Annotated in this window: 292 protein-coding genes, 3 tRNA genes, 1 other RNA gene and 3 pseudogenes (1 of these 299 cut by a window edge); 123 read left to right on the plus strand and 176 right to left on the minus strand. The window is 69.9% G+C overall.

Annotated features, from left to right (window positions below; genetic code table 11):
• Window positions 1-900 (minus strand): peptide chain release factor 2 gene (gene prfB / locus QFW81_RS07320; RefSeq protein ID WP_280578033.1). Its coding sequence is split into 2 segments (ribosomal slippage): window positions 1-824 and window positions 826-900, totalling 1,128 coding nucleotides (it extends 229 nt beyond the left edge of the window); the frame shifts between segments, so codons are not numbered across the junction.
• Between the two features lie 82 nt (window positions 901-982).
• Between prfB and QFW81_RS07325 the strand changes: the two genes are divergently transcribed.
• On the plus strand, window positions 983-2,884 hold the full coding sequence (locus QFW81_RS07325; RefSeq protein WP_280578034.1) for a diguanylate cyclase domain-containing protein: 1,902 nt from the start codon (window positions 983-985) through the stop codon (window positions 2,882-2,884).
• Window positions 2,885-3,009: 125 nt separating this feature from the next.
• On the opposite strand, the gene QFW81_RS07330 is transcribed toward QFW81_RS07325, so the two are convergent.
• Window positions 3,010-3,885, minus strand: a complete 876-nt coding sequence (locus QFW81_RS07330) for a LytTR family DNA-binding domain-containing protein (protein ID WP_280578035.1) — start codon at window positions 3,883-3,885, stop codon at window positions 3,010-3,012.
• Window positions 3,886-4,035: 150 nt separating this feature from the next.
• On the opposite strand from QFW81_RS07330, the gene QFW81_RS07335 reads away from it, so the two are divergent.
• Complete coding sequence (locus QFW81_RS07335; RefSeq protein WP_280578036.1) at window positions 4,036-5,238, plus strand: acyltransferase family protein; 1,203 nt, start codon at window positions 4,036-4,038, stop codon at window positions 5,236-5,238.
• 4 nt (window positions 5,239-5,242) lie between these two features.
• Here QFW81_RS07335 and recJ read toward each other — a convergent pair whose 3' ends face one another.
• Genes recJ through carA form a run of 5 tightly spaced genes read right to left on the minus strand, consistent with a single transcriptional unit; the run spans window position 5,243 to window position 12,807 of the window.
• Window positions 5,243-6,982: a single-stranded-DNA-specific exonuclease RecJ gene (recJ, locus tag QFW81_RS07340; protein WP_280578037.1), complete on the minus strand. Its 1,740-nt coding sequence runs from the start codon at window positions 6,980-6,982 to the stop codon at window positions 5,243-5,245.
• Entirely contained in the window at window positions 6,979-7,926 is a 948-nt protein-coding gene (locus tag QFW81_RS07345) for a phosphoglycerate mutase (protein ID WP_280578038.1), read from the minus strand. Before QFW81_RS07345 ends, recJ begins: the two co-directional genes overlap by 4 nt.
• A gap of 5 nt (window positions 7,927-7,931) precedes the next feature.
• Window positions 7,932-8,396, minus strand: coding sequence for a transcription elongation factor GreA (greA, locus tag QFW81_RS07350; protein ID WP_280578351.1), 465 nt, complete (start codon window positions 8,394-8,396; stop codon window positions 7,932-7,934).
• 23 nt (window positions 8,397-8,419) lie between these two features.
• The gene (gene carB, locus QFW81_RS07355) at window positions 8,420-11,671 is read right to left on the minus strand and encodes a carbamoyl-phosphate synthase large subunit (RefSeq protein ID WP_280578040.1); all 3,252 of its coding nucleotides are present in this window, start codon (window positions 11,669-11,671) and stop codon (window positions 8,420-8,422) included.
• Window positions 11,671-12,807, minus strand: coding sequence for a glutamine-hydrolyzing carbamoyl-phosphate synthase small subunit (carA, locus tag QFW81_RS07360; protein WP_280578041.1), 1,137 nt, complete (start codon window positions 12,805-12,807; stop codon window positions 11,671-11,673). Before carA ends, carB begins: the two co-directional genes overlap by 1 nt.
• Before the next feature lie 178 nt (window positions 12,808-12,985).
• Between carA and QFW81_RS07365 the strand changes: the two genes are divergently transcribed.
• Entirely contained in the window at window positions 12,986-13,492 is a 507-nt protein-coding gene (locus QFW81_RS07365) for a hypothetical protein (RefSeq protein ID WP_280578042.1), read from the plus strand.
• Between the two features lie 7 nt (window positions 13,493-13,499).
• Here the strand turns inward: QFW81_RS07365 and dapB are convergent, their stop codons facing one another.
• The 5 genes from dapB to hrcA all read right to left on the minus strand — a co-directional run bounded on the left by dapB (window position 13,500) and on the right by hrcA (window position 19,254).
• Window positions 13,500-14,213: a 4-hydroxy-tetrahydrodipicolinate reductase gene (dapB, locus tag QFW81_RS07370; protein ID WP_280578043.1), complete on the minus strand. Its 714-nt coding sequence runs from the start codon at window positions 14,211-14,213 to the stop codon at window positions 13,500-13,502.
• 62 nt (window positions 14,214-14,275) lie between these two features.
• A complete protein-coding gene (dnaJ, locus tag QFW81_RS07375; RefSeq protein ID WP_280578044.1) occupies window positions 14,276-15,409 on the minus strand; it encodes a molecular chaperone DnaJ in 1,134 nt (377 codons plus the stop codon).
• Between the two features lie 149 nt (window positions 15,410-15,558).
• A complete protein-coding gene (gene dnaK / locus QFW81_RS07380; RefSeq protein ID WP_280578046.1) occupies window positions 15,559-17,484 on the minus strand; it encodes a molecular chaperone DnaK in 1,926 nt (641 codons plus the stop codon).
• 155 nt (window positions 17,485-17,639) lie between these two features.
• Complete coding sequence (grpE, locus tag QFW81_RS07385; RefSeq protein ID WP_280578047.1) at window positions 17,640-18,146, minus strand: nucleotide exchange factor GrpE; 507 nt, start codon at window positions 18,144-18,146, stop codon at window positions 17,640-17,642.
• A 43-nt stretch (window positions 18,147-18,189) separates the two neighbouring features.
• Window positions 18,190-19,254, minus strand: a complete 1,065-nt coding sequence (gene hrcA, locus QFW81_RS07390) for a heat-inducible transcriptional repressor HrcA (protein WP_280578048.1) — start codon at window positions 19,252-19,254, stop codon at window positions 18,190-18,192.
• Between the two features lie 209 nt (window positions 19,255-19,463).
• Here hrcA and recN point away from each other — a divergent pair, with 209 nt between their 5' ends.
• On the plus strand, window positions 19,464-21,131 hold the full coding sequence (gene recN / locus QFW81_RS07395) for a DNA repair protein RecN (RefSeq protein ID WP_280578049.1): 1,668 nt from the start codon (window positions 19,464-19,466) through the stop codon (window positions 21,129-21,131).
• A gap of 23 nt (window positions 21,132-21,154) precedes the next feature.
• Here recN and QFW81_RS07400 read toward each other — a convergent pair whose 3' ends face one another.
• On the minus strand, window positions 21,155-21,559 hold the full coding sequence (locus QFW81_RS07400) for a Fur family transcriptional regulator (protein ID WP_280578050.1): 405 nt from the start codon (window positions 21,557-21,559) through the stop codon (window positions 21,155-21,157).
• 119 nt (window positions 21,560-21,678) lie between these two features.
• Between QFW81_RS07400 and QFW81_RS07405 the strand changes: the two genes are divergently transcribed.
• On the plus strand, window positions 21,679-22,062 hold the full coding sequence (locus QFW81_RS07405; RefSeq protein ID WP_280578352.1) for an outer membrane protein assembly factor BamE: 384 nt from the start codon (window positions 21,679-21,681) through the stop codon (window positions 22,060-22,062).
• Here the strand turns inward: QFW81_RS07405 and QFW81_RS07410 are convergent.
• Entirely contained in the window at window positions 22,059-22,328 is a 270-nt protein-coding gene (locus tag QFW81_RS07410) for an RnfH family protein (RefSeq protein WP_280578051.1), read from the minus strand. The genes QFW81_RS07405 and QFW81_RS07410 overlap by 4 nt on opposite strands.
• Window positions 22,329-22,331: 3 nt before the next feature.
• Window positions 22,332-22,760, minus strand: a complete 429-nt coding sequence (locus tag QFW81_RS07415; RefSeq protein ID WP_280578052.1) for a type II toxin-antitoxin system RatA family toxin — start codon at window positions 22,758-22,760, stop codon at window positions 22,332-22,334.
• Between the two features lie 40 nt (window positions 22,761-22,800).
• Between QFW81_RS07415 and smpB the strand changes: the two genes are divergently transcribed.
• Window positions 22,801-23,292 (plus strand): SsrA-binding protein SmpB, encoded by a 492-nt coding sequence (gene smpB, locus QFW81_RS07420; protein ID WP_280578053.1) that lies wholly within the window; start codon window positions 22,801-22,803, stop codon window positions 23,290-23,292.
• Between the two features lie 27 nt (window positions 23,293-23,319).
• Here smpB and QFW81_RS07425 read toward each other — a convergent pair whose 3' ends face one another.
• Window positions 23,320-25,533, minus strand: coding sequence for a CHASE domain-containing protein (locus QFW81_RS07425; RefSeq protein ID WP_280578054.1), 2,214 nt, complete (start codon window positions 25,531-25,533; stop codon window positions 23,320-23,322).
• 189 nt (window positions 25,534-25,722) lie between these two features.
• Between QFW81_RS07425 and ssrA the strand changes: the two genes are divergently transcribed.
• Window positions 25,723-26,075: a transfer-messenger RNA gene (gene ssrA, locus QFW81_RS07430) on the plus strand.
• A 114-nt stretch (window positions 26,076-26,189) separates the two neighbouring features.
• Here ssrA and QFW81_RS07435 read toward each other — a convergent pair.
• The 4 genes from QFW81_RS07435 to QFW81_RS07450 all read right to left on the minus strand — a co-directional run bounded on the left by QFW81_RS07435 (window position 26,190) and on the right by QFW81_RS07450 (window position 30,779).
• On the minus strand, window positions 26,190-26,867 hold the full coding sequence (locus tag QFW81_RS07435; RefSeq protein WP_280578055.1) for an SAM-dependent methyltransferase: 678 nt from the start codon (window positions 26,865-26,867) through the stop codon (window positions 26,190-26,192).
• Window positions 26,864-28,225: an APC family permease gene (locus tag QFW81_RS07440; protein ID WP_280578056.1), complete on the minus strand. Its 1,362-nt coding sequence runs from the start codon at window positions 28,223-28,225 to the stop codon at window positions 26,864-26,866. The genes QFW81_RS07435 and QFW81_RS07440 overlap by 4 nt, the downstream gene beginning before the upstream one ends.
• A 229-nt stretch (window positions 28,226-28,454) precedes the next feature.
• Entirely contained in the window at window positions 28,455-29,132 is a 678-nt protein-coding gene (locus QFW81_RS07445; RefSeq protein ID WP_280578057.1) for a YiaD family glycine zipper/OmpA-like lipoprotein, read from the minus strand.
• Window positions 29,133-29,348: 216 nt separating this feature from the next.
• Window positions 29,349-30,779: a cryptochrome/photolyase family protein gene (locus QFW81_RS07450; protein WP_280578058.1), complete on the minus strand. Its 1,431-nt coding sequence runs from the start codon at window positions 30,777-30,779 to the stop codon at window positions 29,349-29,351.
• Window positions 30,780-31,026: 247 nt separating this feature from the next.
• Between QFW81_RS07450 and QFW81_RS07455 the strand changes: the two genes are divergently transcribed.
• The gene (locus QFW81_RS07455; RefSeq protein WP_280578059.1) at window positions 31,027-31,872 is read left to right on the plus strand and encodes a hypothetical protein; all 846 of its coding nucleotides are present in this window, start codon (window positions 31,027-31,029) and stop codon (window positions 31,870-31,872) included.
• A 63-nt stretch (window positions 31,873-31,935) separates the two neighbouring features.
• On the opposite strand, the gene QFW81_RS07460 is transcribed toward QFW81_RS07455, so the two are convergent.
• The 5 genes from QFW81_RS07460 to QFW81_RS07480 form a co-directional block, all read right to left on the minus strand.
• Window positions 31,936-33,336, minus strand: a complete 1,401-nt coding sequence (locus tag QFW81_RS07460) for a replicative DNA helicase (RefSeq protein WP_280578060.1) — start codon at window positions 33,334-33,336, stop codon at window positions 31,936-31,938.
• A gap of 760 nt (window positions 33,337-34,096) precedes the next feature.
• On the minus strand, window positions 34,097-34,549 hold the full coding sequence (rplI, locus tag QFW81_RS07465) for a 50S ribosomal protein L9 (RefSeq protein WP_280578061.1): 453 nt from the start codon (window positions 34,547-34,549) through the stop codon (window positions 34,097-34,099).
• Window positions 34,550-34,697: 148 nt separating this feature from the next.
• A complete protein-coding gene (gene rpsR / locus QFW81_RS07470) occupies window positions 34,698-34,928 on the minus strand; it encodes a 30S ribosomal protein S18 (protein ID WP_146385085.1) in 231 nt (76 codons plus the stop codon).
• Between the two features lie 11 nt (window positions 34,929-34,939).
• A complete protein-coding gene (rpsF, locus tag QFW81_RS07475) occupies window positions 34,940-35,374 on the minus strand; it encodes a 30S ribosomal protein S6 (RefSeq protein ID WP_280578062.1) in 435 nt (144 codons plus the stop codon).
• 217 nt (window positions 35,375-35,591) lie between these two features.
• Complete coding sequence (locus tag QFW81_RS07480) at window positions 35,592-35,933, minus strand: HesB/IscA family protein (protein WP_280578063.1); 342 nt, start codon at window positions 35,931-35,933, stop codon at window positions 35,592-35,594.
• Between the two features lie 103 nt (window positions 35,934-36,036).
• On the opposite strand from QFW81_RS07480, the gene asnS reads away from it, so the two are divergent.
• The 16 genes and pseudogenes from asnS (at window position 36,037) to QFW81_RS07560 (ending at window position 49,966) form a co-directional block, all read left to right on the plus strand.
• Window positions 36,037-37,437, plus strand: coding sequence for an asparagine--tRNA ligase (asnS, locus tag QFW81_RS07485; RefSeq protein ID WP_280578064.1), 1,401 nt, complete (start codon window positions 36,037-36,039; stop codon window positions 37,435-37,437).
• Window positions 37,437-37,742 carry a hypothetical protein gene (locus QFW81_RS07490; protein WP_280578065.1) on the plus strand — a complete coding sequence of 102 codons (306 nt, stop codon included), beginning with the start codon at window positions 37,437-37,439 and terminating at the stop codon, window positions 37,740-37,742. Before asnS ends, QFW81_RS07490 begins: the two co-directional genes overlap by 1 nt.
• On the plus strand, window positions 37,739-38,059 hold the full coding sequence (locus QFW81_RS07495) for a hypothetical protein (protein ID WP_280578066.1): 321 nt from the start codon (window positions 37,739-37,741) through the stop codon (window positions 38,057-38,059). Before QFW81_RS07490 ends, QFW81_RS07495 begins: the two co-directional genes overlap by 4 nt.
• A gap of 12 nt (window positions 38,060-38,071) precedes the next feature.
• Complete coding sequence (locus tag QFW81_RS07500) at window positions 38,072-38,692, plus strand: FMN-binding negative transcriptional regulator (protein WP_280578067.1); 621 nt, start codon at window positions 38,072-38,074, stop codon at window positions 38,690-38,692.
• Window positions 38,693-38,705: 13 nt separating this feature from the next.
• A complete protein-coding gene (locus tag QFW81_RS07505) occupies window positions 38,706-39,491 on the plus strand; it encodes an SDR family oxidoreductase (protein ID WP_280578068.1) in 786 nt (261 codons plus the stop codon).
• A 6-nt stretch (window positions 39,492-39,497) separates the two neighbouring features.
• Window positions 39,498-40,313 (plus strand): endonuclease VIII, encoded by an 816-nt coding sequence (gene nei, locus QFW81_RS07510; RefSeq protein WP_280578069.1) that lies wholly within the window; start codon window positions 39,498-39,500, stop codon window positions 40,311-40,313.
• 35 nt (window positions 40,314-40,348) lie between these two features.
• Window positions 40,349-41,776 carry an aldehyde dehydrogenase gene (locus QFW81_RS07515; RefSeq protein ID WP_280578070.1) on the plus strand — a complete coding sequence of 476 codons (1,428 nt, stop codon included), beginning with the start codon at window positions 40,349-40,351 and terminating at the stop codon, window positions 41,774-41,776.
• Window positions 41,777-41,804: 28 nt separating this feature from the next.
• The gene (gene can / locus QFW81_RS07520; RefSeq protein WP_280578071.1) at window positions 41,805-42,467 is read left to right on the plus strand and encodes a carbonate dehydratase; all 663 of its coding nucleotides are present in this window, start codon (window positions 41,805-41,807) and stop codon (window positions 42,465-42,467) included.
• Entirely contained in the window at window positions 42,464-42,901 is a 438-nt protein-coding gene (locus tag QFW81_RS07525) for a RidA family protein (RefSeq protein WP_280578073.1), read from the plus strand. Before can ends, QFW81_RS07525 begins: the two co-directional genes overlap by 4 nt.
• Entirely contained in the window at window positions 42,898-43,446 is a 549-nt protein-coding gene (locus QFW81_RS07530; protein ID WP_280578074.1) for a 3-hydroxyanthranilate 3,4-dioxygenase, read from the plus strand. The genes QFW81_RS07525 and QFW81_RS07530 overlap by 4 nt, the downstream gene beginning before the upstream one ends.
• Window positions 43,447-43,457: 11 nt before the next feature.
• Entirely contained in the window at window positions 43,458-44,483 is a 1,026-nt protein-coding gene (locus QFW81_RS07535; protein WP_280578075.1) for an amidohydrolase family protein, read from the plus strand.
• Window positions 44,480-45,757: a kynureninase gene (kynU, locus tag QFW81_RS07540; RefSeq protein ID WP_280578076.1), complete on the plus strand. Its 1,278-nt coding sequence runs from the start codon at window positions 44,480-44,482 to the stop codon at window positions 45,755-45,757. The genes QFW81_RS07535 and kynU overlap by 4 nt, the downstream gene beginning before the upstream one ends.
• On the plus strand, window positions 45,754-47,106 hold the full coding sequence (locus QFW81_RS07545; RefSeq protein ID WP_280578077.1) for an FAD-dependent oxidoreductase: 1,353 nt from the start codon (window positions 45,754-45,756) through the stop codon (window positions 47,104-47,106). The genes kynU and QFW81_RS07545 overlap by 4 nt, the downstream gene beginning before the upstream one ends.
• Before the next feature lie 58 nt (window positions 47,107-47,164).
• Window positions 47,165-48,604 (plus strand): annotated as a pseudogene (gene sbcB / locus QFW81_RS07550) (exodeoxyribonuclease I); the annotation flags it as partial.
• Window positions 48,605-48,735: 131 nt separating this feature from the next.
• Complete coding sequence (locus QFW81_RS07555; RefSeq protein WP_280578078.1) at window positions 48,736-49,422, plus strand: DUF2461 domain-containing protein; 687 nt, start codon at window positions 48,736-48,738, stop codon at window positions 49,420-49,422.
• 4 nt (window positions 49,423-49,426) lie between these two features.
• Window positions 49,427-49,966: a DUF2939 domain-containing protein gene (locus QFW81_RS07560; RefSeq protein WP_280578079.1), complete on the plus strand. Its 540-nt coding sequence runs from the start codon at window positions 49,427-49,429 to the stop codon at window positions 49,964-49,966.
• 129 nt (window positions 49,967-50,095) lie between these two features.
• Here QFW81_RS07560 and QFW81_RS07565 read toward each other — a convergent pair whose 3' ends face one another.
• From QFW81_RS07565 to QFW81_RS07585, 5 genes are all read right to left on the minus strand, one after another.
• A complete protein-coding gene (locus tag QFW81_RS07565; RefSeq protein ID WP_280578080.1) occupies window positions 50,096-52,216 on the minus strand; it encodes a TonB-dependent siderophore receptor in 2,121 nt (706 codons plus the stop codon).
• A gap of 465 nt (window positions 52,217-52,681) precedes the next feature.
• Window positions 52,682-53,596: a 5'-nucleotidase gene (locus tag QFW81_RS07570; protein WP_280578081.1), complete on the minus strand. Its 915-nt coding sequence runs from the start codon at window positions 53,594-53,596 to the stop codon at window positions 52,682-52,684.
• 210 nt (window positions 53,597-53,806) lie between these two features.
• The gene (locus QFW81_RS07575) at window positions 53,807-54,577 is read right to left on the minus strand and encodes an NAD kinase (protein ID WP_280578082.1); all 771 of its coding nucleotides are present in this window, start codon (window positions 54,575-54,577) and stop codon (window positions 53,807-53,809) included.
• A gap of 305 nt (window positions 54,578-54,882) precedes the next feature.
• Window positions 54,883-59,862, minus strand: coding sequence for an NAD-glutamate dehydrogenase (locus QFW81_RS07580; protein ID WP_280578083.1), 4,980 nt, complete (start codon window positions 59,860-59,862; stop codon window positions 54,883-54,885).
• 163 nt (window positions 59,863-60,025) lie between these two features.
• Window positions 60,026-61,186, minus strand: coding sequence for an acyl-CoA dehydrogenase family protein (locus QFW81_RS07585; RefSeq protein WP_425603995.1), 1,161 nt, complete (start codon window positions 61,184-61,186; stop codon window positions 60,026-60,028).
• Between the two features lie 171 nt (window positions 61,187-61,357).
• On the opposite strand from QFW81_RS07585, the gene QFW81_RS07590 reads away from it, so the two are divergent.
• The 3 genes from QFW81_RS07590 to metH all read left to right on the plus strand — a co-directional run bounded on the left by QFW81_RS07590 (window position 61,358) and on the right by metH (window position 66,223).
• Window positions 61,358-62,287, plus strand: coding sequence for an ArsR/SmtB family transcription factor (locus QFW81_RS07590; protein WP_280578085.1), 930 nt, complete (start codon window positions 61,358-61,360; stop codon window positions 62,285-62,287).
• An 82-nt stretch (window positions 62,288-62,369) separates the two neighbouring features.
• Complete coding sequence (locus tag QFW81_RS07595; protein ID WP_280578086.1) at window positions 62,370-63,452, plus strand: homocysteine S-methyltransferase family protein; 1,083 nt, start codon at window positions 62,370-62,372, stop codon at window positions 63,450-63,452.
• On the plus strand, window positions 63,449-66,223 hold the full coding sequence (gene metH / locus QFW81_RS07600; RefSeq protein ID WP_280578087.1) for a methionine synthase: 2,775 nt from the start codon (window positions 63,449-63,451) through the stop codon (window positions 66,221-66,223). Before QFW81_RS07595 ends, metH begins: the two co-directional genes overlap by 4 nt.
• Window positions 66,224-66,266: 43 nt before the next feature.
• Here metH and QFW81_RS07605 read toward each other — a convergent pair whose 3' ends face one another.
• From QFW81_RS07605 to QFW81_RS07630, 6 genes are all read right to left on the minus strand, one after another.
• On the minus strand, window positions 66,267-66,899 hold the full coding sequence (locus tag QFW81_RS07605) for a DUF2058 domain-containing protein (protein ID WP_280578088.1): 633 nt from the start codon (window positions 66,897-66,899) through the stop codon (window positions 66,267-66,269).
• A gap of 12 nt (window positions 66,900-66,911) precedes the next feature.
• Complete coding sequence (locus QFW81_RS07610; protein WP_280578089.1) at window positions 66,912-67,127, minus strand: SlyX family protein; 216 nt, start codon at window positions 67,125-67,127, stop codon at window positions 66,912-66,914.
• On the minus strand, window positions 67,124-68,479 hold the full coding sequence (locus QFW81_RS07615) for a UDP-glucose dehydrogenase family protein (RefSeq protein WP_280578090.1): 1,356 nt from the start codon (window positions 68,477-68,479) through the stop codon (window positions 67,124-67,126). Before QFW81_RS07615 ends, QFW81_RS07610 begins: the two co-directional genes overlap by 4 nt.
• Before the next feature lie 16 nt (window positions 68,480-68,495).
• Window positions 68,496-69,284, minus strand: a complete 789-nt coding sequence (bamJ, locus tag QFW81_RS07620; RefSeq protein ID WP_280578091.1) for a BamJ family beta-barrel-assembly machinery protein — start codon at window positions 69,282-69,284, stop codon at window positions 68,496-68,498.
• A gap of 68 nt (window positions 69,285-69,352) precedes the next feature.
• The gene (locus QFW81_RS07625) at window positions 69,353-70,291 is read right to left on the minus strand and encodes an FKBP-type peptidyl-prolyl cis-trans isomerase (protein WP_280578092.1); all 939 of its coding nucleotides are present in this window, start codon (window positions 70,289-70,291) and stop codon (window positions 69,353-69,355) included.
• Window positions 70,292-70,405: 114 nt separating this feature from the next.
• Window positions 70,406-70,966, minus strand: coding sequence for a glutathione peroxidase (locus QFW81_RS07630; protein WP_425603987.1), 561 nt, complete (start codon window positions 70,964-70,966; stop codon window positions 70,406-70,408).
• A 142-nt stretch (window positions 70,967-71,108) separates the two neighbouring features.
• On the opposite strand from QFW81_RS07630, the gene QFW81_RS07635 reads away from it, so the two are divergent.
• From QFW81_RS07635 to QFW81_RS07660, 6 genes are all read left to right on the plus strand, one after another.
• A complete protein-coding gene (locus QFW81_RS07635) occupies window positions 71,109-71,633 on the plus strand; it encodes a hypothetical protein (RefSeq protein WP_280578093.1) in 525 nt (174 codons plus the stop codon).
• A 4-nt stretch (window positions 71,634-71,637) separates the two neighbouring features.
• Window positions 71,638-72,009 carry a GntR family transcriptional regulator gene (locus QFW81_RS07640; RefSeq protein WP_280578094.1) on the plus strand — a complete coding sequence of 124 codons (372 nt, stop codon included), beginning with the start codon at window positions 71,638-71,640 and terminating at the stop codon, window positions 72,007-72,009.
• Complete coding sequence (locus tag QFW81_RS07645; RefSeq protein ID WP_280578095.1) at window positions 72,006-72,884, plus strand: ABC transporter ATP-binding protein; 879 nt, start codon at window positions 72,006-72,008, stop codon at window positions 72,882-72,884. The genes QFW81_RS07640 and QFW81_RS07645 overlap by 4 nt, the downstream gene beginning before the upstream one ends.
• Window positions 72,881-73,948 (plus strand): hypothetical protein, encoded by a 1,068-nt coding sequence (locus tag QFW81_RS07650; RefSeq protein ID WP_280578096.1) that lies wholly within the window; start codon window positions 72,881-72,883, stop codon window positions 73,946-73,948. Before QFW81_RS07645 ends, QFW81_RS07650 begins: the two co-directional genes overlap by 4 nt.
• 350 nt (window positions 73,949-74,298) lie before the next feature.
• Window positions 74,299-75,114: a YggN family protein gene (locus QFW81_RS07655; RefSeq protein ID WP_280578097.1), complete on the plus strand. Its 816-nt coding sequence runs from the start codon at window positions 74,299-74,301 to the stop codon at window positions 75,112-75,114.
• Between the two features lie 82 nt (window positions 75,115-75,196).
• Complete coding sequence (locus tag QFW81_RS07660; RefSeq protein ID WP_280578098.1) at window positions 75,197-76,027, plus strand: DUF4097 family beta strand repeat-containing protein; 831 nt, start codon at window positions 75,197-75,199, stop codon at window positions 76,025-76,027.
• Window positions 76,028-76,185: 158 nt separating this feature from the next.
• Here the strand turns inward: QFW81_RS07660 and QFW81_RS07665 are convergent, their stop codons facing one another.
• On the minus strand, window positions 76,186-77,616 hold the full coding sequence (locus tag QFW81_RS07665; RefSeq protein WP_280578099.1) for a class II fumarate hydratase: 1,431 nt from the start codon (window positions 77,614-77,616) through the stop codon (window positions 76,186-76,188).
• Window positions 77,617-77,815: 199 nt separating this feature from the next.
• Between QFW81_RS07665 and purB the strand changes: the two genes are divergently transcribed.
• From purB to pilH, 12 genes are all read left to right on the plus strand, one after another.
• Window positions 77,816-79,198, plus strand: coding sequence for an adenylosuccinate lyase (gene purB, locus QFW81_RS07670; RefSeq protein WP_280578354.1), 1,383 nt, complete (start codon window positions 77,816-77,818; stop codon window positions 79,196-79,198).
• Entirely contained in the window at window positions 79,199-79,597 is a 399-nt protein-coding gene (locus QFW81_RS07675; protein WP_280578100.1) for a VOC family protein, read from the plus strand.
• 119 nt (window positions 79,598-79,716) lie between these two features.
• Window positions 79,717-80,559, plus strand: a complete 843-nt coding sequence (gene bla / locus QFW81_RS07680) for a subclass B3 metallo-beta-lactamase (protein WP_280578101.1) — start codon at window positions 79,717-79,719, stop codon at window positions 80,557-80,559.
• The gene (locus QFW81_RS07685) at window positions 80,556-81,752 is read left to right on the plus strand and encodes a ribosomal protein uL16 3-hydroxylase (RefSeq protein ID WP_280578102.1); all 1,197 of its coding nucleotides are present in this window, start codon (window positions 80,556-80,558) and stop codon (window positions 81,750-81,752) included. Before bla ends, QFW81_RS07685 begins: the two co-directional genes overlap by 4 nt.
• Entirely contained in the window at window positions 81,749-82,660 is a 912-nt protein-coding gene (locus tag QFW81_RS07690; protein WP_280578103.1) for a GNAT family N-acetyltransferase, read from the plus strand. The genes QFW81_RS07685 and QFW81_RS07690 overlap by 4 nt, the downstream gene beginning before the upstream one ends.
• Window positions 82,661-82,837: 177 nt before the next feature.
• Window positions 82,838-85,708 (plus strand): 2-oxoglutarate dehydrogenase E1 component, encoded by a 2,871-nt coding sequence (locus QFW81_RS07695; RefSeq protein ID WP_280578107.1) that lies wholly within the window; start codon window positions 82,838-82,840, stop codon window positions 85,706-85,708.
• 26 nt (window positions 85,709-85,734) lie between these two features.
• The gene (gene sucB / locus QFW81_RS07700) at window positions 85,735-86,988 is read left to right on the plus strand and encodes a dihydrolipoyllysine-residue succinyltransferase (RefSeq protein WP_280578108.1); all 1,254 of its coding nucleotides are present in this window, start codon (window positions 85,735-85,737) and stop codon (window positions 86,986-86,988) included.
• 144 nt (window positions 86,989-87,132) lie between these two features.
• The gene (lpdA, locus tag QFW81_RS07705; RefSeq protein ID WP_280578110.1) at window positions 87,133-88,569 is read left to right on the plus strand and encodes a dihydrolipoyl dehydrogenase; all 1,437 of its coding nucleotides are present in this window, start codon (window positions 87,133-87,135) and stop codon (window positions 88,567-88,569) included.
• 70 nt (window positions 88,570-88,639) lie between these two features.
• Window positions 88,640-88,966 carry a hypothetical protein gene (locus QFW81_RS07710; protein WP_280578111.1) on the plus strand — a complete coding sequence of 109 codons (327 nt, stop codon included), beginning with the start codon at window positions 88,640-88,642 and terminating at the stop codon, window positions 88,964-88,966.
• Window positions 88,967-88,968: 2 nt separating this feature from the next.
• On the plus strand, window positions 88,969-89,562 hold the full coding sequence (locus tag QFW81_RS07715) for an LOG family protein (RefSeq protein ID WP_280578112.1): 594 nt from the start codon (window positions 88,969-88,971) through the stop codon (window positions 89,560-89,562).
• A gap of 150 nt (window positions 89,563-89,712) precedes the next feature.
• Window positions 89,713-90,708: a YhdH/YhfP family quinone oxidoreductase gene (locus QFW81_RS07720; protein WP_280578113.1), complete on the plus strand. Its 996-nt coding sequence runs from the start codon at window positions 89,713-89,715 to the stop codon at window positions 90,706-90,708.
• Between the two features lie 64 nt (window positions 90,709-90,772).
• Complete coding sequence (gene pilH, locus QFW81_RS07725) at window positions 90,773-91,171, plus strand: twitching motility response regulator PilH (RefSeq protein ID WP_280578114.1); 399 nt, start codon at window positions 90,773-90,775, stop codon at window positions 91,169-91,171.
• 34 nt (window positions 91,172-91,205) lie between these two features.
• On the opposite strand, the gene QFW81_RS07730 is transcribed toward pilH, so the two are convergent.
• Entirely contained in the window at window positions 91,206-92,126 is a 921-nt protein-coding gene (locus QFW81_RS07730) for a DnaJ C-terminal domain-containing protein (RefSeq protein ID WP_280578115.1), read from the minus strand.
• A gap of 63 nt (window positions 92,127-92,189) precedes the next feature.
• Window positions 92,190-92,648: an Hsp20/alpha crystallin family protein gene (locus tag QFW81_RS07735; RefSeq protein ID WP_280578117.1), complete on the minus strand. Its 459-nt coding sequence runs from the start codon at window positions 92,646-92,648 to the stop codon at window positions 92,190-92,192.
• Between the two features lie 136 nt (window positions 92,649-92,784).
• Between QFW81_RS07735 and QFW81_RS07740 the strand changes: the two genes are divergently transcribed.
• Window positions 92,785-93,267 carry a peroxiredoxin gene (locus tag QFW81_RS07740; protein WP_280578118.1) on the plus strand — a complete coding sequence of 161 codons (483 nt, stop codon included), beginning with the start codon at window positions 92,785-92,787 and terminating at the stop codon, window positions 93,265-93,267.
• A 3-nt stretch (window positions 93,268-93,270) separates the two neighbouring features.
• On the opposite strand, the gene pbpC is transcribed toward QFW81_RS07740, so the two are convergent.
• The 5 genes from pbpC to gyrA all read right to left on the minus strand — a co-directional run bounded on the left by pbpC (window position 93,271) and on the right by gyrA (window position 106,516).
• Window positions 93,271-95,673 carry a penicillin-binding protein 1C gene (gene pbpC, locus QFW81_RS07745; RefSeq protein ID WP_280578355.1) on the minus strand — a complete coding sequence of 801 codons (2,403 nt, stop codon included), beginning with the start codon at window positions 95,671-95,673 and terminating at the stop codon, window positions 93,271-93,273.
• Window positions 95,674-95,785: 112 nt separating this feature from the next.
• Window positions 95,786-100,723, minus strand: a complete 4,938-nt coding sequence (locus tag QFW81_RS07750; RefSeq protein WP_425603988.1) for an alpha-2-macroglobulin family protein — start codon at window positions 100,721-100,723, stop codon at window positions 95,786-95,788.
• 250 nt (window positions 100,724-100,973) lie between these two features.
• A complete protein-coding gene (locus QFW81_RS07755; RefSeq protein ID WP_280578119.1) occupies window positions 100,974-102,278 on the minus strand; it encodes a putative bifunctional diguanylate cyclase/phosphodiesterase in 1,305 nt (434 codons plus the stop codon).
• A 4-nt stretch (window positions 102,279-102,282) separates the two neighbouring features.
• A complete protein-coding gene (locus tag QFW81_RS07760) occupies window positions 102,283-103,695 on the minus strand; it encodes a cyclic di-GMP phosphodiesterase (protein WP_280578120.1) in 1,413 nt (470 codons plus the stop codon).
• Window positions 103,696-103,867: 172 nt separating this feature from the next.
• Entirely contained in the window at window positions 103,868-106,516 is a 2,649-nt protein-coding gene (gene gyrA, locus QFW81_RS07765; RefSeq protein ID WP_280578121.1) for a DNA gyrase subunit A, read from the minus strand.
• Window positions 106,517-106,807: 291 nt separating this feature from the next.
• Between gyrA and QFW81_RS07770 the strand changes: the two genes are divergently transcribed.
• Window positions 106,808-107,629 carry a CPBP family intramembrane glutamic endopeptidase gene (locus QFW81_RS07770; RefSeq protein ID WP_280578122.1) on the plus strand — a complete coding sequence of 274 codons (822 nt, stop codon included), beginning with the start codon at window positions 106,808-106,810 and terminating at the stop codon, window positions 107,627-107,629.
• A gap of 104 nt (window positions 107,630-107,733) precedes the next feature.
• On the opposite strand, the gene mtnA is transcribed toward QFW81_RS07770, so the two are convergent.
• From mtnA to QFW81_RS07820, 10 genes are all read right to left on the minus strand, one after another.
• Window positions 107,734-108,804 (minus strand): S-methyl-5-thioribose-1-phosphate isomerase, encoded by a 1,071-nt coding sequence (mtnA, locus tag QFW81_RS07775; protein ID WP_280578123.1) that lies wholly within the window; start codon window positions 108,802-108,804, stop codon window positions 107,734-107,736.
• Between the two features lie 50 nt (window positions 108,805-108,854).
• Window positions 108,855-109,400 (minus strand): DUF3011 domain-containing protein, encoded by a 546-nt coding sequence (locus QFW81_RS07780; protein ID WP_280578124.1) that lies wholly within the window; start codon window positions 109,398-109,400, stop codon window positions 108,855-108,857.
• Window positions 109,401-109,495: 95 nt separating this feature from the next.
• Complete coding sequence (gene epmA / locus QFW81_RS07785; protein WP_280578125.1) at window positions 109,496-110,476, minus strand: EF-P lysine aminoacylase EpmA; 981 nt, start codon at window positions 110,474-110,476, stop codon at window positions 109,496-109,498.
• The gene (gene ligA, locus QFW81_RS07790; protein WP_280578126.1) at window positions 110,469-112,973 is read right to left on the minus strand and encodes an NAD-dependent DNA ligase LigA; all 2,505 of its coding nucleotides are present in this window, start codon (window positions 112,971-112,973) and stop codon (window positions 110,469-110,471) included. The genes epmA and ligA overlap by 8 nt, the downstream gene beginning before the upstream one ends.
• Before the next feature lie 1,092 nt (window positions 112,974-114,065).
• Window positions 114,066-114,812, minus strand: a complete 747-nt coding sequence (gene zipA, locus QFW81_RS07795) for a cell division protein ZipA (RefSeq protein ID WP_280578127.1) — start codon at window positions 114,810-114,812, stop codon at window positions 114,066-114,068.
• Window positions 114,813-114,840: 28 nt separating this feature from the next.
• Window positions 114,841-118,344 carry a chromosome segregation protein SMC gene (gene smc, locus QFW81_RS07800; RefSeq protein WP_280578128.1) on the minus strand — a complete coding sequence of 1,168 codons (3,504 nt, stop codon included), beginning with the start codon at window positions 118,342-118,344 and terminating at the stop codon, window positions 114,841-114,843.
• Between the two features lie 170 nt (window positions 118,345-118,514).
• Window positions 118,515-119,888, minus strand: coding sequence for an alpha,alpha-trehalose-phosphate synthase (UDP-forming) (gene otsA / locus QFW81_RS07805; RefSeq protein ID WP_280578129.1), 1,374 nt, complete (start codon window positions 119,886-119,888; stop codon window positions 118,515-118,517).
• Window positions 119,885-121,681 carry a glycoside hydrolase family 15 protein gene (locus QFW81_RS07810; protein ID WP_280578130.1) on the minus strand — a complete coding sequence of 599 codons (1,797 nt, stop codon included), beginning with the start codon at window positions 121,679-121,681 and terminating at the stop codon, window positions 119,885-119,887. Before QFW81_RS07810 ends, otsA begins: the two co-directional genes overlap by 4 nt.
• Window positions 121,678-122,427, minus strand: coding sequence for a trehalose-phosphatase (otsB, locus tag QFW81_RS07815; protein ID WP_280578131.1), 750 nt, complete (start codon window positions 122,425-122,427; stop codon window positions 121,678-121,680). The genes QFW81_RS07810 and otsB overlap by 4 nt, the downstream gene beginning before the upstream one ends.
• A gap of 46 nt (window positions 122,428-122,473) precedes the next feature.
• Entirely contained in the window at window positions 122,474-123,565 is a 1,092-nt protein-coding gene (locus tag QFW81_RS07820) for an ABC transporter ATP-binding protein (protein WP_280578132.1), read from the minus strand.
• 171 nt (window positions 123,566-123,736) lie between these two features.
• On the opposite strand from QFW81_RS07820, the gene QFW81_RS07825 reads away from it, so the two are divergent.
• The 6 genes from QFW81_RS07825 to QFW81_RS07850 all read left to right on the plus strand — a co-directional run bounded on the left by QFW81_RS07825 (window position 123,737) and on the right by QFW81_RS07850 (window position 131,095).
• Entirely contained in the window at window positions 123,737-125,110 is a 1,374-nt protein-coding gene (locus QFW81_RS07825) for a GH1 family beta-glucosidase (protein ID WP_280578133.1), read from the plus strand.
• A gap of 21 nt (window positions 125,111-125,131) precedes the next feature.
• Window positions 125,132-126,550: a glucose-6-phosphate dehydrogenase gene (zwf, locus tag QFW81_RS07830; RefSeq protein ID WP_280578136.1), complete on the plus strand. Its 1,419-nt coding sequence runs from the start codon at window positions 125,132-125,134 to the stop codon at window positions 126,548-126,550.
• Window positions 126,547-127,554 carry a glucokinase gene (gene glk / locus QFW81_RS07835; RefSeq protein ID WP_280578137.1) on the plus strand — a complete coding sequence of 336 codons (1,008 nt, stop codon included), beginning with the start codon at window positions 126,547-126,549 and terminating at the stop codon, window positions 127,552-127,554. Before zwf ends, glk begins: the two co-directional genes overlap by 4 nt.
• Window positions 127,555-127,604: 50 nt before the next feature.
• Window positions 127,605-128,291, plus strand: coding sequence for a 6-phosphogluconolactonase (gene pgl, locus QFW81_RS07840; protein ID WP_425603996.1), 687 nt, complete (start codon window positions 127,605-127,607; stop codon window positions 128,289-128,291).
• Between the two features lie 46 nt (window positions 128,292-128,337).
• Window positions 128,338-130,254 carry a phosphogluconate dehydratase gene (edd, locus tag QFW81_RS07845; protein ID WP_280578141.1) on the plus strand — a complete coding sequence of 639 codons (1,917 nt, stop codon included), beginning with the start codon at window positions 128,338-128,340 and terminating at the stop codon, window positions 130,252-130,254.
• Window positions 130,255-130,432: 178 nt separating this feature from the next.
• Window positions 130,433-131,095 carry a bifunctional 4-hydroxy-2-oxoglutarate aldolase/2-dehydro-3-deoxy-phosphogluconate aldolase gene (locus QFW81_RS07850; RefSeq protein ID WP_280578142.1) on the plus strand — a complete coding sequence of 221 codons (663 nt, stop codon included), beginning with the start codon at window positions 130,433-130,435 and terminating at the stop codon, window positions 131,093-131,095.
• 92 nt (window positions 131,096-131,187) lie between these two features.
• Here the strand turns inward: QFW81_RS07850 and QFW81_RS07855 are convergent, their stop codons facing one another.
• From QFW81_RS07855 to QFW81_RS07900, 10 genes are all read right to left on the minus strand, one after another.
• Window positions 131,188-131,856 (minus strand): hypothetical protein, encoded by a 669-nt coding sequence (locus QFW81_RS07855; protein ID WP_280578143.1) that lies wholly within the window; start codon window positions 131,854-131,856, stop codon window positions 131,188-131,190.
• 183 nt (window positions 131,857-132,039) lie between these two features.
• On the minus strand, window positions 132,040-135,219 hold the full coding sequence (locus tag QFW81_RS07860; RefSeq protein WP_425603997.1) for a discoidin domain-containing protein: 3,180 nt from the start codon (window positions 135,217-135,219) through the stop codon (window positions 132,040-132,042).
• 413 nt (window positions 135,220-135,632) lie between these two features.
• Window positions 135,633-136,466 (minus strand): carbohydrate ABC transporter permease, encoded by an 834-nt coding sequence (locus QFW81_RS07865; RefSeq protein WP_280578145.1) that lies wholly within the window; start codon window positions 136,464-136,466, stop codon window positions 135,633-135,635.
• On the minus strand, window positions 136,463-137,341 hold the full coding sequence (locus QFW81_RS07870) for a carbohydrate ABC transporter permease (protein WP_280578146.1): 879 nt from the start codon (window positions 137,339-137,341) through the stop codon (window positions 136,463-136,465). Before QFW81_RS07870 ends, QFW81_RS07865 begins: the two co-directional genes overlap by 4 nt.
• Window positions 137,331-138,608, minus strand: a complete 1,278-nt coding sequence (locus tag QFW81_RS07875; RefSeq protein ID WP_280578147.1) for a sugar ABC transporter substrate-binding protein — start codon at window positions 138,606-138,608, stop codon at window positions 137,331-137,333. Before QFW81_RS07875 ends, QFW81_RS07870 begins: the two co-directional genes overlap by 11 nt.
• Before the next feature lie 97 nt (window positions 138,609-138,705).
• Window positions 138,706-140,361, minus strand: coding sequence for a glucoamylase family protein (locus QFW81_RS07880; RefSeq protein ID WP_280578148.1), 1,656 nt, complete (start codon window positions 140,359-140,361; stop codon window positions 138,706-138,708).
• Window positions 140,362-140,443: 82 nt separating this feature from the next.
• Complete coding sequence (locus QFW81_RS07885; RefSeq protein ID WP_280578149.1) at window positions 140,444-143,461, minus strand: TonB-dependent receptor; 3,018 nt, start codon at window positions 143,459-143,461, stop codon at window positions 140,444-140,446.
• Between the two features lie 76 nt (window positions 143,462-143,537).
• A complete protein-coding gene (locus QFW81_RS07890) occupies window positions 143,538-144,575 on the minus strand; it encodes a LacI family DNA-binding transcriptional regulator (protein WP_280578150.1) in 1,038 nt (345 codons plus the stop codon).
• Between the two features lie 160 nt (window positions 144,576-144,735).
• Window positions 144,736-147,015 carry a beta-glucosidase BglX gene (gene bglX, locus QFW81_RS07895; RefSeq protein WP_280578151.1) on the minus strand — a complete coding sequence of 760 codons (2,280 nt, stop codon included), beginning with the start codon at window positions 147,013-147,015 and terminating at the stop codon, window positions 144,736-144,738.
• A gap of 334 nt (window positions 147,016-147,349) precedes the next feature.
• Complete coding sequence (locus tag QFW81_RS07900) at window positions 147,350-147,649, minus strand: YciI family protein (protein WP_280578152.1); 300 nt, start codon at window positions 147,647-147,649, stop codon at window positions 147,350-147,352.
• 497 nt (window positions 147,650-148,146) lie between these two features.
• Here QFW81_RS07900 and QFW81_RS07905 point away from each other — a divergent pair, with 497 nt between their 5' ends.
• From QFW81_RS07905 to QFW81_RS07920, 4 genes are read left to right on the plus strand one after another with little or no spacing between them, the layout of a single operon-like run.
• Entirely contained in the window at window positions 148,147-149,046 is a 900-nt protein-coding gene (locus QFW81_RS07905) for a segregation and condensation protein A (protein WP_280578154.1), read from the plus strand.
• Window positions 149,047-149,096: 50 nt separating this feature from the next.
• Window positions 149,097-150,227, plus strand: coding sequence for an SMC-Scp complex subunit ScpB (gene scpB, locus QFW81_RS07910; protein ID WP_280578156.1), 1,131 nt, complete (start codon window positions 149,097-149,099; stop codon window positions 150,225-150,227).
• Window positions 150,220-151,716: a pseudouridine synthase gene (locus tag QFW81_RS07915; RefSeq protein WP_280578157.1), complete on the plus strand. Its 1,497-nt coding sequence runs from the start codon at window positions 150,220-150,222 to the stop codon at window positions 151,714-151,716. The genes scpB and QFW81_RS07915 overlap by 8 nt, the downstream gene beginning before the upstream one ends.
• Before the next feature lie 43 nt (window positions 151,717-151,759).
• Entirely contained in the window at window positions 151,760-152,770 is a 1,011-nt protein-coding gene (locus tag QFW81_RS07920; RefSeq protein ID WP_280578158.1) for a glycosylasparaginase, read from the plus strand.
• A 141-nt stretch (window positions 152,771-152,911) separates the two neighbouring features.
• Here QFW81_RS07920 and QFW81_RS07925 read toward each other — a convergent pair whose 3' ends face one another.
• Window positions 152,912-155,293, minus strand: coding sequence for a GH92 family glycosyl hydrolase (locus QFW81_RS07925; protein WP_280578357.1), 2,382 nt, complete (start codon window positions 155,291-155,293; stop codon window positions 152,912-152,914).
• A gap of 360 nt (window positions 155,294-155,653) precedes the next feature.
• Here QFW81_RS07925 and QFW81_RS07930 point away from each other — a divergent pair, with 360 nt between their 5' ends.
• Both QFW81_RS07930 and QFW81_RS07935 read left to right on the plus strand, forming a co-directional pair.
• Window positions 155,654-156,691: a LacI family DNA-binding transcriptional regulator gene (locus QFW81_RS07930; protein ID WP_280578159.1), complete on the plus strand. Its 1,038-nt coding sequence runs from the start codon at window positions 155,654-155,656 to the stop codon at window positions 156,689-156,691.
• 48 nt (window positions 156,692-156,739) lie between these two features.
• Window positions 156,740-157,756, plus strand: a complete 1,017-nt coding sequence (locus QFW81_RS07935; RefSeq protein ID WP_280578161.1) for a carbohydrate kinase family protein — start codon at window positions 156,740-156,742, stop codon at window positions 157,754-157,756.
• 55 nt (window positions 157,757-157,811) lie between these two features.
• Here QFW81_RS07935 and QFW81_RS07940 read toward each other — a convergent pair whose 3' ends face one another.
• Both QFW81_RS07940 and QFW81_RS07945 read right to left on the minus strand, forming a co-directional pair.
• Window positions 157,812-158,774 (minus strand): glucokinase, encoded by a 963-nt coding sequence (locus tag QFW81_RS07940; RefSeq protein ID WP_280578162.1) that lies wholly within the window; start codon window positions 158,772-158,774, stop codon window positions 157,812-157,814.
• Entirely contained in the window at window positions 158,771-159,508 is a 738-nt protein-coding gene (locus QFW81_RS07945) for a copper homeostasis protein CutC (RefSeq protein ID WP_280578163.1), read from the minus strand. The genes QFW81_RS07940 and QFW81_RS07945 overlap by 4 nt, the downstream gene beginning before the upstream one ends.
• A 506-nt stretch (window positions 159,509-160,014) precedes the next feature.
• Between QFW81_RS07945 and QFW81_RS07950 the strand changes: the two genes are divergently transcribed.
• From QFW81_RS07950 to QFW81_RS07965, 4 genes are all read left to right on the plus strand, one after another.
• Complete coding sequence (locus QFW81_RS07950; RefSeq protein ID WP_280578164.1) at window positions 160,015-163,134, plus strand: TonB-dependent receptor; 3,120 nt, start codon at window positions 160,015-160,017, stop codon at window positions 163,132-163,134.
• Between the two features lie 153 nt (window positions 163,135-163,287).
• Window positions 163,288-164,835, plus strand: coding sequence for a tryptophan halogenase family protein (locus QFW81_RS07955; RefSeq protein ID WP_280578166.1), 1,548 nt, complete (start codon window positions 163,288-163,290; stop codon window positions 164,833-164,835).
• 40 nt (window positions 164,836-164,875) lie between these two features.
• Window positions 164,876-166,174: an AGE family epimerase/isomerase gene (locus QFW81_RS07960; RefSeq protein ID WP_280578167.1), complete on the plus strand. Its 1,299-nt coding sequence runs from the start codon at window positions 164,876-164,878 to the stop codon at window positions 166,172-166,174.
• 4 nt (window positions 166,175-166,178) lie between these two features.
• Complete coding sequence (locus QFW81_RS07965) at window positions 166,179-169,532, plus strand: GH92 family glycosyl hydrolase (protein ID WP_280578168.1); 3,354 nt, start codon at window positions 166,179-166,181, stop codon at window positions 169,530-169,532.
• 177 nt (window positions 169,533-169,709) lie between these two features.
• Here QFW81_RS07965 and lolD read toward each other — a convergent pair whose 3' ends face one another.
• The 9 genes from lolD to QFW81_RS17665 form a co-directional block, all read right to left on the minus strand.
• On the minus strand, window positions 169,710-170,405 hold the full coding sequence (gene lolD, locus QFW81_RS07970; RefSeq protein ID WP_486624487.1) for a lipoprotein-releasing ABC transporter ATP-binding protein LolD: 696 nt from the start codon (window positions 170,403-170,405) through the stop codon (window positions 169,710-169,712).
• Between the two features lie 34 nt (window positions 170,406-170,439).
• A complete protein-coding gene (locus tag QFW81_RS07975) occupies window positions 170,440-171,693 on the minus strand; it encodes a lipoprotein-releasing ABC transporter permease subunit (protein ID WP_280578169.1) in 1,254 nt (417 codons plus the stop codon).
• 127 nt (window positions 171,694-171,820) lie between these two features.
• Window positions 171,821-172,159, minus strand: a complete 339-nt coding sequence (locus QFW81_RS07980; protein ID WP_280578369.1) for a hypothetical protein — start codon at window positions 172,157-172,159, stop codon at window positions 171,821-171,823.
• Between the two features lie 85 nt (window positions 172,160-172,244).
• On the minus strand, window positions 172,245-172,508 hold the full coding sequence (locus QFW81_RS07985) for an FAD assembly factor SdhE (protein ID WP_425603990.1): 264 nt from the start codon (window positions 172,506-172,508) through the stop codon (window positions 172,245-172,247).
• 160 nt (window positions 172,509-172,668) lie between these two features.
• The gene (locus QFW81_RS07990) at window positions 172,669-173,454 is read right to left on the minus strand and encodes a succinate dehydrogenase iron-sulfur subunit (RefSeq protein ID WP_280578171.1); all 786 of its coding nucleotides are present in this window, start codon (window positions 173,452-173,454) and stop codon (window positions 172,669-172,671) included.
• A gap of 72 nt (window positions 173,455-173,526) precedes the next feature.
• Window positions 173,527-175,317, minus strand: a complete 1,791-nt coding sequence (sdhA, locus tag QFW81_RS07995) for a succinate dehydrogenase flavoprotein subunit (protein ID WP_280578172.1) — start codon at window positions 175,315-175,317, stop codon at window positions 173,527-173,529.
• A 22-nt stretch (window positions 175,318-175,339) separates the two neighbouring features.
• Window positions 175,340-175,750 (minus strand): succinate dehydrogenase, hydrophobic membrane anchor protein, encoded by a 411-nt coding sequence (gene sdhD, locus QFW81_RS08000; protein WP_280578173.1) that lies wholly within the window; start codon window positions 175,748-175,750, stop codon window positions 175,340-175,342.
• Window positions 175,747-176,142: a succinate dehydrogenase, cytochrome b556 subunit gene (gene sdhC / locus QFW81_RS08005; protein WP_280578175.1), complete on the minus strand. Its 396-nt coding sequence runs from the start codon at window positions 176,140-176,142 to the stop codon at window positions 175,747-175,749. Before sdhC ends, sdhD begins: the two co-directional genes overlap by 4 nt.
• A gap of 78 nt (window positions 176,143-176,220) precedes the next feature.
• A complete protein-coding gene (locus tag QFW81_RS17665) occupies window positions 176,221-176,532 on the minus strand; it encodes a DUF1674 domain-containing protein (RefSeq protein WP_331488051.1) in 312 nt (103 codons plus the stop codon).
• Between QFW81_RS17665 and ygfZ the strand changes: the two genes are divergently transcribed.
• Both ygfZ and QFW81_RS08020 read left to right on the plus strand, forming a co-directional pair.
• Window positions 176,423-177,289, plus strand: a complete 867-nt coding sequence (ygfZ, locus tag QFW81_RS08015) for a CAF17-like 4Fe-4S cluster assembly/insertion protein YgfZ (RefSeq protein WP_280578176.1) — start codon at window positions 176,423-176,425, stop codon at window positions 177,287-177,289. The two genes, QFW81_RS17665 and ygfZ, sit on opposite strands and share 110 nt — an antisense overlap.
• A 163-nt stretch (window positions 177,290-177,452) precedes the next feature.
• Window positions 177,453-177,968 carry an OmpA family protein gene (locus tag QFW81_RS08020; protein ID WP_280578178.1) on the plus strand — a complete coding sequence of 172 codons (516 nt, stop codon included), beginning with the start codon at window positions 177,453-177,455 and terminating at the stop codon, window positions 177,966-177,968.
• Window positions 177,969-178,084: 116 nt separating this feature from the next.
• Here QFW81_RS08020 and QFW81_RS08025 read toward each other — a convergent pair whose 3' ends face one another.
• From QFW81_RS08025 to QFW81_RS08040, 4 genes are all read right to left on the minus strand, one after another.
• On the minus strand, window positions 178,085-180,373 hold the full coding sequence (locus QFW81_RS08025) for a thiamine pyrophosphate-dependent enzyme (protein ID WP_280578179.1): 2,289 nt from the start codon (window positions 180,371-180,373) through the stop codon (window positions 178,085-178,087).
• 42 nt (window positions 180,374-180,415) lie between these two features.
• Window positions 180,416-180,970 (minus strand): GNAT family N-acetyltransferase, encoded by a 555-nt coding sequence (locus tag QFW81_RS08030; RefSeq protein WP_280578180.1) that lies wholly within the window; start codon window positions 180,968-180,970, stop codon window positions 180,416-180,418.
• Window positions 180,971-181,014: 44 nt separating this feature from the next.
• Entirely contained in the window at window positions 181,015-182,178 is a 1,164-nt protein-coding gene (locus tag QFW81_RS08035; RefSeq protein WP_280578181.1) for an acyl-CoA dehydrogenase family protein, read from the minus strand.
• A gap of 126 nt (window positions 182,179-182,304) precedes the next feature.
• Window positions 182,305-183,066 carry a glycine zipper 2TM domain-containing protein gene (locus tag QFW81_RS08040; RefSeq protein ID WP_280578182.1) on the minus strand — a complete coding sequence of 254 codons (762 nt, stop codon included), beginning with the start codon at window positions 183,064-183,066 and terminating at the stop codon, window positions 182,305-182,307.
• A gap of 166 nt (window positions 183,067-183,232) precedes the next feature.
• Between QFW81_RS08040 and QFW81_RS08045 the strand changes: the two genes are divergently transcribed.
• Together QFW81_RS08045 and QFW81_RS08050 are read left to right on the plus strand one after the other, a co-directional pair.
• Window positions 183,233-183,466: a DUF6116 family protein gene (locus QFW81_RS08045; RefSeq protein WP_280578183.1), complete on the plus strand. Its 234-nt coding sequence runs from the start codon at window positions 183,233-183,235 to the stop codon at window positions 183,464-183,466.
• 35 nt (window positions 183,467-183,501) lie between these two features.
• A complete protein-coding gene (locus QFW81_RS08050; protein WP_280578184.1) occupies window positions 183,502-184,290 on the plus strand; it encodes a TatD family hydrolase in 789 nt (262 codons plus the stop codon).
• Here QFW81_RS08050 and QFW81_RS08055 read toward each other — a convergent pair.
• Entirely contained in the window at window positions 184,282-185,112 is an 831-nt protein-coding gene (locus tag QFW81_RS08055; RefSeq protein ID WP_280578185.1) for a tRNA threonylcarbamoyladenosine dehydratase, read from the minus strand. The genes QFW81_RS08050 and QFW81_RS08055 overlap by 9 nt on opposite strands.
• Before the next feature lie 60 nt (window positions 185,113-185,172).
• Here QFW81_RS08055 and QFW81_RS08060 point away from each other — a divergent pair, with 60 nt between their 5' ends.
• Together QFW81_RS08060 and QFW81_RS08065 are read left to right on the plus strand one after the other, a co-directional pair.
• A complete protein-coding gene (locus QFW81_RS08060; RefSeq protein WP_280578186.1) occupies window positions 185,173-185,643 on the plus strand; it encodes a hypothetical protein in 471 nt (156 codons plus the stop codon).
• Window positions 185,644-185,806: 163 nt separating this feature from the next.
• Entirely contained in the window at window positions 185,807-186,283 is a 477-nt protein-coding gene (locus tag QFW81_RS08065) for a glycine zipper 2TM domain-containing protein (RefSeq protein ID WP_425603998.1), read from the plus strand.
• 221 nt (window positions 186,284-186,504) lie between these two features.
• Here QFW81_RS08065 and QFW81_RS08070 read toward each other — a convergent pair whose 3' ends face one another.
• Window positions 186,505-186,750, minus strand: a complete 246-nt coding sequence (locus QFW81_RS08070; protein ID WP_280578188.1) for a hypothetical protein — start codon at window positions 186,748-186,750, stop codon at window positions 186,505-186,507.
• Between the two features lie 174 nt (window positions 186,751-186,924).
• Here QFW81_RS08070 and QFW81_RS08075 point away from each other — a divergent pair, with 174 nt between their 5' ends.
• The 4 genes from QFW81_RS08075 to QFW81_RS08090 all read left to right on the plus strand — a co-directional run bounded on the left by QFW81_RS08075 (window position 186,925) and on the right by QFW81_RS08090 (window position 191,238).
• A complete protein-coding gene (locus tag QFW81_RS08075; RefSeq protein ID WP_280578189.1) occupies window positions 186,925-187,428 on the plus strand; it encodes a DUF456 domain-containing protein in 504 nt (167 codons plus the stop codon).
• Between the two features lie 53 nt (window positions 187,429-187,481).
• Window positions 187,482-188,711, plus strand: a complete 1,230-nt coding sequence (locus tag QFW81_RS08080) for a mechanosensitive ion channel family protein (protein ID WP_280578190.1) — start codon at window positions 187,482-187,484, stop codon at window positions 188,709-188,711.
• Entirely contained in the window at window positions 188,708-189,871 is a 1,164-nt protein-coding gene (locus QFW81_RS08085; RefSeq protein ID WP_280578191.1) for a phospholipase A, read from the plus strand. Before QFW81_RS08080 ends, QFW81_RS08085 begins: the two co-directional genes overlap by 4 nt.
• A 101-nt stretch (window positions 189,872-189,972) precedes the next feature.
• Window positions 189,973-191,238 carry a phospholipase D-like domain-containing protein gene (locus QFW81_RS08090; RefSeq protein ID WP_280578192.1) on the plus strand — a complete coding sequence of 422 codons (1,266 nt, stop codon included), beginning with the start codon at window positions 189,973-189,975 and terminating at the stop codon, window positions 191,236-191,238.
• A 19-nt stretch (window positions 191,239-191,257) separates the two neighbouring features.
• Here the strand turns inward: QFW81_RS08090 and QFW81_RS08095 are convergent, their stop codons facing one another.
• From QFW81_RS08095 to QFW81_RS08105, 3 genes are all read right to left on the minus strand, one after another.
• On the minus strand, window positions 191,258-191,893 hold the full coding sequence (locus QFW81_RS08095) for a glutathione S-transferase family protein (RefSeq protein ID WP_280578194.1): 636 nt from the start codon (window positions 191,891-191,893) through the stop codon (window positions 191,258-191,260).
• A 62-nt stretch (window positions 191,894-191,955) separates the two neighbouring features.
• Window positions 191,956-193,467: a fumarate hydratase gene (locus tag QFW81_RS08100; RefSeq protein WP_425603999.1), complete on the minus strand. Its 1,512-nt coding sequence runs from the start codon at window positions 193,465-193,467 to the stop codon at window positions 191,956-191,958.
• 231 nt (window positions 193,468-193,698) lie between these two features.
• Window positions 193,699-194,712: a LacI family DNA-binding transcriptional regulator gene (locus QFW81_RS08105; protein ID WP_280578197.1), complete on the minus strand. Its 1,014-nt coding sequence runs from the start codon at window positions 194,710-194,712 to the stop codon at window positions 193,699-193,701.
• Window positions 194,713-194,809: 97 nt separating this feature from the next.
• Here QFW81_RS08105 and QFW81_RS08110 point away from each other — a divergent pair, with 97 nt between their 5' ends.
• From QFW81_RS08110 to QFW81_RS08140, 7 genes and pseudogenes are all read left to right on the plus strand, one after another.
• Window positions 194,810-195,862 carry a sugar phosphate isomerase/epimerase family protein gene (locus tag QFW81_RS08110; RefSeq protein ID WP_280578198.1) on the plus strand — a complete coding sequence of 351 codons (1,053 nt, stop codon included), beginning with the start codon at window positions 194,810-194,812 and terminating at the stop codon, window positions 195,860-195,862.
• Between the two features lie 43 nt (window positions 195,863-195,905).
• Window positions 195,906-197,129, plus strand: coding sequence for a nucleoside permease (locus QFW81_RS08115; protein ID WP_280578199.1), 1,224 nt, complete (start codon window positions 195,906-195,908; stop codon window positions 197,127-197,129).
• A 10-nt stretch (window positions 197,130-197,139) separates the two neighbouring features.
• Window positions 197,140-198,264 (plus strand): Gfo/Idh/MocA family protein, encoded by a 1,125-nt coding sequence (locus QFW81_RS08120; protein WP_280578200.1) that lies wholly within the window; start codon window positions 197,140-197,142, stop codon window positions 198,262-198,264.
• A 250-nt stretch (window positions 198,265-198,514) separates the two neighbouring features.
• Window positions 198,515-199,360, plus strand: a pseudogene (locus QFW81_RS08125) (sugar phosphate isomerase/epimerase family protein); the annotation flags it as partial.
• A gap of 42 nt (window positions 199,361-199,402) precedes the next feature.
• Window positions 199,403-199,990, plus strand: a complete 588-nt coding sequence (locus QFW81_RS08130; RefSeq protein ID WP_280578360.1) for a 3-keto-disaccharide hydrolase — start codon at window positions 199,403-199,405, stop codon at window positions 199,988-199,990.
• The gene (locus tag QFW81_RS08135) at window positions 199,987-201,666 is read left to right on the plus strand and encodes a GMC family oxidoreductase (protein ID WP_280578202.1); all 1,680 of its coding nucleotides are present in this window, start codon (window positions 199,987-199,989) and stop codon (window positions 201,664-201,666) included. Before QFW81_RS08130 ends, QFW81_RS08135 begins: the two co-directional genes overlap by 4 nt.
• Entirely contained in the window at window positions 201,666-202,454 is a 789-nt protein-coding gene (locus QFW81_RS08140) for a gluconate 2-dehydrogenase subunit 3 family protein (RefSeq protein WP_280578203.1), read from the plus strand. The genes QFW81_RS08135 and QFW81_RS08140 overlap by 1 nt, the downstream gene beginning before the upstream one ends.
• Window positions 202,455-202,538: 84 nt before the next feature.
• On the opposite strand, the gene QFW81_RS08145 is transcribed toward QFW81_RS08140, so the two are convergent.
• The 4 genes from QFW81_RS08145 to QFW81_RS08160 are packed head-to-tail and all read right to left on the minus strand — an operon-like array spanning window position 202,539 to window position 206,432.
• Window positions 202,539-203,276 (minus strand): 3-keto-disaccharide hydrolase, encoded by a 738-nt coding sequence (locus QFW81_RS08145; protein WP_425603991.1) that lies wholly within the window; start codon window positions 203,274-203,276, stop codon window positions 202,539-202,541.
• 35 nt (window positions 203,277-203,311) lie between these two features.
• Complete coding sequence (locus QFW81_RS08150; RefSeq protein WP_280578204.1) at window positions 203,312-203,887, minus strand: gluconate 2-dehydrogenase subunit 3 family protein; 576 nt, start codon at window positions 203,885-203,887, stop codon at window positions 203,312-203,314.
• A complete protein-coding gene (locus tag QFW81_RS08155; RefSeq protein ID WP_280578205.1) occupies window positions 203,887-205,572 on the minus strand; it encodes a GMC oxidoreductase in 1,686 nt (561 codons plus the stop codon). The genes QFW81_RS08150 and QFW81_RS08155 overlap by 1 nt, the downstream gene beginning before the upstream one ends.
• A 29-nt stretch (window positions 205,573-205,601) precedes the next feature.
• Window positions 205,602-206,432: a hydroxypyruvate isomerase family protein gene (locus QFW81_RS08160; protein ID WP_280578362.1), complete on the minus strand. Its 831-nt coding sequence runs from the start codon at window positions 206,430-206,432 to the stop codon at window positions 205,602-205,604.
• A gap of 550 nt (window positions 206,433-206,982) precedes the next feature.
• Here QFW81_RS08160 and QFW81_RS08165 point away from each other — a divergent pair.
• The 6 genes from QFW81_RS08165 to QFW81_RS08190 all read left to right on the plus strand — a co-directional run bounded on the left by QFW81_RS08165 (window position 206,983) and on the right by QFW81_RS08190 (window position 211,200).
• Window positions 206,983-207,567 carry an RNA polymerase sigma factor gene (locus QFW81_RS08165; protein ID WP_280578206.1) on the plus strand — a complete coding sequence of 195 codons (585 nt, stop codon included), beginning with the start codon at window positions 206,983-206,985 and terminating at the stop codon, window positions 207,565-207,567.
• A complete protein-coding gene (locus tag QFW81_RS08170) occupies window positions 207,564-208,124 on the plus strand; it encodes a hypothetical protein (protein ID WP_280578207.1) in 561 nt (186 codons plus the stop codon). The genes QFW81_RS08165 and QFW81_RS08170 overlap by 4 nt, the downstream gene beginning before the upstream one ends.
• Window positions 208,125-208,161: 37 nt before the next feature.
• Complete coding sequence (locus QFW81_RS08175; protein WP_280578208.1) at window positions 208,162-209,049, plus strand: DUF4097 family beta strand repeat-containing protein; 888 nt, start codon at window positions 208,162-208,164, stop codon at window positions 209,047-209,049.
• Window positions 209,050-209,232: 183 nt separating this feature from the next.
• Window positions 209,233-209,490, plus strand: coding sequence for a helix-turn-helix domain-containing protein (locus QFW81_RS08180; protein ID WP_280578209.1), 258 nt, complete (start codon window positions 209,233-209,235; stop codon window positions 209,488-209,490).
• A 34-nt stretch (window positions 209,491-209,524) separates the two neighbouring features.
• A complete protein-coding gene (thiD, locus tag QFW81_RS08185) occupies window positions 209,525-210,343 on the plus strand; it encodes a bifunctional hydroxymethylpyrimidine kinase/phosphomethylpyrimidine kinase (RefSeq protein WP_280578210.1) in 819 nt (272 codons plus the stop codon).
• Window positions 210,340-211,200: an alpha/beta hydrolase family protein gene (locus QFW81_RS08190; protein ID WP_280578211.1), complete on the plus strand. Its 861-nt coding sequence runs from the start codon at window positions 210,340-210,342 to the stop codon at window positions 211,198-211,200. The genes thiD and QFW81_RS08190 overlap by 4 nt, the downstream gene beginning before the upstream one ends.
• On the opposite strand, the gene galE is transcribed toward QFW81_RS08190, so the two are convergent.
• A complete protein-coding gene (gene galE / locus QFW81_RS08195; protein WP_280578212.1) occupies window positions 211,182-212,201 on the minus strand; it encodes a UDP-glucose 4-epimerase GalE in 1,020 nt (339 codons plus the stop codon). The two genes, QFW81_RS08190 and galE, sit on opposite strands and share 19 nt — an antisense overlap.
• A gap of 198 nt (window positions 212,202-212,399) precedes the next feature.
• Here galE and QFW81_RS08200 point away from each other — a divergent pair, with 198 nt between their 5' ends.
• The 7 genes from QFW81_RS08200 (at window position 212,400) to QFW81_RS08230 (ending at window position 219,945) form a co-directional block, all read left to right on the plus strand.
• On the plus strand, window positions 212,400-213,689 hold the full coding sequence (locus QFW81_RS08200; RefSeq protein ID WP_280578213.1) for a nucleotide sugar dehydrogenase: 1,290 nt from the start codon (window positions 212,400-212,402) through the stop codon (window positions 213,687-213,689).
• 18 nt (window positions 213,690-213,707) lie between these two features.
• Window positions 213,708-214,715 (plus strand): NAD-dependent epimerase, encoded by a 1,008-nt coding sequence (locus tag QFW81_RS08205; RefSeq protein ID WP_280578214.1) that lies wholly within the window; start codon window positions 213,708-213,710, stop codon window positions 214,713-214,715.
• Between the two features lie 93 nt (window positions 214,716-214,808).
• Window positions 214,809-215,429: an XrtA/PEP-CTERM system exopolysaccharide export protein gene (locus QFW81_RS08210; protein ID WP_280578215.1), complete on the plus strand. Its 621-nt coding sequence runs from the start codon at window positions 214,809-214,811 to the stop codon at window positions 215,427-215,429.
• Entirely contained in the window at window positions 215,429-217,012 is a 1,584-nt protein-coding gene (locus QFW81_RS08215) for an XrtA system polysaccharide chain length determinant (protein WP_280578216.1), read from the plus strand. Before QFW81_RS08210 ends, QFW81_RS08215 begins: the two co-directional genes overlap by 1 nt.
• A gap of 10 nt (window positions 217,013-217,022) precedes the next feature.
• The gene (locus QFW81_RS08220; RefSeq protein ID WP_280578217.1) at window positions 217,023-217,787 is read left to right on the plus strand and encodes a P-loop NTPase family protein; all 765 of its coding nucleotides are present in this window, start codon (window positions 217,023-217,025) and stop codon (window positions 217,785-217,787) included.
• A 20-nt stretch (window positions 217,788-217,807) separates the two neighbouring features.
• Window positions 217,808-219,109: an outer membrane beta-barrel protein gene (locus tag QFW81_RS08225; RefSeq protein ID WP_280578218.1), complete on the plus strand. Its 1,302-nt coding sequence runs from the start codon at window positions 217,808-217,810 to the stop codon at window positions 219,107-219,109.
• Window positions 219,106-219,945: an acyltransferase gene (locus tag QFW81_RS08230; RefSeq protein WP_280578220.1), complete on the plus strand. Its 840-nt coding sequence runs from the start codon at window positions 219,106-219,108 to the stop codon at window positions 219,943-219,945. The genes QFW81_RS08225 and QFW81_RS08230 overlap by 4 nt, the downstream gene beginning before the upstream one ends.
• 171 nt (window positions 219,946-220,116) lie before the next feature.
• Here the strand turns inward: QFW81_RS08230 and QFW81_RS08235 are convergent, their stop codons facing one another.
• From QFW81_RS08235 to QFW81_RS08245, 3 genes are all read right to left on the minus strand, one after another.
• Window positions 220,117-221,391: a pyridoxal-dependent decarboxylase, exosortase A system-associated gene (locus QFW81_RS08235; RefSeq protein WP_280578221.1), complete on the minus strand. Its 1,275-nt coding sequence runs from the start codon at window positions 221,389-221,391 to the stop codon at window positions 220,117-220,119.
• A gap of 12 nt (window positions 221,392-221,403) precedes the next feature.
• The gene (locus QFW81_RS08240; RefSeq protein ID WP_280578222.1) at window positions 221,404-222,684 is read right to left on the minus strand and encodes an O-antigen ligase family protein; all 1,281 of its coding nucleotides are present in this window, start codon (window positions 222,682-222,684) and stop codon (window positions 221,404-221,406) included.
• 91 nt (window positions 222,685-222,775) lie between these two features.
• Window positions 222,776-224,320: an oligosaccharide flippase family protein gene (locus tag QFW81_RS08245; protein ID WP_280578223.1), complete on the minus strand. Its 1,545-nt coding sequence runs from the start codon at window positions 224,318-224,320 to the stop codon at window positions 222,776-222,778.
• A 232-nt stretch (window positions 224,321-224,552) separates the two neighbouring features.
• On the opposite strand from QFW81_RS08245, the gene QFW81_RS08250 reads away from it, so the two are divergent.
• Entirely contained in the window at window positions 224,553-225,674 is a 1,122-nt protein-coding gene (locus tag QFW81_RS08250) for a glycosyltransferase (protein WP_280578224.1), read from the plus strand.
• Window positions 225,675-225,809: 135 nt separating this feature from the next.
• On the opposite strand, the gene QFW81_RS08255 is transcribed toward QFW81_RS08250, so the two are convergent.
• Window positions 225,810-228,572: a right-handed parallel beta-helix repeat-containing protein gene (locus tag QFW81_RS08255; protein WP_280578225.1), complete on the minus strand. Its 2,763-nt coding sequence runs from the start codon at window positions 228,570-228,572 to the stop codon at window positions 225,810-225,812.
• A 213-nt stretch (window positions 228,573-228,785) separates the two neighbouring features.
• On the opposite strand from QFW81_RS08255, the gene QFW81_RS08260 reads away from it, so the two are divergent.
• The gene (locus QFW81_RS08260) at window positions 228,786-229,781 is read left to right on the plus strand and encodes a polysaccharide deacetylase family protein (RefSeq protein ID WP_280578226.1); all 996 of its coding nucleotides are present in this window, start codon (window positions 228,786-228,788) and stop codon (window positions 229,779-229,781) included.
• Window positions 229,782-229,812: 31 nt separating this feature from the next.
• Window positions 229,813-230,559 (plus strand): J domain-containing protein, encoded by a 747-nt coding sequence (locus tag QFW81_RS08265; protein WP_280578227.1) that lies wholly within the window; start codon window positions 229,813-229,815, stop codon window positions 230,557-230,559.
• A gap of 76 nt (window positions 230,560-230,635) precedes the next feature.
• Here QFW81_RS08265 and QFW81_RS08270 read toward each other — a convergent pair whose 3' ends face one another.
• The 5 genes from QFW81_RS08270 to QFW81_RS08290 form a co-directional block, all read right to left on the minus strand.
• Window positions 230,636-232,219, minus strand: a complete 1,584-nt coding sequence (locus QFW81_RS08270; protein ID WP_280578228.1) for a class I adenylate-forming enzyme family protein — start codon at window positions 232,217-232,219, stop codon at window positions 230,636-230,638.
• Window positions 232,216-232,476, minus strand: coding sequence for an acyl carrier protein (locus QFW81_RS08275; RefSeq protein ID WP_280578229.1), 261 nt, complete (start codon window positions 232,474-232,476; stop codon window positions 232,216-232,218). Before QFW81_RS08275 ends, QFW81_RS08270 begins: the two co-directional genes overlap by 4 nt.
• Window positions 232,477-232,585: 109 nt before the next feature.
• Complete coding sequence (locus QFW81_RS08280; RefSeq protein ID WP_280578230.1) at window positions 232,586-234,007, minus strand: TIGR03013 family XrtA/PEP-CTERM system glycosyltransferase; 1,422 nt, start codon at window positions 234,005-234,007, stop codon at window positions 232,586-232,588.
• 241 nt (window positions 234,008-234,248) lie between these two features.
• Window positions 234,249-235,925, minus strand: a complete 1,677-nt coding sequence (locus QFW81_RS08285) for a right-handed parallel beta-helix repeat-containing protein (RefSeq protein WP_280578231.1) — start codon at window positions 235,923-235,925, stop codon at window positions 234,249-234,251.
• 254 nt (window positions 235,926-236,179) lie between these two features.
• Window positions 236,180-236,923, minus strand: coding sequence for a glycosyltransferase family 2 protein (locus QFW81_RS08290; RefSeq protein ID WP_280578232.1), 744 nt, complete (start codon window positions 236,921-236,923; stop codon window positions 236,180-236,182).
• A gap of 151 nt (window positions 236,924-237,074) precedes the next feature.
• On the opposite strand from QFW81_RS08290, the gene QFW81_RS08295 reads away from it, so the two are divergent.
• The 4 genes from QFW81_RS08295 to QFW81_RS08310 all read left to right on the plus strand — a co-directional run bounded on the left by QFW81_RS08295 (window position 237,075) and on the right by QFW81_RS08310 (window position 241,724).
• Window positions 237,075-237,608: a serine O-acetyltransferase gene (locus tag QFW81_RS08295; protein WP_280578233.1), complete on the plus strand. Its 534-nt coding sequence runs from the start codon at window positions 237,075-237,077 to the stop codon at window positions 237,606-237,608.
• Window positions 237,609-237,833: 225 nt separating this feature from the next.
• Window positions 237,834-239,030 (plus strand): glycosyltransferase, encoded by a 1,197-nt coding sequence (locus tag QFW81_RS08300; protein ID WP_280578234.1) that lies wholly within the window; start codon window positions 237,834-237,836, stop codon window positions 239,028-239,030.
• 70 nt (window positions 239,031-239,100) lie between these two features.
• Window positions 239,101-240,399 carry a glycosyltransferase gene (locus QFW81_RS08305; protein ID WP_280578235.1) on the plus strand — a complete coding sequence of 433 codons (1,299 nt, stop codon included), beginning with the start codon at window positions 239,101-239,103 and terminating at the stop codon, window positions 240,397-240,399.
• The gene (locus QFW81_RS08310) at window positions 240,396-241,724 is read left to right on the plus strand and encodes a nucleotide sugar dehydrogenase (protein ID WP_280578236.1); all 1,329 of its coding nucleotides are present in this window, start codon (window positions 240,396-240,398) and stop codon (window positions 241,722-241,724) included. The genes QFW81_RS08305 and QFW81_RS08310 overlap by 4 nt, the downstream gene beginning before the upstream one ends.
• A gap of 629 nt (window positions 241,725-242,353) precedes the next feature.
• Here the strand turns inward: QFW81_RS08310 and QFW81_RS08315 are convergent.
• From QFW81_RS08315 to QFW81_RS08395, 17 genes and pseudogenes are all read right to left on the minus strand, one after another.
• Entirely contained in the window at window positions 242,354-243,229 is an 876-nt protein-coding gene (locus tag QFW81_RS08315) for an alpha/beta hydrolase family protein (RefSeq protein ID WP_280578237.1), read from the minus strand.
• Entirely contained in the window at window positions 243,226-250,554 is a 7,329-nt protein-coding gene (locus QFW81_RS08320) for a non-ribosomal peptide synthetase (RefSeq protein WP_280578238.1), read from the minus strand. The genes QFW81_RS08315 and QFW81_RS08320 overlap by 4 nt, the downstream gene beginning before the upstream one ends.
• Window positions 250,551-258,053, minus strand: coding sequence for a polyketide synthase (locus QFW81_RS08325; RefSeq protein ID WP_280578239.1), 7,503 nt, complete (start codon window positions 258,051-258,053; stop codon window positions 250,551-250,553). The genes QFW81_RS08320 and QFW81_RS08325 overlap by 4 nt, the downstream gene beginning before the upstream one ends.
• 90 nt (window positions 258,054-258,143) lie before the next feature.
• Complete coding sequence (locus tag QFW81_RS08330; protein WP_280578240.1) at window positions 258,144-258,929, minus strand: 4'-phosphopantetheinyl transferase family protein; 786 nt, start codon at window positions 258,927-258,929, stop codon at window positions 258,144-258,146.
• A gap of 286 nt (window positions 258,930-259,215) precedes the next feature.
• Window positions 259,216-260,877, minus strand: a complete 1,662-nt coding sequence (locus QFW81_RS08335) for a right-handed parallel beta-helix repeat-containing protein (protein ID WP_280578241.1) — start codon at window positions 260,875-260,877, stop codon at window positions 259,216-259,218.
• A gap of 280 nt (window positions 260,878-261,157) precedes the next feature.
• Window positions 261,158-261,234, minus strand: a tRNA-Arg gene (locus QFW81_RS08340).
• Window positions 261,235-261,308: 74 nt separating this feature from the next.
• A tRNA-Ser gene (locus QFW81_RS08345) sits at window positions 261,309-261,401 on the minus strand.
• A 76-nt stretch (window positions 261,402-261,477) separates the two neighbouring features.
• Complete coding sequence (csrA, locus tag QFW81_RS08350) at window positions 261,478-261,684, minus strand: carbon storage regulator CsrA (protein ID WP_149104278.1); 207 nt, start codon at window positions 261,682-261,684, stop codon at window positions 261,478-261,480.
• A 154-nt stretch (window positions 261,685-261,838) separates the two neighbouring features.
• Window positions 261,839-264,493, minus strand: coding sequence for an alanine--tRNA ligase (gene alaS / locus QFW81_RS08355; RefSeq protein WP_280578244.1), 2,655 nt, complete (start codon window positions 264,491-264,493; stop codon window positions 261,839-261,841).
• 126 nt (window positions 264,494-264,619) lie between these two features.
• The gene (gene recX / locus QFW81_RS08360) at window positions 264,620-265,108 is read right to left on the minus strand and encodes a recombination regulator RecX (RefSeq protein ID WP_280578245.1); all 489 of its coding nucleotides are present in this window, start codon (window positions 265,106-265,108) and stop codon (window positions 264,620-264,622) included.
• Window positions 265,105-265,497 (minus strand): putative quinol monooxygenase, encoded by a 393-nt coding sequence (locus QFW81_RS08365; protein ID WP_280578247.1) that lies wholly within the window; start codon window positions 265,495-265,497, stop codon window positions 265,105-265,107. The genes recX and QFW81_RS08365 overlap by 4 nt, the downstream gene beginning before the upstream one ends.
• Before the next feature lie 123 nt (window positions 265,498-265,620).
• Window positions 265,621-266,658 carry a recombinase RecA gene (gene recA / locus QFW81_RS08370; RefSeq protein WP_280578363.1) on the minus strand — a complete coding sequence of 346 codons (1,038 nt, stop codon included), beginning with the start codon at window positions 266,656-266,658 and terminating at the stop codon, window positions 265,621-265,623.
• A 157-nt stretch (window positions 266,659-266,815) separates the two neighbouring features.
• Window positions 266,816-267,463, minus strand: coding sequence for a transcriptional repressor LexA (gene lexA / locus QFW81_RS08375; protein WP_280578248.1), 648 nt, complete (start codon window positions 267,461-267,463; stop codon window positions 266,816-266,818).
• A 49-nt stretch (window positions 267,464-267,512) separates the two neighbouring features.
• Window positions 267,513-267,779 (minus strand): annotated as a pseudogene (locus tag QFW81_RS08380) (ubiquinone biosynthesis protein UbiB); the annotation flags it as partial.
• A 54-nt stretch (window positions 267,780-267,833) separates the two neighbouring features.
• Entirely contained in the window at window positions 267,834-268,337 is a 504-nt protein-coding gene (locus QFW81_RS08385) for a CinA family protein (RefSeq protein ID WP_280578251.1), read from the minus strand.
• A gap of 172 nt (window positions 268,338-268,509) precedes the next feature.
• On the minus strand, window positions 268,510-271,164 hold the full coding sequence (locus tag QFW81_RS08390) for a TonB-dependent receptor (protein ID WP_280578252.1): 2,655 nt from the start codon (window positions 271,162-271,164) through the stop codon (window positions 268,510-268,512).
• Window positions 271,165-271,807: 643 nt separating this feature from the next.
• Window positions 271,808-272,254 (minus strand): hypothetical protein, encoded by a 447-nt coding sequence (locus QFW81_RS08395; RefSeq protein WP_280578253.1) that lies wholly within the window; start codon window positions 272,252-272,254, stop codon window positions 271,808-271,810.
• Window positions 272,255-272,365: 111 nt separating this feature from the next.
• Between QFW81_RS08395 and QFW81_RS08400 the strand changes: the two genes are divergently transcribed.
• Complete coding sequence (locus QFW81_RS08400) at window positions 272,366-272,698, plus strand: helix-turn-helix domain-containing protein (protein ID WP_280578254.1); 333 nt, start codon at window positions 272,366-272,368, stop codon at window positions 272,696-272,698.
• A gap of 91 nt (window positions 272,699-272,789) precedes the next feature.
• Entirely contained in the window at window positions 272,790-274,154 is a 1,365-nt protein-coding gene (locus tag QFW81_RS08405; RefSeq protein WP_280578255.1) for a phospholipase D-like domain-containing protein, read from the plus strand.
• Between the two features lie 73 nt (window positions 274,155-274,227).
• On the opposite strand, the gene mauJ is transcribed toward QFW81_RS08405, so the two are convergent.
• Window positions 274,228-275,562, minus strand: a complete 1,335-nt coding sequence (gene mauJ / locus QFW81_RS08410) for a methylamine utilization protein MauJ (protein ID WP_280578256.1) — start codon at window positions 275,560-275,562, stop codon at window positions 274,228-274,230.
• 174 nt (window positions 275,563-275,736) lie between these two features.
• On the opposite strand from mauJ, the gene QFW81_RS08415 reads away from it, so the two are divergent.
• From QFW81_RS08415 to katG, 5 genes are all read left to right on the plus strand, one after another.
• A complete protein-coding gene (locus tag QFW81_RS08415) occupies window positions 275,737-276,483 on the plus strand; it encodes a hypothetical protein (protein WP_280578257.1) in 747 nt (248 codons plus the stop codon).
• 230 nt (window positions 276,484-276,713) lie between these two features.
• Window positions 276,714-277,523, plus strand: coding sequence for a hypothetical protein (locus QFW81_RS08420; RefSeq protein ID WP_280578258.1), 810 nt, complete (start codon window positions 276,714-276,716; stop codon window positions 277,521-277,523).
• 350 nt (window positions 277,524-277,873) lie between these two features.
• A complete protein-coding gene (gene mutS, locus QFW81_RS08425; RefSeq protein WP_280578259.1) occupies window positions 277,874-280,465 on the plus strand; it encodes a DNA mismatch repair protein MutS in 2,592 nt (863 codons plus the stop codon).
• A 25-nt stretch (window positions 280,466-280,490) separates the two neighbouring features.
• Window positions 280,491-281,699 carry a BaiN/RdsA family NAD(P)/FAD-dependent oxidoreductase gene (locus QFW81_RS08430; protein WP_280578260.1) on the plus strand — a complete coding sequence of 403 codons (1,209 nt, stop codon included), beginning with the start codon at window positions 280,491-280,493 and terminating at the stop codon, window positions 281,697-281,699.
• Between the two features lie 109 nt (window positions 281,700-281,808).
• The gene (gene katG, locus QFW81_RS08435) at window positions 281,809-284,067 is read left to right on the plus strand and encodes a catalase/peroxidase HPI (protein WP_280578261.1); all 2,259 of its coding nucleotides are present in this window, start codon (window positions 281,809-281,811) and stop codon (window positions 284,065-284,067) included.
• Between the two features lie 185 nt (window positions 284,068-284,252).
• Here katG and QFW81_RS08440 read toward each other — a convergent pair whose 3' ends face one another.
• The 7 genes from QFW81_RS08440 to ffh form a co-directional block, all read right to left on the minus strand.
• The gene (locus QFW81_RS08440; RefSeq protein ID WP_280578262.1) at window positions 284,253-284,660 is read right to left on the minus strand and encodes an RNA-binding S4 domain-containing protein; all 408 of its coding nucleotides are present in this window, start codon (window positions 284,658-284,660) and stop codon (window positions 284,253-284,255) included.
• Between the two features lie 368 nt (window positions 284,661-285,028).
• Window positions 285,029-285,451: a 50S ribosomal protein L19 gene (gene rplS, locus QFW81_RS08445; RefSeq protein ID WP_280578263.1), complete on the minus strand. Its 423-nt coding sequence runs from the start codon at window positions 285,449-285,451 to the stop codon at window positions 285,029-285,031.
• A 433-nt stretch (window positions 285,452-285,884) separates the two neighbouring features.
• Window positions 285,885-286,634, minus strand: coding sequence for a tRNA (guanosine(37)-N1)-methyltransferase TrmD (gene trmD / locus QFW81_RS08450; protein ID WP_280578264.1), 750 nt, complete (start codon window positions 286,632-286,634; stop codon window positions 285,885-285,887).
• A gap of 178 nt (window positions 286,635-286,812) precedes the next feature.
• Window positions 286,813-287,325, minus strand: a complete 513-nt coding sequence (rimM, locus tag QFW81_RS08455) for a ribosome maturation factor RimM (protein WP_280578266.1) — start codon at window positions 287,323-287,325, stop codon at window positions 286,813-286,815.
• Between the two features lie 34 nt (window positions 287,326-287,359).
• Entirely contained in the window at window positions 287,360-287,620 is a 261-nt protein-coding gene (rpsP, locus tag QFW81_RS08460; protein WP_280578267.1) for a 30S ribosomal protein S16, read from the minus strand.
• A gap of 223 nt (window positions 287,621-287,843) precedes the next feature.
• The gene (locus QFW81_RS08465; RefSeq protein WP_280578268.1) at window positions 287,844-288,641 is read right to left on the minus strand and encodes an aminotransferase class IV family protein; all 798 of its coding nucleotides are present in this window, start codon (window positions 288,639-288,641) and stop codon (window positions 287,844-287,846) included.
• A 91-nt stretch (window positions 288,642-288,732) separates the two neighbouring features.
• Window positions 288,733-290,106, minus strand: coding sequence for a signal recognition particle protein (ffh, locus tag QFW81_RS08470; RefSeq protein ID WP_280578270.1), 1,374 nt, complete (start codon window positions 290,104-290,106; stop codon window positions 288,733-288,735).
• Window positions 290,107-290,268: 162 nt separating this feature from the next.
• Here ffh and QFW81_RS08475 point away from each other — a divergent pair, with 162 nt between their 5' ends.
• Together QFW81_RS08475 and QFW81_RS08480 are read left to right on the plus strand one after the other, a co-directional pair.
• Window positions 290,269-291,057, plus strand: a complete 789-nt coding sequence (locus QFW81_RS08475; RefSeq protein ID WP_280578271.1) for a cytochrome C assembly family protein — start codon at window positions 290,269-290,271, stop codon at window positions 291,055-291,057.
• Between the two features lie 70 nt (window positions 291,058-291,127).
• Entirely contained in the window at window positions 291,128-292,273 is a 1,146-nt protein-coding gene (locus tag QFW81_RS08480; protein WP_280578272.1) for a PLP-dependent cysteine synthase family protein, read from the plus strand.
• Between the two features lie 58 nt (window positions 292,274-292,331).
• Here the strand turns inward: QFW81_RS08480 and QFW81_RS08485 are convergent, their stop codons facing one another.
• Complete coding sequence (locus QFW81_RS08485; RefSeq protein WP_280578274.1) at window positions 292,332-292,913, minus strand: phosphatase PAP2 family protein; 582 nt, start codon at window positions 292,911-292,913, stop codon at window positions 292,332-292,334.
• A complete protein-coding gene (radA, locus tag QFW81_RS08490; protein ID WP_280578278.1) occupies window positions 292,910-294,292 on the minus strand; it encodes a DNA repair protein RadA in 1,383 nt (460 codons plus the stop codon). Before radA ends, QFW81_RS08485 begins: the two co-directional genes overlap by 4 nt.
• 101 nt (window positions 294,293-294,393) lie before the next feature.
• Here radA and QFW81_RS08495 point away from each other — a divergent pair, with 101 nt between their 5' ends.
• Both QFW81_RS08495 and QFW81_RS08500 read left to right on the plus strand, forming a co-directional pair.
• Window positions 294,394-296,076 (plus strand): GMC oxidoreductase, encoded by a 1,683-nt coding sequence (locus QFW81_RS08495; RefSeq protein WP_280578279.1) that lies wholly within the window; start codon window positions 294,394-294,396, stop codon window positions 296,074-296,076.
• Window positions 296,077-296,150: 74 nt separating this feature from the next.
• Window positions 296,151-296,226 (plus strand) — tRNA-Thr (locus QFW81_RS08500).
• 181 nt (window positions 296,227-296,407) lie between these two features.
• On the opposite strand, the gene QFW81_RS08505 is transcribed toward QFW81_RS08500, so the two are convergent.
• Window positions 296,408-296,674, minus strand: coding sequence for a hypothetical protein (locus tag QFW81_RS08505; RefSeq protein WP_280578280.1), 267 nt, complete (start codon window positions 296,672-296,674; stop codon window positions 296,408-296,410).
• 322 nt (window positions 296,675-296,996) lie between these two features.
• On the opposite strand from QFW81_RS08505, the gene QFW81_RS08510 reads away from it, so the two are divergent.
• The 3 genes from QFW81_RS08510 to QFW81_RS08520 all read left to right on the plus strand — a co-directional run bounded on the left by QFW81_RS08510 (window position 296,997) and on the right by QFW81_RS08520 (window position 297,790).
• Window positions 296,997-297,296, plus strand: a complete 300-nt coding sequence (locus QFW81_RS08510) for a YkgJ family cysteine cluster protein (RefSeq protein WP_280578282.1) — start codon at window positions 296,997-296,999, stop codon at window positions 297,294-297,296.
• An 80-nt stretch (window positions 297,297-297,376) separates the two neighbouring features.
• Window positions 297,377-297,562 carry a hypothetical protein gene (locus QFW81_RS08515; protein ID WP_280578364.1) on the plus strand — a complete coding sequence of 62 codons (186 nt, stop codon included), beginning with the start codon at window positions 297,377-297,379 and terminating at the stop codon, window positions 297,560-297,562.
• Between the two features lie 18 nt (window positions 297,563-297,580).
• Window positions 297,581-297,790, plus strand: a complete 210-nt coding sequence (locus tag QFW81_RS08520; protein WP_280578283.1) for a hypothetical protein — start codon at window positions 297,581-297,583, stop codon at window positions 297,788-297,790.
• 143 nt (window positions 297,791-297,933) lie between these two features.
• On the opposite strand, the gene ispH is transcribed toward QFW81_RS08520, so the two are convergent.
• From ispH to murJ, 8 genes are all read right to left on the minus strand, one after another.
• Window positions 297,934-298,884: a 4-hydroxy-3-methylbut-2-enyl diphosphate reductase gene (gene ispH, locus QFW81_RS08525; protein ID WP_280578285.1), complete on the minus strand. Its 951-nt coding sequence runs from the start codon at window positions 298,882-298,884 to the stop codon at window positions 297,934-297,936.
• Window positions 298,885-298,964: 80 nt separating this feature from the next.
• Entirely contained in the window at window positions 298,965-299,228 is a 264-nt protein-coding gene (locus QFW81_RS08530; protein ID WP_280578288.1) for a hypothetical protein, read from the minus strand.
• A 1-nt stretch (window position 299,229) separates the two neighbouring features.
• A complete protein-coding gene (locus QFW81_RS08535) occupies window positions 299,230-300,792 on the minus strand; it encodes a PepSY-associated TM helix domain-containing protein (RefSeq protein WP_280578289.1) in 1,563 nt (520 codons plus the stop codon).
• Between the two features lie 25 nt (window positions 300,793-300,817).
• A complete protein-coding gene (locus QFW81_RS08540) occupies window positions 300,818-301,150 on the minus strand; it encodes a DUF3649 domain-containing protein (RefSeq protein ID WP_280578290.1) in 333 nt (110 codons plus the stop codon).
• Window positions 301,151-301,241: 91 nt separating this feature from the next.
• Entirely contained in the window at window positions 301,242-301,766 is a 525-nt protein-coding gene (gene lspA, locus QFW81_RS08545; protein ID WP_280578291.1) for a signal peptidase II, read from the minus strand.
• Entirely contained in the window at window positions 301,757-304,537 is a 2,781-nt protein-coding gene (ileS, locus tag QFW81_RS08550; RefSeq protein ID WP_280578365.1) for an isoleucine--tRNA ligase, read from the minus strand. Before ileS ends, lspA begins: the two co-directional genes overlap by 10 nt.
• A 62-nt stretch (window positions 304,538-304,599) precedes the next feature.
• On the minus strand, window positions 304,600-305,568 hold the full coding sequence (locus QFW81_RS08555) for a bifunctional riboflavin kinase/FAD synthetase (protein ID WP_280578292.1): 969 nt from the start codon (window positions 305,566-305,568) through the stop codon (window positions 304,600-304,602).
• Window positions 305,569-305,682: 114 nt separating this feature from the next.
• Window positions 305,683-307,284, minus strand: a complete 1,602-nt coding sequence (gene murJ, locus QFW81_RS08560) for a murein biosynthesis integral membrane protein MurJ (protein WP_280578366.1) — start codon at window positions 307,282-307,284, stop codon at window positions 305,683-305,685.
• 197 nt (window positions 307,285-307,481) lie between these two features.
• Here murJ and rpsT point away from each other — a divergent pair, with 197 nt between their 5' ends.
• Window positions 307,482-307,754 (plus strand): 30S ribosomal protein S20, encoded by a 273-nt coding sequence (rpsT, locus tag QFW81_RS08565; protein ID WP_280578293.1) that lies wholly within the window; start codon window positions 307,482-307,484, stop codon window positions 307,752-307,754.
• 274 nt (window positions 307,755-308,028) lie between these two features.
• Here the strand turns inward: rpsT and cgtA are convergent, their stop codons facing one another.
• From cgtA to QFW81_RS08585, 4 genes are all read right to left on the minus strand, one after another.
• Window positions 308,029-309,123 (minus strand): Obg family GTPase CgtA, encoded by a 1,095-nt coding sequence (gene cgtA / locus QFW81_RS08570; RefSeq protein WP_280578294.1) that lies wholly within the window; start codon window positions 309,121-309,123, stop codon window positions 308,029-308,031.
• 199 nt (window positions 309,124-309,322) lie between these two features.
• On the minus strand, window positions 309,323-309,583 hold the full coding sequence (gene rpmA, locus QFW81_RS08575) for a 50S ribosomal protein L27 (RefSeq protein ID WP_149104242.1): 261 nt from the start codon (window positions 309,581-309,583) through the stop codon (window positions 309,323-309,325).
• 12 nt (window positions 309,584-309,595) lie between these two features.
• On the minus strand, window positions 309,596-309,919 hold the full coding sequence (gene rplU, locus QFW81_RS08580; RefSeq protein WP_280578295.1) for a 50S ribosomal protein L21: 324 nt from the start codon (window positions 309,917-309,919) through the stop codon (window positions 309,596-309,598).
• A 143-nt stretch (window positions 309,920-310,062) separates the two neighbouring features.
• Entirely contained in the window at window positions 310,063-310,974 is a 912-nt protein-coding gene (locus tag QFW81_RS08585) for a LysR family transcriptional regulator (protein ID WP_280578296.1), read from the minus strand.
• Window positions 310,975-311,110: 136 nt separating this feature from the next.
• On the opposite strand from QFW81_RS08585, the gene QFW81_RS08590 reads away from it, so the two are divergent.
• The 6 genes from QFW81_RS08590 to QFW81_RS08615 all read left to right on the plus strand — a co-directional run bounded on the left by QFW81_RS08590 (window position 311,111) and on the right by QFW81_RS08615 (window position 317,769).
• A complete protein-coding gene (locus QFW81_RS08590; protein WP_280578297.1) occupies window positions 311,111-312,166 on the plus strand; it encodes an aldo/keto reductase in 1,056 nt (351 codons plus the stop codon).
• Between the two features lie 82 nt (window positions 312,167-312,248).
• Window positions 312,249-313,112 (plus strand): PhzF family phenazine biosynthesis protein, encoded by an 864-nt coding sequence (locus tag QFW81_RS08595; RefSeq protein ID WP_280578298.1) that lies wholly within the window; start codon window positions 312,249-312,251, stop codon window positions 313,110-313,112.
• 5 nt (window positions 313,113-313,117) lie between these two features.
• Complete coding sequence (locus tag QFW81_RS08600; RefSeq protein ID WP_280578367.1) at window positions 313,118-314,134, plus strand: zinc-binding alcohol dehydrogenase family protein; 1,017 nt, start codon at window positions 313,118-313,120, stop codon at window positions 314,132-314,134.
• A 96-nt stretch (window positions 314,135-314,230) separates the two neighbouring features.
• Window positions 314,231-314,845 (plus strand): membrane protein YczE, encoded by a 615-nt coding sequence (gene yczE / locus QFW81_RS08605; protein ID WP_280578299.1) that lies wholly within the window; start codon window positions 314,231-314,233, stop codon window positions 314,843-314,845.
• A 91-nt stretch (window positions 314,846-314,936) separates the two neighbouring features.
• Window positions 314,937-316,976 carry an oxidoreductase gene (locus tag QFW81_RS08610; RefSeq protein WP_280578300.1) on the plus strand — a complete coding sequence of 680 codons (2,040 nt, stop codon included), beginning with the start codon at window positions 314,937-314,939 and terminating at the stop codon, window positions 316,974-316,976.
• A gap of 334 nt (window positions 316,977-317,310) precedes the next feature.
• Complete coding sequence (locus QFW81_RS08615) at window positions 317,311-317,769, plus strand: cell wall hydrolase (RefSeq protein WP_280578301.1); 459 nt, start codon at window positions 317,311-317,313, stop codon at window positions 317,767-317,769.
• Between the two features lie 36 nt (window positions 317,770-317,805).
• Here the strand turns inward: QFW81_RS08615 and prpE are convergent, their stop codons facing one another.
• From prpE to QFW81_RS08650, 7 genes are all read right to left on the minus strand, one after another.
• A complete protein-coding gene (gene prpE / locus QFW81_RS08620; RefSeq protein WP_280578302.1) occupies window positions 317,806-319,710 on the minus strand; it encodes a propionate--CoA ligase in 1,905 nt (634 codons plus the stop codon).
• A gap of 158 nt (window positions 319,711-319,868) precedes the next feature.
• Window positions 319,869-321,167: a hypothetical protein gene (locus QFW81_RS08625; protein WP_280578303.1), complete on the minus strand. Its 1,299-nt coding sequence runs from the start codon at window positions 321,165-321,167 to the stop codon at window positions 319,869-319,871.
• Window positions 321,168-321,431: 264 nt separating this feature from the next.
• Window positions 321,432-323,171 (minus strand): ArnT family glycosyltransferase, encoded by a 1,740-nt coding sequence (locus QFW81_RS08630; RefSeq protein WP_280578304.1) that lies wholly within the window; start codon window positions 323,169-323,171, stop codon window positions 321,432-321,434.
• 55 nt (window positions 323,172-323,226) lie between these two features.
• Complete coding sequence (locus QFW81_RS08635; RefSeq protein WP_280578305.1) at window positions 323,227-324,255, minus strand: glycosyltransferase family 2 protein; 1,029 nt, start codon at window positions 324,253-324,255, stop codon at window positions 323,227-323,229.
• Entirely contained in the window at window positions 324,252-325,238 is a 987-nt protein-coding gene (locus QFW81_RS08640; RefSeq protein ID WP_280578306.1) for a malate dehydrogenase, read from the minus strand. The genes QFW81_RS08635 and QFW81_RS08640 overlap by 4 nt, the downstream gene beginning before the upstream one ends.
• 100 nt (window positions 325,239-325,338) lie before the next feature.
• On the minus strand, window positions 325,339-326,544 hold the full coding sequence (locus QFW81_RS08645) for an aminotransferase class I/II-fold pyridoxal phosphate-dependent enzyme (RefSeq protein WP_280578307.1): 1,206 nt from the start codon (window positions 326,542-326,544) through the stop codon (window positions 325,339-325,341).
• A 279-nt stretch (window positions 326,545-326,823) separates the two neighbouring features.
• Window positions 326,824-327,318 carry a peptidylprolyl isomerase gene (locus QFW81_RS08650; protein WP_280578308.1) on the minus strand — a complete coding sequence of 165 codons (495 nt, stop codon included), beginning with the start codon at window positions 327,316-327,318 and terminating at the stop codon, window positions 326,824-326,826.
• A gap of 120 nt (window positions 327,319-327,438) precedes the next feature.
• On the opposite strand from QFW81_RS08650, the gene typA reads away from it, so the two are divergent.
• Both typA and QFW81_RS08660 read left to right on the plus strand, forming a co-directional pair.
• Window positions 327,439-329,268 (plus strand): translational GTPase TypA, encoded by a 1,830-nt coding sequence (typA, locus tag QFW81_RS08655; protein ID WP_280578309.1) that lies wholly within the window; start codon window positions 327,439-327,441, stop codon window positions 329,266-329,268.
• Window positions 329,265-329,849 carry a 2'-5' RNA ligase family protein gene (locus tag QFW81_RS08660; RefSeq protein WP_280578310.1) on the plus strand — a complete coding sequence of 195 codons (585 nt, stop codon included), beginning with the start codon at window positions 329,265-329,267 and terminating at the stop codon, window positions 329,847-329,849. Before typA ends, QFW81_RS08660 begins: the two co-directional genes overlap by 4 nt.
• Before the next feature lie 99 nt (window positions 329,850-329,948).
• On the opposite strand, the gene QFW81_RS08665 is transcribed toward QFW81_RS08660, so the two are convergent.
• The 30 genes from QFW81_RS08665 to tuf form a co-directional block, all read right to left on the minus strand.
• Window positions 329,949-331,343, minus strand: a complete 1,395-nt coding sequence (locus tag QFW81_RS08665; RefSeq protein ID WP_280578311.1) for a class II 3-deoxy-7-phosphoheptulonate synthase — start codon at window positions 331,341-331,343, stop codon at window positions 329,949-329,951.
• Between the two features lie 91 nt (window positions 331,344-331,434).
• On the minus strand, window positions 331,435-331,932 hold the full coding sequence (locus QFW81_RS08670) for a disulfide bond formation protein B (RefSeq protein ID WP_280578312.1): 498 nt from the start codon (window positions 331,930-331,932) through the stop codon (window positions 331,435-331,437).
• A gap of 203 nt (window positions 331,933-332,135) precedes the next feature.
• Entirely contained in the window at window positions 332,136-332,510 is a 375-nt protein-coding gene (gene rplQ / locus QFW81_RS08675) for a 50S ribosomal protein L17 (protein ID WP_280578313.1), read from the minus strand.
• A 254-nt stretch (window positions 332,511-332,764) separates the two neighbouring features.
• Entirely contained in the window at window positions 332,765-333,763 is a 999-nt protein-coding gene (locus QFW81_RS08680; protein WP_280578314.1) for a DNA-directed RNA polymerase subunit alpha, read from the minus strand.
• Between the two features lie 146 nt (window positions 333,764-333,909).
• Window positions 333,910-334,545, minus strand: coding sequence for a 30S ribosomal protein S4 (rpsD, locus tag QFW81_RS08685; RefSeq protein ID WP_280578315.1), 636 nt, complete (start codon window positions 334,543-334,545; stop codon window positions 333,910-333,912).
• Between the two features lie 15 nt (window positions 334,546-334,560).
• Window positions 334,561-334,953, minus strand: coding sequence for a 30S ribosomal protein S11 (gene rpsK / locus QFW81_RS08690; protein WP_146387421.1), 393 nt, complete (start codon window positions 334,951-334,953; stop codon window positions 334,561-334,563).
• 15 nt (window positions 334,954-334,968) lie between these two features.
• Window positions 334,969-335,325, minus strand: coding sequence for a 30S ribosomal protein S13 (rpsM, locus tag QFW81_RS08695; RefSeq protein WP_280578316.1), 357 nt, complete (start codon window positions 335,323-335,325; stop codon window positions 334,969-334,971).
• Between the two features lie 443 nt (window positions 335,326-335,768).
• Window positions 335,769-337,094 (minus strand): preprotein translocase subunit SecY, encoded by a 1,326-nt coding sequence (gene secY, locus QFW81_RS08700; protein WP_425604000.1) that lies wholly within the window; start codon window positions 337,092-337,094, stop codon window positions 335,769-335,771.
• 28 nt (window positions 337,095-337,122) lie between these two features.
• Window positions 337,123-337,557: a 50S ribosomal protein L15 gene (rplO, locus tag QFW81_RS08705; protein WP_280578318.1), complete on the minus strand. Its 435-nt coding sequence runs from the start codon at window positions 337,555-337,557 to the stop codon at window positions 337,123-337,125.
• 4 nt (window positions 337,558-337,561) lie between these two features.
• The gene (rpmD, locus tag QFW81_RS08710; protein ID WP_280578319.1) at window positions 337,562-337,759 is read right to left on the minus strand and encodes a 50S ribosomal protein L30; all 198 of its coding nucleotides are present in this window, start codon (window positions 337,757-337,759) and stop codon (window positions 337,562-337,564) included.
• Entirely contained in the window at window positions 337,752-338,291 is a 540-nt protein-coding gene (gene rpsE / locus QFW81_RS08715) for a 30S ribosomal protein S5 (protein WP_280578320.1), read from the minus strand. Before rpsE ends, rpmD begins: the two co-directional genes overlap by 8 nt.
• A 168-nt stretch (window positions 338,292-338,459) precedes the next feature.
• Window positions 338,460-338,813 (minus strand): 50S ribosomal protein L18, encoded by a 354-nt coding sequence (rplR, locus tag QFW81_RS08720; RefSeq protein ID WP_280578321.1) that lies wholly within the window; start codon window positions 338,811-338,813, stop codon window positions 338,460-338,462.
• Between the two features lie 32 nt (window positions 338,814-338,845).
• A complete protein-coding gene (gene rplF / locus QFW81_RS08725; protein WP_280578322.1) occupies window positions 338,846-339,373 on the minus strand; it encodes a 50S ribosomal protein L6 in 528 nt (175 codons plus the stop codon).
• A 13-nt stretch (window positions 339,374-339,386) separates the two neighbouring features.
• Window positions 339,387-339,782, minus strand: coding sequence for a 30S ribosomal protein S8 (gene rpsH / locus QFW81_RS08730; protein WP_280578323.1), 396 nt, complete (start codon window positions 339,780-339,782; stop codon window positions 339,387-339,389).
• Between the two features lie 208 nt (window positions 339,783-339,990).
• Entirely contained in the window at window positions 339,991-340,296 is a 306-nt protein-coding gene (rpsN, locus tag QFW81_RS08735) for a 30S ribosomal protein S14 (protein ID WP_280578324.1), read from the minus strand.
• 9 nt (window positions 340,297-340,305) lie between these two features.
• Window positions 340,306-340,848, minus strand: a complete 543-nt coding sequence (rplE, locus tag QFW81_RS08740) for a 50S ribosomal protein L5 (protein WP_280578325.1) — start codon at window positions 340,846-340,848, stop codon at window positions 340,306-340,308.
• Between the two features lie 29 nt (window positions 340,849-340,877).
• Complete coding sequence (gene rplX / locus QFW81_RS08745) at window positions 340,878-341,189, minus strand: 50S ribosomal protein L24 (RefSeq protein WP_146387445.1); 312 nt, start codon at window positions 341,187-341,189, stop codon at window positions 340,878-340,880.
• Between the two features lie 15 nt (window positions 341,190-341,204).
• On the minus strand, window positions 341,205-341,573 hold the full coding sequence (rplN, locus tag QFW81_RS08750) for a 50S ribosomal protein L14 (protein WP_146387447.1): 369 nt from the start codon (window positions 341,571-341,573) through the stop codon (window positions 341,205-341,207).
• 15 nt (window positions 341,574-341,588) lie between these two features.
• Window positions 341,589-341,852 (minus strand): 30S ribosomal protein S17, encoded by a 264-nt coding sequence (rpsQ, locus tag QFW81_RS08755; protein ID WP_280578326.1) that lies wholly within the window; start codon window positions 341,850-341,852, stop codon window positions 341,589-341,591.
• Window positions 341,853-341,863: 11 nt separating this feature from the next.
• The gene (gene rpmC, locus QFW81_RS08760) at window positions 341,864-342,052 is read right to left on the minus strand and encodes a 50S ribosomal protein L29 (protein WP_280578327.1); all 189 of its coding nucleotides are present in this window, start codon (window positions 342,050-342,052) and stop codon (window positions 341,864-341,866) included.
• Window positions 342,052-342,465 (minus strand): 50S ribosomal protein L16, encoded by a 414-nt coding sequence (gene rplP / locus QFW81_RS08765; protein WP_149104207.1) that lies wholly within the window; start codon window positions 342,463-342,465, stop codon window positions 342,052-342,054. The genes rpmC and rplP overlap by 1 nt, the downstream gene beginning before the upstream one ends.
• Window positions 342,466-342,468: 3 nt before the next feature.
• On the minus strand, window positions 342,469-343,221 hold the full coding sequence (gene rpsC / locus QFW81_RS08770; protein WP_280578328.1) for a 30S ribosomal protein S3: 753 nt from the start codon (window positions 343,219-343,221) through the stop codon (window positions 342,469-342,471).
• Window position 343,222: 1 nt separating this feature from the next.
• Window positions 343,223-343,615, minus strand: coding sequence for a 50S ribosomal protein L22 (gene rplV, locus QFW81_RS08775; protein ID WP_280578329.1), 393 nt, complete (start codon window positions 343,613-343,615; stop codon window positions 343,223-343,225).
• Window positions 343,616-343,625: 10 nt separating this feature from the next.
• Complete coding sequence (gene rpsS / locus QFW81_RS08780) at window positions 343,626-343,895, minus strand: 30S ribosomal protein S19 (RefSeq protein WP_149104205.1); 270 nt, start codon at window positions 343,893-343,895, stop codon at window positions 343,626-343,628.
• Window positions 343,896-343,901: 6 nt separating this feature from the next.
• Window positions 343,902-344,729, minus strand: coding sequence for a 50S ribosomal protein L2 (gene rplB, locus QFW81_RS08785; protein WP_149104204.1), 828 nt, complete (start codon window positions 344,727-344,729; stop codon window positions 343,902-343,904).
• 10 nt (window positions 344,730-344,739) lie between these two features.
• Window positions 344,740-345,039: a 50S ribosomal protein L23 gene (gene rplW, locus QFW81_RS08790; RefSeq protein WP_280578330.1), complete on the minus strand. Its 300-nt coding sequence runs from the start codon at window positions 345,037-345,039 to the stop codon at window positions 344,740-344,742.
• The gene (rplD, locus tag QFW81_RS08795) at window positions 345,036-345,641 is read right to left on the minus strand and encodes a 50S ribosomal protein L4 (RefSeq protein ID WP_280578331.1); all 606 of its coding nucleotides are present in this window, start codon (window positions 345,639-345,641) and stop codon (window positions 345,036-345,038) included. The genes rplW and rplD overlap by 4 nt, the downstream gene beginning before the upstream one ends.
• A gap of 12 nt (window positions 345,642-345,653) precedes the next feature.
• Window positions 345,654-346,307 (minus strand): 50S ribosomal protein L3, encoded by a 654-nt coding sequence (gene rplC / locus QFW81_RS08800; protein ID WP_280578332.1) that lies wholly within the window; start codon window positions 346,305-346,307, stop codon window positions 345,654-345,656.
• Between the two features lie 11 nt (window positions 346,308-346,318).
• Window positions 346,319-346,630 carry a 30S ribosomal protein S10 gene (gene rpsJ / locus QFW81_RS08805; protein WP_005408208.1) on the minus strand — a complete coding sequence of 104 codons (312 nt, stop codon included), beginning with the start codon at window positions 346,628-346,630 and terminating at the stop codon, window positions 346,319-346,321.
• A gap of 541 nt (window positions 346,631-347,171) precedes the next feature.
• The coding region (tuf, locus tag QFW81_RS08810) for an elongation factor Tu (protein WP_280578333.1) at window positions 347,172-348,224 on the minus strand (1,053 nt) is incomplete at its 5' end.

The raw sequence follows: 348,224 nt of genomic DNA on the forward strand, positions 1-348,224 counted from the left end.
ATCTCGAGTTCGTAGAGCTTGGCGGCCAGCATCTTCATCGCGTTGTCGCGGTTCTGGTGCTGGCTGCGCCCGGTCTGGCAGGCCACCACGATCCCGCTGGGGAGATGGGTGATGCGCACCGCCGACTCGGTCTTGTTGACGTGCTGGCCGCCGGCGCCGGACGAGCGGTACACGTCGGTCTTCAGGTCGGCCGGGTTGATCTCGATGTCGATGTTGTCGTCGACTTCCGGCGAGACGAACACCGAGGTGAAGCTGGTGTGGCGGCGGTTGTCGGAGTCGAACGGCGACTTGCGCACCAGGCGGTGCACGCCGGTCTCGGTCTTCAGCCACCCGTAGGCGTAGTCGCCCTCCACCCGCAGGGTGGCCGACTTGATGCCGGCGACGTCGCCGCCGCTGGCCTCCATCAGTTCGGTCTTCCAGCCGCGCGCCTCGCACCAGCGCATGTACATGCGCAGCAGCATCTCGGCCCAGTCCTGGGCCTCGGTGCCGCCGGCACCGGCCTGGATGTCGACGAAGGCGTTGGCGGTGTCCATGTTGCCGGAGAACATGCGCTGGAATTCAAGCTGCTCCACGCCCTTCTGGAAACCGTCGACGTCGGCCACCACGGCGATCGCGGTGTCCTCGTCGTCCTCGGATTCGGCCAGGTCGAGCAGTTCGCCTGCGCCGGAGAGGCCTTCGCTCAGGCTACGGATGCCGTTGACGGTCTTGTCGAGCAGCGAACGCTCGCGGCCGAGCGCCTGCGCGCGTTCGGGGTCGTTCCAGACGTCGGGGTTCTCGAGCTCGCGCTCGACTTCCTCCAGACGTTCGCGCTTGGCGTCGTAGTCAAAGAAACCCCCTCAGCGCATCCAGCCGACCGGCGAGGTCGGCGATGCGCTGGCGGACGGGATTGAGTTCGATCATGGCGGGGGCAATGGGCTCGCGAAAACATGGGATTCTATCAACCTTCCGCCGGACCACGCCGAGACAGGAGACCCCGTAGCCGATGACCCCGCACCGGCGCCACGCCTCCATCGCCACCTGCTGCCTCCTGTTCGCGCTCGCGCTGCCATCGCCACCGGCAGCGGCCCGGTCCTCCGACTGGACCCTGCATCCGGATGCGTTGCGCTGCTATCAGCTGCGCCAGAGCGATCCGGCAGCCGCGGCCTCGCTGGCCGGCGAACGCCTGCGCGAAGGCGGGCTGCAGCCGCCCGACGCGCTGGTGTTCGAAGCCTGCCAGGCCGCCTCGCGCGCGCTGATGGGCGAGGCGGACGCGGCGCGCGCCGGCGTGGAGCGGGTCGAGGCCGTGCTGGCCGCGCATCCGATGCCGACCGGGTACCGGCTGCGCGCGCTGTCCAACGCCGGCCTGACGCTGCAGTTGGCCGGCGACATCCCGGGCGCGCTCGCCGCCTACGAACGCGCGCTGCGCGCCGCCGAGGAGGCCGATGCCTGGGAGGCGCAGGTCACTACCCTGGTCAACATCGCCTTGATCCACGGCGAGGAACTGGCCGCCTACGACGAAGCCGAAGCCCTGCTCGCGCAGGCGGCGCGGATCAATGCCGCGCACGGCGCGCCGAAGGCGATCGTCGCCTACAACCGCGGCCTGAACGCCTTGCGGATGGAGCAGCCGGTGGAGGCGCGCGGTCACTTCGAGCGCGCGATGGCGGCGGCGCGGAGCGCGGACGAAGGCGTGGTGGTGGATCGTGTGGAGGCCGAACTCGCCGCGCTGGACGCCACGCCCGGGACCAGGCAGTCACTCGATCGCACATACGCGCGCCAGCGCGACGGTGGCGATGCCTCCGGCGCGGCGCGCACCGCCCTGCTGCAGGCGCAACTGGCGCTGGCGGCGGGCGAACCGGGGCGGGCGACGGCCGATATCGGGCGTGCGATGGCAGTCCTTCCGGCGAGCGGCTTCCATGCCGAGCGCGACCAGGCCCTGCGCCTGCGTGCGGAGGCCCTGGCCGCGTCCGGGGACTGCGCCGGTGCGTTGCAGGCCAGCCGCGAGGCGTACGAGGCCCAGCTCGCGCGCCTGCGCTCGAGCCAGCTCGACGGCCTGGCGCGCGTACAGGCCGACCTGATGGATGCCGACAACCGCGAGGCGCTGGCGCTGGCGCGCAAGGAAGGCGAACTCAACAGCCTGCGCGCCTCGCACGAGCGGCGACAGCGCAATCTCGCGATTGCGGCCCTGGCGATCCTGGTGATGCTGGCGCTGGGCTTCGTCGCGTACCAGCGCCGGGTGACGCGGCGCCTGCGCAACCTCAGCACGCGCGACAGTCTGACCCGCCTGCTCAACCGCCATGCCGCCGGCAAGCGCCTCGGCGCGATGGTGCCGCCGCGGATCGACGCCGGCGACGCGCGAACGGTGGTGTTCCTGATCGACATCGACCACTTCAAGGCCATCAACGACCGCCACGGGCACGGCACCGGCGACGCCGCGCTGGTCACGGTGGCGCGTGCGCTGACGGACGTCTGCGGACCGAACGCGGTGGTCGCACGCTGGGGCGGCGAGGAATTCCTGGTCGGCCAGCGCGAACTGGACCTCGCCGGCGCGTGCGCCGTGGCCGAGCGCCTGCGCGGCGCGGTCGCCACGGCGACCGCCGGTGGCGACGCGGGTACGGTCGCGGTGTCGATCGGATTCGCGGCGGTCCCCGTGTTCCCGCCGCGCGCCGGGGCCGCGTCCGACGCCGCCTCCGGCCACTGGCCGGATGCGGTGATCCTCGCCGACCGCGCGCTCTACGCCGCCAAGCGCAGCGGTCGCGACACCTGGGTCGGGCTGTGGGGCCGCGCCGGTGCCCGGGCCTCGATCGACGACGTGCTCGACGATCCCGGGATGGCGATCGCCGCGGGCGATGTCGAGGTGGCAGCCGCGCGTCCGGGCTTCGCCTGGCCCGAGACGCCTTCGCGCTGAGTGCCGGAGGCGCCCCCGGAAGGCGACCTGCGCACCGGTGGCCGGCGTGTCGTGGCCGCGGGACGCCGCTGGCCGGATGCCCGAACACCGCGCCTGCGCGCCGCCCGTCGCCGCGAAGCTCGCGATCAGGCGTCGCCGAGCCGCTCCCGCAGGTCGCCGCGATAGCGGCGGCTGGCCGGCAGCACGGTGCCGTCGTGCAGGTGCACCCGTGCATCACCGGTGTCGAGCGGTTCGATCGAGGCCAGGCGGTCGAGGTTGACGATGTAGCTGCGATGGATGCGCAGGAACCGGCCGGGGTCGAGGCGGGTCTCGATCCCGGAGATCGTGCTGCGCAGCGGATAGTCGTGGCCACGCACGCGCAGGTTGACGTAGTTGCCCGCGGCCTGCAGCCATTCGATGTCGTTGGCCGCGACCAGGAACTCGCGCCCGAGCTTGCGCACCAGGAAGCGGTCCGGGCGCTCGGCCGCGTCCGCCGGCGGCGCGTCGTCGGGCGTGGCCAGGAAGCTCGCCTCGCCCTGCAGCCGCCGCAGCAGCAGCCGGTAGACCTCGACGATCACCACGATCGACGCGTAGGAGCGCACGTCCTTCAGGTATTCGTACAGCAGTTCACGCGGCCACGGCCCGAACCCGTAATCCATCCCCTGCCAGCGGTAGGCCAGCACGCGCAGGCCGATCATCCCGGCCACGTGGACGATGCACACCGCCGCGCTGGCCGCCAGGTGCAGCGGCAGCCGTCGGCGCCAGTTGTCCCAGTGGGTCGGCCATCTGCGGGTGAGCCAGGCGATCGCCGGGATCAGCACCGCCCACACCAGCGCGCTGCTGGTCTCCCAGACTGCCGGTTCCCAGGGCGCCACCGCGGTGGGTCCACCCCGGTTGAGCTCGATCCAGGTGGTGAGACTGTTGCCCACGACGTTCGAGAGCAGCAGGGCCCCCACGAACCCGGCCTCGGCCCAGTGCCGCCACGGCCGGTAGCGTTCATAGGCGGTGGGGGCGGAGGACATCGCGGCATTCTAGCGGCCGCGCCGCCACCAGCCGTCCCCGCTTGGCCGCGGCCCGTCCCCGGGTACCGGCGATCCGCCCCCTGGCGCTGGTCTCGCAGCGCGCGTGCCCCGCATGCTCGCCGCCACCGTCCACGCCTGGAGTGAGTTCCGATGCAGCGCCGCCACGACCTCGACTGGGTCCGCACCTGCGCTTTCGCCCTGCTGGTCCTGTACCACGTCGGGATGTACTACGTGACCTGGGAATGGCACGTCGACAGCCCCCACGCCAGCACCGCGCTCGAGCCGTTCATGATGCTCAGCTCGCCCTGGCGGCTGGGCCTGCTGTTCCTGGTGTCAGGGGTGGCGACCGCGTTCCTGCTTGGCAAGGCGCGCGCGACCGCGGCCCGCGAGGACGGACGCGTGCGCTTCCTCGGGCCACGCTCGTGGCGGCTGCTGGTGCCGTTGGCGTTCGGGATGCTGGTGATCGTGCCGCCGCAGTCGTATTTCGAGGTGGTCGACAAGCTGCCGGGCGGCTACCACGACGGCTACCTCGCGTTCTGGGGCCGCTACCTGGCCGCCGACGACAGCTTCTGCCGCGGCGACGACTGCCTGGTCCTGCCGACCTGGAACCATCTGTGGTTCGTCGCCTACCTGTGGGTCTACACGGTCGCGCTGTGGGGCCTGGCGCGCTTCGCGCCACGGATGCTGGAACGCGCGGGTGGGTGGCTGGCCGGGCGGCTGACGTCCCGGGCTGGTGTGCTGCTGTGGCCGATCGTCTATTTCGCCCTCGCACGCGTCGCCCTGATCGGCGTCTTCGACTCGACCCATGCCCTGGTCGACGACTGGTACAACCACGTCCAGTACTTCGCCCTGTTCCTCCTCGGCTTCGCGATCGCGCGCGCCGACGGGGTGTGGGAGGCGATGGTGCGCCAGCGCCGCCTGGCGCTCGCGCTGTGGCTGACGAGCTGGCTGGCGGTGGTCGCCTACTTCCACCACTTCAGCCAGATCGAGCCACCGCATGCCCTGCGCCTGGCGATGCGCGCGGCCTGGGGCATGAACCAGTGGTGCGCGATCGTCGCCATCCTCGGCTTCGCCCGCCACTGGTCCCCCGGCGACAGTCCCGTCCTGCGCTACCTGTCGCAGGCGATCTTCCCGGTCTACATCCTCCACCAGACGGTGATCATCCTGCTGGCGGTGGGGATGCGCCCGCTGGCGCTGCCGCCCCTGCTGGAGGGACCGCTGCTGGTGGCCGCGACGTTCGCGCTGTGCTTCGCGGGCTACGAGCTGCTGCGCCGCATCCCGCTGGCGCGGCCGCTGTTCGGACTCGCCAGCCAACGCCGCGTGCCGACGCCCGCTCCGGCGCCTGCCGCATGAGCCTTCAGGCGGCGGCGAGGTGCTCGACGATCAGCTGCACCGCCTGCGGGCCGCGGTAGTCGTCGGCCGCCAGCCGGAAGCACAGGTGGCAGCGCGGCGCAGGCCGTTCGCCGGTCCAGCCGCCGAAGTGGATGGCGTTGAGCGGGGCAGGAACGCCGCCGATGCGCAGCGACAGGCGCAGGTGGCGTTCGCCCACCACCCGCCAGTCGGCGACTTCGAACACATCGTCGAACAGCGGCTCGGCGAAGCCCTGGCCCCAGGGACCGCCGTCGCGCAGCGCGTCGGCGTGGCGGCGGTCGAATTCGTGCGGCGACAGTGCGCCGTCGCTCACGATCTCCGCCGCGAGCAGGGCCGGATCCAGCATCCGGCGCACCGCCTCGGCGAACGCGCGCTCGAACGCGGGCAGGTGCGCGCGCGGCAGGCTCAGCCCCGCGGCCATGGCGTGGCCGCCGAAGCGGTCGACCAGCCCCGGTTGCGCGCTGTCCACCGCGGCCAGGACGTCGCGGATGTGCAGGCCGGGGATCGATCGGGCCGAACCGCGCAGCGACGTGCCGCCGGGTTCGGACGGTGCGAAGGCGACCACCGGACGGTGCAGCCGTTCCTTCATCTTCGACGCGACCAGGCCGACCACGCCGGCGTGCCAGTCGGGGTGGAACAGGCACACGGCCGCGTCTCCAGCGTCTGCGGCGTCAGCGTCCAGCGCCGCGAACGCGGCCTCGGCATCGGCGAGCATGGCCTGCTGCACGCCGCGGCGCTCGGCATTGATCGCGTGCAGGCGTTCGGCCAGCGGGCGCGCGGTGGCCGGGTCGTCGCTGAGCAGGCACTCGATGCCCAGCGACATGTCCTCCAGGCGCCCGGCGGCGTTCAACCGCGGCGCGACCGCGAACGCGACGTCGGCCGCAGTCAGGCACGCGGCGTCGCGCCCGGCCACGTCCACCAGCGCCTGCAGCCCGGCGCAACCGCGCCCGGCGCGCAGCCGGCGCAGCCCGGCGGCGACCAGCGCACGGTTGTTGGCGTCCAGCGGAACCAGGTCGGCCACGGTACCGACCGCGACCAGGTCGAGCAGGCTCGAGAGGTCCGGCGCAGATGCATCGGCAAACGCGCCCTCGCGTCGCAGCCGCGCACGCAGCGCGAGCAACACGTAGAAGATCACGCCCACGCCGGCCAGGCACTTGCTGGGAAACGCGTCGCCGGCCAGGTTGGGATTGACGATGGCGTCCGCCGGCGGCAACGCGGGTCCGGGCAGGTGGTGATCGGTGACCAGCACGCGCCAGCCGCGCGCCTTCGCCGCGGCGACGCCGGCGTGGCAGGCGATGCCGTGGTCGACGGTGACCAGCAGCGGCGGCGCGCCCGGCGCCTCCGGCAGCCGTGCGGAAAGTTCGTCCACCAGTGCCGGCGACAACCCGTAGCCGTGCACCTGCCGGTTCGGCACCGCATGCAGCACGCCGTGCGCACCGAGCATCCGCAGCCCGCGCACCGCGACCGCGCAGGCGGTGGCGCCATCGGCATCGAAGTCGCCCACCACCAGGATCCGCGTCCCGCGCGCGATCGCGTCGGCCAGCAGGTCGACCGCGGCGTCGAGCCCGGCCAGCGTGTCGGGCAGCAGCAGCTGCGACAGGCGCGGCTGCGCCAGCGCGGGATCGGCGATGCCGCGGGCCGCGTACACGCGGCGCAGCAGCGGCGGCATCTCGTCCGGCCAGGCGCCCGACACCTCGCCCGCCCGGCGGCGGATGCGCAGGGTCATGCCGCGACGAGACGCGCGGCAGGCCGCCGCCAGAAGCGCCACCGCTGGCCGCGCGCCAGGGTGACCACGGTGCCGTCGGCGCTGTCCAGGTGCAGCGCGTGCAGGTCGCGTGCGCGCAGCGCGTCGAGCGCCGGCCGCAGCCAGTCGCGCTCCAGGACGTGCGCATCGCGCATCGCCACCAGGTCGAACAGCCAGCCGCCCTCGCCCGTTTCGAAGCACGCCGGCAGCGGGCGCGCGACGCCGGCCAGCGAGGCCAGCCCGCCCGCCACCTCGTCGTCGCTGCACACCTGCGCGTGATCCGGGCGGACATGGTCGGGCAGCACGCCCCCACCCCAGAACCACAGCGAATTGATCGCCGGCCGCCCGGACTCCAGACGTTGCGCGTTCCACGGATGGTTGTGCAGCACCACCTGCGCTTCGCTCAGCAGGCCGCGCCAGCGCCGGCCCTCCGGACCCTGCGCCAGGTGTTCGAACAGGTCGGCGCCGAGCGCGTCGTCCGGCTCGGTGAATTGCGGCAGGGTCGACGACGGCGGCAGCCGCAGGTACCAGCGGCCCGGCACCGGTGCGTCGATCGGCATGCCGGCGTCGCCGAACAGCGGTTTGAGCGCAGGCAGGAGCTGCGCGGCGTCGCGGGCGTCCAGCCCGAGCGTCTCGCCCACGCCCAGCAGGCGTGCTCCATTGATGTCGGGCTGCACCCGGCAGGGATCGGCGCGCAGCCAGGCCGCGCCCGCGGCATCGCCGGCGTCGCGCTGGCGCGTGAGCGCCGCGACCGGCCAGTGCTGCGGCACCGGATGCAGGTGCCGCAGCAGCTGTGCGCGGCGACCCTCGCCGAGCCCGCGGCGCACGTCCGCGCGGCCCAGTGCAATGGCCACGGCTGCCGACGGCGCGGCGGAACCGAGGCGTCGCGCGGCAGGCAGCAGCAGGGTCGCGACGCCGGCCGTCATGCGGCTCAGCCGCCGTAGCTCACGTCGACGATCTCGAACTCGCGGGCGCCGGCGGGGGCTTCGATCGTGACGCTGTCGCCTTCGTGCTTGCCGATCAGCGCGCGCGCCACCGGCGAGGAAATCGCGATCAGCCCGAGCTTGATGTCGGCCTCCAGGTCGCCGACGATCTGGTAGCGCTTCTCTTCGTCGGTCTCGACGTCGGCAATGGTGACGGTCGCACCGAACACCACCTTGTCGCCGGCATCGAGCCTGGCGACATCGATGACGTCGGCGTGGGAAAGCTCGCCTTCGAGCTGCTTGATCCGGCCCTCGATGAAGCCCTGCTGCTCGCGCGCGGCGTGGTACTCGGCGTTCTCCTTGAGGTCGCCGTGTGCGCGCGCTTCGGCGATCGCGTTGATCACCGCCGGGCGCTTGACCGACTTCAGCTCTTCGAGTTCGGCGCGCAGGCGTTGCGCGCCAGCCATGGTCATGGGTGGTCTCATCTGACGTCTCCTCAGGCGTCCTTGCGCAGTTCTTCGTGCAGTTCCTGCAGCGCCCAGACCGGGCCGCTGCCGCGATAGTCCAGAGAATGCAGCAGTGCGCGCGCGCCGGCAACGGTGGTCGAATAGGTCACGCGCTGCTGCAGCGCCTCGCGCCGGATCGAGAACGAATCGGCGATCGCCTGCCGGCCCTCGGTGGTGTTGACGATGTAGGCGATCTCGCCGTTCTTGATCAGGTCGACGATGTGAGGACGGCCTTCGAGCACCTTGTTCACCTGCTCGCAGTCGATGCCGTTCTCGCGCAGCCACTTCGCGGTGCCCGCGGTGGCGACGATCGCGTAGCCACGTGCGACCAGGTCGCGCGCCACCGGCAGCACGCGCTGCTTGTCGGGATCGCGCACCGACACGAACGCCTTGCCCGACGCGGGCGGCGCCTTGATGCTGGCCGCTTCCTGCGCGCGCGCGAACGCCGCGCCGAAGTTGCGGCCCACGCCCATCACTTCGCCGGTGGAGCGCATCTCCGGCCCGAGGATCGGATCCACGCCCTGGAACTTGGCGAACGGGAAGATCGCCTCCTTGACGGAGTAGTAGGCCGGCACGATCTCCTTCGTGGCGCCCTGCTCGGCCAGCGTCATCCCCGCCATGCAGCGCGCGGCGATCTTCGCCAGTGCCAGGCCGGTGGCCTTGGACACGAACGGCACCGTGCGCGAGGCGCGCGGGTTCACCTCCAGCAGGAAGATGGTGTGGCGGCCGTCGTCCTCGGTCTGCACCGCGAACTGGGTGTTCATCAGCCCGACCACCTTCAGGGCGCGCGCCAGCGCCACCACCTGCTCACGCAGCCGATCCTGCACCTCGGCGGGCAGCGAATACGGCGGCAGCGAACACGACGAGTCGCCCGAGTGCACGCCGGCCTCCTCGATGTGCTCCATCACGCCGCCGATCAGCACGTTGCCGTCCTTGTCGGCGATCACGTCGACGTCCACTTCCACGGCGTTGTCGAGGAAGCGGTCGAGCAGCACCGGCGAATCGTTGGACACCTTGACCGCGTCGCGCATGTAGCGCGCGAGGTCGGCATCGGCGTGCACCACCTCCATCGCGCGGCCGCCCAGCACGTAGCTCGGCCGCACCACAAGCGGGTAACCGATCTCGCGCGCCAGCACCAGCGCCTCGTCGGCGCTGCGTGCGGTGCGGTTGGGCGGCTGCTTCAGGCCCAGGCGGTCGACCAGCTTCTGGAAGCGCTCGCGGTCCTCGGCCAGGTCGATCGAATCGGGCGAGGTGCCGATGATCGGTACGCCGTTGGCCTCCAGCGCGCGCGCCAGCTTGAGCGGGGTCTGGCCGCCGTACTGCACGATCACGCCCTTCGGCTTCTCCAGCTCGACGATCTCCAGCACGTCCTCGAGCGTGAGCGGCTCGAAGTACAGGCGGTCGGAGGTGTCGAAATCGGTCGAGACGGTCTCCGGGTTGCAGTTGACCATGATGGTCTCGTACCCGTCCTCGCGCAGCGCGAGCGCGGCGTGCACGCAGCAGTAATCGAACTCGATGCCCTGCCCGATCCGGTTCGGGCCGCCGCCCAGCACCATGATCTTGTCGCGGTCGGTCGGCTCGGCCTCGCACTCGTCCTCGTAGGTCGAATACAGGTAGGCGGTGCTGGTGGCGAACTCGGCGGCGCAGGAGTCCACCCGCTTGTAGACCGGGCGCACGCCGTGCGCGCGGCGCAGCGCGCGGATCGCCTGCTCGTCGCTGCCCACCAGCTGGGCCAGGCGCGCATCGGCAAAGCCCATGCGCTTGAGCGCGCGCAGGCGGCGGCCGTCGAGTGCGTCGATGCCCGCGGCCTCGACCTCGCGTTCGGTCGCCACGATGTCCTCGATCTGGTCGAGGAACCACGGGTCGACGAACGACAGCGCATGCACGTCCTCGACCGACATCCCGGCGCGGAACGCGTCGGCGAGGTAGAACAGGCGCTCGGGGCCGGCTTCCTTGACCTCGCGCCGCAGCGTGGCCAGGTCCGCCTCGTCGGCCAGGTCCAGGCCGGTCGGATCGAAGCCGACCTTGCCGGTCTCGAGTCCGCGCAGCGCCTTGTGCACCGACTCGGAGAAGGTGCGGCCCATCGCCATCACCTCGCCCACCGACTTCATCTGCGTGGTCAGGCGCGCATCGGCCTGCGGGAACTTCTCGAACGCGAAGCGCGGGATCTTGGTCACCACGTAGTCGATCGAGGGCTCGAACGAGGCCGGCGTGCGGCCGCCGGTGATCTCGTTGCGCAGCTCGTCGAGCGTGTAGCCCACCGCCAGCTTGGCCGCGACCTTGGCGATCGGGAACCCGGTGGCCTTGGACGCCAGGGCCGACGAGCGCGACACGCGCGGATTCATCTCGATCACCACCACGCGCCCGGTCTGGGCGTTGATGCCGAACTGCACGTTGGAGCCGCCGGTGTCGACGCCGATCTTGCGCAGCACCGCGATCGAGGCGTCGCGCAGGCGCTGGTATTCCTTGTCGGTCAGCGTCTGGGCCGGGGCGACGGTGATGCTGTCGCCGGTGTGCACGCCCATCGGGTCGAGGTTCTCGATCGAGCAGACGATGATGCAGTTGTCCGCGGTGTCGCGGACCACCTCCATCTCGAACTCCTTCCAGCCCAGCACCGACTCCTCGACCAACACCTCGCTGGTCGGCGAGAGCTCCAGGCCGCGCTTCACGATGTCCTCGAACTCCTCGCGGTTGTAGGCGATGCCGCCGCCGCTGCCGCCCAGGGTGAAGCTCGGCCGGATGATCGTGGGATAGCCGACCGTCGCCTGGATCTCGACCGCTTCCTCGAAGGTCTTCGCCACCGCCGCCTTCGGGCACTCCAGGCCGATCTCGCCCATCGCCACGCGGAACAGTTCGCGGTCCTCGGCCATGCGGATCGCTTCGCGCCTGGCGCCGATCAGCTCGACGCCGTACTTCTCGAGCACGCCGTGGTCGGCGAGGTCGAGCGCGCAATTGAGCGCGGTCTGGCCGCCCATCGTCGGCAGCAGCGCGTCGGGCTTCTCCTTGGCGATGATCTTCTCGACCGTCTGCCAGTTGATCGGCTCGATGTAGACCGCGTCGGCCATTTCCGGGTCGGTCATGATGGTCGCGGGATTGCTGTTGACCAGCACCACGCGGAAGCCTTCTTCGCGCAGCGCCTTGCAGGCCTGCGCGCCGGAGTAGTCGAACTCGCAGGCCTGGCCGATGACGATCGGGCCGGCGCCGATGATGAGGATGGTCTGGATGTCGGTGCGCTTTGGCATCAATGCTTCCCGGCGTGCTGGTTCGACATGGACGCCACGAAGCGGTCGAACAGGGGTGAGACGTCGTGCGGGCCCGGCGAGGCTTCCGGATGGCCCTGGAACGAGAACGCGGGCGCGTCGGTCAGTTCGATGCCCTGGTTGGTGCCGTCGAACAGCGAGCGGTGGATCACGCGCACGTTGGCCGGCAGGGTGGCCTCGTCGACCGCGAAGCCGTGGTTCTGCGAGGTGATCATCACCCGTCCGCTGTCGAGGTCCTGCACCGGGTGGTTGGCGCCGTGGTGGCCGTTGGCCATCTTCACCGTCTTCGCGCCGGCGGCCAGCGCCAGCAGCTGGTGGCCCAGGCAGATGCCGAACAGCGGCACTTTCGCATCGATGAATTCGCGGATCGCGGAGATCGCGTAATCGCACGGCTCCGGATCGCCCGGGCCGTTGGACAGGAACACGCCGTCGGGCTGCATCGCCAGCACCTCGGCCGCGGGCGTGCGCGCCGGCACCACGGTCAGCGCGCAGCCGCGCTCGGCCAGCATGCGCAGGATGTTGGTCTTCACCCCGTAGTCGTAGGCCACGACCCGGAAGGTCGAGGGCACGCTCTGGAACGCGTTCGCATCCAGATCCAGCGCGCCTTCGGTCCAGGCGTAGGTCTCGGCGGTGCTGACCACCTTCGCCAGGTCCATGCCCTTGAGGCCGGGGAACTTGCGCGCGGCTTCCAGCGCGCGATCGACGTCGACGTCGCCGGCCATCAGCGCGCCGTTCTGTGCGCCGCGGTCGCGCAGCAGGCGGGTGAGCTTGCGGGTGTCGATCCCGGCGATCCCGACGATGCCGCGCGCGCGCAGCCACTCCGGCAGCGCGACCTGGCTGCGCCAGCTGCTCGGACGGCGCGGTACGTCGCGCACGATCAGCCCGGCCGACCAGACCTTCGCGGCCTCGTCGTCCTGGTCGGTGCAGCCGGTGTTGCCGACGTGCGGATAGGTCAGCGTCACCAGCTGGCGCGCGTACGAGGGATCTGTGAGCACTTCCTGGTAGCCGGTCATGGCGGTGTTGAACACCACCTCGCCGACCGACAGTCCGGTCGCGCCCACGGAAACGCCCTCGAATACGGTGCCGTCTTCGAGGACGAGGATTGCGGTTTCGGTCACTGGCTTCGCCTACGTGGGGTTGCAAAAAACCACCGAAGCGGCGGAAAACCGGTCCGGAGGCGGGGGGAATCAGGCGAGCGGGAATGATACCGGGGGTCGCCCCAAAAGGAAAACCCGCTGTACAACCCGGGGATGCAGGACTAAGTTGGCCGAAGGGGACCGCGTGCCCGGGGGGGCCATGAACGACAAGACGGTGTACGCCAAGACGCCCGCCGGCCAGCAGGAGATCGGCGAGCGCAAGGCAGGGCTCGACGTCCGTCAGCGGCGCCTGCTGATCCTGGTCGATGGCCAGCGCAGCGTCGCCGAGCTGCGGGGCGTGTCCGGTTTCCCCGACACGCTGGCCCTGCTCGAGGGCCTGCAGTCCAGGGGGATGGTGGCCTCGGCCGGCGGCGCGAGCGCCGCGGCGGTGGCGGCGGCAGCTTCCGCGGGGCGCGTCCCCGCCACGGCGGCGGCCACGGCATCTGCGCCGGCGAACGCCGGGGACGTCCGCGAGCGCGGACGGCGCGCGGCCCACGCGATCACCGAACTGCTGGGCCCGATGGGCGAGGACTTCGCCATGAAGCTCGAGGGCGTGAAGTCCAGCGAGGCGCTCGAGGAACTGCTGGCGCGCTGCCGCCGGATGCTGGGGGAGATGCGCGGCAAGTCGGCGCTGGAGCGGTTCGAGCGGCTGCTCGAGGAAAGCTGACGGCGCATCAGCCGAACAGCAGTTGCCTCAGCCCGTAGCGGCCTGGCGGCCGGCCCGCCAGGCGCGTGGCGGCCAGCAGCGCGCCCTGGGCGAAGATGTCGCGGTTGCCGGCGCGGTGGACCAGCTCGATGCGCTCGCCGACCGTGGCGAACTGGACCAGGTGCTCGCCGACGATATCGCCCGCGCGCAGGCTGGCGTAGCGGGGCTGCGCCCCGCCCCGCTGCGCCGACTCGCCCAGCGCCAGCGCGGTGCCCGACGGCGCGTCGCGCTTGTGTACGTGGTGGGATTCGACGATGTCGCAGTCCCAGCCCGGCAGTGCGGACGCGGCGCGTTCGACCAGTTCGTCCAGCACCGCCACGCCGACGCTGAAGTTGGCCTGCCACAGCACCGGGATCGATGCCGCGGCCGAGTCCAGCGCTGCGCGCTGCACGTCAAACAGGCCGGTGGTGCCGGACACCAGCGCCGCGCCGCGCCCGCGGCACAGGGCGAGCACCGGGTCGAAGCCCTCGGGCAGGCTGAAGTCGATCGCCGCATCGAACGCGGGCGTGCCCGCCAGTTCCGACGCGGTGAAATGCGGGATGCCGTCCACCACGCGCTGGCCGACGGTGCGCTGCACCGCGGCCACGACGGCGACGTCCTCGCGTCCGGCGGCCAGGCGCAGCAGCGCCCTCCCCATGCGGCCGGAGGCGCCATGAACCAGCAGTCGGACGGGCGTGGACATGGCCGCAGGCTATCCGCGCGCCCGGGTGCCGGGCAAGCCCGGCGCGTCGCCGGGCGCCCGCGTCACGACGTCATGCGCTCCCAGAAGCCGCGCACGCCGTCGACGAAGGTGCTCGATCTGGGCGAGTGGCGCCGCGCGCCGTCGCCCACGAAGGTGGCGTCGAAGCGGTCCAGCAGGTCGCGTTGCTCCGGCGTGAGGTTGACGGGTGTTTCCACCACCACCTTGCAATACAGGTCGCCCGGTGCACGGCTGCGCACCGAACGCACGCCCTTGTCGCGCAGGCGGAAGACCCGGCCGGTCTGGGTTTCGGCCGGGATGCGGATCTCGGCTTCGCCGCCCAGGGTGGGCACGCGCACCACGTCGCCGAGCGCGGCCTGCGAGATCCTGATCGGTACCTCGCAATGCAAGTCGTCGCCGTCGCGCTCGAAGATCGGATGCGGCCGCACCCGGACTTCGACGTAGAGGTCGCCATGCGGCGCGCCGGCGGGCCCGGCCTCGCCCTCGCCCGCCAGGCGGATGCGGTCGCCGCTGTCGACACCGGCCGGCACCTTCACCGACAGGATCTTCTGGTCCTCCACGCGGCCGTTGCCGTGGCAGGTGCGGCACGGATTGGCGATCGTCTGCCCGCGTCCGTGGCAGTGCGGGCACGGCTGCTGCATCGAGAAGATGCCGCGCTGGAACCGCACCTGGCCGCGGCCGTGACAGGTCGCGCAGGTCTCGAGCTTGCGGTCTTCCGACCCGGTGCCGTCGCAGTCGCCGCACTCGGCCAGGGTCGGGATCTCGATCCGCTTCTCCAGCCCCGCCACTGCCTCCTCGAGGTCGAGCTCCATCACGTAGCCGACGTCGGCACCGCGCCGCGGACCGCCGCGCGCGCCGCCACCGCCGAAGATGTTGCCGAAGATGTCGCCGAAGATGTCGCCCATGTCGGCGCCGCCGAACCCGCCCGGCCCGGCGTTGCCGCCGCCCATGCCGTGCTCGAACGCGGCGTGGCCATGCTGGTCGTACATGCGGCGCTTGCCGCCGTCCGACAGGACCTCGTAAGCCTCCTTGCACTCCTTGAAGCGCACCTCGGCCTCGTGGTCGCCGGGGTTGCGGTCAGGGTGGAACTTCATCGCGCAGCGGCGATAGGCCTTCTTGAGGCCTTCCTCGCTGGCGTCGCGCGCGACGCCGAGGACTTCGTAGTAGTCGCGTTTCATGGACAGGGGATTCGGGTTCCGCGGTGATGGGGCGGGACAGACAGGATGCGCACGCGAGGAGGTCGCGACGGAACAGGCGGCGCCGGAACCCCGCCTGTTCCCGTCCCGGGCGATCCGTCAGCGCAGGCCGACGGCCCGAGTGCGGACCGTCACTGCTTCTTCTCGTCGTCGCGGACCTCGGTGAACTCGGCGTCCACCACGTCGTCCTGCTTCGAGCCGCCGCCCGCGCCCGGCTCGTCGCCGCCGGGGCCCTGCTGCCCGGCCGAGGCCGCCGCGAACAGCGACTGCGCGGCCTCTTCCAGCGCCTTGGTCTTGGACTCGATCTGGGCCTTGTCGTCGCCCTTCATCGCGGTCTCGACCTCGGCGATCGCGCCTTCCACGCGACCGATCAGGTCGCCCGGCACCTTGTCGCCGTTGTCCTTGATCGCGCTGCGCGCGGTGTGCACCAGCGCGTCGGCCTGGTTGCGCGCGCCGACCAGTTCCTGGAACTTGCGGTCGTCCTCGCGATGCGCCTCGGCGTCGGCGACCATGCGCTGGATCTCCTCGTCCGACAGGCCCGAGCCGGCTTTGATTTCGACCTTCTGCTCCTTGCCGGTCTTCTTGTCCTTGGCGGTCACGTGCACGATGCCGTTGGCATCGATGTCGAACGACACCTCCACCTGCGGCATGCCGCGCGGCGCGGCTTCAATGCCGGTCAGGTCGAAGCGGGCCAGCGACTTGTTGTAGCGGGCCTGCTCGCGCTCGCCCTGCAGCACGTGCACGGTCACGGCCGACTGGTTGTCCTCGGCGGTGGAGAAGGTCTGCGAGGCCTTGGTCGGCACCGTGGTGTTCTTCTCGATGATCTTGGTGAACACGCCGCCCAGGGTCTCGATGCCGAGCGACAGCGGGGTCACGTCGAGCAGCAGCACGTCCTTGACGTCGCCGGCCAGCACGCCGCCCTGCACCGCCGCGCCGATGGCCACGGCCTCGTCCGGGTTGACGTCCTTCTTGGGTTCCTTGCCGAAGAACTCGGTCACCGCCGCCTGCACCTTCGGCATGCGGGTCTGGCCGCCGACCAGGATCACCTCGGCGATGTCGCCGGCGCGCAGGCCGGCATCGTTGAGCGCGACCTTGCACGGCTCGATGGTCTTCTTCACCAGGTCGTCCACCAGCGCCTCGAGCTTGGCCCGGGTCAGCTTGATGTTGAGGTGCTTCGGACCGGAGGCGTCGGCGGTGACGTAGGGCAGGTTGACCTCGGTCTGCTGCGAGCTCGACAGTTCGATCTTCGCGCGCTCCGCCGCGTCCTTGAGGCGCTGCAGGGCGAGCGGATCCTTGCGCAGGTCGATGCCCTGGTCCTTGTTGAACTCGTCCACGAGGTAGTCGATGACGCGCTTGTCGAAGTCCTCGCCGCCGAGGAAGGTATCGCCGTTGGTGGCCAGCACCTCGAACTGCTTCTCGCCGTCGACTTCGGCGATTTCGATGATCGACACGTCGAAGGTGCCGCCGCCGAGGTCGTACACCGCGATCTTGCGGTCGCCGCCGGCCTTGTCCAGGCCATAGGCCAGTGCCGCGGCGGTGGGCTCGTTGATGATGCGCTTGACGTCCAGGCCTGCGATGCGGCCGGCGTCCTTGGTCGCCTGGCGCTGGGAGTCGTTGAAGTACGCCGGCACCGTGATCACGGCCTCGGTGACCTTCTCGCCCAGGTAGTCCTCGGCGGTCTTCTTCATCTTCTCCAGGATGCGCGCGGAGACTTCCTGCGGCGAGAGCTTGCGACCGTCGTTGGTCTGCACCCACGCGTCGCCGTTGTCGTGCGCGACGATGCCGTAGGACACCAGGTCGAGGTCCTTCTTGACCTCGGCGTCGCCGAACTTGCGGCCGATCAGGCGCTTGACGGCGTAGAAGGTGTTCTTGGGATTGGTGACGGCCTGGCGCTTGGCGCTCGCGCCGACCAGCACTTCACCGTCCTTGGTGTAGGCCACGATCGACGGCGTGGTGCGATCGCCCTCGCTGTTCTCGATGACCTTGGCCTTGCCGCCGTCCATGATGGCCACGCACGAATTGGTCGTGCCCAGGTCGATGCCGATGATCTTTGCCATGGTGGGTTCCCTCTGGAATTCAGTCTGTGCGGCAGCCGCGCCGCCGATGCGGGTGATGTGAGGACGCGGGGGGAGGTTTCAAGGGCGGCACGCCCGGCGCACCGGCCGAGTTCGCCCGCCGCGGCGCCGGATCGCGTGGCCCGGCCCGGGACGCCTCAGTCGTGCTTGGCCACCGCGACCAGCGCGGGACGCAGCAGCTGTTCGTTGAGCACGTAGCCCTTCTGGAACACCTGGACCACGGCGCCCGGGGGCACCTGGTCGGTCTCCACCGCGCTCATGGCCTGATGCCGCTCCGGATCGAATCCGTCGCCCGGGCTGGGCGCGACCTCGACCAGGCCGCTGTTCTCGCACACGCGGGTCAGCTCGCGCAGGGTCAGGACCACGCCGTCGCGCAGCGGATCATCCACCGTGGCGTTCGCCAGTGCGGCCTCGAGGCTGTCGAACACCGGCAGCAGCTCGCCGAGCAGTTGCTTGTTGGCGAAGCGGCAGGCATTGCGCACGTCGCGCTCCAGCCGCTTGCGCTGGTTCTCCAGGTCCGCGCGGTCGATCAGCGACTGCGCGCGCAGCTGTTCGAGTTCGGCCTCCAGGGCCTGGATCCGCGCTTCGGGCGCGTGCTGTTCCTCGGCCGCCGCGGCGGCATCGTGCATGGGTTCGGTGGTCATGTCCTGGGCTGGCTGGGCGGTCGTCAGGCCGCCGACCCGCCAGCTATGGGGCCGGCGGCTCCGGATTCAAGGCAGCGCCGAGCAGCTCGGCGGTGGCCTGCACCACCGGAATCACGCGGTCGTAGGCCATGCGCGTGGGTCCGATCACGCCGAGCACGCCCAGGACCTTGCCCGGGGCGCCATAGGGCGCGGTCACCAGCGAGACGCCCTCCAGCGGCGCCAGCCCGGTCTCTTCGCCGATGAAGATCCGCACGCCCGGGGCGCGGATGGTGCGTTCGAGCAGCTGCAGGATCTCGCGCTTGCGGGCGAAGGCTTCGAACAGGTCGCGCAGGCGGTCGAGGTCGGACAGGTCCTGCATGCCGATCAGCCGGGTCTGGCCGGCCACCAGCATGTCGTCAGTATCGGTGGGCGCCAGCGCCTGCTCGGCCAGTTCCACCGTGTGCGAGAGCAGCGCTTCCATCTCGTCGCGCGCGGCCTGCAGCTCGCGCACCAGGGTGGTCCGGATCTCCGCCACCGGCCGGCCGGCGAAATGGGCGTTCAGGTAATTGGCCACGCGCTCCAGCTCGGAGGCCTCGAACGGGCGCCGGGTCTGGATGATCCGGTTCTGCACGTCGTTGTCGGCGAACACCAGGATCGCCATCACCCGCGGGCCGTCCAGCGGTACGAAATCGATGTGGCGGAAGGCGAACTGCTCGCGGCGGGGCACGGACACCACGCCCACGAAATGGGTCATCGCCGACACCAGCTCCGAGGCGCTGCCCAGCAGTGCCTGGGTGGTGCCGCTCCCGCCGCCGGCCAGTTCGCCGCGCAGCCGCACCAGGTCGGCGGTCGGCAGCGGCTGCACCTGCAGCAGCGAATCGACGAACACCCGGTAGCCCTGGGCGGTGGGGATGCGCCCGGCCGAGGTGTGGGGCGCGGCCAGCAGGCCCTGCTCCTCGAGGTCGGCGAGGATGTTGCGGATCGTGGCCGCGCTCACGTCGAGCCCCGAATGCCGGGCCAGGGTCTGCGAGCCGACCGGCTCGCCGTCGCGGATGTGGCGCGCGATCAGCGTCCGCAGCAGCTGGCGGGCGCGGGGGTCGAGAGTGCCGGCGGGCGGTCGGGTGGGCATCGGTCCGATTAGATCGCCTGCCATCCCGGGTCGCAAGCACGCGCCCCGCACGGGGCGTGGCGCGGTCCCCGGACAAAACGCCGGAGCGTATGACGCGACCGCCTGCGCCGGGACCCCATGGCGCGGTGCGGCAGGCCCGATGCCCATGCGGGCACCGGGCCGCGCCAGCGTCTCGGCTGTTGCGATGGCGACGACTACACTGTGCGGCCATGCTCAGGCGCCTGACCCTCCGCGATTTCGCCGTCGTCTCGGCCTCCGAACTCGAGTTCGGCCCGGGCATGACCGTCATTTCCGGCGAAACCGGCGCCGGCAAGTCGCTGCTGGTGGACGCTCTGGGCTTCCTGTCCGGCCTGCGCGCGGACGCGGGCATGGTGCGCCACGGCGCCGCACGCGCCGAGCTGCACGCCGAGTTCGACCCCGCCGATTCGCCGGCCGCGCTCGACTGGCTGCGCGAGCAGGAGTACGACGACGGCCAGGCCTGCACCCTGCGCCGCACCCTGCGCGCCGATGGCGGCTCGCGGGCCTGGATCAACGGCCGTCCGGCGACGCTCGCGCAGCTCTCGCAACTGGCCGGCCTGCTGGTGGAGATCCACGGCCAGCACGAGCACCAGGCGCTGCTGGAACGTTCGAGCCAGCTGGCCCTGCTGGATGCCTTCGGCGGCCACGAGTCGGAACTGGCGGCGGTGCGCGCCGCCGCGGCGGGCTGGAACGCCCTGCTGCGCGAGCGCGAGTCGCTGTCGCGTGCCGGCGACGTGTCCGAACGGATCGACTGGCTGGGACACCAGATCGGCGAGCTGGAGCGCGAGGACCTGCGCCCGGATGCGATCGAAGCGCTGGTCGCCGGCCATCGCCGGCAGGCCCACGCGACCGGCCTGATCGCTGCATGCGATACCGCCCTGGCCAGCCTGGCCGGCGACGAGGGCCCGTCGGTGGTGCACGGTCTCGAAGCCCTGCGTGGCGGGCTGGCGCGTGAGCGAGCGCACGAGCCGCGCCTGGACGAGGTCGACGCGATGCTCGACTCGGCGGCCATCCAGGTCGGCGAGGCCGCCCTGTTGCTGCAGCGCATCCGCGACGATCTCGACGTGGACCCGGCCCAGTTCGAGACGCTCGACGCCACCCTCGCCCGCCTGCACGAGCTGGCCCGCAAGCATCGGGTGGCGCCCTCCGAACTCGGCGCACGCCAGGCCGCGTTCGTCACCGAACTCGAATCCCTGCGCGATGCCGGCGCGCGGCTGCGCGGCCTGGACGGCGAGATCGCCGCCGCGTCCGCGGCCTGGCGCACCGCCGCCGACGCGCTCGGCGCGGCGCGCACCGTGGCCGCGGCGCGGCTGTCGCAGGCCACCACCGCGCTGATCGGCGAACTGGGGATGGGCGGCGGACGGTTCGAGGTCGCGCTGGAACCGGGCGAGCGGCTGCGCCCGGATCCGCAGGGCGGCGAGCGGGTGGAGTTCCTGGTCTCGGCCAATGCCGGGCAGCCGCCGCGGGCGCTGCGCCGGGTGGCGTCGGGCGGCGAACTGTCGCGCATCTCGCTCGCGATCGAGGTCGCGGCGCTGGGCTCGGACGCGGTGCCGACGATGGTGTTCGACGAGGTCGATTCGGGAATCGGCGGCGCGGTCGCCGAGATCGTCGGCCAGAAGCTGCGCGCGCTCGGCGCCAGTCGCCAGGTACTGTGCGTGACCCACCTGCCGCAGGTTGCCGCCCAGGGACATGCGCACTACCGCGTCAGCAAGGTCGACCGCGACGGCCTGACCCACAGCGCGGTCGAGCGCCTGGAGACGAAGCAGCGCCAGGAGGAACTGGCGCGCATGCTCGGCGGCGTCGAGGTATCGAAGGAAGCCCGCGCTGCGGCGCGGCGCCTGCTCAGCAGCGCCGGCTGAGACGACGAACGGACGGCGGGGAGTCAGCGCTTGCGGCGGACGTAGAGCACCAGCGAATGCTCGTCGAGCAGGTAACCGTGCTCGCCGGCGATCTTGTTCAGCAGCGCCACGATCTCCGGACTCTCGAACTCGGTGATCTGGCCGCTGCTCATGTCGACCATGTGGTAGTGGTGGTCGCCACGATCGAGTTCGTAGAGCGCGTGGCCGCCCTCGAAGTTGTGCTTGGTCACCAGGCCTGCGGCCTCGAACTGGGTCAGGACCCGGTACACGGTGGCCAGGCCGATCTCGTCGCCCTGCTCCAGCAGCTGGCGATAGATGTCCTCGGCGGTCATGTGCTGGCGCGGCGTCTTGAGTTCCAGCAGTTCGAGGATGCGCATCCGTGGATGCGTCACCTTCAGGCCGGCCTTGCGCAAATCCATCGATTCCATGGGGTCTCCGTTCACAGGCGGTTTAGCGCCAGCTGCCTGGATGCCGGTCGCGATGCGGCCGGGAGTGTATCATCGCGGCTCTTCTGCCGACCCTTTCCGCAGGCCCGCGTTCCATGTCCATGCCCCGCTTCGCGCTCGTCGTCCTGATCGCCTTGGCCACGGCCGGTTGCGGCATGCTCTACAAGCAGCCGATCTACCAGGGCAACCTGATCGAGAAGGCCGCCATCGACCAGCTCCAGGTCGGCATGGACAAGCAGCAGGTGCTGACGCTGCTCGGCTCGCCCTCGATCGAGGACCCGTTCCACCACCAGCGCTGGGACTACACCGCCACCGAACGCATCGACCGCCGCGGCCGCACCGAGGTCAGGAACATGACACTGTGGTTCGAGAACGACCAGCTGTCGAAGTGGGAGGGCGAGTATTTCGCCGAGCAGGACAAGGAACTGTCCGAGCGCATGCGCCGCTTCGGCAACCTGCCGAAGGAAAAGGGCGGCCGCCGCTAGCGCGCCGCCCTGCCGGCCTGCGCCTGCGCGCGCCGGCGGCGACTGTCCTTCGGATCCGCGAGCAGCGGTCCCAGCAGCTCCAGCCGGTCTCCCTCGTGCAACGGCGTGTCCGCCTGCACGCGTTCTCCGTGCACCGCGACGCCCGCCACGCCCTGCTGCGTAATCCGGGTCGCGGCCAGCGCGTCGGCCACCGTCGCACCGGCCGCGAGCGCCAGTTCCTCGGTCTCGAAGCGGTCGGGCCAGGCCCGGATCACCTGCACCCGCACCGTTCAGGCCTCGGTATCCGCCACGCGCACGAAATCGTCGACCATGCGGTCGGCCAGGCCGCGCAGGCCCAGCGACAGCACCGGCAGCATCAGGCTGCTCTGCGGCTCGAAGTCGAGCGACAGCGACACCTTGCACGCGCTCTCGTCCAGCGCATGGAACCGCCAACGCCCCTGCAGGCGCCGGAACGGCCCGTCGCGCAGCTCCATGTCGATGTGGTGCGGCGGCGACAGCAGGTTCTCGGTCGTGAACCAGGTGCGGAAGCCCGTGATTCCGAGCTCCAGACGCGCCAGCACCCGCTGCTCGCCCGCCTCCAGCACCTCGGCGTGCTCGCACCACTGGAAGCGGCGGGGATAGGCGGAGATGTCGTTGACCAGGTCGAACATCCGGGTGACGGAATGTTCCACCAGCGCGCTGCGTTCGATCGTGGGCATGTGGCTCGCGTACGGTGCCGGCTTCGGGGACAATGGCCGGATGGCAAAGAACGGCAAGGATAAGGCAAACGGCGACCGGACCATTGCGCTGAACAAGCGCGCACGCCACGACTACCACCTCGAGCAGCGGTTCGAGGCGGGCATGGCGCTGCAGGGCTGGGAGCTGAAGGCGATCCGCGCCGGACGGGCCAACATCGGCGAGAGCTACGCGGTGGTCCGCGACGGCGAACTGTTCCTGTTCGGCGCGCAGATCACGCCGCTGATCCAGGCCTCGACCCACGTGGTCGCCGATGCCCACCGCACCCGCAAGCTGCTGCTGCACCGTCGCGAGATCGACACCCTCATCGGCAAGGTGCAGCGCGACGGCTACACCGTCGTGCCCACCGCGCTGTACTGGAAGGGCAACAAGGTCAAGGCGGAACTGGCGCTGGCCAAGGGCAAGCAGGCCCACGACAAACGCCAGGCATCGAAGGACCGCGACTGGGCGCGCGACCGCCAGCGGGTGATGCGCGCGCACAACCGCGACGCCTGATCCCGCGCCGGGCCGTCGGCGCGCGGCCTAGCAGTGGCCGTCCGAGCCGGGCGCCGGCAGCGTGAACCGGAATGTCGCGCCCTGCCCCACCCCACCCTCGGCGTGGATCGTGCCGCCATGGCGATCGATGATGCGCTTCACGGTCGCCAGGCCGATGCCGTGGCCCTCGTACTCGTCGGCGCCGTGCAGGCGCTGGAACGGCCGGAACAGCTTGGATGCGTACGCCGGCTCGAACCCGGCGCCGTTGTCGCGTACCAGCAACGCGATCCGTCCCGGCGTCTGCCCGGCCTGGGGATCGCGCCCGAATTCGATCCGCGCGTCCGCGCGACCGCCGGTGAACTTCCACGCGTTGCCCAGCAGGTTCTGCAGCAGGTTGCGCAGCAGCGCGGGGTCGCCGCAGGCGTGCAGGTCCGGCTCGATCCGCACCTCTACCGTGCGCCCGGGATCGCCCTGCCGCAGTTCGGCCACCACCTCGGCCGCGATCCGGCCGAGGTCCACATCCGCCTGCTGCAGCGGATCGCGCGTGATCCTGGACATCTTCAGCAGCGCATCGATCAGCGCGTCCATCCGGTTGGCCGCATTGCGCACGCGCGCGAGGTAGTCCTGGCCGTCGGGACCGATCGATCCGGCGAACCGCTCCCCCAGCAACCGGCTGAAGCCCTCGACCGTGCGCAGCGGCGCGCGCAGGTCGTGGGACACGCTGTAGGCGAACGATTCCAGCTCGTGATTGGCCAGGGTGAGCTCGCGCGTCCGCTGCTCGACCCGGGCCTCGAGCGTGCGGTTGAGCTGCCGCACTTCCTGCTCCGCGCGCAGCCGGTCGGTGACGTCGTCCACCTGCACCAGCGCCGCCACTTCACTGCCCACGTCGCCCGGCACCGGCGTGTGCACCAGTTCGACCAGGCGGATGTCGCCATCGCTGCGGCGCAGTTGCAGGGTCGTCGGCCCGGCGTGTTCGCCGGTCAGCGCGACCTGCGCCGCGGGTCCGACGAAACCGGTCGCGAGCGGCGTTCCCGCCAGCGCCCCTGGCGCGACTCCGACGATGCGCGCCAGCGCCGGGTTCGCCTCGACGATGCGCCCGCTGCCGTCGATCAGCGCGATTCCGCTGCCCGAATACAGCATCGCGTTGCGGAACCGCTGCTCGCTGCGCCGGTAGGATTCGCTCATGGCCTCGGCCAGCCGTTCGGCGCGCGACTGCGTGTGCGCCAGCGCCATCACCACCGCGAACAGGAGCAGCGACACCACCAGGCCGGCGACGATGATCGCCCGCAGGTCGGCGGAGTAGCCACCCGCCGCAACGCCATCGCCCGCCACGGCGGACTGGAAGTCCACTCGCCAGCGCCGGCCGTATACGTCCAGGGTTTCGCTATGGCGGAGCACGGCGGCTGCAGGATCATCGGTGAAGTCGGCATCGGCGTAGATCGCCGCGCCGTCCCCGCCCTCGCCGACGTCCACGATCCTCAGCGCCTCGCCGGCGCCCAGCTGGGCGAGCGCGCTGTCGATGAAGGTCCGCGCATGGAACGGCGCATAGATCCACCCCGACATCGCCGCCCGGCGCGCCTGCGGGTTGGCCGGCTGGATGCCGTTGGCGTAGATCGGGGCGTACATCAGCAGGCCGTTGCGGCGCCCGTCGCGCCCGCGCTGGATGAGCTCGACCGGCGCGCTGAGCCGGACCTCGCCGGTGTCGCGCGCGGCCGCCATCGCAGCGTGGCGCGTGGCCTCGGCGAACATGTCGAAGCCGACGGCGCTGCGGTTGCCGATCGTCTGCGGTTCGAGCATCAGGATCGGGCCGTAGACCTCGCGCGCGCCGTGCGGCCGGATCTGGAACAGCCCCTCGCCATCGTCGCGCATCGCCAGCTGCAGCGCCTCCAGGTCGCTGCGGCGCAGATAGGGCACGTAGCCCAGGCCCAGCAAACCATCGAACTGCCGTTCGATGTCCAGCCCGCCGACGTAGTCGCGCCACTGCCGGCGGGTGGGCCGTGCCACCGACCAGTACAGCGACACGCCGCCCCGAAGGGCGAGCTCGTAGTGCAGCAGGCGCTGGCGCAGCAGCATCACGATCTCGCCGCCCTGGGCGACGAAGGCCGCCTGGCGCAGGCGCTGCTCGCGCTCGCCGGCCGCCTGCGCGTACAGCCACACCATCAGCAGCGAGCCGATCAGCACCAGCGCCGCCAGCACGTAGCCGCGCCGCGTCGACGGACGGCTGCGCGCAGGCGTGGTCTCCCCGGGGTGGTGGCGCGACATCGCGACAGCATACCGGCCACGGCGGCAGCCGACCCGTCCGCCCGGCACCAGCCGGCGCGGCGGCTGCTGGACGCCACCTTCCGGCGCGCTCCTGGCGCCCATCTGAACGCCACGCAAGGCGCTCCGATGCCCGCCTTGCGCGGCCGCCGGCCGCCCCTATACTGCGTGGGTCAGCGTGATGACGTCCCCGGGGGTGCACTGGCTTCGACGGGGGTCGCGAAATCACCTGGTGCATGCCGAGGGGGCAGCTTTCCTCGTAAATCCAGCGGCAAACTCATAGTTGCCAACGACGACAACTACGCTCTCGCCGCTTAAGGCGTAAGCCCCGAACCCACTTGTGCCCGTGCTTGTGGATGTAGGGTCACTATCACGGGAACCAGCCGCGACGGTTGCCTGTCTGCCGCGGTTGAACTCACAGGCTGGTTCCGGGGCGCGCTTTGCACGCCGTGCTGCCCCGGGACGAGATCCAACGGCGCGCTAAGCATGTAGAACCGGGGATGGAGTGCCTTCGGACGCGGGTTCAATTCCCGCCACCTCCACCAACGCCGAACCCCAGCCGCGACCCGGCTGGGGTTTTTTGTTGGGCCGGCGAACCTGGGCCGACAGCGCCGACAGCGTCGAGCGACGCCATTCGTGCATGGCTTGCGTGGAACCGCTCAGCGCTCCGGCACGGTCCACAGATAGATCGTGCTGCTGTCGACCTGCCGGACCTGCTCCGGTTTCCAGTCCTCGCCCATGTCGAAGGCATGGCTGACGATGCGGGTGCCGGGTCGCAGTTCGGCCAGCAGTTTCGGTCGCAGCTTCATGTTCAGGCTCTGCAGGAGGTAGAGCGAGACCACCGAGGCCTCGCCGAAGTCCGCCTCGAACAGGTCCTCCTGGCGGAAGCTGACCAGGTCGGTGACGCCCGCCGCACGCGCGTTGGCATTCGCTTCGCGGATCCGCACCGGCTCGATGTCGATGCCGACCGCGCGGATTCCGAACCGCCGCGCCGCGGTGATCGGGATCCGGCCATCGCCCGAGCCCAGGTCGTACAGCACGTCGCCCTCGTCCACGCCCGCCAGCTCCAGCATGGCGTCCACCACCGGCTGCGGCGTGGGCACGTACACCACGTCCGGCTGCCGGTACCCCGGCGGCCGCGCCTCACGCGTGTAGGAATCGCGATACGCCATCCCCGGCGCCGGATCGCGCTCTTCCGCAGCGGAATCAGACGGTGGCCCGGCGGTCGCGCTTGCAGAGGGCGCCGGCGCCTGTGCGGAGGCGACCGGTTGTTCGGCGCAGGCGCCCAGCAAGGGCAGGCACGACAGCAGGAGGACGAACGTCCGGATCTCGGTCATGGCGAAGGCTCCATGGATGATGGGGATGGATCGAGGAACGGCAGCAGCAGCGCGCCGGCGGCGAGCACGGCCACGCCGACCAGCGCACCGAGCCCGGTGTACGCCAGGCTCGCGTACAGCAGGTAGGCGCTGGTGGCGCAGAACAGCAGTGGCAGCGCGGGATACAGCGGCACCCGGAACGGCCGTGGTGCAGCGGGATCTCGCCGGCGCAGCACGAACAGCGCCACGCCGACGAGCAGGAAGAACAGCCAGAACACCGGCGCGGTGTACTCGACCGCCATGCGGAAGCCGTCGAGCGCGGTCGCCGCCAGCCCGACCAGCGCCAGCGACAATCCGCCCTGCAGCAGCACGGCGGCGCGCGGCGATCCGTGCCGTCCGTCCCAGTGGCCGATCGCCGAAAGCGCGCGGAAGTCCCGCCCGACCGCATACACCCCGCGGGCGCCGGTGATCAACGTGGCATTGGCCGAGGTCAGCGCGGCGATCACCACGATCGCGCTCATCACGGTGGCACCCGTCGCTCCGAACACCGCACGCATCATGTCCGCCGCCACCGCGTCGGAGGCCGCCATCCCGCCCAGCCCCAGCACCCGCAGATACGCCAGGTTCGCGAGCACGTACAGCGCCGCGATCGCGACCAGGCTCAGGGTGAGGATGCGCGGCATCCAGCGCCGCGCATCGCGCACCTCCGCGGTCAGGTACACCGCCTCGTTCCAGCCGCCATAGGTCAGCAGCACGAACACCAGCACCAGGCCGAGGGATCCCCCGCCGTCGCCCTCGACACCGGGCAGCGCGGTGGCATCGGGCGCGAACAGCAGGCCGGCGGCGATCACCAGGCACAGGCCCAGCACCTCCACCGCGGTCAGCACGTTCTGCAGCCCCGTGCCCTGGCGCACGCCCCACCAGTTGCACAGGGTGAGCACGACCACCGTAACAGCGGCATAGATCGACGAGGACCAGGGCCCGAGATCGAGGAGCTGGCGCACGTAGTCACCGACCACGTAGGCAAGCAGCACGACCGAACCGGTCTGGATCACCGTCAACCGCGCCCAGGCATACAGGAACGCGGGTCGGCGACCGTAGGCGCGGCGCAGATAGGCGTAGTCGCCTCCGGCCTGCGGATAGGTCGTGGCCAGTTCGGCATAGCACAGCGCGCCGACCAGCGAGAGCAGCCCGCCGACCACCCAGGCCAGCAGCATCGTGGCCTCGCCTGGCGAGGCGCCGGCCACCAGCGATGGCGTGCGGAAAATGCCGGCGCCGACCACGATGCCGATGGTGACTGCGAACGCCTCTCGCTTGCCGAGGACCGGCCGGGGACGCGCGGGGGCATCGGATGGCGGGGTTGGGCCTGCGGAATCCATGCTCGGCTTGCGAGGAGGCGCGACGCGTCTCGCCGGTCGCATCCGGTCCGATTGGAACAACCGCGACATTCGCGCACCGTGAACATCGCGACCTGCGCGGCGCGTGCAGACCGCATGCACGCTATGCGGACTCAGGCGCCGCCAACGACGGGAGGGCCGCGCAAGCGGCCCTCCCGTGATTCGATCGAAGCGACGCCGGTGCGGCGCCTGGCTCCTTACGACTGCATGCCTACGACTGCAACGGGACGATGCGGATCTCGACCCGGCGGTTGAGCGCGCGGCCCTGTTCGGTGGCGTTGTCGGCGACCGGGTAGCGGTAGCCGAAGCCCGCGACCTCGAAACGCTCGCGCTGCAGGCCCTGGCCGATCAGGTATGTGGCCACGTTCTGCGCGCGCTGTTCGGAGATGCGCTGGTTGACCGCCTCGCCGCCGACGTTGTCGGTGTGGCCGCTGACTTCGACGATGGTCTGGTTGTAGTCGCGCAGCGTCGCGGCGACGTTGTTGAGCGCCGGGTAGAACTGGGGCTTCAGTTCGGTGCGGTTGAAGTCGAACGTCACGCCGTCGGGCAGGTTGAGCTTGATGGTGTCGCCCTCGCGGTCGACCTCGATGCCGGTGCCGGCGGTCTGGCGGCGCAGTTCGGCCTCCTGGCGGTCCTGGTAGGCGCCGACCGCGCCACCGGCCAGGCCGCCCACGCCGGCGCCGACCATCGCGCGCTGGCGGCGCTCGGTCGCGTCGCCGCCGCTGAGCAGGCCGGCCACTGCGCCGATGCCGGCACCGATGAGGGCATTGTTGCGGGTGCGGTTCGGATCGTCGGGGGCATTGGTCTGGCCCGTATAGGTCGCGCAGCTGGTCAGCAGCAGCGAACCGGCAAGCACGGCCGAGGCGGCGATCGCATTCTTCTGGCGCATGGTGCGTCTCCTGGGCGCGGGCCGCGGCCCGCGTCGATGTGAAGGGGCGCACATCACACCATGGCCCACGGCAACGGCGGGTGACGGCATGCCGCGCCTCGCCCCGTGTCGCCGGAACGGTTCAGGAAACCCGCCGCACGTCGTCCCGGTCGCCTCGGCACGGCGATCGATGCGTCGGGTGCGATCGGTGTATGGACCCTGCGCCCGTCGCGGGCATCAATCGGCCGCTCGGTCCTTCAGCGCGCGATATGCGCCCAGCGCCGCATCGCGCCCGGCGGCCAGGTCCGCGATTGGACGGGAAGGATAGTCGGGCGCGTGTCGGCGCACCCTGCCGGGGTCGTCCCAGGGCGCATGCCGCAGGGGCACGGGCAGGTCGGCCAGTTCCGGCAGCCAGCGTGCGACATAGCGCCCGTCGGGGTCGAACCTGGTCGCCTGGGTGACCGGGTTGAACACGCGGAAGTACGGCGACGCGTCGGCGCCGGTCCCCGCCACCCACTGCCAGCCCAGGGTGTTGTTGGCCAGGTCGGCGTCCACCAGCGTGTCCCAGAACCAGCGCGCGCCCTCGCGCCAATGCTGGCGCATGTGCTTGCACAGGTAGCTGGCGACGATCATGCGCACGCGGTTGTGCATCCAGCCCGTGTGCCACAGCTCGCGCAGGCCCGCATCGACGATCGGGACGCCAGTGCGGCCGGTGCGCCAGGCTTCCAGCGCCCGGGAATCACGCCGCGCCCACGCGAAATCGTCGAAACGCGGGTTGAAGTTGCGCTCGGGAGTCTCGGGGAAATGGTGCAGCAGGTGATGGGCGAACTCGCGCCAGCCCAGCTCCCGTACGTAGGCGTCGATGTCCGCGCCAGTCGCGGCCGTGCGAGCCTCTTCCAGTGCGGCCACGATGCGCCACGGCGCGATCTCGCCGAAATGCAGGTGCGGCGAGAGGCGCGAGGTGCCGACCTGATCCGGGCGGTCGCGGCCCTCGCGGTAGCCGCGCAGCGCACCGTCGGTGAACACCTCCAGCGCCTCGTGGGCGCCGGCCTCGCCGGGCGTCCAGTGATCCCAGAAGGGCGCATCCCAGCCACGCGCGGAACGCAGCTTCAGGGCATCGAGCGGGATGCCGTCCGGATCGCCGTCGAGGTCGGGCAGCGAGCGCGGCGCTTCGATCGTGGACGGGACGTGCCAGTCGGCCAGCGCAGAACGCCAGAACGGGGTGAAGACGCGGTAGGGCGCGCCCTGCCTGGTCGCGCGCTGCCAGGGCTCGAACAGCAGTGCGCCGTTGAAGCTTTCGGCATGCAGTCCCTGCCCGCGCAGGGCACGCTTGATCTCGGCGTCGCGGCGCTCGATCGCCGGCTCGTAGCGCCGGGTCCAGTACACGGCCTCGGCATCGCAGGCCGCCGCCAGCGCCTGCAGGACCGCGAGGCTCGGGCCGCGGAACATCCGCAGCCGCGAGCCGCGCGCACGCAGGGCGACATCCAGCGCCGCGAGCGAATGGTGACGCCACGCATCCGAGGCGGCACCGGGGGCCCAGTCGCCCTCTTCCTCCGGTTCGTGGATGTAGATGCACACCGGCACCTGCCCGGCCGACAGGGCGGCGGCCAGCGCAGGCTGGTCCGCCAGGCGCAGATCGTTGCGGAACCAGACGAGGGCATTGGCCATGGCACAGTATCTGCGCGCGCGGTCGAGGTGGCGTCAACCCGCCGCCGGCGCGGCCCGCCGCCGCCGACAGCGCGCGCCCGGCCGTCGCCATATCGCACCGGTCCCTTGAAGCGGGACCCGCGAGCGTGGCGAAGGGGGCCGACATCCGTGCATGATGGCCGCCGCTGCAGGCGCGACGGGCCGCGGCCGGCGCCGTTTCACGTTGAACGGACACCACGCGGGGAACGCCGCATCCTGGGGAGAACGCATGAATCAGAGCAGCGTCCGCATCGAAGCCGCGGCGGCACGGGTCCTGCTGTTCGAGGAGGTCTACCCCGCCCGGGCCGCGCAGGAGCAGGCGGAGAAGAGCAAGCTCAATGCCTTCGGCGCGCTGGCCCGGCTCAATCCCCTCAACCGTCCCAAAGCCGAGACCGTGCAGCTGTCGAAATGGGAGTTGCGCTACGAGCCGTTCTGGCACGTCGTGGCCCGGCGGGAAGTCGATTACACCCACGACGCGACCTACGTCCTGCCGGTGGGCAACCCGCACGCGCAGCGCCTGGACATCGCCGGACAGGTGTACCCGGTGCTCTCTCGCGAGAAGAAGCCGCACATCGAACTGCCAGCGCACGAACGGTGCCTGCGGCGCGTCGACACCGCTATCTTCCAGGACGGCATGAAGCGCGACATGAAGCCGGCGGTCCTGCAGCGATACGTCGACAAGTACCAGGCCGCCGACCAGCCACAGCTCGATCGGGACGGCCTGCTGCAGCCGCTGCTGTCGTCCTCGGCCGCCACCCAGCTCGTGCTGTCCAGGCTCGGTGCGGAAGCGATCGACGCCTCGGAGATCCACGACGACACCGCCACGATCGAGAAGCTGCACCTGTACTACCGGCCGGTGTTCGCCTTCGAGTACGTGTGGAGCCCTGCAGGCAAGGTCGGCGTGGTCGAAGTGGACGGCCTGACCGGCGAGGTGGTCGAACTGGGGCAATGGTTCCGCGAAAAGCTCGGCGCCGTGGTGACGCGCGACCTGCTGGTCGACATCGGTGCCGACGCCATCTCGATGGCGATTCCCGGCGGCTCGATCGCGGTCAAGGTGATCAACCGGCTCGTCTGAGACGCGCGCCCCACGCGGGGGCGATGCCGTCCGGAACCGGCCGCCGCGAGGCTTCGGGGGCGACTATTCGAAGCTGCCGATCGAGTCGTGCGCCAGGTTGTCGAAGCGGGTGTACTCGCCGAAGAACTTGAGCTTGAGCGAACCGGTCGGGCCATTACGCTGCTTGCCGATGATCACTTCCGCCAGGCCCTTGTCCGGCGAGTTTTCCTTGTTGTAGTACTCGTCGCGGTAGATGAAGATGATCACGTCCGCGTCCTGCTCGATGGCGCCGGATTCGCGCAGGTCGGCCATCACCGGGCGCTTGTCGGTGCGCGTTTCCAGCGAACGGTTGAGCTGCGACAGCGCGATCACCGGCACGTTGAGTTCCTTGGCCAGCGCCTTGAGCGAGCGGCTGATCTCGGAGATCTCGGTGGCGCGGTTCTCGCTGTTGCCCGGCACCTGCATCAGCTGCAGGTAGTCGATCACGATCAGGCCCAGGTCGTGCTCGCGCTTGAGCCGGCGCGCCTTGGCGCGCAGCACGTCCGGCGACAGCGCCGGCGTGTCGTCGATGAAGATCCGCGCATCCTTGATCAGGCGGATCGCACTGGTCACGCGGCTCCAGTCCTCGTCCTCGAGCTGGCCCGTGCGCAGGCGGGTCGCGTTCACCCGCCCGACCGACGAGATCAGGCGCAGCGCCAGCTGGCTGGACGACATTTCCATCGAGAACACCGCGACCGCCTTCTTGGTCTTCATCGCCGCGTATTCGGCCATGTTCAGTGCCAGCGTGGTCTTGCCCATCGACGGACGCGCGGCCAGGATCAGCAGGTCGGTCGGCTGCAGGCCCGCGGTCATTTCGTCGAACTCGGTGTAGCCGGTGGGCATGCCGGTGATGCCGCCGCCGTTGGCGTGGCGCGTCTGCAGGATGTCGAACGCCTCGCGCATGGCGTCGTTGACGGCGGTGAAGTCCTGGCGGCCACGCGCGCCGAGTTCGGCGATCGCGAACACCTCCTGCTCGGCCTTGGCCAGCAGCTCGCTGCTGTCACGGCCTTCGGGCTGGAAGCCGTCGTTGACGATGCCGGTGCCGACCTCGATCAGCTGTCGCAGGATCGCCTTGTCGCGCACGATCTCGGCATAGGCCTTGATGTTCGCAGCCGACGGCGTGGTGCTGGCCAGTTCGACCAGGTAGGCGCCGCCCGCGACCTGCTCGGCCAGCCCCTGCGATTCGAACCATTCGCCCAGCGTGACCGCGTCGAACGGCTTGTTCTTCTCGGCCAGTTCGCGGATGGCGCGATAGATCAGCTGGTGGTCGCGACGGTAGAAATCGACGTCGGCCAGCAGGTCGGCGATGCGGTCGAACGCCTCGGGCGCCAGCATCAGCCCGCCGAGGACGGCCTGCTCGGCCTCCACCGACTGCGGCGGCACGCGGAGCTGTTCGATACGGGCGTCTTGGCGGCCTTCCTGACGGAAACCGGGGCGTGCGGACATCAGCGGTGTGACTCCCAGCGACGGACCTTGGCAGCGGTCCTGTTGTTGTTCTGAAGCGGTCATCGTAGCGGCGGTGGCTGTGGAGGCGCGACGGAACAAGCTGTGGATAACACTTCTATCGTCGTTGCGTCGCAGCAGACGAGACTGGCAGCGCCCGCATGGGACTCGGTTCTGCCGACCGCAAAGAGTAAAGTCTTCTCGCCAAGGCCCGCTGGCTTCGGAAGGACGCCCCACCCTGGTGGCGATGGGCCGCTTTTCCCTCGGTCAGGGCTCCTGCCCTGACTCGGGCGCGCGCCATCCCTGGCGCGCTGGCCGCGACCCATCGCCGCCAGGATGGGGCTCATTGAGTCTTTCAACACCGGATCTTGATACAGCGCACTCCGGCAAAGTCACGGTCCGTCAGCGTATCCGGGAAAGCGGACCGTCCACCTCGATGAATCCGGACGCGACCCAGATGTTGCGGGCGCCTAGAGGCCGAGCGCCGATGCTCGCTCATCGATTCTCCCTCGCATCAGTCGCCTGCTTTTGTCGAAGCGGCACACCCAACATCGCCGCGGCCGCGTTCCGCCAGCCGCGGGTCGCGGACAAGCGCGCCATGGATGGCGCGCGCCCGAGTCAGGGCAGGAAGCCCTGACCGAGGGTGGAGCGACTCGAGGCTGGCGGAATGCGGCGTCGTTCCGGAACCCGCGCCTTGCTTGTACCGGACCAGAAATACGAAAGGCGCCCGGAGGCGCCTTCGCGTACAGCTCTGAAGCGGAGATCAGGCCGCTTCGGGCTCCACCACCACCTTGACCGTCGCCTCGGCGTCGGCATGCAGGTGGATGGTGATCTCGAACTCGCCGGTGTTGCGCAGCGGGCCTTCGCCCATCACCACTTCGGACTTGTTGACCGGCGTGCCGGCCTTGGTCAGGGCCTCGGCGATGTCGCGCGGGCCGACCGAACCGTACAGCTTGCCCTCGGTGGAGGCGTTGGCGTAGATGGTCACGCTCGCGCCTTCCAGCTTCGCCAGGCGCGACTGCGCCTCGTCGGCGGTGGCTTGGGCCTTGGCCTCGTAGTCGGCGCGCTTGGCCTCGAACTCGGCGAGGTTGGCGGCGGTGGCCGGCACGGCCTTGCCCTGGGGCACGAGGAAGTTGCGGCCGTAGCCCGGCTTCACGCTCACCTTGTCGCCAAGGTTGCCGAGGTTGGTCACGCGCTGGAGCAGGATCAGTTCCATGGGAGATCTCCGTATTCGTTAGCGACGCCGGGCGCCGCAACGGTTGCTGTCCGAATCGGACGGATGGTGGATCGGAACGGGCCCCTGCCCGACCAAGGTCAGGCAGGCAGCGTCCCGTACGACGGCGCCTCGCTCGGGAGGCGACCGCTCAGACGTTGTGGTTGTCGGTGTACGGGATCAGCGCGAGGAAGCGCGCGCGCTTGACCGCGAGCGCGAGCTGGCGCTGGTAGCGCGACTTCGTGCCGGTGATGCGGCTGGGCACGATCTTGCCGTTCTCGGTGAGGTTCTGGCGCAGGGTGTTGAGATCCTTGTAGTCGATCTCCTTGACACCCTCGGCGGTGAACTTGCAGAACTTGCGGCGGCGGAAGAACTTGGACATGTGCGTGCTCCTCAGGCGGCTTCGGCGGTGTCGGCCTTGTCGCCGTCGTTGTCGGTGGACGGCGACGGGGATTCCTCGTCGTCACGGCGGCGGCGTTCGCCGCGCTCGGGCTTGTCGCTCTTCTCGTCCTTGTTCTTCATGATCAGGGACTGTTCGGTGTCGGCCTCGTCGCGGCGCATCACCAGGTGGCGCAGCACGGCGTCGTTGAAGCGGAAGCCCTCGACCAGCTCGTTGAGCACGTCCTGGCCGACTTCGATGTTGAACAGCACGTAGTGGGCCTTGACCAGGTTGTTGATCGGATAGGCCAACTGGCGGCGGCCCCAGTCCTCGAGCCGGTGGATCTTGCCTTCGCCGCCTTCGATCAGCGCCTTGTAGCGCTCGATCATCGCCGGCACCTGCTCGCTCTGGTCCGGATGGACCAGGAACACGACTTCATAGTGACGCATGGGATTTCCTTTCGGGTATCGGGCGCCCTCGCGGGCGGCCCTGGACAGCCCCCCGACGCCCGGCACGGACGCGGTGGAGCAAGGGCTCCCCGCAGGCACGCCGCAGGGAGCCGCGCATTATGGCGGATCAATGACTTGCGGGCAAGCTGGACCCGGGGCACGACCGGGGCACGAGGATTGGACGCGGGGCGGCCCAGCGACAGGCCGCCGCGACGGCTCAGGCGGCCTTGTCGGCGTCGGTGGTGAAGCTCTCGCCGCAGCCGCATTCGGCCGCGGCGTTGGGATTGGCGAACACGAATTCGTGGTTCAACCCGCGGCGGACGAAGTCGATGGTGGTGCCGTCGACCATCGACAGGCTGGTGGCGTCGACGTAGATTCGCACACCGTCCAGTTCGGTGATCCGGTCGCCGTCGCGGGCGTCGCGGGCCAGATCGACCGCATAGCCCCAACCCGAACATCCGGTGCGCTGGACCCCGAACCGCAGGCCGAGCGCGTCGGGCTCGGCCGCCAGGAACTGTCGGACGCGGTCGAAGGCGGCGGGCGTGAGCTGGATGGCCATGTCGGGGATTCTACCGTGGGGCCGCTGAAACCGGCATGAGGACGCGCGGGGCCGCGCTAGACTGTGCGTTCCAACATCGGGCCCCTCTCCCAGGATTCAAGGCATGACGGTTTCCAGCGTCGAACACGCGCTCGCGGGCAGGATTCCCGCCGGCGGCGAAGTCACGGTCCGCGGCTGGGTGCGCACCCGGCGCGACTCCAAGGCCGGGCTGAGCTTCGTCAACGTCAGCGACGGCTCGTGCTTCGCCCCGATCCAGGTGGTGGCACCCTCGACGCTGGCCAACTACGACGCGGAAGTGAAGCGACTGACCGCCGGCTGCGCCGTCATCGCCCGCGGCACCCTGGTGCCCTCGCAGGGCCAGGGCCAGAGCTTCGAGATCCAGGCCGAGTCGATCGAGGTGGTGGGCTGGGTCGAGGACCCGGAAACCTACCCGATCCAGCCCAAGGCGCATTCGCTGGAATTCCTGCGCGAGGTCGCCCACCTGCGCCCGCGCACCAACCTGTTCGGGGCCGTCACCCGGATCCGCCACTGCCTGGCCCAGGCCGCGCACCGTTATTTCCACGAGAACGGCTACTACTGGATCAATACGCCGGTCATCACCACCTCCGACGCCGAGGGCGCCGGCCAGATGTTCCGCGTGTCCACGCTGGACCTGGCCAACCTGCCGCGCGGCGAACGCGGCGAAGTGGATTTCTCGCGCGACTTCTTCGGCAAGGAAGTGTTCCTCTCGGTGTCGGGGCAACTCAACGTCGAGGCGTTCGCGCTGGCGATGAGCAGGGTCTACACCTTCGGACCGACGTTCCGTGCAGAGAACTCCAACACCACCCGCCACCTGGCCGAGTTCTGGATGATCGAGCCGGAGATCGCCTTCGCCGATCTGGCCGAGGATGCGCGCATCGCCGAGGAGTTCCTCAAGTACCTGTTCCGCGCGGTACTGGACGAGCGCGCCGACGACATGGCCTTCATCGCCGAACGCGTGCAGAAGGACGCGATCACGCGCCTGGAGAGTTTCATCAATGCACCGTTCGAACGCATCGAGTACTCCGACGCCGTGGCCCTGCTGCAGAAGTCCGGCCAGACGTTCGACTTCCCGGTCGAATGGGGCCTGGACCTGCAGACCGAGCACGAGCGCTGGCTGACCGAGCAGCACGTCGGGCGGCCGGTGGTGGTGACCAACTATCCCGAGCACATCAAGGCGTTCTACATGCGCCTGAACGACGACGGCAGGACCGTCGCGGCGATGGACGTGCTGGCGCCGGGCATCGGCGAGATCATCGGCGGCAGCCAGCGCGAGGAGCGCCTGGACGTGCTGGATGCGCGCATGGACCAGTTCGGCCTGGACCGCGAACACTACGCCTGGTACCGCGACTTCCGCCGCTACGGCACCGTGCCGCACGCCGGCTTCGGCCTCGGCTTCGAGCGGCTGGTCGTGTACGTGTGCGGCCTGTCGAACATCCGCGACGCGATTCCCTACCCGCGCGCGCCGGGGACCGCGGAATACTGATGGTCCTGTTCCTCGCCCTGTGTTTCGTCGGGATCGCCATCGGCGGGCTGACCGCGTTCGTCATCTTCTGGCCGCTGGCGCTGGTGCACCTGCGCGACCGCCACCCGCAGGTGCGCGCCTCGCTCGGCGAGGGCGCGTTCCTGAGCCCCGGCGCGCTGGGCTGGCTGCTGGGCGGCCGCTACCGCGCGGTGCCCGATGCGCAGTTCACCGGGCTGGCGACGCCGGCGATGGTCTCGGCCTGGGTGATCGTCGGCGCGCTGGGCATGTCGACGCTGCTGTGGCTGTGGTCGGTGGCGCTGCGATGAACACGGAATCCACCGGGCACCTGCGCGAGGAATGGTGGCTGGCCTCGCTCGGCCGCACCATCGTCTGGGCGCGGCTGCGCATGCGGGAGGCCGGTACCGCGGAGGTGTTCGACAGCGACGGCGCCACCCTGGTGTACGACAGCGAGGACACCGCGCGCGCGATGCTGATGGATGCCGACTTCGTGGCGTTCGACGGCATGGACGAGGACGATGCCCTGGCGCGTGGCTTCTCGCTGGCCGAACTGGCGCCGCCGGAGGGCGGCAACGACGACGTGCTGCGCGCCCGCATGGTGCAGTCGCTCGGCGCGCGCGCCTGATCCGATCGCGGCATGTACACCCCGCGCGCCTTCGCCGAGACCGAACTGGTGCACCTCGACGCGCTGGTCGCGGCCGATCCCTTCGTCACCCTGGTCACCATCGGCGCCGACGGCGCGCCGTTCGCCAGCCACCTGCCCGTGCTGTACCGGCGCGAGGGCGATCGCGTGCTGGTCGAAGGCCACTGGGCGAAGCCGAACCCGCAGGCGCAGCACGCAGGGCCAGCGCTGATGATCGTGCGCGGCCCGCATGCCTACGTGTCGCCGGGCTGGTATCCGGACAAGGAGGCGGCCGCGCGCGTGCCGACCTGGAACTATGCCGTGGCCCATCTGTCGGGCACGCTGCAGCCGTTCTCGGATGAGGACGCGCTGGCCGACCTGGTGTCGCGCCTGAGCGACCGGTTCGAGGCGGGCGTAGGCCAGACGTGGCGTTTCGAGCCGGACCGCGACGACCATCGCCGGCAGCTGCGCGGCATCGTCGGCTTCCGCTTCGAGCCCGGGCGCATCGAACTGAAGTTCAAGCTCAACCAGAACCACCCGGTCGCCAATCGCGTATCCGTGGCCGATGCCCTGTCCCGCAGCGATGCGCCGGACGCGCGCGCGGTCGCGACCCTGATGCGCGACCGCCTGGACTGACCAGGAGACCCCGATGGACCTCGACCTCACCGGCCGCCACGCCCTCGTCTGCGGCGCGTCCCAAGGCATCGGCCGCGCGGCGGCGCACGAACTCGCCGGGCTCGGCGCCGACGTCACCGTGCTCGCGCGCAGTGCGCAGGCGCTGCAGTCCGTGGTCGAGGCGCTGCCCCGCCGCGGTGCGCAACGCCACCACGCGCTGGAGGCCGATCTCTCGCAGCGCGAAGCCCTGCGCGAGGCCGTCGCCACGCGCGTCGCGCAGGCACCGGTGCACATCCTGGTCAACAACACGGGCGGCCCACCGGGCGGGCCTGCACTGGCGGCCGACGAGGCGGCTTTCGTCGAGGCCTTCGCCCAGCACCTGCTCGCCGGTCACGCGCTGGTGAAGGCCGTCGTGCCGGGTATGCGCGCCGCGGGCTGGGGCCGGATCGTCAACGTGGTCTCGACCTCGGTGTACGAGCCGATCGCCGGGCTCGGCGTGTCCAATACCGTCCGCGGCGCGGTCGCGAGCTGGGCCAAGACGCTCTCGCGCGAACTCGGCCCGCACGGCATCACCGTCAACAACGTGCTGCCCGGCTACACCGACACCGCACGTATCGAACAGATCCTCCGCGACCGCACCGCCGCTACGGGCAAATCGCGCGAACAGGTCATCGCCGCCATGCTCGCCAGCGTGCCGGTCGGCCGCTTCGCCCGTCCCGAAGAACCCGGCGGCGTGATCGCCTTCCTGTGCTCGCCGGCCGCGGCCTACGTCAACGGGGTCTCGCTGGCGGTCGACGGCGGGCGCATGCAGTCGATCTGAGCCGCGATGCCCGAAGGCCCCGAGATCCGTCGCGCCGCCGACCGTCTGGCCGAGGCGGTCGTCGGCCGACCGCTGGTTTCGGCCTGGTTCGCCTTTCCTGCGCTCAAGCGCTTCGAGCGCGGGTTGCGGGGGCGCCGCATTCTTGCGATCGCGCCGCACGGCAAGGCGCTGCTGACCCGTTTCGACCACGGCTGGACGCTGTACAGCCACAACCAGCTCTACGGGGTGTGGCAGGTCGCCGCCGCCGGTGAACGTCCGGAGACGACCCGTTCCCTGCGCGTCGCGCTGGACACGGCGGATCGGTCGATCCTGCTGTACTCCGCCTCCGACGTGTCGATGTGGCGCGATGCCGACCTCGCCTGCCACCCGTTCCTGTCCAGGCTCGGGCCCGACGTCCTCGATCCGGCCCTCGATGCCGCACAGGTGGCCGACCGCCTGCGCGATCCGCGCTTCGCCACGCGCCGGCTCGACGGCCTGCTGCTCGACCAGGCCTTCCTTGCCGGCATGGGCAACTACCTGCGCGCCGAAGTGCTGTTCGAGGCACGGCTCTCGCCCCGCCTGCGCCCGGCCGACCTCGACGCCGCGCAGCGCAGGCGCCTGGCCCGGGCGCTGCTGGACGTGCCGCGGCGCAGCTACCGCACCCGCGGCATCGAGCCGGCGAGTGGCATGCGCGGCGACTACCTCACCGACACCTCCGACGGCTTCCGCTTCCAGGTGTTCGACCGCGAGGGCCTGCCCTGCCCGCGCTGCGGGGCGCCGATCGTGCGCGAGACCCTGGCCGGGCGCCGCCTGTACACCTGCCCCGCCTGCCAGGCCGACTGACGCATCGCGCACGCCGTCGGCGTTAAGCTGGGCGCATGAAGCACTGCCGGCATTTCATCGACGGCGCGTTCCACGACGCGGCCGGTGGCCGCTGGCTGGAGGTGGCCGACCCGGCCAGCGGACGGCCGCTGGCCCAGGCTGCAGCGGGCGATGCAACGGATGTCGAGGCTGCGGTCGCCGCGGCCCACACGGCGTTCCCGTCCTGGTCGACGCTTGCCAACGACGTGCGCGCCGGCTGGCTCGAGCGCCTGGCCGATGCGCTGGAGGCGAAGGCCGACCTGTTCGCCGAGGCCGAGTCGCGCGATGCGGGCAAACCGATCCGGCTGGCGCGCGAGATCGAGATCCCGCGCGCGATCGCCAACCTGCGCTTCTTCGCCCACGCCGCCACCCAGTTCGCCAGCGAGTCCCACCACGGCCAGGCGGGACTGAACTACACCCTGCGTGTGCCGCTGGGCGTGGTGGGCACCATCTCGCCGTGGAACCTGCCGCTGTACCTGCTAACCTGGAAGATCGCGCCGGCGCTCGCGGCAGGCAACACGGTGGTGGCCAAGCCGTCCGAGGTCACGCCGATGACGGCCACCATGCTGGCCGAACTGGCACAGGAGGTTGGCTTCCCCGCGGGCGCGTTGAACGTGGTCCATGGCCGTGGCCCGGAGGCGGGCGAATCGCTGGTGGCGCACCCGCAGGTGCGCGCAGTCTCGTTCACCGGCAGCACGGCGGTCGGCACGCGCATCGCCTCGATGGCGGCGCCGCAGCTCAAGAAGGTCTCGCTGGAACTGGGCGGCAAGAACGCGACGCTGGTGTTCGCCGACAGCGACTGGCACGACCACCTCGACACCCTGGTGCGCTCGGCGTTCCAGAACAGCGGCCAGATCTGCCTGTGCGGCTCGCGGATCCTGGTCGAGCGGTCGATCCTGACCGCCTTTACCGAGGCATTCGTGGACCGCGTGCGTGCGCTGCGCATCGGGGATCCGGTCGATCCGGACACCCAGTTCGGACCGCTGGTGTCGCAGGCGCACTTCGACAAGGTGCTCGCCGCCCTGGCCCGCGCCCGCGACGAGGGCGGACGCGTGCTGTGCGGCGGCGAGGCGCTTGAGCGACCCGGCTGGTTCGTCGCGCCCACGGTGATCGACGGCCTGGGTCCCGACTGCGCCAGCAACCGCGAGGAGATCTTCGGCCCGGTCGCCACCCTGCAGGCGTTCGACGACGAGCCCGACGCGCTGCGCCTGGCCAATGCCGTGGACTACGGCCTGTCGGCCTCGGTCTGGACCCGCGACCTCGACCGCGCCCACCGGCTGGCCGCCGCGCTGCGGGTGGGCATCGTGTGGATCAACAGCTGGATGCTGCGCGACCTGCGCACGCCCTTCGGCGGCAGCGGCCGGTCCGGGCTGGGGCGCGAAGGCGGACTGGAAGCGATGCGCTTTTTCACAGAGCCGAAGAACGTGGCTATCGCTTTGCGATAATGGCCGCGACCTTTCCACGGACACCGCGATGAGCCGACTGCAGGAACTGCTGGAAAAGAACGAAGCCTGGGCCGCCAGGATCGAGGCCGAAGACCCGGCGTTCTTCAGCCGGCTGTCGGAGATCCAGACCCCCAAGTTCCTGTGGATCGGCTGTTCGGACTCGCGGGTGCCGGCCAACCAGATCGTCGACATGGCGCCGGGCGAGGTGTTCGTCCACCGCAACATCGCCAACGTGGTGGTGCACACCGACCTCAACTGCCTGTCGGTGATCCAGTTCGCGGTCGACGTGCTCAAGGTCGAGCACATCCTGGTGGTCGGCCACTACGGCTGCGGCGGCGTCCTGGCCGCGCTCAAGGGCATGCGCGTGGGCCTGGCCGACAACTGGATCCGGCACGTCAAGGACGTGGCCAACAAGCACGAGGCGGTGCTGGCCGACATCGCCCACGAAGGGCTGCGCCACGACCGCCTGTGCGAGCTCAACGTGCTCGAACAGGTGGCGAACGTGTGCGAGACCACGATCGTGCGCGACGCCTGGTCGCGCGGGCAGAACGTGCATGTCTACGGCTGGGTCTACACCCTGCGCGACGGCCGGGTGCACGACCTGGGCCTGGATATCGACAGCGAGCAGGCGCTGATCGACCAGTACGCGCCGGCCGTGGCGCGGATCCGGGTCGACCGGGAGGACCGGTGACCGGCACGGCCGGCATCCATGCCGCTTCGGCGCCGCCGCCCGTCGGCCGCTATCCGCATGCGCGCCGCCACGGCGACCTGCTGTTCCTGTCGGGCATCGGCCCGCGCGATCCTGCCACGAGCATGGTGCCGGGCAACGTCCTGGACGATGCCGGCCGCGTGCTCGCGCACGACATCGCGGCCCAGGCCCGTGCAGTGTTCGCCAACGTGCGCGCGGTGCTCGAGGCCAGCGGCGCCCGCTGGGAGGACCTGCTCGACGTGACCGTCTACCTGACCGACATGGCCGGCGATTTCGCCGCCTACAACGCGGTGTGGGGCGAGCACTTCCCCGACCCCGCCTCCGCGCCCTGCCGCACCACGCTCGGCATCGACGCGCTGCCGACGCCGATCGCGATCGAGCTCAAGTGCATCGCCGCCATGAGGAACACGCCATGATCGCCGCGCCGCTCAACTTCCAGCAGTGGATCGAGGACCATCGCCACCTGCTCAAGCCGCCGGTGGGCAACAAGTGCCTGTACGACGGCGAGTTCATCGTGATGATCGTCGGCGGCCCCAACGCGCGCACCGACTACCACTGGGAGGAAGGCCCGGAGTGGTTCTACCAGCTCGAGGGCGAGATGACGCTGCGGATCCAGGAGGAGGGCCGGGTGCGCGACATCCCGATCCGCGCCGGCGAGACCTTCCTGCTGCCGCCGCGCGTCGCGCACTCGCCGCAGCGGGCCGAAGGCTCGGTCGGGCTGGTGATCGAGCGCCGCCGCCTGGCGCACGAGGACGACGGCCTGCTGTGGTTCTGCGAACGCTGCAACGCCAAGGTCTACGAGGAGTATTTCCACCTCGAAGACATCGAGCAGGACTTCTTCCGCGTGTTCGAGCGCTTCTACCGCGACGACGCACTGCGCACCTGCAAGGTTTGCGGCCACCTCAACCCGCGTCCGTCGCGCTACGAGCTGCAGGCCGACTCGCAGGCCGACATCACCTGACGCCGCCGCGCATGCTGAAGATTGACATCCACGCCCACTACCTGCCGCGCGACTGGCCCGATCTCGCACGCCGGTACGGCGAGGCGCGGTTTCCAGTGATCCACCATACCGATGACGGCCGCCACCGGATCTACAAGGACGGGCGCTTCTTCCGCGAGATCTGGTCCAAGACCTGGGACGCGCGCGAGCGGATCGACGACTACGCGCGGTTCGGGGTGCAGGTGCAGGTGATCAGCACCGTGCCGGTGATGTTCAGCTACTGGGCCAAGCCGGCGCACGCGCTGGAGCTGCACCAGGCGCTCAACGACCACATGGCCGCCACCTGCCGCGAGTTCCCGCGCCACTACGCGGGCATCGGCACGGTGCCGCTGCAGTCGCCGCGGCTGGCGGTACAGGAGCTGGAGCGCTGCATGGACCAGCTCGACCTGCAGGGCGTGCAGATCGGTTCGCACGTCACCGGGCCCGATGGTACCCACTGGAACCTCGACGCGCCGGAACTGTTCCCGTTCTTCGAGGCCGCCGCCGATCTCGGCGCCGCGATCCTGGTCCACCCCTGGGACATGATGGGCGCCGACTCCATGCCGAAATACTGGCTGCCCTGGCTGGTGGGCATGCCGGCCGAGCAGTCGCGCGCGGCATGCTGCCTGGTGTTCGGCGGCGTGCTCGAACGCCTGCCGAACCTGAAGATCTGCATGGCGCACGGCGGCGGCAGCTTCCCCTACACCATCGGGCGCATCGAACACGGCTTCAACATGCGGCCCGACCTCGTCGCCACCGACAATCCCCACAATCCGCGCGACTACCTCAAGCGACTGTACTTCGACTCCTGGGTGGCCGATCCGCGCGCACTGCGCTACCTGCTCGACACCTGCGGCACGGAGCGGGTGATGCTCGGCACCGACTATCCCTTCCCGCTGGGCGAACAGGAACCCGGCGCGGGCATCGAGGCGATCGAACTCGACCAGGCGTCGCGCGCGCGGCTCTACCACGGGACCGCGCTGGAATGGCTGGACCTGCCATTGTCGAGGTTCGCGTGAGCGACCTGTTCACCGAGGCGCACGCCGCAGGGCTCGATGCCGCCGATCCGCTGCGCGTGTACCGCGGACAGTTCCTCCTGCCCCGCCACGGCGACGGCGAGCAGGCCTATTTCTGCGGCAATTCGCTGGGCCTGCAGCCGCGCGGTGCGCGCGCGCACGTCGAGCAGGTGCTGGACAAGTGGGCCAGCGAGGCAGTCGAGGGGCACTTCACCGGGCAGGCACAGTGGATGCCCTACCACGAACTGGTACGGGAGCCGCTGGCGCAGGTGGTGGGCGCCGAGCCTTCGGAAGTGGTGGCAATGAACTCGCTCACCGCCAACCTGCACCTGATGATGGTGAGCTTCTACCGGCCCACGATCGAGCGCACCGCGATCCTGGTGGAGGCCGGGAGCTTTCCGTCGGATCGCTACGCAGTGGAATCGCAGCTGCGCTACCGCGGCCTGCCGCCGGCGCACACGCTGATCGAACTCGCGCCGGATCTGCCCGGCGGCCTGTTCTCGATGGAAGCGATCGAACGCGCGATCCGCGAACACGGCAAGCGCCTGGCCCTGGTGCTGTGGCCGGGCGTGCAGTACCGCACCGGACAGGCGTTCGACCTGGCGGAGATCGCGCGCATCACCCATGAGGTCGGCGCGATCGCCGGCTTCGACCTCGCGCACGCGGTCGGCAACCTGCCGCTGCAGCTGCACGACAGCGGCGCCGATTTCGCGGTGTGGTGCCACTACAAATACATGAACTCGGGTCCCGGCGCGGTCGCCGGCTGTTTCGTGCACGCGCGCCATGCGCAGACCGACCGACCGCGGTTCGCCGGCTGGTGGGGGCACGAGGCCGCCACGCGCTTCCGCATGGGGCCGGAGTTCGTGCCCACGCCCGGCGCTGAGGGCTGGCAGCTGAGCAACCCGCCGATCCTTGCGCTCGCGCCGCTGCGCGCGTCGCTGGACCTGTTCGCCGGCGCCGGCATGGCTGCGCTGCGCGAGAAATCCGTGCGCCTGACCGCCTATCTCGAAGCCCTGATCGACGCGCGCCTGCGCGACGTGCTGGATATCGTCACGCCGCGCGACCCGGCCCGTCGCGGCTGCCAGCTCTCGCTGCGCGTGGCCGGCGGCCGCGACCGTGGACGCGCGCTGTTCGAATTCCTCGGCACGCAGGGCATCGTCGGCGACTGGCGCGAACCCGACGTGATCCGCATCTCCCCCACCCCGCTCTACAACACCCACGCCGACGTCCTGCGCTTCGCGCGCGCGGTGGAGCAATGGCGGAGCGTCGTGGCATGAGCGAGAGCCGCAGGATCACCATCATCGGCGCCGGGCTGGCGGGGACGCTGCTGGCGACGTTGCTGGCGCAGCGGGGCTGGACGGTCGAGGTGTTCGAGCGGCGCGGCGATCCGCGCCTGCACGGCTACGCCGGCGGGCGCTCGATCAACCTGGCGCTGGCCGAGCGCGGGCTGCACGCGCTGCGCCAGGCCGGCGCCGACCTCGGCGTGATGCGCCAGGCGGTGATGATGCGCGGACGCATGGTGCATCCGCTGGGCGGCACCCCGGAGTTGCAGCGCTACGGGCGCGACGACAGCGAGGTGATCTGGTCGATCAGCCGCGGCGAGCTCAACATCGTGCTGATCGAGGCGGCCGAGGCCGCCGGCGCGACCCTGCATTTCGACCGCCGCCTGGAGGACGTGGATTTCGCCGCCGGCACGATGCGCGTGCTGGGCGACGGCCACGACGAGCGCCGCGGGTTCGACACCCTGGTGGGAGCCGACGGGGCCGGCTCCACCCTGCGCGCGCAGATGATGCGGGTGCGCGACCTGGGCGAGCGCACCGAATGGCTCGACCACGGCTACAAGGAACTCGAGATCCCGCCCGGGCCCGGGGGCGCGTTCCGGATCGAACCCAATGCGCTGCACATCTGGCCGCGCGGGTACTACATGTGCATCGCCCTGCCCAACGACGAACGCACCTTCACCGTCACCCTGTTCATGCCGCACGAAGGACCGCACCCGAGCTTCGCCACCGTGGCCGATGGCGCGGCGGCTCGCGAGCTGTTCGAGGCGCAGTTCGCCGATGCCGTGCCGCTGATCCCGATGCTGGAGGAGGATTTCGAGCGCAACCCGACCGGCTTGCTCGGCACGCTGTACCTCGACCAGTGGCACCTGGACGGACGCGCGGTGCTGCTCGGCGACGCGGCGCACGCGATGGTGCCGTTCCACGGCCAGGGCATGAACTGCGCGTTCGAGGACTGCGTGGCGCTGGCCGACCGGCTGCTGCCCGGCGGCGACTTCGCCGCCGCATACGCGGCGTTCGCCGCCCAGCGCATGCCCGACGCCGCGGCGATCCAGCACATGGCGCTGGAGAACTACATCGAGATGCGCGACCGCGTGGACGACCGCGACTACCGCCTGCAGCGCGCGCTCGAACTGCTGCTGCAGGAGCGCCATCCGGGCCGCTTCGTCCCGCACTACGCGATGGTCAGCTTCATGCGCATTCCCTACTCCCTGGCGCTGGCACGCAGCGAGCTCCAGCGCGGGATCCTGGCGCGCGCCACCGCGGGCCTGGCTTCGCTCGACGCGGTGGACTGGACCGCGCTCGACGCGGACGTGCTGGCACGGCTGCCGCCGCTGTCGGAATAGCGCCGGGCCGCACGGCGGGATCCCGGCCCGCTCGCGCTACCCGGCCTACAATGGGGCCATGCCGGCCAGCTTCCTGTTCTACGACCTCGAGACCTTCGGCGCCGACCCGCGGCGGACCCGCATCGCGCAGTTCGCGGCGATCCGCACCGACGAATCGCTGCAGCAGATCGACGAGCCGATCGACTTCCTGGTCCGCCCCGCGGACGACCTGCTGCCCTCGCCCGACGCCTCGATGGTCACCGGCCTGTCGCCGCAGCATGCGCTGGACAACGGTGTGCCGGAAGCGGAAGCCTTTTCGCGCATCTTCGACGAGATGGCGCGGCCGCAGACCTGCACCCTGGGGTACAACTCGCTGCGCTTCGACGACGAGTTCGTGCGCTTCGGCCTGTACCGCAATTTCTTCGATGCCTACGAACGCGAGTGGCGCGGCGGCAACTGCCGCTGGGACCTGCTCGACGTGATGCGCCTGGCGCACGCATTGCGCCCGGACGGCATCGTCTGGCCGCAGCGCGACGACGGCAAGGGCACCTCGTTCAAGCTCGAGCACCTGGCCGCGGCCAACGGCGTGCGGACCGGCGACGCACACGAGGCGCTGTCGGACGTGCGTGCGCTGATCGGCCTGGCGCGACGCTTCCGGGATGCCCAACCGCGCCTGTGGCAATACGCCCTGCAGCTGCGCGACAAGCGCTTCGCGGCCGGTCTGGTGGACACGGTGGCGATGACACCGCTGCTGCACGTCTCGCAGCGCTATCCCGCCAGCCGCCTGTGCGCGGCGCCCGTGCTGCCGCTGGCGCGTCACCCCCGCTACGACACCCGCGTGATCGTGTTCGACCTCGACAGCGAACCCGACGCCCTGCTCGACCTGGACGCCGAGGCCATCGCCGCGCGCCTGTACCTGCGTGCCGACCAGCTGCGCGAGGGCGAGACCCGCGTTGCGCTGAAGGAAGTGCACCTCAACCGCTGCCCGGCCCTGGTGCGCTGGGACCACCTGCGCGACGAGGACTTCGCCCGGCTTTCGATCGATCCGGCCAGCGCCCTGCAGCGCGCCGGGCGGCTGCGGGCCGCCGGCCCCGCGCTGGCCGAGAAGCTGCGGCAGGTCTACGCCGACGGCCCGTCGTTCGCGCCCGGCGATGCCGATGCCGGGCTGTACGACGGCTTCATCCCCGACGGCGACAAGCGCCTGTTCGCGGACGTGCGCACCACCCCGCCGGCGCAGCTCGGCGCGCGCACGTTCGGCTTCCGGGACCCGCGCATGCATGAACTGCTGTTCCGCTATCGCGCGCGCAACTGGCCGCAGACGCTGGACGCCGGCGAACGCATGCGCTGGGACGCCTATCGACGCGCGCGCTTCAGCGACGGCAGCGGCCTGTCCGAAGTCGGGTTCACGCAGTATTTCGAGCGCATCGCGACACTGCGCAGCGACCATGCCGACGATCCCGAGCGCCTGCGCCTTCTGGCCCGGCTGCAGGATTGGGGTGAAGGGCTGGTGCGCAGTCTCGACAGCGGCGCGCCGGAAGCGGCGCCTGCCGTTCCGGGCGACGCGGCCCAGTCCGCCCCTGGCCCGGTCACCCCGCCCCTGTTCCCACCCCGCTGACCCCAGCGCCGCAGCGCGCCCGCCTACGCCCTGTCATGCCGACCTATTTCACCCCCAAGAGCCTGAAGTTCCTGCGCGCCCTCGCCCGCCACAACGAACGGGCGTGGTTCCAGGACCACCGCGACGATTACGAGACCCATGTGCGCGAACCGTTCCAGCGCCTGCTGGCCGACCTGCAGGCGTCGCTGGCCGAAATCAGCGCGCACTACCGCGCGGACCCGGCGAAAGTCGGCGGCTCGCTGTTCCGCATCCACCGCGACACGCGCTTCGCCAACGACAAGACGCCCTACAAGACCTGGCAGGGCGCGCGGCTGTTCCACGAGCGCAGCCGGCAGGTGCCGGCGCCGTCGTTCTATGTGCAGCTGCAGCCGGGCAACTGCTTCATCGGCGGCGGCATCTGGCACCCGGAGCCGCCGGTGCAGCGACAGATCCGCCAGTTCATCGTCGACAACCCCGGCGGCTGGAAGGCCGCCGCGCACGCGCCTGCGTTCCGGCGCCGTTTCGAACTCGACGACGCCGACATGCTGGTGCGGCCGCCGCGCGGATTCCCGGCCGATTTCGAGTACATCGACGACCTGCGCCACCGCAACTTCGTCGCCTGGCGCGGCCTGGAGGACAGCGTGATGCTGGGCCCGCGGCTGCTGCCGACCCTGGCGAAGGACCTGCAGGCGATGGCCCCGTTCATGGACTATCTCTGCGCCGCCCTCGACCTGGAGTTCTGAGCCCATGCGCAAGTGGATCATCCTCGGCGCGCTGCTGCTGGTCGCGCTGCTGGCGTGGACGGCCGCAGGCCCCTATCTGGCGATGCACGCCATCGGCAAGGCGGTGCGGGAGGAAAATGCCGCCGCGCTCGCACGCCACGTGGACTTCCCGCCACTGCGCGCCAGCCTCAAGGCGCAGCTGGGCGACCGCCTGGCCCGCCGCGTCGGCGTGGAGGCGCAGTCGGGCTGGCTCGGCGCGCTGGGCACGACCGTGGCCAACGAACTGGCCGGCGGCGCCGTCGACCTGATGGTCACCCCCTACGGCCTGGGGGCGCTGATCGAAGGCCGCAAGGTCTGGAACCGCGCCACCGGCCTGCCCCCGCCGCGGACCGAAGCCGGCGCCGCGGCGCGTCCCGACCCGTGGCGAAATGCGCAGCGCCGCTACGAATCCACGTCGCGCTTCACCGCCACGGTCCATACCGACGAGGGGGCGCCGGTGGTATTCGTGCTGACCCGCGACGGCGTCCGCTGGAAGCTCTCGGACATCCGGCTGCCGCCCGCGTGACACGGGGCGGCTTCGGCGAGCGGACGATGTCCGCGCTTCGACACGCACGCCCGCAGATGGATGCCAGAGCCGCCGGGCCGCGCAGCGCGCTGACGCCGGCGACGTGCCGGGCGGACGCGGCCCCGGACGTCAGAACCGCCAGTTCAGGCTGAGCGTGTAGTTGCGCGGCGCGCCGTAGTAGCCGCTGTAGCGCAGGGTGTTGATGTATTTCTCGTCGCCGGCATTGTTGACGTTGAGGCGCAGTGCCGCCTCGGGCAGGAAGTTCCAGGCCACGAAGCCGTTGAACACGGCGTAGCTGTCCTGGCGCACGGTGAAGCCGTTGCTCTCGACGTTCGAGATGTCGCTCTGCCAGCGCGCGCCCACGCCCCACGACAGCGCATCGAACGACGGCAGGCGGCCGCTGAGCACGAGATTCGCGGTACGGCGCGGCACCCAGCGGTAGGTGTCGTCGCCGTCCTGCCCGGTCAGCTTCAGGGCGGTATAGCCGAACACCACGTCGAGCGAGTCGCTGACCCGGCCGGTGGCTTCGAGTTCCACGCCGCGCGACTCCACGTCCACGCCTTCGTAGTAGAACTGCCCCATGTCGTTGTAGCCGGCACCGGTGGCCAGCCCGTCCTGCTCGGCGCGGAACACCGCGAGCGTGGTCAGCAGCCGCTTGTCCAGCCATTCGGCCTTGACGCCCAGCTCGTAGTTCGAGCCCTTGGTCGGATCGAGGTAGCGGCCCTCGGCGTCGGACTGGCTCTGCGGCTGGTAGATGTCGGAGTAGCTGAGGTAGCCGAGCACGTCGGGCGTGAAGTCGAACGTCAGGCCCGCGTACGGGCTGGTCTCGCGCTCGGTCTGGTCGAACACCACGCCGTAGTTCTGGCCGTCGCGGTGGTATTCGGCCCAGTTGACGCCGAGCACGGCCTTGAAGCGGTCGGTCAGCGACAGGCGGGTGGCGCCGTAGGCGCGCTTGAGGCGCTCGTCCAGGGTGCTGTAGGTGGACAGCTCGCCCCACACCGGCTCGGGGATCACGTCGCCGCCCCACGGGAAGCCGGGCATCGGGATGTAGCCGCACACCGTCTCGCCGCACAGCGCGCCGGCGAACTGGTTGCTGACGTTCTCGCTCTGCGACCAGCTCACGCCGAACATCGCCTCGTGCTCGCGCCCGCCCATCGCGAAGCGACCGTTGACCGTCGCCGAGCCCAGGTCGGCGGTGAACGCGTCCGCGCCGCCCCACGGATAGCCGTACAGACCCAGGTTCGTACCCGGCTCCAGGCCGGTCCCCTCGAAATCCGTGGCGTAGAACAGCTTGTCGTCGCTGCGGATGTCGCGGCGGTTGTAGGCCAGCTTCAGCTGCCAGTCCTCTCCGAGCTGGTGCGTGTATTCGATGAAACCGGTGCGGGTGGTGGTGTCCCAGTAGGTCCAGTCCTGGGTGGTGGAGGCGCCCGTGTCCCATTCGGCCTGGGTGCCGTCGCTGTACATGAAGCCGAGCGCGCCCCACATGTTGCCGTCGGTGTCGGCGTCCTGCCAGGAATAGCCGAGCGTCAGGGTGCCGTTCTCGCCGATCTGCCCGTCGACCACGCCGTAGACGAAATCGCGCCGGTCGTCCTTGCCGCGCAGGTACGAACCGCCCTGCTCGTGCGCCGCCACCACGCGGCCGGCCCAGGTGCCGTCGTCGGTGAACGGTGTGGAGTAGTCCACTTCGCCGCGGACCGTGCCCCACGAACCGTAGGAGAGGCCGACCGTGCCACGGGTGTCGTTGGTCGGCCGCTTGCGCACGTAGTTGATCGTGCCGGCCGCATTGCCCACGCCGGTGAGCAGCCCGTTCGCACCGCGGATGACTTCGAGCTTGTCGTAGCCGAACGTGTCCTGGGCCCCGGTCACGATGCCCCAGCTGTTGGGCAGCCCGACGCCGTCGATCTGGGTGTTGGCGATCTCGAATCCGCGCGCGGTGAAGTTGGTGCGGTTGGTTTCCCACTCCTCGACCAGGATGCCGGTGGCCAGGCGCAACGCCTCGTTGACGCTGTCGGTGCCGAACTGGGCCATCTGCTCGCTGCTGACCACGCTGATCGACTGCGGCGTGTCCTTGATCGTCAGGTCCAGGTTGGTGGCGCCGTTGCTGACCCGGTTGGCGCGCTGGCCGACCACGAGCACGGCATCGAGGTCGCGGGCGGAGGGGCCGGCATCGTCCGACGCGGACTGGGCGAGGGCGGCGCCGGACCCGCCGGCCAGCGCCAGGCACACGGCGGCCGTCAGCAGGCGGGGCATCGGGAAGGACGACGGGGCAACGATGCCCTGGAGACGGGCAAAAGCGGGGGCGGAACGCATCAACGAAATCCTGCGGTGAGGGGGTGTGGGGGCGGCGTCCACGGGAGGTCACGGACGCCGTCGGCACCTGAACGAAAGCCGAGGATGCGTATTAAAATGCAAATCACTCGCATTTGGCAATGGCTGCAGCCCGGCGTGCCGCGCGTCCGGGCTCGTTCTCCGCCCGGCGTGGGACTGGGCTCGGGTTGCTGACCCTCTAGACGCCCGCGCCTGGTTCCGCCTGTCGGCCCGGACGGGCCAAGACTGGTAGACCCGATGCCGGCGCCCGTGCGCAGCGGACGCCGATGCATCGAAGCCCGCGGGCGGCGTCGCTCCCTCACGAAGCGCGTCACCCCGCACGCGAGTCGTGCCGCAGGCTCCCAGGCACGACCTGAGAGGAACCGCCTGAAGCGCCCCCCACCCCACCTAGCTGTTCGACACCCCGTGCGGCACGTGCCCCGCCAGCACATGCTGGCGCGCACTGTCGATGTTGTGCGCGGAATCGTCGAAGAAGATGTCGGCACCGAACGCCTCGAGGAACGGCCCCTTGGCACGTCCGCCGAGGAACAGCGCCTCGTCCAGGCGCACGCCCCATTCGCGCAGGGTGCGGATCACGCGCTCGTGCGCGGGCGCGGAGCGTGCCGTCACCAGCGCGGTGCGGATCGGAGACGCCTCGCCTGCGGGGAATGCGGCCTGCAGGTCGTGCAGGGCCGACAGGAAGGCGCGGAACGGTCCGCCCGACAGCGGCTCGCGGGCGTTCTCGATCTCGTACCGGTGGAAGGCATCGATACCGCCCTCGCGCGAGACCCGCTCGCCTTCGTCGCCGAAGATCACGGCGTCGCCGTCAAAGGCGATGCGGATCTGCTCGCTGGCCATGGTGCCGGGCTTGGCGCGGTCGGGGAGGATGGTGGCCGCGGCGACCCCGTTCGCCAGCGCCTGGCGCACCGACTCCGGATTGGCGGACAGGAACAGCTGCGCGCCGAAGGGCCGGATATACGGCCAGGTGGGCTCGCCGGAGGTGAACGTCGCGCGCGAGATCGCCAGCTTGTGGTGCTGGATCGAGTTGAAGATGCGCAGGCCGGTGTCGGCCGAATTGCGCGACAGCAGGATCACCTCGACCCGTGGCGCGTCCGGCGGCGCGGCCACGTTCAGCGCCAGCAGTTTGCGCACCAGCGAGAAGGCGATGCCGGGCTCCAGCACGTCGTCCTCGTGGGTGCGCTGGTACTCCGAATAGGGCTCGATGCCCTCGCGCTCGAACAGGGCGTGGCTGTCCTCGAGATCGAACAGGGCGCGCGAGGAGATCGCGATGGTGAGGACCGCGACGGGTTCTTTGCGGGACATGGGGTGATTATGCATTCAGCGGAGCATGGAACCGGCACCGGGTGGCTTCCGATTTCCCCTATCCGCCTTCGGCACCTTCCCGCGTGGAACGGGGAAGGACAAGGCGGTTCCTTTCCGCCTGCGGTACAGGCGTTCGCGGAAGGCGGTGCTCAATCGCTTCGGGCACCGCCCCGCGCAGGACCCGCCGGCGACAGGGACGCCCGTCGGGACTCAGGTCTCGAACTGCTCGCTGAGGATGCGTTCCTCGAGGTTGTGTTCGGGGTCGAAGAGCATGGTGACCGTGCGCTCGCGTGATTCGCGGATCATCACCTCGACCACGTCGCGCACCTCGTGCGAGTCGGCGGTGGCACTGACCGGGCGCTTGAACGGGTCGAGCACGCGGAAGCGCACCTCGGTGTCGCCCTTGAGCAAGGCGCCGCGCCAGCGGCGCGGGCGGAAGGCGGCGATGGGCGTCAGCGCCACCACGTTCGCGCCCAGCGGCAGGATCGGGCCGTGAGCGGAATAGTTGTAGGCGGTGCTGCCGGCGGCGGTGGCCACCATCACGCCGTCGGCGATCAGCTCGTCCAGCCGCGGCTTGCCGTTGAGTTCGATCGACAGGTGCGCGGCCTGCCGGGTCTGGCGCAGCAGCGAGACCTCGTTGTAGGCCAGCGAGCCGACGGTGGCGCCCGATTCGGTCTGCGCGATCATCTCCAGCGGATGCAGCACCGCCGGCTCCGCGGCGCGGATGCGCTCGATCAGGTCGTCTTCGCGGTGCTGGTTCATCAGGAAGCCGACCGTGCCGAGCTTCATGCCGAACACGGGCTTGCCGAGGCTGCCGTGGCGGTGCAGCGTCTGCAGCATGAAGCCGTCGCCGCCAAGCGCGCACAGCACATCCGCCTGGTCCGGCTCGCACTGGCCATGACGCGCGGTCAGTGCGCCGATCGCGCCCTGCGCGTCGTCGGTCTGGCTGGCGAGGAAGGCGATGCGTGGCGTTGTGCTCATCGGCGGCTCCTGTCCGGTCGACTCCGGAGGATAACCCGGGCAGGCGTCACACCATGCAGCGGGTGTGCAACGCCGATGCCCACGAGCCGACACGGGAGCGCCGTTGCACCATCCGAGGGCCGGGCCTGCCCGGGAACCGGGGCGCGGGAAGGTTCCGGACCCCGCGGCGACGCATCCGCTGCAGCTTCCGACGCCGCGACGACGACCCGCACCAGGCGTAGACGCAATCCGACCTGCGCCCGATGTTCGAATGTGTCGGTGGACTCGCCCCCGATGGCCGCGGCGCGCGCCGCGGCCGTGCCGGATCAGCCCCGCTGGGCGAGCTGGGACAGGCGCTGCACCGCGACCGACGCGGTCGGATAGTCGAGCGTCTTCTGCGCCGCCAGTTCGGTCAGCATCGCCAGGGTGAAGCGCAGCGTGGCGTCGTCGCGCCCCAGCCACTGCTGCACCTTTTCCTCCGGCGTTTCGCCCGGCATTCCCAGCACCTGCCCGACGATCGTGCGCTGCTGGGTGGCGAGCTCTTCGCGCAGCACGCCGCGCGCCACCGCGTGCCAGCGGCCGTCGACCTGCAGCGCATCGATCTGCTGCGTCAGCCACGGCACCCGCAGCGCCTCGCCGACGCGGAAGTGCAGCCTCGCCACTTCGATCGGGCGACGCTTGCGTTCGGTCGCCAGCTCGATGATGTCGGCGCACGGCTCCAGGTACGGCAACGCCGCGAGCTGGCCGGCCAGTTCCGCCGGCAAGCCCTTGCCCAGCCAGTCGGCCAGGCTCGCCTCGTACTCGGGCCGCTGCGAATCGGGCAGGATGTTCTCGCCGGCGCGGATGTCCCTGAAGCCGTCGTGGTAGCGGTTGACCGCAGTCGTGATGTCCGGGATCGCGCCCGGGCGCGACAGCAGCCAGCGGGTGAACGAGCGCTGCAGGTTCCAGATCACCAGCAGTGCGTCGATCTGCACCGGCTCGGCCACCCTGCCGTCGAGCGCATCGATGTCCAGCCACAGCGCGCGGGCCTCGAGCGTCTCGCGGGTGATGGTGAACGCCTTGGCCACCTCGCCGTAGCTGCGTCCGCTGTCTTCCTGCATGCGCAGCAGGAAGGTCGCGCCCATGCGGTTGATCATGGTGTTGGTCACCGCCGTGGCGATGATCTCGCGCTTGAGGCGGTGCTGCTCCATGGCCTGGGCGTACTTCTTCTGCAGCGGCTGCGGGAAATAGCGCTGCAGCTCCTTGGACAGGTACGGATCCTCGGGCACGTCGGAGCGCAGCAGTTCGTCGAACGCGACCAGCTTCGAATACGACAGCAGCACCGCCAGCTCCGGCCGGGTCAGGCCCTGGCCGCGCGCCTTGCGCTCGGCGATCTCGGCATCGGACGGCAGGTATTCGATCTGCCGGTCCAACAGGCCCTGCTGCTCGAGGGTGCGGATGAAGTGCTGCTTGGAGCCCAGGCGCGAGACGCTCATCCGCTCCATCAGGCTGATCGCCTGGTTCTGGCGGTAGTTGTCCCACAGCACCAGCTGCGCGACCTCGTCGGTCATCGAGGCGAGCAGTCTGTTGCGCGCGTCCAGCTTCAGCTTGCCGTCCTGCACCTGGGCGTTGAGCAGGATCTTGATGTTGACCTCGTGGTCGGAGGTGTCGACGCCGGCGGAGTTGTCGATGAAATCGGTGTTGAGCAGGACGCCGTGCTGCGCGGCCTCGATCCGGCCGAGCTGGGTCAGGCCGAGGTTCCCGCCCTCGCCCACCACCCGGCAGCGCAGGTCGCGGCCGTCGACGCGGATCGCGTTGTTGGCGCGGTCGCCGACGTCGGCATGCTGCTCGCGACTGGACTTGACGTAGGTGCCGATGCCGCCGTTCCACAGCAGGTCCACCGGCGCGCGCAGGATCGCCGACAGCAGGTCGTTGGGCGCCATCGCGCTCGTGTCTTCGGGCAGTCCGAGCGCTTCGCAGGCCTCGGGCGAGAGCGCGATCGACTTCAGCGTGCGCGGATACACGCCGCCGCCCTTCGAGATCAGGGCCGTGTCGTAATCCGCCCAGCTCGAGCGCGGCAGCGCGAACATGCGCTCGCGCTCGGCGAACGAGCGTGCGGCGTCGGGCCGCGGGTCGATGAAGATGTGGCGGTGGTCGAACGCGGCCACCAGGCGGATGTGCCTGGACAGCAGCATGCCGTTGCCGAACACATCGCCGGACATGTCGCCGATGCCCACGCAGGTGAAGTCCTGCGCCTGGGAATCGTGGCCCAGGGCGCGGAAGTGGCGCTTGACCGACTCCCATGCGCCGCGTGCTGTGATGCCCATGCCCTTGTGGTCGTAGCCCACCGAGCCGCCGGAGGCGAAGGCGTCCGCGAGCCAGAAGCCGTAGTCGGCGGAGATGCCGTTGGCGATATCGGAGAACGTGGCGGTGCCCTTGTCGGCCGCGACCACCAGATAGGGGTCGTCCTGGTCGTGGCGCACCACGTCGACCGGCGGCACGATGCGCCCGTCGACGATGTTGTCGGTGACGTCGAGCAGGCCGCTAATGAACAGCCGGTAGCAGGCCACGCCCTCGGCGAACAGCCCGTCGCGGTCGCCCCCCGCAGGCGGACGCTTGACGATGAACCCGCCCTTCGAGCCCACCGGCACGATCACGGTGTTCTTCACCATCTGCGCCTTGACCAGGCCCAGCACCTCGGTGCGGAAGTCCTCGCGCCGGTCCGACCAGCGCAGACCGCCGCGTGCGACCGCACCGAAGCGCAGGTGGATGCCTTCCACGCGCGGACCGTAGACGAAGATCTCGCGGTACGGGCGCGGTTTGGGCAGATCGGGCACGCGCGCGGAATCGAACTTGAACGCGATCGTCTCCTTGAAGTCGTCGTCGCCGCCACGCTGGTAGTAGCTGGTGCGCAGCGTGGCGTCGACCAGACCCATGAAGCTGCGCAGGATGCGGTCCTCGTCCAGGCTGGACACCGTGTCGAGCAGGGCCTTGATCGCGCCGCGCGTGGCTTCGTAACGCGCCTCGCGGCCTGCGCCGCGCGCGTCGACCACCGGCTGCACCGCAGCCGTGGCGATGGCGTCGTCGCCGGCCAGCGCCTGCAGGTGCCCGGCCAGGCGTGCGGTGGCGCTCGCCAGTCCGGACTTGGCCTCGCGACCGACGCCCGGATCGAATCGGGCCTCGAACAGCTCCACCAGCAGCCGCGCGATCAGCGGGTTGCGCGCGAACGTATCCTCGACGTAGCTCTGCGAGAACGGCACGCCCGCCTGCTGCAGATAGCGCGCATACCCGCGCAGCAACGCCACCTCGCGCCAGCCGAGCGATGCGCCGAGGATCAGCCGGTTGAGGCCGTCGTTCTCGGCGTCCCCGCGCCACACCCGTGCGAAGCCTTCGGCGAAATCGCTGCCGGCACGCTCGACGTCGAGGCCGGCCACATTCGATTCGACTTCGAAATCCTGGATGTACACGGGCGCACCGTCGACCTCGATCCGGTAGGGATGTTCGGTGATCACCCGCAGGCCGAGGTTCTCCATCATCGGCAGCGCGTCGGAGAGCGGGATGTCGCCACGCTGGCGGTAGAGCTTGAAACGCAGCGCGCCCTCGCCGGGCATGGCGTGCGGCGACTGCTGCAGGCTCAGCTGCAGGTCGTTCCCGCCCCCCAGCGCGGCGAGGCGCTCGACGTCGGTGGCGGCGATCGCGGGCGTCGCGTTCTCGATGTAGCCGGCCGGCAGCGCGCGGCCGTAGCGGCCCGCAAGCGCCAGGCCCTGCTCCTCGCCGTGGCGGGCCACCAGTTCGTCGCGCAGGTCGTCCTGCCAGTTGCGCACGATCACCGCCAGTTCGCGCTCGAGCTGGGCCTGGTCGACCTCGAACCGTTCTCCACTGCGCGGACGCACGATCAGATGCACCTGCGCCAGCGGCGATTCGCCGATCAGCACGTTGGCGTCCACGTGGTCGGCGTGCAGCACCCGGCGCAGCATGGCCTCGACCCGGCGGCGGACCTCGGTGTTGAAGCGGTCGCGCGGGATGTAGGCCAGCACGGAATAGAAGCGGCCGTAGCGGTCGCGGCGCAGGAACAGGCGGCTGCGCACGCGCTCCTGCAGACCGAGCACGCCGGTCGCGAGGCGGTAGAGTTCGTCGGCGGTGGACTGGAACAGCTCGTCGCGCGGCAGCGTCTCCAGAATGTGTTTGAGCGCCTTGCCGCTGTGGCCGGTGGGCTTGAGGCCCGATTCGCTCATCACGTGCTCGTAGCGCTCGCGCACCAGCGGGATCTCCCACGGCCGCCGGTTGTAGGCACCCGAGGTGTACAGGCCGAGGAAGCGCTGCTCCGACACCGCCCGTCCCTGCGCGTCGAAGCCGAGCACGCCGATGTAGTCCATGTAGCCGGGGCGATGCACGGTGGAGCGCGCGTTGGTCTTGGTCAGCACCAGCGACTCGGCCTGGCCGTCGTTGCTCATCCGGTGCGCGGCCAGCGACTTCAGCGGCCGACCCTTGCCCTCCCCGCCGCGCAGCAGGCCGAGCCCGCTGCCCTCCACGGGCACCAGCAGTTCATCGCCGCCCTTGCTGCGCAGCTGGTATTCGCGGTAGCCGAAGAAGGTGAAGTGGTCGTTCGCGGCCCAGCGCAGGTATTCCTGCGCCTCGCGGCGTTCGGCATCGGTCACCGGCAGGCGGCGGGTGGCGAGATCGGCGGCCACCTGCTGCATCTTCTCGCGCATCGCGCCCCAGTCGCGGACGATCGCGCGGACGTCGTCGAGGACCTCGACGATGGCCGACTCGATCTCCTTCATGCCCTCGGCGGTCTGGCGATCGATCTCCAGGTGCATCACCGATTCGGTCTCGCCCTCGCCGACCGCGGCCAGCCGACCGGCCTTGTCGCGCGCGATCTGGATGACCGGATGGCCGAGCACGTGCACGCCGACCGCGCGCTCGGCCAGCGCCATGGTCACCGAATCGACCAGGAACGGCATGTCGTCGTTGACCACCTGCAGCACGGTATGCGGCGATTCCCAGCCATGCGACTTCAGGCCTGGGTTGAACAGCCGCACCTGCGCGGTGCCGGGCTTGCGGCGGCGCATGAACTCGAGCAGATCGGTGGCGAGCGCGGCCCAGCCTTCGGCGCTGTGCTGCGGCAGTTCGTCCTCGGTCATGCGCCGGTAGAACGCGCTGGCAAAAGCGTTCGCGTCGTCCTGCGCGGCCTTGCCGGCGCGCTTGCGGATCGCGTCGAAGATCGGCTGCAGCACGCTGGCGGTGGACGGCGCCGCCGGGGTGCGCGCGGGCTTGGCGCCCGCGGCCTTGCGCGCCGGGGCTCGGGAGGGTTTGGCGGGGGTCATGACGGACGGGCTCCGGATGGAGTGAGGCCCGCATTCTCACGCGGGCCACGGGACTGGACGCGCACCGATGGACGCGCGTCACGAAAGAAAGCGGGACGCACGGCGCCTCCCGTGTCGGGCTCGACGGCGAACCTGGCGCGGCGGCGCGGGGTCACGGCGTGGCTCAGCGCAGGCCGGTCTCGCTGCGGGCGATCACCAGGCGCTGGATCTCGCTGGTGCCTTCGTAGATCTCGGTGATCTTGGCGTCACGGAAGTAGCGCTCGATCGGCATTTCCTTCGAATAGCCCATGCCGGCGTGGATCTGCACCGCCTGGTGCGCGATCCACATCGCGGCTTCCGACGCGGTGAGCTTGGCAATCGCCGCCTCGGCGGAGAACTTCTTCCCCTGGCCCTTGAGCCAGGCGGCGCGCAGGGTGAGCAGCAGCGAGGCGTCGAGCTTGCACTTCATGTCGGCGATCTTGGCCTGGGTCATCTGGAAGGTGCCGATCGGCTGGCCGAAGGCCTTGCGCTCCTTCACGTACGACAGCGTGGCCTCGTACGCCGCGCGGCCGATGCCGACCGCCTGCGAGGCGATGCCGATCCGGCCGGCATCGAGCACGCCCATCGCGATCTTGAAGCCCTCGCCTTCTTGGCCGAGCACATCCTCGGGTCGGGCGACGTAGTCGTTGAATTCGATCTCGCAGGTGGCCGAGGCGCGGATGCCGAGCTTGGGCTCGGTCTTGCCGCGTCCGAAGCCCTCGCGCGTGGCGTCGACCAGGAACGCGGTGATGCCGCGCGCGCCCTTGTCGGGATCGGTCATGGCGAACAGCACGATGTACTTCGCCACCGGACCGGAGGTGATCCAGCTCTTCTTGCCGTTGATGACGTAGCTGCCGTCGTCCTGCCTGACGGCGCGGCAGCGCATCGCGGTGGCGTCCGAGCCCGACTGCGGCTCGGTCAGCGCGAACGCGCCGATCTCGGCGCCTTCCGCGATCGCGCGCACGTAGGTCTGCTTCTGCTCCTCGCTGCCGTGGGTCAGGATGCCGTTGCAGAACAACGAGTTGTTGACCGACATGATGGTCGAGTGCGCGGCATCGCCGGCGGCGATCTCGACCATCGCCAGCACGTAGGCCACCGGGTCCATGCCGGCGCCGCCGTACGCCTCCGGCACCTCGATGCCCATCAGGCCGTTCTCGCCCAGAACGCGGATGTTCTCCAGCGGGAATTCGCCGGTGCGGTCGTGGTGCTCGGCGCTGGGCGCGATCTTCTCCTGCGCGATGCGACGCGCGACGTCCTGGATCATCAACTGCTCTTCGCTGAACCCGAACTCCACGGCACCCTCTATCGTTTCCGGAGAAACCTTATTGTAGCCCGCGACGCGCGGGCGGGCCTCATGCTGTCTCGACGCAGCATGCGCCATCGCCACCCCGCACCCGCGGGACGCGCCGGAACAGGCGAGGTTGCACTCCCGGGCGCGCGGCCGCAAAATATCTCTATATCGCGATATGGAGATATCATGGACCTCGAAGCCTGGTCGTCGCGGCTGAAGGTGCTCGCCGACCCCACCCGCGTGCGCCTGCTGGCGCTGCTGGAGGGCGAGGAACTGACGGTCGCCGAACTGTCCGGCATCACCCGCCTGGCGCAGCCGCGCGTGTCCACCCACCTGGCCAAGCTCAAGGACGCCGGCCTGGTGCGCGATCGCCGCGCCGGGGTCTCGGCCTACTACCGCTTCGACGACGAATCGCTGGATCCGGCGCAGCGCGCGCTCTGGCAGGCCCTGTCCACCGGCAGCGACGATCCGCTGCTGCGCCAGGACGCCGAACGCGTGGCCGCCGTGCTGGCGATGCGCGCGGCCGACCAGAACTGGGCCGACTCGGTAGCCGGCGACATGGAGCGGCACTACTCGCCCGGTCGCACCTGGGAGGCCCTGGCGCGCAGCGCGCTGCCGCTGCTGGAGACCGGCGACGTGCTCGACATCGCCTCCGGCGACGGCGTGCTGGCCGAACTGCTGGCGCCGCATGCGCATCGCTACGTGTGCGTGGACAGCAGCAAGCGCGTGGTGGCCGCCGCCGCCGAGCGCCTGCGCAAGTTCCGCAACGTGGAGGTGCGCGAAGGCGACATGCACGCGCTGCCGTTCGCCCAGGGCGAGTTCGACCTGGTGGTGCTGATGCACGCGCTGACCTATGCCGACAAGCCGGCGCAGGCGGTCGCCGAGGCCGCGCGCGTGCTGCGGCCGGGCGGCCGGCTGCTGCTGTCGAGCCTGGCCCGGCACGAGCACCAGAGTGTGGTGCAGGCCTATGGCCACGCCAACCTCGGGTTCGCCGACAAGGACCTGCGCCGCTTCGTCTCGCGCGCCGGCCTGGAACTGGTGAACGCAGAGACCGTCACCCGCGAGAAGCGACCGCCGCACTTCGAGGTGATCTCGATGATCGCCCGCAAGCCGTAGGACGGCTTCCAGGCCGCCCGTCACGCGTTCGTGTCGCGCCTATCCACCGCATGTCCCAACCGCCCGCCCCACCGAGCCGCCCATGAAGACCCTGCCCTGGCTGCACCCCGACCGCGTCGCCCTGCTGCTGGACGCGCTGCGCGAGCGCATCCTGGTCATCGACGGCGCCATGGGCACCATGATCCAGCGTCATGACCTGCAGGAAGCCGACTATCGCGGCGAACGCTTCGCGGGCGGCTTCGACAGCGCGCACGCCACGCCGGGCGCCGCGCCGGACGGCCACGATCTCAAGGGCAACAACGACCTGCTGCTGCTCACCCGCCCGGACATCATCGCGGACATCCACACCGCCTACCTCGAAGCCGGCGCCGACCTGGTCGAGACCAACACCTTCAACGCCACCGCCGTGAGCCAGGCCGACTACCGGCTCGAGCACCTGGTGCGCGAACTGAACGTGGAGGGCGCGCGCATCGCACGCCAATGCTGCGACGCCGTGGCCGTGGAAACCGGCCGGCCCCGCTTCGTGATCGGCGTGCTCGGTCCCACCAGCCGCACCGCCTCGATCAGCCCGGACGTGAACGACCCGGGCTTCCGCAACACCAGCTTCGACGAACTGCGCGCCACCTACCGCGAGGCGATCGACGGCCTGATCGACGGCGGCGCCGATACGCTGATGGTGGAAACGATCTTCGATACCCTCAATGCCAAGGCCGCGCTGTACGCGATCGAGGAGGCGTTCGAGGCCCGCGGCGGCCGCCTGCCGGTGATGATCTCCGGCACGATCACCGACGCGTCCGGGCGCACGCTGTCGGGGCAGACGGCCGAAGCGTTCTACGCCTCGGTGGCGCACGGGCGGCCGCTGTCGGTCGGCCTGAACTGCGCGCTCGGCGCGAAGGACCTGCGCCCGCACGTGGAGACACTGGCGACGGTGGCGGACGCCTACGTCAGCGCGCATCCCAATGCCGGGTTGCCCAACGCCTTCGGCGGCTACGACGAAACGCCGGAGGAGATGGCGGAGGTACTGCAGGAGTTCGCGCGGGCCGGGCTGCTGAACCTGGTCGGCGGTTGCTGCGGAACGTCGCCCGACCACATCCGCGCGATCGCGGACGCGGTATCCGGCGTCGCGCCGCGCGCCCTGCCCGCATCGCTCGAGCAGGCGGCATGACGGCACCGTCCCGCCACACCCGCCTGAGCGGTCTCGAGCCGCTGCTGATCACGCCCGACCTGCTGTTCGTCAATATCGGCGAGCGCACCAACGTCACCGGCAGCGCGCAGTTCCGCAAGATGATCAAGGACGGCCGCTACGAGGAGGCGGTGGAGGTCGCGCGCCAGCAGGTCGCCAACGGCGCCCAGATCCTCGACGTCAACATGGACGAGGGCCTGATCGACTCGGAGGCGGCGATGACCCGCTTCCTCAACCTGATCATGTCCGAGCCCGACATCGCCCGCATCCCGGTGATGGTGGATTCCTCGAAATGGAGCGTGATCGAAGCGGGCCTGAAGTGCCTGCAGGGCAAGAGCGTGGTCAATTCGATCTCGCTCAAGGAAGGCGAGCAGGCCTTCGTCGAGCAGGCGCGCAAGGTGCTGCGCTACGGCGCCGCCGCGGTGGTCATGGCCTTCGACGAACAGGGCCAGGCCGACACCTGCGCGCGCAAGGTCGAGATCTGCACCCGCGCCTACCGCATCCTGGTCGACGAGGTCGGGTTCCCGCCCGAGGACATCATCTTCGACCCCAACATCTTCGCCATCGCCACCGGCATCGAGGAACACGACAACTACGCGGTGGACTTCATCGAGGCCACCCGCATCATCCGCCAGACACTGCCGCACTGCCATGTGTCGGGCGGCGTGTCGAACGTGTCGTTCTCGTTCCGCGGCAACGAGCCGGTGCGCCAGGCGATCCACGCGGTGTTCCTGTACCACGCGATCCAGGCCGGCCTGGACATGGGCATCGTCAACGCCGGCGCGATGCCGATCTACGACGACCTCGATGCCGAGCTGCGGGAGCGGGTGGAAGACGTGGTGCTCAACCGCCGAAGGGACGGCACCGAACGGCTGCTGGAACTCGCGGAGAAGTTCAAGGGCCGCAAGGGCGAGGCCCGGGTCGAGGACCTGTCGTGGCGCGAGAAGCCGGTGCGCGAGCGCCTGGCGCACGCGCTGGTGCACGGGATCGACGCCTATGCCGAGATCGATACCGAGGAAGCGCGCCAGCAGTCGTCGCGGCCGCTGGACGTGATCGAAGGCCCGCTGATGGACGGCATGAACATCGTCGGCGACCTGTTCGGGGCCGGCAAGATGTTCCTGCCGCAGGTGGTCAAGTCCGCGCGCGTGATGAAGAAGGCGGTGGCCTACCTGCTGCCCTTCATCGAGGCCGAGAAGCTGCGCACCGGCGAAGTCGGCAAGAACAACGGCAAGATCGTGATGGCGACGGTCAAGGGCGACGTCCACGACATCGGCAAGAACATCGTCGGCGTGGTGCTGGCTTGCAACAATTTCGAGGTGATCGACCTGGGCGTCATGGTCCCGACGCAGGTGATCCTGGACCGGGCGCGCGAGGTCGGCGCCGACGTCATCGGCCTGTCCGGCCTGATCACGCCGTCTCTGGAAGAGATGAGCCACGTCGCGCGCGAAATGCAGCGCCAGGGCTTCACCATGCCGTTGATGATCGGCGGCGCGACCACCTCGCGCGCGCATACGGCGTTGAAGATCGATCCGCATTACAAGGCGCCGACGGTCTGGGTGAAGGACGCCTCGCGCGCGGTCGGCGTGGCGCAGTCGCTGATCAGCGCCGAGCTGCGCGCGAAGTTCGTCGCCGCCAACGACGCCGACTACGCCGAGATCCGGGAGCGCCATCGCAACCGCGGCGACGCCAAGCGGCTGGTGTCGCTGGACAAGGCGCGCGCGCAGAAGTTCGACGGCGGCTGGGACGACTATGCGCCGCCGGCGCCCCGGCAGCCCGGGCTGCACGTGTTCGACGACTATCCGCTGGCCGAGCTGGTCGACTGCATCGACTGGACCCCGTTCTTCCAGGCCTGGGAACTGGCGGGCAAGTACCCGGCGATCCTGCACGACGACGTCGTCGGCACGCAGGCCTCCGAGCTGTACCGCGATGCGCGTGCGATGCTCGACACGATCGTGCGCGAGAAGTGGCTCACCGCGAAGGGCGTGTTCGGCCTGTGGCCCGCGAACAGCATCGGCGACGATGTGGAGATCTCGCTTTCTCCGCGCGCCGGGCAAGGCGACGGGAGCGCGGATGGGCGCGACCGCGCGGCGGTCTCATCGCCGGGCCGGCCGTCCCCTGCGCCCCCTGGAGACGGCGCCGTGCTCCACTTCCTGCGCCAGCAGGTCGACAAGCCCGCCGACCGGCCGGACTTCTGCCTGGCCGACTTCATCGCGCCGAAGGATTCCGGCCGCCAGGACTGGATCGGAATGTTCGCGGTGACCGCGGGCATCGGCATCGATGCGCATGTCGCGCGTTTCGAGGCCGACCACGACGACTACAACGCGATCCTGCTCAAGGCGCTGGCCGATCGCCTGGCCGAGGCCTTCGCCGAGCGCCTGCACCAGCGCGTGCGCACCGAGTTCTGGGGCTACGCCGCCGACGAGACGCTCGACAACGACGCTCTCATCGCCGAACGCTACAGCGGCATCCGGCCCGCGCCGGGCTACCCGGCGTGTCCCGAGCACAGCGAGAAGGCGACCGTGTTCCAGCTGCTCGACGCACCGGGCAACGCCGGCATGTCGCTGACCGAGAGCTTCGCGATGCTGCCCACGGCGGCCGTGTCGGGCTACTACTTCAGCCATCCGCGCAGCCAGTACTTCGTGGTCGGGCGGGTCTCGAAGGAACAGGCGCTCGACTACGCCCGGCGCAAGGGCGTGGAGCTGGCGCAGGTGGAGCGCTGGCTGGCGTCGAACCTGGACTACGATCCCGAGTGACGGATCACCCGCGGCGCGGGGCCATCGCGCGTGTCGTTCGGGCTTACCAGACGAGGTCGTCGGGCACCTGGTATTTCGGGTCGGCGTAGGGATCGTCCTCCGCCGGCGCATCCGGGTCGATCTTCAGCGCGACCGACGGCGCGAAGAGCGCCTCCGCCTGCGCGAGGTCGGCGACGGTGACCAGGCAGTAGCGCCCGCTGAGCTGCACCACGCCGAGTTCGCCTGCATTGAGCGCGCGCAGCTGCTCTGCATTGACGTAGATGCGCTTGATCTTGCCGCCATAGGGAAAGTGGCGGGCGATGTCGGCGGCAGGGTCGTTGAGCGCCCTGCCCTGCAGGAATGCCTCGAGCTTCGCCCGCGCCTCCCGGCGCAGCCGTGCCTGCTCCTGGCGCTCGCGCTCGGCCTGCACGCGCTCGTCCTTCTCCCTCTGTGCGCGGATCGCATAGGCCTTGGCGAGATCGATGTCCTCGCGGCTGCGCGGGCCGCGCCCGTCCTTGCGGCGCGTGCCCGGCTTCGCCTGTGCGCCGGCCCGCGACTTCCCCGCCTGCTGGCCGTCGCGTGCGTCCCGCGGCGGACGTCCGCCGTCGGGCCGCCCCTGCGGCGGCTGGGAGCGCGCAGGCTTGGGGGCCGGCTTGAAGCCCAGGCCCAGCAGCTGGTCGCGCAGGGAATCGCTCATCGCCCGGCCCCGTCAGTAGTGCGGCGGCGGCGGTTCGAGCCCGACATCGCCCGGCCCGTCGCCGCGGGTCATTTTCAGATCCTCGAGCATGCGCTGCAACAGGTCGGCGTTGCCCGCGGTCTCCAGCCGCATCGCGGTCAGCGCTTCGTTGAGCTCGGAGATCACCTGCTCCTGGAACGCGAGCCTGGTTTCCAGCTCCACCAGGCGCTGCTCGAGCGCGTCGCTCATCGTCCGTTCCCACGCAGGATCGACCGGCCGCGGCCGATCGCCCAGTAGGCGAGCCCCGCCGCCTCGACGTCGGCCGGCTCGTACAGGTTGCGCCCGTCGAATACCACCGCGTCGCGCAGCGCCTGGCGCAGCTGCCCGAAGTCCGGGCTGCGGAACTGCTTCCATTCGGTGACCACCGCGAGCGCGTCGGCGCCCTGCAGCGCCTCCTCCGCGCTGTCGCACAGGACCAGGTCGTCGCGCTGGCCGAAGATGCGTCGGGCCTCGTCGCGCGCCTCGGGATCGAACGCCCGCACGCGCGCCCCGGCATCCCACAGCAGCTGCAGCAGCCGCCGGCTGGAAGCCTCGCGCATGTCGTCGGTGTCGGGCTTGAACGCCAGCCCCCAGAGCGCGATCGTCTTCCCGCGCAGTGCCTCGGCAGCGCCATAGTGGCGCACGACCAGATCGAACAGGTGCGCCTTCTGGCGCTCGTTCACCGCTTCGACGGCATTGAGCAGGATCGGCTCGTGGCCGTGCTGCGCCGCGGTGCGCGCGAGTGCCTGCACGTCCTTCGGAAAGCACGATCCGCCGTAGCCCGCACCGGGATAGATGAAGTGCCAGCCGATCCGTGGGTCCGAACCGATCCCCTTGCGCACCTGCTCGACGTCCGCACCGACCTGCTCGGCGATATTGGCGATCTCGTTCATGAAACTGATCTTGGTCGCCAGCATCGCGTTGGCCGCGTACTTGGTCAGTTCGGCCGAACGCACGTCCATCGCCACGATGCGGTCGTGGTTGCGATTGAACGGCGCGTAGAGCTTGCGCAGCTTCTCGATCGAGGCCGGCTGGGAACTGCCGATGACGATGCGGTCCGGGCGCATGCAGTCCTCGACCGCTGCGCCCTCCTTCAGGAATTCCGGGTTGGACACCACGTCGAAGGCGATATCGGCGTCCCGCGCAGCCAGTTCGGCCGCGATCGTCTCGCGCACGCGGTCGGCGGTGCCGACCGGAACGGTCGACTTGTCCACCACGACGGCAGGCGCGAGCAGGTGGCGGCCGATCGTGCGCGCCACCGCCAGCACGTACTGCAGATCCGCGCTGCCGTCCTCGTCGGGCGGGGTGCCGACGGCGATGAAGATGACTTCGGCTCCCGCCACGGCTTTCGCGGCGTCGATGGTGAACTCGAGGCGCCCAGCGGCGTGGTTGGACCTGACCATGGGTTCGAGGCCGGGCTCGTAGATCGGGATGACGCCCCGGTCCAGGCCTTCGATCTTGTCCCGGTCCACGTCCACGCAGACCACGTGGTGACCTACCTCCGCCAGACAGGTCCCGCTGACCAGGCCGACGTATCCGGTGCCGAAAATGGCGACATGCATTTCGCGCTCGCTCCGCTTACTCGGCCGAATTGACGATGTCGAGCAGCTCGACCTCGAACACCAGCGTGGCATTCGGACCGATCGGGCCACCGGGGGTGCCCTGCTCGCCGTAGCCGAGCTTGCCCGGGATCCACAGCCTGTACTTGCTGCCCACCGGCATCAGCTGCAGGCCTTCCTGCCAGCCCGGAACCACCTGCGACAGCGCGAATTCCACCGGCTCGCCGCGCGCGTAGGAATCGTCGAAGGTCTCGCCGTCGAGCAGCGTGCCCTTGTAGTGCACGCGCACGGTATCGCCGGCCTTGGGTTTGGCGCCCGATCCTTCGCTGAGCACCTGGTACTGCAGGCCGGAGGCCGTGGTCTGCACGCCTTCCTTGCCCGCGTTGCCGGCCAGGAAGCGCTCGCCCTCCTCGGCATTCGTCTTGGCGGACTGCTCCAGTTCGGCCATCTGCCTGGCCTGCATGCGGGTACTGAACGCCTGCATGACCTGCATCGCCTCTTCCTGGGTCAGCAGTGGATCCTTGCCGTCCAGGGTGCTGCGCACGGCCTTGAACAGGGTGTCCAGGTCGACCTCGTCCTTGGCGCCCTTCAGGCTGTCGCCGATCTGCATGCCGATGACGTAGCTGACCTGCTCCTTTTCGGTCTTCAGCCCACCCTTCGCCGCAACCGCCGGCGCATCCGCTGGCGCATCCTCGGCGCCGTCGACCGGCTTGCCGGTGTCCTTGTCGAGCGGCTTGCAGGCCACCAGCGCGACGGACAGGGCGAGGCCGAACACGGCCAGGGTGGTGGAACGCATGGAAACTTTCATCGAGGACTCCAGGGGAAACACGCAGACAAGGGGAGCGCCGGCGGACCCGCCGCCGACGGCGAGTAGGTCTACAGGATGCCGAGCAGCTCGACCTCGAACACCAGGGTGGCGTTCGGGCCGATCAGCGGCGGGCTGCCGGACTGGCCATAGGCCAGCTCACCGGGGATCCAGAAGCGGTAGCGGGCACCGACCGGCATCAGGGTCAGGCCCTCGGTCCAGCCGGCGATGACCTGGTTGAGGCCGAACTCGGCGGGCTCGCCGCGGCCGATCGAGCTGTCGAACTCGGTCCCGTCGAGCAGGGTGCCGCGATAGTGCACGCGCACCTGGTCCCCCGGCCGCGGCCGCGGCCCGGAACCTGGGCGCAGCACGCTGTACTGCAGGCCAGATCCGGTGGCGAACACGCCCTTGGCGGTGCGATTGCGAGCCAGGAATTCCGCCCCCGCGGCGCGGTTGGCCTCGGCCACGCGGCTGGCCTCGCTGCGCGAGCGCTGTTCCAGCGCGGCGCGGACCTCCGAGGCCTGGTCGGTGGACAGCAGCGGGGTCCCGCCCTCGATCACGGTGCGCACGGCCTGCACCAGCACCGGCACCTCGATGGTGTCGGCCATCGGGCGCAGCGAGCGACCCACGTCCAGGCCCGTCATCAACCCGACCTTGACCGGATCGACCGAGGGCGGCGGGGTGCCGGGCGCCATGCCCGGGACCTGGCGGCCGCTGCGCACGGCGATGCGCTGCATCAGCGCCTGTCCCACCTGTGTCACCTCGTCATCGCCGATCAGCGGCTCGCCCCCGGCCAGCGCATGGGCGACGGCCCGCTCGAAGCTCGGATAGTCGATGTCCGGACCGGCGGCGGCCAGCGACCGCGCGATGTCCATGCCCACCAGGTAGCTGATCTGCTCGCGTTCGCCCGTCAGGCGGGTCAGATCCTGCGCCTGCACCACGGCTACCGATGCCGTCACCACCAGCGCGGACAGGGCCAGCGCGGCCATGCCACGCGCGAAACGGTTCATCGGGTCGACACTCCGGCACGCGCCGCCTCGTGCGGCGCAGGGGGCGCTATTGTCGCGGCCGGCGCCCGCCACGGCAATCGCGCGAAGGCACCCCGCGCGCCGGCGTTCAGCACCTCAGGCGCCGGGGACGGGCGCCTCGAGCGCGCGCTCGATGGCGGCCACGATCTCCGGATCCTCCGGCAGCATGCGGCTGCCGAACGAGGCGATGACCCGGCCGTCGCGGCCGACCAGGTACTTGTGGAAATTCCACGCCGGTGCCTCGCCCGTCGCCTGCAGCAGGTCGCGGTACAGCGGCGTCGCGGCGTCGCCGACGACATGCACGCGCTCGAACATCGGGAACTTCACCCCGTAGGTGAGCGTGCAGAACTCCTGGATCTTCTGCTCGTCCTCGTACTCCTGGCCTCGGAAATCCGCCGACGGGAACCCGAGGACCGAGAAACCACGGGCCTTGTAGCGCGAATGCAGCGTCTCGAGACCCTCGAACTGCGGAGCCAGTCCGCACTTGCTCGCGGTGTTGACGATCAGCAGCACCTGGCCGCCGTAGGCGCCGGACAGTTCGACCGGGGTCTTGCCCGTCAGCGGGCGGAAGCTGCGGTCGAGCAATCCGTCGGCCGCGACCGCAGCGGACCCCGCCAGCAACAGCAGGACCAGCGTGACATATCTGATTGTTTTCATGACAGTTTCCGCCGGAATGTGGGGGAGGCGCCCAAGCACCATGACTTCAGTTGGGTCCACGGCACGCCGCAACCCCTTGCAATGCCCTGTTCTGGTGTTATAGTTAGATACAACACCTATCCACCAGAGCAGGACGTTCATCATGAACCGCAAGCTCCGCCACACGATACTGGCTTTCTCGGTGACCGGCATGGTGCTGGCGCTGGGGCTGCTGGCGGCCCGCCCGGTGCTGGACGCCGACGCCGACCCCGCCGCGGTCCGCGCGCTGGCCGGCGCCCATACCCCGTCCCTCCCCGCGCGCAGTGCGCCCCTGATGCCGCTGGCCGACACGGGCACGCTCGAGGCGCCCGCACTGGCCGAGGTCGACGCCGTGGCGGTCCGCCTCCAGGCGCGCGGTCGCCAGTACGAGGCGGCGCTGGTCGACACGCATTCGGTCGAGCAGGCGGTGGCGCTCACGGTGAGCTTCGTCACCACCGTGGTGGCCGAATCCCTCCTGGCCAAGCCGCTGGGAAGGGACGCTGGGAGCGCCGCGGTGCTCCCGGACGAGGATGCGGACGCCGAAGACTCATCCGCGGGCCAGGCCCGCCGCAGCGGCAGCGTGCGCAGCGCGATCGCCGTCCCCTACTTCTCGTTCGCGCGCGGGACCGGCCGCGGCGGCCGGAGCTGATGCCATGACCAACATCCAGTGGAGCGATGGCGCTCCGATCTACCGCCAGCTGAAAGAACGCGTGATCGCGATGATGCTGGACGGGGTCCTCAAACCGGGCGACGCGCTGCCGTCTGTGCGCCAGGTCGCCGCCGAATACCAACTCAATCCGATCACCGTCTCGCGCGCCTACCAGGAGCTGGCGGACGAGTCGCTGGTCGAAAAACGAAGGGGCCTGGGCATGTACGTCACCGAAGAAGCCGCGAAGAAACTCCTGCTCAACGAACGCGAGCGCTTCCTGCGCGAGGAATGGCCGCTGGTGCTCGAGCGCATCCAGCGCCTGGGCCTGGCGCTGGAGGAACTGATGCAGCCGCAGACCAACGGAGGCGTTCGATGAACGCGGTGGCCGATAACCTGCGGGTGGTCAATGCGCATGGCCTGCGCAAAGCCTACAAGAACAAGCTCGCGCTCGACAGCGCCAGCTTCAAGATCGACGCCGGCCGCATCGTGGGCCTGATCGGTCCCAACGGCGCCGGCAAGACCACCGCGCTCAAGGCGATGCTGGGGCTGATCCCATTCGACGGCGAACTGAGCGTGCTCGGACGCGATCCGCGCACCGAGCGCGACGAACTGATGAAGGACGTGTGTTTCATCGCCGACGTGGCGGTGCTGCCGCGCTGGATCCGGGTGCGCGAGGCGATCGACTTCGTCGCCGGCGTGCATCCGCGCTTCGACCGCGCCCGCTGCGAACGCTTCCTGGCCAACACCCAGCTCAAGCCGAAGCAGCGGGTGCGCGAGATGTCCAAGGGCATGATCGTGCAGTTGCACCTGGCGCTGGTGATGGCGATCGACGCGAAGCTGCTGGTGCTCGACGAACCCACCCTGGGCCTGGACATCCTCTACCGCAAGCAGTTCTACCAGCGCCTGCTGGAGGACTACTTCGACGAGCAGAAGACCATCGTCATCACCACCCACCAGGTCGAGGAGATCGAACACATCCTCACCGACGTGATGTTCATCCGCGACGGCAGGGTGGTGCTGGACGCGCCGATGGAGGACGTCGGCGAGCGCTTCACCGAGGTGCTGGTCAACGCCGACCTCGCCGAGGCCGCGCGGCAGCTGGGGCCGATCGACGAGCGTGCCCTGCCCTTCGGCAAGACGGTGATGCTGTTCGACGGCGTGCCGTCCTCCGCGCTCGCCGGTTACGGCGAAACCCGCACCCCGGGCCTGGCCGATCTGTTCGTCGCCACGATGAAAGGAACCTACGCATGAACGCCGTTGCCGATACCCCGACCGAGGCCCCGCGTCCGGCCGCTGCAGCGCATGTCCATCCGGCGCATCGCTTCGGCTGGCTGCTCAGGCGCGAGTTCTGGGAGCACAAGGGTGGCTTCCTGTGGGCGCCGCTGGTCGCCGGCGGCATCTCGCTGCTGCTCTCCGCGATGGGCATGGTGCTGGCCATGGTGGCGGCGCGCGGAAAACTGCCGAGCGATGCGCACATCTCGCTGGACGACGGCACCTCGATCCAGATCAACGGCATGGACCTGGGCATGCTGACCTCGCAGCTGGGCCACGAGGAGCTGGCGCGGCTGGGCGACGGGATCGACGTGACCCTGTTCCTGGCCTCGAGCTGGCCGTTCATCGTGCTGGCGTTCGTGATGTTCTTCTACTGCCTCGGCGCGCTGTACGACGAGCGCAAGGACCGCAGCGTGCTGTTCTGGAAATCGCTGCCGCTGTCGGATACCTCGACCGTGCTGTCGAAGGTGGCGAGCGCGATCCTGGTCGCCCCGCTGCTGGCCACGCTCGCCGCGATCGTGACCCTGTTCGGCTTCCTGCTGCTCATCAGCGTGGTGGCGATGGTCTACGGCGGAAACCCGGTCACCCTGCTGTGGGGACCGGCCAGCCCGCTGGTGCTGTCGCTGCAGTACCTGGCGGTGATCCCGGTCTACGCGCTGTGGGCGCTGCCGACGGTGGGCTGGTTGATGCTGTGCTCGTCCTGGGCCCGGAGCAAGCCGTTCCTCTGGGCGATCATGATCCCGCTGTTCGCCGGCATCTTCGTCGCCTGGCTGGAGTTCCTGGGTGTCTACGACGACGTCACCTGGCCGTTCTTCAAGAACATCGTGCTGCGGATGCTGACCAGCGTGTTCCCGATGACGTTCCTGGACCTGGAGTATCTGCAGAACGTGGACTTCGACGTGCCCGGCGCCGCGCGCAACGTGCTCAATCCGGTCGGCGTGTACCGCAACCTGGCCAGTACCAACCTGTGGATCGGCGCGGCAGCGGGCGCAGCGATGATCTTCGGCGCCATCCGCCTGCGCCGCTGGCGGGATGAGGGGTGAGGCCGCGATGCTTGCGAAGCATCGCTTCGCATCGCGGCCGAACGACCGGCCATGGATGGCCGGGCCGGATCGACCCGGAGCCCCGAGGTGCCGCCACGGACGGCGCTACGCACGCTCTAAAGGCCACACCGTCCGCGGCCCCTCGGACGGCGGGTCAAGGATGCCCAGGTCGGCCGAAGCCAAGCATCTCCGCAATACAAGGCACCACAGGGGCTCCACAGCCGGCACTGTCCCCAGAACCTGCCCCGCTCGGCCCACCGCCGACACATCCACCGCGCGGATGACGTCTCCACACATGTAGCGCCACACCGCCCGACGCCCACCATCACCGCCACGCCCAGGAGTTCCGCATGAAAGCCATCGGCACCCTCGCCCTGCTCATCGCATTGCCCCTGGTCGCCGCCTGCGGGCGCGAGCCCGATCCGGATCCGGCGGCTTCCGGAAGCGCTGACGCAGCCGCTGCCGCACCCGCGCCGACCACGGCCCTCGGCCGCACCGTGGCGCGCGCCCTGGACGAGGCGCGCCAGGAACTGCGCGAAGGCGATCTGAGCCTCAACGGCGATTACGACGTCCGCGTCAACGGCAGGCGCGTCCATCGCAAGACGGACGACCTGCCGCCTGCGTCGATCACGCCCGAAGGCGAACTGCGGGTGTCCGGTAACGCAGTCGCCATGGACGACGCGGCACGGACACTGGCGCGCGACTACCGGGACGCGATGCTCGACGTCGCCGAAGCCGGCATGGATCTGGGCGTGCGCGGCGCGGACCTCGGGATGAAGGCGGCGGGTGATGCCATCGGAAGCCTGCTGCGCGGCGACACCGAACAGATGGAGCAGCGGATCGAAGCGGAAGCCGCGCAGCTGGAGGTCGCCGCCATGCAGCTGTGCGACCTGCTCCCGCGCCTGCTGGCGACACAGGAGGCCCTGGCGGCTGCGGTCCCGGAGTTCGAGCCCTACGCACGGATGGACGCGGGCGACATCGACGACTGCCGCGACGGCGACCACGACGGCACCGCCACCGCCACCGCCACCGCCACCGCGCAGGATTCCCCGGACGGCGAACTGGATGCCGCCGCGGAGGCCGATGCGGCCGCAGCGTCCGCGCGCGACGATGCCGCCGCAGACGCCGCCTCCCGAGCGGCTGCCACCGCGGACCCGACCCGCTGAGCACCGACCTCGCGCGCCGTCGCTTCAACCTTTTGCGTCGTCGCCGCATCCAATCAGGCCAATGCCTCGAACGGAGCACCCCATGACCCGCCATACCGCCCTTGCCGTCCTCCTGCTCGCCACGGCCTCCGCCCCGGCCCTGGCCGAGAACTGCCGGCATTCGGCGCCGCGCAGCCTGGACCTGGATTTCGGCGGGGTGCGCACGGTGATGTTCGATGTCGGCCCGCACACCCTGCGGATCGACGCCAGTCCGACGCCCACCGGCAGGGTCGAGGGCCGGGCCTGCGCCTCGGACGAGGGCCGGCTGGACGCGCTGACGCTCGACTCGCGTCGCGATGGCGACAAGCTGGTGGTCCGGCTCGCGCACGACAGCAACTGGAGCGGCCTCTCGCTCGGCAATCGCTACGCCTACATGATCCTGGACGCGAGTGTGCCCGCCGACGTGCTGGTCCAGCTCCAGGTGGGCTCGGGGGATGCGCGCGTCACCGGTGCCTCGGCGGCCAGCACCGATGTCGGCTCCGGCGACGTCGAGGTGCTGCGCACCTCCGGGCGGGTCACGGCCAAGGTCGGCTCGGGCGATGTCGAGGTGGACGACGCCGGCGCCCTGCACGTGCTGTCGATCGGCTCCGGCGATCTCGAAGCGGCGAACGTGCGCGGCGAGGTGGAGGTCGGCAGCATCGGCTCGGGTGATTTCACCCTGCGCGGCGCGGGTGGCGATGTCGCCATCCGCTCGATCGGGTCGGGCGATGCCGAGCTGGCCGACGTGACCGGAAGCGTGTCGCTCGGCTCGGTCGGCTCGGGCGACCTCGATGCGCATCGCGTCGGCGGCGACCTGCGGGTCGATTCGATCGGCAGCGGCGATGTCGACCACAGCGACGTCGCCGGCAGGGTCGAGCTTCCGCGCAAGCGCTGACGTCCACCAGACGTGCGCCCTGCGCTGTCGAGCAGCGTGGGCGCACGGGCTGCGCCGCGACGCGCCCGCGCGCGACCTCCATCCCGGGCCGCCCAGCATCGCGCCAAGCGCGCTTTTCGCTGCGGCGCACATCCTCCATGCGTGCGCCAGCCTCGCGATCAACCGCCTCCGCCGCCACTCCCGCCGGCCGGAATCCCGCCGCGCGTGAGTGCGACCGGATCCAGCAACCTGCGCAACTCGTCCGCGCCCAGCCCGCTGTCCTCCAGCGCCACCTCGTACACCGGCCGCTGTTCGCGATAGGCGCGCTTGGCGATCGCGGCGGCGCGCTCGTAGCCGATCACCGGATTGAGGGCCGTGACCAGGATCGGGTTGCGGTCGAGCGCGGCGACGATGGTGTCGCGGCGCACCTCCAGCCCGGCGATCGCGCGGTCAGCGAGCAACCGGCTGATGTTCGCCAGCAGCCGCAGGGAATCGAGCAGGTTGGTCGCGATCAACGGCAGCGCCACGTTGAGCTGGAAGTTGCCGCTCTGCCCGGCGATCGTGATCGCGGCGTGGTGGCCGATCACCTGCGCACCCACCATCACCGCAGCCTCCGGGATCACCGGGTTGACCTTGCCCGGCATGATCGAGCTGCCAGGCTGCAGCGCGGGCAGCGCGATCTCGCCCAGGCCCGCGAGCGGCCCGGAATTCATCCAGCGCAGGTCGTTGGCGATCTTGATCAGGGCCACGGCCAGCGCGTTGAGCTGGCCCGACAGCTCCACAGCGTCGTCCTGCGAGGCGATGCCCTCGAAGCGGTCCGCCGCGGCATCGAAGCGGGTGCCGGCCAGGCGCGAGAGCTCGCGCGCCATCTTCGCGCCGAACTGCGGATGGGCGTTGATCCCGGTGCCGATCGCGGTGCCGCCGATCGGCAGCCGGCGCAGCCGCGCCAGCGCGTCCCCGATCCGCGCCTCCGCCGACCGCAGTTGCGAGGACCACGCGCCGAACTCCTGCGCCAGGGTCATCGGCATCGCGTCCATCAGATGGGTGCGTCCGGTCTTGACCACCTTGCCCAGCCCGCGGGCGCGCAGATCGATGGTCTTGCGCAGGTGGCGCAGCGCCGGCAGCAGGTCCTCGACCGTCGCCAGTTGCGCCGAGACCCGGATCGCGGTGGGCACCACGTCGTTCGAACTCTGGCCCAGGTTGACGTGGTCGTTGGGGTGGACCTTGCGACCCCGGCGCGAGGCGAGCGTCGCGATGACCTCGTTGGCGTTCATGTTCGACGAGGTGCCCGAACCGGTCTGGTAGACGTCGACCGGAAACTGGTCGTCGTGGCGACCATCCGCCACTTCCAGCGCCGCGGCCCGGATCGCGGCGGCAGTGGCCTCCGGCAGCAGGCCGAGCCCGCCGTTCACGCCCGCCGCGGCGGCCTTGACCAGGCCCAGCGCGCGGATGAAGCCGCGCGGCATGACCTGTCCGGAGACCGGGAAATTCTCGATCGCACGCTGCGTCTGCGCGCCCCACAGGGCGCCGGCGGGCACCTGCAGTTCGCCCATGCTGTCGTGCTCGATGCGGTGGTCCGCGTCGGCGGGACGTGTCTTCGACCTGGCCATCGATCCGGCCTCCCGAATGTGCGTGGCCGACCCCAGCGCCGGCGATCCGGCGAGCATACGTGAGCGCCCGCATGCGACGTGTCGCCGTCGCCCGGGCGGATCGGCGGCCGCACTGCGGCCCCGGCACCTGGCCGCGTCCCGACGCGGGCGACGCGCAGCCACTAGAATGGGCGTTCCGCCCGTGTCCGCCACCCGCCGCATGACCGCCAACGCCCCGCAAGACGCCACCCTGCTCGCCCTCTCGCCGCTCGACGGCCGCTACGCCGCCAAGGTCGACGCGCTGCGGCCGATCTTCTCCGAGTACGGCCTGATCCATGCGCGGGTGCGGGTCGAGATCGAATGGCTGCTGGCGCTGGCCGCCGAGCCGGGCATCCCCGAGCTGCCGGCGTTCGACGCGGCCCAGATGGCGACGCTGCAGGCGCTGTGGAAGGAGTTCTCGGTCACCGACGCGGCCCGCATCAAGGAGATCGAGCGGACCACCAACCACGACGTCAAGGCGGTGGAGTACTTCATCAAGGAGCGCCTGAAGGACGAGGCGGGGCTCTCGCAGGCGCTGGAGTTCGTGCATTTCGCCTGCACCAGCGAGGACATCAACAACCTCGCCCATGCCCTGATGCTCGGCCAGGCCCGGCAGGAAGTCCTGCTGCCGCGGCTCGATGCCCTGCTCGCGACGTTGCGCCAGCTCGCGCACGCCCATGCCGCGCTGCCGATGCTCTCACGCACCCACGGCCAGAGCGCGTCGCCGACCACGGTGGGCAAGGAGATCGCCAACGTGGTGGCGCGGCTCCAGCGCCAGGGCGAGCAGCTCGCGGCAGTGGCGATCAGCGGCAAGATCAACGGCGCAGTGGGCAACTACAACGCGCACGTGGCCAGCTACCCGGGCGTGGACTGGCCCGCGTTCGCGCGCCGCTTCGTCGAATCGCTCGGGATCGAGTTCAACCCCCACACCACCCAGATCGAGCCGCACGACTACGTCGCCGAGCTGTGCGACGTGCACAAGCGCATCGGCACGATCGCGATCGACCTGTGCCGCGACGTCTGGGGCTATATCTCGCTGGGCTACTTCCGCCAGGCGGTGGTGGCCGGCGAGGTCGGCAGTTCGACCATGCCGCACAAGGTCAACCCGATCGATTTCGAGAACGCCGAAGGCAACTTCGGCATCGCCAACGCGCTGTTCGAGCATTTCGCCGCCAAGCTGCCGGTCAGCCGCTGGCAGCGCGACCTGACCGACTCGACCGTGCTGCGCGCGCTCGGCACCGCCTTCGGCCATGCGCTCATCGGCGTCGACGCGCTGCTCCGCGGCCTGGGCAAGCTCAGTCCGAACCACGAGCGGCTCGCCGCCGATCTCGACGCCGCCTGGGAAGTGCTGGCCGAAGCGGTGCAGACGGTCATGCGCCGCCACGGCCTGCCCAATCCCTACGAGCAGCTCAAGTCGCTGACGCGCGGCCAGGGCATCACCGAGCAGTCGATGCGGCGGTTCATCGAATCGCTGGAACTGCCGGCCGACGACAAGCGACGGCTGCTGGCGATGGCGCCGGGCGACTACACCGGCCTGGCGGCGAAGCTGGCTTCGGAGGCCTGAGTGCAGCTGCTGCTCAACCTCGACGTCCCGGACCTCGGCCAGGCCGAGGCGTTCTACGTCGCGGCCTTCGGGCTCGCCCCGGCGCGTCGCTTCGGCGATGGCGTGCTCGAACTGCTCGGCGCACAGGCGCCGGTGTACCTGCTGCGGCAAGCCGCGGGCAGCGAGGGCGCCGCAGGACGGGTGCGGAGCTACGACCGCCACTGGACCCCGCTCCACGTCGACGTGGTGGTCGACGACCTGGACGCCGCGCTCGAACGCGCGCTGGCCGCCGGCGCCACGCGCGAGGGCGAGGTGCGCGAGGCGGCCTGGGGCCGGATCGTGCGCATCGCCGATCCGTTCGGGCACGGCTGGTGCCTGCTGCAGTTCCTCGGCCGCGGCTACGGCGAGATCGCGTCGTGAGCCGTCCGGTCATGCGCTGTCCTGCCCTCCTCGCCGTGGTCCTGGCCCTGGCGGCCTGTGCGCACGAGGACGATGCGTCCCGTGTGTCCCCGCCTCCGCCCGACGCGGCGGACGCCGCCGTGACGCCGGTTGCCGCGACGCCCCCGGCACCGTGCACCGACGACTCGGGCTGGAACGAGCCGGCCGAGCCGCTGCGCCTGTACGGCAACACCTGGTACGTCGGCACCTGCGGCATCGCCACGCTGCTGGTGACGTCCGAGGGCGGACACGTGCTGGTCGACGGCGGCACGCCCGAGGCCGGTCCGCTGATCCTGGCCAGCATCCGCACGCTCGGCTTCGACCCGGGCGACGTCAAGGCGATCGTGCTCTCGCACGAGCACTTCGACCATGCCGGCGGCCTGGCGGCGTTGCAGGACGCCACCGGCGCCCCGGTCTTCGCGCGCGCGGCGGCGGTCGCCACGCTCGGGCGCGGCCGCAGCGATCGCACCGATCCGCAACTCGAAGTACTGGACCCGTTCCCGCCGGTGGCCGACGTGCGCCTGGTGCCGGACGACGGGATCGTGCGCGCCGGGGACGTGGAACTGCGCGTGGTACCCACGCCCGGCCATACGCCCGGCGGCACCAGCTGGACCTGGCGGTCCTGCGACGGCGACGACTGCCGCCAGGTGGTGTATGCCGACAGCCTGACCGCGATCTCCGACGACGTGTTCCGCTACAGCGACGAGGATGCGCACCCGGGCTATCTGGCGGCCTTCCGCGAAACCCTGGACCGGGTCGCCGCGCTGGAGTGCGACATCCTGGTCACGCCGCATCCCTCGGCGAGCGGACTGTGGGAGCGGATCGGACCCCATGCCGCGCAACCGCTGGCCGAACCCGGCCAGTGCGCGGGCTACGCGCGCGCCGCGCGGGCCCGGCTGGAGCGCCGCCTGGCCGAAGAAGCCGGCGTCCCGGCCACGCGATGAACATGGCACCGGTGATCGAGGTCCATGGTGCCGCCGGACAGCCGCTCGGCATGTCCCCGGCACGCTTCCTGCGCGAGTACTGGCAGAAGCGCCCGCTGCTGGTGCGCAACGCCTTTCCCGGCTTCGTCTCGCCGATCGAGCCGGAGGACCTCGCCGGCCTCGCCTGCGAGGAGGTCGCCCTGTCGCGCCTGGTGCGCCACGACCGCGCGCGCGATGCCTGGGACCTGCGCCACGGGCCTTTCCCCGAGTCGCTGTTCCCGACCCTGGGCGAGCGCGACTGGACCCTGCTGGTGCAGGACGTGGACAAGTGGGATGCCGACGTCGCCGCCCTCCTGGCGCGCTTCGACTTCCTGCCGCGCTGGCGCATCGACGACATCATGGTCAGCTTCGCCGCCACCGGCGGGTCGGTCGGCGCCCACGTCGACCAGTACGACGTGTTCCTGCTCCAGGCGCAGGGCCATCGCCGCTGGCAGATCGACGCCGGTCCCGCGCCACCGCTGGCCTTCCGCGATGACGTCGAGCTGCGCCTGCTGCGCCGCTTCGACCCCACCCACGACTGGGTCCTCGGTCCCGGCGACATGCTCTACCTGCCGCCCGGCGTGCCGCACCACGGCGTGGCCGAGGATCCCTGCCTGACGTTCTCGATCGGCATGCGCGCACCGTCCGCGGCCGAGCTGATGGGCGACTACGTCGACACCCTGGCCGCGGAGGCGGACGAGGCGCTGCGCTACGCGGACCCGGATCTCGCACCGGCGAAGGATCCCGACGAGATCGACGCCGAGGCCATGCGCCGCGTGGTGGAGGCGCTCAATACGCTGCGCTTCAACGATCCCGATCGCCTGGGCGACTGGTTCGGGCGCTTCATCACCGGCTACCGCAATGCCGAGGTTGCCGCGGACGAAGCGGGGCCGCCCGCGCGGATCGAGCTGGAGTGGTCGCTGCAGCACCAGGGCGCGGTGCTGCGGCGGCATCCGTTCTCGCGCATGGCCTGGCGTCGCGCCGCAGACGGCGGGCGGCTGTACGTCTCCGGCCAGGACCACCCCCTGCCCGTGCGCGACGCACGCCGGCTCGCCGCCGCCGACCGCATCGACGGCGTCCTCTACGGCGCGCTGTCGCCGGCCGGCCGCGACGTCGTGCACGACCTGCTCGGGGCCGGCCACTACCGCTGGCTGTCCGCGGAGGACGCGATGTGAATCCCGACGGGCCATTCCAGGTGGTGGCGGTGGACTACGCCGGCTCGCTCGAGGCGCTGCGCGCGGTGCGGGAGGCCGTATTCGTGCTGGAACAGCAGGTGCCGGCGGACCTGGAGCTCGACGCGCTCGATCCGCGCTGCCGCCACGTGCTCGCGCGCGACGCCGCGGGCCTGCCCATCGGCACCGCGCGCCTGGCCCCGGACGGACGCATCGGCCGCATGGCGGTGCTGCGGGCGTGGCGCGGGCGCGGCGTGGGCAGCGCCCTGCTGCACGCGCTGCTGCGGCTGGCGCGCGAGGATGGACGCGACCGCGTGACCCTGCATGCCCAGGCCGGCGCGATCGCGTTCTACCAGCGCCACGGCTTCACCCCCGTGGGTGAGCGCTTCGTCGAAGCGGGCATCGAACACCTGGCGATGGAACGGCGCCTGGACCGTCCGCTGGCGGTCGAGGATCGCGCCGGGGCCGTCGCGATCACCACCGCGATCGTCGCCGCCGCGCGGCGCCGCCTGTGGATCTACAGCCGCGAGCTCGACCCCGGGCTGTACGACCATCCGCGCGTGGTCGAGGCCCTGCGCGGGTTCGGCACGGCGGGGCTCGGCGGCGAGGCGCGCATCCTGTTGCAGGACGCGGCCGCGGTCCAGCGCGCGCACGCGCCGCTGATCGGCCTCGCCCAACGGCTGTCGAGCGTGTTCGCGTTCCGCGAAGTGGCCGATCCGGTCGACCGGACCTATCCGTCGGCCTTCATCGCCAACGACGCCGGTGGCTACTACTTCCGCAGCCTGGGGCATCGTTTCGACGGCGAGGCCGGGCACGACGCCCGCGGCCGCGCCCGCCAGCTCGCGGGCGCGTTCGACGAGGTCTGGGAACGCGCGCGGCCGTGCAGCGAACTGCGCGCCCTGGGCCTGTGAGCACAGCGCGCGGGCTGTCCACCGCCCCAACGCGGTCCCCGCCCCGGACCAAAGCATGATGCATCGCCGCATGTGCAACGGCTATAATGCCGCCCTTCCCGCACGCCCTCCGCCGGACGCCATAAATCCGTTCCGGATCAGCGGCTTGCCTCCCCACCAGAGTCCGAAACGCCCGACGTGGACAGTCTCCTGAAGCAGTTTGCGCAGTCCTCCCAGCTCGGCGCCAACGCCGCCTACATCGAGGATCTCTACGAGCAGTATCTCGTCGCCCCGGACAGTGTCGGGCCGAGATGGAAAGCCTGGTTCGACGGCTTCAGGGGCCGCGAGGCCGGAGACGTGCCGCACTCGGTGGTCATCGACGCGGTGGCGCAGGCCGCCAGGTCGCTGCGCGGCGCCGTCGGCGCGACGATGGCGGCGTCGGCTGGCGACGGCGTCGATTCGCGCCAGCAGGGTGCGGTCCTGAAGCTGATCACCGCCTACCGCTCTCGCGGCCACCTGCATGCGGACATCGATCCGCTGGACATGACCGCGAAGCCGGACGCCCCCGATCTCGAACTCGATTTCCACGGATTGTCCGAAGCCGAGCTCGAACGCGAGTTCAGCACCGCGCCCAGCGGCAACACCAGCACCTTCGGCGGCGCGCCGAAGATGCGCCTGCGCGACCTGCTCGCGATGCTGCGTGCCACGTACTGCGGGCCGATCGGCGCCGAGTTCATGCACATCTCCCACGCCGAGCAGCGGCGCTGGATGTACGAACGCCTCGAAGCCGCCGCCGGGCGCTTCGGCCGCACGGACGCCGACAAGCGCCGCATCCTCGAACGGCTCTCGGCCGCGGAAGGCCTGGAGCGCTACCTGCACACCAAGTACGTCGGCCAGAAGCGGTTCTCGCTGGAAGGCGGCGAATCGCTGATCCCCCTGCTCGACAACCTGATCCGCCGCGCCGGCAGCGACGGCGTGAAGGACATCGTCATCGGCATGGCCCATCGCGGCCGCCTCAACGTGCTCATCAACACCCTCGGCAAGTCGCCGCGCAAGCTGTTCGACGAGTTCGAGGGCAAGTTCGAGCACAACGGCGGCAGCGACGTGCACACCGGCGACGTGAAGTACCACATGGGCTTCAGCGCCGACGTGCAGACGCCCGGCGGCCCGGTGCACCTTGCGCTGGCGTTCAATCCCTCGCACCTGGAGATCGTCGACCCGGTGGTGGTCGGCAGCGTGCGCTCGCGCCAGCACCGGCGCGGCGACAAGGCGCGCAGGCAGGTCATCCCCGTGCTCCTGCACGGCGACGCCGCGTTCGCCGGCCAGGGCGTGGTCATGGAACTGTTCCAGATGTCGCAGGCGCGCGGGTTCGCCGTCGGCGGCACCGTGCACATCGTGATCAACAACCAGGTCGGTTTCACCACCAGCGACCGCCAGGACGCGCGCTCGACGCTGTACTGCACCGACGTGGCGAAGATGGTCGGCGCGCCGGTGCTGCACGTGAACGCCGACGATCCGGAAGCGGTGGTATTCTGCGCCGAGCTCGCCTACGACTTCCGCCAGCAGTTCGGCAAGGACGTGGTGATCGACCTGGTCTGCTACCGGCGCCACGGCCACAACGAGGCCGACGAGCCGGCGGCCACCCAGCCGCTGATGTACCAGATCATCCGTAAACACAAGTCGCCGCGCGAGCTCTACGCCGCCCGGCTGAACGACGATGGCGTGGTCGACGCCGACGCGGCCAGGGCCATCGTCGACGCCTATCGCGACAGGCTCGACAGCGGCGAGGTCACCACCGAGCTCGCCGACAGCAAGCCCGACGACTACGACCTGACCATCGACTGGGAGCCCTACCTCGCCGGCAAGCTCACCGACGAGGTCGACACCCGGGTGGATGCCGGGAAGCTCGCATCGCTGGCCAAGCGGATCAACGACATCCCCGAGGACGTCTCGCTGCACGCCCGCGTGGCCAAGATCTACGAGGACCGGCGCAAGATGGCGGCCGGCGAATTGCCGGGCGACTGGGGCTTCGCCGAGAACCTCGCCTACGCCACCGTGCTCGACGAGGGCAACCGGCTGCGGCTGGTCGGACAGGACAGCGGCCGCGGCACCTTCTTCCATCGCCACGCCGTGCTGCACGACCAGAAGTCCGATATCGACTACATCCCGCTGCAGCAGCTGGTGAAGAACCCCGAGGACGCGACCATCATCGACTCGCTGCTCAGCGAGGAGGCGGTGATGGCGTTCGAGTACGGATACTCCACGTCCGAACCCGGCACGCTCGACATCTGGGAAGCGCAGTTCGGCGACTTCGCCAACGGCGCGCAGGTCGTGATCGACCAGTTCATCTCGTCGGGCGAAGCGAAGTGGGAGCGCCTGTGCGGGCTCGCGCTGTTCCTGCCCCACGGCTACGAAGGCCAGGGCCCGGAACACAGCTCGGCCCGTCTGGAGCGCTTCCTGCAGCTGTGCGCGCTCGAGAACATGTCGGTCTGCGTGCCCACCACGCCGGCGCAGGCGTTCCACATGATCCGCCGCCAGGTGCGGATGAAGACGCGCAAGCCGCTGGTGGTGATGACGCCCAAGTCGCTGCTGCGGCACAAGCTGGCGGTGTCCACGCTGGACGAGCTCGCGACCGGGACCTTCCAGCACCTGATCCCCGACACCACGGCCGACGCGAAGCGGGCCCGGCGCGTGGTGGTCTGCGCCGGCAAGGTCTACTACGACCTGGTGGAAGAAGCGCAGAAGCAGAAGATCGACGACGTGGCGCTGGTGCGCATCGAACAGCTGTATCCGTTCCCGCGCCCGCAGCTCACCGCGGAGCTCAAGCGGCTGGCCAAGGCCACCGACGTGGTGTGGTGCCAGGAAGAGCCGCAGAACCAGGGCGCCTGGTACCAGATCAAGCACCACTTCGAACCCTGCCTCGCCAAGGGCCAGAAGCTGCACTACGTCGGCCGCGGGCGTTCCCCCTCGCCGGCCGCCGGCCATTTCAACGACCACGTCGCCGAGCAGCAGCAGCTGATCGCCGATGCGCTGGTCAACCCGCTCGCCGGCAAGACATTCGCCGAATAACCCTTCACGCGTTCCAGGAAGCACCGATGGCCACCGAAATCAAAGTCCCCGTCCTCCCGGAATCCGTCTCCGACGCGACCATCGCCGGCTGGCACAAGAAGCCCGGCGACGCGGTCAAGCGCGACGAGAACATCGTCGACCTCGAGACCGACAAGGTCGTGCTCGAAGTCCCGTCGACCGTCGACGGCGTGCTGAAGGAAATCAAGTTCGAGGAAGGCGCGACGGTGACCAGTTCGCAGGTCATCGCGATCATCGAGGAAGGCGCTGCCGCCGAAGCGCCCAAGGGCGGCGACGCCAAGGCGGACGCGAAGGCCGACGCCAAGGACAAGGCCCCCGCCGCCGGCGCCGAGGAGGTCAAGCCGAAGTCGGACGCGAAACAGGACGACGCCAAAGCGCCCTCGTCCACCAGGCCTGCGCCAGTGCACGGCGGCGACGAGCTGCCGCCCGGCGCGCGCTTCACCGCCGCGAAGGAAGGCATCGACCCGAAGCAGGTCGAAGGCACCGGCCGCCGTGGCGCGGTGACCAAGGAAGACCTGGTCAACTACGCCAGCGGCAAGACCGCGGGCGTGTCCGGCGGCGCACGGCCGGAGGAACGCGTGCCGATGACCCGCATCCGCAAGCGCATCGCCGAGCGGCTGATGCAGTCCAAGAACTCCATCGCGATGCTGACCTCGTTCAACGAGGTCAACCTCGGCAAGGTGATGGCGATGCGCAAGGAGCTGGGCGAGCAGTTCCAGAAGGACACCGGCGTCAAGCTCGGTTTCATGGGCTTCTTCGCCAAGGCCGCCGCCAATGCCCTGCTGCGCCACCCCGCCGTCAACGCCTCGGTCGACGGCGAGGACATCATCTACCACGGCTACGCCGACATCTCGGTGGCGATCTCGACCGACCGCGGCCTGGTCACGCCGGTGCTGCGCAACGTCGAGCGCATGTCCTTCGCCGACATCGAACAGGGCATCGGCGACTACGCCAAGGCCGCGCGCGAGGGCGGCCTGAAGCTCGAGGACCTGCAGGGCGGCACCTTCACCATCACCAACGGCGGCACCTTCGGCTCGCTGATGTCGACCCCGATCGTGAACCCGCCGCAGTCCGCGATCCTGGGCATGCACGCCATCAAGGAGCGCGCGATCGTCGAGGACGGCAAGGTGGTCGCCGCGCCGATGATGTACATCGCGCTGAGCTACGACCACCGCATCATCGACGGCAAGGACGCGGTGCTGTTCCTGGTCGACATCAAGAACCAGCTGGAAAACCCGGGCCGGATGGTGCTGGGGCTGTAAGGCAACCGCGTCCTCTCCCGTCTGCGGGAGGGGGCTGGGGCGAGGGCGCGCACCGCCGCCTCTCCCCCATCCGCCCTTCGGGCACCTTCCACCCTTGACGGGCGCAATGCCCCGCAAGCGGGGCGGAATCAGCAAGGAATCGACATGGCAGAACAATTCGACGTCGTCGTCATCGGAGCCGGCCCGGCCGGCTATCACGCCGCGATCCGCGCCGCACAGCTCGGCATGAAGGTCGCCTGCATCGACGCGGCGCTGGGCAAGGACGGCAAGCCGGCGCTCGGCGGCACCTGCCTGCGCGTGGGCTGCATTCCGTCCAAGGCGCTGCTCGACTCCTCGCGCCAGTTCTGGAACATGGGTCACCTGTTCGGCGACCACGGCATCAGCTTCAAGGACGCGGAGATCGACGTCGGCGCGATGGTCGGCCGCAAGGACAGGATCGTGAAGCAGTTCACCGGCGGCATCGCGATGCTGTTCAAGGCGAACAAGGTCACGCCCTACTACGGTTTCGCCACGCTGCATGCCGACCGGCTGGTCAAGGTGAAGCAGCACGACGGCAACGAGGTCGAACTGACCGGCACCAACGTGATCATCGCGGCGGGTTCGGATTCGATCGAACTGCCGTTCGCGAAGTTCGACGGCGAGACGATCGTCGACAACGTCGGCGCGCTCGACTTCACCGAGGTTCCCAAGCGCCTCGCCGTGATCGGCGCCGGCGTCGTCGGCCTGGAGCTGGGCAGCGTGTGGAAGCGCCTGGGCGCCGAGGTCACGATCCTCGAGGCCCTGCCCGACTTCCTCGCCGCCGCCGACGCCGAGGTCGCGAAGACCGCGCTGAAGGAGTTCAGGAAGCAGGGGCTGGACATCAAGCTGGGCGCCAAGGTGTCCAAGGCCGACGTCGCCGGCAAGGGCAAGAAGAAGGAAGTGGTGCTCAGCTACGCCGACAAGGACGGCGAGCAGACCCTGACCGTCGACAGGCTGCTAGTCGCCGTCGGCCGCAAGGCCGCAAGCAAGGGCCTGCTGGCCGAGGGCTCGGGCGTGAAGCTCACCGAGCGTGGCCAGATCGAGGTCGACGAGCACTGCCATACCGGAGTGGACGGCGTGTGGGCGGTCGGCGACTGCGTGCGCGGGCCGATGCTCGCGCACAAGGGGTTCGAGGAAGGCATCGCGGTCGCCGAACTGATCGCCGGCCTGCCCGGTCACGTCAATTTCGACACCATTCCGTGGGTGATCTATACCGAGCCCGAGATCGCCTGGGTCGGCAGGACCGAGCAGCAGCTGAAAGAGGAAGGCGTGCCGTACAGGGCGGGCAGCTTCCCGTTCGCGGCGATCGGCCGCGCGGTCGCGATGGGCGAGCCGGCCGGCTTCGTCAAGGTGATCGCGCATGCCGAGACCGACCGCGTGCTGGGCATGCACCTGGTGGGCGTCGGCGTGTCGGAGCTGGTGCACGAAGGCGTGCTGACGATGGAGTTCAAGGGTTCGGCCGATGATCTCGCGCGCATCTGCCATGCGCACCCGACGCTGTCCGAAGCGATCCACGACGCCGCGATGGCGGTCGACAAGCGCGCCATCCACAAGGCGAACTGACCTGTCCGACGCGCGCCAACCGCGGCTGCTCCTGATCGCCGCGCTCGCGATCGCATCCGCCGTCGACGCCATGCCCGCTGCCGACACCCGCAACGCCCCGGACGCCAGCGATGCGCCGGCCCACGTCCGCTGCGCGCAGCTGCGGCCGGGCATGAACTACCGCGAAGCCATGACGATCATGGGGCGCGAACCGGACAACACGCTGTCGGGCCACTCGGCGGCCGGCCCTGGCGGCGATCCACCCGCGGGCAGCTTCGGCATCGATTTCTGGTACGACACGGGCGATGACGGCGAACGCCGCACCACCTCGATGCGCTACAGCGGTGGCGTGGTCGAGACCGTGGATTGCGGGGCGCCCGCTCCGGGCTCCGACACCGCAACCAACGGGGAACGATGAACATGCGATCGATCTGTGTGTACTGCGGCTCCAACACCGGCGGCAAGCCGGTCTACGCCGAACGCGCCATGGCGCTGGGCGAGCGCATCGCGCGCGAGGGCATGACCCTGGTCTACGGCGGCGGCAATGTCGGTCTGATGGGTGTGGTCGCCGATGCGGTGCTCGCCGGCGGCGGCGAGGTGGTGGGCGTGATCCCCGAACAGCTGGTGAACTGGGAGGTCGCGCATCGCGGACTCACCCGGCTCGAAGTCGTGGGCTCGATGCACGAGCGCAAGATGCGCATGTTCGACCTCGCCGACGGCTTCGTCGCCCTGCCCGGCGGGTTCGGCACGCTCGACGAGATGTTCGAGATGCTCACCTGGCGCCAGCTCGGTATCGGCGACAAGCCCTGCGCGTTCCTCGACGTCGACGGCTTCTTCGAGCCGTTGATCGCCATGATCGACCGCATGGTCGACCAGCGGTTCCTGCATCCCGCGCAGCGCGCGGACCTCTGGCATGGCGACGGCATCGACGCGATGCTGGCCTGGATGCGGGACTACGCGCCGGCGAACGCGGCCAAGTGGCTCGACCGCAAGCACCGCAAGGATCCACGCTGAGTTCCGCCACACGGCGGCGAAGGTGGCGCGAAGCGGATGACGTGCAGGCGCTGCACGCGATCTGCGGACGCGGGCGCAGTGCGGTCCTGCGCGCTGTGTGACAATGCCGTCGACAAGCTTCCGGCGTCACCCGGATGCACGGAGCGATGCATGGATCCCACCGCCGGCTTCAGCGCCTTCCGCATCCACCACGATGCGCAAGGCCACCGCAGCGGCCTGGAACAGGTCTCGCTCGACGAGCTGTCGCCCGGCGAGATCGTGGTCCGCACTGCGTATTCCTCGGTCAACTTCAAGGATGCGCTGGCCGGCACGGGCAAGGGGCGGATCCTGCGCGAATTCCCGCTGGTGGGCGGCATCGACGTCGCCGGCCACGTGGTTTCGTCGGCGGACCCGAAGTTCCGCGAAGGCGACGAGGTGCTGGTCACCGGCAGCGGCCTGAGCGAGACGCGCGACGGTGGCTATGCGGAGTACGCGCGCGTCGAGGCGAAGTGGGCGGTGCCGCTGCCGATGGGATTGTCGCTGCGCGAAAGCATGATCCTGGGCACCGCAGGCTTCACCGCTGCGCTCGCTCTGCTGCGGATGCAGGAGAACCGGCAGTCGCCCGCACTGGGGCCGCTGGCGGTCACTGGCGCGACCGGCGGCGTCGGTTCGCTCGCGGTCGACATCTTCAGCCGCGCCGGCTACACGGTGCATGCGATCAGCGGCAAGCCGGCGCACGCCGAATACCTGAAGTCGATCGGCGCGAGCGAAGTGCTGGGCCGCGACGCGCTGGCGACCGCGCGCCCGCTGGAGTCCGTGCGCTTCGGCGGCGGCCTGGACAACGTCGGCGGCGCCATGCTCGCCAGCCTGCTGGCGCAAACGCGGCCCTACGGCAATGTCGCCAGCGCCGGGCTGGCGGCCAGCGCCGACCTGCCGGCCTCCGTCATGCCCTTCATCATCCGCGGCGTCTCGCTGCTCGGCGTGGCCTCCGCCGGCACCGCGCGCGAGATCCGCGACGAGGTCTGGCGGCGCCTGGCGAGCGACTGGAAGCCGCGCCACCTCGACCTCATCTGCACGCGCGAGACCACGCTCGACGGGCTGCCGGACGTGTTCCAGGGCATGCTGGCCGGCGGATCGGTCGGCAGGACCCTGGTCACATTCCCCTAGCCGGACCGGTTGGCAAGCCGTCGCCGGGGCGCGACAATCCATGCGGTCCGCAAGGGGAAACCAGATGGCGCGCATCCTGATCGTCGATGACTCACCCTCGCAGCTGATGGGCATCCGCCGCATCGTCGAGAAGCTGGGGCACGAAGCGGTCACCGCCGAGGACGGCGCGGCCGGCGTGCGCGCCGCCAGGGAGCACATGCCCGACCTGATCCTGATGGACGTGGTGATGCCCAACCTCAACGGCTTCCAGGCCACGCGCACCATCAAGCGCGATGCCGCCACCGGCCACATCCCGGTGATCCTGGTGACCACCAAGGACCAGGAAACCGACCGCATCTGGGGCATCCGCCAGGGCGCGCAGGGCTATCTCACCAAGCCCTTCAGCGAATCCGAGCTGACCGAGGCGATCGTGTCCACGATCGGCCACGGCAGCGCGCCGGCGGCGGAACCCGAAGCCGGCTGATGCCGGGGCGTCGCGGGTTGGCGCCCGTTCCGGCTCACTCGCGGCGCCAGTCCTCGGCGAACGCTTCGCGGATCTTCTCGTAGGCTTCGCGCTGGCGAAGGTCGTGCGGCGTGGGCGCCTGGATCTCCAGTTCGACCAGCTGGTCGCCGGCCGCAGCGCCCCCCGTGCCCGGCAGGCCGCGTCCGCGCAGGCGCAGCTTGCGCCCGGCCTCGGAGCCGGCGGGAATCTTCAGCTCCACCTGCCCCCCGAGCGTCGGCACGCTCACGATCGCGCCCAGCGCGGCCTCCCAGGGCGCGACCGGCAGGCTGTAGAGGATGTTGCGGCCGTCGACCTCGAACTTCGGATGCGCGGCGTACTCGATCTCCAGCAGCAGGTCGCCACCCTGGCTGCCCTGCCCGGCCAGCCGGATCACCTGACCGGGGCGGATGCCGCGCGGGATGCGCACGTCGAACGAACGGCCGTCGATCGCGATGCGCACGCTGTCGCCGCGATGCACGCTCTCTAGCGACACCGCGAGCCGCGCGCGCGTGTCGCCGGCGCCCATGCCCGCGGCGCGGGGACCGCCGCGCATGCCCGGACCCGAGCCCGGGCCGCCGCCCCGGCGGAACAGGCTTTCGAAGAAGTCGCTGAACCCTCCGCCCGCGCCGCCTCCGGCGAACACTTCGTCGAAATCGAAGCCCGCCTGACCGCCGCCACCGCCTCCGAACCCGGCCGGCGGCACCTCGTCGCCGGGGCGGTATCCGCCGGCGCGCAGCTGGTCGTAGGCCTTGCGCCGCGCCGGGTCGCGCAGCGCCTCGTAGGCCTCGTTGACGGCCTTGAACCGGTCCTCGGCGCCGGCCTCCTTGCTCACGTCCGGATGGTACTTGCGCGCCAGCCGGCGGTACGCGGACTTGATCTCCGCGTCGCCCGCACTGGGCTCCACGCCGAGCACGCTGTAGTAATCCTTGAACTGCATGGTCGCTCCACAGACGACGGCCCNNNGGGCCGTCGACAGTCTAACGGTGGACCCGCGCGACGGTCAGTGCGCGGTGCCGGCCCCCACCTGGATCCGGCGCGGGGTGGTCTCCGGCTTCTTCGGGATCACGATCTCCAGCACGCCGTTGCGGCCCGCCGCCGAGATGCCCTCGGCATCGGCGCTGTCGGGCAGCGCGAAGCGGCGGTGGAAGCTGCCGTAGCGGCGCTCGACGCGCGAATAGCGCTCGGTCTCGGTGGTCGACTCGCTCTTGCGCTCGCCCTTGATCGAGAGGATGCCCTTGTCCATCTGGATCTCGATCTCCTGCGGGTCGATGCCCGGCAGGTCGGCGTACAGGACGAAGCGCTCCGCTTCCTCCTTGATGTCGACCCGCGGCACCCACTGCGCGGTGACCACGGCCGAGGCGTCGGTGTCCTGCTCGCCGAAGAAACGGTCGAAGACCTGCTTGATCTCATCATGCAGCGCCAGCTCCGTGGGGCGCTGGCGGTAACGGACGATGCTCATGTGTTGGCTCCTGGTGTCTGCGGCGGCACGGCGGCCGCCATGCCCGCGATGTGCGAGCGGCCCGCGGATTTTCAAGACCCCTCCGCCGCGGCGGCATGCGACGATGGGGGCCGTTCACTCCGCCGGAAGCACCCCCATGACCATCCAGATCGGCGACCGCATCCCCGAGGTCGTGCTCAAGTACATCGACGACGGCGTCCAGGCCATCGACACTCCGACCCTGTTCGAGGGCCGCAAGGTGGTGCTGTTCGCGGTCCCCGGCGCGTTCACGCCCACCTGCTCCGAGCGCCACCTGCCCGGCTTCGTCGAGCACTTCGACGCATTCGCCGAGCGCGGCATCCACGTGGCCTGCATGGCGGTCAACGACCCGTTCGTGATGCAGGCCTGGGGCGAGTCCCAGCACGTGCCCAGGGGGCTGCGGATGCTGTCCGACGGCAATGCCGATTTCACCCGGGCGCTGGGGCTGGAGATGGATGCCAGCGGCTACGGCATGGGCGTGCGCTGCAAGCGCTTCGCGCTGTACGCCGAGGACGGGATCGTGAAGCAGCTGTTCGTCGAGGCGCCCGGCGAGTTCAAGGTGTCCGGCGCCGAGCACGTGCTGGCGCAGCTGGGCGGCTGAGCGTCAGCCCGGGGGCAGCACGCGGACGCGGATGCTGGCCCAGGCGCCGGTGTCCGCGAGTGCGGTGAGGCGATAGGTCCCGGGCGTCTCGAACACATGCACGAAGGCATTCGCGCCGCGGGTGCCCGCGATCCGGCGTCCGTCGAGCAGCCACTCCACGGGCGCCTCCGTCCCCAGCGCGCGCAGCGAGACCCGGATGCCGCGCGTGCTGCCCGGCGGCCGCGCCAGGGTGGCGCCATCCTCCAGGCCGTCGATGCGGAGTTCCGCGACCGCCTCGCGCCCGTCCGGGACGCAGTCGGGCGCCAGCGGCGGCAGCTGCGCGGCGCGGCGCGTGGACGCCGGCAGCCATGGCGCAGCGAGCGCCGGCCAGCGCGCGACGGACGCCGACCGCGCCGTGTGCGCGGCGCGGCAGCTCGCCGACAGCCGGAGTCCCGTGTCCGTATCCACTTCGAACCGTTCGATCCCCGCGCTCCACGCGCGCGCGCCGCGTTCGGCGAACGTGGGCGGGATCGCGCCGTCCAGCACCCAGGCGTCGAAACGCCGCCGGCACAGCGCCGGCGCCTGCGCGTCGGCCGCGGTCCCGAGCGGCCAGCACACCTCGCGCCGCGACACCTGCGCCGGCATCGGCACCGCGACCGCATCGCCGCGCGCACTCGGCAGGCTGTCGACCACCTCGAACAGCAGCGGCAGCGCGGTGAGCGCGCCGTACTGGCCCGGCAGCGGGGTTCCGTCGGGACGCCCGACCCACACGCCCACCGTGTGCCGGCGGGTACCGCCGATCGCCCAGGCGTCGCGGAAGCCGTAGCTGGTGCCCGTCTTCCACGACACGCGCGGGCGCCGGCCGGCATCGAACATGCCCTCGCGCTCGCCCGGACGCGGATTGGACTCGAGGATCTCGCGCACGATCCAGGCCGCGCCCGGCGACAGCAGCCGGCGATCGAGTACCGGGTCCTGCGCGGTGTAGCGCACGCGCCCGGCGATCCCGTCGCGGTGCAGCGCCGCGTGCGCGCCGACCAGGTCCTCCAGCCGCGCGCCGGTGCCGCCCAGGATCAGCGCGAGGTTGGGCGATGCGCCTCTGGGAAATCGCAGGCCGATGCCCGCGTGGTCCAGCCGCGCCGCGAAGCGCGCGGGCCCGACGCGGTCGAGCAGGTCCACCGCCGGCACGTTGAGCGAGAGCCGCAGCGCCGTCGCCGCGGGGACGGGACCATTGAACGCGGCGTCGAAGTTGCCGGGGCGGTAGCCGCCGAACGACTGCGGCGCGTCCACCAGCAGGCTTTCGGAATGGATCAGCCCGTCGTCCAGCGCCATGCCGTAGAGGAAGGGCTTGAGGGTCGAGCCCGGCGAACGCCACGCGCGCACCATGTCCACGTGTCCGAGCCGCGCGCGGTCGGCCAGGTCGAGCGAACCGACGTAGGCGCGTGCCTCGAGGGTGGCGTTGTCGACCACCAGCAGCGCCGCGGACGTGCGCTCGGGCAGGCCCGAGAAATAGGACGCCACGCGCGCTTCGAGCGTGCGCTGCAGGTCGGCGTCGAGGGTGGAGACGATGCGCGGCTGGCGTGGATGCGCCGACCGCAGGCGCTGCGCCAGCAGCGGCGCGGTCATCGGCGGCCGCAGGCGCCGCGCGACCACGGTCTCGATCCTGGCATCGTCCACCTGCGCCCGGGTCCAGGTGCCGAGCACGGCCATGCGCTCGAGCACCTTGTCGCGTGCGGCCTGCGCCGTCTCCGGATGGCGGTCGGGCCGCAGCCGGCTGGGGGCCTGCGGCAGCACCGCCAGCAGCGCGGCCTCGGCGTGCGACAGCCGCGTCGCCGGCTTGCCCAGGTAGGCCCAGCTGGCGGCCTCCACGCCTTCGATGGTGCCGCCGAACGGCGCGCGTTCCAGGTACAGCGCGAGGATCGCGTCCTTCGACAGGTGCGCCTCCAGCTGCAGCGCACGCAGGATCTGCCGCGACTTTCCCGCCAGGCTGCGGGTCGATCCACCGGGACCGCGGTCGAGGATGCGCGCGACCTGCATGGTGAGCGTGGAGCCGCCGGAGACGATCCCGCCGCCGCGCGCCCATTGCCACCCGGCGCGCACCAGCGACACCGGATTCACGCCCGGATGCCGGTCGAACCAGCGATCCTCGTAGGCCAGCAGCGCTTGGAGATAGAGCGGCGAGACGCTGTCCCGCGTGGCCGGATGGCGCCACACGCCTTGCGCATCGGCGAACGCGCGCAGCGGAGTGCCATCGGCGGCGACCACCAGCGTGCTGAGGTCGCGCGCCTCCGGCAGCTGCGGCGGGAACGCGAGGTCGAGTCCCAGCAGCGACAGCAGCCCCACGACCGTGCCCCAGCGCAGCCAGGGCAGCAGTCGCCTCGCCCCGCTCCTGCTTGCGCAAGGCGTTCGCGATGAAGGCGCATGCCCCATCTGCATCACGTGCCTCCCGGGTCGCACGGGGATCGACGGGCGGGCGCCACGCCGCCCGCCCGCATCGGCGCTGCACGCAGCGCCTGCCGCATGCGGAAGCAGGCAGCCCCGTCTACGGCTGCACCACCGTGATCGTCGCCGGCACCGCGCGCCCGACGCCGCGGATCGCGGGGCGGTACATGTCCTCGGCCATCGGCGGCGGCACGGTATAGGTCCCCGGCGTCACCGCGCGCACCAGGTAGAACACGCGCGCCTTGCGGCCCGGGTCGAGGGAGAGCGCAGCCACGTAACGGTCGTCGCGGAACTCCTCGTGTTTGACGTCGGCCGCGTCGGAGCGCTCGGTGATGTCGATCCCGTCCACCACCACGTCCGCCCATTGCCTGGCATCGCCGAGGTTTAAGTTCTCGATCTCCAGGCCCGCGGGCAGCAGGTCGGTGAGCAGCGCGTCCGGCATGGCGACATCGGAGGTGATCGCCACCGCCACGATCAGCGCCTCGCCCTCCTTCAGCGGCGCCGGTGTCCACGGCTTGCCCTCGGTGGTGAACAGCGCGCGCTCGACCTTGATCCGGCTCGCATCCACCGCCGGCGGGTCGGCCGGCACGCCGGCCACGTCGATGTTCACGAACAGCGGTCCCGCTTCACCCTGGGACGGCTCGTCCGGATCGAAGCGCACGCCCTTGGCCAGTGCGCCGGCATCGTAGGTGCGACCGACCACGCGCGCCGCCGGCACGTCCTGCGCCACGCCCCCCTCGGTGAGCGTGCCGGACACCTGCCGGCCCTGGGCCGCCGCCAGCGCCTTGCCCAGCCGCGCCAGCGCGATCTGCTCCTGCGTGCTCAGGTACAGCCGGCCGCGGTTGCGACGCGTGTCGAGTTCGCGTCCGATGTCGACGGCCTTCGCGTCCCAGGTTGCGCGGGCCTGGCCGCGCTCGTGGGTCAGCGCCACCATCAGCGACGCGTCGCGCAGCGCGCTGCCGTAGTCCCACAGGTAGCCCGGGCGGTCGCCCTCGAACGCGAACGCGGCGTCCAGCGCCTTGCCGCCGCGCGGCTTGTCGCCCTGCAGCGACAGTGCCAGCCCCAGGTGCACCAGCGGCAGTGCGGTCAGCGTGGACTTGCGCTCGTTGTCGTACAGCGCGCGCAGCGTCCCCAGCGGCGCGCGGTTGACCCGCGCCAGCACGTAGCCGGCGTGGGCCTGGTAGGCGAACTTCAGGTGGGAACGGTGGTCGCGGCCGTAGAACTCGTTGCCGCCCGCCAGCAGGTCCTCGCTCAGCCGCTCCAGCGCTTTCTGCAGCATCGTCTCGGGCACGTTGAACCCGGCGTCGCGCGCGTCGAGCAGGAACTCGACGATGTACGGCGTCAGCGCCGGGTTGACGTCGGCGTCGTTGCCCCACATCGAGAAATGCCCCGAACCGATCTGCATCGACGCCAGGCGGCCGAAGGCGCCCTCCACGTACTGGCGCCGCTTCGATGCATCCACGTCGCGTATGCCCAGCATGTCCACCGTGGCCTGGTCGAGCTGCAGCGCCGCGTAGCCCTTGCTGGTGGTCTGTTCGGCGCATCCGTAGGGATAGTCGAGCGCACCGCGGATCGCGCTCGCGAACGGGATCGGCGGGATCGCGCTGACGGTGAACTGCGCCGTCACCGAGCCCGGCATCAGTCCGTCGGCCAGCGTCGCGTCCAGCGTCACCGGCGCCGGCGACTGCAGCACCCGGCTGCTCGAGCGAAGGACCGCCGGCCAGGCCGCGCGTACCGGCAGGTCGTAGCTGCGGTCGACCTTCGCGCCGTTGCCGTCCACGCGCACGCGCACCCTGGCCACGGTGTATCCGGTGCCGGCCTGCAGCGGGAAGCTCAGCGTCGACTTGCCGTCCACCGCCAGCGGTAGCTTGCGTGCGCCCTCGCCGATCGCGACCGGGCCGACGCCGTCCACGCGCACGTCGAACTCGCCGGCCCTGCCGGTGAAGTTGGTCAGGTCCAGCGTGACGGTGGCGCGGTCGCCCGGCGCCATCACCCGCGGCATGCTGGCCTCGGCCACGATCGGCGCGCGCGAAATGGTCTCCACCGAACGGCTGCCGTAGCTGTCGGCCGAATACACCAGTGCCGACACCCGCAGCGTGCCGTTGAAATCCGGCACCTGCACGGTGACCTTCGCATTGCCCCGTGCATCGAGCTTCACCGGGCCCGAGAACAGGTCCACCGTCTGCACCCGCGCGGTCGGGCGCCGCGCCTGCGGCAGCGCCGCCAGCGCCATGTCGCCGCCGAAGCGCAGGCGCGCGGTGCCGCCGTCGAAACTTTCCACCACGCGGCCGTACACGTCGTACGCGTCCACGTCCAGGCGGCGCTGGGCGAAGAAATGCGCGCGCGCGTCGGGCACCGGATAGCGGGTGATGTTGAGAATGCCCACGTCCACCGCCGACACCGTGGCGTACGCCTCCTTGCCCGCCAGCTGCGGCGCGCTCAGCACCACCTGCATCGGACCTTCGGGCCGGATCTTCTCCGGTGCCCTGAGGCCGACCGCGATGCGCCGCTCGCGCCGGTCCATCGGCACGTGCGCGACGCCGACCGCGCGCGCAGGGGTGACCTTGCTCGATGCACTGCCGCCACGGAACACCAGCGCGGTCACGTACACGTCGTGCCGCTCCCAGTCCTCGGTCACCGGGATCTCGAAGCGGCTGCCGGCGCGCGCGTCGATCTCCTGCACGTAGAGCATGCGGTCGCTCTCGACCATCAGCAGGCCCTTGCCCGCGTGTGGCGGCGTGACCGTGACCGCGAGCGTGTCGCCGGCGCGGTAGCGGGTCCTGTCGAGCGACAGCTTCACCTTGTCCGGGCGCGCGTCGAGGCCGCGATTCTCGTCGCCCCAGCCCCAGCCGGCGCGGAAGGGATAGCGGGTAACCAGCTTCGTCTCCGGGTCCAGCACGTCGAGCCGGTACTCGCCCCACTCCACCGGCACATTGATGCGCGCCGCGGTTTCACCGAGGTCGACGGTCCGCGTTTCGACATTTTCGAAGCGGCTGGAATACTCGTAGTCCCAGCCGCCGTCCTCGTCGTAGCGCCAGTGGTAGTCGCGGTGTTCGCGCACCAGCGTGACCTGCAGGCCTGCGAGCGGGCGCGGCTTGCCGTCGGCGCCCACGCGCAGCAGCTCGAAGCCGGGGTTCGAGTCGGCGTCGGTGCCGTCCTCGTCGTCGAACTGCGGACGTACCGCGACCAGGGCCGGCGCCGGCCACAGCACGCGTTTGAGCGTGCGGTTGACGGTGCGGCCGCCGCTTTCGTACAGGCTGCCCGATACGAGGGCCGCCACCGGCGTGGTCGCCTTCACCTCCTCCGGCAGGGCGATGTCCTGGCGCAGCCGGCCCTGCTCGTCGAGCGTCGCGTCGACGACATCCTTCGCCTCCTTCGGCAACTGCACCATGGGGTCGCCGAAGAACCAGCCGGGCATGCCCTCGAGCGGATGCTGTTCCACCGCGACTGCCAGTTTCGCGGTGAAGCGGTTGCCGGCGGCCGGCGCGCCATAGAGGTAGGCACCGGTCGCTTCCAGCGCCAGGGGCTTGCCCGGCTCCAGCACCGCCGCAGGCGATGCGAGGTCGAGCTTCATGCGTTCGGGCAGGAACTCCTCGATGCGCAGGGTCATGCCCTGCACCGCGTCGCTGCTCGACGGATCGGTGCGGAACTCGACCTGCCAGCGTCCCGTGGGCGCGTCGACCGGCACCTCCTTCTCGAAGCCGAAGTAGCCCAGCGCCCCGGGCTGCAGACGGGTCTCGAAGAAGGTCTTGCCGTCGGGCTGCAGGAGGCGCACGAACAGCGATTGCGCCTTGCCGTCCTTCGCCGCCACCGGGCGACCGTCGTGGTCGCGCAGCAGCGCCGACACCCGCACGGTCTCGCCGGGGCGGTAGAGGTCGCGCCCGGACCAGGCATAGACGTCGAACCAGGCATTCTCGCGCCCGGACACCGCGAACTCCGACATGTCCAGCGCGGGCTGGTTGAACGGCAGCATCGAGACGTCGTTGCCGCGGCTGGCGACCAGCACGTGCGCGGCATCGAGCGTGTAGTCCAGCATCGCGTTGCCGTTGCCGTCGGTGGCGCCCCTGTAGATCGTCTCGCCGCGGGCATCGAGCACGCGCAGCTCCACGCTGCCGACCGCGTCGCCCTCGCGCAGCGACGCGGTATGCACGAACAGCGTGTCCCGGTAGGCCCGCGCATGCAGGCCGATGTCGCTCACGGTGAAGAACGCCGTTTCGAACTGGTCCTGGAACGAACCGGCCTTCTTCATGACCGCGAAGTACAGCCCCGGCTGCTGCAGCTCGGTGATGTCCTGCAGCGGCAGGTAGGTCAGCACGCGCTCGTTGCGCTCGCCGCCGAGCACGAACCGGTTCACGTACACCGGCTCGGCCAGCTTCGACATCGGCACCTTGTCGCCCCAGCGGCTGTCGAGTTCCCAGCTGCCGCGGCGCCCTCCGCGCTGGTACTCGGCAAAGAACGCCGGCAGCGAGGATTCTTTCACCCGCAGGAACTCGACATCGACCTCCTCGACGTTGACCGAGACGACCGGCAGGCCACGGGACTCCTTCGCCGGCAGCACGCTGCCCTGCGATGCGAACCCCACGACCGCGTCCAGTTCGCCGGTGTAGACCTTCTCCTCCCGCGCCTGGCCGAGCCGGCTGCCGTCGGCCGCCGTCAGCTCGGCGGAGATGCGCACGGTGTAGTGCGCGTCGGCGTCCACGTGCGGGTAGCGCAGGACCGTGCCGTCGTCCGACAGCGTCCAGCCGCTCGGCTCGGCGACGGGTTCGGCGAAAGTGACCAGCCGGTCGAAGGCTTGGGTGCCGACCAGCGGCTGCGAGAACTCCAGTGCAATCGCCAGCCCGTCCTCGGACTGGTCGGGAAAGGCGCGGACCAGGCCGAAGCCCTCGATCGCATCGCGTTCACCGCGGATCGCCTCGCCGCTGACGCCCGGCAGCTGGCCCGATTCGTTGCGCCTGCAGCCGCTGGCGGCCAGCAGCGCCGTCGCCAGCAGCGCCACGCCGATCCAACGCCCGAGATCCCGCACGGTCTTCCGTTCCACCCGACGCACTCCCCGATCCGTTGTCGCCCGAAGTATAGGGATCACGTGCACGCGCACGCATCTTCCCGCACAGGCGCAGTACCGGGCCGGATCGGCTCAGGTGCTGCAACGGGCCTGCGCGACGTGGAACGCGCGCGGGTCGGGCGATCGCCGGCGCCGGTGCGCGCGCATCACGTTGCAGTGGTTCTGTCCGGGCCTTGCGCACCGCCGATGGCCGTACGCTATCGCCACGGCCGCCCGGAATGCCTGCTCAGGCCGCCGGCGCGAGGGCCGGGCTGCGATCGAGCCAGGCGCCGAACTCCCGATGGGACATCGGACGCGCGAAGAGGTAGCCCTGCAGCACGTCGCATCCCAGCTGCTCGAGGCGTTCGCCGGTCGCCTGGTCCTCGACGCCCTCGGCCGCGACCGAGAGGCCGAAGCGGTGCGCAAGTGCCACGACGAAGCCCACGAGGTCGGCGCTGGACGCGTCGGTCAGCAGGTCGCCGACGAACGAGCGGTCGATCTTCAGTTCGTCCGCCGGGAGGTTGCGGAAATACGACAGGCAGGAAAAACCGGTCCCGAAGTCGTCGATCGAGATGCGCACACCCATCGACCGCAGGCGCGCGAGGATCGGAAAGGCGCGGGCCGCGTCCACGATCGAGCCCTCGGTGATCTCGAGCACCAGGCGCACGTCGGGGCCCGACCAGAGTTTGAGCGCGTTCTCGACCAGTTCGGGCAGGTCGGGTTCGACCGCCAGCGAGGCCGGCAGGTTCACCGCCACCGAGATGGGCGCGCCTGCCGCGTTCCATTGCCCGGCCTGCCGCAGCGCCGTATTGAGCGCCCACAGTGTCAGGCGGCGGATCTCGCCGATCCGCTCGGCCACCGGAATGAAGGCCGCGGGCGACACCAGGCCCCGCGAGGGCGACTTCCAGCGCATGAGGGCCTCCGCCCCGACGACGCGCCGGTCGCGCGCGTCGAGCTTGGGCTGGTAGTACAGCTCCATCTCGCCACGCTCGACGGCGCCACCCAGCTGCACCTCCAGATCCCACAGGTCGGAAATGTCGAGGTCGGCCGGGGCGTCCGGCGTCCACCCGGTGCGAACGCCTGCGCGCCGGGCGCGCAAAAGCGCGGCCTCCGCGCGGCGCAGCAGGAATTCGGCATGGCTCGCGTGCTGGGGACACAGGGCCACGCCCACGGTGACCGGGATTCGCAGCTTCATCGAGTCCATCTGCAGGGGCGCCTCGAGCAGGCGGAACAGCTTCTGCACGGCCAGCTCGGCGTGGCCGCGGTTGAGGATGCCGCTGAGCAGCAATGCGAAGCGGTCGTCGCCGATCCGCCCCACGTAGTCCTGCCGTCGCGCCACGGACTGCAATTGCGCGGCGAGATGGCCAAGTATCCCGTCGCCGGCCTTGAACCCGTGCACACCGTTGAGCTGCATGAACCCGTCGACATCGACCACCACCAGCGCCATGGTGGCGCGGCGCTCGCAGGCGGCGACCACCTGGCGTCCGAGCAGCTGCATGAAGTCCCGCCGGCCGCGCAGGCCGGTCAGTTCGTCGGTTCCGGGCGGATGCATGGCCTCAGTCCAGGAACAGCATGGCCGGATCGAGTCCGTAGGCGCCGAGCGACAAGCCTCCGCGCACGCCGAGCGGTGCGCCCGCGGCGTCCGTCTCGAGCGTGCCCAGGTCGATCACTTCGAACTCGGCCAGCAGCCGCTTGTCCGCATCCAGCACCCGCATCAGGGTGGGCCGCAGGCGCTGCAGGGCATTGACCGCCATCACCACGCCGACGCTGCCGTCGCTCAGCTCGACCAGGGTCCCGGTGGGATACACGCCGCATATGCGGATGAACTGTTCGACCAGCGCACCCTCGAACAGGCGGTCCCGGGTCTGGTAGAGCTCCATCATCGCCTGATGGGGCGAGCGGCGGGAGGCGTAGCCGCGATCGCTGATCATCGCGTCGTAACTGTCGACCAGACCCAGGATGCGGCTGCCGAGCAGGATCTGCGATCCCCCGAGCCGGCGCGGATAACCGCTGCCGTCGTGCCGCTCGTGATGCTGTCCGACCATGCGCGCGACCGCGGGCGAGAGCCCGGAGATGGCGCCGACGATGGCGCGACTTTCCTCCACATGCGCGCGCAGGATGCGCAGTTCGTCCTGCTGGAGCGGACCTTGCTTCAGCAGCAGCTCCGAGGGAATGCGGACCTTGCCCACGTCGCACAGCAGCGCGGCGATCGCGAGATCGCGCAGGTCGTCGCGCTCCAGCCCGATGTGCCGTGCGAAGGTCGCCGCCCAGATGCTGCACGCCACGCCGTGGCGGTAGATGTAATCGCCCTTGCGCTGCATCTCGACCACCCACGACAGCGCCGCCGGGTTGCGGTCGAGCGAGTCCAGCATGGCGTCCACGCCTTCCTGCAGCCCGGCCGCCGTCAGGGTTTCGTCGCTGCGCGCGGTATCCAGTACCAGTCGGATGCTGGCATCGAGCGTCGCATGCGCGGTTTCGGCGGCGGCGAGTTCGGCCCCGAAGACAGCGGTGGCGTTGTTCCGCACAGGCGAAGCCGCGACCGGAGGCTGCGTGACGGAGGCCTCCGCAGGCGCGTCCGGCATCGAGGCCCAGCCGTCCAGGACGGGCGCGGATGCGACCGGCACCGGGCAGGGCACGATGGAGAGCGCCGGGACCGGCGCTGCCGCGGCTGCAGGCACTTCCCGTGGTTCCACGCCCGGTGTGGCGTCGGGAGAAGATTCGGGGCCGTCATCGAGGATGACGTGCCTCGTGTCCGGCGACTTGCCACGCAGCACGTCCACGTGCACCTGCCGGCACGCCGCACGGACGCGATGCACCTCGTCCTCGGTTCGAACCAGCCAGCCTTCGAACGCGAACCCGGCGTCCTGCCACGGACGGTCGAGGCGACTGATGTACATCCCGGCCTGCAGGCCCGCCGTCGAGATGCACAGCTCCATCGAGAACGGTACGTCGGACGGCGCCCGCGTCATGGCGTCGGCCCGGCACCGGGCGGGGCGTTACGTGGCCCGGGGACGCCCGCGGACAGGCAGGCGGCCGCACGCGGAATGCAGGCGATTTGGCGCACGTCGACTCGGCCTCCCGACCTCTTGCGAGGATATCGGCCCGGTGCGGCGCCACTGGAGCGCCGGCCGACGAACGGCGTCAGCCGGACGTATCACCCGATGCGTCGGCGTCCGACCCGGCGCCTCCCGGCGCCTGCACGGACGCATGCGCGGCCAGCGCATCCGGCGCCATGCCCTCGGGCAACCCGGCATCGTCCGCATCGAGCAGCACATCGACGCGTTCCAGCGCCTGCAGGCTCTCGTCCGACGCCAGCCGCATCAGGGTCACGCCCTGGGTGTTGCGGCCGACCTGGGCGATCTCCGCGGCCCGGGTCCGCACCAGGGTGCCGCCGTCGGAGATCAGCAGCACTTCGTGGTGGTCGGAGAGCTGGATCGCGCCGACGAGGCGGCCGTTGCGGGCAGTGGTCTGCAGCGCGATCACGCCCTGGGTGCCGCGCCCCTTCTTCGGATACTCGTCCAGCGGCGTGCGCTTGCCGTAACCGCGTTCGCTCGCGGTGAGGATGTCGCCAGGGCCCTCGACCACCACCAGGCTGCGCACTTCCTCGCCCTCGGCCAGGCGGATGCCGCGCACGCCGGTGGCGGTGCGGCCCATGGCGCGCACCGAGCCTTCGTCGAAGCGCACCGCCTTGCCGTTGCTGGCGAACAGCATGATGTCGCGGCTGCCGTCCGTCAGCGCGGCATTGACCAGCGCATCGCCCTCGTCGAGGTTGATCGCGATCTTGCCGCGCGCCAGGCGATAGGCGAACTCGGTGAGCGGCGTCTTCTTGACCGTGCCGTGCCGGGTGGCGAAGAACACGAACCGGTCGCCGTCGTACGCGCGCACCGGCACCACCGCCTGCACCTTCTCGCCTTCCTCGAGCGCGATCCAGTTGATGATCGGGCGGCCGCGCGCATGCGGGCCGGCATCGGGCAACTGGTGCACAGGCAGCCAGAACACGCGCCCGGCGCTGGTGAAGGTGAGCAGGGTGTCGTGGGTGTTGACCAGCCACAGCTGGTCGATGAAATCCTCGTCCTTGGTGCTCGCCGCATTGCGGCCGCGGCCGCCACGGCGCTGGGCGCGGTAGGACGTGACCGGCTGGCGCTTGGCGTAGCCGGCGTGGGACAGCGTGACCACCACGTCTTCGGGCGCGATCAGGTCGAGGATGTCGAGGTCCTCTTCGCTGGCACGGATCTCGCTGCGGCGCGCGTCGCCGAATTCCTCGCGCACGTTGCGCAGCTCGGTGCGGATCACCTCCAGCAGCACCTCCGGATCCTCCAGGATCTCGATCAGGCCGCGGATGGCGTCGAGCAGCTGGCGGTACTCCTCGGTCAGCTTCTCCTGCTCCAGGCCGGTCAGCCGGTGCAGGCGCATCTCCAGGATCTGCTGGGCCTGGACCTCGGTGAGCTGATAGCCATCCGCCAGCAGGCCCACGCCCTTGGGCAGGTCTTCCGGGCGCGACGCCTCGGCCCCGGCCGCTCCCAGCAGCGCACCGACCAGGCCCGGCTGCCACAGGCGGCCGAGCATCCGCTCGCGCGCCACCTGCGGGTTGTCCGAGGTCTTGATCAGCTCGATCATCTCGTCGATGTTGGCGAGCGCGACCGTCAGCCCTTCCAGCACGTGGGCGCGGTTGCGCGCCTTGCGCAGTTCGAAGATGGTCCTGCGCGTGACCACCTCGCGGCGGTGGCGGACGAAGGCCTCGAGGATCTGGCGCAGGTTGAGCAGCTGTGGACGGCCGTCCACCAGCGCCACCATGTTGATGCCGAACACCGATTCGAGCTGGGTCTGGGCATAGAGGTTGTTGAGCACTACCTCGGCCGAATCGCCGCGCTTGATCTCGATGTAGATGCGCATGCCGTCCTTGTCGGACTCGTCGCGCAGCTCGCTGATGCCGTCGAGCTTCTTCTCCTTCACCAGCTCGGCGATCTTCTCGATCAGCCGCGCCTTGTTCACCTGGTAGGGAATCTCGGTGACGATGATCGACTCGCGGCCGTTGTCGGCCACCTCGACGTCGCATTTCGCCCGGATGCGCACCCGGCCGCGCCCCGTGCGGTAGGCCAGGTGGATGCCGCCGACGCCGTTGATGATGCCGCCGGTGGGAAAGTCGGGGCCCGGGATGTATTCCATCAGCCCGTCGATGTCGATCTCCGGATTGTCGATCAGCGCGATCAGCGCATCGACCACCTCGGACAGGTTGTGCGGCGGGATGTTGGTGGCCATGCCCACCGCGATGCCGGCCGAACCGTTGACCAGCAGGTTCGGGAACCGGGTCGGCATCACCGACGGTTCCAGCTCCTTCTCGTCGTAGTTGGGCGTGAAATCGACGGTTTCCTTGTCGATGTCGGCCATCAGCTCGTGGGTGATGCGCGCCATGCGCGCCTCGGTATAGCGCATGGCCGCGGCCGAATCGCCGTCGACCGAACCGAAGTTGCCCTGCCCGTCCACCAGCATGTAGCGCAGCGAGAACGGCTGTGCCATGCGCACCAGGGTGTCGTACACCGACTGGTCGCCGTGTGGGTGGTACTTGCCGATCACGTCACCGACGATGCGCGCGGACTTGTAATAGGGCTTGTTGCTGTGCGCGCCGAGCTCGTTCATCGCGTGCAGCACGCGCCGGTGCACCGGCTTGAGGCCGTCGCGGACGTCCGGTAGCGCGCGCCCGACGATCACGCTCATCGCGTAATCCAGGTAGCTGCGCCGCATTTCGTCTTCGAGGTTGACCGGGATGATTTCCTGCGCGAGATCGGTCATCGAATTGCTTGCATCCTCGTGGTGCCGGACGGTGTCGCCGCCGGTCTGGGCGGAACTCCGCGAACAGGGCGGCGGAGCCAGTCGACCCCGCCGGAAACAGTGCCAGAAATGGTACCACGCGGGACGCCAGCGCGCCAGTATTTTTCGCCGCAAAAACAACAGGTTGCGCGGTGTCTCCAGGCCTCGCTGCGACCGCACCCGGGATCGTGGTTCAGGTGCCCACGATGGGCCGCTGCGCGCACCATCGCGCGATCGCCTGACAGCCGTCACTACCCGGGCGATGCACGGGCAATGGACCATCGCAGCATCACTGCCATGGTCCCGCTCATGTCGCCTACTGTCGTGCTTCTGCGTCTTGTCCTGCTGGTTGCCGGAATGCTGCTGGTCTGGCGGACCACCCTGTCCGTGCTGCCCTACGAGGCGGGTCGCAACGCGTCGGTCCACATGACGGCGGGCGTCCTGATCTCGGCCGGAGTCCTCGGGTTGCTGGTCGTCCTGAAGCGCCTGGATGGTCTGTCATGGCGCGAGATGGGATCCGGAGGTGCACACAGGAATCTGCGTGCGTTCGCGCTGGGGGCAGGCCTGTGGCTGTTGCCGGCCGCCGCAGGGACCGCACTCTGCATCGCACTGGGCTGGAGCACGCTGGACCTGCGCTCGCCTGGGGCACACGTCGCGTGGACGCTGCCGGCGCTGGCGCTGGGCGTGTTCCTGGTGGAGGCGTTGCCCGAGGAACTCGCGGTGCGCGGCTATGCGCAGGGCCTTGCCGTCCGAGCGCTCCCGCCATGGGCTTCGCTGCTGCTGCAGGTCGTCGTATTCACGGCCTTCGCCTGGGGCGTGGGCGCGCTGGGTTCCGTGCAACAGTGGCTGTTCATTCCGGCGCTGGCGTTGATTCTCGGCTATGCACGCGCGCTGACCGGAAGCACGTGGACGGGGATCGGGGTGCATACGGCCTGGATGACCAGCCAGCAGTGGCTCGCGGCCAACGCCGAAGCGCAGGGAATGCAGACGCTGCAGTTCGTCGCCTTCGCGCTGCTGCCCTCGGCCACATTGGGCGCCGTGCTCGGCATGCGCCATCCCGAGTTCGACTGGCGCAGGGCGATGCGCAGACCGTGAAACCCGGACCCGCCGGAGTCGACCACCGAAGGTCGGAGCGCACCCGCCAGCGTCGGCGTCACCGGCCTGTCGGCAGTGTCCCGCGGGATCGACGCGGTCGCGGATCAGCGCCCGAACATGGCCTGCATCGACGCGGTCTGCGGATGTTCGACGATGCCCTTCTCGGTGACGATCGCATCGATCAGACCGTGCGGGGTGACGTCGAACACCGGGTTCCAGGCCGCAACGCCCTCGGCCACCGTGCGGGTGCCGCCGATCGCGAACAGCTCGGCCGGATCGCGCTCCTCGATCTCGATCGACTCGCCCGACGCGGTGTCCATGTCCACCGTGGAAGAAGGCGCGACCACCATGAACTTCGCGCCGTGGTGACGCGCGGAGATCGCCAGCTGGTAGGTCCCGATCTTGTTGGCGGTGTCGCCGTTAGCGCAGATGCGATCGGCGCCGACCACCACCCACTGCACCACGCCGGTCTTCATCAGGTGCGCGGCGGCGGAATCCGCGATCAGGGTCGCGGCGATCCCGTCCTGCATCAGTTCCCACGCGGTCAGGCGCGCGCCCTGCTGCCAGGGCCGTGTCTCGCCGGCGTAGACGCGGGCGATGTCGCCGCTGGCCACGCCGGCGCGGATCACCCCGAGCGCGGTGCCGAAGCCCGCGGTCGCCAGCGAGCCGGTGTTGCAGTGGGTCAGCACGCCGCTGCCGGGCGCGATCAGCGACGCACCCAGTACGCCCATGGCGCGGTTGGCGGCGAGGTCCTCGGTCTCGATCGCGCGCGCCTCGGCCTCCAGCGCGGCGCGCCAGTCCATGCCCTCGCCCGCCGACGCACGCACCAGTGCGGCACGCATGCGCGCCAATGCCCAGGCGAGGTTGACGGCGGTCGGCCGCGCGGCATTGAGGCGCTGCAGCGCCGGTTCGAGCCGCGGCGAGGCCTCCGACGCGCCGGCCGCATCGCAGTCGCGCGCGGCGAGCACCACGCCCCATGCGGCGGCGATGCCGATCGCCGGGGCGCCGCGCACGGCCAGCGTGCGGATCGCCTCGGCGACCGCGTCGCTGCTCGTGCAACGCAGATACTCGACCTCGAACGGCAGCCGCCGCTGGTCGAGCAGTTCCAGCGCGTCGCCGGTCCAGCGGATCGGACGGATGCGGTCGTAGCGGGCGTAATCGATGGGATCGGTCATGCGCCGATTGTAGGCGGTGGCCCGGGAGGCGTCCCGGGCCACCGTGTGTGTCAGCGGACGCGGAACTCCGCGCGGCAGCCACCGTCCACCCACACCCCGCTCCGGTCCCACCCCCAGTTCTGGGTGCGCACGCAGGGGCGCTCGGACAACTGGCGCGTCAGCTGGACATCGCGCCGCACCTGGACCGGACAACGCTGGTGGCGGTCGTTCTTCGACTCACAGCGCAGCACGCGCTCGCCGCCGCCCCCATAGCCCGGTCCGCCATGCCCGGGGCCCGCCCCGGGGCCGTAGCCGCCGCGCCCGGCCACGAATTCCGCCCGGCAGCCCTGCGAGACCCAGACGCCGCTGTTGTCCCAGCCCCAGTTGCGTCCCTGCACGCATTGGGTGCGCGAGAGCTGGCGCGTGAGCGACACGCCGCCGCGGGTATCGACGCGGCAGTGGCGGGTGCGGTCGTCGTCCGACTCGCAGCGCACCACGCCGCCGGAGCCGTAGCCGCCGCCCGGAGGGCCACCGCCATATCCGCCGGCGGGATAGCCGACACAGCCGGCCAGCAGCAACACCGCACCCGCGCCCAATGCGTTCCTGATCGTGCCCATCGGCGTCCTCCCGCACATGGCGATGCGCGAAACAGTGCGCGCAGGGGCGTGAACGCGGGGGCAAGCGGACCTGTTGACCGGCTCGCGCCGGCGGTTCAGGCGCGGGTGAAATCGAACGCCAGCACGTCGGCGATGCGCGGCGTGCGCAGCAGCGCCATGAGCAGGCGGTCGATTCCCAGCGCGACGCCCGCGCAGGCGGGCAGGCCCGCCGCCATCGCCTGCAGCAGCGCCTCGTCCATCGCCGGCGCAGGCACCCCGCGCCCGGCGCGGACCGCCATGTCGCGCCCGAATCGGCGCCGCTGCTCATCGCCCTCGGTCAACTCGTGGTAACCGTTGGCCAGTTCAAGCGGCCCGAGGTACAGCTCGAAGCGCTCGGCCACGTCCATGCCGTCGCGACTGACCACCCGCGCCAGCGCGCACTGCGAGGCCGGGTAGTCGTGCAGCACCAGCAGCTGGTTGGGCGGGAAGCCGGGCTGGATGCGGTGGGTCATCAGCAGGTCCAGCCAGTCGTCGCGGGTCAGTCCATCGGGATCGACCGCGATCCCGTCGGCGGCCGCGCGCAGGCGTTCGATGTCGTCGGCCATGGGATCGATGCCCAGCGCGTCGCGGTACAGGGTGCGGAAGTCGATGCGTGCCACCGATGCCTCCCGATCGACCATCGACAGGGCCGCCTGCACCAGCTCGACGGCTTCGTCGGCCAAGCGCAGATGGGTCCAGCCGACGCGGTACCACTCCAGCATCGTGAACTCGGGATTGTGCCGGCCGCCGGCCTCGCCGTCGCGGAAGACCCGGCCGAGTTCATAGCAGTCGCCGACGCCCGCCGCGAGCAGCCGCTTCATCGGGAACTCCGCCGAGGTCCGCAGCCAGCGCGTGCGCGGCGCACCCTCGGTGCGGCCGGAGAATTCCAGCGCGAACGAGGCGATGTTCGGATCGGTGTTGCCCGCGCGCGACAACACGGGCGTCTCCACTTCCAGCACGCCGCGGCGGGCGAAGAAATCGCGGACGAGGGCATTCAGGCGCGCCCGCAGGACGAGCGCCTCGCGCGTCGCGGACGGCACCCAGGCGGGATCAGCCATGCGTCGACAGGAACGCGAGCAGTTGCGCCTCGTCCCAGACCTCGATGCCGAGTTCCTGTGCCCTGGCCAGCTTGGAGCCCGCGTTCTCGCCGGCGACGACCAGGTGCGTCTTCTTCGACACGCTGCCGGCGACCTTGGCGCCCAGCGCTTCCAGCCGTTCGCCCGCCTCGTCGCGGGTCATCGCTTCCAGGGTGCCGGTGAGCACGACCGTGCGTCCGTCGAGCGGGCCTGCCTGGCGCGTCGCACGCGCCGGCGCAGCCTCGAGCAGGCGCCGCATGGCCGCGTCGGCGGCGCGCAATGCCGCCAGCGCATCGCGGTCGGCGAGATGGGCGGCCAGGTTCTCCGCCCCGGCCGCAGACAACCCGGCGCCGGTCCAGCCGCTGGCGTTCGCGCGCAGCAGCGCATCGAGCGTGCCGTAGGTGTCGGCCAGGCGCTCGGCACTCTTGCCGCCCAGCTTGTCCACCGGCAGGGCCTGCAGCAGGTGCGCCAGCCCGAGTCGCTCGCGCAGGGCCGCCGCCGGCGGCCCCTCGTCGCCGAAGGTGATGCCGGCCGCGAGCAGCGCGTCGACCACGGCGGCATTGCCGGCCTGTTCGAAGAAAGTGGCGATCGAACGCCCCACCTCGGCTCCGATGTCCGGCAGCGCCTGCAGCAGCACCGCGGGCGTGGTGCGGATGAAGTCGAGCGAGCCCAGCCACCGCGCCAGCGATTTGGCCGTGGTCTCGCCCAGGTGGGGAATGCCGAGCGCGAACAGGAAGCGCGGCAGCGTGGTCGCCTTGCTGGCGGCGAGCGCGGCGACCAGGTTCTCGGCCCAGCGCGTGGCAAGCTTGCCCGACAGGTCCACCGCCAGATGCTCGCGCAGGAAGGGCGCGTTCTTCCAGTCGTGCGCATCGTCGGCCAGCAGCGCCTGGCCGCGCGCATCGAACGCCAGTGCGCCGCGGCTGTCGGCCACGGCCTGCGCCAGGTCGGCGGCGGTGGCCGCGTCCAGCGCGGTCTTCATCCGCACCAGGTCCTCGACCGTGAGCGCGTACAGGTCGGCCGGCGAATGCACGAAGCCGAACTCCACCAGCGCTTCGGCCTGGCGGTCGCCCAGCCCCTCGATGTCCATCGCCCGGCGCGAGGCGAAATGCCGCACCGCCTCCTTGCGCTGCGCCGGGCACGCCAGCCCGCCGCTGCAGCGCCATGCGGCCGCCCCCTCCTCGCGCACCAGCTCCGAACCACAGACCGGGCATTGCGACGGCATCGTCCACGGTGTCGCGCCCGCGGGCCGGCGTTCCTCGATCACGCGCACGATTTCGGGAATCACGTCCCCGGCGCGACGCACGATCACCGTGTCGCCCTCGCGCACGTCCAGCCGCGCGATCTGGTCGGCGTTGTGCAGGGTGGCATTGGTGACGGTGACGCCCGCCACCTGCACCGGTTCCAGCCGTGCCACCGGAGTGACCGTGCCGGTGCGACCGATCTGCACTTCGATCGCGCGCAGCACCGTGGCCTGTTCCTGGGCGGGATACTTGTGCGCCAGCGCCCAGCGCGGCGCGCGCGAGACGAAGCCCATCTCCCGCTGCTGGTCGTAGTCGTCGAGCTTGTAGACCACGCCGTCGATGTCGTACGGCAGGGTGTCGCGCAACTTGCCGATGCGACGGAAATACGCCAGCAGGCCGTCCAGTCCCGTGGCGGTGTCGACTTCCGGCGCCACGGGGAACCCGAACCCGCGCAGCAGCTGCAGCGTCTGCGAATGGGTCTCCGGCAGGTCCAGGCCCGCCACCTCGCCCACGCCATAGGCGAAGAACGCCAGCGGCCGGCGGCGGGTGACGGCAGGATCGAGCTGGCGCAGCGAGCCGGCCGCGCCGTTGCGCGGATTGGCGAGCAGCTTCTCGTTGCGCTCCAGCGCCGCGGCATTCCAGGCCTCGAACGCCTTGCGCGGCATGTAGATCTCGCCGCGCACTTCGAGCACCGTGGGTGGCGGCGCCTTGCCGGTGCGCAGCTTCAGCGGCACCGCGCGCACCTGGCGCAGGTTGGCGGTGACATTCTCGCCGGTGGCGCCGTCGCCGCGGGTGGCGCCCTGGACGAACACGCCATCCTCGTAGCGCAGGCTGATCGCCAGCCCGTCGAGCTTGGGTTCGACCGAGAACACCGGCGCAGTGATGCCCAGGCGCTGTTCGATCCGGCGCTCAAAGTCGGCCACTTCGGCGTAGCGGGTGCGATCGTCGGCATCCTCCGGCACGCCCGCGCTTTCGAAGGCGTTGGCCAGCGACAGCATCGGGATCGCGTGGCGCACTTCGGGGAAGCCGCCATCGGGGCGGGTGCCGACGGTGCGGGTCGGCGAGTCGTCGCGCGCCAGTGCGGGGTGTTCGGCCTCCAGCGCTTCGAGCTCGCGCATCAGGGCGTCGTACTCGGCGTCGGGGATCGAGGGATCGTCGAGCACGTAGTAGCGGTGGTTGGCGTCTTCGATGCGCGCGCGCAGCTCGGCGGCGCGGGCGGTGGCGTCTGTTTTGCGCATGGGCGGATTGTAGAGCGGCGCGGCTCGCTGGGGCTCTTGTTTCATGATCGCGAACGGTCTCCCGGACGGGGGCCAGCCGCCCATGCCGCACGCCCATGCGAGCCGCCGGAGCACGAAGCGATGCGCCACGGACGCGGCATGGAACTCGGATCCTCGCTCCGACCGCCAATCCCACAGACTGAGGAGCGCTCCGTGGCATCCGAGGGGTCCCGCCGCGGCCGGCAGGCCTTTGCGGCGAATGTCCCCCGGCATCGGCCTGCNGGCCGCTGCCTCCTCCTTGATTCGCCGCAAAGGCCTGCCGACCACGGCGGGACTCGGCTGTCGGATCGATCGAGGGAATCAGCCGATCATCACCCGGATACCCGGATCAGTGTTCGTCCCGAAACTGATCGGAATCAGCCCTGTAACTCCAAGCCGGGGCCTCGAGTCTGCAAGCCGACGAAGACAGCAGGCTGAGCGCGTCGCATCACGCTCGCCCAGGTGCCACTGGCGCTGTCGCGGGCCGGACGCGACACCCGGATCTAGTAAGGACGACATCACAGGTGCTGGCCCGCCTCACGTGCATGGGAAGCCACACCCGATCTGACCGCGTCCATCTCCAGGCCTCGGGATCGGTCCGCAAGCCGAGCCGCGTCGGAACCGGTGTGCCTTCGCAGCGAACTCAAGGAGGAGGCCTTCGCCGCCAGGCGGAGGCCGGGGGACATTCGCGGAGAAGGCGCGCCGGTTCCGGCGCGGCCCGTCAGGTCGCAACCCGCTGCCGACCAATACCTAGCCGGTGTGCCTTCGCAGCGATCTCAAAGGAGGAGGCTTCCGCCGCCAGGCGGAGGCCGGGGGGCATTCGCGGAGGAGGCACGCCGGTTGCGGCGGGCCCCCTCAGGTCGCGACCCGCTGCCGACCAATACCTAGCCGGTGTGCCTTCGCAGCGAACTCAAAGGAGGAGGCCTCCGCCGCCGGGCGCAGGCTGGGGGACATTCGCGGAGGAGGCACGCCGGTTGCGGCGCGACCCGTCAAGGTGGCGACCCATTCTGCTCGGACGCACGCTGCGGTGCAGACCCGGTAGCGGACTCCGCCACACCCGACCTGTTGGCGGTGTTACCAGCGCGGACTGCGCGTGACCGGCGGAACCTCGTGCTCGCGATCCCAGGCGCGCATCTCGTCGCGCAGGCCGGCGATGCGCTGGCGGCCGAGTGCGTTGCGCTGCTCGTCGAGCACCACGCCGTCGAGCAGTTCGGACATGCGCTGCGCGGCGGGCAGCATGGCGTCCCACGCATCCAGCGCGCTCACCGGTGCCGGCAGGGTCAGGAAGAAGGCGATGGCCGGCGTTTCCAGCGACTGGATCTCCGACATCTCGAAGCTGCCCGGCTTGCGGATGTTGGCGACGCTGAAGATCGGCCCGCGCTCGGGATGGCTCTCCACCAGCCGGTGGAACACGTTCATGTGGCCGTAGGTCAGCCCGGCCTTCTCGGCCGCGACCACGATGTCCGGGCCGCGCAGGACCTGGCCGGCGCGCGCGGCGATGTACAGGGTGACGATCTTGTCGAAGTCCTCGCTCACCCGCTTGCCCAGCTCGCTGTTGGGCGAGGCTGCGCCGACGGCGCCGTCGAGCAGCTCCATCTCCGTCTGCACCGAGTCCGCGCCATCCGGCGCGGGCGCGTCGGCCAGCTCCCGTTCGATCTGCGCACCAAGGGTGGGTTCCATTCGGTCGCCACCCTCGCCTTCGCCGCGTTCCGCGCGCGGCACGCGGCGCCCCTGGCCCTGGCGCGGGCGGGTGCCGAAGTACCAGATCGCGGCCAGCAGGATCAGGCCGGCCACCAGGATGCCTATGCGCAGTTCGGTCATGCGGGTCCTCCGGGGGTCGTGCGGGGCCTCACGCGGCGCCGGCCAGGCGCGCGGCCTCGGCCAGGTCGACGGACACCAGGCGGCTCACGCCCGGCTCGCGCATGGTAACGCCGCTGAGCTGCTGCGCGGCTTCCATCGTCGCCTTGTTGTGGGTGACGAACAGGAACTGCACGTGCTCGCTCATCTCGCTGACCATGGCGGTGAAGCGGCCGACGTTGGCCTCGTCCAGCGGCGCGTCCACCTCGTCGAGCAGGCAGAACGGCGCGGGATTGAGCTGGAAGATCGCGAACACCAGCGCCACCGCGGTCATCGCCTTCTCGCCGCCCGACAGCAGCGAGATGTTGGACACGCGCTTGCCCGGGGGCCGCGCCATGATCGCCACGCCGGTGTCGAGCAGGTCCTCGCCGGTGAGTTCGAGGTAGGCGTGGCCGCCGCCGAACAGGCGTGGATACAGCTCCTGCACGCCGGAATTCACGCGATCGAAGGTGTCCTTGAAGCGGCCGCGGGTCTCGCGGTCGATCTTGCGGATCGCATCCTCCAGCGTTTCCAGCGCGCTGGTGAGGTCGGCGTCCTGCGCGTCGAGGTAGTCCTTGCGCTGCGCCGCTTCGGCGTGCTCCTGGATCGCGGCCAGGTTCACCGGCTCCAGTCGGCGCAGTTTGGCGTCGAAGTCGGTGACCATCTTCTCCCAGGCCGCGGCGTCGGCATCGGACGCCAGGCCTTCGACGACCTGGGCCATCTCGAACCCGGCCTGGGTGACCTCGGCCGCCAGCTGTTCGGCGCGGATCGCCAGCGCCTGCTGGTCCAGCCGCCGCTGCGCGATCGCTTCGCGCTGCACCAGCGCCTGCTCCTCGCGTTCGTGGCGCACGCGCTCGAAGCCGCGCAGTTCGTTGTCGATGTCGTCCAGCGCGGAACGCGCCGCGGCGAGGTTGCGCTCGGCGACCACGCGCTGCTCGAGCGCGGCCTGGCGCTGCTGCTCCAGCGCCACCACCGGCGCGTCGCCGTCCGACAGCTGCGCCGCCAGTTCGCCCAGGCGCGCGTCGAGCTGGCCGCGCTGGCCGCCCATGCGCTGCAGCGCCTGCGCCAGCGCCACGACCTGGGCACGCTGGGATTCGAGCGTGAGCGCCAGCGCGTGCGCGGTGTCGCGCGATTCGCGCGCCGCGGCGCGGGCGGCGTCGCGGGCTTCGGCCAGGCGCCGGCGTTCGGCCTCCAGCGCGCCGCGCACGGATTCGAGCTCGGCCATGCGGCCGACCGCATCCTCCAGCGTCGATCGCGCTTCGCGCGCCTGGCGAGCGCTGTCGTCGAGGGTCTCGATCAGTTGCGACAGCTCGACCTCGATCTTCTCGATCCGCGCGCGCGCGGTCTCGAGCCGGCCCTGCTGGCCCTGCAGCTGCCCGGCAAGCTCCGACACACCGCGGTGCGCCAGGTACAGCTGGCGCTGGGCCTCCTCACGCTGCTGCTCGGCCTGCAGCAGGCGCTCGCGCCCCGTGGCCAGCGCGGCCTCCAGTTCGTGCTCGCGCACCTGCAACTGTTCGATCGTCGCGCGCAGCGACTTGATCTCGCGCTCGCGCAGCAGTGCGCCCTGCTTGGCGGCACCGGTGCGCAGCACCCGTACCCAGCCTTCGCCCAGGCGCTCACCGCTGCGGGTGATGACCGATTCGCCTGCGTCCAGCGAGGCCTGCAGCGCGCGGGCTTCCGGCAGCGACTCGGCCACGTGCAGGCGCGCGAGCAGGCGGCGGATCGCGCGCGGGCCCTGCACCCGGGCCGCGAGCGATGTGGGCGCGTAGGCCTCGTCGCCGTCGGCGGCATCGACCAGGGCGATGCGCCCCTCGCCGAGATCGGCCAGCGCATCGACCAGCGCCTCCGGGGCGTCGACCAGCACGCCCTCGATCAGTTGCCCGAGCGCGCCTTCGACCGCGTTCTCCCAGCCCGGCTCGACTACCAGTCGCTCGCCCACGCGGGCAGCGGAATCCAGGCCGCGCTGGCGCAGCCATTCCACCGCCGCGCCCTGCTCCTGGCCCAGCGCGGCGTGCTGCAGCGTCTCCAGCGACGACAGCCTGCCCCGGGCTTCCTGCGCCTGCTTGCGCACGTCCGACAGTTCGCCCTGGCTGGCGCGCTGCTGGTCCTGCAGCTCGACCGCGGCCTGCTTGCGCATTTCCACCGCCTCGCCCAGGCCGTCGAGCGCGGCCTTCTGTTCCTCGTGGCGCAGGGCCAGCGACTCGTAGGCCTCCGCCAGCGCGTCGAGGTCGAGCGCGCCACGTTCGGCGACCAGCTGCTCGCGGCGGCGGTCGGCGTCCAGCGAGCGGCGGTCGAGGTAGTCGACCCGCGTGCGCTCGACGTCGCCGGCGCGCGAGGCCTCGTTCTGGTCGCGGGTGTGGGCTTCCCAGCGCTGCTGCCAGTCGGCCAGGGCCTCCTCCGCGTCCCGCAGCGACTCCTGGCGCACCTCGTCGTCTTCGCGCAGCGAGGCCAGCTGCGGCTCGGCGTCGGCGATCGCCGCCTGCAGTTCCTCCAGCCGTGTCTCGTCGCCGCTGATGTGGGCGCCGATCTCGTCCAGCGCGTGCCGGGTCTCCTCGCGCGCCCGGTGCAGGCGCTCGGACAGTTCGCGCTGGTGCGCGATCTGCTGTTCGACCCGCGCCAGGGTGCCCCCCACCTCGTAGCTCTCGGCCTGGGCGCGGTTGAGCGCGGTGCCGGCCTCCTCGCGCCGCACGCGGCCGGTCTCCAGTTCGCGCTCGGCCTCGCGCTGCTCGGCGATCAGCTGCTGCAGCCGCGTCTCCTCCTGCGACAGCCCCTCGCGCAGCGCCTGCAGCTGCGCATCGAGCGCGCGGAATTCCAGCGCCTTCCACTCCGCGTCGCGCACCTTGCGTTCGGCCTGGATCGCCGTGTACTGCTCGGCCTGCCGGGCCTGGCGCGCGAGATGCTGCAGCTGCTTGCCGACTTCCTCGCGCAGGTCGTTGAGGCGGTCGAGGTTCTCGCGGGTATGGCGGATGCGGGTCTCGGTTTCCTTGCGCCGCTCCTTGTACTTGGAGATGCCGGCGGCTTCCTCGAGATAGACGCGCAGCTCCTCGGGCTTGGCGTCGATCACCTGGCTGATCATGCCCTGCTCGATGATCGAGTAGCTGCGCGGTCCCAGGCCGGTGCCGAGGAACAGGTCGGTGATGTCGCGGCGGCGGCACTTGGCGCCGTTGAGGTAGTAGCCGCTCTGGCCGTCGCGGCCCACCGTGCGCTTGACCGAGATCTCGTTGAACGCGGCGTACTCGCCCTGGATCGTGTGGTCGGAGTTGTCGAACACCAGCTCCACCATCGCCTGCGACACCGGCTTGCGCGCGGTCGAACCGGCGAAGATCACGTCGGTCAGCGAGTCGCCGCGCAGGCGGCTGGCCGAGCTCTCGCCCATCACCCAGCGCACCGCGTCGATGATGTTGGACTTGCCGCAGCCGTTCGGACCCACCACGCCGGTCATGTTGGTCGGCAGGTGCAACGTGGTGGGATCGACGAAGGATTTGAAACCGGCGAGCTTGATGGTGGACAGGCGCATGCGGCGTTGGTGGCCCCGGCCGCGCCTGCCGGCGCGGCGTCATTGTTCGTGGGAATCGACAGGAATGACTTTCAAGTCATTGAACGGCTTGGGATCAGGCCGATCCCGGTGCCATCCGAATCCGCGAGTATAACGACCGCCCCACCCCTCGTCGCGGGCACGGCTGGCGGTCAGACGGACACTTCGCCGAGGCGTTCGAGGAAGCGCTGGCACCAGACGTGGATGTCGTAGCCGCGGATCGGCCGCATCATCGACTCCCAGCGGTCCCGGCGCTCGGCCAGCGGCATCGCCGAGGCCCGGGCGATGGCGTCGGCCACGCCGTCCAGGTCGTAGGGATTGACCAGCAGGGCCGCATCCAGCTCGGCGGCGGCGCCCGCGAGCATCGACAGCACCAGGGCGCCGGGGTCTTCCGGATCCTGCGCGGCCACATATTCCTTGGCCACCAGGTTCATGCCGTCGCGCAGCGGCGTGACCAGCCCCACGGACGCCATGCGGTAGAAGCCGGTGAGCGTGGCGTGGGCGAAGTTGCGGTTGACGTAGCGCAGCGGGGTCCAGTCGGGTTCGGCATGGGTGCCGTTGATGTGGCCGGCGATGCCCTCGAGCTGGTCGCGAAGGTGCTGGTATTCGGCTACGTCCCCGCGCGAGACCGGTGCGATCTGCAGGAAGGTCATGCGCCCGCGCTCGGCGGGATGGCGCTCGATGTAGCGGCCGAAGGCGCGGAAGCGCTCGGGCAGGCCCTTGGAGTAGTCGAGGCGGTCGACGCCGATCGCCAGCTGGCGCCCGCTCAGGCTCTCGCGCAGGGCACGGACCGCCGGCTTGCCGACCGCGGCGGCGGACTGCTCGGCGATACGGTTGGTGTCGATGCCGATCGGGAATGCGCCCACCGCCACCCGTCCGCCGCCGGGTAGCGCCACCGTGCCGTCCGCTTCGATGGACGCGCCGCCGAAGATGCGCGCATAGGTGCGGAAGCGGTCGGCGTCGCGCACGGTCTGGAAGCCGACCAGATCGTAGGCGTACAGGGTGCCGAACAGCCGGCCATGTTCGGGCAGGGCCGAGACCAGGTCCGCCGAGGGCATGGGCACGTGCAGGAAGAACCCGATCCTGCAGCCCACCCCGCGCTCGCGCAGCAGCGCGGCCAGCGGGATCAGGTGGTAGTCGTGGATCCAGAGCACGTCGCTGTCGCGCAGCAGCGGCGCCAGCTTGTCGGCGAACAGCGCGTTGACCCGGCGGTAGCCGGCGCGGGTCTCGCGCGCGTAGTCGACAAGGTCCAGCCGCGAATGCAGCAGCGGCCACAGCGTGCGGTTCGCGAATCCGTTGTAGTAGGCGTCGTGGTCGGGGCGGTCGAGGTCCATGGTGACGTAGCGCACGTCGCCCTCGACCTGTTCGTGCAGGCGGCCACTGTCCTCGCGCACCACCTTGCCCGACCAGCCGAACCACAGCCCGCCGTGGGTGCGCAGCGCGGCCTCCAGGCCTACGGCCAGGCCGCCGGCCCGGCTCTCGCCCGGCACCGCGACCCGGTTGGAGACCACGACGAGTCGACTCATGACGCCTCCTGCCAGCTGCGCGACAGCCGCATCGCGGCGATGATCAGGCCCACGTGCGAATAGGTCTGCGGGAAGTTGCCCCAGGCCTCGCCATCGTCGAACGCGAGATCCTCCGACAGCAGGCCGAGGTGGTTGCGGCGCGCGAGCAGCCGCTCGAACATCGCCCGCGCCTCGTCCACGCGGCCGGTGGCCGCGAGCGCATCGATGTACCAGAACGTGCAGATGGTGAAGCTGGTCTCCGGCTCGCCGAAGTCGTCGGGTGCGACGTAGCGGAACAGCGCATCGCCACGGCGCAGGTCGCGACCGATGGCGTCGACGGTGGCGACGTAGCGCGGGTCGTCCGGCGCCAGGAAGCCGATGTCGGCGAGCAGCAGCAGCGAGGCGTCGAGGTAGTCGCTGTCGAACGAGGCGCTGAAATGGTTGGCCTCTTCCCGCCACGCGCGTTCGATCACGCGCGCGTGGATCCGGTCGGCGCGTTCACGCCAGTGCGCGGCGCGCGCGTCCAGGCCCAGCAGCGCGGCGATCTTGGCCAGGCGGTCGCAGGCGGCCCAGCACATGGCCGCGGTGTAGGTATGCACCTCGGCGCGGCCGCGGAATTCCCACAGGCCGGCGTCGGGCTGGTCGTGCAGTTCGAACGCGCGCTCGCCCAGCGGCTCCAGCCGCTCGAAGGCAGCCGCGTCGCCGGGCTGCGCCAGGCGCAGGTCGAAGAACAGCTGGGTCGAAGCCAGCACCACGCTGCCGTAGACATCGTGCTGCTTCTGCACCCAGGCCAGGTTGCCGCGCCGCACCGGACCCATGCCTCGGTAGCCGGCGAGCGAATCGACTTCATGCTCCTCGAGCTTTTCCTCGAAACCGATGCCGTACAGCGGCTGCAGGCTGCCGTCGTGGGTGGCGATGTTGAAGATGTAGCGCAGGAACTCCTCCATGCTGCGGGTCGCGCCCAGGCGGTTGAGCGCGCGCACCACGAAGGCCGCGTCGCGCAGCCAGCAGTAGCGGTAGTCCCAGTTGCGCGGCGTGTGCGGCGCCTCGGGGATCGAGGTGGTCATGGCCGCGATGATCGCGCCGCTGTCTTCGTACTGGCACAGCTTGAGCGTGATCGCGCTGCGGATCACCGCCTCCTGCCAGTCCAGCGGGATCGACAGGTAGCGCACCCACTCGCGCCAGTAATGCTCGGTGCGCCCCAGCGCCTCCTCGACGTAGCCCGACAGCGAACGCAACAGCGATTCGTCAGGCCCGAAGACGAGGTGCACCGGCTCGCCGAGCACGAACGGGGTCTGTTCGCGCACGAAGCGGATCGGCACGTCGGTGGTCAGGCGCAGGGTGTAGCCCGGCAGCATCCAGCGCATGTGGTTGCTGCCCCAGGTCGACTCGGGCACCCGCGCGCCCCAGTCGGCCAGGGGACGCGCGAGCACGCGGACCCGCGGCGTGCCCGAGAGCGGCGTGATCCGCCGGATGATCGACACCGGCCTGTAGATGCGGCTGTTCTGCTTCCAGCGCGGCGCGAAATCGAGCACTTCCACCGCGCCGCCGTGGCGGTCCCGCAGCACGGTACGCAGGATCGCGGTATTGGTCAGGTAGTGCTGCTCGCTGCCGACCTGGTCCTCGAGTTCCACCGACAGGTCGCCGCCCGCGTGCTCGCGTGGCGACAGCAGTGCGCAGAAGGCCGGATCGCCGTCGAAGGCCGGCAGGCAGCTCCAGACCACGCGGGCCTGGCGGTCCACGAGCGCGCCGAAGCTGCCGTTGCCGATGACGCCGAGATCGAGCGAGGCAGGCGCCCCGGGGGTTGCCGTCATGGAGTCGCTCCCAGCCACGCGTAGACCGCGCCGATATCCGCCAGCCGGTGTTCGGCCAGCGAGCCCTCGCGGTCGCCCACCAGCACGCTGACGCCGCCGTGCGCGTTGACGATCTCGAATCCGTGCTCGTCGGTGAGGTCGTCGCCGATGAATACCGGGCGCCGGCCCTGGAATGGCGCTTCCTCGAGGAACGCGGCGATCGCCGCGCCCTTGTCGCCATGACTGGGGCGCAGCTCGACCACATGGTCGCCGGGCTGCAGGTGGTAGCCGGGCAGCCGGGTGAGCGCCTGCATCGCGAAGGCCTGCAGGTCGGCCGCGGCTTCGGGCATCGCCCGCCAGTGCAGCGCCATCGCCTCGCCCTTGTCCTCGAGCAGCGCGTCGGGATAGCGGTTGATCAGGGTCTTGGCCTGCATCTTCACCGCCTGCAGGGCCACGGGAGGCGTCGAGGGAGGTGCCAGCGCTTCACCGCTGCGGCGCCGCTGCAGCCCGTGCAGGCCCGCCGCGGCGAAGCGATGCGGCGCGAACAGCGCATCGAGGGTTTCGATCCTGCGCCCGCTGATCAGCGCCAGCGCCCCGCCGAGCGCACGTTCGAGCGCTCCGAGCCGGTCGAGCACGGCCTCGTCGACCCGGACCCGGCCGGGATGGTCTGCAAATGCCACCAGCGTGCCGTCGACGTCGAGGAACAACGCCCAGCGATCGGACAACGGTGGAGGCGGCGGCAAGGTGGGGGCGCCGTCGGAAGTCATGCGGCCATGATGGCCCGGATCGCGGCTAGACGCCATGAAGGCGCCGTCAACCGCGCGTCAACGCGAGCCCGCTCGCGGGATCGAACAGATGCAATGCGCCCGGTGCGATGCACATCCGCAGCGCGTGCCCGGGCTGTGGCAGTTCACCGGGCGCCAGGCGTGCGACCAGCGCATCATCACCGAAACGGAGATTGACGTAGACCTCGCTGCCGACCGGTTCCACCACGTCCACCATCGCCTCGAACCCCGCGTGCGTCGCGGCGGCTGGGAGCAGGTGCTCGGGCCGCACGCCGCAGTCCAGCGTGCGTCCGTGCCAGGCGGGATCGAGCGGGGCGTCGTGCGGCAGCGGCACCCGGCGCCCATCGGCCAGCGCGAGCGACCAGCCATCGGCGTGCTGCACCTGCCCGCGCAGCACGTTCATCGCCGGGCTGCCGAGGAAAGTCGCGACGAAGCGGTTCGCCGGATGCTGGTACAGGGCCATGGGCGTGTCGATCTGCTGCACCTCGCCCTCATGCATCACCACGATCCGCTGGCCCAGCGTCATCGCCTCGACCTGGTCGTGGGTGACGTAGACCATGGTGGTACCGAGCCGCTGGTGCAGGCGCGCGATCTCCACCCGCATCCCCGCGCGCAGCTTGGCGTCGAGGTTGGACAGCGGCTCGTCGAGCAGGAACACCTGCGGCTGCCGCACCAGCGCGCGCCCGAGCGCCACGCGCTGGCGCTGGCCGCCCGAGAGCTGTGCCGGGCGCCGCGCGAGCAGCGCATCGAGCCCGAGCATGCGGGCTGCCGTGCCCACCCGTTCCGCCACCTCGGGCGCCGGCATGCCGCGCAGGCGCAGCGCGAACGAGAGGTTTTCGGCCACCGTCATGTGCGGGTACAGCGCGTAGCTCTGGAACACCATCGCGATGTCGCGATCCTTCGGTGCGACGTCGTTGACCACGCGCTCGCCGATGTGCAGCGTGCCCGAAGTGATCGCCTCCAGGCCGGCGATCATCCGCAGCAGCGTGGTCTTGCCGCAGCCCGACGGACCCACGAGTACGAGGCGTTCGCCGTCGCCAACCTCGAAGCTCGCGCCGGCCACGCCGACATGGCCGTTGTCGTAGACCTTGCGCAGGTTGTCGAGCTGCACACGCGCCATCGTGTCTCCTTGCGATGTCCGGCGCGCGACCGCGCATGCGTCGCCTTCGCGCGGCGATCGCGGCCCGCGCCACGGTGCGCAGCGCATACACTGCGCCGGACGATTGCGTTATTCTCGCATGTAATCGTTTTCAGCAATGCCGCCCCCACGCGGCCCAGGACTTTGCCGCCCATGACCCGATCGCCCGATACGGATTTCACCTTTCCCGAAGGCTTCCTCTGGGGGGCCGCCACCGCCGCCCACCAGATCGAGGGCGCTCCGCTCGCCGACGGCGCGGGCCCCAGCATCTGGACCCGCTTCGCCCACACTCCGGGCATGACCCTCAACGGCGACACCGGCGACGTGGCCTGCGACCACTACCACCGCTGGAAGGAAGACGTGGCGCTGATGCGCGAACTGGGCCTGCAGGCGTACCGGTTCAGTGTGTCGTGGTCGCGGATCCTGCCCGAGGGCACCGGGCGGGTGAACCAGAAGGGCCTGGACTTCTACTCGCGCCTGGTCGACGAACTGCTGGCCAACGGCATCGAGCCGCTGCTGACCCTCTACCACTGGGACCTGCCGGCGGCGCTGGACGACCGCGGCGGCTGGCTCAACCGCGACTGCGCCGACTGGTTCGCCGAGTACGGCCGCGTGCTCTACCGCGCGCTCGACGGCCGGGTGAAGAAGTGGGTCACGCTCAACGAGCCGTGGGTGATCACCGACGGCGGCTATCTGCACGGCGCCCTCGCCCCGGGCCACCGCAGCCGCTACGAGGCACCGATCGCCTCGCACAACCTGATGCGCGCCCACGGCGCGGCGGTGCAGGCCTATCGCGCCGAGGGCGCGCACGAGATCGGCCTGGTGGTGAACATCGAGCCCAAGTATCCCGCAAGCCAGTCGGCCGCGGACGCGGACGCCACGCGCCGTGCCCATGCCTACATGAACGAGCAGTACCTGCACCCGGCGCTGCTCGGGCGCTACCCGCCGGAGCTGAAGCAGATCTTCGGCGACGCCTGGCCGGAGTTCCCCGAGGACGATTTCAAGCAGATCGTGCAGCCGCTGGATTTCGTCGGCATCAACTACTACACGCGCAGCGTCACCGCCGCCAGCGACAGCTATCCGCTCGAGGCCGGCGCGGTGCGCCAGCCGCTGGGCACCTACACCGAGACCGGCTGGGAAGTCTTCCCGCAGGGCCTGACCGACACCCTGGTCTGGTTCAAGGACACCTATGGCGATCTGCCGGTGTACGTGACCGAGAACGGCGCGGCGTTCTTCGACCCGGCCGTCGCCGAGGACGGGCGCGTGCGCGACCCGCTGCGGATTGATTACCTTCGAAAGCATCTGTCCGCGATCCACGACGCGATCGCCGCCGGCGTGGACGTGCGCGGCTACATGGCCTGGTCGCTGCTGGACAACCTGGAGTGGTCGCTGGGCTATTCGAAGCGCTTCGGTATCATCCACGTCAATTACGGGACGCTCGAGCGGACCCCGAAGGACAGCGCCCGCTGGTACTCTGGCATCATTGAGAGCCATGGTCGCGCCCTGTCCGACCCCCTTCCCTACTGACGAGAGCCGCAAGCGGCGTCCATGCACGATTCACTCCTGCTGTTCGGCGCCACTGGCGACCTCGCACAACGCTACCTGTTCCCCTCGCTGCTGCACCTGCTGCGCGACCGGCTGCTGCCGGAGAGTTTCCGCGTGGTCGCCATCGGCCGCACCGAGCACGACGACGACGGCTTCCGCGCCTGGCTGCGCGAGCGCATCGGCGACGACGACACCCGCAACACCGCGCTCGACGACCTGCTGCGCCGCACCCACTACCACCCGCTCAACCTCAACGACATCGACGGCATGGCCGCGACGCTGTCGCGCTACGCCGACCGTCCGGCGGTCAGCTACCTGTCGACGCCCCCGAACCTGTTCGAGTCCGCCTGCCTGGGCCTCAAGGCCGCCGGCCTGCTGGAACCGCCCTCGCGCCTGGTGCTGGAGAAGCCGATCGGCCACGACCTGCCCTCGGCACGCGAGATCGACGCCACGCTCAAGTCGGCGCTGGACGAATCGCGGATCTTCCGCATCGACCACTACCTGGGCAAGGCGCCGGTGCAGAACCTGCTCGCGCTGCGCTTCGGCAACACCCTGCTCGAGGCGGTGTGGGACAACCGCTGCATCGAGTCGGTCGACATCCTGGTCGCCGAGACCGCGGGCGTCGACGGTCGCGAAGGCTACTACGCCGACTACGGCGCCCTGCGCGACATGGTCCAGAACCACATGCTGCAGTTGCTGGCGCTGATCGCGATGGAGCCGCCTGCGGCGCTCGATGCCGACAGCGTCCGCGACGAGAAGCGCAAGGTCCTGCGCGCGCTGCGGCCGATGACGGCCGCCGACGCCGCGGCCGACAGCGTGCGCGGCCGCTACGGCCCGGGCGTGGTCGAGGGCTCGCCGGCGAAGGGGTTTACGGCTGACAGCGCTGTCGAAACGTTCGTCGGCCTGCGCGCCTGGATCGACAACTGGCGCTGGGCCGGGGTGCCGTTCCGGCTCGCGACCGGCAAGCGCCTGCCGTCGCGCACCACCGAGGTGCTGGTGAACTTCAAGCCGGTCACGCACTGGGTGTTCGATCGCCCCGACAGCAAGCACGCCACGCCCAACCGCCTGCGCATGCGCCTGCAGCCCGAGGAGACGATCGAGCTCGGACTGATGGGCAGCCTGGCGGCGCCCGAATGGGGCGCGACCGAACTGATGCCGATGTCGCTGGACATGGCGATGCTGCCGCCCAAGCGCCGCATCGCCTACGAACGGCTGATGATCGACGCGCTCAAGGGCGACCAGACCTTGTTCGTGCGCGACGACGAGGTCGAGGCGCAGTGGCGCTGGATCGACAGCATCAGCGCCGCCTGGCAACAGGCCGGCACGCCGGTGCAGGAATATCCCGCCGGCTCCTGGGGCCCGGGCGCCGCGGCGGAGTTCCTGCCGCGCACCGTGTCCGCCAAGGCGGGCAGGCGCGGATGAGTGCGCCCGCGCGGGTCCTGCTGGCGGACATCGGCGGCACCAACGCCCGCTTCGCGCTGGCCGATCCCCACGCCGCCGCGCCGCTGATGGTCGACAGCGTCCAGCGCTTCGCGGTCTCCGACTTCCCCTCGCTGGCCGAGACCGCGCGCCACTACCTGCATGAAACCGGCCAGGACGAAGCCGGCATCGTGCACGGCGTGTTCGCCGTGGCCGGGCGGGTCGACGGCGACGAGGCGCGCATCACCAACCATCCCTGGGTGATCTCGCGTCCGCGCACGATGGCCCAGCTCGGCTTCGAACGCGTCACCCTGGTCAACGATTTCGCCGCCCAGGCCATGGCGATCCCGCTGCTGCAGGCCGGCGACGTGGTCCAGCTCGGCGGCGTGTCGTGGTCCCCCGAAGCCGCGCCCGTGCACCGCACCTACGCCATCCTCGGCCCGGGCACCGGCCTGGGCGTCGGCGCGCTGGTGATCCGGGAGGGCCGTCACTACCCGCTCGAAACCGAGGGCGGTCACGTCAGCTTTCCTCCCGGCACGCCGGAGGAACTGGCGATCCTGGACCGGCTGTCGGCGCAGTTCGGACGGGTCTCGAACGAGCGCCTGGTCTGCGGCCCGGGCCTGGTCAACATCCATCGCGCGCTGAGCGAGCTCGCCGGCGAAGACCCGGGTCCGATGCAGCCTGCCGACGTCACCGCCCGGGCGCAGGCGGGCGACCCGCGCTGCATGCGCGCGGTCGACGTGTTCTGCGCCGTGTTCGGCGCGATCTCCGGCGACCTGGTCCTGACCCTCGGCGCCTGGGACGGGGTGTTCCTGACCGGCGGCGTGGTGCCGAAGATGCTCGACGCCCTGCAGCACTCCGGGTTCCGCCAGCGGTTCGAGCACAAGGGGCGGTTCTCGCCGACCATGGCCCGGGTGCCCTCGCTTGCGGTGATGCATCCGCACGCCGGCCTGCTCGGCACGGCCGCGATCGCGCGCCGCGAGGCGACGGAGGCAGCGGGATCGTGAGCGACCACGACGCCCGCCCGGAAGATGGTGCGCCGCGCACACGCGTGCACATGCACAGCTACGAGTCGCAGACCCAGTGGACATGGGGCGCGGCGGTGGCGATTTCCTCGGCGCTCGCGCGCGACCTGCAGCAGCAGCCACGTGCGCGCCTGCTGCTCTCCGGCGGCAGCACGCCCGCCCCGGTGTACGAGGCACTGTCGAAGGCGCCGCTGGAGTGGGACCGGGTCGACGTCGCGCTGGTCGACGAACGCTGGCTGCTGCCGGACGATCCCGACAGCAATTCGCGCCTGATCCGCGAATCGCTGCTGCGCAACAATGCGGCAAACGCACGGTTCGAGAGCATCACCCGACCCGGGCGCAGCATCGAGGAAGCGGTGAACGCCGCCAACCTGCACGCCCAGGCGCCCCCGGGCGTGATCGTGCTGGGCATGGGCGAGGACGGCCACACCGCGTCGCTGTTCCCGCGCATGCAGAACCTGGACGCCGCGCTCGCCGCGCGCAGCGCCTACGTCCCGGCCGATGCCACCGGCTGTCCGGGCGCGGGCAAATTCCTGCGCCGGATCACCCTCACCCCCGCCGGACTCGCGCCGGCGCATACGCGACTGCTGCTGATCCGCGGCGAGACCAAGCGCAAGCTGCTCGACCGCGTGCTGGACGGCAGCGATCCGCACGAGTATCCCGCGCGGGTGGCCTTCCTCACGCCCGGCGCGCCGCTGCACATCCACTGGTGTCCGTGACCACGCGGTCGCGGCACCGTCGACACGCCTCATCGCCAGAACGCCAATGAGCCTGCATCCCGTACTGCACGACGTCACCGAACGCATCCGCCGCCGCAGCCGCGCCTCGCGCGCCGCCTACCTGGCCGGCATCGATGCCATGCACCAGGCCGGGCCGAGCCGCTCGCGGCTGAGCTGCGGCAACCTCGCGCACGGCTTCGCCGCCTGCGGCCCGACCGACAAGTCGCGCCTGCGCGGCGACGCCACCCCGAACCTGGGCATCATCACCGCCTACAACGACATGCTCTCGGCGCACCAGCCCTACGAGCCCTACCCGGCGCTGATCCGCGAGCATGCGCGCACGCTCGGCGCCACCGCACAGGTCGCCGGCGGCGTGCCGGCGATGTGCGACGGCGTCACCCAGGGCCGCGCCGGGATGGAGCTGTCGCTGTTCTCGCGCGACGTGATCGCGCAGGCCACCGCGATCGGCCTGTCGCACGACATGTTCGACAGCACCGTGCACCTGGGCATCTGCGACAAGATCGTGCCCGGCCTGCTGCTGGGCGCGCTCGCCTTCGGCCACCTGCCGGCGATTTTCATTCCGGCCGGGCCGATGACGCCGGGCATCCCCAACAAGACCAAGGCCGAGGTGCGCGAGCGCTACGCCGCCGGCGAGGCCACGCGCGAGGAACTGCTCGAGGCCGAGGCCTCCTCGTACCACGCGCCGGGGACGTGCACGTTCTACGGCACCGCGAATTCCAACCAGGTGCTGCTCGAGGCGATGGGCGTGCAGCTGCCCGGCTCTTTCGCCAACCCGGGCACCACGCTGCGCGATGCGCTGACCCGCGCGGCGACCGAGCGCGCGCTGCGCATCAGCGGGCTGGGCGACGACTACCGCCCGCTGGGGCGCCTGATCGACGAACGCGCGATCGTCAATGCGGTGGTCGCGCTGATGGCCACCGGCGGCTCCACCAACCACACCATCCACTGGGTCGCCGTGGCGCGCGCGGCCGGCATCGTCCTGACCTGGGACGACATGGACCGGCTGTCGCAGGTGGTGCCGCTGCTGGCGCGCGTGTATCCCAACGGCGAGGCCGACGTGAACCGCTTCCATGCCGCCGGCGGCGTCGGCTTCGTGTTCCGCGAGCTGCTCGATGCCGGACTGATGCACGGCGACATCGAGACCGTGCTGCCCGGCGGCATGCGCGCCTGGTGCGACGAACCGACGCTGTCGGAGGGCACGCTCGGTTTCGTGCCGACGGTGGCCACCAGTGGCGACGAGGCGGTGGTGCGCAAGGCCACGGACCCGTTCGAGGCGCAGGGCGGGCTGCGCCTGCTGCGCGGCAACCTCGGGCGTTCGCTGATCAAGCTCTCCGCGGTCAAGCCGGAGTACCGCACGATCGAGGCCCCGGCGGTGGTGGTCGACGATCCGCGCGCGCTCAACAAGCTGCACGCGGCCGGCCTGCTGCCGCAGGACTTCGTCGCGGTGGTGCGCTATCAGGGCCCCAAGGCCAACGGCATGCCCGAACTGCATTCGCTGGCGCCGCTGCTGGGCATGCTGCAGAACCAGGGCCGGCGCGTGGCGCTGGTGACCGACGGCCGGCTGTCGGGCGCATCGGGCAAGATCCCCGCGGCGATCCACCTCACCCCCGAGGCCGCGCGCGGCGGCGCGATCGCGAAGCTGCGCGAAGGCGACATCGTCCGTCTCGACGGCGAGGCCGGCACGCTCGAAGCGCTGGTCGATGCGGCCGAATGGGACGCGCGTGAGTCCGCCCCCAACACCTCGCACTGCGCCTGGGACGTGGGCCGCAACCTGTTCGCGTTCAACCGCGCGATGGTCTCGCCCGCCGACCAGGGCGCGCTGTCGATCTCCTGCGGTCCGCCTGCGCGCGATGGTGGCCAGTGGGATTACGACGCCGAATACGAACTCGGCAGCGATCCGCACCTGGCGGCCGAAGCCCCGCACGAGTCGAAGGATGCGTGAGCGCGACCGACACCATGCCGATGGCTGAGCGGTCGACGCGCCTTCACGTGTGCGATCGCCGCTCCGGCCAGGTGCACCCGCGGCAGGTCTCCCGGCCGCCAGACGGAGGCGCATCGACACCGGGTCGCCGGCACATGGCTCGCATCATCTCCCGATCCCCACCCGTGAATCCCTCCCCATGACCCTCGAAGTCCTCCAGAGCCGCGCCGAACAACTGCTGCGCGATGCCGGCATCCTGCCGGTGATCACCGTCGACAGCGTCGACCAGGGCCGCCGCATCGCGGGCGCGCTGCTCGATGGCGGCCTGACCGCGCTCGAGCTGACCCTGCGCACGCCGGCGGCGCTCGACACGCTCGCCGCGCTGAAGAAGGACCTGCCCGAGATCGTCATCGGCGCCGGCACCGTGCTCGACGAGACCCACATCCGGCAATCGATCGACGCGGGCGCGGACTTCCTGGTCACGCCCGGCACCCCGCCGGCGCTGGCGCAGGCCCTGGCGCGCGCGCCGATCCCGGTGGTCCCGGGTGGCGCGACGCCGACCGAATTCATGGCGCTGCTGGCCCAGGGCTTCCGCTGCTGCAAGCTGTTCCCGGCCAGCGCCGTCGGCGGACTGTCGATGCTCAAGGGCCTGGCGGGACCGCTGGGTGGGCTGAAACTGTGCCCCACCGGCGGCATCACCGAAGCCAATGCCGGCGAGTTCCTGGCCCAGCCCAACGTGCTGTGCATCGGCGGTTCGTGGATGGTGCCGAAGGACTGGCTGGCCGCCGGCGAATGGGACAAGGTGCGCGACAGCGCGGCCAGGGCGGCGGCCATCGTGGCGGACGCGCGCGGCACCGGCTGAACCTTCCGGACGGACGGGGTCCGGCGGCGCCGGCGTGTCCATCGGCAGCCGCACTGAGCACACGCGGCCGAGGTCATACCGTGGGGCGCTCCTCAGGCCAGCAGCAGCCGCGCCCGCACCCGGGCCCACAGCGCCGCATGCAGCAGGTACCACGCGGCCAGCAGCCAGCCCAGGTGCCATTCCAGCGCGTTCTCGATCCGGTCCTTCAATCCATCGTCCGCGACCAGCGCACCGCTCGCGACATTGCCCAGCCCGAGGCCGAGCATCAGCGCGCTGACCAGCAGCATCGCCGCGGCCGGCTTCGAGCCGGCATCCGCACGGCGACGCAGGCCACGCAGGAAGCGCAGCTGCGCCAGGTAACCGAAGCCGAAGAAGCACACCACCCCGTAGCGCCGCAGGAACCGGTAGGCCTCGCCGTCGGTACCCAGGAAGGTGGCATAGACCGCGAGCGCGACCGCCGCTACCGCGCCCAGCCACGCCACGTCCCGATATCCGTTGCCGAGCCAGCGCGCGGCCAGCCACCAGTGCAGCCCCACCAGCAACGCGCACGGCAGCACCAGCAGGCGGAAGACGTGGTTGCCCAGGCCGTGGCGCGCGGCCCGGCTGATCGAGGTGCAACCCTCCAGGTAGGGCACGCAGCCTTCGATCCAGCCGTCGCGGATCGACAGCCACAGCGCGACGTGCGCGGCCACGGTGAACAGCGCCGCGATCGCGAATGGCAATGGCCACAGCGGAATGGGCGGCGCCGGTGGACGGGTCATGCGTCGGGTGCGATTCCGGGCGGGCCCACAGGCTATCGCGCCGCTGTCAACACGGCATGCGGGCATAGCGTCGCCCGGGCAACCACCGGCGCGCGTCCCGACGCCGACGCCGCGCGTGACTCCCGGGTCTCCCGTTCGCACCGGAGCCCGCGCGGTCCGGGCGGGGTGCCACGCCCCGACGCCTCAGTCGTCGCGCGCCGCCTCCGGCACCGCGACCCGCACCCGCGCCGGCAGGGCGGTCACGCGCAGCTCCCGTCCGTCCCACGCTGCCGTGCCCGCCTCGACGTTGGTCGCACCGGGCTCGCCTGCCAGCGGCCAGGGCAGCACCAGGCCGCCCTCCGGCAACTGCAGGCCGGTGTCGTCGATCTCCAGTACCAGCGCCGCGCCGTCGCGCCGCAGGGTGTAGGCCAGCGCACCGGACGCCGTGCGCAGGCCGTCGATGCCCACGCCCGGCCCGTCCAGCCAGTCCGCGGGGATCCCGGCGGCAAGCACCAGGCTGCCGTCGCGCTCGCGCGGATAGGCGAACATGTCCAGCGCCGAGCGCACGAAGTCCGAACCCACCCAGGCATGCGGCAGGTCGCCGAGGAAGAAGGGTTGGCGCGGCGTGCGCGAGACCACCTCGCCCCACTGGTTCCAGGCCTGCGGCGCGCGATCGGCGAAGAAGAAGTCGACCGCCTCCTGCGCCCGTTCGCGCCAGCCCAGGCGCACGAATGCAGCCACGTTGCGCCATTCGTAGGGCGTGTAGTCCTTCCATTCCAGGCGACCGTCGCGGCGGTCGAGGAAACGCGTCCAGTACCGCTCGAACGTGTTGTGCAGCAGGTCCTGCGGCAGCCGCTCCTGCTCGCCGCCGGGCGCCAGCGCGATGGTGGTGGAGGTCGGGTCGAAATCGCCCAGTTCGGCCGCGCCGGGCAGGAAGTCGATCTCGTGCAGGTCCGCGGCGGCACGCAGCGAGTCCATCAGGTCGGCGTGGAACTGGTCGCGCGAGGCGGTCATCCCGCGCTGCGCATCGACCTTGCCCAGCGCCTGCGCCACCTGCACCGCATCCTTATAGCCGCGCAGCGTCCAGAAGTTGTCCCAGTACGAGTGCATCGGCTTGGCCGAATAGCCCTCGTGGCTGATCGAGGCCGGCATCATGCCGTAGAACGCGCGGTTGACCCGCCGGTTCGCGGGCGTGCGTTCGGACAGACGCAGCTGCTCCATGTAGCGGTACGCGCCCTCGACGTGCGGCCACATCCGCTCCAGGAACGCGAGGTCGCCGGTATGGCGCCAGTACTCGGCGATACTGAAGATCAGCTCGCCGTGGCTGTCGTTCTCCGGCACCGGGTCGCTGCCGCGGTCGTCGACGCAGCACGGCACCTTGCCGTTGTCGAACTGGAAGGGCGCGTACCACTCCACGTATTCGCGCACCACGTCGGGCCGGCCCATGCGCAGCAGGCCCTCGGAGATCATCGCGCCATCGCGGATCCAGCTGCGCGCGTACGAGCGCGTGCCCGGCTGCAGCCGCGGGCCGATGCGCGAGATCAGCATGTGCGCCAGCGAGGTACGCAACGTGTCCGCCAACGCCTGTCCCTGCGGCGGCACGGTGAGCGTCACCCGGTCGAGCTTCCCGCGCCACATCGCGGCGGTCTCGGCCTGCAGCGCGTCCGCGTCCCACCAGCGTCGCGCGAGTGCGGCGGTGCCCGTTATGGGCATCATCACCTCGATGGTGCGCGACTCGTACGGCGCCAGGCGCATGCGGTACAGCAGCGCGCCGGAGGCGAGTTCGACCGGGTCCACCACCGCGGTGGTCGTCGGCCGCGACCCCGCGGCCAGGTGCGCGACCGCCATGCCGCCATCGAACGGCGTGGCGAACGCGGCCGAGGGCAGCTGCTTGGCGAACACCCGCGCCCGTCCGTCCACCGAGACCGTACCGCCGTCGATCGACAGTGCCCCGATCGGGCTCACGCCCCCGCGCGTGTTGAGGAACTGGCTCGGCGGATTGACCTGGAACGGCCGGACCGCGAGCGCCAAAGTGTAGTCGCGCGCCGTGCCACCCGGGTTCGACAGCCGGTAGCGGGCGACCAGGCGCGAATCGCGCGGCTCGCCATGGGCGAACGCGGTGATGTCGAGCGCCAGGTCGTCGCGCGTCCAGCGCACCGAGGGGATCGGCAGGTAGCCGTCCTGCAGCGATTGCGCGGTGGTCACGTCGGCCCAGGTCGCCAGTGCATCGTCGACCAGCACGAACGGCTCCAGGCTGAAGCCCCCGCGCGCGACCTCGATCGCGCCGTCCTCGCCGATCAGCCCCTGCTGCTGGCCGCCGTCGAGCCCGAGGATCGTCCAGTAGGGCTGCTCGCCATGGAACCCGCGTGGAAACCGGCCGCGTGGCGATTGCGCGGCGATCGCGCCGACGAAATCATTCGGCGTCGCACCGAACGCCAGCGGTTGGACCACCGCTTCGGCCAGACCATAGCGAGCCGTCGGACCGTCCTCGACGTCGAGTGCGATGTAGCGCGCCTCGGATTCCGGCAGCGCGATCCAGTCGTCGCCCCCGTTGCCGCCGCGCACCCGGCGCGCCTCGCGCCACCCGGTGCCGTCGCCCGACAGGCTGATCCGGTAGCGCGACGCATGATCCTCCCCGTCCCAGCGCAGGCGCAGCCCGCCGAATTCGCGCAGTCGGCCCAGGTCGAGCACCAGCCGCTGCGGCAGCGGCGCGCGCTCGGCGCGCCAGGACGTGCCCATACGGCCATCCACCGCCAGCGCGGCATCGCCCGCGGTCGCCATCGCGATGGCCGTGAGCGGGCCGTCGTCGTCGGCGGGCAGCACCTCCAGCGACAGGCTGTCGAAACAGACGCTGCCGCGGCCGCCGACCTGGTTGTAGATCGTGAACTCGAGCTTCGCGCTGCTGCGCAGCACCGGATCCGGATCCGGCCCCCAGGCCTTGTCGATGTGCCGGCGCTTGTAGTGCACCGGCGTCCACGCACGCGGATAGTCGTACTTCGGCCGGTTCACCCACCACACGTTGTCGCCGCTGGCGTCGACCAGCTTGAACTGCAGGTCGTTGTCGGGCGAGTCGCCGCGCAGCTGGAACGAGAAGCGGAAATTGCCGGGATAGTCGAGCGGCAGGTCGCGCTGGATGCCCGCGTAGCCGGAGACCCCGTTGAAATCGTAGTCCAGGCACAGCGCCCTGCCCTGCGCGCCCTCGACCGTGCGCAGGCTGCCGCTGACCTGGTCGGAGGTGACCACCCGCCAGGGCGAGGGATCCTCGAAGCCGTCGAGCAGCCGCGGTGGCTCGGGGGTAAAGCTGACGACGTCGTGCGCGGCCACCTGCTGCGTATCGGGTTCGGCCGCGAAGGAGCCTGCGCACACGGCGAGCGACAGGAACATCGCGGCGGCGACATGCAAGGTGCCGGGGCTGTGCGGGGCTGGGCAGCGAGTGGTCATCGGCTGGGTGCGGGTGGCGTGCAGGCGGTGGGGGTCAGGGATTGTGGCGAGGTGTGGAATGCGTGGGAACGGGTGCGGGAGCCGGTGACTCGCAAGTGCGTTGCGCAATCACTGCCAGGCAGCCGTCCATGGCGGAACTGCACGGGCTCCGGATACGCCGGCCCGCCAGCCCGGCCCCGCGCAGCGCGCGGGGCGTTCCGCCATGGCGCGAGCCGGTGCCTCGCAAGCGCGCGTTGCGCAACCACTTTCAGGACGCCATCCATGGCGTGACAGCAAGGGCTCCGGATCCACCGGCCCGGCCATCCATGGCCGGGCGTTCGCGGGCGCGCGAGCCAGTGGCTCGCAAGCGCGCCCGCTCACCCTTTCACGCTCCCGAGCAGGAGGCCCTGGATGTAGTAGCGCTGCAGCAGCAGGAACAGCAGCAGCACCGGCAGCACCGTGACCACGGCGCCGGCCATCATCAGTTCCACGTCCATGATGTGCTCGCGCGAGAGCGCGGCGAGCGCCACAGGCAGGGTGTACCGCTCCTGGTCGGTAAGCACGATCAGCGGCCACATGAAATCGTTCCATGCCGCCATAAAGGTGAACACCGCGAGCGTGGCGAGCACCGGCTTGAGCATCGGCAGCACCACCTGCACGAAGATCCGCAGCTCGCCGGCGCCGTCGATGCGCGCGGCCTCGATCAGGTCGTCGGGGATGCCGCGCGCGTACTGCCGCACCAGGAAGATGCCGAACACACCCGCCATGCCGGGGATGATCACGCCCCAGTAGCTGTTCACCAGGCCCAGCTGCTTCATCAGCAGGAACAGCGGCAGCATGGCCACCTGCGCCGGCACCACCAGCGCCGCCAGCAGCAGCTGGAACACGCGCTCGCGTCCGCGGAAGCGCAGCTTGGCGAAGGCATAGCCCGCCATCGTGTTGACCAGCAGCGACAGCAGCGTGATCGCCAGCGACACCAGCAGGCTGTTGCCGAAATTGCGCGCCATGCCGGTGCGGGCGAACAGGTCGCGATAGTTCTCGAGCGTGGCGGACGAAGGCAGGAACGGCGGCGGGAAATGGCTCGCCTCGCCGCGCGGCATGAACGAGACCGACACCATCCACAGCAGCGGCGCCAGGCTCAGGATGGCGAGCACCAGCAGCGCACCGTTCACGCGCACCGCCTGCCAGCGTCCTTCGCCGACCGGGTTCATACCGCCCCCCGCCTGCGGCCGAGCCGCAGCATCAACGTGGTCGCGGCGAGAATCACCAGGAACAGCACGAACGCGACCGCTGACGCCCGCCCGAGGTTCCACCACTTGAAGCCTTCCTCGAACATGTAATAGAGCACGCTCACCGTGCTCTGCAGCGGATCGCCGCGGGTCATCACGTACGGCTCGGCGAACAGCTGGAAATAGCCCGAGACCGTGATCACCCCGACCACCACCAGCACCGGCCCCAGCTGCGGCAGGGTGATGTGCACGAACTGCTGCCAGCGCGAGGCGCCGTCGATGCGCGCGGCCTCGTACAGGTCCTGCGGGATCGCCTGCAGGCCGGCGAGGAAGATCACCATGTTGTAGCCGAAGTTCTTCCACACCGCGAACAGCATGATCGTGGGCATTGCCCAGCGCGGGTCGCCGAGCCAGTCGACCGGCCCCAGCCCGAGGTGCGACAGCCCCCAGTTCACCAGTCCGTAGCTGGTGTGGAACAGGTAACGCCAGATCACCGCCACCGCGACCAGGGTGGTCACCACCGGCGCGAACAGCGCGGTGCGGAACACCGAACGCAACCGCACCAGCGGCGAATGCAGCAGCAGCGCCGCGCCCAGCGAGACCGCAATCGACAGCGGCACGCCGACGGCGACGAAGTAGAACGTGTTGCCCAGCGACTTCCAGAACAGCGGCGTGCGCAGCAGTTCCAGGTAGTTGCCCAGGGCGACGAAGCGCAGGTGCGAGGGATCCGCGAGCGCGTACAGGTCGAAGTCGGTCAGGCTCAGCAGCAGCGCCGCGCACACCGGCAGCCCGAAGAACACGCCGAGCACCACCAGGGCCGGCGCGGCGAACATCCACCCGGCGAGGCTAGCGCGCATCGGCGGCCTCCTGCGCGCGCACCCAGCGCCGCTTCTCCAGGATCGCATCGACGCGCGCGTCGAGTTGCTCTACCGCCTCGTCCTGCGATTGTCCGCCGCGCACCACGCGCTCCGTTGCCAGCCGCATCTCCTGCCCGATGCGCTCCCACTCCAGCACCTGCGGCGTCGGCCGCACCCGCTCGAGCTGGTCGCGGAATGCGCGCGCGAGCCCGTCCTCCGCGAGCGCGGGATGCTCCCAGGTGCTGCGCCGCGGCGGCAGGTTGCCGCTCATGGCGTGGAAGCGCTGCTGGATGTCGGGGCGCGACAGGAACTCGACCAGCGCCCACGCCGCGTCCTTGTTCGGCGACGAACGGAACAGCACCAGGCTGGTCCCGCCGGCGATGCCCGCACCGGGGCCGTCAGGGCCGGGCAGCGGCATCGTGCCCCACTGCCCCTCCAGCTCCGGCGGCGCGCGCCGCTGGAACTCGCGGATGTTCCAGGGGCCTGACAGGTAGAACGCGAACCTCCCCCGGAAGAACTCGTCCCAGACGTTCGAGATCTGCGTATCCGACACCGCCGGTGCCCATCCCTGCGCGAACACGTTGGCGTAGAACGCCAGCGCCTTGCGGAAGCCCGGGCTACGGAAATTGCCGCGGCCGTTGTCCTCGCGCAGCAGCGGATCACCGGTCTGCAGCGCGAACGAGAGCGGCGGCTCGAATTCGTTCACCGGCATCAGCAGCGCGTGCCGGCCGGGGCCTGCGTCGCGGACCACGGCCGCCATCGCCTGCTCCCACTCCGCCCAGGTCCGCGGCGGCACTTCCACGCCGGCGCGTGCGAGCAGGTCCTTGCGATAGAACAACAATCGCGTGTCGACATACCACGGCACGCCCACCAGGGCGCCGTCGACCACGTTGGTGGCCCAGATGCCGGGAAAGTAGTCGGCCTGGTCGACCACACGCGAGGCGTCGACGCGCGCCTGCACCGGCTCGAGCGTGTCGAGCGCCGCGAACTCGGCGATCCAGGTGTTCCCGAGCTGGCACACGTCCGGCAATCCGTCGGCGGCGAAGGCGGTGAGCAGCTTCTCGTGCGCCGCCGTCCAGGGCACCTGCTGCAGGTCCACCCGGATACGGGGATGTTCGCGTTCGAACTCCTCCAGCAGTTCGGCCACCACCTCCGCTTCGCGGCCCATCGCCCAGAAGCGGATCGTCGTGATGTCGTCGTGCCGGGCGCACGCCGACAGCGCGACGCACAGCCATACGCACAACAGCAGGAGACGCGCCGATCGCATCAGCCAATCCTAGACCCTTCGCGATCCTGCCGCGGCCGCGCCCGTGCGCGCGACGCCGATGGCGGATACGCACACGCGAACAGTCCGGGCCGCCATCCTAGGCCGGGGGGTCCGACGCACGCGGCTCGGCCGGAGGATCGTCGTCCTCGTCGCTCTCGCGCGACTGGGCCCGACGCATGTCCTCCGCATTCGCGGCCTCGGGGTCGGGCTCGCCGGACGTCTGCGGGCCGTCCGGCGGCGCCAGCCAGCCCCCCGTGAACCCCGCACGCTCCAGCCCGTTGCGGATGTACGGGTTGTCGCGCATCACTTTCCACACGAAGTCGTTGCGGTAGTTCGCGATCATCGTGAGGATCGGACCCTGGTCGATGCCGATGTAGTCGCTGGCCACCCAGCCGCGCCCGGGGATCAGGCGCCCGGTCTTGAGCGGCACGTCGTACTTGAAGCTCGGGTTGACCGCGTCGAGGAAGCCGTAGCTCGAATACAGGTACTCGCCATAGCGTTCGTACAGTTCTTCGGTGGCCGGGATCACGATCTCCGGCGCGAACGCGATCGAGGCGATCGCCGCGGTCGGCGCGATCGTGCCGTCGTCGAACTCGTCCGACAGGCCCGCACCGCGCGCGCTGTAGTGGCGGAACTCGCGCTGCTGGCCCTTGAACTCCTGGGTGGTGCGCTGCGGTCCGTCGCTGGCGGTCAGGCCCCAGACGTTCTCGCCGTAGTCGTCCCAGCCCATCGGGTTGTCTATCGCGTACGCGCGCTGGGCGTAGGTCGCGCGACGGCTGTTCTCGAAGTAGTCGATGCCGCGGTTCTTCATGTACTCGTCGCGGATGCCGCGGAAATCGATCCACACGTGCGAATACTGGTGGCCGAAGTGCGGGCCGAAGCTCAGGTACTCCTGGCCCTGGAACACGCCCCAGTCGCGCTCGTAGGTCTGCGTCCACACCTCCCATGCCTCGGGTTCGACCGGATGGGTCGGCGAGCCGAGCGCGAGGATGTAGACCAGCATCGCCTCGTTGTAGCCCTTCCAGTCGTGGCTGATGAAGCCGCGCTCGGGATACCAGCCCATCGAGATCAGCGGCGGCCGCTGCTGCAGGTAGGGCCATTCGACGCGGCGGTAGATCTGGTCGGCCAGCTCGCGGATGCGCACCTCGCGCTCGTCGTCGCCGGTGTAGTAGGACTGCGCGAACAGCACGCCCATCAGCAGGATGCCGGTGTCCACGCTCGACAGCTCCACCCACTTGTCGTAGCGCGCGCCGCTCTGCATGTCGAGGAAGTGGTAGAAGAAGCCCTTGTGGCCGCTGCGCCCTTCGGCCTGCGGCCCCATGCGCGCCTCGCGCAGGAATTCCAGCGTGACCAGGGTACGGTCCACCGCCTGGGTGCGGCTGACCCAGCCGTTCTCGATCCCGATCGGATACGCGGTCAGCGAGAAGCCGACCGAGGCGATGCTCGCGAACGGGCGCGAGGGAAAGCGGTCGGGGGTGAGCCCGTTGACCTCGTTGGTGGTATCCCAGAAGAACTGGAAGGTGCGGCGTTCGATGTCACGGAACAGCGGGGGCAGGTCGGGCGGACCTTCCGGCTCCTGTTCCTTGGGCGCGGGTTCCGCGTCCGGGTCCGGCAGCACGAGCTGCGGGATTGGGCCGGGCTTGGGGGGCGCGACCGCGGGTTCCTGGGGCGGGGGCGGCTCCGGCGCGCACGCCGCCAGCGTCAGTGCAAGGACTGCGGCCTGCAGGAATCGTAGAAGGAACGACTTCGACATCGTGGATCAGGGGTCCGTGTAAACGATTTCTCGGAAAACTCGAAAAAAGCCGGCCGCCGGTGGGCGGCCGGCCGTTGGGCGACTACCAGCTGAACCCCATCGTCACCTTGAACGTGCGGGTGGGACCGGTGATGCCCAGGCCCGTGCGCTGGCCGAAGTTCGCGTCGACCGTCGACGCGGTGCCGATGAAATCACCGAAGTCGGTGTAGTTGATCTCGTTGGTCACGTTGAGGATATCGCCGCGCACCCGGAAAAGAATGCCGCCGCCCGTATCCCACTCCTTCTGCGCCGCCAGGTCGAGCTGGAAGAAATCCTGCTCGTCGAAGTAGTAGGTTTCGAAGCGGCCCACCACATTGCACGCACCCGGATCGACGCCTTCGAAGCAGTTCAGGCCGGTATTGCCCACCGGGCTGCTCCAGGTCAGCTTGCTGGAGAAGGTGACTCCCCAGTAGTCGGCGATGCCGGTGGCGACGATCTTGTGCTTGGGGATGCCGTTCGAGCGGATGAACGCCACCTCGTCGAGGTTCGGGTAGTCAAACGTGAACTGGTCGGAACTCTCCCGGTTTTCCTTCGCATCGCTGAAGGTGTACGCCAGGCTCGTGCCCCATCCCGACTCCGCCGTGTAGGGCTTGTCGAGCGACCACAGCAGCGAGTTCAGCCGCGTCTCGACCGCATTGTTGCCTAGGAAGAATCGGTTGTAGCCCGGCAGATCCGCATCCGGTGCATTACCGAACTGCACGCCCGGCGGATAGAAGCCGCCGTCTGCGCGGCGATTGCCGACGGTGAACAGGATGCCGTCGTGACTCAGGATGTGAACCAGCGTCACCGACGAATTCCAGTCGTACCCGAACATCGGGATGGTGTTGCGGATCCCCAGGCTGAACTGGTCGGAATACGGGGTCTTCAGATCGTTGTTCATCAGGAACACTTCCGCGCCGAAGTTGCTCCCCGGAACGATGAGCGACTCGAGCGCCCCCGGCTGCAGGTAGGCCGGATCCCACGCGAGGCAGGGGCTCTGGGGCCGATCGGGATCGTTGCAGTCGTGTCCCGGCGTATCGAAGTAGAAGCTGTAGCGCTGGAACGCGAGCCGGTACTGCTCGTAGGACAGATAGTCGAACTGGTTGCGGTTGTACGAACGCCCGGCACCGCCGAACAGCACATGTCGCTGGTCGCCGGTCAGGTCGTACGAGAAGCCGAGCCTCGGTGCGATGTTGTCCTTGTCTGCATCGCGGTTGCTGCCGCTACTGATGTAGTTCTCGATATCGTAGTCCATGCCCGGCCGCGCCGCCGCGTAATCGCGCAGCCGCGTGACCAGGGTGTCGGGGGTCACGTGCTCCTCGAAGCTCGGATTTTCCTCATAGTCCCAGCGCACGCCCAGGTTGAGTGTCAGCCGGTCGTTGACCTCCCAGTCGTCCTGGATGTAGATGCCGAACTGGGTGGCATCGGACTCGACCGTCGTCGGGAATCCGTTACCGGGCGCGGAGAACTCCACGAAGTACGGCTGGCTGAGGTCCTGCAGCATGTCGTAGCGGAACTGCGGCGTGTACGGCGACTGCTCGAACGCCGACAGGTCGATCTTCTTGTACTTCACGCCCGCCTTGAGGGTGTGGCCTTCCCAGCCGAAGAAGGTCAGGTCGTTCTGGAACGACACGCCCTTCTGCCCCTTGTCCTGGAAGTCGCCGCCGCCGCCCAGGTTGAGGATTTCCTCCATGTCCGGATTCTGGATGTCCTCTTGCCCTTGTCGCGGCGAGTAGAGGCGGTATCCGTTGGCAAGCGACGCGGCGCGGGGCGAGAAGAAGGAATCCTCGAAGGTGAGGTGCGCGTCGTTGAGCCAGTCCATCGAGCTGAACTGGTATCTCAGGTCGATACGCGTCTCTTCGCCGGCCTTGAGGGTCGCGCGTTCGGGCGTGTTCGGACCGTTTCCGACGTTGGTGACCTCGTCTTCCTCGCGTCGTTTGACGGTCAGCTCCAGCAGATGGCCCTCAGCGACGGTCCAGTCGATCTTGCCGAAGTACAGGTCCTCCTTGAACGGAACCGCCGCCGGGGCGCTGGCGATCGGCTGGAACTGCGGTGGCAGATCCTCGATCGTCAGGTTCCCACCTGGCGTGATCGTGCGCGGCGAGTTGTACTCCTTCGCCTCGTAGGTCACGAAGAAGTGCATCGCGTCCTGGATGATGGGACCGCCGAACGAGGCGCCATATTGCTCCTCCTTGGACCTCACCTTCTCGCCTTCGCGATCCTCCACCGGCGTGGCTTCCCGCCAGTCGGAAGCCGTGTGGTCCCAGAAGAACTCGCCCGAGAACTCGTTGGTTCCCGACTTGGTCACCGCCGTGATGCCCGCACTGCTCAGCTGGTCGTATTCCGCCTTGTAGTTGGAGGTGATGACCTTGTACTCGGAGATGCCCAGCTGCGGGAACGGATTGCCGCGGCTCGAATCCTGTCCGGTGATGCCGCCCTTGAGCACGTAGTCCTTCTGGCCGACGCCGTCGATGAACACGTTGATGCCGTTGGACAGCTGCGGTCCGCTGCGCAGCGACGTCGACCCGTCACCGCCGGTGTTGAACGTCACGCCGGGCACGATGTCCGCGAACGCGAGGAAGTTGCGCGATGCCTGCGGTAGCGCCTGGATCTGCTTGGGCGACACGTATGTCGCGATCTCCGACGTCTTCGTCTCCACCAGCGCCTGCGCCGTCACCACCACCGCGTCGAGGTCGGTCGCCTCGCCGGTGGGCGCCGCTTCCGCGACGCCGCCGACGCCCAGGTTGAGGGTGGCGGTCTGGCCCACCGCCAGGGTGACGTTCTGGGAATTGGTCTGGCCGGCCGCAGTCACATCGATGCGGTACGTACCGGGCGGCAGGCCGGCGAGGTTGTAGTTGCCGCTGGCCGTGGTCTGCACGCTGCGCGTGAGCCCCGTGGCCAGGTTGGTGGCGGTGACGCGGGCATCGGTGGCCGGCGCGGAGTCGGCCATCACCTGGCCCCGGATGGCGCCGGCGGTGGACTGCGCGAACACGGGGGCGGACAGCAGCATGCAGCCGGCCAGGGCGCAACTGAGCACGCTGCGGTCGAATCTGCGCGACGCGGAACGGATCTTGCGATTCATGGTGAGCCCCTCCCAGGGCGATCTCCGAATGTTGAAACCGGGGGAATGACGCGCCTCGCGTGGGCGCGGTTGTCTTTCAACTGCCTGCGGATGACGCCTGTGACTGGTCTGGTGAAGGGGGCGGACGCCGGCTGGACCCGCGCACGACCAGCCGCGGCGCGAGCAGGTCCGGCGGGGCCTGCTCCACCTGCTCGCCAGGTTCGAGCAGCCGACGGATGGCGCGCGCCCCCAGTTCGGCGATCTCGACGCGCATCGTCGTGAGCGCGGGGTGTACGTAGCGCGAAAGCGGGATGTCGTCGAAGCCGGCGAGCGCGATGTCGTCGGGGACGCGCACGCCGCTCTGGTTGAGCGCGAACAGGCATCCCAGCGCCATCATGTCGTTGGCGGCGAACACCGCGTCGGGACGCTCATCGGCCGCCAGCAGCGCCTGGCCCGCCCGGTGGCCGGAGGCCTCGTCGAAATCGCCGGGCAGCACCCACGGTTCGTGGCCCGGCAGCGCCTGCGACAACGCCTCGCGATAGCCGCGCAGGCGTTCGCGGGCGTCGAAGTTGTCGTCCGGCCCGGCGATGAAGGCGATGCGCCTGTGCCCCGCCTCGAGCAGGTGCCGCATCATGGTGACCGCGCCGCCGTGGTTGTCGATTCCGACCGACGCGCGCGCCCCGGCCACCCGCGTGGAATTCATCAGCACCGCGGGCATGGTCGGCGAGAGTTCGCCGGCCAGCGCCTCGGCGCCGTCGACGAAGGGCGACATGAGCAGCAGGCCGTCCACCCGTCCGCGCATCGTGCGCAATGCCGCGCCCTGTTCCTGCAGGTGGCCGTGGTAGCTGGACACAAGCAGGTGCAGTCCGCGCTCGCGTGCCACCTGGTCGATGCCGCGCATGAGCTCGGAAAAGAATTCGCCGTACAGGTCCGGCAGCACCACGCCGATGGTGCCGGTGCGCCGGCTGCTCAGGCTGCGGGCGGCGTGGTGCGGGCTGTAGCGCAGCTCGTCGGCGACCCGGAGCACCCGGCTGCGCACCGCCTCGGCCACGTTCTGGTGGCCGTTGAGCGCGCGCGACACCGTCGCCACCGAGACGTTGGCGCGCCTGGCCACGTCCTTGATCGTGACGCTCACCGGCCTCTCCTCCAGTGCGGACGGGGCGGAATGTAAACGCTTTCAACCAATCCTGCAAAGCCGCGCGGGGACATGGGTGACACCGCGGCGGAGGCATCCACCGGTCCTGCCGGGCGGGAGGCCCGCCCTGCGTCGCGACCGGCTGGTGCCGAAGATCCGCTCACTTCGCCACGACCTCGAACGTGGCCGACTGCGAGGCAAGCGAATCGCCGCCGGTGAAAACGGTGAAGCTGCCCGGCTCGACCACGCGCCGCATCCGCGCGTCGTACAGGGCAAGGTCGTCCTCGCCGAGCGTGAAGCGCACTTCCTTCGACTCGCCCGGCTGCAGGTCCACGCGCTGGAACCCGCGCAGTTCGCGCACCGGCCGGGTGACGCTGGCCACGTCGTCGCGCAGGTACAGCTGCACCACCTCGGTCCCGGCGCGCGCACCGGTGTTGGTCACGCGCACGCTCACTTCCTGCGCCAGGTCACCGACTGCGAGCGTGGCGCGCGCCACGCGCGGCGCGTCGTGGCGGAAGGTGGTGTAGCTCAGGCCGTGGCCGAAGGGATACAGCGGCGTCCAGGGCACGTCGATGTACTTGCTGGTGTACTTGTTGTCCTTCGCCGGCGGGCGACCGGTGTTGCGGTGCGCGTGATAGATCGGCACCTGGCCGACGTTGCGCGGCACGGTGACCGGCAACTTGCCCGAGGGGTTCACGTCGCCGAACAGCACGTCGACGATCGCGTTGCCACCCTCCACGCCAGGGAACCAGGCCTCGAGCACGGCCGGCACCTTGCCCTGCAGCGCACCCGTCGACAGCGGCCGGCCGTTGAGCAGCACGACCACCACCGGCTTGCCGGTCGCCGCCACCGCGAGCGCCAGCTGTTCCTGCACGCCGGGCAGGTCGAGCGAAGTGCGGTTGTTGGCCTCGGCGCTCATTTCCGGGTGTTCGCCGAGGAACATCACCACCGCATCGGCGCGCCGCGCCGCGCGCACGGCCGCGTCGAAACCGGAGGTGTCGTCGTCGTCGATGGCGGCGCCCTTCGCGACCACCAGCTTCGTGCGATCGCCGACGCTCGCGCGCAGCGCGTCCAGCGGCGTCACCGCGTCTTCCGGCCGGCCGATGCCGACCCAGTTGCCGAGCATGGCCCAGGGCTCGTCGGCCAGCGGGCCAATCACCGCCAGCGTCCCCAGCGACTTCGACAGCGGCAGCACCTCGCCTTCGTTCTCCAGCAGCACCATCGACTTCTGCGCCATGCGCCGCGCCGCGGCCCTGTGTTCGGGCGTGAGCGTCATCGCGGCCTGGCGTCCGGGATCCTTGCAGTAGCGGTACGGATCCTCGAACAGGCCGAGCCGGTACTTGGCGTTGAGCACGCGGCGCACCGAGGCATCGACCTCGGCCAGCGGCACGCGCCCGGCGTCCACCGCCGCGGGCATGTCCTTCAGGTAGATGGCGCTGACCATGTCGACGTCGACGCCGGCGGCCAGGCCGAGGCGCCCCGCGGCCTCGCGGTCGGCCGCCACGCCGTGCTCCACCAGTTCCAGCACGCCGGTGTAGTCGCTCACCAGCACCCCGTCCCAGCCCCACTGGTCGCGCAGCAGGTCCTGGATCAGTGGCTTGTGCGCATGCATGGGCACGCCCGCCACCTCGTTGAACGCTGCCATGATCGACTGCGCGCCGGCATCGACCGCGGCCTTGAACGGCGGCAGGTAGACCTCGTGCAGGGTGCGCTCCGGGATCTCGGCGATGTTGTAGTCGCGGCCGCCCTCGGCCGCGCCGTAACCGACGAAATGCTTGGCGGTGGCCAGCAGGGTGTCGGGCGCGGCCAGATCCTCGCCCTGGAAGCCCTGCACGCGCGCCGCCGCGAACGCGGACCCCAGGAACGGATCCTCGCCCGCGCCCTCGACCACCCGGCCCCAGCGCGGGTCGCGCGAGATGTCGACCATCGGCGCGTAGGTCCAGTGCACGCCGTGCGCGGTGGCCTCGACCGCCGCCACCCGCGCGGCGTTGCGCGCCTCGTCCGGATCGAAGCTCGCCGCTTCGCCCAGCGGCACCGGGAACACGGTGCGCATGCCGTGGATCACATCGTAGGCGTACAGCAGCGGGATCCCGAGGCGCGATTCCTCCACCGCGATGCGCTGAAGGCGGCAGGTCAGCTCGGCCCCGTTCGTGCCCAGCCAGGAGCCGATCCCGCCGCGCCGCACCTGGTCCTCGCTGCCGGTCATGGCGGCGGGGCCGGTGTTGTTGCCCACCGCAGGCGGCTGGTTGAGCTGGCCCAGCTTCTCGGCCAGGGTCATCTTCGCCATCAGCGCATCGACGAACGCGCGCTCGGCGGTCGCGTCGCCGGCCGAGCTGCGCGCCGGGCCGGGCGCAGCCCAAGCCGCGGGGGCGGCCAGCAGGGTGGCGAGCGCCACCGACAGGCAGGGCAGCAGGGAAAAGCGGGGCGCGTGACGCGTCATGGATCCTGTCCGAAGGGCGGGCCCGCGGAATGTAATCGTTTTCAGCGACGGATGCATGGCACGACGCAGCATGCGCCGCGGTGGCCCCGGCGACCTTGCGACGCGGGGCCGGTTGCTGCCCGGAGGCCGTGGCTTTGCGCCCGCGTGCGAATCATCGGACGGTAGGCCGGCTGGCGTCTGCCTCCACCCTGCCCCTCCAGTGTGGGCTCGGGGTCGTCTGTCCAGGCGGCACGGGCCCGTGGGTGCGATGTGCGGGGAGCGCGGGATGCGTGGAGGCGCGCGTCGGGAGATCGGACGGGAACCCGGGTGCGCTGCGCTTACCCGGGCGACGGTCCTACGGGAGGACCGGGCGGAACGGGCGCACCTCGACCCGCGCGTAGACGCCGGCCTTGACATACGGATCGGCGTCCGCCCAGGCGCGAGCCTCCTCCAGCGACGGGAATTGCGCCACCACCAGGCTGCCGCTGAAGCCGGCCGGGCCCGGATCGTCGGCGTCGATCGCCGGGCACGGTCCGGCCAGCAGCAGGCGGCCGGCGTCGCGCAGCGCGACCAGCCGCTGCAGGTGGCGCTCGCGCGCGGCCAGGCGGCGGTCGAGCACCTGGTCGCCGTCGTATCCCTCGATCGCATACCACATGCCGCCGCTCCGTCCTGCACCGGCCCCGATTCTAGAAGACGCCAGTGCGACCCGTCCGTCAGGCACGCCGCGCAGAAGCGAGATGCAGCGGCCCGACCCCGGTTCGGCGGAATTGGCGAGCCGGGCCTTCGACGGCGGACGACCTCCCGGCCGTACCCCTGCGCACGAAGCGCGGCGGACCCTGCCTGCCGGCCGCTGGACAGCCCGGGGGCCAGCGCTTACCCTAGGATCCAAGCTCCGCAGCCGATCGCCGCTCACGTCGCAGCAGGACGCTAGAGTCGCGGCCCCTCGGCCAGACCCGACGATTCCCCCAGCAGTCTTCTGCCCGCATGCGGCATGGTCTGCACCGTGGGCGTCCGGTCGCAAGACGCTTTGCCAGTGCGATGTTCCGGACCCGTGCCAGCCGCACGAGTCCGTCGCGACGCGCAGCCCGTGGCCGGTTCCGGCCCGGTGCAGAACTCGATCAGCCAGCCGGCCCGGAGGGGGCCGCACCGCGAATGAGCCAATCCGCCCAGGACACCGCCGCGCAGGCGCCATCCCACCCGCAGCAGCAGGAAATGCCGCTGGCGGTGGTGCACGGCCAGCCGGTGCTGCAGATTCCTCAGGACCTGTACATCCCGCCCGATGCGCTGGAGGTGATCCTCGAGGCGTTCGAAGGCCCGCTCGACCTGCTGCTGTACCTGATCCGCCGCCAGAACCTCGACATCCTCGACATCCCGGTCGCCGAGATCACCCGCCAGTACGTCGAATACATCGGCGTGATGCAGGACCTGCGCTTCGAACTGGCGGCAGAATACCTGGTGATGGCCGCGATCCTGGCCGAGATCAAGTCGCGGATGCTGCTGCCGCGTCCGCCCGCGACGGAAGGCGAGGAGGACGATCCGCGCGCCGACCTGGTACGCCGGCTGCAGGAGTACGAACGCTTCAAGCAGGCCGCCGAGGATCTCGACACCCTGCCGCGGATGGAGCGCGACACCGCGCCCGCATCGGCCTTCATGCCCGACCGCGCGGCGGTCCGGGTGCCGCCGCCGGTGGAACTGCGCGAGATGCTGTCGGCACTGCACGACGTACTCAAGCGCGCCGAGCTGCTCACCAGCCACGCCATCCGGCGCGACGCGCTGAGCGTGCGCCAGCGGATGGGCGAACTGCTCACGAAACTCGAGGACGGCGCCTTCCACCGTTTCGAGGCCCTGTTCGACCCGGGCGAAGGCAAGCTCGGCGTGGTGGTGACCTTCCTGTCGATCCTGGAGCTGGCCAAGGAACGCCTGCTCGACATCGTCCAGGAAGCGCCGCTGGCGCCGATCTACCTCAAGTCGCTCGCCAGCGGGCGTGCGGCCGACGAACCGATGGAGTTCTCCAGCGAGTTCGACACCACCACGCCCGAAGACGACCGCTGACGCCAGCCTCGCGCCTGTCGCGCGCCATCCATCCCGCCAGATACCGACGCATGGATCAACAACTCATCAACCGCATCGTCGAGGCCGCGCTGCTGGCCTCGAGCCAGCCGCTGACCGTGGTCCAGCTCGCCGCGCTGTTCCCGCTCGACGAGCCGGCGCCGGAGGGCAGCCTGCAGGCCGCGCTCCAGACGCTGCAGGCCGACGCGGCAGCGCGTGGCGTGGAGCTGGTCGAGGTCGCCTCGGGCTGGCGCTACCAGGTGCAGGCCGACGTCCACCCCTGGGTGGCGCGCCTGTGGACCGAGCGCCAGGTCAAGTACACCCGGGCCACGCTCGAGACCCTGGCGCTGATCGCCTACCGCCAGCCGATCACCCGCGGCGAGATCGAACAGGTGCGCGGCGTGGCCACCAACAGCAACATCATCAAGGCGCTCGAGGAGCGCGAGTGGATCCGCGTCGTCGGCCACCGCGACATGCCCGGCCGCCCCGAACTGCTCGGCACCACCAAGGGCTTCCTGGACTATTTCGGGCTCAAGCGCCTGGACGAGCTGCCGCCGCTGTCGGAACTGAAGGATTTCGGCGAGCTTGAGCCGCAGTTCGAGTTCGACGGCGAGCGCGCGGTGGGGGGAATCGCGACCGGAGACGGCGATGCCGATGCCGATGCCGACGCTGGGACCGACGGCACGCGCGCCGCCAACGATCCGACCGCATCGGGTGCGGACGAGTCCGACGGCGGATCCGGCGAGCGCGGCGAGGAGGTCGACCGCCGCGCAGACGCTGCGGTCGATCCCGCCGCCGGTGTGGACGTCGAGCCGCAAGCCGATGCCGACGCCGACGCCGACAGGGATCCGGATACCGACGCGCAGGGCGATGCAGCCAGCGGGTCCGATGACGGCAGCGGCGGACGCGCTGCGCTGCAGGACGTCGCCGATGCGGACACCGCAACGCCCGCCTCGGAGCAGGACGCGGGCGCCGCCGAGCCGGTCTCCGCGATCCCCGGCGACGACGTTCCCGCCGACCAGGACCCTGCCGGCGATGCCTCCGACGACGCCAGTACCGCGGACGACGACCAATCGCCCCGCCCTGCCCCGCCCTCTTCCCACACTGCCGACCGCACCGACGCGGCGGCCGAACCAGACGCCCTCGCCGAAGACGGCGACAGCACCGGAGTACGACATGAGTGAGCAACACCCCACCGCCAGCCGCAAGCTGTCGCTCAAGCGCGGTGACGACAAGGCCGCCGACGCCCCGCGCCTCGAAGAGCGCCTGCACAAGGTCCTGGCCCAGGCCGGCCTCGGCTCGCGCCGCGCGCTGGAGCAGCGCATCGCCGACGGCCTGGTCAAGGTCAACGGCGAGATCGCCCAGACCGGCATGTCGGTCGGCGGCGGCGACCGGATCGAGATCGACGGCCGCCAGTTCGTCGCCAGCGCGCTGACCGAGCCGGCGCGCGTGCTGATGTACAACAAGCCCGAGGGCGAGGTGACCACGCGCGAGGATCCCGAAGGCCGGCCGACCATCTTCGAGTCCCTGCCCGCGCTCAAGGGCGCGCGCTGGATCGCGATCGGCCGCCTGGACATCAACACCACCGGCCTGCTGCTGCTCACCACCGACGGCGAGCTGGCCAACGCGATGATGCATCCCTCCTACGAAGTCGAGCGCGAGTACGTCTGCCGCGTGCGCGCGCCCGAAGGCGAGGAGACCGTGTCGGAGAAGATCGTCGACCGGCTCGCGCGCGGCGTCGCGCTCGAGGACGGGCCGGCGAAGTTCGACGAGATCAAGCGCATCGGCGGCACCGATTCCAATGAATGGTTCCAGGTGCTGCTCAAGGAAGGCCGCAACCGCGAGGTGCGCCGGCTGTGGGAGTCGCAGGGCTGCCAGGTGAGCCGCCTCAAGCGCATCCGCTACGGCCGGGTGTCGCTGCCGCAGACGCTGCTGCGCGGCCAGTCGCAGGAACTCGCCGACGCGCAGGTCGAGGAATTGCGCAAGGAACTCAGGCTCGAGGAAGGCCCGCCGCCGGCGCTGACCCTGCTGCCGGTGATCGGCCAGCGCAAGGCCTCCAAGTCCACCGTGCACCTGACCGGCGACCGCCGTCCGCAGGGCTACGTCAATGGCCACAACACCGCCGACGAGGGCCGCGAGCTGCGCCGCTTCGACCATGTGCGCGAGGATCGTCGTGGCCGCGGCGGCAAGAAACCGCATGGCGGCCTGACCGTCAGTGGCGAGCAGGCGGCGAACCAGTCGCAGAAGCCGTTCAAGCAGCGCAAGGCCAAGGGCCCCAAGCCGCTGCCCGACGGCAACCCGGCCGCGTTCCGCACCTGGTACGTACCCGAAGGCGTGGACACCGGCCCGTCCGGCCACCGCAATGCCGATGGCCGCGGCCCGAAGAAGCCGTTCAACAAAGCCAAAAAGCGCGGCCCCGGGCAAAGTGCCGGTGGCCAGGGCCAGGGTCCGGGCCAGGGACAGGGGCGCAGCCGCAGCGCGCATCCGTACGGGCATCCGGGCGGCGCGCCGACATTCCCGTCCGACCACGCGTCGCCCGGCGCCTACAAGCCTGCCGGCGCGCGACCGCGCGGCCCACGCCCCGCCGGCAACCCGCAGCGGCCCAAGGGCCCGCGCCCCGGCGGCGGCAACCGCGGCCCGCGTGGTGGCGGCGGTGGCGGGGGCGGTCGCTGAGTTCATCGCGCGCAGCCGCGCTTCCGACCAAGGCCACCGCCCCATGCCCCTTCGCCGTGATGTCCTGCGCCTGCTCGGCCTGACCGCCGCCCTCCCCGCCCTGCCCGCGGCGGCCGCGGCGCAGCCCGCGCCTGGCGACAGGCCGATCGTGATCTCCACCTGGGACTTCGGAGATGCGGCGAATGCCGCGGCCTGGAACGTGCTCGCCGCCGAGGGCAGCGCGCTCGACGCGGTCGAAGCCGGGGCCAGGGTGCCCGAGGCCGATCCCGACAACCACACCGTCGGCCTGGGCGGGTATCCCGATCGCGACGGACACGTGACCCTCGACGCCTGCATCATGGCGCACGACGGTCGCCTCGGCGCGGTCGCGTGCCTGGAGGACATCGTGCACGCGGTGTCGGTCGCGCGCCGGGTGATGGAGCACACGCCGCATGTGCTACTGGTCGGCGACGGCGCGCTGCAATTCGCGCTGGCGCAGGGATTCCCGCGCCAGGACCTGCTGACGCCGGCGGCCGAACAGGCCTGGCGCGAATGGCTGAAGACCGCGGAGTACCGCCCGCAACCCAACATCGAACGCAGCAACCGGTACCGCATGCCTGGCGATCTGCCCGGCGGTGCCACGAACCACGACACCATCGGCATCCTCGCGCTGGACGGCAGCGGACATCTCGCCGGCGCCTGCACCACCAGCGGCATGGCATTCAAGATGCGCGGCCGCGTCGGCGACTCGCCGATCAGCGGCGCGGGCCTGTTCGTGGATGGCGAAGTCGGCGCCGCCACCGCGACCGGCGTTGGCGAGGAATGCCTGCGGATCTGCGGCTCGCACACCGTGGTGGAACTGATGCGCCACGGGCGCACGCCGGAAGAAGCCTGCCGCGAGGCCGTGGAACGCATCGCGCGCCGCCATCGCGTGCCGCGCGACGACCTGCAGATGGCCTTTGTCGCCTTGCGCAACGACGGGGCGGTGGGCGGCTATGCGCTGCAGCCCGGGTTCAACTACGCGGTCCGCACGGCTGCCGGTTCGCGCGTAGTGGAAGCACCCAGCCTGCGCTGAGGCGACATCCTGTCGGGCCGCGAAGGCTCCGGTCGCCAACACCGCGCGTGGATCACCGCGTGGCGCCGGGGCAGTCCGATGCCCGCCGCAGTTCCTGCGGACGGTCGCACAGGCTGCCAGTGGCGTATCCCCCGCGTGCTCTCACCAGCGCAGTATGTCCGGGCTGGTGGCGCAGGCCGCGGGCGGTAGATCTTCCGACCGCGCGCCCCAGGCCGCCGCGGAAGCATCGCCGGTGAGCGAGAATGCGAGTTCGCCGCCCTCGCGCAGCTGCTCCCAGTCCAGCCACACCCGCGACTGCGGCTGTCCGTCGAAACTCGCGGACGCGATGAAGCGCAGCGTTCCGTCTCCGGCGCCAGGGGCCTGGATGCGCAAGGTTCGCCCTTCGCCGAGGTCCAGCTCGACGCGCTCGAAACGCGGCGCGTGGAGCACGAACTGCCCGGTGCCCGGGGTCACCGGGTACAGGCCGAGCGCGCTGAACAGGTACCAGGCCGACATCGTGCCGAGGTCGTCGTTGCCGGTCACGCCATTGGGAGCGTTGGTGAACAGCGTCTGCGCCGCGTGCAGCACGGTCGAGGTCTTCGCCGGCTCGCCGAGCAGGGTGTAGATCCACGGTGCGTGCAGGTCGGGTTCGTTGTTGGGGTTGTAGCGGAACTGGTTGTAGTAGCTGTACGGGCCGACCACCCAGTCCTTGCGCGCGGCGGCGGCCGGATCGGCGCGCAGCGCGTCGATCGCGAAGAAGGCGTCGAGCCGGCGCAGCGCCTGTTCGCGGCCGTGCATCGCCTGCGCCAGACCCGGCACGTCCTGCTGCACCAGCCACTGGTACTGCCAGGCCGTGCCCTCATGGAAGCCATGGTGCGAACGCGGGCTGTAGTGGTCGTCGGCCGGCTGGTACCAGCTGCCGTCGTCGATGCGCGGGCGCGGAAAACCGATGAAGCCGGTGTCCGCGTCGCGCACCTGCGGGTCCCACACCTTGCGCCAGTTGCCGCCGCGCTGCAGCAGCACCCGCGCATCGTCCGGTTTGCCCAGCGCCTGCGCCATCTGCGCCAGCGAGCAGTCGGCGAGCGCGTACTCGAGCGTGGCCGAACCACCGTGGTGCGGGTCGACGTCCATGCCCTTCGACGGCACCGTGCGGTCGTACTGCACGAAGCCGTCGGCGAGGTAGCGTGCGTTGCCCGAGCGGCCCGCGTGCCGCGAGTTCAGCGGCGGCTCGCCGAACGCATTTTCGCGCAGGGCCGCGTACGCCTGCGCCTCGCGCCCCTCCAGCGCGCCCAGGCGCCACAGGTCGACCAGGAACGGCGTGACCGGGTCGCCGGTCATGATGTTGGTCTCGAAGTTCGCATAGCCCCAGCGCGGCAGCCAGCCGCCCTGCTCGTGGACGGCGAGCACCGAGCGCGCGATGTCGCGCGCCTGCCGCGGGCGCAGCAGGGCGAGCAGCTGGTTCTGGCTGCGGTAGGTGTCCCACAGCGACAGGTACTCGTGGTAGGTCCAGCCCTCGGCGCGATGGATGCGATTGTCGTAGCCTCGGTATCGGCCGTCGGCATCGCTGCCGGTCATCGGCTGCAGCAGCGCGTGGTAGAGCGCGGTGTAGAACACCGTGGCGTCGTCCTCACCGGCTCCGGTGACGCGCACGCTGCGCAGTTCCTCGTTCCATGTCCGCGTCGCGCGCTCGCGCATCGCGTCGAATCCGAGCAGGCGGCCCTCGGCCATGCCTTCGCTGCGCAGGTTGTGGCGCGCGCCCTCGGCATCGACGTGCGAGATCGCCGACACCAGCGTGACCGCGCGCCCGGCGCCGGTGTCGAAGCTGAGCCAGGCGCCATTCGGCTTGGCCTCGCCCTCCATGTTGTGGCGCGCGCCCGGCAGCCCGCCGGCCTCGCCCCAGACACCGTGCGCCTGGAACGGGCGGTCGAACTCCAGCCGGAACCAGGTCGTGTACTGGTGTCCGCCGCAGAAGCTCCTGGTGGTGACCCGGCCTTCCACGACCCGGTCGCCGACGATCTCGACCGCGCTCCCGGTCACCGAATGGCGTTCGTTCGCCTGGCCGACGTTGACCAGCACGTGGCCCTGGCGCACGCCGGCGGGGAAGGTGTAGCGCTCCGCCGCCGCGCGCATGCCCGCAGTGGCTTCGGCATCGATGCCGCCGTAGTCGGTCAGGCGCACGCGGTAGTAGCCGGCCTGCCCGACCTCGCCCTCGTGCGTATAGCGCGCGCCGTACTCGCGGTGGTCGAATGCCTTGGGATTGCCGGTGTCGAAATCGCCGCCGGGACCGATCCGCCCGGTCACCGGCAGCACCGACACCTGCCCGCCCTGCTCCCAGCAGCCGGCGCCGGAAATGAAGGAATGGCCGAACCCGCGGATCTGCGGATCGTCGTATCGCCAGCCCGAATAGTGCGAGCCGATCGGGCTCACCTGGATCTTGCCGAACGGCGCGGAGGCCCCGGGGAAGGTGTTGCCGTCGTCCTTGGTGCCGATGAAGGTGTTCACCAGGGAGGCGCGATCGACCTCGTCGGCCAGGGCGCCGGCCATCGGCAGCGCGCAGGCGAGGACGCCGATCGCCAGCCGCCGTGCCACGGACCGCAGGAAGAAAGAAGGCCCGGCGGGGACCGGGCCATAAACGCCGCGAGCTGTCGCGGCGGCCGCCCCGGGAGAGTCTGGACTGGGCGGAGGGGGAAGGACAGGCAGCTGGGCAGCGAGCATCGCGAAATCCCCGGAATCTCGATTTGGATCGATTGAATACGCTGCATTCGTGGATTTGGAACGATCTAAATTGAACATACTCCAGCGCCGATTTCATGCTGCCATGCAGCATCGGCTGCCCCTTGCAGGGGTCGGGAGGATCGCGCAGGATGCGGTCCTTGGATCGATCTAAACGCAGTGGGGAGCGGTTTGGACAAGCGCCGTCGGATCACCCTGAACGACATCGCCCGGGCGTGCGGCGTGTCGCGCGCCACGGTGTCGCTGGTGCTGCGCGGGAGTCCGCTGGTCCATCCGGAAACACGGCGCCTGGTCGAAGCGGAGATGCAGCGGCAGGGCTATGTCTACAATCGCGCCGCCGCCAACCTGCGCCAGCGGGTGTCGAGCGCGGTGGCGCTGGTGGTCAACGACCTGTCCAACCCGTTCTTCGCCGAGTTCGCCACCGGGGTGGACGAAGCGCTCGGCGCCAAGGGCTACGTGACCCTGCTCGGCAGCAGCAACGAGTCCCCCGCCCGCCAGCGGCAGGTGCTTGGTTCGCTGATGGAGCACCACCCGGCCGGCATCATCCTCTCGCCCGCCGAATCGAGCATGGCGAGCGACGTGGCGCTGGCGATCGGCCGGCACACGCCGCTGCTGGTGTTCAACCGGCAGCTGACGGGCGATGCCGAGCCCGGCTTCGAATACGATTTCCTCGGCCTGGATAATCGTGCCGGCGCGCGCGCCGCCGCCGCGCGCCTGATCGCGCTCGGACATCGGCGGATCGCGTTCTACGGCGGCCATGCCGGGTCGAGTTCCTGCCGCGAGCGTCGGATCGGCTATCAGGAAGCGCTGCGCGAGGCCGGCATCGCACCCGACGAGCGCTGGCTGATCGAAACCGCACCGACCCGGCTGGAAGCGAACGCGCACGCCGACGTGCTGCTCGCGCTCGAACCCGCGCCGACTGCGGCGGTCTGCTACAACGACGCCGTCGCCCTGGGACTGATGCTGGGCCTGGTGCGCCTGGGCCGCCGGCCCGGAGAGGATTTCGCCGTCACCGGCTTCGACGATATTCCCGAGGCGGGTGTCGGCATCCCGCCGCTGACCACCGTGAGCGCGGCGCCACGCGAGCGCGGACGCCAGGCCGCCGAACTGGTGCTGCAGCGCGCCGCGTCGCCCACCCTCCCGGGTCGGTCGGTGATCGCGCCGGTTCACCTCACCGAACGCGACAGCACGCCAGCGCTTGCGTCCTGACCTGCCACGGCCATGTCCGATCTCTCCACGTCCGAACGGAATCTCCCCTTGAGCCAAGGACACACCGTCGTCTGCTTCGGCGAAGCGCTGATCGATTTCCTCGCCGGGGTCGAAGTCGAAGGCGAGGCGCGCGCGTTCCGCCAGTTCGCGGGCGGCGCGCCGGCCAATGCCGCGGTTGCGGTGGCCAGGCTCGGCGGGCGCAGCGAATTCGTCGGCATGCTGGGCGAGGACATGTTCGGCGACTTCCTGCTCGACAGCCTGCGTGCGGGCGGTGCCGGCGTCCGCTACGTGCGCCGTACGCAGCAGGCGAAGACCGCACTGGCATTCGTCTCGCTGGACGCCGATGGCGAGCGCAGTTTTAGCTTCTACCGCCCGCCCGCCGCGGACCTGCTGTTCCGCAGCAGCGACTTCGACCCGGTCTGCCTGTCCGAGTGCAGCATCTTCCACGCCTGCAGCAACAGCCTGACCGATCCGGACATCGCTGCCGCCACGCTGTCCGGCATGGCGCTGGCGCGCGATGCGGGCGCGCTGGTGAGCCTGGACCTCAACCTGCGCCCGGCCCTGTGGCCCCGCGCCACGCCAGCGCTGCCGCTGCTGTGGCAGGCGCTCGAGGCGGCCGACCTGGTGAAGCTCGCCCGCGAGGAACTCGAGTACCTGGAACAGGGGCGGGACAACGACGGGAGCGTCGTCGACAGGCTGCTGCGCGCCTCGCGTCTGGTCGTGGTGACCGATGGCGCCGGGCCGATCCGCTGGTGGACGCGCGACGGTAGCGGCGAACTCCCGTCGATCGCGGTGCGGGCGGTCGATACCACCGCCGCCGGTGATGCGTTCATCGGCGGGCTGTTGTCGCGCCTGCAGCACGCGGGCGTCGATGCGCGGCGCTTCGACGGGTTCCTCGCCGACCGCGCCGCCCTCGCCCGCTGCCTGCGTTACGCGTCGGCCTGCGGCGCGCTGGCGGTCACCCGGCACGGCGCGTTCGCCGCGCTGCCCACGCATGCCGAAGCGTGCGCGCTGATCGATGCGGCACAGCTATCCGCATCCGCGGGACCGGAGGCGCTCGCCTGACCCGCGTTTCGACACGGCGGCGCGCCTCTCCCATGCCGGTCGCTTGACCGCAGCGCTAGTTGCGGTGCGTGAACCAGCTTGCGGCGCCGATCACGCCCAGCGCAGGATCCTCGATCAACCGCACCGGAATGCGCTGGAGCACCGGTCGCATGACGTCCTTGTCCACCATGCGCTGCGCGAACGTACCGCCCAGCAGCCAGCCGCGAATCTTCGACGGCACGCCGCCCGCTACGAACACGCATGTGGCCGAGGTCACCATCGCCAGGTCACCGACCACGCTTGCGAGCAGTCCGCAGAACATCCCGATCGCCTCGATCGCATGCGCATCCGAACCGGCGTCGGCGGCCGCGACGATCTCGTCGGACGAGCGCCAGCGCGGCGGCGCCCCATCGATCTCGCACAGCGCCAGGTAGAGGTTCGCCAGTCCTGGTCCTGACACCGCGTGCCCGACGCCGACGTGGGTGGCGCCTGCACGCATCCAGTGCGCCAGCACGGCCAGCTCGCGCAGGGTGCCCGGCGCCAGCGCCACCTGCTGGGGTTCGCAGGGCAGCACCAGCGTGCGGCCATTGCGGGTGACGCGCAGCGCGCCGCCCAGCCCGGTCCCGGGCCCGAGCAGCAGGCTGGTGCCCGGCTCGCGCGGCGTGGCCACGCCGGGGGTGAGCAGCACGGTGTCGGCCTCGTTCATGCATTGCCAGGCGTGCGCGACAGCGACGAAGTCGTTGACGGCCGCCACCTGGGCGAAGCCGGCCGCACGCAGGTCCGGGAGGTCGATCGGCCAGGGAATGTTCCGGCTGATGATGCGGTCGCCGTCCACGATGCCGGCGACCGCCAGCGCCAGCGCCGGCGCGCCGGCGGCATCGCCCATGAAGTCGGCCAGGATCGCGCGCAGCGAGGGATGCTGCGCGCAGAGGTAGTGCCGCTGCTCGAGGACTTCGATGCGGCCGTCGCCGCCGGCGCGCACCCAGGCCAGGCGCGCGTTGGTGCCGCCGATGTCGGCCGAGACGAACGGCACGCTCACCTCGCTTCGGCCGTGTCCAGGGCGGCGAGCAGCGCGCGGATGCGCTCGCCATCCGCGCGCTGTTCGCCGCCGTCCATGCCCAGTCCCGGATCGACCGGCACGCGCATGCGCGACGGATACGTGTGTCTGGCCGACGCGTGGAATTCGCGCGCACGGGTGTGGGCTGCGAGCCTGGCGATGTTGTCCGGCGTGATGCCGGCGCCGGGCATCACGACGATGCGTCCGCCGGCCTGTCCGACCAGGCGGCGCAGCATGTCGGCGCCCGACATGGCGTTCGCGGCGCCGCCTGAACTGAGCACGCGCCCGAACCCCAGCGCGATGATCGCCTCCAGTGCGGCCGGCATGTCCGGGCACAGGTCGATGGCGCGATGGAAGGTGGTGTCGAGCGCGCCGGCGGCATCGACCAGCTCCCGGCACCGGGCCACGTCGACCTCGCCGTCGGCAGTCAGCGCGCCGACGACCACGCCATCGCAAGCGCTGGCGGCGCAGTGCGCGATGTCGGCCAGCATGGACTCGTGTTCCGCGTCGCTGTAGCAGAAGTCACCCGCGCGCGGCCGGACGAGCACGTGGACCGGCAGCGTGAGCCGCTCGCGCACCCTGGCGATCATGCCGGCCGATGGCGTCAGCCCGCCCGCCTCCAGCGCCGCGCACAGCTCCACCCGGGTCGCGCCGGCAGCTTGGGCGACCTGCGCCGACGCCAGCGAGTTCGCGGCGATTTCCAGCGTCGGGGTCATGGCGGTGCCGCGGTCGCGACCGACGGACGACCCCGGTGGAGGGGATGCCTCACGCGCAGCGAAACACCCTCCACGGTTCTGGATCGGAGCGTCATGCAGGTCCCGGACACGGCGCAAGGCGCCACGCCGCCAAGATCCGCAGACGCGCGCGCGGGGTCAAGGCACGTCGACCCGCGGCGCGCTGGCGGGGAGGCGGATCCGCAGCCGGGTCTGGCGCCATCTTCCCTTTTCCTTCAATCGGTTGCATCGGATGGCGCCACCCCGTCGCGATCGCGCCACACGGTCCCTGCTGCAGGGCAGCATGCGTCGTTCGAGCCGGCATGTTACATCTTTGCACGCCGAATTTAGATCGATCCAAACCGGACACGGCGTATCCCGCGCGGCTCACCCAAGCCGCCCGGACACCGCCGTCGCAGCTTCCAACCCGTCGGCCGGGCCTGTTTTTGGATCGATCCAAACAACACAGACGCGCATCGTCCATCCGTGCTTTGGAGAGGGAGACAGTGATGAAGTTGATGCCATACACACCGGGACGGACGTCGTTGTCCGCCGCCATCGCATTCGCCCTGACCGCGATGGCCGCCCTGCCTGCCACGTCGTTCGCGCAGGAGGCCGCCGGCACCCCGGCCGACGCGGAGGAGGCGACGCCGGCGACCACCGACGCCGCCACCCTCGACGCGGTCCAGGTCACCGGCTACCGCTACGCGATCGAGCAGAGCCTCGAGCAGAAGCGCAATGCCAACGCGATCGTCGAGGTGATCACGGCCGAGGACGTGGGCAAATTCCCGGACAAGAACGTGGCCGACGCGCTGCAGCGCGTGCCGGGCGTGATCGTTACCCGCAGCGGCGGCGAAGGAAAGAACGTCAGCGTCCGTGGCCTGTCCTCGGAGCTGACCCTGACCCAGTTGAACGGCAACTACATCGCCACCGCCGAATCCAACGGCGACCCCACGCGCTCGTTCAACTACATGCTGCTGCCGTCTAACATGCTCTCGAGCGCCGAGCTGTTCAAGACGTCCGAAGCACGCATCGACGAAGGTGGCGTCGGCGGTACGGTGATTCTGCACACCCGGCGCCCGCTGGAGATGGAATCCAACACCGGCTTCGTCTCGATCGAAGGCACGCGTGCCGACACCACCGGCAAGAATGACGGCCAGTTCTCGGGATCGTATTCCTGGCACGACGACGAGGGCCGCTTCGGCGTCTTCGTCGGCTATTCGGACCAGACACGCACCACGCGCACGATGGGCGCCAGCACCGAGGGCTGGCAGTGGTATGGCCGCGACGAAGGCGGAACCGCCGTTGATGTCAACGGCCAGCCGTCCGATTTCGATTCGAACTGGTGGGGCGGCACCGGCTTCTGGGACCAGGACGGCAACTACTACACCGGCTTCATGATGCCGACCTCGGTCAACTTCAACGTGCGCGAGGAAGAGCGCGAGCGCCGGGGTGGCCAGGTCACGCTGCAGTTCAAGCCGACCGACAACCTGACGCTGACGGCCAACTACTTCCGGTTCGAACTGTCGCAGGATTCGCAGACCAGCACCCTGAAGGTGCCGGAGTGGAACATCGCCCGCTACTTCGGCGACGGCAACTGGCGCGGCGGACGCCTGCTCGACAGGCTGCACTTCGATCCGAGCGGCACGATCGTCACCGGCGCGGACTATAGTCGGCGCCCGGGAAAGACCTACTACTGCACGGAGCCGACACCAGAGGAGATCGCCGCTGGCCGCCTACCGGGCGGCTGGGGCTCGGACGACTGCACCGTGCCGACGCCGCAGATCACCGGCAGCTACAACATCGAGGAATCGCTGTCGCAGACCGCCGATTTCGCGGCCGAGTGGCGTGGCGAGACGATGGACCTCTCTTTCAAGGCAGGCCGCACATGGGCCGAGGGCGGTCCCGACCTGCAGTTTTCGGTGCCGATCAAGCCGCGGCGCCAGAATGCGGACGGCAGCTGGAGCCTGGGCAACTACGCCAGCGCATGGGACCTGACCGGCACGCCGTCGATGACGTTCTCGCCGGAACTGCTGCAGAACCTCGCCGCCGGCATCCTGCAGGTCGACCTCGGCTCGACCGGCTCGTCCTGGACGCGTAACAGCACAGAGCAGAACTACGCCCAGTTCGACGGCACCTGGTACACGGACGGCAACTTCATCGAGTCGTTCCAATTCGGCTTCAAGGCCCGCGACGGCGGCATCAGCCGCAGCACCGGCAACAGCTACTGGGTCTGCCCGGGCACCGATCCGGGCGACTACGACAACCGCTTCTGGAACGGTCGCTGCAACGACATCGCCACCCAGTTCTCGCCCGGCTTCCTGTATTCGCTGGGTAACCTGGCGGGCGGGATCGAGGCCAGCGCGTATCCGGCGATCGATTACCCGGCCTACATCGCCTATCTCAACAGCACCTACGGTCCGGTGCAGCGACGCGACGAGGACAACTTCGTCTACAACGTCGACGAACGGATCTACTCACAGTACCTGCAGGCCAACTTCCGCACCGACCGCCTGCGCGGCAACGTTGGCGTGCGCATCGCGCAGACCCGCCAGCATGCGGACTCGACCGACAAGGTCACCAACTACAACGATTACTTCTTCGACGGAAGCGACGGCAATCCACTGGCCTGCCAGCAGCTGGATCCCACCCCGACCGGTGCGCCCGCGGACACCTATTGCGGAACCGAAGGCTTCTGGCGTCTCTCCGACACCGTGGCGCGCCCCGAAACCTACGAGGTGAGTGCACTGGATCGTACGTACACCGACGTACTGCCAAGTTTCAATCTTGCCTACGACCTGACCGATTCCCTTGTGCTGCGCGGCGCGGCGTCGAAAGTGGTCGCCCGGCCGAGCTACGACGCGATAGCGGCGCCGGGCAGTTTGGAGTACTACGGGCCCGAGTACGTCGCTGATCGACGCCTGACCGGCGGTGCCGGGCAGCAGGGCTGGTATGGATCAGGAAGCAACAAGGAACTCGACGCTTACAAGGCGACACAGTATGACATTGGCCTCGAATGGTACTTCCAGCCTGGCTCCGTGCTGGGCATGGGCCTGTTCCGCAAGGACGTGAGCAACTTCGCGGTCCCGGTGATCTCGGACGTCGATGTGCTCGTCAATGGCGAGACGGTGACGGTGCAGAACTATTCGACCGACGCTGGCGGGCGCGACGCGGTGTCGCAAGGGGCTGAGCTCTACGCCCAACACACGTTCGATTCCGGGCTCGGCCTCCAGTTCAACTACACCTACAACGACACCAACGAGGCGGCGATCACCCTCGACGATGGAACCGAACTCGGAGAATCGCCCCTGGTCGGCAGTGCGGCGAACCAGACCAACTTGACCGTGTTCTACGAAGCGAACGATCTGCTGCTTCGCGCGTCCTACAACCGTCGCGGCGAAGTCGTGCAGGCGCTCGTCAATGGATTGAACCTCTACGACGAGCCCTACCAGCAGATCGACATCAACGCCGCATACAACATTACGCCGGCCTTGAGCGTCAGCGCCTCGGTCCTGAACGTGACCGAGGAAGAGACCCGCACGCACCTGGGCAACGACACCAAGGACCGCTTCTATTCCAACGGCTATGCGGGCCGCGTGACGTACCTCGGCCTGACCTACAAGTTCTAGCCTCGACGCCCCGCGCTTCGGCGCGGGGGCTTCCATCCGCGCCGCCGGCGGTCGTGTGCCGGGCCGGCGGCGCGGGCTTCCACCGGCTGCGTGCCGCGTGGGCGCATCTCTGCCAGACGGTCCCCGAATGAACCAACCCTGCCCTGCCCGCCCATGCCTGTTGCGCCGCACGGCGAAGTGATCGGGGACGACGCCCGCATCCGCCGCATCGTCGTGGTCGGCGGCGGCAGCGCCGGCTGGATGGCGGCGGCAACGATGGCAACCTACCTGGGGCGCGGCTCGTCGGTGCGGCTGGTGGAATCGGAGGAGATCGGCATCGTCGGCGTGGGCGAGGCCAGCGTGCCCCACCTGAAGACTTTCAACGGCGAGGTCCTCGGCATCGACGAGGCCGAGTTCCTCACCGCCACCCAGGGCACGTTCAAGCTGGGCATCGAGTTCCGCGACTGGGGCCGCGTGGGCGACACCTACATGCACGGCTTCGGCAGGATCGGCCGCTCGATGGGGCCACTGCCCTTCCACCAGTTCTGGCTGAAGCGATTCCTTGCCGGGCACGCACACGACATCGGCGCCTATACGCTGCAGACGGTCGCCGCGCCGCAGGGCCGGTTCGTGGCCGGTGCGCCGGATGCTCCCGCCGGTTCGCCGCTGGCCGACTTCGCTTACGCCTACCATTTCGATGCAGGACGATACGCGCGATTCCTGCGGGACCTGGCGGAGCGGCGCGGCGCGACCCGGACCGAAGGCCGCATCGTCGATGTGGTGAGGCGAGCCGGAGACGGCTTCGTCGAAGCCGTGGTGCTGGAAAGCGGCGAACGGGTCGAGGGCGACCTGTTCATCGACTGCTCGGGCTTCCGGGCGCTGCTGATCGGACAGGCGCTGGAGGTCGACTACATCGACTGGCGCCAGTGGCTGCCCTGCGATCGCGCGATGGCGGTACCAAGCGCGAACGCCGGGCCGCCCACGCCATATACGCGCGCGACGGCCCGCGCCGCAGGCTGGCAGTGGCGCATCCCGCTGCAGCACCGCACCGGTAACGGCTACGTCTACGCCAGCGAGCACCTGAGCGACGACGAAGCTGCCGCCACCCTGCTCGCCCAGCTCGATGGCGAAGCGCTTGGTGAGCCCCGCGCATTGCGCTTCACTACCGGCATGCGGCGCGAGTTCTGGCGCGCCAACGTGGTGGCGCTCGGCCTGGCGAGCGGATTCATGGAGCCGCTGGAATCGACCAGCATCTACCTGGTGCAGTCCGGCCTGCAGCGCCTGCTCGGGCTGTTCCCCGACCTCGGCTTCGAGCCGCAGCTGGTCCGGCGCTACAACGCCGAGACCACGTTCGAATACGAGCGCATCCGCGACTTCCTCGTGCTGCACTACCACGCCACCGCGCGCGACGACAGCCCGTTCTGGACCCACTGCCGCACGATGCCGGTCCCCGACGCACTGCGGGAGACGATCGCGATGTTCCGGCGCGACGGCCGCTATTTCCGGCAAGGCGAGGACTTCTTCGCCCTGCCCAGCTGGGTGCAGGTCATGCTTGGGCAAGGAATCGTGCCGGCCGGCTACCATCCTGTCGTGGACGAGATGCCGGAGCCGCACCTGGATGCGTTCCTGGCCCGCGTGCGCGAGGACATCGCCCGCGCGGCCGCGACCATGCCGACGCACCAGCAGTTCATCGACCGCTACTGCAAGGCGCCACCGGCCTGAGTGCAGCGCCCACCCTATCCGATACAAGCCCCCCGACCCCATGACTTTCCAGACCTCGCCGACGCCCGACGCCCCCGCGCACGCCGACTTCCGCAGCGAAGCCTTCCTGCGCGACCACATCCGCCACACGATGGCCTTCTACCATCCGCGCTGCATCGATCCGGCCGGCGGCTTCTTCCACTATTTCAAGGACGATGGCCGGGTCTACGATGTCTCGCACCGGCACCTGGTCAGCAGCACGCGCTTCGTCTTCAACTACGCCACCGCCGCGCTCGAGTTCGGCGACGAAGATCCGGCGCTGCGCGAAACCTACATGGCCACGGTGCGCCATGGCCTGGCGTTCCTGCGCGAGCGCCATCTCGACCCCGACAGCGGCGGCTATGCCTGGACCCTGCGCGACGGAGTTCCCGAGGACACCACCCAGCACTGCTACGGCGCGGCCTTCGTGCTGCTGGCGTACTCGATCGCGCTCAAGGCCGGCGTCGAGGAGTGCCGCGACTGGATGGATACGCACTGGGAACTGCTGGACACGCGCTACTGGGAGCCGCAGCACGGCCTGTACCGCGACGAGGCCACCCGCGACTGGCAGTTCAGCGACTACCGCGGCCAGAACGCCAACATGCACATGTGCGAGGCGATGCTGGCGGCGTTCGAGGCCAGCCGCGAGCCGCGCTACCTGCAGCGTGCGCTGACCCTGGCCGACCACATGACCCGCCGACAGGCCGCCCAGTGCGACGGGCTGGTGTGGGAACACTACGATGCCGACTGGCAGGTGGACACCGACTACCACCGCGACGATCCAAAGCACCTGTTCCGCCCCTGGGGCTTCCAGCCCGGCCACCAGACCGAATGGTCCAAGCTGCTTCTGATCCTCGATCGCCACCTGGGCGACGCAGGCATGCCGCAGCCCTGGCTGGTGCCGCGTGCGCGAGAACTGTTCGACCGCGCGGTGGATGCGGCATGGGATCCGGAGTCCGGCGGCCTGATGTACGGCTTCGCCCCCGAAGCCCTGCGCAAGGACGTGCCCGGCCCGTCGCTGCCCGATGGCCACCACTTCATCTGCGACGACGACAAGTACTTCTGGGTGCAGGCCGAATCGCTCGCGTGCGCGGCGCGGTTGGCGGCGGCGACTGGCGAAGCCCGCTACTGGGACTGGTACGACCGCCTGTGGGACTACGCGTGGCGGCACATGGTGGACCACCGCTACGGCGCCTGGTTCCGCATCCTCGATCGTGAGAACCGCAAATATGACGACGACAAGAGCCCGGCCGGCAAGACCGACTATCACACGATGGGCGCCTGCCACGATGTGCTCGCGGTGCTGCGCGACCGTGGCTGAGCGCATGCGCCGCCTGCCGGTCAGCCTGGCGCTGTCGCTGCTGGTGCTGGCGGCCGGTGCGGCGACCGCGGGCGAGCCGGCCTTCTCGACGTCGTTCGAACGTGACGAACCCACGCCGACCCGGAATAGCGATGCCGGAGCGCGGGTACGGGTCGGCGCCGGCCCCGAGGCGCCCTACGCCGCCAAGGCCGGCGTGGGCTACAGCGGTCTGGCCGCGCTGCGCTACGAGGGCACCGGCGGCCGCACGCGACTGTTCGAGGTCGATATCCCGATACAGGCCGATACCCGCCTGTCGTGGATGGTGCTGCCGGAGATCGTCGACGGCAACACGGTCGCTTCCACCGGCGTCTCGCTCGATCTGGTGTTCGACGACGGCCGCCGCCTGTCCGAACTCGACGCGCACGACCAGCACGGCGCCGCCATCGGGGCGCAGGCGCAGGCCGACTCGAAAACGCTCTACCCGCAGCAGTGGGCGCGCAAGGTGGTGCGGCTGGGCGAGGTGGCGGGCGTGCCAGGACGCCGCATCCGCGCGATCGAACTGGAGCTGGCGCCTGGCGACGGCGCCGCGGCTCGCGGCTGGATCGACGACATCGCGATCGAGACGGCGGCCCGCCCCGCCGCCGGACTCCGGCCCAGCGATCGCGTGCTCACCACCCGCGGCACCCAGTCCAACGGTACCTTCTCGCGCGGCAACAACATCCCGGCCACGGCGATGCCGCACGGCTTCAACTTCTGGGTCCCGGTCACCGATGCCGGTACGTTGTCCTGGCTGTACCGCTGGAACGAACACAACGGGCCCGACAACCGCCCGCGCCTGCAGGCCTTGTCGATCAGCCACCAGCCCAGCCCCTGGATGGGCGACCGGCAGACCTTCCAGGTGATGCCGTCCGCGGCCACCGGCGTGCCCGACGCCGATCGCGAGCGGCGTGCGCTGTCGTTCTCGCACGATCGCGAACTCGCCCGCCCCCACACCTACCGCGTCGACTTCGACAACGGCATCCGCGCCGAACTCGCGCCCAGCGAACGCGCGGCGATCTTCCGTTTCCGATTCCCGCAGGGCGCGGACGCCAACCTGCTGTTCGACAACGTCGACGACCGCGGCGGGCTGACGCTCGACGCGCAGGCGCAGGCGCTGCATGGCTACACCGACACCCGCAGCGGCCTGTCCAACGGCGCCACCCGCATGTTCGTCTACGCGCGCTTCGACCAGCCCTGGCGCGACAGCGGCATGCTCGAGACCGGCCGGCCCACCGGCTACGTGAAGTTCGCGCCCGGCGCGGACGGCGAAGTGCGCATGCGTATCGCCACTTCGCTGGTCTCGGTTGAACAGGCGCGACGCAACCTGGACCTGGAGATCGGCGACGACGGCTTCGATGCGGTGCGCGCGCGGGCGCAGGACGCCTGGGATGCGCTGCTCGGCCGGGTGCGCGTGGAGGGCGCCAGCGACGACCAGCTCACGACCGTCTATGCCAACCTGTATCGCCTGTTCCTGTATCCCAACGTCGCGCACGAAAACCTCGGCACGAACGAGCAACCGGACTGGCGGCACGCCGACCAGAACAGCTGGTCGGAGGATGCACCCGGCGGCGATGCCACGCGCTCTTCTGCGCGCATCCTGCCCGGCAAGGTCTACGTCAACAACGGATTCTGGGACACGTTCCGCACCAGCTGGCCGGCGTACGCGCTGTTCGCGCCCACCCGCGCGGGCGAGATGGTCGACGGCTTCCTGCAGCAGTACCGCGACGGCGGCTGGGTGGCGCGCTGGTCTTCGCCCGGCTATGCCGACCTGATGGTGGGCACCAGTTCCGATGTCGCCTTCGCCGACGCCTGGCACAAGGGCGTGCGCGGATTCGATCCGCACGAGGCCTACGAGGCCGCGCTGCGCAACGCCACCGTCGTGCCGCCGGTATCCAATGTGGGTCGCAAGGGGCTCGCGCAGTCGATGTACCGCGGCTACGCCGACGCTTCGGTGCACGAGGGGATGTCGTGGACGCTGGAAGGCGCGCTCAACGACTACGGCCTCGCCACGCTGGCCGAATCGCTGGCCGAGGACGACGAGGATCCCGCGCGCGCGCGCCGCTACCGCGAGGAAGCGGCCTACTTCCGGGCGCGCGCGACGGACTACGTGCACGTGTACGACGCCGGCACCGGCTTCTTTCGCGGCCGCGACGCCGGTGGCGTCTGGCGCGAACCGGCGGCGCGGTTCGATCCGCGCGTCTGGGGCCACGACTACACCGAGTCCAACGCCTGGACCTTCGCGTTCACCGTGCCGCACGATGCCGAAGGCCTGGCATCGCTGATGGGCGGACGCGCGGCATTGGCGCGGCGACTGGATGAATTCTTCGCCACCCCGGAAACCGCGGAGGAGCGCTTCGCCGGCAGCTACGGCCGCGTGATCCACGAAATGACCGAGGCGCGCGACGTGCGCATGGGCATGTACGCGCACAGCAACCAGCCATCGCACCACATTCCGTGGATGTACGTGGCCGCCGGGCAGCCGTGGAAGGCCCAGCAGATCTCGCGCGAGGTGATGCAGCGGCTGTACCTGGGCAGCGAGATCGGCCAGGGCTATCCGGGCGACGAGGACAACGGCGAGATGTCGGCCTGGTACCTGTTCTCGATGCTGGGCCTGTACCCGCTGCGCATGGGCGCGCCGGAATACGTGATCGGCTCGCCCGCGTTCGATCGCGTCGACGTGCGGCTCGACAACGGTCGCACGCTCAGCGTGCTCGCGCGCAACAATGGGCCCGGGAACGTCTACGTGCAGTCGCTCACGCTGAACGGCCGGCCGTGGGACAAGGCAAGGCTGCGGCACGCGGAGATCGCCGACGGCGGCACCCTCGAATTCACCATGGGGCCCACACCCTCCGCCTGGGGCAGCGGCGATGATGCGCTGCCGCCGTCGCTGACGCAGGCGGGTCACAAGCCGGAGCAACGCGTCGATCGCAGCGGCAGCGGACGCGTACGCATCGAGGGCGCGGACACGCGCGCCGACGCGCTGGTCGACGACGATGCCGCGACCTCGTTGTCGCTGCCGGCCGGTGCCGTGGTGGTCGCGCGCTTCGATGCGCCCACCCCCATCGCCCACTACACGCTCACCAGCGGGGCCGAGCCCCTGCCGGCCATCGGCTGGGTGCTCGAAGGCCGCACCGGGTCCGGCGCGTGGACGACACTGGACGAGCGCGGCCACGAGGCGTTCCGCTGGGCACGCCAGTTGCGGCCGTTCCGGGTCGCGTCGCCGGGCGCCTACAGCGAGTACCGGCTGCGCTTCACCTCGGACACCATGGTGGATCTGGCGGAGCTCGAACTGCAGCAGTCGCGGCCGGCGGAGGTGCGAGCATCCGCGTCCGCGCGCTGATCCGCATGCGGCCCGGTCGCTTCGCTCGTGCGCGCGGACCGGGAGCCGGGGGGCGTGGGCGCCGTGCGGACGACGGGCGTGGCCCGGTGGCGCGCTCGCGATGCGGGGATCAGCCCTCTAAGATGCGGGGATCAGCCCTCTAAAGAGCGTCCGCTTCGTCCTGCACGCAGGAACGGATCAGACCGCGTCGCGCGCCACTTCGCGCAGCCTGCCTTCGTGCAGTTCCACCACCCGGTCCAGCCGTCGCGCCAGGCGACGGTCGTGCGTCACCAGGACCAGGCTGGTGCGCTGGGCGCGGTTGAGATCAAGCATCAGCGCGAACACGGTCTCGGCGGTCTTCTCGTCGAGGTTGCCGGTCGGCTCGTCGCCCAGTACGCAGGCCGGGCGGTTGACCAGCGCGCGCGCCACCGCCGCGCGCTGCCGTTCGCCGCCCGACAGTTCGCCCGGCTTGTGCTCGAGCCGGTGGCCGAGGCCGACCGACTCCAGCAGCGTCCGCGCGCGCGAGGACGCATCGCCCATCGCGCTGCCGGCCAGCAGCACCGGCAGCATCACGTTTTCCAGCGCGGTGAACTCCGGCAGCAGGTGGTGAAACTGGTAGACGAAGCCGAGCGCGCGGTTGCGCAGCACCCCGCGCGCCGCGTCCGACAGCGCGCTCATCTTCTGCCCGGCGACGTAGACCTCGCCGGCGGTCGGGGTGTCGAGGCCCCCGAGCAGGTGCAGCAGGGTGCTCTTTCCCGCGCCCGACGCGCCGAGGATCGCCACCGTTTCGCCCGGCGTCACCGCGAAGTCCAGGCCGTCGAACACCGGCGTGCGCATGCTGCCCTCGGCGTAGGTCTTGCCGAGCGCGTCGGCGCGGATGACGTGCTCCGGCATCACGTCGTCGGCCGCCTGGCGCTGGCGCATCGCTTCACTCATACCGCAGTGCCTCCGCCGGCGCGGTGCGCGCCGCGCGCCAGGCCGGATAGATCGTGGCCATGAACGCCAGCAGCAGCGCCACCAGGGCGATGACCACCACGTCGCCGGGCTGCAGGTCGATCGGCAGGCCGGTCACGTAATACACGTCCTCGGGCATCAGCACCACGTCGAAGGCGCGCTCGATCGCGCGCAGGATGTGCTCCAGGTTGAAGGTCAGCAGCAGCCCGCCGACCACGCCCAGCACCGTGCCGATGACGCCGATCAGCGTGCCCTGGACCACGAACACAGCCATCACTCCGCGCGGCGTGAGCCCCAGCGTGCGCAGGATGGCGATGTCGGCGAGCTTGTCGGTCACCAGCATCACCTGCGAATTGAGCAGCGAGAACGCGCCCATCAGGATGATCAGCGACAGCAGGATCCCGATCATGGTCTTCTCGAGCTTCAGCGCCCGGAACATGTTGGCGTTCTCCATGCTCCAGTCGCTGACCAGGTAGTAGCTGCGGTTCTCGCGCGCCAGCGCCTCGGCCAGGTCGCGGGCCACGTCCCAGGCCTGGTCCATGTCGTGCAGTTTCAGGCGCACGCCGGTGACGCCCTCGCCCATGCGCATCACGCGCTGCGCGTCGGCCATGTGGACCACGGCCAGGCGGCGGTCGAAATCCTGGTAGCCGGCCTCGAAGATACCGCTGACGGTGAAGCGCTTGAGTTGCGGCACCGCCCCCATCGGCGTGACCTGGAAATCGGTGGTGACGATCACCCTGTCGCCCACGCGCGCGCCGAGCCACTGCGCCAGTTCCTTGCCCAGCACGATGTTGAACTCGCCCGGCACCAGGTCCGACAGCTGGCCCTGGACCATCCATGCCGCGAGCTCCGACACCTGCGACTCGTCCTCCGGCACCACGCCGCGGATCGCGGCCGGTTCCTGGCGGCTGGCGCGAAGCAGCGCCTGGGTATCGATGTAGGGCGCCGCGCCGGACACGCGCGGATCGCGCTTGGCGACGTCGATCGCGTGCTGCCAGCCGAGCATCGCCTCGCCCTGCGCGCTGACGGTGGCGTGGGCCACCATGCCCAGCATGCGGTCCTTGATCTCGCGCTGGAACCCGCTCATCACCGCCAGGGTGGTGATCAGCACCATCACGCCGATCGCGATGCCCAGGATCGAGGCCAGCGAGACGAAGGAGATGAAGCCGTTGCGGCGCTTGGCGCGCAGGTAGCGCAGGCCGATGGCGACGGGAACCGGTTTGAACATGGGCCCGGCAGCTCAGCCGGCGCGCGCGGTGCGGATGGCATGCGGCGCGCGCGGAGGCGCGGACATGCATGGCGTTGAACGCAGGGGTGTCGCCATGGGCGGCATCGGACCGGTCGTCGGGAACGCGCTATGGTGCCATCGAAGGCCCCCGGCGCGCAGCCCGCGGGGCCGGCGCGGCCAGTCGCAGTTCACGTCGTCGCGCAGGCGGCAGGGTGTCGGGCCACCAGGCCAGCCGCCGGCGCCGGCCGCGCACGTCCCGCCACGCCGCGAACGCCAGTGGCCCGCGCCACTGCAGCGCGAAGTCCCCGACCGGTTCGCCGTCCACCTCGACCCGGTCCGCGTCGCCCGCCAGAACAAGGCTGCACGCCGGGCGCCTCCACTCGCGGCGCGCCAGCCAGAGCGCGTAGCCGACAGCCGACAGCGCGAGCGGCCATGCCACCGGCGGCGGCATCTCGGATACCAGCACGGCCGCCGCCGCCAGCGGCCCGCAGGCGACCAGCCAGGCACACCACCATCGCGAGGGCCGCCAGTCGATCCGGACGACGGTCGCGTCAGCGCGGCGGGAGTGCGCGGATGCGCTGGACGAGTGCGTCGAGTTCGGCATCGGTGGCGGCCTCGTGCCCCATGAACCAGTGCCAGAGCCTATCGTCCTCGCAGTCCAGCAGGCGTAGGAAAACCCCGCGTTCGGCGTCGGAGGCCTGCGGCCATGCGTGGTCCAGCCAGCGTTCGAACAGCTGGTCCAGCTCGCGCATGCCGCGCCGGCAGCGCCAGCGCAGCCGGCGCAGGTCGGCCTCTTCGCCGGCGTTCATCGCCATGGTTCCATTGCCGCGGGTGTGCGCATGTGCGCCATCGATCCCTGGATACGCGGGACGTCGCTCGCAAACGTCCATGGGTCCCCGCCTTCGCGGGGATGACGGTCGTGAAGGGCCATCCAGACGCTCGACCGGACGGCCACGCATGCCGAGCGCCGAGCGATCAGCCCCGTCGCGCCAGCATCAGCTGCTTGATCTGGCCGATCGCCTTGGCGGGGTTCAGGCCCTTCGGGCAGGTCCGCGCGCAGTTCATGATCGTGTGGCAGCGGTAGAGCTTGAACGGGTCCTCGAGGTCGTCGAGGCGCGCGCCGGTGTCCTCGTCGCGGCTGTCGATGATCCAACGGTAGGCCTGCAGCAGCACCGCCGGTCCGAGGTAGCGCTCGCCGTTCCACCAGTAGCTGGGGCAGCTGGTGGTGCAGCAGGCGCACAGGATGCATTCGTACAGGCCATCGAGCTTGGCGCGGTCTTCCTTCGACTGCAGGCGCTCGCGATCCGGCGGTGCCGCGCTCTGGGTGCGGATCCAGGGCTGGATCGAGGCGTATTGCGCGTAGAAATGCGTCAGGTCGGGCACCAGGTCCTTCACCACCGGCATGTGCGGCAGCGGATAGACCGGCACTTCGTCCTTCTGGCAGTCCTCGATCGCGCGCGTGCAGGCCAGCGTGTTGGTGCCGTCGATGTTCATCGCGCACGAACCGCAGATGCCCTCGCGGCAGGACCGGCGGAAGGTGAGCGACGGGTCGATCTCGTTCTTGATCTTGATCAGCGCGTCGAGAACCATCGGCCCGCACTTGTCCAGGTCCACCTCGTAGGTGTCGGTGCGCGGATTCTCGTCATCGTCCGGGCTCCAGCGGTAGACCTTGAAGGTGCGCACGCGCTTGCTGCCCGAGGGCGCGGAGAAATGCCGGCCCTTGTGGACCTGGGAGTTCTTGGGAAGGGTGAATTCGGCCATCTCTCGGATTCCTGCATGTAGGAGCGGGCCATGCCCGCGACACCTGTCGCGCCCGGGGGCGCCCCTACAGGGTCAGTAAACGCGCGCCTTGGGCGGCACGACCTCGACCTCGTCGTCGAGCGTGTACATATGCACCGGGCGGTAGTCGATGCGGGTGTTGCCGGCCTCGTCCGCCCAGCACAGCGTGTGCTTGTGCCAGGTGGCGTCGTCTCGGTCGGGGAAATCCTCGCGCGCATGCGCGCCGCGCGATTCCTTGCGGTTCTCGGCCGACACGATCGTGGTCAGCGCCTGGCCCAGCAGGTTCTGCAGTTCCAGCGTCTCGATCAGGTCCGAGTTCCACACCAGCGAGCGGTCGCTGATCTTCACGTCGGCGAAGGAGTCGTGGATCTCGCGCACCTGGCGCACGCCCTCTTCCAGCGTTTCCCGGGTGCGGAACACGGCGGCATGGTCCTGCATCGAGCGCTGCATGCGGTCGCGGATCACCGCCGTCGGCGTGCTGCCGTTGGCGTGGCGCAGCCGGTCGAGGTTGGCGACGGCCTTGTCGGTGGCATCACCAGCCAGGCGCTTGTGGCCCTGGCCCGGCCTGATGGTCTCGGCGCAGCGGTTGGCTACGGCCCGGCCGAATACCACCAGGTCGAGCAGCGAGTTGGAGCCCAGCCGGTTGGCGCCGTGCACCGACACGCAGGCGGCCTCGCCGATGGCGTACAGCCCCGGCACCACGGCATCCGGATTGCCGTCCTTCAGCTGCACCACTTCTCCGTGGTAGTTGGTCGGAATGCCGCCCATGTTGTAGTGCACGGTGGGCAGCACCGGGATCGGCTGCTTCTCCACGTCCACGCCAGCGAAGATCCGCGCGCTCTCGGCGATGCCCGGCAGCTTCTCGTGGATGTCCTTCGGGTCGAGGTGGGTCAGGTCGAGGTGGATGTGGTCCTTGTGTTCGCCGACGCCGCGGCCTTCGCGGATCTCGATCGTCATCGAGCGGCTGACCACGTCGCGCGAGGCCAGATCCTTCGCGTTCGGCGCATAGCGCTCCATGAAGCGCTCGCCGTTGCTGTTGCGCAGGATGCCGCCTTCGCCGCGCACGCCCTCGGTGATCAGGCAGCCGGCGCCGTAGATGCCGGTCGGGTGGAACTGCACGAACTCCATGTCCTGCAGGCCCAGTCCCGCGCGCAGCGCCATGCCGCCACCATCGCCGGTGCAGGTATGCGCCGAGGTCGCCGAGAAGTAGGCGCGGCCATAGCCGCCCGTCGCCAGCACCACGCCATGCGCGCGGAACAGGTGCAGCGTGCCCTCGGCCATGTCGATGGCCAGCACGCCCCTGCAGGCGCCATCGGCGTCCATGATCAGGTCGAGCGCGAAGTACTCGATGAAAAAGCGCGCGTCGTGCTTGAGCGACTGCTGGTAGAGCGTATGCAGGATCGCGTGGCCGGTGCGGTCGGCGGCGGCGCAGGTGCGCTGCGCGATGCCCTTGCCGTAGTGCGTGGTCATGCCGCCGAACGGGCGCTGGTAGATCTTGCCCTCTTCGGTGCGCGAGAACGGCACGCCCTGGTGCTCGAGCTCGATGATCGCCGGGATCGCCTCGCGGCACATGTACTGGATGGCGTCCTGGTCGCCCAGCCAGTCCGAACCCTTGATGGTGTCGTAGAAGTGGAAGCGCCAGTCGTCCTCGCCCATGTTGCCCAGCGCCGCCGAGATGCCGCCCTGCGCGGCGACGGTGTGCGAGCGGGTCGGGAAGACCTTGGTCAGGCACGCGGTCTGCAGGCCCTTGTGCGCCAGGCCGAAGGTGGCGCGCAGGCCGGCGCCTCCGGCGCCGACGACGATCATGTCGTAATGGTGTTCGGTGATCTTGTAGGCGGTGGTCATGAAAGGCTCGTTGGGAAGCGGCTCAGCCCAGCATCGCGATGCGGGCGATCGCGTACAGCGACGCGAGGGCGCCGACGGCGCAGGCGAAGGTCACGAGCAGCTGCAGCGTGATCTCGAGGGCGCGCTGGTGAACGTAGTCCTCGATGATCACCTGCAGGCCCAGCTTGGCGTGCCAGAACAGCGCGATGGCGAACACGGCGAACAGGATCGCGGTCCACGGCCGCGACAGCGTGGCGTAGACGGTGGCCAGGTCCGCGCCGACCAGCGACAGCAGCGTGCCGATGAACCAGGCCACCAGCGGCACCAGGGCCACGGCGGTGACGCGCTGCCACCAGAAATGGCCGGTGCCGGTCTTGCCCGAGCCCAGGCCGCGCGCGCGCGCGATCGGTGTGCGGTAGTCCGGCGGCGTGGACGCGTTCGGATCGCTGCTCATGCCCCACCCCACAATGCGACGAACCAGATCAGCGCGGTCAGCACCGCGGACAGCGCCAGCACCGCGTAGCCGGAGCGGTAGACGTCGGGAATCTCGAATCCCATGCCGGCATCCCACGCCAGGTGGCGGAGACCGTTAAGCAGGTGATAGACCACCGACAGCGAGACCAGGAACAGGCCGATCCTGCCCAGCGGCGAGGCCAGGCATTCGGCGGCACGCAGGTAGGCCTCGCCGCCCCGGGCGACCGCGAGCAGCCACCACGCCAGCACGAAGGCGCCCACCGACGCGACGATGCCCGTCACACGATGCAGGAACGACATCACCGAAGTAATCTGGAAACGGTAGGTCTGCCCCAGCATGAACGGCGACAGGGGTCTTTCTCGGCGTGCCATCGCTGGTCGGCTCTCCTCGCTGGCGGCCCCGGGCCGCGTGGCTGGAACGCGGCCGGATGCAGCCAGCCGCGCAGTCATTCAAAAGTCGATGCAGCGACCGTTCTTTTCCCAATCGCCGTAGCGTGTCGGATCGGGACCTTCGCGGCCCCCGACTTCGGCGACAGGCCCGGCATCCGTACTCCCTGCAACAGGGTTTTCCGCCTGCGGCGGGACCGGATGCGGGGATGTGTCGCCTATCATGTCGCGATCTTCCACGACCGAAAGTTTAGTTCCGGGGCCCATGTCCGACAAGCAGCCAGGGCCGGAAGGCCGCTTTTCCGCCCTTCCCGGCATCGCCTCCGTGACCCTCGAGGGCCGCGATGCGCTCGCGTTCGCGCAGGCCCAGTTCATGAGCGACGTCGCCGCGCTGGCGCCCGGGCACTGGCACTGGAGCGGTTGGCTGACCCCCAAGGGACGCGTGATCGCACTGTTCGCGCTGCTCCGACCGTCCCCGGACACCCTGCAACTCCTGCTGCTGGATGCGGACCCGGTGGAATTCGCCGCACGGCTGCAACGCTTCGTGTTCCGCAGCAAGGTCGTGGTGCGGGTGGACGCGGGTCTCGCCGTGTCCGGGACGTTCAAGGCCCCGACCGGGGCGGCGGGCGCACGCTTCGCCGCCACCGGTGATGGCGGTCTGGAACTCGACCTCGGCACGCCGACGCATCCGCGCACGCTTCGTGTCGGCCCGGCGTGCGCTCACGACGACGACGACGCCCTTGCCCTCGACTGGCGCCTGGCCGACCTGGCCCACGGCCTGCCGCGCCTGACCTCCGGGCAGGCGGAGACGTGGACGCCGCAGCAGCTCTCGCTCGACCGGCTCAGGGCCTTCAGCGTCCGCAAGGGCTGCTATCCGGGCCAGGAGATCGTGGCGCGCACGCACTTCCTCGGCCAGGCCAAGCGCGGCCTGGTGCGTCTGGTGGCAAAGATGGAGATGCCCGCCGGCGACGTCGCCGGCGCCGCGGCGCCGGCACGCGTGCTGGGCCAGGTGGTCAGCCGCGCAGGCTGCGAGGCGCTGGCGGTGATGCCGCTGGATGCCGGCGATGGACCGTTCGAAGTCTCCGGCGTGACCTGCACCTCCCTGCCGCTGCTGGATGGCCTGGAACGCTGAGACCGGAGTGCCCGCACGCCCGCCATGCATGTCACCAACGCGCCTCACGGCACTTGCTATGATCGGGGCGCACGTGGCGTTCCGCGGGACATGGCGGTTGCAACGGCACAGGGGGAGCAGGAACGTGTTCGTGATTCCACTCGCACGCACTCACGGGGATGCCATGAACAGGATTGTCCGCGCGCCGGTCGTCGGTCTCGCCGCTGTCGCTTTCACGTTGCTGCTCGGCGCCTGCGCGACCACCCCGCCGCCGCCATCGCCCGAACCCGCGGCAGAGGCGGCGCTTCCGCCGCGTGCGTATATCGAGAAGCTGTCCGCAGACGGCCTGTTCGGCTTCGGCAGCGCCAGTCTCGGCGACGCAGCCGGTACTGGGGCGCTTGCCGAGCTCGACGCGCTTGCCGCGAAACTCTCCGACGGTCGCAGCCTGCGCGCGGTGCACGTGATCGGACACAGCGACCGCATCGGCAGTGACCGGGCCAACCTGGCCCTCTCCACGCGACGCGCGGAGGCCGTACGCGACTACCTGGTCGAGCGTGGGGTCACCACCGAACGGATCACCGCGGTCGGGCGCGGCAGCGTCGAACCCGTGGTCGAGTGCGCCGAAGAGCGGGGAGACGCGCTGGTCGAGTGCCTGGCGCCCAATCGCCGGGTCGAGGTGCGGGTCAGCTACGGCGACTGAGGTCGCCGGCCGCCTCCAGGCGACGACGGGCCTACGAAGGCCGCGCTGCCCACCGTTGCGACGGGCTCACCTGCGGCCCGTGACAACGGAACGCGGGTGTCGACGGCGGCGACGCTTCAGCGCCTCCGCGATTCGCCCGCAAGCGCATCCGCCGCGGCCACGATCTGCTCGTCCGAGGGGATCACCAGGAACGCCGCCCCCGCGAGCGGGGTGAAGGTGTCGGCACCGACCACCCGTCGGAAGGGCCGGCTGCGGTACCCGGCCTCCGCGATCGCGGTGATGATGCCCTCGCCCACGCCCGCACTGCGGCGCCCCTCGTCGACCACAAGGATGCGGTCGCATTCGCCGGCGTGGCGTGCGATCGCCCCCTCGTTGAGCGGCGCCAGCCAGCGCAGGTCGACCACGCGCACCTTCCAGCCGTGGGCGGCCTCGATCGTCCTGGCGGCGCGCAGGCTCATCGGCACGCCGTTGCCGAAGGTGAACACGACCAGGTCGGTCGCCTCCGGGTGGTACACGCGCTCCTCGCCCAGCGTCATCGCCTCGTGCGGCGCGGGATATCCGGTCAGCCAGCCGCCGTCGCCCGGCGCGTGCAGGTCCTTGGCCATGTACAGCGCGATCGGTTCCAGGAATGCACACACGCGTCCGTCCACCTTCGCGAGCGCCATCATCGTGCGCAGCATGGTGGCGGCGTCGTCGCCGCGGCTCGGACAGCCCACCACCAGCCCGGGGATGTCGCGCAGCGCGGTGATCGAGTTGTCGTTGTGGAAGTGGCCGCCGAAGCCGCGCTGGTAACCCAGCGAAGCGATGCGCATCACCATCGGATTGCGGTACTGGCCGTTGCTGAAGAACTGCAGGCTCGCCGCCTCACCGCGGATCTGGTCGCAGGCGTTGTGGAAGTAGGCCAGGTACTGGATCTCGGGCAGCGGCAGGAAGCCCATATTGGCGTAGCCCTGCGCCAAGCCGAGGATGATCGTCTCGTCGAGCAGGGTATTGAACACGCGGCGCGGCCCGAACGCCTTCTGCAGCCCCTTCGTGACGGTGTACACGCCGCCCTTCTGCGCCACGTCCTCGCCGAACAGCAGCGCCTCGGGATACTTGGCGAACAGGTCGTGCAGCGCGGCGTTGATCTGGATCGCCAGGTGCTTGGGGCCGGCGCGCTCGGGCAGCCGGGCGTCGCCGCCGAACACTTCGAGGCGACGCTGCGCGTAGTCCGCCCGCGTGGCCTCGGCGGACACCGCGTCGGGCGTGTACGGGGCCAGCGGCGCCATCACCTCGGCCAGTGACGACAGCCGCGGCCTGCGGTCGGCGTCTTCGGCGGCGGCGAAGCACCGGGCACGGGTGGACTCGTACAGCGCGAGCACATCGTCCTTCGACATCGCGCCCGATTCGAGCGCGATCGCCGCACTGCGCAGCAGCGGGTCGCCCGCCTCTACCGCGCACAGCTCCTCGATGCTGCGCCACTCGATCTCGAAATCGGTGCCGGCGTGGCCCATGATCCGCGTCGTGCGCAGGTGCAGGAAGGTGGGACGGCGCGTGCGCCTGCAGTGCTCCACCGCGCGCTGCACCTCGCCGTAGCCCGCGGCGAGATCCAGGCCGTCGGCGAAGAAGTAGTCCAGGTCCGGGCGGTGGCGGAAATTGCGCGCCACCCAGCCATCGGGCGTGCGCACCGAAATGCCGATCCCGTTGTCCTCGCACACGAACAGCACCGGTGCCGGCAGCTTCTGGTAGGCGGTCCAGGCCGCGGCATTGAAGGCGGTCTGCGCGGTGGCGTGGTTGCTGGACGCATCGCCGAAGGAGCACACCACGATGCTGTCGGCCGGCACCGGAAGCGCGTGGCCCACGCGCCGCGCCTGCTCGATCGCCACCGCGGTGCCGAAGGCCTTGGGCAGGTGAGAGGCGATGGTCGAGGTCTGGGGCAGCACCCACAGGGGCTTGCTGCCCCAGACCTTGTGACGTCCTCCGCTGGCCGGATCGTCCTGGCTGGCGGCGAACGAAAGCGCCGAGTCCATGACCGGATCCAGGCCCGGAAGCTTGCGGAAGCGCTCGGCCATGAAGCCGCCGCTGCGGTAGTGCAGGAAGGCAGGGTCGGTGTGGCGCGTGAGCCGCGCCACCATCGCGTTGCCCTCGTGACCGCTTGAGCCGATGGTGTAGAAGACCTTGTTCTGCACCCGCAGCACGCGCGCCATCAGGTCGAGATGGCGGCTGATCAGCTGCGACTCGAACAGTTCGCGAAACGCCCGCGCATCCAGCGCGCTGCCGTCCAGGATGGCCTCGCCGTCGGCGGGCGCCGCGTCGGCACGCCCGTTCCAGCTGCGGACGAACTCCTGGAAGTTGACGTCGCAAATCTCGGCGCGGTTGAGGCCCTTCATGCGGGCCGGGATGGGATTGGGAACGGTTGCGAACATGTCCTGCCTTGCGGGTGTCGATGCGATGTCCTGCGGACCTGGTCAATCGAAGCGCTTGCGGTGCTCCATCCATTCGGCGCGGGTCTGGCCCCAGACCTCGATGTGGTGCTCCTCGGACGGGGGCGGCAGCAGGCGACCCTCGCGCAGCAGGCTCGACCCCAGCCGTTGCGCGACCTTCTTCGAGGCGAGGTTGTCCGGCGAGATGCAGTGGATGATGTCGTCCCATCCGAGATGCACGAACGACCAGTCGATGGCCGCGACCGCTGACTCCAGCGCGTAGCCCCTGCCCCAGGCGTCCGGATGGAACGCGTAGCCGATCTCGTTGCCCGGCCAGCCGTCCGGCTTCCACGGACCGATCTGTCCGACCCACTGCCCGCTGGCCTTCTCCTGCACCGAGAACATCGCGAATCCCTGCAGGGTCCAGGCGCCGGGCATCTGCAGGAACCTGCGCCACGCCGCGCCGCGCGGCAGGTGGCCGCCGATGTACCGGCAGGCGTCCTCGTCCGCCATCAATGCGGCGTAGCGTTCGAAATCGCCCATCTGCGGCAGGCGCAGGATCAGGCGCTCGGTTTCTAGAATGGGACCGGTGCCGGTCATGTCGGGCCTTCGCTCCATCCCTCGCCCGGGGCGCGGGAACCGGATCAGAACGCGTTGATGCCGGTCAGCTCGCGGCCGACCACCAGCTGGTGCACGGTCTCGGTGCCCTCGTAGGTGATCACCGATTCGAGGTTGAGCGCATGGCGGATGGGGCAATGCTCGGTGGTGATGCCGGCACCGCCGAGCAGGTCGCGCGCCTCGCGCGCGATGTCGATCGCCATGCGGCAGTTGTTCCACTTCGCCAGCGACACCTGGGTCGGCTGCATCTTCCCGGCATCCTTGAGGCGTCCGAGCTGCAGGCTCAACAGCTGCGCCGCGGTGATGCGCCGCGCCCAGTCGGCCATCTTGAGTTGCGCGCTCTGGGTGGCGGCCACCGGACGACCGAACAGGATGCGCTCCTTCGAATAGCCCAGCGCCTCGTCAAGGCAGGCGATCGCCGCGCCGATGGGCCCCCAGGTGATGCCGTAGCGCGCCTGGGTCAGGCAGCCGAGCGGCCCCTTCAGGCCTTTCACGTTCGGCAGGCGATTGGCTTCGGGCACGCGCACGTTGTCGAAGAACAGCGCGCTCGTCACCGACGCGCGCAGGCTCATCTTGTGCTTGACCAGCTGCGCGCTGAAGCCGGCGAAGTCCTTCTCGACCACGAAACCCTGGATGCCGTCGTCGGTCTGTGCCCAGACGATGGCGATGTGCGCCAGGTTGCCATTGGTGATCCACATCTTCGAGCCGTTGAGCACCCAGTCGTCGCCGTCGCGCCTGGCGTGGGTCTTCATGTTGCCCGGGTCGGAACCGCCGTGCGGCTCGGTCAGGCCGAAGCAGCCGATCACCTTGCCTGCCGCCATGTCGGGCAGCCAGCGCCGCTTCTGCTCGTCGGTGCCGTAGGCGTAGATCGGATACATGCACAGCGAGGACTGCACGCTGGCGAAGCTGCGCAGGCCGCTGTCGCCACGTTCGAGTTCCTGGCAGATCAGGCCGTAGCTGACGTAGTTGAGTTCCGAGCCGCCGTACTCGGCCGGCAGGGTCGCGCCCAGCAGGCCGAGCCCGGCGATCTCGGGAATCAGTTCGACCGGGAAGCGTCCCTCGTCGAAGCAGTCGCCGATGATCGGCAGGACCCGTTCGTCGGTGAAGCGCGCGACAGTGTCCTGGACGGCCTGTTCCTCCTCGCTGAGCAGGGAGCGGACGTCGTAGAGGTCGTACGGATGCAGAGCCATGGCGCAAACATCGAGGCGGAAGGTTTCACATTGTACGATTCCGCGGCCCGGTTCCATCGGCCCGGATGCAGAACGGGCCGGCAAGTGCCGGCCCGTTCTTGGGATGGGGCAGCCGGATGGACCGGATCAGCGCAGTGCGTTGCGCTGGTCGCTGCCCGCGACCATGCGGGTCATCACCTCGCCGTCCACCACCGGCAGACGCTCGCCCGGATCCTCGTCCATGCGCACGGTGTTCTCGATGCCGTCGTAGCGGTAGGTCACATCGTAGGCGACCGTGCGGTCCTCGGTCCCCAGAGAAATACGCTCGCCGGGCTTTTCGTCGGTCCGCATCGTCCCGGTGGTCCCGTCGGGATTCCGGTAGGTCACGTTCCAGGCGACCACGCGCGAGGACTGCGAACTGTCCTGCACGGTGCGGCACTGGCGATCGACGCGCTCTACGACTCGGCCGCCCACGTGGTTGCGATCGACCCGGTTGCCGATCATGCCGCCGGCGGTGGCACCTGCGGCCGTCGCCAGCTTGCGCCCGTTGCCGGAGCCCACCTGGTTGCCCACCAGACCGCCGATGACCGCGCCCGCGACCGTGCCGCCGACGTTCCCGTCGCGTTCCGGCAGGCGCTCCTGGACGACAACGTCCTCGCACACTTGGCGCGGAGAGGTCGAGGTGGTGGTTTCGCGCACCGGGTCGGTCCCGATCACGGCCGCATACAGGTCGGCTTTTTCGGTGACCGGGGTGACGGCCACGACCGGGGCGTACTCGAGCCTGCCTTCCTCCTGCGCCGCAGCGTCCGCGGAGAGCGGGGCCCCGTCGCGGCTGTTGTGGTACGCGCCGACGGCGACGCCGCCCACCAGCAGTGCGGCCAGGGCAATCGCCAGGGTGTTGCTCTTCATCTCTTCCTCCTGCGGGCGGGGCCCGGTTCGAACGTGCATGCAGATTCGAGCATTTCGAAGCTGAACAAGACCCCCGGCGAGTTCCCGGGAAGCTGACGCAGTCGTGAACCGCCGGTCGATGCGCCCGTGATAGCGTGGTCCCGACCCGCCTGCTGGAGCGAGACAAATGGCCAACCCGCTGCTGCTGCCGCTGCTGAACTGGGCACGCGGATTGCGCTACCCGACGCTGTTCAAGGTGACCGCCATCGCCTTTGCGATCAGCGTGCTGTGGCCGTTCGACCCGATCCCCTTCATCGACGAGATCGTCCTGGGCCTGGGCACCCTGCTGCTGGCGAACTGGAAGAACCGCAAGACCCGGCAGGGTGCGCCGCTGGAGGGCGATGCGTCGCGCCGGCGCTGATCCGCGCCGTCACGCACCTCGACGGCGATGCCGACATGGAGCTGATCGACAGTCACTGCCACCTCGATGCGTCCGAGTTCGATCGCGATCGCGACAGCGTGGTCGCACGCGCCCGCACCGCGGGCGTGTGCGCGCAGGTCCTGCCGGCGGTGGAGGCCGCCGGCTGGACCCGGCTGGGTGAAATCTGCGCCGCGACCGACGGCCTGCATCCGGCCTATGGCCTGCATCCGATGTTCCTGTCTGCGCACCGGCCCGCACACCTGGACGCGCTGCGCGACCGGCTCGCGCGCGAACGCGCGGTCGCGGTCGGGGAATGCGGATTGGACTACTACGTCGACGGGCTCGACCGCGACGCGCAGCAGGTGTTCTTCGAGGGCCAGTTGCGCCTGGCGCGCGAGTTCGACCTGCCGGTGATCGTGCATGCGCGGCGGGCCGTGGACGCGGTGATCGCCACCTTGCGCCGCATCGGCGGCCTGCGCGGCGTGGTCCACAGCTGGTCGGGCAGCGAAGAGCAGGCCCAGCAACTGTGGAAGATGGGATTCCTGCTGGGTATCGGCGGGCCGGTCACCTATGAGCGCGCCAGGCGGCTGCGGCGTCTGGTCGCGAGCATGCCGCTGGAACACCTGTTGCTGGAAACCGACGCCCCCGACCAGCCCGACGCGGCCATCCGCGGCCAGCGCAACGAACCCGCGCGCCTGGCGAACGTGTTCGACGCAGTCGTCGCGCTGCGCGACGAAGACCCGGAGGCCATCGCGCATGCGACGCGCCGGAACGCGATCCGACTGTTCGGACTGGCGCACGCGACGCCCGCAGCGTCAGCCTGACGTCGCTGCGGTCGCGCCGGAGGCAGGCGCCGGACCGGTCGCCTTCAGCAGCATCCCGAGCGCCTTGCCGGCAGCCGCGAACGCGAACGCGCCGGTGATGTGCGTGGCCGCACCAAGCCCGACGCCGCAATCGAGCTTGAGCGCCGCATCCGGCCCCGCGACCGGCCGCGTACCGCAGACCGTGCCATCGGGCTGCGGGTAGCGCACGTTCTCCAGCGAATACACGGCCGGCACTCCGAAGTAGCGATCGCGGTTCTTCGGGAAATTGAACTCGCCGCGCAACTTCTTGCGGATCAGCGCCAGCATCGCGTCGTGCTCGGTGCGCGACAGGTCGCGCACGCGCACCAGCGTGGGATCGGTGCGCCCACCCGCGGCGCCGACGGTCAGCACGGCCCGCTTGCGACGCCGGCACCAGGCGATCAGTTCGACCTTGCTGCGGAAGCTGTCGCAGGCGTCGATCACCAGGTCGAAGTCCCGGTCGAGCAGCTCCGCCACGTTGCCCGGGGTGAGGAACGAGGGCACGACGTCGAGCGAGATCGCCGGGCTGATCGCGCGGCAGCGCTCGGCCATCGCCTCGGCCTTGTTGCGTCCGTACTGCCCCGCGAGCGCGGGCAGCTGGCGGCTGGTGTTGGACAGGCACAGGTCGTCGGCATCCACCAGGCACAGGTGGCCGACGGCGCTGCGCGCCAGCGCTTCCACCAGCCAGGAGCCCACGCCGCCCAGACCGACCACGGCCACGCGTCGCGCGCGCAGCCGATCGATCGCACCGCGTCCGTAGAGCCGGTCGATGCCGGCGAAGCGCTCGTTCCACACTGCATCCATGGCGCAAGTCTACCGGCGCAGACGCGTGCTATCGTCGCCGCGCCCGCACCGGAGACCGCCATGTCGACCACGCCGCCGCCAAGCCCGGACTCCATCCCGACGCGCAAGCCGCCCTCTGCCGCCGGCCGCTACCTGTTCGTGTTCCTGCTCGGCCTCGTCCTCGGCGTCGTGGCGGTGGTGATGCTGCTGCGCACGCTCGATGCCCGCAAGACCTGGCGCGACCACTATCCCGAGTCGTTGATGCACGTGCTGTCGGCGCAGTCCGCACAGCTGCGGGACAACGCGGAGGCCAACCGCTGCAGTCCGACCGACACCCTGCCCCACCTGCAGTCGTTGCGCAGCCTCGGCAACGATTTCGAGCGTGCGTTCCCCGAGCTGCGCGACGACCGCCGCTTCGTCTCGCACGCGGCACAGTTCCGCGGCACGCTCGATGCGGCGCTGGCTGCGCCGGCGGTCGGCTGCCAGGGCGTCACCCGCGCCGCCGACGCGGTGGGCGAAGCGTGCAAGGCCTGCCACCAGGACTTCCGCTGAATCTCGCAGCGGGCGCCGGGGCCTGAACCGCGACTGCACCGGCACGTCAGCCGCACGCGCGGATGCGCGTGGATTGCCGCCGCGTTCACCGAGCCGGCCCTAGTGTCCGCTCCGTGCCGCGCGACGCGGCCATCGTCCACGAAGCGAAGGAGTCCCGATGAATATCCGCATGCGCATGACCTGTGTCGCCACCGTCGCCACGCTGGCCCTCGCCGGCTGCGCCAGCACCTCACCGGGCTACGGCTCCGGTTACGGCAATACGGCGCCCGCACCGGCCGGCGGCCGCTGCTACGACTGCGGTACGGTGGTCGCGATCGAGACCGCCGCCACCAGCGATGGCCAGACGAACGTGGCTGGCCCGGTCCTCGGCGGCATCGTCGGCGCGGTGGCCGCCAAGGAACTGGCCCGTCGCAATACCGACAGTGAAGGTCGCCGCAATGTCGCGATCGCGGCCGGCGCAGCCGGTGGCGCAGTGGCCGGCAATGCGATCCAGAACCGCGTGGAGGGCGGCCGCAGCGGGTATACCGTCCACGTCCGCATGGATGACGGACGCACCACGGCCGTGCACCAGGCCGACCTCGGTGGCATCCGCGAGGGCTCGTACGTACGGGTCCAGAACGGCCGCGCCTGGGTCTACTGATCCATCCGCCGAGCGGACTCCCGCGCTCGTCCGCGGGCGCTCCAATCACGACGCCGCCGGCCGACACCGGCGGCGTTTCTGTCTCCACGGCCTGCCTGCACGCGCCGCCCGCCTGCCGCGACCAGCGGCGTGAACCCCGCATCACCGCGTTCCGACATGCGCTGGGGCTCCGGATGCGTCGGACGCTCCGCCGCTGGCTCCTCGCGATCCCGCAGGACCGGTCAGGCGGTGGTGCCTCCGCTGCCACCGGTCGGTTGGTGCCACGACTCGTCGAGGCGTGCTGTGGCGGGATCGCCGTCGTCGACCAGGAAGCTGATCTGCTGCCCGACATAAGGCGGCGGTCCGCCGACCGTGCCGAAAGCCTGGCTTGCGAACGCGAGGTCGCCCCAGCCCTCGTGGCCGACCGTGACCTGCCCGGACCCTGCATTGATGCTCTTCACCGTCCCTGTCTGGCGTTCGGATGACATTCCGGCTCTCCCGATGCGTGGGCCGGCCGGGCCAACGCCCGATGCGCCCGCTTCCGGGCGGCCCGCTGCAGACAACGCGGCCACCCGGGCCCAGCGGCCAGCGATTCGCGCGCGGGCATGGCGTTTTGCCAGAATGCGCCCACGGACGGAGTCCCAGCCGTCGCGGAGCCGTCCATGGAAGCGCAATCGATCTACTACGCCATCGCAATTCTGCTGGTGCTGGTCGGCCTGGCGGGCATCGTGCTGCCCGCGCTGCCGGGCCTTCCGCTGGTGTTCGCGGGGATGCTGCTGGCCGCCTGGGCCGGTGGGTTCGAGCAGATCGGCGGCTGGACCGTGCTGGCCCTGGCCGTGCTCACCCTGGTCTCGATCGGCGTCGACTTCCTGGCCTCGGCCGCGGGCGCGAAACGGGTCGGGGCAAGCCGGCTTGCCGTGATCGGGGCGCTGGTCGGCACGGTGGTCGGGCTGTTCTTCGGGCTGGTGGGCGTTTTCATCGGCCCGTTCGCGGGCGCTGTGATCGGAGAACTGGTGGCGCGCCGGGGCCTCGGCCATCGGGACCTGGGGCAGGCAACCCGGGTCGGGATCGGCACCTGGTTCGGGCTCTTCGTCGGCATCGTGCTCAAGCTCACTTTGGCGTTCGCCATGGTGGGAATCTTCGCCCTGGCATGGTGGACCGATTGAGCGCAGTGCGACCATCCCGCGCCGGCGCGCGGACGTCAGGTACGCACCGCCGCATGGCCTGGCCCACGCTGATGCGGGCGTCTTGTCTCGGTACCTGGCTGCTGCTCGCGTTCGCGACGGCGCTGGTGCCGGCCGCGGTGGCACAGCAGCGCGGCGACCCTGTCGGGCCCGCAGCCGGCGCCGCGCCGGCTGCGGATGCGGATGCGACTGCGGATGCGACTGCGGATGCGACGGCCGCCCCGGCCGCTGGGCGCGTGCTTCCCGACGCTTCTGCCGTGGCCCCGCCGCCCGGCATCCGCGAACGCTTCGACGTCACCTTCGACCGGGTCGTGGCCAAGCTGGTGGGACTGGCGGCGAGCCTGCCGCTGCTGATGGCGGCGCTGGTGATCGTCGCCCTGGCCAGCTGGCTCGGTGGCTTCGTATCGCGCCGGCTGCACCTGCTCCGGCTTCGCACCGACAACCCGTACATGAACGGGCTGATCCGCAACGTGGTGCGCGTGCTGATCGTGCTGTTCGGCGTCCTGCTGGCACTGGACCTGCTCAACGCCACCGCGCTGGTGACTGCCGTCCTCGGGTCGGCCGGCGTGGTCGGCCTGGTGCTGGGCTTCGCGTTCAAGGACATCGCCGAGAACTACGTCGCCGGCATCCTGCTCAGCCTGCGGCAGCCGTTCTCGCCCGGCGACCTGGTGGTGATCGACGGCAACGAGGGTCGCGTGGTCGCACTGCACTCGCGCTCGACCGTGCTGATGACGCTCGACGGCAACGAGCTGCGGTTGCCCAACGCGCTCGTGTTCAAGGCGATCATCCTCAACTACACCCGCAACCCGAAGCGGCGGTTCGATTTCGCCGTCACCATCGATCCGGCGCAGTCGATCCAGCAGGCGCAGGCCCTGGCGCTGGGACAGGTGGCCAGGATCGACGGCGTGCTGACCGATCCGGGTCCGTCCTGGACCGTGCAGGAGTTCACGCCGGCCGGCCTCGTGCTGCGTTTCTTCGGCTGGATCGACCAGCGCCACAGCGACCTGGGCAAGGTGCGCAGCGAGGCGATCCGCCTGGTCAAGGCGGCCTATGCGCAGGCGGACATCGAATCGCCGCGCACCACCTACCACCTGCGGATGGCGCGCGATACCGAGGATGCCGGACCGCCCCGGAGCCCTGAACCGGCGCATCCGGTGAACGCCGACACCTCGGTCAACCGCGATATCGACGAGCAGTTGGCGCATGCGCAGCAGGCCGCCGACGCCGGCACCAACCTGCTCGAACCCGGAACCGACCCACGATGACTCCAGCTCCCCTGCGCGCCGCCGTCCTGCTCGTGCTCGCCTCGACCGTGACGCCCGCCTTCGCGCAATCCGTCGAACCCGGCCCGTCACTGGAAACCTGCGCCGCGATCGAGACCGACGCGATGCGCCTGGCCTGCTACGACGGGCTCGCACGGCGCAGTTCGGCCGGCCCGCTCGAGGCCGACCTCGCCGCCGCCCGGGCGCGCGCGGAGCAGCAGGCCGCCGAGCGCGAGGACGCCGGTCCAGCGGCGCCGCAGATGCCGGCGCGCGCCGACGACCTGTTCCGGCACGACGAGGCGCTGGGCCGCGCGCTGGCCAACGCCGGCCGCGGGTCGCTGCTCGACAGCCGCTGGGAACTGGCGCGCGATTCCAAGCTCGGTGTCTTCAACTTCCGCGTCTACAAGCCGGTGTACCTGATGCCGGCGTTCTGGACCTCGAACGTCAACGAGCGGCCGACCTCGCTCAACCCCGACAACACCGTGACCGACCCGATCGCGCTGGACGCGGTGGAAACCAAGTTCCAGCTCAGCTTCAAGACCAAGGCGGTGGAGAACCTGTTCGGCGACAACGGCGACATCTGGATGGGCTATACCCAGTCCTCGCGCTGGCAGGTCTACAACAGCGAGGAATCGCGTCCGTTCCGCGAGACCAACTACGAGCCGGAAGTGCTGCTGGTGTTCCGCAACGCCTACAGCCTCGGCGGCTGGAAGGGGCGCATGGCAGCGGTCGGCATCAACCACCAGTCCAACGGCCGCGGCGATCCGCTATCGCGCAGCTGGAACCGGATCATGTTCAACATCGGCCTGGACCGCGAGAACTGGGCGCTGATGCTGCGGCCGTGGATCCGCGTCTCCGACGGCAGCGACGACGACAACCCGCAGATGGAGGACTACATCGGCCGCGGCGACGCCACCCTCACCCATGTGCGCGGGCGCAACGAGTTCTCGCTGATGGCGCGCCATTCGCTGCGCGGCGGCGACCGCTCGCGCGGCGCGGTGCAGTTCGACTGGGGCTTCCCGGTCCATCCGTCGATCCCCATGCGCGGCCGCCTGCAGCTGTTCCACGGTTACGGCGAAAGCCTGATCGACTACAACCACAAGGCGACCTACGTCGGGCTGGGCGTGTCGCTGCAGGAGTGGTTCGAGCCGCACATCGACTGACCCGCGCACCCCGGCTTCACGCCGCCCCGGTGCGGGCGCCGCTACAGTGGCGCCCGCATTTCCGCCCCCCTTCCCGTCACCACGCCGGAGCCCGCCGCCGCATGACCTGGACCATCGTGGTGACGATCGCGCTGACGATCCTCGGCGTCGTGGTGGCGATGAACTTCGCCACGTCCGAAAAGAAGATCGACAAGAAGGTCGAGCATCGCCACGCGGTCGCGGATCCGCAGTTCCGGCGCGAGATGTCGGTGCTGCTCGGCCCCGCGATCGTGCCCGGCAACCGGGTCGAGGCGTTCCAGAACGGCAACGCGATCTTCCCCGCCATGCTCGAGGCGATCTGTGCCGCGAAGCGCACGGTGAACCTCGAGACCTACATCTACTGGTCCGGCGAGATCGGGCGGAAGTTCGCCGAGGCCCTGTCCGAGCGCGCACGCGACGGCATCGACGTGCACCTGGTGATCGACTGGGCCGGCAGCCTCAAGATGGACGACGAGTTGCTGTCCGCGATGAAGGACGCGGGCGTGCGGATCGAGCACTACCGTCCACTGCGCTGGTACAACCTGGGCAGGCTCAACAACCGCACACACCGCAAGCTGCTGGTGGTCGACGGCCGGATCGGGTTCACCGGCGGCGTGGGCATCGCCGACCAGTGGACCGGGCAGGCGCAGGATCCGGACCATTGGCGCGACACGCATTTCCGGGTCGAAGGGCCGGTGGTGGCGCAGATGCAGGCCGCGTTCAACGACAACTGGATCAAGACCACGGGCGAACTGCTGCACGGCCCGGACCATTTCCCGGAACTGCAGCGCGCCGGCGACATGGACGCACACCTGTTCATCGCCTCCCCGGCGAGCGGCAGCGAGAGCATGCACCTGATGTACCTGTCCTCGATCGCGGCCGCGATCCGCAGCATCGACCTGTGCGCGGCCTATTTCGTGCCCGACCGGCTGATCGCCGATGCCCTGCTGGCCGCGTGCCGGCGCGGGGTCAGGGTGCGGGTGCTGTTGCCGGGCGAGCACATCGACTCGGAGACGGTCCGGGTCGCGTCCAAGGCGTCCTGGGGCGAGCTGATGGCCGGCGGCATCCACATCCACGTCTATCGCCCGACCATGATCCACGCCAAGCTGCTGGTGGTGGACGGGGAGCTCGTGTCCGTCGGCTCGACCAATTTCGACATCCGCTCGTTCCGCCTCAACGACGAGGCGAGCCTGAATGTCTACGACCGCGAGTTCGCCGCGACCATGACCGCCGTGTTCGAGCACGACCTCGAACAGGCGCAGGAATACGACCTGGCGACATGGATGAAGCGCCCGCTCTCGGAGAAGCTCGCCGAAAAGCTGATCCTGCCCCTGCGTTCGCAGGTGTGACCGCGGCGCGCGACTCCGCTCAGGTCCAGTCGGCGATGCCCTCGCGCCGGTAGACCTCGGCGAACGAGGGCAGCGCCTTCATCCGCGCCGCGTGCGCGGCCAGCGCTGGCCAGCGGTCGCTGGGCGCGGGCATGTTGCGCGACCACCGCATCAGCATGGTCAGCACGAAATCCGCGGCGCTGCGGCGCTCGCCGAGCAGCCACGGCCCTGACGTGGCGAGGTGGTCGGCCACCTGCTGCCAGGCCTGCTCGAGAACCTGCGCGGCACGGACCTTGACCTGCTCCGCCTGCCCGGGCCCGGCCGGCTCGTCGGGGTAGAACCAGTCGCGGTAGGCCGGCATCAGGGTGTAGGCGCAGAACGCCATCCACCGGTAATAGGCGCCGCGTGCGGGCGTGCCCACCTCCGGTGCCAGGCCGGCGGCCGGATGCAGGTCGGCCAGCTGCATGGCGATCGCCGTGGATTCGGTCAGGACCTGTCCGTCGATCACCAGCGTCGGCACCCGCCCCTGCGGATTGACCGCCAGGTAGTCGGCCGACTTGTGCTCGCGCCGCTCGAAATCGAGCATGCGCAACTCGTGCTCCACACCGAGCTCGATCAGCAGCCAGTGGACGACGAGCGAGGCGGTACTGGGAGAGCCGTACAGGACGATCGACATGGCGCGTTCCGCTGCAAGGGGAGTGACGGAGTATCGCGCGCCCGGCCTGGCGCGCGCCGAACTCAGGCGATCTCGACCACCGGGATCTTTCCGATCCGCGCCTGCCAGTGCTTCGGTCCGGTGCGGTGTACCGATTCGCCGGTCGAATCGACCGCCACGGTCACCGGCATGTCCCTGACCTCGAACTCGTAGATCGCCTCCATGCCCAGGTCGGCGAATCCCACCACCTTCGCGGCGCGGATCGCCTTGGACACGAGGTAGGCCGAGCCGCCGACCGCCATCAGGTAGACCGACCGGTGCCTGCGGATGGCCTCCAGCGCCGCGGGACCACGCTCGGCCTTGCCGATCATGCCCAGCAGGCCGGTCTGGCCGAGCACCTGCTCGGTGAACTTGTCCATGCGCGTGGCCGTGGTCGGGCCGGCGGGGCCCACCACCTCGTCGCGCACCGGATCGACCGGGCCGACGTAGTAGATGAAGCGGCCCTTGAGATCGACCGGCAGCGGCTCGCCCTTGTCGAGCATGTCGACCATGCGTTTGTGGGCAGCATCGCGCCCGGTGAGCATCTTCCCGTTGAGCAGCAGCACCTCGCCCGGCCTGAAAGTCGCGACTTCCTCGCGGGTGATCGTGTCGAGATCGACGCGGCGCGCGTTCTGCGGGTTGTAGGTCAGCTTCGGCCAGTCCTCCAGCGAGGGCGGGTCCAGCGCGACCGGGCCGCTGCCGTCGAGGGTGAAGTGCGCATGCCGGGTGGCGGCGCAGTTGGGAATCATCGCCACCGGCAGGTTGGCCGCATGGGTCGGGTAGTCCTTGACCTTGATGTCGAGCACCGTGGTCAGGCCGCCCAGACCCTGCGCGCCGATGCCCAGCGCATTGACCTTGTCGTAAAGTTCCAGGCGCAGTTCCTCGGCGCGGCTGGAAGGACCGCGCGCGATCAGGTCCTGGATGTTGATCGGTTCCATCAGCGCTTCCTTGGCCAGCAGCATCGCCTTTTCGGCGGTGCCGCCGATGCCGATGCCGAGCATGCCCGGTGGGCACCAGCCCGCGCCCATGGTCGGCACGGTCTTCAGCACCCAGTCGACGATCGAATCGGACGGGTTGAGCATCGCGAACTTGCTCTTGGCCTCCGAGCCGCCCCCCTTGGCCGCCACGATCACGTCGACGGTGTTGCCCGGGACGATCTTCATGTTGACCACCGCCGGGGTGTTGTCCTTGGTGTTCTGGCGCCTGCCGGCCGGGTCGGCCAGCACGCTGGCGCGCAGCTTGTTGTCGGGGTGGTTGTAGGCGCGGCGCACGCCTTCGTTGACGGCATCCTCGAGCGAGCCAGTGAAGCCTTCCCAGCGCACATCCATGCCCACTTCCAGGAAGACGGTGACGATGCCGGTGTCCTGGCAGATCGGCCGGTGACCCTCCGCGCACATGCGCGAGTTGATCAGGATCTGCGCCATCGCGTCCTTCGCTGCCGGCGACTCCTCGCGCTCGTATGCGGCGGCCAGGCTGCGGATGTAATCGACCGGGTGGTAGTAGCTGATGTACTGGAGGGCGTCGGCGATCGACTGGATCAGATCGTCCTGCCTGATCGTGCTGACGGAAGCGTGGGTCACGGCTGGCTCGGTGGCGGGCGGAAAACGGCCCATTTTAGCCGCGCGGCCCGCGCCCGGCCCGTGCCGGCGAAGGCCCATGCGCGCATCGATGCTTTCCGCGGCCGGCGCGATGGACCGCGCCCGCGCCTCCTGCCCTGCCGCCCACGGGCGAAACGGTCGGGCGCGGCGCAGGCTGCGTGGCGGCCGCCTGCGCCCGGTCACGATGCGTCAGAGGCGGCGCTCCGGCGGTGCGGCGGTCGATCCGCGCAGCATCAGGCTGAAATCCAGGGTCTGCTGGTGCGGCACCTCGACCCCCTCGATGATGGCCAGCAGGAGCCGGGCCGCGCGGACGCCGATCTCCCGCATGGGCTGGCTGATCGTGGTCAGCGGCGGGCTCAGGTAGCGCGAGGACGCCAGGTCGTCGAACCCGACCACCGAGAAATCCTCCGGCACGCGGATGTCCAGGTCCCGACACGCCGCGAGCACCCCCAAGGCCATCTGGTCGCTGAAACAGAACGCGGCGGTGGGCGCAGGCGCCTGGGCCAGGAACCGCGTCGCAGCCGCGTGGCCGGATTCCACCGAGAAGTCGCCGGGGACCGTCGTCAACACGTCCAGGCGGCCGTGCGCCCTGGCCGCGGCCATGGCCCCTTCCAGGCGCTGGCGATGCAACGGATTGTCGGGCGGACCACCGACCACGGCGATCCGCGCGTGCCCCAGCGCATACAGGTGCTCCATCGCGGTGCGCGCCGCGGCCGCGTTGTCGATGTGGACGCTGGGAATCCCCAGCGTCGGATCGAACTCGCAGCCGTTGACCACCGGCGCCCTCGCGCCGAGCTGCCGGACGATCTCCCGCGCCGTCGGCGGAAGCCGGTGGCCGAGGACGATCATGCCGTCGGCCTGGTTGCGCGGCAGCATCTGCGCGTAGCGCTCCTCGCGCTCCGCCTGGTGTTCGGTATCGCCGAGCAGGACCGCGTAGCCTGCGGCCTGCGCGGCCTCCTCCGCCCCCTTGAGGATCTGCGCGAAGAACGGGTTGCCGATGTCCGGCACCGTGATCAGGATCTTGCCGCTGCGCTGGGTCTTGAGCGTCCGTGCCGAGGCATTGGGGACATAGCCCAGCGCGGCGGCGGCCTGCTCGATGCGCCTGCGCGTGTCCGGCAGGACCTTTTCGGGCCGCGAGAGCGCGCGGGAGACGGTGCCTGCCGAGACGCCCACGTGCCTGGCGATGTCGTAGATGGTGGCCATGTCCCCGTCCCCGGATGCGCGCGATGCAGTGCACAACGCGTGTCCCGATCATCGCATGCTAGGATCGGATGCAATCGATTGCATCAGGTGGTTCGGCATGCGGACACTGCAGGGCCCGGCGCTGTTCCTGGCCCAGTTCATCGGCGACGAGCCTCCGTTCGACCGCCTGGACACCTTGGCCCAATGGGCCGCCGGACTCGGCTATCGCGGCGTGCAGGTGCCGACCAGCGCGCCGCACATCTTCGATCTCGCCCGGGCCGCGGAGAGCCAGGCCTACTGCGACGACCTGGCGGGGATGCTGGCCGGCCACGGGATCCGGATCACCGAGCTGTCCACCCACCTGCAGGGCCAGCTGGTGGCCGTGCACCCGGCCTACGACGCGCTGTTCGACGGGTTCGCCCCGGAAGACCGGCGCGGCAACCCGGCCGCGCGGCAGGCCTGGGCGGTGGAGCAGCTGAAGCTGGCAGCGAAGGCCAGCCGGCGCCTGGGGCTCACCGCGCACGCCACCTTCTCCGGCGCGCTCGCCTGGCCGTACCTCTATCCCTGGCCGCAGCGTCCGTCCGGCTTGGTGGATGAGGCCTTCGCCGAACTTGGCCGCCGCTGGCGCCCGATCCTCGACGTCTTCGACGAATGCGGGGTGGACCTGTGCTACGAGATCCATCCGGGCGAGGACCTTCACGACGGCGCGACCTTCGAGCGCTTCCTGGACTCGGTCGACCACCATCCGCGCGCCAAGATCCTCTACGACCCCAGCCACCTGCTGCTGCAGCAGATGGACTACCTGGGATTCATCGACCGCTACCACGCGCGCATCGGCATGTTCCACGCCAAGGACGCCGAGTACCGCCCCGACGCGCGCAGCGGCGTGTATGGCGGCTACCAGGACTGGATCGACCGCCCCGGCCGGTTCCGCTCGCTCGGAGACGGCCAGGTCGACTTCAAGGCGATCTTCTCGAAGCTGGCCCAGTACGATTTCCCCGGCTGGGCGGTCGTGGAGTGGGAGTGCTGCCTGAAGCATCCGGAGGATGGCGCGCGCGAGGGCGCGGCCTTCATCCGCGAACACCTGATCCGCGTGACCGAGCACGCGTTCGACGACTTTGCCGGCAGCGGCGCCAGCCCACGGGCGCTGCGCGGCATGCTGGGGCTTTGAATCCATACCGCGTGATGCGGACACCGACCTGGGAGGGGAAGTGATGACGTCCACGATGTCGCGCCTCGGCGTGATGATGTTCCTGCAATTCTTCATCTGGGGCGCCTGGTTCGTGACCCTGGGCACGTACCTGGTCAATGGCCCGCTGCAGGCGAGCGCCAGCCAAGTGGCCACGGCCTTCCTCAGCCAGTCCGTCGGCGCGATCGTCGCGCCCTTCCTGGTCGGGCTGATCGCCGACCGCTATTTCGCCGCGCAGCGCATCCTCGCCCTGCTGCACCTGGGCGGGGCGGCGCTGATGTGGGGCGCGTCCACGGCCACCAGCTTCAATACCTTCTCGGGGTTCGTGTTCGCCTACATGCTGCTGTTCATGCCGACCCTGGCGCTGGCCACCAGCATCGCGATGCGACACATGCAGTCGCCGGAGAAGCAGTTCCCGCCGGTGCGCGTGGCCGGCAGCATCGGCTGGATCGTCGCCGGCGTGCTGATCGGCTGGCTGGGCTGGGAGCAGACCCAGCGCCTGGACTTCACCTTCAGGATGGCCGCGATCGCGTCCGCGGTGCTGGGCCTGTACGCGCTGACCCTGCCGCACACGCCGCCGCTGGCGCGCAAGCAGGGTGCGAAGCTGGGCGAGATCCTCGGGCTGGATGCGGCGCTGCACCTGCTCAAGTCGCGGGCCTACCTGGTGTTCTTCCTGGCCTCGATCGCGATCTGCATCCCGCTGTCGTTCTACTACAACTTCACCAACCCCTTCCTCAACGACGTGGGCGTGCGCGGCGCGGCCGGGCTGCAGTCGCTGGGCCAGGTGTCCGAAGTGCTGCTGATGCTGGCCATGCCGTTCCTGTTCGTGCGCCTGGGGGTGAAGGTGATGCTGGCGGTGGGCATGGGCGCATGGGTGCTGCGCTACGTGATGTTCGCCTTCGGCGACGCGGACGCGGGTTTCGCGCTGCTGGTGATCGGCATCGTGCTGCACGGCATCTGCTACGACTTCTTCTTCGTCACCGGCCAGATCTACACCGACGCGCACGCCGGGCAGAAATTCCGCAGCAGCGCTCAGGGCTTCATCACCCTGGCCACCTATGGCGTGGGCATGCTGATCGGCACCTTCCTGTCGGGCGCGGTCGTGGAGTACTACACCACCGAGGCCGGCCCGGACTGGGAGCGGATCTGGCTGTTCCCGGCCGGGGTCGCGTTCGTGGTGCTGGTGGCCTTCCTGTTCCTGTTCCGCGAAGGGCGGGCGGCGACGCCTGCCGCTTCGCCCGCGCACTGAGGTCGGCATGATGAGTACGCTTGGAGTCGCCATCGTCGGCACCGGCATGATCGGTGCGGTGCATCGCCGCGCGGCGGTGCTGGCCGGCGCGACGGTCCGCGGCGTGGCCGCGTCCTCGCCTGCGCGTGCGCAGGAAGTGGCGCAGGCCTGGGGCGTGCCCCGGGGCTACGACGGGATCGAGGACGTGATCGCCGATCCGCAGGTGCAGGTCGTGCACGTCTGCACGCCCAACCACCTGCACCGGTCGATGGCGCAGGCGGCGCTGGAAGCGGGCAAGCACGTGGTCTGCGAGAAGCCGCTGGCCACCACCCTGGAAGACGCGCGTGCGCTGGCGGCGCTGGCCGCCTCCACCGGGCAGGTGGCCACGGTGCCCTTCGTCTACCGCTACCACCCGGTGGTGCGCGAGGCGCGTGCCCGCATCGCCGCAGGCGACATCGGCCCGCTGCGCCTGATCCACGGCAGCTACCTGCAGGACTGGCTGCTGGATCCGGCCAGCAACAACTGGCGCGTGGATCCGGCGCTGGGCGGCGCATCGCGCGTGTTCGCCGACATCGGCTCGCACTGGTGCGACCTGGTGGAATGGGTCGGCGGCGAGCGCTTCGCCGAAGTCAGCGCGGTGTTCGAGACGGTGATCGCCGAGCGCGGCGTGGCCACCGGCAAGAGCTTCACCACGCCTGCGGCCGGTGGAGACACCCAGGCGGTGTCCAGCGAGGACGCGGCCGCGGCCATGTTCAGGACCGGCAACGGTACGCTGGCGACCGTCACCGTCAGCCAGGTTTCGGCCGGGCGCCGCAATCGCCTGTGGTTCGAGATCGACGGAGCGAAGGCCAGCGTGGCCTTCGACCAGGAGGACTGCGAGCGCCTGTGGATGGGCTATCCGGACCAGCGCGAGGAAGTGTTCGTGCGCGGCCCGGGCGCCGGCAGCGCCGAGCAGCGCCGGCTGTCGGTGCTGCCCGCCGGCCATGCGCAGGGCTATGCCAACTGCTTCGAGGCGTTCGTGGCCGACACGTACCGGGCGATCGCGCGCGAACAACCGGAAGGATTGCCGACGTTCGAGGACGGCCTGCGTTCGGCGCTGATCGTCGATCGCGTCATCGCTTCGTCCAGGTCGCGCGCATGGACGCCGATCGCCTGAGTTCCCGCGGCGCCCGGGATCCGTTCCCTGCCGCGCCGGTATCGTTTACCTGCAGCGCGTCAAGGCAATGCTGAAAAAGTCCGGTGTGTCACTCCGAACAAATTGAAAAGAGATTCACAACGGCGAGCCGGTCAATCTCGGGACATGAACGGCATGGATTTCTCGCTACGCTCGAAATGACAATTTGCCAGTGTTGCCTTAAGCGCGGGTCGGATCCCGTTTGCCGTTACCACAATCTCTGGAGGACCCCATGACGATCCATACCCTGCGCACGATCGCGGCCGCCGCGCTCGCGCTCTGCACCGCCCTGCCCGCCTGGGCGCAACCGGGCGATGCCACCGCCAAGCCCATCGCCGTGCAGATGTACACGCTGCGCAACGCCGGATCGCTCGAAGACCAGCTGAAGATCGTCCACGACGCCGGCGTCCGCGCGGTGGAGACGGTCGGGACGCAGGAGGTCCCCGCCGCGGCACTGAAACAGCTCCTGGACAAGTACGGGATCGAGCCGATCGCGGCCCACGTGGCGCTGTCCGACTTGCGCGGCGACCTGGACGAAATGGCGGCGTCCCACCGGGCCATCGGCAACACGATGCTGGTGGTGCCCTGGCTGCAGGAATCCGAACGGCCGACCGACGCCGAAGGCTGGCGCGCGCTGGGCCGCGAGCTCGGCGCCCTGGCCGCACGCCTGCAGCCGATGGGCATGCGGCTGGCGTACCACAACCACGAATTCGAGCTGGTCGAGTTCGACGGCAGGACGGGGCTCGAGCTGCTGTTCGAAGCCGCCGGTCCGGCGCTCGCCGTCGAGCTGGACCTGGCCTGGGTGGCGCGCGCCGGCCACGACCCGGCGGCGTTCCTCGGCAGGTTCCCCGGGCGCGTGTACGCGGTCCACGCCAAGGACAACGCCCCGGAGGGCGAGGCGCAGGACGAACAGGGCTTCACCGCCCTGGGCCAGGGCGTGCTCGACTGGAATGCGATCCTTCCCGCCGCCGCGGACGCGGGCGTGCAGTGGTACATCATCGAGCACGACCTTCCGCGCGATGCTGCCGCCGTCGTGCGGACGGGCGCGGCCTTCCTCGCCGAACACCTGCCATCCGACAACCAGCTGAGCAGGCAGGAACAGGCCGACGGCTGGCAACTCCTGTTCGACGGCAAGGATCTGTCGCAGTGGCGCACCTTCAAGCAGGAGGGGCTTGGCGACAAGTGGATCATCGAGGATGGCGCCATCAAGCTGACCGGCGCAGGCGGCGGCGACATCCTGACCAAGGCCCGTTACCAGGATTTCGACCTCAGGCTGGACTGGAAGATTTCGGAAGTCGGCAACAGCGGCATCTTCATCCTGGCGGACGAGACCGGCGAACACATCTACTCGCACGCGCCGGAAATCCAGATCCTCGACAACGAGCGCCATCCCGACAACGAACTGGACACCCATCTGTCCGGCTCCCTGTACGACATGATCGCCTCGCCACCGGCCTCGCACCGGATCGCGGGTGAGTGGAACCGCGTGCGCATCCTGCTCGACCAGGGCCACCTGACCATCTGGCAGAACGGCGTGCAGACCGCATCGGTGGAGATCGGCAGCGCGGAGTGGAAGCGGCTGGTGGCGGCCAGCAAGTTCGCCGACTGGGCGGGATTCGCCGCCAACGCCAGTGGCCATATCGGCCTGCAGGACCACGGCGACGTGGTGTGGTTCAAGAACCTCAAGATCAAAGAACTGAAGCGATGAACGATTTCGCCCACCACGTGCTGGTCGTCGGCTCCGGCGCCGGCGGCGCCATGGCCGCGTACGAACTGACCCGCCAGGGCCACAAGGTGCTGCTGCTCGAAGCCGGCCGCCACTACGACCCGACCACGGAAACGCCGATGTTCCGGCCCAATGGCGACGCACCGCTGATGGGCGCTTCCACGCCGGACAAGGACTTCGGCTTCTACGATTCCACCGTGGGCGGCGGCTGGGAGGTGCCGGACGAGCCCTACACCACCGCCGAAGGCACCGAGTTCCTGTGGTGGCGTGCGCGCATGCTGGGCGGGCGCACCAACCACTGGGGCCGGTACGCGCTGCGTTTCAGCGAACACGACTTCAAGGCAAAGAGCCGGGACGGCCTCGGCGCCGACTGGCCGTTCGAGTACGACGAGATCGCCCCCTGGTACGACAAGACCGAAGCACTGGTGGGCGTCTGCGGCACCAATACCGGCCTGGACGACATGCCGCCGTCGTCGGACGGGGTCCTGCAGCCGGCCCCGACGCCACGGATACCGGAACTGCTGATCGCCGCCGCGGCGAAGAAGCACGGCATCGAGGCAGCGCCGATGCACCGGGCCATCCTGACCCGGGCGCTGGATCAGCGCGCGCCCTGCTTCTGGGCCACGCCCTGCGGTTACGGCTGCTCGATCGGCGCGGCGTTCCAGACCACCACCTCGCTGTTGCCGATGGCGCAGGCCACGGGCCACCTGCGGGTCATCACCGACGCCATGGTCAAGACCGTGACCACCGATGCAGGCGGCAACGTCACGGGCGTGAGCTATGTCGACAAGACGACCGGCACCGAACGGCAAGTGGACGCGAAGGTGGTGGTCCTGGCCGCCAGCGCCTGCGAGACGGCGCGCATTCTGCTCAATTCCAAGAACGCCAGTCATCCCGACGGACTCGCCAATTCCAGCGGCCAGGTCGGTCGCAACCTGATGGACTCCACCGGCGCGGGCCTCTCGGCGCTGGTCCCGGCCCTGATGGACCGGCCGCGCTACAACGAGGACGGCCACACCGCCAACCACCTGTTCATACCCTGGTGGGGCCACCAGGCGCATGCCAACGGAGAACTGGATTTCCCGCGCGGCTACCACTTCGAACTGGGCGGACGCTTCGGCGAGCCGGGCGCCTATGTCAGTGGCGACCTGCAAGGCTATGGCCCCGCGCTGAAACAGCAGGTGCGCGCGCACTACGGTGCCTACGTGCACTTTGCGCTCCGTGGCGAGATGCTGCCGAACGACGACTGCTACATGGACATCGACCCGAGCGTCACGGACAAATGGGGCATCCCGGTGCCGCGTTTCCACTGGAAATGGTCCGAGCACGAACTCAAGCAGGTCGAGCACGGCCTCAAGACCGCCAAGGCCATCCTGGAAACCATGGGCGCGACCGTCGGCGAGTTGCCTGCCGCTGAAGAGGCGATCAAGAAGGGGGGCGAGATCATCCACGAGGTCGGCACCACCCGGATGGGCGACTCACCCGAGGACTCGGTGACCAACCAGTGGGGCCAGACCTGGGACTGTCCCAACCTGTTCGTGATGGACGGCGGCGTGTTCGCCTCCAATCCGCACAAGAACTGTACCCTGACCATCATGACGCTGGCGATGCGCAACAGCGCCTGGCTGGCCGACCAGCTCAAGACGGGGGCGCTGTGATGCCGAACCCAGAGGACAAGGGCATTGCCGCCCGAACCGACAGCGACGCGCCCGTGTACGCGCACAAGCTGACCCGACGCGATTCGCTGAAGCTGCTGGCCGCACTGGCGGCAAGCGCCATGCTGCCTGCATTGTCCGCCTGCTCGTCGCCATCGACGGGCGATGCCGCCGATAGCCTCGCGGATGAGGGGCATTGGCCGGAGCTGGACCTGCAGCCGGTGACGGCCAAGGGTTACGGCAAGGATCCGAACCTGATGGTGCCGCCGGAAACGCCCTGGCCGCTGACGTTGACGCCCGCACAGCTGTCGCTGCTGGCAGTGCTGTCGGACATCATCGTGCCGGCGGAAGGCGAGTCGCCCTCGGCATCCGCGGCGCAGGTGCCGACAGTCGTCGACGAATGGGTGAGCGCGCCCTATCCCGACCAGCAGCAGGACCGGTTGACCGTGCTGTCGGCCCTCGCCTGGCTCGACGACGAAGCCGCCCTGCGCTTCTCGCAGCCGTTCGCGGCGCTGGACACGGCGCAGCAGCTGGCGATCATCGACGACATCGCGTATCGCAACGACCAGACCCCACGGCAGTTCCAACGCATCGCGGGGGCGTTCTCCCGGCTGCGCAACCTGGTCCTGGCGGCCTACTTCTGCACGCCGGACGGCATGCAGGACATCGGCTACATGGGCAACGTGGCCATTGCCGGCGATTACCCCGGCCCGACGCCGGAAGCCTACGGCCATCTGGAGACGGTGCTGGCGGACCTCGGGCTCAGCGAGTTCGCCTATCCCGTGGGCTGACCGTCGTACCCGGCATCCGGGCAGCGCGCGACCGCACCAGCACCATCGCTCGCTGTCCGGAAGGGTCCGGGGTTACGCGCGCCGCTAGAGTTCCCGCACCCAGATGTTGCGGAAGCTGACCTCGGAGTCGTGGTCCTGCAGGGAGATCGGGGCGCAGCCGTGCGGAGAATACGAAGGCGGCCCCCGGTATTCGGTGGTGCCGGCGATGACGGTGTCGTCCTGCACCAGCACGCCGTTGTGCAGCACGGTGATGCGCGCGGGTGACAGCAGGCCACCGCCTTCGGAGAAGCGCGGCGCCTTCCAGATGACGTCATAGGACTGCCATTCGCCCGGCGGGCGCGAGGCGTTCACCAGCGGGATCGCCTGCTTGTAGATCGAGGCCGCCTGGCCGTTGGGATACGTGGGGTTGTCGTGGCTGTCGAGCACCTGCAGTTCGTACAGCTCCTGCAGGAAGATGCCGCTGTTGCCGCGGTTCTGGCCGTCGACACCGCGGGTCTGCGCCGGACTGCGCCATTCGACGTGCAGCTGGATGTCGCAGAAGCGCTGGCGGGTGCGGATGCCCTTGCTGCCGGGCACCACGGTGAGCGCGCCATCGGCCACGCGCCACGGCGCATCACCGCCCTGCTCCGACTCCCACGCGGCCAGGCCGCTGCCGTCGAACAGCACCACCGCGTCCGACGGCGCCGCGCCCACGGGCGTGGCCACGACCGCCGGCACCGGGGTCCAGGCTTCGGTCTTCTCCGGATCGGCCGCGGGATCGTGGGCGAGCGCAGCGGCACTGGCCACCATGCCAGCGGTGAGCAGGAGCGCGCGTGCGGCCATGTGGTGGCGTGGCGAAGAGTGACGGCGGCGGCGCATCATCGTGTCGCCCATGCCGGCGTGCCCGGCTCGTAGGGCAGGTCACCGTCATAGCCCCCGGGCACCGGGTCGTAGCGCAGGACTTCGGTGGCGCCCACCTCCGATGTGAAAAAGCTGAAGAGCACCAGCTGCTTGATCATCGTGAAGGAGTGCATCCCGCTCCCGCTGCCGGATCCGTCGGCGGCCACCCACGCCCGGCGGGCCTGTTCGCCCGCCTCCCGGTCCAGCGTGGTGAGCATCTTCAGGCGGGCCGCGGGCGGCAGGGCCATGAAGCTTCCGGACGCGCGCTGGTCCAGGTCCGCCAGCCCGGCGCGAAAGGCGGCCTGGTCCTCGGGGGTGTAGCAGTCGGTGACGAAGCGCGCCATGAACGAGCCCACCTCCGCATCCTTCGCCCCGGGCGTGTCGGTGCGCGGGATAATGGTCTCTGCGATCTCGTCCAGCAGCGCCACTTCGTCGGCGGTGAAGCCGGCGGCGGCCTGCGGGACGGGCGCCTGCCCGAGCACGAAGGCCGGCATGCCGACCATGGCCACACCGGTGGCGGACGCGATCATCTTCAGCAGTTCGCGACGGTCCATCACAGGTTCCCCGCCTTGAGTTCGCGCACCGCATGGTCGGCGGCGCGCGCGGTCAATGCCATGTAGGTCAGCGACGGGTTCACGCAGCTGGCCGAGGTCATGCAGGCGCCGTCGGTCACGTACACGTTGGGCGCGTCCCACACCTGGTTGTGCCCGTTGAGCACCGAGCTCTTCGGGTCGCGGCCCATGCGCGCGGTGCCCATCTCGTGGATCGCCCGGCCGGGCGCGGGCTCGGCTTCGTAGGTCCGCACGTCGCGAACGCCCGCCGCTTCCAGCATCTCGGCGGCATCGGCGGCCATGTCCTTGCGCATGGCCCGCTCGTTGTCGCGGATCGACACGTCCATCGCCAGCACCGGCAGGCCCCACTTGTCCTTGGTGCCGTGGTCCAGGCGGATGGTGTTGTCGTGGTAGGGAAGCATCTCGCCGAACGCGGTCATGCCGATGCTCCAGTCGCCCGGCACGCTCGCGGCCTGCTTCAGGCCCGCGCCGATGCCCATTTCGGCGACGCTGCGCGACCAGTCCTGGCGGCTCGCGCCCCCCTGGTAGCCGAAGCCGCGCAGATAGTCGCGGCGGTCGTCGCCGACGTTGCGGAAGCGCGGAATGTAGAAGCCGCAGGGGCGGCGTCCGGAGTAGTACCTGTCCTCGAAGCCGTCCACGACGCCCTGGGCGCCGGCTTCGAAATGGTGGTCCATGACGTTGTGGCCCAGCTCGCCGGACGAGGACCCCAGCCCGCCTTCCCACACGTCGGTGGCCGAGTTCATCAGCACCCAGGTCGAATTGAAGCTCGATGCGTTGAGGAAGATCACCTTGGCCGTGTACTCGTAGGTCTGGCCGGTCTCGGCGTCCACGATCTCGACGCCGCGCGCGCGCTTGCGATCCTTGTCGTAGAGCACCTGCCGCACGATCGAGAACGGGCGCAGGGTGAGGTTGCCGGTCTGCATCGCAGCCGGCAGGGTGGCCGACTGGGTCGAGAAGTAGGCGCCATAGGGGCAGCCCAGGATGCACTTGTTGCGGTACTGGCAGTTGGCCCGCCCCTGCTCCGGACGCGGTTCGGTGATGTTGGCGGTGCGCGAGTGGATCATGTGACGGCTGCCGCCGAAGGCCTTGCGGATGCGCGCGGCCACATCCTTCTCGACGACGTTCAGCGGCACCGGCGGCAGGAACTTGCCATCGGGCAGCACGTCCAGGCCTTCGACCGTGCCGGCGATGCCGGCGAACGTCTCGACGTGGTCGTACCAGGGCGCGAGGTCCTCGTAGCGGATCGGCCAGTCGACGGCGATGCCCTCGCGCGCGTTGGCCTCGAAGTCCATCCGCGAGAGGCGGTAGCTCTGCCGGCCCCACATCAGCGAGCGACCGCCGACGTGGTAGCCGCGGAACCAGTCGAAGCGCTTGGTCTCGGTGTACGGGCAGTCCTTCTCGTCGGCCCACATCCCGTAGGTGCTCTCCGACAGCGGGTAGTCGCGGCGCAGGACCGGGTGCGCTTCCTTCATCGCCTGGGTGGGCACGTTGCGGTGCGGGTAGTCCCACGCCTCCTTGTGCGCGTTGACGTAGTCCTTGATGTGCTCGATGTTGCGGCCGCGCTCGAGCATCAGCACCTTGAGTCCCTTCTCGGCCAGTTCCTTGGCGGCCCAGCCGCCGCTGATGCCCGAGCCGACGACGATCGCGTCGTAATCATTGTTCGCCATTGAGACTGTGTTCCTGGTTGAGGCGGGGGTTACACGTCGCACAGCCGGATGGCCTCGCGCAGCGAGGCGACCGGATCCGGCGCCGACGGCATGAATTCCTGTGCGATGTACCCGTCGAATCCGGTCTCGCGGATCGCGCGACAGATGGCCGGGTAGTTCAGTTCCTGGTCCTCGCCGATCTCGTGCCGGCCCGGCACGCCCGCCGTGTGGTAGTGCACGAACCAGCGGTGGTGGCGACGGATGGTGGCGATGATGTCGCCCTCCATGATCTGCATGTGGTAGATGTCGTAGAGCAGGCCGAAGTGGACCGACCCGAGCGTCTCGCACAGCTCGACGCCCCAGGCGGAGCGGTCGCACAGATAGTCGGGGTGGTCGACGCGCGAGTTCAGCAGTTCCATCACCAGCCTGACGCCGCGCTTTTCCGCATGCCCGAGGAGGCGCTTGAGGCCGGCGGCCGAATTGGCCAGGCCTTCGGCCGGGTCCATGCCGCCGCGGTTGCCGGAAAAGCAGATCAGGTTGCGGTAGCCGGCATCGGCCACCAGGTCGATATGGCGGGTGTAGCGCGCCACCAGCTCGTCATGGAAGCGGGTGTCCGCGAACCCCTGCTCCAGCCCGAGTTCGGCGCCGTTGCACATCGAACTGTCCACGCCATGCGACTTCAGCGTGGACCAGTCGTCCGGGCCGACCAGGTCGATGGCGGAAAAGCCGATCTGCTTCACGATCCGGCACAGCTCGGCGATGGGCGTCTGCCCGAACGTCCAGCGCGCGACGGAATGCTTCAGATTGCCCTTCAGCGGCTGGACGGGAGTATCGGCCGCCGGCACCAGACCCGAGGCCGCCAGTCCCAGTCCGCCCACCATCGTGGCGCGCAGCGCGTCGCGCCGGGTGAATGTGTGCTTCAAGTCAGGCCTCCCGGGTCTGCCCAAATGGCGGTTCCGGCATTGCGCCCGCCCCGGCGGACTGTACGTCCGCCGGGCGGTGCCGCCGCCTAGGCATGGAAGATACGTCGCGCGGCCACCGGGGCAACCGCCGGCAGACAGGTTCATGAATCGCGGTGACGGGAGCGCGCGCGCGAGGCGCGGCAGCCGCATTCGGTCTGGTCGACGAAACGCCCATGCTCCACCGGCCTCCCAACCGGTACAGACACACGAATCCGCTCGGATGCAATCGATTGCACGATAGCAACAGCGCGCCCGATTGCAAGGTCCGCCGGTGGATTCCGTCGCCCGCCAGCCGGCGTATCCGGCATTGGGCAAGCGGCGTGGATGACCCGCGCGATGGACTCCTGAAAGGGGCCCGCTGAACTTCCGGGCCCGGCAGGCCGGTTGGGAGCGGCGCGGCGCTTGCCGCTGCGCGGTGTGGAACAGAGCGGCTTTAAACCCTGGCCCGCGCGCCCGCATCGGACTCGATATGCTGACGGCGACGATGAGTGCATCCCCGGAAGAGGCGGGCTCCGCGACCGACCTGGACCACGCGCTGGCGCGGGCCTCGGCCGGCGGCGACATGGCGGCGTTCGAGACCCTGTACCGGCGCCATGCCGGGCGCGTGCACGGCGTGATCCTGCGTCTGGTGGGCCACCAGCATGCGCGCGCGGAGGATCTCACCCAGGAAGCGTTCGTCCGCGCCTGGCAGGCACTGCCGACGTTCCGGTACGAAAGCGCGTTCGGCACCTGGCTGCACCGGCTGGCCGCCAATACCGCGCTGATGGAACTGCGCAGCCGCCGCAGCGCCCCGGGCATGGACACCGACGAGGACGCACTGGACGCGGTCGGCAGCGTCGACTCGGCCGGCCACGCGACGGCGCTGTCGATGGACCTTGAGCAGGCGGTGGCCAGCCTGCCGCCACGGGCACGCGCGGTGCTGGTGCTGTACGACATCGAAGGCTGGAAGCACGAGGAGATCGCCGGCACGCTGGACATGGCGGTCGGCAGTTCGAAGGCACAACTGCATCGCGCCCGCAGGCTGCTGCGCGCGAAGCTGGGAGACCACGCATGACCCACGACCCGACCGACCACGACCTGCCCGCCACGCTGCGCCTGCAACTGCGCGGATTGCGGCGCGACGAGCCGCCGGCGCGCGACTTGTGGCCCGACCTCAGCGCGCGCCTGGCGGTCGAACCCCGGCAGCCGCCCGTCCGCCCTGCGGCCCGCCCGCGCGCGCTACCGGCCCTGGCCGCGGCGGCGGTGCTGGCGCTGGCCCTGGGGCTGGGATGGCAGTTGCGGCCCGATACCGCGGTGCCCGTTCCCGTCGAGGCGCCCGCACCCACTCCGGCGGCCGCTCCCGGCGCCGCGCCCGCGGACGCACCCCGCACGCCCGCCCCGCTGGTGGTGCAGGCCGATGCCATGGCCCGCGAGTACGAAGGCGCGCTGCGCGAGCTGACCGCGGCGCGTCCGCCGGTCGCCGGCCACCCCGCCCTGATCGAGCTCGACCGCAGCGCGGACGACGTGCGCCAGGCGCTGGCGCACGATCCCGACGCCGTATTCCTGCTCCAGCGCCTGCAGCGTGTGTACGCGCAGCGGCTGTCGCTGACCCAACGCCTGGCCCGGGCCTGATGCCCGGCCGCGACGCCCCACATTCGAGGAGATCCCGATGAAAGCCCTGACCCTGACCGCCGCCCTGCTCGCCTGCCTGGGCACCGCGCCCGCCTTCGCCGCCACCCCGATCGACGAGACCCGCCCGCTGGACGCGCGCGGCCAGCTGGAAGTGTCCAACGTGAAAGGGCGCATCGAAGTGCGCGCCTGGGACCGCGAGGAAGTGAAGATCACCGGCAGCCTCGGCGACGGCGTCGAGCGGCTGCAGGTCGAAGGCGACCGCAAGTCGCTCGAGGTCAAGGTGCGCTACCCGCGCAACAGCCGCAATACCGAACCGACCACGCTGCTGCTCCAGGTGCCGCGCCAGGTCGAACTGGAAGTGGACGGCGTCGCCGTGGACATCGACGTCAATGGCATCGCCGGCCGCACGCTGGACATCGAGAGCGTCAGCGGCGACGTGGTGGCCGTGGGCGCGCCGCGCGAGGCCGACATCAGCAGCGTCAGCGGCAACCTGCAGCTCAACCTCAACTCCGACAACGTCGAAGTGGAGAGCGTGAGCGGCAACATCGTGCTGCGCGGGCGCATCGAGGGCGAGATTTCGGCCGAGACCGTCTCGGGCGACATCCGCATCGACTCGCGCGGCGAATCCACGCGCCGGCTGTCCACCAGCAGCGTGTCGGGCAGCGCCAGCTACACCGGCGGGCTGGCCCCGGGCGGCCGCATCAGTGCCGAATCGGTGAGCGGTGACATCCGCCTCGCGCTGCCGGCGGCGGTGTCGGCGCGGGTCAGCGCCGAGAGCTTCAGCGGCGACCTGCGCGCCCCCGGGGTGCAGATCGACAAGCCGAAATACGGGCCCGGCTCGAGCTTCGAACACACCTTCGGCGATGGCGCGGGCGAGATCCGGATGGAAACCTTCTCCGGCAACGCGGAGCTGGTCCTGGAGTGAGCCGAACTGCCCCGCCCGGCCCATTGCCGGCACTGAATCCCCGCGCGCGCCTGCGGGCGCGGCCGTTCCGGGTGCGGTCGGTCCCGATGCGATGGACGATGCCTGAGGCATCATCTTCGATCACGCCCGGCGGCACTGGCAGAACTTCGGGATAGCGAGGCATCATCATCGGGAGATCTCCCGATGATTACCGCCCTCCAACTGCGCGCCGCACGCGCGATGCTCGGCATCGACCAGCGCCAGCTTGCCGCACTGGCCGGCGTGTCGCTGCCGACGGTCCAGCGCATGGAGGCCGCTCCCTGCGCCGTGCACAGCGTCTCGGGCACCCTGGCGAAGGTGGTCGGCGCCCTGGACACGGCCGGCATCGAGCTGATCGGCAACGACCAGCCCAGCCGCGGCCGCGGCCGCGGCGTCCGCCTGAAGGCTGCGACGGACGCCTGACGCACGACGACCCGGTGGCGCGGCACAATGGGGCATGTCATCCGCCGCCCCTTCGCCTCCCGTGTCCGCCCTGACCATCGCCGGATCCGATTCCGGCGGCGGTGCCGGCATCCAGGCCGACCTGCGCACCTTCGCCGCGCACGGCGTGCACGGGCTGTCGGCGATCACCGCGCTCACCGCGCAGCACACCCGCGGCGTCACCGCCGTGCATGTCCCGCCGGTGGCCTTCCTGCGGGCGCAGATCGACGCGTGTTTCGACGATTTCCGCATCCGGGCGGTCAAGCTCGGGATGCTCGCGAACGCGGCCGTCATCCACGCGGTCGCCGACGCGCTGGAGACGCACCGGCCGCCTTTCCTGGTGCTGGACCCGGTGATGGTCGCCACCTCCGGCGCGAAGCTGCTGGAGGACGAGGCGCTCGAAGCGATGCGCACGCGGCTGATCCCGCGCGCCGACCTGCTCACGCCCAACATCCCGGAAGCCGAGCTGCTTACCGGCATGCGGATCGCGGACGCAGCCGCCGCGGAGAGCGCACTCGAAGCGCTGGAGACGATGGGCTGCCGGGCGGTCCTGCTCAAGGGCGGGCACCTGGAGGAAGGCGCGCAGGTGATCGACCGCTACCGCGACGCGGGCGGCGAGGCCAGGTTCGTCCACGACCGCCTGCCCATCGAAGGCCACGGCACCGGCTGCACCCTGGCCTCGGCCGTAACGGCGCGGCTGTGCCAGGGCATGCCGATGGCGCAGGCCGCCGCCGAAGCGATCGAGTACGTGGGTCACGCCCTGCGCCTGGGCTACCGCCCCGGACGCGGCGAGGTGCGGGTGCTGGACCACATCGGCGCGGCGCCCCGCGCGTGAGTCCCGTCGTGTCCACCCTGGAGACCGACGTCCGTGCGGACGACGGCCACCGATGGCGACTGCTCGCACGGGTTCCGCAGGCCCCCCGGCAGGCACTGCTGTGGCTGCCGGCGCTGGGCGTGGCCGCGCGCCATTATCTTGCGTTCGCCGACGCGCTCGCGCAGCGCGGGGTCGCCGTGTTCGTGCATGAATGGCGCGGCCACGGCTCGAGCGACGTGCGCGCCGGGCGAGGCTGCGACTGGGGCTACCGCGAATTGCTGCTGCACGATCTTCCCGCCAGCCAGGCCGCTGCCAGGCGCTTGCTGCTGAACAACCCGCCGCACCTGATCGGCGGCCACAGCCTGGGCGGGCAGCTGGCCTGCTGCCGGCTTGCGATGGCGCCCGACACGGCCGCGGCGCTGTGGCTGGTCGCCAGCGGCGCGCCCTACTGGCGGAGTTTCCCGATGCCGCAGCGCCTGCTGCTGCCGCTGGCCTACCGGTTCCTGCCCTGGCTGGCGCGCACGCGCGGCGCGCTGCCGGGCCGGCGGATCGGGTTCGGTGGCAACGAGGCCGCCGGCGTGATCCGGGACTGGGCCCGCACCGCGCTCAGCGGCCGCTACGCCGCCGAGGGCCTGGACGTGGACCTGGAGGCCGCGATGTCCCGCGTGATCCGACCGGTACGCGCCGTGCTGCTCGCACAGGACTGGCTGGCGCCGCGCGGCTCGCTCGACTTCCTGCTCGCCAGGATGCCGGCGGCGCCGGCGCAGGCCATCTGCATGGACGCGCACGCGGCGGGCACGCGGGCGGACCACTACGCCTGGATGAAGACGCCCGACGCCGTCGTCGACCGGCTGCTGGCTCAACCGGGCTCGGCGTAGCCGGTCGGATTCATCGACTGCCAGCGCCAGGCATCGCGGCACATGGCGTCGACGTCGAGGGTGGCGCGCCAGCCCAGCAGCGACTGCGCGCGTGCCGGGTCTGCGTAGACCTCGGCCACGTCGCCCGGACGGCGGCCGACGATCTCGTAGGGCACCGCGCGCCCCGACGCCCGTTCGAACGCCTGTACCAGCTGCAGCACGCTCACCCCGGTGCCGGTGCCGAGGTTGACGGTGAACCCCGCGCCGGTGCGCTCCAGCGTGTCCAGCGCATCGGCATGGGCACGGGCCAGGTCGAGCACATGGATGTAGTCGCGCACACCGGTGCCGTCGACCGTGGGCCAGTCGCCGCCGTAGATGCTCAGCGCCGGGCGCCGGCCCACCGCCACCTGGCAGATGTAGGGCATCAGATTGTTCGGCACCCCGCCCGGATCCTCGCCGATCAGACCCGAGCCGTGCGCGCCGACCGGATTGAAATAGCGCAGCACGCCGGCCTGGAACCCGGGCTCGGCGCTGCACAGGTCGGCGATCAGCTGCTCCATCACCAGCTTGGTGCGGCCGTAGGGGTTGGTGACCCGCAGCGGCGCGTCCTCGTCCACCGGGACCCGCTCCGGATCGCCGTAGACCGTGGCCGAGGAACTGAAGACCAGCCGCGCCACGCCCGCTTCGCGCATCGCCTGCAGCAGGTTCAGCGTGCCGGTGATGTTGTTGTCGAAGTAGTCCAGCGGCCGCTCGCAGGACTCGCCCACCGCCTTGAGCGCGGCGAAATGCACCACCGCGTCGAATCCGGCACCGGCGAGCAGCGTGCGCGTCGCCTCGCGGTCGCGCAGATCGACGTTGCGGAACGCGAGCGGCGCGCCGATGATCGCCTGCAGCCGCTCGAGCACCCGCGGCGAACTGTTGCTGAGGTTGTCGGCCACCACCAGGTCATGGCCACGCGCGGCCAGTTCGATGCAGGTGTGGCTGCCGATGTAGCCGGTGCCGCCGAAGACCAGGATGCGCATGCGCGGGGTCCGACTCGTGTCCGGCGCGCATTATCCACCACCCGGGGCGGGTTCCGGTCGCGGTGCGCGCTGGCCTGTCGCGGTCGCATCCCGCGTTGTGCATTGGCGCATGCGTGGATCCGATCCCCGTCCGCGGCCGGACGGTCGCGCGGCCGCGGTCCGCTAGACTGCGCCCGCCCACCAACGACAGCCGACCGGATGACCGCCACCCTTCCCGACCGCAACGACGTCCGCATCGCCATCATCGGCCTGGGCTATGTGGGACTCCCCCTGGCCGCCGCGTTCGGCCGCCAGTACCCCACGCTCGGCTTCGACATCGACGCCGCGCGCATCGACGACCTGCGCCGCCACCACGACCACACCCTGGAGATGTCGCCCGAGGAACTGCGCGCCTCCACCCACCTCGCCTGTTCGTCGGATCCGGCGGATCTGGCCACGTGCAACGTGTTCATCGTCACCGTGCCCACCCCGATCGACAACTACAAGCGGCCGGACCTGCGTCCGCTGGAGTCGGCCAGCCGCACCGTCGGCCGCGCGATCGCCCGTGGCGGGGTCGCGATCTTCGAGTCCACCGTCTATCCGGGCGCGACCGAGGAAGTGTGCGTGCCGATCATCGAGCACGAATCCGGGCTGGCGTTCAATCGGGACTTCTTCGCCGGGTACAGCCCCGAGCGCATCAATCCGGGCGACAAGGAGCACCGGCTGGAGACGATCCTCAAGGTGACGTCGGGCTCGACGCCCGAAGTGGCCGATTTCGTCGACGCGCTGTACGCCAGCGTGGTCACCGCCGGCACCCACAAGGCCTCGAGCATCCGCGTGGCCGAGGCGGCGAAGGTGATCGAGAACACCCAGCGCGACGTCAACATCGCCCTGATCAACGAGCTGGCGCTGATCTTCGGCCGGCTCGGCATCGACACCCACGAGGTGCTCGAGGCGGCAGGCACGAAGTGGAATTTCCTGCCCTTCCGCCCCGGGCTGGTCGGCGGCCACTGCATCGGCGTGGATCCGTACTACCTGACGCACAAGGCGCAGGAGATTGGCTACCACCCCGAAGTGATCCTGGCCGGGCGCCGGCTCAACGACAGCATGGGCGCGCACGTGGCGCAGCGGGTGGTCAAGCTGATGCAGCAGCGCGGCCTGCGCACCGCCGGGGCCCGGGTGCTGATCCTGGGCCTGGCATTCAAGGAGAACTGCCCGGACCTGCGCAACACGCGCGTGACCGACATCATCGACGAACTGCGCACCTACAGCGTCGAGGTCGACGTGCACGACCCGTGGGTCTCGCCGGCGCAGGCGCGCCACGAGTACGGCATCGATCCGGTCGCCGAGCCCGCGGCCGGCAGCTACGACGCCGTGGTCCTGGCGGTCGCCCACCGCGAGTTCGTCGCCCTGGGCGCGGACGGCGTGCGCGCGCTGTGCAAGCCCGAGGCGATCGTGTTCGACGTCAAGCGCGCGCTGCCGCGCGAGCGCGTCGACGGCTGCCTCTGACCTTCCAAGGAGTTTTCCATGCGCGTCCTGGTCACCGGCGCCGCCGGTTTCATCGGTTCCCACCTCAGCCACCGCCTGGCCGAGCGCGGCGACGAGGTGCTCGGCTTCGACAACCTCAACAACTATTACGATCCGGCGCTCAAGCAGGCGCGCCTGGACCGGCTGCTGCCCGTCCCCGGCTTCTCGTTCGTCAAGGGCGCGCTCGAGGACCGCGGCACGCTGGAGCGCGCGTTCGCCAACTTCCGTCCGCAGCGGGTGGTCAACCTGGCCGCCCAGGCCGGCGTGCGCTATTCGCTGGAGAATCCGCATGCCTACATCGACAGCAACATCACCGGCTTCACCAACGTGCTCGAGGCCTGCCGCCACGGCGGCGTCGAGCACCTGGTCTACGCCTCGTCGAGTTCGGTCTACGGCGCCAACCGGAAGCTGCCGTTCGCGGTCGAGGACAGCGTCGACCATCCGGTGAGCCTGTACGCGGCCACCAAGAAGGCCAACGAGCTGATGGCGCACACCTACAGCCACCTGTTCGCGCTGCCGACCACGGGCCTGCGCTTCTTCACCGTGTATGGCCCGTGGGGCCGACCGGACATGGCGCTGTTCCTGTTCACGAAGAATATTCTGGAGGGCAGGCCGATCGACGTGTTCAACCACGGCCGGCACAGCCGCGACTTCACCTACGTCGACGACATCGTCGAGGGCGTGATCCGCACCCTGGACCGCGTACCCGGCCCCGATCCCGACTACGACCCGTTCCTGCCCAACCCCGGATCGTCCAGCGCGCCGTACCGCGTCTACAACATCGGCAACCACAGCCCGGTGCAGCTGCTGCGCTACATCGAGGTGCTGGAGGACTGCCTGGGCCGCAAGGCCGAGAAGAACCTGCTGCCGATGCAGCCGGGGGACGTGCCCGACACCGAGGCCGACGTCTCGGCGCTGCAGCGGGACACCGGCTACACGCCGGCCACGCCGATCGAGACCGGCGTGCGCAACTTCGTGGAGTGGTACCGGGCGTTCTACGGCGCCTGAACGCGGCGCGCCCGCGCGCCTGGCGCCGCGGTGTCCGCGACAGCGGTGTTTTCGCGTTTGTCTTCGTATCGGAAACACCACGGGGACTCACCAATGCGCATGCTCCGCCTCGTCGCGGCCTTCTTCATCCTGCCCCTGCTCGGCGCGTGCGCGTCGAGCGTGCCGCAGTCGTCCTCGCCGCCGCCCGCGGTGCAGGCCCTGCTCGACGATTACCTGATCGGGGTCGACGACGAAGTCCAGGTGTCGGTCTGGCGCAACCCGGAGCTGGGGATCACCGTACCGGTGCGCCCGGACGGCAGGATCTCGGTGCCGCTGGTCGGTGACGTCGTCGCCGGCGGCCGCACGCCCGACCAGGTCGCTGCCGACATCCAGGAGAAGCTGGGCGCGTACGTGCGCGACCCGCAGGTGGCGGTGATCCTGACCCAGCTGCGCAGCCATGAATACCTCTCGCGGGTGCGCGTGACCGGCGCGGTGCGGCAGCCGGTGTCGATCCCCTATCGCCAGGGCATGACCGTGCTCGATGCGGTGCTCGCCGCTGGCGGCGTGACCGAGTTCGCCGCGCCCGATCGCGCCGACCTGTTCCGCCGCAACGAGGACGCCACCACCACGTCCTATGCGGTGCGCCTGGACCGGATCCTCAACCGCGGCGAACTGGACACCAACTACCCGGTCGCCCCGGGTGACGTCATCACCATCCCGGAGCGCACGTTCTGATGGCGCCTTCATCGCTGCCGGCGGCGCGGCCGCCGGCCCAGGCCCGCAAGGCCGACGACCTCAAGCCGGACGAACTGCTGGTCGTGCTCTACAAGGAAGCGCGCAAGCGGATCCTCGCCATCGCCGCCACCTTCGCCGTGGTGATGCTGCTGACCCTGTTCATCGGGCTGATCATCATTCCGCGCAACTACACCTCGTCGACCACGATCCTGGCCCAGGAAAGCGACATCATCCAGCCGCTGCTGGAGGGCCGCGCAGTCCCGACCGGCGTGTCCGACCGCGCCGGACGCGCACGCCAGATCGTGTACAGCAGCCGCGTGCTCGAGCGCATCCTCGAGGTCGGCGGCTGGACCGAGCGCGACCTGACCCCGCTCCAGCGCGACAAGCTGATGGAGGACATCCGCAACAACACCATGGTCAACGCCCCGCGCGGCGACCTGGTGCAGATCGACTACCGCGACACCGACCCCGAGCGCGCCTACCGCGTCGCCAACGCCTTCAGCACGTTGTTCATCGAGGAGACATTGGCGACCAAGGCGCGCGAGAGCCGCGACGCCTACGAGTTCATCGACAAGCAGGTCAAGGAATACCACGCCAAGCTCACCGGCGCCGAGCAGAACCTGCAGGACTACCGCTCCCGCAACGCCGATGCACAGCCGGGCAGTGCGACCGACACCAACACCCGCATCACCTCGCTGCGCAGCCAGGTCGAGCAGTCGCGCATGCAGCTGCTGGAACAGGAATCGCGCGCCGAGGCGATCACCTCGCAGCTGTCCGGCGAGTCGGCGGTGACCGCGGTGCACACCCGCGAGAACCTGTTCAACACCCAGCTGATCGAACTGCGCGCGGAACTCGACCGGCTGATGCTGACCTACACCGAACGCCATCCCGACGTGGTGCGCATCCGCCACCAGATCGAGGACCTGCAGCGCGCGCTCGCCGCCGAGCAGCAGCGCCGCGCCCAGGGCGGCGGTGCGACCGGCAGCGAAGAAGCCCAGCTCAACCCGCTGTACAACGAGCTGCGCAGCCAGCAGGCGCAGGCGCGACGGGAAGCGGCCGGCATCCGCTCGCGCATGGGCGTGGCGCAGACGCTGCTCGACCAGGAGCTCGACCGCAGCCGGCGCATCGCCGCTTCCGAGAGCGCGCTGGCCGAGCTGACCCGCGACTACGAGGTGAACCGCGAGATCTACCAGGATCTGCTGCGCCGGCGCGAGAACGCCCGCGTGTCGATGGGCCTGGACCAGGAGAACCGCGGCCTGACCCTGCGCGTGCAGGACCCGGCCACGGTGCCGCTGCGTCCCAGCGGGCTGCGCTTCATGCACATCGCCGCGGCCGGCGCGGTGCTCGCGATCGGCCTGCCGCTGGGATTGCTGTTCCTGCTCGCGCGCTTCGACCCGCGGGTACGCTCGCCGCGCCAGATCCAGACGCGCACGCCGTACACGCTGCTCACCGTGATTCCGCCCTACCCCACGCCGCGCGAGCGTCGCCGCCAGTCGCTCAGGCTCGCCATGAGCGCGGCGATGGTCTGCAGCGTGTTCGTGGTCTACGGGCTGGTCTTCGCTCTCAAGCTCGCGGCTGCCTGAGCGCACGCCCATGCAACTCCATACCCGCCAGGACCACCAGATGAATGCGTATCCGAACGATGCGGCCGATGCCCCCGACGGCGGGACGTCGCGCTCGATCGTCCGTGCCACCGAGCCGCAGGCGCTCACCACCCGCGCGCTCGAGGAGCGCCGGCTGATCCACCGCAACGACTCGGCACGGGTGCAGGCGGACGCGTTCCGCGACCTGCGCACGCGCCTGCTCGCCCAGCGCGGCGAGACCAACTTCGTCACCCTGGTGGCTCCGGTGGTGCCGGGCTGCGGCGCGAGCTTCGTCGCCCGCAACCTCGCCGCGGCGTTCGCGTTCGACGAGACCAAGGTGGCGACGCTGGTCGATTGCGACGCGCTGCACCCGGCGCAGCATGCCGCACTGGACGTCGAGGCACCCACGGGCGGCCTGATGGACTACATCGAAGGCAACGTCGGCGAACTGCAGCAGGTGCACTACCGCACCGGCCTGCCGCGGCTGTACCTGGTGCCGGCCGGCAGCGTGCGCGAGATCGCGGGCGAGTCGTTCTCGTCGCTGCGCATGCGCACCCTGGTGGACTCGCTGCGCAGCAGCCACTCCAACCGCTACGTGGTGCTCGACAGCCCGCCCGTGCTGCGCTCGCCCGACGCGCGCATCCTGTCCGACCTGGCCGACCTGATCGTGCTGGTGGCCGGCTACGGGCGCGTGACCACCGACCAGATCGAGAAGGCGGCGGCCAACTTCGATCCGGACAAGCTGGCCGGCGTCGTCTTCAACGACCTCCATTGAACCGCGACGGACTGCCCGCCATGACCTCCCGCCGGATCCCGACCACCCTGATCGCAGTCGCGATGGCGGGCGCCGTGCCTGGCGCCGCGCACGCCGTGCGCATCGACTACACCATCGACGCCGGCTACGAGCACGACGACAACGTCACGCTGAGCGCGGAGGACCAGATCGAGCAGGACATCGCCCGGGTCGGGTTCGGGTTCGCGCTCGAGCAGGCCTCGTCCACGGTGCAGGCGAGCATGATCGGCCGCATCGACCACCGCCGCTACGAGGACGTGTACGACAACCTGACCGACCGCATGTTCGAGGGCCGGTTGAACTGGATGGTCGTGCCCGACCGCCTGGCGCTGGTGCTCGAAGACAGCTACGGCGTGCAGACAATCAACCGCACCGCACCCGGTTCGCCCGACAACCGCCAGCAGGTGAACGTGCTGTCGGTCGGCCCCGACCTGCAGTTCGGCCTCGGCCCCGCGCGGCGCGGCGTGGCCGAACTGCGCTACATCAACAGTGACGCCGAGGTCACCCAGGAGTTCAATTCCGACCGCGTGCTGGCCGGATTGCGCATCCTGCAGGAGCTCGATGCCACGCGCACCCTGTCCTGGAACATGCAGGGCCAGCAGGTCGACTTCGACAACGACGAGTTCGCTCGCGATCACCGTCGCTACGAGGCCTTCGTCGGCTACCGGCACGTATTCCGCCGCTTCGACATGACCGTCGACGCTGGCTACGCCTATCTCGACTACGAGGACGGGCAGACCCGCGGCGATCCGCTGCTGCGCGCGGCGTTCGGATGGGAGCCGACCGAACGCAGCCGCTTTTCGGTCGCCCTGGCGAACCAGTTCTCGGACGCGGCCGTCAACGCACTCGACCAGATCGACACCACCTCCGGCGTGCCGGCATCGGTGCTGACGGGCAATACCACGATCACCGCATATGCCTACGAACAGCGCTCGATCGGCGTGGACTACACCTACACCGGCACGCGCCTGACGGTCTCGTTCAACGGCACTGCGCAGGAGCTCGACTACGTCGACGAAGCAGCGTCCGGCGAAGAAAGCCGTGGGGCGGGCGCGTCGCTGCGCTACCGCCTGCGCCCGACGCTGGTGCTGAGCGGCTCGGCCTACACCAACCGCAGCGAGTTCGGCGCGCCGGAAGGACGCACCGAGACCGATCGCCTCTACGCGATCGGCCTGGAGAAGGAATGGTCGCGGCACTGGAGCACGAACCTCAGCGTGACCCGCTACGAGCGCGAGAGCTCGGCCGCGGTCGGCGACTTCGAGCAGAACGTGGTCTACCTCAACCTGACCTACCGCAACCGATGAGCGAGCCCGCGTCGCCCGTCCGCCCTTCGCCGCGCCAGTGGCTGGCGGGCTCGCCGCATCCGCTCGCCGCGAACCTGCGTGCACTGCGTCGCGGCCTGCGCGACTTCACCCTACCGGCGCCGCGGGTACTGGTGCTGCCCTACCTGTGGCTGTTCCTCGGCCTGCGAGCGCTGGTGTTCGGCGCGCGCCGGCTGCTGGTCGCAGAGCCGCTGTTCAAGGCCTACTGCACGCGCCTGGGGCGTCATGTGACCACCGGCATCTACGTGCCCTGGATCCAGGGCAAGGGCGATCTCGAGGTCGGCGACCACGTCCACATCAGCGGCAAGCTGTCGGTGACTTTCGCCGCGCGCTTCGTCGCCCGGCCCCGCCTGCGCATCGGCGCGCGCACCGACATCGCCCACGACTGCAGGATCGTGGTGGGCAAGGAAGTGACCATCGGCGAGGGCGTGGAGATCGCCGGCGGAGTGACGATCCGCGATTCGGGCGGCCATCCGGCCGATCCGGCCCGGCGTGCCGCCGGTGCGCCGCCGGACGAAGCGGACGTCAAGCCGGTCGCGATCCACGACAATGCCTGGATCGGCTCGCAGGTGCTGATCCTGCCGGGCAGCGTGATCGGCGAGGGCAGCATCATCTCGGCGCATTCGGTGGTGGCCGGCACGGTCGCGCCGTACACCATCGTCGCCGGCAATCCGGCACGGCGCATCGGCACGCTCACCCCGCCGCCGGACCGCGCGCACCTGGTGACCGCGGCGCCCGCGCGCGCGCCCGTGCCGGCCGCGACGGAGACGCCGGCAGACGCCGCCGCGCAATCTCCGGCGCGCAGCAGCGCCGCCTGATCCGTCAGGGACCACCCGGGCCGCAGCGTTCGCGCGCCTGTCCCGAGCGCCGCTGCCCAAGGACGGCGACGGCCCCCTCGCAGCGTATCACCGGACCTCGTCCCGGCCCCCCGGCGCCAGTCGCGCGGTCATCGTCCGCGCGCAGGAAACCAGGCAGCGTCTGCGCCGCGGCTACACCAGCGCTTCGACCGCCTCGGGATGGCTCAGGAACGCGCGTGGGCTGGCGCTGCGTCCGTAGGCGCCGGACTGGAACACCACCACCAGGTCGCCGGGTTCGGCGCGGTCGAGTTCCATGCGGTCGGCCAGCAGGTCCAGCGGCGTGCACAGCGGGCCGACCACGCTGGCGGTTTCGGTGCCCAGGTCGGTGCGATTGACCGCCACCGGATAGTTGCGCCGGATCACCTGGCCGAAGTTGCCGGTTGCGGCGAGGTGGTGGTGCATGCCGCCGTCCACCACCAGGAACACCTGTCCGCGCGAGACCTTGCGGTCGATCACGCGGCTCACGTACACGCCCGCTTCGCCCACCAGGTAGCGTCCGAGCTCAATCACGATGTGCCCGCCGGGCCAGTCGCCCTGCAGCCGCTGCGACAGCTCGCCGAGGTTGTCGAGCACCGGGCCAAGGTCGAGCGCGCCCTCGCCGGGGGTGTAGGGAATGCCGAAGCCGCCGCCCAGGTTCAGGCTGCGCACCGGCGCGGGCAGCAACGATTGCCATTCCAGCGCCTGCTCGTAGCACTTGCGTTGCGCTTCGACGATCGCGGCGTGGCGCAGGTTCTGCGACCCGGCGAACATGTGGAACCCCTCGAAGCCGAGGTCCGCGCCGGCGACCTCGCGCAGCAGGTCGGGCACCGCTTCGGCATCGACGCCGAACTGGCGCGCGCCACCGCTCATCTTCATGCCCGAGGCCTTGAGCTCGAACGGCAGATTGACCCGGATCGCCACCCGCGGGCGGCAGCCGAGTCGTTCGCCGGCGCGGGCGAGGATCGCGATCTCGCGGAACGACTCGACGTTCACCAGGATCCCGGCCGCGACCGCCTGCGCCAGCTCCGCGTCCGACTTTCCCGGCCCGGCGAAGCTGATGTGCTCAGGTGCCATGCCGGTGTCCAGCGCCACGCGCAGCTCGCCGGCGGAGGCGACGTCGAGCCCGTCCACCAGCCCGGCCACGTGTCCCACCAGCGCCGGCATCGGATTGGCCTTCATCGCGTAGTGCAGCAGCACGTCAGGCGGCATCGCGCCGCGCAGGCCGCGCACGCGGCGCGTGATCCGCTCGCGGTCGTACAGGTAGCACGGCGTCGAACCGACCGCCGCCACCACCCGCGACAACGGCTGACCCGCCACCAGCAGTTCGCCGCGCGCGTCGCGTTCCCACGCCGGCATCGCGGATCCAGTCTCGGCCTTCACGTCCACCACCACTCCCGTTGCAGGACGCGCATCGCGCGCGTCATGCACATTCCGGCTGCTTCAGCCCATCGCCAGCAGCACCTTGACCAACACGTACAGCCCCACCACCGTCGCCACCGCCATCACCGGCCAGCGCACCAGGTGGGCGCCCAGAGAGAATCCCGCCAGGCCCGGGGTGCGGTCGCGCACCACGGAAAAGTGTGCGACCACCACGGCCGCCAGCAGGTACAGCAGGATCACGTAGCTGCGGCTGAGGAAGAACGCGGCGGTGAAGAACCCGACCAGCGACACCATCAGCGCCAGCGTGATCCTGCGATCCTCGATCCAATCCCACGCCTGCTCCTCCTCGCCCTCCACGAAACCGGGGTCGTGGCGCAGGATCCGGACCATCATCCAGAAGCAGTAGCCGACGAACGCCAGCCAGATCGTGAGCCCGATGATCCCGTTTTCGGCCAGGACCAGCACCAGCGAATTGTGCGCGGTGAGGTAATGGTACTCGGTGAACCGGCCGGTGCCGACACCGAACAGCGGGTTGGCCTGGAACATGTGGAGGCCCTCGTACCAGGCCTCCACGCGACCTGCCGCGGACTCCTCGCCCGCGTCGATCTGGCTGCCGCGCGAGGGCATCATCAGCAGCCCCGCCAGCGCGACCGCCCCCAGCGCCCCGGCCGCGAACCAGCCGCGCCGGAACAGCACGTACGTGCCGCCCATCGCCACCACCGACAGCAGGGCGCCGCGCGACTGGGTCAGGTACACGCCGTACAGCAGCAGCGCGCACAGCGACCACCAGAACAGCCGGCGCAGTCCCATCAGTCCGCCACGCGCGCCCAGGTAGGCCGCCATCGGCATGCTGATGACGAACAGCATGCCCAGGTCGTTGGGATCGCTGAAGATGCCCACGTACTGGATGCGCCCGTCATTGACCAGTTCCGCGCCGGTCCAGCCGGTGCCGAGCGCCACCTGCTCCACGCCGTGCAGTGCCAGCACCGAGGCGCAGATCACGAACACCGCCATCGTCATCACCACCCGCTCGCGCGTGTCCACCGCGTTCGCAAGCAGGAAAAACGAGACCACAATCGCGGCGAAGTTTGTGAACTGCTGCAGCGCGCCGCCGCTCCACCCGGTCAGCAGGACCGAGAGGCTGGTGGCCACCAGGAACAGCAGCAGCAGCAGGTACTGCGGTGCATCGAAGCGCTTGTTGCGCGACAGCAGCCACACGCCAAGCGCCAGCATCAGCGCCAGCGGCAGCAAGGGCACCGCGGCGAGCGGCGAGTCCGGGTATTCCTGCGGCCGGATCAGCACCAGCGCCAGGTACACCACCATCAGCGCGAACATCAGCATGACGGCCGCTCCGCGCAGCCGCGAGCACCACGCCCTGCGCCGGGCGTCGACGCACCCATGCCGCCCGTGTGCGCCGCAGTCCGCCTCGCGCTCACTGCAGCCTCAGCGCCCAGCGCTGCAGGAAACCGGACACGCGTCCGTGGACAAAGGGATACCGCTCCAGGAATTCGACCAGGTGACCGACATCGGACGCGCGCCAGGCGTTGAACATCACCGTGCTCGACAGGAACAGCAGCGCGAACACGAAGCCGGCAACCAGTTCGGTCCAGATCCCGGGCAGCGCCAGCACCAGACCGTAGGCCAGCAGGCCCGAAAGCGCCGCACAGCCGGCCAGGCGCATGAACTCGCGTACCGGCAGGCGCAGGCGCATCATCCGGGTGATGCCCACCGCGACCAGCGCGAACACCAGCAGCCGCGAGATCGCGTACGAGGCGACCGCGCCCAGCAGCCCCCAGGTCGGCACCAGCGCGAAGGCGAATGCGGCGGCGATGCCCAGCGACAGGCACGCGAACACCACCCGCATGCGCTGGTTGTCGGTGGTCGACAGCAGCGCGTTGAACGCGGCCTCGCCGAGCGTCAGGCCCCCGACCAGGATCATCACCCGCAGCGGCAGCACCACCTCGCCGTAGCGCTCGCCGTACATCAGGGTCACGCCCGGACGCGACAGCAGCAGCCCCACGCCGACCAGCATCAGCCCCAGGAAGAAGCAGTAGCGCAGCGAGTTGCTCATGATCGTGTTGGCGCGATCGATCCCGCCCTCGCCGAACGCGTGCCCCATGATCGGCATCATCACGGTCATCAGGCCGGACGCCAGCAGGTCCACGCCGCCGCGACTGAGCGCGGCCGCGATGGCGAAGAAGCCGACCTCCGCCGGGCCCACGGTCGCGTTGAGCAGGTAGGTCTCGATCGACTTGTTGCTGAACGTGTAAGCGAGCACCAGCAGCACCGTCCACGCCAGGTGGCTGCGCACCCGCGACGCCATCGCCGGGTCCGGATCTTCGCCCTCGACGACCATGCCGCCCCGGCGCAGCATCACGCGCGAGACCAGCGCGTAGCCGATGCTCACCAGCGCGAACGCAACCAGGTACGCCAGCAGCGGCGCGCCCATCGCCACCAGCACCAGCACGAAGGCGATGTTGGCCAAGCTCATCGTGACCGTGGCCCGCGCCTCCACGTCGAAACGACCGTAGCCCTTGGCCACCGACGCGTCGAAGATGTACACCGCCTTCGCCAGGCCGGCGACCAGCGCCACCGCCACGAACGCCGCCAGCGAGTTTTCCCAGCCGTCCGGCGCCAGCCAGCGGCTGCCCAGCGTGAACACCACCGCCACCAGCGCCAGGCAGGCGACCTGCCGCCGCAGCAGCCAGCCGTGCACGCGACGCGCGGACTCCGGCGACTTGCGGCCCAGCGATTCGGACACGAAGCGGATCGCGGTGGAGCTGATGCCGTTGTTGCCGACCGCCAGCAGCATGCCGGCCATCCACACCACGTAGGAGTAGCGCCCGAAGTCGGCCGGCCCCAGGTGACGCGCGATGATGATGCTGACCAGCAGGCCGACCCCGTAGGTGACGTAGGTCGAGCCCATGATCATCACCGCGGCACGGATCGCCGCGGCACCACTGAACTGCTGGCTCATGAAGCGCCCTGAATGGATGGATCAGCCCCCCGGTGGCGCAACGCGCCCGCGACCGCGGCTCTTGGGAAACAACGGCAATCGGGACGCGGAACGGCCATCCACGGGCGGCGGCGTGTCCGGCCGGCCCCGCGCTTGCCGTGGTATGTTCCGGCCGCCTTCGCGCCCGTACCCTGCGACGTACCCGCGCCTGCGCGCGCGGCGTCCGCGATGTCCCACTTCCCACGCCCGGCCCATGGACCAGACGACTCCCCGCGGCATCCTGCATGTCGTCAACTCGCTCGACTACGGCGGGCTCGAGCGCGTGGTCGCGGACCTGGCGATCGAACAGCGCGCGCGGGGGCACGACGTGCGCGTGTTCAGCATCTGCGAAACCGCCGGCTTCCGCGATGGCCTCGAGGCCGCGGGCGTGCCGGTGCTGGTCGCCGGCAAGCGCAGCACCCTCGACCTGCGCGTGCTGCGCATGCTGCGCCGGGCCACGGCCGGCGCGCAGGTCGTCCACAGCCACAACTTCGTCCCCAACTACTACGCCGCGACCGCCCTGCTCGGCCTGCGCGGCAAGCGGCTGGTCAACACCTGCCACAACATGGGGACGCGCCTGGACAACCGCCGCCTGCGCCTGCTGTACCGCTGGTCGCTGGCGCGCACCGCGCGCGTGGCGATGGTCGGCGAACAGGTGCGCCGGCGCTTCGTCGACGACGGCACCGTGTCCGACGCCAGGGCGGTGACGGTGCTCAACGGGATTCCGGTGCAGCGCTTCGGCCACGATGAACGCGCGCGCATGGCCGCCCGCGAGCGGCTCGGGATTCCCGCGTCGGTGCCGCTGATCGGCTGCGTCGGGCGCCTGGTCGCGCTCAAGCACCACCGGCTGCTGATCGCGTCCGTGCCGGCCCTGGCCGTGGCGCAGCCCGACCTGCGCGTGGTGCTGGTCGGCGACGGACCGGAAGAGACCGCGCTGCGCGCGCAGGCCGCGTCGCTGGGTGTCGCCGACCGGATCCTGTTCACCGGGGCGCGCGACGACGTGTCGACCCTGCTGCCCGCATTCGACGTATTCGCGTTGCCCTCGCGCACCGAGGGGCTGTCGATCGCGCTGCTCGAAGCCTGTGCGGCCGGAGTCGCGGTCGTCGCCTCGGCGGTCGGGGGCAATCCCGAGATCGTCCGCGACGGCGACACCGGGCGCCTGTTTCCGGACGACGATGGCGACGCGTTCCGCGCCGTGCTGCTGGCGCTGCTGGCCGATGCCGGCGAGCGCCGCCGGCTCGGCGACGCCGCGCGTGCGTGGGTCGCCGCGCACGCGTCGGTCGAGGCGATGGCGACGCGCTACGAGCGGCTGTACGGCGACGCGCTCGCCGGCTGACGGCGCGGCGCCAGGCCGGGTCCGGCCGGGGCAGGACCAGGCCGCAGCATCGCCCGCCGATGTCGCACTCGGGGCCAATTCCATGGCCGCACATGACGCCCCCCGGCGAAGGAGCGCGCCGGGGCGTCCGCCGGGTCAGCCCGTCGCGGCGCGCCGCTGCTCCGCAGCCTGGACGCCGTAACCGGGACGCGGGATGACGTGGTCCCGGTACTGGCCCGGATCGCCCCTCAGCCCGGCCTCGGCGGCCTTGGCGATGTTGTAGGCCTCGCGCGCGCTCACGTAGTGCAGCTTCCAGTCGCGACCGTCGTTGTAGCGCGTCTCGAGATACGTATGCGCCTGGTCCATCGCCTGGCCGAGCAGTGCGTCCATGTCCTCGTCCTCGGCCCCATGGGTGTGGATCTTGACGAAGATCCATTCCGGGCGGCCCTCGACATGGATCCCGGTCTCGACCCAGGCATCGATGCGGTCCGGGGTGGCCGGGGCGACCGCGCGGATGTCGGAGTTCTCGATCCGCGGCAGCAGCCCCCACTTGCGGTTCTTCCAGCGGAAGCCGAGCGGACCCTGGATGATCATCAGGTCGCCGTCGGTCCCGCCCCCGGCCTTCACCCGCGGGCCGGTGTCGTGCGACTTCGGCCGCGCCGGATCGTCCTTGGCGTAGTAGATTCGGTTCACCGCGCGGGTCTGGCACGGATCGGGCGCCGACGGCAGGGTGAAGTCGGCGTAGCAGCCGGTCTCGCGGAGCACGATCAGTTCGTTGTCCACGCCGCAGTGGCGACCATGCGGGTGGCTGTTGTCCAGCGCCCAGTTGCCGTGGATGAAGGCCCAGCGCGGCTGTCCGGTGGCCGGGTCGCGCGGCAGCGCGTCGTGGCGCGTGGCCAGCAGCTCGGTGAACCGGGTCAGGGTCGCGCGCAGGTTGGCCTCGGTGTCGTTGTCGTGGTGCAGGTGGATCTCGATCTCGCCCAGCCCCTGCCGGCACAGCTCGACCAGCGCGTCGAGGTGTTCCTCGCGGTACTCCTCTTCGGGGTAGAAGAACGAGTGCACCGGGGGCCGGCCGTCGGCGTCGCGATGGTTCGCGCACAGCACGGGCAGGTCGCGGTGCCAGCGCGCCACGCGCGCACGCTCCTTCGCCAGGTCGGGCTTGCCCCACGCCGGCTCGTAATGGTCGACGAAGCAGAACATCAGGTGGCGCGTGGTGCCGGCCGGCACCGGCGCGCGCCAGTCCTGGCGCATCCACGCCAGCAGCCATCCGGTGAGGTTGCGCCGGCGGGCCATCCACCAGGCGAAGGCGAGCGCGGCGAGTCCCAGCAGGCCCAGGGCCAGCAACAGCAGAGTCATCGGTGTCATCCAGTTGGCGGCGCGGGGCCAGGCATGTTGCAGGCGGGCAAGTCCGGAACGTGCGACGACCGCGGTATCCCCCGCGACCTCGCGCAGCCCGTCGCCGGTGGTCGGCGTGCCCGGCGGGCGGCGCGCCTCGAGCGCGCCGATCGCCGCGCCGGACGCGGGCTGCTCGAAGGCGCCGATCGTCGGCGCGCTGTCCGGGCGCGGATCGCCGACGATGTCCTCGGACACGTCCGGCAGTCGCGTGGCGGCCGCCAGTGCGGCACTGCCGGCGAGCGGCCGCCCGCTGGCGTCGACCAGGAAGTGCGCCTGCACGCTGTGCGCGTCCACGCCCATGCCGCGTCGCCAGCCGTCGAATCCGGTGACCGCCATCGCCAGCGGGGAATCCGGGCGCTGATCGACGAAGCGGCACGGGCGTCCGCCCTGGGGGTAGCCGTTGAAGTCGATCCGCGGCGTCCCCCTGAGCGCGGACAGGCCGCCGAGCTCCGGCGACCAGCGGATCTCCACGCAGTGGCCGCCGTCCTGCACCACCAGGTTGTTGAGCATCGAGACATTGGTGTTGGGCGGCCGCCCCGCCTCGCCGTACCAGTCCTGGAACACGATCCCGAAGAACAGCGCCGACTGGCCGTCGCGCGCGGCGTCGATGATCGTGTTGTGCGCGACCACGGTGTCCAGGGTGGCGTACAGGCCGATGCCGGCGTAGCGCGTATTGCGCACCACGTTGTTGCGCACGATGCCGCGAATCGCCTCGTGGTAGCCGGGATTGGCGGCGAGGTCGAAGAATCCCACGCTGGTGTCGAAGCCTGCGAGGATACCGGCGTCGCCGGTGTTCTCGATCCGGTTGCGCTGGACCACCACGTCGCGCGCGCCGCCCTTGAAGTACAGCCCGGTGGTGGCGACGTCGTGGATGTAGCTGTCCTCCACCACCATGCCGTCGCCGTTGACGTTGTCGATGCCGTCGGCGTTCTCCGCGTCGCGGCGCCCGGTGCCGTGGATCTCGACCCGGCGGATGGTCGCGCGTCGCGACCGGGGCGTGATCTTGATCCCGTCGCGTCCGGTGTCGCGGATCAGCAGGTCTTCCAGCACCACGTCGGAGGCGCCGATGTCGGTGTCCGGGCCGTCTTGGTACCAGTTGGTCTGCAGCATCACGCCGTAGTAGAAGCCGCCGCTGATCTCCAGGTTCGACAGCACGCTGCCGGAGGCGTCCGGATCGATCTGCACCACAACCGAGTCGGGCGTCTTCGGGTCGCAGTGGATGTGGGCACGCCCCTCCGGCCCGGATCGCAGCGTCAGCCGGGTGCGCAGGCGCACGTCGCATTCGTCGTAGCGGTTGCGGCCGGCGCGCCCGTCCAGTTCGATCACGTCGCCTTCGCCAGCGGTGCCGCTGGACGTGTCGAGCACGCGCATGACGGTGCGGAACGGCCGCTCGGCCGAGCCGTCCCCGCGCACGTCGTCTCCGGCGCCGGAGACGTGCCACGTCCTCGCCGCGACCGGCCCGGCCGCGAGCAGCGCGAGCGCCAGCGCGAACCCGCAAAGTCCCCTGATGCTGTGTCCGGCCATGCGGCGCGCGTACTCCTGCCTCGTCTGGAGCGGGCCGGCGCCCGCGAGCGACCCGACACCGGTGATTGGGTGGATGCCTTCGGAAACGCGGTTTGCACGTCCGTGCGGCCACGCGGCCGCCTGGTTCCGCTTTCTGCGTAACCCTGTCCGGGAAGGCGCGAAAGCCCGGGCGCAACGTGGCCCGGGATCCGCGGGGGATTGGAGCTGAAGGACGTGAAAAAGCGCATCGCCGCCAGGATCCTGTCGCGCACCGGCCTGGACCGGCTGCTCGCGGCGCTGCTGCCGCCCGAGGGGATCCTGATCCTCAACTACCACCGCATCGGCGACGGGCGCGATTCGCCCTACGACCGGGAGCTGTGGAGCGCGGACGAAGCCGCCTTCGATGCCCAGGTCGGGTGCCTGGCGCGCCATTGCGACGTGATCTCGCCCGGCGACATCGATACCGTCGCAGGCCGTCGCGGACGCCACGTGCTGGTCACCTTCGACGACGGCTACATCGACAACTACCGGGCGGCCTTCCCGATCCTGCGCGCGCACGGCGTGCCGGCGACCTTCTTCATCGCCACCGGCTTCATCGACCATCCGCGCCTGCCGTGGTGGGACGAGATCGCCTGGCGGGTGCGCTCCACCGGGCAGGCGCGGCTGGACCTGCGCCCGTGGCTGCCCGAGCCGCTGGTGCTGGCCGATGCGCACGAAGATGCGATCCACGCGATCCTGTGCGCGTACAAGTCGCTGCAGGCCACCGAGTCGGCGCAGCTGATGGACCGCTTGCGCGAGGCCACGGACCTGGCCACGCCCGATCGCGTCGACGGACTGTGGATGGACTGGGACATGATCCGCGAAATGGGCGCGGCCGGCATGACCATCGGCGGCCATACGGTCGACCACCCGGTGCTGTCGCGCCTGCCGGTGGAACGCCAGTGCGAGGAGGTCGAAGGCTGCGCGGCGCGCATCCGCGCCGAGACCGGGCGCCCGATGGAGTACTTCGCCTATCCGGTAGGCAGCCAGTGGGCATTCGACGCCGACACCCGCGCCTGCCTGGAAGCGGCCGGCGTGCGGCGTGCGTTCTCGTACTACGGCGGTCACGCGAGCGCAGCCTCGCCGCGGTTCGACACGCCGCGCATGGCGATCGAACGCGACGTCGCCCTGCCCGACCTGGCGGCGATGCTGTGGCTGCCGCGGCTGTTCGCCCGGGTCGATCCGGCATGAGGGCAGCCTTCCGGTGGCCGAAGCGCAGGCGATGACCCCGCAGACCGACTTCATCGCCCTGTATCGCGAACTGGGCATCGATCCGGCGTGCTCGCCGGATGCGTTCAAGCGCGCGTACCGGCGCCGCGTCTCGGAGCTGCATCCCGACCGCAGCCAGGAAGGCGCCGGCGGCGAGGAAGCGCTGAAATCACTCAACCTCGGCTATGCCGCGGCGCTGGAATTCTTCCACGTGCACGGCCGTTTTCCCGGCGCGCCCGTGGTGACGGTACCGCGCGCGCCCTCGCCCGTGCCGGAGGCACCGCCGGTCGAGCTCGACGGTGACATCGACGCCCGGACGATGCCGGGCCCGCGGCCACCGCAACGGGCCCGGCGCTGGCTGAGCGTCACGCTGGCCGCACTGGCGGTCCTGGTCGTGGGCATGCAGTTTGCCGGCAGCGATCCGGCCACCGCCGACGCCCCGGTGCGCACGCAGGCGCGATTCGACGCGCGTCCGACGGCGACGGTGGCCGTGACGGCGCCGCAGGCGATGCTCGAGATCGGCATGCCGGCACGCGACGCACTCGACGCGCTCGGCGCGCCGACCGACACCGCGGAGGACGGACGCCTGTGGCACTACGGCCCGTCCTGGGTGCGCCTGGCCTGCCGGGAGGTCGTGGACTGGTACAGCTCGCCGCTCAAGCCGCTGGGCCACGCGCCGATGCATCCCGACGCGCCGGCGACCGACGACACCCCGCGCGGCTGCACCGAGCTCGACCCCGCGATGCTGCGGCGCGGCTGAGCCCCGGTCGTCGGCGACCGCGGACCGCCTGGAACCTGCGCCAGACGCGCGTGCGCAGGCACGCCACCGCCATGACTCAGGCCGCGGCTTCCTCGTCCGGCGCCGGGCGGCCCTCGGCTTCGGCCTGCAGCACGCTGCGGCGGATCTTGCCGGTATTGGTCTTGGGCAGCGCGTCGCGGAACTCCACCGTGCGCGGGATCATGAATTCCTCCAGGTGCGCGCGGCAGTGGGCGAGGATGGCGCGCGCGTCGAGGTCCTCGCGGTCGCTGACCACGATCGCCTTCAGCGCATGCCCCATGATCGGATCGGGCACGCCCACCAGCGCGGCCTCGCGGATGCCGGCCAGCGCGTAGAGCACGTTCTCGACCTCCTTCGGGCTGACCTTCTCGCCGCGCGACTTGAGGATGTCGTCCTTGCGCCCGACGAAATACAGGAAGCCCTCGGCATCCATGCGGAACAGGTCGCCGGTATGCAGCACCTTCTCCCAGGGATAGCGTCCGGGACGCAGCGCCTTCGCGGTCGCCTCCTCGTTGCGCCAGTAGCCCTGCATCACATGCCCGCCGCGCACCACCAGTTCGCCCACGGTGTCCCGCGGCAGCGGCCGGCCCTCGTCGTCGGCCACCCAGACCTCGGTGCCCGGGATCGCGATGCCGACGCTGTCGGGGCGCTTCGCGAGCTGGTCCGGCGGCAGCCAGGTGCAGCGCTTGGATTCGGTCATCCCGTACATCGAGAACACCTTCGCGTTCGGGAAGATCTCCTGCAGCCTGAGGATGTGCGCCGGCGGCAGCGCGGCCGCGGTGTTGGTGATGTAGCGCACGCCCTGCGCCCACGCCGGGTCGAAGTTCCCGATCTGCACGATCAGCGCGGCCATCGTGGGCACCAGCGGGAAGCCGGTGACCTTCTCCGAGGCCAGCAGCGGCAGCACCTTCTGCGGGAACGCGAAGGATTTCTCCAGCACCAGCGTGGCGCCCATCTTCACGCACATCAGGAGCTGGTACAGGCCGTAGTCGAACGACAGCGGCAGCACGCTCAGCACCACGTCGTCCTCGTGCGACTCGAGGTAGGTGGTGATCGAGGCGGCGGCGTGCTCGATGTTCTTGTGCGTCATCATGACGCCCTTGGGATTGCCGGTGGATCCCGAGGTGTAGACCAGCATCGCCAGGTCGATGTCCACGCCCGCCGGACGCGCCGACGCGCAGCCCGGTGAAGCGACCGTGGTGAAGTCCGCGTACGCCAGCGCGACGCCGCCGGCGTCTCCGGGCAGCGCGTCCACGACCACCACGCGGCGCACGCTGGGCGCCTGCGCGGCGGCGGCGAGCGCGACCGGCGCCAGGCTGGCCTGGGTGAACAGCACCGCAGCCTCGCAGTTGTTGAGCACGAAGGCGAGCTTGTCGGTCTTGGTTGTGGCATTGACCACGCTGAACACGCCGCCGGCACGCAGGGTGCCGAAGATCGCCACCGCGGTCTCGACCCGGTTGTCCAGGAACACCACGCAGCGATCGCCGTTGGCGAAGCCGGCGTGCTCGACCAGGCCGTCGGCGAAGCGGTCGGCGGCGGCATCGAGTTCGGCATAGCTGGTGCGGGCGCCGGCCTGGACGATCGCCGCATGCCCCGGACGACGCCGCGCCGCGAGGGTGAGGTGGTGCTCGTAGCGGTTCATGCCAGGGTCCCGGCCTCGCGCTGCTTGCGCTCCGCGTAGGCGGTGATGCCTGCGATGCTGCCGAGGTTCTCGGGCACCACGTCCTCGTCGTCGACGACGAAGCCGAAGGTTTCCTCGAGCCAGGTCACCAGCGTCAGCACGCCGATCGAATCGATGATGCCGGCTTCCAGCAGGTCCATTTCCCCGGGCGGCTCGCCGCCGTCGCTGGGAAAGGTGGTGGCGATGAAGTCGCGGACGGTCTGTTGCGTGGATGCCATGCGGGTGTCTGGGTCGTGGGAACGGGAAGGCGTGCCGGGCACGCCCGCGGCGGGGTCGCCGCGGTCGGATTGGAACAGATTGCGGCGGTGGACGGAACCGCGACGGCGCTCAGCGCGCGCCGCGCCTGAACAGCACGACCTCGACGGTCTGCAGCAGGATCATGAAATCGAAGAACAGGCCGTGGTTCTTGACGTAGAACAGGTCGAACTTCAGCTTCTCGCGGGCGTCGTTGACCGAGGCGCCGTAGGGATAGCGCAGCTGCGCCCAGCCGGTCAGGCCCGGCTTCACCGAGTGCCGCACGTTGTAGTAGCGGATTTCCTCGTTGAGCTGGTCGACGAACTGCGGCCGCTCGGGGCGTGGTCCGACGAAGCTCATGTCGCCGGCGAGCACGTTGAACAGCTGCGGCAGCTCGTCCAGCCGGGTGGCGCGGATGAAGCGGCCCACCCGCGTGGTGCGATCGTCGTTGGTGCTGGCCCAGCGCGCGACGCCGTCCTTCTCCGCATCGGTGCGCATGCTGCGGAACTTGGTCAGGTCGAAGGTGCGGCCGCCCTCGCCCACCCGGGTCTGGCGGTAGAGGATCGGCGAACCGGACTCGGCCCACACGCACAGCGCCACCACCAGCATGAACGGCCAGGCGACCAGCAGCAGCACCAGCGCAGCGGCGATGTCGAAGGCGCGCTTGCTGAGCCGGCGCGGGAACGAGTGGTCGAAACCTCCGGAGAACACCAGGGTGGACGGGTCGGCGATCTCGAGCTTGATCAGGCCGGCCTCGCGCTCGAAGAACGCCGGCAGATCGACGATCGCCACGCCCATCTGCGCGCACTGCAGGATCTGGTCCATCGGCAGCCCGCCGCGGCGTTCGTCCGGCGCCACCACGATCTCGTGCGCGTGCAGCTCGAGCGCAAGCTCGCGCAGCGTGCGCCCCTGCAGCGGAACCAGCAGATCCTGGGAGACCACCTGCGCCTGGCCGTCGATCGGGATGAAGCCGACCACGGTGAAGGCCTTGCGGTCGCTGCGGCGACGCAGGCGGCGGTTGATCAGGTCGGCATTGCTGCCGGCGCCGAGGATCAGGATGCGGCGCTTGAACGCCTCCATCCCGAACAGGCCGTAGACCAGCAGCCGCAGGAAACAGATCAGCACGAAGCCGATCAGCAGAGAGAGTGCCAGCACGCCGCGGCCGATGTAGGTCGAGGGCAACGCGTAGTACAGGACCAGCAGGCCGACGCCGCCGAAGGCGAAGCCCAGCCCGATCCGCAGCATCAGGTCGATGCGGTTGTGGCGCACGTGCGGCTGGTACAGGCCGAACGCGGCCATCGCGCCGGTGACGAACACGGCCACCAGCAGCGACCGCACCGGCGCCGTGTCGATGAACAGGCCGCGGCTGGCGGGGTCGTCGATGAAGCGCAGCCACACCGCCACGGTCACCGCGAGCAGCAGGACCGAGAGCTCCAGCAGCCAGACCACGCGGATGGTGCGGTTGGCCCGGCCCGCGAATGCGCCGATCACGATGCCCACCCGCGCGGGCGACACACGGGCGGCTGCGCCGCCACATGCCCACGATGCAATGCGTACATGGTCCAAGCCCCCTGATGCCGTTGCGATCGAACGACCACGCCGGCCGTGCCGAGTCGTGGTCGCCTGATTCAACGCATTTCCCGCCGGGGGCAGGACAGGACGCGGTGCGGCCGCCGACCCGTGCGGGGTACCGGCCGCGCCAGGGCACCGACGCCCTGCCGGTGCCGGTGCCGGTGCCGGTGCCGGGGTCAGCGGATCAGCGCTGGACCTCGCGCGACGCCGCGGTGGCGCCGCGATGCAGCCAGCTCTGCAGGCGCGCCCACAGCATCAGGGCGGGCGGCGCGACGCGCACCGGGGATGCGGAGGCGATTGGCGAATGGAGCGTCCGATCCGCGACCGGAGCCGCGACTGACGACGGCACGGCCGCAACCGGGGACGCCGGGGCCGCACTGGACGTGGACCGGATCGCCGCGACCGGCTGCGGCGACGCGGCGGCGGGCGACGCTCCGTTGGCCGACGCGCCACCGACGCCCAGCGGCTGGCTTCCGCTGCGCCGGATGCGGGTCGGCGGCGGCGCCGAGGCGACTTCGTCCGCGCCCAGGTCGTAGGGCGCGCTGCGCGCCTGGCGGTCGATGTCGTCGGTCACCTGCGCGATGGTGGTGCCGGCGTCGGTCGCCGGGCTGTTGGCCGGCAGGCGGCCGTTCGCATCCACCGAATACGCCGCCTGCTTGCTGTTGGCGTCGACGTTGAGCGCGTTGCGCCACTGCGACAGGCTGCCCTGGCTGAAGCCGCTGCCCGGGCGGCTGTCGCGGAACACGCAGCCGTTGCCGTAGCCGTTCCAGTTGGTGCCCGGAGAGCCGCTGAGGCCCGACAGCCCGCCGAGCTCGCTCGAATGACGAATCTCCACGCAGCGGTTGTTGGCCTGGATGACGAGGTTGTTGACGATCTTCGGATTGACGTTCGCCGGCCGCTTGGCCGCCGGATCGTAGTCCTGGAAGGTGACGCCGAAGTAGATCGCCGAATGCGCACCGGTGGCCGTATTGACGATGGTGTTGTTGGCCACAACCGTGTCTTTGGACGCATACAGGCCGATGCCGGCGTAGCGGGTGTTGCGCACCACGTTGTTGCGCACGATGCCGCCGATGGCTTCGTAGTAGTTCGGATTCACCGCCAGGTCGAAGAACTCGGGACTGGTGTCGAAACCCACCAGGATGCCGGCGTCGCCGGTGTTCTCGATCCGGTTGCGCTGGATCACCACGTTGCGCGCGCCGCCCTTGAAGTAGAGGCCGGTGGTCGCGGTGTCGTGGATGTAGCTGTCCTCCACCACCATGCCGTCGCCGTTGACGTTGTCGATGCCGTCGGCATTGCCGTCGTCGCGGGTGCCGGTGTTGCGGATCTCCACCCGGCGGATGGTCGCGCGGTTGGACTTGGGCGTGATCTTGATCCCGTCGCGACCGGAGTCGCGGATCAGCAGGTCCTCCATCACCACGTCCGAGGCGCCGGTGTTCGAGGACGGACCACCCTGGTACCAGTCGGTCTGCAGCATGATCCCGTAGTAGAAGCCGCCGCTGATCTCGAGGTTGGCGATGCGGCTGCCCGAGGCCCCCGGATCGACCTGGATCGTCACCGAGTTGGACGTGGACGGATTGCAGTGGATCAGGGCGCGCTCGCCCGACGGCGAGCGCAGCGTGACCCGCTGGCGCAGGCGCACGTTGCATTCGTTGTAGGTGCGGTTGGCGGACGGCGCGCGCACGGTCACGGTGTCGCCGGCGCGTGCGGCCGACAGGCCACGCTGGACGGTGCGGTAGGGACGCGACGCACTGCCGTCGCCGCTTGAATCGTTGCCGCTGGTGGAGACGAAATATTCGGCCGACCAGGCCGGTGCGGCGGCCAGCGCCAGGACCAGCGCGGCCATCAGGGTACTGCGGGGCATGCGGGCTACCTCGGGTATCGGAACTGCGTTGTGTGGCCCCCTGATTGCCCGCGGCAGGCAGGCCCGCCACGAAGCCCGGCGAGGCTCTCACGAAAAAGCTGAACCGATGGTACATCCGCGCCGAACCGTGCCAACGGACCGATTCACGCGGCACGCGCCCGCCTGGAATGTGACCGTCCGCACACCGGTGCGCGGACGAGGGTCGGGTCGCGCGCGCCCGTCGGGGGCAGGACCCACCCCGGCCAGGGGCCGGATCAGACGCGCTTGCGGACCGCCCGCGCAGCGTAGTGGGCGAAGTACCAGCCCGAACGCAGCACACCCAGCCGTTCGCTCTCGCGGTAGATGCGCCACTGCCAGCGCGCCGCACGCAGCTTGTTCGCCGACAGCGACCCGGACCGGACCAGGTACGAGGCCAGCACGCGCTCGGGCGCCGCGCAGACCGCCTCGCCCGCCTGGCGCACCAGCCCCAGCCAGAACACGTAGTCCTCGTGACCCATGGCGCCGAACCGGGGGTCGCCGAGCGAGCGGTCGTAGAGACCGGTCAGGTTGCCGATGCAGTTGCCCTTGAGCATCCCGGCATAGGTCGCCCGCTCCGGCGGCCGCACCCGGGAGAGGACCCGCCCGGTCTCGTCGACCCGCTCGTAGGCGGTGTAGCTCACCCGCGCCCCGGCGGCGCGCATGGCCGCGAGCTGGACCTCCAGCTTGTCCGGGTACCAGGTGTCGTCGCTGTCGAGGAAGGCGACGTGGTGGCCGGTCGCGGCTTCGATGCCGGCATTGCGCGCCGCCGCCACGCCCGCGTTGCGCGGCTGGCGGATCGGCACCACGCGCGGATCGGCCTCGGCCTGGCGTTGGATCAGCTCCCAAGTCCCGTCCGTGGATCGGTCGTCGACCACCAGCAGTTCGACTCCGGCGTGGGTCTGCGCCAGTGCGGAGTGCATCGACGCCTCCAGCGTCGCCGCGGCATTGTAGGCGGGCATCACCACGCTCACCCGTTCCATCCGGACATCCCCTGCTTGGTCGAGGCGGTAAACGCGAAAACGCGCCCGGAGCGGGCATGCGCACCGGAAAGGCGCGCCGCGGCGTCCGGATATCATGCCGACCTGCGTCCACGAAGGATGCGCGTTCCGGCGTTGGCCGGCGGGGAGGAGCATGCGGTTCGTCGACGACGTCAAGGCCAAGTCCCGCTGGTGCTACGGCGACGACCGTCCGCGCACCCTGCTCAAGACCTTGCTGACCGACGGCACCTTCGCCATGGCCTGCTACCGGGCGATGCAGTGGTCGCAGGCGCACCGACTGGCACCGCTGGCGATGGTGTTCAACAAGCTCAATGCATTCTTCGGCCAGTGCATCATCGGCCGCGGGGCGGATTTCGGCCCCTGCTTCGTGCTGATCCACAGCCAGGGCGTGGTGATCAACGGCAGCGTGCGCGGCGGCGCCCATGTCTACATCGAGCACCAGGTGACGATCGGCGCGGAGAAGTACGTCTCGCCGCGGATCGGCGACCACGTGTTCATCGGCGCGGGCGCCAAGATCGTGGGCGCGGTGACGCTCGGCGACCACAGCCGGGTCGGCGCCAACGCCGTGGTGGTGCACGACGTGCCGGCGGGGGCGACGGTCGGCGGCATTCCCGCGCGCGTGCTGCGCCAGCGCAGCCCAGGCGAGGACGACGACGCCGGCCGCTGAACGGTGCGCAGGCGCCCCTTCCGGGCGTCGTCGCGGCACGGGCATGCGCTGCGTCTGCACGGCGAGCTGTCCGGTTCGCCGGCGCAAACCCGTACTTCGAGGCATGCGGCCGCATGGGGGGGCCGTGCGGGCCAGCGAGGCGGCGCCCGGCCGCACCGCCCGGCCGTCGCCCCACGCCGGGCGGCGGCGCGTCGCCGCGACGCCCCCGCGCACACGATGGAACGCATGAAGATCCTGGCGCTGACCAATCTGTATCCGAACCCGCTGCAGCCGCATCGCGCCGCGTTCAACCGCCACCGTTTCCGCTTCCTGGCCGAACACCACGCGTTGCGCCTGATCGCGCCCGTGGCCTGGCGCGACGAATGGGCGCTGCGCCGTTCGGCGGCCCGCATTCCGTCCGATCGGCGCACCACGAACGACGGCATTCCGGTCGAACATCCACGCTACTGGTACACGCCGGGCATGTTGCGCAGCCAGTACGGACGCTTCTTCGAGGCCTCGGTGCGCGGCGCGTTCGATCGCGCCGTGCGCGAGTTCGCGCCCGACATCGTGCTGGCCACCTGGGCCTACCCCGACGGCTGGGCCGCGGTCAGGCTCGCCCGCCGCCACGGCCTGCCGGTGGCGGTACTGGTGCACGGCAGCGACGTGCGGCGCATGGACGAATTCGCGGCGCGACGCACAGGCACGCGCGACGCATTGCGCGGGGCCGACGGTGTGATCGCGGTCTCGGCCGACCTGGCCGCGCGCGTGGTCGCGCTGGGCGCGGCCCCCGACCGCGTCGCCACCGTCCTCGACGGCGTCGACCGCACCCTGTTCCGCACCGGCGACCGCTCCGCGGCCAGGCAGCGCCTCGGGCTCGGCGACGACCGGCGCCACCTGCTGTACATCGGCAACCTGCTGCCGGTGAAGGGTGTGGACGTGCTGCTGGAGGCCTGCCGGGCCCTGGACGCGCAGCGGCCGGACTGGTGCCTGCACCTGGTCGGCGATGGCGCGGAACGTGCGCGCCTGGAAGCGCAGGCGCAGGCGCTGGGTATCGCCGGCAAGGTCGTGTTCCACGGTGCCCGCCCGCATGCGGACCTGCCCGACTGGCTGCGCGCGGCCGACCTGTTCGTGCTGCCGAGCCGGTCGGAAGGCATTCCGAACGTGCTGCTCGAGGCCTCCGCCTGCGGCACGCCCTATGTCGCCAGCCGGGTCGGCGGGATTCCCGAGATCGCGTCGCTCGGCGCCGGCGTGCTGGTCCCGCCCGAACAGCCGCAGGCGCTGGCCGAAGCGATCGGCCACGCGCTGGAGGCACCGCCCGCGCAGCCTGCGGACGGTCCGCGCGATCGGCGCGAAGCCGTGTCGGAGATCGCACGGTTCCTCGCCCGCACCGCCGCGCGCACGCGCGAACCGGCGCCGCTGTCCCGATCGGCGGCCGTCTGACGTTCTCTTATCCCAAGATCCCTGCAGCGCGGCTCCACCGGCGGCGCGCCATCCGCGAGCACAGACCTCCATGCCAGACACCAGCGGCCAACCGCGCCTGAAGATCCTGTTCCTGCACAAGCAGATCCTGTTCCCGCGCGATACCGGCGGCAAGATCCGCGTGCTGAACCTGCTCAGGCACCTCGCGCAGTGGCACGACGTGACCTACGTGTGCAACCTGCGCCAGGGCGAAGACGCGCTGCTGCCGCAGATGGAGGCGCTCGGGCTGAAGGTCGAGTCGGTGCCGGGGGAAGCCTCGCCGCACGGCAGCGCCCGTTTCCTCGCCAGCGCGGTGGCCAACCTCGCGTCCTCGCGGCCCTACGCGATCGACCGCAACTACGATCCCGCGCTGCGTCGCCGGATCGAAACGCTCGTCGCGCGCGAGCGCTTCGACCTGGTGATCTGCGACACCGTGCAGATGGCGCGCCACACCATCGGCCTGGACCTGCCGCCGACCATCCTGTTCCAGCACAACGTCGAGGCGCAGATCCTGCAGCGCCACGCCGAGGTCAGCCGCGGCACGGCGATGCGCGCCTACATGTTCAACCAGTACCGGCGCATGGCGGCGTTCGAGGGCGGCTGCGGCCGGCACTTCAACCACGTGATCGCGGTCAGCCGGCAGGATGCGGAGATCTTCCGCGACCGCTACGGCTGGCAGCACGTGGACGCGATCGACACCGCGGTGGACACCGAGTTCTTCCAGCCCGATCCCGCGCGCGAGCACGAAGGCCAGGTGATGTTCCTGGGCTCGATGGACTGGCTGCCCAACCAGGACGGCATGCGCTGGTTCTGCGACGAGGTCTGGCCGCGGGTGATCGCCCGGCGCCCGGACGCGCGCTTCCGCATCGTCGGGCGCAATCCGCCGCCCGCGATCCAGGCGCTGGCGCAGCGCCCGGGCATCGAGGTGACCGGTTCGGTGCCCGACGTGCGTCCGCACCTCGCCGACGCGGCCGTGGTGGTGGTGCCGCTGCTGGTCGGCGGCGGCACGCGGCTGAAGATCTACGAGGCGATGGCGATGGCGCGCGCCACCGTCAGCACCACGATCGGCGCCGAGGGGCTGCCGGTCGAGCCCGGCACCCACTTCCTGCAGGCCGACGCGCCCGAACGCTTCGCCGACGACGTGCTGCGCCTGCTCGACGACGCCGCGCTGCGCCACCGGATCGGCAACGCCGCCGACGCGTTCGTGCGTGCGCACTATTCCAGCGAGACCATCGCCCGCCAGTTCGAGGCGATCTGCCTCGACGTCGCCGCCCGCGCGCCGGACCACGCGGCCGCGCGGCCATCGCGCCCCGGCGCCTTCATTTCCACAAGCGAGCCATTGAAACCATGAGCAATGTTGCGGTATTCGGCCTGGGCTACGTCGGTTGCGTGACCGGCGCCTGCCTGGCGAAGGACGGGCACACCGTCATCGGCGTCGACATCGACGAGGACAAGGTGGCCGAGATCAACGCCGGCCAGGCTCCGATCCGCGAGAACGGCCTGGACGACCTGGTCGCGGCGCAGGTCGCCGCCGGGCGCCTGCGCGCCACCACCGATACCGCAGCTGCGGTGGCCGGGTCGGACGTGGCGATGATCGCCGTCGGCACGCCGTCGATGGAGGACGGCAGCGTCACCACGCACGTGCTCGAAAGCGTGATCGCCGGCATCGGCAACGCGCTGCGCGCCGCGCCGAAGACCTACCACGTGGTGATCCGCTCCACCCTGCTGCCGGGACTGCTGGAAACGCAGATGCAGCCGATCCTCGACAAGGCCCTCGGCCCGGATTTCCCCGCCGAGGTGGTCCTGTGCAACAACCCGGAGTTCCTGCGCGAGGGCTCCGCGCTCAAGGACTACTACCACCCGCCGTACGTGCTGGTGGGCACGGACGACGAGGCCCAGGCGCAGCCGGTGCTCGACCTGTACGCCGCGGTGGACGCGAAGAAGTTCGTCACCGACTCGCGCACCGCGGCGCTGGTGAAGTACGCCTGCAACAACTTCCACGCGGTCAAGGTCACCTTCGCCAACGAGATCGGCGCGGTCGCCAAGGCGATGGGCGCCGACGGCCATGCGGTGATGAAGCTGGTCTGCGAGGACACCAAGCTCAACATCTCGCCGGCCTACATGCGCCCGGGCTTCGCCTTCGGCGGCTCGTGCCTGCCCAAGGACCTGCGTGCGATCAGCCGCTTCGCCGAGCACGAGGCGCTGCGCCTGAACATGCTGTCCTCGGTGATGGCCTCCAACGAGAGCCAGCTCAAGCGCGCGCTGAAGCTGGTGCGCGACACCGGGCGCAAGCAGATCGGCCTGGTCGGCCTGAGCTTCAAGAACGGCACCGACGACCTGCGCGAGAGCCCGATGGTGGAGCTGGTGGAAACGCTCACCGGCTGGGGCCATTCGGTGAAGATCTACGATCCGAACGTGACCCTGGGCCGCCTGCGCGGTCGCAACCTGAGCTACATCGATCGCCACCTGCCGCACCTGGCGCAGATGCTGGTGTCCGAGCCGTCCGAGGTGCTCGACCACGCCGAGGTGCTGCTGCTGTGCACCGACGTGGCCGATGCCCACGACTGGCACGCGGACGGCCGCGGACAGGTGTTCGACCTGCGCTCCGATCTCGCGCGTCCCGTGCCTGCCAAGGCCGGTGCGGCCTCCGACGCCAGGGCCGCGCGCGCCGCCTGACCGCGGCCGCGGTCCGCGATTGCGACACCGCCTCCGCTCCCGCCCGGGGAGTGGAGGCGTCCGCGTTGTTCTGCCTCGAGACGTGGCGCCGCGCCCGCTTCGGGACCCGAGCCGGTACGCACAGGGGCAGGCCCGGCGATGTATGGCCCCATTCGGGGGTAAGACATCCCACCCGTCGACGCGAAGCTGCCGTCGCGTAGCCCGGATAAGGCCAAAGGCCGCATCCGGGGCGCGAGCGCGACACGCATGACGAACACCGATCCCCGGGTGCGCTCCGCTTACCCGGGCTAAGCGGAGGGTGCCGCCGTAGCCCGGATAAGGCCAAAGGCCGCATGCGGGGAGGATGCGTGCCGCCCATGCCGATCATCGGTTCCCCGGGTGCGCTTCGCTTACCCGGGCTACGCGAAGATGCCGCCGTAGCCCGGATGAGGCCATCGGCCGCATCCGGGGCGCGAGTGCGACACGCATGACGAACACCGATCCCAGGGTGCGCTCCGCTTACCCGGGCTACGCGGAGAGTGCCGTCGTAGCCCGGATAAGGCCATCGGCCGCATCCGGGGAGGATGCGCGCCGCACATGCCGATCGTCGATACCCCGGGTGCGCTTCGCTTACCCGGGCGACGGCCGAACTACTCCGGGAAGCGCGCCCGCATCCAGTCGTGCAGGTATGCGAACAACTTCTCCCGGTGCGCGCGCACGTAGAAGGTGTGGTCGCACTCGGGCCAGTACTCGCTGGCCATGTTCGGCGAATCCATCACGCTGCCGAAAGCCTCGCGCGCCTGGCGGCGATGGTTGTGGTACGAGGCCACGCCGCCGGTGTACAGCATCAGTACCTGGGTACCGCGCGCATCGAGCGCGTGCAGGCGGCCGACCGCCTCCTCCCGACGCGGGAAATCGCGCAGGTCGTCGTTGCCGACCGCGCGCGGCTCACCTTCGGACTTGCGCAGGCGCCGCCGAAGTGCCCGCCAGACCCGCGCGGGGTTGAACAGGCGCGGCAGGTAGTGCCGGATGCGGTGTCCGCGGGTGGCATAGCCGACGCCGTCGAGCAGCACCACGCCCGCCACGCGCGTGTCCTGCGGCGCGAGGTTGAACGCATCGTCTGCGCCAGAGCACACGCCACCGAGCACGAAGCGCGCGACACCGGTTTCGCGGGTCACGGCGTCCATCGCGGCGCCGATCTCGTCGCGTTTGCGGCTGTCGCTGATGCGCGTGGACAGCGGGCTGTCGCCGAGCCCGGACTGGTCGAAGCGCAGCACCACGTAGCCCTCGGCCGCCAGCCGGCGCGCCAGCTGCACGTACAGCCGGAACGGGCCCATGCGGTGCACCAGGCCTGCGTTGAGCAGCACCACGGCCGTGCGCCGCGGCGCCCGGCCCGCGGGGACGCTCAGCACGCCCACGAGTCCGTCGCCGAAGCCCAGGACGCGTTCGTCCAAGGGCGTCGCCGGTGCGGGAGGCGCCTGCACGTCGGCCGGTGTCGCGGCGCGCACGGCGCCCTGGATGCTCATGGAATCGGGTCCTGGATCAGGGAGGCGACTTCGGCCACGGTCCGCCGCGGGAACACCTGGGCTTCGAAGCGCGAGGCATCGCGCCAGTCGGGACGGTCGTCGGCCTGCAGGACGATATGCGCGACATCGATTCCTGCGCCGCGCTGCGCCTGCACGAAGCCCTCGACGGCGCCGGCGTCTTCCGCCCAGGTCAGGACCCGGACGCGGCTGCCGCGCGGCAACGCGGTGGCGGTGAAATCGAGCGCCTCGAGGTCCGCGAGCAGCGCCGGAGCCACGTCGAAGCCGTGCAGTTCGTCCTCGCGCGCCAACGCCCGGCCCTCGCGCAGGTAGCGGCCGGCGGCGGTCAGCTGCACGCGGTGCTGCGCGCGCCACTCGCCGAGCATCGCGGCGCCCGAGAGCACCGGATCCCACAGCACGAGATCGACAGGACCGCCCTGCTCCGCCACTGCTGCCAAAGCCGGAAGGCAGGCGCTGCGCAGCGCGAGCACGCGCACGCGGCCGCCGCCCAGTCGCGCCTGCGCCTGGCGCAGGTCGTCGCGCATGCCGTCCAGCGACAGCTCCAGCGCATCGCCCGCCGATTCACCACTGCCGTACCAGTCGAAGCGCAACGCGCGACCCCCGGCCGCGGCCAGCGTGTCGCACACCGTCCACAGCGCGCGCTGGCAGACCACGCCTTCCTGCAGCAGCGGTGCGGGCACCAGCAGCGCGGGCGTCGCATCCGCGGCGCCGGTGTCGCCGTGCAGCATGCCGAACAGCCGGCGACCGTCGCGGCCGAAGAACCCGGGCCGATCACGAACGGACGACACCGTCGCGGACGTGGCCTCCGCCACCGGCGCGGCGCCTGCGCCCGGCTGCGGTGCGAGTGCCGCATCAGGCAACGACTGCAGCGGGATTTCGACCGCCAGGTGGGCGAGCGTCTGCGTCGCCAGGGGCATCAGCCGGATGCGGTGGCCGGTCTCGCGCGAGACCCGGCTGGCCATCTTCGCCGCCAGCATCGAATGGCCGCCGAGGTCGAAGAAGTTGTCCTGCGGCGCGACCTCCACGGCGAGCAGCTCGATCCACAGGTCCATCAGGTAGCGTACGCGCGCGTCCTCATGCCGGCTGCGCGCGCGAGAGGCCGTGCCCTCCTGCGAGCGGAGGATCGAGGGTGCGGGCAGCGACTTGCGGTCGACCTTGCCGTTGGGCAGCAGCGGCAGCGCGTCGAGCACCAGCACGTGCTGCGGCACCATGTAGGCCGGCAGCGCCTGCCGCAGCGCGGCCAGCAGCGCCGCTTCCGCAGGCGCGGCAGCGGCTGACACTACATAAGCCACCAGCCGCTGGTCGCCGGGCTGGTCCTCACGCACGACGGCGACCGCGCGTGCCACCTGCGGCTGCGCCTCGAGCACCGATTCGATCTCGCCCAGCTCGATCCGGTGGCCGCGGATCTTGACCTGGAAGTCCATCCGCCCCTGGTGTTCGAGCACGCCGTCATGGCGCCAGCGGGCGCGATCGCCGGTGCGGTACAGCCGCGGCGGCAGACCGGTGCCATGGTCCTGCGGCGCGACCGTATCGGCGATGAACTTCTCCGCCGTCAGCGACTCGCGCGCGTGGTAGCCCAGGGTCACGCCGGCGCCGCCGATGCACAGTTCGCCCGACACGCCCGGGGGGCACGGTTGCCCGCGCGGATCGAGGATCCACACGGTGGTGTTGGCGACCGGGCGGCCGATGTGGATGTCGGGCGCCTGCCCGTCGCGCGCGTGGACACGCGCGCAGGTCGACCACACCGTGGTCTCGGTGGGACCGTACATGTTCCACAGTTCGACGCCGCGCTCGAGCAGCCGCGCGGCGAGATCCGGCGACATCGGCTCGCCGCCGCACAGCGCGCGCAGGCCCGGCGCCGGACGCCAGTCGGCCTCGAGCAGCAGATGCCAGGTCGACGGCGTCGCCTGCAGCACGGTCACCGCCTCGCGCGCGGCCAGCGCGGCGAGTTCCACGCCATCGGCGGCCTGCTCGCGGCTGGCCAGCACGATCGTCGCGCCGGTGGCCAGCGGCAGGAACAGTTCCAGCACCGAGATGTCGAACGAGGTGGTAGTGACGGCCAGCAGGCGATCGCCGGCGTCGAGGCCCGGCGCCTCGCGCATGGCGTCGAGGAAATTGAGGGCCGCCCCGTGCGGAACCACCACGCCCTTGGGTTTGCCGGTCGAGCCGGAGGTGTAGATCACGTAGGCCGGCGCGTCCAGGCCGATCGCGTCGGCGCCGGCGGGCGTGTCCGGGGCGCCGGCGATCTCGCGGGCATCGGCGTCGAGCAGCAGCAGGCGATCGCGCGGCAGGCCGAGCGGATCGGCGAGCGTGCCCTCGGCGACGACCTGCGCCAGCCCCGCATCCTCGACCATGTACGCGAGGCGGTCGGCGGGATACGCGGGATCGAGCGGCACGTAGGCCGCGCCCGCGCGCCACACCGCCAGCAGCGTCGCCACCAGGTCCGGGGTGCGCTCCAGGCACACGCCGACGCGGTCGCGGGGACGAACGCCGCGGGCCTGCAGTGCAGCGGCGATACGGCTCGCGCGCGCATGCAGCGCGGCGTAGCTCAGTTGGGCATCGTCGGTGCGCAGGGCCGCAGCCTCGGGCGCCAGCCTCGCACGCGCCTGCAGCATCGCGTCGAGGTTGGCATGCGGCGGCAGAGTGCGCGCGGTCGAGTTCCACTCGGCCAGGCGCGCGCGGTCGGCGTCGGACAGCAGGTTCGCGTCGCCGATCGCCTGGGTGGGCTGCTGGCAGAGCGATCGCAGCAACGCGCCGAATCGGTCGCCGATCGCGCGCGCGCCTTCCGGGGTGATGATGTCGGCGTTGTAGCCCATCGCGCCCGACAGCCCATGCGGGTGTTCCAGGAACCAGAGACCGAGATCGTTGGCCATGCCCTTCTGGAACATCAACAGGTGTTCGTGCTGCAGCGCCCCCCAGGACAGGTTGCGCGCACGCACGTCCTGGAACGAGAACACCGCCTGGTACACCGGCGAGCGCGCCGGATCGCGCGGGATCTTCAGCTCGCGCACCAGGTGCTCGAACGGCACGTCCGGGTACTCGAACGCCTCGACCACGCCCTTGCGCACCTCTTCGACCAGCTGCAGGAACGGCATCGCCGGATCCAGGCGGCGGCGCAGCGGCAGCATGTTGACGAAGAAGCCCATCACCCGTTCCAGCGCCTCGGACGGGCGGTTGCGGAACGGCAGTCCGACCACGAGGTCGCGCTGCCCGCCGAGGCGGTGCAGCAGCACGTAGTAGGCCGCCAGCAGGGTCATGAACAGGGTCGCGCCGGCGCGTGTGCCCACCTGCCGCAGCGCCTCGGTGGTGCCGGCGTCCACATGCACCCAGCCGGTGCCGCCGACGCCGCTGGCGCGCGCGGGTCGCGGCAGGTCCTCGGGCAGGTGCAACGGTTCCGGCACGCCCTCCAGATGCTGCGCCCAGTGCCGCAGCTGGCGGCCCATCGCATCGCCGTCGAGCGCCTGCGCGTGCCAGGCGGCATAGTCGCCGTAGCTGGTTTCCAGCGCCGGCAGCGGCGACGGCCTGCCGGCGGCGAAGGCCTCGTACAGCGCGGACATCTCGGCGTAGAGGATGTCGAACGACCACCCGTCCCAGATGACGTGGTGGGTCATGAAGTACAGCACGTGGTCGTCGTCGCCGAGGCGGTACAGCCGCGCGCGGAACAGCGGCGCGCGATCGAGCACGAACGGTTCGGCGGTCTGCGCCTCCAGGTCGGCCATCAGCGCCGCCATGCGCTCGGGCTCCGGCAGGTGGGACAGGTCCAGCGGCGGCAGCAGCGGCATCTCGACCGCGTCCAGCACCTGCTGCATCGGGCCGTCGCCGTCTTCCACGATGATCGTCCGCAGCACGGCCTGGCGCCGCACCATCTCGTCGAAGGCGCGCGCGAATGCCTCCTCGTCCATCGGCCCGCGCAGGCGGTGCGCCGACGGCGTGTTCCAGGTCACCCCGCCCGGTTCCATCTGCTCCAGCACCCACAGGCGCTGCTGCATCGGGGTCAGCGGCGCGCGCGAGGAATCGGCGCGGCGCGGGATCACGGGCGCGGCGCCGGTGCCGGCACCCGACGCGGACTCACCGGCGCGCAGCACGTCGGCCAGGCCGCGCGCGGTGGGGGCCTCGAACAGCTGCCGCAGCGACAGCGGCGTGCCGGTCTCTCGGGTCAGGCGCGCGCACAGCTGCGCGGCCAGCAGCGAATGGCCTCCGGACTCGAAGAAGCCATGGTCCAGCGCCAGCTCGGGGCGACCCAGCACCTGTCGCATCGCGCCGAGCACCTGCGCCTGCAGCGCGTCCGTCGGCTCGGCGGCGATCCCGGAGGTCGCAACGGAGGCGTCCCCGGCCAGCGTCGAGGGCGCCGGCAGCGCCTTGCGATCGACCTTGCCGTTGGGCAGCAGCGGAATGGCCGGCAACCGCACCAGATGCTGCGGCACCATGTAGTCGGGCAGGTGCTGGCGCAGGTGCGAGAGCACGTCGGCATCGGAAGGCGCCTGGCCGGGCGCGGGGACCAGATAGGCCACCAGGCGAACGTCGCCCGGGCGGTCCTCGCGCGCGAGCGCCACCGCACGGGCGATGCCGGAATGCGCGAGCAACTGGCTCTCGATCTCCCCGAGCTCGATCCGGTAACCGCGCACCTTGACCTGGAAATCCAGTCGCCCCTGGTGTTCGAGATGACCATCCGGGCGCCAGCGGCCGCGGTCGCCGGTGCGGTACAGCAGCGGTGCGTCGACCCCGGTGCCGAAGCCGCGCGCGGGATCGGCGAACGCATCGCGCAGGAAGCGTTCCGCGGTGAGCTCGGGTCGCGCCAGGTAGCCCAGGCTCACGCCCTCGCCGCCGATGCAGATCTCGCCCGGCACGCCACGCGGGCACGGCTGGCCGTGCGCGTCGAGGATCCACACCTGGGTGTTGGCGATCGGACGGCCGATGTGGATGTCCGGCGGGCCTGCGTCGGGCGCGGGCAGCACGCGGGTCGCGGTCGACCAGACGGTGGTCTCGGTCGGCCCGTAGAGATTCCACAGCTCACCGCAGCGCGGCAGCAGATCGCGTGCCAGGTCCGCCGGCAGCGGCTCGCCCCCGCACATCGCCTTGAAGCCCGCGCGGCCCTGCCAGCCCGCCTCCAGCAGCAGGCGCCAGCCGGCCGGCGTGGCCTGCATCGCCGTGGCGCCGGAGTCCTCCAGCAATGCGAGCAGCGCGAAACCGTCGACCACCGTGTCCTTGCCGGCCAGGACCACGGCCGCGCCGACCGACAGCGGGAGCATCAGCTCCAGCACCGCGATGTCGAACGACAGCGTGGTGACCGCCAGCAGGCGATCGTCTTCGCCCAGGCCCGGCTCGGACTGCATCGAGGCGATGAAGTTCGACACCGCGCGATGCGGCACCTGCACGCCCTTCGGCCGACCGGTCGAGCCGGAGGTGTAGATCACGTAGGCCGGCGATTCCGGCGACGCCGCACCCGCGTCGCGCGCGAGTCGCGCGGAGGGCAGCGCGTCGAGCGCGAGGCCAGGATCGTCGAGTGCGAGCACCGGTCGTCCGCGCAGATCGAACCGCTGTGCATGGGCACGCTGGGTGACCAGCGCGGCCAGGCCCGCGTCGCCGGCCATGTAGGCCAGGCGCTCGGCCGGGAACTGCGGATCCAGCGGCACGTAGCCCGCGCCCGCCTTGAGGATGCCCAGCAGCGCGCCCAGCATGTCCGTGCCGCGATCCAGCGCCAGGCCCACCAGCGCGCCCGCCTGCACGCCGTGCCGGCGCAGCAGGTGCGCGATGCGGTTGGCGCGCGCGTCGAGCGTGGCGTAGTCGATCCGCGCCGCGCCGTCGTACAGCGCGATGCGCGCGGGCGTCCGGTCGCACTGCGCCTCGAAGCGCTCGTGCATCAGGCAGGCGCGGTCGAACGCGACCGGCGCCGGCTGCAGCGATGCGAGTTCGTCGAACTGTGCGCGGTCGACCAGCGGCAGCCGCGACACCGGCTCCTCGGGTGTCTCGCACGCGGCGCGCAGCAGGGTCTCGAACGCCCCCAGCCAGCGCCGCACGGTGGCGGCATCGAACAGGTCGGTGTTGTACTGGGTCTCCAGCCGCAGCCGGCCCTCCACCTGCACCGCGTTGATCGAGAGTTCGAAATTCTCGAAGCTGCGCGCATTGGTGGTGAAGTCCAGCGCCAGGCCCGGGAAGCCGCTGCGCTCCTGGTCCAGGGCCTGGTCGATGTTGAACATCACGTTGACCAGCGGTGCGCGCGCCGGGTCGCGTGGCACGTGCAGCTTCCTGAGCAGGGTGCCGAAGGTGTAGCGCTGGTGTTCGATCGCATCGAGCAGCAGCATCTGCGCGCCGTCGACCACCTGCGCGAAGCCGGCGTCCGGCGCCAGGTCGAACTTCAGCGGCAGCAGGTTCACGCAGTGCCCGACCAGGTCCTCATGGCCATCCACCGACTGACCTGCCGCGGGGATGCCGACCACCACCTGGTCCTGGCCGGCGAGGCGCGAGACCACGGTCGCGAACGCACCGAGCAGGGTCGCGAACAGGCTCGCACCACGACGCGCGCCCATGCGCCGGATCGCGGAGACGAGCGTCGCGTCCAGGACGTGGTCCTCGCGGCGCGAGGCGAAGGTGCGGCGCGCCGGTCGCGGACGGTCGGTCGGCAGTTCCAGCACCGGCAGCGGTCCCGCGAACTGCGACAGCCAGTAGGCCTCGTCGCGGCGGAAGTCCGGGCCCTGCGGATGCAGCGCCTCGGCCAGCGCATAGTCGGCGTACGGTTCGGCCGCGGGCAGCGCCTCCGCACCCTGCGCATAGACGGTCCCGAGTTCGCGCACCAGCACCCACCACGACCAGCCGTCGCAGACGATGTGGTGGGCGTGCATCAGCAGCACGTGGTCGTGCGCATCCAGGCGCAGCAGTTCGGCGCGGAACAGCCGTCCCTGCTGCAGGGCGAACGGTGTTTCCACTCCGAGCCTGCGATGTTCGGCCAGCGTGGCTTCGCGTGCGTGCGCCGGGATTGTCGACAGGTCGGTCAGCGGCAGCGGCAGCGGCGCCGTATCCAGTACGCAGAAGGTTTCGCCGTCCGGCCCGAATCCGGCGCGCAGCGCATCGTGGCGGTCCACCACCGCCTGCAGCGCCTGCCGCAGGCGCGCGACGTCGAGCGGCCCGCGCAACTGCAGCGAGACCGATTCGTTGTAGGCCAGAGACGCGTCCTCGCCCAGTTGCGAGGCCAGCCACAGTTCGCGCTGCGGCTCGGTGGTCGGCGCCACCCGCGCCAGCGTGCCGCCGGCGAAGGGATCGTAGTCGACGGGGGTGACGGCAGCCGCGCGCGACGGTGCGGGTGCGCTCACGCCCCCACCTTGAGGTACTGCCCCGGCGTTGCCGGGTCGGGCACGTACCAGGCCGGACGTCCCTCGGGATCGCGGCCCAGGCGTGCGCCCGGCACGGCCGGCGCCTGCGCGTCCATCACCGTGCGCGACGTCGCCGCGCTGCGCGGCAGGAAGCCGGACTCCTGCAGCTCCTGCACCGAAGCCTTGTAGGCATCGATGATCGCGCGGAAGTCCGCCTCCGCGTGCGCGGTGGTGAAGAAGCAGGGGAAGTTGTCGAGGATGTGGATGCCGCGGCTGCGCATCATCGCGAACAGCAGGTCCTGCAGCGGATGGTCTTCCTCGAAGTGGGTGCGCCACAGCGAGGCGAAATGGCGCACGCGCACGGGCGCGCCGACGTCCTCGCAGAACGCGTTGATCTCCTCGGCCATCGCCGTGGTGCGCTCGTTGAGGCGCTCCTGCAGGGCCGCGCCGTGCTGCTTCATGTGCAGCAGCGATGCCTTCGCCGCCGCGAGCGTCAGCGGATGGCGCACGAAGGTCCCGGCGAAGTAGGTCACGCCGACGGTCGGCGTCGAATCGTCGCCGTAGTCCCAGTGGCCGCCGTCCAGCGCGTCCATGAAGGCGTGGCTGCCCGCCATGACGCCGATCGGGAACCCGCCGCCGACGACCTTTCCGTAGGTCGCCAGGTCGGCGCGGATGCCGAACAGCGCCTGCGCGCCGCCCGGGTGCGAACGGAAGCCGGTGATCACCTCGTCGAAGATCAGCGCGGCCCCGGCGTCCGCCGTGATCTGCCGCACCTGCTTCAGGAATTCGACCGGCTGGAAATCCGGGCGTCGGCTCTGCACCGGCTCCACCAGCACCGCCGCCAGCTCATGCGCGCGTTCGCGGATGATCTCCAGGGTCTCGGGGGTGCCGTAGTCGAGCACCAGCACCTTCTCGGCGGTATTGCGCAGGATGCCGGGGGCGGCCGGCACCGCGCGCAGCTTCTTGGTGCCGCGCACGATCACTTCGTCGTTGATGCCGTGGTAGGAGCCGGAGAACACCACGATGGTCTCGCGCCCGGTCACGGTGCGCGCGATGCGCATCGCGCCGAGCACGGCCTCGGAACCGGTGTTGCACAGCGCCGCGCGCTCGTGGCCGGTCAGCTCGCACACCAGCTGCGAGACCTCGCCGGCGAGCGGGTGCATCGGTCCGATCTCGTAGCCCGCCTCGACCTGACGCTGCACCGCCTCGACCACGAACTCCGGCTGCCAGCCGAACAGGCTGGTGCCGAAGCCATTGAGCGCATCGACGTACTCGTGCCCGTCGATGTCCCACACCCGCGCGCCCTTCGAACGTTCGACCACGATCTGGTACACGATCTCCTTGGTCAGCGGCCGGAAGCCGGTGACCACGCGCGGATCGGCCATGTGCGCGCGATGCTGCTGCGTGTACGCCTTCGATTTCGGCGTGCGCGCGGTGTAGCGGCGGACGAAGGCGTCCAGGCGCTCCCGCTGGTGCGGTGCAAGGTCGACGCCACCGGCCGCATCGATGCGTGCGATCGCGCCGAAGGCCTTCTTGAGGTCGTAGCGCGTGTGCGCGAGCGCGGCTTCTTCGTCAGTGGCGCCCGTGGCCGTCGCAGGCGACGGGTCGGCCAGCGCCGGAGCCGCCGCCGGGGCCGTAGGTGCCGCCGCCTGCGCCATCGCGACCGGTTGCGCGGACGCCACCGCCGCGACCGGCGCTGCAATGGCCGGAGCACCTCCGGCGAGCAGGGCCAGCTGCTGCGACATCAGCTGCATCTGCTGCGCAATCAGGCCGCGCAGTGCGTCGCCGTCGGCCATCGACGCGATCGGCGCGGCCGCGAACAGCGTGGGCATGGCAGGGGCCGAGACCGGAGCCGCGACGGTACCCGCAACCGGGGCGGCCGCCGCCTGGGTCACGATCGACTCGACGGCCACCGCAGCGGCCGCAGTTGCCACCGCCGGCTCCGGTGGCAGTTGCGCATCGAGGCCGGCGACCAGGCGGTCGAGTGAGCTGTACTCGCCCATCAGCTGGCGGAAGCTGATCTTCAGCGCGAAGGTCTTCTGCAACTGCAGCGCCACCTGGGTCAGCATCAGGCTGTCGAGCCCGAGTTCGATGAAGTTGGCATCGCCCTCCGCGTCCGACAGGTCGAAGCCGGCGACGTCCTCGAACACCTCGCGCACGTCGGCCAGCAGGCGTGGACGGCGGTCGATGGCGACGGCGGCGGACGGGACGGACGTGACGACGGACATCAGGGGCTCCGGAGCCGCGCGCGCGGCCAAGGCAGGATGGGGAACGACGTTGCTGGCGGCCGCGACCGGCGGCTCTACCCAATAACGTCGTTTCTCGAACGGATAGGTCGGCAGCCGCACGCGCAGGCGCCGTGGACGCCGGTCCAGGACCACAGGGTCCAGCCCGGCGCCGTGGGTCCACAGCTGGCCGAAGGCGCCCAGCAGGGCCGCGTGCTCGCCGTCGGGGGCATCCGCCAGCGACGCCACGGCCGGGATCCGCTGCGTCTGCAGCAGCGGCTGTTGGCGCGCCAGCGCGGCCAGGGTATTGCGCGGCCCTACTTCCAGCAGGATTTGGCCGGCGCCACGCTCGAGCACCCGCGCGATCGCGGCGGAATAGCGCACCGGTTCGCGCAGGTGGCGCGCCCAGTAGTCGGCCGAGGTGGCCTCGGCCTCGCCCAGCCAGTCGCCGGTGGCGGTGGATACGATCGGGATGGATGGCGCGGCGCGGCGCAGCGCCTCGACCGCGGCGCGGAACGGCGCCACCGCCGGCTCCATCATCTCCGAGTGGAACGCGTGCGAAGTCCTGAGCAGTCGGCAGGCGATGCCTGCGCCCTCGAGCTCGCTCCGGAACGCGTCGATGGCGTCGTGCGGGCCGGCGACCACGCAGGCGCCGGGCGCGTTCTCGGCCGCCAGCGACAGCGCCACGGGCAGCCTGGCCTGCAGCGCCTCGAGCGGCAGCCTCACCGAGAGCATCGCGCCCGCCGGCTGCGCCTGCATCAGCTGCCCGCGCCGCGCCACCAGCCGCAGCGCGTCGCCCAGTTCGAACACGCCGGCCAGCGTGGCGGCGACGAATTCGCCGACGCTGTGGCCGACCATCGCCGCGGGACGCAGCCCCTGCGCCATCCACCAGCGCGCCAGCGAATACTCGATCGCGAAGACCGCCGGCTGCATCACCGAGGTCGGCAACAGCGCGTCGCCATCGTCGCCGAACACCAGCGCATGCAGGTCCAGCTCGCCCTCCAGTACCGTCGCGCAGGCCTCGAAGGCGTCGCGGAAGGCGGGTTCACGCGCATGCAGGACGCGGCCCATGCCCGCGTACTGGCAGCCCTGCCCCGGGAACAGGAACACCACCTCGGCCTCGCGTGCCGGCCGGCACTTTAGCGCTGCGGCAGCGAGCTCCGGACCGCGCAGTTGCGCGATCGCGGAGGGCGCATCCTCGACCGCGAGCGCGAGCCGGTGCGCGAACGCCTTGCGGCCGGCCGCCAGCGTCCACGCCACGTCGGCGAGGTTCGCGTCGGGCTCCGCCTCCAGGTGCGCGGCCAGGCGCGTGGCCGACTCGACCAGCGCCGCCGGCGTGCGCGCCGACAGCACCAGCAGCTTGGCGCCGTCCACGGCTTCGGACGGGGCGATCTCCGGCGGCTGTTCCATCACCACGTGCGCGTTGGTGCCGCCCACGCCGAACGAGCTCACGCCCGCGCGCCGCGGCGCATCCGCCGGCAGCGGCCAGTCCAGCAGCTCGCCGCTGGCGCGGAACGGCGTGGCGGCGAAGTCGATCACCGGATTGGCGGCGCGGAAGTGCGCCGTCGGCGGGATGCAGCCGTGGCGAAGGGAACAGGCGGTCTTGATCACGCCTGCGGCGCCGGCCGCCATCAGGGTATGGCCGAGGTTGCTCTTGACCGAGCCGAGCACGCAGAACCCGGTGTCGGCGGTGCCAAGCCGGAACGCGCGCGTCAGGCCCTCGACCTCGATCGGATCGCCCATCGGCGTCGCCGTGCCGTGCGCCTCGACGTAACCGATGCTGCGCGGCTCCACGCCGGCATCGGCGTGCGCCATCGCGATCACCGCCGCCTGGCCCTCGCTGCTGGGCGCGGTGAAGCTGGCCTTGCCGGCGCCGTCGTTGTTCACCGCCGCGCCGCGGATCAGCGCATGGATCGGGTCGCCGTCGGCGATCGCGTCGGACAGGCGCTTGAGCAGCACCACCGCCGCACCATCGCTGAACACGGTTCCTGTGGCGTCGGCATCGAAGCTGCGCGTGCTGCCGTCGGCCGAGAGCATCCCGCCTTCCTGGTAGACGTGGCCGCTGGCGACCGGGCAGGTGATGGCGATGCCGCCGGCCAGCGCCATGCCGCAGCGCCCCGCACGCAGGCTGTCGACCGCCTGCACGATCGCCACCAGCGAAGTCGAGCACGCGGTGTGCACGCTGATCGCGGGTCCGGTGAGGTTGAGCTTGTGCGCCACGCGGGTGGCGATGTAGTCCTTCTCGTTGCCCAGCATCACCTGGAACGCGCCGAGCTTCTCCACCAGGTCCGGGTGGGCGGCGACGTTGCGCTGGAAATAGCTGGCGTTGTACATGCCGGCGAACACGCCGACCGGCACCGTGGTGGCATCGGGCACGTGCCCGGCACGCTCGATGCACTCCCAGCACAGCTCGAGGAACACCCGCTGCTGCGGGTCCATCAGCTCGGCTTCCTTGGGAGAAATGCCGAAGAACGCGGCATCGAAGCTGTCGAACCCCTCGAAGACGCCGCGCGCGGGCACGTAGCCCGGGTCGGTGCGCAACGCCTCGGGAATGCTCGCGTCCAGTTCGCCCGGGGCGAAACGGGTCACGCCGTCGCGGCCTGCGCACAGCGCCTCCCACAGCGCTTCCACCGAGGCTGCACCGGGAAACCGCCCGGCCATGGCGATGATCGCCACCGGTTCGTCCGCGGGTCCGCGGCGTGCCGCGATGCGCGAAGCGTCGAGCACGGCCGCGCCGGCGCCGGCGGACATCTCCAGTGCCAGCAGCGCCGGCGTCGGCGAGCGGAACAGCGCCATCGGCGGCACGTCGCCCACGCGCTCGCGACGCGCGCTTTCCAGCACCCGGATCGCCAGCAGCGAGGTTCCGCCCAGGTCGAAGAAGCTGTCGTCGCGGCCCAGGTCCTCCAGGTCGAGCACGTCGGCGAAGATCCGGCACAGCGCGGCTTCGACCGGCGTGCGCGGCCGCGCGTATGCACCGGCCCAGTCCGGCCGCCCGCGCCCGGGACGCGGCAGCGCCGCCCGGTCGAGCTTGCCGTTGGGCGAGTGCGGCAGCGCATCGAGCTGCACGTAGGCCGCGGGCACCATGTAGTCGGGCAGCTGCGCGACCAGTTCGCGCCGCAGTCGCTCCAGGTCCACCGGCGCGCCCGGGTCGACCGGCGAGAGGTAGGCCACCAGCCGTTTCAGGCCGGGGACGTCCTCGCGCGCCAGCACGCCGGCCTCGCGCACGCCCGGCATCGCCATCAGCCGCGCCTCGATCTCGCCCAGCTCGACCCGGAAGCCGCGGATCTTGACCTGGAAGTCCTGGCGGCCGAGATACTCGATCTCGCCGTCCAGCAGCCGCCGGCCGAGGTCGCCGGTGCGGTACATGCGCGCCTCGCCCGCCACGAACGGATCGGGCACGAAGCGGTCGGCGCTGAGGTCGGGGCGCGCGAGGTAGCCGCGCGCCACCACCGGCCCGGCGAGATACAGCTCACCCACGACGCCGTCGGGCACCACCCTGCCCTGCGCATCGAGGATGTAGACGCGTGCGTTGGCGATCGGCCGGCCGATGCTCGGAAGCCGTGGCCAGGCACCCGGATCGGACCCCAGCGTCAACGCCGTGACGACGTGGGTCTCGGTCGGGCCGTAGTGGTTGTGCAGGCGGCAGCCGGGGAGGTGCTGGAAGAAGCGGACGATCTTCGGTTCGATGCGCAGCTGCTCACCGGCCGTGATCACCTCGCGCAGCGCGCAGTCCAGCGGCGCACCGTCGCGCAGCGCGGCGAGGTGGCCTTCCAGGCCTTCGGCCAGCATCTGCAGCGCGAAGTACGGCAGGAACATGCGCTCGATGCGGTGCTCGACGACGAAGTCGAACAGCTTGCCGGCCGACAGCCGCGTGTCCTGGTCGACCAGGTGCAGCTCGCCGCCGGTGGCGAGGGTGGCGAACACTTCCTGGAAGCAGACGTCGAAGCCGAGCGCGGCGAACTGCAGCGTGCGCAGCGGCGCATCGTTGCCCGGCTCGCGCACCTGCCAGTGCACCAGGTTCGCCAGCGGGCCGTGCGGCATCGCCACGCCCTTGGGCTTGCCGGTGGAACCGGAGGTGTAGAGCACGTAGGCCAGGTCATCGCTGCCGACGCCCGCTTCGGCGGCATCCAGGTCGTGCGACGGCAGCTGGGCCCAGGCGGGTTCGGGGGCGGCCAGGTCGAGCACCGCGAGGGTCTCCGGCAGTTCGCCGAGGACCGAGCGCGCGTCCTGCGCCATCCCCGCCATCGTCAACAGCACGCGCGGCGCGCTGTCCGACAGCGTGTAGGCGAGCCGGTCGGCCGGATAGGTCGGATCGAGCGGTACGTACGCGCCACCGGCCTTGAGCACCGCCAGCAGCCCCAGGACGACCTCCACGCCCCGGTCGACATAGATCGCGACGCGCTCGTCGGCGGTGACGCCCAGGCTGCGCAGGTGCCGCGCCAGTCGGTTGGCGCTGGCGTCGAGTTCGGCGTAGGTGAGCCGGCGCGTACCCTGTACCAGCGCGACGGCGTCGGGCGTGCGCGCGACCTGGGCCTCGAACAGGCGGTGCACCCCGGCCACTGCCGGGTACTCGACCGCGGTGTCGTTGCCGCGCGCCACGGCCGCGACGGCCTGCGCCGGGTCGAGCAGGTCGGGCGACTCGATCGATCTCCCCGCGGAATGCGCATCGCTTCCGTCATTCGAGGCTTCCTCGACCAGGGCGCGCAGCAGGTTGTGCCAGCAGGCCAGCCACAGGCGCGCGCGCGCGTCGTCGAGCGCCGCGCGGTCGAAATGGAGCGTCACGTCGATGCGACCGCCGGCATCTCCCCGCCCGGTCTCCAGCCCCAGCACGGTGACGCCGGGGCGCGCCGGTAGCGGTGCGCCATCGGAGAAGATGGCCTGCCAGGGACGCGCCGCCTCGGTCTCGCCGAGCGCGTCGGCATGCGCGGACGCGTCGCGCACGAGCTGCGCGGCCGATTGGAGACAGGCGGACCGTTCGACGCCGTCCGGCCACTGGAACCGCAGCGGCAGTGCGCGGCCGTCCGCGGCGACGTGCTGGATGACGAAATCGGCCTGGCCGGACAGCCGGCGCAGCAGTAACGCGAACGCGGTCAGCAGCACCTCGCCGGTCGCCAGGTTGCGCGCGGCGGCGACTGCGGCCACCTGCCCGGCCAGCAGGAGATCGACCGTGTCCTCGACGGCCCCCAGCCCCGCAGCAGCATCGGGCGACGCCAGTCCGATCGATTCCGGTGCGCCAGACAGCACCGTGTCCCAGTCACCGATCGATTCGTTCATGCCAGCGCACCCCGCCCGGCTTCATGCCGGCTCTGGGGCTGGAAACGCATTGCGCACGGTGCGGCGGCCAGTCCGGGGCCGCCGGGCGACTCAGTCCGCGCCGCCCGGATGCGGCCGATACAGCGTGTCGGGCGCCGCTTCCGGCGGCGCCGCCATCGCCATCACCCAGGGCTCGTCGCACGCCAGGGAATGGAGCCGGACCGGGCGCCCCTGCCACCGGCCTCCCGGCAGGGGCAGCGTGGCATCCGGAGGGGCCTCGAACACGTCCATTTCCAGTTCCAGCCCGATCCCTGCCGCCTTGAGCAGCGCCTCCTTGCGCACCCACAGTTCCAGCAACGCGTGTCCCCGCAGCGCGGGCGGGAGTGCGGCCAGGGCCTGGCGCTCGCGCGGATGCGCGACGCGTTCCTCGAGCTCGGCCATGTCCAGCGCCCTCACGGCCGGCTCCAGGTCGATGCCGACCGGTCCGATCGCGCTCACCGCGATCGCCACCCGGTCGCCGGCATGGCTCAGGCTCGTGTACAGACGGTCGTCCGGGAGCCGCGGGCAGCCTTTGCCATCACGGAACAGACCGACCGCGTCCGGCGTGCAGTCCAGCGCCTGCGCCAGCACCAGGCGATGCAGCGCGTAGGCAAGTCGCAGGGCATCGCGTTGCGCGGGGAGCCGCTGGCGGCCGGCGCGCGCCGCGGCTTCCGGGCCGATCAATGCATCGGCCCCGTCGAGGTGCTGCCGCCAGGGAGCGAGGTCGAACACGGCGACCGCCACGCCCGACGCGACCGCCGCGCGCGTGGCATCCGCATCGGGGAGCGCGCGCGCAAACGCCTGCGCGAACCCGTGCCGCGCCGGCGCGTCCGGCTCCACTGCGTCAGGCGATCCCATGGCGCAGCATCCTCGCAGCCCGCACCCGCACGCGCAATCGAACGGCGCCATCGCGAGCGCGGCCGATGCCGTCCGACGGGCGCGAGCCACGCACCGCGCGACCGTGCGAGCAGGTGGACGTGTGGGCGGATGGCGTGCGTGCATGCGCCCGATGTTGCAAACGATCGCGACGTTCGCCGCCGTCGCGCTGGGAAGGTGCTGCCTTCGCGGCGTCGGGATGCGCCTCCATCAACAATTACCCCAGGCGCCGGCCCGCTCTGGCGCCGGCCCGCGCTCGTCACGGACGCTAGCGCTCGGCTTCGAACCGGCGTCCCACCCATTCCTGCCAGGCGCGCCAGAGCACGGTCACCGCGGGCGCCACGCGGACCTGGTTGCGATGCGCGGCGGCCGGTCGCGCCACCGGCGCCACCGTGTTCGACGCATCCAGGCCAGCCATGGCATCCGCCGACCCGTCCGCCACCGGCATCGCCCGGGCGGCCCCTGCGCCGCGCATCCGGGCGCCGGACCCGGCCAACGTGCCCGGCTGCAAGGGTGCGGCGCCATTGCGACGCAGGCGCTGGCCACCGCCTGCACTTGCGCTTTCCAGCGCACCGATGTCGATCCGGGCCCCCGGGACGCGCGCCACCTGGGCGCCGATCGCGAGCTTCGTACGCAGTGGCGGGTCGAACTGCGGCAGCGACAGCGGCGAGGGGAACGGGAATGCGGGCGGAGACGGCGGCTGCGGATTGCCCGACGACACCAGCGCACTGGTCGCGACAGGCCGCAACTGCCGCTGGGAGACGCTGGCGAACCCGGGATCGGCGCCGCGCAGGGTGCCGCTCCACTCCGCAGGCACCAGCGACGCGGACGTCTGCACCCAGTTGTTCGACCCGGCGACCTTGCGCCCGCTGCTCCAGGGCTCCCGGCTGGCCGGGCCGCATACCGGCGTCTCGACCTCCGAGGCCGCGTGCACGCGCAGGACGTCCGGCGCCGCGTTCGAACCGGTCTGGAACAGCACGTTGTTGTGCATCTCGAGCGACTCGAGCCCCAGTTGCACGAGCAGCGCATTCGCCGCGCCGGCGCGGTCGATCACGATGGTGTTGTTCACCATCCGCAGCCGCCCCTGGCTGCGGCCGTTGAGGTCGCCGCCGGCACGGATCGCATTGCGCCAGCTGGAGGTGTGGACGATGACATTGCCGACCAGGTCAACGTCCTCGCGTCGCAGGTCCGCGCTCCAGCCGGGCTGCTGGGTTTCGCAGTCCGGGCCGATCAGTTCGAGCTCCTGGTAGGCCGAGCCTTCGAACCAGTTGTAGTAGACCAGCGCGCGCTCGTGGCGGTTCTTGAGCAGGTTGCCGCCATTGCCGCTGTGCACGTAGTTGTAGCGCATCAGGAATACCGAACCCGGGTACGCCACCTCGTCCGACTGCATGTAGATCGGATGCCGCTGGCTGCCCGAACCCGAGTCGCGGATCTCGCTGTACTCGAGCGTGAACGAACCGGAATTGTTGTCGGCGCCGAGGATGCCGTGCGACGGGCAGTCGCGGACGATGGCGTCGCGCACGGTGACGTCGTGCGCCTCGCTGAAGATGCAGGACGACGAGCCGCCGCGCACGTCGAAGCCCTCGAACACCACGTGGTTGGACTGCTGGAACTTGATCGTGTGGCTGCCGCCGCTCAGCACCGGCCGGGTCGCGCCCACCGCACGATTCCAGCGGAACGTGACCGGATTGCCGGCCGCGCCGCGATCGTTGCTGCCGACCACGATGTTGCCGCTGTAGGTGGCGCCCCCATCGACCAGCACGACGTCGCCCGGCGCGAGGTCGACGGCATTGACCATCGTCGAGAGCTGGCTGTACTGGCGACCGGAGGGGCCGACGGTATAGGTCGCCGAAAACGCGGTGAGGGGCGCGATCAGGCAGGCGCCAGCCATCAGGACGCGGCAGAACGGATGCGGCAGGGTACGGGGCATGCGGACACTCCGGCTGGACTGGGACCCTGCGGGGCGCCTTGCGCCCGCCGCCAGGGCCGGCGTCCATTTGGATCGATGCCCGGCGCCGGTTCCAGTCCGGGCGATGAACGCCCACGGATCTGCGAGCGTACGTCGGGTTCGCACCATGGACCTCATCGCGTTCGCGGCGTGACCGGCGCATCGCCCGGTCGCGCCCGCGCGCCGGATCGGCGGCTGCGTACCCTTCCGCACAGCAAAAAGGCCGATGGACTGCGTCCATCGGCCTTTCGTTTTTTCCGCGTGGCGCGCCCGGAAGGATTCGAACCTCCGACCCCCAAGTTCGTAGCCTGGTGCTCTATCCAGCTGAGCTACGGGCGCGTTGCAGAAGCGGAATTGTGCCCAACTCCCTGCATCCCAGTCAATGCGGATGCGATGTCACGCGGGGTTGGAACTGGCGGAGACTGAGGGATTCGAACCCTCGATGGAGCTTTTGACCCCATACTCCCTTAGCAGGGGAGCCCCTTCGGCCACTCGGGCAAGTCTCCGGGAAACATCGCGCCGCGCGGTGGGCACCACGCGACAGGCCGCGAAGGATACCGGAGACGCGACCGGCGCGGCAAATCAGCCGCTGCCGGTTTCCGGCTCGCGCGCCGGCTCGACCTCGTCACCGCGACGGATGCGCTGGTAGATCTCCTCGCGGTGCACGGCCACGTCCTTGGGCGCGGTAATGCCGATGCGCACCTGGTTTCCCTTGACGCCGAGAACGGTCACGGTGACCGAATCGCCGATCATCAGGGTTTCGCCGACGCGGCGGGTCAGAATCAACATCTTGGGAATCTCCGTAGGCCAAGGGGCCTGCTGTTGAAACGTGGCGGTCTCGCCCGGGCCGGCCGCGCTACCGTTTCAAACTGAACAAACGTGAAGAATGTCCGGGACGGGCCGCCCGGTCAACCGACGATGGTCATGGGGCCACCACCAGGCGTCAGGCGGGACTCAGCTTCGCCGCCGTCCAGGACGGCACCTCCGCCAGCACCTGCTGCAGCCCGGGGCCATCCTCGCCCCCGCCCTGCGCCATGTCAGGGCGTCCGCCACCCTTGCCCCCGATACGACCGGCGACGAACGCGACCAGTTCCCCTGCCCCGATCCGCCCGGCAGCGGCGCCCGAAACCCCGGCCACCAGCGCGGCACGGCCGCCGCTGGCACCGGCGAGCACGATCACCGCGTCACCGAGCTGTTGCCTGAGGCGATCCATCGCGTCGCGCAGCGCCTTGGCGTCCAGTCCTTCCACCCGCGCTGCCAGCACTTTCACGCCGGAGACCTCGACGGCCATGCCGGCCAGGTCCGCCGTGGCGCCGCTGGCGGCCTTGGCCTTGTAGGCCTCGACCTCCCGCTCGAGCCGCTTCTGCCGCTCGAGCAACCCGCGCAGTCTATCAGCCAGCTCCTCGGTCGTGCCGCCCACCAGCCCCGCGGCTTCGCGCAGCCGTCGTTCCTCGGCGGCGACGTGGTCCAGCGCGGCCTGCCCGGTGAGCGCCTCGATGCGGCGCACGCCGGCCGACACACCACCCTCCGACACCAGCTTGAACAGTCCGATCTCGCCGGTGCCGCCGACGTGGGTGCCGCCGCACAGTTCCACCGAGTCGCCCATCGCGACCACGCGCACGCGCTCGCCGTACTTCTCGCCGAACAGGGCGATGGCGCCGGCGTCCATCGCCTCCTGCATGCCCATCTCACGGATCGACACCGGATGGTTGGCGCGCACCTCGTGGTTCACCCGCCGCTCGATCTCGCCCAGCTCGCCCTCGGTGACGGGCTGGAAGTGGGAGAAATCGAAGCGCAGGCGATCGGGCGCGACCAGCGAACCCTTCTGCGCCACGTGGGTGCCCAGCAGCCCGCGCAGCGCGCCATGCAGCAGGTGGGTCGCGCTGTGGTTGAGCACGATGCTCGACCGGCGTCCGCCGTCGACCGCGCCCGAAAGCGTGTCGCCGACCTTCAGGATGCCCGCCTCCAGGCGGCCGACATGGCCATGAAACTGGCCCGCCAGCTTCTGCGTGTCGCTCACGGCGAATCGCGTGTCGAGCCCGTCGAGCTCGCCGCTGTCGCCGACCTGGCCGCCGGACTCGCCGTAGAACGGGGTACGGTCGAGGATCACGATCGCCTCGTCGCCGGCTTCGATCGCCTGGACCGGGCGACCGTCGCGCAGCAGCGCCAGTACCGCCAGGCCGTCGGCCTGACACGCGTCATAGCCGACGAAGCGCGTGGGTTGCAGCCGGGCCACGAGGTCGGCCGGGAGCTGCACGCCGCCACCGAACTTGCCCGCCGCGCGCGCGGTCTCGCGCTGTTTCTCCATCGCCGCCTCGAACCCGGCGACGTCGACCTGCAGGCCGCGCTCGCGCGCGATGTCCTGGGTGAGGTCGAGGGGGAAGCCGTACGTGTCGTACAGGCGGAACGCATCGGCCCCGGGGATGGACTTGCCACCGGTGCGCGCGGCGACGTCGTCGAAGATCTTCATGCCGGCGTCGAGCGTTTCCGCGAAGCGCTCCTCCTCCGCCAGCAGCGCGCGCTCCACCAGTTCGCGCCGCGCCGGCAGTTCGGGATAGGCCTCGCCCATCAGCCCGCAGAGCGTGCCGACCAGGCGATGGAAGAACGGCTCGCGCGTGCCCAGCATCCAGCCGTGGCGCAGCGCGCGGCGGATGATCCGGCGCAGCACGTAGCCGCGACCCTCGTTGGACGGCAGCACGCCGTCGACGATCAGGAAGCTGCAGGCGCGGATGTGGTCGGCGATCACGCGCAGCGACTTGTTCTGCAGGTCCGCCGTGCCCGTGAGCTCCGAGGCCTCGCGGATCAGCGCATCGAACAGGTCGATCTCGTAGTTGCTGTGGACATGCTGCAGTACCGCGGCAAGGCGCTCCAGGCCCATGCCGGTGTCGACGCATGGCGCGGGCAGCGGGACCAGCGTGCCGTCGGGCTGCTTGTCGAACTGCATGAACACCAGGTTCCAGATCTCGATATAGCGGTCGCCATCCTCGTCCGGCGATCCCGGCGGGCCACCGGAATGCTCCGGGCCGTGATCGTAGAAGATCTCGGTGCAGGGGCCGCAGGGCCCGGTGTCGGCCATCTGCCAGAAGTTGTCGGACGCATACGGCGCGCCCTTGTTGTCGCCGATGCGCACGATGCGCTCGGCGGGGATGCCGACCATCTCGTGCCACAGCGCATAGGCCTCGTCGTCGGTGTGGTAGACCGTGACCAGCAGGCGATCCTTCGGCAGGCCCCAGACACCGGTCAGCAGTTCCCAGGCCCAGGCGATGGCGTCCTTCTTGAAGTAGTCGCCGAACGACCAGTTGCCCAGCATCTCGAAGAAGGTGTGGTGACGCGCGGTGTAGCCGACCGAATCGAGGTCGTTGTGCTTGCCGCCCGCGCGCAGGCAGCGCTGCACATCGGCCGCACGCGGATTGGCGCGCTTCTCCGCGCCCAGGAACACGTCCTTGAACTGCACCATGCCGGAATTGGTGAACAGCAGGGTCGGATCGTTCGCGGGCACGAGCGGTGCCGAGGGCACGATCTCGTGGCCCTTGCCGCGGAAGAAGTTGAGGAAATCGCTGCGGATCCGCGCAGTCGTGAATGGAGATGGCGTGGTCATGGGCTGTCTGCTGGCGGGCGGGCGGCCTGATTCCCCCGCGATGCCCCGTGACGGGCCCCAAAGGCTAGAGCAGGCAACCCAGCAAAGCCGCCAGATTAGCAAACCGCCCGCGGCCGGTGTCCGGGTTCAGCCGACGACGTCGTCCGGATCGAAGCGGGTGGCGGCGCGGATGCTGTCGCCGTCGAAACCCCGGCGCGCCAGAAGGTCGGCGGCCTTGCGCCGCTGGGCCAGGTCCACAGGCCCCGATTCGCCGAAACGGCGCCGCACCAGATCGCGGGCCGCCTCGGTCCAGTCGCCCTCGAACGTCGCCATCGCCTCCTCGACCGCCTCGCCACCGAGTCCGTGGGTCCCCAGTTCCGCGCGGATGTGCCGCGGACCGTAGCCGCTGCTGGCGCGGCTGCGCACCAGCGATTCGGCGAAACGCGTGTCGTCCTGCCAGCCGGCGTCGGCGAGCCGCTCCACCGCCGCACGCGCGTCCTCGGCATCGACCCCGCGCGCGGACAGCTTGCGGGTGAGTTCCTTGCGTGAGTGTTCGCGTCGCACCAGCAGGCCGAGCGCACGCTGGGTGGGCGTGGGGACGGGACGCTGCCACCGCGGGCGGTCCGTATCGCTCACGCCGGGATCGTCAGCCCATGCCCGCCGATCGGGCGGGTCTCGGTATGCTGGCCGAAGCCCGCGATCAGCGGCTTGGCGCGCGTGATCGCATCACGCACTCCCGGGAGCGCGAGCGAGGCGCGATGGCTCCCGGCGCTGTCCCAGACCTCGGTCACCCAGATCACGTCCGGGTCTTCCGGGTCCTCGGCCACCACATAGCTGTGGCAGCCGGGCATGGTGTCGACGTTCTCCAGCAGGATCGCGAGCAGCGCCTCGCGCTGGCCGGCCTGCGCCTTGAGACTTCCGATCAGACCGTACATGGGCCCTCCTTCGGGGTTGCGTGCCATCGCCGGGCAGGTGGCCAGCAGCGCGCCCGGGACGGATACGATCACCTGGCGCCGGGTCGTCATCACCGCGGCGCCGCTGCTGACCGGTCCGGGATGCCTGCCGCATCCGGACGGAAACGACCCTCCCCGCTACCGGGAAGGGTCGCATGGAATGGCCGTCCCTGGCCGCGAAGATCTTCCACAGGATCAGTCGGCAGCGGCCGCTTCATCGTCGCCATCGCGCTTGGCCTCGGCGGGCTTGAACGTCTCACGCAGCTGCGCTTCCAGACGCACCGCCACCTCGGGATTCTCCTTGAGATAGTTGCGCGCGTTCTCCTTGCCCTGGCCGATGCGCTCACTGCCGTAGCTGTACCAGGCACCCGCCTTCTCGACCAGCTTGGCGTCCACGCCCATGTCGATCAGCTCGCCCTCGCGGCTGATGCCCTCGCCGTACAGGATCTCGGTGATGATCTGCTTGAACGGCGGCGCCATCTTGTTCTTGACCACCTTGATCTTGGTCTGGTTGCCGATGATCTCGTCGCCCTTCTTGATCGCACCGATGCGGCGGATGTCCAGCCGCACCGAGGCATAGAACTTCAGCGCATTGCCGCCGGTGGTGGTTTCCGGGCTCTGGCCGGGCATCATGATGCCGATCTTCATGCGCAGCTGGTTGATGAAGATCACCATGCAGTTGCTGCGCTTGATGTTGCCGGTGAGCTTGCGCAGCGCCTGGCTCATCAGCCGAGCCTGCAGGCCCGGGAGCTGGTCGCCCATCTCGCCCTCGATCTCGGCCTTGGGCGTGAGCGCGGCAACCGAATCGATCACGACCATGTCGACCGCATTGGAACGCACCAGCATGTCCGCGATCTCGAGCGCCTGTTCGCCGGTGTCGGGCTGGGACACCAGCAGGTCGTCGATGTTCACGCCCAGCTTCTGCGCGTAGTTCGGATCAAGCGCATGCTCGGCATCGATGAACGCGGCGGTACCGCCGGCCTTCTGGCACTCGGCGATGGTCTGCAGGGTGAGCGTGGTCTTGCCCGAGGATTCGGGGCCGTAGATCTCGACCACCCGCCCCTTGGGCAGGCCGCCGATGCCCAGCGCGATGTCCAGCATCAGCGAGCCGGTGCCGATCACCTCGGCCGGTTCGACGCTGCCATCGCCCATGCGCATCACCGAGCCCTTGCCGAACTGCTTCTCGATCTGGCCCAGGGCGGCGGAAAGGGCGCGCTTCTTGTTCTCGTCCATCGTGGTGGTCCTTGTCATGGTGATGTCGGGTTGGATGCATCCTTGCAGGCGCCCATCGCATGGATTGCGACACCGACGCCGGAATCGAAGTTAGGGCGCCGGAAGGCCCCTGGATGCCGGCCGATGCCCCGGGCGGGGGTCGGAAAACTCCCCGCCATCAACGGTTCGGCCTCACCAGCCCGCAGTACAGGCCTTCGATCGCGAAGTCCTGGTCGGGCAGGACCTCGATCGGGGCGTGGTCCGGGTTGCGCGGCAGCAGGCGGATGCGGTCCTTGCCCACCTTGAGCAGCTTGACGGTGATCGCATCGTCCACGCGCGCGACCACGATCTGGCCGCTGCGCGCCTCCGGCGTACGGTGCACGCCGATCAGGTCGCCCTCGAAGATGCCTTCGTCGATCATCGAATCGCCCTTGACCTTGAGCAGGTAATCGGGCGCAGGCGAAAACAGCACGCGGTCGAGCACGATGTAATCGTCCGACCCGATGTCGGCGCCGATCGGCAGGCCCGCCGCCACCTGGCCCAGCACCGGCAGCCGCAGCGCCTCGTTGCCGGGGGGCAGGTCCAGCGCCTGCTGCGGAGGCGCCACCGGGCGCAGCACGCGGATGCCGCGCGCCCGACCCGGCACGCGTCCGATCGCGCCGGCCGCCTCCAGCGCCTCGAGGTGGTACTGCGCGGCGCGCACGCCGCTGAAGCCGAACGCCCGGGCGATCTCGCTCTGCGACGGCGGCACGCCTTCGGCCTCGATACGCTCCGCGATCAAGGCCAGGATCGCCTGCTGGGTGTCGGTGAGGGGGGCGCTACGCATGGTTAGTAGTATTACTACTAAGCCGGGGTGGGGTCAACCGCTGGAGCCGCTATCGCTTTCCACCCCGCCAGATGGAGAACAGCACCCAGAGCCCTGCGACCGCGGCACCGACGAAGCCGACCGTCCCCAGCAGCCGCAGTGCCCGGCTGGTCACGCCGCCGGCGCTGTTGAGCACGATCGACGAGCCCACGATCAGCGCCGCCGTCACCACGCCCATCGTCAGTCGGCTGACCGCGCGGTCGAGCTGGTCGCCGAACGCCTCGAGCGCCTCGACCTCGATCTGCACCCGCATCCGTCCCCGACGCGCCGTGCGCAGCCGTCGACGCACATGGCTTCCCACATCACACGGCGCTCCCGGGGCCGGCCGCGCTCATGCCAGCGCGCCGTCCAGACCGAGCAATGCGGCTGCCACGGTCTGACGACGGACGGCTTCACGGTCACCGTCGAAATGGAACAGGTCCGCGCGCGCGTACCCGCCACGGCGCTTCCAGGCGATCCACACCGTGCCGACCGGTTTGTCGACGCTGCCGCCCCCCGGTCCGGCGATGCCGGTCACCGCCACGGCGACGCTGGCGCCCGAGTGCACCAGGGCACCCGACACCATTTCGATCGCCGTCTCGCGGCTCACCGCGCCGTGCACTTCCAGCGTCTGCGGGTGCACGCCCAGCATCGCCTGCTTGGCCTCGTAGCTGTACACCGCCATGCCGCAGTCGAACCAGTCGGACGAGCCGGCGATATCGGTCACCACCTTCGCGATCCAGCCGCCGGTGCAGCTTTCGGCGGTCACCAGCATGTGATGGCCGGCGCGCAGCCGCGCCCCGGCCTCGAGGGCGATGGCGTGGAGGGCCTGGTCGTCGGGGATCTGCGTGGACATGGGGGCGCTTGGCGCGGGAGACGCCACATTCTGAACCCAAACCGGCGCCAATCCGACATCCGGGCCCACCTGTGCCGACGTGCCCGGCGGCATGCCGGCGGGCAGTCGCCGGAACGACGCACCAGGCAAAGACCCGCGCGCCAGGGACGCGCGGGCCACGGCCGGGGATGGCTCAGTAGCGGACGCGGAAGGTGACGCCGTACATCCGCGGCGCACCCAGGAACGCGTTGAAGGTGTTGAGCGGGTTGCCCGGATCCGGGAACAGCCCCTGCAGCGGGGCGTCGAACCCCACCTGCACGTACTCGGTGTCGGTGATGTTCGTACCCCACAATTCCACCGTCCAGCGGTTGTCGCTGGCGCCGATGCCGACGCGGGCGTTGACCACCGTGTACGACGACTGTTCCTTCTCCACGTCCAGGTCGGAACCGGTGTTGTAGTCGCCCATGTACTTGGCGCCGATGTTGAAGCGGCCGACCATGGCGTTGCTGAAGTCCCACTCGTAGGTCACGGCCATCGAGCCCGACCACTCGGGTGCGAACGGCATGGTCGCGCCCGGCAGCTTGTACAGCGCGCCCGAGGTGCTGAGGGGCGTGCGTTCGACGAAGTCCGCCCCCGGGATGTCGTCGCCGAACGTGGTGTCGGCGTACATCAGCCCACCCTGCAGCATCAGCCCGGTGACCGCCTGCGGCTGCCACAGGATCTCGGCATCCAGGCCCGAGGACGTGACCTCGGGAATCGAGCGCACCACGAAACTGGTGCCGAGGAAGCTGTTGAGCTGGAAGTCCTCGTATTCCTGGTGGAACAGCGTGGCGTTGAGCAGCAGCGAGCCGTCGGCCCAGGTGGTCTTGGCGCCGAGCTCGTAGCTGTCGACGAACTCGCCGGGGAACGAGGTGTCCGCCACGGGGGTGATGCCGGCGCTGCTGGCCGAGTCGCCGTCGGCGGACTGCACCCGGTCCAGGTTGAAGCCGCCGCCCTTGTAGCCGCGTGCGGCCGAGGCGTAGGTCATCACGTGCTCGTTCCAGCGGTAGGCTGCCTTCAGCGTGCCGGACCACTCCTTCTCCTCGCTCTCCTGGTAGGTGCTGCGCCCGTTGTGCAGCGCGTTGGCCCACGGCAGGCACATGTAGCCGGCGATCTGCGGGCCGGCCGAGGCCATGATCGCGTCCTGCACCGGGCCGGGCAGGCCCGCGAACGCCGTGCTGCGCGAGGCCAGCGCGGCGCGCAGGCGCGCGTAGCGGGCCGGGTTGAGCGGATTCTGGTCGGTCAGCGCGCCGGTGCAGGCCAGGCTGCCGTTGGGATTGCTGTAGTCGGACGTCAGCTCCTTGTCCTCCCGGGTGTAGCGCAGGCCCACGGTGACATCGAGCGCATCGGTCGCGCGCCAGGTGTTGTTGGTGAACAGGGCGATGCTCTTGGCGTTCTGCTCGTAGCGGTCGAGCGCTCCGAGGCCGGTGAAGCCGGTGCCGTAGGGCGTACCGCCGACCTGCGAGAGGAAGGCCGCGGGCGGAATGCCCAGCGGGTTGTCCAGCGGCACCCCGGCCGCGGCCAGGCTCTGCCCGACCAGGGTGTACACCAGCGTGGACACGTACGGCTCGTAGGCCGGACCGACCCGATAGCTTTCGTTGCGGCGGAGATCCTCGTCGGAATAGAACATGCCGACCATCCAGTCGAGCCGGTCGGTCGCGCCGGTCAGGCGGAATTCCTGGCTGAAGGTCTCGAAGCCGGTGAACGACTCGTCCTCGTTGGCATTGCGGTACAGCAGGTCGGCGGTGCTGAAGTCGTAGTCGAGGCCATTGATCGCCTGCCACTCGCGCGAGGCGGTGATCGAGGTCAGCGTGGCCCCACCGAAGCCGCCGAGGTCCCAGTTGATCTCGGCCGACACGCCCTTGTCCTTGATGTCCTGGGTGGTGTCGCGGTTGCTGTATGCGACACGGTCGAACGGATCGTCACCGGGTGCCGCCACCGCCTGGCCGCCGGCCAGCGCGTTGAGGATCGGGGCGGTGCCACCCACGGTGGTCTGGACCGCCGTGCAGCAGTTCTCTTCGCGGCTGGTGTAGTCGGCCGAGAGCAGGACGTCGAGCGCTTCGGACGGCTCGAACAGCAGCTTGCCGCGCACGGTGTGGAAATTCTGGTCGTAGTCCTCGTCCTCGGTGCGCGGGCCGTTGCCGGTCTCCACGTCCATCCATCCGTCGCGCTTGCGCTTGGCGGCGTAGACGCTGAAGGCGGCGGTGTCGCTGAAGGCGTCGTTGTATGCGCCCGACACGCCCATCGCGCCGAAGTTGCCCACCGACACTTCCGCCTCGGCGCTCTGGGTATAGCTCGGGCGACGGGTCACGACGTTGATCACGCCGGCAGAGGTGTTCTTGCCGAACACGGTTCCCTGCGGGCCCTTGAGCACCTCGATACGCTCGAGCTGGCCCAGGTCACCGAAACCGACGCTGTTGCGCGGCCGGTACACCCCGTCGATCACCACGCCCACGGACGATTCCAGGCCGACGTTGTCGCCGACGGTGCCGATGCCGCGGATGCGCGCGGTGGTGATCGCCTCGTTCTGGGTACTGGTGACGGTCAGGCCCGGCACCAGGATCTGCATGTCCTTGATGTCGCGCACGCTGCTGTCCTGCAGCAGCTGTTCGTCGAGCGCGGTCACCGAGATGGGCACGTCCTGCAGCGCTTCCTCGCGCTTCTGCGCGGTGACGGTCAGGGTGGCCAGGGTGCGGGTCTCTTCCCCCGTGTCCGGCGTGTCCTGCGCGGTCGCGGGGACGGCCGTGGAGGCGATCGCCGACACCAGGGCGATGGCGAGGATGCTGTGCTGCGGATGGCGTGAAGCCATGTGGATGTCCCCCAGAAGGTTGATGGCGATGCGGTGGCGCCGGTCATGCGGTGAAACGCGACCGCGCGGCCGGTCAGTGGGCGCGGGCTCCGGACGCGTCGGCCCGCGTGGGGGACTGGCCGCCGTCCGATGAGGCTGGAGCGAACGAAAACCTAACACACTTCACGGCGATGGGAAGTGCCACGTGCACCGGCGTATGGGGTGCCGGCGGCCGACCCGGCACGCGCGGTCGTCGGCCGGCAAGGCCGCAAGCCAATGCGAGCGTGGCGCGGCCCGGCCGGTGCGCATCGACCCGGGCGGACCCGCGCGCCCGGCCCCGACCGCCGCCGGGCGGCAACACGCCTGCACGGCGCAGCCGCGCCTCGTGCGATGGCCGGTCGAACGCCGCCCACGACGCCGGGCCCGCCGCAGCCCGGGTACTGGCGCGCGGGCGCGGGCGGATACAATTCCGGGCCGGCGCGCCGTCGCGCGCGTCCCCGCCGCAGGTCGAATGAAGCTGGACAGGTCGCCCGAACACACCCCGCTGATGAAGCAGTAATCGCGTGTGCTGGCTGAAACTACATCTATCTATTTGTTTCTGCTTGGATTCATTGTCGACGCAAAGGCTTGTCGAACGATTTGGCTACCCGCTGTCTACGTTTGGCTACCGAATTTGTCGCTGATTTGGACGATTTTTCAGGTTTTCGGAGAGCGCCGGTCCGTCCTTCGCAAGCCGTCGTTGCAACCGTCCTAATCTCTCTTCCATACGGCGGATTTCTGCTCGCAACTTCATGGCCTGCTCGCGTCGCTTCAGAAGATCCAGCGTCGAGATGTCTGCCTTGTCCCCGCGAAACCGAACCTTTCTCGACGACATCCATGAGTCGAGGTCCGACAGCTCATAGAACTGGTGGGCATTCGTCTGCTTCGACCGGTCATGGACGATCGATGGCGGCCCGAACCCTTCTTCCTGAAGCTTGGTCAGGCTCGTCCAGTGCATGCCCAGATACCAAGCAGCCGCCTTGCGGGTGACATAGGGCCGCACTCCGCTACGGGCGTCGGCAATCTCCTGCCGAAACCGCACTTCCATGATCGGATCCTTGGCGCGCTTCATCAGCTGCTCCCGGGCAGGTCGATTGCGCGACCCTCTATCTAAAAGATAGAGTCTGCCGCATAGGGAGAGGGTTCGCCATTCTTCGGGCTTCCGCATTGCCGATGCCCTCTGTTGACGAAGCTGACCGCCCGAGCCCTCTTCGCTGCCCGCCTGGTTCAGGCGAGGGAGCTGCGCGGCCTCAGCCAGCGCGCATTGGGGGATCTCATGGGTCTTGGCAAGGACAAGGGCTCTTCCCGCATCAACCGCTACGAGCATCAAGTCACTGCAGTCGGATTCGACAACTTGCAGAAGTTAGCCGAGATCCTGGAAGTGCCTGTTGCTTATCTGCTCGCGGAGACGCCGGCAATGGCGAATGCGATCTTGGCTCTTTCGCGCATGCCGGAAGACAAACGCCCTGAAGTCGTCAAACGACTTCTAACTGCGCAGCCTGCGAAATCGGGGTAAACCCAGGCAGTGCAGTGGGAGACAGGCCTCGCACAACCCCCTCCCCAGCCGTCCCGGTAGACTGAGCCGGGGGACTAGAACCGGGGGCATCGTGGAGTTTGTCGGAAGGCCGCTTGCGGGCGGCATGTTGCATAACGCGCATCTTGCGGCGATTGAAGACTGCGTTGAAGTCAAGGCCGCCATCGCCTATGCCCAACAGGGCGTCGACAAGATCCTGCTGTTCGATGACTGTCTGCGAAAAGGAAAGAAGTTGACCTTCTACGGCCGCGTCGACGGGACCTGTCCTATTGATCTGCGCGTCCTCAACTGGTTCCTGAGGCGAAATTCCCCGAACGCCATCTGCAAGCTGGTCCCGCACTGGCTGCATGCCAAAGTCATCTGGTGGGTTGGGCAAGGCGCCTACATCGGCTCAGCCAACCTCACCGACCGCGCCTGGTTCAAGAACTACGAGGCCGGCATCTACCTTACACACGAGGAACTCGAACAGTTCGGCCTCATTTTGGAGCTCGAAGACTTCTTCGACGGACTGGAGCAGAACTCATTCCCACTCGATGACGAGGAATACGAGCGACAGGTCAAGATCGATAAGCGCCGCGCCGAGCTGCTAAAGAAGCTCAAAGACATACAGCAAGAATACGAAGATGGGCACTGGAAGCTAAAGGACCGCACTACGCCCATCACGGTCGCCGCCACCCGTAAAACCAAGGACAAGCGGTTGGTTGCGTTCAAACAAGAATGGGGTCAAACGCTACAGTTGATCCGAAGTGTTGGCGCCCGGGTCTCTCTGGACGAGAACCGGCCTGACTGGATCGCCTCGGACGTTCCGCAAGGGGTCCAAGGCGACCAGTTCCTGCATGCGTATTACTACCAGAGGGTGCGCCCCAACTCGGAGAAGAACGCCTACCTCCGCGAGTTCAACAAGCACCGGAACAACCCGGAGGCCGCGTTGAGCGCCGCTCTGGCCTGGTGGAAAGGCGGCGCATATGAACACGAACACGAGGAAGGCACGATCTACCAGTCTGCACCGTTGTTGCGAGCTCTATTCGGCAAGGGCCGGATCACGACCCTCGACGAACAGGAATGGGTGAGCGCACTCACCAACATCTACGCCTTCGGCGATCACGCATCTAAGGTCAGCAACGGTTACCTGGGACTCGGCACCGATCCCGGTGGCGCTGCCAAAGGCGTCGCTCTGGCACACATGCTCTGGACTACAAAGACCATCAACGGCATGTCGGCCCCAGAAATGTTCGATTTCGTCATCTGGGGCAAGGGTAACGTCGCCGAGCGTATCTGGACCGCCAGCCACGAACGCGAATTCAAACTCCATCACATCGGGACGAACATCCTGGGGGAGGTGGTCGGCTGGGCCAGGCCGACCGAGTATCCGCCCCGCAACTCGCGCACGAGCAAGGCTCTATGCGCACTCGGCAATGATGTGGAGGTGGTTGTGTAACAGTTTGCAGCATGCCAACTGATCCTCCGCGCAGCCGCCCGAGATGCGGCAGAAGGATGGCGCGGATAGTTGTCTAACCTTGCTGCCCGCGCTCTCGCCGGAAGGCTTCAACAGCTTCTTCTACGGCTTCATCCGGGTTCCGGGGAATGATGTTGACCGGAATGACGACTTCGCAATCAATCGGCTCTCGTCCTTCTAGGCATAGCTCCACAACGGCATTGCCGATAACTCGATGGAAGACCGTCGCGAATTCTCTGACATCATCCTCCACCGGATGATGTTCATCGTTCTGCAGCAGGCTACTGTTGTCTAGTTGTGTGTGTATGCGTCCGTGCCGGAAGTCCAGAACAAACGCGAACATCATCGTCATTCGATCGTTGAACAGCAGTATTCGAACAGCCCCTTCGTGCACTGCATCTACGTGCATCGTCAGAGCACGCAAGCCATCCATGGGATGATCGGGCCAGAGCGCCAGCCCAACGCGTAAGCCTTCCAGCCCCAATGTGGACGCATCGGGCGTCGCGCCATCCTCAAGCGTCGCAAGCGCCACTGGGTCGAGCAATGAACTCCATGACTCAAGTCGGTTGCGCGTGTCGGAAAGGGATCTTGCGGTGGGCACTCTCAGCTCCTCGGATATGTAGCGCCACGCAAGCTCGCGCATCAGCACTAGGTCGGCAGAAATACGCCTCCGGTCGGCAACGACGTCGGGATCAACGATGCCGCCGCCGAACGAAGCGTGTGCCACGGCATTGCGCCCACTGTCGTAAAGGTGCCGCCCAACATCAGCGCCGCCCGCCCGCAGTTGTGCGACGCGGGCAGCAGCGTCTCCCGCCATCTTGTCGATGTTATTGTTGAACCACGCTTCTCGCTGGCGGCCATTGCTGTATTGCGATTCAATGACTTTGAAGTAGCTCAGGAATGAATAGCTATCGTGGACGCGCCTGAGCCTCTCACCTTCTCGCCAGAAGGCTAGCGCGATACGAATATTTTCATCCTCAATGATCGGCATGTGGTTGCAATTAAACGACTTGGCGCCAGCCTGTCCGACCGTTGAGAATGCATGCCGCATTTGTGCGCCAAAGCCAAACGGATGGCTCCCGCTGATTACATCGACCACATCAACGTATCCGCCCAAGAACCACCCGAGCACGGATGTGAAGCGATAAACGCGCGCCAAAGACTGTTCCAGTTCCTCTCGATCTCCTGGAACAGTGATGGCAGGAGCAGTCGGCTGGGGACCGTTTTCAGTGCCACGCAGGATGAAGTCGTCGCCGGCGTATTGAACCCAGACATCCTTCTGCGGCCACGGGACCGATGATGCGACCGCGGCCGAGACCCAGCCCACGCGACTGCGAAGCTTCCGGACGGCGGCCTCGCCAAACACGTGGGGGACATATGGTGTCTTCATGCAAATTCTTCCGGGAATGGACTTCGCAAGGCTATTGCAGTTTGTGCCCGGCGAAACGCCGGGCTCCCGAGCGTCGAAACTGTGATGACGCCCGTCCACAAGGGCATGACTCTCAGCTGCTGCGACGGAAGCTTGACACTTTGCGGTTGGCCAGGCCGAGACTAAGCTCAGCGGATGCACGCCGCCAATAATCCAGCAATGCGACAGTGTTGGGCCGCGATTCTGGGCGGCTGCGACAAGCTCTCTCGCGAGCACGTCGTCAGCCAATCGGTCTTCGCCTCGTGGTGCGACTGTCCGACCCACGTCGAAGGCATGCATCGAACGCCCAGCGGGCACCTCCCGCAAAGTGCGCTCACGGCCAAGATCCTGTGCAAGAAGCACAACTCTGCTCTCAGCGTCCTGGACGCCGAAGCGGGACAGCTCGCCGAACACCTGCTTCATGCCGCCGCTGGCAATCAGATCGGCCGCCCGGAGATCGACGGCGCACTCATTGAGCGCTGGGTATTCAAGACGTTGATCAACGGCTTGGCGGCAGGATGGAGTGATCGCCGTAAGTGGCTGCCTCACGAACACATCGTCCGCTTCATCTTCGGCCTCGGCCAGGTGCCGCATGGCTGCGGGCTGTATTCCGTCGATGGAAGCAGCGAAGACCTCCCCAATCCGCAGGATGCGTCGGTAACACCTTTGTGGGCCGGCTCGAATCCGATGACCAAGAAGCTGCTAGGCGGGCAGATTCGCATCAACGGCCTACGCTTGTTTGCCGCATTCCATGACCAGGTAGTTCTTCACCTCGTAGGCCGCCCCGAGAGCCCGCCGAGAGTTTTCGAGAACGAGGAGCTACGTTTCGTCTACCGCCCCGCCTTCATCTCAATCGGCGCGCCTGGGAGTAGCGAGAATGGGCTGATCCTTCGCTGGCAGTGAGTTACGTAATCCATAACTCGGCAAACCTATACCATGGGCCTCCAGATTGGGCCCATTTTTTCTCGTGCGCTAGGAGCCTGCCCCATGTCGGATCGGGGTTGTGCGTGGATAGCCCTGACACCAGGGCACCTGAAAGGGTATGAGAATGTCCGCGTTCAGATGCCGACCACCCTGCGTCGATCAGTTAGCCTCCCGCACATCCGCACCATCCCACCCAGAACCCTACGAGCATGATCAGCAAAGCCCGACAGATCTGCGAAAGCTACCTGCGCGAAGAGATTCGAAGTAACGATGAGAAAGGAATACTTCCTAGCAAAAATAGGATCGCGGAACGCCTGCTTGCTCGTGGGGACGAGCTAGTCGATGTTTATGAGGTGGTCCACACCAAGCTCGCCAGGGACGACATTGCTTGGAAGATCCTTCTTGGTCGCCTTCTAACGACGGCTGCGTTCTGGTCGTTGGAGAAGATTGCCCAAGCTCGTGCCGAAGAGAAAGCCCTGATGGAACTGAATCAGAGCATTGCCAAACATGCTCACGCGCTATCGGATCTCCTGGTCGACCGAGATGACCTCCACAATCGCTCGTCCTTTAGTAGCGGCACTCACTACGACATTTGCGAGGTCATATCAGAGGCCAGTGCAGGCAACTCGCGCTTTAGTAGCTACCTCAAAGAGCCGCTGGATCACCTGAGCAGCCGGTTCGACATGAAGTATTGGCCTTCCCTTTCAAGTTGTATTCGCGTAATCGGCAACGATGCACAGAACGCCAAGACCGCCGCCGACGACCCATTGACCGCGGCGGCAACACGAAGCACTCGTCCCTCCAAAGCAGACTTCGTCCGCGCGCTACGCGAGTCAATTGACGAGATACGTGGCGACTGGCTCGGTGGCATCCCCAAGGCATTCACCCTGTCCAATGACTCGATGGCGACTCTTGTCAACGTATTGCTAGACCTGCCTCCAGATGAGCTGGTGGATGGGACCTATGTAAAGAATCTTGGGCGCGACAAGAAGCCAAGGATCTCCGCATCCACGCGCTGACCAGTTTTCGACCCCACCTTCGCACGCGGAGGATCGCCATTAGCTCCTCAGGCGGGTAGACAGAACGCTGACCAGCGCAGACCGAGGGTGATAGCGAGTGAAAGCGGTTGGAAGCATGTGATTTGTGGCTACCCCATGGCTACCTTTTTGGCCTGAAACAAAGCAGTCGACCTACAATCAGGCCTGTCGCGCCTTCGCTCGCACGCGGATTTCTTTGTTGCATCAACCACTTGCATGACCGCGGGCGCTTGAACTCGCCCCGAGAAATCGCACGCTGTTGATGCGGAGCCCGGATGTCGGTTGATCTCGGCCGACGAATCAGTATTTTTCTCTTTCAATAGCAATACGTTATGACATCCGGAAAGCAGGTCGAGCATACCCCTCTCATGAAGCAGTTCTTCGCCGCCAAGGCGGAGCATCCGGATGTCCTGCTGTTCTTCCGCATGGGCGACTTCTACGAACTGTTCTACGACGACGCGCGCAAGGCCGCGCGCCTGCTCGACATCACCCTGACCCAGCGCGGCAGCTCGGGCGGGCAGCCGATCCCGATGGCGGGCGTGCCGCACCATGCGTCCGAGGGCTATCTCGCGCGGCTGGTCGCGCTGGGCGAGTCGGTGGCAATCTGCGAGCAGATCGGCGACCCGGCCGCGAGCAAGGGGCTGGTGGAACGCAAGGTGGTGCGCATCGTCACCCCCGGCACGGTGACCGACGAGGCCCTGCTGCAGGAACGCCGCGACACGTTGCTGCTCGCCGTCGCCCGCGGCCGCACCGGCTACGGCCTGGCCTGGGCGGATCTCGCCGGCGGCCGGTTCCTGGTCAACGACGTCGCCGGCGACGCGCAACTGGAAGCCGAACTGGCGCGCCTGGATCCGGCCGAAGTGCTGCTGCCCGACGAGGAAGGCTGGCCCGATTTCCTGCACGAGCGCACGGGCCTGCGCCGGCGCGCGCCCTGGCTGTTCGACGCCGAATCCGGCCGTCGCCAGCTGCTGCAGTTCTTCGGCCTGCACGACCTGACCGGCTTCGGCATCGAGGACCGTCCGCTCGCGATCGCCGCGGCCGGCGCCCTGCTCGGCTACGTCGAGGAGACCCAGAAGCAGCGGCTGCCGCACCTGACCTCGATCGCGGTGGAGAGCGGCGACGGCGCGATCGCGATGAACGCCGCCACCCGACGCCACCTCGAGCTCGACACGCGCGTCGACGGCGACACCCGCCACACCCTGCTCGGCGTGCTCGACACCACGGTCTCGCCGATGGGCGGGCGCCTGCTGCGCCGCTGGCTGCACCGCCCGCTGCGCGAGCGCGATACGGTGCGCCTGCGCCACGCCGCGGTGGCGACCCTGATCGACGCACGCGCGGACGAGCCCCTGCGCGAACGCTTCCGCGCGCTGGGCGACCTGGAGCGCATCCTCTCGCGCATCGCGTTGCGCTCTGCGCGCCCGCGCGACCTGTCCACCCTGCGCGACGGCCTGGCGATGCTGCCCGCGGTGCGCGAACTGCTGGCGCCGCTGGATTCGCCGCGCCTGCGCGACCTGTCCGATGCGCTGGGCGAGCACGCCGCCGAAGCCCACCTGCTCGCCACCGCGCTGGTGGAACAGCCTCCGGTACTGGCACGCGACGGCGGCGTGTTCGCCGAGGGCCACGACGCCGAGCTGGACGAGCTGCGCCGGCTCAGCGAGAACGCCGATGGGTTCCTGGTCGAGCTCGAAGCGCGCGAAAAGGCCGCCACCGGCATCGCCACGCTCAAGGTCGGCTACAACCGCGTCCACGGCTATTTCATCGAGATCAGCAAGGCGCAGTCGTCGAAGGCGCCGACGCACTACACCCGGCGCCAGACCCTGACCGGCGCCGAGCGCTACATCACCGAGGAACTGAAGACCTTCGAGGACAAGGTGCTGTCGGCACGCGAACGCGCGCTCGCGCGGGAGCGCCTGCTGTACGAACAGCTGCTCGACGCGCTCGCCGCGCGGCTCGAACCGCTGCGCCGGTGCGCCGCCGCGCTCAGCGAACTGGACGTGCTGGCCGCGTTCGCGCAGCGCGCGCAGGCACTGGACTGGTCGCGCCCGGCGCTGTCGGATACGCCCGGCATCCGCATCGAGCGCGGTCGCCACCCGGTAGTGGAGGCGGTGCGCGACGAGCCGTTCGAGCCCAACGACCTGGTGCTGGGCGAGGACCGGCGCATGCTGGTCATCACCGGCCCGAACATGGGCGGCAAGAGCACCTACATGCGCCAGAACGCGCTGATCGTGCTGCTGGCGCACATCGGCAGCTTCGTGCCCGCGTCGCTCGCCGAGATCGGCCCGATCGACCGCATCCTGACCCGCATCGGCGCCGGCGACGATCTGGCGAAGGGCCAGTCCACCTTCATGGTCGAGATGGCCGAGACCAGCTACATCCTGCATCACGCCAGCGACCAGTCGCTGGTGCTGATGGACGAGATCGGGCGTGGCACCTCGACCTACGACGGCCTCGCCCTGGCCGAAGCCTGCGCACGCCAGCTGGCCGCCGCCAACCGCAGCTACACCCTGTTCGCGACCCACTATTTCGAGCTCACCGCACTGGCCGAACCCGGCAGCGGCATCGCCAACGTGCACCTGGACGCGGTGGAGCACCACGATGCGCACGGGCACGACACGCTCGTCTTCATGCACGCGGTGAAGGACGGACCGGCCAACCGCAGCTTCGGCCTGCAGGTGGCCGCGCTGGCGGGCCTGCCGAAAGCGGTGATCCGCGACGCCCGCACGCGCCTGGCCGAACTCGAACGGCGCTCGCACGACGCCCCTGCGACGGCGCCGATGTCGGCCGAGCGCATCGACCAGCCGCAGCAGTTCGGGCTGTTCGCGCCCGCCTCGGCTGCACTCGAAGCGCTGGCCTCGATCGAACCGGACGAGCTCACGCCGAAGCAGGCGCTGGAGGCGCTGTACCGGCTCAAGGCGCTGTCGTGAGTCGCGTCGGCCGGCGCGCGCGTCCGTGACCGGCGAGCCGCACGCGTCGCAGACCTCCGCGGTCGATGTCGTGGTGCTCGGCGCCGGCGCCGCGGGCCTGATGTGCGCGATCGCCGCCGGCGCGCGCGGCCGGCGCGTGCTGGTGCTGGATCACGCCAACAAGGTCGGCAAGAAGATCCTGATGTCGGGCGGCGGGCGCTGCAACTTCACCAACACCGGCACCACGCCCGCCAACTACCTCGGCGCGAACCCGCACTTCTGCAAGTCGGCGCTGGCGCGCTACACGCCGACGGACTTCATCGCGATGGTCGAGCGCCATGGCACCGCGTACCACGAGAAGGAACTGGGGCAGCTGTTCTGCGACGAATCCTCGAAGCAGATCGTGCGCATGCTGCTCGAAGAGGCCGACGCGGTCGGCGCACAGGTGCGCACCCACTGCACGGTCGAATCGGTGGAACAGCCGGGCGAACGGCACTTCCGCCTGCGCACGTCGCACGGCACGCTCGAGTGCGGCGCGCTGGTGGTGGCGACTGGCGGCCTGTCGATCCCGAGCATGGGCGCCAGCGGGTTCGGTTACCAGCTCGCGCGCCAGTTCGGCCACGACCTGCGCGCCACGCGCGCCGGCCTGGTGCCACTGACGCTGTCGGGCACGCACCTGGAGCGAGTGCAGGATCTGTCTGGCCTGTCGCTGGAGGTCGAAATCAGCTGCAACGGGGCCAGTTTCCGCAATGCGATGCTGGTCACCCACCGCGGGCTGAGCGGACCGGCGGTCCTTCAGATCTCCTCCTACTGGCAACCCGGTGATGATCTTCGCGTCGACCTGTTGCCCGGACGTGATGCCGGCGACTGGCTGACGGCACGCCAGCGCGAGCGCGCGGACGCCGAACTGCGCACGGTGCTGGGGGAGGTCCTGCCGCGCCGCTTCGCCCAGCGCCTGTGCGAGGTCTGGCTGCCCAGCCGGCCGATGAAGCAGTACACGCCGGCGCAGCTGCGCGAACTGGCCGACACCCTTGCCTGCTGGCCGGTGGTGCCCAGCGGCACCGAGGGCTACCGCACTGCCGAGGTCACGCTGGGGGGCGTGGACACGGACGGCCTGTCGTCGACGACGATGATGTCGCGACGGGTGCCCGGGCTGTATTTCATCGGCGAGGTCGTCGACGTCACCGGCTGGCTCGGGGGCTACAATTTCCAGTGGGCATGGGCATCGGGTCATGCGGCAGGGAGCGCGGTTTGATCCGTTCGCGATAGCCTCCTCCTATCCTGACCTTCGCATTCTTCGATTTCATCTATTCATGACGCAGGCGTAAGGTGGACCGACTTTCCATCCGCCAGGAGCACGCGCCATGTCGACCGAAGCCGAAGCCAAGTGCCCGTTCCACGCCACCGCCGGTGGCGGCACCGGCAACCGCGAGTGGTGGCCCACCCAGTTGCGGCTGGACCTGCTGAACCAGCACTCCAGCCGCTCCGATCCGCTGGATCCGGAGTTCGACTACGCGAAGGCCTTCGGCGCGCTCGACTACCACGCGCTGAAGAGGGATCTGCGCGACCTGATGACCGATTCGCAGGACTGGTGGCCGGCCGACTTCGGACACTACGGCGGGCTGATGATCCGCATGGCCTGGCACAGTGCCGGTACCTACCGCATCCAGGACGGTCGCGGCGGTGGCGGCCGCGGCCAGCAGCGCTTCGCACCGCTCAACAGCTGGCCCGACAACGTCAGCCTCGACAAGGCCCGCCGGCTGCTGTGGCCGATCAAGCGCAAATACGGGCAGTCGATCTCGTGGGCCGACCTGATGATCCTGGCCGGCAACGTCGCGCTTGAAACGATGGGCTTCCGGACCTTCGGCTTCGCTGGCGGCCGCGAGGACACCTGGGAACCCGACCAGGACGTGTACTGGGGCCGCGAGACCACCTGGCTCGGTGGCGACGTGCGCTACGCGCATGGCTCCGAGGGCGTGGAGAAGCCGGGCGATGAGGGCGTGCTGGTGTCGGACGACGATGCCGACGGCGACGTGCACTCGCGCCGGCTGGAGAATCCGCTGGCCGCGGTGCAGATGGGCCTGATCTACGTCAATCCCGAGGGCCCCGACGGCAATCCCGACCCGCTGCTCGCGGCGAAGGACATCCGCGACACCTTCGGCCGCATGGCGATGGACGACGAGGAGACGGTCGCGCTGATCGCCGGCGGCCACTCGTTCGGCAAGACCCACGGCGCCGGCCCGGCCGACAATGTCGGGGCCGAGCCCGAAGCCGCCGAACTCGAACTGCAGGGTTTCGGCTGGCACAACCGCTATGGCAGCGGCAAGGGTGCCGACACCATCACCTCGGGCCTGGAGGTCACCTGGACCCAGACCCCGGCGCTGTGGAGCAACAAGTTCTTCGAGAACCTCTTCGGCTTCGAATGGGAGCTGGAGAAGTCGCCCGCCGGCGCCCACCAGTGGGTGGCCAAGGACGCCCCGGAGGATGTGCCCGACGCGCACGACGCGACGAAGAAGCACCGCCCGCGCATGCTCACCACCGACCTGTCGCTGCGGTTCGACCCTGTGTACGGACCGATCTCGCGGCGCTTCCTCGAGAATCCGCAGGCGTTCGCAGACGCGTTCGCCCGCGCCTGGTTCAAGCTCACCCACCGCGACATGGGGCCGCGTTCGCGTTACCTCGGGCCCGAGGTGCCGAAGGAGGAACTGGTGTGGCAGGACCCGTTGCCCGCGGTCGACCATCCGCTGGTCGAGCCGGCCGAGATCGACGCGCTGAAGCGGAAGATCGCCGACGCAGGCCTGTCGGTCGCCGAGCTGGTCTCCACCGCCTGGGCATCGGCGTCGACGTTCCGCGGCGGAGACAAGCGTGGCGGCGCCAACGGCGCGCGCATCCGCCTGGCGCCGCAGAAGCACTGGGAGGTCAACCAGCCCGCGCAGCTGGGCAAGGTGCTCAAGGCGCTCGAGCGGATCCAGTCGGAGTTCAACCTGGACGCGCCGGGTGGGAAGAAGATCTCGCTGGCCGACCTGATCGTGCTCGCCGGCGGGGTCGGCGTGGAACAGGCGGCGAAAGCCGCCGGGGTGGAGGTCGGCGTGCCCTTCAGCCCGGGCCGCGCCGACGCGCGCCAGGATCAGACCGACGTGGAATCCTTCGCCGTGCTGGAACCCTGGGCGGACGGATTCCGCAACTACACGCGCGGCCATTCGAAGGTACCCGCCGAGCACCTGCTGGTCGATCGCGCGCAGCTGCTCACGCTCACCGCGCCGGAGATGACCGCGCTGGTCGGCGGGCTGCGCGTGCTCGGCGCCAACCACGGCGGCGCCGCGCATGGCGTGTTCACCGATCGCCCGGGTGTGCTGAGCAACGACTTCTTCCGCCACCTGCTCGACATGGGCACGCAGTGGCAGGCGGTATCGAAGGCGGCCGACGTGTTCGAGGGACGCGACCGCCGCAGCGGCGAGAAGAGATGGACCGGCACCCGGGTCGACCTGGCGTTCGGCTCCAATGCGGTGCTGCGCGCGCTGGCCGAGGTGTACGCGAGCGACGACGGCCAGGAGAAGCTGGTCCGCGACTTCGTGGCGGCGTGGCACAAAGTCATGGAGCTCGACCGGTTCGACCTGCGCTGATCCGGACGGCGCGCCTGCGGATGCGTCGGGCGCGGCCGGCGCGTTCGCGGGTACCGCGGCGATCCTGCCGCGCGGAACGACGTTGGCGTGGACCGGCGGAACGGGCCCCGGAGTCGTCTCCGCTGCCCTCCGGGCGGGCTGGCCGGGCATCGCATCGGCGACGCCGGTCCTCAACCCGCCCTGCCCTAGCTGGCGTCGATGTCGCCCAGCGCCCGGATCAGGCGACGTGCACGCTTGTCAGGCTTGCTGTCGGGTGGACGGAACCCGTTGCGCCCGGCGCGCGCCAGTGCACGTGCCGCCTCGCGGCGCTCGCGCGATGCTACTGATTCGGCGTAGAGCGCCTGCGCCTGCGGTGCGGGTCCGCGAACGTCGGACAGCTCGCGCACCTCGACCTCGAAGGTCTCGCCTGCGCGTTCGACACGCAGCGCATCGCCGACCCGCACCGCGCGCGCGGGCTTGGCGCGCTGCCCGCCCACCTCGACCTTGCCGGTGTCGATCGCCTGCCGCGCCAGCGCGCGCGTCCGGTAGAACCGGGCAGCCCACAGCCACAGGTCGAGGCGGACACTCTGGGCGGGTTCTGGGGTGGACGCCATCACGTGGATTGTACCGGCCCTCCCCGGGCCGGATCGCCGCATGGCGAGTGGGATAGGCGCGCGACGAGCATGGGTCGAGGGCGTTCGCGCGGACCGTCCGCGGGCGCCCGGCCGGCATCATGCGCGAGGACGCTGCCGCGATCAGGTCGCCGGGCGATGCGTGCCCGACGGGCGAATGACATGACGTGCGGAGCCCGGGGGCACACTGATTCGAGCCGGTTCGGACGCCAACCCGAGTCCGACGTCGGGCACCGGCCAAAGCCGACAGCGCGCCAGGGACGTCGCGACCGACCTGCTGCCTGGTGAGGGCACCCGGACACGCAAACGGCCGCCCGGGGGCGGCCGTCGCGATCGCGCGGAGCGCGGGCCTATTCGGCGGTTTCGGCCGCCGCAGCCGCGGCCGCAGCCGCCTTCGCCTTGGCGTGCGCCGACAGGTCTTCCTTGATACGCGCCTTCTTGCCCTCCAGGCCGCGCAGGTAGTACAGCTTGCCCGCGCGCACCTTGCCGCGACGCTTCACCTCGACCGAGTCGATCGCGGCGCTGTGGCTCTGGAACACGCGCTCGACGCCGTAGCCGTGGGAAATCTTGCGCACGGTGAACGACGAGTTGAGGCCGGCGTTCTTCTTGCCGATGACCACGCCCTCGTAGGCCTGGACGCGCTCGCGGTTGCCCTCCTTGACCTTCACGTTGACGATCACGGTGTCGCCGGGGCCGAAGTCGGGGAGCTGGCGCTGCGCCTGCTCGGTCTCGAACTGCTGCAGCAGGGTGTTCAGGGACGGCTTGGTGGTCATGGCGGTATCTCGTTGGAGCCTGTTGGAGTCGTTGTAGGCGTGGTGCACGTGGACGCACGCTCTTGGCAATGCCTGCCTGTGGCAGGTCAGCCGCGCATGATAGCGGGAATTCCCCCCCGGAACCACCGCCAGCGGCGCGCTGCGAGCCTGCAGCCCTCGCAGACAGCGCAAGACCGCGCTCCCCTCCCCCCACGAGTTCCCAACCGAGCCCGTAGCCCGGGTAAGCGAAGCGCACCCGGGGCCGGCCTGCGCCGCCCGGAACGCCCCCGGGGTCTGCCAGCGGCCCAATCCCACTCGCCCGGGCGGCTGGAGCCGTTACAGCGCCCTCGACCCGGCCGCTGGCCCGAACCTTCCCGGCCCTCCCCCTGCCCCGATCGACCCGCCCGACATTGTCGATCCGGCCAAGGGACCAGACCCGGAATCCGACCCCCGGTCAGCCCTCTTCGCCGCCGGCCCGATCCTGCGCCTCGAGCCAGCGCGCTTCCTCCGCGCTCAGGCCGGCGGCGGCCAGCAGGTCCGGGCGACGCTCGCGCGTACGCAGCAGCGCCTGGCGACGGCGCCAGCGGGCGATCTCGGCGTGGTTGCCCGAGAGCAGCACCTCGGGCACCGTCCCCAGCGAATGCTCAACAGGCCGCGTGTAGTGCGGGCAGTCGAGCAGGCCGTCACCCTCGAAGCTGTCCTGAACGGCGGAGTCGGCATCGTTGAGCACGCCGTCCTGCAGCCGCGCGACCGCGTCCACGACCACTGCCGCGGCCAGTTCTCCGCCCGAGAGCACGTAGTCGCCGATCGACAGCTCCTCGTCGACCTCGGCGGCGAGCAGCCGCTCGTCGACGCCCTCGTAGCGTCCGCACAGCAGGATGATCCGGGACTGCCCGGCGAGCGCGCGGACCCGCGCCTGGTTCAGCGCCCGCCCCTGCGGGCTCAGGTAGACGACCCGCGCCGGAGCGGGGTCTGCGGTACGCGCGGCGTCGATCGCCGCCCGCAGCGGGTCGATCAGCATCACCATGCCCGGCCCGCCGCCGAACGGCCGGTCGTCGACCCGGCGGTAGTTGCCCTCGGCGAAGTCCCGCGGGTTCCAGCCGTGGATCGACAGCAGGCCGCGCTCCTGCGCGCGCCCGACCACGCCGAAGGCGGCGCACTGGGCGACGAACTCGGGGAACAGGCTGATGATGTCGACGCGCATGGACGGAATCCGGGATCCGGGACACGAAGCAGGCTAAAGGTTTGGACTTCCGCACGCAGTACGGGCGCGGATCGGCAGCGCCGGCACGGTCCAGCGGCGTGTACCGGAGCCGATGCCGCAACCAGGCGCAGGACTCACGCGGGCCTTGAAACCCGCCGCACGCAGGACCCCGCGCCCTTCAGAAGTCCGCGTCCCAGTCGACCGTCACCAGCCCGGCTTCAAAATCCACCGACGTGACGTAGTCCGGCTGGACGAACGGGATCATCCGCTCGCGATCGCCACGCGCGACCAGCACGTCGTTGGCGCCGGTGGAGAACAGATGCGACACCGTGCCGAAGTCGACGCCTTCGGTATTGACCACGCGCAGGCCTTCCAGATCGACCCAGTAGTACTCGCCCGGCTTCGGGGGCGGCAGCGCGGTGCGCGGCACCCACAGTTCGGCGCCGCGCAGCGCCTCGGCCGTGTCGCGATCCTCCACGCCCGGCAGCTGCAGGACGATGCCCTTGGCGGTGCTGCGGCCGCGACCGCCGTCGAGTTCGCGCTCGCGTCCCTGCGCATCGCGCAGCAGCCAGGGCCGGTAGCGGAAGATCGCTTCCGCCGGATCGCTGAAGGATTCGAGCTTGAGTTCGCCACGCACGCCGAACGCGCCGTGGATCCTGCCCATGAGGATTCGGCGCGTCGGGGCGTTCATGTCGGCACCGGCCGCGCCTCGGCGCGGCCCGGGATCAGGCGGCCGGAGCGGCGGCCTTGCCGGCTTCGCGGTACAGGTTGCGGACCTTGTCGGTCAGCTGCGCGCCCTGCGAGACCCAGTGGTCGACGCGCGCGGTGTCCAGCACGATGCGCTGCTCGGCGCCCTGGGCGACGGGGTTGTAATAGCCCACGCGCTCGATGTTGCGACCGTCGCGCGCGCTGCGCGAGTCGGTGACGATGATGTGGTAGAAGGGGCGCTTCTTCGCGCCGCCGCGGGTGAGGCGGATCTTGACCATGGTGCGTTCTCGGTGTTGCCCAGTCGCCAGGATGGCGAGGTAAGCCGGACATTATAGGGCATCGCCGCGCCGCCGCCACCCGCCTCCGGGGCCAGCTGGGCCGGTCCGGCCTGCGCAGCCGGGGCTTTCGGAAGTCAGGACTCCCCGAGTGCCGGGTGGATATCGACGTCACGCCGCGCGGGCAGCCGCGACGCATAGGCGTTTTCAGGCGCCCTCTGGTCGGCTAGAGCGAGCGCAGGGGCGCGGCCTGCAGCGCGGCCCGCAGGCGTTCCATCAGCACGGGATCGGGCCGCAGCGCGAGGTCGTCGATGCCCGACAGCGGCCACACACCCGTGGCATTGGCGGCGAAGGCCGCCTTCAGTCCGCCCAGCGCCCGCGCCTCCACCGGCATGTGCCGCTGCGCCACCCCCACCTCGGCCAGGCCGGCCTGCAGCAGCTTCTCCTGGGTGCCGCGCAGCGCCTCTGCCTGCGGCCAGACCACCTGCTCTCCATCCCAGAAGCCGATGTTCCAGACCGAGCCTTCGCTGATCCGGCCCCTGGCATCGACGAACAGGGCGTCGTCGAAGCCATCGCGCAGCGCCTGCCGCCGCCACTGGAACAGCGGGAAGGTGCCGACGTGCTTGACGTGTGGCAGCGGCCGCTGGAACGCGAACGTCTTCACCCAGGCGGGAGTCGTCGCCGCCTCGCGCGCCGGCGACAGCGACGCCAGCACGTCGACCGGCACGCTCCGGTCGGGTCGCAGGGAGTCGAACGCGCGCGAGAACACGGTCACGCGCACGCCCGCGTCGTCCATGCCGGCGGCATCGAGCGCGCTGATGATCCCCGACCTGATCCGCGCCTCGTCGAGCGTCTGGTCGAACAGCTCGCGCGTGGCCGCCTTCAGCCGCTGCAGGTGCAGGTCGAACCCGCGCACCGCACGGCCGCGCACCTGCATCGAGCTGAAATGGCCGTAGTTGGCCAGCGCCAGCGCGCGCAGGTCGTCGGCGGTGGCGGGCTGGCCGTCGAGGAAAGCGAGGCTCACGTCAGCGCTACCGGCTGCAGTGTCTGCCGCAACTGCCGGCGGTGGGCAATGGCGTCGATCACCGGCGAGGAATGCGGTGCCGCCGATCCGCTCAGCGGAACGGCATCCGCCCCATGCCGCCGCCCATCATGCCCTGCAGGCCGCGCATCATGCCCTTCATGCCGCCGCGGGCCATCTTGCCCATCATCTTCTCCATCTGCTGGTACTGCTTCATCAGCTTGTTGACGTCGGACGGATGGGTGCCGGAGCCGGCGGCGATGCGGGCGCGGCGCGAGCCGTTGAGCAGAGCCGGGTTGCGCCGCTCCTTCCTGGTCATCGAATTGATGATCGCGATCATGCGCGGCACTTCCCTGCCCTGCTGCACCTGCTGCTTGAGGTGCTCGGGCACCTGGCCCAGGCCAGGCAGTTTCTCCATCAGGCTGCCGATGCCGCCCATGCTCTGCATCTGCTCGAGCTGGTCGCGCATGTCGTTGAGGTCGAACTTCTTGCCCTTGGCGACCTTCTCGGCCAGCTTCTGCGCCTTGTCCTTGTCGACCTGCTGTTCGACCTGCTCCACCAGCGACAGCACGTCGCCCATGTCGAGGATGCGGCTGGCGACGCGGTCGGGGTGGAACACGTCCAGGCCGTCGGTCTTCTCGCTGGTACCGATGAACTTGATCGGGCGCCCGGTGATGTAGCGCACCGACAGCGCGGCGCCGCCGCGGGCGTCGCCGTCGGTCTTGGTCAGCACCACGCCGGTGAGCGGCAGCGCCTCGTGGAAGGCCTTGGCGGTGTTGGCCGCGTCCTGGCCGGTCATCGAGTCGACCACGAACAGGGTTTCGGCCGGGTTGACCGCGGCGTGCAGGGCCTTGATCTCGGCCATCATCGCCTCGTCGATGGCGAGGCGGCCGGCGGTGTCGACCAGCAGCACGTCGACGAACGACTTCTTCGCATCGGCGATCGCCGCGCGCACGATGTCCACCGGCTGCTGGCCGGCGTCGGACGGGAAGAACAGCACGCCGGTCTGGGTCGCCAGCGTGCGCAGCTGCTCGATGGCGGCCGGACGGTAGACGTCGGCGCTGACCACCATCACCTTCTTCTTGCGCTTGTCCTTGAGCAGCTTCGCCAGCTTGCCCACGGTGGTGGTCTTGCCCGCACCCTGCAGGCCCGCCATCAGGATCACCGCGGGCGCCGGCACGTTGAGGTTCAGCTCGCTGGCCTGGGCGCCCATCACCGCCGCCAGCTCGTCGCGCACCACCTTGATCAGCGCCTGGCCGGGGGTCAGCGACTTCAGCACTTCCTGGCCGACCGCGCGCACCTTGATCCGCTCGACCAGCGCCTGCACCACCGGCAGCGCGACGTCGGCCTCGAGCAGCGCGATGCGGACTTCCCGGGTGGCCTCGCGGATGTTCTCCTCGGTCAGCCGGCCGCGGCCGCGGAGGCGGTCGATGGTCCCGGACAGGCGCTGGGTGAGCGATTCGAACATGGGGGAAACACCGGCGAAAACGATCCGCGATTATAGCGGGGCCGCCGCCGGCGGCCGCGACCCCGTACGCGGCGTGGCGACGTCCCGATCCCGTCGGGCTGCTCGCCGGCGAAGCGCCTGCCCTGCCTCCGCGCGCCCACGACCGTGTGCGACACTTCCGCGATGTCAATCGTTCTCATCGCCGCCGCGTTCTACCTGCTGGCCGGCTGGCTGGTGGTGCGCCGCCTGCTGGCGGTCGGCGGGGCCGGCGCCGGATTCTGGCTGCTGACCGCGCTCAGCGCCGTCGCGCTGCACGCGCTGACCCATCTGCTGGCCTGGCGCCAGGAAGGCGGGCTTGACCTGCACTTCTTCGCCGCGCTGTCGCTGGTCGGGCTGGGGATGTCGGCTCTGACCACCGTGTACGCGGCCGGCGGGCGCCTGGGGGCGCTCGGAGTGGTGGTCTACCCGATCGCCGCCGCGTCGCTGCTGGGATACGGGTTCGCCGATGCCCGGGTCGCGCGCGAGCTGGACTGGCGCCTGGAGCTGCATGCCTGGCTGGCGCTGCTCGCGTACGCCACCCTGGCCGTCGCCGCCCTGCTCGCCATCATGCTGTGGCTGCAGGAACGCGCCCTGCGCCGGCACCAGTTCCGCGGCTGGACCCGTGTCCTGCCGCCCCTGACGGAACTCGAGACGCTGCTGTTCCGGTCGATCGGGGTCGGCTTCGTGCTGCTCTCGGCCACCCTGCTCACCGGCGCGCTGTTCGTGCACGATTTCTTCGCCCAGCGCCTGATCCACAAATCGGTGCTCAGCGCGTTGTCGTGGCTGGTGTTCGGCGCGCTGCTGCTGGGGCGCTGGCGCTACGGCTGGCGCGGCGCCAAGGCGGTGCGCTGGACGCTGACCGCGATGGCGCTGCTGGTGCTCGCGTTCTTCGGCAGCAAGTTCGTGCTGGAGCTGCTGCTGGGCCGCACCTGAAACGCGTCCCCCGTCGTGCCCCCCGGGATTCGGCGAGAATGTGCGGCCCCGAGACCCCGCGCCTGCCGCCATGCCTTTCCAGGATCCACCGAGCCACCTCGCCTGCGCCGCGCAACATGCGTGGACGGCCGCCGCGATCCGGCGCATCGAGGCCGACTTCAACCGCTCGGCCGACACCCACCTGATCCCGCTGGCGTTGCCGGGCTTTCCCGGCATCGACGTGTACTTCAAGGACGAATCCAGCCACCCCACCGGCAGCCTGAAGCACCGCCTGGCGCGCTCCCTGTTCCTGTATGCGCTGGCCAACGGCTGGCTGCGCGAAGGCAGCACCGTGGTGGAAGCCTCGAGCGGATCGACCGCGGTATCGGAGGCCTATTTCGCGCGGCTGCTGGGGCTGCCGTTCGTGGCGGTGATGCCGGCGTCGACCTCGCCCGAGAAGATCGCCGCGATCGAATTCCACGGCGGTCGCTGCCATCTCGTCCGCAACGCCTGCGACATCGCAGGCGAATCGGCGCGCCTGGCGCGCGAGGCGGGCGGCCACTTCATGGACCAGTTCACCTACGCCGAACGCGCGACCGACTGGCGCGCCAACAACAACATCGCCGAATCGATCTTCCGGCAAATGGACCAGGAGCCGCATCCGGTGCCCGCGTGGATCGTGTGCAGCGCCGGCACCGGCGGAACCAGCGCCACGATCGGCCGCTACGCGCGCTATCGCGGCCTGTCGACCCGCGTGCTGTGCGCAGATCCGGAACACTCCGCCTTCCACCCCCACTACGCCGCGTTGGCCACCGGCCAGGAGGCGTCCACCTCGGCCGTCCCCGCCTCGCGCATCGAGGGAATCGGACGACCGACGGCCGAACCCAGCTTCATCGCCGGCTGCGTGGACGCGATGGTCAAGGTCCCCGATGCGCTCGGCCTGGCGGCGATGCGCTACGTCAACGCGCGCCTCGGCCGCCGCGTCGGCGGGTCGACCGGCACCAATTTCATCGGCGTGCTCGCCGTCGCGCAGGGCATGCGCGCACGCGGCGACACCGGCTCCATCGTCACCATCCTGTGCGATGGAGGCGAGCGCTACGCGCACAGCTACTACGATCCGGCGTGGTACCGCGCCCAGGGCATCGACGTGGACGCCGCGGACCGCATCGTCGCGCACGCGGCCGACGACGACGGCCCACTGCCTGACCTGCAGCCGGTGTCGCGGTTCGGGCACTGAGGCTCGCGACGCCCGGCCTCGGGCGCCACGCATGCGCGACGGCATGCGTTCGTTCGCCTCATTCCAGCCACAGCCATGCGCCCGCCACCAGCCCCAGGGCCGTGCCACCCAGCACCTCCACGGGCGTGTGCCGTCCCATCCGCAGGCGCGCCCAGGCCAGTCCCGGCAGCAGGGCCAGTGCCACCGCACCGGCATGGAGCCACAACGGCAGCACGGCCATCCCCGCGAATGCCAGGCTCGCCATGTGCAGCGACACCTTGATCCAGCGGTTGACGAGCGCCGCGACGCACAGCATGGCCACGGCCACGAGGATGCCGGTGGAGGCAGGAGAAGCCCGTCCGCCCATCCACCACCAGTAGCCCCCGGCCGCCGCGAGCACGAGCACGTAAAGCCACGGCCGCTCCTCCCGGCGCGAGGCATCGACCGTCTGCCAGTGCCCTCCCCGCCGGCGCTGCAGCACGAACAGCCACACGACCGCCACCGCGACGGCGATGCCGGCAGCGGTCCGGGGCACACCCGCGGGATCCAGGCGCACCGCCGCCGCGAGGGCCAGCACGGTGAACACGACGAACGGGTGCAGCAGCACGGAAACCGCGCGCGCCAGCCGCACGCGCCGATCGCAGGGCGCCTCCGGTGTCACGCCTGCTCCAGCGCGTCCGCCAGCCGCTCCACCGCGATCACCTCCATGCCCTTGTAGGCCGAACGCCCGCCTTTGGGCGCGTTCGCCTTCGGTACGATCGCGCGCAGGAACCCGTGGGTCGCGGCCTCCCTGAGGCGTTCCTCGCCATTGGGAACGGGGCGGATTTCGCCCGACAGCCCGACCTCGCCGAAGGCGATCGTCTTGTCCGGCAGCGGTGTGTCGCGCAGCGACGAGAGCACCGACAGCAGCACCGGCAGATCGGCCGCGGTCTCCTGCACGCGGATGCCGCCGACCACGTTGACGAACACGTCCTGATCGCCGGTCACAATGCCGCCGTGCCGGTGCAGCACCGCCAGCAGCATCGCCAGGCGGTTGCCCTCGAGCCCGACCGCCACCCGGCGCGGGTTCGACAGCGGCGAGGCATCCACCAGCGCCTGCACCTCCACCAGCAGCGGGCGGGTCCCCTCGCGCGTGACCATGACGCAGCTGCCGGGCTGCTGCGCGCTGGCGCCGGACAGGAAGATCGCCGACGGGTTCGGCACCTCCTTCAGGCCCCTGTCGCCCATCGCGAACACGCCCAGTTCGTTGACCGCGCCGAAGCGGTTCTTGAACGCGCGCAGCACCCGGAAGCGGCTGCCCGAATCGCCCTCGAAGTACAGCACCGCATCGACCATGTGCTCGAGCACGCGCGGTCCGGCGATGCCACCCTCCTTGGTCACGTGGCCGACCAGGAACACCGCGGTGCCGGTTTCCTTCGCATAGCGCACCAGCCGCGCCGCGCTCTCGCGCACCTGGCTGACCGAGCCCGGCGCGGCGGTGAGCGATTCGGTCCACAATGTCTGCACCGAATCGGCCACGATGATGCGCGGGCGCAACTGCGCGGCCTGTTCGAGGATGCGTTCGATCCCGGTTTCGGCCAGGGCGTCCACACCGTCGACCTGCAAGCCGAGCCGCGCCGCGCGTCCGGCCACCTGCGCCAGCGATTCCTCGCCGGTCACGTACAGGCCGGGCAGGTTGGCGGCCATCGACGCCACCGCCTGCAGCAGCAGCGTCGACTTGCCGATGCCCGGATCGCCGCCCACCAGCACCACCGCGCCCTGCACCAGCCCGCCGCCGAGCACGCGGTCGAACTCGCCGATACCGGTCGACACGCGCACGTCCTCGCCCTGCTGGACGTCGCGCAGGGCGGTGACCTTCGGCGGGTCGACCTTGCCGGCCCAGCTTCCGCGCCGCGAAGCGGGCGACTTCGCCGCCGCGGCCGTCTCCAGCACGATCTCCGAGAGGGTGTCCCAGGCACCACACGCGCCGCATTGCCCCTGCCACTTGCTGAAATCGGCGCCGCATTCGCTGCACACGTAGGCTGTCCGGGCCTTGGCCATATTTACGTTGAAGCCTTCTGATCCGGCCCACAGCGTACCGAAGTCCCGTCTGCGAAGCTGAGACGGCAGGGCCATGCAGACATGAGGCCCAGGACCCAAGGATGATCGAAGACTTCCGCTCCGCCACCTGCCCGACCGACCTGGTGGCGGATGTCTGCATCATCGGTGCCGGCCCTGCCGGCATCGGCCTCGCGATGGAACTGGCCGGCACGCCGTGGACGGTGTGCCTGGTCGAGGGCGGTGGGCTGCACAGCGAAGCCGCCAGCCAGGCCTTGAACGAAGGCGAGTCGGTTGGACCGCACCCCTTCGACCCTGCTCACAGCCGCCTGCGCGTGCTCGGCGGCGCCAGCCGCCTCTGGGGCGGCGGCTGCATCCCGCTCAGCGCGAGCGAGATGGCCCCACGCGACTGGATGCCGCACAGCGGATGGCCGATCGGCTGGGAGGAGCTGGCGCCCTACTACGCCCGCGCCAACCGCGCCTGCCGCGTGGACCCGGGCGACTTCGACGACGGCAGCTATCGCCTGCGTGAAGCGCTCGGCGACGGGCACACGCCGCCGCCGCACCTCGGCCATCGCACCAGTCGCGTCAGTGCGCTCGACTTCGGCCAGGCCTACCTGGACACCCTGCGGACGGCGCCCGGCATCCAGCTGGTGCTGCACGCCAACGTCGTGCGACTCGATGCGACCGGGAACGCGGCTGCAGTCAGCCGGGCGCAGATCGGCAGCATCGACGGGCGCCGCGGGACGGTCAGCGCGCGCTGCTTCGTGCTCGCCACCGGCGGGATCGAGAACGCGCGCCTGATGCTGCTGTCCGACGACGTCGCCCCGCACGGACTCGGCAACGACCACGACCTCGTCGGCCGCTACTTCATGGACCATCCGCGCTGCCGCCTGGGCACGTTCCGCGGTGGCGACATGGACCGGCTGGCGCGCCTGTACAGCCGTCCGCTCGACCAGGCCAACAGCCCGGCCTACCACCAGCTCAGCCTGTCCGATGACGCACAGCGTCGCCACCGCCTGTTCAGCGCGCGCGCGCGACCGTTCGCAATCGAGCGCACCCCGCCGACCGGCCTGTCGTCACTGCGCGCGCTGCGCGCTTCGCTGCGTCGACCCACGCGCCCCGAAGACGAAGGCAGCCGTGTCGAGCAGTGCGTGCTCGACGCACTGGCGCAGGACCTGCCCGAACAGGTGGCCGAGCCCGCGCGTGGCACGAGTCGCGGCCGACTGGCGCTGCGCACCGCGCTGAACGCCCGCCACGTGCTGGACGCCGGCCGGCGCAAGCTGGCCCGGCGCGCGGTGGTCGATACGGACCGGGTGGAGATGGTCGGCTACTTCGAACAGTCGCCCAATCGCGACAGCCGCATCTCCCTGTCCGACCAGCGCGACGCCCTGGGTCTGCGCAAAGTGCAGGTGGACTGGCGCATGGGCGCGGTCGACGAGGCGAACATCCGCGCGACCTCCGAGCTGATCGGACGCGACGTGGCCGCGCATTTCAACTGCGAGTTCGAGCCGGCCGACTGGTTGCGCGACCCGGCCGCCTCCCCGGCGCTGCATGGCACCGCGCACCATATCGGGACCACGCGCATGTCGGATTCCCCCGAGCACGGCGTGGTGGACCGCCAGTGTCGGGTCCACGGGGTCGACAATCTGTACGTCGCGGGCAGTTCGGTGTTTCCCACCGGAGGCTGGAGCTTCCCCACCCTGACCATCGTCGCCCTGGCCCTGCGCATCAGCGACGAGCTGCGCGCGCGGCTTCCGGACCTGCAGATGCTGGCCATGCTGTAGCCGGCGCGGGGCGATCGGGCCCGGGGCGGCCCTTTGACCGGGCGCCCCTCCACGCCCTAGAATCTGCGACCCTCGCCGGAATAGCTCAGTTGGTAGAGCGGCGCATTCGTAATGCGTAGGTCGTAGGTTCGATTCCTATTTCCGGCACCAGTTTCCGCTCCCGACCGGCGTGTCCCGAAAACGGATACGGTGGGGCAGCGATCCACCGATGCCCGCGCCCGCCAGCGCGGGCATTGTCGTGTTCAGGGCGGGGACGCCTGGTGTCGGGCGGCGATCTGTCGGCACCGGGGCAGCCGAACATCGCAAACGCGACGCGACGCGCGATCAGTGCTCAGCGATACACCGGGCTGAGCGAGGCATTCAGGCTGGCCGACTCGAGCGCCAAGCGCAGGCGCATCTCCACGCCGTGCAGGTCCTGGAGTTGCCGCGGCGCATACAGCGTGTAGACCGGGCGCCCTTCGCGATGCGATTCCTTGCGGTCGACGCCGACATCCCGCGTGCCGCACGCCTCCCTCCACAGCTGCGTCAACGCGCCGGGGCCGATGCTGCGGTCGCCGGAGAGCGTGAACGTGAACATCGCGACCTGATCGTTGGCCATGGCGAGCTCCTCTTTGGCATTCGAGTATGCGCCAGACGCCGGCCGAGTGCGCAACCGCGTTCACGGCAGCCGGGCGCCGCATCGCGTAGGATGCAGCGTGCTGAACGCTGTTTCGTGCGTCCGTCCGACCGTCGCCAACGTCGCGCGCTGCGCCTGTCTCCACGCGTTGCCCCACGCCACGTGGGCAATGCCGCTGCGGGAGCGCCATGTCACTCCACCCGTCCCGATCGCCCAGCTTGCACGCGTGTCGTCGCGATGCCCGCGCGCCAGTGCCTGCCCGCCTGCATGCGCGGCGGCCATTCGCATCGGGGCGGAGGGTGCGATGAGCGACGCGACCCTGTGCGAACGCTGCGATGCGGTCTGTTGCCGCCTGACCGTCGTGCTGCAGGAGGGCGACCGGATCGCGCCGCACATGACCACGTGGCGCGACGGCCTGCACGTGATGGACCGCGACGAGGAAGGCTGGTGCGTCGCCCTCGATTCGGCGCGCATGCGCTGCGGCTGCTACGAGTCGCGTCCCGAAGTCTGCAGGCGGTTCGCGATGTCGGGGCCGTACTGCCTCGAATTGCGTTCCGACTACAGCGACCGCATGCGCCGCGGCATTCCGCTGCAGTTGCACTGAACGGAGGTTCCATGCCGCCCCGCAAACCCAGCGCCACCGGCACCGCGCCGACCGGGATCGCACCGTCGGGAACGACGCACCTGTTCGCCCAGCGTGAGCGCAAGCGCCCGCCGGCGATGACCAGCGAGCGGATCGCCGACGACCTGGACGCGTTCCGCAAGGCCGGTGGCCGGATCGAGGTGCTGGGCACCACGCGGTCGCTGAAGAAGATCGGCCTCGACGAGGAGCAAGCGGCAGTCGTACCCTCCACCAAACCTACCCCCTGACGACACGAGGAGAGCCCATTGGCGAAGGTCAACTACGCATTCGAGAAGCGCCAGCGCGAGCTGGCGAAAAAGCGCAAGCAGGACGCGAAGGACGCCCGCAAGCGAGAGGCACGCGAGGCGACGGAACCGAGCGAAGCGCAGGCACCGCCGGACCAGGCCCCCGAGGCCCCTGCCCCCTCCGAGGACACCGCCGCCGCACCGCGCGTGCATCGCCGGCCCACCCCCTGACGGACGCACCCGGCGACCGCGCAGCGCGACCACAGAGGTGACGCCACCCTGGTGTGGTGCGCCGCGCTCGCTGCGGCGCCGCGAGGATCCGGACCCGCCGCGTGCCGTCGCATGGATGGCGCGGCTCGCACCCACGGCGCGCCTCAGTCCACCAGTTGCAGCCGCAGTTCCTTGGGCAGCGCGAAGACCATGCTCTCGGGCTCTCCGTGCAGTTCGCGCACCGGACCGGCACCGAGTTCACGCAGGCGCGCAAGCACGCCCTGCACCAGCACATCGGGCGCCGACGCGCCCGCGGTCACGCCGATATGGCGGCGACCGGCGACCCATTCCGGGTCGATCTCCGCGGCACCATCGATCAGGTAGGCCTCCACCCCGTCGCGTTCGGCCAGTTCGCGCAGCCGGTTGGAGTTGGAGCTGTTCGGCGAGCCCACCACCAGCACCAGGTCGCACTGCTGCGCGAGTTCGCGCACCGCGTCCTGGCGGTTCTGGGTGGCGTAGCAGATATCGTCGTTCTTCGGCCCCTGCATCGCCGGGAAGCGCCCGCGCAGCGCATCGATGATGCCGCGGGTATCGTCGACCGACAGCGTGGTCTGGGTGGTGTAGGCCAGGTTGTCGGGCTGGCCGGGTTCCAGCCAGGCCACGTCTTCGAGGTCTTCGACCAGGTAGATGCGCCCGGCGCCGCTCTCGGCCTTCCACTGCCCCATCGTGCCCTCGACCTCGGGATGCCCGGCATGGCCGATGAGCACGACGTCGCGGCCGGCGCGGCAGTGCCGCGCGACCTCGAAGTGCACCTTGGTCACCAGCGGGCAGGTGGCGTCGAACACCTTGAGCCCGCGTCGTCCCGCTTCCTCGCGCACCGCCTGCGACACGCCGTGGGCACTGAAGATCACGGTGTTGCCGTCGGGCACCTCGTCGAGCTCCTCGACGAAGATCGCACCTCGGCGCTTGAGGTCCTCGACCACGAACCGGTTGTGCACCACCTCGTGGCGCACGTAGATCGGCGCGCCGAGCGTCTCGATCGCGCGCTTGACGATCTCGATCGCGCGGTCGACACCGGCGCAGAAGCCGCGGGGATTGGCGAGGACGATGTCCATGACGCGCATTCTAGCGCCGTGCCTGGCAACGCCGGCGCAACACGCCGTACCGCCCGTCGCAGGGCCGGCGCCGTCCGGGATCAGCGCTGGCCGCGCCGGTCGCGCTCGAAGGCCAGCGCGCGCAGCAGCGCCACCGCGAGCGCCGACAGCATCAGCGCCGCGGTCCAGAACACCGGGCCCTGTTCGATGCCGATGGCCGCCACGTAGCCGGCGAGGCTGATCGCGAAGCCCGCGCCCGCGCCGACGCGCAGCGCGCGCCTGCGCGCCTGCAGCGTGCCCGGGACCATCGCCAGGGCCAGCGACCACCAGCCGGCAAGCAGCAGCAGCGTGGCGAATACGACCATCTCAGGCTCCTCCGTCCACGGCCACCGCACGGTCCGTGCGCGCGCGTGGCTCCGACCGCACCGCCACCGGCGCTGGGCGCCGCGCCGCCTTGCGTGCCAGCGCGGCGAACGCGAGCGCGAAGCCGATCGCCACCAGATCCACCGCCGCCAGCGCCCAGTCGCCGCGCGCGAGCGTGGCGAGGAGGTGGCTGTCCGGGGCGGTGGCGAAACTGACCAGCGGGATCGCGCCCATCGCCAGCGCCGTGGCTGCGAACAGGTCGCGCCAGCCGCGCCCCGAGCGCTCGCGCACTGCGCCCCACGCCGCCGCCGCGATCCAGGACAGGGCGAACGCACTCACCTCCGCGCCGGCGCGATCGTCCAGCGAGGCCGGCAGCACGCGGTTCGCGACCAGCATCGCCGCACAGGCGAACGGCATCCCGCCGACCACGCCGACGTTCAGCGCCCGCACCAGGCCGTAGCCGCTGAGCACGCCCGCCGCGGCCACGCGCTGCTCGCGCTTGCGCACCCAGACCTGCATGCCGGTCGCCAGCATCACGCAACCGGCCAGGCCCAGCACGAAGTACAGCCAGCGCAGCGGCGCGCCGCCGAACTGCGCCATGTGCAGCCCACCCAGGAAGGCGTAGGTGTCGTACCCCGCGGTCGCGGGCGCGGACTGGTGCACGAACGCGCCGGTGGCGGCGTCGTACTGCACCTGCTGCATGTCCCAGGCCACGCGTCGCGAATGATCGGTGCCGAACGCGATCGTCGCGCTGGCGTCGGCGGGATGGTGGATGGACGCCCACTCCACCGGAGCGCCCATGCGCTGCCGCGCGTCGGCGACCAGCGCGTCGACCGAATGCAGCGATTCGAGCGGGCGGCCGACCTCGGGGCGCTCGTAGAAGCCGCCGGCTTCCTCGTAGAACTTCTCGACATCGCCCCCGTACGCAGCCTGGGTGCCGCCGAAGATGTAGCTGGCGGCGAAGATCGCCACCCCGGTGTAGGCGATCATCAGGTGGAACGGCAGCCCGAGCACGCCGGCGAGGTTGTGGCCGTCCAGCCACGCGCGCTGGCCGCCGCCGCGCCAGCGCAGCATGAAGAAGTCCTTGAAGATCTTCTTGTGGGTGATCACGCCGGCGACCAGCGCCACCATCATCAGCATGCCGGTGAGTCCGACCAGGTACATGCCCCACAGGCCTGCATGCAGGTCGTAGTGCAGCTGGAAGAAGAACTGCCCGGGGCCGGACGCCGGTATCTCCGCGCCGTTGCGTGGATCCAGCAGCACCTCGCCCTGGCTGCCGTCGTCGTTGTACCAGAACGCTTCCATCCCGCGCTTGCGATCGCCCGAGACGTGCGCCCACCACACGTGCGCCTCCGGGGCGTGCTCGCGCACGCGCGCGAAAGCGGCGTCGAACCGGGTCGGCTGCTGGCCGGACATTCCGTGCAGCGACGGGCGCGCCCAATCGTCCAGTTCGCGGTCGAAGCAGGCGATGGTGCCGCCGACGAAGATCACGAACAGCAGCCAGCCGGCCAGCAGCCCCGACCAGGTATGGAGCCAGGCCATCGCCTGGCGCAGCGAATTCTTCATCGCGTCGTCCCCGTTCCGATGCGCATCACGGCCGCAGCGCCTGTTCGGCGAGCAGCGTCGCCAGCCCGAGCATCGCCACGCCCAGCAGCAGCGGAACGCCCGCGGCGCGCTTCCAGTCGCGCGCGCCGAAGGCATAGACCGCCGCAGCGCACCAGACCGGGAACGCCAGCAGCGCGCCGGCGACCACCCGGTCCGGGCGCGAGAACGGCAGGACGCAGGCGCCCAGCGCGGAGAACGCGTGCGCGAGGAAGTAGCCGCCGAACACGGCGGCCAGCGTGCGCACCAGCACCTGGCCGGCGTGGCGCCAACCGCCGGCAGCGCGCTTGCTTGCGGGGGGAGAGAGAACCTGGGTCGCCATCGGATCCGGTGACTGGGGCCGGGACGCCCGGCGGATCGCGATAGGTTAAATGAGATCCATTAGCAGGCGCAAATGCGCACCATCCCCATCGTCAGTCCGGCCGGCTTTTTGCACCGGCGCCCAGCACGCCGAACAGTGCGATCCCGATCGCCCCGCCCACCACGGCGCAGTCGGCGATGTTGAAGGCGGGCCAGTAGTAGTCCTTCCAGTGCCACTGGATGAAATCCACGACGTGGCCATGGACCTGGCGGTCGATGATGTTGCCCAGCGCGCCGCCGATGACCAGCGCGAACGGCAGCGCCGTGCGCCAGTCGCGGCGCGGCGTCTTCCACAGCCAGAACGCCAGCAGCCCGCTGATGCCGATGCCGAGCACGGTGAAGAACCACTTCTGCCAGCCGCCCGCGCCGGCCAGGAAGCTGAAGGCGGCACCGGTGTTGTAGGTGCGGTACCAGTTCCAGAAGCCATCGATGACCGGGATCGGGGTGTATTCGGGCAGGCTGGTGAGCACCCACCACTTGGTGAGCTGGTCGAGCACGATCACCACCGCCGACAGCAGGAGCCAGGCCAGCGCGGTGGGTCCGGGCCGGGACTGCGGCGACGCAGGACTCAGAACCATCGGCGATCCTCCCCCGGGCCTTCGATGTTCGACACGCAGCGTCCGCACAGCTGCGGATGATCGGCATGCGCGCCGACATCGCCACGACGCTGCCAGCAGCGCACGCACTTGGCCTTGGCGGTGGGCGTGGCGACGATGCGCGAGCCCTCGCCGTCCCACGGCAGCACGGTGACATCGCCGCTGATCAGCAGGAAACGCAGCTCGTCCACCAGCGGAGCGACGCGGATGTGGTCCGCGGTGCCGGCGTGCAGTTCGATCTCCGCGTCCAGCGCCGCGCCGATCTCGCCGCTGGCGCGCATCGGCTCGAGCACCTTCGCCACCTGCTCGCGCAGCACCAGCAGGCGCTCGAAATCGTTCGCGCCCAGCGGTGCGTCCGCCGGCAGCGGCGCCAGGCCCCCGTACCAGGTGGCGAACAGCACGTTGCCTTCGCGCTCGCCGGGCAGGTAGCCCCACAGTTCGTCGGCGGTGAAGCTGAGCACCGGCGCGATCCAGCGCACGAAGGCTTCGCTGATCCGGAACATGGCGCTCTGCGCACTGCGCCGGCCGCGCGAATCCTCGCCCATGGTGTACAGGCGGTCCTTGGTCACGTCCAGGTACAGCGAGCCCAGGTCGACGCTGCAGAAGTTGAGCAGCAGTTGCACGATCTCGGCGAAGTCGTAGCGCTCGTAGGCCGCCTTGACCTTCTCCTGCACCTCGAACGCGCGGTGCACGATCCAGCGGTCGAGCGCGACCATGTCCTCGAGCGGGCGCAGGTCGCGCGCCGGATCGAAGCCGTTGAGGTTGCCCAGCAGGAAGCGCGCGGTGTTGCGGATGCGGCGGTAGGCGTCGGCGTTGCGCTTGAGGATCTCCTGCGACAGCGACATCTCGTTGCTGTAGTCGGCGCTGGCGATCCACAGGCGCAGGATGTCCGCGCCCAGGGTCTTCATGATGTCCTGCGGCTCGATCCCGTTGCCGAGCGACTTCGACATCTTGCGGCCGTGTTCGTCCACGGTGAAGCCGTGGGTCAGGCATTGCCGGTAGGGCGCCGCCTTGTCGATCGCCACGCCGGTCAGCAGCGACGACTGGAACCAGCCGCGATGCTGGTCGGAGCCTTCCAGGTACAGATCGGCCGGCTTGCCGAGGCCGCGTTCGAGCAGCACGCCCTCGTGGGTGACGCCCGAATCGAACCAGACGTCGAGGATGTCGGTGATCTTCTCGTAGTCCTTCGCCTCCTCGCCCAGCAGTTCGGCCGGATCGAGCGAGTACCACACGTCCACCCCGCCCTGCTCCACGCGATCGGCGACCGCGCGCATCAGTTCGGTGCTGCGCGGATGCGGCTCGCCGGTCTCGCGGTGCACGAACAGCGCGATCGGCACGCCCCAGGTGCGCTGGCGCGAGATCGTCCAGTCCGGACGTCCCTCCACCATGCCGGCGATGCGCGCCTTGCCCCAGGCCGGGTACCAGCGCACGGTTTCGATCGCGGCCAGCGCGTCGGCGCGCAGGTCGGCCTGCTCCATCGAGATGAACCACTGCGGCGTGGCGCGGAACGCGATCGGCGTCTTGTGCCGCCAGCAGTGCGGGTAGCTGTGCTCGAAGCGGCTGAAGGCGAGCAGCGTGCCGTCGCGGCGCAGCACCTCGACGATCACGTCGTTCGCCTTCCAGATATGCAGGCCGGCGAGTCCGGTGCCGTGCGCGGTCGGGGTCGACGGCAGGTACACGCCGCGGCCGTCGACCGGATTGAGCTGCGCGGCCGGGTAGCGATCGATCAGCCCGTACTGGCGCGCGACGGCGTAGTCCTCCTGGCCGTGGCCGGGAGCGGTGTGGACCGCGCCGGTGCCGTCCTCGGCCGAGACATGGTCGCCGAGCAGGATCGGGATGTCGCGCTCGTCGTAGAACGGATGCGCGAACAGCATGCCCTCGAGGCGCTCGCCCTTCGCGCGTCCCAGCACCCGCGGCGACCCGACGCCGTAGCGCGCGAGCGCCGGCTCCACCAGCGCCTCGGCCAGCACCAGCCAGCGCGCGTGGCCGTCGTGCGAGGGGCCTTCGACCAGCGCGTAGTCGAGTTCGGCGCCGAGCGAGATCGCCAGCGAGGCCGGCAGCGTCCACGGCGTGGTGGTCCAGATCGGCACCGCGACCTCGACGTCCTCCGGCACTTCCACGCCGAACGCGCGCGCCACCGCCTGCGGGCTGCGCGCCGCGTAGGCCACGTCGATCGCGGGCGACACCTTGTCGGCGTACTCGATCTCGGCCTCCGCCAGCGCCGAGCCGCAGTCGAAGCACCAGTGCACCGGCTTCACGCCGCGGGTCAGATGGCCGTTGTCGACGATCTTGGCCAGCGCGCGGATCTCGTTCGCCTCGAAGCGGAAATCCAGCGTCTTGTAGGGGTTGTCCCAGTCGCCCAGCACGCCGAGGCGCTTGAAGTCCTTGCGCTGGATGTCGATCTGCGACTGCGCGTACTCGCGGCATTTCTGCCGGAACTCGACCGCGTCCAGCTTCACCCCGACCTTGCCGTACTTCTTCTCGATCGCGATCTCGATCGGCAGGCCGTGGCAGTCCCAGCCCGGCACGTACGGCGCGTCGAATCCCGCCAGCGTCCTGGACTTGACGATGATGTCCTTGAGAATCTTGTTGACGGCATGTCCGAGGTGGATCGCACCGTTCGCGTACGGCGGGCCGTCGTGCAGCACGAACCGCGGACGGCCCGCCGCATGCTCGCGCAGCCGCGCATACAGACCCTCGCGCTCCCAGCGCTCGAGGGCGGCGGGCTCGCGCTTGGGCAGGTCGCCGCGCATCGGGAATTCCGTGGCGGGCAACAGGATCGTGGACTTGTAGCGCTGGCTGTCTTCGGTGTCGGTCACGCGGTGGCCCGTCGTGGGGAATGCTGCTGGAGGAGGCTGCGCGCTTCGGCGGCGTCGCGATCCATCTGCGCGACGAGGGTCGGCAGGTCCGGGAATTTCTCTTCGTCGCGCAGGCGGGCGACGAACTCGACCTCGATCCGGCGCCCGTACAGGTCGCAATCGAAATCGAACAGGTGCGCTTCGAGCAGCGGCTCGACGCCACCCACGGTCGGCCGGGTGCCGAAACTCGACACCGACGGCCAGGGCCGGCTCTGACCGCCATCGCTGGCCACGCCGTGCACGCGGGTGGCGTAGATGCCGCGCAGCGCGGGCACCTTGCCGGCGAAGCGCAGGTTGGCGGTGGGATAGCCGAGCGTGCGGCCAAGCTGCTGTCCGCGCACCACCCGCCCCGACACCGTGTACGGCTTGCCGAGCAATCGCGTGGCGGTATCGAAGTCGCCCTCCACCAGCGCCTGGCGGATGCGCGTGCTCGACACCCGTTCGCCGCCCACCGCGACCGGCTCGATCTCGCCGGCCACGAATCCCAGCCGCGCGCCTTCGCGTTGCAGCAGGGCGAGATCGCCGGCGCGCCGGTGGCCGAAGCGGAACCCCGGCCCCACCCAGACCTCGGCTGCGCGCAGCCGTCCGGCCAACACCTGCGCGGCGAAGGCCTCGGCCGACATCGCCGCCATCCGCGCATCGAAGCGCAGCAGCCCGATGATCTCCGCGCCCAGCTCGCGCAGGCCCTGCACCTTCGCCCGCGGCAGGCTCAGCCGCGGTGGCGGCGAGGCCGGTGCGAAGAACTCGCGCGGCAGCGGCTCGAAGCTCAACGCCGCGGCGGGAAGACCCAGGCCGCGCGCACGCGACACCGCGTGCCGCACCAGTGCGCGATGGCCCAGGTGCAGGCCGTCGAACGCACCGATGCAGACCACACTGCCGGTGGGGCACAAGGGCCCGCCGTCGACGTCGCGGAACAGCCTGCTCATGGACTCTCGATTGGGGCCCGACCGGTTGCGGACGGGCATGGGCGCATGGATGCGCCGGAAAAGTATAGCGGCGCCGTCAACGGGCACGACCGTGGCGGCCGGCGAGCCGCCGCATCAGTGACGCAGGTGGCGTGGCCGGACGCCCTGCAGCCACAGCGCCACGGCATACACCAGCGCGCCCGGGCCCACCACCAGCGCCAGGCGCCACGCACGCTCGCTCCAGTGCCACGTGGTCCAGCCGTCCCAGGCCGACAGCAGCGCCAGCACCAGGGTCGACATCGCCGCGCTGGCGACCAGCAGCTGGCGCAGGAACCGGCCCCAGCCGGGCGCGGGGCGGAACACGCACGCGCGGCGCAGGTACCACCACAGCTGGATCGCATTGGTCCAGCCCGCCACGGCCGTGGCCAGGGCCAGGCACGCGTGCGCACCCGGCATCGCCTTCAGCGCCGCGCGCAGGTTCCCGCCGCCCTGCGCCCAGGCATCGCGCCCGACCTCGGTGAACGCCAGCGCCAGCGCCAGCAACAGCGCCGTGGCGGCGATGTTCGCCAGCACCGCGACCACCCCGGCCTTGACCGGAGTGCGGGTGTCCTGACGCGAGTAGAACGCCGGCGCCAGCACCTTCACCAGCAGGAAGGCCGGCAGCGCGGTCGACAGCGCAACCACGGTCAGCGCCGCCATCCGCGTGTCCTGCGCGGTGAAGCGCCCGTGCTGGAACAGCGTCGCCACCAGCGCCTCGGCGCACAGCATCAGCCCCAGGCAGGCCGGCACCGCGATCATCAGGCACAGGCGCAGGCCCCAGTCCAGCGCCTTCGAATAGCCCTCGGGGTCGGCGGCGGCATGACGGCGCGAGAGGTGCGGCAGGATCACCGCGCCGATGGCCACGCCGAACATGCCCAGCGGGAACTCCAGCAGCCGGTCGCCCAGGTACAGCCAGGTCACGCTGCCGCCGATCAGCATCGAGGCGACCACGGTGTTGAGCAGCAGGTTGAGCTGCGCCACCGACGACCCGAACAGGGTCGGGACCATCAGCCGCATCACCCGCCGCACCCCTTCGTGCGCCGCGCCCCAGCGTGGCCTGGGCAGCAGGCCCAGCCGCGCCATCGACGGCAGCTGGAACGCCAGCTGCAGCGCGCCGGCCACCAGCACGCCCCAGGCCAGCGCCATCACCGGCTGTTCCATCCGCGGCGCCAGCGCCAGCGCGGCGGTGATCATCGACACGTTCAGCAATACCGGCGACAGCGCCGGCACCGCGAACCTCTGGTAGCTGTTCAGCACGCCGCCCGCCAACGAGGCCATCGAGATGAACAACAGGTACGGGAAGGTGATGCGCAGCATGTCCGTCGCCAGCCGGCCCTGTTCCCCGTCGGCGTCGAAGCCGGGCGCGAATACCCGGATCACCCAGGGCGCGGCCAGCACCGCGGCGGCGGTGAGCACCAGCAGCACCGCCAGCAGGGTGCCGGCGACCCGGTCGACCAGTTCCTTGACCGCCGCGTGGTCGCGCCGCTCCCGGTACTCGCTCAGCACGGGCACGAAGGCCATCGAGAACGAGCCCTCGGCCGAGAGCCGGCGCAGGAAGTTCGGGATCCGGAACGCCACCAGGAATGCGTCCATCGCCGGGTTGGCGCCGAACACCGCGGCGTAGACCTGGTCGCGGACCAGCCCGGAGATCCGGGAAATGAAGGTCATGGCGCTGAACACGGCGGTCGAACGCAGCAGCCCGGCCCGCTTCGGCGCCGCCGGCGCGCCGCCCGGCGGGAGGGTCGGGTCGGGTTCGCTCACGCTCCCGCCCCCCGCCGACCGGACTGGTTGACCCAAGTGGCTGAAACCCTCATAATTTCCGGCTCCGTTTTCCCGAAGCCCGGCGCTCGCCGGTATTCGACGTTCAACTCCATACAAGATTCCAGGATCCCATCGTGGCCAACATCAAGTCCGCCAAGAAGCGCGCCAAGCAGACCGTCGTGCGCAACGCGCGCAACACGGCCCAGCGTTCGCAGCTGCGCACCGCCGTCAAGAAGGTCGTCAAGGCGCTCGACGCGAACGACGCCGCCGGCGCCGAAGCCGCCTTCGCCGTCGCCCAGCCGCTGCTCGACCGTTTCAGCTCGCGTGGGCTGATCCATCGCAACAAGGCCGCGCGCCACAAGAGCCGTCTGACGGCCCGCATCAAGGCGCTCAAGGCCGCGGCCTGATCCGCCGAAGACGGCAGCTGTTCCGAAAAACCCGGCGCAAGCCGGGTTTTTTGTGGCCGGGACGATGCACCCGCCGCGGAAGGGTCCGCCCGTGCGCCATGTCCGCGACGCCGGTGCCCCGCTTCGAGAGCGGATGTAGCGCACGGCCACCGGCGGCGACGCAAGGAACGGCATCGGGGCGCGCCCCGGCGATGCACGGTGCGCATGCGGCGCCTGGCGGCGGCCGGAGCGTGGCGGCGCCTCCTCCAGGCCCGCCTGTCCGCCGCGCGTGGCCTCAGCCATTGCCCGGCGCGTCGACGTCGGTCGGTCCCGCAGCGTCGCGGGCGTCGGCGGACGCGCCGTCCGCCTCGCGCTCCTGGCGCCCCATCTCGTCCAGCGCCGCCTGCACCTTGAGCATCACCTCGCGGGTGCCGGCGTGGGCCAGGCCCGAGATGATGAACCACGGCGCGCTCCAGCCCAGTGCGGACACGATGCGCTCGCCCAGCGCGCGCGCATCGTCGGCCGGGATCAGGTCGGCCTTGTTGAGCAGCAGCCAGCGCGGCTTGTCGAGCAGGCCGGCGTCGAACTTCGCCAGCTCGCGCTCGATGGTGCGGATCTGTTGGACCGCATCGCCGCCGTCCAGCGGCTCGATCTCCACCAGGTGCAGCAGCAGCCGCGTGCGCTGGATGTGGCGCAGGAACAGCGCCCCCAGCCCGGCGCCATCGGCCGCGCCCTCGATCAGGCCGGGGATGTCGGCGATCACGAAACTGCGCGCCGGCTCCACGCTGACCACGCCCAGGTTCGGGTACAGGGTGGTGAACGGGTAGTCGGCCACCTTCGGCGTCGCCGCCGAGACCGCCCGGATCAGGGTGCTCTTGCCCGCGTTGGGGAATCCCAGCAGGCCGACGTCGGCCAGCAGCTTGAGCTCGAGCCGCAAGGTACGTTCCTCGCCCGCGGTGCCCGGTGTCGACTGCCGCGGGGTGCGGTTGGTCGAACTCTTGAAATGCATGTTGCCCAGCCCGCCCTTGCCGCCCTGCGCCACCAGCAGGCGCTCGCCGTGGCGGGTGAGGTCGCCGATCACCTCGTCGGTATCGACGTTGTGCACCACGGTGCCGGTGGGCACGGCGATCAGCACGTCCTCCCCGCCCTTGCCGTACATCTGCCGACCCATGCCGTTCTCGCCGCGCTGGGCGCGGAACTGCTTCTGGTGGCGGAAGTCGACCAGGGTGTTGAGGTTCTCGTCGGCGACCAGATAGACGCTGCCGCCGTCGCCGCCGTCGCCGCCGTCGGGCCCACCCAGCGGGATGAACTTCTCGCGGCGGAAGCCCACGCAGCCGTTGCCGCCGTTGCCGGCAGTGACGGTGATTTCAGCTTCGTCGACTAGCTTCATGGGATTCTGGATTCGTCATTCGGGTTGGCGCGAGCGCACAGCGTATCCGGGCGGTCGCCGTCGGGCACGCGCGATCGGTCCGGAGCAGCGCATGGATCATGCCGGCGCAATGCACCGGATCGGCGCATCGTCTGCGCGAACCGGGCGTGCAAACGAAAAACCCCGCCGAAGCGGGGTCTTCGCCTGCGTCGCCGACAGCTTACGCCTCGGCGACCACGCTCACGGTACGCCGCTTCTTCGGTCCCTTGACCGAGAACTCGACCTTGCCGTCGACCAGCGCGAACAGCGTGTGGTCGCGGCCCAGGCCCACGCCGGGACCCGGATGGAACTGGGTACCGCGCTGGCGGACGATGATGTTGCCGGCGTCGATCGCCTGGCCGCCGAAGATCTTGACGCCCAGGTACTTCGGGTTGGAGTCGCGGCCGTTGCGCGAGGAACCTACGCCCTTCTTGTGTGCCATGACTGCTGCTCCTTACTTGTTGTCGCCGGAACCATTGATTCCGGTGATCTCGATTTCGGTGTAATGCTGGCGATGTCCCTGCCGCTTCATGTGGTGCTTGCGGCGGCGGAACTTGATGATGCGCACCTTGTCGGCGCGGCCGTGGGCCACGACCTTCGCGGTGACGCTGGCGCCCTTGAGCGCGTCGCCGATCCTGATGCCGTCGCTGTCGCCCAGCATCAGCACGTTGTCGAACGTGATCTCGTTGCCGGCTTCGGCCTCGAGCTTCTCGACGCGGAGCGTTTCGCCCTGCGCCACGCGGTATTGCTTGCCGCCGGTGACCAGTACTGCGTACATGTGGAGCCTCTCGATATCGGTGTTGGTTCTGTAGTTATTCTTGGACCTGACCGCCATCGAGGGCGGACAGAAGCGGAATTGTAGGGGATTCAGCGGGTTGCGCGCAACATCCTGTCCCGCCCGCGGCCGACGGGCGGGTCTGGCTACCCGGCCCGCGCCCAGGGCGGATCGGCGAAATGGGCCGCCAGGTGGCCGACGAAGGCCCGGACCCGAGGCGGCACGAGGACGCGTCCCGGCATGACCGCATGGATGCCGCTGGGCGGCGGCGGATGCCCGGGCAGCACGACCCGCAGCCGGCCTTCGGCCAGGTCGCGGTGGACGTGCCAGACCGAGTGCAGCGCGATGCCCAGGCCCGCTACGGCCGCCTCGCGCAGGACCTCGCCGTAGTTGCTCTCGAACCGGCCACGGACGCGGACCTCGACCGGCGCGCCCGCCCCGTCCGTCAGCCGCCAGACCTCCCGGTGGCCATCGCGTCCGGTCAGCAGCAGGCAATCGTGCTGGGCGAGCGCCGAGGGATCGTCGGGTTCGCCGCGGCGGTGCAGGTACTCCGGGGATGCGCACAGGACCCGCTCGTTGGCCACCAGCTGTCGCGAGACCAGCCCGGAGTCGTCGAGCCGGCCGATCCGGATCGCGAGATCGAAGCCGGCGCCGACGAGGTCGACCACGCGGTCGTCCAGGTCCAGGCTGACCCGCAGACCGGGATGCGCAGCGAGGAATCCCGCCATCAGCGGCGCGATGTACTGCCGCCCGAACGAGGCCGGCGCGGTCACGCGCAGGGTGCCTGCCACCGCCCCACCGCGCTGGCGCAGCCGGTCGCCCAGCAGCGCCAGTTCCTCGACCAGCGCGCGTCCTTCCTGCGCCAGCGCCACCCCCTCGGGGGTGGGATGCAGGCGCCGCGTGGTCCGGTGGAGCAGGCGCACGCCCAGTTCCCGCTCGAGCCGCTTGAGCCGCTGGCTGGCGACCGCCACGGACAGGTCGAGGTGGCGGGCGGCGGCACTGATCGAGCCCAGGTCGAGCACCTGCAGGAACAGGGCGATGTCGCCGACGCGATCCATGATCTCCAACTATTCGTTGAAACTGATTCGGCAGTTTCTCGGTTTTTCGTGGCAGTGCAAGCCGCGACAGTGGCGGTCGGACGCCGACCGCCGCCGGGCGCAAAGCGACACCCCCTCTTCTTTCTGGAGACATCGCATGCAATACCGCTCCCTCGGTGCCTCCGGGCTCAGGGTCTCGGCGCTGGGATTCGGCGCCGGCACCTTCGGCGGTACGGGGCCGCTGTTTTCGGCGTGGGGCACCACCGGCGAGGACGAGGCGCGCAGGCTGGTCGATATCGCCCTCGCGGCCGGGGTCAACTTCTTCGACACCGCCGACGTGTATTCGGACGGCGCCTCCGAACGCATCCTCGGCGCCGCACTCAAGGGCCGGCGCGACCAGGTGGTGCTGTCGACCAAGACCGCCCTGCGCCTGGGCGAGGGCCCCAACGACGTGGGCACCTCCCGTCACCGCCTGTTGCGCGCCGTGGAGGCTTCGCTGCGGCGCCTGGGCACCGACTATATCGACCTGCTGCAGCTGCACGCCTTCGACGCGAATACGCCGCTGGAGGAAACGCTGGCCACGCTCGACGGGCTGGTGCGCGCGGGCAAGGTGCGCTACCTGGGCGTGTCCAATTTCTCCGGCTGGCAGCTGATGAAGGCGCTGGCGATCGCCGACCGGCAGGGCCATGCGCGCCCGGTGGCGCACCAGGCCTACTACTCGCTGGTCGGCCGCGACTACGAATGGGAGTTGATGCCGCTCGGCCTGGACCAGGGCGTCGGCGCGGTGGTGTGGAGCCCACTGGGCTGGGGACGGCTGACGGGGAAGGTCCGCCGCGGCCAGCCGCTGCCCGCCGGCAGCCGCCTGCACGCCACCCGTGCCTTCGCCCCGCCGGTCGACGACGAGCGCCTGTTCCGCGTGACCGACGCGCTCGACGCCGTCGCCGCCGAGGCCGGCAGGCCGGTCCCGCAGGTGGCGCTGAACTGGCTGCTGCAGCGGCCGGGCGTGGCCACGATCCTGGTCGGCGCGCGCGACGCGCGGCAGCTCGAACAGAACCTCGGCGCCAGCGGGTGGACGCTGGCGCCCGCGCAGATCGAACGCCTCGACGCAGCCAGCGCCATCACGCCGCCGTATCCCTACTATCCCTACTGGAACGGGATGTTCACCGAACTCGCGCCACCGCCCGTTCCTGTCCGGCTGGAGACCGCTCCATGACGCCCGCCACCGCGCGATGCGGATTGCCGCGCTGCCACCACGCGCCGGCGTGCCCGCCCGCGCCCGAACACGAGGCCCGCCGATGAGCCCGCGACTGCTGCGCTACGCCGCGTTCTCCCGGGATCCGGCGGGCGGCAATCCCGCCGGCGTGTGGATCGGCGACTCCCTGCCGGCGAAGGCCGAGATGCAGCGCATCGCCGCCCGGGTCGGGTACTCGGAAACCGCCTTCGTCGCCGCGCCGGACGCGTCCGGCGGGCGCCAGGTCCGCTACTTCAGTCCCGTGGCCGAAGTGCCTTTCTGCGGCCACGCCACCATCGCTGCCGCAGTGGCGCTGGGCGATCTGGGCGAAAGCGCGAAGCAGCGGTTCCAGACCGCAGCGGGCGAGGTCGAGGTGCGCGTGTCGATCGACGCGGATGGGCGCATGGCGACCCTGGTGTCGGTCCCGCCGCGCCACGCACCGGTGCCCGGGGCACTGCTGCGCGATGCGCTGGCGGCGCTGGATTGGGGCATGGACGAACTGGACCCGGCGATTCCGCCCGCCCTCGCCTTCGCCGGCGCCTGGCACCTGGTGCTCGCGGCGGGCGACCGGCAACGGCTGGCGGCGCTCGAGTACGATTTCGAGCGGCTCGCGACGGTCATGCGCGTGCACGATCTCACGACCCTGCAGCTGGTGTGGCGCGAGCGCGTCGGGCTGTTCCATGCGCGCAATCCTTTCCCGGTCGGCGGCGTGGTGGAGGATCCGGCGACCGGTGCGGCCGCAGCGGCGCTCGGAGGGTATCTGCGCGATGCCGGTCTGGTCGACGCGCCTGCGCGGCTCACCATCCACCAGGGCGAGGCGATGGGCAGGCCGGGTCGGCTGCAGGTCGACATCCCCGCCAGCGGCGGCATCGCGGTGTCCGGTCATGCGATCCCCATTCCCGATGCATCCGCAGGAGATGTGCGATGAACACGATGAAAGCCGTTGCCCTCACCCGCTATCTGCCGATCGACGATCCACAATCGCTGCAGGACGTGGAACTCGACGCGCCCGTCGCCGACGGACGCGACCTGCTGGTGCGCGTGGAGGCGGTCTCGGTCAATCCCGTCGACACCAAGGTCCGCGCCCCGAAGCCGCAGGTCGAGTCCCGGCCGAAGGTGCTCGGTTACGACGCCGCCGGCGTGGTCGAGGCCGTCGGACCGGACGTGACCGGGTTCCGCCCCGGGGATGCGGTCTACTACGCCGGCGACATCACGCGCCCGGGCAGCAATGCGCAGCTGCAGCTCGTGGATGAACGCATCGTCGCGCACGCGCCTGCCACGCTCGACGTCGCGCAGGCCGCCGCGCTGCCGCTCACGGCGCTCACCGCCTGGGAGCTGCTGTTCGAACGCATGGGCTACGCCGTTGAGGGCGGCGGCGGCGGCAAGGTGCTGCTGGTGATCGGTGGCGCCGGCGGCGTCGGGTCGATCGCGATCCAGCTGGCGACGCTGGCCGGGTTCACCGTGGTGGCCACCGCCTCGCGCGAAGAGACGGTCGCCTGGTGCCGCACGCTGGGCGCACGGCACGTGGTCGACCATCGCCAGCCGCTTGCGCCGCAACTTCAAACGTTGGGCATCGACTCGGTCGATGCCGCGCTCAACCTCGCCGATACCGACCGCTACTGGACCGAGCTGGGCGAGCTGCTGGCGCCGCAGGGCCACGTGGGCCTGATCGTCGAGCCCGCCGGCGCGCTGCGCATCGGCGATCCGTACAAGGCCAAGTGCATCGGCATCCACTGGGAAATGATGTTCGCGCGGCCGCGCTTCCGGACCGCCGACATGCACGAGCAGGGACGCATCCTGGCGCGGGTCGCGGAACTGGTCGATGCCGGGCGCCTGCGCGGCACGCTGTACGAGACGCTGTCGCCGATCAACGCGGTCAACCTGCGCGAGGCGCATCGCCGCCTGGAATCGGGCCGCAGCATCGGCAAGCTGGCACTGGCCGGCTGGTAGCCTCGACCGCGGCGGCACGGCGGTGTCCACGTGCCGGAACACAGTGGCGCGCGTGGCGCCATGGCCGGCGCACCGTTTCGACACGACAATCCGCACATGACGCGAGCATCCTTCCCGATCCATCGCCTGGCCAAGCTGCTGCTCGGACTGTTCGGCTATGGCATCGCGATCAGCCTGATGGTGCGCGCCGGGCTCGGCGTGGCGCCGTGGGACGTGCTGACCCAGGGCCTGGTACAGCAGACGGGCCTAGCCTTCGGCCTGCTCACCAACCTGATCGGCGTCGGCGTGCTGCTGTTGTGGTGGCCGCTGCGGCAGCGCCCGGGCCTGGGCACGGTACTCAACGTGCTGCTGGTCGGGCCGAGCGCGCAGTTCGGACTGTGGCTGCTGCCCGACGTGCACGTGTGGTGGCAACAAGCGGCGTTCTTCGCGGCGGGCTTGGGCCTGCTCGCCCTGGCCACCGGGCTGTACATCGGCGCGCGTTTCGGACCGGGCCCGCGCGACGGCCTGATGACCGGACTGCATGCGCGCTTCGGCTGGCCGGTGTGGGCGGTGCGCACCGGCATCGAGGGCTCGGTGTTGCTGGCGGGCTGGTGGATGGGCGGCACCGTGGGCGTCGGTACCCTGGCGTTCGCGCTGCTGATCGGCCCGCTGGTGGGTCGCACCCTGCGCTGGTTCGAACCGCGCGTGGTGGTGGTGCCGGCAGCGGCCTGACGCTCGGCGGGCGGCGCGCCTCGCAACCGGCGCTTGCCCGCCCGTCCGATTCGCGGCATCGTGCGCGTTCCATACGCATGCGTATCCCGACATGACGTTCGCCACGCCCGCGCCTGACCCCGCGTATCCGCACCTGTTCGCGCCGCTCGACCTGGGCTTCACCACGCTGCGCAACCGCGTGCTGATGGGGTCGATGCACACCGGCCTGGAAGACCGCAAGCGCGATTTCCCGAAGCTCGCCGCGTACTTCGCCGAGCGCGCGGAAGGTGGCGTCGCGCTGATCGTCACCGGCGGCTTCTCACCCAACTTCGAAGGCTGGCTGACGCCCTTCGCCAGCCGCCTGGCGTGGCCATGGGAAGCGCGCAAGCACCGCCAGGTCACCGCGGCGGTGCACGGGCACGGCGCGAAAATCTGCCTGCAGCTGCTGCACGCCGGACGCTACGCCTACCACCCGCTGTCGGTGGCGCCGTCGCGGATCAAGGCGCCGATCAATCCGTTCGCCCCGCGGTCGCTGTCCGCGCGCGGCGTCGAACGCACGATCGACGCGTACGCCACCGCGGCGAAGCTCGCGCGCGACGGCGGCTACGACGGCGTCGAGCTGATGGGTTCGGAAGGCTACCTGATCAACCAGTTCCTCAGCGCGCGCACCAACCGGCGCGGCGATGCCTGGGGCGGCGACGTGCGTCGGCGGATGCGGTTCGCGAGCGAGATCGTGCGCCGCGTGCGCGACGCCTGCGGCCCGGACTTCATCATTATCTACCGGCTGTCGATGCTGGAACTGGTGCCGGAGGGTTCGGACTGGGACGAGATCGTGCTGCAGGCACGCGCGATCGAGTCCGCTGGCGCCACGATCCTCAACACCGGCATCGGCTGGCACGAAGCGCGCGTGCCCACGATCGCCACGTCGGTGCCGCGCGCGGCCTTCGCAGGCGTCACCGCGAAGCTCAAGCCGCACGTGTCGCTGCCGCTGGTGGCCACCAACCGCATCAACATGCCCGACGTGGCCGAACGCATCCTCGCCGCGGGCGGCGCCGACATGGTGTCGATGGCGCGTCCGCTGCTCGCCGATCCGCAGTGGGTGGCGAAGGCGCGCGCCGGCACGCCGCAGGCGATCAACACCTGCATCGCCTGCAACCAGGCCTGCCTGGACCACGTGTTCCAGCGCCGCACCGCGAGCTGCCTGGTGAATCCGCGCGCGTGCGCGGAGACCGAGCTCAACTACCTGCCGACGCCGGCGCCGAAGCGGATCGCGGTGGTCGGGGCCGGACCCGCCGGACTGGCCTGCGCGACAGTGGCGGCGCAGCGTGGGCATCGCGTGGTGCTGTTCGATCGAGCGGGCGAGATCGGCGGACAGTTCAATCTCGCACGGCGCATTCCCGGGAAGGAAGAGTTCGACGAGACGCTGCGCTGGTTCGCGTACCGCATCGCGGAGACCGGCGTCGAACTGCGGTTGTCGACCGACGCGGACACACAGGCACTGGAGTCGTTCGACGAAATCGTCCTGGCCAGCGGCGTCACACCGCGCGCGGTCGACTTCGACGGGCACGACCATCCGAGCGTGGTGGGTTACGTCGACGTGCTGCAGGGGCGGATGGTGCCGGGACGGCGCGTGGCGATCGTGGGCGCCGGCGGCATCGGCTTCGATGTCGGCGAATTCCTGGTGCAGGACGCGCCCTCGCCGTCGCTCGACGTGGAGGCGTGGATGCGCGAATGGGGCGTCGATCCGCGCTTCGAACAGCCCGGCGGACTGGTGCAGCCGCGTGTGGGCCCATCGCCGCGCCAGGTGTGGTTGCTGCAGCGCAGTCCCGGCAAGCCGGGCGCGCGCCTGGGCAAGACCACCGGCTGGATCCATCGCAGCACGCTCAAGCACAAAGGCGTGCGCATGATCGGTGGCGTCGAATACGTGGCGGTCGACGACGAGGGCTTCCACCTGCGCATCGATGGCCAGCCGCAACTGCTGCCCGTCGACCACGTGGTGGTCTGCGCCGGGCAGGAACCGCACCGCCCGCTGCTGGCGCCCCTGCAGGCGCTGGGCCGGACCGTGCACGTCATCGGGGGCGCCGACGTGGCGGCCGAACTCGATGCTAAACGCGCCATCGCCCAGGCCAGCCGGCTGGCCGCAGCCCTCTGAGTCCGCATCACCCGGGGCCTGCACTGTCGGCCCTAAGGCCTTGATCCTGCACGCCGCCGTCGCCAGCGGTCATGTAAAAACTCCAATCGAATCATTCACTTCCACTACGCGTTCAGGAATGATTGGGTTTCGGACCCGTACCGTGCGCCCACTTTTCCCGCCTCCACCGATTGGCGGGAACCGGCCCGAGCCGCGTTCCGCGGACTTCGGCGCCCGGGCAAAAGCGCCATAGAGCCGCTGCCCTCCCCAACACGCCATGTCCGGTCATCGTCGACGCCTCCCCGCTGCGGGAGGCGCCGCGCGGGGCCGGGCGCAACGGAGCAAGGAGTTCCCGATGAAGCTCGACTGGATCCTGTGGCTGGCATCGATGATGTCGCCCGAAGCCGCAGATTCCCTCTGTCTCAGCACCACGCTGTACCTCGAGGCCCGCAACCAGTCCGTCCGCGGCCAGCAGGCCGTCGCCGAAGTGGCCTTGCGCCGCGAGGAGAGTGGCCTGTGGGGCGACTCGATGTGCGAGGTGGTCACCGCGCGCAAGCAGTTCGCACCGACGATCGTCTCGCCGCGCACGCGCATGCACAACACGCACGCCTGGGCGCAGGTGGTGGGCACCGCGATCGAGTCGGAACGCAACTGGGCGCTGCCTGTCGGCAAGCGCAAGGAGATCGTGCCCGGTGCCAGCCACTTCATGGCGCACGCGATCGCCGCGCCAAGCTGGCGCAATGCCTACCAGGTGGCGACCATCGGCGACCACACCTTCCTGCGCGTGCAGCCGCTCAAGCCGCGCAAGGGCTGAGCGCGATGCGGCGCGGCGCCTGGTGCGCCGCGCTGCTCACTCGCCGCCTCCCGCCTCGGGCCCGCGCTGCAGGGCGCGACGGATCTCCTCCAGCGCACCGGGATCGTCGAGCGTCGACAGATCGCCCGGGTCACGATCTTCGGCCAGCGCCTGCAGCGAACGCCGCAGCAGCTTGCCCGAGCGCGTCTTCGGCAGCGCGTTCACCACGTACACGCGTGCGGGTCGCGCGACGCCGCCGAGCTGGTCGACCACCACCTTGCGCATCTGCGCCGCGGTCTCGCCGGCCTCCGCATCGGTATGCGCGCGTCGCAGCGTTGCGAACACGATCGGTACCTGGCCCTTGACCGCGTCGTGCACGCCGATGACCGCAGCTTCCGCCACATCCGGATGGCGCGACACCGATTCCTCGATCTCGCGCGTGCCCAGGCGATGGCCGGCGACGTTGATCACGTCATCCGTGCGGCCGAGGATGAAGGTGTAGCCGTCGGCGTCGCGGATGGCCCAGTCGAGCGAACTGTAGAGCAGCTCGCGGAAATGGCTGAAATAACTGTCGACGAAGCGCTGGTCGTCGCCCCATATCGTCGTCATGCATCCGGGCGGTAGCGGCGGCTGGATCACCAGCACGCCCTTGTCTCCCGCGGGCGCATCCTCGCCGGTCGCCTCGTCGATCACCCGCAGGTGGTAGCCCAGGTTGGGCATCCCGGGCGACCCCAGCCGCACCGGATTCATGTCCAGGCCCGGCAGCAGGGTGAGCACCGGCCAGCCGGTTTCGGTCTGCCAGTAGTTGTCGATCACCGGTTTGCCGAGCACGTCCGAGATCCAGCGCGCGGTGGGCTCGTCGAGCGGCTCGCCGGCGAGGAACAGGTATTCGAACCCCGACAGGTCGCGATCGGTGATGAACGCCGGGTCGTGCTTCTTGAGCACGCGCACCGCGGTGGGCGACGAGAACATCGTGCGCACGCCATAACGCTCGACGATGCGCCACCAGATGCCCGGGTCAGGTGAGGTGGGCAGGCCCTCGTAAAGGATCGACGTGGCCCCCGCGATCAACGGCCCGTAGACGTTGTAGGAATGGCCGACCACCCAGCCGATGTCGGACGTGGAGAACATCACCTGCCCGGGGCGGATGTCGTACACCGACCACATCGACAGTGCGAGCGCGACCGCGTAGCCGCCCACGTCGCGCTGTACGCCCTTCGGCTTGCCGGTGGTCCCGGAGGTGTAGAGGATGTAGCTGGGTTCGTTGGATTCGAGCCAGGCCACCGGTACGTCCGCATCCTCCTGGCCCTGCCGCGCGCTGGCGTAATCGACGTTACGGTCCCCGCGCAATGCAAGCGGACCCGCCAGCCCACGATCGACCACGAGTACGCGTGCCGGCGGATGCTTGCAACGCGACAGCGCTTCGTCCACCAGTGGCAGGAACGGGATCACCTTGCCGCCGCGGATGCCGGCGTCGGCCGTGACCAGCACCACTGGCCTCGCATCGTCGATGCGCAGCGCCAGATTGTGCGCGGCGAAGCCGCCGAACACCACCGAGTGGATCGCACCGATGCGCGCGCAGGCGAGCATCGCGATCGCCGCGTCGAGCGTGTGCGGCATGTAGATCACCACCCGATCGCCCCGCGAGGCGCCCAGCGACTGCAGCACCGCGGCGAACACGTTCACCTCGCGATGCAGCTGGCGATAGGTCAGTTCGCGGATGCGGCCGGTTTCGCTCGACCAGCCGACCAGGGCCAGCTGGTCGCCGCGCGCCTCGAGGTGGCGGTCGACCGCGTTGAAGCACAGGTTGGTCTGCCCACCGACGAACCACCTTCGGAACGGCGGGTTCGAATCGTCGAGGATCCGGTCCGGCGGCCGATGCCAGTGGATGGCCTTCGCCTGCTCGCCCCAGAATTCCTCAGGGGTCTCGATGGAGCGTCGATACCAGTCTTCGTAGTGCATCACCGGCCCTCCCGCCGACTGATGCCGCGAAGGCTAGGCCGTGCCCGGCTCCGCGGCGCTACGACCTTGGTCTGTAGCGGGAAGAAGACTGTCGAATCAATGCCTTGGACATCCCTCCGGCGGACTAATCGTCGTGAGCGTCGCGCAGTTCGCGGCCTTCACGAGCCCGTATGCGCCGCCTCCGATGGTGCGGTCGTGCCCGCTTTCCCGCCGGCCCGTGCCGCGCTCACGGGCGGCGCACCCAACACCAGCCCGCACCACAACGGCGCGAGCAGGTAGAGACCCAGGAAATAGCGTCCCTGGACTTCGAACACCATATGCACCGCCCAGAATCCGGCCACCCATGCCAGCGGGATCCAGCCGAGCCGATTCCCCCGACGGAGCAGCCACCACGCGATCATCAGGCAGAGCGCCAGGATCGCGAGGCACACCCCCCGATAGGCGACGTTCTCGACCCGGCGCAGTGCGCGGTAGGCGGCCTCGATCCGATCGCGGTCGGGTCTCGCATCGATGCGCTCGCGCACGTTCGGAGCCTCGAACAGCCAGTACATGGCGTAGGGAGGCGGGCTGCCGATCTGCGGCGCCTTGCATGCGATCACCGATGCCCAGTGGCTGCCGGGACGTGCCGCCAGCCGATCGGCCACCGCCCGCAACATCGGACGATCCAGGTCCTCGCGCGCGGCAGCGGCTGCGGCCGGCGACCAGTTGCCGCAGCGCTGGCTCCAGCGATCGCTCGACACCAGCAGTCCCGCGTACAGCGTGACCGCCGAACTGGTGCGGATCTGCTCTGTCCGCCCACTGGCCTGGCGCATCGCCATGTCGGTCGCAAACCCCAGCAGGGACCCGGCCACCAGGACGCCCTGCACGACGAGTGCGCGCGATGCCGGGCGCCCGCGAAACGCAACCAGGAGCCCAGTCAGTGGCACGAACACCCAGAGCACCAGCGCATACTGCGGCCTCGTAGACACCGCCAGCGCGACCGCGACGATCGCGAGCGCAACGTGCAGCAATTGCGAACCATGCTTCGCCCTGCCTGCCGCCAGCCACGCGCCGATCCCCAACTGTGCAGCGGCGATCAGGTCGAGCTGGACGATCCCGAAGAACGGCGTGATCAGCAGCAGATACGCCGCTGTCGCATGGGCCAGGATGCGCCAGCGGGTCGGATCGACCCGCCATGCGAGCACAAGCGCAACTGTCGCAGCAGGCAGATTCAACGCAAGCGCGGACGCCACCGGAGACCATCCCAGGGCCTTCGGAAGCGCCAGCAGCCACAGCGACAGACCACCACGCTCATATGCCGACGCCGTACCGGCCGCAGACCAGTAATAGCCCCAGTCACTGTGAGGCGCTGGCTGCCACCACAGCGCGAGCCAGATGCCAAGCGCGGTCATCGCCAGCCATTGCAGCAAGAGCACGGGCGCGCCTTTGCCCAGCCAGGCGCTGCAACGACGGCTCACGGCCACTCCTGCGACGCACAGCCCGCCGGACCGACTCGCCTATCCGCCTGCGACGTGTCTCGTCCGCGCTGCGACTTCAAGATGGGCTCCGCGCGCGACAGAGCCATCGCCGCGCCGCCGCGCGCATCGAATCGTCGCTCCTCCCCGCACGGAACGCGGATCCTCTCGATCTCAGGCGCGCTCGAACCGCCAGCCCGGCGTCGGCGCACCGAAGCACGCGCTAGTGGTTCCGGCAAGCAGATCGCGATTCTTCTACGTGCCGTTCTATCGGCCGACCGACGGCGGACGCGTCGACGGCTCGACCAAATAGATCTCCACGGAAGATAGTCGCGCATGCTCGTCCAACTCCTGGCGTTCTGGGATCCGACCCGCATGTTGCGCTTCTGTCAGATCCGACAAGGATGCACGTGCCGCAAATTGTCGCGGCAACCACCAAGTGTCGGGGGCCAATGCAGGCAGCGCGCTGAAGCGTCCCAGGCGGAGGATGCGCACCCTGCCCTCGCGAGCGTCCTTCTGCAGGCGCCTGACCCATTGCGGCGGCTTCGACGAGCCAAGGTAGTCCCCGTGCCCCACCAGGAGCAGCGGGCCATCGACCTGATCGACCGCGGGATAGTCGAATCGCCCATTCCGATCTGTCTCTCGTCGCAGCATATTCGTGAACCGCTCCCGCTCTTCATCGGTGTCGAGTGTCAGCAGCGCCCTGCAACGGGCAAGATCCGTCGTCCAGCCCGAGGGCGTATCGACGACGGGCACCCCGGGGTGGCTGCGCTGCGCGTCCATCAACGCCAACTCGAACGCTTCCTTCGCCGGCGCGCCGTAGATCAGTCCGCGCTGGCTCCACTCCCGGTATGGACCGCTCGATAGCGCAAACCATATGACGCAGAGCGCCGCGACGATGGGAGTCCGGGCCCAATGGCTTCCGGCATATCCGGCAAGCGAGGTCAACAACCGGATCACGAGCAATGCAGCCGGTACGATGCAGGGTGCGTAATAGCGCTGCTGCATGACCGGAAAAACATACTCGGACAAGGAGCCCGACCCGTAGGTGAAGTACAGCAGCGGCCAGATCCAGAATGCCGCAACAGTCCACCACATCGTCGCGACCGGACCTCGCAGGCGTCGCCTGAAGGTGTCCCAGAGCAGGTGTGCCGTCGCAACCCCTGCGAAGATGAAAAGTGCCCACGAATGGTCGCCCAGCAGGTAACGCAGCGAATCGAGTCTGGCCCTCGGGGTCCGCCCCTGCGCGTCGGCGTAGCCGGTGAAGTCATGCGGAGACAGCAGGCTCCCCACGCTCGAATACCAGTCTCCGGACGTCGCCCGGAACACGAGCACCTCGATCAGCAGGACGACGACGAACCCGGCAGCCATCGCCATGCCGCCGAGAACTGCGATGGACAACCGATCGCGCCAGGCCTTCCACAGCAGCAGCGCCGCCGGAATCACCAGCACGACCGCTCCGCTCTCCTTGACGACGAAGCCGAGCGCCAGGCTCACGCCCGCGCCGAACGCGTATGCCCAGGCCGTACGTCGGGCGTTGCGCGAGGCATGCTCGCCGCCGACCCACCGGCACAGGCAGTACAGGCTTGCCACCAGGAACATCGACGACGCGATATCGGGCGCCATCGCACCCGCGTACAGAAACACGACGGGCTGCGACACCGCGAGTACGGCCGCGGCCGCAGCCCCCAGGGGCCCGAAAAACTGGCGGGCCAGCAGGAACGCTGCACCCCCCAGCATCAGGAAGAACACCCCGTAGATGGCGACGGACAGCTCCACGCTGGACGACAACGCGTACATAGCCGCCGCTGGCAGCAGCAGCACGATCCGACGCTCGGCCACCGAAGTCGTGGAGATTTCCTCGCCACTCGCGATACGTATCGCGCCGATCAGGTATCGGGTGTCGTCGCTGCAGTACAGACCGACGTAGTACAGATAGGCGAGCAGTAGCGGGGCGAACAGGGCGAGGCCCAGACCAAGGGCTTCCATTCGGTAGCGCTGGAACATCCTGTTCACCTTTGGTGCGGAGTGGAAGATCGCGACGAAAGATAAGCCACGCTGGCTACTGCAGCCTGCGCTGCAAGGGACGCTGCGGGATTCGCGCGTAATCGAAGGCTACGAAGCCCTGGATGAACACGAAACCCAGGATCATCGCCATTGTGACCACGCCCACCGTGCCGGGCGGGGATTCGGCGGCCCGCGCGAGGTTGGTGATCCATACCGTCGCGCCGTACACCGCCCCGAACAGCAGCAGGAGACTACCGCCCAGCAGTTGCAGTGACGCCAGGTTGAAATCTCGCAGGTAGTACTCGTAGAAGATCCGCTTGAGGAAATTCCTCGTGTGCGAGACGGCGAACCGGGGGATCTCGCGCATCGGACTGAGGTTGCTGGTCTCATCCGCGTAGGTCGCGCGCATCGGCAGATCCGCCACCACCGCGTCGATCAGGTGGAGGCGGAAGAGAAGATCGCTCTCGAAAAAGAACCGCTGGTCGATCTTTCCGAGTTCAACGTGCTCCAGGCACACCGAATGGATGGCGGTGAATCCATTGGTCGGATCGAAGACGTGCCAGTAGCCGGTCGAGAGCTTGCTGAGGAACGAAAGCGCGGCATTGCCCAACAGCCTCAAGCCCGGCATCTCCACCACGTCGCGCATATGGAAGAAGCGGTTGCCCTTCACGTAGTCAGCTTCGCCAGCGAGCAGCGGAGCGATGAAGCGCGGAATGAGGGCCGGATCCATCTGCCCGTCGGCATCCAGCTTGACGCAGACGGTGGCATCCAGCTCCATGGCGCGGCGGTACCCGACCACCATCGCGCCGCCCACCCCAAGGTTGACCGGGTTGAAGATGACCTCGACACGCGGGTCGTCGACTTCCTCATCGACCCGCCTGCCCGACCCATCGGGGCAGGCGTCGTCGACGACGAGGATGTGGTCCACCTCGACCCCGATGCAGCGTACGACATCGACCACCGACTGACTCGCCCTGAAAGCCGGAACGACGACCGCGACGCGCGCGGTCGCGGTCGTTGCCGCTTTTCCCACTCCCGACGGCGCGCCCGCGAAGGAACGGCTCTGGTCCACGGTGTCGATCAACCCAGCAGATGCGCCACGCCGCTGCGCTCTTCCTCGAGTTCGGCGAGGGTCTTGTCGATGGCCGTCCGGCTGAAGTCGTCGATCGGCAGGTCGCGTACCAGGGTGTAGCGGCCGTTCTCGGTGGTGACCGGGAAGCCGAAGATCACGCCTTCCGGGATCCCGTACGAACCGTCGGACGGGATGCCCATGGTCACCCACTTGCCCTCGCTGCCGAGCACCCAGTCGCGGACGTGGTCGATCGCCGCATTGGCCGCCGAGGCGGCCGACGACAGGCCGCGCGCCTCGATGATCGCCGCGCCACGCTTGCCGACCTTGGGAATGAACTCGTTCGCGTTCCAGTCGTCGTCGCCGATCCTGTCCTTCAGCGACGCGCCGCCCACGGTGGCGAATCGGTAGTCGGGATACATGGTCGGGCTGTGGTTGCCCCACACCACCAGCTTCTCGATCTCGCCCACGGCCACACCGGCCCTGTTGGCCAGCTGGCTCAGCGCACGGTTGTGGTCCAGGCGCAGCATCGCGGTGAAATTCTTCGGATCCAGGTCCGGCGCGGACTTCATTGCGATGTAGGCATTGGTGTTGGCCGGGTTGCCGACGACGAGCACCTTGACGTCGCGCGAGGCGACCTTGTTCAGCGCCGCGCCCTGGGCGGTGAAGATCTTGGCGTTTTCCAGCAGCAGGTCCTTGCGCTCCATGCCCGGGCCGCGCGGGCGCGCGCCGACCAGCAGGGCCACGTCGGCATCCTTGAACGCCACTTCCGGATCGTCGGTGCCGACCATGCCGGCCAGCAGCGGGAACGCGCAGTCTTCCAGCTCCATCATCACGCCGCGCAGCGCGGCCTGGGCCTTGTCGATCGGGAGTTCCAGCAACTGCAGGATGACCGGCTGGTCCTTGCCCAGCATTTCGCCGGAGGCGATGCGGAACAGCAGCGCGTAACCGATCTGGCCGGCGGCGCCGGTGACTGCGACTCGAACGGGGGCTTTCATCGGGAGGTCCTCTTGCAACGGGGAAGGCGGGCCCGCGTCGGCGCGCGGTCACCCGACGGGGAGAAAACGGTCGGCGGCATCACGTACGTCAAGCGGGATGTCAGGACAGTTCCGCGAAGAACTCGCGGAAGCGCTGCAGTCCCGGCGCGAGCTGCGGCGCGGGACAGGTGTAGGAAATGCGCAGGGCGCGCGGCTCACCGAAGGCCGAACCCGGCACGCAGGCCAGCCCCTTGGCGTCGAGCAGTGCGTTGCACAGGTCGACGTCGTTGTCGATCCGCAGGCCGGTGGGCGCGTGCGTCCTGCCGAAGGCGACGCTCACGTCCGGGAACGCATAGAACGCGCCCTGTGGACGCGGACACACCAGGCCCGGGATGTGCGACAGGGTCTCGAGTACGAGATCGCGGCGCTGCTGGAACTCGGCGCACTTCTGTGCCGGCACGTCCTGCGGCCCGGACAGCGCGGCGATCGCGGCCGCGACCGCCACCTCCGGCACATTGGTGACATGGGTGGAATTGAGCGCGGTCAGCGCCGCCGCCACCGGCTCGGGACCGGCCATGAAACCCACCCGCCATCCCGGCATGCCGTAGGTCTTGGACAGCGAGTCGACGAAGATCACCCGGTCGCGCAGCTCCGGACGGACGTGCAGGAAATTGTGGTAGCCCAGGCCGTCGAACACCATGCGGTGGTAGATGTCGTCGGTGATCACCCAGGTATCGGGATGGTGCGCGACCACGTCCGCCAGCGCCGCGATTTCCTCGCGGCTGTAGACCATGCCGGTCGGATTCGACGGGTTGTTGAACAGGAACACCTTCGGCCGGGCGGCCAGCGCGGCCTCGAGCTGCGCGGGCACCAGCTTGTAGTCCTGCCCTGGCGGGCACGGCAGCAGCCGCACGTCCGCGCCCAGCAGCGCGCCGATGTCGGCATAGGTGGTCCAGTAGGGCGTGGCGAAGGCGAACCCGTCGCCCTCCTCCAGCAGCGCCTCGCACAGGTTGAACAGCACGTGCTTGGCGCCGATGCCGGTGGCGCAGTTGGCGCGCGTGTAGCCTTCCAGCCCCGCGCGCGCCAGGTGCGCCAGGAACGCATCGAGCAGGGCGTCGGTGCCGCGGTTGCTGCCGTACTGGCCCGAATCGGACGCCAGGGCCTCGCGCGCGGCCGCGTAGACGTGTTCGCCGGGGAGGAAGTTCGGCACCCCGATCGAGAAGCTGATGATGTCGCGCCCCTGCGCCTTGAGCTGCCTGGCCCGTTCGGCGACGAGCATGATCGCGCTCTGCTTGGCACGACCCATGCGGCGGGCGAGTCGGGGCATCGGGGGAGTCTCGAACGGATGGCGGGAGCGGCGCCAGCGGGACGCCGGACGCCGCGTGGCAGCCGCGAATTCTAGCATGCGAGGCCGCTGCGATCGCCCGGCGGCGGCCGCCAAGCCACTGTTTCGATTGGCACAATGCCCGGCCTCGGCACCAGCCGGACGCTCGGAACACGCCGCTGTGCCGCGGCCCCCGGATGCGCGATGCACGATGGCACGGACGCCCCCGCACAGCGCCGGTGCGTCCCCGCGCCCTGGGCGCGGGGACGGGCGAACCTCCAGCTAGGCTGCGAGGATCTTGTTCCACTCCGCGACGCGGTCGGCCTGCGCCGCCAGCGCCGCATCGGCGTCGCCATCGATCCGGATCGACTTGATCGCGTCGCCCTGCTTCACCGCGTCGACCACGTCCAGGCCCTCGGTGACCTTGCCGAACACGGTGTGCTTGCCGTCCAGCCAGTCGGTCTTGATGTGGGTGATGAAGAACTGGCTGCCGTTGGTGTTCGGCCCGGCATTGGCCATCGACAGCACCCCGCGCTCGTGCTTCACGCCATTGCCGGTCTCGTCCTCGAAGCGGTAGCCCGGGCCGCCGCGGCCGGAGCCCTCGGGACAGCCGCCCTGGATCATGAAATCAGGGATCACGCGGTGGAACGCGAGGCCGTCGTAGAAGCCGCGCCGGGCCAGATTGACGAAATTGGCCACCGTCAACGGTGCCTTGTCGGCGAACAGGTCGACCTTGATGGTGCCGCGGTCGGTCTCGAAAATGGCGGACAGGCTCATGCGATTCAGCTCCAGATGGCCGGACAGGCCGGTAGGCCCGCTATAATAGCGGGCTTCCCTCCCGCCCTTGCGTGCCCTGCCCTCCCCGGCAGCGGGTGCGTCGTCTACGAACCCGCTGACATGTCCATCGAACGCCTGCGCAACATCGCCATCGTCGCCCACGTCGACCACGGCAAGACCACCCTCGTCGACTGCCTGCTGAAGCAGTCCGGCACCCTGTCCGAGCGCACCGTCCTCGCCGAGCGGGTGATGGACAGCAACGACCAGGAAAAGGAACGTGGCATCACGATCCTGGCCAAGAACACCGCCATCACCTGGCAGGGCAACCGCATCAACATCGTCGACACCCCCGGACACGCCGACTTCGGCGGCGAGGTCGAGCGCGTGCTGTCGATGGTCGACTCGGTGCTGATCCTGGTCGATGCGATGGACGGCCCGATGCCGCAGACGCGCTTCGTGACCCAGAAGGCGTTCGCGATGGGCTTCAAGCCGATCGTCGTCGTCAACAAGATCGACCGCCCGGGCGCGCGCCCTGACTGGGTCATCGACCAGGTGTTCGACCTGTTCGACAAGCTGGGCGCGACCAACGAACAGCTCGACTTCCCGATCGTCTACGCATCGGCGCTGCATGGGTATGCCAGCCTCGACGACGCCGCCCGCGAAGGCGACATGACGCCGCTGTACGAGGCGATCATGCGGCACGTGCCGGCACCGTCGGTGGATCCGGACGGCCCGTTCCAGATGCGCATCAGCCAGCTGGACTACAACAACTTCGTCGGCGTGATCGGCATCGGCCGCATCCAGCGCGGCACGATGAAGAAGAACATGCCGGTCGCCGTGATCGACCGCGAAGGCAAGAAGCGCCAGGGCAAGGTGCTGCAGGTGCTCGGCTTCCTGGGCCTGGAGCGCATCGAGCAGGACAGCGCTGCAGCCGGCGACATCGTCGCCATCTCCGGCATCCAGGACCTCACGATCTCCGATACCGTCACCGCGCTCGACACGCCCGAGGCGCTGCCGGCGCTGACCGTGGACGAACCGACCATCTCGATGACCTTCCAGGTCAACAATTCCCCGTTTGCCGGCAACAAGGACCTGTCGGGCGGCAAGTTCCTGACCAGTCGCCAGCTCAAGGACCGGCTCGAGCGCGAAACCGTTCACAACGTGGCCCTGAAGGTCGAGCAGCTGGAGGACGCGGACAAGTTCCTGGTCTCCGGCCGCGGCGAACTGCACCTGTCGGTGCTGATCGAGAACATGCGCCGCGAGGGCTTCGAACTCGCCGTGTCGCGCCCCGAGGTGATCATCAAGGAGATCGACGGCCAGCTGATGGAGCCGATCGAACAGCTCGTCGTCGACGTGGAGGAAGTGCACCAGGGCGGCGTGATGGAGAAGCTCGGCACGCGCAAGGCGCAACTGAAGAACATGGAGCCCGACGGCAAGGGCCGCGTGCGCCTCGACTACGAGATCCCGGCGCGCGGCCTGATCGGCTTCCAGAACGAGTTCCGCACGCTCACCCAGGGTTCGGGCCTGCTGTTCCACGTGTTCGACCATTACGGCCCGAAGGAAACCGGCGCCATCGCCAAGCGCCAGAACGGCGTGATGATCGCCAATGCGCCGGGCGCGACCCCGGCCTACTCGCTCGGGCCGCTGCAGGACCGCGGCAAGCTGTTCGCGGCCGAAGGCGACAACGTCTACGAGGGCCAGCTGATCGGCATCCACTCCAAGGACAACGACCTGACGGTCAATGCGATCAAGACCAAGCCGTTGACCAACATGCGCGCGTCCGGCAAGGACGATGCGATCCAGCTGAGCCCGGCGATCAAGTTCACCCTGGAACAGGCGCTGGATTTCATCGACGACGACGAGCTGGTCGAGGTGACGCCGAAGGAAATCCGGCTGCGCAAGAAGATGCTGACCGAGAGCGACCGCAAGCGGGCCAGCCGCGCGGCGTGAGCGGCGCGCTATTCCCCGGCTGGCGGCCCGATGCCGACGGCCGGGAGCGGCTGTCGGCGCTGGTGGATGCACTCGTCTCGGCAAGCCCCGTGGGCGCGCCGAAGCCGCAACCGCGGCGGCCGGAGCAATGGCACGCCACGCTGTGTTTCATGGGCGACGACCTGCGCCACACGGTGACGCCCCGGCTCCTCGCGGCGTTCGCGGACGCAGCCGCGCGTATCCCGCCGCACAGCTTCACCCTCGATCGCATCGAGTACTGGCGACAGTCCGGCGCCGTTGTCGCGCTGCCGGATGCCTGTCCAGCGCTGCAGGCACTGTGCGATGAAACGCACGCCGCCGTGCGACGCTGCGGACTGCGTCCGCAGCAGGCCACCACGCAGCCGCACGTCACCCTCGCCTACCTCGCCCGCGACCTCGAGCCGCAGCCGTGGCTTGCCGACGTCGACTGCACCGGGGCGCCGCTGCGCGTCGACGGCTTCGAACTGCTGTTCAATGCGGGTGGGCGCTACGAACAACTGGCCGCATGGCCGCTGACCGGGACCACGCTGCCGACCGCGCCGCACCAGCCGGCATTGCTGTAGCCGCAGAGCCTGCTATCGATCGCGCGCGGGCCTTCGCGCCTGCGCAGCGCGGCGACCCACAGGCGTGCAAGCCCCCGCACGTGCGCCACTCATTCCCGCTCAGGCGACGACCGGTGGATTGAGCTGGGCGTGCTTGCGCACGATCAGCATCGCGGTCTCGAGCGCCTGCTCGTAGTTCAGGCGGGGATCGACCGCCGAGCGGTAGGCGCGACCGAGGTCGACCTCGGTCAGGTCGCGCGCGCCGCCGATGCACTCGGTGACGTCTTCCCCGGTCAGCTCCAGGTGCACGCCGCCCAGGCGGGTGCCGGCCGCGGCATGGATGTCGAACGACTGCTCGATCTCGCTGCGGATGTTGTCGAAGCGCCGGGTCTTGTAACCGTTGCTGGTCGACTCGGTATTGCCGTGCATGGCATCGCAGATCCACAGCACGCGGCGACCGTCGCGCTTCACCGCATCGAGCAGGGTCGGCAGCTTCGCCGCCACATGGGACGCGCCCATCCGATGGATCAGGCCGAGCCGGCCCGGCTCGTCGTCCGGGTTGAGGACGTCGATCAGGCGCAGCAGCTGGTCCGGCGTCACCGAGGGACCCACCTTGACCGCGATCGGATTGCGGATGCCGCGGAAGTACTCCGTGTGCGCGCCATCGAGCGCGGCGGTGCGCATGCCCACCCAGGGGAAATGCGTGCTGAGGTTGAACCAGCCCCACTGCCGCGGCACCTGACGCGTCTGCGCTTCCTCGTAGGGCAGCAGCAGCGCCTCGTGCGAAGTGTAGAAGTCGACCCGGTTGAGGTTGTGCACCTGGGCGCCGGCCAGCGTCTCCATGAAGCGCACGGCATCCCCGATCCCCGCCACCATCTTCTGGTACTCGCCCGCGAGCGGCGACTGCTTCACCCAGCCCAGGCCCCAGTACTCGGGATGGTGCAGGTCGGCGAAGCCGCCGTCGATCAGCGAACGCACGAAGTTCATCGTCATCGCCGAACGCGCGTGCGCCTTGATCATGCGCCGGGGATCGGGAATGCGCGCCTGCGCGGTGAATGCCGGCCCGTTGACGATGTCGCCGCGGTAGCTCGGCAGCTCGATGCCGTCGCGCACTTCGGTGTCCGCCGAACGGGGCTTGGCGTACTGGCCCGCGAACCGGCCCACGCGCACCACCGGCAGCTTCATGCCGTGCACCAGCACCAGGCTCATCTGCAGCAGCACCTTGAGCCGGTTGGAGATGATGTCCGACGAGCATTCGCCGAAGTTCTCCGCGCAATCGCCGCCCTGGAGCAGGAAGCGCCGGCCCTCCTGGGCTTCGGCCAGCTGCTGCTTGAGCGCGAGGATCTCCCACGACGTGACGAGCGGCGGCAGTGCGCGCAGCTCGTCCTGCACCTCGGCCAGCGCGTCCGCGTCCGGATACGTGGGCATCTGCAGCGCCGGGCGCGAGCGCCAGCTGCCGGGATGCCATTCGTTCGGAAGGTTCACTGCCTGGAGGGGTCTGTCGGGCCTGTTCATGTGCGCTACTCGGATTGAGCGGCGATGGTGCGCCCCTTGTTGCGACGCGTCAATTTCAGCTGCAACGGACGCCGGTACGGACCGCCAGCGCTCAGCGCCGCCGGAATGCCGCGAACAACGCCCATGCGGCAAGCACCACGAACCACACCAGGCTCCACCACGGCATCGACAGACCGAGGAAGGTCCAGTCGACGGTGCCGCAGTCGCCGGTGCCGATGAGCACCTGCCGGATCAGGCCCGGCGTGTCCATCGTTTCGCGCATGAAGGCGAACGGGGCGCCGCAGGCGGGAATCTCCGGCGGGAACATCTGCAGCCACACATGACGCGCCGCGACGCCGATCCCCGCGGCAGCGGCGGCCAGTGCGAGCACGCCCCATACGCGGCGCCCCCCGCTTCCGCGTGGCGCATGCAGCCCCGCCAGCAGCAGCACCAGTCCGAGCGCCGCGAACGCGATGCGCTGGAAGATGCACAGGGGACAGGGCTCCAGCCCCCAGGCGAACTGGCTGTATATCGCGAAGCCGATCAGCGCGAAGCAGATGGCCGCGCCGGCCAGCATCTGGAGACGGAAGGACCAGCGGAGTGGATTCATGCGCACCGGCACACGGGGACGAAGCCGGCATTATCGCCCCGGCCCGGCGCGCGTGCACGACCGCCGGGGTCGGCGATCGCCGCGCCCATCGCCTTCGATGCTGCATGTGCAACGCCAGGATGCAGGCCCTGATGCAGGAAAGCCCCGAACGGGTCGGGGCTTTCTCGTCGCACAGGTGTCGCGGCCACGGCGGCCGCTTGCGCTTACTCGGCGTCGGCCTGCGGGCGGTCGAGCAGCTCGACGTACGCCATCGGCGCATTGTCACCGGCGCGGAAGCCGCACTTGAGGATGCGCAGGTAGCCACCGGGACGGCTGGCGTATCGCGGGCCGAGCGTGGTGAACAGGTTGCCGACGGCTTCCTTGTCGCGCAGGCGCGAGAAGGCCAGGCGGCGGTTGGCGACGCTGTCGACCTTGCCCAGGGTGATGAGCGGCTCGGCGACGCGGCGCAGCTCCTTGGCCTTGGGCAGGGTGGTCTTGATCAGTTCGTGCTTGAACAGCGACGCGGCCATGTTGGTGAACATCGCGGCGCGATGGGCGCTGGTGCGGCTGAACTTGCGGCCGGCTTTCTGGTGGCGCATGGGTCGGGTTCCTTACGTGAATGTCGTGGCATTGGGGATCGCTGTCGCCATCCTGGCGTTGGAAATTGGACTGCGCTGGTCCGGTCCGGCATCCCTTGCCGGAGGTGCCGCGAACTCGGGTTCGTCGGCGGTATTCGAATGTCTCGACTACATCAAAGCCCAGCCGCGGCTGCGCCGCGTTTGCACCCCCGGCCCGGCGCAGCGCGCCGGGCGTTCGCCCAGGCGCGCGGCAGTGCCGCGCAGGCGGCCTGGGCTCACCCCAGCATGCCGTGGCTCGACACGCCGGCCGGCGGCCAGTTCTCCAGCTTCATGCCCAGCGACAGACCGCGCTGCGCCAGGACTTCCTTGATCTCGGTGAGGGACTTCTTGCCGAGGTTGGGGGTCTTGAGCAGCTCGACTTCCGTCTTCTGGATCAGGTCGCCGATGTAGTAGATGCTCTCGGCCTTGAGGCAATTGGCCGAACGTACCGTCAGTTCGAGGTCGTCGATCGGGCGCAGCAGGATCGGGTCGACACCCGGGGTCGCCGCCTTCTGCCCGCCGCGGTCGCGGTGGGTGAAGTCGCCGAACACCGACAGCTGGTCGGTGAGGATGTCGGCGGCGGTGCGCACGGCTTCCTCGGCGTCGATCGTGCCGTTGGTCTCGATGTCGAGCACCAGCTTGTCGAGGTCGGTGCGCTGTTCGACGCGCGCCGCTTCGACTTCATAGGCCACGCGGCGTACCGGCGAGAACGAAGCGTCCAGCATCAGGCGGCCGATCGCGCGGGTCTCTTCGTCCGGGCGACGACGGGCAGCGGCCGGCTGGTAGCCGAAGCCACGCTCGATCTTCAGCCGGATGTTGAGCTGGGTGTCCTTGGTCAGGTGCGCGATCACGTGGTCGGGATTGAGGATCTCGACGTTGTGGTCGGTCTTGATGTCGGCGGCGGTGACGACGCCCGGGCCGGACTTGCTGAGGGTCAGGGTCGAGCTTTCGCCCGTGCCCATGCGGATCGCCACGTCCTTGAGGTTGAGCAGCACCTCGAGCACGTCTTCCTGCAGGCCCTCGATCGTGCTGTACTCGTGCAGCACGCCGTCGATCTCGACCTCGGTGATCGCGAAGCCGGGGATCGAGGACAGCAGCACGCGGCGCAGCGCGTTGCCGAGGGTGTGGCCATAGCCGCGCTCGAGCGGTTCGATCACGACCTTCGCGCGGTTGCCCGCGAGGCGCTCGATCTGGGGACCACGGGGGCGCAGGACCTGGTTGGCGGTAACTGTCATATTCGTAGCGTCTCCTGCAGGGCCACTGCATCCGTCGATGCGTCGCCCTGGACGTTTGGAGCCCCTTGATGGCAAGGGGTGGCCCGTGCGCGGGCACGGGCCGGGGGAGTTGTTGCTGGTGCCGCGGGATGACCCGCCGCCAGTCCTTACTTCGAGTACAGCTCGACGATCAGCGCTTCGTTGATGTCCGCCGGCAGGTCGCCGCGGTCGGGAACCGCCTTGAACACGCCGCTGAACTTCTTCTGGTCGACCTCGACCCACGACGGCGACAGGTCCATGCTGGACGACACGTTCAGCGCTTCCTGCACGCGCATCTGCTTCTGCGCCTTCTCGGACAGGGCGATCGCGTCGCCGGCCTTGACCTGGTAGGACGGGAGGTTCACCGGCTTGCCGTTGACCGTGACGCCGCGGTGCGAGACCAGCTGGCGCGCGGAGGGACGGGTCACCGCGAAGCCCATGCGGTAGACGACGTTGTCCAGGCGCGTCTCAAGGAGCTGCAGCAGGTTCTCACCCGTGTTGCCCTTCTTGTTCGACGCCTTCTTGTAGTAGTTGCGGAACTGGCGCTCCAGCAGGCCGTAGATACGCTTGACCTTCTGCTTCTCGCGAAGCTGCAGGGCGTAGTCGGACAGCTTGCTGCGACGCGCGCCGGTGCCGGCGCCGTGCTGGCCGGGCTTCTGCTCCAGCTTGCACTTGGAATCCAGCGCACGGGTGGGCGACTTGAGCGAGAGGTCGGCGCCTTCGCGGCGCGCGAGCTTGCAGGTGGGACCGATGTAACGAGCCATTGTCTTATCGCTCCCTTAGACGCGACGCTTCTTCGGCGGACGGCACCCGTTGTGCGGGATCGGCGTCACGTCGATGATGTTGGTGATCTTGTAGCCCACGTTGTTCAGCGAACGCACGGCCGACTCGCGACCCGGACCCGGGCCCTTGATGCGGACTTCCAGCGACTTCACGCCGTAGTCCAGCGCATCCTTGCCCGCCTTCTCGGCGGCCACCTGCGCGGCGAACGGGGTCGACTTGCGCGAACCGCGGAAGCCCGCGCCGCCCGAGGTCGCCCACGACAGCGCGTTGCCCTGGCGGTCGGTGATCGTGATGATCGTGTTGTTGAACGAAGCGTGCACATGCGCGATGCCATCGGTGACGACGCGCTTGATCTTCTTCTTCTGCTTGGCAGCTGCCGGCTTGGCCATGTCGGATGTCCTCGATTACTTCTTGATGGCCTTGCGCGGACCCTTGCGGGTACGGGCGTTGGTCCGGGTGCGCTGGCCGCGCAGGGGGAGGCCGCGACGGTGGCGCAGGCCGCGGTAGCAGGCCAGGTCCATCAGGCGTTTGATGGCCATGCCGACCTCGCGACGCAGGTCGCCCTCGACCACGAACTTGCCGATCTCGGCACGCAGGCGCTCGACGTCCGGCTCGGACAGGTCGCGGATCTTGGTATTCGAAGACACGCCGGCGGACTCGCAGACCTGCTTCGAACGGGTACGGCCGATGCCGTAGATGCTTTGCAGCCCGACCCAGACGTGCTTCTGGGCAGGCAGGTTGACACCTGCAATACGCGCCATGCGCGGATCTCCAACTGGTTGGTCGACCGGAACGGATGATTCCGGTGGAGTGAACACGAAATTGTAACAGGGTCCCGGGTTATCTGGAAGCTGGCGGCGCCTTCGCGCCACCCGCCCGGCATGGGGAGTGTGCCCATGCTCCGGCGAAGGATCCCGGCTGGCCCGGAGGTCTCCCCCCGGCCCCGCGCACTACTCTGGTGCGCGTATGGCCCGGATCCACCCCCGCGCGGGACTGCCGCAGGAGTCGCCCATCGTGCCGGGGGAGGCTGGGCTCCGCGCCGGCGTGAATTCTGGTGGCTTCCATGTCCGCCGAAGGAGCGCCATGGGCGCCGCTTCGGCTTTCAACGCCAAGGCCATCCATGGCGGGGCCATGGCGGCTTTGGATCGTCCTGCCCGACCATCCATGGTCGGGCGCTACGCCCGGACAGCGCGACAGTGTCGCGCTAGCGCGTCCGGGCTCCGCCCTTCAGGTTCGCCTTCTTGAGCAGGCTTTCGTACTGGTGCGACATCAGGTGGGCCTGGATCTGGGCGATGAAGTCCATCACCACGACCACCACGATCAGCAGCGACGTGCCGCCGAAGTAGAACGAGACGCCCAGCTCGGCGCGCATGAACTCCGGCAACAGGCACACCAGCACCAGGTAGGCGGCGCCGGCAGCGGTGAGCCGCGTCAGCACCGCGTCGATGTACTCGGCGGTGGCCTTGCCCGGACGGATGCCAGGCACCAGCGCGCCGGACTTCTTCAGGTTGTCCGCAGTCTCCTGCGAGTTGAACACCAGCGCGGTGTAGAAGAACGCGAATCCGGCGATCAGGCCCGCATAGAGCAGGATGTAAAGCGGTTCGCCGGGCGAGAGCGCCTGCGCCACCCGCTGCAGCCACTGGGCCGAACCGGCCTGGCCGAACCAGGTGGTGGCGGTGGCCGGGAACATGATGATCGACGAGGCGAAGATCGCCGGGATCACGCCGGCCATGTTCAGCTTCAGCGGCAGGAACGAGGTCTGGTTCATGTACGCGTTGCGACCACCCTGGCGGCGCGCGTAGTTCACGGTGATCCGGCGCTGGCCACGCTCGACGAACACCACGAAGTAGGTGAAGGCCAGCACCAGCACCGCGATCACGATGACCGCGATCGGGCTCATGTCGCCGTTGCGGGCGGCCTCGATCGTACCGATCACGGCGCTGGGCAGACCCGCCACGATGCCGGCGAAGATGATCAGCGACACGCCGTTGCCGATGCCACGCTCGGTCACCTGTTCGCCCAGCCACACCAGGAACATGGTGCCGGCGGTCAGCGCCACGATCGCGGTGAGCACGAAGCCCGGTCCGGGGGCGTACACCACCGGGATGCCGGTCCCCGCACCCTGGCTCTGCAGCGCGATCGCGATGCCGGCCGACTGGAAGATCGCCAGCGGGATCGCGCCGATGCGCGACCACTGGGTGATCCGGCGCCGTCCGGACTCGCCCTCCTTCTGGATCGCCTTCAGGCTGGGCACGATCTGCACCATCAGCTGCATGACGATCGAGGCGGAGATGTAGGGGATCACGTTCAGCGCGAACAGGCTGAAGCGCTCCAGCGCTCCACCGGAGAACATGTTGAACATGTCCACGATGGTGCCTTCCTGCCGCTCCATCAGCTGCAGCATCGCGTCCGGGTTCACGCCCGGCACCGGGATGAAGCAGCCGATGCGGTAGACGATCAGCGCGCCGAGCACGAACAGCAGGCGCTGGCGCAGCTCGGTGAACTTGCCCGCGCCGGCCAGACCCGACATCGCTCCTGCGCTTCGCGCCATGCCCTGCTTACTCCTGGATCGAGCCGCCGGCGGCCTCGATCGCCGCGCGCGCACCGGCCGTCACCAGCAGGCCCTTGAGCACGAGCTTCTTCGAGACGTCGCCCTTCTTGACGATCTTGGCCTTCTTCGCGATGCGCGGCACCAGCTTGGCCGCGCGCAGCGCGGCGAGGTCGACGTCGCCCTCGAGCTTGTCGAGCTGGTACAGGAACACTTCCGCGGTGTCGGCCTTGAGCTTGGAGCGGAAGCCGATCTTCGGCAGCCGCATGTGCATGGGCATCTGGCCGCCTTCGAAGCCGGCCTTGATCTTGCCCTTGCCGGCGCGCGCGAACGAACCCTTGTGGCCGCGGCCGGCGGTCTTGCCGAGGCCGGAACCGATGCCGCGACCGACCCGGGTGCGCTCCTTGCGGGCGCCGTCGGCGGGCTTGAGCGTGTTGAGCTTCATGTGATTACTCCTCGACCCGGACCAGGTAGTGGACCTTGTTGATCAGGCCACGGACCTGCGGGCTGTCCTTCAGTTCGCGGACGTCGTTGAGCTTGTTCAGGCCGAGCGCACGCACCGACAGGCGGTGCTTCGCCTGCGAGCCGCGCAGACCCTTGACCAGACGCACCTTGACGATGCCGCCGGTGGCTTCGTTCTTAGCCATGGACGATGTCCTCCAGCTTCTTGCCGCGCTTGGCCGCAATCTTGGCGGGGGAATGCATCGACTCCAGGCCCCTGACCGTCGCGCGCACCAGGTTGATCGGGTTGCGCGAACCGACGGCCTTGGCCAGCACGTCCTTGACGCCCACCGCCTCGAGCACGGCGCGCATCGCGCCACCGGCGATCACGCCGGTACCTTCGGACGCGGGCTGCATGAACACGCGGGCCGCGCCGTGGCCGGCCTTGACGGTGTGCCACAGGGTGGCGCCGTTGAGGTCGACGTTGCTCATGTTCTTGCGCGCGTACTCCATCGACTTCTGGATCGCGACCGGCACTTCGCGCGCCTTGCCGTAGCCGAAGCCGACCTTGCCGTTGCCGTCGCCCACCACCGTCAGCGCGGTGAAGGTGAACTGGCGACCGCCCTTGACCGTCTTGCTGACGCGGTTGACCGCGATCAGCTTCTCGATCATGCCGTCGTCCATCTCTTCGCGGTCGCGATTACGGTCGCGCCCGCGGGACTCACGTTGTTCTGCCATTGCCGTATCTCTTGATTCTGAAGGGAATTGGCGGCTGTGCCGCTTATGGTTGTGGTCAGGAGCGGTGGACCGCGTCCGCGGGCAGAAGCCGCGGGGCGTCCGGTGCATGCCCGCACCGGCGGGTCGAGATCGAAAGCGGTATGGCGACTGCCGTCCCGCTTTCAAGCATCAGAACTGCAGGCCACCCTCGCGGGCGGCATCGGCCAGGGCCTTGATGCGGCCGTGGTAGCGATAGCCGGAACGATCGAAAGCGACCTGCTCCACGCCTGCGGCGCGCGCCTTCTCGGCGATCGCGCGACCGACCTTCGCGGCCGCCTCGGCGTTCTTGCCGCTCTTCAGGCCTTCGCGCAGGTCGGCCTGGGTGGTGCTGGCCGCGGCCAGGACCTTCGAGCCGTCGGCGCTAAACACCTGGGCGTAGACGTGCTGTCCGGTGCGCAGCACCGACAGGCGCGGCACGCCGAGTTCGCGGATGTGCGCGCGGGTCGACTTGGCGCGGCGCAGGCGGGCGATTTTCTTGTCCATGGTCTGTTCTCTGGCGGGAAGCGGATCGGCCCTTAGGCCTTCTTGGCTTCCTTGCGGATGATGGTTTCGTCGGAGTACTTCACGCCCTTGCCCTTGTAGGGCTCCGGCGGACGGAATCCACGGATCTTAGCGGCGACTTCACCCACCAGCTGCTTGTCCGCGCCCGCGACCAGGATCTCGGTCTGGGTCGGCGTGGTGATCGTGATCCCTTCGGGGGCCTTGAACACGACCGGATGCGAGAAGCCGAGCGAGAGGTTCAGGTCCTTGCCCTGGACCGCGGCGCGGTAACCCACACCCACCAGCTCGAGCTTGCGCTCGAAGCCCTGGGACACGCCGTGGACCATGTTCGCGACGATCGCGCGCAAGGTGCCGGTGAGGGCGATCTGCGCTGGATCGTTGGCCGAGAGCAGCGCGTTGCCGTCCTCGATGGTGATCTGGATGTCGGCCGGCTTGGGAACCGACAGCGTTCCCTTCGGGCCCTTGACGCTGATCGAGCCCGGCTGCGAGCTCACTTCCACGCCCTTGGGCAGTGCGACCGGCTTCTTGGCGATACGGGACATGTGCGTTTCTCCCTTAGGCCACGAAGCACAGGACTTCACCGCCGACGCCCTGCTGGCGCGCCTGCGCATCGGTCATGATGCCTTTCGAGGTGGAGATGATCGCGACGCCGAGGCCGTTGAGCACCTTGGGCAGCGCGTCCTTGCCGCGGTACTGGCGCAGGCCCGAGCGCGAGACGCGCTTGAGCTGCTCGATCACCGGGCGGCCTTCGTAGTACTTCAGCTCGAGCTCGAGCTCGGACTTGGCGCCGTTCTCGGACACGCGCAGGTCGGCGATGTAACCCTCGTTCTTGAGAACGTTGGCGATCGCGACCTTGGTCTTGGAAGACGGCATCTTCACCGTCGGCTTGCCGACCGCGGCCGCATTCCGGATGCGGACCAGCATGTCGGCGATGGGATCAGTCATGCTCATGGAAGTTCCTTATGAGTGCACCGATATCCGCTTTCGCGAAAATCTGTTCGGATTGTCTCCGGCCGGCCTGGGGCCGCCGGGGGACCGGTCCATCCGCGAACGCGGACGAGCCGGCAAGTATATACCAACGCCAGGCCGCCTGGCGACGACGTCGCCCTGCCCCGGCCAGCACCGGGTCCGGCCGCGTCGCCGCGGCCGGAAGCGACCCTTACCAGCTTGCCTTGCGCAGGCCCGGCACGTCGCCGCGCATGGTGGCTTCGCGCAGCTTGTTGCGGCCCAGGCCGAACTTCGAGTAGACGCCGCGGGGACGACCCGTCAGCGCGCAACGCGTGGTCTGGCGCGCCGGCGAGGAATCACGCGGAAGCTTCTGCAGCCGGGTCGCGGCCTCGATCTTCTCTTCGTAGCTCGCGGACTGGCTGCTGATGGTCTTCTTCAGCTCGGCGCGCTTGTCGGCATGCTTCTTCACCAGCTTGGCGCGCTTGGCCTCGCGGTTGACCATGGAGGTCTTGGCCATGTGGTTTCCTCAGTTGCGGAACGGGAAGCGGAACGCTTCGAGCAGCGCCTTGGCTTCCGCGTTGGTCTTGGCGGTGGTGGTGATGGCGATATCCATGCCGCGGATCGCGTCGACCTGGTCGAAGTCGATTTCCGGGAAGATGATCTGCTCCTTCACGCCCATGTTGTAGTTGCCGCGGCCGTCGAACGAACGGCCCGAGACGCCGCGGAAGTCGCGAACGCGCGGCAGCGAGACGTTGACCAGGCGGTCGAGGAACTCGTACATGCGATTGCGGCGCAGCGTGACCTTGCAGCCGATCGGCCAGCCGTCGCGGATCTTGAACGAGGCCACCGACACGCGCGACTTGGTCACCAGCGGCTTCTGGCCGCTGATGCGCGCCATGTCGGCAGTCGCGTTCTCGAGGATCTTCTTGTTCGCCGCGGCCTCGCCCACGCCCATGTTGAGCGTGATCTTGGTCAGCCTCGGTACCTGCATGATGTTGGTGTAGCCGAACTGCTCCATGAGCTTCGGCACCACCTCATCCCTGTAGAACTGTTCCAGACGGGTCGTCATCTTCTTGATTCCTGGTTTCCGGCGGGCCTTCAGACCGCCTCGCCGCTCGAGCGGAACACGCGCAGCCGCCGTCCATCCTCGAGCACCTTGGTACCGACGCGCTCGCCCTTGCCGGAGGCAGGGTTGAACAGCATCACGTTCGACACGTGGATCGGCGACTCGCGCTCGATCACGCCACCGGGCTGGCCGGCCTGCGGGTTGGGCTTGGTGTGGCGCTTGACGATGTTGATGTTCGACACGACGACCTTGTCGCCGAGCACGCGCACCACGTCGCCGGTCTTGCCCTTGTCGCGACCCGCGATCACGACCACCTGGTCGCCCTTCTTGATTCGATTAGCCATTGTCGTTTCCTCCGCTCACAGCACTTCGGGCGCGAGCGAGACGATCTTCATGAACTTCTCGGAACGCAGTTCGCGGGTCACGGGCCCGAAGATGCGCGTGCCGATCGGCTCGTGCTTGTTGTTCAGCAGCACGGCGGCGTTGCCGTCGAAGCGGATCAGCGAACCGTCCGCGCGACGCACGCCCTTGCGGGTGCGCACCACGACGGCGTCGTAGACCTCGCCCTTCTTGACCTTGCCGCGCGGGATCGCGTCCTTGACCGAGACCTTGATGATGTCGCCGATCGCGGCGTAACGGCGCTTGGAGCCGCCGAGCACCTTGATGCACATCACTTCCTTGGCACCGGAATTGTCGGCCACGTCGAGGTGGCTCTGCATCTGGATCATTTCAGTGCCTCCTTCTTACTCGGCCGCGCGCGCGACGATCTCGACCACGCGCCAGTTCTTGGTCTTGGACAGCGGCGCCACTTCCACGAGGCGGACGATGTCGCCTTCCTTCGCGGCGTTGTCGGCGTCGTGGGCGTGCAGCTTGGTCGAGCGACGGATGTACTTGCCGTACAACGCGTGCTTCACGTTGCGCTCGACCAGAACGGTCACGGTCTTGTCCATCTTGTCGCTGACCACCCGGCCCTGGACCGTGTTCTGCTTCTTTTCGCTGTTGTTCATGGTCGTGTGCCTTACTTCTTCGACCCGAGCAGCGTGTTCACGCGCGCGATCTCGCGGCGCACACGACGTGCTTCGTGGGTCTTGGTCAGCTGGCCGGTCGCCTTCTGCATGCGCAGCGCGAACCGTTCCTTCTGCAGCTCCAACATGTGGCTCTGCAGCTCGTTGGCGGACTTGCCGCGCAGTTCCTTGATCGTCGCCATCAGCGCACCGTCCGGGTCACGAAAGTGGTGGTGACCGAGAGCTTGGCGGCGGCCAGGCGGAACGCCTCGCGCGCGACGGCCTCGTCGACGCCCTCGATCTCGTAGATCATGCGGCCGGGCTGGATCTGCGCCACCCAGTACTCGACGCCACCCTTGCCCGAGCCCATGCGGACTTCGATCGGCTTCTTGGTGATCGGCTTGTCGGGGAACACGCGGATCCACATCTTGCCGCCGCGCTTGACGTGGCGGCTGATCGAGCGGCGGCCGGCCTCGATCTGGCGCGCGGTCAGCTGACCGGTGGCGGTCGCCTTCAGGCCGTACTCGCCGAAGCTGACGGCATTTCCGCTCCACGCCAGGCCGTCGTTGCGGCCCTTGTGCATCTTGCGGTACTTGGTTCGCTTGGGTTGCAGCATGGTTTAGTCCCTCGCCTCGCGGTCGCCACGGTCGCGGCGCGGTCCACGCGGACGCTCGCGATCGCCACGGTCGCCGCGATCGTTGCCGCGCGGCGAATCGTCCTGCTTCTCCTGGCCCACCTGGCTGAAATCGAAGATCTCGCCCTTGTAGATCCAGGTCTTGATGCCGATGATTCCGTAGGTCGTCTTGGCCTCGGCGAAGCCGTAATCGACGTCGGCGCGCAGCGTGTGCAGCGGCACGCGACCTTCGCGGTACCACTCCGAACGCGCGATCTCGGCGCCGTTGAGGCGGCCTGCGACGTTGACCTTGATGCCCAGCGCGCCCAGGCGCATCGCGTTGCCGACGGCGCGCTTCATCGCGCGGCGGAACATGATGCGGCGCTCGAGCTGCTGCGCGATCGATTCGGCGACCAGCTGCGCGTCGAGCTCTGGCTTGCGCACCTCGGTGACGTTGATGTGGGCGGGCACGCCCATCATCTCGCTCACGTCCTTGCGCAGCTTCTCGATGTCCTCGCCGCGCTTGCCGATCACCACGCCCGGGCGGGCGGTATGGATCGTCACGCGCGCGGTCTTGGCCGGACGCTCGATCAGGATCTTGCTGATGCCGGCCGCGGCGAGCCGCTTGCGCAGCATCTCGCGGACCTTCAGGTCGGCCGTCAGGTAGCCGGCGTATTCCTTCTTTCCGGCGTACCACTTGGAGTTCCAGTCCTTGGCGATGCCCAGGCGGATACCGGTGGGATGAACTTTATGACCCATGTTACTTGCCCTCTCCCACGACGACGGTGATGTGGCTGGTGCGCTTGAGGATGCGCGTGCCACGACCCTTCGCGCGGGCCATGAAGCGCTTGAGCGTCGGGCCTTCGTCGACGGTGATCGTGGCGATCTTCAGCTCGTCGATGTCGGCACCGGCGTTGTTCTCGGCGTTGGCGATCGCGGACTCGACCAGCTTCCTGATCATGGCCGCAGCCTTCTTGTCGGAGAACTTCAGCAGGCTGACCGCGCGCTCGGCCGGCAGGCCGCGGACCTGGTCGGCGACCAGGCGCGCCTTCTGCGGCGAGATGCGGGCGGTGCGAAGCACCGCGGTGCGCTTGTTGACCTCGGTGCGCGCGCGCCGGGCCTCTTCGTGCTTGGCTCGTGTTGCCTTGTCCATCGTGCGCTCCTTACCTGCCCGACTTCTTGTCGCCGCCGTGACCCTTGAAGGTCCGCGTCAGCGCGAATTCGCCGAGTTTGTGGCCAACCATGTTCTCGTTGACCAGCACCGGAATGTGGTTGCGGCCGTTGTGGACGGCGATCGTGAAGCCCACCATTTCCGGCAGGATCATCGAGCGGCGCGACCAGGTCTTGATCGGCTTCTTGGTGTTGCCCGCCACTTCCACCTTCTTGATCAGGTGGTGGTCGACGAACGGGCCCTTCTTCAGTGAACGTGCCATGGTCTATCAGCTCCTGCGGTCGCGCACGATGAACTGCTGCGTCCGCTTGTTCTTGCGGGTCTTGTAGCCCTTGGTCGGCACGCCCCACGGGGTGACCGGGTGCGGGTTGCCCTGGCCGGCCTTGGCCTCGCCACCGCCATGCGGGTGGTCGACCGGGTTCATCGCGGCGCCGCGGACGGTCGGCTTGATGCCGCGCCAGCGCTTGGCGCCCGCCTTGCCCAGCTTCTCGAGGTTGTGCTCGACGTTGCCGACCTCGCCGATGGTGGCGCGGCACTCGGCCGGCACCCGGCGCATCTCGCCCGAACGCAGGCGGATCAGCGCGTAGACGCCTTCGCGCGCGACCAGCTGCACACCGGCGCCCGCGGCGCGGGCGATCTGCGCGCCCTTGCCCGGCTTCATCTCGATGCAGTGGACCGTCGAGCCGACCGGGATGTTGCGCAGCGGCAGCGTGTTGCCCGCGCGGATCGGGGCATCGTTGCCCGCGATCACCTGGTCGCCGGCCTTCAGGCCCTTGGGCGCAATGATGTAACGGCGCTCGCCATCGACGTAGCACAGCAGCGCGATGTGCGCGGTGCGGTTGGGATCGTATTCGATCCGCTCCACGCGCGCCGGGATGCCTTCCTTGTCGCGCTTGAAGTCGATGATGCGGTAGTGCTGCTTGTGGCCACCGCCGATGTGGCGCGTGGTGATGCGACCGTGGTGGTTGCGGCCGCCGGACTTGCCCTGCGGCTCGACGAGCGCGGCATGCGGCGCTCCCTTGTGCAGGTCGGGCGTCACCACGCGGACCGCGCTGCGGCGGCCGGGGGACGTGGGCTTGAACTTCATCAAAGGCATGGGAGCTTCCTCAGGCCGTCGCGTTGATCACGTCGATCGACTGGCCTTCGGCCAGCGTCACGTACGCCTTGCGCCAGCTGCCGCGGCTGCCCTGGCGCTGACGGAAGGACTTGCTCTTTCCCTTCACGTTCACCACATTGACAGCGGACACCTTGACGTCGAACAGCTTCTCGATCGCGGCCTTGATGTCGGCCTTGGTCGCATCTTTCGCCACTTCGAACGCGTACTGGTTGGATACTTCCTGCAGGCGCGCGGTCTTTTCGGACACGCGCGGCGCACGGATCACTTCATAGAGCTTGGCGTCGTTCATGCCAGCCACTCCTCGATCTTCTTCACCGCGCCGGTGGTGAACAGCACACTGTCGGCACCGACCAGCGACACGGGGTCCAGACCCTGCACGTCGCGCACTTCGACGTACGGCAGGTTGCGCGCGGACAGGTACAGGTTCTCCGAGGCGTCCTCGGTCACGATCAGCGGCCGACGGCCGAGCTCGAAATCCTTCAGCTTCGTCACCAGGCCACTGGTCTTCGGCGCGTCGACGTCGAACGACTCGACCACGGTGATCCGGCCCTGGCGGTTGAGCTCGGACAGGATCACGGCCATGGCCGCGCGGTACTGCTTGCGGTTGACCTTCTGCGCGAAGCTGCGCGGCTTGGCCGCGAAGGTCACGCCGCCGCCGACGAAGATCGGGGCCGTCAGGGCGCCGTGACGCGCGCCGCCGCCCTTCTGCTTCTTCGACTTCTTGGTGGTGCCGTTGACTTCGGCGCGCGTCTTCTGCGCCTTGGTGCCCGCGCGACCGGCGTTGCGATAGGCGACGACGACCTGGTGGACCAGGTCCTCGCTGAATTCGCGGCCGAAGATCGCGTCGGAGACGGACAGGCTGTTGTTGCTACCGTTGATGGCGAGTTCCATCGTCGTCTCTCCTTATCCCTTGCTCGAGGGGCGTACGACGACGTCGCCGCCCGGAGCGCCCGGAACCGCGCCCTTCACGGCGATCAGGCCGCGTTCGGCGTCGACCTTGACCACCTGCAGGCGCTGGGTGCTCTGCGTATCGGCGCCCATGTGGCCGGACATCTTCTTGCCCGGAAACACGCGACCCGGCGTCTGGCGCTGGCCGATCGAGCCCGGCGAGCGGTGCGACAGCGAGTTGCCGTGCGTGGCGTCGCCCATCTTGAAGTTCCAGCGCTTGATCGTGCCCTGGAAGCCCTTGCCCTTGGTGACGCCCTGGACGTCGACCAGCTGGCCGACTTCGAAGATGTCGGCCTTGATCTCGCCGCCGATCTGGAAGTCGGCGATCTTGTCGTCGGCCACGCGCAGCTCCCACAGGCCGCGGCCGGCCTCGACCTTAGCCTTGGCCAGGTGGCCGGCCTCGGGCTTGGTCAGCAGCGAGGCGCGCTTGACGCCCGCGGTGACCTGCACGGCGCTGTAGCCGTCGGTCTCCAGCGTCTTGATCTGGGTGATGCGGTTGGGGGTCGCTTCGATCAGGGTCACCGGCACGGACTTGCCGTCCTCGGTGAACACCCGGCTCATCCCGGCCTTGCGGCCGACGATGCCCAACGAATGGATCTTCGCGGTCATGGTGGCGGGCCTCAGGTCAGCTTGATCTGGACGTCGACGCCAGCCGCGAGCTCGAGCTTCATCAGCGCGTCCACGGTCTTGTCGTTGGGGTCGACGATGTCGAGCACGCGCTTGTGCGTGCGGGTCTCGTACTGGTCGCGGGCGTCCTTGTCGACGTGCGGCGACACCAGCACGGTGTAGCGCTCGATCTTGGTCGGCAGCGGGATCGGGCCGCGCACCTGCGCGCCGGTCCGCTTGGCCGTTTCGACGATCTCGCTCGCGGAACGGTCGATCAGCCGATGATCGAACGCCTTGAGCCGGATCCGGATTTTCTGGTCCGCCATGACGGAATTCCTCGTTGAAAGAGCGACGGGTTCTGCGGCTGGGTGCGCAGGACCCCATTCGGAGACTTCTCGCCCGCCGGCCGCGGCGTACTGCCCGGAGCCGTCGGAACGCAACACAAAAAACAAGGCAGACCGGTTGCCCGATCCGCCAGTACGGAGAACTGCAAGCGCAACAAAATGCCCCGCCTATGTGTCCCGGACACCTCCGGGACGGGCGAAGCGCATGCCGCGCGACAATTTCCCTGTCTGGCGAAGACGAGGAGCGTCCTGCCCCTCATTTCGCGGTATCGAGGGCGACTGGAGAACCGGCCTGCCCGCGAGAGTCGAACATTATGAAACCTTCACGGGCAGGATGCAAGCGATGCCGGCATCTTTTTTGCCCGGACGCGGGAGATGAATCCTGAAGCCCGCTTCCCGCCCACCAGCAGAGCCGCTGGGCGGGCCAGGATGGGACGCTCCGGCGGGAGGCTCCGGCGGCCTTGCCAGGCCTCGCGGCCCGCGCGTCCCGCACCCGCGCGCCGTGGCGCGCGGGTCTGTCACATCACTTCAGGATCTTCGCCACCACGCCGGCGCCGACCGTGCGGCCGCCCTCGCGGATCGCGAAACGCAGGCCCTCGTCCATCGCCACCGGGTTGATCAGCGACACCACCATCTTCACGTTGTCGCCCGGCATCACCATCTCGGTGCCCTCCGGCAGCGTCACCGCACCGGTGATGTCGGTCGTGCGGAAGTAGAACTGCGGGCGGTAACCCTTGAAGAACGGGGTATGACGGCCACCCTCGTCCTTCGACAGCACGTACACCTCGGCCTCGAACTCGGTATGCGGCGCGATCGAGCCGGGCTTGCACAGCACCTGGCCGCGCTCCACGTCGTCACGCTTGGTGCCGCGCAGCAGCAGGCCGGCGTTGTCGCCCGCCTGGCCCTGGTCGAGCAGCTTGCGGAACATCTCCACGCCCGTGACCGTGGTCTTCTGGGTCGGACGGATACCGACGATCTCGATTTCCTCGCCCACCTTGATCACGCCGCGCTCGATACGACCGGTCACCACCGTGCCGCGGCCCGAGATCGAGAACACGTCTTCCACCGGCATCAGGAACGGACGGTCGATGTCGCGCTCCGGCTCCGGGATCCAGCTGTCCAGCGCCTCGACCAGCTTGATGATCGCAGGCACGCCGATGTCCGACTGGTCGCCTTCCAGCGCCTTGAGCGCCGAACCGTGGATGATCGGGGTGTCGTCGCCCGGGAACTCGTACTTGCTCAGCAGCTCGCGGACTTCCATCTCCACCAGCTCCAGCAGTTCGGCGTCGTCCACCATGTCCGCCTTGTTCAGGAAGACCACGATGTACGGCACGCCCACCTGACGGGCCAGCAGGATGTGCTCGCGCGTCTGCGGCATCGGGCCGTCCGCGGCCGAGCACACCAGGATCGCACCGTCCATCTGCGCCGCACCCGTGATCATGTTCTTCACGTAGTCCGCGTGGCCCGGGCAGTCCACGTGCGCGTAATGCCGGTTCGGGGACTCGTACTCCACGTGCGCGGTCGAGATCGTGATCCCGCGCGCCTTCTCCTCAGGCGCCGCGTCGATCGCGTCGTA

The organism is Luteimonas kalidii, assembly GCF_029887935.1.
Taxonomy (GTDB): Bacteria; Pseudomonadota; Gammaproteobacteria; order Xanthomonadales; family Xanthomonadaceae; genus Luteimonas; species Luteimonas kalidii.

Excerpts from the sequence above, each read along its gene's own strand:
- recA (WP_280578363.1), bottom strand. The coding sequence starts at position 266,658 with ATGGACGAGAACAAGAAGCGCGCCCTTTCCGCCGCCCTGGGCCAGATC.
- QFW81_RS07495 (WP_280578066.1), top strand. The coding sequence starts at position 37,739 with ATGAACACGGAATCCACCGGGCACCTGCGCGAGGAATGGTGGCTGGCC.
- QFW81_RS08160 (WP_280578362.1), bottom strand. The coding sequence starts at position 206,432 with ATGGTGGGCGGACTGGGACTGGCGGCCTCGGGTCTGGTGCCGGCGGCC.
- QFW81_RS08540 (WP_280578290.1), bottom strand. The coding sequence starts at position 301,150 with ATGGCGACCCAGGTTCTCTCTCCCCCCGCAAGCAAGCGCGCTGCCGGC.
- QFW81_RS08300 (WP_280578234.1), top strand. The coding sequence starts at position 237,834 with ATGAAGATCCTGGCGCTGACCAATCTGTATCCGAACCCGCTGCAGCCG.
- scpB (WP_280578156.1), top strand. The coding sequence starts at position 149,097 with ATGGATCAACAACTCATCAACCGCATCGTCGAGGCCGCGCTGCTGGCC.
- QFW81_RS07975 (WP_280578169.1), bottom strand. The coding sequence starts at position 171,693 with ATGTTCAAACCGGTTCCCGTCGCCATCGGCCTGCGCTACCTGCGCGCC.
- QFW81_RS07435 (WP_280578055.1), bottom strand. The coding sequence starts at position 26,867 with ATGACCGAGATCCGGACGTTCGTCCTCCTGCTGTCGTGCCTGCCCTTG.
- QFW81_RS08145 (WP_425603991.1), bottom strand. The coding sequence starts at position 203,276 with ATGGCCGCACGCGCGCTCCTGCTCACCGCTGGCATGGTGGCCAGTGCC.
- QFW81_RS07365 (WP_280578042.1), top strand. The coding sequence starts at position 12,986 with ATGAACGACAAGACGGTGTACGCCAAGACGCCCGCCGGCCAGCAGGAG.
- smpB (WP_280578053.1), top strand. The coding sequence starts at position 22,801 with ATGGCAAAGAACGGCAAGGATAAGGCAAACGGCGACCGGACCATTGCG.
- QFW81_RS07735 (WP_280578117.1), bottom strand. The coding sequence starts at position 92,648 with ATGAGCATCGTCCGTTACCGCCAGCGCCCCACGGAGCTGGCGCTGCAT.
- QFW81_RS08265 (WP_280578227.1), top strand. The coding sequence starts at position 229,813 with ATGACCCCGCAGACCGACTTCATCGCCCTGTATCGCGAACTGGGCATC.
- bglX (WP_280578151.1), bottom strand. The coding sequence starts at position 147,015 with ATGACGCGTCACGCGCCCCGCTTTTCCCTGCTGCCCTGCCTGTCGGTG.
- QFW81_RS08630 (WP_280578304.1), bottom strand. The coding sequence starts at position 323,171 with ATGTTCCAGCGCTACCGAATGGAAGCCCTTGGTCTGGGCCTCGCCCTG.
- pbpC (WP_280578355.1), bottom strand. The coding sequence starts at position 95,673 with ATGGGGCATGCGCCTTCATCGCGAACGCCTTGCGCAAGCAGGAGCGGG.
- QFW81_RS07560 (WP_280578079.1), top strand. The coding sequence starts at position 49,427 with ATGCGCAAGTGGATCATCCTCGGCGCGCTGCTGCTGGTCGCGCTGCTG.
- QFW81_RS08020 (WP_280578178.1), top strand. The coding sequence starts at position 177,453 with ATGAACAGGATTGTCCGCGCGCCGGTCGTCGGTCTCGCCGCTGTCGCT.
- rplO (WP_280578318.1), bottom strand. The coding sequence starts at position 337,557 with ATGAAGCTCAACACGCTCAAGCCCGCCGACGGCGCCCGCAAGGAGCGC.
- trmD (WP_280578264.1), bottom strand. The coding sequence starts at position 286,634 with ATGCGCGTCGACATCATCAGCCTGTTCCCCGAGTTCGTCGCCCAGTGC.
- QFW81_RS08390 (WP_280578252.1), bottom strand. The coding sequence starts at position 271,164 with ATGGCTTCACGCCATCCGCAGCACAGCATCCTCGCCATCGCCCTGGTG.
- QFW81_RS07425 (WP_280578054.1), bottom strand. The coding sequence starts at position 25,533 with ATGTCGCGCCACCACCCCGGGGAGACCACGCCTGCGCGCAGCCGTCCG.
- QFW81_RS07645 (WP_280578095.1), top strand. The coding sequence starts at position 72,006 with ATGAACGCGGTGGCCGATAACCTGCGGGTGGTCAATGCGCATGGCCTG.
- QFW81_RS07920 (WP_280578158.1), top strand. The coding sequence starts at position 151,760 with ATGCCCCTTCGCCGTGATGTCCTGCGCCTGCTCGGCCTGACCGCCGCC.
- QFW81_RS08440 (WP_280578262.1), bottom strand. The coding sequence starts at position 284,660 with ATGGCGTCCACCCCAGAACCCGCCCAGAGTGTCCGCCTCGACCTGTGG.
- QFW81_RS08330 (WP_280578240.1), bottom strand. The coding sequence starts at position 258,929 with ATGGGATCGCCTGACGCAGTGGAGCCGGACGCGCCGGCGCGGCACGGG.
- carB (WP_280578040.1), bottom strand. The coding sequence starts at position 11,671 with ATGCCAAAGCGCACCGACATCCAGACCATCCTCATCATCGGCGCCGGC.
- QFW81_RS08165 (WP_280578206.1), top strand. The coding sequence starts at position 206,983 with ATGCTGACGGCGACGATGAGTGCATCCCCGGAAGAGGCGGGCTCCGCG.
- QFW81_RS07565 (WP_280578080.1), bottom strand. The coding sequence starts at position 52,216 with ATGCCCCGCCTGCTGACGGCCGCCGTGTGCCTGGCGCTGGCCGGCGGG.
- QFW81_RS08610 (WP_280578300.1), top strand. The coding sequence starts at position 314,937 with ATGACGTTCGCCACGCCCGCGCCTGACCCCGCGTATCCGCACCTGTTC.
- rpsD (WP_280578315.1), bottom strand. The coding sequence starts at position 334,545 with ATGGCTCGTTACATCGGTCCCACCTGCAAGCTCGCGCGCCGCGAAGGC.
- QFW81_RS08335 (WP_280578241.1), bottom strand. The coding sequence starts at position 260,877 with ATGCCCCGTACCCTGCCGCATCCGTTCTGCCGCGTCCTGATGGCTGGC.
- pgl (WP_425603996.1), top strand. The coding sequence starts at position 127,605 with ATGCACAGCTACGAGTCGCAGACCCAGTGGACATGGGGCGCGGCGGTG.
- QFW81_RS07450 (WP_280578058.1), bottom strand. The coding sequence starts at position 30,779 with ATGGCCAATGCCCTCGTCTGGTTCCGCAACGATCTGCGCCTGGCGGAC.
- QFW81_RS08200 (WP_280578213.1), top strand. The coding sequence starts at position 212,400 with ATGACCGCCACCCTTCCCGACCGCAACGACGTCCGCATCGCCATCATC.
- QFW81_RS08255 (WP_280578225.1), bottom strand. The coding sequence starts at position 228,572 with ATGGCCGGACACAGCATCAGGGGACTTTGCGGGTTCGCGCTGGCGCTC.
- QFW81_RS07715 (WP_280578112.1), top strand. The coding sequence starts at position 88,969 with ATGCGATCGATCTGTGTGTACTGCGGCTCCAACACCGGCGGCAAGCCG.
- QFW81_RS07850 (WP_280578142.1), top strand. The coding sequence starts at position 130,433 with ATGACCCTCGAAGTCCTCCAGAGCCGCGCCGAACAACTGCTGCGCGAT.
- QFW81_RS07625 (WP_280578092.1), bottom strand. The coding sequence starts at position 70,291 with ATGAACCGTTTCGCGCGTGGCATGGCCGCGCTGGCCCTGTCCGCGCTG.
- QFW81_RS07615 (WP_280578090.1), bottom strand. The coding sequence starts at position 68,479 with ATGCATGTCGCCATTTTCGGCACCGGATACGTCGGCCTGGTCAGCGGG.
- QFW81_RS07635 (WP_280578093.1), top strand. The coding sequence starts at position 71,109 with ATGAACCGCAAGCTCCGCCACACGATACTGGCTTTCTCGGTGACCGGC.
- QFW81_RS07820 (WP_280578132.1), bottom strand. The coding sequence starts at position 123,565 with ATGGCGCGTGTGCAGCTCGACAACCTGCGCAAGGTCTACGACAACGGC.
- radA (WP_280578278.1), bottom strand. The coding sequence starts at position 294,292 with ATGGCCAAGGCCCGGACAGCCTACGTGTGCAGCGAATGCGGCGCCGAT.
- gyrA (WP_280578121.1), bottom strand. The coding sequence starts at position 106,516 with ATGACCGATCTCGCGCAGGAAATCATCCCGGTCAACCTCGAAGACGAA.
- rplW (WP_280578330.1), bottom strand. The coding sequence starts at position 345,039 with ATGAACGACGCCAAGCTCTATGAAGTGATCCGTGCGCCGCGCGTGTCC.
- smc (WP_280578128.1), bottom strand. The coding sequence starts at position 118,344 with ATGCGCCTGTCCACCATCAAGCTCGCCGGTTTCAAATCCTTCGTCGAT.
- QFW81_RS08075 (WP_280578189.1), top strand. The coding sequence starts at position 186,925 with ATGGAAGCGCAATCGATCTACTACGCCATCGCAATTCTGCTGGTGCTG.
- rpsM (WP_280578316.1), bottom strand. The coding sequence starts at position 335,325 with ATGGCGCGTATTGCAGGTGTCAACCTGCCTGCCCAGAAGCACGTCTGG.
- QFW81_RS08175 (WP_280578208.1), top strand. The coding sequence starts at position 208,162 with ATGAAAGCCCTGACCCTGACCGCCGCCCTGCTCGCCTGCCTGGGCACC.
- typA (WP_280578309.1), top strand. The coding sequence starts at position 327,439 with ATGTCCATCGAACGCCTGCGCAACATCGCCATCGTCGCCCACGTCGAC.
- ispH (WP_280578285.1), bottom strand. The coding sequence starts at position 298,884 with ATGGACATCGTCCTCGCCAATCCCCGCGGCTTCTGCGCCGGTGTCGAC.
- QFW81_RS07810 (WP_280578130.1), bottom strand. The coding sequence starts at position 121,681 with ATGACGGCAACCCCCGGGGCGCCTGCCTCGCTCGATCTCGGCGTCATC.
- QFW81_RS08670 (WP_280578312.1), bottom strand. The coding sequence starts at position 331,932 with ATGAATCCACTCCGCTGGTCCTTCCGTCTCCAGATGCTGGCCGGCGCG.
- QFW81_RS08150 (WP_280578204.1), bottom strand. The coding sequence starts at position 203,887 with ATGGACCGTCGCGAACTGCTGAAGATGATCGCGTCCGCCACCGGTGTG.
- hrcA (WP_280578048.1), bottom strand. The coding sequence starts at position 19,254 with ATGCCCACCCGACCGCCCGCCGGCACTCTCGACCCCCGCGCCCGCCAG.
- mtnA (WP_280578123.1), bottom strand. The coding sequence starts at position 108,804 with ATGACCGATCCCATCGATTACGCCCGCTACGACCGCATCCGTCCGATC.
- QFW81_RS08535 (WP_280578289.1), bottom strand. The coding sequence starts at position 300,792 with ATGAAGAATTCGCTGCGCCAGGCGATGGCCTGGCTCCATACCTGGTCG.
- rpsH (WP_280578323.1), bottom strand. The coding sequence starts at position 339,782 with ATGAGCATGACTGATCCCATCGCCGACATGCTGGTCCGCATCCGGAAT.
- mutS (WP_280578259.1), top strand. The coding sequence starts at position 277,874 with ATGACATCCGGAAAGCAGGTCGAGCATACCCCTCTCATGAAGCAGTTC.
- rpsP (WP_280578267.1), bottom strand. The coding sequence starts at position 287,620 with ATGGTCAAGATCCGCCTCACCCGCGGCGGCGCGAAGAAGCGCCCCTTC.
- secY (WP_425604000.1), bottom strand. The coding sequence starts at position 337,094 with ATGTCGGGTCTGGCCGGCGCGGGCAAGTTCACCGAGCTGCGCCAGCGC.
- rplI (WP_280578061.1), bottom strand. The coding sequence starts at position 34,549 with ATGGAACTGATCCTGCTCCAGCGCGTGACCAACCTCGGCAACCTTGGC.
- rplF (WP_280578322.1), bottom strand. The coding sequence starts at position 339,373 with ATGTCCCGTATCGCCAAGAAGCCGGTCGCACTGCCCAAGGGCGTGGAA.
- QFW81_RS07685 (WP_280578102.1), top strand. The coding sequence starts at position 80,556 with ATGAACATGGCACCGGTGATCGAGGTCCATGGTGCCGCCGGACAGCCG.
- QFW81_RS08205 (WP_280578214.1), top strand. The coding sequence starts at position 213,708 with ATGCGCGTCCTGGTCACCGGCGCCGCCGGTTTCATCGGTTCCCACCTC.
- asnS (WP_280578064.1), top strand. The coding sequence starts at position 36,037 with ATGACGGTTTCCAGCGTCGAACACGCGCTCGCGGGCAGGATTCCCGCC.
- QFW81_RS07415 (WP_280578052.1), bottom strand. The coding sequence starts at position 22,760 with ATGCCCACGATCGAACGCAGCGCGCTGGTGGAACATTCCGTCACCCGG.
- QFW81_RS08665 (WP_280578311.1), bottom strand. The coding sequence starts at position 331,343 with ATGAACAGGCCCGACAGACCCCTCCAGGCAGTGAACCTTCCGAACGAA.
- grpE (WP_280578047.1), bottom strand. The coding sequence starts at position 18,146 with ATGACCACCGAACCCATGCACGATGCCGCCGCGGCGGCCGAGGAACAG.
- QFW81_RS08385 (WP_280578251.1), bottom strand. The coding sequence starts at position 268,337 with ATGTCCACGCAGATCCCCGACGACCAGGCCCTCCACGCCATCGCCCTC.
- QFW81_RS07915 (WP_280578157.1), top strand. The coding sequence starts at position 150,220 with ATGAGTGAGCAACACCCCACCGCCAGCCGCAAGCTGTCGCTCAAGCGC.
- QFW81_RS08395 (WP_280578253.1), bottom strand. The coding sequence starts at position 272,254 with ATGAAGCGCGCCAAGGATCCGATCATGGAAGTGCGGTTTCGGCAGGAG.
- galE (WP_280578212.1), bottom strand. The coding sequence starts at position 212,201 with ATGCGCATCCTGGTCTTCGGCGGCACCGGCTACATCGGCAGCCACACC.
- sdhA (WP_280578172.1), bottom strand. The coding sequence starts at position 175,317 with ATGACCACCGCCTACAAGATCACCGAACACCATTACGACATGATCGTC.
- QFW81_RS08060 (WP_280578186.1), top strand. The coding sequence starts at position 185,173 with ATGTCGACCACGCCGCCGCCAAGCCCGGACTCCATCCCGACGCGCAAG.
- rpsC (WP_280578328.1), bottom strand. The coding sequence starts at position 343,221 with ATGGGTCATAAAGTTCATCCCACCGGTATCCGCCTGGGCATCGCCAAG.
- metH (WP_280578087.1), top strand. The coding sequence starts at position 63,449 with ATGACGGCACCGTCCCGCCACACCCGCCTGAGCGGTCTCGAGCCGCTG.
- rplC (WP_280578332.1), bottom strand. The coding sequence starts at position 346,307 with ATGACCGCGAAGATCCATTCGTTGGGCATCGTCGGCCGCAAGGCCGGG.
- QFW81_RS08600 (WP_280578367.1), top strand. The coding sequence starts at position 313,118 with ATGAAAGCCGTTGCCCTCACCCGCTATCTGCCGATCGACGATCCACAA.
- rpsF (WP_280578062.1), bottom strand. The coding sequence starts at position 35,374 with ATGCGTCACTATGAAGTCGTGTTCCTGGTCCATCCGGACCAGAGCGAG.
- QFW81_RS08090 (WP_280578192.1), top strand. The coding sequence starts at position 189,973 with ATGACCTGGACCATCGTGGTGACGATCGCGCTGACGATCCTCGGCGTC.
- QFW81_RS08615 (WP_280578301.1), top strand. The coding sequence starts at position 317,311 with ATGAAGCTCGACTGGATCCTGTGGCTGGCATCGATGATGTCGCCCGAA.
- lpdA (WP_280578110.1), top strand. The coding sequence starts at position 87,133 with ATGGCAGAACAATTCGACGTCGTCGTCATCGGAGCCGGCCCGGCCGGC.
- rpsK (WP_146387421.1), bottom strand. The coding sequence starts at position 334,953 with ATGGCCAAGCCGGCAGCTGCCAAGCAGAAGAAGAAGATCAAGCGCGTC.
- QFW81_RS07480 (WP_280578063.1), bottom strand. The coding sequence starts at position 35,933 with ATGGCCATCCAGCTCACGCCCGCCGCCTTCGACCGCGTCCGACAGTTC.
- cgtA (WP_280578294.1), bottom strand. The coding sequence starts at position 309,123 with ATGAAGCTAGTCGACGAAGCTGAAATCACCGTCACTGCCGGCAACGGC.
- QFW81_RS17665 (WP_331488051.1), bottom strand. The coding sequence starts at position 176,532 with ATGAACTGGGCCTGCGCGAACGCGAGCGCATCGCGGCCCTCGAGGGTC.
- rplN (WP_146387447.1), bottom strand. The coding sequence starts at position 341,573 with ATGATCCAGATGCAGAGCCACCTCGACGTGGCCGACAATTCCGGTGCC.
- QFW81_RS07780 (WP_280578124.1), bottom strand. The coding sequence starts at position 109,400 with ATGGGCACGATCAGGAACGCATTGGGCGCGGGTGCGGTGTTGCTGCTG.
- QFW81_RS07535 (WP_280578075.1), top strand. The coding sequence starts at position 43,458 with ATGCTGAAGATTGACATCCACGCCCACTACCTGCCGCGCGACTGGCCC.
- QFW81_RS08365 (WP_280578247.1), bottom strand. The coding sequence starts at position 265,497 with ATGACGACCCGGCGCCAGGTGATCGTATCCGTCCCGGGCGCGCTGCTG.
- dnaK (WP_280578046.1), bottom strand. The coding sequence starts at position 17,484 with ATGGCAAAGATCATCGGCATCGACCTGGGCACGACCAATTCGTGCGTG.
- QFW81_RS07530 (WP_280578074.1), top strand. The coding sequence starts at position 42,898 with ATGATCGCCGCGCCGCTCAACTTCCAGCAGTGGATCGAGGACCATCGC.
- purB (WP_280578354.1), top strand. The coding sequence starts at position 77,816 with ATGACCGCCAACGCCCCGCAAGACGCCACCCTGCTCGCCCTCTCGCCG.
- rpsQ (WP_280578326.1), bottom strand. The coding sequence starts at position 341,852 with ATGAACAACAGCGAAAAGAAGCAGAACACGGTCCAGGGCCGGGTGGTC.
- QFW81_RS07330 (WP_280578035.1), bottom strand. The coding sequence starts at position 3,885 with ATGTCCTCCGCCCCCACCGCCTATGAACGCTACCGGCCGTGGCGGCAC.
- QFW81_RS07515 (WP_280578070.1), top strand. The coding sequence starts at position 40,349 with ATGAAGCACTGCCGGCATTTCATCGACGGCGCGTTCCACGACGCGGCC.
- QFW81_RS08210 (WP_280578215.1), top strand. The coding sequence starts at position 214,809 with ATGCGCATGCTCCGCCTCGTCGCGGCCTTCTTCATCCTGCCCCTGCTC.
- mauJ (WP_280578256.1), bottom strand. The coding sequence starts at position 275,562 with ATGAAGACACCATATGTCCCCCACGTGTTTGGCGAGGCCGCCGTCCGG.
- QFW81_RS07580 (WP_280578083.1), bottom strand. The coding sequence starts at position 59,862 with ATGACCCCCGCCAAACCCTCCCGAGCCCCGGCGCGCAAGGCCGCGGGC.
- ffh (WP_280578270.1), bottom strand. The coding sequence starts at position 290,106 with ATGTTCGAATCGCTCACCCAGCGCCTGTCCGGGACCATCGACCGCCTC.
- QFW81_RS07950 (WP_280578164.1), top strand. The coding sequence starts at position 160,015 with ATGAAGTTGATGCCATACACACCGGGACGGACGTCGTTGTCCGCCGCC.
- QFW81_RS08650 (WP_280578308.1), bottom strand. The coding sequence starts at position 327,318 with ATGAGCCTGTCCGCCATTTTCGAGACCGACCGCGGCACCATCAAGGTC.
- rplV (WP_280578329.1), bottom strand. The coding sequence starts at position 343,615 with ATGGACAAGGCAACACGAGCCAAGCACGAAGAGGCCCGGCGCGCGCGC.
- QFW81_RS08555 (WP_280578292.1), bottom strand. The coding sequence starts at position 305,568 with ATGAGCAGGCTGTTCCGCGACGTCGACGGCGGGCCCTTGTGCCCCACC.
- QFW81_RS08415 (WP_280578257.1), top strand. The coding sequence starts at position 275,737 with ATGCACGCCGCCAATAATCCAGCAATGCGACAGTGTTGGGCCGCGATT.
- QFW81_RS07490 (WP_280578065.1), top strand. The coding sequence starts at position 37,437 with ATGGTCCTGTTCCTCGCCCTGTGTTTCGTCGGGATCGCCATCGGCGGG.
- QFW81_RS08045 (WP_280578183.1), top strand. The coding sequence starts at position 183,233 with ATGGCCAACCCGCTGCTGCTGCCGCTGCTGAACTGGGCACGCGGATTG.
- pilH (WP_280578114.1), top strand. The coding sequence starts at position 90,773 with ATGGCGCGCATCCTGATCGTCGATGACTCACCCTCGCAGCTGATGGGC.
- QFW81_RS07455 (WP_280578059.1), top strand. The coding sequence starts at position 31,027 with ATGAATCAGAGCAGCGTCCGCATCGAAGCCGCGGCGGCACGGGTCCTG.
- rplS (WP_280578263.1), bottom strand. The coding sequence starts at position 285,451 with ATGACCACCAAGCCGTCCCTGAACACCCTGCTGCAGCAGTTCGAGACC.
- QFW81_RS08180 (WP_280578209.1), top strand. The coding sequence starts at position 209,233 with ATGATTACCGCCCTCCAACTGCGCGCCGCACGCGCGATGCTCGGCATC.
- QFW81_RS08035 (WP_280578181.1), bottom strand. The coding sequence starts at position 182,178 with ATGGCTCTGCATCCGTACGACCTCTACGACGTCCGCTCCCTGCTCAGC.
- QFW81_RS07570 (WP_280578081.1), bottom strand. The coding sequence starts at position 53,596 with ATGTCCCGCAAAGAACCCGTCGCGGTCCTCACCATCGCGATCTCCTCG.
- QFW81_RS07650 (WP_280578096.1), top strand. The coding sequence starts at position 72,881 with ATGAACGCCGTTGCCGATACCCCGACCGAGGCCCCGCGTCCGGCCGCT.
- katG (WP_280578261.1), top strand. The coding sequence starts at position 281,809 with ATGTCGACCGAAGCCGAAGCCAAGTGCCCGTTCCACGCCACCGCCGGT.
- QFW81_RS08115 (WP_280578199.1), top strand. The coding sequence starts at position 195,906 with ATGACGTCCACGATGTCGCGCCTCGGCGTGATGATGTTCCTGCAATTC.
- QFW81_RS08140 (WP_280578203.1), top strand. The coding sequence starts at position 201,666 with ATGCCGAACCCAGAGGACAAGGGCATTGCCGCCCGAACCGACAGCGAC.
- QFW81_RS08305 (WP_280578235.1), top strand. The coding sequence starts at position 239,101 with ATGCCAGACACCAGCGGCCAACCGCGCCTGAAGATCCTGTTCCTGCAC.
- rplQ (WP_280578313.1), bottom strand. The coding sequence starts at position 332,510 with ATGCGCCACCAGAAAGCCGGCCGCAAGTTCAGCCGCACCAGCGCCCAT.
- QFW81_RS07575 (WP_280578082.1), bottom strand. The coding sequence starts at position 54,577 with ATGAGCACAACGCCACGCATCGCCTTCCTCGCCAGCCAGACCGACGAC.
- rpsS (WP_149104205.1), bottom strand. The coding sequence starts at position 343,895 with ATGGCACGTTCACTGAAGAAGGGCCCGTTCGTCGACCACCACCTGATC.
- QFW81_RS08040 (WP_280578182.1), bottom strand. The coding sequence starts at position 183,066 with ATGAAGAGCAACACCCTGGCGATTGCCCTGGCCGCACTGCTGGTGGGC.
- QFW81_RS08480 (WP_280578272.1), top strand. The coding sequence starts at position 291,128 with ATGCCTTTCCAGGATCCACCGAGCCACCTCGCCTGCGCCGCGCAACAT.
- rplU (WP_280578295.1), bottom strand. The coding sequence starts at position 309,919 with ATGTACGCAGTACTGGTCACCGGCGGCAAGCAATACCGCGTGGCGCAG.
- ileS (WP_280578365.1), bottom strand. The coding sequence starts at position 304,537 with ATGCGCGGCGACCTGCCCAAGCGCGAGCCCGCCGCCCTCGAGCGCTGG.
- QFW81_RS07440 (WP_280578056.1), bottom strand. The coding sequence starts at position 28,225 with ATGGATTCCGCAGGCCCAACCCCGCCATCCGATGCCCCCGCGCGTCCC.
- QFW81_RS08495 (WP_280578279.1), top strand. The coding sequence starts at position 294,394 with ATGATCGAAGACTTCCGCTCCGCCACCTGCCCGACCGACCTGGTGGCG.
- QFW81_RS08110 (WP_280578198.1), top strand. The coding sequence starts at position 194,810 with ATGCGGACACTGCAGGGCCCGGCGCTGTTCCTGGCCCAGTTCATCGGC.
- rpmA (WP_149104242.1), bottom strand. The coding sequence starts at position 309,583 with ATGGCACACAAGAAGGGCGTAGGTTCCTCGCGCAACGGCCGCGACTCC.
- ligA (WP_280578126.1), bottom strand. The coding sequence starts at position 112,973 with ATGCGCAAAACAGACGCCACCGCCCGCGCCGCCGAGCTGCGCGCGCGC.
- QFW81_RS08295 (WP_280578233.1), top strand. The coding sequence starts at position 237,075 with ATGCGGTTCGTCGACGACGTCAAGGCCAAGTCCCGCTGGTGCTACGGC.
- QFW81_RS08055 (WP_280578185.1), bottom strand. The coding sequence starts at position 185,112 with ATGGATGCAGTGTGGAACGAGCGCTTCGCCGGCATCGACCGGCTCTAC.
- QFW81_RS07720 (WP_280578113.1), top strand. The coding sequence starts at position 89,713 with ATGGATCCCACCGCCGGCTTCAGCGCCTTCCGCATCCACCACGATGCG.
- yczE (WP_280578299.1), top strand. The coding sequence starts at position 314,231 with ATGACGCGAGCATCCTTCCCGATCCATCGCCTGGCCAAGCTGCTGCTC.
- QFW81_RS07905 (WP_280578154.1), top strand. The coding sequence starts at position 148,147 with ATGAGCCAATCCGCCCAGGACACCGCCGCGCAGGCGCCATCCCACCCG.
- QFW81_RS08510 (WP_280578282.1), top strand. The coding sequence starts at position 296,997 with ATGAGCGACGCGACCCTGTGCGAACGCTGCGATGCGGTCTGTTGCCGC.
- QFW81_RS08030 (WP_280578180.1), bottom strand. The coding sequence starts at position 180,970 with ATGACCGGCACCGGTCCCATTCTAGAAACCGAGCGCCTGATCCTGCGC.
- csrA (WP_149104278.1), bottom strand. The coding sequence starts at position 261,684 with ATGTTGATTCTGACCCGCCGCGTCGGCGAAACCCTGATGATCGGCGAT.
- QFW81_RS08645 (WP_280578307.1), bottom strand. The coding sequence starts at position 326,544 with ATGCCCCGACTCGCCCGCCGCATGGGTCGTGCCAAGCAGAGCGCGATC.
- QFW81_RS08240 (WP_280578222.1), bottom strand. The coding sequence starts at position 222,684 with ATGCTGATGTTCGCGCTGATGGTGGTGTACCTGGCGCTGGTGCTGATC.
- rplE (WP_280578325.1), bottom strand. The coding sequence starts at position 340,848 with ATGACGACCCGTCTGGAACAGTTCTACAGGGATGAGGTGGTGCCGAAG.
- greA (WP_280578351.1), bottom strand. The coding sequence starts at position 8,396 with ATGACCATGGCTGGCGCGCAACGCCTGCGCGCCGAACTCGAAGAGCTG.
- zipA (WP_280578127.1), bottom strand. The coding sequence starts at position 114,812 with ATGACCGAACTGCGCATAGGCATCCTGGTGGCCGGCCTGATCCTGCTG.
- QFW81_RS08505 (WP_280578280.1), bottom strand. The coding sequence starts at position 296,674 with ATGGCCAACGATCAGGTCGCGATGTTCACGTTCACGCTCTCCGGCGAC.
- sdhD (WP_280578173.1), bottom strand. The coding sequence starts at position 175,750 with ATGAGCAGCGATCCGAACGCGTCCACGCCGCCGGACTACCGCACACCG.
- recJ (WP_280578037.1), bottom strand. The coding sequence starts at position 6,982 with ATGACCCTGCGCATCCGCCGCCGGGCGGGCGAGGTGTCGGGCGCCTGG.
- QFW81_RS07640 (WP_280578094.1), top strand. The coding sequence starts at position 71,638 with ATGACCAACATCCAGTGGAGCGATGGCGCTCCGATCTACCGCCAGCTG.
- rpmC (WP_280578327.1), bottom strand. The coding sequence starts at position 342,052 with ATGGCGACGATCAAGGAACTGCGCGGCAAGTCCGCCAACGAGCTGCAG.
- QFW81_RS07740 (WP_280578118.1), top strand. The coding sequence starts at position 92,785 with ATGACCATCCAGATCGGCGACCGCATCCCCGAGGTCGTGCTCAAGTAC.
- QFW81_RS07770 (WP_280578122.1), top strand. The coding sequence starts at position 106,808 with ATGGACCATCGCAGCATCACTGCCATGGTCCCGCTCATGTCGCCTACT.
- rimM (WP_280578266.1), bottom strand. The coding sequence starts at position 287,325 with ATGAACGCCCCGACGCGCCGAATCCTCATGGGCAGGATCCACGGCGCG.
- QFW81_RS07555 (WP_280578078.1), top strand. The coding sequence starts at position 48,736 with ATGCCGACCTATTTCACCCCCAAGAGCCTGAAGTTCCTGCGCGCCCTC.
- QFW81_RS08640 (WP_280578306.1), bottom strand. The coding sequence starts at position 325,238 with ATGAAAGCCCCCGTTCGAGTCGCAGTCACCGGCGCCGCCGGCCAGATC.
- rpsR (WP_146385085.1), bottom strand. The coding sequence starts at position 34,928 with ATGTCCAAGTTCTTCCGCCGCCGCAAGTTCTGCAAGTTCACCGCCGAG.
- QFW81_RS08585 (WP_280578296.1), bottom strand. The coding sequence starts at position 310,974 with ATGGATCGCGTCGGCGACATCGCCCTGTTCCTGCAGGTGCTCGACCTG.
- lexA (WP_280578248.1), bottom strand. The coding sequence starts at position 267,463 with ATGCGTAGCGCCCCCCTCACCGACACCCAGCAGGCGATCCTGGCCTTG.
- QFW81_RS07335 (WP_280578036.1), top strand. The coding sequence starts at position 4,036 with ATGCAGCGCCGCCACGACCTCGACTGGGTCCGCACCTGCGCTTTCGCC.
- edd (WP_280578141.1), top strand. The coding sequence starts at position 128,338 with ATGAGCCTGCATCCCGTACTGCACGACGTCACCGAACGCATCCGCCGC.
- dapB (WP_280578043.1), bottom strand. The coding sequence starts at position 14,213 with ATGTCCACGCCCGTCCGACTGCTGGTTCATGGCGCCTCCGGCCGCATG.
- QFW81_RS08250 (WP_280578224.1), top strand. The coding sequence starts at position 224,553 with ATGGACCAGACGACTCCCCGCGGCATCCTGCATGTCGTCAACTCGCTC.
- QFW81_RS08135 (WP_280578202.1), top strand. The coding sequence starts at position 199,987 with ATGAACGATTTCGCCCACCACGTGCTGGTCGTCGGCTCCGGCGCCGGC.
- QFW81_RS07325 (WP_280578034.1), top strand. The coding sequence starts at position 983 with ATGACCCCGCACCGGCGCCACGCCTCCATCGCCACCTGCTGCCTCCTG.
- rplR (WP_280578321.1), bottom strand. The coding sequence starts at position 338,813 with ATGGACAAGAAAATCGCCCGCCTGCGCCGCGCCAAGTCGACCCGCGCG.
- prpE (WP_280578302.1), bottom strand. The coding sequence starts at position 319,710 with ATGCACTACGAAGACTGGTATCGACGCTCCATCGAGACCCCTGAGGAA.
- QFW81_RS07875 (WP_280578147.1), bottom strand. The coding sequence starts at position 138,608 with ATGCGATCGGCGCGTCTCCTGCTGTTGTGCGTATGGCTGTGCGTCGCG.
- QFW81_RS08595 (WP_280578298.1), top strand. The coding sequence starts at position 312,249 with ATGAGCCCGCGACTGCTGCGCTACGCCGCGTTCTCCCGGGATCCGGCG.
- QFW81_RS08080 (WP_280578190.1), top strand. The coding sequence starts at position 187,482 with ATGGCCTGGCCCACGCTGATGCGGGCGTCTTGTCTCGGTACCTGGCTG.
- QFW81_RS07960 (WP_280578167.1), top strand. The coding sequence starts at position 164,876 with ATGACTTTCCAGACCTCGCCGACGCCCGACGCCCCCGCGCACGCCGAC.
- QFW81_RS07860 (WP_425603997.1), bottom strand. The coding sequence starts at position 135,219 with ATGTTCCTGTCGCTCGCCGTGTGCGCAGGCTCCTTCGCGGCCGAACCC.
- QFW81_RS07445 (WP_280578057.1), bottom strand. The coding sequence starts at position 29,132 with ATGCGCCAGAAGAATGCGATCGCCGCCTCGGCCGTGCTTGCCGGTTCG.
- QFW81_RS08025 (WP_280578179.1), bottom strand. The coding sequence starts at position 180,373 with ATGTTCGCAACCGTTCCCAATCCCATCCCGGCCCGCATGAAGGGCCTC.
- zwf (WP_280578136.1), top strand. The coding sequence starts at position 125,132 with ATGCACGATTCACTCCTGCTGTTCGGCGCCACTGGCGACCTCGCACAA.
- QFW81_RS08230 (WP_280578220.1), top strand. The coding sequence starts at position 219,106 with ATGAGCGAGCCCGCGTCGCCCGTCCGCCCTTCGCCGCGCCAGTGGCTG.
- QFW81_RS08290 (WP_280578232.1), bottom strand. The coding sequence starts at position 236,923 with ATGGAACGGGTGAGCGTGGTGATGCCCGCCTACAATGCCGCGGCGACG.
- QFW81_RS08275 (WP_280578229.1), bottom strand. The coding sequence starts at position 232,476 with ATGGCATCCACGCAACAGACCGTCCGCGACTTCATCGCCACCACCTTT.
- QFW81_RS08085 (WP_280578191.1), top strand. The coding sequence starts at position 188,708 with ATGACTCCAGCTCCCCTGCGCGCCGCCGTCCTGCTCGTGCTCGCCTCG.
- rplX (WP_146387445.1), bottom strand. The coding sequence starts at position 341,189 with ATGGCTAATCGAATCAAGAAGGGCGACCAGGTGGTCGTGATCGCGGGT.
- QFW81_RS07400 (WP_280578050.1), bottom strand. The coding sequence starts at position 21,559 with ATGGAATCGATGGATTTGCGCAAGGCCGGCCTGAAGGTGACGCATCCA.
- lspA (WP_280578291.1), bottom strand. The coding sequence starts at position 301,766 with ATGGTTCTGAGTCCTGCGTCGCCGCAGTCCCGGCCCGGACCCACCGCG.
- QFW81_RS07405 (WP_280578352.1), top strand. The coding sequence starts at position 21,679 with ATGCCCCGCTTCGCGCTCGTCGTCCTGATCGCCTTGGCCACGGCCGGT.
- QFW81_RS08530 (WP_280578288.1), bottom strand. The coding sequence starts at position 299,228 with ATGGTCGTATTCGCCACGCTGCTGCTGCTTGCCGGCTGGTGGTCGCTG.
- QFW81_RS07500 (WP_280578067.1), top strand. The coding sequence starts at position 38,072 with ATGTACACCCCGCGCGCCTTCGCCGAGACCGAACTGGTGCACCTCGAC.
- QFW81_RS07710 (WP_280578111.1), top strand. The coding sequence starts at position 88,640 with ATGCCCGCTGCCGACACCCGCAACGCCCCGGACGCCAGCGATGCGCCG.
- QFW81_RS08050 (WP_280578184.1), top strand. The coding sequence starts at position 183,502 with ATGGAGCTGATCGACAGTCACTGCCACCTCGATGCGTCCGAGTTCGAT.
- rpsN (WP_280578324.1), bottom strand. The coding sequence starts at position 340,296 with ATGGCCAAGACCTCCATGGTCAACCGCGAGGCCAAGCGCGCCAAGCTG.
- rplB (WP_149104204.1), bottom strand. The coding sequence starts at position 344,729 with ATGCCTTTGATGAAGTTCAAGCCCACGTCCCCCGGCCGCCGCAGCGCG.
- QFW81_RS07900 (WP_280578152.1), bottom strand. The coding sequence starts at position 147,649 with ATGTGGTATGCGATCGAGGGATACGACGGCGACCAGGTGCTCGACCGC.
- QFW81_RS08170 (WP_280578207.1), top strand. The coding sequence starts at position 207,564 with ATGACCCACGACCCGACCGACCACGACCTGCCCGCCACGCTGCGCCTG.
- QFW81_RS07590 (WP_280578085.1), top strand. The coding sequence starts at position 61,358 with ATGGACCTCGAAGCCTGGTCGTCGCGGCTGAAGGTGCTCGCCGACCCC.
- QFW81_RS07610 (WP_280578089.1), bottom strand. The coding sequence starts at position 67,127 with ATGAGCGACGCGCTCGAGCAGCGCCTGGTGGAGCTGGAAACCAGGCTC.
- QFW81_RS07460 (WP_280578060.1), bottom strand. The coding sequence starts at position 33,336 with ATGTCCGCACGCCCCGGTTTCCGTCAGGAAGGCCGCCAAGACGCCCGT.
- recN (WP_280578049.1), top strand. The coding sequence starts at position 19,464 with ATGCTCAGGCGCCTGACCCTCCGCGATTTCGCCGTCGTCTCGGCCTCC.
- QFW81_RS08680 (WP_280578314.1), bottom strand. The coding sequence starts at position 333,763 with ATGACAGTTACCGCCAACCAGGTCCTGCGCCCCCGTGGTCCCCAGATC.
- QFW81_RS07760 (WP_280578120.1), bottom strand. The coding sequence starts at position 103,695 with ATGACGCGGGCGCCGTCCGACGTACCGTTCTCGATGGAGCTGTGCATC.
- QFW81_RS08285 (WP_280578231.1), bottom strand. The coding sequence starts at position 235,925 with ATGCCCCGCAGTACCCTGATGGCCGCGCTGGTCCTGGCGCTGGCCGCC.
- QFW81_RS08315 (WP_280578237.1), bottom strand. The coding sequence starts at position 243,229 with ATGAGCATCCAGGGCGCCGTGCGCGCCGCGACACCGGCCGACGTGCAG.
- ygfZ (WP_280578176.1), top strand. The coding sequence starts at position 176,423 with ATGTCCGACAAGCAGCCAGGGCCGGAAGGCCGCTTTTCCGCCCTTCCC.
- QFW81_RS07730 (WP_280578115.1), bottom strand. The coding sequence starts at position 92,126 with ATGCAGTTCAAGGATTACTACAGCGTGCTCGGCGTGGAGCCCAGTGCG.
- rplP (WP_149104207.1), bottom strand. The coding sequence starts at position 342,465 with ATGCTGCAACCCAAGCGAACCAAGTACCGCAAGATGCACAAGGGCCGC.
- QFW81_RS08325 (WP_280578239.1), bottom strand. The coding sequence starts at position 258,053 with ATGAACGAATCGATCGGTGACTGGGACACGGTGCTGTCTGGCGCACCG.
- sdhC (WP_280578175.1), bottom strand. The coding sequence starts at position 176,142 with ATGGCACGCCGAGAAAGACCCCTGTCGCCGTTCATGCTGGGGCAGACC.
- QFW81_RS08225 (WP_280578218.1), top strand. The coding sequence starts at position 217,808 with ATGACCTCCCGCCGGATCCCGACCACCCTGATCGCAGTCGCGATGGCG.
- QFW81_RS07925 (WP_280578357.1), bottom strand. The coding sequence starts at position 155,293 with ATGGCCGGCGCCCTGGCCGACGAGGTCGATCGCGCCTCCCTGGTGAAC.
- bamJ (WP_280578091.1), bottom strand. The coding sequence starts at position 69,284 with ATGAAAGTTTCCATGCGTTCCACCACCCTGGCCGTGTTCGGCCTCGCC.
- QFW81_RS07630 (WP_425603987.1), bottom strand. The coding sequence starts at position 70,966 with ATGAAAACAATCAGATATGTCACGCTGGTCCTGCTGTTGCTGGCGGGG.
- QFW81_RS07345 (WP_280578038.1), bottom strand. The coding sequence starts at position 7,926 with ATGACGGCCGGCGTCGCGACCCTGCTGCTGCCTGCCGCGCGACGCCTC.
- QFW81_RS07880 (WP_280578148.1), bottom strand. The coding sequence starts at position 140,361 with ATGTCGAAGTCGTTCCTTCTACGATTCCTGCAGGCCGCAGTCCTTGCA.
- glk (WP_280578137.1), top strand. The coding sequence starts at position 126,547 with ATGAGTGCGCCCGCGCGGGTCCTGCTGGCGGACATCGGCGGCACCAAC.
- QFW81_RS08220 (WP_280578217.1), top strand. The coding sequence starts at position 217,023 with ATGCAACTCCATACCCGCCAGGACCACCAGATGAATGCGTATCCGAAC.
- thiD (WP_280578210.1), top strand. The coding sequence starts at position 209,525 with ATGTCATCCGCCGCCCCTTCGCCTCCCGTGTCCGCCCTGACCATCGCC.
- lolD (WP_486624487.1), bottom strand. The coding sequence starts at position 170,405 with ATGCCGGAGCACGTCATCCGCGCCGACGCGCTCGGCAAGACCTACGCC.
- can (WP_280578071.1), top strand. The coding sequence starts at position 41,805 with ATGAGCCGACTGCAGGAACTGCTGGAAAAGAACGAAGCCTGGGCCGCC.
- rpsJ (WP_005408208.1), bottom strand. The coding sequence starts at position 346,630 with ATGGCGGACCAGAAAATCCGGATCCGGCTCAAGGCGTTCGATCATCGG.
- QFW81_RS07665 (WP_280578099.1), bottom strand. The coding sequence starts at position 77,616 with ATGGCCAGGTCGAAGACACGTCCCGCCGACGCGGACCACCGCATCGAG.
- QFW81_RS07545 (WP_280578077.1), top strand. The coding sequence starts at position 45,754 with ATGAGCGAGAGCCGCAGGATCACCATCATCGGCGCCGGGCTGGCGGGG.
- QFW81_RS07595 (WP_280578086.1), top strand. The coding sequence starts at position 62,370 with ATGAAGACCCTGCCCTGGCTGCACCCCGACCGCGTCGCCCTGCTGCTG.
- epmA (WP_280578125.1), bottom strand. The coding sequence starts at position 110,476 with ATGGCTGATCCCGCCTGGGTGCCGTCCGCGACGCGCGAGGCGCTCGTC.
- QFW81_RS08105 (WP_280578197.1), bottom strand. The coding sequence starts at position 194,712 with ATGGCCACCATCTACGACATCGCCAGGCACGTGGGCGTCTCGGCAGGC.
- QFW81_RS07855 (WP_280578143.1), bottom strand. The coding sequence starts at position 131,856 with ATGACCCGTCCACCGGCGCCGCCCATTCCGCTGTGGCCATTGCCATTC.
- rplD (WP_280578331.1), bottom strand. The coding sequence starts at position 345,641 with ATGGAACTCGCCATCAACGGTAGCAACAACAGCCTGTCCGTCTCCGAC.
- rpsE (WP_280578320.1), bottom strand. The coding sequence starts at position 338,291 with ATGGCAGAACAACGTGAGTCCCGCGGGCGCGACCGTAATCGCGACCGC.
- QFW81_RS07655 (WP_280578097.1), top strand. The coding sequence starts at position 74,299 with ATGAAAGCCATCGGCACCCTCGCCCTGCTCATCGCATTGCCCCTGGTC.
- QFW81_RS08120 (WP_280578200.1), top strand. The coding sequence starts at position 197,140 with ATGAGTACGCTTGGAGTCGCCATCGTCGGCACCGGCATGATCGGTGCG.
- QFW81_RS08270 (WP_280578228.1), bottom strand. The coding sequence starts at position 232,219 with ATGAACCGCTACGAGCACCACCTCACCCTCGCGGCGCGGCGTCGTCCG.
- nei (WP_280578069.1), top strand. The coding sequence starts at position 39,498 with ATGCCCGAAGGCCCCGAGATCCGTCGCGCCGCCGACCGTCTGGCCGAG.
- QFW81_RS07955 (WP_280578166.1), top strand. The coding sequence starts at position 163,288 with ATGCCTGTTGCGCCGCACGGCGAAGTGATCGGGGACGACGCCCGCATC.
- QFW81_RS08095 (WP_280578194.1), bottom strand. The coding sequence starts at position 191,893 with ATGTCGATCGTCCTGTACGGCTCTCCCAGTACCGCCTCGCTCGTCGTC.
- QFW81_RS08245 (WP_280578223.1), bottom strand. The coding sequence starts at position 224,320 with ATGAGCCAGCAGTTCAGTGGTGCCGCGGCGATCCGTGCCGCGGTGATG.
- QFW81_RS07945 (WP_280578163.1), bottom strand. The coding sequence starts at position 159,508 with ATGACCCCGACGCTGGAAATCGCCGCGAACTCGCTGGCGTCGGCGCAG.
- sucB (WP_280578108.1), top strand. The coding sequence starts at position 85,735 with ATGGCCACCGAAATCAAAGTCCCCGTCCTCCCGGAATCCGTCTCCGAC.
- dnaJ (WP_280578044.1), bottom strand. The coding sequence starts at position 15,409 with ATGAAACGCGACTACTACGAAGTCCTCGGCGTCGCGCGCGACGCCAGC.
- QFW81_RS08070 (WP_280578188.1), bottom strand. The coding sequence starts at position 186,750 with ATGTCATCCGAACGCCAGACAGGGACGGTGAAGAGCATCAATGCAGGG.
- QFW81_RS08155 (WP_280578205.1), bottom strand. The coding sequence starts at position 205,572 with ATGGCGAACAATGATTACGACGCGATCGTCGTCGGCTCGGGCATCAGC.
- rpmD (WP_280578319.1), bottom strand. The coding sequence starts at position 337,759 with ATGGCTAAGAACGAAGCCACCGGCGGCATCGTCAAGGTGCGTCTGGTC.
- QFW81_RS07505 (WP_280578068.1), top strand. The coding sequence starts at position 38,706 with ATGGACCTCGACCTCACCGGCCGCCACGCCCTCGTCTGCGGCGCGTCC.
- QFW81_RS07605 (WP_280578088.1), bottom strand. The coding sequence starts at position 66,899 with ATGAGCGATTCCCTGCGCGACCAGCTGCTGGGCCTGGGCTTCAAGCCG.
- QFW81_RS07965 (WP_280578168.1), top strand. The coding sequence starts at position 166,179 with ATGCGCCGCCTGCCGGTCAGCCTGGCGCTGTCGCTGCTGGTGCTGGCG.
- QFW81_RS08215 (WP_280578216.1), top strand. The coding sequence starts at position 215,429 with ATGGCGCCTTCATCGCTGCCGGCGGCGCGGCCGCCGGCCCAGGCCCGC.
- alaS (WP_280578244.1), bottom strand. The coding sequence starts at position 264,493 with ATGACCACGCCATCTCCATTCACGACTGCGCGGATCCGCAGCGATTTC.
- QFW81_RS07885 (WP_280578149.1), bottom strand. The coding sequence starts at position 143,461 with ATGAATCGCAAGATCCGTTCCGCGTCGCGCAGATTCGACCGCAGCGTG.
- QFW81_RS08590 (WP_280578297.1), top strand. The coding sequence starts at position 311,111 with ATGCAATACCGCTCCCTCGGTGCCTCCGGGCTCAGGGTCTCGGCGCTG.
- QFW81_RS07870 (WP_280578146.1), bottom strand. The coding sequence starts at position 137,341 with ATGCGCGCTAGCCTCGCCGGGTGGATGTTCGCCGCGCCGGCCCTGGTG.
- otsA (WP_280578129.1), bottom strand. The coding sequence starts at position 119,888 with ATGAGTCGACTCGTCGTGGTCTCCAACCGGGTCGCGGTGCCGGGCGAG.
- QFW81_RS07755 (WP_280578119.1), bottom strand. The coding sequence starts at position 102,278 with ATGCATCCGCCCGGAACCGACGAACTGACCGGCCTGCGCGGCCGGCGG.
- QFW81_RS07985 (WP_425603990.1), bottom strand. The coding sequence starts at position 172,508 with ATGGCGATGAACGCCGGCGAAGAGGCCGACCTGCGCCGGCTGCGCTGG.
- QFW81_RS08475 (WP_280578271.1), top strand. The coding sequence starts at position 290,269 with ATGTCAATCGTTCTCATCGCCGCCGCGTTCTACCTGCTGGCCGGCTGG.
- QFW81_RS08310 (WP_280578236.1), top strand. The coding sequence starts at position 240,396 with ATGAGCAATGTTGCGGTATTCGGCCTGGGCTACGTCGGTTGCGTGACC.
- QFW81_RS07990 (WP_280578171.1), bottom strand. The coding sequence starts at position 173,454 with ATGGCCGAATTCACCCTTCCCAAGAACTCCCAGGTCCACAAGGGCCGG.
- QFW81_RS07660 (WP_280578098.1), top strand. The coding sequence starts at position 75,197 with ATGACCCGCCATACCGCCCTTGCCGTCCTCCTGCTCGCCACGGCCTCC.
- otsB (WP_280578131.1), bottom strand. The coding sequence starts at position 122,427 with ATGACTTCCGACGGCGCCCCCACCTTGCCGCCGCCTCCACCGTTGTCC.
- QFW81_RS08420 (WP_280578258.1), top strand. The coding sequence starts at position 276,714 with ATGATCAGCAAAGCCCGACAGATCTGCGAAAGCTACCTGCGCGAAGAG.
- QFW81_RS07825 (WP_280578133.1), top strand. The coding sequence starts at position 123,737 with ATGACCCGATCGCCCGATACGGATTTCACCTTTCCCGAAGGCTTCCTC.
- QFW81_RS07865 (WP_280578145.1), bottom strand. The coding sequence starts at position 136,466 with ATGAACCCGGTCGGCGAAGGACGCTGGCAGGCGGTGCGCGTGAACGGT.